Below are 461,373 nucleotides of genomic sequence, written 5' to 3'. Positions count from 1 at the left end.
CCACCGTTATACAAGTTATAAGAAAAATTAACGCCGACACTCGCTTCGGTAATGGTGTTATTTAGTGCAGCTTGATCTCGAGTTTGCGCACCATAACTTGCGGTCAAATTAACCTGAGGATGGTAGAGACTCTTTGCACTATCGACCGCATAACGCTGTGCATCTATGTTATAAATAGCAGCATTAAATTGTGGATTAGTGCCATATGCGCTAGTAAGTAAAGATTGTATATCTGTGACGTTTGCATCAACGAAAGCAGAGTTTATCGATACTGATTGGAGGTCTTGAGCAGGCTTTTCACCTACCAACCGCAAAAAGCGTGCGGTAACATCATGTAAATTCGATAACTCAGTGAGTACATTAGATTCGGCAAGTGATAGACGGCCGCTGATTTGCTCTAAGTCAGCTCTACGACCTACCCCGGCTTCAACGCTTTCTTCAATTTGTTTGAACACATCGACGTGAGTGATCAGGTTTTCTTCTGCGAGCTTCAAAAGCTCTCGAAACAACTGAACATCCATATAAGCAAGGGCGGTATCTAACGACTTTTGCTCAATTTCGCCCATTAGTTCAAAAAACCGTACAACTTGCGCTTGTTTAAACCGCTTTACCTCACTGCTTGTTAAAAAACCGTCGTATAACATTTGGGTAAGGGTGATTTGAGCAGTATGGCCCATGTATTCGCGGTCCAAACCGTAATTTCTATCAGTGTATGCGCTCGACGCCAATACATCGACCTGTGGGCGAAAACCGCCTCTCGCGATGTCAACATCTGACATCGCCACTTGAAGTTGACGCCAGCTGGCTTGTACTTCCGGATTTTCGTTTACTACTTTGCGAACATAGTCTTCCAAACTGACTGACGAGTTACCAACACCATTGCTTTGAGCAATAGCAGCATGAGCAAGCACAGCGCCAGTTGCTCCAATAACAACCTTGGTAAGCACTGAATTAATCAACTTCATATATGCGTCTCACTATATAAAAACTAGGTGACATTTGTGTCGTTTCTTACATTTAAAAAGTAGACGCTAAAAAATTTTCTGCAAATCGATGCGACACTTTTTAATCTAAAAATGAATAAATTAGGGGGAACTACCTATAACCTATACCAAAGGATATATCTCCCCCGTACCACGGTCCGGTAACCGATTTAAAAACCTCTGCTACGCTTTTTTGTATAGCGTGATTTTTATTGATTGAGAGGGAAATATGGCTGAAGTAATCATTGCAGAAGTAAATGGTGAGGCTTCTATTGTTCGTGGTGACACAGGTGAACAAGTTACTGCTACTGTCGGAATGACTGTTTATGAGGGTGATGTGTTAGATGTCTCACCTGATGGTTTCGTCACCGTTAGTGTTGATGGCGAACTTCGCACACTTCCAGCTGGGCAAAGTGTCACTTTCCCGCTCCAATTAGATTTTACAGAAAACAATTCTGACGATGAATTTGCTGTCTTTGATGAGAGTGTCGATGAGCTTGCCGCATTACTTGACGGTGTTGATGGCGCGGAGAGTATCGAAGGTGAGAACCAAGCAGGCGATGCTGATTTTCTTGACGCGCTTGCTGGTGACGGCGACATCTTAGAGTCATTGGAAGCTACCGCTGCCGGCCTTGATGGCGGTGCTGGAGCAGGCGGAGGGAGTAATTTTGTTCGCGTTGACCGCATAAATGAAGATGTTGACCCAGCCGGTTTCCAGTTCGATCAAAATGCAAACGATAATGACGATGTTGCGCCCGTTGAATTTTCTGAAACAGGTGAACAAGCGCAAGACATTTCTCTTACTCTTGACGCAATCGGTTTAACAAGCGACACCACGCCCACCTTATCCGGTATTACTTCAGCTATTCCGGGTAGTACAGTCACACTAACTGTTACCGACAGTGCTGGAAATATCCAAACTGTTACTGCTATCGTACAAGGCGATGGCACATTTAGTGTAGACGTGCCAAACGCATTGGCCGATGGTGAATTTACTGTAGACGCCACCGTGCTAGAACCTACCGGCAACACAGCTGATAGCTCTACCACCGGCGAAATTGATGCTACTGCTCCAACAATCACAATTAATGCGCCTGGCTCGGATAACGACACCACGCCTACCCTGTCAGGTACCACTGATGCCACACCGGGAAGCACAGTTACGCTAACCATTACCGACAGTGCAGGCAATACTCAAACTGTAACTACCACTGTGCAAGCCGACGGCACCTATAGCGTTGATGCACCTGCAGAATTGGCCGAAGGTGAATTTACCGTTAACGCCAGCGTGACGGATGAGGCTGGCAATACAGCAACCACAGACACCACGGGTGTAATTGATACCACTGCACCAACCATTACCATTAATGCGCCAGGTTCTGATAACGACACCACGCCTACCCTTTCAGGTACTACTGATGCCACTCCTGGCAGCACAGTTACGCTAACCATTACCGACAGTGCAGGCAATACGCAAACCGTGACTGCCATTGTGCAAGCGGACGGCACGTACAGCGCAGATGTACCTGCCGAATTAGCCGAAGGCGAATTCACCGTTAACGCCAGCGTGACCGATGAAGCAGGCAATACAGCAACTGCTGATACTACAGGGGAAATTGATACTACCGCCCCAACCATTACCATTAATGCGCCAGGTCCTGATAACGACACCACGCCTACCCTTTCAGGTACCACGGATGCCACACCGGGTAGCACAGTTACGCTAACCATTACTGATAGTGCGGGCAATACGCAAACCGTGACTACCATTGTGCAAGCAGACGGCACGTATAGCGTTGATGTGCCGGCTGAATTGGCCGAAGGTGAATTTACGGTTAACGCCAGCGTGACGGATGAGGCTGGCAATACAGCAACCACAGACACCACGGGTGTAATTGATACCACTGCACCGTCGATCACTATCGACACCATAGCGACAGGTAACGACACTACGCCAACCTTGTCAGGTACCACTGATGCTACACCGGGTAGCACAGTTACGTTAACCATTACCGACAGCGCGGGCAACACGCAAACTGTAACTGCCACTGTGCAAGCAGACGGCACCTATAGCGTTGATGTGCCGGCTGAATTGGCCGAAGGTGAATTTACCGTTAATGCCAGCGTGACGGATGAGGCTGGCAATACAGCAACCACAGACACCACGGGCGTAATTGATACCACTGCACCGTCGATCACTATCGACACCATAGCGACTGGTAACGACACTACGCCGACCCTTTCAGGTACCACTGATGCTACACCGGGTAGCACAGTTACATTAACTATCACCGATAGCGCGGGTAATACGCAAACCGTGACAGCCATTGTACAAGCAGACGGCACGTATAGCGTTGATGTGCCTGCAGAGTTGGCCGAAGGTGAATTTACGGTTAACGCCAGCGTGACTGATGAGGCTGGCAATACAGCGACCACAGATACTACCGGCGAGATTGATACTACGGCACCGTCGATAACTATCGACACCATAGCGACTGGTAACGACACTACGCCAACCTTGTCAGGTACCACTGATGCCGCGCCTGGTAGCACAGTAACATTAACCATTACCGATAGCGCGGGCGTTACTCAAACCGTGACCGCCATTGTGCAGGCTGACGGCACTTACAGCGCTGACGTACCGACTGAACTAGCTGAAGGTGAATTTACCGTTAACGCCAGCGTGACTGATGAAGCAGGCAATACGGCCAATGCTGACGCTCAGGGTGCTATCGACGTGACGGCGCCAACCATCTCATTAAACGACCCAGGAATAAATGGCGATGCTACCCCCACACTTTCGGGTTTAACGGATGCCGTGCCCGGAAGCACGATAACCCTTACCGTTACCGATAGTGCTGGCGTTACTCAAACCTTTACCACCACTGTGCTTGCCGATGGTACCTTTACCGTTGAAGTTCCAAATGCGGTGGCTGAGGGCACCTACAACGTAACGGCAGAAGTGACAGATGGAGCTGGTAATACAACGCAAGCAACAGCAAGCGGCGATTACGATTCAACGAGTCCTTCGACGACAGTAAACCAACCTGCACCAACGAACGACACTACGCCCAACGTTTCTGGTGAAACCGATGCCCCTCCAGGCAGTGAAGTGGTCATTGTTGTTACAGATAGCGAGGGTAACGAACAAACAATCGTTACTACAGTGGGCGCTGACGGCACATTCAACGAAGATGTGCCAGCGGAACTTAGCGAAGGTGAGTACACGGTAGATGTTACTGTAACAACACCAGCAGGCAACAGTTCTACCACAACAGTGACTGGCGAAATTGACACCACGGCGCCGATAATCAACCTTGATCCTATTGGCTCAACCAATGATGACACGCCGGTGATAAATGGCGACACCGACGCTGAACCAGGTGCAATAGTGACGCTAGAAATCGTACATTCAGACGGCACTACGCAAACCATTACCGCAACAGTGCAAGAAGACGGTAGCTTCAGTGCTGAAGTGCCACAAGCACTCGCAAACGGCGACTTCACGGTAACCGCTACTGTGTCTGATGTGGCGGGCAATACCGCTTCAACCTCCATCGATGCAGTTATTAATACCCAAGGCCCTAATGTTGTTATTGAAACCGGCTCTCCTACCAACGGTAGTGAAGGCATAGGGGGATCGTCAGACGCCCCTAATTCAGAGGTTGTGGTTGTTATCACCGATAGCGACGGCAACAGCCAGACAATAACGGGGACAACCGATGAGAATGGCAACTTCAATGTAGCATTCCCTCCTGGCTCTGAAGAAGGCGAATACGAGATTGAAGTGACGGTGACAGACGAAAATGGCAATAGCTCTACCGCCACGGCCACTACTGTACTTGATACCACCCCGCCGATTGTGAACATCGACCCGCAAACGGATACTAACGACACAACACCGACTATCTCAGGTAATACAGATTTACCAGCGGGCAGCGAGGTCGCTATTACCGTCACCGATAGCCAGGGTAATACGCAAACTGTTACCGCCATTGTTGATGAAAATGGTAATTTCAGCGCCGATGTCGAAGAAGCGCTAGCACAAGGCAACTATGAGGTTTCTGTCGAAGCAACTGATGCAGCGGGTAATACAACTACCGTTGTCGACAACAGTGGCAACATAGACACTACCGCACCAGCGCTTTCTCTAGACCCACAAACTGACGGCAGCGACACCACGCCAACAATTTCTGGCTCTACCGATTTACCACCTGGTTCAACAGTAACTATTGTGGTGACCGACAGCGCGGGCAACACACAAACTATCGATGCCATCGTTGATGAGAACGGTGATTTTAACGTCGACGTGCAAACGCCGCTTACTGAGGGTGAATATACCGTAGAGGCCAGTGCAACAGACGAGGCCGGCAATACAACAACTGTTACTGAAAATGGCGGCAACATTGATACGCAAGCCCCCACCATTTCATTAGAGCCACTTGGCACAGGTAACGACACGACACCGTCAATTAGCGGCTCTACGAACTTGGAAGCAGGCAGCACGGTTACACTTACCGTTACCGATAGTGCTGGAAACAGCCAAACCTTTACTGCCACAGTAGATGCGAACGGCGAATTTAGCGCAGACGTGCCTGCTGAACTCGCTGACGGCGACTACAATGTCGAAGCAACAGCTACCGATGCTGCGGGAAATAGTGCTTCAACGTCACAAACTGGCACCGTGGACAGCAATGCGCCAAGCTTAACCCTAGACCCACTGGGTGATGATAACGACACCACGCCTACTATCTCAGGTACTACCGATTTACCCGCTGGCAGCACTGTTACACTGTCTGTTACCGATGCGCTTGGCAATACGCAAACATTTACGGCAACGGTAGACGGTTCTGGTAATTTCAGTGCCGATGTTCCCAATCCGCTAGCGGAAGGTGAATATAGCGTAACAGCTACAGCGACCGACGCCAACGGCAATACTGCAACGGCAACGGAAACTGGCGGTAATATCGATATTACATCGCCGCTGGTTAATCTAGATGCTCAAGGCAGTACCAATGATACTACGCCAACCATCTCAGGTAACACAGACCAGGCACCGGGTAGCAGTGTATCAATCACTGTTACAGACAGTGCAGGCAATACGCAAACCTTTGACGCTCTTGTCCAAAATGACGGTACTTTCTCTGTTGACGTGCCGGCAGAGCTTGCCGACGGCAACTTTACCGTTACCGCCACTGTCACTGACGATGCGGGTAATCAAGACTCTGCATCGACACAGGGCAATATTGATACCGCAGCACCAACGCTATCGCTTGACCCACAAGACATTGGCAACGACACCACGCCACTTATTAGTGGCACGACAGATTTGCCACAAGGTAGCACGGTAACACTGGTCGTCACCGATAGCTTAGGTAATCAGCAAACTATTGAAGCCGTTGTTGATGAAAACGGAAACTTTAGCGCTGAAGTACCTAGCGCATTAGCAGAAGGTAACTACTCCGTTACAGCAACCGCTGTCGATGAAAATGGTAATACCGCTAGCGTGACAGAAAACGGCGGCATTGTAGATACAACCGCACCATCGCTATCTTTAAATCCAGTGGGTTCTGGTAACGATTCCACACCAACTTTATCGGGCAGCACCGATCTGCCTGAAGGAAGTGTTGTCTCGCTAACAGTCGCAGATAGCGCGGGTAACACGCAAACCATCAACACCTTAGTCGATGCTAACGGTAATTTCTCTGTCGACGTACCGCAAGAACTGGCTGACGGAGACTATACGGTTACCGCCACGGCAGAAGACGAAGCAGGCAATGACGTTACAGACAACGCAACGGGTAACATTAATACTAATGCACCCACGTTAGTGCTAGATGGGCAAGGCGAGACGAATGACAGCACGCCCGTTATTTCAGGTACCACCAGCTTACCTGAAGGAAGTACGGTTACCTTAACCGTAACGGATAGCGCAGGTAACACGCAAACGATTACCGCGACTGTAGGCACAGGCGGAACATTTAGTGCAGATGTTACCACTCCACTCGCTGATGGCGCTTACACCGTAACCGCCAGCGCAACTGACGGCGATGGCAATACGACAACAGTAACCGACAATGGCGGCGTTGTAGATACCACCGCGCCTACGCTTACCCTAGAAAACCCTGGCAGCACGGGTGACACCACACCTACGCTTTCAGGCACCACTGACCTTCCTGAAGGAAGCACGGTTACACTTGTCGTTACAGATAGCGCTGGAAACACGCAAACTATCAATGCCTTGGTCGATGCAAATGGTAGCTTCAGTGTAGATGTGCCAAACGCACTAGCTGACGGCGACTTTACTGTGACTGCCACTGCAACCGACAGTGCAGGCAATACCGCGAATGCCAATACAACAGGTAATGTAGATAGCGAAGCGCCACTGTTAACCCTTGATACACAAGGCGCTACTAGCGATGTTACCCCTACTATCACAGGTACTACCGACGTGGCACCTGGCACACTGGTTACCATTACTGTGGTAGATGCCAATGGTAACTCGCAAAGTTTCCAAGCGGCCGTACAAGCAGACGGCACATTCAGTGCCGATGTGCCTAGCGCTCTAGCTGAAGGCGACTTTACCGTTACGGCAACAGTAAGCGATGCACAAGGCAACACCGCGACGGCAAACGAAACAAATGGAAGTATTGATACACAAGCGCCTATTGTTAACGTTAACCCATTAGATTCAGGTAATGACACTACGCCGGTTATTTCAGGTAATACAGATTTACCTGAAGGCGCTGTTGTTGTGATCACCGTGACTGACAGCGATGGCGACACACAAACCATTAACGCATTGGTTGATGCAGACGGCAACTTTACAACAGAGGTATTGTCTCCACTGCCTGAAGGCGACTACAGCGTCGAAGTTACTGCAACAGATGATGCAGGTAATTCAACTACCGCAACTGAAGACGGTGGCAATATTGACACCACCGCCCCTGTTCTTACGCTAAATCCGCAGGGCACAGGCAACGATGAAACGCCTAACATATCGGGCAGCACTGATTTAGCACCGGGAAGCACGGTAACGTTAACCGTCACAGATAGCGCAGGCAATACACAAACTTTTGACGCCATTGTGGACGTAAACGGTGACTTCAGCGCAGATGTTCCAAACGCTATACCTGACGGCAGCTACACGGTAACAGCAAGTGCCTCAGACGATGCAGGTAATACAACCACCACCTCTGATACCGGTACGCTAGATACCAGCGCCCCTGCGCTGACACTAGATGCGCAAGTTACGGTGAGCGATACTACACCAACCATTTCAGGTACGACTGACCTACCCGCGGGTTCAACAGTGACGCTTTTTGTCACTGACAGTGCAGGCAACACCCAAACCTTTACTGCACTTGTTGATGCGAGCGGTAACTTTAGTGCTGATGTCCCCGCGCCTCTTGCCGAAGGTGATTACTCAGTAACCGCTACCGCTACAGACAGCAACGGAAATAGTGCCTCTGTCACCGACAATAACGGTAACGTCGATACTGTCGCCCCCGTTATTTCACTAGATGCGCTGGGTTCAAATAACGATACTACGCCTACCATTTCAGGCACTACAGACTTAGCAGCAGGTGAGAGCGTAACGCTGTCGATCACCGACAACGCTGGCAATACCCAAACAGTGACCGCAACGGTTGATGCAAACGGCAACTTTACTGTTGATGTGCCAGCTGCACTGGCCGAAGGTGACTATACGGTTACTGCAACGGCCACCGACGATGCTGGCAACAGTGCGTCAGCCAATGCAACAGGTACCATAGACACCACAGCGCCTACCCTAACCTTAGACCCTCAAGGATTAGGCAACGACACGACGCCAACCATTTCGGGAAGTACAGATCTAGCCGAAGGTAGCGTGGTCTCCTTGGTTATCACAGATAGTGCTGGCAACATTCAAACGGTTACAGCAACAGTTGATGCTGCAGGAAACTTTACGGTTGATGTGCCCGCGGCAGTTGCTGAAGGCTCGTACAGTGTTGAAGCTACCGCCATTGATGAAGCAGGCAACAGCACGTCGGTTCTTGATAATTCAGGTGTTATCGACATCACGCCACCTGATCTAAATCTTGAAGAATTAACGCCAGAGAATAACGCTACGCCAACTATTTCTGGCACCACAAACCTTCCAGCTGGCGCCATTGTCACACTAACGGTGGTCGACAGTGCGGGTAACACGCAAACCTTTGCCGCAACGGTACAAACCGACGGCAGTTTTGCCGCCAACGTACCTTCACCACTAGCTGAAGGTGACTATACGGTTACCGCAACGGCTCAAGACGCTGCAGGTAACCAAGGTTCTGATTCTGAAACGGGTGGCAGCGTAGATACCACAGCGCCTGTTATCACTTTGGATCCGCTTGGTACAGGTAACGATAACACGCCTACTATTAGCGGAAGTACCGACCTCGCCGCGGGAAGCACAGTAACTATCACAGTAACTGACAGCGTTGGCACTGAGCAGACGTTTACTGCAACTGTTGATGCTAACGGCGACTTCAGTGCAGATGTGCCTAATCCTATGGCTGACGGAAACTTCGACGTTACTGCAACGGCCACTGATGCTGCAGGCAATACTGCTACAGATACAGTGAGCGGCGACATAAACTCTGCCGCGCCTACCCTATCCCTTGATCCTCTTGGATCGGGCAACGACACGACGCCGACTATTTCAGGTAATACCGACTTAGCGCCAGGTAGCACTGTAACGCTTACTGTGACTGACAGTGCTGGAAACACACAGACATTCAGTGCCATAGTGCAAGGTGATGGAAGCTTTACGGCTGATGTTCCTGCAAGCTTACCTGAAGGTGACTATTCTGTTACTGCGACCGTCACAGACGGCGCTGGCAACAGTGCATCGGTAACCGAAAATGGCGGTAACATCGATACAACAGCCCCATCGATAACCATCGATACACAAGGGCTTGGCAATGATGCAACGCCGTCTATCTCTGGCACCACAGACCTCAATGCTGGCGACACAGTTAGCATAAGCGTGACAGACAACGCTGGAAATACCCAAACATTCACTGCAACCGTTCAAAACGATGGTACTTACAGTGCTGATGTTCCTGCCGATTTAGCTGAAGGCAGTTTCAGTGTGATCGTCACTGCGACTGACGATGCGGGTAATTCAGCAACGGCAATAGATAACAACGGAGTCATAGATACAGCAGCCCCCACCATAACGTTAGACGCACAAGGCCTAACCAACGACGCTACACCGACTATATCGGGAACCAGCGACTTAGCTGCGGGCAACACTGTAAGCATTAGCGTGACTGATAGCCTGGGCAATACGCAAACTTTCACTGCCATAGTTCAAGCGAACGGTAGCTTTAGCGCTGATGTGCCGGTTGACCTTGCAGAAGGCGATTACACAGTAGAAGTGACGGCGACTGATGATGCAGGTAATCAAAACACAGCGGTTGATAACAACGGTACAGTTGACACCACCCCACCTGTTATCAACTTAGATCCAGTGGCCAGCGGCAATGACGCAACGCCAATTTTGAGCGGTACTACCGACTTGCCAGAGGGAGCAACAATTACACTGGTTGTCACCGATGCAGGCGGTAATGTACAGAACCTTACCGCTACGGTAAACGCGGATGGCACTTTCTCAGTTGAAGTACCCAGCGCGCTTGTTGATGGCGATTACGATGTAACAGCCAGTGCGAGCGATGCTGCGGGCAATAGCACGACTGTGTCGGATAGCGGCAATATTAATGCAAGCGCTCCGGAAATTACCCTAGATGCCCTTGGCCAGACAAACGACGCTACCCCTCTTATTTCAGGTACAACTAACGCGCCAGTTGGTGCCACCGTCACTTTAACAGTGACAGATAGTGCTGGAGCAGTTCAAACCTTTACTACAACCGTACAAGGAGATGGCACCTTCAGCGCAAGCGTACCGTCAGACCTGGCCGAAGGTAGCTACACAGTTGTCGCAGAGGTGACTGACGGAGCCGGAAATACAGGCTCTGACTCCGAAACTGGCGGTGTGGTAGATACCACATCACCGGCTATTGATGTGGCAGATCCGGGTGTAGGCAATGATGCAACACCGACCATTAGCGGAACGACAGACCAGCCAGCCGGAAGCACGGTTTCAATTACCGTCACCGATAACGCTGGCAATATACAAACCTTATCAGCAACCGTACAAAGCGACGGCTCTTTTAGCGTAGACGTACCCACCACTTTGGCTGAGGGTAGCTACACAGTTCAGGCAACGGTCGTTGATGAAGCTGGCAATACAGCGTCCGACGCTGAAACCGGCCTAATCGACACAATTTCACCTGTTATTACGCTGGACGAGCCAGGTACAGTTAGCGACTCAACCCCAACCATAAGCGGTACTGTAGATTTACCGCAAGGTTCTACAGTGCAAATAACGGTTGTTGATAGTGCGGGTAATACACAGGTGTTCTCTGCATTGGTTGGCGCGGGCGGCGTATTCTCTGCCGATGTACCAGCGGCGATGGCTGAAGGAAACTTCACTGTTTCAGCAACCGCCACCGATGAAGCAAACAACAGTACAACCGATAACGAAGCAGGCGTAGTTGATACTCTAGTACCTACACTTACTATAGATGTTGCCGATACCACTAACGACGCGACGCCACTCATTACCGGTACAACCGATGAACCTGCGGGCGCTGTGGTCACTATTTTGGTAACGGATAGCGCCGGTGCAACCCAGACCTTAAGCGCAGTGGTACAGGCCGATGGTTCTTTCTCTATCTCCCCAGGTACGGATTTAGCTGAAGGCGACTTCACGGTAAGCGCTACCATCAGTGATGAGGCAGGTAATACAGCAACAGCCAGTGATGCTGGAAGTATAGATACTACAGCACCATCACTAACCTTAACGCCACTTGAGGAAGGCAATGACACAACGCCTACCTTATCTGGTAGCACAAACCTTGCGCAGGGTAGTGAAGTTACGCTTGTGGTAACTGACAGCGCAGGAAATGTTCAAACCATCACAGCTACAGTTGATGTAAATGGAAACTTTACAGTGGATGTGCCTGCGCCTTTGGCAGAAGGTGCATACAGTGTTGAAGCCACGGCAAGTGATGAAGCGGGTAATAGCACTACCGTCGTAGACAATACAGGCGTTATTGATACGACAGCCCCTACTCTATCGTTAGATACACTAGCCCCAGACAGTGACACAACGCCTACAATATCAGGGAATACTGACCTGCCTGCAGGTGCTACGGTAACGATTACTGTGACGGATAATGCAGGTGTAAGCCAAACCTTCGATGCAACCGTTCAGGGAGACGGCAGTTTCTCGGCCGATGTGCCAAGCGCCATGGCTGAAGGAGGGTATACCGTTACCGCCGTTGCCCAAGACCCTGCAGGTAATGAGACAACTGCCACTGAAACAAACGGTAGCGTAGACACTACCGCGCCGACGATCAATTTAGATGCACAAGGCACAGGTAACGATACCACGCCAACGATCACCGGTAGCACCGATTTAAGCCCAGGTAGTTCAGTGACCATAACCGTCACTGATAGCGCGGGAGCAGAACAGACATTTACGGCTATTGTCGATAGCCTTGGTAATTTCAGCGCCGACGTGCCCAATGCAATGGCAGACGGAAACTTCGATGTTACTGCTACCGCCACTGATGCCGCTGGAAACTCGGCGTCTGATACTACCAGCGGCAATATCAATACAGCCGTGCCAAACCTAACCTTGGACTCGCTTGGTACAGAAAACGACACCACACCGACCATTTCCGGTACTACAGATATTGCGCCAGGCAGCACCGTATCCATCAGCGTTACCGATAGTGCAGGAAACACCCAAACATTTGGCGCCATTGTTCAAGCTAATGGCACCTTCTCTGTAGATGTGCCAGCGGCCTTATCTGAAGGTAATTACTCAGTCACCGCAAGTGCAACAGATGGCGCGGGTAATACGGCAACCGCAAACGAAAATGGCGGCGTTATCGATACTACTGCGCCAGCTGCGCCTACTGTTGATGCAGGCAACGGTACCGAAATTACCGGCACAGCCGAAGCAGGCGCTGTCGTAAACGTAGACGTTGACGGTGATGGCACACCTGATTTCACAGTGATTGCTGATGGCGATGGTAACTGGTCAGTAACACCCACAACACCGCTAGCGGATGGCGTGGTTGTCACGGCAACAGCAACCGATGAAGCTGGCAATACGAGTAGCCCGGCTTCTGATACGGTAGACGCTGTTGCGCCAATCGTTGCCTTTGACGACCTAACGACTAACGACACCACGCCTGCACTTACCGGTTCGGTAGACGATCCAACCGCCATCGTGGTCGTTACCATTAACGGTACAGACTATACCGCTATAAACAATGGTGATGGCAGTTGGACACTGGCTGACGATATCGTTGCCGCGCTGGCTGAAGGTAGCTATACCGCTACGGTTACTGCTACTGATGCCGACGGTAACACTGGAACTAACTCTGGTACTGTGGTGATTGATATCACTGCTCCAGCAGCGCCTACCGTCGATGCAGGTAACGGCACTGAAATTACGGGTACTGCGGAAGCCGGCGCAACTGTAAATGTGGACGTGGATGGCGACGGCACGCCAGACTTCACCGTCATCGCTAATGGCGATGGCAATTGGTCAATAACACCCACTACACCGCTGGCCGATGGCGTGGTTGTTACGGCAACAGCGGTTGATGAAGCTGGCAATGTCAGTGCACCAGCGTCAGATACGGTAGATGCTGTTGCGCCAGTCGTTGCAATCAATGACTTAACCACTAATGACGCTACACCAGAGCTAACCGGAACGGTTGACGATCCAAGCGCTATCGTAGTAGTGACCATTGATGGTGTGGACTACACCGCAACTAACAATGGGGATGGAAGCTGGACGCTGGCTGACGATGCAGTGGCTACACTTGCAGATGGTAGCTATACCGCTACCGTTACTGCCACAGATGCCGATGGCAATGTGGGTTCAAATTCAGGAACGGTAGTGATTGATACTACACCACCTGCCATACCTACTGTAGATGCGGGCAACGGCACTGAAATTACCGGTAACGCTGAAGCTGGCGCAACCGTAAATGTAGACGTGGATGGCGACGGCACGCCCGATTTCACCGTCATCGCTGATGGCGACGGTAATTGGAGCATTACGCCTGATACACCGCTTGCCGATGGCGTAATTGTGACCGTAACGGCAACTGACGCAGCGGGTAACATTAGCAACCCAGCCTCAGACACGGTTGACGCGGCTGCGCCAGTGGTTGCCTTTAACGATTTAACAACGAACGATACAACGCCGGCACTTACTGGTTCGGTTGACGACCCAACAGCCACGGTGGTTGTTACCATCAACGGTGCCGACTATACCGCCACCAATAACGGTGATGGCACGTGGACACTGGCTGACGATGCGGTGGCGGCACTTGCTGAAGGTAGCTATACCGCAACGGTTACTGCAACCGACCCAGAAGGTAATGTGGGTACGAATACTGGTACAGTGGTTATTGATACTACAGCACCAGCTGCGCCTACCGTTGAAGCGGGCAACGGCACTGAAATTACCGGCACAGCCGAAGCGGGCGCTACGGTAAATGTGGATGTAGACGGAGACGGCACGCAAGATTTCACCGTGATCGCTGATGGTGACGGCAATTGGAGCGTAACGCCAGATACACCATTAGCAGATGGAGTTGTAGTAACGGCAACGGCTACCGATGAAGCGGGTAACACCAGTGGGCCTGCATCTGACACTGTAGATGCCGTGGCACCTGTCGTAACCATCAATGATGTAACGACAAACGATACTACGCCTGCACTAACGGGTACGGTTGATGATCCAACGGCTACTGTAGTAGTCACCATTGACGGCAATGACTACACCGCTACCAATAACGGTGACGGTACGTGGACGCTGGCCGATGACGTAGTCGCTACACTCGCTGAAGGTAGTTACCCAACATCTGTTACTGCAACTGACGATGCGGGTAATACCGATACCGACACTGGTACTGTAGTAATTGATACCACCGCGCCTACGGTTGCAATAAACGATCTTACTACCAACGACACCACGCCTGAGCTTACCGGTACGGTGAACGATCCGAATGCAGTTGTGGTGGTAACCATTGACGGCAATGATTACACCGCTACCAACAATGGTGATGGCACCTGGACACTGGCTGACAACGCAGTTGCTGTGCTAGCAGAAGGCAGTTACCCAACATCTGTTACAGCAACAGACGCCGCGGGCAACACTGTCACCAATACAGGAACAGTGGTAATTGATACTACCGCACCTACCGTTGCAATAAACGATCTGACCACCAACGACACAACGCCTGAGCTTACCGGTACGGTGAACGACCCGAATGCGGTTGTGGTGGTGACCATTGACGGCAATGATTACACCGCTACCAACAATGGTGATGGCACCTGGACACTGGCTGATAACGTAGTCGCCACACTCGCAGAAGGCAGCTACCCAACATCGGTAAGTGCAACAGACGCCGCGGGCAATACGGTGACCAATACAGGAACAGTGGTTATTGATACTACCGCACCTGCCGTTGCGATAAACGATCTAACCACCAACGACACCACGCCTGAGCTAACTGGTACGGTGAACGATCCCAATGCGGTTGTGGTGGTGACCATTGACGGCAACGATTACACCGCTACCAACAATGGTGACGGCACTTGGACACTGGCTGATAATATCGTCGCCCTGCTTGCTGAGGGTAATTATACGGCTGTGGTTACCGCCACAGATGCGGTAGGCAATGTTGCAACTGACACAGGTACCGTCGTTATCGATACCAGTATCGATGAGAACAATAATGGTCAGACAGTAACGTTCGACAGTATCTCAAACGACTCTGGGGTGGCTGGAGACTTTATTACTAGCGATAGCACGCTTATCTTTAATGGAACGGTTGACCTTGGTGACAATACTACCCTAACCGTTACCGTTGATGGCACGTCCTATATCTTTGGCACTGACCCTGAACTTACCATTGATGGCAGCGGTAATTGGAGCCTTGATTTAACAGGCACAACGCTACCTGCAGGTACCTACGCGGTGGTGGCAACCGTCACCGACGAAGCAGGTAATTCGGCAAGTACAGCAAGTCAGAATGTTGTTGTACAGGCCCTTGATGCTATAAACGACGGTAACACCGTTGATATGGGCGAACCTGTAGTCACTGTAAATCCACCGGAAACCACCAGCGACGTGCAGGTGATTGGCTTAGCAGAGTCTACAGGCGGTGTTGATGCAAGTGCTTCCTTTACGGTTTCTCCTAACCATGTAGGTGAAGTGCTGGTAGAGGTTGACCAAATAGCACTAGTGGCTGTTGCCGATGCCTACATTGTTGAAGTGTATGACGAGAGCGGTCAACTTGTTTACAAAGGAGTAAGCGCAAACTCTCAACTTGCCGATGTCGGTGGCCTAGACATTTTTGATGTTACTGGCGACGAGACCATTTCGTTTACGTTAGCAGGCCTTGATGCTGGCAACTACAGTGTGGTGGTCCGCAATGATGAGAACTTACTTGAAGACTTGTTAGACAACGACAATAGTAACGATGTTAACCTTCAAGAACTTGGTTCAGCTGGCGTTGTACTTGGGCCAGACAATCAAGCTGTCGTTCTTGATACTATTGAAACAACGTTAAATACCGGCGTTTTAGGTATTCCAATTGGTACGGTTGGTACGCAAGTAAGGGGAGTTCTAGAAACACTTCTGGAAGCCACCACTGTAATTGGCGCGGGCCAGCTTGTTAATTTGCTTACCGCGCCTCTTGATGCAATTGGTTTAACTGGCTTCCTTGATGACATCCTAAGTGTCATTGCCGATGCATTGCTCAGCAATACATTAACCCTATTGCAAGACACTGATATCACCACCACATTAACCGAATACACTTATACGGGTGATTTAGTAGCCCAAGGTAACTTAATTGACGGTGATATTAGTGGCGTAGGCGCCGACACTATTTTAAACGGTGCCCAAGTAACGCTTGTCACCAACGCCTCTGGTGATAGTGTGGCGGTTCCTGCTACTGGTACCGTTACTATTCAAGGTAACTATGGCGTACTGGAAATTGCTGCAGACGGCACTTACACCTATACCGCGGATGGTGATCGTAGTGCAATTGGCCAAGACGAAGTGTTTAACTACACCTTATCAGATGGTGAAACGTCCGATATCGCGGCACTTACCATAACCATATCTGGGAGCGACTTCCCGCCAGTAGTAGCCCAAACCGATAACAATGATATGGAGCTAGGCGCACAAACGGCCATCGTGAATGCACCAGTTAGCGATAGTGATTTCCAAGTGCTTGGCTTAACCGAAGGCTCTCCGGCAGCGGGCTCGCCAGAGGCTAGCACAACGCTTACCGTTGATGCTGGCTTCTTTGGCGAAGTGGTTGTAGAAGTTAGCCAAACAGCGTTAGTCGCCGTCGCTGATGCGTATCGTGTTGATATTATAGATGCCGATGGCAACGTGGTCGCCTCAGCTATGACGCCGGACAATCCGTTAATAGGTGATGTAGCTGGCGTAAACCTAATCGGAGTAACCGGTGACGATACGCTGGTTGCGAAATTCTCGGGCCTACCTGCCGGTGATTACACCGTGGTTGTACGCAATGATGAAAGTGCCCTTGAGACACTATTCGATCAAGATAGCGACGGCTCGATTACACTAACGGAGTTAGGTGACGGTGGCGTAGTACTGGGTGAAGAAAACCAAGAGGTGGTGCTAACTGCTGTTGAGGACGCACTAAACGGCACTGAAGCCAGTATATTAAATGGACTTGGTTTGGGCACGGTTGTACGCAACTTCATTTTGGAACCAGCTTTAGGTGCAGCAGATAGCATAGGCGCTGGCGACTTGGTCAGCACTATAACTAATGGTCTCAACGCTCTTGGATTGGGCCTTCTAGCCGATAGCGTGTTGGATGCGGTTGCAGCAGCATTGCTAAGTAATACACTTACCTTGCTTCAGTCTACCGATATAACTTCAACACTAACGGAATATCAGTTTGAAGGTAGCACGACAACGTCGGGTAATGTTATCGATGCCGCTAATACAGGGGATGTAGCCGATAGCATTGCTGAGGGCGGAGTAGTGACGCAAGTAACCCATACCAATGGTGAGTCGGTGACTGTATTGGGCACTGGGCTATCGGGCATTACTATTGAAGGTGATTATGGCGACCTCACCATATTTGAAGACGGCAGCTACACCTACGTAGCTAACGGTGTGCGCGACGGCTTGGGTAGTACAGATAGCTTTAGCTACACCATTTCAGATGGCAGGAATACCTCTACCGCCAATCTTAACTTTAACTTGTCAGGGCAAGGGGTATCGGCAGACTCGGCCCGCGCTGAACTCATTTACGATTTTGCTAGTAGCACTGGTTATGCTGAAGCCGAGGCGCTTGAATACACTTGGCTGATTGGCGCTCTTGGTGTTGTTATTCCTACCACCGTAGATACCCAAAGCAACACGTTTACAGTGGCAACTGATACCACTATGGATCTTAACTTAACAGTGGATGGAGGCGATCTATTATCATTAGGCTCAGGTCTCGATCTATTCATTGAACGAAATAACAACGGCACGTGGGAAGTTGTAGAGACATTTTCCAGCGATCAGTTAATAGGCCTATTAGGCCTCGACGGTAATGGTGTATTTACTTCTTATGGCCTAACGGAAGGTGAGTATCGAGTGACAATGGACGTAGACACAGGAGCAGTCAGTGCTCTAGGTGGCGTTAGTGTCGATTTAAGCTCAACAGTTCACTTCTTAGATCAATTTGTGGTAGACGAAGTACAAACCGCCACAGGTAACCTATTCGAGAATGACATATTCCAGGGTACCGTAGATAAAGTGTATATCTCGGCCGATGGTACAAACTTCAACAGTTTCACCAGCACCACAATTGTTCAAGGACAATATGGGACGTTACAAATAGATGTAAATGGAGATTACACTTATACCCCAGACAACACGCTAGCCGTATTTGGTGGCACCTTAACGGATACCTTTACTTATCGTATAGAGTATCCAGACGGTACTGTCGAGCAGGCTGAGTTTAACGTGTTTGTGACGGCGTCTGGTGAAGGTGTACCTGAGGTCGTGACAACCACTTCATCTGAGTCTGTAAGCGCGTCAGATAGCAGCGGCACCGTTGTTACTGATGAGCCTACAGCACCTGACATCATTGACTTAACAGGGCAAACACTTCAAACGGTTGACCTGAACGCAGAAGCCAGACTGGCAACACCAGAAAGCGAGCCGACTGCCCCGCTATTGAGCACGGAGCCAGTAGAAAGAATTGCACCTGTAGAGAGTACACCTGAAATCATTACGCTACCTGAAGAGGAAGTGAGCACGCTTGGTACTAATGTGGGCGATGGTTTTGGCGGTGGCGACACTATCGACTTGTCTGGTACTAAGCTTGATACGGTTGATATTGGCGGTCCTATACCCACCGCGCCGAACGAGGGTACAAGCCCGCTTTCGCCTGAAGCTTCAACGCCAGAAAGCATAGCGCCACAACCTATCACCTCTGGAACATTACCAGAAGACACAATTACCCTTCCAGAAGAAGGCGATATTGTAACCGCTGGCCCAGTGACAGAGGTAACTGTTGATGTGGTAGATATAGATCTTCCACCAGAAGATTTAATTCTGCCTTCAACTGAGCCTACATTCACTGATTCGGGCAGCGAAAATACGTTGTCTGATACTGGTAGTGACTTAGTGGGCGATACATCTAAAGAAGGTAGCGCTGATGTGACAACAGCTTCTCCGACAGAGTCTGAAGTGCTGAAGACAGCGATAGATAAACTTCCACCAACGGATATCTAGTTTGGTCATGAAGCCAGCATTAAGCCCTCGTATTTAACGGGGGCTTTTTTATTGTGTGCCTAGTATCACAAGATATTTAGCAAGACATTTTAGCCGCATAAGCGCGGCGTTATAAAACACTACACCTTATTGATTAATCAAAGGGTTTCGTATTTTCTGGAACTACGTATAATAAAGTTTCCTACGCATTAGGTCCCCATAGTTTAATGGATAAAACAAGGCCCTCCTAAGGCTTAGATGTTGGTTCGATTCCAGCTGGGGACGCCATTTAAGCTGGCTTAAACCCAAAATAGAGTAAACCTTCCTATACATTCCACTCCCTTATCATTATGTTTATTTCTTCTACTTTGGTTGTAATTTAATCGAATTGCGCAATACTCTTCTAAACAGGAGAGCACAATGACTTTCGATTCGTCCCCCAAGAAGAAACTGGCGATGATGTTGAAACACCGAGTGATTCAACATTTACCGAAGAGGAATGGTTTGCCATAGAGGCACTATCTGAGCCAGGTGCCATCTACTAACCGATGAAATTTCAAAATTAATCCCCATTTTCATAGCCGTTGCCTATTTTATGCGTTGTCTTTCTTCGCCTTTAGCTTTCCAATAAGTGCACTTCGCATAGACCTTCAGGCAAAAAATAACGTATAAATATTATGTAGTAGTTAATACGGGGAATAGTATGAGCCATTTTGAAAACGACGATATCGATTCGTTTTTTGCTGAAATGCAAGATGTAAAACCAATCGCTTCAGATGATAAGGCTTTATTACACGATCCTGAAAAGGCGCTTGCCGAAAAGCAAAAACGGGCTGCGTTGAAAGTCAGTGTTCGCGACAAGCTTGCTAACCCGTTAAGTATGGAAGGTGTAAAGCCGGTGCCGCCCGATGATTTTATACATTATCAACAACCGGGGATCCAAGACGGCGTATTTAAAAAGCTTCGCCTTGGCAAATATCCGTTGGAAACCAATGTCACATTATCAGGAAAAACCCTAGAACAAAGCCGGGACCTGATTTATAGCACTATTAAGTCAAGCCACGAACGTGGGGTTCGTGCCCTACTTATAAAACATGGAACGGGTGAAAATAGTAAGCCATTTCCTGCGCTGAAAAAAAGCTACGTAAATCATTGGCTACGTGAACTTGATGAGGTGATTGCCTATCATACAGCACAGCCTATGCACGGCGGATTTGGCGCCACCTATGTGTTGCTGAAAAAGCACCCTCAGCAAAAACTAATAAACAGAGAAAAAAATAAGAAAGGATAAAGTGAGAGACAAGTTTTGCGGGCTACGGCAGAGCATTGGGTTCGTTTCGTTTTAAGCTTTTTAATAGCCCCAATGATTAACGCCCGTATCAAGTAACTTGATACGGGCGTTAGAATTTTTCTTTCAGACTACTTAACTGAAGACTGCACACTTAGCGTTGTTGGAGCTTCGGCAGATTTCGCAGATGTGCTAAAAACAGCAGTTACGAACATCAGCACTACAGCTACAGCCACTCCGGTTAAGCCAAACCCTTTTGAAGAACGATTCATTGGTCGTCTCTTATTATTAAAACCAGTAAGCAATTGCTAAACACTGGTACAACCCTAACTCAACTCCTGTAACCTAATTGCAATCCTTGCTTGCACTACAATAGATCAGTGACAAACTGATGACAAGGGCAAAAATCAGATTTTTGACACTTTGCCAAAGCTTTGACACCCATTTAAGGTATGCGCATTTATTAAACAGTATTTTTATAGAAAATAAACAGGGGTTTCCCCCTGCTTATCAAGGTCACACTGTAATATTAACCAACAAACTTACGGGCGTTTCTAAAGATACGCATCCACGCACCGTCTTCTTGCCAATCGTCTGGGCACCATGAGTTTGCAACGGCTCTAAATACACGCTCAGGGTGAGGCATCATAATTGTACTGCGCCCATCGACAGACGTTAAACCAGTAATACCTTGCGGTGAACCGTTCGGGTTAGCCGGGTATTGCATAGTTGGCTTGCCATAGTTGTCTACATAACGCATGGCTACCTGACCGCTAACCTGCGATAGCGCGTTTTCATTTGCAAATTCAGCCTGACCTTCGCCGTGCGACACAGCAATCGGCATACGCGAGCCTGCCATACCATCTAGCAGCACAGACTTAGACTCCATCACTTCAACCATAGCAACGCGAGCTTCAAAACGCGCTGACTGGTTAGTAACAAAGTGCGGCCAGTGCTCAGTGCCAGGAATCAATGATTTTAGGTTCGATAGCATCTGACAACCGTTACATACACCTAAACTGAACGTATCGTTGCGGTTAAAGAAGCCTTCGAACTGATCCCGCGCCATGCTGTTGAATAGGATAGACTTCGCCCAACCTTCACCTGCACCTAATACGTCGCCGTAAGAGAAACCGCCACAAGCTGCAAGACCCGCAAACTGTTCAAGGGTAATGCGACCCGCCAACACGTCACTCATGTGCACATCGATAGCATCAAAGCCTGCACGGGTAAATGCAGCCGCCATTTCTAGATGCGAGTTTACGCCCTGCTCTCTTAATATCGCCACTTTTGGCTTAACGCCTTTGGCAATGTAAGGTGCGGCAACATCTTCGTTGACATCGTAAGATAGTGCTACATGCAAACCAGGGTCGGCAGCATCTTGCTTCGCAGCGTGTTCTTGTTCAGCACACTCTGGGTTATCACGAAGCTTTTGCATTTCAAACGTAGTTTGCGCCCAGGTAGTACGCATAGATACACGACTATCCGCAAGTACAGCTACACCGTCGCGGTTAAACTCAACCATATCTGTGCTATTTAATGTACCGATATCGTGAGTCAACTCAGTTAAATCGAACTTAGCCAGTACCGCGTTAACTGCATCTAGGTCGCTTTCAAGCACTTGAATAACACCGCCTAATTCTTCATTGAATAGTACAGCAATGTCATTACCTTTAAGGCTATCAAGGTTAACGCTTACACCTGTTTTACCCGCAAAGGCCATTTCTGCCACTGTAGTAAATAAGCCGCCGTCTGAACGGTCGTGGTAAGCATGCACCAAACCTTTTTCGATAAGCGCTTGCATAGCGTCAAAGAAGCCTTTAAGACGGGTAGCAGAAACCACATCTGCTGGGCTATCGCCAAGCTGTGTATAGACCTGCGCTAAACAGCTAGCGCCCAAGCGATTTTTACCTTCGCCCAAATCTAAAAGCAATAAGCGGCTTGCACCTTTATCAGTGCGTAGCTGAGGCGTAACTGTTTTACGAATATCTTTTACTGCACCAAACGCTGAAATAACCAGTGACAACGGAGAGGTTACTGCTTTATCTTCACCGTTTTCATTCCAAGCAGTTTTCATCGACATAGAGTCTTTACCTACAGGAATGGTCAAACCTAGCTCTGGGCACAGCTCTTCACCCACTGCTTTTACCGCTTCATAAAGACCTGCATCTTCACCTGGGTGCCCAGCTGCTGCCATCCAGTTAGCAGACAGTTTAATCCGCTTAATATCACCAATGTTTGCTGCAGCAATATTGGTTAGCGCTTCACCTACCGCAAGACGGGCAGACGCACCGTGTGATAAAAGAGCCACCGGGGTGCGTTCACCCATTGTCATCGCTTCACCGTGATAAGTGTCAAATGCCGCAGCGGTTACTGCTACATCCGCCACTGGCACTTGCCATGGCCCAACCATTTGGTCGCGACTTACAAGACCGGTTACCGAGCGATCGCCAATGGTGATAAGGAAGGTTTTCTCTGCCACGGTAGGCAAAGACAAAATGCGATTTGCTGCATCACTTAATGTAATGCCTGCCTCATCTAGTGCTGGCGAGCTTACCTTGGTCGAGCTTACATCGCGATGCATTTTAGGCGGCTTGCCTAAAAGCACATCTAGCGGCATATCGATTGGTTTGTTATCAAACTGACTGTCGTTCAGATTTAAGTGCTGCTCGGCAGTGGCTTCACCAACCACAGCAAACGGCGCGCGTTCGCGGGCGCAAATTGCTTCGAATACCGGCATATTTTCCGGTGCAACAGACATAACATAACGTTCTTGCGATTCGTTACACCAAAGCTCCAGCGGTGTCATGCCAGGCTCATCTGACAATACTTTTCTTAGCTCAAAGTTACCGCCACGACCACCGTCGTTAACTAGCTCAGGCAGAGCGTTTGAAAGGCCACCAGCACCGACATCGTGGATAAACTGAATAGGGTTGTCATCGCCAAGCTGCCAACATGCATCTATTACTTCTTGGCAGCGACGCTCCATCTCAGGGTTGTCACGCTGCACTGAAGCAAAGTCTAAATCTTCGTTTGACTGCCCAGAAGCCATTGACGATGCAGCACCGCCGCCAAGACCAATGTTCATTGCAGGGCCGCCAAGCACAATAAGCTTAGCGCCTACCGTGATTTCGCCTTTTTCAATATGGTCACGGCGAATGTTGCCTAAACCACCAGCTAGCATAATAGGTTTGTGATAGCCTCTTACCTCTACGCCGTTAAAACTATTAACTTCTTGCTCGTACGTACGGAAATAACCAAGTAGCGCTGGGCGACCAAATTCATTATTAAAGGCTGCACCACCTAGTGGGCCTTCAAGCATGATATCGAGAGCGCTCACAATGCGCTGTGGCTTACCATACTCGGCTTCCCACGGCTGCTCGGCGCCGGGAATACGTAAGTTAGATACGGTAAAACCAACTAAACCCGCCTTAGGTTTTGAGCCACGACCTGTAGCACCTTCATCGCGAATTTCACCGCCAGAGCCGGTTGCGGCACCAGGGAACGGTGAAATTGCCGTTGGGTGGTTATGGGTTTCTACCTTCATCAAAATATCAATATTCTCATGATGGTATTCGTATTGGTGTGACTGAGGATTCGGAAAAAAGCGCCCTGCTTCCCAGCCTTCCATTACTGCTGCGTTATCTTTGTAAGCTGAGTACACATGATCAGGTAATAACTCGTAAGTGTTTTTGATCATTTTGAACAGCGACTTTTCTTGATCTTCGCCGTCAATGGTCCAGCTTGCGTTAAAAATCTTATGCCGACAATGTTCAGAGTTTGCTTGCGCAAACATATAAAGTTCAACGTCAGTCGGGTTTCTGCCTAGCTTGGTAAAGCTATCAAACAGGTAGTCAATCTCATCATCAGCTAATGCCAGGCCCAATGCCACGTTTGCATTAACCAGCGCTTCTTTGCCCTCCCCTAATACGTCTACACTGGTGAAAGTATTAGCTTCGGTTTGTGCAAACAGTACCGCTGCATCGTCAGTTTTAGTAAATACTGACTCAGTCATTCTATCGTGTAAGAAGCTAGCGATAAGTGCAAAGTCATCGTCACTTAATGTATCTTCTATTTCGATATAAAACGCGCATCCACGCTCTATGCGATTGATACTTTTTAAACTACAGTTGTGAGCGATGTCGGTGGCTTTAGAAGACCAGGGAGAGATAGTGCCGGGGCGAGGAGTAATAAGGAAGAGGGTTCCAGAAGGTGTTTGTGCTTGCCTCGCGGGGCCGTAAGTGAGCAGCTTCTCGAGTATTTCTATTTGCTGCTTAGACAAGTCACCTTGGGAATCGACTAGGTGAACATATTCGCTATATAGGTTTTTAACCCTAACGCCGGATTGACCCAGCTTTGCAATCAGTTTAGTTTGGTTAAACTCTGATAGTGCAGGAGCGCCTCGAAGGACCAACATATTGATTTACCTGGTTTGTTAGAAACAACGACCACCAATGCGACGCGTTGTCTCTTGGATTGATGAGTATTTCGGCGCGGATTATAGAGCAATTATGCACAGTAAGTAACCTCATAACGCGCTAACATGAACTTTTTTTTAAACTTAGCGAGTTTGATGACAACAAGTAAAGGTCTATGCAGTCACAAGACTATAAAAAACGATTAAAACTACAACTAATAATCATTTTATCCATTGCTGTTATGAGTTGTGGCGTGCCCTCGGTCCCCACGGCCCTTTCCTCATTATTAGAACGAGAAACCATCCGCGTAGGAACCGTATACGGCGCAGGAACCTTTTATAACGGTGCTGAAGGGCCCCAGGGGTTTGAGTACGAGTTGCTGGCAGGGTTTGCCGATTACCTTGGGGTCACTCTCGATTTGTACCCTTTTTACAGCTATGAAGTCATGCTCGAGCAATTAGAGGAAGGTAACTTAGACATTGTTGCTACGGGGGATGCGGTGACACCTTCACTAAAAAACCGCTTCACGTATGGCCCGGCTTATCAACATGTTAAACAGCAGCTCGTATTCCAAGCAGGCACATCCAGACCTAGAGATCTTTTAGATCTCGATGCTCCTATAATTGCAGTTGCAGAAAGCAGCCAAGCTCATTTACTTTCTGATCTTTTACGCGATTTAGGCGACGAAGCAACTGATAGTGAAAAAGTAGTGATAAAGACCGAGCTCGTTACCACCGAAGATTCAGATTCTGAAGAACTGCTGCAACAAGTAGCCAATGGTGATATCGCTTATACAGTAGCCGACAGCAACCGTTTAGCTTTACAGCGCAGACGTTATCCAAACTTGGCTGTAGCAAAAACCCTTGACGAAAATATGCCAATGGCTTGGGCGCTGCCATTACATCAAGACGATTCAGTGAAAGCTGCGCTTATTGAGTATTTTGGAACCGTACATCAATCTGGTTGGTTTACGGTGCTGGAGGATAAGTATTTCGGCCACATCCGACAGTTCGATTACGTAGACAGCCGGGCTTTCAACTACGCAGCTGAAACTGCATTAGCCCAATATAAACCTCTATTTCAAAAATACGCAGGAGATCTAGACTGGCGACTGCTTGCGGCAATGAGCTATCAAGAAAGTCATTGGGATAGTAACGCTGTATCTAGAACTGGGGTTCGCGGTTTAATGATGCTGACGCTGGATACAGCAAGTGACTGGGATGTAGATGATAGAACCAACCCAGAGCAAAGTATTCGCGGCGGGTCTCGTTACTTTGCCAGTTTGCTAAGCCGCATACCCGCACGAATTAGCGAACCCGATAGAACCTGGATGGCTATGGCATCGTATAATATTGGAATGGGGCACTTGGAAGATGCGAGGGTTCTTACCGAGCAACAAGGGGGTAACCCTGATTTGTGGGTAGATGTGAAACGCCGCTTGCCACAGCTTAGGCAAAAAAAGTATTACCGCAACACCCGCTATGGCTATGCGAGAGGTGATGAGGCTTTGCAATACGTAGAAAACATTCGCCGCTACTACGACAGCCTAGTCTGGTTAGATGAACAAGGAAAAATTTAATCTAGTTCGTTTTGCTTCTCTATTGAAAACTGTCATTTCGATGTCATCTTTATAATGTACCCTTTGAACGAGTTGGTAATTAACCAACTCGCTTTCTCAGAACTTTTATTTTTCTAAAAGATTATTAATCTCTAAAAGAACAGTGACTCTCGAAAGATGAGAGCTTAGTTCAAACGACAGAGCATATTTCTTAACGGGGAAATGTGGTCACAACGAGGAAAATAACCTCAATGTGAGAAAGGAGAATAAATGAAAAAAAATCGCTTTATGAAAAAAGGAATAAAATTGAAAAACAACAACAGACGCAGACTTATGCTTAAGCGTTGCCACCAGAAAGTACTTCAACGTCGCAAGCTATTTGTTACAAGTGATATGTTCACTCAGTTGACCCGCAAACCTAGCTAAAATATATATAAGCTGGTTGCTTTCATTGATAGAAATCAATTAATAGTAAGCGCTCTTTTTTAACCTACCAGCGCAGCAAACCAAACTGGCGAATAACACTAAACAACATATCTTCAAGCCAACCGAGTAAGTATTAGCTTGAAGCATCCCTCTCTAGCTGTTTTTTCGCCTTTTTGGCTGCCTTAATCTCTTTCCTGCGCTTTCGAAAAAAATCTGACAACTTGTTAGCACACTCGTCAGCTAGCAAGCCAGATACCACTTCAATTTGATGATTAAGTGCTGGGTGTTGCAGTAGATTCATGACCGAACCCGCAGCGCCTGTTTTCGCATCTTTAGCACCAAACACCACCCGCTTTACTCGCGCATGCACAAGCATACCGGCACACATAGAGCAGGGTTCTAAAGTGACATATAGGGTAGCGTCAATGAGTCGATAATTTTGCACCTTAGAAGCGGCCTCTTTGACAGCGCGCAACTCAGCATGAGCAGACGGGTCGTTATCTGTTATAGGCGTATTGTAACCTTCACCGATAAGCTCACCGTTTAATACTACGCAGGCACCTACCGGTACTTCCCCTATAGATTCAGCTTTGTCTGCAAGGGTTAATGCATGCTTCATCCACGTCAGGTCTTCTTGAGTAACCGTTTCATTAATAAGGTTTTCCTGGCTCATCTTCTCTTTAACTGGGTTCTCTTGGCGAGAGCTTTCTTTTGAAGCGCTTACTTTTGCGAGCGCCTCTTCAGCGGTGAGCACTTCAGGCGTTAATGCTTGCGCTGTGACATGCTCGGTGCTTTGCTCTTTAGACCGAGCTTTTCCAGTGTCGATACCTGGTGCCGAAAGGTCGCTATTTTGGTCACTCATTAGTCAATCTTGCTACTTTATTTAGTGAAATTAGTTAACAATAATTCTGCATAAATCTAGGTAAACATTCTAACTAACTAGAAAGTAATGACTTTTGTCACTTGGCAACCTACTTGCAATATTTCATTATAACACTGCTGGTGTTAAGGACTTAACTGGTTACACTTTTTGAAGAAAACTTAGTTTAATAACCGTTATAGTACTCCAAGCGCAGCAGTAATTTTACTAATAAGTATTTAGTTTCTGTTTATTAGAGATAAAAACTAAATACTAGGTGAATTAGGCAACTGACCACATTTTCACCTAAACTCTTTTAAAGCCATTTGTGAGGGATACCACCGTGAACATGACAGCGATTGCAATAGTAGCCATTTGTGCTTGGGCGTTAGTTACCATTGTCGAAAGTGCATAAGACAAAAGCAAAAAGAAACTTAGCAATAAAGAAGCTGAAGCTTACAAGCAGGAAATTGCAGATTTGAAAGAGCGTGTATCTGTACTCGAAAAGATTGTCACTGATGAACGCTACGACTTAAAAAAGCAGTTTGCCGATTTAGAGAAAGACCGCGTCGCTTAAGTTTAGTGAAATAAATTCCTCTGCCAGCGCAACCTACGCCTATAGTGTACCTGCGCTGGCAGTTAAACATCAATTCCCTTCTAAGAGTTTGCGTTCAGCCCGCTCAACTCGTCGGGGTTTACCTGCAATTACCAGTACATCATGAGCCTGTAAAATAGCGTCATGGTCTGGGTCTTTCACTTCATTGCCATTACGTCTTAAGCCTTTAATGGCCACACGCATTCGTGTGAAGTCGATATCTTTTATTGCTTTTCCAATGCAAGAGGCGCGTTCAGACAATACTACTGCATGAATAAACTCCAGTTTATCTTCCGTCCCGTAAGAGATTTCTGTGGTTTCTCCAGGATAAAAGCCGTGCATATGATCATAACGGCCTTTTCGCTCGGCCCGCACCCGCTTTAAAATACGTGACATAGGTACACCGGCGTAATGCAACACTTGCGAGACCAGCATCAAACTGCCTTCTTGTAATTCAGGCACTACTTGGTTTGCTCCTGCGCTGTACAAACTTTCTAGTTGGTAGTCTCGTTTGGTACGAACCATAACATCTGTAGTGTTTGTTATACTTCGGGTCTGGGTAATGACTTGCTTGGCCTTATCGACCTGGTCAAACGTCACAAGCACAAGCTTTGCATTTTCTACATTAGCATTGATCAGAATATCTTTTTGACTGGCATCGCCGAAGATCACGGGTTCCCCCGCATTTCTGCTTTCATGCACTCTGACAGGGTCCATATCTATAGCGACAAAATGAATACCTTCCATTTTCAACATGCGCGCTACCGACTGGCCAACGCGTCCAAACCCACAAATAATGACATGATTAGACAAGGGCTCGGAATCGCCGTAGGTCGCGCCGTCATCAAAAGAAATATCTTTGTTAACAATGCGCTTAGCTATAGCCACACTGTTATTCATAAGCCATGGGGTTAACGCCATACTTATCACCCCCATACATACTATTAACGATGACTGCTCAGTAGTTAATACGCCGTGGGTGGTGGCAAGCGCCGCAATAACGAAGCTAAATTCCCCTATTTGGCAAAGTTTTACGCCTGCGGACCAGCCGTCAATAGCGTCAGTTTTAACTAACATGGATGCAACTCTGACTAAGATAACTTTAACTATCATTAACGCGAAAACACCGAATACGATTTCAAATAAGCTGTTCCAGAGCACCGTAAGCTCAAGCTGCATACCCACGGTCACAAAGAACAAGCCCATCAAAATGTCGCGAAACGGGCGGATGTCGGCTTCAAGTTGATATTTGTATTGGCTTTCCCCTAACATCATCCCAGCCAAAAAAGCGCCTAACGCCATCGACAAACCAAAATAATAGGTAAGTCCGCCAGCTAACAGCGCGATCAAAATAGTGGTCAATACAAACAACTCATCGGTTCTGGTTCTCGCAATTTCCCGAAACACCCAGGGAAGTAACCACTTACCTACTGACATTAAAAACGCAATAACGAATACGCCTTTAAGAAGTGCCTCTCCAAGAGCAAGGGCAATACTCACCTCGCCTGTCTGCGCAAGCAGTGGAATTGCTATAAGAAATGGGACCACGGCTAAGTCCTGAAAGAGCAAGATACTGACGGCGAGCTGTGTACGCCTGTTATTGAGAATGCCCATTTCGGTTGCTTGTTTAATAACAATAGCGGTAGAGCTTAGCGCCAGCGTACCGCCAATAATGATAGATGCACTAATTGGGATCCCCATGAAAAGCGGTACGCAGGTAAATATCGCTGTAGTAAACAACATTTGCCCTAACCCTACGCCAAACACCAAAGAACGCATAGCCAACAACTTAGGAAGGGAGAATTCTAGCCCGAGGGAAAAGAGTAGAAAAACAATACCTACTTCGGCCAACAAGTGCATTTCTTCGGGGTGCGCAAAGACAGATAGCAGCTGTGGACCTGCGAGTACACCGGCAAAAAGATAAGCAAGAATAGGTGGAAGATGAATCCGTTTAAATAGGGCGACTGCGCATACCGATATAAACATCAATATTACAATATTTAAAAAACTCGTCCCCACATAACCTCCTAGAGCGACATCAACTTCCGTTTGTAAAATAAGCGCGATAACCATTTCGGCTTTGCACTTAAACTAAAGACTAATGCGACAGATATCTTGTTGGCATTCAGTTTGCAAAATTCCCTATGTAAATGCAGATCCGGCAAGTTTTGCCGCTGTGATCGTCATAATTTTCGCGAAAATGCGGTCATGACCACAGAAACGTCAGGGCTTTGACACTGGTTTCATTTCTGCGGCATATCAACGCATTTTGTATAGGGGCACTACTGTGGATTTTTCAACGTCAGTCTACGATAGCACACAACACAACAATTTTTATCCTGCTGAGAGCACAGGTAAGTCACTTTCATTCAGTGAATTATCGGGCTTTGTAACACAGCTTCTGACTACGCTTGAACTTCAAGAGTTAGGAGGCGTGTATTTTCAGCAGCTTAATATGCTGTTGCCTGTTGTTGGATTCAGTTTATCCGACTTCGACTCCCGCTGGGTCTACGGTAACGCTAAGATATCGTCAACACTGATTGATTTACCACTACAAGGCGCACGCTCTGTTAATGGCGAGCAAGCCCATGTCTATTATTACATTAGTTCACCCTTGTCATTATCGCAAAGGGAGAGCCTATTCCAACTGCATGATTTATTTGGAAAACAAGTTAAGCATGCGTTGTCTTTATTGCGTGTTCAACAAATGGCAACCAAAGATGTACTGACTAGCTTAGGCAACCGCGCGGGCTTTCAGCAGTCTATGACAAGACAACTGGGCTGGGCACAAAGACATGATGAGCCATTTGCACTTTTAGTTATCGATCTAGACAACTTCAAATATGTGAACGATAACTTTGGACACGGTGAGGGCGACAAAGTACTGGTTCATGTGGCAGCACATCTTGAAAATGTTCTGCGGGATGAAGACGAAGCATTTCGCTATGGCGGCGATGAATTCTGCTGTTTGTTAGACTGCCAAACACAGCAGCAATTAGCATGTGCTGCCCAGAGAATCCAAATGAGTATTAATAGTTCTGCCTACTTATCACGATTAGGTGTATCGGCAAGTCTCGGTGGCGCAATCTATCGAGATGGCGACAGTGTTGATAGTTTATTTGACCGCGCTGATAACGCGCTGTATCGGGTGAAAAACTCTGGCAAAAACAGCTATGACGCTGCCTAGCTGGTAACTTTTACTTGTTTAAAATAAAGCGGCAATTCAATGCCGCTTTATCAGTATAATCTGCCGAAAAAATTTAAAAGATTAAAAGCCTTGCTGCTCTTCGCGAATACAATGAATTTGGCTCAGTAAACCTTATAAGTAATGTGGATATGGCCAATTAGCGCTTAGACAGGTATAAAAGCTATATTAATACGCTCAACTTTAGGTTGTAGATAAACAACCTTGTCATCAACAATGATTGCCACAGGAGTTTCATTTAAAAAGATAGTGGGTACACCATCCCTTTTCCATCGAGGCACTCGCCATACTTTGAACCACTCTTTCAATAGCTTTGATACGCTGGCGCCTTCAGGTTTCATCCGCAGATTACGCGCATTAGTTTGCAAAGAGACGGTATCGTTAGTTTTGTCTTTTGTTACTGTTACCCTCACCTGCCCATGTAACCAAGGAAGAGGAATGTACTGGTCTAACACTAACTCGAGACACTCTGGTATCTCGCAAGTATCATTAACTACCCAGTAAAGGTCATGGTCAAAACGTATAACCCGGCCCCACTTAAAATTTACTTCAGGGGTAGCATCATGTTTCGCCCCCAGCATAGCAAGTACTTGGTCTGTCTGCGCTTTTGAAGGTGCAAGTTGTCCCTGCGCTTTAAACCAGGCGCGAATTACCATAGCCTGCCAGGGGGTAGATAATGCAGCAAGCTTTTGTCCATCTAACCTGGCATCCGCACGTCTACAGTCTTTGAAGTATTGCTGTGCAGATTCGCTGACTAGCTCACTTTGCTGTGCACAAAGCTCAGCGCTTCGCCCAACTGTTTTAGTTAACTGGGGCCACCGCTCAAGCAGATGAGGTATTATCTCGTTTCTCAAGAAATTTCTGTCAAAGCTATTTTGCTGATTAGATTCATCCTCAACCCACTGCAACATTTCCTCTTCGGCATAAGCGATGATGTCACTTTTCTCTAGGGCTAGCATAGGTCGCATTATTAGCGTATCCCCCCGGTACTGCACTTCGCCCATACCCGCTAGTCCCTGTGGGCCTGCACCGCGTTTAAGCTGAAGTAATACGGTTTCAAGCTGATCTTCTGCATGCTGTCCCAAAAGCAGTACACCGCCAATTTGTTCGCACACTTCTAATAGTGCGTTGTATCGAACTTTACGCGCCTCAGCCTCTAAACTCTTTCTAGAGCTGGTATCAACAGCAACGCGATATTGATGAAATTCAACATCTTCAAGACGACACTGGAGTTCACAGTGTCGGGCCCAGTCGTCGGCATTCTCGCTTAAGCCATGATGTACATGTACAGCATGAATTGGGGTTTCATAACGCTCCCTATACGCGACGACGGCTTGAAGCAGTACCGTGGAGTCCACACCTCCGCTGTAAGCAACGACGAGTGGCGTTTGAAGTGGTCGCTTTACATCAGTCAGTGACGTGGCTATGCGATTGACGATATGTTCAATAGTGGGGGATTGTAGAGGGGTCACAGACCAGTAATACCTTATTGTTTCAACTTTATGTTTTATTAGGGTTCAGCTTTGTATCTGCTAATTACTTACTTTCTAATAACGCAAAAGGGTTGTTACCAATGGTAAACAACCCCCTTGAACTAATCTAAATCGACATGAACTCAGCAAAGGCTTAATAGACTTTTACAACAAGCATTTTTGCTAATCGTACACCGCTTCGCCTAATCGTACACCGCTTCGTATCGTGACGTGACTATTCGCAGTTTTAGAAGTCGTAGCCCTAACTAGAATTAGCAATACCCGAACGACATTAAACGCTCGTAACGCTCTTCCATTAGCTTTGTTTTATCAAGCTCTTTAAGCTGATTAAGCTGCTGCTTAATCACGGCCTTCAAATTAGCCGCCATGCCATTATGATCGCGATGCGCACCACCTAAAGGCTCTTCAACAATACTGTTAATCAGGCCTAGCTCTTTAATTTGTGGCGCACTTACGCCCATCGCTTCAGCGGCTAATGGTGCTTTTTCTGCACTCTTCCACAAAATAGAGGCACAGCCCTCCGGTGAAATAACCGAGTACGTAGAATATTGCAGCATGTTCACGCGATCGCCAACACCAATTGCAAGTGCACCACCTGAACCACCTTCACCAATTACCGTACATACGATAGGAACAGTCAACTCAGCCATTTCGAACAAGTTTTTCGCAATGGCTTCACTTTGACCACGCTCTTCAGCGCCCACACCTGGGTATGCCCCTGGCGTGTCGATGAAGGTAATAATAGGCATGTTAAAGCGCTCAGCCATCTTCATAAGACGCAAGGCTTTACGGTAGCCTTCTGGTTTAGGCATACCGAAGTTACGCTTGATTTTTTCGTTAGTGTCACGGCCTTTTTGATGGCCTATAATCATCACAGGCTGGTCATCTAGCATTGCTGGGCCGCCAACAATTGCCTTATCGTCTGCAAACGCACGGTCGCCAGCAAGCTCGTCGAATTCTGTAAAAATACGAGGAATGTAATCTAGCGTGTATGGACGCATTGGGTGACGTGCAAGTTGAGAAACTTGCCATGCGCCAAGATCAGAAAAGATCTTCTTAGTTAGCTCCGCGCTTTTGCCGCGAAGCTTATTGATTTCTTCTTCAATACCAACGTCAAACTCGCCACCTTGATTCACCAACCTAAGCTCTTCAATTTTTGCTTCTAGTTCGGCTATTGGCTGTTCAAAGTCCAAAAACTGTATACTCATTTCATGTCCTATTCGTACTACGCTCGTCTATGCAAACGCGAGATGTCCAATCTATCGAACTCTTAACCCTAATGGTAGAGAATTGAAACGGCTTTGTCTCCCAAACATTGCTTGAGATCGTGTAAAAGTTGGTCTTCAGGCGTAACGTACCATCTTGCCCCACACGCTAAGATTACTTCAGCGTCTGGATGGGTTACCGCTAACTGCACAGGACAACTTCCACCGTTAAATGCCTGCAGGATAGATTGCATCTGACTCATTTTCTTCGGTTCAAGCAACTGGGTATCAATATTAAGTGCCAGCGCTCTCGCGTTTTTCTCTCGTGCCTGAACAATGTCCATTACATCACGGGCGGTGATTGTATTGCCCCCAGAGAAATCATCAAAGCTGACCTGTCCCTTTATAAGCAATATTCTGTCAGTTTCTAACACACTTTCGAACTGTTCGTACATATCGGGGAAGAAACGTACGTCTATTCTGGCACTCTTATCATCCAGTGTCACTATAGCCCAGCGGCGCCCACGTTTATTCGTCATAACACGCACGCCAAGCACCAGTCCTACCGCACTGGCCATTTGGTCTTTATTGGTTGGTTTTAAATCAACTAAACGTCCGTCGGTGTAGTAACGCAATTCTTCCGCGTACTGATTGATGGGGTGACCGGTTAAGTACAAGCCCAAGGTATCTTTTTCACCTTCTAGCCATACTTTTTCAGGCCACTCAGGGACGTCGGCAAACGCTTGCTTCACGTCTTCTGGCTCGGTAGTCAGTAACCCGAACATGTCTGACTGACCAAAAGACTCGGCTTTTGCATGCTGTCCAGCGGCGGCAAGGGCCTCGGGTAAACTCGCCATAAGGCTTGCGCGATGGGGGCCTAAGTTATCCATTGCACCCGCTAACACTAGCTTTTCAAGTACCCGTTTGTTTACACGCTTAATGTCTATCTTGGCGCAGAAATCAAAAAGGTCTTTAAATGCACCCTGAGTTTCCCGCGCTTCAATAATCGCTTCAATCGGGCCTTCACCTACCCCTTTAATTGCACCGATACCATAAACAATGCGACCTACGCTATCGACGGTAAACTTATATTTACCTGCGTTCAAATCTGGTGGCAGTATTTCAATACCCATGCGCTCACATTCATCGACAAGCGTTACGATTTTATCGGTGTTGTCCATATCCGCAGACATTACCGCAGCCATGAATTCCGCTGGATAATGTACTTTCAGCCACAAAGTCTGGTAAGACACCAAGGCATAAGCGGCAGAGTGAGATTTGTTAAACCCGTAACCCGCGAACTTTTCTACCAAGTCGAAGATTTTCATTGCAAGGTCTGGGTCAATATTATTGCCCTTGGCACCTTCAGCAAAGGTACCGCGCTGCTTCGCCATTTCTTCAGGCTTTTTCTTACCCATAGCACGACGAAGCAAGTCAGCGCCGCCCAGTGAGTAGCCCGCCATTTCCTGGGCTATCTGCATTACCTGTTCCTGATACAAGATAATGCCATAGGTAGGCTCTAGAATTTCTTTCAAGCACTCGTGCTGATATTCAGCATCGGGGTAGGAAATTTCTTCACGTCCGTGCTTTCGGTCAATAAAGTTATCTACCATGCCTGATTGCAGCGGGCCCGGACGGAAAAGGGCCACCAGTGCGATAATATCTTCGAAGCAGTCAGGTTTAAGGCGCTTAATTAGTTCTTTCATGCCGCGAGATTCCAGCTGGAATACCGCAGTTGTCTCGGCGTTTTGAAGGGTTCTGAAACTCTTAGGATCTTCAAGCGGAATGGCGCTGATATCTACATCAACGTTTTTCCCTTCTTTGATCATATCTATTGCCCACTGAATAATAGTCAGCGTACGAAGACCTAAGAAGTCGAATTTTACCAAGCCCGCCGTTTCAACATCGTTTTTGTCGAACTGAGTTACGGGGTTTTTACCTTCGTCATCACAATACAAAGGCGAGAAATCAGTAATTGTGGTTGGCGCAATAACAACACCACCGGCGTGTTTACCAGCGTTTCGGGTAACCCCTTCAAGTATTCGCGCCATATCGATAAGGTCTTTCACTTCCTCATCGCTTTCATAAACTTCTGGCAGCTGTGGCTCTGCTTTAAACGCCTTTTCAAGCGTCATGCCTGGATCTGGTGGAATAAGCTTTGAGATCCTGTCTACAAAGCCGTATGGGTGACCAAGTACTCGACCCACGTCACGTACAACCGCTTTTGCCGCCATGGTACCAAACGTAATGATCTGCGATACCGCCTGACGCCCGTAAAGCTCAGCAACGTGGTCGATTACCTCGTCTCGTCTATCCATACAGAAGTCGACGTCGAAGTCGGGCATGGATACACGCTCTGGGTTCAAGAAACGTTCGAATAGCAAGTCGAATTCAAGCGGGTCTAGGTCGGTAATTTTTAGGGCATAAGCCACCAGTGAACCCGCACCAGAACCCCGCCCTGGCCCTACCGGGATTCCGTTATCCTTACTCCACTGAATGAACTCCATTACAATAAGGAAGTAGCCTGGGAAACCCATTTGGTTGATAACTTCAAGCTCAATGCGAAGTCGGTCATCGTACTCTGGGCGTTTGGCTTTGCGCACTTCCTCATCGGGGAATAGAAATTCTAGACGTTCTTCCAAGCCTTCCTCAGACACCTTAACCAAGAAGTCTTCGGTGGTCATACCGCCGGTTGGAAACTGTGGCAAGAAATATTCATTTAGCCGAACAGTAACGTTACAGCGCTTGGCAATTTCAACCGTATTTTCTATGGCTTCTGGAATATCGCTAAATAGCTCAACCATTTCCTCTGCTGTGCGCAGATATTGCTGGTCGCTATAGCGCTTAGGGCGACGGTTATCATCTAACGTATAGCCATCGTGAATACACACACGAATTTCGTGCGCGTCGAAACCCTCTTGGTCAATAAAGCATACTTCATTAGTGGCAACCACGGGTAAACCGCGCTGCTCAGCAAGCTCTACCGCATGGTGTAAATAATCTTCTTCGCCTTGTCTACCAGTTCTAATAAGCTCTAAATAAAAACGGTCGGGAAAATGGGTTTGATAAAACTCAAGCGCATCTTCAAGAAGCTTGGCGTTATTTTTCATTAAACCTACGCCGATATCGCCGTGCTGTGCGCCCGATAAAACAATAACGCCTTCGCTATGCTCTGCTAACCATGCTTGATCGATAACCGCACGGTGTGCCAAATGTCCACGAAGGTAGGCCTTGGAGATAAGAATAGTAATATTCTTATACCCTTCGTTGTTCATCGCAATGAGGGTAAGTCTGAAAGGTTCATCGCCAAAAGCTTCATTAGTCACCCAAAAATCAGTGCCAATTATGGGCTTGATACCTAAATTATGTGCCTCGGAATAGAATTTTACCAAGCCACACATATTCATTTGGTCGGTGATCGCCACGGCAGGCATGCCAAGCGCGGCCACTTTACCTAGAATAGGCTTAACCTTATTCAGGCCGTCCATCATCGAAAAGTCGCTGTGAACACGTAAATGAATAAATGGCGATGACATGATGTTATTTCTCTTCGAGTAGCGCTTTTACGGGTTTAAAACTTTTGCGATAGCAATCTAAGATGCCATATTCGGCGATAGCTTCAAAATGTGCTTTTGTAGGGTAACCTTTGTGCCCGGCAAAGTTATATTGTGGGTAGGCCTCATGCAACGAAATCATATCGTTATCTCGCTCTACTTTGGCAATGATTGATGCTGCTGAAATTTCAGCGTGTAGGCTGTCACCTTTCACTACCGCTTCAGACTCAAAATTCCACGCTGGGACGCGGTTGCCGTCTACACGCACAAAATCTGGCTTTACTGGCAGGCCTTCTACCGCTCGGATCATGGCGAGCATGGTAGCGTGCAGTATATTAAGCTTGTCTATTTCTTCAGGGCTTGCTCTACCGATATTCCAGTAAAGCGCCTTCTCACGAATCTCTTGAGCAAGGGCTACACGTTTCTTTTCACTCAACTTTTTAGAGTCGGTTAGCCCTTCAATGGGGTTTTCTGGGTCTAGTATAACCGCAGCAGTAACCACATCTCCAACTAAAGGGCCACGCCCTACTTCATCAACACCGGCAATTAACTTATGCAAACAATTCCTCCACGACAGCTTTTGCTGCTGTTTTATCAGCATTGCATTTTAGCGTATGGTGGAGATCGGTGAAACGGGAAATAAGCGCAGAATTATCACTTTCGAAGAAGTTAAGTAACTGATTGCTCATATTCTCTGCGTTTACTTCATCTTGAAGTAATTCAGGAATAATTGCCTCATCAGCCAATAAGTTTGGCAAAGTGAAGAACGGCGCTTTATACAAGCGCTGCATAATTTTATATGTAAGCGGTGCGAGTAAATAAGCCGCGACCATGGGGCGCTTGCACAGCATAGCTTCTAATGTAGCCGTCCCGGATGCAAGTAAGATAACATCGCTCGCTATCATGGCATCACGAGAAGTGCCTTGGGTTACCTGAATGGGTAAGCGTGCTTCAGCATTATCAGCTTCAAGCAATAGTGCTTTAATTTGCGAAAGACGATGCTCGTTTGCCGCAGGGATAAGAAATTGAATGTCACTGCGTTTAGCATGAATAGCTTCAATGGTTTTCAGAAACACGGGAAGCAACGTATCTACTTCCCCCCTTCGTGAACCGGGTAGAACAGCCAATACATTAGCTTGACTATCTACCCCTAATGCCTGTCTTGCCGCATTTTGGTCGGGCTCAATGGCTATAGCGTCAGCCATGGTATGCCCCACAAAGGTATAGGGAACGTTGTATTTGTCGTATACCTGTTGTTCGAAAGGGAACAACCCCAATACGCGATTAGCCGCTTTCGCTATCTTGTGAATGCGTTTCTCACGCCATGCCCACACGGTAGGGCTTACATAGTGGATAGTTTTGATGCCGCGGGCTTTCAGGGCTTTTTCTACGCGAAGATTAAAATCAGGCGCGTCAATACCTACGAAAATATCTGGCGGATTTTGCTCAAAGTGAGCAAGAAGCTGCTTTTTAACTTTTAAGATGGCTGGAAGGTGAGATAGGACTTCAACAAGTCCCATAACCGACAAGGTTTCCATATCGAATAGACTATGGAAACCCGCCTCTATCATATTTGAACCGCCAATACCTTCAATAATAGCATCTGGGTATTGGCGTTTTAACTCGGCAACCATTCCTGCGGCAAGGATGTCACCAGAGGGCTCTCCGGCAACCATGCCGATACGAATTGGTTTAGACATAATTAGCGAATAATGCCTCGCTTCGAGTCTTGTAAGAACTTCACCATAAGGGCCACACCAGGGAACTCCTGCGCGGGTTCGGCAAGTTTTTCAATGGCTTCATCTACGGTATTGCCTTCACGGTATATTGCTTTGTAAGCGCGTTTAATGGCCATAACTTCTTCTTTGCTGAAGCCACGACGCTTAAGTCCTTCAGAATTAATACCCTGAGGAATATTTTTCTGACCGCTGACCATTACAAAGGGAGGCACATCGCGCAGAATAATGCCGCCAGCGCCCAAGAACGAATGGGCACCAATCTTACAGAACTGGTGAATACCTGCGGCACCACCAACAATGACGTGGTCGTCCATGTGTACATGGCCAGCAATCGCAACACTGTTTGCAATAATAATGTCGTTGCCAAGAACACAATCGTGTGCAACATGAGAGTTGGCCATAAATAAACAGCGAGAACCAATTATGGTAATGCTGTTGTCTTGAATAGTGCCTCGGTGAACGGTTACCCCTTCTCTAAACTCGTTATCATCACCAATAACGAGTTCAGTAGGCTCACCCGCATATTTTTTATCTTGGCAGTCTTCACCAATTGAAGAAAACTGATAAAACTTGTTGTTTTTACCGATACGCGTCGGGCCGCGTACCACCACATGTGATTTCAGAATACAGCCGTCGCCTATGGTGACGTTGTCGTCTACCACACAAAATGGACCTATGGTGACATTATCACCAATCGTTGCACTTTCTGAAATTACCGCAGTAGGATGGATCACGTTACGCTATCTCTCTCATCGCACACATAAACTCTGCACTACAAGCAATATCGCCATCGACACTTGCAGTACCTTTAAATTTCCAAATCCCTCTGCGCTCTTTTACCAGAGCAACATCAAACTCAAGCTTATCACCCGGAACAACGGGACGTTTAAAGCGAGCGTTATCAATCCCTGCATACAAGTATAACTTATCATTGTTGCCCATGGTCTTAAAACCTAGAACACCGGCTGCTTGCGCCATGGCCTCTAGAATTAAAACGCCCGGAAAAATTGGCTGTCCAGGGAAATGCCCCATGAAACATGGCTCATTGATCGTAATATTTTTGTAAGCCTTTACAGACTCACCCAAAACATAATCAGTAACGCGATCAACAAGTAGGAAAGGATATCTGTGTGGTAGCAGTTCCAATATTTCCTGGATTTCGATGGTATTAAGTGAATTGGCCAAAAACTTTCTCCTGTATACAAGCATGACCTTTAGCTATGTTATACCAATACAGATGATACATTGGTATTTGGGTCAAACTCGCCGTAAAAACTAAAAACGGCGGCAACCATACGCTGTAAAGCGCGAAAAACAAATCAGACCAACACCTTTGAAGGAGTTGGCCTGACAAATTTTATAACTAACCAGCGATTGCTGAACTTTGACTTAGAGCCAAGAGCAATCAGTGTTAAGTTAATTAGTTAGTTTTGCTAACTTGCTGAAGTACCTGCTCAGATAAGTCGTGCTCTTCTTTAGCAAAAGCAACTGCACCCGCATTAAGCACTAGGTCGTAACCTTGCTTCGACGCAACAGAGTCAATAGCTTGCTTAATAAGGCCAAGCAACTTGTTACGCTCTTCGTTGCTACGACGTTGAATGTTTTGTTGTAGAGGCTGACCTTTTTTAGATAGCTCTTCACGTACTGACAAGATTTTTTGTTCTAGTTCTTTCTTCTCGGCATCGCTCATTGTTGCTGCATCACGCTGAAGACGCTCTGCGTAGAACTGACCGTCACGCTGTAGCTGATTCACTTCTTCAAGCTGGTCTTTAAACTCAGCTTGAATAGCATTTTGAATCTCAGCCGCTTGAGGCATCGCTTGAAAAATACCTTGCACATCAACAACAGCCACTTTCTGTTCTGCCATTACAGATGTACTTACTAAAGCGCTACCCAACATTGCTCCTGCAACGATATGTTTAACCAACTGTTTCAAAGGGAACTCCTTTTGTGAATCTTATTATAGAGCGCGCTTAAAACGCGCTCGTTTTAATGTCTTAGAAAGTTTGACCAATATTGAAAGTGAAGAATCTAGCATCATCACCATCACGTTGCTGTATCGCTTTCGAGAAACTAAATACCATCGGTCCCATTGGTGAAATCCACTGAACCGATATACCTGCCGAGCTACGATACAGACTCCAGTCAGAATAGTCCAATAGCTCACCGTTTTGAGTGGATGCTATGTCGAACTGACGATAATAGTCATAGTCGAACTCAGTATCCCACACGTTACCCACATCCACAAACAAACTTGTGCGAACAGAGTTATCCATTTCTTCTTCAACAAACGGCGTAGGCACGATTAGCTCGATACCACCAAGTGCCATTGCGTTACCACCAAGGCTTCGCGACGACCAAGAAAGTGCAGCGTCTGCTGGGTCCGCCGGGAATAATTCCCCATCAGGACCAGAAATGGTGCCTGTGTTACCGAGGAAGATACCGCGAGGGCCAACCGTATTATTCTCGAATCCGCGCAGTGAATCTGAACCACCTGCAGTAAAGTTCTCAGTGAACGGTAGAATTTGCTCATTGCCGTTTATATCACCATAACCATTACCATATCCGAGACGGATGCGAGTTAAGAATGACCAGCGCTGATTACGTGATAATGGAAAGTACCACTTACCATCGAATACGGTTTTAAAATAGTTAACGTCTGAGTTTGGCGTGGTAATGCTAAACGATGCACGTTGAGACGAACCCGCCGTTGGGAATAGACCACGGTTTAGCGTGCTTCTACTCCAGCTTACGCTAGCAAGATAGCTATCGTATTTAATAGCCGCATCCGGGTCTTCGCCATTGGTAAACTGGTTATAGAACTGCTCAGTTTGCTCGTAGTAACCACGGTTAAATAGCTCTACATTGCTGTAGGTTAAGCCAAAGTTGATACGATTAAACTCGTTGATTGGATAACCGATGTTTGCACCAATTGACCAACGTTTAGAGTTGTACTGGATTACGTTAAAGTCAGAGCCGTCGAACTCGCTATAACCAATGCTTCCACCTAAGCTGATACCGTCAATGGTGAAGTAAGGGTCATTATAGGTGATTTGCGCACTGCGCTGATACGAAACCGTACTTAGGTTAAGGCCTACACGTTTCCCTGTCCCTAGGAAGTTATCCTGTTGGATACCCGCCTGTAAGCTTAACTTGGTTCTGTCACCGTAACCGATACCTGCGTTAAAAGAGCCCGAAGGCTGCTCTTTAACATTATAGTTAACATCAACCTTATCTTCAGAGCCTGGAATACGTACTGTTTCAAACTCTACTTCTTCCATATAGGTAAGACGAGAAAGCTGATTTTTTGAAGACTCTAGCAAATTATTAGATAACCAAGTGCCTTCCATCTGACTTACGTTTTGACGAAGTACACTGTCGGCGGTGACCACGTTACCGTTAAACTTAATACGATTAACGTAGATACGCTTGCCGGGGTCTACAGATAGCGTCAACTTAACCGTTTTGTCTTCGTCGTTAATCTCAGGCACGGTGGTTACCGTTGGATAGGCATATCCGAAACGGCCGAGATATTTACTGATAAACTCTTCTGTGTAAGTGACTTCTGCTTGGTTATATAGCTCGCCTTCTGTTAGCGGCAGTACGCGCTCGATGTATTCTTCATGACCAAGCACATCACCCACGAGTTCTACTTCAGATATGGTGTATTGCTCACCTTCTGTTACGTTCATGGCTATGTAGATGCCCGACTTTTCAGGGGTCATCGACACTTGGGTAGAGTCAACGTTAAATCGCAGGTAACCACGGTTTAAATAGTGGTTACGCAAGGTTTCCATATCCCCCTGCAGCGTTTGCTGCTGATAGCGAGTCTCTGATAGAAAATCCCACCAAGGCGTATCGTATTGTAGCTCAAACGCTTCCATCAGCTCTTCGTCTGAGAAGATTTCGTTACCTACAATATTAATTTGCTCGATTTCGGCGGCATCGCCTTCTTCGAAAAGTAGTTTCAAATCGACACGGTTACGCGGTAATGGCGTAATAATAGCCGTTACATCAGCATTGTATTTACCTATGCTGTAAAAGAAGTCTTTAAGGCCATTCTCAATAGAGGTTAGTACGGTCTTATCAAGTGGCTCACCGATGCGGACCCCATTGCCATCCAAGCTTTCTTGAAGCTGCTCATCTTTAATATCATCGTTGCCGTCAAAAATAATATTACTGATGGTTGGACGCTCCGCCACACGAACCACAAGGGTATTGCCGTCGCGAAGGATTTCTACATTTTCAAAGTGAGTTGAAGAGTAAAGCGAGCGAATAAGCTGCGTTACCCTAAATGTATTAAGCTCGTCGCCAACTTGAACGGGCAAGTAGGTTAAGGCTGCACCAAGTGCAACTCGTTGCAAACCCTCTACGCGAATGTCTTCAACAACAAATTCACTGTCTTGCGCCGCAGCGTTGGCAAAGCTAGCACTGGAAAGAATGGCTCCGGCTGCTACTAACTGTTTTAACTTCATCTATTTTTCTTTTCCTGGCCGCGTTTTGTATTAGCTGTTTTGTACTTCCTGATTTGTATCAGGTTATGCGAGCGATATCGTTAAAAATTGCGATACCCATGATCATAAACAGAAGCACGCCACCTATTCTGTAACCCCATTCCTGCACCGCTTCAGGCACAGGCTTACCAGTGATCCACTCCACAATAAAAAACATGAGGTGACCACCGTCAAGCATGGGCAAGGGTAATAAATTTATTATGCCTAAATTTACGCTTATTAAGGCAAGAAAACTCAAAAAGTACGCAAGTCCATACCCAGCACTTGTTCCCGCACCTTGAGCAATTGAGATAGGACCGCTCAAATTCTTCACCGAAACATCGCCGGTGATGAGCTTTCCTATCATGTCGACACTCAATGTCATTAGACGCCACGTTTTATCTAGCGCCTTCCCAATAGCCTCTATAATGCCATATTGATGAGTAAACACATACCCTTCAGGCCAAGGCTCGAATGTTGGGCTCACACCTAAATAACCACTTTGCCCTTGTGGTGTATCGCGGCGCGCTATCGTGGCATTTAACGTTAGTTGCTGTCCATCCCTTTGTATATCAAGAGAGATACTTTCACCGGGGCTTTCAACTATAACGTCAACCAAACCTTCCCACGACGTCAATTTAGCGCCATTTAGTGCGACAAGTTCATCACCGGGTTTCAACCCAGCTTCCTGCGCCGCACTTCCCTCACCAACAAAACCAACAGTTAACGTTGCATCCGGTCGATATGGGGTTAGGCCTAAGCTGCTTAATGGAGACTCGCTATCTGGGTCAAAGTTCCAAGAACCCAGTGTAAATGTCAGTTCTTTTTCGATATTTGATGAACTTTTAACCGTAACTGTGGTTTTTTCTGACCCTATGTTAGAAACAACTTCTAAATTAACCGCTTCCCAGTCCGGTGTAATTCTGTCACCGACCTTAATGATTTCATCACCAGGTTGAACGCCTGCTACAGCAGCTACACTTTGAGGCTCGACAGCTTTAACAACGGGTTTAACGGTTTCTAAACCGACAAGGTACATTAGCCAAAGAGCAAAAAATGCAAATATGAAGTTTACACCAGGGCCCGCTGCAATTACCGCCATGCGCTGCAATACAGGTTTTTTATTGAAGGCTTTATCTTCTAACTCAGGCGGTACGTCATCAATACGTCCATCGAGCATGCGAACGTAACCACCAAGGGGAATCATAGCGATAACATATTCTGTACCGGACTTACTTAACTTGCGCCAAATTGGCTTCCCAAAACCAATTGAGAAGCGCTCTACCTGTACACCGCATTTACGAGCCACATAAAAGTGTCCCCATTCATGTACGGCAACCAAAATACCTAGGGCTACAATGAATGCACCAAGGCTCCATAAAAATGCTAGCACTGGAATTTACCTCGAATAATCTCGTTCGCCTTTGTTCTTGCAAGGCTGTCTTGCTCTAGTATTTGTTGAATAGAACTTACCGATACGTGTGGCATAGCATTTAACGTGGCATCATTAACTTTGGCAATATCGCAAAACTGAATCTTACCTTCTAAAAAGGCCTCGACTGCCACTTCGTTTGATGCGTTCACTCGTGTTGTTGCACACTGCCCTTCTTTACACGCATCAATAGCCAGTTTCAAATTAGGATAACGTTCAAAGCAAGGGGTTTGAAAACTGAAATTGGCAATGTCAGAAAAATCTAGTGGCGTTACGCCCGCTTCGATTCGCTCTGGATGAGCTAAGCCATAGGCAATAGGGGTGCGCATGTCAGGGTTGCCCATTTGTGCGATCACCGACCCATCAACATATTGCACCATAGAATGAATAATACTTTGCGGGTGAATTACCACATCGATATCATCAGCGCCGGCACCGAACAGCCAGCAGGCTTCAATAAACTCCAGCCCCTTGTTCATCATAGTCGCAGAGTCGATTGTTATTTTTTTGCCCATCGACCAGTTAGGGTGAGTACTGGCCTCATCAATGGTAATTGACGAAAAGCTATTAAGTGGCCTTTCTCTGAAGGGGCCACCAGAACCCGTTAATAAAATTTTGCGAATACCTGATGCAGTAAAGTTACCATATTCGTAATCGTGCGGGAGACACTGAAATATGGCATTGTGCTCGCTGTCGATTGGAAGGATTTCAGCGCCGCTTTGGTTTGCAGCCTCAATAAATAAAGCACCAGACATGACTAACGCTTCTTTATTAGCAAGCAAAACGCGTTTTCCTGCCTTTACCGCCGCCAGTGTGGGTAAAAGCCCTGCTGCACCCACAATAGCTGCCATTACAGCGTCAACTTCAGGCGCGCTTGATACCTCTTCCAGCGCCTTAGCGCCAGCCAGAATCTCTGCATCAACACCGTACTGAGATGCTAACTCACAGCCCAGTTTGTAGTGAGCGTCATCGGCAATTACCACATAGCGCGGCGCGCACTTTTGAGCCTGCTCCATAAGCAGTTCAAGCTGAGAGTTACCAGTAATAGCAAAAACGCGGTATTTGTCGGGATGGCGATTTATTACGTCGAGTGTATTACAACCAATGGAGCCTGTGGCCCCTAACACTGTTACTGTTTGCATTACGCCATCCAAGTTACATAGCAAAAGGCAAATACTGGAAATGCTGCAGTTAGGCTATCAATTCTATCTAGCACACCACCATGGCCAGGTAGTATCTTGCCACTGTCTTTAATGCCAGCGCAGCGCTTCAGCATGCTCTCGTTCAAATCACCGAGTGCAGAAACAGCAACGGTTATACCGCCAATTGCAAGGTGTAGCCAAATGCGAGAAGGCTCTACCTGATAGTGCAGTGCCGCAAAAGCGATAATGGCGAATGAAGCCGCGATACCACCCAGTAAGCCTTCTAAGCTTTTACCAGGCGATACGTTAGGGCGTAACTTATGTCGACCAAATTTGACGCCAACGAAGAACGCGCCTATATCAGCCGCCCAAACGATACCCAATACATAAAAGATCAGCGATGCGCCGTAAAACGGATCAACATCATGCAGGCTAGTGCGAAGTGCAACTACGGCTACCCATGTTGGTATAAGCGTAAGTGCGCCAAATACGGTTCTTACACTACGACTGTCTTTCCAGAATCTTGAGTATTTCGGATAGGCAAGCACCATAAATAAAGAGGCTATCCACCACAACACAGCGATGGTTAAAATTGCGCGATACAGGCCATGCAATTGGCCCTGATACCAAATGGTACTGGCATCAACAGTGAGCGATAGAGCAATACATATTGCAAAGGCGCCAGCCATGTAGATAAGCTTTTTAGGACGCTCACACACGCCTGACATATTCGCCCACTCATAGGCACCAATGCCGACAACACCGGCTATGGCTATTTCAAACCAAAAAATAGGAAGAAAAAGGATAGCGTAGAGCGCCAGCGGCGCGAGAATTAATGCAGTTATTATCCGTTGTTTTAGCATAATTTGCCCTTGGCTTTGGTTACCAGGGCTAGCCTGATAATTGCCTGCATGGTATTAACCATCGGCTGTGACTACCTGTTCACCGGTTAGACCGAATCTTCTTTGACGAACATTGAAATCGTCTACGGCTAATTGAAACACGTCTTCATTGAAGTCGGGCCATAGTACATCGGTGAAATACAATTCGGCATAGGCACACTGCCATAGTAAGAAATTACTAATTCGGTGCTCGCCACCAGTGCGAATAAGAAGATCTAACTCTGGAAGGTTAGCTGTAGAAATGTGCGAACCAAGAGCTTCTTCACTGATGTTATCTACATCAAGCTCGCCGCTTTTAACCTGCGATGCGAGTTGCTTGGCCGCATTTACGATGTCCCATCTACCGCCATAGTTTGCTGCGATATTTAAGACCAAATCTTTGTTGTCTTTGGTCATGTCTTCAGCTTTGCGAATTTTTTCGACTAGCTTGGCGTCGAAAGCCTCAACATCACCAATAACCTGCAAGCGTACACCATTTTTGTGTAAGCGTTTTGCTTCACTATTGAGGACGAGATTAAACAACTCCATAAGGACGCTGACTTCTTCCTCAGGACGTTTCCAGTTCTCACTTGAAAACGCGAATAGCGTAAGTGATTCAATACCGTTTTGACGTGCAAAGCGCACAACAGAACGAACAGACTCTACCCCGGCTTTATGACCAAAGGTACGAATTTTCCCTTTCTTTTGCGCCCATCGACCATTGCCATCCATAATGATTGCAACGTGCTTCGGGCCAGCAGATTCTGCTGGCACCTCTGCTTTTGTCGATTTGGCTGCGCTTAAACGCTTTCCAATCATAATACTTACTTATACTTCCATTAGTTCTTTTTCTTTGTCAGCAAGCATGCTGTCAACTTTCTTAATGAAATCGTTAGTAATAGATTGAATGTTCTCTTCAGCAGCGCGGCTCTCATCTTCACTGATTTCTTTTTCTTTAAGAAGATCTTTGATGTCACCGTTCGCGTCACGACGGATGTTACGGATAGCGACACGACCACCTTCCGCTTCATTGCGAACAACGCGGATAAGGTCTTTACGACGCTCTTCCGTTAGAGGAGGTAAAGGAATGCGAATTGAACCGCCTGCACTCATTGGGTTTAACCCCAGATCAGACTGCATAATTGCTTTTTCAACCGCTTGGATAGCGCTTTTATCAAAAACAGTTAACGCTAGAGTACGGCTGTCTTCCGCAACTACGTTAGCGACTTGCTTTAGCGGCGTGTCTACACCGTAATAAGGTACCATGATGCCATCTAGAAGGCTTGGATGCGCACGACCAGTGCGAATTTTGCTGAATTGGCCTTTTAGAGAAACTAGGCTTTTTTCCATGCGCTCTTGCGCATCTAATTCAATTTCATCAATCACGTTTTGTATCCTATTGTTCTTAATTAATCGTTGTCAGCGTGGCAAATGACGGTACCTTCTTTTTCACCCATCACCACACGCTTAAGGCAACCCGGCTTATTCATGTTGAATACGCGAATTGGTAAGCTGTGATCTCGTGCTAGAGTGAAAGCTGACAAGTCCATTACTTTTAATTCTTTTTCCAATACTTCCTGGTAAGACAATTGATCATACAATGTCGCTTCAGGATTTTTTACTGGGTCATCGCTGTATACGCCGTCTACTTTTGTGGCTTTAAGTACCGCATCGGCTTCAATTTCGATACCGCGTAAACAAGCCGCTGAGTCAGTAGTGAAGAAAGGGTTGCCAGTACCGGCAGAAAAGATAACAACGCGGCCCGACTTAAGAAGGCTAATAGCTTCTGCCCAGTTGTAAGCATCGCACACGCCGTTTAATGGGATAGCAGACATCATACGCGCGTTTACAAATGCACGATGAAGCGCGTCGCGCATAGCTAGGCCGTTCATTACCGTAGCCAACATGCCCATGTGGTCGCCAACAACACGGTTCATTCCCGCTTTTGCTAGGCCTTCGCCACGGAACAAGTTACCACCACCGATAACAAGACCAACTTGAACACCAAGTTCAACCAGCTCTTTTATTTCTTGTGCCATTCTATCTAGCACTTTAGGGTCTATGCCAAAGCCTTCTTCGCCCATTAGGGCTTCACCACTAAGCTTTAACAGAATGCGTCGATATGCTGATTTTGGTGTGATACTCATAGTTTGAATTGTCCTCGTAAACCCGTTTTGTCCTATGTCTTTCAATAAAGCATTGACGTAAAAAACATAGGACAAAGCGCTTTCGTTTGTTTGGCAGGCGCACGCTTGTAACTCGCCTAGCTTCACACTTGCGCACTGCATTAGCAATACTAAAGATATGCAGCTATAAAAAAGCACCTCCTAAGAGGTGCTTTGTAGTTTATCTAACTATTGCGTAATGCAAAAGATAAACGCTCAATTATTTCTTAGCAGCTTCCATTTGAGCAGCTACTTCAGCAGCGAAGTCTTCAGTCTTCTTCTCGATACCTTCGCCAACTTCGAAACGTACGAAGTTGATTACGTCTGCGCTGTTGTTCTTAAGAAGCTCAGCTACAGAGATTGAAGGATCTTTAACGAAAGGCTGACCAGTCAAGCTCACTTCGCCAGTGAACTTCTTCATGCGGCCTGCAACCATTTTCTCAGCAATTTCAGCTGGCTTACCAGACTGAATAGCGATTTCGATTTGGATTTCTTTCTCTTTCTCTACAACTTCAGCCGGAACATTCTCTGGCTTAACAAACTGCGGGCTAGCAGCTGCAACGTGCATTGCGATATCTTTCGCTAGCTCTTCGTCGCCGCCAGTAAGGATAGAGATAACACCAATACGGCCGCCGTGTACGTATGCACCTAGCGTTTCACCTTCAACGTTGATAACGCGACGAGGAGAGATGTTTTCACCGATTTTAGCAACAAGTGCGTCACGAACTTCGCTTACTTTAGAACCGTTAAGTTCTGCATCGTTAAGCGCGTCGATGTCGTTGATGTTGTTAGCCGCTGCTACTTCTAGAAGCTCGTTACCGAACTTTAGGAAACCTTCGTCACGTGCTACGAAGTCAGTTTCACAGTTTAGTTCAAGCATGGTCGCGCGACCACCTTCAACTTTAGTAAGGATAACACCTTCAGCTGCGATACGGCCTGCTTTTTTAGCCGCTTTCGCTTGACCTGATTTACGCATGTTTTCAATGGCTAACTCAATGTCACCATCCGTTTCAACCAGGGCTTTTTTACAATCCAGCATACCTGCGCCAGTACGTTCGCGCAGTTCTTTAACTAGTGCTGCAGTCACTGCCATTTTTCAATTCCTCAGCATTAAATATAAATTCGTTAGGTAAAAGGGGCGATATCGCCCCTCTCAATACGTTTCGTATTGTAGTACCGCCATATTATCTAGATATGACAGTAAGCAATCAGAATTACTCTGCCGCTTCTACGAAGTCGTCTTGCTCAGCTTGTACTTCAAGGTTGCTTTCGCGACCTGAGTTGATAGCGTTTGCAGCAGCATCCAAGTAAAGTTGGATAGCGCGGATAGCATCGTCGTTACCAGGAATGATGTAATCAACACCGTCTGGGTTAGAGTTAGTATCAACAACACCAACAACAGGAATACCTAGGTTACGAGCTTCTGTTACAGCAATGTGCTCGTGATCTGCGTCGATAACAAAGATTGCGTCTGGAAGACCGCCCATGTCTTTGATACCGCCAAGGCTGTTTTCAAGCTTGTCCATTTCGCGCTGAAGCATAAGTGCTTCTTTCTTAGTTAGCTTCTCAAACGTACCGTCTTGAGCTTGTTGCTCTAGATCTTTAAGACGCTTGATTGACTGACGTACTGTTTTCCAGTTAGTCAGCATACCACCTAACCAACGCTTGTTTACGTAGTACTGGTCGCACTTAAGAGCAGCGTCTTTTACTGCTTCGCCAGCGGCGCGCTTAGTACCAACGAATAGGATTTTACCTTTCTTAGACGCAACACCTGAAAGGTAGTTAAGTGCGTTGTTGAAAAGTGGAACCGTTTTTTCAAGGTTGATGATATGAACTTTATTACGAGCACCGAAGATGAAAGGCTTCATCTTTGGGTTCCAGTAACGAGTTTGGTGACCGAAATGCACACCTGCTTTCAGCATGTCACGCATAGAAACATTAGCCATTTTATTTTCCTCTTGGGGTTAGGCCTCCATATACCCCTTGTATCGATTCAGGCCAACCTGCGTTGAACTGAACACCCCGATACGAAGTGTCGGTATATGTGTGTTTTAATAAAATAAATTTACCCTCTAAAACGGTGCTTAATGCACATAGCAAAATGAGCTTTCCGTCAGGGCGCGCGCTTTATACCACAATACCATCACAGCCTCAAGTTTTAACGTTAAAAAGCCCGGCTTTTAAGTATTTTTGCTAACCTTTATTAAGACTACCCACCCCATTGCTATCAGCCTTAAGAATCATCAATTAAATACCTTTAATATCAGCACCTTACTAAGAATGACCTGAATAGTGTTATACTGCGTAAGTAATTTAAATTCTTCACCAAACTAGTTTCAAACGATTTGAGAGGCGCTGTGACAGCTATTATCAAAACCCCAGAAGAAATCGAAAAAATGCGCGTAGCCGGTAAACTGGCTGCCGAAGTACTTACTATGATCGGGCCTTATGTGAAAAAAGGCGTAACCACCGATGAACTGAATACTATTTGTCACGACTATATAGTAAACGAGCAAAAGGCAGTGCCCGCTCCATTAAACTATGGTCACCCACCATTTCCAAAGTCTATCTGTACGTCGGTGAACCATTGTATATGTCACGGCATTCCTTCTGACAAGAAGCTAAAAGACGGTGACATTATCAACATCGACGTAACTGTTATAAAAGACGGTTATCACGGCGATACTTCGAAGATGTTCGTTGTGGGTAAGCCATCTATTCTTGCCGAGCGCCTTATTCGCGTTACTCAAGAGTGCCTATATAAAGCAATTGAACAAGTGAAGCCGGGCATGCGTCTCGGCGACATTGGTCATATTTGTCAAACCCATGCTGAAGCGCATAACTATTCAATAGTACGCGAATACTGTGGTCACGGTATTGGTGCAAGCTTCCACGAAGAGCCGCAAATTGTTCATTATGGAAAGCCTGGTACAGGTGACGTTTTAGAGCCTGGAATGTGCTTCACCATCGAACCTATGGTTAACGCAGGCAAACGTTACTCAAAAGTTTTGCCAGATCAATGGACTGTTGTAACCAAAGATAGAAGTTTAAGTGCTCAGTGGGAACACACTCTTTTAGTTACCGAGACCGGTGTTGAAATTCTAACGCTGCGTGAGGAAGAAAGCCTAGAGCGTGTTATTTCACACGGATAGCTTTTACATTGCGGCTGTTAAGCAAACAGCCGCTTTGTTTGCCCCTTTACCTCATTTAAAACCGCATACTAAATCTTTATTTTTCATCCTCATACAAAGACCCTATTTAACGGGCTACACACCTATAACAAAAAACCATAAATATTCACAATTCAACCTAACTTATGCATAAATTTGCTACTGCGAACTACTATCAATTCATGCTATTGTTCTTAGCGTTTTAATAGAAGTCTATTTCAAAGGTGCATTTTGACGCTGCAATCACTGATAAAGAATATCGACACAATTAACTCTGTTGATGAAATTCCCGTCATTAAATCATGCGTGGAAGCCAGTTATACATGGATAACAGAGTCTTTCGACGCTACGCCAGTCAATCAGCTCGTTACTGGTCGTGCGCAGTTTGTCGACGCATTGCTTTGTCACCTTTGGCAACTTTACGGCTTAGATACCGTGGACGAGCTTTCCCTTTGCGCGGTGGGCGGATACGGTCGCGGCCATTTGCAGCCTCATTCAGACATCGATTTACTCATTGTCAGCAAGAAAAAGCTAAAGCCTGAAGTGCAAGAAAAAATTGGCATGTTCATCACCCTTTTATGGGATATCAAGTTAGATGTTGGACAGTCGGTACGCACAATTAAAGAAACGGTTAAACTGGCGAAAGACGATATTACAATTGCGACAAATCTCGTTGAAAGCCGTCTGCTTTGTGGAAGTGAAACTACATTCGACAAACTGTGGGATGAGGTAAACGGTCGCAATTCATGGTCGAGTAAATCTTTCTTCTCGGCTAAATATGACGAGCAAAAAAAGCGCCACGCCAAATTTAACGGCACCGCTTACAATCTTGAACCAAACATTAAAGAAAACCCAGGATGCTTGCGAGACATCCAATCTATCGGTTGGGTAGCGAAAAAGCACTTTAAAGAGTATGACGGGTGGAACTTGGTGGGTCACGGTTACTTCACCGAGCAAGAACACAGTGAGTTAATCGCCTGTCGTATGCACCTGTGGAAAATGCGTTGTGCGCTTCACTTGGTTGCTGGCAGAAGCGAAAACCGACTGCTTTTCGACTATCAACCCGATGTTGCACAAATGATGGGATACGGTGAAGAAGGTAAGGCGTCTGTGGAAAAAATGATGCGTGACTTTTTCCGCACTGTAGCGCGCGTCTCTGAACTGAACCAAATGTTACTACAACGCTTCAAGTACGACATGCTGAATCAAAGCGTGCAAAAAAGCGTAATCATAAACGAAGATTTTGAACTGCTCGACAATATGATTTCGCCACGTCACGAAACCGTATTTTCATCACCGGAAGCAATTTTAGACTTTTTACATTTGGTGGCAAACACGCCAGAAGTAAAAGGCTTAAGTACTATTTGTATTCGACAATTGCGTAACGCTCACCGGGCCTTTGAGGCAGAATATTACGTAGAGCGCCCTCTGTGCCGCGAAAAATTTATGCGATTAATGAAGCAACCTGAATTTTTTGATTTCGGTTGGGACATTATGCACCAGTACGGTATTTTACAAGCCTACCTTCCAGAGTGGGATACCATTGTAGGTATGATGCAGTTTGACTTGTTTCATGCCTATACGGTGGACGAACACACTCATCGATTAGTAAAGCATGTAAACTACTTTTTCTCGAAAGAGAACAAAGATTTTCCACGCTGCGGCCGAATTTGCCGCAACCTAGACAAACCTGAAATACTCTACATTGCTGCAATTTTTCACGACATCGCGAAAGGTCGTAATGGCGACCACTCCACTCTAGGCGCGCAAGATGTCGCTAAGTTCTGTGCACAGCACGACGTTCCAAGTAAAGATGCAGAACTGATTGCATGGCTAGTAGAAAACCACCTGCTTATGTCAGTGGTTGCCCAACGCCGCGACATTTACGATCCCGATGTAATTAGTGAGTTTGCTGGGGCGGTAAGAAGCCATAACCACCTTAATTTACTTTATACGTTGACCCTTGCCGATATTCGCGCCACTAACGATAACCTCTGGAATGATTGGAAAGCGTCTTTGCTTCGCGAACTGTATTTAATGACGCAAAAAGCGTTAGATAATGGACTACAGTGTCAGGTTACACTCAACGAGCGAGTAACCACTCACAAACATCAAGCTCGACAAATACTGCAAGAGCGCGCTATCGATACTAATGCAATAGATGCACTGTGGGCTCGTTTTGATGACGACTATTTTGTTCGCTTCAAGCCGACTCAAATTGCGTGGCATACAGATGAAATTATTAAAGCACAAGGTGAATGGCTGACACCTGAACACAACGGACTATTGGTAAAAGCGAACGACAACAGTTCCAAAGGCGGCACTGAAGTTTTTGTGTATGGCAAAGATAGAAAGGCCTTGTTCGCTCAAGTAGCGTCGGTTTTAGATAGTCGCAATTGCTCTATCCACGATGCTCACGTAACCGTGACCAGAGATGGCTATGTATTTGACAGCATGCTTATTCTTGAAAACGACGGCAGTCGTATAAGCTCAGAGTCGCGCATTGCTTCTATTGAGAATGCCATTTCTGCCCAATTAGAAAAGCCGGGACGCTCTCACGAAAACAAACGAAAGTTACCGCGCCAAATGAAACAGTTAGACGTGCCAACCAAGGTTCGTTTTTTCAATATCAACGATGAAGCCACGCTTATCGAGTTAGAAGCCCTAGACGCACCGGGCATTTTAGCTAAAATTGGTCATGCATTCGTTGATACTAATATGACACTTAAGCTTGCAAAGATAGCCACCATTGGCGAGCGAGCCGAAGACATTTTTATCGTCAGCAATGAAGCTGGCATCGCATTAACCCAAGAACAACAGGTAAACCTTAAAAAGCGTATCCTGTTCAAACTCGACCAACTTGAAGATATCACAATACCATGAATGAATTGAAAGCCATTATTGAAGACGCCTTCGAAAATCGCGACAGCATTAGCCCGTCATCAGCACCTGATGAAGTAAGAGATGCGGTAGCGCAAGCTATCGACCTACTTAATAGCGGAAAAGGCCGCGTTGCAGAAAAAATTGCTGGCGAATGGGTAGTACACCAGTGGCTGAAAAAAGCGGTTCTACTTTTCTTCCGTCTTCACAACAATGATGTTATTGAAGGCGCAGAGAGCAAGTTTTATGACAAGGTTCCTCTTAAGTACACCAACTACACCGCTGAGCAATTTGCCGCTGACGGTGCGCGCATTGTTCCACCAGCTGCTGTACGCACGGGTACTTTTGTGGGCAAAAACGCAGTTGTTATGCCTTCGTACGTAAACATTGGTGCATTTGTTGATGAAGGCACTATGGTTGATACGTGGGCTACAGTAGGCTCGTGTGCGCAGATTGGTAAAAATGTTCACCTTTCTGGTGGTGTAGGCATCGGTGGCGTATTAGAGCCACTTCAAGCAAACCCAACCATTATTGAAGACAACTGTTTTATCGGTGCGCGTTCTGAAATCGTAGAAGGTGTTATCGTTGAAGAAGGCTCAGTGATTTCAATGGGCGTTTATATCGGTCAGAGCACGCGTATCTATGATCGTGAGACCGGTGAAGTTCACTACGGCCGTGTACCAGCGGGCTCTGTGGTTGTTGCGGGTAACCTACCTAGCGCAGATGGCAAATACAGCCTATACGCAGCAATCATCGTGAAAAAAGTTGATGCGAAAACCCGCGCTAAAGTAGGTATTAACGCTCTACTTCGCGGTGTTGAATAAAAATTTATGCATCGTTAGGTAACTAACGACGTTCGCATATAAAAAAGAGGCGCCTTAGCGCCTCTTTCTATTTTTAACCAATAAGCCATCAACCCTTAAGACAAAAGCTTGTCCTTGATGGTGTTAACCCACTCTACCACGTCTTTTTCTGGCTCTAGGGTTTCAATAGCATCAACTTCTAACATATTAGTAACCGCGTTACCTTGCAGTTCAGTAAGTAACTCTTGGAATTGTTTACCTGCTCCACAAAAGCTTTCGCCATAGCTACTATCACCTAGCGCTGCAACAGCGAAAGGCTTACCCGTTAGCATCGGTGATTCGTCTTTTAAATCTGAAAACACAAACTCTAGGTTAGGTGGAACATCGCCCTGACCTGTCGTTGAGGTGATAATTAACAGTGCGTCAGCATCAGTAAAATCGGCTACTGATGGGTCGCTTTCGAGTGAACAATCTACTCCCTGCTCAGCTAAATTTTCTTCCACCTGCTCAGCTACGTGTTGCGCGTTACCGTATACTGTACCCGCAATAATTTTCAATGTTGCCATTTTTACCTCTTAAACCAATGATCGTCGCCCATGTCGACAGGCGGAAAGTATTTCTATCTTATCAAGCTAAACGGTTTTAACCTGTTTACGAATTGTTGCATTTCATTGTGCATCTCACCATTAATCGTTATCCATTTACCGCTAACAGGATGAGAAAAGCCCATATGAGTACAACTTAAGGCCAAATTATTAAAATTAAAGTGCTGTTTAGCGAATTTGTTTTGCTTCCCATCGCCGTGAGTTGTATCGCCAATAATGGGGTGACGAATGTGTACCATGTGCCTTCGAAGCTGGTGCTTACGCCCGGTACTGGGAGAAAGTTTTACTAACGAATATCTAGCACTTTGATATCTACCTACAGGCTCGGGCAATTCAAACTTTGCTAGTGACTCATACATGGTGGACGCTGGCTGGGGAGCTTGCTGTGGCCTTTTGTGTTTGTCTGCAATTTTGTCATAACGGTACTTAAGGGCATAATCAATAAAGCCGGTATGGTTGACGAAGCCTCTAACCACAGCGTGATATACCTTAGCCACCTGCTTATCCATCAGTTGTTTACCTAGCTTTGCCGCTATTTCTGAGCTAAAACTAAACACCAACACACCTGATGTAGGTCTATCTAAGCGATGAGCTGGAAATACGTGCTTGCCGATTTGATCTCTAAGCGTCTGCACCGCAAAAACGGTTTCATGCCTATCTATAGGACTCCTGTGCACTAGCAAGCCTGGGGGCTTATTTATCGCAATGATATGCTCATCTTGGTATAAAACAGGTAAGTGAAGAGAGCTCGCGCTATCTTGTTCTTCAACATTGGCTTTTTCACTAAACTGCATTTCTAGACGCTCTATTGCATCATCTGACAGGCCCTTTTGTGGGATACCTGAAGCTTGGCCCAGCTTACTCATCCAATGTCTCCGCTGGCAATATCGTCAATATTTTTTAGCGCGGACAGAGTACTTTGATTCGCGGGTGATAAATATACTTCTGCTGCGGGTGTAATTTGCATCGCCGGTATAGGGTGCGATTGGCTCAATAAAATGCGCATTTTGGGTATAAAAACAAAAGCTAGCCAAGCTTCAAAAGAAAAACAATCTGCTGCGAAAGGTACTTTACTTCCTATTGCATTTTTAAGCGCTTGGTCATTGGGTACTTCATCTGGCCAAACACCATCTTGCTGCATTACAGCTTCTAATTGCTCAAGTGCGTTGATGAAAGCTAAATGACGGCTACTATTCGCTTGATTCACTACTTCTCCGCTATCCTAATATGCTTCAATTTATAGCGCGCAGTATATCAGGGGCTTAAGGCCAACATAAGTCAGTGTGTTGTATCGTTGAAATTCTTCTGCTGTGATACCATTAATGACGTTTACCGATGACCCTCGCGAATATAAGCGCGTCCTAGAGGCGGTTGATCTTTGCTGAACATCAAAGGTCTACGGGCCTAGCAACATTTAATTAAAGCAGTATTTTGGAACGAGTTATGAGCGCTAACAGTATCAATTCTATCAGTGAGTTTTTGTTACACGCAGGCACTGAATATCATGTTTTTGATTTAGGTCGACGTATTGAACCCACACATAATCAAACGTTTCTAGAAATAGAAAATGGCAGTGCTTACGCGCCCTACCCTCGTCAACAACATGCGTGGTTCGGTATTGTTTTTTGGAACAAAAATGCTTCTTCGCAACACTATATTTGGTTTATAAAGCTACCACTTGATGAGCAAGGCTTGGTCGTTGCAGCTGCTAGAAATCATTTTCTAGAAATTATTGTGGATGCATTAGGGAAGTCGATTGCAGAAGATACCGAAAATGCACAGCAATTGCCCGACAACCCTTATTCCTTCGTTCCGAACCAATCGCAACTTGCTCAGTTTAATGCGCTAGTCAAAAGCACGTTAAACCACCCCTTAAGCGAAGAAGCGCAGAAAGTTGAAGCTTACATCCAAGCCCCACAGCTTGTGGATTGGCAACAAATATCTATGCAAAGCGTTGCAGATTTTATACATGGTTTCAGCAGGCACGCAAAGAGAGATGTGTTAGAAAAAGCAATTAAAGCCAATGTAGCACTTTACTCAGATGTGTTTGTTAATACGCTTATGGAGACAAGCGAGAGCGTTTCTTTGTCAGATAACTTATTGGCTATGTATTTGAGCAAAATTGATGATGGCGACGACATCAATCTAGCGGCTTTGAGAGGCACGTCTGAAGGAAACTTCAACCCAGCGGTAAATAGTAAGCTACTAGACTTATTGAAGAATGAAAAAACACAGCGTCTCGATATTTTAAGTGTTATAGCGGCTCGGCATTTTGAGCAAATGGAACCGCTCCTACTTAGTAACTTTTTAGAACAAGCTGCAAAAGTTGACGAAAAAGAAGGTCACCAAGGTGCCTTATTTGCTGGTTTCTTTTCTGATTTAGTCCAAATTCCGAAATTGCGCAGACAAGTACTTACGCTGCTACACTCAGACGCCAACTCGGATATTCTTAGCAAGGCATTTCAGCGGTTGTTTGCACAGGCGAGAAAGTAGATGACATTACTTGAATTGGTCATATGGTTAACAATTGGTTTTACTGGCTATCAATTTTGGCGTATACGGGCTATTTCAGAACGCACAAACGCTTATCTAAACCAATACTGCGATAAACATGGTTTACAGTTGTTAAGTGTGGCAAGAGCTAAAACTCGGTTCTCATTTAAGTTTGGTAAACCGGACTGGCACAGCTTATTCCACTTTGAGTTTTCAAGTAATGGTGAAGACAGGTATACCGGCGAAGTCGAATTGATAGGCGTGAGAGTTATGCGAACCGAAGTACCACCGCATAGGGTGTAGGTGCTTATGTTCAGGGGTTTACGACTCTTCAGTACTAAGAAATAATTTTTAGAAAACTGGAAAATAGGTTTCCCACACCGCCAAAAAAAAGGGGAACCTGACGGCTCCCCTTTTTCCTGGAATTTTGAGTATCCTTCTCCGCGATCCTTTGCGACTAAAATCTTCCCGATTAAAATCCGTATACGCCCCTTTCCATCTACTCTCGCGACTTCCTGTGCGAGCTACACTTCCATGCGTAGGTCCCTTTCCTTTTTTCCTTTGTTACCGCACATCCTACATGCAGTGTTCCTCATCCTGAGGCTGTCCTTGTCAGACTCCGCTGACCTTCCCTTCCTTCGTCCTTTGTTTGCTGCACATCCTGCTACAGCTTTGCTAATCCTTTAGCATGTCCCTCTTTCATCCTTGGTTTGCTCGTCCATGCAAACTGGAAATCCCTTTAAGGCCGCCTTGCCCTTGGCTCCGTGCCACTAGCTCCCTGCTAGCTTTGTCCTTATCCATGCTACGTCCTGTCTGTGACATTCCTATCACACATGCCATCCATGAAATCCGTTCGTTCCCTTCAATCCTTTGTCACTTCCTTGTTTCGCAACTCCCTACTGCGTCCCTTCCTTTTACTCACAACCTTGTGAGAATCTCTTCCTTAAGTTGTCCTAATTTAATCCTTTAATGAATTCCTGACTCAATCCCTGACTCGTCGTGTTTCCTTGTGACATGTTCATAGTATCCCTTCTAAATATTACCGCCATATTGAATTACAGAGATTTAAGAAAAGTTTTTGTACGACTTTTGGCTAACGAAAAAAAACCTTTTAAAAACAAAGGCTATATACTTTAGTATGAATTATTCTTTCAGAATTTTGGTAAGATCACTCACAGCATTTGTAGGAAATGTCTTACAAACGCTGTGGTAAATTTGGCGTAAAGATTGGAACTGTTTTCGGCGATATTCTGATAGGGGTAACATGTTAAATAAAAAAGCATCACTTTTGTCTAAACATAACTTCCCCTTGAACATGGGAAAGGCTTAGTTGTCCAACAACCTGGTAGTTATCGTCGTTAAAAAACGTACGATGTTTATCTACGGTCACAAATACCGAAACGCCTTCGCTTTTGTCGTCTTCTTCGACAACACTGTCGATGGCGCCTAGCAAGATATGCCCAAGACCGTGGTGTTGATAATCAGGATGCACCGCAATAAAACTCAACATATGAAAATTATCTGCAGGTACTAACGCTCTTACTTTCTCTTCTTTTTCCAGCATTTGTTTGGTGCCGAATAAACCTGCGGTTAGCAGCATTCTCAATCGCCAGTGCCAGTAACGCCCTGCACCAAATGCCGCATCTGGTGCGGTAAGGCATGCCACTGCAATCAATCTATCTTCGTCAAATAAACCAATCATGGGCTGCTCTGCTACCCAAAATGCGTTAAGTTCCTCGCGAATGGCTGAACGAAGGCGACTTTCATAACCTTCTTTTTCCGCCTGAAAGATATCGATAAATAAGGGGTCGTCCACATACGCATTGTAAAGTATGGATGCTGCAACTTTGAGATCGTCGACTGAAAGGTAAATCGCTTTGACTGTGTCTTGCAAGGGGGCTAACGCGTTATTGTGGGCATCGGTATTCATAAGGGGCTCCTTGTACGCAAAGCTGTTTAGTTATTTTTACCAGACTCGGTAAAAGCTCGGTAAAATAAGAAAAAGTGGTCGACACGCCACTCACTTTATATTCGCGCCATCACCCACTCACATTGTCTAAACTTTAGCCTACTTGAAAACCCCTTTCATGTTAACTTTTAATTAACATTTAACTTTTCATCAATTCCTACATCGCTATACATTCGCAAAAACACCAATTAGTGCATTAGGCTGTATGCGCTATCGCCCCACCCGACTAAGCTACTATTTCTGAAAACAAGGGGCGTACACTCATCTTTCGTCGTTATACCATCGCCCATTGTTTTTTGCGTGCGGTAATATAGTACGCGATATGTACCATCTTGCTTTTCAAACAGCTCGTTAAAGTCTGCAACGCCCATTTTTCTTAAAACACTTTCATAGCTCGTGCCCGTCTCAAGATTTGCGATATGTTTGCGATTATTAAACTCTCTATCTTCCCAATCAGCGCCATAGTGGCTATCTGACCCGCCCCCTACAGATACGACACAGCCAGAAAGCAAAACAGAAGATGCTAAAGCTACAGAAAGAAGAACCGTTTTCATGTGAATTCCTTAAATATTGTGTGTTGTTTTTTATTTTTAAATTAACAGCCTAATGGCCTTTTAGTTGCAAACCTTACAATTGCAAACATTGTCAGTACTTATAACCATGTAGAGTATTACGCCTACTATGTGAATCGACACTGAATACTGACTGCACCGTTTATTTTTCATCCCCTTGATGGTGTGAAAAAACGTGATGCAAAACTAAATAAACAAGAATAGTACCAAAAGCATATCCCTCTGATTTATATGAACTTTATTTACCACTCAACTTTTGCACATTTGAAAAATAGTGAAATCAGCAACTTATTAGTGAAATTGACTATGTGAACAAGCTACACTAGCTATAATCGCGATCTAAAAACTTTTTACTCTCATGTCAAATTCGAACTTACAGCAACTTCACGTTTTATGTCTTCAAATGTATCAAGAGGGCAAAACGCCAACGGTAGGCATTTTAAGGTCTAAAGCCCCATTCAAGGTGTCAGTAACAGAAGCTATTGAAGCAATTAAGCGTTTCAATGCACATAAGCCTCAGCTTGACGCCACGGGCAAAGAAGCTCAACCTTCACAAAGTACTTCGTTAAATACACATCGACCAGACAGTCTTCAAGCGCGTGTGGAAACATTAGAAAAGGAAGTCGCTGAATTAAAACAGGCACTACTTAAATTGATGCATGCTTAGTAAACACTAATGCGAACAAAGAAAGTAGTGACTGTTTGTAGGTAGGTTGTATAAAGGCGTTATTTTCAAGCACGAGGAGTGAGTTGCTCAAGAAATACGGCTAGAGACGGGGCAAGTATTTTAGCAGGCTCTCTTCCTACTTGTTCCAATGCAACTTCACCGCTTTCGTTGACAACCGTTAATATGAAATCTTCTTCGTCTGTTAAGCCGAAAAACAACGTAGGTGCTTGTTTGAGCCTTTGCTTCATTAACAAGTGACCGATTAAGTTCTGTTGTAGCCTTTCAAAGTCTTCGCTATTAAACACTTGAAGCAATTCGCAGTTACCTTGCGGTGCCGTTGCCTTTAAATTGTCACTGTAATAACGAGTGAAAAACTGACAATAATCTGGGTTGAGCGTTAAGGCCAGTGCATCTTCAACATTATCGAAAGAGTGTGGAGGAGATTGCAGCACGGGAGCCCAAGTGACAAGCTCGCCGTCATTTACACTATTTTTATAGCAAGGCGATGGCCACTCGCTGTCAAATGCGATTTTTAATCCCTTAGCTTCAGCTTGTTCGACATAAGATGATACAAATTTATCTAATTGTGCAGGAATTGTTAGAGCCATTTTGACGTTACCCTCGTATTTTTGGGGTACACTATACAACTAAACAGTTAAGTCAACACTCGGCTTTCTTAGGCTGTGCTGCTAGTTCATAACGCACCCTCGTAAAATTACGCTGTAGCAGCACGCCAGTTAGCACTTTAAGTAGATAGATGAAAGGTTCTTATGTCGACTGACAATTCGCCTCAAAAAATTATTATCTCCGCACCTGATGACCTGTCTCTGGGCAAACAGGTCGATTATGAATTTGAATACAACCCAAGCTTATTGCAAGGGGTACCTCGCAGTTTAAGTCGAGATACGTTATCCCTTAACGATTCTGAATTACCGTTTGACGGAATAGACACTTGGACGGGATATGAACTTTCTTGGCTTAATGAAAAAGGAAAGCCTAATGTGGCAATTTTGGAGTGTCACGTTCCAATAACTTCCCCAAACCTTATTGAATCAAAGTCGTTCAAGCTATATTTGAACAGTTTCAACCAATCAAAGCTTGCTTCACCAGAAGAGGTTCAAAACGTTCTTCAAGCTGATCTATCTAAATGTGCAGGGGAGCAGGTTCAGGTAAAACTCATTCTTCCTCAACAGTTTACCGCATTGCAGTTTAAGGAATTCGAGGGAATTTTATTAGATAACCTTGATGTGGAAATCGAGCAATACTCACCTAACACACAATATTTAGCGGTTACCGAGAATAATGCTGATACCAAGGAGACCTTGGTTTCTCATTTACTTAAATCTAATTGTTTAATCACAAGTCAGCCAGATTGGGCTAGTATTCAGATTAGATATGAAGGAAAAGCCATTGATCACGAAGGGCTTTTAAAATATCTGATTAGCTTTAGGCAGCACAATGAATTTCATGAGCAATGCGTTGAGCGTATTTACAACGATATTATGCAGCATTGTAAGCCCGCTAAGTTAACAGTGTGTGCTCGTTATACCCGGCGCGGGGGGTTAGATATCAACCCTTTCCGTTCGAATTTCGAAGCACCTTATGCTAACCATCGTCAGGCGCGTCAGTAATACAGCGATGAAGCACACAAACAAAGCTAACTAAATCGCAACGTTAATTGCGAGTTAGAACAAAGACGAGATTATGGAAGCAAAACAACTACAAGCCCTAAAACAAAACAACGCGCTTCTTTGTCAGTTTATCGTGAGGCTCTCAGCATTTTATGAGGGCTTTTCCGATAAAATAGATTCCGAACTCAAAGTGCTGCGCGGTCATCTTTCAGGTACGCCTAATTTTAGCCTTGCCACTGTAAGCATTGAGAAGCTCAACAAATCTCTTCAGCGTCAAGAAATCACTTTAAGAAAGTACAGTGTTGACACCGTTTCGTCGCTGGAAGATGCAATGAAACAGTTGCAGAAAATTGTCTTTGAAGACAACGAATTGAAAAGCCTTACTACACAAGAGTTAATTAAACTAAACCAGCCTGTAGGCGATATCTTCAGTATCTATAAGCTTTACGCCAAAGCCATTGCGCTTCACCGCATTGCGCTGAATAAAGAAATGATAGGGCTTGAACCTTCTAATGAGATTGGAAGCTCCGCAGAGGTACAGCAAAGTGTCCCTACTCGTTCGGTACAAGACGACAACCCACATTACCGTTCAATTCTCGTTGAACTCAATCATCTCATCGCTTCTTATGCACAAAAGAAACAGAACGACCAGCAACTAAACGATATCAAGCAGCGTCTTGATGAGGGCATGAGTGAAGACCAGTTGCTTAAAAGCTGCGTAGTTATTTTGCGAATGATTGTGCAAGATGCAATGTCTGAAGCAAGCCTGACTGGTAAAGTTATACAGAGCCTTCATCGTTCACTTGGTGAAGTCAGTAACGACGTTAATATAGCTATAGAAGATAGCCAAGCGCAGTTCGAACAGCGCAAAGCCGGTACAGAACAGATTAAACGGCACATTAGTTATATTGAAGAAACTGTTTCAGAGAGTGAGTCATTAGAATCACTGAAAGAGCAAACCCAGCTTCGCGTAGAAAAACTTGTAGCAACGTTAAGCGAACAGCAAGACAACGACGAGCAGGGGCAAGAAGCGCTTTTGGCACTGCTATCGTCCATGCAATCGCGCATTGATACATTGCAACAGCAAACCAGCGTTTATAAAAAGAAGCTAGCTGAACAAGCGATGCAAAGTCGTACCGACCCGCTCACTCGTTTACCAAATAGACAAGCTTATAACGAGAAACTGGATGCCGCTTTCGCTAACTATAAGGAATATGGGGCAACACTCGCCGTTGCCGTAGTAGATATCGATCATTTCAAATCGATCAACGATAGATTTGGTCATGCCGCCGGTGACAAAACCCTTCAAGTGGTAAGTAAGTTTTTGAAGCAGAACCTTTCTGAAAAAGACTTTGTCGCACGGTGGGGAGGCGAAGAGTTCGTGATGCTACTGCCTGAATCACAGATGACAGAGATTGACAAAAAGCTTAATGAAATTAGAACTAAACTAGCTGCTATGCCGTTTAAATTTAAGCAAGAGAAAGTCAAAATTACTGCATCATTTGGCGCGACCTGCTTTGGTAAAGAAGACACAACGGAAACGGTTTTCGAACGCGCGGATGAATACCTTTACAAAGCGAAGCGAAACGGCCGCAATCTTGTAGTAACTGATTTAAGCACTGACTTATAAGGTGTGAAGTATGAAGAAAGTTCAGCTTAATCCCGTTGGCTCAATGAGTCAGCTTTCGCAAGTGGAAGTATCCCGCCTCCAAGATGCAACAAATAGCGAGCTCTTCTCCATGTTTAGAAACTGCAGCCTCGCAGTATTAAACAGCGGTGTGGATGAAGACAATTTTGAAGCGCTTTTCGCCCCTTTTGAAAATTTTGAAATAAAACTCATCCGCCGTGAGCGAGGCGTAAAGATCGAACTTATTAATCCGCCAGAAGTTGCATTTGTAGACGAAAAGCTTGTTCGCGGTGTTCATGAACACTTGTTTGCTGTACTGCGTGATTTACTTTACATGGGCAACAAGTATGCATTTCTCCATCAAACAGCGCCTGCTGAAGGAAGTGAGATCACCGATATGGTGTTTGACATGCTACGTCACGCTAAAGCCCTTGAAGGTAACGATAGCGTGAATACTATAGTATGCTGGGGCGGCCACTCTATCAGTCAAGTCGAATATAAATACACGAAAGAAGTAGGCTATCAGCTAGGCCTGCGCGATATGAATATTTGCACTGGGTGCGGACCGGGCGCAATGAAAGGCCCTATGAAGGGGGCGACGATAGGTCATGCCAAGCAACGTCACAAATCCGGTCGATACATTGGTATTTCTGAGCCCAGTATTATTGCTGCAGAACCACCTAATGCGATTGTGAACGAGCTCATTATCATGCCAGATATTGAAAAGCGTTTAGAAGCCTTCGTGAGATTAGGGCACGGTATCATTGTATTTCCGGGCGGCGTAGGAACAGCTGAGGAACTGCTTTATTTACTTGGGATATTGATGAATGAGCGCAATGCGCAACAACCATTCCCGTTTATACTAACCGGTCCTGCAGGCAGCGAAGAGTATTTCGAAGCTATAGATACTTTTGTAGGGGCCACGCTAGGCGCACAAGCCCAGTCAAAATATCAGATTATCGTGGATGACCCTGAAGAAGTCGCCCGTACTATGAGTAAACACCTTGAAAAAGTCCGAAAATTTAGAGGGGCGATGGGTGATGCTTTCAGCTTTAACTGGTCACTTAAAATCGAACAGGACTTCCAACAACCCTTCATACCCACTCACGAAAGCATGGCAGCACTACAGCTTCATTTAGATCAAAGTAAAAGCGATCTTGCTGCAAATTTGCGTAAAGCATTTTCAGGCATTGTTGCCGGGAATGTAAAGGCCGAAGGCATCGCACAAATTAAAGAACACGGTCCCTTCGAGCTTACCGGCGATAGTACACTTATGGACAAAGTGGATACATTATTAGAGTCATTTGTAAAACAGCACAGAATGAAGCTTCCCGGCAGTGCCTACGAACCTTGTTATGTTGTAAAAAATGGCTAACCAAGCAAATTAAGAAGGTGACGCATTTGCTTACGTTTACTACTTATGTTTAATAGGCGTTTTAAGGTACACTTGCCTAGAGTATTGTTAAACAGAAAAATGTTACGAGCTGCAAGTTTACCTTGTTAAATGGTCATGCTTTTGGGCACTGATGTCCCTCACTAACATTTGAGTACAGAAAACGAGAAGTAACGGTCATGAATACCAAGGTTATTCGTCTAATTTTAGCTGGCGTCGCGTTATACGCGGTGTTTGTTTTTATGGTCATCGCCTTTTACCCTGATAAACCTGAAAATATGGATTGGAAAGACCGTGAAGAGTACAACCGCGTTCAAATTACTAAGCTGAAGTTGGGCAGTACACGAGAAGAGGTGCTTGCTTTGCTTGGCTCTCCAGACATCACAGAAGCTAAAAGGCAAGGTTCTACAGCGATTCAGGTTATGTTTTTTAGAACCCAGCATGTACGTGCAGACGGATTAACAACACAAGATGAGTGTACGCCTTTACTGTTCGAAAACGATAAGCTTATAGCTTGGGGTGAAGGGGCTTACTCTAGCTATCAAAAAAGTTAAAAGGATGGGGAGTGACCGGCATCATTTCCACACTTAAACGCCTTATTCATATAGGCGAAGCTGAGTTATCAGTCGAGCAGCGTATTAATCATTGGTTAAAAAACGCAAAACGGATATTGACGTTAGTTAATGCAAACCCAGCCCTAGCTGCGGCCACGCTTCACATCGATAACGACTTACCTAAAGACACGCAACAACTTTTGCTATTGGCACTGTTTGGCAAGCTCTGTCGATTTAACGACCATTACCTACAGCACGTTCTCGCGTCTCTACTTGCCACCTTTTGGCTATCAAGCGCTAAAACACCACGAGATAGCATTCCTGAAGTCATTCGCTTTTTGCGTAAACACAATCTGGCCATTTGGCAAGATACGGTAAAATTGCAAAAAGCCTTTCAGACGGGAAAATACATTAACTTTATTGCAGATAACCGACTAAACCTAGCGCAAAGACTTAGCCTTCTCTCTGGCGTTTTCGCAACAAATGCGAAAAAAAACGATTACCAAACGGTATTTACCCACATAGCCTGTCGCCTACCTGCCTATCATCGCCATCATATCGCACCGCTTATTCAGCTATTCGAAGGTTTGCTTCCTGGAGCAAAAGTTTTTGCTAATGGTGTGCCTGGCGCGTTGGTAGATATGCAGCAAAATCATGGTTATGTATTTACGCTCAGCAAGGATGACGAAGATGGTAAATGGCTTCCTTTATCGGCTATTCAAGCTCCGGTGCTTTTATCATTACCCTTTGAGCACTTTATAGCACTGTATACAGACACCGCCAATGCCAGAGCGAATCAGGGCGGCACTCCGTACCTGCCTTCAACATTCGCTATTCAACATCCCCCAAAAGCGCTTATTACCATTATCGACGAATTGCAAAAGCAAGATGTGGTGATTGAACAGCTGTGTGAAAAAATTGAAAAAGTCCCCACTTTTAATCATTTTTTGATGCTCACTGCGAGTCAAGACAACAGGTTACAACTGCCAGTAAAAAGCATAAAACAGGCTGTATTAACCTACGGTATAGAACGAGTGGGCGACATGCTTATTCAGTTCGCTCTTTTAGAGCGGCTTACGCAAAATCAATTTCCACTTATGGGAATGTGTAAGCAAGTAACCTTACTAGCGTGCTCATTTTCTAGCTACTTTGCACAAATTGTAGATTCGAAGTTTACGCCGCAGTCGGCAGCCTTAACGATGACATTTATTTGCACTCCCCTATTCACACTCCCAGGTTTCAAAGTATCTAAATCCTTGCCTGTTCGCCTCGACAATATCGTATCTATTAATAACGCGTTTAAAGTGAAGTCCGATACGCCTTGGCTAGCAATAGCGTCGGAACTCGCTGGTAGTTGGCACCAGAGTTCTACCTGGCGCGCGGTAATACATCAATGTGGAAAAGCGAGCACCGAAGTTCCAAAATCGATTCAGAAAGAACAGGCAGTCTTAATGTTGAGCTTTTCACTTGCGAAAGCATGCTTATTTAATCAGGATGTTTATACGTTACTGCAAGATATTAACGTGAAAACCCTTTTAAGGATTTTAAGCTTAGAATCCAATGATGTTCTCAGTGCGCTTGAGTCTAACGGACAGCTACTTTTTTGTCCCCTCCCTTTATAGCTGATTGAGAACCTTACCACCTCAATTTATCTTTACGAATGGCTATAACTTGGGCCAGCTATCGGGTAAAATACTGCTACTTTTGCTGTGCTTTACCCTTTTTCCCTACATTTTCCATTATAATATATAAGCAGGCAAAATTTGGCACTTCACGCGCCGAACTAATAACTGAATAAACCTAACGATTTTGATAACAGAATTACCAGAGGATCCCTCCACATGACTCAGCAACGTATTACAGTCATTCGCGGTGACGGCATTGGCCCGGACATTATCGATGCGACCACAAAAATTTTAGATAAGGTTGGCTGTGACTTTGCCTATGACTATGCCGATGCGGGCTTAGTTGCACTGGAAGAACATGGCGAGCTACTACCTCAAGAAACACTAGACCTTATCGCAAAAAATAAAGTTGCGCTTAAAGGCCCTTTAACTACGCCAGTTGGTGAAGGCTTTACGTCTATCAACGTTAGTCTTCGCAAGCAGTTTAAGCTGTACGCTAACCTACGCCCGGTAATGTCTTTTAAAGGCACAAAAGCACGTTACGAAGATATTGATATCATCACTGTACGTGAAAACACGCAGGGTATGTACTCTGGTCTTGGGCAAGTTGTTTCAGAAGACGGCAACGAAGCTGAAGCAATGAGTAAGATTACTCGTGACGGCGCTGAGAAAATCGTAACTTTCGCTTATGAGCTAGCACGTCGTGAAGGCCGTAAGAAAGTAACAGCGGTTCACAAAGCAAACATTCTTAAATCGACGTCAGGTCTTTTCCTAAAAGTTGCCCGTGAAGTTGGCGAGCGTTACCCAGACATCGAATCTGCTGAAATGATTGTCGATAACTGCTGCATGCAGCTTGTGATGAACCCTCACCAGTTTGACGTTATCGTAACCACTAACCTTTTCGGTGACATTCTTTCAGACCTGTGTGCGGGTCTTGTTGGCGGTCTTGGTATGGCACCAGGCGCAAACATTGGTGAAGACTGTGCAATCTTTGAAGCTGTTCACGGTAGTGCTCCAGATATCGCGGGTAAAAACCTTGCGAACCCTACATCTGTAGTACTTGCTGCAGCGCAAATGCTTGAATACCTAAACATGGGTGATAAAGCAGAGAAAATTCGCGCAGCATTGAAAGACGTTATTGAATCTGGTGACCGCACCACTCGCGACCTAGGTGGTGAAGCCGGTACAACAGAATTTACCCAAGCGCTTCTTGATCGTCTATAAGCGTCTTGTGCTGTAGCACTGTTATTATTTTAAAACGGGCTTTCTAGCCCGTTTTTTTATATATTACTCTCCACTTTTCGAATAAAAACTGTACTAAAACTGGACTACCGCTTTTTAAGCCCGCCTCTATTATCTTGCTTGTACACGCAGAAGCGCTTCACGCTTTATTACTAATCGCTACATCGAATAGGCTCTAATCTTTATGCCAAGTTAGATTCGATAGTATTGGGACTAAAAAGCGTCAAAGCACTGTGGGTACATAATTTTAATCCCATTTAGCTAAAACGTAATACCAGAAAAACAGGTCGCGTATTTAGCAACACATACAAGGAAAGATGATGAAAAAATTAATTTCTGGCTTACTCGTTCTATCAGCGCTAGCTATTCAAGCTCCTGTGGTTCATGCTGAAGTAGAAAGTAGTAAGCAAACACAGAATAACGAAACAAACCTGCAGCAGCGCATCGACTTAAATACAGCGACTGTCGAGCAGTTAATTTCGCTACCAGGTGTTGGTCAGTCCAAAGCAAAAGCGATTATTCAGTACCGCGAGGAAGTGGGGCCGTTCCTTGAAGTCGCGCAACTAACCCAAGTAAAAGGCATTGGCGAAAAAATGCTAAGCAAGATAGAAAATCATGTGCGTGTTAAGTAAATGACATTCGCTTAACGACTCTAAACGATAATCTAATAGTTAGTCTAGCTGCGTTCAAAGAGTGTTAAAAAACAAAAAATGCGCCAATATTGGCGCATTTTTTATATTTCTTGTAGCTTCCGAAATATTCTATTATTTCACTACAGACGCTAGGTACTCTTTAAACTCATCACCTAAAGAAGGATGGCGCAATGCGTATTCAACGTTAGCTTTCATGTAACCTAGCTTGCTTCCGCAATCGTGGCTCTTACCTTTCATGTAGTATGCATCTACTTGTTCAAGCTTCATCAGTGCATCAATAGCATCGGTAAGTTGAACTTCACCGCCCGCACCTGGTGGCGTGAACTCTAGCAGATCCCAAATCTTTTCTGAAAGCACATATCTACCCACTACAGCTAGATCTGAAGGTGCTTCGTCGCGCGGTGGTTTTTCAACCATCTTATGTATTTTAGCTGAATCTCCTGGCGCAATAGCCGCGCCGTCTAGGTCAGCGATGCCAAACTTAGAAATATCTTCTTCTGTTACCTGTTCAACCATAACTTGGCTTACACGGCTGGTATTGAACTTAGCTACCATATCAGCAAGGTTATCTTTTTTAGGGTCACTTGCCACATCATCAATAATCACATCAGGAAGAACGACAGCAAATGGAGCGTCTCCAATTAACGGGCGAGCGCACAATACAGCGTGACCTAACCCGTTAGCTACGCCTTGACGGATATGCATGATGGTTACGTCTTTCGGACAAATTGACTGAACTTCTTCTAAAAGTTGACGCTTAACACGCTTTTCAAGCGTTGCTTCAAGTTCAAATGAAGTATCAAAGTGGTTCTCAATGCTGTTCTTACTAGCGTGAGTTACTAGAATAATTTCCTTTACACCAGCCGCAACACATTCACTAACAACGTACTGAATTAGTGGCTTATCAACCACAGGTAACATCTCTTTAGGGATAGCTTTCGTTGCCGGAAGCATTCTCGTCCCAAGACCTGCTACAGGAATTACCGCTTTTTTAACCTGACTCATAAGTTAATATCCTTTTTTAAAATCCTAGTTACTCGCTTAAGACGGCGCTTTGCCGTCATTTATTTCTTAAGCTTATCTATATTCGCTATTATACAAAAGAGTAATGCAATCGATGTTCCAATTACCCTTTTAGAGCATTTGTGTCTTGAAAATGGGCATTACGGTTGTTTTTCACTCATTAATGCACAAAATTTGGGATAAATAATATATAATGCACCAATACAGTGAAAGTGCAGTGAGTATATTTTTCACTTTACTTACGAACCATTCGTTTAGAAGTAGCTGATTAGCGACGCTTATCTAGCACACTTGTTAGATTGAATAGGACCGCCGGTGCGCATAAAACCATCTTTTAACCCATGACGCATATACTGACCTCTCGCTTTACCCTGCTTAAAGCAAAATCGATTAACAAGATACCTTAAGGGTATTGCACAAACATGACGAAGTTTCCAATAAAGCGGAACGTAGCTACGCCGGGCTAGAATAAGCACATTGCGAAATTGATAGTAGAGTCTAATTGGAGCACCTTGTTTAAACATAACGCCACATACTTTCACCCTATCATCGCCTTGCCGATGAGGCATACAAGCACTTAATGACTGGTAAATGGCCATACCCTTTGCTCGAGCTCGCCAGCACCACTCGTGATCAACACCATCAATGAAAAGTGCCTCTTCCTTTCCGCCCACTCTCTCAAAAGCCCGACGAGAGATAAGCATGCCCGAGGCAATAATTTGTTTCACTTCTTTCAAGCTATTGGAGATTTTTTTACCTTTTTGAAGCACACCCTGATCAACACAATCAGAAAATTGACAGTAAATAGAGGGACCTATTGCGGCGATCGGCGCTTTTTGCTCCAAAGTAGTAAACTGGCGTAATAATTCATTGGCAATGCTAGGTGTAAACTGGCTATCTTGGTCGAGCAGGAAAGCGTATTCAACACCTTTATCAAAGAGCTTTTTCAAACCTATGTTTTGAGCTTTTGCAATACCCAAATTGGTTCCGCAATGAATGTAACTGCAGAGAGATGTATTCAAACGCTCATCAGCATTGGCAGAATTATCAACTAATACTAAATCCCACTCAGGCGCCGAAAAAGCCTTAATCACATTAGTAAGATGCCCTATATCGGGGTTATAGAGTATTACGACAATCCCTGTTTTCAATGCTTACCAAACCTCTCTAACAAATGTCTGTCGAGTTTGTATGCTAATTTAACCACTTTCCCTGGCATTAAGCGCAGTGATAAGACACCGCAAGCATAAAAAAAGTTATAGGGTGAAAACTGTTTTAATTTGGTGATCGCAAAGATGCGCGCTTTAAACTCATTGAGAGACTTGCTTAGCCCACGCCGCTTATAGAAGTTATTCACTCTTCTAAACTTTAATAATCGGTCCTTCAGATTTCTAAAGATATAACCTTGCGAAGCTAGCGAAATCCAGAAAAAATAATCTTGCGTGTTAAGTAAATCGCCATTGTATCTGTGGCCATCGTGAAACACATTGTAACGGATCACCACTGTAGGGTGATTTAGCGAGCAGCGCCTAGGTAGTATTCGGGTTATTTGTTTGTGCGAAGCGGGCATTACTCTCGCACCCACCTTTTTTCCACTTTCGTTTATCTCAGTAAGCGCTGAGCCGAGTACGGAAATATTGCTATGCCGATTTAGGTAAGTGATTTGGCGCAAAAGTCGGTACTCTTCAGAGATATCGTCTGCGTCCATTCTCACAAAATAAGAGGGGTCAAACTGCAAACCAAAATCAATAGCAGAGTTCATGCTACTTGCAAGGCCGATATTTTGGCTATTTTGCGCTAAAATAATTCTATCGTCATTCTTTGCAGCTTCTTGAAGTACTTGAGTTATAGGCTCTGGTACCGGCCCGTCAATAACAATGATGAAGAGAAAATCGGTATAGGTCTGGCCTGTTATACTTTCGATGGCCTCTCGCAGCCATCTCGCATTGTCGGCTTGATAAACGGCCATTGCGACAATCGATTCAACATGCTTTTTTTTGTTTTCGTTGTGAATGACGGAGAATTGATTTATCAAGAATTATTTACCAGCAATAAAAATAACAGAGAAAATAAAAGCGCTTTTATGCGCTTCTTTTTCGACGGTATGTTACAGAGATTTCATGCAACCTGCTATGAGTTTTACCGAATCTACGTCCTGACTCGCTTAATAAAGCGAAGTACGCTCCATATATGCTGAATCACTAGACTATAAACAACTAGAAGCCCAATGAAACTATAAAACATAACCGCTTCAGGTACTTGATAAACTTCACCTAGAATACCGATAAGGCAATAGCACGCACCTAGGCACAATATTGCTACCAATGACTGCCGACTGCTTAACCCTGCTCGCATGAAAATATTGTGAAGATGCTGCCTGTCTGGTTTCAACATAGACTGCCCCTTGCGCGCACGGCGATACATGATTGCAGCCATATCCATCAAAGGAAGCCCAACAAGCCACACTGCCGTTATAGGCCTAAACGCAGCCGTTTCACCTTGGGTATGATCAACAAGCAGCCATACAATCGTGAGACCGACAAACATACTGCCGGCATCGCCCATAAATATCTTGTTCCCTTTGAACCCTTTCCAACTCAGGTTAAACGCCAAGAAAGGAACGATAGCTGCTACAATAATAAGTGGCTCCATAATAGAGGCGCCATTACCAGTGAAAATTAAAAAACCTGCCACAGTAAGCAATATAACCAAGCTCATACCGCCTGCAAGACCATCAATTCCGTCTATCATGTTAAAAGCATTGATAACGCCAACAACACAAATGATGGTGAAGAAATACCCGCCTAGGTCGAGCAGCACCTCGCCGGTGCCAAAGATGTCGCCTAATGACGTAATATAATTTTGCGCGCTCCATGCCATAATGGCAGCCACGCCAAATTGACACATAAGGCGACCTTTCGCACTTAAGTCAAAGCGGTCGTCCAGCATACCAAGCAATACTACGAAAGCAGATGCGGTAAAGAACAGCGGGTTATTTTTCATCCACACATCGGTGGCGACGCTTGCAACAAGTACGGCCATAAATATAGCCACGCCACCTGTTAAAGGTACAATACCTGCGTGGCGTTTACGTGCTGTAGGTTGATCAACTAAGCCAAACTGATGCGCTAGAGGCGTCATCACCACTAAAAGAATTAGGGCTACGAAAAATGCAGTAAAAAGCGGGACGAACTGCAAATACGCTAGCATAAAACACACAACCTCTCGTCACCGGTTACCGAAACACGCGAGTTTTCCAGCTTGACCAATGCACTTGTAAATTTGTTTAAAAAGCTCAATATCGATTCCATATTTTTACAACTTCCATTTCTTCCAGCGCGGTGAGGGTTTATCTTTATAACTATGCGGGTCGAAAACTGCCATATGATATAAAACATTTGTTTAAGTAACCACCCCAATTGCAAAATTATCGTTTCAAAACATTTCGTAATAGTTACAGTTATAGCTGCGATCTCCCCGCACAGCGATTACGCTAATTGCCATATGAAGCCGTTTCGTGATATTCCAGTTACTCGCAAATACAAAATGTAGACGTACCACAAGCGCAATTATTTCACTAAGTATTAAATTTCCTACTCATTGTGAACTTTCCACTAACAATATAGTCATTTTGAAGTCTTAAACCTTAGCGCCACTGCGATAGCAAACATGCTTTTTTTAAAACTTATGTTATCCTAGCGCGAAATTGCTATATGGATATGAAAGCTAATGTTCAAACAATTCCAACGTTTAATTTTGCCGTTCGCACTAATTGTGAGCGCCGCAGGGTGTACTAACTCACCTACAGTTACCGAAGCTGACATACCCTTGGTGCACTCTTCTCTTGCATATTCCCTAGCACCGGAAAAAGAGTCTGCAATAAATATTCCAAAAGCCAATATTTATTTTGATAAAAAAGAATCCTTTTCAATACGCTTTGGCGGCTATGATTATGCAGCCACCAAACACTACATTTCAGCCACCGGCAACAAGTGTATCCGCTTTTCTTTACAAGACAGTGACTCTGTTCAGACGGGCGCGCAGCGCAAAGTAACCACTTGCCAGCGAGATGGGCGATGGAAAGTCGTTTCTCCTCTCGTAGTTTCGGCAACCGCGCAAGGTGAATAAGTTAATGAAGTTTATGGATATAAAAAACACAATCAAAACGCTTTCAGTAACAGCGTGTTCAGCAGTAGTTGGCTGCCTTCTTTTGCAACCTGTTTTCGCACAAAGTGTCGAACAACTACAGCAGCTAAGAGAAAGGGCTCAACAATCGCAGAGCGGAGGTGTTACACAATCGGTCTCTCCTCTGAGTATATCAACGCAACGAACTTTACCTGGCGCTACAGGCTCAGCAAGTTCTATGGGGCAATTTTCTACTCAGCCGCGAAACGGTGTAAATTTACCTGGAGAGCCTACTATTGATACGGTTTTCCCCGCCCAACCCCCTATGGAAAATCCTCCATTTGCTGCGAACCTATTTATTGGTGGCTTTGAGTCAGAGCGCAGTTCAGGCTTAAACGACAATTACTTGGTTGCGCCTGGTGACAAGATAAATATTTGGTTATGGGGCGCAGTCAATTTCTCTAGCGTAGTTACCGTCGACAACCAAGGCAATATCTTTATTCCTAACATCGGCCCTATCCGCGTTGCGAATACACCGGCAGGTAGTGTAAACCAGACAGTTACTGCAAAAATTAGACAAGTCTACACAAACGACGTGAATGTCTACGTAAACCTACTGACATCGACACCAGTATCTATATTTGTATCAGGGCCAGTATTGCGCCCCGGCCAATACGCTGGCCTTGCTTCAGATAGTGTGCTCTATTATTTAAAACGTGCAGGCGGCATCGACTTCCAGCGCGGCAGTTTTAGGCAAATAGATGTCGTTCGCAATGGTAAGGTCGTCGCATCTGCAGACTTGTATGCCTTTTTTAGAAGTGGAAAGCTTCCAGAGGTATCCTTTAAAGACGGCGACACCATTTTAGTGCACCCAATTGGCAACACTATCGTCGTTGAAACCGGAGCCCGTAATAGCTTTACCTTTGAATTTTTAAATGAAGAGCTTAACGGTGGTGTGGTTAACTACTTTGCACGTCCCGGTGAATTCGCTTCTCATGCCTCAGTATCAGGTGTTCGCAATAATAAACAGTTCGCACGTTATTTAGATTTAAAAGAGTTCGCTTCTTTAGACCTAAGCGCAGGCGACACGGTAGAATACATTGCGGATCATGAGCCGCAAATATACCGAATCAATGTTGCTGGCGCTTTCGCAGGCGCATCACAAATCATGGTTGATAAAGGCGCACGCTTACTTGACGTGTTAGACCATATTGAAGCTGATACCACGCTCTCTGACACACAAAATATCTACCTACTTAGAGAAAGTGTTGCCGTCAAACAAAAGGAAATTATTGAAGAAGGCCTACAGCGTCTTGAGAGAAGCATGTATACCGCACCGATAAGCTCGACTGGTGAAGGTGCTATACGCGCTCAAGAAGCACAGCTTGTTGCAGACTTTATTGCTCGAGCAAGGCAAGTAGAGCCCCAAGGCCGTGTTGTTGTATCTGAAAACGGCGACATAGCTAATATTTTGCTTGAACCTAACGACACTATCGTCATTCCTGAAGTAACTGACTTGATACATGTAGGCGGTGAAGTACTACTACCGCAATCTGTAGTATTTAACCCAGATGCAACGACTGAAGATTATGTAGCTTGGGCTGGCGGCTTTACCGAACGCGCTGAAGACGAGCGTATACTTATTGTTCGCAAAAACGGTAACGTCACTTTTTCAAGCGTGAGCGACTCATTCCTTTCAAGCGACAAAAACAAGCTTGAGCCGGGGGATCAGATTATAGTTCTGCCTGCAATTGATACCAAAGTACTGCAAGCTGTTAAAGATATCACCCAAATCGTTTATCAAATTGCTATTGCAGCTAACGTTGCTACTAACTAAGCATGGTAACTTTTAAAGATCAGCTCTATGCATGGAGGGGCGTAATTTTTGCGCTTTTCCTGCGTGAGCTTCAAAGTAAATTTAACGATAAATTTGGCTTGGGCTGGGCATTCCTCGAACCTTTTATTTTCATTTTTGCTCTTTCATTTTTTAGAAGCCTTCTACACGACGGAGATGTTCATTCAATACCACTCTTTATATTTATGATGATTGGATTGATGGGGCTGCAAACGTTCACTTCCTGTATGAATGGTGTTTCTACTTCAATACGAAGGAATAAACCGCTCTACGCTTTTAGACAAGTTCAGCCATTTGCTGCAATTTTAACTGCTGGATTTCTAGAGTTAATAATAAAAACTACCGTGGTTTTCCTTTTGTACATTGCCCTGTACCTTTTAGATGAAACATTTGTTCTTAATGATCCTCTACTTCTCATATTTCTCTTCACGTTATTGTGGGTGTTCGGTGTCGCGGTTGGTATAGTATTCGCTATCGCCAGCGCATTTGTTCCCGAAGTAGACAAAATTAAGTCTATGCTATCTAGGCCTCTACTATTCATCTCTTGTGTATTTTTTAGCCTTCAGGACGTACCTGAAGAAGTTTGGCCTTATTTAACTTGGAACCCTTTAGTCCACTTTAACGAATTAGCCAGATTCGCATGCTTCGAGTCATACGGGAAACACGGCGTTGAGTTAGGCTATATTTTAGAAGTAACAACGGTTGCCCTATTTCTAAGCCTTTCGATGTACCACATCACGTGGAAGAGGGTGCTATCTCGATGATCAGAATAGAAAACTTAACAAAGAGCTATCCCAGTAAAATGGGCCCTCAATATATTTTTAAAAATCTAAATTTTGATTTTCCAACCGAGAATAACGTCGCGATTTTAGGTAAAAATGGTGCGGGTAAGTCAACCCTTTTCCGCATGCTAGCGAAAAGTGAATACCCCGACAAAGGCCGCGTTTTAACAAACAAATCTATGTCGTGGCCGGTGGCTCTGCAAACGGGGGTGCACCCGCAAATGACCGGGCGTGAAAACACGCGTTTTGTGGGAAGAATCAACAATGTTAAATCGCTTCCTGAATACGAAGAAAAGGTGCAACAGTTCGCTGAGTTGGGCAAACGCTTTGATCTTCCCGTTCGCACCTATTCGTCGGGCATGCGCGCCAAGTTGGTGTTTGCATGCTGCATGAATATTAATTTCGATATTTACCTTATCGATGAAGCGACATCAGTAGGCGATCCGCTTTTCAGAAAAAAAGCGCGTTTATCGCTTAAGGAAAAAAGCGAGCAGGCCGGCGTTATCATGGTGAGCCATGAGCTTGACCAAATTCGCGAATTCTGTACCTCTGCCGTCATCATTGACGATGGAAAACTCACTTATTATCACGATCTCGAAGAAGGCATCGACGTTTATACGCAGGATGCAGACAATAAGAAATCACTTAAATAGGTTCAAATCACAGTGGAAAAATCTCTTACACAGCTCAATGCCCTTCTAAGTAAACACAAAATGCTGTTGCTTGTACTTCCTTGGGTACTGTATGCCGCCTATCTTGTTCTATGGGCGGCACCACAATACGAAAGTAAAAGTCAGCTTATCGTTAAATCAAGCGATGGCGGCAGCAGCTTTGACCCGTCTTCTCTATTAATGGCAGCCGGCGTATCTGGCGCATCTGGCGGTACAGAAAGTCAGCTAGTGGAAGCGTATATTCAATCTGCCGATATGATTAAGTATCTGGATGACACTATTGGTCTTCGAGAGCATTACATGTCAGACAAAGCTGATATGTTTAGCGGCCTGTCGTCCTCTCATAAGCAAGAAGACTTTTATCAGTTTTACTTAAACCATATTGAGGTAAGCGTCGATTCAGCGTCTTCCGTAATTAGCCTGCGTACCCGTGCTTTTGACGCAGAATATGCCCAAATAATTAACCAGGCTATTGTTGATAAGGCAGAAGAGTTTATTAACAACATCAATAACAACTTAGCGAAATCAAAGCTTACCTTTGCCAAAGGCGAGCATGAGATTGTTGAGCAAAAACTTCAACAAGCAAAGACGGAAATCTTAGGTTTTCAATCTAAATACAATGTGCTTGACCCTACAGCTGAAGGCGCAGCGTTTCAGCAGATTGCCTTTTCATTAGAAGCTACCCTTGCCCAGAAAAAGGCCGAGCTAAGTACAATGTCCACTATGATGTCTAACGTTGCACCTGAAGTCATTAACATAAAACGTGAAATCGCTGCACTTCAAAAAGAAGTGGAAAAGCAGAAAGAGCGCATTAGTACCGCTGAAGGGGAAAGCGAGGCCCTGTCAGTGAGTGAGCTTATGGCGCAATACAGTAACCTTCAGGTTCAGCTACAGCTCGCCATTCAAGCGTATTCTTCATCGCTTATCACCCTCGAAAATGCACGTGTAGAGGCGTATCAAAAGTTGCAACATTTGGTCACGGTAGAATCGCCTACCCTTCCAGACGATAATGCTTACCCAACGGTAATCTATAACCTGGTTCTTTTCGGTGTGTCATTGCTGCTTATTTACGGAATTGTAAGAATCGTAGTTGCTACCATACGCGAACTTTAGGGTCTACCTTTCACCAAACCCTCATGTCAATTGGCTAAGTCGATTAAGACTTAGTCAATTGACACCGCTTTAATGAAGTTTGTCGCCCAAATCTTGTGTCTTTAAGCAAGCTCTAGTATAAGAAGCTATCCGCCTTACGGACGACTATCAAAGAGCCTATCCTATAAGTGCTCTACAATAACAACCATAAGCAATATGGAATTAAAATATAATTATGAAACCATCTAACGATACTAGCTTTTTCGGCCATCCAGGGGGCCTAAGAACGCTATTCTTTACAGAAATGTGGGAGCGCATGAGTTACTACGGTATGCGCGCGCTACTTGTTCTTTTCATGACAGCAAGCTTACAAACTCAAGGCTTGGGCTTTACTGTTGCAACCGCTGGCGCTATCTATGGCCTGTATACTGGTGCGGTATACTTTTTAGGTTTGCCTGGAGGTTGGCTAGCTGACCGCTTAATCGGTGGTAAAAGCGCTGTATGGTACGGCGGCATTATCATCTTCGCAGGTCACGTAGTACTCGCCATAGACCTGCAAAACCTCTTCTTTGTTGGCCTTATTCTTGTTGCTTCCGGCACAGGCCTACTTAAGCCTAACATTTCAGCCATGGTTGGTCAGCAATATGGTGAGGATGATGGCCGTCGTGACAGTGGCTATGCGCTGTATTACATGGGTATTAACATTGGTTCTCTAATCGCCTACCTAGTCACTGGTTATTTACAGGAAAATTGGGGCTGGCACTATGCATTCGGTGCAGCTGCTATTGGTATGGCTATTGGCCTAATTCAATATTACTTCAGCAACCGCTCATTATCGGCTGATTCTGTGGCGCCAGCAAATCCTTATCAAGGTGCGGCCAAACAGCGTGCATGGATGTGCGTATGGGCAGTAGTAGCACTAGCTGTTGTGGTTATAGTTCTTGCGCACATGGGCACCATCGTTATTGAGCCTGTTGCCCTTGCTCAGCAAGTTGCCGTTGCTTTTACGGTCATATTCTTCCTTTACTTCGGCTTTATTTATTTTAAAGGCCAACTAAGCGACAACGAGAAGAAGCGCATGTGGGCGCTGTTCTTAGTCTGTGTTGCATCTGCGTGCTTCTGGTCTGGTTTTGAGCAAGCAGGCTCTTCGTTAAACCTATTCGCGCAGAACTATACCGACCGTGTACTTGAAAGCGGTTCGCTTATCACTTCTCTATTCGGAATGGATGCAATTCCAACCGTATGGTTCCAGCTTTCAAACTCGCTATTCATTATAATTTTGTCGCCTTTCTTCGCCGCCCTTTGGATTAACCTTGCTAAGCGAATGATAGACCCGTCGTACACCATTAAGTGTGCTATTGGTATCGTTATTATGGCATCGGGCTTCTTGGTAATGTTTATGGCGTCACAATACGCTGCTCAAGGCCTTAAAGTTGCGCCTATGTGGCTTGTTACAACCTACTTCTTGCATACGGTTGGTGAGCTTTGCCTAAGCCCAGTTGCACTAAGCGCCGTAAGTAAGCTTTCGCCTAAGCGTTTTGCAGGGCAAATGATGGGTGTGTTTGTACTAACCTACTCTATCGGTAACATTATTGCTGGCCTGCTTTCTGGTAACTTTGATCCAGAGAAGGTTGAGCAAATGCCTGCCCTGTATCTTCAAATTGCGCTATTCAGTATAGCTATTGCTATCGTGATTGGTTTAATGAGCTTTAAGTCTCGTTTCTGGGAAAAAGCAGGTATTGAAGAAAAAGCGTAATTTATTGTTAGCATGTTTTAAGTGTTAACCAATTACCCTACAATAACCGCCGCAACGTAACGTTCCGGCGGTTTTTTATTTAAGGTTTCGAAATAAAGGCTTAGAGCAAACCTATGAAGTTTTATTTTTCTACAAGAGACATTCCTGCTTTAAAAGGTCTTCCTTTAACAGAGCGCGTTAAGTTGCTCGACAAGGCAGCAAAACGGCTTACTGTTCCAGAAAAGACCTTACTGAATGTTCTAAAGCTACTCGTTATCGTGCCTGTGTTTGCTCTTATTCTTCAAACCGCATCAAATTGGACCTCGTTACTCTGGGCTTTTGTGGTATTTTTAGTTTATCCATTGGTTATAAAACCTATTCAATATTCCATATGCGCTAAATACATTGCGCAACCGTCTAGCAAGGAGAATGCATGAAGACCATCCTAGTCACTGGTGGTGCCGGCTATATAGGTAGCCACACAGTTCTACAGTTACTTGAACAAAACTACGGTGTTGTCGTACTCGACAACCTAGCCAATTCAAGTGCTGAGTCGCTGCGTCGCGTGGAAACACTGACAGGCAAGTCGGTGACATTTGTTCAAGGCGATATTCGCGACACTGCTGTATTAGATGACATCTTCAGCGAGCATAATATTTTTGCTGTTATTCACTTTGCGGGCTTAAAAGCTGTTGGCGAATCTGTACAAAAGCCCCTTTCGTACTACGAAAACAACGTGTACGGTACACTTACGCTGTGTAAAGCCATGCAGAAGCACAATGTGAAAAATATTGTGTTTAGTTCCTCTGCTACGGTTTACGGTGACCCTGCATCGCTTCCGCTACGAGAAGATATGGCTACAGGCCAACCGACGAACCCTTACGGTATGTCTAAGCTGATGGTTGAACATATGCTCAGCGATCTTTATGTATCAGATAGCGATTGGAACATAGTGTTGCTTCGCTACTTTAACCCAGTTGGCGCGCACGAGTCGGGCCAAATTGGTGAAGACCCTAACGGCATTCCAAATAACTTAATGCCTTATATCTCTCAGGTTGCTACCGGTAAGCTAGAGCAACTAAGCGTATTTGGTGATGATTACGATACCGTTGATGGCACTGGTGTTCGCGACTACATCCATGTTGTAGATCTCGCAAACGGTCACTTAAAAGCGCTCGATCGACTAAACCTAAATATGGGACTAGATAAGTACAATCTAGGTACGGGTCAAGGCTATTCTGTAATCGAAATGATTAAAGCGTTCGAAAAAGGTTCGGGTAAAACCGTATCTTATAAGATTGCACCCCGTAGAAGCGGTGACGTAGCTGCCTGTTATGCAGACCCAACTAAAGCTGCCACAGAACTTAACTGGCATGCTGAAAAAGGCTTAGAAGACATGTGCGCAGACACATGGAACTGGCAGTCGCAAAACCCGATGGGCTATCCAAAGGACTAGTTTATCGTTTGAACGCTGCCAATAAGCTTGTTCACATACCAAGAATAAGAAAGCCATGCTGTTGAGCATGGCTTTTTTGATTGAGCATATATAGCTAGGGTGACGTTGAAGTAAAGGTTATGGAATTGAGATTAGATAATAATAAATAACCCCTTCCCCCGAACTTTATCCGACTTCGTTCAATTTATTACTCTATTCTCTATTTATCGTCTTTCGACTTGGATTCTTTTTCTTTTAGCTTAGTCTTCTCAGTGTCATTAACCGGCGTATCTTCTTTCTCTGTAGACTCTTCGACAGCTTCTTCTGACGCTTCTTCATAGCTATCAAAGTCATTGCCTTCCAACATAGCTTCGAAATCCGCAAAGTCATCAAGCTGCTCATCATCTATCGCTTTATCACCGCTTTTACCATCAGTAACGCGGAATTCTAGATTCTCAAAATAAGCATTTTTTACGAAAGCATAATCGTCAACTGATTGCTCAAGCTGTGCTTCTTGGTCGAGTAATTGCGCTCTTGTTTCAAGTACTGAAATACCAATGCGCGCTAAGTTTACCGAGCCTTCAAGTAACGACATAGGAAAGGCAAAACCGTCGACATAATCACCGGTGAAGCTTCGCGGATCGCTTGGGCCTAAAAACGGCAGCATTAAGAAAGGACCTGTATCTAAACCCCAAACAGCTAGGGTTTCACCAAACTGCTCACGTTTGCGCTCAATGCCAATTTTAGACGCAACATCAAAGGTTCCGACTAGCCCTACCGTAGTATTTATTAAAAAGCGTGCTAGGCTGTCTAAACCATCATCCACTTTGCCTTGAAACATATTATTTAAAAAGTTTGCTGGCTCTTGTAGGTTATCCGTAATGTTCACTAAGCCAGTTCGTGCAGGCTGAGGCATAACGGTAACGTAGGTAACTGTGATAGGGCGCAAAATATATGCATCCAATACATCCCAGTTGAAGTCCCAAATCTCGCGGTTAACCGGTTCAAGCGGATCTCGTGGGTCTGATGTATCTACTACAGCAGTATTTGACTTAGCCTCCTGCGATTGAGACTGCGCATCATTGGTCGCACAGCCTCCTAGAAAACCTGCGGCAATAATCAACCCGGTCGCGAGTGATTTAGACAAGTCCATACTTATAATTCCTTATCAATAATAATGCTTAGTGAAGATAGCTGATTGGCAGTAACGCTTGCGTTTACACTTCCCTGCCATTCTCCCTCAGCTACCGCCACATTGCCATCTTCCGATAGCCTTGCGGTAACCACTACATCAGAAAGCGCAGCAAGTGTAAATTGTGGCATCATAGCGTTTTCGGTAGTTAATGTTACAGAAACCGGAAAGTCATCTATTGGCAACTTAACCACTGCAGCAGGCATTCTATTATCTGAGTTTGCATCTTGAGCAAACACAATTAAAAAGCCTTCTTTAGGCGCGCTTGCTTCAGCGTCATCGGACAAATTAACGGTGATGGTAAAGCCTGTAAGGGCTTGCTCGTTATCGCCTTGTATATCCGTCTCATCCGTAGGTTCTGCATTCGAGCGTTGTAACGCTACCATTTCGGTGGTATTTCCCTCAAGCTCTTTTATACGCGCAACTAAACGCTGGGCCATATCGCTATCTGCTGGCAGTTTACCTTCAACTTGCTGATAAAAACGGCGAGTATTATTAAGATCACCAAGTTGAGCCGACACCACTGCCATCATAAGCGCGAGATTATCATTCTCAGGGTTATCATTAAGCAAGCCTAATAAGATAGATTGCGCACGTTCCAAGTTGTTTACATCACCCGTGGTCATTAAAGCCTGAGCAAGTGTAATACGGTTAGCTGAATTAGAAGGCGCTAAGCTCACGGCTTTATCAATAGCCTCAATAGCCTGCACTTCTTGGCCAACACTCAGCATTAATCTGCCAAAATACATCCAGCCTGTATCATCTTCCGGTTCCTCGCGAAGTCGTTGACGTATGGCTAATGCAAGGCTAGCGATGTCTTGTGGGGTCAGGTTGTTCGCGTTACCGCTGGCAAGTTGCTGACTCAGCTCGGGTAGCGCTTCAATAGACTGCTGGGCTTTCGCAACACGTTCCATCTGGTTAACTTGCGAATACACAATTGCTCCACATAACACAGCAAGTAGACCACCTATTGCCAGTGGCAATTTAGCGTTACCGGTTTTGTTTTGGTGAAATGCACTTTCATCCACTAGCGCCAATTTAAGTTCATCAACCGCCTGACGCTTGTCGTGCTCACTAATAAGCCCTTCTTGCACCTCGCGGTCAAGTTCGGCAAGGCGCTGCTTAACAATTTGCGTATTGCTCAAACTGTCTTGTTTTGCGTGATTTTTATTGCGAAGCCATGGAAAAGCGACAATTAAAAGAACAAGCGTGATTAAGCCTGAAACAATAATATAAAACTCAGACCAACTCATTCTTTCTCTTGCTCCAACATTTTGTCTGCTTTGGCTAACTTAGCGGCCATATCTTCAGGTGGCGTTACCGATTTCCGGCGAATTACAACCAACAAGGCAATGAATATAAACAATACGGGGCCAGCCCAAAGCCACAGTGTCGCAGCCGTAACAGGCGGTTGGTAATGTACAAAGTCGCCATAGCGCGACTTCATAAATTCAATGACTTCTTGCTCTGTTTTGCCCTGTTTAAGTAAGGTGTATACTTTTCGGCGCATGTCGTGGGCAATCATGGCGTCGCTATCTGCAATATTCTGGTTTTGACACATTGGGCAACGCAGTTCAGCGGTAAGTTTTAAAAAGCTCTCACGTTGCGCTGAAGTGTCGAAGGTAAATTTATCTTCAGCGGCGTGTACCGAGAAAGCGCCAACTATCAGCAAAAGGGCAAAAAACCTAGTCACTAGCGTTTTAAAAACGGAAAAGTTGATAGTTTTATTGTGAGCAACATGCACATCTGTATCAACCTTATAGGCTTCACAAGGTATATGGGTAGCATTGCTAGCTAACATCCTCACTCACCTCCTTGAACACTTTGGGCGTCACTCATTACAGCGTCAACGTCCACTTTCCTATCTTCACTTACTTTGCCAGACGCTTCGGCAACTAGCTTATTGTAAAGCGGACCAACTTTTGAATTCCACACGCGCTCATTAATATCGCCTATGTGATGCATACGTATAATGCCTTCAGCATCAATCACAAAGTGCTCTGGCGCCCCAGTAACGCCAAGGTCAAGGGAGGTATCGCGATAAACATCGAAGATATTGTACGCGTAGGGGTTGCCATAGCGGCTGAGCATGTCTGTGACTTCTTGCTGAACGCGACTAAGTGTTTTTGTGCCAAAGTCCGGGTCTAAATCCTGGTCGAAATACAACCCCACAATGTGAACATTTTGCTCATTCTTAAGCTGAGTAAGATACGGCATTTCGACAGCGCAAGTCACACACCATACCCCCCATACATTTAAGATAGTCACCTTTCCTTTTAAGTCTTTTGGGGTATAGGTTATATCTGGCTGCATAAGATCTGGCAGTGAGAAAGCAGGTAATGTTTTATCTTGAGCTTGAGAGTCTAGCTCTCTAGGGTCAGAAAAAAGCCCCTTGAATAAGAAAATAACCAGCAAAGAAAACAGCACCAATGGAATCGCAACAAGTGGAGCTTTTTTCATTATGCGTCTCCTTTCACTGAAGTATTTGAAACAACAGGTGCTTGCTCATTACCTGTCGATGAGTTCGCGTCATTACTGCCACCAAATACTCGCTTTATCTTTTTCACCTTAGCCATACGGTAACGTTTGTCGCTAATAGAGAAGATACCGCCTATAGCCATAACCACTGCGCCCGCCCATAGCCAGATAACAAACGGTTTAATGTAAATACGAATGGCCCAAGCACCGTTGTCTAACGGTTCACCCATAGCAATAAATAAGTCTCGTGCTAGGTTTGAATGTATAGCCGCTTCTGTCATTGGCATGCGCTGAACTGTATACAAACGTTTCTCAGGCTCTAAATGCGCTATTAATTCGCCGTGTTTATAAACGTCGAATACGCCCTTGTCCGCGTCAAAGTTCGGTCCTTGTACTTTACGTACGTCTTTGAAATTAAAATCATAACCACCTAAAGAAACGGTATCGCCAATGTCCATGCGAACATCCCGCTCCATTTCGTAGTTTGAAACAAGGGTAATACCAATGATACAAATAGCAAAGCCAACGTGTCCCAACACCATGCCCCAGTGGCTTGGTGTAAGTTTGCGAAGTTTAGATAGTACTGATGCATTATCAGAGCTACTTAAAGGCATAGCCGTTAAACGCTGCATGACTTCTTGTACTGTGGTGACTAGGATCCAAAACACCAACACCATTCCTAGTACACCCATGTAAGTTGGCTCGTCGTAGGCAAAGTTCACTAGTACACCTGCACTTAGCGCAATTCCACCTGCGACCAACAGTTGCTTTTGCAGTTCGCTGGCTTTTTGCTGCTTCCAACGCGTTAGCGGGCCAAGACCTAACATCAATACAAAGGGCACAATCAATAAGGTGAACATTTGATTAAAGAAGGGTGCGCCTACGGAAATACTGCCTAAGCCTAACTCTTTGTGAACAAGAGGAAGTAGCGTACCGAGAAGAACAACTAATGTTGCTGCACACAGAAATACATTGTTACCCATTAACAGCACTTCACGAGAAAACGCTTGGTAGCGTCCTGGGCTCTTAAGCGAAGCCGCACGCATGGCATAAAGCAGCAATCCAAAACCGCTAAGTACAATCAATATGCCTAAGATGAACAAGCCTCGAGTAGGATCGCTTGCAAAAGAGTGCACCGAAACGATGACCCCGGAACGTACTAAAAAGGTACCTAATAAACTCAAACTAAATGCGGCAATTGCAAGTAGCACTGTCCATGATTTAAACGCCTTTCGCTTTTCGGTCACTGCCAGCGAGTGCATCAGGGCCGTACCTACCAACCAAGGCATAAACGAGGCATTTTCTACTGGGTCCCAGAACCACCAGCCGCCCCAGCCAAGTTCGTAATACGCCCACCAGCTGCCTAGTGCAATGCCCACTGTGAGAAACGCCCAGGCAGAGATAACCCAAGGCCTTGACCAACGCGCCCAGGTTGAATCTAACTGACCAGAAATAAGCGCCGAGATAGCAAACGCGAAAGCGACAGAAAAGCCTACGTAGCCCATATAAAGCATAGGCGGGTGAATGATCATACCAAAGTCTTGCAGCAGCGGATTAAGATCTCGCCCGTCGACTGGAAAAAAAGGCAGCATGCTGTTAAAAGGGTTTGAGGTAAGCAGCATAAATAAGTAAAAACCAATGCCTACCATGCCTAATACCGACAGTACTCTAGCGACCATAGCAAGAGGAATACCCTTGCTGAATATCGCCACAGCCACTGTCCAGATTGAAAGCATCAGTACCCACAGTAGGAAAGAGCCTTCGTGACCGCCCCATACAGCGGTAATTTTATAATAGATAGGAAGCTGGCTATTTGAATGCTGCGCAACGTAAGCCACGCTAAAATCATCGGTAACGAACGCATAGGTCAAGCAGACATAGGCGATAAGTGTAAACGTAAATAGGCCAATAGCTAACGGCTTGGCAGTAGCCATTAACGTTTCATGCTGACGATGCGCCCCCCATAAAGGATAAACCGCTAATAAAATAGACAATACCAACGCTAGCGTTAGCGCTATATTTCCAATCTCAGGCACCATAAATTATTTGCCTCCAGTGCCGTTTGACGACTCGTAGGAAGGCATATTGTCAGGTTTAACGTGTTTAATGCCTTTCATTTTTTCTGCCAGCTCAGGTGGCATGTATTCTTCATCGTGTTTAGCGAGTACTTCCTGCGCTTTGATATTCTTCTCGCCGGTAAGTATCCCCGTTGCCACAATGCCCTGACCTTCGCGGAACAAATCAGGCAAGATGCCTGTATATGTCACAGTAACCGTTGGACCAGTATCGATTAGGTCGAAGCTCACAGCCAAACTCTCTTGATCTCTTTTCACACTGCCAGGTACCACCATACCGCCTATACGAAGACGCTGGCCAACCTGTGGTTTTTGTCCATTTTTGCCTTCAATAATTTCGCTGGGCGTATAAAAAAGGTCAATACTGTCGTTTAGAGCGTAAAGCATCAATCCAATTGCACTTACTACTAAAAAACCGATAATTCCTACTACGGTCAATCGCTGCTTTCGTCTCGGGTTCATGCAACTCTCACTTCGAAAAAACTAATAAACGATAAAAACGCAAACAAATGCCAAATTAAATTTTAACGCTAAACTAGGCGTTATCTCACTGTTGCTGTCGCGCTTTTTTAATGCGCGCTTTGCGTTCTTTTTCCACCACCACCTGCTTTAAAAGGCCGCGATGTTTAATAAAACTTTGTACGGCGACAATAGCCATTGCCGCAAAAGTAACGCCAAACGACAGCCACACGTAAAACGCATAACCGCCCATAGCTAAAAAATCGGCAAAGGACTCAAACTGCATCTTAATTGCCCTCTTTTCCAAATGTATTTGCCGTATCGCTTTGCTGCTTTGACATTGCTTTCATTGCCAACGTTTGTACCCAAGGCCTGTGCATTTCTCGTAATACAATTTCGTTGCGTAGACGCACTGTGGTCACAGCACCAATAAAGAAAGCAAAACCCAGTAAGTTAATTAACAGCGGCCATAACATTTCAGGCGCAATCGAAGGGTTGTCAAATTTACTGATTGTTGCGCCTTGATGTAACGTGTTCCACCACTCTACTGAGTAATGAATAATGGGGATATTAACAACACCAACAAGAGCCATTACGCCTGCGGCTTTACCAGCCTGTTGCTTGTCTTCAAATGCACCGTAAAGGGCTATAACCCCCATGTACAAGAAAAGTAGAATAAGCTCTGATGTCAGGCGCGCATCCCATACCCACCAAGCACCCCACATAGGTTTACCCCAAGCCGCCCCTGTGAACAAAGCGATAAAGGTCATTACTGCGCCAATGGGAGCCATGGCAATCATGCTCATATAAGCAGTACGCCACTGCCAAACCATACCGACCAGGGCTGCAATTGCCATAGCAACATAAGTTCCCATAGACAAAATGGCGCTAGGCACGTGAATATAAATAATACGAAACGAATCACCTTGCTGATAATCTTGGGGCGCAAAGGCAAGCCCCCATACAGTGCCTATGCTCAAACACACTAAAGCACCAACCCAAAACCAAGGCTGTAAAGTTAAACAAAGCTGGTAAGCACGCTCTGTTTTTGCGTAGGGGTGTAACCACTTCCACATTAGTTTTGACTCACTTTTAAAGAATACGCGATGGCAAACGGTGCCAATGCCGCAGCCAATAAAAGCATGGCGGCAATAATAGCAAGTTGCGCATGATAAGGTAATTGCAGTGCGGCAGAATCCACAGCCGACGTGGCAAATATCAGTAAAGGAATAAAGACAGGGATAAGTAACAGTGCTAAAAGTACCCCGCCTTTTTGCAATCCAACGGTAAGCCCTACCGCAATGGCACCAATTAAAGAAAGTAGCGGCGTACCCAGCAGCAAAGTTAAAACAAGCGCGATATACATATCCACTGTTAAATTCAAGAACATTGCTAATAACGGGGAAAGCAAAAATAAGGGCACGAAACTAACCAGCCAATGTACGGTCACTTTCACCGCGCTTACCGCTGGCAACGCCATGCCAGAAAGTATGTACTGCTCTAACGAACCGTCTTGAAAGTCATCGCGAAACAGCCTTTCCATCGCCATGAGAGAGGACAGTATGGCGGCAATCCAAATTACCCCTGGCCCAATGCGCTGAAGGGTATCGGGGGACGGGCTAACGCCTAACGGAAACAAAGTCACTACCATGGTTAAAAACATTAGTGGCTGCACCAACTCTGCTTTTTGCTTAAACGCAATCTGTATATCGCGCTTGAAAATTCCTCGGTATAGTGACATCAGAAGCGATACTCCAAATCGAATACGCGGTGTTCACCTGCCGTCTTTGACAAAGGTTGGTGTGAAGTGGTGATAATGAGACCGCCGCCGCTAACATGCTCTTTCATACTAGTTTCAAGCATATGAACCCCTTTCACATCTAGCGCTGTAAACGGTTCATCCAATATCCATGCCTTTGACGGCTTTAGCCACAGTCTTGATAGCGCAACACGACGTTGTTGCCCTGCAGATAAATACCTTACCGGCACGTCTTCAAGACCAACTAACCCCACTTTTTCTAAAACGTCATATAGTGTATTAATTGGTACCGATACCTTGTGCTGGGCTAACCAGAACGACAGGTTATCTAATGCCGAAAGGCTACCATTAGTGCCGCTTTTGTGACCTAGATAAAGGAGATCATGGTGATAGCCTGACTTATCCTTAGATACATCTATTCCTTGATAAAAAACGGTACCTAAATCAGGTGAGCTTAGCCCTGTGAGAATGCGAAGCAAGCTGGTTTTCCCCGCGCCATTAGGTCCACGCAAATACAGCAATTCACCAGCACTAACGGCAAGTGAAAGCCCCTCAAAAAGGGTTCTGTCTCGTTTGCTGCATGTTAACCCGCGCGCCTCTAACACTGCCTAGCTACTCCAACGTTCAGAAGAGGTTGTAAAAAATGGCGCTAGTCTACCACATGAACGCTTTTTCGCAGTCGCGAATTCCAATTAAATATGATTTACTTCAACGACAAAGGCATTTTCACTTAGGTTATCTTGCCTTTGATGGGAAGTTTTTCTTTTTCCTATTGGTGGCCCTGCGTAAATTGGAAACAGCCCTTAATAGCTTTGCTATACTTTAATTAGTAAGGAAAAGCGCCACCGTGCCGATATTACAAACATGACAACACCATTATCATCACTATTGGCAGCCGCTTCGAATCCATCTTCTGGCTCGGCTTTAGCATCCTTATCACAAACAGGAAGTGTAAACGCTGCGGCTCATGGGCAAAAAGGAAGTACGTCTCCCGTTATTACTAATGCCACATTGTCTCAGGCAGCCGCGTTAGATAATGCGGCAAAAGTAATAGTTGAACGCTTGCCCGAACGCGTATTAGCGATAAGCGCCTCGGTAAATAATATTCCATCAAGTAGCGCTGTTTCAGCACCGCAAACACTAAATATTGTTTTACCCGCCGAGACAGATGCAAAACTGCCAAAGCAAGCAATTAACAATGCTCAGCTTGCTCTCGTGCCTCAAAGTACTCTATCTGACCAATCTGGTTCTCAGCGAGCGGTATTGCTTTTTACACGTTCCTCGCAACAGAACGCCGTATTAACGCCCTCTGATAAAGCGGATTTGTTCAAAGCCGTGGCAAAGGCGCTCGCTGCAAATAATGCTGCCGTGACCCTTAAAGGTGAGCTCGCTATTTCAACAAAAAGCGAGAGCTTCGGGCAGCTTCAAATTAACACTTCCAAAAGCGACGTCCTGCCCCTTAACGGCATTAGTACTGAAAAGCTTGATAGTGGTGCTAAAACCGCACTTCAAAAGCTGCTTGGTCAGCAAGTTGTCTTAAGACTAAGTAGAGAAAGTAATGGCCATATCACACTTCAGGTTTCTCAGGAGATCTCAAAAGCAGGCAATGCTCCAAGAGTTAACGCCGGTAATCTCGCCACCATTACACACAAAAATATAAGTGCTAATTTACAACAGCAGGTTATTGCAAGTTCGATTAGACAAGGTGGCGTCGCCATTGAACACAATTCCAATAACCCTCCCAGTCTTAATACTGTTATAAAAAGTTTAGGCACCAAACCCGACGCATTAAAAGCTGTATCTGCGCTAACCTTGGTTGATAGCAAGCTTTCAATACGTACAGTGCAACAAAGTCCGGTGGTACAAATAAGCTTGCCTCAGAGCAGCTCATCTTCCTTTGCCATTCCTTCTTTAAAGGCAGAACAGGTAAACAAACTCGACCTATCACAACTCCCAAAAGTAACCGCAAAAGGGATCGATACCGTTTTAGATAAGGGTGCTGGAAGTATCACATCTACTGTTGCGCACATTGATAAAGAAGCCCCCACATCACTTAAAGGCTCGGATGTGCACAGGGCGATCACCGCCCTTTCCCGAGTCTTACTAAGCCAGACGGGCAATACAAACCAAGCGTTAAGCCAGCTTGTCACTATCGTTGAGAATGGAAAGTTATCTCAAGATGTCGGTGCGACCAAAGCGCCTGATGTACAGCATATTGATAAGATATTACAGCAGCTAAAAGGCCTTGATGCGCTTAACGCCAAACCTTCTCAAGCCAGAGCTTTTAATGGGGACTTTATCGGACCACCCAAGCCTACTATTGAGCAATTGATGGCGGCGTCAAATGCGTTAAAGCAATCGAAGACCAATGGGTCTGAAGAAACGGGGGGAATACAAGGAAAGGATAGTGGAAGTAAATCACCCTCTGTATCACAGGTATCACTTGCCTCCCTAGCTCAGTCTTTAAGCACACAAGCAAAAGGGTTATCAAATAGTTTACTGAGTAGTATTGCTCAACAGTTGGCAGCTATACAAAGTAAGGGGGCAGAAGCCTCCCCTATTATTTCAGACACCGACAAGCTTCTTGCTGGCGTAAAAGCAAGCGAAAGCTTCGTGGGAGAGAGCGTAAATACTGCCAACGACGTTAATAGCGGGCCTAAAAAGCTCGCACTAGACATGAACGACCAAGGATTATCTCAACGCTTGCAGCAGCTTATCTCAACACAAGCCTTGGTGACTACTCCGGTTAATTTAACATCGCCTGTAAGTTCATCAAGCTTCGTACAAGGCATGGTTGCTTTAGTTCAGTTGGCGCTAGCAGGCCGAGCCATGCAAAGACAGCCTAGCTTAAAAACCCAAATAGATGCACCTGACTCTATCGTTTCAAAGACGCTATCGAATATGGGAGTGACCACTCAACCAAGTCGCGTTAGCCAAGACATGAACCAGTTAGACGGGCGCCAGCAGTTACTTTCTCAACTCAAAACCTTGCTAAGCAGTCATCAGCAAAGCAAAGTAGCGAATGTCGATTCCCGTATTCAAGGACAAGATAGTTTCTATTACGTTTTACCGTCGCTTTCACAACATCACAGTCCGCCCGAGCTCTTGATAAGTCGAGACCAAAGAGGGCAGAAACATAAACACGCACAAATAGGCCAGCGCTCGCTTTGGAATATCACGATGAAACTAGACATTGGAGATAGCGGGCAAGTATTGGCGAAGTCAAAGATTGATAAAGACACGATTAATTTAGACTTATATGCATCGAACGATGAAGTGCTCAGGCGTATTGGCGACACACTACCCTACCTGCATAAACGCCTTTCCTCTCTCGGACTTGTGGTTGAAAACACGAGTTACCAGCGAGGCCATATCCCTGAAACGTTAAATACACGCCCTCATCAGATATTTGAAACTAGGGTTTAGGTAGAATGAGTATGACTGATTCTCAAAAGACAAAACGTGCTATTGGCTTAAAATACGATGGCGGCGACAAGAAAAATGCGCCGAAGGTAGTATCTAAGGGATATGGAGACTTAGCTGAGGCAATAATCGCCATGGCTGAAGAAACTGGAATTCTTATTCATGAAGACCCTTACTTAAGTGAAGTTCTCACCACATTAGATGTAGGACAAGACATACCCGAGTCACTTTATTACGTCATCGCTGAACTTCTTGCTTACTCGTACGTTTTGCAGGGAAAAATTCCTCCTGGGTGGGAAGGTATTATTAAACGGGTGGATTTTGAAGTGTGAGGGTAATACCAATTTCAATAGGTAATTACACAAAGTCATTTATATCGACAAACTACCCACTTCTTTTTCATAAGTGATTGGTTAATGACAAGCTCGTTACTGTGTACAGCTTCTATTTAAAAAAGAGCCCGCGTTAAGCGAGCTCTTTTGCTATTCACTCAATACTTTTCAGACTATCTAAACAGTACTTTTTCTTTGTTAAACCAATGGATACAAAAGAAAATAAGACCTGCCGCAATGACTGCTGTAGACGTAAATATGCCAAATAGCGCGAAGTAATCCATAGTGCCTTTGAACAGCTCTTTCATGGCAAGGGCAACGTTAGTAAGCGGTACCCAAACCCAGCCACCTTTTAGCTCTACTCCCGGCATCATCGCAATGATTACGGGGAAAATAACCACCATAATTAGTGACCCCATATAGCTTTGCGCTTCTTTAAAAGAGCGGGCATAAATAGAAAGCGATAACAATACCGCCGCAAATACTGCGACCACTGGCACTAACATCAAGAAAATCAGTAAGAAGTCTACAAGACCTATCATTGACATGATCTCAACGACGAATTCAACAGCCATGCCTTGGGATAACACTAGCCCCCATATAGCCATGGAAGACACCGTTATTAGCGCGGTAACAATACCTGCGGTAGCTACCGTAAAGAACTTACCCAATACCAACTTGTGACGATCCATTGGCGATATAAGCAGGGTTTCTAAGGTACCACGTTCTTTTTCACCTGCGCCCAAGTCTGAGGCTGGCGCCATGGCACCTTGTAAGCACAAGATGAATATAAAGTAAGGCAGCATACCGCCTAAACGTTCACCCCACACTTCGCGATCATCCGCCACATTTTGCTTTTCTATTTTAATCGGCTTTAGTAAAGCCTCTTGCTGAGTTTCATCAAGGTTTAGCTGTGCAAACGCGCTTTGCTGAAACGCGTCTGTATATTCATCAATAATATCGGAAACACGCCCCATAACTTTGTTTAGGCCTGCATCGTTTAAATAAAGCTGAATCTTATGTTGCCCTGAACTTAATACATCACTATCGAAACTCTCTGGTATAACCAACACAAAGTCCAACGTTTCGTTTTTAATGAGTTTGGCATAGTCAGTCTCATCGCCAATCATAACTGGCTCGAATTTATCAGAAGCGTCGTTAAAAGACTGCACAATTTCCGGTGCATAGGTTTCGCCAACAATCGCGTATTTCAACACCGCGTTCTCTGCTTTGTCCGCCGCTGAACTCATAAAAAAGAATGCGACACCAAAGATGGCAGGGAATAATAAAAGTGGTAAACCAATCATAAATATGATGGTTTTCTTATCCCGTAATAGCTCTTTGAACTCCTTTTTAAAGATTAACCACATTTCCCATCTCCTCAGAATCCATTGAAAGTGTTTTTAGGAAGCTCTTATGCATTTGCCCAGCCTCTGCACCATTACCAGAAAGTGCACTAAAGGCGGCAAGCGAATCGTTAAATACTGTTTCTCCTTGATTAATGACTGTTACTTTGTCACAAAGAGCTTGTACTTCGTCGAGGTGGTGAGTAGAGAAAATTACCGGTGTACCTTTATCCTTAAGACGTTGGATAAATTCCATTACGGTACTAGTCGCCATAATATCAAGGCCAGTTGTAGGCTCATCGAGAACCACCAACTCTGGCTCGTGAATAACCGCACGGGCAATCGACACTTTTTGTTTCATGCCTGATGAAAAATTCTCCGCTCTTCTATCAAGGAAGGTTTGCATATCGAGCAAGTCAGCTAACTCTTCAATACGTGCATTAATCACATTTTTTGAAATGCCGTGTAGCTCACCGAAGTAGCTAATATTTTCACGCCCACTTAAACGGCCGTATAGACCCGTTGAACTGGAAAGAAAACCAATCTTTTTTCGCGCAATGTTTGGGTTAGAAAGTACGTCTTCGCCACCTATGAGCACTTTACCGCTGTCGGGTTTAAGCGCTGTTGAAAGCATACGCAATGTAGTGGTTTTACCTGCGCCGTTAGGCCCTAGCAGTCCCAGAACCTGACCTTTTTCGCAAGTAAAAGACACATCCCTTACTGACTGAAAATAACGCCCTTTTAAACGCGGGTCCTTCTTCTCTTGTTCGCTAAGCTTTTTCGGGTTTTCCACCGTAAAGCGTTTAGCGAGACCTGATATTTCAATCATTCCCTTTTCCCTCTTGATGTAAGCTGTTCTCAATATTAATCGTTGTTCAAGGCATTATTTGCTGTAGCCGCAAATTTTCCTTATTCATATTCCGAAATGTTGAACCTTGGAAATACACCATAAGCCAATCTTTCTTTGTAGTCTTCGCTTATCGTACTTTATTACAGCATTCCCTGTTTTTATTTTTTGTACAAGTTTCAACCGGATATTAAGTGTTAGTAAATATTTCTTAATATACCCTGCGTAGCAAAGGCATAAAAAAACCCACCTTTCGGTGGGTTTTTAAGATACTTGTAAAACCTATCTTATTCAGGAAGTACGTCGTCTTCGCCCTGTGGCAAGGCTTCTTCAGCCTGCATGGTTTTAGAAAGCAATAACTCTTGACGGATCTTGGTTTCGATCTCATTAGCGGTTTCAGGGTGTTCCTTAAGATACTTCATTACGTTTGCTTTACCTTGACCAATGCGATCGCCTTTGTAGCTGTACCAAGCGCCGGCTTTATCAACAAGCTTCTGCTTAACACCAAGGTCGATAAGCTCAGCCTCTTTACTAATACCTTCACCGTAGCGAATCATAAACTCGGCTTGCTTAAACGGAGGCGCGACTTTGTTCTTCACTACTTTCACGCGGGTTTCGTTACCTACTACCTCGTCGCCTTCTTTCACTGCGCCGATACGGCGGATGTCTAAACGAACAGAAGAGTAGAACTTAAGCGCGTTACCACCGGTAGTGGTTTCTGGGTTACCGAACATTACACCAATCTTCATACGAATTTGGTTGATGAAGATACATAGCGTATTAGAGCGTTTAATGTTAGCCGTAAGCTTACGCAACGCTTGTGACATTAGACGGGCCTGAAGACCAACGTGAGAATCACCCATGTCACCTTCAATTTCCGCTTTAGGTGTAAGCGCTGCTACAGAGTCAACGATAACAACGTCTACTGCACCTGAACGTACTAGCATGTCGCAAATTTCTAGCGCTTGCTCACCAGTATCAGGCTGAGATACCAATAGTTCATCGATGTTTACGCCAAGCTTTTCAGCGTAAACTGGGTCTAAAGCGTGCTCAGCATCTACGAACGCACAGGTTTTACCCTTCTTCTGCGCTTCAGCAATAACTTGAAGCGTAAGCGTTGTTTTACCAGAGGATTCAGGACCGTAAATTTCTACTACACGTCCACAAGGTAAGCCACCTATACCTAGAGCGATATCAATGGTTAGTGAGCCAGTAGAAATCGCTTCAATATCCATGGCTTGGTTATCGCCTAAGCGCATGATGGCGCCTTTACCAAATTGCTTTTCAATTTGGCCAACTGCGGCGGTTAAAGCTTTTGATTTGTTATCGTCCACGTATGTATCCTCTAGGATTTGCGGTTAAATTCTGTATTGGTGTCTTCCATATCTTTTATGAAATTACCAAATAATGATCACATTCTATACTGTACAAGCATACAGTTTCAACCAGTGTTTTTAAATTTCGTTCAACATTTTAACCAAGTGCGTTATAGCAAAGCTAATAGCGTGTTGACGTACTTCGTCGCGATTGCCGCTAAACACCTGTTTAATTTGCGCTTCGTGCTCCCCACATAAAAAGCCAAACCACACAGTGCCTACTGGCTTTTCTTCGCTGCCTCCTCCAGGTCCAGCGATGCCGCTTACGGTCACTGCTAGCTGCGCACCGCTATTACGTCGCACGCCTTCTGCCATTTCTTTTACCGTGTGCTTCGACACTGCACCGTGCTCGTTAAGCGTCTGCTCGGTAACACCTAATATGTTCTGCTTCGCATCATTTGAGTAGGTCACCCAAGATTGATTAAACCAGTCAGAGCTTCCCGACACACTGGTGAAAGCAAAAGCAATCCCCCCACCTGTACAGGATTCTGCACTAGATACACTCCAACCTTTTGCTCTAAGTGCATCTCCTAGTGCCTGAACTTGCGCAGATAATGCGCTATCAAGCTTTAAAGGGCTGGCGTTTGCCGTCGAATCAGTTGAAAATGTTGTGCTCATTTGGATATACCTAGTTACACCTGTTGTGCTTTATCAGATCTTCGCTTGATCTTAGTGGGCGTGAGTTTATCATTTATTCCCCTTAACAGGCATAAAACCCAGCAACAAATTCGCAGAGGCATTTTTTTGGAATCACATACTCCTATGATGCGCCAATACCTGACTATTAAGGCGCAGCATCCGAATATTCTACTATTTTATCGCATGGGCGACTTTTATGAGTTGTTTTACGACGATGCCAAAAAAGCTGCGGAATTACTGGATATATCGCTAACAGCAAGAGGGAAATCTGGCGGCGAACCTATCCCTATGGCGGGTGTGCCCTACCATGCGGTGGAGAGCTACCTCTCGCGCTTAGTCAAGATGGGCGAGTCGGTTGCCATTTGTGAACAGGTTGGCGACCCTGCCACCAGTAAAGGCCCTGTTGAACGCGCAGTGCAGCGTATTGTTACTCCCGGCACAGTGACCGATGAAGCGCTACTAGAAGAACGTCGCGACAATATTCTTGCGGCAGTGTGCGGTCATAGTATGCATTATGGTTTGGCAACATTAGATGTCACCAGTGGCAGGTTCGTTATCTTTGAAAGCGATAGTGATGAAGGCCTATTGGCGGAGATTCAGCGCATTAACCCAGCAGAACTTCTTTACCCTGAAGGGTTTGAAAGTTTGGCACTGGTTGAAAATCGTAAAGGGCTTAGACGCCGCCCTGAATGGGAATTTGACATCGATACCGCCACCGAACAGCTAAATGCACAGTTTGAAACCAAAACATTAGATGGCTTTGGAATAAAAGGCGTCACTAAAGGCTTAGGCGCAGCGGGCTGCGTTTTACAATATGTAAAGGATACCCAGCGCACTGCTCTGCCTCACATTCGCCGCATCCAGACCGAGCAGCAAGACAGCCGTGTGCAGCTTGATGCTGCCACGCGTAGAAATTTAGAGCTTACTCATAATTTATCGGGTGGGCAGGAAAATACACTATTCAGCGTGATGGACACCACCACCACCGCCATGGGTAGTCGTATGCTACAGCGCGTTATTCATTCGCCTTTAACAGACCAGCATGAACTTCACAGCCGCCTTGATGCTGTTGAAACTTTCATTAACGACGACCCTGAGGATATTCGACTAGCGCTAAAACACATTGGTGATATAGAACGTATTATGGCTCGCTTAGCCCTTCGCTCTGCGCGCCCTCGTGACTTTGCTCGCCTAAAAAATGCATTTAATGCACTGCCTGATTTACAAGATGCCTTAGCTAGGTTCGATACAGGGCAAATCAGAAGTATCAGCGAAACCATTGGCACTTACCCAGAGCTTCAAGCCCTGTTAAACGATGCCATTATTGATAACCCGCCAGTAGTAATACGGGATGGCGGCGTAATTGCCGAGGGCTACAACGCAGAACTTGACGAACTGCGCAAGCTATCACAAGGCGCTACTGACTACCTAGACGCTATGGAGCAACGAGAGCGCGAGCGCACTGGCATTTCCACGTTGAAAGTGGGCTATAACAAGGTCCACGGTTTTTTTATTGAGATTAGCCGTGCAAACAGTGCGTTAGCGCCTGCAGAATATATTCGCAGACAAACCCTTAAAAACACTGAGCGCTACATAACGCCAGAACTTAAAGAGCACGAAGACAAAGTATTAAGTAGCCAAGGAGCCGCACTTGCCCTTGAAAAGCAACTTTATGAAGCACTGTTCGACAATTTTGCACCATACCTAAACAGGTTAATTGAAACGGCTTCTGCGCTTGCTAAGCTTGATGTACTGTGCTGTTTTGCTGAACGTGCCGTGTCACTTGATTGGTATCGACCAAACCTAAGCCAAGAATGCGTACTTACCTATGACGCTGGTCGCCATCCTGTAGTTGAAAACGTGATGAAAGACCCTTTCATTGCTAACCCACTTCAGCTAGATACCGAACGCCGCATGTTAATCATTACCGGTCCTAACATGGGCGGTAAATCAACTTACATGCGACAAACCGCGCTGATTGCGTTACTAGCCTGTATTGGTAGCTTTGTACCCGCTGAAAACGCCCATATAGGAAAGCTTGATCGCATATTTACGCGCATTGGCGCATCGGATGATTTAGCCTCAGGTCGCTCTACCTTTATGGTCGAGATGACAGAAACGGCGAACATCCTAAACAATGCCACAGAAAACTCGCTAGTATTAATGGATGAAATAGGACGCGGCACCAGTACCTATGATGGTTTATCACTGGCTTGGGCCTGTGCAAGTTACTTAGCAAAGCAGCTTAATGCTTATACCCTTTTTGCTACCCATTATTTCGAACTTACTGAGCTTCCTGAAACACAAAGTGGCGTGGTAAACGTGCATTTAGACGCGATGGAGTTTGAAGATACCATACGCTTCATGCATACCGTATCAGAAGGCGCGGCGAGTAAAAGCTTCGGTTTACAGGTTGCGCAACTTGCAGGTGTACCTAAAGCGGTAATAAAAGCGGCCCAACAAAAACTTGCCGTATTAGAGTCGTCACATCTTATGACCAGTGACGAGGCGGAAGCTGCTGGTATATCAACTGAGTCACAGCGTTCTCGTAAAGACCTAAATAAAACAAGCACATCAGGCAAAGCCAAGACAAACTCAAAAGGCCAAGCGGAAATGCTATTTCCAGATAAACCACACCCAGTGGTAGAGACACTTGAAAACTTATCGCCCGATGAGCTATCACCGCGCCAAGCGCTAGACCTTATTTACACACTTAAGCGTCTAAGCCAGTCTTAAACCAAGCTTAAGCGCGTATAAATTGCGCATCATGTGGGCAAATTGATTGTCTGCCCACATGATTTTGCGTATACTATCGCCCCGTCCAAAGTGTAGCTGGTTTTGTTCTAAACTCAGCCTATATTTACCATACAACCCAAACGTTCTAGGTTTCGCATGACAAATTATATTTTCGTCACAGGTGGTGTAGTTTCATCGCTAGGTAAAGGTATTGCTGCAGCATCGCTGGCCGCAATTCTGGAAGCTCGCGGTCTCACCGTAACCATGTTAAAACTCGACCCTTACATCAATGTCGACCCGGGCACTATGAGCCCTATCCAGCATGGTGAAGTATTTGTTACTGATGACGGCGCTGAGACCGACCTCGATCTTGGTCACTACGAGCGTTTTATTCGCACCCGCATGACAAAGCGCAATAACTTCACTACCGGCCGTGTATATGAGGAAGTGTTAAAGCGCGAGCGTCGCGGTGATTACCTTGGTGCAACTATTCAGGTTATCCCTCATATCACCAATGAAATTAAGCGTCGTGTAATTGAAGGTGCTGAAGGTCACGATGTGGCTATTGTTGAAGTGGGTGGTACCGTAGGTGACATCGAGTCACAACCTTTCTTAGAAGCGATTCGCCAGCTTGGTACGGAAGTGGGCCGTGAGCGCGCAATGTTTATGCACTTAACGCTAGTACCTTATATGCCAGCGTCAGGCGAAGTAAAAACTAAGCCTACGCAGCACTCGGTAAAAGAACTGCGCTCTATTGGTATTCAGCCAGACATTCTTGTGTGCCGTTCAGTGGGTGCATTACCAGCCAGCGAACGTTCTAAAATCGCGCTGTTCACCAATGTTGCTGATAAAGCGGTTATTTCACTTAAAGACGTAGACAGCATTTACCGTATTCCTGCTGCACTTAAAGCGCAAGGTATGGACCAGCTGGTTGTAGACCGCTTTGGTTTAGAGTGCAACGAAGCAGACCTATCTGAATGGGAACAAGTGCTTTACGCTGAGTCTAACCCTACAGCTGAAGTAAATATCGGTATGATTGGTAAGTACGTTGAATTGCCTGATGCCTATAAGTCAGTTAATGAAGCGCTTAAGCATGCTGGTCTTAAAAACCGACTGACCGTAAATATTCATCACATCGACTCACAAAATGTGGAAAGCAAAGGCACACAAATTCTAGAGCAGTTGGACGCTATCTTAGTACCTGGCGGCTTTGGTGAACGCGGTATTGAAGGTAAAATCGCAGCAGCCCGTTATGCTCGAGAGAACAAGGTGCCTTACTTAGGCATTTGTTTAGGTATGCAAGTCGCGCTTATCGAATATGCACGTAATGTGGCAGGTATGGAAAACGCGAACAGTACTGAATTTAATCCAGACACACCTTATCCTGTTGTAGGTCTTATTACCGAGTGGTTAGACGCTGCGGGTACCACTGAAGTACGTACCGAAACGTCTGACTTGGGCGGCACTATGCGCTTAGGTAGCCAGCTTTGCCACCTTATTGAAGGCACAAAAGTTCACGAGATGTATGGCGATGCTGAGATTTACGAGCGTCACCGTCACCGTTACGAGGTAAATAACAACCTGCGCGACCAAATCGAAGCAGCAGGTCTGAAAGTAAGTGGTTTGTCCACTGACAAGCGACTTGTAGAAGTGGTGGAAATCCCTGATCATCCATGGTTCATTGCGGGCCAATTCCACCCTGAGTTCACATCAACTCCTCGGGATGGACACCCACTATTTACTGGTTTCGTTGCTGCGGCAGGAAAATACCAGAAAGAAAATCATTAATTTCTAATAAAAGGGGCGCTCTCTCCCGTTGCGCCCCATTCAATTGTTGAGGAAAAAACATGGCGAAAATTAGTCGCATTATCGGACGCGAAATCTTAGATTCACGCGGTAACCCTACTGTAGAAGCAGACGTATATTTAGAATCGGGCGTAATGGGCCGAGCTGCAGCACCATCAGGTGCCTCTACTGGTAGCCGCGAAGCACTAGAACTACGCGACGGCGACAAGTCTCGTTACCTAGGTAAAGGTGTAACAAAGGCAGTTGCAGCAGTTAACGATACCATCGCGCCAGCACTTATCGGCAAAGATGCACTAGCGCAAGCTGATATCGACGGCATCATGATTGACCTTGATGGCACAGAAAATAAAGAAACACTTGGTGCAAACGCGATCTTGGCTGTTTCTCTTGCTGTAGCTAAAGCGGCAGCGGCGGAAAAAGGCGTAGCGCTTTACGAGCACATTGCAGACCTAAACGGTACTGCTGGTCAATACTCAATGCCTGTACCTATGATGAACATCATCAACGGTGGTGAGCACGCTGACAACAACGTAGACATTCAAGAGTTCATGGTACAGCCAGTTGGCGCGAAGAGCTTCAAAGAAGCACTACGTATGGGTGCTGAAATTTTCCACGCACTTAAGAAAGTACTTTCTGCTAAAGGCCTTAACACGGCAGTTGGTGACGAAGGTGGTTTTGCACCTAACCTTAGCTCAAACGCTGAAGCACTAGCGGTAATCGTAGAAGCAGTTGAAAACGCTGGCTACAAAATGAATGAAGACATCACGCTAGCACTAGACTGTGCGGCGTCTGAATTCTACAAAGAAGGCAAATACGTACTTTCTGGCGAAGACAAGAGCTTCGATTCAGAAGCGTTTGGCGACTATCTTGCAGACCTTTCTTCACAGTACCCAATCGTATCAATTGAAGACGGCCTAGACGAAAGCGACTGGGGCGGCTGGGCAAGCCTAACTAAGAAGATTGGTGACAAAGTACAGCTAGTTGGTGACGACTTGTTTGTAACTAACACTAAAATTCTTAAGCGCGGTATCGATAACGGAATTGGTAACTCAATCCTTATCAAGTTCAACCAAATTGGTTCACTAACTGAAACCCTTAACGCGATTAAAATGGCGAAAGACGCTGGCTTTACAGCGGTTATCTCTCACCGTTCTGGCGAAACTGAAGATGCGACCATTGCTGATCTTGCAGTAGGTACAGCAGCGGGCCAAATCAAGACTGGTTCACTATGTCGTTCTGACCGTGTTGCTAAGTACAACCAATTGCTTCGTATTGAAGAAGCACTTGGCGACGCAGCAACTTATAAAGGCCGCAGCGAAATTAAAGGTCAATAAGTTTAGCCCTAAAGTGGCTTAACTCACTTTTTAAAAGGCACCAGCGTAATTCGCGGTGCCTTTTTTGTATGTGATAAGTAACAATACTCTCGTCGAGTCTGTTCTCTGTTCTCTGTTCTATGTTCTATGTTCTATGTTCTATGTTCTATGTTCTATGTTCTATGTTCTCTATAAAGCTTAAAGCGAATCACAGCCCCTTCAACCAATCACTTATGGTTTTTAGCTACTCAGTGAAGTTGTCTAGCTCAGTGACGATATGAGAATTTCAGTAAACTACATTCGCACATGAATTCAATAGGAAAGGCAAGTCGTCAAAAATAGATAAATAGCGACAATATAAGGGCTATTAAAAAAACAAAAAAAGCCCTAACTGGCGTTAGGGCTAATGCACACATCACAACCACACTTTGTGATCCAGGGTGTATATACTGCCGCGTGCCACGGCAGTTGTTTTACAAATTAGAAACGATAGTTTGCACCTACAGTAATTCTTCGGTCAGTAAGACCTTGGAAGCACAGAAGTGACCCTTCGTTAACACAGTACTGCTCTACTTCAGACTCAGTAATGTTTACTGCCTCAACACCAATATTAAGGTTTTCGTTAACATCGTAAGTCACACTTGCATTTAACTGACCGCGGTCAGCTTGTACCGCAGGGAAGCCCCATGGGAAGCTAGACGTACTGCCGAAGTCATTGGTACGGTAAGCTTCACGCCATGTGTAGCGCATACGAGCAGATAAACCGAATTTCTCGTAGTAAAGCGTAATGTTGTAAGCGTTTTCTGAAAGGTTAAGAAGACCTTGAACTGCCGTTACGTCGATATCTTCGACACCCGTAGTAGCAGCGAATACCGCGTCTGCACGACTTGTCGCAGAATTTTCTAGTTTACCACCAGAGAATTCTTGTATTGTGTAGTTAGCAAGCACACCGAACCCTGATGCCCAGCCTAGTTCTTGTTCAAAGCTGGAAAGGTCATATTGAACAGCAATTTCGATACCCTTCTGTGTTGTTTCAGCAGGATCGTTCACTTTTGTCTCAGTACCAACACAAACACCTGTACCTAGTTCTGGGCCAAACACGTTAATATCAGCGATAGGGTTGAAGATACCACCGCCTTCACATGGGTCAGTGAGATCGCGGTAACCGGTTGTAGGATCCTCAAAGGCACTTACGATTTGGTCTACGTGTAACTCTTTACGCGTCTTGTGGAAAAAGCCAACACTCAACACGCTCGCCTCAGCGAAGTACCATTCAGCGGCTATGTCGTAAGAAATAACCTCTTCAGGTTTCAAGTTAGGATTACCGATAGCTACGTTCGGGTTAGGGCTAGTACTGAATGTTACCGATGTAGAAAGGTCGTCAAAGTTAGGACGACGAATATCTTTACCCGCACCAAACCTCAACACAACATCATCCGCCACATCAGCAACTAAGTTAAAACGTGGTAAGAAATAGTTATAATCAGATTCAGATACAATTGTAGAAACAATATCGTTGCCAGCATCATCCTCTGTTACAGAGTTACCCGTTGAAGTTAGATCAGTTTGAACGTAACGAAAACCGAAGTTACCTCTAAACATTTCATACTCGAAGTTAGCTTGAGCATAAAGTGCGTGCGTATCTTCTTCGATATCAAAGAAACCTGACGAACTTGCCGTTGGTTGACCTAATGACCGTGAAGAGCCGTGTGCTTCAAGCGCACTTTGTAGCGTTGCTAATACACCGTCTGGGTCAGAAGAAACCAGTTCAGGATCGATGAGAAGAAAATCTTTTACGTATAACTCTCTACCATCAGCTTCGTTAAAGTTGTCTGGGCCAGCCACTAGTAAATCAGAGAAGAGGTCACCACGCGGACTATCTTCCATTGAACGCAAACCTACGCTGGTGCTGATGTCCTGCATCATACTGCTAGACTTGTTGTAACGATAGCCAAAATCAACAGATGTGATAAGCGAGTCAACGTAATAGGTGAAATCGACTCTGAACGCATCCTCAGAATTTTCAACAACATCACGACCGATGTTAACGTCACGAAGTACTACGTTGTAAGGGTCTAATAATTGCTCTACAGTTGGGGCATATTCTGCCCCCTCAGCAATACCAAATGTTAGTGCACCTCCGCTAAGATCGTACGCAAATGGTACTGAGTTATCGTTCGCACCACCGGCATCTAACGGCGCATTCGGGTTGATAAAGTTAAGCGTTGTATTAAAGCTTGGCGTAGTAGTATCAGACGATGAAGAGGCTACCTCTGCAAATACGCTCCACTTTTCGCCCTGCCATTCACCACCTAAGCGGAAAATTTCACTCTTCGTTACACGAGAATTTGTATCTGTTGATAAACGTAGGTTCGGATCGTCGTCATCGTTTTCCAGGTTTACAGGTATAACGCCACGTAGTGCCGCCTGGATAGAGCCTAGGTTTGTACCACCTAAAGAACCAAAATCGATAGTTTCAAACTCGTCTGGAACAGAAATGTCATTTAGCGCACTTACGCCCGATGCTTGAACTCGAGAACTCTCTTGCAAACGTTCTTGATCATTAATAATGGCGTCAAAGAAAAACTTAGTGTTGTCATTCGGCGCCCATTCAATAGTACCTACTAGGTTTTTAGTTTCGTACTCGAAGTTATCGTAATCTTGAACGAAGAACTGGATAGGTAGAAAATCAAAAGACTGAGCACTTGCTACGCCACTATCTGAAGCAACTAAGTTATCTCTATCTGCGCGAGGACGAAATGCAGTTACGTCTTGCTGAGCATAACTACCACTTATTACAACACCAATGGTACCGTGGTCGGTATCCCAGTTATCACCAAACGTGCCTGAAATACGAGGTTGAAAGTTGCTATCAGTGGTTAGGCTGCTGTTCTCACCTTGTACACGAAATGCTGCAAGCTGTTCATTAAGCTGTAAGGGGCGGATTGTTTTTAGGTTGATCGTACCACCCACTGAACCTTCAATGGTTTTTGCATCAGGTGACTTGGTAACCTCTAGGCCTGCTATAATCGCTGCTGAAACGTCCTCAAAGTCAATACCGCTTCGACCTGCACCTGAGCCAACTGTTGAAACACCGTTGATTTCAGTACGGTTGGCATCGGTACCACGAATTTGAACACCCGTACCAACACCCGCTTCACGCGTAATCTGAATACCGGTAATGTTCTCTAATACTTCTGCTAAGTTCTGGTCTGGTAACTTACCAATGTCCTCTGCTTCGATAACCTCAACAAGGTTATTTTTAAAACGCTTTTCATTCATTGCGCTCGCGAGCGACGCACGGATCCCCGATACCTCAATGACTTCTACGTCTTCGTTTTGTTCTTGCTGTGTTTCTTGTGCATTTACTGATGCGGTTAGGCTTAGTGTCGTAGCCGAAAGTACCGCAAGTGTAATCTTTGATAACTTGTGTGCCATGTGTGTTTTCCTCTTAAGGATTGAGGAATGTTTAATCACTCATTCCTTACCACTTAATTGATTTGCAACTTACCCGCCCTGCAAACTTGTCTTACACCTACTTTACAAGACAGTTACAAAAGTAAGACAAGTTTTTACATTGGTCAACACAAAATGTTAAAAAATGGTCAATTTTATTTATATTTTTGGCATTACCAATATTTATAAAGGATAATTCAATAAGGTTCCACGTCATATTAAATATAAAATAAACTATAAAATACAACGGGTTATAAATTTTGAGCGTATTATTCTTATTTTTTAACATTGCCTATACATGCGGCAATCCTTGCAACATAATTGGTCATACAGATTTTTCGTTAATTGGTAGTATGCCAATCCATTGTTAAAAAATGGATGAAACTTAAGTTTGTCAATCGCTCAGCTCATTGGAGGCAATGCCTATTGAAATCGCTATGTGGCGCTTATTGCCGTTTCTTGATACGGTTAAACAATAATCAAACAGATGTGCAGATAAGTAATGACATCAGAGAAACCTTCTTCTCGATCTCAAACAGGCTTTTTCAGTGAATCGGGTGAATTAGGGGGAAGCCATGCGCAGTTCACCGAAATTTGTACTGCGCTCTATGAGAGAGAATTATTGACACTCGCTCATATGAACACAAACAACGCGTCGATGTTGAAACGTCGAATGGGCGGTCTGCCCTATCATATTCGAAGCGTTGCTCGCTTTATGGTTACACAACTTCAATTGTCTCCTCCGCTGAAAGTCGATACGCACAACGGAAGTTGGTTTTCTAAGCAACCGGGTAAGTGCCCTGGTTTAACGCAAGATAATGAAAAATGTGTACAATGGTTTAAGAAAAATACGGATTACGGTTTAGTTGTTCCTGTACTTGTTCAAAGCATTGAAGGGCTTACGATTGAACTTGATTCTATTGATATGTTTCGGGAGTCCAGAGACAAGATTCATTTAAATAAACATGGTTGGTTCGATTTAGGCGAAGGCCAATTAACTAAAAAATGTTCGGCACTAGATACTATTAACACTCTACCTACTGATGAAATATCAAAAAGCGCATTTTCTTCGTCCCAACTATCATGCACCACACTTACGTTGTTAAAACCTACTAAAGCTATAATGAGTAGTGCTTGCTGCGGTCATATGTGGAACTATAAATCAAAAACTAACCCGCGTTCCCTTTCGTTACGAGAAATGCGCTTATCCACTCGGCTCGATTGGAAAAGTTTCACTTCAACACGTAAAAAGTAATAATTATTCACTTTTACTGCATGGTATCCCGCCAATCCAAATATCATCTTTTTAAGATTTTTAGTATATGCATCCTAACGATTTGCTTAAGCAATATTAAGATTTGCCGAATACAACGTAAAGTGTGAGGCACCTTCAGTCTAAAGAGCAGATATTAGGATGAGCATCCTAAATAATTAAAAGATAGCTTTTATATACGAAAAATATACTCATTATCGTAAACAATGGTTGACCTCTCCCCGTCACATGGGTACATTGTCGCTATCAACTTGGTCAGCAAAGAAACAACAGCAAATGCGTATTCGTTTTCTTCTTCTATCTCTACTCCTTATGGCAGCCAGACTGCACGGGTAGATTGCGACCAGCGATTTAATTTCACAAAAACCCGTGCTCAGCACGGGTTTTTTTTTAACTATTCAACTGAGAGAGCGTCATGACAAATCAAGTGAAGATCTTTGATACCACATTGCGAGACGGTGAGCAGGCCTTACCTGCAAGCCTAAGTGCCAAAGAGAAATTACAGATCGCGCTGGCGCTCGAACGCTTAGGCGTAGATATTATTGAGGCGGGTTTTCCCGTGTCTTCTCCTGGTGACTTCCGCTCTGTACAAATGATTGCAAAAGAGGTTAAAAACTCTGTTGTTTGTGGCCTATCTCGTGCTTTGCCAGGCGATATTGATGCCTGTGGTCAAGCGCTAAGCGTTGCCGAACAATTCCGTATTCATACCTTTATTGCAACGTCGGAAATTCACGTTGGCGCTAAGCTTCGCAAGTCACAAGATGAAATTGTTGAAATGGCGGTGAAGGCGGTTAAGCATGCTCGTCAGTACACAGATGACGTAGAATTTTCGTGCGAAGACGCTGGCCGTACTCACATCGACTATCTATGCCGCATGGTAGAAGCTGCGATTAATGCCGGTGCAACTACCGTTAATATCCCAGATACAGTGGGCTACACTACCCCCACAGAGTTTGGCGGTATCATCCAGCAGTTGTTTAACCGTGTACCTAATATCGACAAAGCCACAATCTCTGTTCACTGTCATAACGACTTGGGTTTAGCTGTTGCGAATTCGTTGGCAGCCGTTGAGCAAGGTGCCAGACAGGTTGAATGTACGATAAACGGTATTGGCGAGCGCGCTGGTAATGCATCGCTTGAAGAGATAGCCATGATCTTAAAAACCCGTAAGAGCATGTTAGGCATTGATACTAATATCAATTCAACCGAAATTTCACGTACCTCTAAATTGGTGAGCCAGCTTTGTAATATGCCGGTTCAGGCAAACAAAGCCATCGTAGGTGCCAATGCGTTTAGTCACTCTTCAGGCATTCACCAAGATGGTGTCTTAAAAGCGCAAAATACCTATGAAATTATGACGCCGGAAAGTGTAGGCATTAATAAGAATAATCTAAACCTAACCTCTCGCTCTGGTCGCCATGTAATTAAGCACCGCTTAACAGAGTTAGGTTACAAAGCAGAAGATTACGACTTAGAGGCAGTGTACGACGCCTTCTTAAAGCTAGCCGATAAGAAAGGTCAAGTATACGATTACGACCTTGAAGCCTTGTTGTTCTTCGATAAGCAAAAGCACGACCAAGCACACTTCCAGTTGCTTTATCTTCAAGCTAATTCAGGGCGTGAAATTATTCCAAGCGCCACCGTTAAGATGAAAGTGGGCACTGAAGAAATTACCCAGTCTAGCATTGGAAACGGCCCGGTAGATGCGGCTTATAAGGCCATAATGTCTATACTAGGTCACGAAGATTTAGAAGTTGTCGACTTTAAACTAGATTCAAAAGGTGAAGGCGCCGATGCCTTGGCGCAAGTGAGCGTTATCGCCACATATAAAGGTCGCCGTTTCCACGGGATCGGGCTTGCTACAGACATTGTAGAAGCCGGCGTTAAAGCCCTTATCTTTGTATTAAATAACACATATTTGGCCGATCAAATTGATCAGCAAAAAAACCAACAAGAACGCGTTGCAGGAGTATAAATGAGCCAGTATTCAATTGCCGTATTAGCCGGAGACGGTATCGGCCCAGAAGTTATGCAGGAAGCCAATAAGGTTTTAGATGCTGTTGAAAAGAAGTTTAACGTCACCCTAAACCGCACTGCATATCCTGTAGGTGGCTACGCCATTGATACTGAAGGTGAAGCTCTGCCCTCTAAAACCTTGCTGGGCTGCGAGCAAGCCGATGCAATTTTATTTGGCAGTATCGGTGGCCCTAAATGGGACACTTTACCGCTAGAGCAGCGCCCAGAGCGTGCTGCACTGCTTACCCTTCGTAGCCATTTCGACTTGTTCAGCAACTTACGCCCTGCTCGCATTTACCCGGGCCTTGAAAACTTATCTCCTCTTCGAGAAGACATTGCGAAATCAGGCGTAGATGTTTTAGTAGTTCGCGAATTAACTAGCGGAATCTATTTTGGTCAACCAAAAGGTCGTGAAGGTGAAGGCGAAGAAGAATTCGCGTATGACACCATGCGCTATAGCAAACGTGAAATTCGCCGTATTGCTATTGCGGCGTTTGAAGCAGCACAAAAGCGTCGTGGTAAAGTTACCTCAGTCGATAAAGCTAATGTTCTGGTTACTAGCCGTCTATGGCGTGAAATTACTGAAGAAGTAGCAAAAGACTACCCAGATGTAGAGCTTGATCATATCTACATCGACAATGCCACTATGCAGATTATGAAGAACCCAGCGCAGTTCGATGTAATGCTGTGTTCAAACCTTTTTGGCGATATCGTTTCTGATGAATGCGCCATGATGACAGGCTCTATGGGCTTGTTGCCATCGGCAAGTATGAACGAAGATGGCTTTGGCCTTTATGAGCCAGCAGGCGGTTCAGCGCCTGATATTGCAGGCCAAGGTATTGCTAACCCTATCGCACAGATTTTATCAGCCGCTATGATGCTTCGTTTTAGCATGAACTTGGGCGATGCCGCAGACGCAGTTGAAAAAGCAGTCGTAGCGACACTAGAAGCAGGTGTACTTACAGGCGAGTTATTACCTGCAGATAAACGCAGCCAAGCGGCAAGCACGTCACAAGTGGGCGATGAAATCGTTAAACAATTAATGGCGCAGGAGTAAAATAACCTCATGGCCAAGACCTTATATGACAAAGTGTGGCAGGCCCACATTATTGACCAAATCGGTGAAGACAGCTTAATTTATATCGACCGTCACTTAATTCACGAAGTAACGTCTCCTCAGGCATTTGCTGGCCTTAATGAAAAAGGCCGTAAAGTACGACGTCCTGATCGCACGGTTGGCACAATGGATCACAGCATTTCGACTCGTTCATTGGCAATCGATGCCTGTGGTCCGGCGAATGCGCTTCAGCTACAAACCTTGGCAAAAAACTGTGAAGAACACGGCATTCAGCTATTTCCAGTAGGTCACCAGAAGCAAGGTATTGTGCACGTAATGGGCCCGGAATTAGGGTTAATTCAGCCAGGCATGACGGTGGTGTGTGGTGACTCACACACTGCGACTCACGGTGCATTTGGTGCGCTGGCTTTTGGTATTGGTACCTCTCAGGTAGAGCACGTACTGGCCACGCAAACGTTGAAACAAAGCCGCGCGAAAAGCATGCTTATCAACGTAAATGGCAAGCTTCCTGTCGGTATTACCGCAAAAGACATTATTCTTGCCATTATCGGCAAAATTGGCCACGCTGGCGCTACTGGCCATGTTATCGAATACGCGGGTGAAGCTATCCGCGGTTTGAGCATGGAAGAGCGCATGACGGTGTGTAACATGAGTATTGAAGCTGGCGCGAAAGCTGGCCTCGTTGCACCAGATGAAACAACATTCGCCTACCTTGAAGGTCGCGAATACGCGCCGAAAGGCCAAGACTGGGAAGACGCAGTCGCCTATTGGAAGACCCTTTATACCGAAGAAGGTGCTACTTTTGATACTGTGGTTGAACTTGAAGCGGCAGATATTGCTCCTCAGGTTACTTGGGGTACCAACCCAGGCCAGGTCATTGGCGTAAACACGCCAGTTCCAGCCCCTGAAGATTTTAGCGACCCAATTGAAAAAGAAAGCGCAGTAAAAGCACTTGAATACATGGGTTTGAAGCCAGGCGAAAAGTTAGCTGATATTCCGGTAAATCACGTATTTATTGGCTCATGTACTAATGGACGTATTGAAGATATGCGTGCAGCGGCACAAATTGCCAAGCGCGGTAAAGTAGCAGACTCAGTGACTGCCATTGTAGTGCCAGGCTCAGGTAATGTTAAACGCCAAGCTGAAGCCGAAGGCTTAGATAAAATTTTTACCGATGCAGGTTTTGAATGGCGCTTGCCGGGCTGCTCAATGTGCCTTGGTATGAATGATGACAAATTAGTAGCTGGCGATAGATGTGCTTCTACCAGTAACCGTAACTTTGAAGGCCGTCAAGGCCGTGGGGCGCGTACTCACTTAGTAAGCCCAGCAATGGCTGCCGCTGCGGCAATTACCGGTCGCTTTGCTGACGTTAGAGATTATCAGGAGTAAGTTATGTCTGAACAAGGTTTTACACAACACACAGGCATTGCTGCGCCGCTTGATCAGGCCAATGTCGATACCGACCAAATTATTCCAAAGCAGTTTCTAACCGGCGTAACGCGTGCTGGCTACGGCAAGCATTTGTTTCACGACTGGCGCTACTTGGACTTAGAAGAGAAAGAGCCAAACCCAGCGTTCGCGCTGAATAAGCCTGAGCATAAAGGTGCAAGCATATTGCTAGCTCGCGAAAATTTTGGCTGTGGCTCAAGCCGGGAACACGCGCCGTGGGCACTTGCCGACTTTGGTTTTAAAACGGTTATTGCCACCAGCTTTGCTGATATATTCTACGGCAACTGCATTAACAATCAGCTTGTTCCCGTTGCGCTATCTAGCGGACAAATGGACGAATTATTTGCGGCTGTTAAAGCAGATCCAACAACCAAGATTACTGTTGACCTTCCTGCGCAAACCGTGAGTTTTAAAGATACTAGCTTCAGTTTTGACATTGCAGAGCATCACAAGAACAACCTGATTAAGGGTTTAGATGCCATCGGTCAAACATTGGAGCTTGCAAGTACAATTGAAGCTTTTGAAGGCAAGCAGCCAGCTTGGTTGTAAGCGTTAAACAAGGTGTGACGTAAAACATAAAACGTCTAGAGCTTGAAAAAGAGCGCTACCGCAAGTTAGCGCTTTTTTATTTTTTCCTTCCAAGCATTTATCTAAACTTCTCGCTGCTTCGAAGTGTGTCACGACTAAATGCTAAATGTTGCTGCCTAATAAGAAGCAACGTTTCTTATTTTTTGTGTGCCTTAATAAAAAGCATATACATTGAAACAGCAAGACTTAACTATACTAAAGGTTAATAAACCCCTCACTTTTTCCACTGGAATATCGTATTATTTGTCTCTAATGTAGTAAAAGGCTATGGCAACACTGTGCCGTACAGGAGAGATAATGTTAGAACAGGTACCCATTGATGATTTGCAGCCTGGGATGTACGTCAATCAAGTACTTGAACAAACAGGTTCACTTAAAATGCGCTCTAAGGGTATTGTAAAAACTCAAGCTATCATTGATAGCCTTAGAGCTAAGGGAATTCTTACAGTAGAAGTAGACCTAGCCAAGTCAAAGCTTCCTAGAACGCCAGAAGCCCCAGAGCCATCAAAAGAAGAAACACCACAACCTACAAAAGCACCGGTTAAGTCATTAGGCCGCGATTCAATTAATGAGGCTAGTGAACTTTACAATAGTGCGCTTACTATACAGAGTAGCTTTCTAAAATCACTTCAAAAAGGTGCAGTGACCGATCTTTCTCCCATGGAGTCGCTATCCCACAGCCTCATAGAAAGTGTATTTGACAATAAGGACGCGCTCAGCTGCCTTACCATGATCAAAGATACAGACCAATACCTTTTAGAGCACAGCATCAATTGCAGTGTACTTAGCGGTATTTTCTGTGAGTTTCTAGGTTTTGACAGAGACACTACTGAGCAGGTGAGTTTAGGTGCTCTTTTAATGGACATTGGCATGTCTTCACTACCTGATGAAATTCGCAACAACACAGGTGAATTGTCTAGCAACGATTGGGAAGTAATGAAAACCCATGTTGAAATTGGTGCAGACTTAGTCGAACAATTCGGTGATATATCTGATTTATCGCTTTGCATTATCAAACAACATCACGAGCGCGTGGATGGTAGCGGCTACCCTAATGGGCTGGTCGGTGACGAGATTTCAGAGTTCGCCCGTATTGCCGCTATCGTAGATGCTTACGATGCCATGACATCTAACCGCATTCATCAAAAAAGCATTACTCCTACACAAGCTCTTAAACGCCTTACGGCGACGGAGAACTTAGATCAGGAGCTGGTAAAGCAATTTATACAATGTATTGGTGTGCACCCTGTAGGTTCATTGGTTCGCCTTAAAAGCGGAAAGTTAGGGATCGTAAGTAAAATTAACCCTAAAGATCCAGTAAGCCCTCATGTTATGACTTTCTACAGCGTTACTTCACAACATTTTAATGAAGTGAAACGAATTGATTTAAGCCAATATGATGATGAGATTGTTTCAGGGGTGCGCCCAGAAGAGTTCAGCTTAAACCTGCCTAAATTTTTCAAAGACGTTTTCGTAAATCAAATGCCGCTGTAAACCCATTTCAGGCATATTGTTGGCAAAGAAAAATATTGCATAAAGGCCCTGGATACAGGGCCTTTTTTACATAGTAAGCACAGTATTTCTGATGGGTATTTCTACTCTAAACGATGAAACGACTACCAGTCAGTTAATGCCGCCATGGTAAAAATTTCATCTTCAAAAGAAAGCACCACACGCTGCGCTTCAATATTCACAATTTGCACTCTATCGGCAATCCAGTCGCCCTCGCCTATCTGACGTCCATTTACTCTGACCCACCTATCAGCTGGTCGAGAAGCATACATGTGTGCACTAAAATTCATCGTAGGAAGGCGCGTTAACAAGCGAACGGGCAACTGATCGACACGAGGCAGGTCGTCCTTAACTGTGATTTTTGTTTCTTCCTCGGCGGGTGTATCGTCTTGCGCTTTTGAATCCAAAGCTGCCACAGCAGCGTTAAAGCGCGCCATAAGCTCTGGCGACACCAATACGTCAGATTGAGCTTCGGATTCGTTTAACACTTTTCCTTCGTAATCTTGCGAAGAAAGAGTGTCGCTTGAATTATCTCCCTGTGTAGCCGCTACATTTTCATCTGCTTTATTGCTTCGCGCAATGTCAGGCTGGGTTTTTGGCTCTATGGCTGCTTCGCTAGAAGAGGGCGTGTTGGCAACTATATCGACAGCTTCGTCTTTAGGAACATTCGAACTGCCACTTTGTGTACCTGTCTGGTCTGTAGGTTGTGTTTGTTCACTTTGATTTTCCGAAGTAGCGGGCATTTCGCTACTTTTTTGCGTAGCGACAAGCTCCGAAGTGTCATCGCTTTTGTCTTTCTTTGAAGCACTGGCTTCGGACGCTGTCGTAGGTGCCGCCGCGGGCGCCGTTAGCATCGGCCACCAGCGCTTGGCGGTAGCTGCGGAAAAGCCAATGCATAAGCCGCCAAGTATAACTACAGCAAAAAGCGCAACTTGCTTGGTGTAAAGCTTCCATGCTGACGGAAGCCCTTCTACTGTGGGTAAAAACAAGCTTCGATTAAACTGCTCGTTAAGGGATTTATCAAATTTGGCGGTAGTGTCGTGCTCGCCCCGAAGCAAAGCTTGGGTTTGCGTTCTGTGATGTGTTGTTGCAGGTGCTATTTCCACCGTTTGCTCAGGGTCTATTTCAACTTCTTGCACACCCATTTCAGACAGGCCCTGTACCATGGCCTCGCTGGTCACTAAGCCCGACTTCCTAATTTTCACCGGCCCGTTCTGCTTTATGATTTGGACAATCACCATGCCGGGCGTTAAATTTTCAATGGTAACGATATTAGACATACAAGCTCCCTAACCCGTAACCGAAAAGAATGGCCAAAACAAACACCGATGCTAAATACCATTTACGCTGACTTTGCACCCGTTGACTTACTACATCTGCGCCAAGAATTTGCTCTGCCGCGGCCAAGAATATAGGCTTTTGCACAACGGCATGCTGCTTTGTGAAAGATAAGGTTAAGGCTCGGTCGCACAGCAAATTAATTACCCTTGGAATTCCACCTGTAATTTGATGCACCGCGCGCAATGTAGACTTACTGAAAATACTGATATCACCGTCGGCTACGCTCAAGCGATGAGCAATATAGGCACTTACCTCGGGCGCAGTTAAGGGCAATAAATGATATCTAGCAGTAATACGCTGGGCAAGCTGGCGCAACTCGTTGCGCTTTAATAGCTGTTGTAATTCGGGCTGACCAATCAGTACGACCTTTAACAGCTTTTCACGGTTTGTTTCAAGGTTGGTCAATAAACGAAGTTGCTCTAATACTTCAGGCAGTAGATGCTGCGCTTCATCTACCATAAGTACCGTGTTAATGCCTGCTTGGTGATTTTCTGCCAGTTTAGACAAAATTAAATCAGTAAAATACTTAAGGCTGGCTTTCTCTGGTGTATAGGGTAAGCCTAGTTCATCACAAACCGTAGCTAATAGCTCAAGAGCAGATAAGGTAGGGTTTAATATCATAGCTACCTGGGTATTGTCCGGTAGCTGCTGCAACAATTTTCTTGAAACTGTGGTTTTCCCAGTGCCCACTTCTCCGGTAAGCATCACGAAACCACCGCTTTCTCTGAGGCCAAAGGTCAAATGGGCCAAAGCCTCTTTGTGCCTTGGACTCATATACAAATAATCGGGGTTAGGCGCAATCGAAAAAGGATTGTCATTTAACCCGAAGTAGTTCAAATACATGGTTGCTGAAGCGCCTATCTGTTTTAATTTTTAACGACGATTAAACTACCAGACGCAACCTTGAAGTGAAAGCGCATAACGATGTGGCTACGAATTTTATTTGTAACATTGCTATACTGCGCCTCTGTTACCTTGGGAAGGTTGATTTTCGTTACACGTCAAAAGTCGATGTATTCCCAATCTAAAAAAGTATTACTGACTAAAAAATCGTTGGAAGAGCATGCAAGTATATCTCGTTGGTGGCGCAGTGCGTGACGCACTGTTAAACAGAAAAGTTGTTGAACGCGACTATGTCGTGGTGGGCGCCACGCCAGAAGAAATGCTCAGCCAGGGTTTTACCCAAGTAGGCAAAGACTTCCCTGTTTTTTTACACCCTAAAACACAGGAAGAATACGCACTTGCACGTACAGAACGTAAGTCAGGAAAAGGTTACACCGGTTTTGTATGCGATGCGTCAAGCTCGGTGACGTTAGAAGAAGATTTGTTACGCCGGGACCTTACCGTTAATGCGATAGCGCAAGACAACTATGGAAAACTCATCGACCCCTATGGTGGTAAAAAAGATTTAGAAAACCGCGTACTTCGCCACGTATCTGAAGCCTTTAGTGAAGACCCTCTACGCGTATTTCGCGTTGCTCGGTTTGCAACCCGCTATGCTTATTTAGGGTTTACTATCGCCACTGAAACCATGGCACTTATGCAGTCTATGGCGCAAAGCGGCGAGTTAAGCACGCTAAGTGCTGAGCGGGTATGGCAAGAAACAAAGCGTAGTCTTTTAGAGAAAACACCGCATGTTTTTTTCACTGTATTAAACCAAGCCCACGGTCTTAATGACTGGTTTACTGAGCTTGAAAGTAACTTAGATACTGCTTTGGCAACATTAAAAACGGCGGTAGATCTAGAAAAGGCTAAAAATGAGAGCTTTGTTAAAGACACGGGTTCAGAAACCCCATTACCTGACAGCAGCAATTCAGAAACCGCTAGGCTGATAACAAGATTTACTGCTCTGCTCTCTCACCTTGGTGAGGAGGATGCGAAGCACTTATGTAGCCGACTGAAAGTGCAAAACCAAGTTAGTGAGATTGTCATCCTTGCCTGCAAATTCAAAGATTTTCTATTGACTATGCAGAACTCTCCCGCCGACCTCCTCGCCTTATTCAATGGCTGTGATGCATGGAGAAGAGAGGAGCGTTTTACATTATTGCTTAGCGCTTTTGCGCCTTATGCTCATAGCAAAGGCGTAGATTGGCAAGAACAACAAAAGCGCATCGAAAATGCATTAGCTGCCGCCAAACAAGTGAACGTGCAAGACATCATTGCCACCGGCGTTAAAGGCCCCGAAATAAAAGACGCGCTTAACCAAGCAAAGTTATCTGCTATTGCCTCGATTAATAATCAATAGTGGTAAAGCAATGATCGAAAGAAAAACGAACGGATGCTTTCTCTCACCTTTAGCGTCACCACTTTTTTATTTACTTTGCACCGTTCTCCTTGCGCTTTCTGGTTGCACTGAAGAGACGCGCGTATTACCTGTTCACGAGTTTCGCTTTACCCAAGAGCCAGTGAGGAAAGCTGCGCTTTCGGAGGATGCCCGTCTTGCGGCATTCATTTTTGACGACTCCTCGGTGTCTGTTTGGGATGTTGATGAAAAACGAGAGCGCTACAAATGGCACAGTGACGTGCTTGATGAAGAGTCACTGCACCTCATTACGTTTTCCAAAGACAAGGCATGGTTAGCGCTCACAGGCTATTGGAGCACTACACTGATTAACTTGCACTCAGGTGATGTGGTAGGTAGTTGGCATTTTAGTGGTAAAGATCTCGGCGCCACAGCGTCATCAACTTCCCTATCTCACCATGGTGACAGCGCACTAGTTGGTATGACCGATGGTACCGTATTGCTACTAAATTTTGATAACGGCACTGCATTGCAATACCAGCACAATACAATGAAAGTGCTTCATGTCGGCTATTTTTCTGATGACTATGCGTTTTCTGGAGGGATAGATAAGCGCTGGTTTCTATGGGATTTAGACAAAAACGATGTGTTGCTGGAAAGGCAATATCGCAGTCGAGTTACCGCTTCAGTGCTAGACAATAGAGCTCAGCGAGCTTTTATATCCGATGCGCTGAACAGCCACGAAATTATTGATCTCGCCACCCATGAAGTGATCTCTGAACTACAATTTATGGAACGTTTCCGCTTTTTCCGAAAAGGGTTATTTTTAGAAAACGGTGACTACCTTATGACAACATCACCCAAATCAGTGGTGACGCTATGGCATGCTAACTCTGGCGAGGAGATAGCCTCATGGGAAATTAAACGCTACTCAAGCGAAGCCACCACTCACGCTATTACACTTAACAAGGATGGTGATGTTGTTACCCTCTCCTCTGATGGCGTGCTTCAAAGCTGGGATTACCGCGCACTGATTACATCACTGTGATATACCTAATGCTTATACCGTCCCTCACAGCCTTTGCCCCACCTTTTTGCTAACAAGTTTTCGTTTACACAACTTAAGCATGTCGCTATTATCTAATTTAGATTACAAATGTAATCCTTAACTATATTTGTGCGTTCTTGTGCAACAGTTGCTCGCTAGTTATTCGTTGCTTGTTCGCAGCTCGTTAAATAATAACTTCAAAGCGCGCTTCGCTTTAAACAAACGATTCGCCCTTTTAAATGAAAAAATCTGGCATCGGCTTGGAGATTCTTAAGTGAAAAAAACAATAATAACGTACCTTATAACTTTAGCTTTTACCCTTGTAGTTAGTGGATGTGCAAGCCCCCCAACCGTCTACCTTTATGGCAAATATCTTGAGCCGTCCAAAGTTCAAGCCTTATCTGAACAGTTAACGGACCAAGGCTTGAATGTTGAAGTAAACGACTTTGATTTTCCTACATCCGTGTCTACAAATACGTTGCTCTATTCATTGCTGCTACAATCACCAGAAGCAATCGACAATACTACTAGCATCGCAGAGCATGCGGGTTACTCTATAAACCGTGTCCAATCGCTCACTCAAGGCAATCATTGGTATACTAAAAACTCTTTGGCGCTGTTCGTATTTCCTGACGGCAATCGCCCCCACGGAACCCTCCTTGCCCAAGATCTTATCCATAGCTATATCGCCAATAGATGTGGTAACGGCGAGCGCCTCACGCTGTATAAAGACGGTACGTATACCCTCACACTTCAAACGCCCACATCTTCAGAAGACGTAAAGGGTAAATGGAAGTATCGCCAGTTTCCTTACCTAGAGCTTCAAGAACCAAATTCACCGTACGCCAACTACTACTTCGAAATTTCACGGGTTGAAAGTGAGGATAAAGTGAGTAAGCTCGATTTGACGCACTTGCACTTACTCAACGCCAACAGTACCAACCCGTTAGCATCAGAATGTGTATTTACCTACGGTGTGCGAATTTAACGCCAGTTTTTCTCAATGTTTTGGTATAGCAATGCTACAATACGCCCCATTCATTTAGAGCGTTTTTTATACTATGACTTTCGAAGAACTCGAATTAGACGAAGCACTGTGTCACGCAGCTGCCGATATGGGGTTTGAAACTCCAACTAGCATTCAAGAACTGGTTATCCCGCATGCGTTGGATGGACGAGATATCTTGGCCTCTGCTCCTACAGGTACGGGTAAAACAGCCGCTTTCTTATTGCCTGCATGCCAGTTTTTACTTGATTATCCGCGCAGACAGCCTGGTGCTACACGTATTTTGATCCTAACGCCTACCCGCGAGTTAGCGCTACAGGTTTACGAACAAGCCCTAGCCATAACAAAGCATACACAAATTGTGTGCGGGGTAATAACCGGTGGTATTAACTACGGTACCGATAAAGAAACCTTAAGCAAGAATCTCGATATTCTTGTGGCCACGCCAGGTCGTTTGCTTGAGCATATCGAAAAAGAAGCCGCAGATTGCCGTGATATCGAGTGTTTAATTCTTGATGAAGCTGACCGCATGTTGGATATGGGTTTCTCAACGGTAGTTAACCAAATTGCTGCCGAAGCGCGCTGGCGCAAGCAAAACCTATTGTTCTCTGCCACGCTTGAAGGCAAAGGCGTTAAGACTTTCGCTCATGACATTCTTAACAATCCTGAAGTGATTGAAGCGAACCCATCGCGCAAAGAGAAGAACAAAATTCATCAATGGTATCACCTTGCTGACGACATGAATCACAAGCAAGCGTTGCTGGTGAATATTTTGAAGCAAGAAACAACGACGTCAGCGGTTGTGTTTGTGAAAACCCGCGAACGCCTGCAAATGCTTAAGGACTTCTTAGCCTCGAAAGATATTCCAGTGTGCTGGCTACAGGGTGAAATGCCACAAGACAAACGTATTGCAGCGCTAGCCCGTTTCAAAAGTGGTGAAGTACCTATCTTGCTGGCAACGGATGTTGCTGCCCGCGGTATTGATGTGCCTAACGTGAGCCATGTTATTAACTTCGACATGCCGCGCAAAGCCGACGTTTATGTTCACCGCATTGGCAGAACCGGCCGCGCTGGCGCCAAGGGCACGGCTATATCGTTAGTAGAAGCCCACGATTTTGACATGGTGGCCAAAACCTCGCGTTACATGGGCGAACCACTTAAAGCTCGCGTTATTGACGAGCTACGCCCTAAAAACAAAACGCCTAAAATTGGCCCGAAAAAGAAGAAAGTGAAGGCCAAAGACAAAGCCAAGGCAAAAGCTAAGCCTAAAAAGAAAAAGTAAAGAGTGCGAAAATAGTCGATCAGTAACATTCAAGTGAGTTAATGCGGTGGGCCAGGATGTAGGTGGAACATTGCCGACACAAACCCTCTGCCGCAGGGATGCGGCAGCGGAGCGCACATGGATGTGTTTACCGCGTGTTTGTGGAGGCAATGTTTCGCCCGCAGCCGCCGCCCACCGCTTTAGCTCACCGTCAGTTCAAAAGAGTACACAATGAAATTCCCAGAAAAAATTGTTTTAGCCACAGGTAACCAAGGCAAGGTGCGTGAGTTTGCATCTTTATTTGCAGATTACGGCGTAGACGTTGTGGCGCAAAAAGAATTAGGTGTATCTGATGTGCCTGAAACAGGTACAACATTCGTTGAAAATGCCATTATTAAAGCGCGTCATGCGGCACAAGTAACAGGCCTCCCTGCTATTGCTGACGACTCAGGTTTAGTAGTCGACGCCCTTGGCGGTGCACCCGGTATCTATTCAGCCCGCTATGCTGGCGCTGATGCAACTGATGACACCAATATTGACAAGCTATTAGCTGCCCTAGATGGCGAAACCCAGCGTAAAGCGCATTTCTTCTGTACATTAGTGTTTATGCGCCATGCTGACGACCCAGTACCATTAGTTAGCCAAGGTAAATGGCTAGGCGAAATTTTAACTGCTCGCTCTGGTAACGACGGTTTTGGTTACGACCCGGTATTTCACGTGCCAACTCATGGCTGCACTGCGGCAGAATTGGAGAAATCCGAAAAGAACCGTATTAGCCATCGCGGCAATGCCCTATCGATTTTGCTTGATAATATGAGAGCGACTTTTGCGTAATCCACCGCTTAGCCTTTATATCCACATTCCTTGGTGTGTTCAAAAGTGTCCGTACTGTGATTTTAACTCTCACGGGCTTAAATCTGATTTACCCGAAAAAGAATATGTGGCGCACCTGCTGGACGATTTAGCCATTGATGCCAAACGCATTGGCGACCGCCCTGTCGAGACAATCTTTATAGGCGGTGGCACGCCCAGTTTGTTTTCAAGCGAGTCCATGGCTGACATCTTAAACGGCGTAAAACAGCGGGTTAATTTGAGCGACACTGCTGAAATAACCATGGAAGCCAACCCAGGTACCGTTGAGGCAGGTAAGTTTGCGGGCTTTTATCAGGCAGGCGTAAACCGAATATCGGTGGGTATTCAAAGCTTTCAACCGAAGCATTTAAAAGTGCTAGGCCGTATTCACAATGAAAGCCAGGCTGAAAATGCGGTAAAACAAGCACACAGCGCAGGGCTACCCACGTTTAATTTAGATCTCATGCATGGTCTACCTGAGCAAAGCGTAGAGAATGCTATGGCAGACTTGCAGCAAGGTATTGAGCTAGCCCCTTACCATCTGTCGTGGTATCAGCTTACTATCGAGCCAAACACGCCTTTCTATTCCAAGCCGCCAGAGCTACCTGACGACGACATTCTGTGGGAAATACAGGAAAAAGGCCACAGCCTTTTAGAGCAGGCGGGTTATCAGCAGTATGAGATTTCAGGCTACGCTAAAGCAGGGCATCAATGCCGCCATAACCTTAATTACTGGCGCTTTGGCGACTACTTAGGCATTGGCTGTGGTGCCCACGGAAAGATTACCGATGCAACGAATGGCACAATTCACCGCACCGTTAAAGTGAAGCATCCAAGAGGCTACATGGAAATGAGCCGTCCGTATTTAGATACGCAAACGCTGGTTAACGCAGACGATTTACCTTTCGAGTTCTTTATGAACAGGTTTCGTTTAGTTGAACCTTGCCCAATAAGTGATTTTAGTGACTTCACAGGTACTGAGTTAACGGATGACGTTAAACGCGCATTGACTGATGCTCATCAGCAAGGGCTGCTTACTATTTCAGAGAGTCACTGGCAGGTAACTGCTAAAGGACGTAGATATCTTAACTCTCTGCTGTCGTGTTTCGTTTAGTCTTGCCGTTTTGAGTTAATCCAAAAGCTAGATCAAAAAAGCCTGCTCACGCAGGCTCTTCTGTCTTAATCAGTCTTTAACTAACCTTAGTTTCGCTATTACTCACTTTAGCTAGTTATCACTCTTATCATGTCGTGTAATAATATTGTAAGGCTTGAAAGCAGGCACACTTGCTCGAAGGTTTTCTTCCGCTATATCTAAGCGCTTAAGCTTTTCACAAAACCACTCTGCTTTTTTACGCAATGTCGTAGCTTTATCACCTACATCCAAATGCTCGCCCACATTGTTAAGCTGACGAGTAATTTCAGCTACTTTCTCTTGATTTACTTCGCCACTTCCGGTGTTAATCCCACTGATTGCCGATAATATGCCGCCTACTGAGGTAGAAATTGCTTCTTCAAGCTGCGCTTCAATTTCACTATCCACGAATTCATCAACGCTTTCCAGCGATCCGGGGCCGATAAAATAATGATTACTGGCATGCCTGAATTTATCTTTCACGCGGTTTTGAACACGCTTCATAGCAGCGTTCAAGCGCTCGTAACTGTCGTGATCACTTCCCACTAAACCTAAGTAAACATGCTCAATGGTATCAATAGCTAAATCTACACCTTCGGTAGCCAAAATAATCATTTTGGGTACTACATAGTGCAGCCCTGAAGCATACTCTTCTAGCCACTGCCGCTCTTGCTCATTTAACGTCTGCCAGCGCCCACCGACAAACAGCTGGTTTTGATCATTAATCTGAACCACAGTGCGGGTTTTATCCATCACACGCAGCTGCTCGTTATTAACCGCAATACCGTAAGCAAAATCGATATTACAGGTATATTCAGCCTGTGCCGATGTGCTAAATCCAGCAAATAAACAGATTGTAAAAAAGGCAGCCTTAAGGCGCGATATCATTTTCATACCAACATTGTGGCTAGCTTATTGGGAAATAAAAAGCCATCATGAGTCTAACGTGCTAAAAATCAGGGTGAACATGTCGAGATTATCAATCTACGCAAAGCGCAGCTTGTTACTGGGGCCCGTTGACCTTTGCTGTACATTTTTGCAGCGGCCTGTGTACCAAAGATAAACAGGTACTAAACAAGAGTGTCGATTATCTTTAAAGCTGATGTTCAAACCCAAAACAACAAAGCACGCATTATAGAGCGTGCTTTGTTGATAAAAAGTCTTAGTACCTGATACTAGACGAAAGACTAATACGAATCGGTGTAGCTCTTAATCTACACCTACTCGTCGGTATAGGTACGAACCAAACGTACATATATGAATCGGTCTTTTTCTTTAATGGAATGGCTAGCGTTAAAAAACGCAACAACCCATGCTCTGTCTGGATCGTCGGCTGAAGGGGTAGAAGTCCAAAAATCATCTGGCGGCGTCTCTGGAAAAAGTGAGCTATTAATTGCCGGGCGCACACAATCGCGTTCCGTTAACGTCGCCAGCTCTTTAACATTAGGTAGGCGCCATCCCAAGAGATCTTCATTACTCGCTTGTTGTGCAAGTTGTAACGCTTGCTGCCAAGTGTATTTTACCGCTTCACCGCTACACGTAGAGCCGTCCCAAGTTTGCCCTTCTGAGCATCTTCTCCACACTAAATCCGTTGTAGTATCCAGTAAGGTACTGGTGGTCACTGCCTCAAAATTATCATCCGGTGTGGTTTCTAATCCGTCAGACAAACACTCTTGGCCGTAGACCGAAAGAGGTGCACTTGCAAGCAGCGTTGAGGCTGTGAGCATTTTGAGTGAAGTGAACACTGCGTTTATCGATGCGTGTTGAGCAAGTTTATTAATTGTATTTTTCATGGCTATCTCCCTGCTCTAACTAGACGAACACGCGCCGCCGACGACTTATTGAGAAAATTATCGACACCCGAATCGAAGTCTAACGCCCATGCATTTTGCGCATCGTCACTGTTTACCCCGTCGGCACTCGGTACCGATGTCCAATACCATAGTGGCTCGGTCGAAACTGCACCTGTGTTAGGGAAATAATCTTCGTCAATGGCTACATCATCAGCAATGCCTAAGTGCATTAAAGAAAATAGTTCATGATGAGTAGGTAAACGCCAGTCGTAAAAACCACATAAGCCTTGCGCATTTACGGCTTCAACATACGCAGATGTGTTGCAGTTAGTTAATAAACACGTCGCATTAGAACCAGTTTCATCACCTTCAAATCCACCATTCACCTCGTCGCTGTACCAAGAGTATGTATAATCTTTGTCTTGAAATGCACCGTCGTCGGTCTTCACTTCCCAAACTAACCCAGTTACGTTATCGCGAACGCACGACCACGAATCTGCACTGGCGTCTTGTTCATCACCGTTGGCGTTTAAGCGCGTGAAGTCAAAGCCAGCCTTACCGCGACCCGCTTTTTCAATTAACCCGTTCTGTTCAATAATATCAGCACCCCGTTGTCCATCTTGGCCAGGAAAATCGTTTTGCTGTGCCTCTGTCAACGCGTTATTAGTAGCTTGCTGTAAAAAGCCTGTGTCGTTTAAAAGCGGTGTTGGCATTGGACGTATATTCACATTAATCGTGTCTTCTACGCTGTTGCCATTGGCATCAGTAACGGTAAGGGTATACGCCACCACAGTAGAAGATGACACTGAAGGTGCTATGGCAAATGTAGACAATGCATCGCTGTCATCAACTGAGCGACTGGCCGCTTCAGCAGTAGACACACTGCTTGAAGAAACATTATTGCTACGCTCCCACGAATAGGTAAGCGGTAACGCGCTAGGAATACTAGTACTGGCCTCGCCATCTAGAATAACGACTTCTCCACTGAATACGCCTTGAGAATAACCCGCATCAACAACCGGCAAGGTTTCAGTTTCTGATTGAACGGATATAGTGACGGTATCAGTATCAGTCGCGCCTTCGCTGTCGGTCACTTCTAACTGAAAAGTAAGCTGCTGTGCATCATTGGCGATGGGCGTTACGATAGTCAACGTAGAAAGGTTAGTTTCCACGCCAGTTATCACATTAGTCCCGCTGGTTTGCGACCACATGTAATCGGCTATTTCACCCTCTGTGGCATCGGAATCCGCGTCACTACTTCCAGTGCCATCAAAGACAATTTCTACCCCACCAGGGAATGTATTAGCCGGCAAATCGTCCCATTCGGGCACCTCTATACTGGCTTCAGGGGCAATATTCACAGGCGCAACCGTGATAACGGTAAAATCACTGGCTGTATTACCGCTCTGATCATTAACCGATACGGTCAAAGTGTATTCAGTAGCACTATCCACTAGTGGCGCAACGAAGCTTGCAGCAGAAGCGCTTGTATCTTCATGAGTAATCGTTAATGAAGGAGACGCACTCCAGTTGTAAGTGTATGTCCCGTCGCCTCCGCTTATTTCCGCGCTTAGCGAGTAGGTTACGCCTTCTGTTACTGTTGCATCAGGGCCAGCATTTATCACTAAATTACCATTGCCCGATCCCCCATCGCTTGAGTCACCATCGCCGCCTCCGCCACCACCGCAGGCAGCCAGAATAAATGCGCCGCCAAGAATGGCTAGCCCACGCGCCACATTACGTGGTAAATAGCCTAAAAATGAAGACATAATTAATTGCATACATACTCCCATCGCACTTGATGCTGCAACCCCAGGCACAGTGCATGAAAAAACTCTATATAGATGGAATCGCAAAGCGGCTTTCAGCCTCTGCTGCGGTACAAATAGCGGTTAAGATAAGGTGTGTTTCAATTTACTCGCGACTAATCTCGCTTCTTGCTCTTCGGACATCGTAACTTGCAGAGCCTCGAGCTGCTTTTTACCTACCGCCACATCAGTCATGTCGTAAATCATCATGCTAATGAAGTCCACCTTTCCTGTTGTAGAGGTAAGTGGAGATAGCGTGATGTTTTGATACATAAATGACTCACTACCTGTAATCGGCCGGTAGTTAGGAAACTTGAACAAATACGGGCGCTGCTCCCAGGTCATGAAAGCGCGAGTTTTTAAGTCGAAGACGGGCTTAGCTTTTTTCATAAACCAGTCTTGCTTAATTGAAGGGAAAAGCGAAAATAATGTTTTGTCTCTTACCTCACTCGGTAAAAGTCCACTGTGACTTTCCATAAAGCCATTCCACACCTGTACGGTGAAGTTACGATCAAGTACAACGATCCCCACATCTACCGTTTGCAGCATGTCCATCATCCAATGGAATTCTTGTAACTCATCTAGATGCTGGCTCATCAGAAATCCTCCAACAAGTGGGCAAGCTTTGAATTCATCATTTTCATGGACTCTTCCGTGAACAGTAAAATCAAATCGCATTGAACGTTATAGCCTTCAAGCCCATAGCTAAGCTCTATCGCCAATGTTCGCTTCCACTTAATTTGATTCATACTAATAATTTCAGTGATGGCACGGTGCTGACCAAGCACAATAGGGTGACCTTGGCTGAAGTTAATATCCATCTGAGTTGCTAACCCAGTCAAACAGGTTCCAATTAGAATGCTAGCTGCATCCATAAGCAGCTCTAATTGAAGTTGATCGTCTACTTCGCCTTCAACGTTTAAAATCTTTGCAACATCGTCAAAGCTTGAATCGCTCAAAATACACAGTGCTTCGCCACTTACCCCCGGCCCCAAAAAGCCTTGGCAAACCGCGGTAACTTGTTCATGGCTTTCAATATCAGAAAGCATCATATGAAGCTCTGAAACTTCAATGAGATTAACGTTAGGTATGGGAAGTTCTACGAAAACATTCATGGTGCGCGCGAGGTGGTCGCCTGCTTGGCCCATTGCGATATTGGTTATCTCTTGGTAACAATCGCGAATATCAGGGTCGAGGGGCGTAATTTCTTCCGGCTCTTCTTCCTCGGCGTGAAGAATATTATATTTATCAAGGACCTCAGCAAGCTTCTTGGGGTCCACTGGCTTGCGAATAAAGTCTAACGCACCCAGCGACGTCACTCTTTCGTGCGCCTCCGGTTGAATGTCACCAGACACCACAATAACCTTAGTTTTAAGGCCTTGCTGTTGAATTGCTTCTAACGTGCCGTATCCGTCAAGAACAGGCATGTTCAAATCTAAGAGTAAAAGATCGCCTTTACCATCGGCGAGCGCAGTCAAAGCATCTTGGCCATTCTTTGCAAAGTGCACGGCTACGTCCCAATCTTGAGGAAGGCACTTAGCCACTTGCTTGCGCGCAACTAAAGAGTCGTCACATACGAGTACTGAAAACATTAAGTTCTTTTACCACCTAGCTTTAACAACCAGCTACCGCTGGTATTTTCTAGTAATTTCAACTGTATCGGCACGACTACTGTGAACTGAAGTAATGATTTTTGTATCAGGTACAGTAAGCGGTATTGCCCTATTGATGTTATAAACAGATAACCTGTATATGGTGATACGAAACACCTCACTAAGAAATAGCACTTTTGGGGAATATTGCCAGCGTGTTTTGTATTTAGCTGTCAGCTTACGATAAAGCTATAAGTTTGAAGTCTCTGGCTGAAAGTTTAAACAAAAACTCCAAAGACTAGGGGGAGTATCAAAGCTGTAAATATCCCGTTAACACAAAGCCCAAGGGTAGCCATAGCGGCGACGTCCTCACCCATTTGTATTGACTTGGCAGTGCCAATAGCATGCGCAACAGTACCTAAAGCAATGCCCTGTGCCTGTCGGTCACGCACGTCAAATACAGAGAATACCCCGGTCGCTACAATTGCGCCCACAATGCCTGTAGTGATAACAAAAACAGCTGCTAGCGCCGGAATCCCGCCAATATGAGCACTAGCTTCCATCGCAAGAGGAGTGGTGATTGATTTAGCTAACATGGTCATTTTTAGGGCCGATGGTGCATCTAACGCAAAAAGCGTGAGCCATGCGGTAACAGGCGCAATTATTCCACCAAAGCCAATACTGACTATTAACCTCCATCCGTAGTGTTTTAAACACTGCCATTGGCGATAAATTGGTAATGCGAGCGCTACAGTGACAGGCCCTAAGAGCCAGTGAAGTAATGAAGCTGAATGCTGATACTTCACCACTTCAGTATTGGTTAAATAGAGAAATACAGAAACAAAAACAGCCGTAAAAACAATGGGGTGTGCAATGGGGTGACCGTTACACTTTTTATTAATCCAAAGTGCAATAAGGTAACCGATAACAGTGATACATAGCCATAACAGCCCATTAAAGCTAATCACTTGATTTAATGCATCAATCATTCAAGCTCCCCTTCCTTTTGTGAAGCGCTGGAAGATTTATCCAATTTGCTACAAAATAACTTCTGTGCGAACCAAGCGGTGACGCCTAAGCTTAATGAGGTAGTAAGGATAATGGCAATGGCGATTGCCAGCCCATTGGCTTGAATATCGTCCCAATAAATAGACACCCCTAGTACTGCTGGAACGAAAAACAATGACATATGTTTTAAGGGAAAGGTAACAAACCTAGCTGTAGGCACTTCCAGTTTTGGAAAAGTGAAGAGCATACCAAGCAGCAGACAAAGCCCAACCAATGGCCCTGGAATAGGTAACGCCAACATGGTAACGGCGAAAAGCCCAGCATAATACGCAGCGAAAACTACTATGGCACCCACTACCGCGTTACTTACATTTCGCACTTTCTATCCTTGCCTTTAAGTATAAAGTACTAAGTGTAACGATTAGCGAGTTCCACCACCAGCGGGACCATGGTCGTATGATCTTCCTCGATTTTTATTGACCTTCTACATGCCAAAACTGATAGTAATATTTATGGGTGACTTTAAAGATCTCGCCACCTTGCATAACCACTCTTTGCTGATTTAACCTTTGCTCTAAATGCGCCACGTGTTTGGCATTTACTGCTACTGAACGATTACAGCGCTTAAAATGCTGCTCGCCAAGACGTTGCAGTAGTTCACACAAGGTTGTGCGAACCACATAACATTCAGATAGTGTTTGTACACACATGTAATCCCCTGCTGCTTCTATCCATTTAATATCGGCAGGGTTTAAGCAACACCATCCATTTTCAGTTCTAATACCAACCACATTAGGTTTGTTAGTCTTGCTTAACTGTTGACGTAATGTCGCTAATAATGCGGGCTTAGATACACCGTACTGTTTGCACAGCCCTTTTACCATTGTGTTGAATTGGAAATCACGCTCAAAACAGTCAAATTTGCTTTTAACGTATCCGATAGCACGTATTAGCTGGTCCTCTTCAAAAGGCGGTGTAATAAAACCCGATGCGTTGTGCGAGAACGCCAAAAGTGCCTCTTCATCATTGTCGCCCACCGCCAACCAATACTTTGAAGCTAGATTACGACATGACTTTGAAACTGAATAGAAACCGATTGATTGAGGGTACTTTTCAGCCAAAGCTAAACAGTGGCCCACCGACTCAGCCCCAAACACATTGCTAAACAGATTTAGTTGCTTCAAGATTTTGCAAAGTGAAGCTTGCTTAGATGCAGATTGTAAGAATACTAATGAGATCATCTGCACTCCCTTTGCAATTTAATTGATGCTATAACTTTCTAGGCCCTATGGCACTGCGGTTTAAAGGAATAGCTGAAGAAAGATGAAAAAAAGGGGCTATGCATAACATAGCCCTAAGTCCAGGGCGAAAACTCAAATTAGCGTTTAGCGGTCAATACGCTTGGGCTTGCATTAACACGACGCGCTATATGCTGAGCATTTCTAGACGCGTTATGAGTAGCTGCAAAGGTCAACATATCTTGGCCATTACAAACCAAACCTTCGTGCAGGTGTTTTATATTCAAGCCTGTTGCTTTTACCGCGCGATGTAGTTTAAAGCGGCTGTCGCTCTTTACGGCTTCACATACAGCAATTAGCTTATCTTCTATCTCGGCTGGGTAAGAGCTAGCATTTGCAGCAGTAACAGTTAAAGAAAGTGTGGTTCCTAGTAAAGCGATTTGGGTAACACGGCGTAACGTAAACATAACAATTTCCTCTGATAGTATTAGGCAACGCGGTGACGACCTCTACTTGTCGCCGCCCCCATAAGCTAGTTAAGTTTTATGATGTTTACGCTACAGAAGCGTTAAAATACGGTTACCTGAGTTGTAGCGATAAGCGCACAAAAGATAAGGTTTAACTATCTATCTAAACTGTTATTAGTCGCGCTTAACACATACTTTGAAACAACCTAACGATTTTAAAATTGCTAGCTAATGTTAAGAAGCGCTAAAATATTGGAAAACGTAAATCTAAAGTAGGCATGTCGTAAGCCAATAGCATTAATTCAAGGAAGAGAAATGTTAGAGCAGCAGCACTATCACCATATAAGAGAACACATGCAGCCAGGCGACATCATTGCGTTTGGCGGAAACAGTTTGTTTTCCCGATGGACAAAGCTTACTACGCGCTCCGCCGTTACCCATGTTGCCATAGTTACACATACTAAAAATACACATACTAAAGCTACGCACACCACAGCTACGCATACCCAAGCTACACAATCCATGGTGCACGCCCAGGAAAGAAGCCAGTATTACAATCATGTTATGGAGGCTACGTCTTTCAAGGGTAAACGGAGCGTTATGACAAACCGGCTAAGCGAGCGTGTTGCGTCGTATGACGGTGATATTTGGTGGCTGCCCCTATCAAGAGCATCGCGTAGTATATTCGAACAAAACAAACACAAATTCTTTAACTTTATGTGCGAGCAAGAAGGAAAGCCCTACGACGTACTTCAGCTATTCGGTTCGGCTGTAGACGCACTCGATGATCACCCTCTTTTTAGTAGTATTAGCTATAATAACGAGGATTTTAGCAGTTGGTTTTGTTCAGAGCTCATTGCTGAAGGCTTAAAGACCGCGGGTGTGGTAACAGGTGTAAACTCATCCGAGGTAACCCCAGTTGACATCTGCCGGTTCAATATCTTTAAAAAACGTTATGTGCAGCTTAAAGGGGAAGGACGAGTTATCGCAGGCTTTAATTCTTTAGTGCCAGACAATTGGGGTCAGATTGCCTAACCCCACCTCGCTAAAAGCCCATTTAACTGAAAAGGTAGTTATGCTTTTAGAAAATACTGTCTTGGTGAATTTTAATAAACATACCCGTACCAATTTTCGAGTAATCAATTTTATATTCTTTTCCATTTAGCGTTTGAATAAACACTAAAGTTTTTTCGTCACCGAAAACGTCGCTAGTCGTTACATCAACTAGTTCCATATCCATCATTTTCGCATCGCGCTTATTCTCAGGTATTTTACCTTCATATTGCTTAATGCCTTTGTAAGTTACAAGAATTGGCGGGTGCTCATCACCATTGATAACCAATAAATCTAACTTTCTAATTTTATGAATGATGGTGTTTCGACCACTTGTAATGAAGGGTTTTTCAGTCATTCTCATCTCCGCGACCGCTTACCTGCTTTTTATAATTAACATAGAATGTGAAGGTTGAGTCTATCACGATGTTAATAATCAGCACATAAGCATTTGGTTGATATATGTGTGCAAAGTATAAACATAAATTACGAAATGTGAGCAATAAATCGCTAATTTTTAGTGTTTAAGTAGGTTTATTTCAATTTTACTGCCATTTTATCCACGGTCTATAAACCAGATTATGAATAAGCTTCTCACAAGGCTTAGTTTCAGGAGACTTAAAAACACAGCTTTCAGCTTCGTTGATATCAACTTGAGCTACTATGTTAGAAACAGAAACCTCTAAGTCTAAGTCAGTATCTAACTGAGTCATTGGCAAAATAAATTCAACGCGATTAGTGAATGCACATGACTTTTCAGGTGCAGTCGACGCTGACTCAGATGCACACCCTACGCTTCCTAGGTGATAAGACCATTTAGGTGTTTCTTTACCGCTTTTTGAAACATCTAACCTTAGAAACCGGTGCCCGTTTTGACGACTCGAAAACATTGACTTATCGTTTAATGGCGTTGGTTGCGTAAGGGGGTCAGCATGGTTAACGTTAAAAGGTAGCCCCATAGTAAAACGAAGGTTAGTTGCTAATTTTAAGAGTTCCTCTGACACATCTAACACTATTTTGCTGTTAGCATCGTCTGGGTTGCTGCACTTATTGTGAAATTTCAACAGTGCTTCATTTGGAGTTTGCCACTGTGTTTGCTTGAACTTCACCCGTTGCCATTTTCCATCTATGCGAACTTCAGGTTTGCTAAGATAGAACCCGAAATAATCGATATTCCAACGCTGCTGACCAATACTCATAATCATTGGGCACGCGCCTGTGTCTACACCCACAAGTTTAAAGGGTATTTCTCCAGCTTCGCGTCCTTTCAGATTAATCACGTCGCACCCTACCAATGTAAGCAATGCAGCGAAAAGCAACGTATATACAGCTTTCATGCGAAAAGGTATCTTCATTTACTTCAATAATTCCTTCAAATATTCCGCAGCCAGAAACCGCTGCACTTTCACCCACCATATAATCGATAAAATGAGTGCATGACTATTAAACGCAATAGTGCTGCTTTTAGCGTTTGTGAGTCAAGGCGGACTAACATACAAAAAGAGTAAATAAGCGTTATTGGGCAAAGAAAGTGTTAGCTTTTCTTCCAGTACTTTTCCGTAATGCTTTTTTTCTAGCGCTTTTTTCTAGTGCTTTCTTCAAGTAATTAGGGGGGTAGAAAGTATTGGATTTCGAATAACGTTTGCTAACTCTATTCATAAAACAAGCAAAACAGCGACAAAATGAACAAAAATAAAGCAAACAATTCACAAAGCCATCAGCTAGGCGTGACAAGGTAAATAAAACTGCTTATACTTGCGCTCGCTTGTGGTTGTTATGCAAAACAATTTGCGGACGTAATTACACAGCACATCTCAAAATGGCCCCATAGCTCAGTTGGTTAGAGCATCCGACTCATAATCGGCAGGTCCCCTGTTCAAGTCAGGGTGGGGCCACCATTTTTCCTACGTTTCAACGATAGTTACTACTAACCTGATTCGGTTGGTGCTACCTCTGTGCTACTCATTACTGTAGCACGCGGAATAACATAAAACCCAAAATATTTTGGTTCATTTCCCTGGCTCTACCCCATAAACGGGGGATCAGCATTCACCTTACACGATTGATAACACCATCCCATCCGCAATGGGTCATCACTCTTATTCGATAATTTTCAAAGTTTCTAAAACCATACGCTCTTCTCGATATCATTTCCATTTTGTTGTGGAAGCCTTCAGTGATCCCGTTGTTTCGTGTAAAGCGCCACATGGCGATGATAGGTTGCAACCACGAAGTTAAGGTTTTGGCCAGTGCACGAAGTGGACTGTGATGTAACTGTTCAAGCAAGTCTAAGAACCTCGGTAATGTCTTCTCCATTCGTTTTTCATTCATAGTCTTTAACAGCATATACCTGATGAGCTTCTGTTTGACCTCATACAGTGTTTTTAACACTGGATAGTCAACTAAGTAGCGTTGTAGGTTGCTGTTATTCTCTTCGCTTAAATGCCATTGATGTCGTCGCATCAAACTAAGTAAACCCCGATTCTTACGTCCTTCAGGATGGTGTTGCTGCCACGCTTTTAAGAAATGATGGTTTATCAAGCGCACTACATGAAAACGGTCAGCGACTATCGTAGCATTAGGGAAATAGCGTTTGGCAATACCACGATAGGTTTCCGATAAGTCCATCGCGATGAGCTTAACGTTCTCTTTATTGGGAAGGTGGCGCAAGTACGAGCGTAAACTTAATTCAGAACGTCCCAGTTTTACATCAAACACACTACGATGTCGTAAATCTACAAACGTCGTCGCATAACCCTTCTTACGGGTAAAAAAGTGTTCATCTATCCCCAACATCTCTGGGCAGGGTCGACTGATAATCTCTTTATATTTTTGGCTGATGTGTGATTGGTACCAACGCTCTACCGTAGTGGGACTAATGCGATGTGTGCGAGAGATACCACGTTGCGTAACACCACCGTGATGCGCCTCAAAGACTTCTAAGCGAAAGCACTCCGATGCCCGGTAGCGTGGCCGGATCCCAACAAAAGGGTGCCTGAAATAACGACCACAGCATCGACAATGATATTTAGGCACCTTTAAATGTAGCGTTAGCACCTGATTACCTTGGCGCGTGTGCTTCACAGTGCGCTTATGTGTGGCTTTTATGCGTAAATGTCGACTCTCACAATGCTTGCATAGCGGCTTTTTAGTGGGCTTTGCCCACACTTCAATAAAATCATGTCGATGAACACGTTCTATTTCTAACTCACTTATGCCTAAAATAGTACCTGCGTGGGACATCTGTACTCTCCATTAAATGATTCTTCGCAAAATCAGTTTAATGAATGCGGATGTCCCCCGTTAATGATGAAGAGCCATTTCCCTTTGATATCTGTGCCTCTATTCAATGCCAGATATCGCTAGTTTTTAATGGCAGTCTCGTAAACCGAGCTAGGAATGTCACTAGTTTAGGGGAGGTTTACAGGAAGAGCTCTAGATAACGGTCAACTTTATGGTAGAGGCGTGGCACTGGAACACCAGGTAGACTTCTCCCCTCGAATAGTAAAAATCTTACCCTTCTTATGATAATGCATAATATAGTTTTTTATTTGAAACGAGGTTACTATGAAGTCTCAGTTAAAAACTGACGTAAATCTTATATAAGTGTCTTATTCGAATTTAGGTGTTAAATGGAAGAACTAATTAAAGTAGAGGTAAAAAAGGATCATTTAGATAAAGTCTCTCGCGCACCTGTTTTAACTGCTTTGACTGAACTAGTCTGGAACGCATTTGATGCTGATGCGGATCTAGTGCAGGTTACAATAGATCGTAATGACTTTGGGTTACAAGCCATCCATGTAAAAGACGATGGAATGGGAATTGAGCATAAAGACTCTAAAGTGTTATTTAGTTCCCTTGGAGGTTCATGGAAAGGACTAAAAAATGTTTCACCAAAAGGTCGATTCTTACATGGTAAAGAGGGTCAAGGTAGGTTTAAATCATTCGCTATAGGAAGGATAGTTGAATGGAAAACGTCGTTCTTTGATGGTCAAGAAACCCTTTCATACACAATGAAAGGAAAAGCTGATAATAAAGGTGTATTCTACCCTACACCACCGAAAGTAAGTGGTAGCAAATCAACAGGAACAACTGTTTCAATATATGAACCTCACAAAGAGTTTACATCAATAAGTAAAGAGAGACTGCTTGAGCATTTTTCATCCGTTTTTGCGATATACCTATCACAATATAAATCAATTAATCTTTATGTTGATGGCGAGTTGGTAGATCCAGAGAGTCAGATAGAGCATAAAACTAATATCACTTTAGATACGGTCATATTCGATAATATTGAGTACCCTTATGAATTGCAGATCATAGAATGGAAATGCAATACAGCAAATGAAATTCAGCTTTGTAATAATAATGGATTCCCTTTGTTACCTTATGAAAAAGCTATTCGGGGAACAGGAGATTTTTCATATACTGCTTATTTGAAATCAGAGCATATTAGTAAGCTAAATACAGTTGGAACACTAGGTCTTGGTGATTTAGAACCTTCATTGTCTAAGCCTATAGAAGCAGCGACATCAGCATTAAAAAATCATTTCATGCTGCGCAGAATTGAGCTATCAGCGGATAAAATTGAAAAATGGAAAAGGGAAGATGTTTACCCGTATCCGAACGTATTGAGTGGCCCAATTGAAGAGGCGGAAAGGCAAGTCTTCGATATTTTAGCTTTAAATATTAGTGAACAAATACCTGAATTTGAAAGATCGGATATCAAACTAAAAAAGTTTCAGTTTAGATTGCTGAAACAGATCGTAGGCTCTAACCCAGATGATTTACATATCATTTTAACTGAAGTTCTCAACCTGACGAAGGGTAAGCAGTCGGAACTTGCTGAGTTATTAAAAGAAGCTTCACTTTCATCAATAATAAGTGCGTCAAAGGTTGTATCAGATCGCTTGAAATTTGTAACTGGATTAGAGGAAATTATTTTTCACCCTGAGAAAAAGAAAGTTCTAAAAGAGCGAACTCAATTACATAAAATTCTTGCTGAAAACACTTGGGTTTTTGGCGATGAATTTTCATTAACTGTTAACGATCAGTCACTCAGCGAAGTTCTTAGAGTACACTTAAACAAAAAGCGAGTAGATATACAGCTCGATAAGCCTGTTAAAAGAATTGATGGCCGAGTAGGTATTGTTGATTTAATGCTGACACGAAGTATTGGGAAAAATCATTCTGATGAAAGAGAACATTTAGTTGTTGAGCTTAAAGCACCTAAAGTAAAAATAGGACAAGATGAAATAACTCAGATTGAATCATATGCCTTCGCTGTTGCTGAAGATGAGCGTTTTAAACATTTGAAGACAAAATGGAATTTCTGGATTATCTCAAATGACCTCGATGCTTATGCAGAGAGGCGGTTAAAACAAGATAATACATCGAAGGGTATTATATATGACGCTGATGGCATCACTATTTGGGTGAAAACGTGGGGCGAACTGATTCAGGAGTGTAAACATAGATTAGAGTTCGTTAGGGAGCAGTTGGATATAAGCATTGATAAATCTGATGGCCTTAAATACTTACAAGACTCTTATTACGAATATACTAAGGATGTTGTATTAACTCATGGCGATGAAGAAGTTGAGGCATAACAAGCAAATCAGTCATGAACGATAACAGTTGGAATTTCTCCGACTTTGTTAATTATTGCCGATTATTTGATGTCGATTAGTAGTGAATTTTTTCAAAGGCTAGAATGTGTATTTAAATATTAATCAATCGGAATTTGATGACTATATCTATCGAGTGATTTCTTACGATCGTTTCTTAGAATTGTTTGATAGTTGTAAGAATACATTGGTAAAACCTAAACTATGGGACGACACCTTTGAAAATTTAACCTTAAAATCAAAAATTAAATACCCTGATGGTTTACAAATAGATTTAGATACACACGAACGATTGTACGGCCAGTGTTGGACAACTTCTAGGGCGTCAGATGCAATGTGGAGAATATATTCTCCCGATAGAAAAAGTGTGCGAATAAGAACAACTATAGGTAAGTTACTTACCAGTATTTCAATTGCCAACGCAGACACACCAATGGTTGATTCCTGTATCGGTAGAGTGAAATACTTGTCAGAATCAAAGATCATCTCTCAAGCTAAGCAGGCGTTTTCTGATAATGGAAAAATGACTTTCGGCAGTTTATTCAGCTCCCTACTGGTTAAGCGTAAAGCATTTTCTCACGAAAAGGAAATCAGACTGATACATCTAGACTGGGGTTTTGAGATTCCGACAGATGATATATATAGTTATGATATCGATCCCCACCAACTAATTTCGCAGGTCATGATAGATCCTCGAATTAGCTATGAAGAGTTTAAAACAATCAAAGCAGAAATAGAGGGAAAAACAGGCTTCAAAGGAACTATAAAAAGGTCGCTTTTATATCGTCTCCCCGAAGCGATAACCGTAGAAATGGAGCAAAATATTGTAGGTCAAAAATTTCGGAAGCATCAAAGCTTCACCAGTTTTTGATGTTTTTAAAGCCCGCTCATTGTCCAAGGTGAAAGTCCAATATTCAGGCGATAGCGGCTTACTGCTGCCTCTAAATTGTATATCAGATCAAACTGTCCCCTTATTGTTTATTGTTGTATAGCGTTAGCTGTTATTGCTACAGATTAGCTAAAGCAGAATTCAGTATATTCCTAGTTAGATCAGATAAACTTCGGTTATTTCAGGCCTAAAATGTCCCATTTCTTGCGAAACAGTTTCGAGCGCGAGTGGACGTTTGAAGCCAATATCTATCAGCTCGCGCATCCGTTCCTGGGCGTAGCTATGTCGGAGCCCGTGAGCTCCTGTAGAAAAGAAGAGTGCCCGTTTGGAAGCTTTACTAAAAGAGTCAGACCATCGCTTCCCTGCTCCAATATCATAACGCTGAAGGTAGTTAATTTTTCGGTCTGTAATCGTAACTGGATTATCCAATCTCCGCTTTTCGAGCTGCTCGACAAGTTCGTTAGGAATTAGTACGTGGCGTATCAACCCGCCTTTACCCTGAACCGTGTACAGCTGACCTTCACGCCCAGCCCATTTTGAGTGTAACGCGGGACGTTTGTCAGGATTTCGCTCTTCTGCACTGGCAAGAGTTAGAAGCTCATGCGCTCTTAATCCGGCAGCATATGCAATTTGAGTGGAAAGTTGATGTGTGGCAGTTTGATGCTCGGATACGGCTTGTGCCTGTGCTGACGTGTAGGCTCTGGACCTTTTAATTTCGTCTAGCTCTGATTTGACCCGGTACAAGGTTGCTTTAGGAGGGAGTTTGCCATTCAGTTGCATCATTGCCTGAATGGACTGACGCTCCATATCAAGTGCTTTCTGCCCTACAGCTTCCGCTCGGTATTCAAGGTAATACCTGGCAACGTCTGGTGTCAGTGACTGAAGCCCGTTTACTTTGTTTTCCTTTGTCCACTTGGCTACAGTTTTAAGAGCTTGTTCGTAATTACGGGCTGTACCATATGACTTGATAATTCTTGCTTTTGTCAGCCCTTTAACTACATTTTCTGCCTGCGTTTCTGCTTTGGCGAATTTAGGCATTTCTGTCCAGCCAACGTTTCACCGTGGTCCAGTTTACTACAACACCTCTACGAACAAGCCAGCGCTGAAGCTCCGCTTTACTTGCGCCCTCTTCATAGAGTTTACGCAAGTGAACACTGTACTTGTCTAGCTTCGACGGCTTATGCCGCTTTCTGGCGATTAGTCGGGTCTCGGCTTTGAGCTGAGACACTTCATGTACTTCATTAAACATTATGTCATTCCTTAGGTTGTAAGATTAACTGGCTGTGAACAGCTCAGCGACACTTAAGCCTATTCGCCCCTGTTTAGCGCATAACGCAAGGCTCGGACCGATCTCGCCTGGGATTTAAAAATCAAAATAGATAGAAACGGCAGCAACTAAGCGCCGAACTTGAACGCCGAAAATGCGGCGCGGCATGACATATATAGAAGGACGTGAGGGTGCCTCACTACGTGGAAACGGCAGCTGGAGAGCGCCGACTTTTTTCGTTGCCCGAACGGGCTAGTGGTTTAAAGATTACCTGCATATAAATCAGGATGCAATCTGCAAATAAATTTCTGCGTGTAAGCGCCAGAACCCAGACGCCCGCTATGTTGAAGGCGATTTTTCGACTTCGACATAGCGGGCGGCGGAGCGCCCGAATAAAAGAGAGGGGTATTGCTCATGATGCCTCTGTTTTACGGGTGGGTTCTTAGCGAAATTTACCAGGCAATCAGGCAAATAAGATGGAAATATTGAAAAACATGAAAAGGCTTATTAATGGGGTCGCGATACTTCGCTATTGTCTGTTTTGATGAAACTCCAATATCGCTTCAGCTAAATCATCTTCCACACAAAACAGAAATGCAGTGGGCACGTTCAGCACTGCACTTAAGGACAGCACCGTTTTAAAGTCTGGTGTGTGAACACCGCGCTCGTACTGGTTCATGCGCGCAGACGCTACAAAGTTGTCCATCCCTGCCTGTATCCCTAATTGCTTTTGGGATAGACCTACCCTTGTTCTTGCCTGTTTTAACCGTATTGGGAACGGCGAACCATCATTTGCTTTCAATTGGTGTACGACATCTGCTATTGAAAACTAAGATTTTCTTAGCTTTAATAGCACCTAGATACTAAGGAATACTTAGCCATCAATTTGGCATGCCAAATTGAGCGTGGAGGTAAAAATGGGATTCGAAGGTTTTTTAGGGATTTTAGCGGTTGTCGCTTTATTCGTCGTAAGTGCCTTTTTTGGCAGTGATGGAACAGACAGCAAAGGAAATGAACAATTGGATAAGCTGGATGATGGTATGGGAAATGTTATCGCTGATGGTGAGCACATGACTCGTGAAGAGGCTGAGGATGCTCAGGCGCGAGGCGAGCTTTACGATACCTATCTATAGAAATTAGGCATGCCTAATTTTGAGCGGTCTTTTTTTGACTAACGAAAAAACAGGCACTAAATCAGTAAGAGGTTGACATGGCAACATATGAATGGTTTCAGGTTTGGGTATTGATGGTTTTGGCTATTCGAGCTACCCGACGCTATGACAAACTTAAGCACGATCTTTTTGATGCAATTAAAGCTGGGAGAATCTAACTATGGGACCTTTACTTGTTGGTTGCGCAATGATTCTGGGCGTTGTCATTTTCTTTGCCTGTTTATTTCATCTAAAGGTGAATAAACAGCATTGAAGCCGCTGTTCAGGCCTGACTTTTCCATTTTTGAATTTGGCATGCCAAATTCACAGTTTATTTTTTAATCAAAGCTACGCCTCAAATTGGCAGCTTAATGTCGCTTTTTCCTAAAAACAGAAAAACCCCCTCAAAGTCACCCTAGTTTTTCGACCACCCCGTTGCTCATTGCGTTGTAGTTTCATCGGTAAGCATTGAACATTACCAGTGAACAGAGGTAACTACTGTGATGAACCGACACTTAAAACCAAAGCCTGACTTCTATTTATTAGAAGAGGTAGCAGCCATACTCCGCTCAAGTAAAAGAACCATATACAATCGCATATACAGAAACCGCGTATATGGTGAGCAAAACCCCGTCCCTCCATACATAAAAATGAATGGGAAGTTACTCTTTCCTTCCAAAGATCTTGACAATTGGATAGATAGTCAGAAAACAAGCGGTTAGTTTGCGTATAGGATGTAAATATCTAATGAAATCCGCAAGCGAACTAATCCGGGAGTTATCTTTTTGCGAAGATGTCCCCAAAAAATATATAGCGTACTACCCGACAGTGCTTATTGATCCGGTACTACTACCTTTGCACCAAAAGCAAACCGTACCGATAACATTGGCTGAAAAAGAAAACGCCAGGCGAACTTTAAAGTTGGAATGCGAAAGCGGTATTCCAGGTGGCACATTTGGGCGAATGAGTATTTGTTACTGGCAAACTCAATTCACAAAACTTGAGAAGACAACGGGAATCGAAGAAGTAATTGAGGAAGAGCTTAAAAAGTCTCAACGACAAGCATTTTTCGATGTTGTGGGAAGAGAGCAAAGTGGATCTAGCCAGTTGACAAGCTTCTATTCTAGTTTCCGCTCAGCTCTCAATATGAAGATCTCCAACGAAGAGCGGTTTACGGCAGCAGGAATGTATACGAAAGGAACAACCAAACCTTTCTCAATTAGTGATGTGAAAAAATCCATGCCTGTAGACTCTAGAGCACTTCAATTACTTTTTCAGCGGAGATCGCCACTAGGAATCGATTTGTATCTGTTTTTAAATATGAAAGCTTACTCTATGAATAAAGAGGGCAATAATGAAAGTAATTTCATTCCTTGGGCAATTCTGGAAGCTGTATTTCATAGCCAGAGAAGTAAATGCAAGAACCTGTACGAATTTAAAGCTAAAGTCATCAAGGCTCTCAGGCATGTGATCTACTGCCTACCAACATGCTCTATTAAGGTAAAGGAAAAAGGAATAGCCTTCAGAAGCGGAAAAACAGCGGTTCAACCATTACAACTGGCTTCATGAGCTTCATTCAAATCTAGTAATTGGACAAGGCCTGCAAGAGCTGCTGTCGCTGTGTACCAAATAAGTTCGCCGTGTGTACGAAAAAAGTTCTGTTCGTGTACGAGAAAGGTTTGAAATCGACTTATCAACGTACGAAAAAAGTTTTGTTTGTGTATCAAAAAAGTTCTATCTTCTGTGAAGCCCTTAATATGCTTGGGCTGTAGAGGGTCGCTATTAGTTATCTTTTAGTTTTTATTTATTTATCTATTACTGAACGTACTTATTTTGTGCATAAAAGTTTGTTGTAATGTCCACAAAATTCAATATGACTCGCGCCTTCTCTTGATTTCCGGCGCTAAAGCTAATAGGTTAATGTAGCCAATAGAACGAGGAATGCAATGAAGTCGCATCAAAACAACAGAACTAGCAGCAAGGTGGTGATTACCGCCCTGATGCTGTTTGCACAGTTGTTTTTGTTTGCCTCAGATGCGTTTGCTTTTGATAGCTTCTTCGAAAGCGCCTCAGAATCACACCATGAACTGTGTGTTCAGGACTCCAGTGTTTGCCAGCCAGATAAAGATGCTGCAGACAACGCAGGTACAGACAACTGTGACCACTGCTGCTCCTGTCACGGGCATTTTACCCATGTCGTATTATTTAAAAATACTGATAGCCATTTAGGTAAATTTGGCGAGATGGCACTAGCTGCATATCGTCCTTTCCCTCCCTCTCACTTACAACCTGGTATCGACCGTCCTCCCAGAGCCTGAATCCTAGTCATTTTTTATCTATTTAGTTACTGACCAGGATTTACAATATGAACTCTTTTATTTCGCATGCGCGCAGGCGTATGTGCACTGTGATCGTGAGTAGTGTGTTGCTATTCATATCACCCACTGCAATAAGCAAAACGATAACGCTCGAACAAGCGGCACGACTGACATTGCGGCAACACCCGGATTTACAGCGATATCAGTCGCTGCTCACTGCTACCGAGGCAGATAGAACGCTGGCTAATCTCACTCCGGCTTATCACGTTGGCGTTGAAGCAGAAAACCTGCTCGGTTCAGGAGATGCGTCAGGCATTAGTGATGCTGAGCTGACGGTCTCACTCTCCTCTGTTTTCGAGATGGGAGGAAAGCTCGATGCAAGGGTATCCTTAGTTGACGCCAATTTATCCCTGTTACAGTCAGAGCGCTATGTTGCTTCGCTCAAACTGTTAAGCGAACTAACCCGGCACTATGTAAAAACACTCGCAGCTAAAGAGCGGCTGACATTAGCGGAAACGTCTGTTTCTCTCGCTGATGAGGCCTTATCTATCGTTAAACAGCGCGTTGAGAAAGGCGCAACCAATAAAGCTGAATTTCTACGCGCCAGAGCCGCACTCAATCAAGCCAGAGTCGACAAAGCATCCGCTGAAACGGCTCTCGCTATTGCCAAGCAGTCACTTGCTCTATTTTGGCAGGGAGATGCTGAGGCAATCGATAAAATCTCGGGTTCACTTAGTACCCTTCCCGCAAAACGGCAGTATTCCGCTGTTTATCAACAGTTTCTTGAATCAGCAAATGTGGAACGACTCACCCAAGCTATCAGTGTGAAAGAAGCTGAACAAAAGCTGGTAGAAAGTAATGCCAGTGCTGATATTTCATGGCGCATAGGTGTACGGCGCTCTCAGGCAGTTCAGGATACGTCTGTTGTTGCTGCTGTTTCCATGCCGCTTTTTGCCGAACAAAGAAACCAAGGCGCTACTCAGGCTGCCCTGGCGAAAAAAGAAGCCGCGGTAATTGCCAGAGACAGTCAGATACTTGAGATAAAAGCATTACTGTTTAAAGCACAGCAATATCTCAATTTCACCATTGATGCTGTAAAGCATATCAACGACACCGTTTTGCCCGACCTTGAAACAGCTACCACGCTCGTGCTCGAAGGTTACCAGCGAGGGGCATACAGCTACCAGGATTGGATTGCATCCAGAGATGCGTTGATACGGGCACGTGCAAAGGTCATCGAATTGAGCGAAAGCGCGTTAGTGAACCAGTCACTCGTTGAACAGTGGACCGGAGTATCCGGTCAGGCTTCTCCTACTCAAGAATTCCGGAATAACCATGAATAGACTATTAGTTATTATCTCACTACTACTGTGTCTGACGGATGCCAATGCCGCAGCAAGTGGTAAACAATCCCACGCGGCTGAATCGAAAACATTTACCAATAGCAGCGTATCGTTGACATTACGCATTCAGGATACGAAAGAGGGAGCATATTTACTGGCCGAAAGGGCTGATCGCTCCCAGCCGCTGCCACCTGACGCGCTTAACGTCACGCTCAATCGTATGGGAGGACGTCAGGACATCATCCATTTTGAAAGCTATGAAAATGGGCTCAGGTCCACAAGTTTTATCGCTGAGCCGCACTCATTTCTCGCGAATATTGCACTCTCACTGGGAGAGAATAGCTTTTCGTGGGATTGGGAGAAGCACGAAGCCCGAACTGAGATAGATGATGCGTATTCCAGTCAGGCTGGCGTAACCACAAACGTTGCTACGGGCGGTGAAATAAAAAAGCACACCGAGGTTTATGGTCAGTTGACTATACCGCCACAACAGCGTGCCGAGGTTCACGCCCGGTTTACGGGAATTGTTGAGCAGCTCTTTACTGATATTGGCCAGACTGTGAAAGCCGGAGAGGCAATAGCGCAGGTGCAGTCAAATGACAGCCTCCAGTCTTACGATGTAAAAGCGCCAATCAATGGCGTTGTCGTATCGCGCAACCTGAATATCGGAGAGCTTACCCGCACAACACCGCTTTTTACGATTGTTGATACTTCAGTGCTTTGGGCGGAATTAAAGGTGTTTCCAGCTCACCGTGGTCAGGTTGCTGAAGGTAAATCAGTTCACATTATCGCAAATGGTCGTCAACTCGAGAGCACGATTACCAGCATTGTTCCTTCTCACGAAGGGCAACCCTACCAGCTAGCACTGGTAAAAGTGGTGAACAAGGACGGCCTACTCTCTCCCGGCGATTTAGTCACAGGCATTGTCGACTCACAACAAAAATCGGTGCCGGTAAAAATAGAAAATCGGGCCATTCAAACCCTGAACAATAAGCCGGTTGTGTTCCTGAATGAAGGCAATGCTTATCAGGCAACACCTGTAACCTTAGGATTGCAGGACGACAACTTTTCCGAAGTTGTCGCCGGACTATCTGCCGGACAAAGGTATGTTGTCGACAACAGCTACTTAATCAAAGCGGATATACAAAAATCCGGCGCATCTCACGCGCACTAATGGGGGGAGAAAATGATAGATAATATTGTTCGCCTCTCAGTCGAGCGGCGTTACCTGCTGTTAACCCTGGTGCTCGTCATCATAGGCATCGGCATTTGGAGTTATCAGCGGCTACCGATAGATGCGGTGCCGGATATTACTAATGTTCAGGTTCAGATAAACACGGAAGCACCTGGTTATTCGCCACTTGAAGCAGAGCAGCGGATCACCTTTCCGGTTGAAACGGCGTTATATGGTCTGCCCAATTTGTCCTATACGCGCTCTATTTCACGTTACGGACTTTCTCAGATCACCGTGGTATTTGAAGAAGGAACTGACATTTACTTTGCCCGGAACCTTATCGATGAGCGGTTAGCAACGCTGAAAAGCGTACTCCCGCCGGGGCTTGAACCTGAGATGGGACCGATTGCAACAGGTCTGGGTGAAATCTTCGTTTACACGCTGGAAGCGAAAAACGGCGCCAAAATGCCGGACGACTCGCCCGCTACGCCTATCGCACTTCGTGAAGTTCAGGACTGGATAATCAAACCACAACTGGCTCAGGTTAAAGGCGTGGTGGAAGTGAATACCATAGGGGGATACGACAAGCAGTATCACGTGATGCCACATCCAGCGAAGATGCTGGAAATGGGTGTGACTATGGCAGATATCCGCAAAGCGTTGGTAAGCAACAATGACAATGCTGGAGCAGGGTATATAGAGAACAATGGCGAACAATTGTTAGTCCGCTCACCGGGCCAGTTAAAATCAATTGAGGATATCAGTAACGTTGTTGTCGGCCGTAAAGGTTCCGTGCCTGTTTTAGTCAAAGATGTCGCCGAAGTGGGACTGGGCAAAGAACTGCGCACAGGGGCAGCAACCCGAAACGGCAAGGAAACCGTGATGGGCACCGTGATGATGTTGGTCGGAGAAAACTCGCGTGAAGTTGCAGCGCTCACCAATGATAAATTTCAGCAAATACAAACATCATTGCCTGAATGGGTTAAGGCAGAGGTGGTATATAACCGCACTACGCTGGTAGACAAAGCCATCCAGACTGTGCAAAAAAACCTTCTGGAAGGCGCACTGCTGGTTATCGTCATCCTGTTTTTACTGTTAGGAAACATCCGTGCCGCCCTCATTACGGCGGCTGTTATTCCTATCGCGATGATGATGACTATTACCGGCATGGTTCAGCGGGGCGTCTCTGCCAACCTGATGAGTCTCGGCGCGCTGGATTTTGGTCTGATTGTGGATGGCGCTGTCATCATCGTGGAGAACTGTATTCGCAGGCTCTCAGAGGCGCAAAAGCAACAAGGGGGTACACTGGCGCTTAAAGCGCGCTTACAGGAAGTTAAAGAGGCCACTATTGAAGTTATTCGCCCCAGTTTGTTTGGCGTGGGTATCATCACCGCAGTGTACTTCCCGATATTCACCCTTTCTGGCGTAGAAGGGAAAATGTTTCACCCCATGGCAACAACGGTGGTAATCGCATTGCTTTGTGCGATGGTATTATCACTCACTGTTGTGCCTGCTGCGATCGCGGTATTTATGCGCGGAAAAATCAGCGAAAAGGAGAGCATCATTATCCGCGGCGCAAAAGCCATTTATCGACCAGCGCTTGAATGGGTGCTTAAATTCAAATCGCTTATTCTGGCAGGCGCGCTGGGTCTCGTTGTGGTTTGCTCATGGCTTGCCTCTACTTTAGGTTCAGAATTCATTCCACAGCTGGACGAGGGGGATATCGCGCTGCATGCACTGCGTATTACAGGTACGGGATTAGAGCAGTCTGTTGAAATGCAGGAACTCCTTGAAAAAACCATTATCGACTTTGAAGAAGTTGACAAGATATACGCGAAAGTGGGTACGCCAGAGGTGGCCACCGACCCCATGCCACCCAATGTTGCCGATACCTTTGTGATGCTCAAGCCCCGCTCTGAGTGGCCCACTCCGGATAAGCCTAAATCGCAGCTCATTAAGGAGCTTGAGAAAGCAGTCTCTGCGCTACCGGGCAATAACTACGAGTTTACGCAGCCTATCCAAATGCGCTTTAACGAGTTAATTTCCGGTGTCAGAGCCGATGTCGCGATCAAAGTGTTTGGTGATGACCTGGATACATTGCTGGCATCAGCAAATTCGATTGCATCACTCACGAAAGGGTTACCTGGCGCAGCAGATACCCGCGTTGAACAGGTAGACGGTCTGCCTATGCTATCGGTAATTCCGAAACGTGAAGTAATGGCGCGCTATGGCCTCAATATAGACGACATTCAGTCTTTGGTTTCGACCAGTATTGGTGGTCAGCAAGCAGGCTTGATCTATGAGGGAGACCGGCGTTTTAAACTGGTAATTCGCCTACCGGAGCAACTACGACGCGACGTTCAAAAGCTTAAGGTACTGCCAGTCCCGACACCCGATGGGTATGTGCCTCTACAGGAGGTGGCCACATTAGAAGTCAAACCCGCGCCAGCACAAATCAGTCGGGAAAACGGCAAACGCCGCGTGGTCGTTACAACCAACGTTCGTGGGCGCGATCTAGGTAGTTTTGTCGCAGATTTGCAGGCAACATTGCAGACTGAACTGGAACTTGAGGATGGCTACTGGCTGGAATATGGCGGAACGTTCGAGCAGTTGGAATCGGCAAGCAAAAGACTATCCTGGGTGGTCCCGGTGACGCTGGCGCTCATCGTCGGGATTCTTATTCTCGCATTTGGTTCAGTAAAGGATGCCTTAATCATCTTTACCGGTGTGCCGCTGGCACTGACTGGGGGCGTACTTGCACTGTGGATTCGGGGTATGCCGCTGTCTATTTCTGCCGGTGTAGGGTTTATCGCATTGTCAGGCGTCGCCGTATTGAATGGTTTAGTGATGCTCGCCTTTATCAGGCAGTTGTGGTTTGAAAAAGGCGAGCTCTACACCGCTGTCATTGAGGGGGCAATAGTCAGGCTTCGTCCCGTTTTGATGACTGCCCTGGTAGCAAGTCTTGGCTTTGTGCCCATGGCACTGAACACAGGCACCGGTGCTGAAGTTCAACGGCCGCTCGCGACGGTGGTTATCGGCGGCATTATCTCATCGACTTTACTTACACTGTTCGTGCTCCCAACCTTATACCAACTGGTGCACAGGAAAGCGGATAAACAGTAAAACAACAATGCCCTGGATAAAACCAGGGCACGACAGGAGTATGTATGGGGCACTCACATTCCCATAGCTCAGAAAAAATTGGCTGGGCTTTTTTCCTCAATTTTGGCTTCACTATCATTGAGTTTATTGGAGGATGGCTAACAAACAGTACCGCTATTATGGCGGATGCCGTGCATGACTTAGGTGACACATTGTCAATTGGCAGTGCGTGGCTTCTGAATAAACTCGGCACTAAAAGCGCAACGAAAGAGTTTACCTATGGCTATCGCCGGCTGAGTTTACTTGGGGCGCTGATAAACGGCATTGTTTTAATCGTTGGCTCTGCCTGGGTCCTTTATGAGGCAGTGCCACGCCTGAGTAATCCAGAGATGCCAGAAACAGAAGGCATGATTGCACTGGCTGTTCTTGGCGTACTGGTCAATGGCTTCGCAGCTTATAAATTACATGGTGGTAAATCGTTGAATGAAAAAGTTCTGAACTGGCATCTACTCGAAGACGTTTTAGGTTGGGTAGCGGTACTCATTGTCGCTATTGTTATGCAGTTCAAAGACTGGCCCGTTCTGGATCCAGTTCTTTCCATCGGATTTACGCTATTCATTCTGTTCAACGTTATCCGAAACCTCATCAGCACCGTGAAGCTATTTTTTCAGGCGTCACCAGACAACAGTCTTTTACAAAAGGTGACTGATAAACTGCTTGAACTTGATGCTGTGAGCGATCTGCATCACCTGCATATCTGGTCATTAGATGGTGAGCACCATGTCGCGACAGTTCACGTCGTTAGTCAGTTTGAGTCGAAAGCTGAATACCTCGAACTTAAAGAAAGTGTATCCAACGCGCTACAAGAGTTTGAGTTATCGCATACCACTATTGAAATTGAGCTAACCAGCGAAGAATGTCGGGATGCTGATTAATAGTATTTAAAAAATGGGCGATGTAGCCACTATGAAACGACTTTTTACCTCAGTAATGGTCACCACCCATTTTAACTGTGAGATATACTCTAGGCCAATAATGCTGACATAAGTTCAAGCCTTTGCGATTTAGACAAACTCGCCAATTTCCTCGTCAAGTCATCAATGGCGCTATCTTTATCGGTTGACTTTACGCCTGCGTATTCCAATAGCCTCTGACAGATTCTATCTGCTGGTTCCCTTAGCTCTTCTGCTGTAAGCACGGTGTAGCCAGCAGTAACATCACTGCGGCTCGTTTTGTGGTTGAGTAGCCTTTTCAATGTGTATGTACCTACCCCAATAGTTTCAGCAACCGAACAGAACGTACGACGAAGATCATGCAGAGTGAAAGAGACATCAGCCCTAGCGTTCATTTGCTTAATAATTTTCTTAGGCTCCACCACTCTGCCATGATGGTTGTCAGCACCAAAAACAAACCCCGAAACGCGGTACTCAGCTCTTCTTTTAAGGATTTCCTCAAGCGGTTTGGTAATTGGCAGTTCAAGCCCATGACCATTCTTTGTATCGTCTAAGCAGAATAACTGGTCGTTCAAAAATACGTTTTTCCATTCCAGCTCAAGTAATTCTGTTTTACGCAGTCCTGTAAAAGCCATGAACTCTACGAAATCACACACTGTTGCAGTAAAATCTTGTCGGTGGATTATAGCTTTATCACGCAGCTCATTAACTACCGCTAGAAATGGCTTTAACTGTGAGGGTCGGAGCCTTGTCTGCTTGCGGGCTACGTTGTTCCAGCAACGTTTTTCAGACAGAACAGTAACAGGGTTATGAGGGAATAAAGTTCTGCCGTCTGAGGATTTATACTCAGCTCTGGCGAAGTTAAAAAGCGCTCTGAGCGTTCTCATAGCTAAGTCGGCCTGTGCGGGGCTGCGCTTAGTCAGTTCGCAGTGCCGACGATAGATGCGGGTTTCTGTGAGGTCAGCCAAGCGCTTCTTTGCCCAATCATCAAAATAGCAATCCATCACCTGCTCGTAGCCACGTAAAGTAGTTTCTTTAAGCTTTCTGGAAAGTTTATAGCTCTCGTAAACTGTCTCTAAAGTCACTGAGGCGGCCCTGAAGTGACGCTTGTTATCATTAGGGTTCATTCCATCAGCAATGTCCGCCATGGCTTTCCTGGCTTGCTTACGCGCCTGTTCAACGGGAATAGATGGAAAGGAACCGATAGTTACAGACAATGGCTTTTGCGTGCCAGGAAGCTTCTTGTATACCCGAAAGGTTTTCTTATTTGAAGGAAGAACGTCAATGATGAGACCTGGCATCTGAGCGTCGTAATATCGAGCCCGTTTATCTGAACCTGACAGTTTTTCAATGGCCTGTTCTGTAAATCTGAATTTTGTAGATGACATGCTGTGCTACCTCTGTGCTACTTTGAGCGCAAAATCTAATGCGCTGAATTGCTTAAAAAATTAAGCAACAGAGATAACAAAACCTCAATAACCTACTGATTTATATGAAACAATAAGTAATTGTCAGGTAAATAAAGTAACTATCGGTAAACGCTCGGTTTGAGTCTCATAATCGGCAGGTCCCCTGTTCAAGTCAGGGTGGGGCCACCATTTTTTCCTAGCCTCAAGCGATAGTCTCCACTTAGGCTCTACCCCATAAACGGGGGATCAGCATTCACCTTACACGATTGAGGCTCTACCCCATAAACGGGGGATCAGCATTCACCTTACACGATTGATAACACCATCCCATCCGGTAACCGGCATAGCACAATGGGTCATCACTCTTATTCGATAATTTTCAAAGTTTCTAAAACCATACGCTCTTCTCGATATCATTTCCATTTTGTTGTGGAAGCCTTCAGTGATCCCGTTGTTTCGTGTAAAGCGCCACATGGCGATGATAGGTTGCAACCACGAAGTTAAGGTTTTGGCCAGTGCACGAAGTGGACTGTGATGTAACTGTTCAAGCAAGTCTAAGAACCTCGGTAATGTCTTCTCCATTCGTTTTTCATTCATAGTCTTTAACAGCATATACCTGATGAGCTTCTGTTTGACCTCATACAGTGTTTTTAACACCGGATAGTCAACTAAGTAGCGTTGTAGGTTGCTGTTATTCTCTTCGCTTAAATGCCATTGATGTCGTCGCATCAAACTAAGTAAACCCCGATTCTTACGTCCTTCAGGATGGTGTTGCTGCCACGCTTTTAAGAAATGATGGTTTATCAAGCGCACTACATGAAAACGGTCAGCGACTATCGTAGCATTAGGGAAATAGCGTTTGGCAATACCACGATAGGTTTCCGATAAGTCCATCGCGATGAGCTTAACGTTCTCTTTATTGGGAAGGTGGCGCAAGTACGAGCGTAAACTTAATTCAGAACGTCCCAGTTTTACATCAAACACACTACGATGTCGTAAATCTACAAACGTCGTCGCATAACCCTTCTTACGGGTAAAAAAGTGTTCATCTATCCCCAACATCTCTGGGCAGGGACGACTGATAATCTCTTTATATTTTTGGCTGATGTGTGATTGGTACCAACGCTCTACCGTAGTGGGACTAATGCGATGTGTGCGAGAGATACCACGTTGCGTAACACCACCGTGATGCGCCTCAAAGACTTCTAAGCGAAAGCACTCCGATGCCCGGTAGCGTGGCCGGATCCCAACAAAAGGGTGCCTGAAATAACGACCACAGCATCGACAATGATATTTAGGCACCTTTAAATGTAGCGTTAGCACCTGATTACCTTGGCGCGTGTGCTTCACAGTGCGCTTATGTGTGGCTTTTATGCGTAAATGTCGACTCTCACAATGCTTGCATAGCGGCTTTTTAGTGGGCTTTGCCCACACTTCAATAAAATCATGTCGATGAACACGTTCTATTTCTAACTCACTTATGCCTAAAATAGTACCTGCGTGGGACATCTGTACTCTCCATTAAATGATTCTTCGCAAAATCAGTTTAATGAATGCGGATGTCCCCCGTTAATGATGAAGAGCCCACAATATTAGTTTTAGTCGGATAATTAGTCGGGTAAGTATAAGTTCTTAGTGCTGCTTCGTAGGGCTGGCTCTACCCCATAAACGGGGGATCAGCATTCACCTTACACGATTGATAACACCACCTCCTCAACTTCAGCTTAAGTCGGGTAAGTATAAGTTCTTAGTACAGCTCTACAATGGGGCAAACTGAGGGAAAATATGAAAAAGCGTTCTTAAAATGCTCCTCCTTCATTGGCTGAATTCAAGTTTGCGTGTTGCGCCTTCACTCTCGGATGCGTCGTCAAGCATTTGCTTTTATATGAATATTGATATCAGTAGCCAGTCACAAACTGGTAATGATAGCGTCGTTATAGGTGCCAATTGGTGTACCTGACATTGATGTTTCTCATGAGACCAAAAAATTTAACCGCAATCATCAAAATACTTAGTTTAGCTTATACAAGCATGGTTATTTCCCTACCCCAATGCCGTGACGCTAAATATAGTTAATTTAGCGACGTTTGGCTGCCACTGTATTTTTAACTCCCTCCACCGCTGTGGTGGCATATCTCATTACCGTTGGTCATCCTGAAAAGTGCAGTTTAGATCTAAGAAACATAAAAACAGTTACATGGGTCAGTTTAATCAAGCGAAAGATACTGCAATTATTGTTTTCGACCAATTCGGGTCGTTACTAAAGGAAAATGAATTATGGAAGAAATCAAAATAGAAGAGCTGCGTAACATTTCTGGCGGTTATTGGAACCAAATCGCAATCGCTATAGCTGTAGCAGATGCAGCATACGATTTTTATCAAGGTTATTCAGACCACAGAAAATAACACTTAACAATGAGGAAGTTAAAATGATTGAACTAAACACAACCCAAGTAGAATCAATATCTGGTGCTGGTTTTTTCTACGATTTAGGCGCATTTTTTGCTGAAGTTTCAAACGCAAGTGATGCAATTTATGCGCAGTACGGAAATACAAATAAAAATCACTGGTAAATGCAGTATCTAGGGGCGAAATGCCCCTTTTTTTGGAGAGAAGCAAAATGAAAAGGAAACACGCAAGTATTGGTTTTAACATTGCATCTGGAATATACCTACTAAGTGCCATATGGACTTATTTTGTAATAGGGGATAGGCAATTATATTTGTTAGAACTTCAAACTGCTTTACTTTTTGTGGTTACAGGCAAGTTATATGCACCTACTGAGGAAATAGTTTCCAAACAGAAAGATTAGCCCTTTATTGTATTTCTCTAAACAGTGGTAATAGATGCTTGGGCTAAGCCCTATAATTCGGCCATTTTTTGTAGATTGTTTCAAACTTTTCCGGAGGGCCTGAATGACTTTTTAATCAATGGCATACAGCGGCTCATAAAGTTGGTGTAATAGCCAAGTCGGGAATTGTGAAAAATCGACTCTCGCTCAGTTTCTGCAAGGGTGAAGTGTTTGCTTTCTGTGTGGGGGGCTAGTAAAACAACGCTACTAGCCAGCTTGTCGGTCTGTTGCTTTTGAATCTTATAGTTTATATGAGTCGCTAACAGCATCAGTTGCTTTGAGTTAATTGCTGATTAGCACTCCTGCTTTTAAAGACAGGTTCGTTACGGATAAGCCATTTTGACGATACAACTAACTCAAAGAAACTTTCGACAACGATAGCCTCCGGCTCTATCCCATAGACGTGGGTCAGCATTCATCTTACCCTTTTAACAACACCAGCTGGACACTTAGGCATTAGCGAGTAGTTTGACAGTCGACATAGCATTGCTTATAGTTTTGCCAATAAACGGATTTATACTCAGAAAAAGGAAGTACTATATGAAGTACCCCCAGACCAGCTGTGCCTCATTAAAAGGCATTGCTTTACTAACTGCTGCTCTGTCTCTCACAGCTTGTGGTGGATCAGACAGCGACTCACCTGACCCAGAACCTAATCCTAATCCTGGCGGCACGACAACTTTTAATGTGTCTGGCACCATCGACAACCTGAAACGTGGTGACCTTACTGTAAGCGGAACTGCTAGTGGTTCAACAGAAAGTCATACCTTTACTAATGAGACGACATTTTCATTTGATGCCGATTACTCGGCAGGTACAGAGGTAACTTTTGAAATCACTCAACAGCCTACCGGTCAGGAATGTGAATTAAGCCAGACGTCACTGATATTGAACAGTGATGTGACCGATCTGGCAATTACCTGTGATGACATAGAGTATAGCGTAAGTGGTACGTTTACAGGTGATGCGCCTGCTGAATTTTCTCTTATCGTTAGCGGTGACCGAGATATAAACGTATCCTTGGATGCTACAAGCGTGTTTACTGTAGCAGAAGACTTTATCTACGCGCAGTCCATAACACTTGCTATTAGCGATACTCCCGGATATGAATGTGAAGTGACACCAGCCGAGCTGACGATAACCGGTGATGTGACCGACGTGGCGATTGCCTGTGAGGCCATAGAGTATACCATAAGTGGTACGGTTACCGGTGATGCGCCGGCTGACTTTTCTCTTATTGTTAGTGGCGACCGAGATATAACCGTACCGCTAAGTGGTCCAGGACCGTTTACTTTAGCAGAAGACTTTATCTACGAGCAGTCCATCGCGCTTGCTGTTGGCGATACTCCCGGATACGAATGTGAAGTCACACCAACTGAGGTAACTGTAACTGCCGAGATTGCCGATATCGCGGTCAGTTGTGCCAGCATTGGTTCAGTAAGCGGTCTTGTTACTAATTTTATTTCGGGTGAAGTAGCTAGTGATGTAACGATTACAGCCTATAGCCTGAGCAATACCGGTGAGACCGAGTTTGGTTCGGTAACTACAGACGAAAACGGTCTGTACGAGATGATCGGCGTCGATACCACAGACATCTTTTATATTCGGCTGTCCAGTGCGGATTATGTAGTGGATGTTGAGCGTCATATTGCAAATGGAGAAACCGAACGCGTTCTGAATTTGAACCTCCTGCCAATTGATTATTCAACAACTTTTGCTGCGAGTGATCCTATCAATATGGGCGAAAGCGCAGAAGCAACAGTCAACATCGTCGAGATCCCCGCGTCGACGCTGGAAACTGCTGATGGCAATGCTCCAAGTGGCGACATCACCGCGACTATCACTGTGATCGACCCTTCGTTGTATGTTGAAGCGATGCCGGGTCTGTATACAACGTCTAACAGTGAAACGGGCGACATCGAGCCGATAGAGAGCTTTGGTGCTTTCTCGTTAACCCTGACCGACGAAGATGGAAACGACCTTGATTTAGTTGATGGCACAACCGCGACGGTGAGAATTCCTCTAGCGAGCGGCGTAACAAATCCTCCGGAAACAATCCCGCTGTACTATTTTGATGAATCGACAGCATTATGGGTAGAAGAAGGAGAGGCAACCTTAACAGCGATTGACGGTGCCTCTTTCTACGTGGGTACAGTAAGTCACTTCACCACCTGGAACGCAGATCAGGTATATAATACTGTCGAACTGTTCGGTTGTGTAGTTGATACTGAAGGTTTGCCAGTAGCCAATATACAGGTACTATCCGAAGGCACCAGCTACATTGGACGCAGCAGCGCTTACACTGATGCCGAAGGCGATTTTGCCCTGCCAGTGAGAAGAGATTCTTCGCTGTTGGTATTTGCTCGTGCCGGAAGTCAGACGAATACTGTTGTGGTTAATACCAGCGATGTTGACAGCGAGTTAGATAATTGCCTTGTAGTTGGCGAAAGTTCTGCCATTGTAAAGCTAACATGGGGTGCTAATCCTCGTGACCTAGATACTCACTTGACCGGACCTCAGGAAGGAACTGATACCCGATTCCGAGTGTATTACGCCAATAAGGACGAAACCATTGGCAATGTAACTATTAATCTAGATGTTGATGATACATCGAGTTACGGCCCGGAAGTACTCACCATACCAAGCTTCGTATTACCTGGCCGTTATCGTTACAGTGTGTATCATTATTCTGGTTCAGGTACGATCTTCTCGTCGCCGACGCGTGTAGAACTGCGTCTGAACGACAGAACCTATGTGTTTAACCCTGCTGACGATGTAGATTCTGGGTCATATAACTTTAGAATGTGGGTGGCATTCGATCTGATTGTTGATGATGATTTCAATGTTGAGGTTGTTGAGATTAACCAGCATACAACGTATTCGGACGCTGAAACACTTGGTGTGGAAGCATTTAATGGGACTAAATTCTCTGCCGAAGCAGCGCAACCATTACCACAAAAACAATACAAATAAGCGATAAATAGTGAAAACCCGGCCTATTTGGCCGGGTTTAATTATTTCTGCGATTAAATACAACAACGGGTTGCAAAAAGCTATTTGTTAGCCTATCGCTTCCGCCATTTTGTATCGTTAGACCCTGTTCTAATATGAGGTTAACTTAAGGAAGGAAAAGGACCACTATTTTCTCAGCGTCATCGACTGATAATACTAACCAATCGATACCACTTTGTTGTGCACTTTTGCTCAAACTTGAAAAAGCAGCTTTATTAAAACTGTAATACCTCATCTGTAGCCTATCTTTATTATTAGTCTACTTTGTTACCGGTTTCTTATTAGATGAAGCACACCATGTCGCGCCATACGTTTTACTCGCTAACGGTTACCTTCACTATTTTGTCTGTTCTTGGCCAAGTCTCTACCAGCATTTATAGCCCCTTCTTTTTTGACTTAGCGACTATGTATGGCAGTCAGGTGAGCATAATTGAGCAAAGCGTAGCTGTGTTTTTAGTCGCCTTCTCACTTTCACAGTTAACCTCTGGCATAGTGTGCGACTACGTAAACAAGCAAAAATTTTTGTTCTACGGAATCATAATATTTATTGCAGGTACACTTATGGTGGCGCTTGCCAGTGAAGAGTCTACTTTTCTTATAGGACGTGTGGTGCAAGGCTTAGGTGGGGGCGTTGGCGTATCAGTATCGCGAGGGCTGTCACGTCAAATATTTAGCGAAAAGCAGCTAAATACTTCACTTTCGCTCATCAATATTGCCTTTGCTATTGCCCCAGCAATAGCACCGCTAATAGGCACTATAATTGGCGAGTCATTGGGTATTTCCGCTATTTTTTATTTCGTGCTGTTAATGGGGCTACTCGCCCTATTTTTGCTATTCTCAGTTTCCAGCATTCTTAGACATTTTACGCCGCCAGTATCTGATAACGTTTTTAGTCATACGTTAGTACTTATAAAAAGCACAATAGTAAAGCTTGTTACAGTAGGCATGGCTAGCGGGCTTTTGTATGGCATTGTGTTTTGCTTCATTACCATCGCGCCCTCTATGGTAATGCAGCAGTTCGGGCTTTCTAAAACTCTGTTCTCGGTATACTCACTGCTAGCCACCTTGTCGTTCGTTGCAGGCAGCGTATTCAATATTCGGCTGACGTCTTTGTCGCCTTTGCAAAAGTTCAGGGTATCTAGTCTCTGTTTAGCGGCTCTTTCCGTACTTTTTGCTTTGACCGTTTTCTTGAGTTCCCAAAGTGGCTTAGTCAGTATTTTGGCTTACTGCTATGTCACGTTCTTTTTCATCGGTATCGCTATGCCCTGTAGCGTAAATATTATGCTGGGCTATTCTGAAACATCTGCTGGTTTTTTAGCTGCACTCACTGGCTTTTTCCATCTGACAGGGGCCGCCATAGGCGCTTACGCAGTGACGCTACTAACTCTAGGGCCTACCGAGGCTTTTAGTTTAGCGACTAGCGCATTAAGTATTGCCAGTATCGCTATTTGCTTCACATTGAAAAAGCTCTAATTGATCATTCGCCCGACAATGTAATTACAATCACGCGTTAAAAACCGCGCTGGCTATAGCCAATAAACGAAAACTTCTTGTACTAACCTATTTGATTTCTCAAAACTCATCCCCATCATGTTGAAGCTTCCGAAAGTGGTTGGAAGTTTTTTTGTTAAAAGGATATTAGAAACAATGAAACGTACTATTCTCGCCAGTATCTTTGGCGCGCTTTCTTTAAATGCATTCGCAGCGTCGCCTTCATATGACCTCGTTAAAGCTGGATATGTACAAGCAGATATTGAAGACGCAGGCGACTTCGAGCCAACAGGTTTTCAAATTCAGGGCTTTAAATCACTTAATGAAAATGTATACCTGACAGGTCGTTATGGTCAGTTAAGTGAAGACGAATATGGTGTTGACGGTGAACTTGACTATATCTCTGCAGGGGTTGGTTACCGCTATGGTTTAACTACAACAACTGACTTTTTTGGTGAGTTAACGTATGAGTATGTAGATGTTGACCTAGATTCAAGCTTCGCTTCTGCTGAAGCTGACGATAACGGCTATGGCATTACTGCCGGTATACGCTCAATGCTAACAGAGCAGTTTGAGCTTCGCGGTGCGATTCGCTATATCGACATTGAAGAAGATGATACTGCCTTTGAAGTTGGCGCAGACTATTTCTTTACGCCGCAGTTTTCATTCGGAGCAACTTATGTCATCGCTGACGATGTAGACCTACTAGGTGTATCAGCGCGCTACACTTTCTAATACGCTAACATTATGAAGGCGTAATCGCATTAAAGCCACGTTTTTAAACGTGGCTTTTTTATGCTCAGCGGTTATTAAATCGCACCGATGACACAACTCGGTACGAATCTGCAATTTGCAAAGTGCCACATGAACATCATCAATTTTTCTCAGCCTCATGGCCTTGTATGCTCATGTGCTGTCGACAACCCATTAGCCGCGCCTTCTTGTTCCATATTAAGCGCAGTAATTGGGAATGGTATTACAATACCCTCATCATCAAACCGCTTTTTCAGCATTTTGATAAACGCACTTTTTATAAAGAAGCGATTAAAGTATTCACGGGTTCTCAGCATAACAGTTAAGTTAATACTCGAATTGTCGAAGGTGTGAAACAACACAAAAGGTCGGTAGGTTTCAACACCAAATTCATGCTGCTCTAAAATCGTATTGGCCACCTCTAAACAGACCTTTTCAACATGGTCTAAATCAGAGCTATAGTGCACGCCCACTTCAACGGGTACTGATAGTTCGCGTTCAGGATAGTAGTAGTTAATCAGTTTGGAATTAGAGAGCTTGCTGTTCGGCATAATAACAATGTTGTTAGGCAGCATTCTTACCCACGTAGAGCGCCACCCTATTTTCTCGACAAACCCTTGTTCCCCTGAATCCAATTCAATGAAATCGCCTATACGAATGGGCTTATCCATCACTAGTTGAATGCCTGAAAAGAAGTTTTCAAGCGTGGGCTGTAGGGCTAGTGCTACTGCAAGTGACGTAATACCTAATGAAGCAACGATGGGCGTTATCGATACTCCCATTGTGCTTAAAATGATTAAAATGGCGAGTACGGCAAACACTGCTCTTACTGCACCACCAGCAATAGCGCTGGTGTTTTTCACAATGGTTGATTGGTCGCGATAACGACTTAGGGAATAGGTAACAAAGCGCTCGAAAAAAAGAAACAGGGTAATTATAAGACCTGCTTCAATAACAATAGTTAACGCCTCAATAGCCCTTTCATCTTCTATCTGAAATACTGAAACAATACTTTTCACTAACAGCAAAAAGATAACCCAAATAAGCAAATTAAGCGGGGCATTGAGTGATAGAACTAGCACGCGATAAATATCAGACATGCTGCTGCTTTCAGAACGCGCCTTGGCTTTCAAGCGCACCAATATAAGGCGCTTAATGATGAAAAGCACAATAACAACACCGACTAATCCGGCTATTGCAAGTACCTGCTTATTTTCAAGAAGTTGGGTGCTATCCACGGCTGACGATGCTCCTGCGTAAAAAGTATGGTGCTTTTTTGATTAGCTATACGTTAATACGGGAAAGAAGACGCAAAAGATGCACCAATTGTTTTGTTTCTATGCAAAGTTCATTATGCAGGTCGTTTACCTAATATAATAAAAAAGCCCCATACTGCTTTCACAACATAGGGCTTTAATTTGTTTCATAAGCCTTTAGAAACGCGCTTATGTGTAGATTACATTTCGCCTATTTGGCCCAGTTTCTGGGCGCTTTTGCTGACGACTATTTGAGTAAGTTCGAAGGCGATACTTTTCCTGTCACAGGGTTGAATTCGAACGTTACTGTTCCCGTGGTCGCATTACCGTTTTCATCAACGTTTGCGTCGCTGATATCACTTACAAACTGGTCAATAACAACTCGGTATGAAGTCGGGCCATTAGCCCAACCATTTACGCGAACACGATAAGTTTCACCAGGAACAATACCGCCGCCGACTTGCTCGTTAGAGCCTAAGTTGCCTGAGCTCGCCATAATATTGCCTTCAGCGTCTAGCAATTCAAAGTCAAGGTCTGGGACTGCTACTACTTCAACATCTGCGCTTAGTGTTGCAACTACACTCGATGCACTAGGCAGCGCGGTAAATGGGATATCAACATAGTCTACGCCATCAACCAATGCTTCATCTGCAGCACCGACTAATATAACGCCCGTGTGCTCTTCAATATTGTGGTAGACCACCGACTGTTCTTTTGTCTCAGACGTATCAAAGGTAGGGGTTTCGCCCCTTCCTGTTGATGAAGCCCCAGCTTCGTAACCGCTGATTCGTGCTTGAAACGTAAAGAGTTTTCCGTTTGGGTTATCAAACTTTATGTAACGCAGTGCAGATGTTCTATCTACATCCAGCGATTGGTCGAAACGGAACCTTGCTATGTCGCCGTTTTTGCCAGTGCCACCATTGTCTGCATTCAACACAGTAATACTGCTATTGCTAATGTGGGTAATATCGAAATCAACTGGGCCGTAAATTCTCTCATCACCAGTGTTTATCAAAGCGATATCGAAGGCAAAAATGCCGTTATTATAGTTAATATTACCTACCTTGTAGTCAACTTGGTCACTCACATCCACCGTGTTCAAACCGGTTGAAGCAATTCCTGACATATTGGAAAAGCCAACCTGCTGATTAGGGTTAAGGCTAATTGCGCGTACTACGTATTCATAGTCAAACGAATCTATGCCTTGACCAGCTCCACGTCCCAAACCTTGCCCTTGGTCGATGTAGTAATTGTCGCCCACTATAAATTCAACATGGGTAAAACCAGAAAATGTGAGGTCGCCATCAAAGTACTCTCGGGTTGGTACACCGGTAAACAAACGTGCATTCGACCCTTTTCTGCGTTTCAGTACTTGATAAGCAAAAGCATCAGGTACGGTTTCCCACGTAATTTCAATCGCATCATCTGAAATAATATGCGCATCAATAGCGCCTGGTGTCGATGGCTTAGCTTGGGTAGCCGTAAACTCGCTTACTGCGGTTGATATAGTCTGTCGACCGCCTATTGGAGCCTTCGCGTTTGCTCCTAGCTCTCTAGCAGCAAAGACACGCTCAATGAGCGCATGGTGGCGACCCGGTGAAGTTAAATCTAGAGGATCGGTCGGATACAAGGCGGCATCTGCTATAAGCACTGCGTCCCTCGCGCGTACAAAGGTGTCTGGTGCAGATATCCCTAACACATACATTGAGCCCAAGAAGATACGTTCCCAGGTTTCTTTGCCCAAGCTAGTTTCTTGGGTAGGATCACCCGTAACCGGATCTGGGCGCACGAATTCTTGGCTAGGCTGCACTGCCACCATAAGTTCGCGTAGGTCCCACATAGCTCCCGCGTAAATTTCTCCATCGCGATGCACTTCGAACGCGTTATCTCTTGTACCTAACTGCGAATAACGAATTTGGCTCTGTGCAGAACGAATAAACTCAAATGAGTCGGGATTAACACCCTGCTCTCTTAAGAATTTTCGTAGATCGCACGAGTTAACGGGATAAGTACCTAAATCCGGCGTTTCGCCTACTGTATACGCCCAAAGATCGGCTTGCCCTTCGTTAAGCGCGCCGCCTTCTGGCTCGCCTTCAAAGCCTGCGATAGGCGTTATAGTCGCATGAGTCCCCTCATGAATGGGAACAGAAAAATCCATTGCTAAATTGTTAAATAAGTAGCCGTGACCATAAGCTGTTGGATTAACCACTATCTCTTCACCCGCAATTTCCTGAGATAACGGAACTGCGAATGCGTTGTCTAACCCCAACAGCTTCGCCATAAATTCAGGGTCTGCTGGATTATCTGGTGGATCCAGCACATTCGGTATATGTACCACACCAGTTAACGGTACTGCTTCGTTAGGGTAGCTATTTGGAAACGAACCATCGCCCACGCCACGACTATGTACATCATCGCCGTCTTTATGAAGGTAATCTAAATATTCGAGCAATGTGGTGATGTAAATAAACTGGCTGATGCCGTCAATGTGATGTGCCGTAGAAGGCGTTACATGATCATCTTCGACAGGTCTTGCCTCTATGGCAGCATCCTCGCTGAAGTGATACGTACCCGTTGCCGCTTGTGGAAAAGGCCCTTTTGTAGGCAGCGCGCTTTCAATAAGTGCATGCTTACCGGTAAGTAAACCTTCAACGCCTGTTACTAAGTTTGATTCATCAAACTTCCGTAAGTTGATGCGTTCCATTCCTTTTGGTTTCCCCGTGTAGCCACCTGCATCATCCTCTATTAAACATTCGCTTTGCATCGATGGCGTAATTGGCGGGAAGGTTGGAAAATAATCCGCAGTCTGCTGAACTAAGCCAATCTGCTCGGTTTGCGTAGCTTCGTTTTCACCTGTAGGAAGAATGGTTTTAACTCGGTCATTACGCGCCAGAACCTCTCCAGACTGAGCATCGATAACATATTCAAAGACACCAAACGGGTTCGTAGAGTAATAGAAAAACTTCCATGCCAGTTTAAGTTTATTGTTATCTTGTACGACTATTTTCTGTGGAACAGGCTTGGCGAATACGCCGAGGCTTTTCTCTATTTGAGAAAAAGCAGGGTCCAATACATCAAGAGCTTCTACTGGAAGTGTTCGCTTGTAAGACGCTAAATCGGCGGTTGCCACGCTGATGGCGCTATTAGCAGAAAGAACCTGTGTGTTTGCAATAGGCGTATTTATAGCAGTATCGGCGAACACTGCTCTTACCACCTGAGACTTGTCAATTAAGAGTCCAACGCCTCTGTCTTTGACTTTTACACCATCTATAACTTGGTCAAATCTTACTAAATGACCACCCAATGCAGCTTTACTGCGGTGAGGGTTAAAAACGAAATCTCCATCATTAAGACCGCCTAGAAGAGCTGAATGACGGCTTATAAAGTCATACCCCATTTGTACAGGCGACGCACCCGAAACGTCAATTGCAATACCAAAAACACTGTCTAGATGGCCATTAGCCGCTCTTAACGTAGATGATGGGAACGAGGTTTGCAGTTGATCTAACGCCATTTGAAACAAATTATTTGCCGGCGGGTTAACAACATTATCAGTGAGATTTATTTCAGCAATACGGTGCGATGAGGTATCTAAAGGAGCGTGTACCGCGGAGGCGCTTGCTACAAAAGGTAAAGCAGCTGCTATCGCAGCATAAATAAGGGTTCTTTTTTTCATTATTCAATCCTTAAAAATTGGAGCTACCAATGCGCTCAGCGTTAATACTGAACTTCCACTTGATAGCGTTAACCAAATTAGGATCGAGCAAAAAGAGAGCATTCACCATAGGGGTTAACCACTAGAGCGAACTGCACCAACCAGATAAGGAGAATTAAGCTTCCTCTCCGCTTAAATGTACTGTTTATTAATAGGTTATAACTAAGGAAGAGACTGTAATTTGCTTTTATATTCTTGTTCAAGCCATTCAAAAGCACTTTCAAAACGTGTAAAAAACAAGTAATCCATTGCAACAAGCTCTGGGATCCGTTGATACATTATCCCGCGGATCACTGGTCCTTTGTATACATAGGCTTTTGCAACGAGACCCATTTCGGGAAGACGATTAATAATGTGCTTAACCATATCAAACGCTTCGGGCGTAGCGCCTTCTACTTGGCTAATGTCGGCAAGTAAGGCAAAAGGCTTTCCCTTCAACCCCATAACTAATTCGAAAAGCTCTGCTCGATAGCTTTCGGCGCTACTTTCATTAAAGATGCCATAAAGCTTAGTTGTAATAATCCCATTTGCGTGGGATATCGAAGCGTTGCTTAAATTCTTTGACATATACAACGTTAGTTTTTCTAAACCCTACTAAAGGATAGCTGAAAAAATAACGTTGGCATTGAATTCGTAAAGTTCTCACTAAGGTTCACTGAAAGTTGCTACTCTCTTAGTCCTAGCAACCCGTCGTTATCTGGAAAGCGTGCAAGTGCTTGTTTAAGCACATCGTTTGCTGACTCAAGCCTATTGCCTTTACGCAATGCAATAATATAGTTATGCACATACGCTTGTTGATGTTGGCCTACGTCATACCCTTTTTCAAACCAGGTTATCGCCAGTTTGTTGTTGCCTTCGATATCAGGGTGTTCGAGATAATAATTAGCAATCAGAAAGTAGCTTAACCAATAAGAAGGCCAGGTCTGGGATGCGGTTTCTAAAAACGCTAGCGACTGCGCTTTGTCTCCTACTTTGAGCATATCGTAGGCTGCACTTACATAAGTAAAAGGCGTCATCTCAGAAGACGTCACTTTGGGAGGAACCGGAGCTAAATACCAGTAATTTCCTCTTGCCCAGGTTCGTTCAAAAAGCTCAAGCGACATTTCGTGATTAGGCGTAAGGCCCGTATGTAAAGTGACCGTTCCCCTATCACTATCGAACCCGATAACAACGGCGTAGTGCCACTGGGGTATTAATTGGATAGATAAATTTTGAAAAACAATCACCGGGATGTCTTCTTTAACTAACGACATAATGGACGATAATGTTCCTCGCTCAGTATATGGCAAGAAACCAAATTGTCGTGTGGCGCTAACCATTTCTAGCTGCAGACTCCCTTCTTTATTAGGAATGAACAACTTAGGCGCAATGTCGTTTGGTGAGGTACTTTTTCCATAGTAACCAAACACTTCAGAAAGTGTGGTAGGCCCGCAATAAAACTGTTCTTGGGGAAAAAACGGTACAGACTCAATAGTGTGGGAATCGGGCAATGAGGCGAGTCCCTCTTGCCTTAGTTTGTCAGCTTGAGGAGTGGATTGACAACCTGAAAGCAAAAGTAGAAGCGAAAGGCCTGCTAACATGCAGGCCTTTTTAACTGAATTTATCATCCAATTAGCTGTTAACTGGACGAATAAATGGGTAAACGTCAGTTACACCAATGAGATCCAAAATTGCTATAATAGCAAGTACAGTAAGCACTGCGCCTACAACACCACCCGCTGGCGCTTGATTGATTTCATCATTTAGTTGCGCAATCTCGCTGTCGGTCATACCGTTGATTCTGGCAATAGCTTGGTTGCTATCTACACCTAAGCTCACTAGTTTACTCTGCACGTCTGAACGGTTGACCATATCAATAAGCTGCTGCTTATTGTAGTGAGCGGCTTGAGTTTGCATTACAGAGTCTGAGCTAATTGCTTCTGCGTGAACACTACCAGACATTAGAACTGTTGCCGAAAAGCAACCAATAGCAATTTTTTTTAAAAACTTCATGATGTTTCCCTATTTTAAAATGCACAGTTTTATTCTTCTTTTGCGTTACCTAACGCACAGTAAACTAAAGTGAGATAAAACTTCGCACTGATTCAACAGGCGCAAACGCGACCTGTGGTTTATTTTCAGTAGGTAGGCGCTGCAAAATTAAGACCAACCAATAAAGTCTCTTATTTACATTAAACAAGGTTCTACGTTTTTCCATTCTGAAATAGTAGTTTAAGCGAATCTTTAGTATCAAAATGGATGAAAAATTTAACTTCTTCTCTCCTGAATTAAGCATTCACCATACACTCACTTTTATGTAATATTTTCTTTATACTGGAATGATTTGCTCAACGTTAATATAGAGATTAGGCGGTAAACAAATACAACGCGTCACTCTTTCTTGTGAACCCCGTGCAAAAGCTGTTCAAAATTTCCTCGACATAAAGCGCTCAATTCCTTATAGTGCGCGCGCTTTTATATATTAGTGGAGCGATAAACGCTTTCACTACTATCTCTTCTCATCGTTTTACCCCTGGATACCTGTTTTGATTACCACCGCAAATATCACAATGCAGTTTGGCTCTAAGCCATTATTTGAAAATATTTCCGCAAAATTCGGCAACGGCAACCGATACGGCCTTATTGGCGCAAACGGTTGTGGTAAGTCTACCTTTATGAAAATTTTGAGCGGTAAACTTACGCCAACCTCGGGCAACGTCTCGATGGCACCGGGTACGAAGCTAGGTATATTAAGTCAGGACCAATTTGCGTTCGAAGAATACAGTGTGGTTGACACCGTGATCATGGGTGACCGTGAATTATGGGAAGTTAAGCAAGAGCGCGACGCCATTTACAGCAAGGCTGAAATGAGCGAAGAAGATGGTATGCGCGTAGCAGATTTAGAGACCCAGTTTGCCGAAATGGATGGCTATACAGCCGAGTCCCGCGCAGGTGAAATTCTAACATCTGCTGGCATTGATGAAGATTATCACTTCGGTTTAATGAAAGAAGTGGCTCCAGGTAAAAAAGTACGTGTACTTTTAGCCCAAGCCCTATTTGCTGAGCCTGATATTCTGCTTTTAGACGAACCAACCAACAACTTAGATATCTACACTATCAGCTGGCTTGCAGAGGAACTTAATAAGCGTAAGTCGACTATGCTTATTATTTCGCACGACAGACACTTCTTAAACTCTGTGTGCACACATATGGCCGATATCGATTATGGTGAACTACGTGTTTACCCAGGTAACTACGACGATTACATTCAGGCAGCCATGCTAGTTCAAGAGCAGCTTCATGCAGAAAATGCTAAAAAATCAGCGGAAATTGAAGAGCTGCAAAGCTTCGTAGCGCGATTCTCTGCCAACGCATCGAAAGCAAAACAAGCTACCTCGCGTGCACGTCGTCTAGAGAAAATTGAACTGGCTGAAGTAAAAGCGTCCAGCCGTCGTAAGCCTTATATTGTGTTTAAGCAGCACAAGAAACTTCACCGCCTTGCTATCACCCTTGAAGAACTGGGACATAGCTATCCAGACCTTCCGTTGTTCGACAACGCTAATTTATTATTGGAAGCAGGGCAGCGCTTAGCCATAATCGGTGAAAATGGCGCAGGTAAAACTACGCTTTTAAAATGCCTAGTGAATGACATTGAGCCTACCGCTGGTAGCTATAAGTGGGCAGAAAATGCCGCAATCGGCTACATTCCGCAGGACAATGCCAAATACTTTGCTGAAGATATCACTATGTTTGAGTGGATGAGCCAATGGCGCAGTCCGAAACACGACGATCTGCAAATTAAGGGCATGTTAGGCCGTTTATTGTTTACTTCTGATGATTTCAATAAGCGTGTGCAGGTATGTTCTGGTGGTGAGAAAAACCGTTTATTGTTCGGAAAACTTATGCTTGAAGACATCAACGTATTGGTAATGGACGAGCCTACCAACCACATGGATATGGAATCGATTGAAGCGCTAAACAATGCACTTTATAAGTTTGATGGCACAGTGATTTTCGTAAGTCATGATCGCGAGTTCGTTTCATCACTGGCTACCCAGATCATTGAAATAAAAAACAAACAGCTGAACCACTTTGATGGAAACTACGAAGAGTTTTTGGCCCATAAAGAAAACGCATAAGTAACGTAAAAAGGGGCGCTCACCGCCCCTTTTGTCTGTTTAAATGCTTACAGTTTTTATCTCAGTAGAGTTAATGCTTTATTGAACTTAAACCTCTTCATTTCCTACTAAAAACTGTCTAGTCATTCCCGCTAGATTATCGAAATACTCGATTAGAGCAGCTTTCACTGGGGCTAACTCTTCCTCAGTCATATTTTCAAAGTCTGTAGGATCTTGAAAACCTTCTATAGGCTTGTTCTTTGCCAAGAACGTTTGAGTTTCTTTTACATGCTCTAACCGTGTGATATCCACTGGCTTATCAATGGTCTCTATAGAAATAGCAAAGCTAGCTGAGGCCATGTAGTTATCTAATCCTAGAAAGCTTCTAGTAAAAAGCCCATAACCTTGGCTGTAATGTTCTGAACAGCCATACATGCCGCACTCCATTGCTGCTAACGTGGGTGTTTCTTTAATTATAACAACCGCTGTTATGCCCTGAGCGACAAGCTTTTCTCGTGTGTTCGCGCTTTTCTCATTAAATACCCACTCTTTGTTCACTACATCAACGAAGGTAAGTGTATCGTTCTCAGAAATGAGGTTTGATATGTCTACAACATCGTATGACGTTCCGCTCTCAATTTTCTCTTCGAAAACATTGAAAATGCTTTCTTTAAGCTGCCAATCGTAATCATACTCTTTGTTGAAATTATTAAATATTGTTGTACCAACATGGGTATGGCTAGGGTTCTCTTTAGCGACAACCAGAACTCCAATTTTACTTTTTTCGGGGGCTTTATAACCGGTTGTGGGTGGCACATACGTTGACGCACATCCCGCTACAACAATGGTCATAATAACTATTGAAAACAACTTAAACGGCAATTTCATTTTTATTCCTTTGTGCTTTTTGCACCTTTTAATTATATTTTTAAAACCTAGCTACCTCACCATACCCCCGCTTTAGCCCTATCAGTTCTATGAGCGTGGAAGGGTATCTCGATAAAATCGCACAAGTTTTCAACAAAAACAATGTGTTTTGTAGTCCAATATTCATGACTTCACTAGCAAGAATTAACAAGCTATCGCCCAGCCTCTTACCATTAGTCTTTTTCACAAAAAATGCCGATACATCGCCTTTTGGCGACCGATGAATTGAGCCTAAAGCAGGTAGATAATAGTTAGGAGACAATGCCACTAACGTTACCTACACACCTTTTAGGTTTGGATGGTGAACCCCAAAAAAACGGGCACTTAATTAAGTGCCCGTTTTTGTTTTTTTATAATCTATTGATTGGAAAAGTACTTGGCCGCCGTTTCAGCTAAACGATCGAAGTAACTAATGATTGAATCTTTGATAGGCGCTAGCTCTTTTTCTGTCACTTCATCAAAATCTTCAGGTGGGACAAATTCTTCAATGCGCACGTTCTTCATTGCGTCATCTTTTAACTCTTTAAACAAAGGTTTCGACGCTATGTCTACGGGCTTGTCTAAGCTTTCAATGCTGATATCAAAACTTGCTGACGCGATGTAATAATCGGTTCCCAAGAAGCTCCGAGTAAATAGGCCGAAACCTTCACTTTGATGTTCTGAGCAACCATAAGTACCGCATTCTGTGATGGCTACTGTTGGTGCCTCTTGAACAATAATAATTTTTGTAACACCGTCAGCTAACAGCGATTTTCTAAGTGCATTTTGATTTTCATTAAAAGACCAATTATTGTCTTGCTTCACCACAAAATCTAGTTGCCATGCTCCTTTAACTTTGGGTGATACATCAACCACTTCAAATCGGCTTGATTGCTCTATTGCTGCTTTAAGTTTAGTAAAAAGCGTAGATGCTATCTGCCAGTCGTATGCGTACTCTTTCGAGAAGTTATTAAACTTAGTCGTACCAACATGGGTGTGCGATGGGAATTCATTAGCATTGATGAAAACCCCTATCTTTTGCTTCGGTACTTCTATCGGCTCATTAGCTTCATCGGCTTCGTCCTCGCTTGCTTGCTCTGAACCATCAACCTCTTTATCTAGCGCATCATTATTTGTTTGATCACCTGAACTTGATTTATCGACATTAATCTCTGTAGGAACACTTTCACTTGGCTCCACACCTCTTTGCGTTACACATCCTGTTGCCAGCATTGATATGGCAACCAGCACACTAAACTTTGTCACAAACTTCATAACACTTCCCTATTTCAAAGCTAATGAGCTTAATACTGAATTTAGACTATTCTGGTTTTGCACTAAACCTCTTCTCAGTTTATTACAAGCAATCTTCTCTATCGATAGAAAGTTACTTTAAGCATTCTCACGCACAGTTTAACTTTCCAAATCGCTTTAAATTTGACTGTAACAAACAACCTTCACACTGCTTCCAGTGATTTCGTTTTCTCATAAAGGAAAAGCTAACAATAGAGGGGATTATCGCCGCTACTGCAATAGTGAGTTAGTTGATTTAGTAGCCACTCATTTTGAGAAAGATATAGCCCTTTTGGATTACACCTTTAAATAAACACTGTATGTGAAGAGCAGGCAAAGAATTGATCGAACCTGAAGTTTAGGCTGTATTGTGATTAAAAAGGAAATTAATTAATGACTCTATTAAAGTGTTTAGGCTCAGTAAGCCTGTCAACATTACTCGTGTTCTCCTCCATCGTTTCTGCACAGCAGTCAGCAAGACCACAACAGCCTCAAGGCTGGATGTGGGGTTTTGGTGTTGCCGCATCTCAAGACGTTTATACCGACTTTGATAACCGTATTGTGCCTATTCCTATTATTGGCTACACAGGTGAAAAGCTTAGGGTTTACGGGCCATTCATAGGTTACGAGTTATTTAGAGAAAAGGGCCTCACCCTTGATGCCCAACTTGTGCCGGTATTTGCAGGTTATGAAGAAGATGACAGCGCCGTGTTTACCGGCATGGAAGATAGAGACTTTAGCTATGCGGCTGGCGTTGGCCTAAACTATAATGCGGGCAGCTGGGTATATTCATTATCAACCAATGCGGATATTTTGGGTAAGTTCGACGGCTATCAAGCGTCTGCTCGAATAGGCAAACAGTTTAGAGTAGATAACTTCATGATAGAGCCATCAGTCGGCGTTACCTACCAAGACAGTAATTATGTCGACTACTATTACGGTGTACGTCCCGAGGAAGCTACTGCGTTTCGAAACACATATAACGGCGATAGCGCACTTAATACAGAAGTCCGCATTGCTGTTTCTACCCGCCAGTTTCTAGGCGGTATGACGCGTTTAGAGGTTGGCGCTACTTTCTTTGACGATAGCATTAGCGATAGCCCGCTAACCGACGATGACACTGCATTAAGTGCCATGCTGGTTTACACGCGCTTTTTCTAAGCGATTGCCACCTTCTTACCAAAGATGTGTAAAGTTTCATAGCTGAGCTTCCTTTACTAGTACATAAACGCTATCACGCTTAGCATCAAAAGCTATGAACATCATCAAAAATGCCCTCACTTTCGAGGGCATTCGCGTTATTTACGCGTTTGTATTTACGTTGACTTTTTGAAGGCAAGCGTCTCCCAGAGGGGAACAGTAGACAAGCTATGTTTGTAACTTCCTGATGTTTCTTTAGTACTGTAAGATAAGTAAATCAGCGTCTTCGAGTCTGCATCATAAATTCGGCGAAGCTTCATATTTTTGAAAAACACGCTTTTAGATTTTTTAAATATCACTTCACCAGAATCTGACTTATCAATAGCCTCTAGCATCTCTGCTGTGATTGGGCCGGTTTGTCTGCACGCAATAGAGCTGTCTGATGGGTCAGACAAATCCAAATTCGCTTCAATACTTGAAATATGACAGGTAACGCCAGTGACAACAGGGTCTTGAAGCGCATCAATTTTGATATCTTTTGTGGTAAACAGCCCAAGCGACACATCGCCAACTTCGCTATCACTACAGCCTGCTAATGTAAAAAGCGAAGCAGTGAGTAGCCCAAGTACAGAACCTTTGAAAGCGGTGCTTTTTATTGAAATCTTATTTGAAAAAGCACGGTGTTTTTTACGCTTCATCCAACGTCCGCTTGTTTTCATACCTTTATCGCCTCTATGCTAATTATAACCTTTTATGTACCTACTCGAATTACCGCGTCTGTGATCATTTTAGCCCAGCAGGTTAAGCTGTATTTTATCCATAAGCGCATAATGTTTTATAAGTTGCTTGGCTTTTTCTATGTCTGGCGCGAAATAGCGGTCCTTGTCGTAAAAAGGCACCTGCTTTCTTAGTAACTGCATTAATTCCTGCAGCTTTTCACTCGTTGTTAAGGGTTTTCTAAAATCTAAACCTTGGCAGGCCGCTAACCATTCAATGGCTAAAATGCCCGCTACGTTGTCAAAAATGTCTCTTAATCGCCTTGCCGCAAATGTAGCCATAGACACATGGTCTTCTTGGTTAGCAGACGTAGGCAAAGAATCGATGGATGCTGGGTGCGCCAAGGTTTTATTTTCACTAGCAAGTGCAGCACAGGTCACCTGCGCAATCATAAACCCTGAGTTTACCCCACCGTTTTCAACCAAAAATGGCGGCAAGCCGCTTAAGTGAGTATCTATCATTAGCGACATTCTGCGCTCTGACAGCGCGCCAATCTCAGACAGCGCTATAGCCAACATGTCTGCTGCCATCGCCACCGTTTCCGCATGAAAGTTTCCGCCAGACAAAATATCGCCAGCGGTCGCTTCGCTAACATTCGAACCATCACTGCTTTCAACAAAAACTAGCGGGTTATCGCTAACGCCATTCGCTTCAGTCACTAGAATATCTTGGGCGTATCGCATTTGTTGTAAACAGGCCCCCATTACTTGCGGCTGACAGCGCAATGAATACGGATCTTGCACTTTTTCACATCTTTGGTGTGAGTTACCAATCTCTGAGGTATCTAACAATGCTCTAAATGCAGTCGCCACATCACACTGGCTTTTATGGCCTCGTACTTCGTGAATGCGCGGGTCGAAGGGCACCCGAGAACCTAACGCGGCTTCAACCGTGAGCGCACCAATACCGATAGCACTATGAAGCGCATTTTCAGTATAAAACAGCCCCTGAAGTGCAAACGCTGTTGATGCCTGTGTACCGTTTAACAGTGCCAAGCCCTCTTTGGGTGCCAGCGCAATAGGCCGCATACCAGCTATTTCTAATGCTTTGGCCGCACTAATACGTTCTCCTTTGTAGAAGGCTTCCCCTTCACCCAAAAGCACTACACTCATGTGTGCTAAAGGCGCTAAGTCTCCACTAGCCCCTACCGACCCTTTTTCAGGAATGGCAGGGTAAACCTGTGCGTTAAATAAGGTAATCAGCGCCTCTATTACGCTCAAACGAATACCCGAAAAACCCCGTGCTAGCGAATTAATCTTCAGCAGCATAAGTAAACGCACTGTATCTTCTTGCATAAAGTCACCGGTACCGGCCGCATGAGAAAGTACTATACTGCGCTGCAATAACTCCAATTCATCGGCATCAATTCGCGTATTAGCCAATAACCCAAAGCCCGTGTTAATGCCGTACACGGTTCGATTTTCTTCTATGACGTTCAGCACTACTTGCTCGGCAGCGTTTATGGCAGGTATCGCACTCTCAACCAGCGACAAGTGAATATGGTTTCGATGCACTTCTCTTAACTGTTCTAAGGTCAGTGTGCCAGGAACAAGGGTTAGCTTTTGAACACCGTCTTGCTTAGTGAAAAAAGACGTCTGGGACATAACTACGCCTCCCCGCCTAAGTTTTGGTGTGAGCTAATTTTGTGTGAGCTATTTTGGTGTGAATCAAAGCTAGAACTCGAACCTTCATTGCCAGCCCCTTGATTATTAGCCATGGAATTTACCATAGGAAGGTCAAGTTTATGTTTGTCTGCACAATCTTTTGCAATGTCATAGCCTGCATCGGCATGACGCATTACGCCTGTAGCGGGGTCGTTATGAAGTACCCGAGCTATACGCTCGGCCGCGGCATCAGTACCGTCACAGACAATAACCACGCCTGAATGTTGGCTGAAGCCCATTCCTACGCCACCACCATGATGAAGGCTCACCCAAGTCGCACCACCTGCTGTGTTTAATAGCGCGTTTAATAACGGCCAGTCCGAAACCGCATCTGAACCATCGAGCATGGCCTCGGTTTCTCTATTTGGGGAAGCTACCGAACCAGAGTCGAGATGATCTCGACCAATCACTACCGGAGCGCTTAACTCACCATTGCGCACCATTTCGTTAAAGGCCAGTCCAAGCTTTTGTCTTTCACCTAGTCCAACCCAGCAAATACGCGCAGGCAGGCCTTGGAACTGAATGCGTTCTTCGGCCATATCTAGCCAGTTATGTAGATGCGGATTATCGGGTATAAGCTCTTTAACTTTAGCGTCCGTTTTATAGATATCTTCTGGGTCGCCAGATAAAGCAGCCCATCTAAAGGGGCCAATACCCTGACAAAACAGCGGGCGAATATAAGCGGGTACAAAACCCGGGAAATCAAAAGCATGCTCAACGCCTTCTTCCAGCGCCATTTGCCTAATGTTGTTGCCATAATCGAGCGTTGCCGCGCCTGCCTGTTGAAAACCCAGCATGGCTTTAACCTGTAATGCCATCGACTGCTTCGCTTTTTTAATCACACAAGCTTCGTCTTTTGTACGCTGCGCTTCGGCTTGATCTAGCGTCCATCCAATCGGCAGATAGCCATTAAGCGGGTCGTGAGCACTGGTTTGATCGGTCACAACATCAGGAATGATCCCTTTCTCTAGCATATCGGGAAATACCTCAGCAGCATTGCCGAGCAAGCCTATAGAGACTGGTTTACCGTTTTGTTTGGCTTTCTCTAGTAGTTGTATCGCCTCTTCTAACGAATGGGCTTTTTTATCTAGATAGCCTGTGCGAATTCTGAAATCTATACGGGTTTCATCAACTTCCACTGCCACCATTGAAAAGCCAGCCATGGTAGCCGCAAGTGGCTGTGCTCCACCCATACCGCCTAAGCCGCCCGTCAAAATCCAGCGCCCTTCAGCATTACCGCCAAAATGGGTTTTAGCCACGCTCACAAAGGTTTCATACGTGCCTTGCACAATGCCTTGAGAGCCTATATATATCCACGATCCTGCCGTCATTTGCCCATACATCATCAAACCTTCTTTATCTAGAGCGTTGAAGTGCTCCCAATTCGCCCAGTGCGGAACAAGGTTAGAGTTAGCAATTAACACGCGAGGTGCGTTTTCATGGGTGGGAAAGACGCCAACAGGCTTACCTGATTGAACAAGTAATGTTTCGTCAGTATTTAAGCGCTTAAGCACTTCAACAATTTTGTCGTATGACGCCCAGTCTCGGGCCGCGCGCCCAATGCCGCCGTAAACTACCAAGTTTTGTGGATGTTCCGCCACGTCTGGATCCAGGTTATTCATCAACATGCGAAGCGGCGCTTCGGTTTGCCAACTCTTTGCGTTTAACGTACTGCCTCTTGGGGCACGAATTTCTCTTGTAGGGTCGAGGCGTTTCATAAACTTCTCCTAGGCGTCTTTTTCTTTTACTGAAATATTGTTGTTATAAGAAGCAGTATTTTTATAAGAAGCGCCTTGAGAGTTAGCGTCTTGGGCGCGTTTACACTTAAAACTCCAAGTGTCCTCCCAGTCGGTATCTACTGCCAGGGTGGAACAACACAGCGTGGCTAACCACAGCGGCTAACCCATTTTCATTCCCCGTCCCACGGGAAAATGTCCTTCGAGTAATCTTTAGGCAAGGCTCTTTAGGCTTTATCAGTAACGCTTGTGCAATATCTTTTTCAACAATTACAGCTTCTACGCTATGGTCCGCCTGTGAAAGTGGCGCGACTTGATTCAGATAAAAGTTAGCGGTTTGCGCTTTAAAATCCTTATCTAAGTAGTCGTTAATCCAAGCTGGATTAACCCACCTGTCTTCATACTGAACGGGCAAATTGTTCTCACAGTGAACGATAATGCTGTGAAATATAGGCTCTCCTACATCAACGGCTAGGCGCTGTGAAATAGCATCACTGGCAGGTGCAGTTTCAAGCACCAATATCTCGTTAGTGTATCTATGCCCCCGCCGCTCAATTTCATCGCGAATACTTTTGATTTCTAACATTGAACTCATAGGGCGGCTATCTGACACAAAAGTGCCTATTCCCTGACTACGCATTAAGATACCTTCATCTACCATTTCACTTAACGCACGTCGTGCAGTCATTCGACTAACACCATGTTGCTGAGCAAGTTGGTTTTCTGAGGGCACTTGACTACCCGGCTTCATTACACCACTTTCAATAGCATCTAAAATTGCCGTTTTAATTACCCTGTATCGAGGTTGCATATCGTGGGTTCACAACTAAATTGTTAATAATATGCTAACAGCATACTTGTATATACAAGTATGCACAAGTACACTGATTTTTAAAATTTGCGCTATGTTTCAGTGAAGGCACTGGGTAGAACTAGGCAAAGAGCTAGGCAATAGGTGACTTAAGGTGGAACACGTTATGGCTTATCAGTACGACTCGGTTATTTACAACGTTCGCATTGCATCTATGCAAAACAATGGGTTGCCTTATGGCGAATTACCTTCACATGCCATTGCTCTAAAGGACGGAAAAATTGCTGCACTAATCCCCTGCGACAATTCGCTAAGCGACGTGTTTAAGCAAGCCAAAAACGTACTTGATGCCACTACGCTTATTTCTCAAGATGAAGGTGAAGATGAAGGAGCAAACGCCAAGCACCCATGGTTATTGCCTGGATTCATCGATTGTCATACTCATCTAGTGTACGGCGGTAACCGCGCTGAAGAGTTTGAGATGCGTTTGCAGGGCGCAAGTTACGTTGACATAGCCCAGCGAGGCGGCGGCATTAAAGGTACAGTGGAAAAAACGCGATGTGCTGATGAGCGCACTTTGCGTAATACCGCGATAAAGCGAGCAAAGCGACTATGCGAAGAAGGTGTTACCACCATTGAAGTAAAATCAGGATACGGATTAGACTTAAACACTGAAGCGCGTATGTTGCGTGTGGCTAAATCCCTTGAGCAACACCTTCCTGTGAATATTCAAACTACCTATTTAGGCGCTCACGCCCTGCCAAATGAATTTACTGATGACCCAGACGGGTATATTGATTTTATTTGCAACGAGGCACTTCCTCATATTGCTTCGCAAAAATTGACTGACGCCGTTGATGTATTTTGTGAAACCATCGGCTTTTCTACTTCACAAACAGAACGTGTATTTTCCAGTGCACAAAAGCATGGCCTGCCAATTAAAGCTCATGTAGAGCAGCTTAGCGACAGTAAAGGTGCTATCTTGGCGGCTAAATACGGTGCACTATCAGTAGATCACATCGAATACTTAGCTGACAGCGATATCCCCTTACTTGCCCAAAGTGGTACCGTTGCCGTATTGCTTCCGGGCGCGTTTTATTATCTAAGTGAAGTGCAAAAGCCGCCGGTAAATGCACTTCGGGCCCACAATGTTCCAATGGCGATAGCGACAGACTTTAACCCTGGCAGTTCACCGTTGGCCTCTATACTTACCGCGATGAATATGAGTTGCGTGTTGTTTCAGTTAACCCCAGAAGAAGCAATTCGCGGCGCTACAGTGCATGCAGCGGGCGCACTTGGGCTACAAGACCGAGGTATTATTGATGTAGGAAGGCTGGCAGACTTCACCTTATGGGATGTCGAAACCCCCGCAGAGCTTGCCTACTGTATTAATGGCCATCGCCCTATTGCCGTGTACAAGGAGGGGAAACATGTTTAGGTGGCAAGGCAGAATAGACAGCGAAGATGGTGCTAGAGGCTTGCGCTGGCATCAAAAAGTTAACGAAACTGAGGTTAGTGAAGATAGCGCCTTTACCAACACCATTACTCTTGTTGGTTTTGAAAGTGATTTGGGTGTGGCATTTAACAAAGGCCGCGTAGGTGCAGCCGCGGGCCCAAACGCTATTCGCCAAGCACTTGCAAACTTGCCTTGGCACTGGCTAAACGCATCATTAGCCGATTTAGGCAATGTTACCGCTAAAGAGAACTTAGCCCAGGCACAAACCCAATATGCTGACGCCATTTGTTATGCGCTCAAGCAAAATGATGGATTGGTCATTGGGCTGGGAGGGGGACATGAAATTGCATGGGGTAGCTATCAAGGGGTTTTCAATGCTAAGCCCGAAAGCGCACGCATTGGTATTATTAATTTCGACGCCCATTTTGATTTAAGAAAGCCTTCACCAAACACCAGTTCAGGTACGCCGTTCAGGCAAGTGTATGATCACTGCCAGTTACACGACACACCGTTTCATTATGCTTGTTTGGGCGTATCGAAAGCGGCTAATACACCAGCGCTGTTTAACTTTGCTATTACATCCAAGACCCGTTATTTAACCGACGTGGCATTAAATGATGAATCGCTGTGCATGCAGCGAATTGATGAGCTGCTATCTCCGATGCTAAAAGACATCGATGAGCTTTACGTCACTGTATGTTTAGATGCATTTCCAGCCGCACAAGCACCTGGCGTTAGCGCGCCCAGTGCATTGGGAATATCCCCCACACTTGTTATCAACGCGCTACACTTTTTAGCACAGCATCAAAGTACTTACGGGTATCAATGGAGATTGTGTGACGTTGCGGAAATGAACCCCAATTATGATATTGATAGCCGCACAGCAAAGCTGGCTGCACGGCTAATTTTTGAAGCGGTAGATGCAGTAAGTTCGCACACTTAAACTGTTTAACGCTTTTATGTTTACTGGCCGCCTGCCCTTTCACACGCAGCGGCGGTAAACAAGACATCGGTGGAGCTATTTAATGCTGTTTCAGCAGAGTCTTGCAGTACGCCAACAATAAAGCCCACCGCAACCACCTGCATAGCCACTTCATTGGGTATATTAAACAGGCTACAGGCAAGCGGAATAAGCAGCAGCGAACCACCTGCAACACCTGAACTTCCACATGCTGATACCGCAGCGATAACGCTTAACAATACAGCAGTAGGGAAATCTACAGAAATTCCCAAAGTATTAACCGCAGCTAGCGTCAACACGGTTATTGTGATCGCAGCCCCAGCCATATTAATGGTGGCGCCTAACGGAATAGATACCGAATAGGTGTCCTCATCAAGCTTTAAGCGTTTACACAGCGCCATGTTTACCGGGATATTCGCCGCCGAACTACGAGTGAAGAATGCCGTAATGCCACTTTCTTTAAGGCATTTGAACACCAAAGGATAAGGGTTCTTTTTGGTTGCCAGTAATACTAACAAGGGGTTGGTCACTAGTGCGATAAATAGCATCGCGCCAATGAGTACCGTTAATAAATGAGAGTAACCAAGCAATGCTTCAAAGCCCGTTGTAGCAATGGTATTAGCTACCAAGCCGAAAATACCGAAGGGCGCGAGTTTAATAACAAAACCCACCACGGTTGTTACGCTATCTGCCATATTTTGCAGCAGTGCTTTCGTTGCCTCGCTAGCGTGTCGAAGGCCTAAACCTAGGCCTACAGCCCAAGTAAGAATACCGATGTAGTTTCCATTTACTAATGCATTTACCGGATTATCCACCATGTTATAAAGCAAGGTGGTAAGCACTTCCGACACCCCTTTCGGCGCAGCTTGGCTAACTTCTGAAGTCACTAAGCTTAAGCTGGTAGGAAACGCAAAGCTTGCCAATACGGCAGTTAGCGCAGCCAGTAACGTACCTAATAAATACAGTACTAGTACCGGTTTTATAAAAGTTTGCTCGTTTTGTTTGTGGTTAGCAATGGACGCCATGACCAAAACAAACACTAATAGAGGCGCTATCGCTTTAAGGGCCTTTACGAATAAACTCCCCAACAGCCCTGCAGATTGAGCAGCTGAAGGTGAAAAACTCGCTATCGCAATACCACATACAATACCGATGATAATTTGCAGTACCAAACTGCCATTCATGTAGCGCTGAAACAGGCTAGGGCGTGACGTTGAATCCATAAATGTTGGTCCATTATTATTTTTGACGACGCACCATAAAGGATAACGTTACACAAATGAACCTGTTTAGCCTTAGTTACTCGCAAATTACCGTATGCTTGCCGTTTATAAGGGTTTACATGCTTTCAAGTATCTTTTGCGTATAAGACGTCCACTCGTAAATAGGGATATCTTCGTCAATATAATAGTCTGGCTGGATGCCCACTCCATCAATGGCCATGTGGGGAATACGCAAACTTTTGGTTAAACTGTAATGCAAGGTAAAAGCACCGCTCGGCGAATTAGTTTGATACATATTAGAGATATCGAGCACACCCGCAGTGGTCTGCCCAAACAGCTTTACTTTCTTGCTTTGTTTAGCCGCCAGCAAGAACTGCTCAGCGGTGCTGCCATTACTTGAATCAACAAGTACGCCTATACTTTTTGGCAAGGGTTCAATTTTATCAAATTTCTCTACCGTTACATCTTCACCAATATTGATGTAGCTACCAATGTGTTGCTGAAGAATGTCATATCCGTCTTTAGCCCACTGCTTTTCTTCTTCATTGAAATGAGGGTTTTGCAAAAAGCCGAGCATTCTAGAGTTGTTAAGCTCGGTTGATAAGTATTCCACGCCTACAGTGCGAATAGGGTTGGTGTATAAAATTGGTAGCAAAGAAGCATAGCTTGCATCACTACCACCACCGTTTCCCCGGATGTCGATAATGAGGTTTTCGGTTTCTAAAATCGTATCCAGGTGCTCTGCGATAACGGCGTCGATATCTTTTTTGAGGGCATGGTCGAAAGACGGTATGCGAACTAATACTGTGTTCTCTGAAATTTTTTCGAATAGCGGAGCCTTTGTACTTAGTAGGCGAACATAGCGTGTTATTTCAGGCGACGATTCTTGTCGCGGTTCCTCTCGCGACATAACGATAAAGCTATTGCCCAACACCACTTCGTTGTTACCCAAGTACGTTATGGTCTCTATTTGTCTTGCAGAGTGATCACCCATAAAAAACGTTACTTTTGCGGCATTGTCGCCTTCAGGGTCGTTAACAATGAACTTTACTTGCCCTGCCTTCCATGACGGATTGGTACTTTCAACGATATAGCCTTTATGGACATTGCCTTCTTTTTTTAACGCAACCGTATAGCTGGAAAATTGCCAAATCCCCTCAAGAGACTCATCACTTTTAGTTTCTAAATGCTGTTTAAATGCTGATAAGTCGAAATCATGTACTTTCGATTCGATTACCATTTCGTTTGAATTATTTGTATTTAGCGCAAGACCTATATGCCCCTTGCGAAAAAATTTAAGCCAGTCGATAAGTACTGTGTGGCATTGCGGTTCGTTCTTCGCGCTTTGTGCCCGAGCCAAGATGGCATTGCTGTGGGCGGAATAAAGGTCCTGCCCTTTTTTCTCGACGCTATATTGAAAACCGGCATCGTTGTTTTCAAACGTGCTCTTTAGCCATTCAAACTCACTTTCACACTGAAAGGTACTACCGAAAGTACTGAAAGAGGCAAGAAGAGGAAATATTGCAAATCGTTTCACTATTTATGATGTCCATATCTACATTTAGGACGAATAACGTATCATACATCCATGAATTTGCGAGTGTTTGCTACGCACTTATTTGTAAGTAAACATTTGATAAATTTTACCTTGTGCGGTGAGGTCACCCCACCGCATAAGGCTTTTCTAGTGCACTTAAACCTACGCCATTGCGTTTTATCACTTTAAGCTGAGTAGGAATACGCTCTTTCATGGCTTCAATATGGCTTATCACACCAATCATTTTTCCGCTGGCATTTAAGTTGTCTAGTGCATCAAGGGCCACATCTAACGTTTCTGCATCAAGGGTGCCAAAGCCTTCATCCAAAAACAGTGAATCGATACTGGTCTTGTGACTGACCAAGTCAGATAAAGCCAATGCCAGTGCAAGGCTCACCAAAAAGCTTTCTCCGCCAGACAGGGTTTTGGTGTCTCGCACTACGTCACCTTGCCAGGTGTCTAATACACTTAAACCCAACCCTTCGTTTTCTTTTCGCATTAGCTGATAGCGACCGTGTAATTTATCAAGCTGCTGATTTGCAAGCTGCACTAAGTTGTCTAACGTAAGCCCTTGGGCAAACCGTCTGAATTTGTCGCCGCTGGCCGAACCAATTAACGAGTGCAGGTAAGTAATATCGTCGTAATAGGCCTCAAACGCGGCCATCTCATCCACAAGCTGCTGCTGCCTTTCGCGGGCTTGATTGTTAGCGTTTAGCTGCTGTTCAATTTGTCCTAAGGAAGATAACAATGTATCCCGCTGCTGTGCTAGTTGGGATATTTTCGTATCAAGCCACTGTGCACCGTGTTCTTCTAACTCTCGCTGCCACTGCGCTGTGTTAGCATTCGCTGTAAGCGATTGCCGTGTAGCAAGCACATTTTCTAGCTTTAAGTCTGCTTGTTGTTTTTGCTGTGTTAATCGCTTTTGCAGTTCAAGCAAGGTGTTGCGAGTATCTTCGTCTAAAAGCGCACTACTGAACGCTTGCTCGTCGGTAAATGGGCTACTCGCCAACTGACGGTTAAAGTGCTCTGTTGCCTCTTTAAGCGCCAGCTCTTTCTCGTTTAGTTGTTCACTAAGCTGGGCAATTTCTGCTTCTAAACGAGACAAAATAGTGTCCGTTTGCTGCAGGCGAGATTTGCATTCATTTACGTTTCGCTCAGCGTGCTCTTGGGCTTCGCTTGCCTTATTTCTGGTTTCAGCAATATCACCTTCAGGGAATACGGTTGAGCGCGAGTCTCGCAGTGCCTTTAGGCTAGTATCTAGCTGCACAAGCTCTTCAGTTACGCCCTTTAGCTGGTTGTCAGCGCTTTCGATATCGCGATTAAGCACAAGCAACTTGCTACTCACCTCTTGCAGCTCATCTTTAAGTTTAGCGTGTAGCTGATGATTGTGTTTATAGGTTTTAAGCGCTTCGGCTTTTTCATTTAACCACGTGGTAATTCCATCAATAGACAGGTTGTGAATGTCAGCACCGTGCGCTGTCATAGTCTCGCTTAGCGCTAAAATACCATCGTTAACCCTTTTTGTTTTACTCTCTAACTCTGTATTACGTTCGTTAAATTGCTTTTCCCAGGTTTCGCGCTGCTGCAGAGAAACTGCAAGTTCTGACTGTTTGCCTTGTAATGCCTGTTGCGCTTCATTTTTAGCCTGCAGTGCAGCATTTAGAGCTTGCTCGCACTCTTCTAAACGGGTTAATTGAGCACTAATATCATCAAGTCGAGTTTTAAACTGCTGGGTAAATTGAGAGACGCTTTGCGATGTATTAATGTCGACCTTTTCAAAGCTCGGTATATCAGCGCTAAGTACGCTTGAAATCTGCTGCCACTTTTCTAGCAGCGTATCTCGTTGCCCGCTTGCCTGTTCTAGCTGCTTATTAACCTGAGCAAGTGTGAATTCAGTGTGTGTAACACTTTCTTTTGCCCGCGCCCCTTGCTGCTCAATATCATCTAACTGCTGCTTTAAGCTATCTCGCTTTTGGATAGTTTCAGGTACATCAATAACCACGCTAGACGTGGTGTGCTCGTTTGCCCCACAGACAGGGCATGGCTCGCCACTTTTTAACTGTGCGCGAAGGTGCGCCACTTCAGCATCCAGGGCGATAAGCGCCTCTATGTCTTTTAGGTTACTACGAGTTTGCTTGTAAGCATCAACCAAGGCTTGGCGGTCAGATTGCTGCTGTGCTAGTTGCTTCGCTAAGTCCTCTTTCTGCGCACTCAGCGATACTTTGTCTTGCTCTAGTGCCAAATATTGCTGTTGAATATGCCCTATCTGTAATACGTTATCCCAATGATGAAGCTTATTATCTCGCTCTTGCTGAAGGCTTGCTTTGCTGGTTGTATTAGCACTATGAGTATCACTTGGTTTGTCAGATAGCGCGGCCTGAAGTGCCTTTTCGCACTTGGCTACTTGCACGTTTTTGTCATCGAAGGTCTGCGTTAAGGTGTTTAACGACTCATTTGTTTTTGCGATAGCTTCGTCTAGGGATGAAAGCGCCTGACGATCATTCTTTACGCTTTGTGTCAGTGTTTCTAACTGCTTCTGATCATGTTCAAGATGGCGCGCCGTTTCGCTCCAGCCACTTATAAATTCTGCCATGCCGCTAAGTGAGTGGTGTTCACGTAAGTAAGTTTCCAGTTCACCAAGCTTTGTTTTGTTATCTGCCGAAGCGTTTTCGATTTCTGTGCGCTTCAGCGTTAACGCGTTTATTGATTGCTTTAAACGTGCCGCGTTTTCGTTTGCTTTTTGCTGTTCAGTAGTGAGCTGCGCTATTTGGTTATCTAGCGGAATCACCTGCTCATTTATGCGCTTTTCAAGCTCACTGCTTTGTTGCTTTGTAAGCGCTAGCGCTTGTTCAGCGTTGGTCACTTCCAAACTGAGCTGTGCCTTTTGCGTTTTCACGTCGGGCAACTGGGCTGCTTTCTCTTCAAGCCTTTCTTTATAACGGGTTACGTCTTGCTGAAGCCCGTTTCTTTGCAAAAATGGCAGGCGAAGCTTTTCTGCTGGCTCACTTTGGGTTAGGAGTTCAAGCTCATGCTTCGCCTCATTGATGGCGTTATTCGCGCTCTGCTGCGCTCCACTGGCTTCTTTTATGGTTAGCTCATTGGCGTTAAACGCTTGTTGCCACTGCTGTTGCTTTTGTAACTGAACAAGTGTTTGGTTAGACGTTGCGACTTGGCTCTTGGTTTGTGCTTGCTCTTCTTCAAGCTGGGTGATTTGCTCGTCGCTAAGCAAGGTTACGCCTTCTAGCTTTATCGCAAACTCTTTTTTCTTTTGTTTAGCGTCACTAAATTGCTGATGTACCGCCTGTGATATCTGCCCGTAAATTTCGGTGCCAGTTAACTCTTCAAGCAGCTCCGCTCGGTCGGCCTCGTTAGCATTTAAAAACGCAGCAAAATCCCCTTGCGACAACATCATAGACTTGGTGAAACGGGCAAAATTAAGGCCGGTCAGCTTTTCAATCTCTTCACTTTTCGGCCTAACCTGGTAAGCCAATATCTTGCCGCTTTCAACTTCGGCTAGCTCAACTTCGGCACTTTGCAGATTACCGTCAACTTTTCCTCTGGCCCGACGCATACTCCAAAACGCACGGTATGCTTTGCCCTTAATATCAAACTCAACCTCCGCCAGGCACTCTGCCGTGCCGCGGGTCATGATATCGTTGTTTGACGTTGATATTGGCCCCAAGCGAGGGGTTTGGTGATAAAGCGCTAAACAAATGGCATCAAGCAACGTGGTTTTACCCGCCCCGGTTGGGCCTGTGATAGCAAACAGGCCATTGTCGATAAACGGCGACTGGGTGAAATCTATCTTCCACTCCCCTTTTAGGGCGTTTAGGTTTTTAAGGCGTAAGGTCAATATTCTCATTGTACTATTCGCCCTTCCGGTTGTGAGCTTGCTCTTGAGCGACGCCTTGCTCTAGCTCTGCCTTGCCTATGCCTGCTGTTGCAGTATGGCTTCCATTTTGCGGCGATGCTCCAGCGCTGGTTTTACCTACAGACCCTATTAGTGACGCTTCACCTGATAAATCGGCATCCTCATCATTGGTGTGCACCAGCTCTACCGCTTCATTAAATAGCTGCCTTATTCGGTTTATGCGTGAACAGCTTTTCTCTGACTCTGCTTCTTCTGTTTCGCCAGCGTTCTGTTCAGAATCTGTAAGGGTATCTTCCGTCGTTTCGCTTGCTGAGTATTCTCCTATGCTCTCTAGTGCCAAACGCGCTTCAAATACATCGTTTACCGACAGTTCGCTAAGCTGTACAATTTGCTTTTCCGTTAAGCTATTTACCGTGCGCTTACGCTTGCGTTTCAACTGCAAGATTTCAGCGTTTTTCCCCTCTAACAAGCCCTGAATACGCTGCTGCAAATCAGTCAGGTAGTCTTCTGTTTCAACTTCAATGCATAACCACACTGGGTCTTTAGAGCTAATGGCGTTATCCGTTGCGCTAACGGTTTTATTAAACTCGCTAAGGGCTTTATCCACTTCGCTAACGGCATCATCTGTTTGAGAAGCTAACGTGATGGCATCGCTCTTATTAATGGCCGCCTCAATCGCTTTTAAGTCGCCTTTTATTACTTCCATGGCCTGAAAGCGCGGTATCGGAAGCGTTGAGATAGTAGGCGTTGTGCTTTCAGATTCAAACGTTATCAACACTACTTGCTTTTGTGTGTTTAGTTCATCAAAACTTAGCGGTATGGGTGAGCCTGAATAGCGAATGTGTTCTGTCTTAGCGACTTTCTGTGGCCTGTGAATATGCCCAAGTGCAATGTAATCGGCGGGCGGAAACCCTTTGGCGTCAAAGCCTTCAAGGGTGCCGATGTAGATATCGCGTACACTTTCTGACTGACTCACGCCTAAAGCGGTTAAGTGCCCTGTAGCAATAATAGGAATGGCAGCGCTGTTTTCACTGCCGTCTTTTATTCGCTTTTCTTCCATTGAAGCGCGCAGTGACAAGGCTTCATTATAAAGCGTCCCATAATGCTGCTTTATCGCATCGCCAAGCGCTTGACGCTTGTCAGTGGCGCTTTGCCCTGCCTCACTAACAAGCACATCGCGTGGGCGAATAAAGGGTACGGCACACAGTACGGCACTGGGCTGCCCCTTGCGATCGTTAAGCGTAATGACTTGTTCACTCAATTCGCCGTATGTACTGGCAATTACGTGGCTATTTAAGTATTTCAGTAGCGCCTTACTTTCGTTCAATACCGATACTGAATCGTGATTTCCCCCCAGCACCACCAATGTACACTGCATCCCCTGAAGTTCACCGATAAACGCATGGTAGAGCTCTCTGGCGTAGCTAGGCGGCGTGCCCGTGTCAAACACATCACCCGCGACAATAATCGCATCTATTTGATGCACTTCTACTTGTTGAAGAAGCCATTTAAGGAAAGCGGCATGTTCGTTTTTGCGACTTTTCGTAAAAAAACTCTGACCTAAGTGCCAGTCAGATGTATGCAATATTTTCATGTAGAAGTGAACCAGGCTTGTTGCATTGGAGATAGAGAAACGCATTCGGCGCAATGGCGCTGCTGCTATGGAGTGTCGATGTTGATCAACGCACCGTACAGCAACTATAGAGATTTTATGGTTTTATGACAATGGTTTGGTAACTCTGTCGCCTATCTTAATACCTGCTTAATGCCTCTCCTATTTAAAGCGTAGACTTTGAAAGAAAATTAGGCGGAACAACCTAGTGTGCACAACCTATCAGTCGGTACTATAAACAATCAAACAGGTTGATATATATTATCCCAGAAATCATCGAGTATCTTCACAGCATCTTTCAGCGTTCGAGCGACAAAAACATCACCGTTTTGCTCGACCAACTGCATGGAGACCAATTTTTCAATTGCATCGGTAACGTCGAAATCGAGAGCGCAGTTGAGTTCTTCTAAAAAGTAGGTTTCTATTGCGCTATCAAGGTTTGCTAATGTCATTCCACCAGCAGCTATTTCACTGTCTGATTGCATCTTACAAAATGCCGCAGAGCCTTCACTGGATACACGACTGCATTTCAGTAAAAAAGTATAAGCTAACAAAGCTTCTTTGCTGTCCTCTTCCTCTGCTGCATCAATTAACGTATGAAACACGCCTGCATTATTGTCTAAATTTTTAAAATAGAGATTGTCAGACAAGGCTTTCATAAACCTAATTTTTCTGTTTTTAAACTTTGTCCATTCCTTAAAGATAAAACTACCAAATACACCCATGCCAATACCAAAAGTGATTAGGCTTTGCTTAGTCAATTCCACTTCATCGTCTTTAAAGCCAAGCCAAAAGGCCAGAAAAGATGCCATGAGAAGTAACGACGCGCCTAACTTAGTCACTAGTACCACGGTGCCACCTATTGCCGCCGATGCACTAATGATCAACTTATCGAGCGGACGCATTTTGACTTCGCTATTGGGAAACAGCATCTCCAAGTCTGCTTTAGGTACGTTTTGGAAAAGCTTCACTATGGTGGAGCCAGGTTTAAAGGTGACCGGCGTTTGCCCTTTCTCTTTGAAGTAGGCTTCATCTTTAAAAGTGATATAAACAGCTACTTTGTCATAGTTAGTAAACGACACCTGCTTTTTACGTAGCCCGAAAAAGGTACGTACAGTTTCAGTTTTTATAGAATCCCCCCGGCGATAAAACACTACATCTTCAAAGTCATCGAAGCTTACCGCGAGACGTACTTTGAACAAGGATTCTTCATTCAGTGCAGCTTCCAAATCATCATCTGTGACTTTTTCAAAATTTGCTGCGTTTAAGAGGCTGGCAAACCCCTTTGCAAACGCTTTTTGGTTCTGCTTGCGTACCCTTTCATTCGAAGGCTGTAATTCACGTGTGTCTTTATTAGGGTCGAAATGGCTATAACTGTTTTTCAACGCCTCTAATTGTTCATGGTACTGGTAGTGTATACGGCTGACTAACAACGTAGAGAAAGTGCGGAAAACCGCAGAATCGTGAGAGAGCAATCCCTCACATAAATTAGCGACATCGCGTTTACGAAAAGGAATAAATCGTTCTAATGGCATCGGGCGGTCTTATCAGTTTTATAAATTCTAGCTCAATGCAGATAGTTACTTCACTGTAATCAAAACACAACCATTCTTGGCGGAATTAAGCCCAATGGATAATACCTAGATCATGAAACCCGCCTAATGTCTAAACGAAATATTTCTTCAACATAGATAATCTATACTACACTTATTCAAAACTATGCATATAACTTCAGGAGACGTTATGTTCGTATCAAGCTCTCGATACAATAATGACATGTCGGCTCTTAGGGATGAGAGTCAAGGTTTGCTTGGTACGCTGGATGCGTTCAAAAATAATATGGCTTATGCCATCTACAGCACCGATGGGCAGTGTACCTATGCCTCTCAAGCATTACTTTCCATTTTGAATTATCCAAACTCCACTGTAGCTTCGTTTTCCCATGCTGCGATGCGTGTGGAAGGTATTGAAACCGAGTCTCAATACAAAGCGTTTTGGCAACAACTTGTGAATGGTGGCAGCTTTAGCGACACGGTTGCAAGAAAGTCAGCACTTGGTGAAACCAAATGGCTTAAAGCAAGCTATGTTACCGTGAATAGAAACGGTAGTGTGGAAATACACGCTATTTATCACGATATTACTGAGCACGAACAAGCGTACTTTGAAGGTAAAGCAGTCACTGATGCACTAAACAAATCAATGGCAGTTATCGAATTTGAACCAGACGGCACAATTATCACGGCGAATGAAAACTTCACTGCCACAGTAAAATACAGTTTGTCTGACATTCAGGGCAAACACCACCGCATGTTTTGCAATGATAAATTTTATCAAGATAATCCCAATTTCTGGGATAACCTTGCTCGCGGCAACTTCTCTTCAGGTCAATTCGAACGCGTCGATGCTAACGGTAATACGTTGTGGTTAGAAGCAACGTACAACCCTGTTTTCGATGCCTCAGGTCGCGTTACTAAAGTTATTAAATTCGCTTCAAATATTACCGAAGCAGTGAACGAAAAACATGCCATTGCTCAAGCGGCAGAGTTAGCGGTATCAACAGCAGAAGAAACCTCGCAGATTGCTGCCGATGGTGCCTCTTCCTTACAGCGCAGCGTAGAGACTTTCGACGCTGCTCTTTCAGAAGTTGAAGAAACCAATCTACTCATGCACGAGCTCAGTGAACAGTCGCTTAAGATTGAAACCATCGTTACGACCATTAGTGGTATTGCAGAGCAAACCAACCTGTTAGCCTTAAATGCTGCGATTGAAGCAGCACGAGCTGGCGATCAAGGCAGAGGTTTTGCCGTGGTTGCAGATGAAGTGAGACAGCTTGCACAACGCACTAGCGACTCGACGGTGGAAATAGAAAGCGTGGTTGCAGAGAACAGGAAACTTGCAGACAAGTCTACGAAGAAGATGGCTGGAGTAAAAGATAGCGTGGACCAAAACAGTCAGCAAATTGCGCAAGTTCAAAGCATAATTGATGAAATTCAAAAAGGTGCGTTGAATGTATCGGAGACGGTTTCGGGTATATTGCGTTAAAAAACGTTAGTGAGAAATACAAAGGGGCTATTGATATTCAATAGCCCCTTTCTTGTTAAGTCTCGATGGTATTTACTTTTTTAAGTCTATTAATTGCGCAATCACTTAAGTCGACAGTACTATTTATTGTATTCGACACTGGCGATATGCTGCTGGTGAATATTCAGGTATTTTTTAATACTATCTGCGTTATTACCGTACTGATCGACGAAGGCAGAGACTGTTAATCCGTTACATGTCATTTCTTTTGCAACGTACTTTTTGCCTAATGCTGAGTCTTTTATTTGATTGTGCAACTTCAATACGTTGCCCGAAGCCGCCGTTACGCATAGGTTAGACGTTACCGAGTCGTCAGTAGGGGTAAATTTTACGGAAGCAAAAGCACTTCCTGTGAAAAGTGTTGTAAGAGTAATAATAGCAATAGCAGTGGTACGTGATTTCATAGCATAATTTCCTTTTAGGGACGAAGTTACCTTGTTGTGGCATTACCTCTTAGCCACATTCACAACTAACATTGCTATTACAATCACTACGCCAACTTTGATAAATTCAATAAATTCATAAAGTTAACTAAAATAATAACAACAATCTTTCCTCTGTACTTCATATGAAAAACCATCTTTCAAGATAATTAGCCAAATAGTAGTATTTTTGACCACCCTATTTTCATAATTGCGTTCTGCTATTGGAACTATCCGCTATTCGACGACAGATTGCTTCACCTGGCTGATTGAGCTTAAATAAAAAACGGACTTGGCTTACAATGTGTCGATGACTTATCCCGTTCCTTCTAAACAGGTTGAAACCCTGTACGAAATAAAAAAAAGCAAGTTCATTGCTTGTGCCGGCTTTGCCAACTCTCGTGAAAGTGCAATGGCGCTTTTGGAAAGTGTTAAACAGCAGTATCCTGACGCCAGACATCACTGCTGGGCTTATGTCTTCGGAAACCCTAACGCGCCTACTAGTGCGGCTATGGCCGATGACGGCGAACCTAGCGGAACAGCAGGAAAACCCATATTGAATGTGCTTCAGCACAAAGATATTGGCGATATTATGGTTATTGTTACGCGGTATTTTGGTGGCGTTAAATTAGGTGCAGGAGGCTTGGTTCGCGCGTACTCCGCAGCGGCTCAGCAAGCCATTGACGCTCTTGAAATAAGACAAGAAATTAAGCTAGAAGCACTTAGCGTGGATATCGACTTTAAACATGAACAGTTCGTACGTCACTTGGTAGAACAAGCCAAAGGTAAAATTGCCAATTGCAACTATGGAAGCAGTGTAGCAATAGAGGTTGAGCTACCTTTAGATGCACTGGGTGACTTTAGAAAGCAGATGGCGCCCATCGCTTTTTCAGTATCTGCTAAAAACGAGTAAGCTCAAGAACACTAAAAGGCCTGAGTCCGATACAATATCGAAATCAGGCCTTGGTTGCCGTTTAAAAAATGAGCCCAACTGTATGGGGACATTTCATAAACACTAGATCCGCACTTTTGAACGACATATCACTATTACTGACTCGTAATCTTAGCCTTTAAACGTACCGCGAATAGGATAGTTATTCTCTGGGTTGCGAATAAACTCTAGTCCAGATACCAGTTGCTCTAGATCAGGGCGAACAAAAGGCGCGTTAGCAATTTCAGCAATATGAATTTCGTTATCACCGTTAAGCACAAACAATGCTGGTTCTGCAAAATTATGATCCGTTTCTTTTTCTGAACGTGGCTCAGAAATATACAGACCTAGCTTTTCCATATCACTTTGCGACAATCCGTACGCAATAGGAAAGTTTATTGACAAATCGTCTAAATGCTCTTCTAGCTGCGCTTTACTGTCGCCGCTTACTGCAACAACATCAATATTAAGCTCACGTAGTCGACCTGTGAAATCTTCAAGTTTGTTTAGGTATTTAGTACAAATCGGGCAATGCTTACCACGGTACACTACCACCATCTTCCAGTCACATCCTTCGCCCTTGTCAGCCAGTGATATAGTTTCGCCAGTTGATAGCGTCGCTTTTACTTCAGGAAAAGTAGTAGCTGGGTGCATCTTTTGTGTATACATAAAAACTCCTTAACGATTAATTCAAATCCTTCAACGTGCGGCTAGCAAATAAGTTACTCAGCTGCACTTGAATTACACTAGGTAAACGGCACTAGGTAACGTTAATACGCTTGTCCTAACTTTAAGATCGCCTTTTTGAACAATCGTTCAATTTTTATATATGAGTTTTACTTTTAGTAGAAATAAAAAAGCAGCGCCTAATGCGCTGCTTTAATTGTTACTCACTTAACAGAACGACTGATGATCAATTCACATAGCCTTCATTCGCTTTCACCGTAAGTGGGTGGTAGCCCGATTTGGCTTCTTCAAAAGCGCGCTTTGCAAACGCTTTGCCTTCTGGCGTTTTCGAAAGCTCACGATAAAGCGGCTTAACCAGTTTATTTCGACCAATCGAAACCAGGTAACTATACAAACGTTCAAACGCAGGCTGATAGTTATTTTCTACCGCGATCATCAACCAGCTATGCGCAATTTCGTTGTTTTTCGTCGAGGTTAATGAAAATGCTGAATCAAGTTCAGCTAGCTGGGCTTTGCTTAACATTTCAGGCATGTTGTTTAAGAAATATAACCACTCATGTACAGTCCACTGTGCTGTTTCAATATCTGCCGCTTTCACATCGCCTGAAAGCCAAGCGCTTCGTGTTTCATCAATTTTAGTGAAAGCATCAGATTCTGGCTGCGGTGCGCCTTTTGGAATACCAGGCTCAAAGATCCAAGTATGAATTCGCTCTGCGTCTAGCTTATCTGGGTACTGTTTCAATAACGTATCGTCTAAGTAGGCGATAAATGTATCGGTGGTAATACTCTTAAAAGCAAAGTCTTTGAAATATTGCATTAAAAATGCGTCAAAGTTTTCGCGACCAATCTTTTTTTCAATTTCACGTAGGAAAAGTGCGCCCTTTTCATAGGGAATATTAGAGAAAACATCGTCTGGGTTACGGCCACGAAGGTCGATGGCAAGGATTTCATCATTCTTATCTAAGGCTGCAATATCGTTCTCTAAATCTTGATAGCCCAGCACGGCTTCTTTCTTGAAGCGATCGTGTCCGTAGATCATCTCCATAATGCGGTAGGTTAAATAGGTCGTGAAGCCTTCATTTAACCAAAGGTCGCGCCATGTAGCATTGGTGACGGTGTTACCAGACCAGCTATGTGCCAGTTCGTGAGCTATTAACGACACCAAGCTTTTATCCCCTGCGATAACTGTCGGCGTGATGAACGACAAACGAGGGTTTTCCATACCGCCAAACGGGAACGACGGCGGGAGAATAAGAAGGTCGTAACGGTCCCACTGATAAGGACCATAGGTTTCTTCAGTTACCTCCAACATGGCTTCGGTATCTTCAAATTCTTTTGCGGCGCTTTCAAGAAGTGCGGGCTCTGCATACACACCCGTACGCTCGCCCATGGCTTTAAATTTCAAATCACCTATTGCTAACGCAATAAGATACGAAGGGATAGGTTGCGGCATGGTGAACTCATATTCTCCATCGCGCGCAGTTGTAGGGTCGTTCGACGCACTCATCACCGCCAATAGCGCTTCAGGTGTTTTAATGGTTGCGTCGTAAGTTACCCGTACTTGTGGAGAATCTTGAAGCGGAATAAAGCTTCGCGCATGCACTGCTTGTGCTTGAGTGAACAGAAACGGGTGCTTTTTACCCGCAGTTTGCGCTGGCGTTAGCCATTGTATGCCAGACGCGTCTGGCGAGGTTGAATACGCTACCGTCACCGAGTCTGCCGCGCTAGGCAGTGTAATTCTAAGCGGCGTACCTAAATCCGCGTCCGTCTCTCCCATTTCAAAGGGAACGCTTTCACCGTCAACGGTTACACTTTTAATGTCTAGAGCCCGGGTATCTAGGATTAGTGTATTGTTTTCAGGCTTTGTGCGCTTTATATCAAGCGTTACGTCACCAACAAGCTGCTTGGTCTCAAAGTTAGCAGTTAAATTTAGATTTAAGTGGGTAACCTTGACTTCACTTGGGTTCGCAAATGAGTGGTAATCTACGCCAGAAGCAATGGCTGCATCAGCCCGTTTTTCCACATTTGCATTCTCGTCTGTAGTGTTTGCGCTTACATTAGCGGCTTGTTGTTTTGCTTCTGTTGCTGTGTCTACATTGCTATTGTCACTGCAGGCGAATAACACAGGCGCGCACAAGAACGTAGCCAGTAATCCGTACTTTTTCATATAACTTCCTAAAGGATGATTGATACTAAATTAGTGTATCAAGCTGTTATATGACTGGCGAATCTAATTCAATAAGCACGCCCGCTACGGCGTGCGTTATTATCTGTGTTTATTGGCGTTAACACCTAAACCAATTGAAGTGAAATTAGGCTAGGCTAATTTCTACTTCAATATTGCCACGAGTCGCATTTGAATATGGGCATACCTGATGGGCAGTATCGACTAAGCTTTGTGCTTGTGCTTTATCCATATCACCTAAATCTACGGTTAGTTTAACCGCAATAGCAAAGCCTTGCTCGATAGGACCAATTGAAACGTCACCCGTTACGCTAATGTCATCAGCTAGCTTTATCTTTTGCGATGCTGCCACATGCTTTAACGCACCAATGAAGCACGCTGAATAGCCTGCCGCAAACATTTGCTCAGGGTTAGTACCTTTACCGCCAGCGCCACCTAGCGCTTTAGGCGTAGACAATTTAAGGTTTAAATTACCATCGCTAGATTTTGCTGTACCTTCGCGACCGCCGGTTGCTGTTGCGGTTCCGGTATAAACGACTTGTTGAAGCTTATGCATAGTTGCTCTCCTCAATAATGAACTGTCACTTTACTTTGCATACAAAATAAATTAACACTGAACCCATTTGCAGATCAAGTACTTTGTATGCAAAATATAAATGACGTTCAGTGACTAGTAACAATAAGGGTTAAGTGTCATGTCAGAATTATTAAAGTTGGAAAATCAGCTTTGTCATCGTTTTTATACGCTGTCGAATGCATTCACTCGCGCTTATCGTCCACTTCTTAAAGCGTTAGATATTACCTACCCTCAATACGTAACATTAATGGCCCTTTGGGAAACCGATGACATCACTATTGCTGAGCTTCTTGAAAAAACAGTGATTGACGGTGGTGCCATGTCTTTGATCTTAAAAAAGCTTGAAGAAAAGGGCTTTTTAGTCGTAACTAAAGATGAGGTCGACAAACGCGTTAAGCGTGTTCTGCTTACAAAAATGGGGAAGGAACAGAAAGCCATAGCAGAAGAAGTCCCCGCGCAAATGCTTTGCAAGTTCAATGGTCTGAGTACAGAAGAAAGTAGAACATTAAAATACCTTCTGGATAAATTGGGCGGCTGCTTCGAAAACCCCGATTTATAATCCCCTTTGTAATTTTATCGTCATTAAACTATTGGCGTGTTCTGTTAAAATTTTCACATTCAGCGAACAAGTGTGCGCTATAATTGTCATAGATATGCCGATAGATAATTAAGAGGTGCGCATATTTCTACTGATTACAAAGCAGGAGACGTGATGACAGACGTAAAAGAACAAACAAAAGCTATTTCTGCCAAAGCCTACTCCGTTTTAGAAGAGTGGTTGAATAGTATTACTCACGGTATTGGCTTTATAGCGGCTATCGTGGGTTTAGTATTTATGCTGTACCGCGCTGAAGATACGTTAGCGCTAACCACAGCTACTATTTACGGCTCTACCCTCATTCTCGTTTTTTTAAGCTCCACGCTTTACCATGCAATTTCGCACCAAAAAGCTAAGGGGTGGCTTAAGTTATTCGACCATAGCGCAATCTATTTATTGATAGCAGGTACTTACACACCTTTACTATTGGTTTCAATTGGTGGCGTCTTAGGTATTACCATGACCGCTATCATTTGGAGCTTAGCGATAGGTGGCGTCGCGTTTAAACTTATCGCTCAGCATAGGTTTCCAAAAGTGTCGGTAATGACCTACCTATTAATGGGATGGATTGCTCTAGGTCTTATTTACCCACTCTATGTCGCCATGCCAGGCGCTGGACTCTGGTTACTGGTAGCAGGCGGGCTGTGTTTCAGCGTAGGCGTGTGCTTTTACGTGGCAAAAAAGGTAAAGTATACCCATGCAATTTGGCATTTATTCGTAATTGGTGGATGCAGTTGCCATTACTTTTCTATTTATTATTTCGTCGTTTAACAAAAGGTTTTAGATAACACAGCTATGCAAGAAGCTGAGAAACAAGAAGATAGTACAACAGCAAAACCAAATATCGCGTGGTTTTCTTTGCGCGCCGGGCATATATGCCTTGGTAAAAAACCTGTTGAAAGTGATTTTGAAAGACTTAAATCACTTGGCGTAACTCACATTGCTACGGTACAGACCAGTGAAGAAAATGCACCGGTTATTCGGGACCGTTCGAATGCGGCCGGGTTAGAGTGGTTATGGGTTCCTTTTTTACACCCGTCTTCTGAGTCCCCCACCGACGATGTACATCTACATCAATACCTTCATGAGTTGTCTCAAATGCTGACTGAGGGGGCTAAAATATATTTACACTGCGACGGTTCACAACACCGCTGTAGTCTTTTGTTCTACGCACTTTGCCACTATTGTCGTGTTCCATCAAACAGCGCTTACAATGCGCTGCACAGCTTTGGCGCTAGTGCGGCAAATAATCTTAAAAGATCAGAACTCACTTGGGCTGCAGAATTAGGGCATATCGCACCTAAAATGTAGGCCATTAAAAACGCGCGGCAATAAACATTACTAAACCGCGCGTGTTGTTAGGCGATAACTATTTCAACGTTGGCTTTGGCAGTAGAGGCGAGATGATTTCACCGATACGACGAAACAGCTGCATACGCGTTGTGCCTGAACGCCATACTAATCCAATCTCTCTAAATCCCTGTTCTTCTGCTGGGAAGCTTTTAAGGCCAGTGTGCTCAAGAATGGATTGATTGATCGCGAGTTCAGGTAAAAAAGTGTAGCCCATTTTACTATTCGCCAATTGCACCAAGGTATACAGACTGCTTGCTGCCACGCTGCTAATCTGGTCGCTGTGCTGAAGGTTGCACGCGCTTACGGCGTGGCCTGTCATACAGTGCTCTTGCTGAAGTAGAAAAATACTCTTTTTAGGCAAGTTCGAAATATCCACTGGGTTAGGTAATTGCTCGGCCATATCTTCATGAGCGATAAGGTGAAACGGGTCATGCCCCAAAACCATTTGTTTACACCCAGGGGTGTCCATTGGCAGCGCTAAGATCAGTAAATCTAACCTACCGTCGGTTAATTGCTGTAGTAACTTCTCTGTGGTGTCTTCCTGCATTTCTAGATTGATCTCAGGTAGAAACGCAGAAAACGCGCCCATCATACCTTCGAATAAAAACGGCGCGATGGTTGGTATAACACCTAGCTTTAACGTGCCTCGCTGCCAGTTACCCGCGTTTTGCGCATATTCAACTAGCTCACCGGCTTCTTGGAGTAGCACCTTACTGCGCTCAACAATATCTAAACCCAGTGAAGTAAACACAAACGTTTTGTGTTCACGTTCTAGAAGCTGGCTTCCAAAGTGTTCTTCTAAGTTCTGAATGGCCGTACTCAGTGTTGACTGACTTACATTACAGCGCTGGGCAGCACGGTGAAAATGTTGCTCTTGATGTAGCGTCACTAAATAGTGCAGGTGCTTAAGATTAGGCCATTTCATGAATATCTCACAATGATTAAAAAGGGATTAAAAAATATTGGATTAATCTAACATAAAGATTAAATACAGCCTAGGGCTGTTGCTTACGGTTAACCACCCTTACAAGTTATTATTTAAGACCGCGTTTTTATATTAGCTTGTCTGCTTCCTTCTATAAGAAGCTTTTAAGAATTTGCCATTCCCAACTGGAAAGCCCCTATAAGTAACGTTAGGATTAAAGAAGTGCGTTAATTACCACATATTTTTACAGCGAAGTAAGACCCGCTCTTGTATCATTCAATCAATTAAGCGAACCACTATTGAGGGCAGTATGAAAGGACATTATAAAAACATTTTATGTGTGTTGAGCGACTCACATCGTCAAGATGACACAGTTGCTCAAGCACTGCATATCGCCAAAGCTCACCAAGCCTCGCTTACCATTATGCTTTCTCTCGAATCACTCCCGCCTAATGCGAGTATGGTCATGGAGTCATTCTCTTACGTGGACTCTCAGCAAACCATGGAAACTCAAGCCCAGCTTTGGTTGAAGCAGCAGGCTGAAAGCTGGAGTGAACAATATGAAGTGTCGACAGCAGTAACGGTGGGGCACCCGTTAATTGATATCGTTCGCTATGTAATGAATAACAATATCGACTTAGTAATTAAGCGAGCGGAAGAGAGCTTTTTGGATAAACTGTTTGGCAGTTTGGATATGCAGCTGTTTCGCAAATGCCCCTGCCCTTTATGGGTTATAAACCACAAACCTCGCAGCCAATACAAGAACGTAGTAGCCGCACTAGATCTTAACTATCATTACCCAAACCACGAGGTTTCAATAAGACGCGACCTTAACCGCGATATACTGCGACACGCAAGCCAAATAGCCTTATTAGAATTTGCTCAACTACATATTGTTCACGTATTTGATGCGGTACCGGAAAATATAGCCAGAGATGGCTTTATTACTGTCGATAACGACAGAATGGAAACTGATCTAGCGAAAATTCATGCTGAGCGTGAACAGGAATTAGAGAAGCTACTTTCTGAACTTTCTGATGAACTCGACGACAATGTCTGGGAATACTTACAGCCTAAGAACCATATTGTGCATGGTTACCCGCGTCGAGAAATTGCAGCTACAACCACATCGCTAGATACCGATGTAATTGTTATGGGCACAGTATCGCGCCTTGGCGTGCCCGGCTACATCATGGGTGATACTGCCGAAGAAACTATTCACCAGTTAAAGTGTGCTGTGGTAGGTGTTAAACCAAGAGGATTTGAATCGCCAATCTCACGAGATTGATACGGTTAATTAACTATCGATTTAAACTAAAAAGGCCGCGCTTCATTGAAGCGCGGCCTTTTTGCATATAACAATTAGGCGAGCTTACTAAGCTACGCCAAACGCTGCTTTCAATATAAAGAAGAAGATAATTGAAAGTAGAGCACCTGCTGGCAAGGTCACAATCCAAGACACAACGATATTCCTAACAATACCTAAGTTAAGTGCTGAAACACCACGTGCCAAACCTACACCTAAAACTGCACCCACTAACGTTTGCGTAGTTGAAATAGGCAAACCAGTACCTGATGCAATAACTACCGTACACGCTGCGGCTAGTTCTGCGGCGAAGCCACGGCTTGGCGTTAAGTGTGTGATACCTTGGCCGATTGTTTTAATAACGCGATGACCAAATAACGCAAGACCTGCAACAATCCCTAGACCGCCTAGTGGTAAAATCCACCAAGCCAATGTGGCACTTGCGTTAATCTCGCCGCCACTGGTAACAACACTTACTACAGCCGCAAGAGGACCAATTGCGTTAGCTACGTCATTAGAGCCGTGGGCGAATGCCATACAGCACGCAGTTACTACCATGAGCAGAGCAAATACTTTTTCAACGTTTGCTGCCTGTAAGTCTGCATCTTCAGAACCGCTGAATTTCATACGGCCTATAAACCATTTACCCAAGAAACCCAGTGCTACAGCTATGCCAATTGCTAGCAAATAACCGTTGACAGCGCTAAGTTCTAAGCCTACGTGCTTAAGCCCCTTCTTAATAGTGACAAGGGACATAACAAAGCCCGCTAATGCCATATAAAACGGCACATAACGCTTGGCATTGGCAAACGGAGAAGCGGTTTGGAAGATGAGCTTGTGAGCGCTCATAAAGATAAGGTAAGCAATGATGCCCGATATAGCCGGTGTTACTACCCAACTACCTACAATACCACCCACTTTATCCCACGCCACTGCGTCCATACTGACGCCAGTTGCCGTAAAGCCGATGATGGCACCAATAATAGAGTGCGTTGTAGATACAGGCCATCCCAACCAAGACGCTACCGCTAGCCATATTCCAGCCGCAAGTAGTGACGAGATCATGCCTAATACTAGGTATTCAGGTATGTCTATAAAAAAGGTTGAGTCGATAATCCCTTTTCGAATGGTAGACGTTACTTCGCCACCTGCTAGGTAGGCGCCAGCAAACTCAAATATCATTGCAATGATAATGGCTTGTTTTATGGTTAAAGCTTTAGAACCCACTGACGTACCCATTGCGTTGGCAACGTCATTCGCTCCAATACCCCATGCCATGACGAAACCAACGCCGGCGGCAAGGATTATAAGAATTAGGCCATAACTTTCAAAAAATTCCACGGATAATCGCTCCCGATCTAAACGCGATTTAGGCTGGACGCTACTTGAGTAAGTAGCATGATCTCTTCACCCCAAGGGTTAGAGAAAGAAGTTAAAGACAAATTGTGTTTTATCATAAGGTTCGATTAAATTTTGCACGATCTGTTCTTGGCTGCGGCGCATGATAACGTAATCATCATAGAAGCCATAGCGAAAATCACTGAAAAACGATAAAAGTATACGGAATTATTTGAATGCGATGATAAATTCACCAAATATTGCAGTTTTATGACAAATAAATTTCGCAAACATTCATATTTAAATACCGTTACGCAAAATAATCCTGACCATTTGGACAGGATTACGTCAAATCTTCCAGTTTTTGCTGCATGTTTTCCAGCGGCGTATGCCTTACATCTGTACCGCGAGTAAGATAAACCACATATTCGCACACGTTTTTACATCTATCACCAATGCGTTCTAACGAACGCATTGCCCATAAAACATCCAGCCAATCTTGCATATCGTCTGTGCTTTTCTGCATTTCTGACGTGGTATAGGACAATAACCGCTTGTACTCACTGTCAATGCGGTTGTCTTGGTCGTACACTTCTAGTGCCGCTGCTTCATCCTGACGGGCAAAGGCGTCGAATGTGCCACGCATCATAGCCGCTACCCTCTCACCAATAAGCAACATACTGCTTTTAATGGTATCTGAACTTGGCAGCTTATTGCGCGTTACTAGTTTGGCGATACGTTCAATCTCATCACCCATCCTTTCAATGTCGGTAATGGCTTTTGAAATGGTCATAATTAAACGCAGATCGCTTGCGGTAGGATGACGCTTGGCAATAATGCGCAAGCACTCTTCGTCAATTTGAATTTCCATGGAGTTAATTTTTAAGTCATTTAACACCACTTTCTCAGCCAGAGCGGCATGGTTGTGCTTCACCGCTTTTAAGGTATCCACCAGCTGCTGTTCAACTTCACCGCCCATGGTCAATACCGAGTTACGCAAATTTTCTAACTCAATATTAAACGTACCAGAGATGTGCGTATTTAAGGCTACTTGTCGCATGGCAATTTCTCCTCGCGGCTTAAGCTTGGTAAGTAGCATTTGTTTAAAGTACTAATAATTCCCGTTTGCTCGATCCCACAAATCGCTTTGCCCTCAAAGCAGTCAAAAGAGCTGCGATGAAACACAGTATCGATGCAAAATTCCGTATATGAACAAACACTCACTTCTGATTATCCATATCGACCCGTAATGTAGTCTTCGGTTTGCTTTTTAACCGGCATAGTAAACAGAGTATCGCTGTCGGCATACTCTATCAGCCTCCCCTGATGGAAAAAGGCGGTATAGTCGCTTACCCGTGCTGCTTGTTGCATGTTGTGCGTCACAATAATAATGGTGCACTGCTTTTTTAGCGAGTCCATCAGCTCTTCAATAAAGAGTGTGGTTAAGGGGTCAAGCGCTGACGTGGGCTCATCTAGCAGAAGTATGTCAGGTTTTAACGCCAACGCTCTGGCAATCACTAAGCGCTGCTGCTGTCCGCCAGATAGAACATGGGCAGATTCAAATAAGCGATCTTTTACTTCATCCCACAATGCAGCTTGTTTTAATGCGCCTTCAACAGCATCGTCTAAGTGTCGGCGAACCTTCACCCCTTGAAGCTTGAGCCCGTAACACACGTTTTCATAAATGCTCATAGGGAATGGGTTCGGGCGCTGAAATACCATACCTACATTAGATCTAAGGCGTGATACGTTTACTTTACGGCTATTGATATTTCGACCGTCTATTATAATTTCGCCCTCATACTTACAGCCGTCATACAAGTCGTTAAGGCGATTAAAACAACTTATTAGCGTTGATTTGCCGCAACCACTTTGACCAATTAACGCCGTAATTTTGTTTTTGGGTATTCGCATGCTGATGTCATTTAACACATGCTTATTACCAAACCATAAATTGAGGTTTTTCACCTCAACTGCAGTTTGTGCTTCACTAATATCATTAACGTTTAGCGTATTGTGTTCAAACAACTTCAACATGTTATAAAACCTGTATTATCCTTTGATATAGCGTTTGCGCAGGCGCGCTCTAAGTACCACTGCCAGTATGTTTAATACAAAGACCACGACGAGTAAAAGCAAGCAGGCGGCAAACATCATACTTGCACTTTTCCCATCGGTTTGGCTGTGGAAAGCACCGTCATAAATAAGCACGCCCAAATGCATAAACTGTCTATCAAGATGAAGATAAGGGAATTCACCGTCTATGGGCAGCGTTGGCGCAAACTTAACCGCCCCTACAAGCATTAAAGGAGCAACTTCTCCTGCCGCCCTTGCAATAGCTAAAATTACGCCTGTCATAATGCCAGGAGATGCAATAGGCAAAACGGTACGCACTATGGTTTCAATTTTAGTTGCACCTAATGCGTAGCTGCCTGCTTTCAACCCTTCTGGTACACGGCGTAAGCCTTCTTCTGTAGCAACAATAACCACAGGCAAAGTCAAAATTGCCATGGTCAACGCCGCCCAAAACACACCTGGACTGCCCATGGTTGGCGCGGGCAGTGTTTCGCTAAACAATAGCTCATCAATACTGCCACCTAGGGTATAAACGAAGAAACCGAGCCCGAATACCCCGTATACTATCGAGGGTACCCCCGCCATATTACTTACGCTCACACGAATAATGGTAGTTAGCGCGGTATTGGGCGCATACTCACTTAGGTAAATAGCGGCTAGCACCCCAAAAGGCGTTACAATTATGGTCATTAAAAAGACCATGAGGACAGTGCCAAACAAGGCGGGGAATACGCCGCCAGAAGTATTAGCTTGCTTAGGGGAATCGGAAAGAAACACGCCAATTTCTGAAAACACTACCTGCCATTTTTCGAATGTACTCAAACGGCTTACGAAATCCACATCTTGAATGCTTGAAATGGGAATAACAAAGGGCGCACCGTCTGCAAAACTCACCAGCAAGGTATATTCAGCGCGTGTTCTTTCCAGCGCCTCTACTCGTTTTTGGTATTCATTAAATGAAGCAACTAAACGCTCTCTTGCCGGCGCATCTTCCACTACGTTACGTTTATCAAATTGCGACAGCGCTTCATGTATAGGCGCAAGATGACGAGTATTGAGCGCTTCAATTTGTGCACTAATCTGTGCTACTTCTTCTATTACTGCATCAATATTATCTAGGGTTTGCGGTGGCTTAGACGGTACAACGATATATTCAGGTACCGCTAAAATACGCCTACCATCTATCAGCTTAATTTCAGCGCTCTCTTTCGCAAGTTGCGTATCACTTACCTGGCCGCGGGATAACTGAATTTGAAAACCATAAGGATGCTGAGCATCCGAATACTTAAGGGTAATGTCGTTATTTGATGGCTCATCAAAGAGGTTTGCAAGTACTGAGAACGTGGAGCCGTCTTGATATTCGCCCTTTACCGTGTAAATAGGCTCTGGCCAAAAATAGGCGGTACCGCGAAAACTAATCAGTATAAGTACACTTACGAGCGCGATCAGCAATAGACTAGTGAAAAAGGCGGTTAAACTAATGACTAGCGATTGACGTTGGACTGGATTTAATCCAAAAGATGCTTGATTAGCCATAGTACGCCCTTCTTCTTATACGCTGTCGCAATAGCTCTGCTATGGTATTTACTACGAAGGTAAACACAAACAAAATGCACGCCGTGAAGAATAAAATCTGGTAATGCGCTGATGAAACATCAGCCTCAGGAAGTTCAATTGCCAAGTTAGCAGTGAGTGCTCGCAAACCTTCTATAAGGCCCCAGCTGGAGATTGGCGTATTCCCCGTTACCATAAGTACTATCATAGTTTCGCCAAACGCGCGCCCGAAGCCTAACATTATTGCGGCAACAATACCTGGTAGGGCAACATGTAGCACAACATACAGCAAAGTTTGTAGCCGGGTCGCTCCCAATGCGAATGAAGCATGTTTTAAGTCGTTAGGCACGCCATTGATGGCATCTTCAGCTAGCGAGTAAATACTGGGTGAAATAGCTACCCCCAACGCTAGGGCTACCACTATGGTCGTTTTTCCAATAGGACTATCTGACTCTGCCGCTAGCAACGTAAAACCATCAACCCCCATCAACGAGAAAATGAGCGATGGCGCATATTCCACACTGACAAAACCTAAAAGAAACACGCCACTGATCGCAAAAAACAGCTCTGCACCATGCCTAAACTTCTTTGGTAAATGTTCTGCAACGGGGCGCTGCACTAAAGCAACCGCGATAAGTACGAAGGGAATAACAATAAGAAAAAATGCAAAAGAGAATAAAAACTGCTCAGCCTTTGGTGATAACCAAATGGCCGCGATAAAACCGATAAGAACACTGGGAATAGCTTCAAGCAGCTCGATGGCAGGTTTAACAATGTTGCGCAATCGGTTTTTAGCGAAAAACGCGGTGTAAATTGCAGCGCCGATAGCAACAGGTATAGCTATAAGCAGCGCTAAAAGAGACGCTTTGATACTACCTATTAAAAGTGGGGTTAAGCTGAATTTCGCCTCTTGAAAGTCAGAGGCACTGGTAGTTTGCCATACAGTTTCTTCCGTTTCATATCCCTCGTAGTGCTGAGGTTCAAAAAGCGATGCCCACGTAGTAATACCACTTAAATGCTTACCCTCCCACACCGACAAGGTGTTGTCAGAGTAGCTGTAAAGCTTATTTCCATACCAAATGATATTATCAGCGGTGCGTTCTATTTGTTGAGAAGCCACCACATCGCCAGACACCCTATTTACTAGCAATACACGTGCTTTGTCAGTTAGCACGGCCACTAAGTTCATACTGGCGTGCTCTGTTACCGCTTTTACTTTTTCACCCGGAACTGCTATCTGATAAGTTTGCTCAAAGGTGAGACCTTTTTCACTTTTACTGAGCACCCAGCGGGTCAATGTTTGATTTTCTGAATCCATTAGGAAGAAGGTGCGGTCTTTAGCTAAAGGAAAAATAATTGTTTCATCTAATGACCCGGATATGCCTCCCGCGATAGGAAGCAGTAAAGCGCCTTTATCATTAAGCCGGTTAAGGTAAAGGGCGTCATCTACTTGAAGCAACACACTCTCGCTGCCAGGTAACAATACTAGTCTGTCTATATTGTAAAAACGTTTATCTATCACCTGCGTAGGGCGATGCCGATTTACCCAACGAATGAAAAAGCTGTCGTCTTGAGCGATAGAGGCTACAGCCCACTTTGAAGACAATGCCATGCTCCAGCTACTGCGCTTATCCCACTCATCTTTGGGAAGCGCGAACGTAATGCTATTCGATAGGGCTGTTTGGGGTGCATTAGTGGCGATATCCACTGCCTTACTGCCTGCCAGGTTAAAAGACCTTACCGGTAAAACCCGTACCTGCGCGTTGGGAGAAACGTCGACAATATAGTTCTCCCCCATCACACTGTGAGCCGACAATCTATGCTCGCATGGACGAATATATTCGTGGTTACTTACCAGATCCTTGCCTTGGAGCAATTTAAGACCTAATCGACAGTCTGATTTTCTAACCAGCATAGGCTGACTATTAATAATGTCACCGGCACTTATCACCTTTTCATTATCTGGAGTTTCAACACTTAACTGATGATGTAAGGTAGGAGTGTAAGCTAGGGGAAGCGCTTGGCTAATGAGATGGGTAATAAGAACAACCAGGGTCAACAAAACAAGGCCGCCAAAGCCCGTCACTACATAGCGCGACCAACTATCTCTACGCTGGCGTTTTCTGTTTGTGCTGTTGCTGTCGAAAGTCATGGGGCTGTTTAGTCATTTTTATTTTCGAAATTCTTCTTTTTTAAGAAGAATAACCCTAAATTGCACTGGTGAGCAGTGTAAGTTTTGTTATGCTAATAGCAAGCAAAAGTTTATAGCATTACCTTCGCGCAACCTACTCGGCGCTTATGGTATTACCCTACAGGAAGACGATCAAAGTTTTTCTCTACACGCCCAATAAGGAGCTTTGCATGCAATCACTGGTTATCAGCATTATGGGTAAAGACAAGCCTGGTTTGGTAGACGCACTCGCTAAGTGTGTATATAAGCATGAGGGCAACTGGCAAGGGTCAAGCTTTGCGCATATGGCGGGTATGTTCACCGGCTTTGTAGAAGTACATGTTGCCGATGAAAATAAGCAAGGTTTAGTAGATTCGCTAGACGCCATCAAAGACTTGTCTGTTCAATCTGTTGCTGTTGCAAGCAATAAAAATAACAACACAACTAAGCTAACCGTAGATGTAATGGGCAATGACAAGACAGGTATTGTTCAGGAACTAACATCCGTACTTAACCAGTTTAACTTAAATATTCTCACTTTTGCTTCTCATTGTGAAAGCGCGCCTAACTGGGGTAGCCTGATTTTCAAAGCAAAAGCTGAAATTGCGGTAACGGAAGACTTCGACGACGGCGCATTACAAGATGCACTAGAGTCGTTAGCTAACGACTTAGTCGTAGATATTACTGCAACGCGATAAATATAGGGGTATGAATGCGCGAGGGACTACCGCAGTGTCTCAGAATCATGCCCATAGGTAACGGAATCACCGCAACGTATTACGTAGGCTTCAGTGCCAGGATACGTGTTGTCACAGTAGTGTCACTGACTGGTGGCAGTCTTTGACCATTTTTATGAACGTGAATTGAGACATTATGGATAACGACGTTTTATATTATCCCAAAGAGCTAAGCTGGCTATCGTTTAACGAGCGTGTATTGCAAGAAGCCGCGGATAAGAATAACCCTGCAATAGAACGCATTCGCTTTCTTGGTATTTACTCTAATAACCTTGATGAATTTTATCGGGTACGCGCGGCGGATGTTAAACGCCTTATCACTATTGCGCAAAACGACGGGAACGAAGAAGAAGCAGAGCGCCTCACCGAACTTATGGCGCAAATACAAAAGAAAGTAGTACAGCTTTCTGAAAAATTTGACCAAATCCATAAAGACGTCGTCAAAACCCTTGCCCGCTACAATATTCATATCCTGCGTAAAGATGACTTAGACGATTATCAGAAGCAGTGGGTACGCAATTATTTTATCAACAAAGCATTGCGCCATATTGCGCCTATTCTTATTGATAAGAAAACAGATCTACTAAGCCGCTTAAACGGAAACTCTGTTTATTTGTATGTTGCGTTACGTAGAAAAGAACGCAACCCTAAATTCGCCGTTATTCAAGTTCCCACTTCTGAGATGTCGCGCTTTATGCTGATCCCTCCGCAAAAGAGCCGTAAGAAAAAGAGCATTGTTATGCTCGATGACATGATTCAGCTGTGCATTGAAGATATTTTCCGCGGTTTTGTGAAATTTGACGAAATTGAAGCTTTCTCATTTAAAATGACCCGCGACGCGGAATACTCGATTAACGAAGAAATTGACGAAAGTTTCGTTGAAAAAATGTCAGAAAGCATGAAGCAGCGTCTTATTGCTGAGCCAGTGCGTGTTATCTATGACACTGATATGCCAGAAGATATGCAGACAGATCTTCGCAAGCGCCTTAAGATTACCAAGCTCGATACCATGCACGCTGCAGGGCACTATCGCAACTTTAAAGACTTCATAGGTTTTCCAAATGTGGGGCGGGATTATCTTGAACACGCACCGCTCCCCGCTATCGACAGCAAGGCATTTTCTAAACACAACACGGTATTTGATGCGATAACCGCACGGGACATTCTGTTGTATTACCCGTATCACCGCTTCCTTCACTTTACTGAGTTCGTGCGTCAGGCTGCTTTCGACCCGAACGTTAAAACCATACGCATTAATATTTATCGGGTGGCGAGTAATTCGCGCATAATAAACTCGTTAATTGATGCGGTAGATAACGGTAAAAAAGTAACCGTAGTCGTAGAGCTTCGCGCGCGCTTTGACGAAGAAGCAAACATTGAATGGTCTAAGCGCATGACAGATGCGGGCATTCGTGTAGTGCTTGGTGTGCCCACCCTAAAAATTCACTCCAAGCTGTGCATTGTGACTCGCGAAGAACGGGGCAGCTTAGTGAACTATGCCCATTTTGGTACGGGTAACTTCAACGAGAAAACCGCGAAAATTTATACCGATTACAGCTTGTTCACTCGCAATCAAGAGTTGGCTAATGAAGGGGTGGCGGTATTCGATCTTATTCAATACCCTTACCGGCGTTATAAATTCCAGCACCTACAAATATCACCTTTAAATGCCAGAACCAAAATTCAGTCGTTAATTCGTCAAGAAATTCAGCATCTGAATCAGGGCCAAGATGCCCAAATCACTTTTAAGATTAACAATCTTGTTGATAAAGAACTTATTGATGATTTATATCGCGCAAGCCAAGCCGGGGTTAAGATCCGCGGTATTGTGCGTGGTATGTGCTCACTTAATCCCGGAATAAAAGGCATAAGTGAAAACATCGAAATCATCTCTATTGTTGATAGATTCCTTGAACACCCTCGCGTGATGATTTTTGAAGGCGGCGGCGAGAGAAAAGTGTATATCTCATCTGCTGACTGGATGACCCGAAACATGGACAACCGCATAGAAGTTGGCTGCCCGGTTTACGATAAAGGTCTTCAACAGCGCATTGTTGATATAATGGAACTACAATTTAAAGATACCCTGAAAGCTCGAGTGATTGACAAGGATCAGAGCAACAAGTACGTTGCGAGGGGAAATCGCAAAAAACTTCGCTCGCAAATAGAAATATATGACTATTTGAAGAAGCTAGAAGACACTATGTAGGATATAAAATTAGTACATGACCCAGCACGAATCAGTTTTTAATGACGTGGAAACCCGCGAAGTCAGTAAAGTCGCAGCACTCGATATTGGCTCGAATAGTTTTCACTTAGTAGTAGCACGTATTGTTGCTGGGTCTGTGCAAATTTTGCATAGAGTTAAACAAAAAGTTCGCTTGGCCGAAGGGCTCAACGAAGACGACCTGTTGTCTGATGAGGCAATGGAGCGCGGGCTAGCTATGCTTAAGGTAGTGGCAGAAAGTCTGAAAGGCTTTGAGCCTGACTCGGTTAGAATCGTTGCCACTCACACACTGCGTAAGGCCCGTAACGCTCGGGACTTTATTAGCGCAGCAAGAGACATCCTTCCCTACCCTATAGAGGTGATTTCTGGTGTAGAAGAAGCGCGTCTTATTTACTCTGGCGTAGCCCATACTAATCATGCAGACGGTCAACAGCTGGTAGTTGATATTGGCGGTGGTTCAACGGAATTTGTTATTGGCGAAGGGTTCACGCCTTTACTTTGCCGCAGTCTTCAAATGGGGTGTGTTAGCTATACCAAACGCTTTTTCCCAGACGGAGAGCTAAAATCTAAAGCGTTCAACCGCGCTATCACGGCAGCGCAACAAGAACTTGAGTTAATTGACAATAAGTATCGCAGACTTGGCTGGGTTCAATGTATCGGTACGTCAGGAACTATTCGTTCGCTGTTCACTCTTTGTCAGCAAGACAGACCTAATGGCCACGATATTCCGGTAACGCTTAAAAGTTTGCGCAATTTAATGAAGCAATTCATAAGCGCAGGCCATATAGACAAATTAAGCTATCCAGATTTAAGTGAAGATCGTCGTGTTGTTATTGCAGGTGGTCTAGCTATTCTTATTGCTGTTTTCAGAGCGCTAGAAATTGAAGGCTTGGTTTATTCGCCTGCCGCCTTGCGCGAGGGTGTACTCTATCAGATGGAAGATGAGCTTCATCACGCTGATATACGCGGCAGAACAGCAAGTAGTTTGGCAACCCGTTACGATGTAGATACAACCCAAGCCACCATGGTGCTTAACACAACGCTGTCACTTTTCGATGATGTTGAAAAAGAATGGAAACTTAAAGGGCGTGACTTTAAAAGTATGCTTGGTTGGGCTGCTTTACTTCATGAAGTAGGCATGCAAATTAACTCTCGGGGTATTCAAAAACACAGTGCCTATATTCTTGGCAACGTGGACATGCCTGGGTTTACGCAAGAACAACAGTTGTTGCTCGCTACACTCGTGCGTTTTCATAGAAAGAAAATCCGTACTAATGAACTCCCTACGTTCAACCTTTTCGACGAGCAGTCGGTAAAACATTTAATTGCGTTACTTCGTTTGGGTGTACTGCTTAATATTAAACGCCAAGAGGGCTTTTTACCTGATCTCGTTGTTAACGTAGAAAAGAACGAACTGGTCATTACTTTTCCAGAAGGCTGGTTAGATGAAAAACCTATTATCTCTGCAGACTTGTTAAGAGAAAGCCACTACTGGAAGGCGCTCGATCTAAAACTTACGGTTGTACCGGATATTTCGCAGTTACATCCCACTGTAGAATGACAAAAACGTTAGGCTCGAATTATAAAAATGGGGCCTTGAACCGATTGAATCGGAACAGTAGCCCCATTTATCTCTAGCCTTGCGAAACTAACGTTTCTAAACGTTGATTTAGTTACTCGGCTTCGGCTTTGGCTTTGGCATCATCAAAGTGCGCGCTGTCGTATTTTTTAAACCACGCCAAAATGTTTTCCACTTTACCAATCATTCTAGAAGGTTTAGAGGCAATACCATGAGGTGAGCCGGGTACTTTTACCAGTACACTATCAACCTTTTGAAGTTTTAACGCTTGATAGAACTGCTCAGTTTCAGACATTGGCGTGCGTTTATCTTCCACTCCAGTAATCAACATAGTGGGGGTAGTTACATTGCCCACGAGCGATAATGGCGAGCGCTTCCAATAGTGTTCTACGTTATCCCAAGGCTTGCCAGGGAATTGGAAAGGTATCTGGTACAGGCCCGAATCGGCAGTCAATACCTTTGATAACCAATTAATAACGGGTTTTGCAACCACGGCTGCTTTAAAACGGTTTGTAAGTCCAATGGCATAGGCTGATGCAATACCACCTGCTGAGCCACCCGTTATAAATAAACGTTCTGGATCGGCAATGCCTTTTTCAATCAGCGCGTCTACTCCAGACATATGGTCGGCAAAGTCGTACTCAGAGCTATACTTCCCCTGAAGTAGCAGTGCAAAGCGCTCACCATAACCCGTACTGCCTCTGTGATTATCATAAAACACCACATAGCCCTCGGCTGCCATGCGCTGTAGCTCAGCGGTAAAGACAGGGCCATAAGCGAGATTAGGTCCACCGTGAATTTCTAAAATTAGCGGATAGGTTTTCGAGCTGTCATAGTTTGGCGGCAGGATGTACCAACCTTGTATTTCTTCGCCATCAATAGAAGATTGATAGACTATTTCCTTAACTTCACCTAATTGTTTGTGTCCTAAAACGTCTTCATTAAGTGCCGTAAGTTGTCGTTCGTTTTTTGTAGTGACAAACAAATCTGCAGGACGGTCTGTACGCCCTTTGGTGTAAGCGACCACATCGCCTACCGCATGATAAGTACCAAACACGTAAGGTCGACCAAGGGTAGTGCCACCTAATCCACTAGCCACTGTTTTCACTCTGCCCGACAGAGACACTGTATTAACTTGTACTAGACCACGAACTGATTGTTGAAAGTAGATACGTTTGTTGTCTTTCCAGTAAAAATTAGACACCGAGTTATCAATGTCTTTGGTTATATTTCTTTGTTCAGAGCCGTTGCTATTCATTACATACAAATAGCTATTTTTGTACATCACTTTTTCGTCGTCACGATACGCATAAGCAATATGCTTTCCGTCCGGCGATACAACAGGTGACGATTCTCGCCCTTTAGCCTGCGTCAACTGTTCAATATTTCCCTTCATATCAACAGAAAATATATCGGCCTCAAGGGGTTCATACTCCCAGTTATCACTGCGATTAGCAGAGAAATAAATCTTCTTCCCGTTCGGCGCAAAACTTAACCGCCCTTTGTGATGATAATTGCCCGAGGTTAATTGCCTTGCCGTGCCTCCGTCAGAAGGGACAATAAAGATATGTGTATAGGCAGGGTCAAGCACGCCTTTGCCATCGGCTTGATAACGCGCCTTAGTGATATATTCAAAGCTAGGAGACCACTTTGCACCGTCTGGCTTTTTAGGCATATTAACCTCAAGCGGCTTTTCCTTTGCATCTACACTCATGGTGAAAGCAATGTATTTACCGTCAGGTGACCACGTAATGTTACTGGGACTTGAAGTAACATTGGTAACTAACGCTGTTTGCCCTGTATCCATCCAGCGTACATACAATTGCGGTTTACCTTCTGCATTAGAAAGGTAAGCCAATCGGCTGCCGTCTGGTGACCAGCGAATAGAATAGTAACTTTTTTTCGACGACAGTAAGGGGCGGTTTGACTTGCCATCAACCGACGCTAGCCAGACATTTGCACGGCTACTATCTGACATAATGTCGTTTGAGCGACGCACATAGGCGATATTTTTACCGTCTGGAGATATCTGGACATCACTGACGTATTCCAAATTAAAGATATCTTCCGATTGGAAAAACGCATTTTTCTCTGAGGTAGCATCTTCCGACTGAGAATTTGCAAATACAGGGGAGGACAACGCCAGTGCACCAAGACTCAATAAAGTCAACGCCCCTCGATTCCGCTTAATTATTTGCTGTAATCGTCTATTTTTAAAAAAAGACATAGTTCACCTTTAGATTATGATTATTGTTCTGCCGTCTTGTGTTGGCGGTGATCGCTCAATTTTTTCATCTTACTTAAATATTATGACCTATAAGAATTAAACGTTGGAATGCTTAAAGAAGACGATAAAACAAAAAAAGGAGAGCAATTGCTCTCCTTAACAGCTTTCAGCTTAGGTAACTTAATTTAGGTCGACGAAGATTGCCAGCCTCCTCCTAGGGCCTGATATAAGTCAACGAGTGCTGCCAGTTGCTGCTGACGAGTTTCTATAAACTCACTGCGCGCTTCTAATGCTTCGCGCTGCGCCAATAGCACTTCTAAATACTCACCATGCGCTGACGTAAACAACCGATTTGCAATATCCACTGACGATTCCAAGGAAGAAATTTGCGCTTTTTTAGCATCCGCACTTTTTCCCAGATTGTCCAACTTAGACAAACTATTGGACACTTCTGACACCGCTTTTAGCAGCGTCAGCTCGTACTCATAGGCGGCCTGGACCTGCTCGGCACTCGCATTTTTATAAACAGCTTCAATAGCACGTCGATTAATTAAAGGAGCAAAGATATCGCCAGATAGCGAATAGGCCAGTGACTCTGGTATATTAAACAAATACCGGCTATCAAACGCTGACAACCCTACCCCTGCTTTAAGCTCTAATGAAGGGTAAAAGTTCGCTTTAGCTACCTCTATATTTAAGTTTGCAGCCTGCAGCGTAAGTTCAGCCTCTCGAATATCGGGTCGGTTTTCTAACAGTGAAGCAGGCACTCCAATATTAGGCTTAACAATGTCTTCGCTAAACAAAGCGTTACTATTTCGTTGAATAGGCTGAGGCATGCGCCCTAACAATAGATTGATTGTGTTCTCTTTCTCCACAATTTCTTGTTTTATGAGAAAGCGTTCACTTTCATTTTTCTTCACTTCAGCGTTAAAGCGCGCCACAGGTAAAGAAGAAGCTCGGCCATATTCTTTAAGTGTATTAATGGTATGTATAACGTTGCGCTGCAGCTTTATTGTGGCATCAATAGTCGCCAGCTTGTTATCCAAAGCTAGTAGTTCGTAGTAGCTACGAGACACTTCAGAAACAAGTTGAGTGATAAAGAAGTTTTTACTCTCAATAGAAGCTAAATATTCAAGTGACGCTACCTTTGAAGCATCCCTGAGCTTGTGCCAGATATCCACTTCCCAAGACGCATTCAACCCAAGCTTTAAATTAGCTAAGGGGTCAGGGAATGCTTCACCTTCTCTGATATCAAGCTGCTCTTCCACCGCGCCTTCTCGGGTATATTCACCCACTTTTTCGGTTTCAGCAGCAACACCTGCAGACACGCTTGGTAAGTATTCCCCTTCCCGTGCATACACCTCGTTAGACGCCATATTGATGCGCTGTACAAGTACGGCGACTTCCTTGTTATTTGCTACAGCGGTTTCAACTAACGCTGTTAAATACGGGTCGTTGAACCACGCCTCCCATTTAATTTTTGCTTCACCATTACTGGAATTATTGCTTAATTGAGTGCCCAGCTCTGTACTAAGATCAGTACTTTGCCTTGTACTTGCTCTGAACTGTTCTGGCAAAGTTACATTCGGGTCCCGAGTTTCTATTGTCGGGATAGCACACGCTTGAACTAGAAGTGCACTGCCAATCGCCATAAAAAGAGGCTTTTTCAAAAGACGCGTGTTATTTTTCATCGCTTAGCACCTCATCGTTGTAGTGGTAGGTTTCTGTAAGTGGAACGTGATCTTCGTTTTTAATTAGCGACTTACCCTCTTCTAACTTAGCGAAAAGGTAGTACAAGCCTGGAATAACTATGATGCCGAAGACGCTACCGCAAAGTGTACCTCCCAGTGCTGAAGCACCAATAGTTCGGTTTCCTACCGCACCTGCACCTGTGGCGATGACCAGAGGGATAAGCCCCGCCACGAACGAAAATGAGGTCATTAATATAGGACGAAATCGCTGTTTTGCTGCGTCGACGGCGGCTTCTGCGATAGATAAACCCTGCTGATTTTTCTGTACCGCGTATTCAACAATCAGCACGGCGTTTTTGCCCAGCAGTCCAACTAGCATTACAAGCCCTAATTGCGCGTAAACATCGTTCGCTAAGCCCATTAGGTCAAGCAGAATAAATGAACCAATCAGGCCGCTCGGCAAAGACAATATAACCGCTAGGGGAAGCAATAAGCTTTCATATTGCGACGCCAATACGATATATACAAATAGTAGAACTACACCGAATATGACGATGGCTTCACTACCGCGTTTCGCCTCATCAAAAGATAGCCCTTCCCAACCTATGTCATAGCCTTTGGGTAACGTTGCTGCGGCGACTTCTTCTACCGCTTTAATGGCTTCGGCAGAGGTATAGCCTTTTGCGGGCTCCGCTCGAATGGCTGCAGAGGTGTACAGGTTGTATCGAGTGATTTCATTTGGCCCTTGCGTTTTAATTAGCTTCATAAACGCAGAGTAAGGCACCATTTCACCTTCCTCATTTTTAACGTAGTAGTCCATTAAATCGCTAGGGTAACGACGATACTCTGGGGCACTTTGGGTATACACCTTGTAAAAGTTATTAAAACGGGTAAAGCCTTGCTCGTAGGTACTACCAATCAAAATGTTAAGGTTTTCCATTGCCTTACCAATTGATACGCCCTTTTGCATCGCTGCTTGATTATCTATTTCAATTTTATATTGCGGATAATTAGCCGCGTAGAAAGTAAATAGCCCTTTGAGCTCTTTACGTTTTGACAGTTCATCCATAAAGGATTGGTTTATTTCATCAAACTCTTGGTAGTCCGTTGTGTTCGTTTTATCGAGTAAACGGAATGAAAGCCCAGATGATGCACCATAGCCAGGCACTACAGGGGGCTCAAAGTATTCAACCACAGCACCAAGGTGATGGGTCTTAGCTTCAAGTTCTTCAATGATTTCCTGTACCGTCTGGTCTCTATTTGCCCAGTCTTTAAGGTTAATTAGACAAGTACCCGCATTAGAGCCACGACCCTCCGTTAAGATTTCATAACCTGCGAGTGAAGAAACTGATGACACCCCTTCGACATCTAGGGCAAGGGTTTGAAGCTCTCGTGCTACTTCATTTGTTACTTCAAGGGTACTTCCTGGAGGGGTTTGAATAATGGCGTAAATTTGCCCCTGATCTTCTCCGGGAATAAAACCAGTCGGAAGAATGTGATTGAAACCAATCGTGCCTGCGACAAACGCAAAGAGCGACAGAATAGTCACCACGCGACGGGTTACTAACGCTTTAATAATGTTAGTGTAACCACCGGTGAGCTTGTCAAACCAACGATTAAATACATCAATAAGCTTACTGATTGGCGTGGCTTTTTTGGTATATGTATGCGGATTTTTAAGCAGCATCGCGCACAACACTGGCGTTAGCGAAAGCGCTACAATACAAGAAATGATAATAGACGATGCCATGGTGATAGAGAATTGACGATAAAAGACGCCCACCGGCCCAGTCATAAACACTAAAGGCACAAATACTGCTGTCATCACAAGCGTGATAGCAATAATAGCGCCGCCCATTTCACCTAATACCTGCTGCGTCGCCATATAAGGCGTCAAGCTAGCGCTCTCTTCCATTTTGGCATGCACAGCTTCGACGATAACAATGGCGTTATCTACCACAATTCCGATAGCCAATACCAACGCGAAAAGGGTGATCAGGTTAATGTTTACCCCCGTCGCTTGCATACAAAAGAAGGTACCAATTAAGGATACGGGGACGGCCAATAGAGGAATCAAGGTAGAACGCCAGTCTCCCAAAAAGATGAAAACCACCAGCGAAACTAAGATAAATGCTTCAAATAAGGTATGTAGTACCTGTTCTATCGATGCATCGAGAAACTTAGACACGTCATAGTTAATTTCGTATTTCATGCCTTCCGGAAAGGTTTCTTCAAGCTCTGCCATTTTAGCTTTTACTTGAGATATCACTTCATTAGCGCTACTGCCATAATTTTGCTTTAACACGATTGCCGCAGAAGGATACCCATCTTTGTTTGAATAGATATCGAAAAACTCACTGCTAAGCTCTACATCTGCTATGTCACTTAATTTAAGCAGCTTGCCGTCACTATCCGCTCTGATAATGATATTTTTGTATTCATCAGGCTCGTCGTACCGTCCTTCATAAACAAGCACATATTCTTTAGACTGCGCACTTATTCCCGAGCTTCGTCCGAGTCGGCCTGGACGACCAATAAGGCTTTGCTCATCAATCGACTCCATCACTTCATCGACTGAAATATTATACGCTCGCATGCGATCTGGCTTTAACCAGATGCGCATAGCATACTGCCGACTACCCAATATTTTAGCGCTGGCAATACCGTTAACACGCTGTATTTCTGGTATAACGTTAATGTTCGAGTAGTTATAAAGGAACTTCTCATCGGCGTCTTCGTCTGTGCTGTACACGTTGATGTACATCAACATGCTTGGCTGCACCCTTTGGAGTACCACCCCCTCTAGTTGTACCAACTGCGGGAGCCGGTTCATTATCTGGTCAAGCCGCGTTTTCACGTTTATTAACGCTTGGTTAGGGTCTACATCCAAGTCAAAGATAACTTGGATAGTAGCTTCACCGGCACTTGTGGCATCAGACACAATGTACTTCATGCCAGGCACACCATTTATCGAACGCTCAATGGTCACCAAGGATGACTTTACGAGTACATCAGCACTTGAACCAGGGTATGCCAATGAAATTAAAACCCTGGGGGGAGCGATATCTGGAAATTGAGAAGTCGGCAAGGTAAAAACCGAAAGCGCGCCTAAAAAGATAATCATAAGGGATAGCATGATCGCCATCACCGGACGTTTAATAAATACACCAAACATACTAAATCCCCTACTCTGCCTTAAGTGCTAGTTCAGCTAACGTATCGTCAGAAGAAATAAGGTTTGGCTTAATGTGATCGCCATTACTTACTCGTCTCAAACCCTCAAGAAGAATCGTGTCATCTTCTTTCAGCCCCTCTGATACCAAGAAGACATGAGGTAATTCAGCTGCAATCTCTATATGTCGTGTTTTAAGGGTATTGTCAGCATCTAGAACATATACATAGTTCTGATCCAATATTTGAAAGGTGGCCTTTTGGGGAATGACCAGCGCCTTTGGATAGTCGACATCGACCAGTATGTTACCAGTTTGTCCATGTCGTAACATTTCATCAGGATTAGGAAATGAAGCACGCATTTCGATTGTGCCAGTATGGTTATCAAAATCGGCTTCAATGGTATCTATCACCCCTTCGTAAGGATAAATTGTACCGTTTGCGAGCTTTAAGCGAACGCTCGTCCCTTCATTCGCTTTTCCGCTTTGTACATAATCTAGATACTCCGACTCTGGCACATTGAAGTAAACCCACATTTGGCTTAAATCAGACATGGTTGTAAGAAGCTCTCCCTCATCGAGCAGACTACCTGTTCTTGCTTCTAGATGGTCCATCTTACCGGTAAAGGGTGCTTTAATATCAGTGAATGCCAAATGTGCTTCTGCTAATTCAACTTCAGCCTGCGCTTTTTGATACTCAGCTTCTACAACAGCAAGCTCGTTAGGTGAGACTATATTTTGGTTAACTAGCGACTTGGTATTTTTGAGCTCCATTTGCGCAGCTTTAGCCTCTGCCTGAGCTCGCTTAAGTTCTGCTTCGTAGATAGTAGGCACTATTTTAAACATAGGTTTTCCCTTCTCTACGGTCTGACCTTCATCAACGAACGTAGAGGCAAGGTACCCTCGTTCCATAGCCCTTAGTTCAATGTGCTGAATGGCGCGGATTTGACTGACATACTCCTTAACAAGAACTGTATCTTTGCTTATTGGGTGCGAGACATTGAATTCTAGCGGGCCGCTATGGTGAGCTTCGTGCTCTTGATGACCACATCCAGTTAATATGACGGTAAGAATACTTGCTGCTAAAAGCGTTTTTTTGCTCATAATTTTTAAATCGTTCTTATAGGTGTTACCTATACTTAGGCAACAGCATTAGTACGGCATAGCGAGTAATTTACTGCTCGTTTTTGTTTACCGGTCAGTTTTATTGCCGCTAGGGCTTCTCAATCACTCAGCCATGCACGCACGAATATAACCAGCTCTGAAGAGAACTGACGTTTGTGAAAATTTTGAAATTGAAGGGCTTTTCTCTCGAAAATTAAAGCAAGAAGAAAAGCTTAAACAGCAGGTGGCGCTCTTGTAAGTGGGGTGACGTAGCTCTTCTTAGACCAAGAGACTAAATACGGAAGGGGGTTTTCACTAAGTGAACTAATAATCGCAGCGTTACCAAACGTATTGATAACGGACAAAAATAGGTCGTCTTGCCCATTTTCTTCTGCGCTACTTTCTATTGATAGGGTCGATATGGATGCATCAAGCTGATGCTTAAACGAGATGGGCTTAATATCTTGTTTAATCGTAAGCGAGCACGTAAACAATAACAGCGCTAAACCGTAGCAAAAGCGTTGAGTATTTATGTGTTGGAAATTCACCAGTTTACTTCCAATACTAGGCTTCAATGATATCAAGCAATGACAATGGCGCGAAATGCTACACAGTCCCCTTTTTTTTGACAACAGGCTTTGAATTGAATGCGTTAATATAAACAAAAAGAGCGCTGAATAGCGCCCTTTGTAATAAACAAGTTAAGAGAAGGTCTAGGCTTTAGAAGCTTGGTAAATACCTTCAATCGCTTTATCTAGCGTTGCTTCAAACTCTTCTTGAGATTGCTGTGCAGATACACCTTCGGTTAAAGCACGAGAGAAGCTCGCGATCATGCCTTGGTTTTCTGTTAGTTTCGCGTTTGCGTCGTCACGGCTGTAGCCACCAGAAAGTGCAACCACTTTAAGTACGCGAGGGTGATCAACAAGCTCTTTATAAAAGTTAGCTTCGGTTGGTAGCGTTAGCTTAAGCATCACTTCTTCGCCTTCGCTAAGAAGATTAAGCTGGGTTAGGATCTCTAACTTAAGTAGCGCTTCAGCTTCTGCTTTTTGCGGGCTGTGAATATCAACTTCTGGCTCGATAATTGGGACAAGGCCAGCAGCTAGAATTTGCTTACCAACTTCAAATTGCTGAGCAACGACATCTTTGATACCTTGATGATTCGCAAGCTTTACCACACTGCGCATCTTAGTGCCGAATACGTCTTGCGCTACCGCTTTAGCAAGCAGAGCATCTAGACCTGGTATTGGCTTCATTATCTGTACGCCGTTGCTTTCTTCAGCCAATCCTTTATCAACCTTTAAGAAAGGAATAACACGCTTTTTCTGCCACAAGAAGTGCGCAGTAGACATGCCTTCAATTTCTCTATCAAGGGTGTTTTCAAATAAGATTGCGCCAAGAACGCGCTCGCCGCTAAAAGGGGTGCTGGTGATAATGCGCGTACGCATTTCGTGAACTAGATTAAACATCTCTTCGTCTGAGCTGTATTCAGACTCTTCGATGCCATATAAGCGTAACGCTTTAGGTGTACTACCGCCGCTTTGATCTAACGCTGCAATAAAACCGGTTTGTGTTTTCAGTTTATCCAACATTGCCTGCTGAGCTTGTGATGCCATTGCAACACTCCTTTTGTATATTACTGCCTTAATAGACAGGTGTAGGGTTTATTGTTATACCAATTCTATTAAAGATCTGTTTGTCTCAGACACGGCACGCCGACACCTTAAGTAAACACATCTGTAATAAGATTGGTATTTATATCTGCGTACTTCACTGTTTCGCAGATGTAATCGTTTCCGATTAAATGGTCACGCTCAGAATGCTGTTACTGAGCGTGACACATAGTGGGGCAACATGTGCACTAGGCCTTAGCTTTTAGGAGCTTCTATGAGCTCTCTAGCGCTATAAAACGCTGCTTAAAAGTGCAGCGTTTAGGCTTATTTATTTTTTTCTTCTAGTACTGCTACCGCTGGTAGTGTTTTACCTTCCAAGAATTCGAGGAACGCGCCACCACCTGTTGAAATATAAGAAACCTTATCGGCAATTCCGTATTTATCAACTGCTGCTAGTGTATCACCACCACCTGCAATTGAGAATGCGTCGCTTGCTGCAATTGCTTCTGAAAGCGCTTTCGTGCCAGCACTGAACTGATCAAATTCAAATACGCCTACCGGGCCATTCCATACGATAGTACCCGCGTTTTTAATAATGTCTTCTAACGCTTTTGAAGAGTCTGGGCCGATATCAAAAATCATATCGTCATCAGCAACATCACTGACTACTTTTAGCGTCGCTTCAGTATTTTCATCAAACGCTTTGCCTACTACTACGTCAGTCGGCACTGGAATATTACCGCCATTTGCCTGTGCTTCATTCATAAGCTGCGTGGCTTGCTCGGTAAGGTCCATTTCAACTAGCGACTTACCTACATTATGCCCTTGCGCCGCAATAAAGGTATTGGCGATACCGCCACCTACAATTAACTGGTCAACTTTTTCAGCTAGTGTTTTTAGTACGGTTAGCTTGGTCGATACTTTTGAACCACCGACAATAGCAACCATTGGGCGCTTAGGGTTGTCTAGCGCTTTACCCAGTGCATCTAATTCAGCAGCAAGTAATGGGCCAGCACAGGCTTTTGGTGCAAATTTGGCAACGCCGTGGGTAGACGCTTGTGCGCGGTGAGCGGTGCCAAAGGCATCCATAACGAAAATATCGCAAAGTGCTGCGTACTGTTTCGCTAACGTTTCGTCGTCCTTCTTTTCGCCGTTATTAAAACGTACGTTTTCAAGGATAACCAGTTCGCCGTCTGCAAGCTCAACGCCATCTAGGTAGTCTTTAACAAGCTTAACCTGTACGTCTAGGGCGTCGTTAAGGTAATCAACAACAGGTTGAAGAGAAAACTCATCAGCAGGCTCGCCTTCAGTAGGGCGACCAAGGTGAGACATCACCATAACTGCTGCACCAGCGTCTAGTGCTGCTTTAATAGTAGGAATAGATGCTTTGATACGCGCATCTGAAGTTACTTTGCCGTCTTTTACCGGCACATTTAAATCTTGTCTAATTAGTACGCGCTGGCCATTTAGGGCCATATCGCTCATGCTTGGAATTGCCATCGTCTTTCCTATGTTAATTTAAATTCAGTAGAACGTGTCAAAACAAGTGAAACACGCTCAAATTAACTGTGAAAGCTGCGCGGGCTGGTGCTACCAACCCTTGGCAGCATCAATGCTTTATTTTGCGTCGAACATCACTTTAGCGGTATCGAGCATACGGTTTGCAAAACCCCATTCGTTGTCACACCACACCAGTGTTTTAACCAGCTGTTTGTGACTGACTCTCGTTTGTGTGCCATCTACAATACACGAGTGAGGGTCGTGATTGAAATCTACCGACACCAAAGGCTCTTCGGTGTAGTCCAAAATGCCCTGCAATCGCCCTGCTTTTGCATTGCGAAGTGCTTGATTCACTTGTTCAATAGTTACCTTAGACTGAAGCGTTACGCTTAAGTCCATAGCAGTAACATTGATAGTAGGTACACGTACGGCAATGGCTTCGAATTTTCCCGCAAACTTAGGCAGAATGCGCTCTATACCGGCAGCAAGTCGGGTATCAACGGGAATAATCGACTGACTTGCAGCACGGGTTCTTCGCAAATCTTCGTGATAGGCGTCGATAACTTGCTGGTCGTGCATAGACGCGTGAATGGTTGTGATCGTACCACTTTCAACACCGAACGCGGCGTCTAGCGCTTGAATAACCGGAACAATGCAGTTCGTGGTACAAGAGCCGTTGGAGACTAATTTTTGTTCACTGGTCAACGTGTCTTCGTTGGTACCAAAAATGACCGTATTGTCTAAATCTGGTGACCCGGGTGACGAGAACAGCACTTTGCCAGCGCCCGCATCTAAATGGGCTTGCCCCGATGCTCTGTCATCGAACTTTCCCGTACACTCAAGCACAATATCAATGCCTAAGTCTTCCCAGGGTAGGTCTTTAATATCGCTTATCGCGAGCAACGTAATATCGTCGCCTGCCACATTAAGCGTGTTGTTTTCTAAGGCCACATCAAAACGGAACCGCCCGTGGGCGGTATCGTATTTAAGTAAATGTGCTATGCCCTCGGGTTTAGCAATGTCGTTAATGGCCACAATTTTAAATTCGTTATTGCGCTCACTTTCATAAAGTGCGCGCAATACGTTACGACCAATACGACCAAACCCATTTATGGCAATATTTACCATAGGCTTATCTATTACCTCTTACAGAGACAGTGCAGCCTCTACTACAGCGTCAGTGGTAATGTTGAAGTGCTTGAACAGGTCGCCCGCAGGTGCAGACTCACCAAAGGTGTCCATACCTACGATAGCGCCGTTAAAGCCGACGTACTTGTACCAGCTGTCTTTAGACAAGGCTTCAACCGCTACACGTTTTACAACACTAGACGGCAGTACGCTTTCTCGGTAGTCAGCAGACTGACGGTCAAATACGTCAGTTGATGGCATAGATACTACGCGAACGGCTTTGCCCTGCTCGGTTAGTTTCGCTGCTGCTTCAACGGCAAGCTGAACTTCAGAACCGGTACCAATAAGAATAAGCTCAGGTGTACCTTCGCAATCTTTAAGTACGTAACCGCCTTTAGCAATATCTGCAACTTGTTGAGCCGTTCGTTCTTGCTGCGCTAAGCCTTGACGCGTGAAGATTAGCGTTGTTGGTCCGTCAGTGCGCTCAATGGCAGACTTCCACGACACAGCAGACTCAACCTGATCACAAGGACGCCAGTTATCAAGGTTAGGCGTAGCTCGTAGCGCAACCACCTGCTCTACCGGCTGGTGCGTTGGGCCGTCTTCACCTAGACCAATTGAATCGTGGGTGTAAACGAAAATTGCAGGCTGCTTCATTAGCGCCGCCATGCGTACCGCATTACGTGCATATTCCATAAACATTAGGAAAGTTGCACCGTATGCCTTAAAGCCACCGTGAAGGGCAATACCATTCATCATGGCAGACATACCAAATTCACGTACACCGTAATAAATGTAGTTACCTGATGCATCGTTTGCTTCAACGCCTTTACTGCCTTCCCAAATGGTTAGGTTAGAACCAGCAAGGTCGGCAGAGCCGCCTAATAGCTCAGGAAGTAACGGACCAAACGCGTTTAATGCATTTTGCGACGCTTTACGTGAAGCAATGTTTTGAGGGTTAGCTTGAAGCTCAGCGATGATAGCGTCTGCTTTGTCGCTGAAATCTGCTGGCAGTTCGCCATTTACACGGCGTTTGAATTCTGCTGCAAGCTCTGGGTATTCGGCTTCGTATGCTGCGAAAGCGTCGTTCCATGCGCTTTCCGCTTTTGAGCCTTTGTCTTTACCATCCCAGCCCGCGTAGATATCGTCTGGAATTTCGAACGCGCCGTGGCTCCAGCCAAGCTTTTCACGTGTAGCGACAATTTCATCTTCACCTAGTGGTGCACCGTGGCAAGACTCTGTACCTTCTTTATTAGGCGAGCCGAAACCAATGGTGGTTTTACAACAAATAAGTGTAGGCTGCGCCGTATTCGCTTGCGCCTTTTCAATGGCGGCTTTGACTTGCTCAGCATCGTGACCGTCAACGCCTTCGATCACTTCCCAGCCGTAGCTCTTAAAGCGTGCTGGTGTATCGTCAGTGAACCAACCTTCTACTTCACCATCAATTGAAATGCCGTTGTCATCCCAAAAAGCGATAAGCTTACCAAGGCCTAGTGTACCGGCTAGTGAACATGTCTCATGAGAAATACCTTCCATCAAACAGCCGTCGCCTAGGAATGCATAGGTGTGGTGATCAACAATAGTGTGACCGTCTTTGTTAAATTGCGCAGCAAGTACTTTTTCAGCAAGCGCCATACCTACAGCGTTGCTAATACCCTGACCTAACGGGCCAGTGGTGGTTTCAACACCGGGTGCATAACCGTACTCTGGGTGACCAGGCGTTTTAGAATGTAGCTGACGGAAGTTCTTCAGCTCTTCAATAGGCAATTCATAGCCTGAAAGGTGAAGTAGAGAGTACAACAGCATCGAGCCGTGGCCGTTTGAAAGTACAAAGCGGTCGCGGTTGGCCCAAGATGGGTTCGCAGGATTGTGTGATAAGAAATCACCCCATAGTACCTGTGCGATATCAGCCATCCCCATTGGGGCACCTGGGTGACCAGATTTAGCTTGTTGAACGGCATCCATGCTTAATGCACGGATAGCATTGGCGAGTTCACGACGAGAGGGCATGTTGTCTCCTGATTTATTTTGTATCTTTTGGTACCACGATAGTAATTGATGTGAGCATTGGGGAACATCAATTGTCTGCTCTTGCTCTACTTCTAGGCACTTTTGAATGTGAGGCTATTCTTACCCATGCCACCTTTCAGTTCAATGGATTTTCATTGCCATTATCGAAAGTAAATCCAAAAACATCAAAGAAGCTTATAAAGCCCACGGTATTGTCGATAACACTTAATGTCTTTGTCTTTGTTATACATCGAAATAACCCCAAAAATGATCGGGTTATGTCAACTATTCGTAACAAAGAGACTTTTAGACGTCTAGAAGTAAAGACTGGTATTTATAACTTGTTTTAGTACAATATACGACTATTTTGATAATTTAACGCTTACGGAGCATTTATGGCCACGCATTTATTCACATCCGAGTCAGTGTCTGAAGGACATCCGGACAAAATTGCTGATCAGATCTCAGATGCGGTTCTTGACGCTATATTAGAACAAGATCCTCGCGCTCGGGTGGCCTGCGAAACGTATGTAAAAACCGGTATGGTTTTAGTAGGTGGTGAAGTTACCACTTCTGCATGGGTAGACATTGAAGAGCTTACTCGCAAAACAGTAAAAGAAATTGGCTATACGCACTCAGACATGGGCTTTGACGCCGATTCATGTGCCGTATTAAATGCTATTGGTAAACAGTCTCCTGATATTAATCAAGGTGTCGACCGTGCAAGCCTAGAAGAACAAGGTGCGGGCGACCAAGGCCTAATGTTCGGTTACGCTAGCGATGAAACTGATGTACTTATGCCGGCACCTATCACGTACTCTCACCGCCTTGTACAAAAACAAGCGGAAGTACGTAAATCTGGCAAACTAGACTGGTTGCGTCCAGACGCAAAAAGCCAAATCACTTTTAAGTACGAAAACGACAAGCCAGTGGGCATTGACGCTATTGTACTTTCTACCCAACACTGCGATTCAGTAAGCACTGAAACGGTTCGCGAAGCGGTAATGGAAGAAATCATCAAGCCAGTACTACCAAGCGAATGGATTGATGGAAATACGCGCTTTCACATTAACCCAACAGGTCGATTCGTTATCGGTGGCCCAATGGGCGACTGTGGTCTGACAGGCCGTAAAATCATCGTAGACACTTACGGTGGTATGGCTCGCCACGGAGGTGGCGCGTTTTCTGGTAAAGATCCATCTAAAGTAGACCGCAGTGCAGCATACGCGGGTCGTTACGTTGCTAAGAACATTGTTGCAGCAGGTCTTGCAAAGCGCTGTGAAATCCAAGTGTCTTACGCCATTGGTGTTGCAGAGCCGACCTCTATCAGCATCGATACTTTTGGTACAGGTGTAGTAGATGAAAAAACATTGGTAGCATTAGTGCGTGAACATTTCGACCTGCGCCCTTACGGCCTTATCCAAATGCTTAACCTTGAGCGCCCTATATACCGCCCAACAGCTGCATACGGTCACTTTGGTCGTAACGAATTCCCATGGGAAGCAACGGATAAAGCAGAAGCACTGAAAGCTTCGGTCTAACCCAATAAGCATATAACGCTTATTGAAAACGCCGCTAGGTTGTTACGCTTTACATTGAAGCTATGCAGCCTGGCGGCGTTTTTCGTTGAAGTCTTTCAAGTTAAACAAGCTAGCCAGCTAGATTAAAAACGGTAAAGGCTATTTCCAACCTTTGTTTTTGGGTCTATGCTTAAATAACGAACACACTATTGCTTGTAGTTACTGGTTGTTTACAAGCCATGATAACAACAACTTGGGCTCTTCCATGAATATGGTTACTGGTATTTTCCTCGCCTTTGCACTGGCTGTCTCAATAACGGCCTTGCCCGCGTTCGCGGAAGTAAATAATACCAACTACAGCCCAATTCAGTTTAAGAGCAAGAAGATAGCTCGGTGGCAGCTAAACAGTATGTACCGCGTTCAATCCACGACCGAAACCTACCTTTACGATAACACTTATACCTATCCAGCGGGCTCACAAGGTATGTTTAGCGCCAGCCGGCGTTTCAACACTTGGGTGCCGCAGAAGGTTTATGCAACCTACAAAACAAATAATACCGCTTTTCAACATTATGCCGAGTGGCTTTATTTACCGCACGATGTAGGTACTTTTACGCGATTAGGTTGGCTGCTTGGCCAAAGCGAAGGATTAAACATGGCCGTAGAGCTAGAGCATAGACAAGTTGGAGAAGAAGAGAATATGGCGCTTTCTTTAGGTGTTAATTACCTGTTCTAGGAATATAACTACCTATGGCTTAGCGAAGGCCGCGACGCCAAAATTGCGCTTCCCTTACTGAAAAGGCAGCACAGAATCACTTCTGAGTGAGCGCCATTGTTTTAGCATAGGTTTGCTGAATTATCATTGCATCAGAACTCGCCCGATGACGCTTTACGTCTAGTTCAGCGGAAAGACTGTTTTTGACGTCGTGCCAATTATCCATTTGAGACTCACTCAATATATATTCGAGGGCGCGGCAAGTGAACGACATTTCAATTTGCGCAACCGAGTACAGCTTTATCAGCCAAGGGTTATCTACCACCCATCCATCACTGTATACAACCGTATTCCCCAGAAAATTATTAAGCTCAACGCATACTTTATGAGGCTCCTCACCTCGTGCTTGTAACATTTGTTGAGAGATGCCGTGAAGCGATTCTGCTTTTGTATCCCAGTGTACCCAAGAGTCAAATGGCCTCAGTAGTTTGCACCACTTTGCACCATCATAGCGCACAATGCCTATTTCTATGGGGTAACTTGCCGCCCCAAATCCACTTGCTTCCACATCTATAATTGTAGGCAATGTTGTATTTCGCACTTATACTCCAAACTACTGTTCTCCTTAATTTGTGTTAGCAAAAGAGGATATCCTTCTCACTGGCACAGGTATTTTTTAATTTTTACCGTGCTCTGCGCTCTCACATAGCCGTTCACTAAACAACCATTTAGCTTCACGCCTTTTGTTCAATAGTAGAATCGTGCCACATTGGCTTATTTCAAGAAGCTTAACTCTAGAAGAAGTATAAAGGGTGTTTCATCGAAAAACTGTACACACAATGAGCAAATTTAGACTAAAGGATAATGCGTAAATAATAAAACGCTCAGCACATTGCTATACACTTTTAAGGGTAATCAATCAGGTGGCTAATCCATGCGTGTACATCTTATTTTATCAGCGCTCCTCTGCTTTATATCCTTCTTTAATTCATGCCAAGCTAAAAGTACTCAAGAGCCGCTAATTATAGGTATTGATGCAGATCTCTCGGCAGTAGCTGTAGAGGGAGGCGTTGCTATTACTCGAGGCGTAGAGCTAGCCGTCGAGGAAATTAACGCAAATGGGGGGATACATGGTCGTACACTTAAAGTGATTACGAAAGACCATCGAGGCAATCCTGCTCGCGGTATTTACAATATTGAACAGTTTGCGCAAATGCCAAATTTACTAGCCGTCATTGGTGGAGTACACACTCCTGTGGTGCTTGCGGAAATTGATATTATACATGCTAAGAATATTCTTATGTTGGTTCCCTGGGCCGCCGGCACCCCCATAGTAGACAATGATCATTCCCCCAATAACATTTTTCGAATCTCAATACGTGACGCTGAAGCAGCGTCTGTACTGATAGACTTTGTAAAATCCAGAGAATTATCTAATGTCGCTTTGGTTCTAGAGCGAACAGGATGGGGACGTTCTAACCTTGAGTCTTTAACTAAAGCGGCACAGGATCAAGGGGTAAACATTAGCGCAACCTATTGGATTAATTGGCAACAGAAAGATTTTTCTGAAGATGCTAAGGCGATAAAAGATTCGAAGGCAGACAGTGTCATATTAGTTACCAACGTGCCTGAAGGTGTGGTTGTTGTAGATGCATTGGCTGAACAAGGCCTAAGCTCGCTTCCTGTTGTTTCTCACTGGGGTATAGCGTCAGGTCAGTTCGCATCTCAACTAGCCAACCCTATCCATCAGCACGACATATCAGTTCTTCAAACGTTTCACTTCCACCATCAGAAAAATAACAAGGCTAAACAACTGTTAGAAGCCTATTATAATAAATATGGACTTATTGATGCAGCAGCTATTGAAGGAGTCACGGGTTTAGCCCATGCATATGATTTAATTCATTTAATTGCTATCGCTGCCGATAAAGCAAATAGCATACAAGTTAACGAGTTGCGCAACGCTCTAGAATCGCTCAAAGACATCCAGGGCGCTGTTAAATACTATGAAGCTCCATTCACTAAAGAAAGGCATGATGCACTTTGGTCAAAGGATTATTTTATGACGAAGATTAATGATAAAGGCCATTTGGTAACAACGGGCAAGAAATAATGCAGCATGAACCTATGAGGCTGCGTTCTTTATTGCTTTCAAGCATGATCCCAAGGCTAGCGCTACTAATAGCAGTGCTGTCTATTACGCTAGTTGCCCTTTCCTTTCATTTCATTGTCAAGCAAAGTAATGCCCTTCAGCAGCAGTCGGTAGAAGGGCTCGAGCAAGATATTAGCTTCATCGTTAGCGATACAACGCGTCAGCTAGCTGATCTAGCGGCAAACGACATTATTATTAATTCGCTGGTTGATTTACAGCAGCGAGATAATTACCTACCTATGTTTTTTCGCTCTTTAAATCTTACCCAGGCAAAAACGGTAGAATTTGCACTGTTTGATTTTGCAGGTGAGAAAGTTATCGACAAAAACTGGAGTGCTACGCTTCCCGAGTCGTTAAGCAGTGCTTGGCGTCAGCAAACGCTTGGCTCATCAAACACCTTTTCGTCCGTATCTAAATACGGAGTAGTCATCAGCGTTCCCGTTCTGCTCAATGGCGTCTCTGAAGGTGCCCTTGTCATGTACGTCGATAGCCTTCAATCATTACTCGCGCCCTACCCTAGACTTACTAACCAGTTAGTCACAGATTCAAACGGAAACGTACTATTTAGTAGCGAGCCCTCTTTAATAGCGCCAAACTCAAGCTTTTTAGCGTTTAATCAAAGTGGCTATTCTATTAAGCAAACCAGCTGGAAGAATCTTCAGTTATACAGCGTTAAACCAACTATTACTGCATACAGAGAGGTTGCCTGGACAGGTATTGTTTTACTAGCAATGGTTGTGGGGTTCATTTTCATTATATTGCATATGGTGAGTATGACCGGAACCTTGGCCGAGCGAACCCTTTCAACGCTTTATGACGATATTAAAAATCGCCTTAACAGTGACAATACAACGTCTTTAAACAATGAATCGCAAATTGAGGCAAAAGAGTTAGCCGACATTCGAGCCGCTTTCGATAAGCTTATCTGGGACTTGACCGAGGTATCACTCTCTAACGAGCAATTTTCCAATGTATTAGAATCGATGGGCGACATGCTGGTCGTGGTCGATCAGAATCAAGAAATCCTCATTTCAAATAAACGCTTCGACATTTTTTGCGATGACCAATACGGTGAAAAGAACGCAATATTAAAGCTGATAGTACGGAAGTTATCAGCAAAGCAGAGCGATGAGCTGACGCACTTTTCAGTTAATTCGGGCAAAGAACGTTATATTCGTTGGACAAAAGCATCCCTTGCTGACGCAAATGGCAATATTCGTGGTGATATATATGTAGGAAGTGACGTTACCGAGCAGCGTGCATTAGAAAGCCACGTAAACGTGCTTACCCATGCCATGGATGAAGCGACTGTTTCAATTATTATTTCTGACGTTAAACGGGTCGGACAGCCAATTATTTATGTAAATAGTGCGTTTGAAGAATTAACTGGCTACAAACGAAGTGAAATGATCGGGCACAACTGTCGCTCTATGCAAGGTGACGAAACCAGTAAGCAAACCGTTGAGCAAATACGAAAAGCCGTTGCGACACGTGAGCCTATAGAAACTACACTACTTAACTACAGAAAAGACGGCAGCGCGTTTTATAACCGATTAAATTTGACCCCAGTCAAAACCAATGGCGAAGTGACGCATTACATCGGTTTTCAACAAGATGTTACGCAGCAGCGACAAACTGAGCAATACCTTCAAGAAGCGAGAGACAAAGCCGAGGAGTCTGCTCGACTAAAATCCAGCTTCTTAGCAAGTATGAGCCACGAAATACGCACGCCTATACACGGCATATCTGGTGTTTTGCAGCTAATGGCGAACTCTGAACTTACTGAAGAGCAGAAGCATTACCTTTCACTCGCTAAGTTTAGTATTCAAGGCCTTTTACATATCGTAAATGACATTTTAGACTTTTCTAAAATTGAAGCAGGGCAGCTACAAATCGAAGATAATCCTTTCGATATTTTGGAGTCCCTTGAGAATCTTCAAAGTCAGTACGCCATCATGTGCCAAGAAAAAGGCCTTGAGCTACATTTCCACTTTGATTTACAGGGGTTCCACGTTGTACAAGGTGATGACGTGCGTTTCAGGCAAATTTTGTCGAACTTGTTGGGCAACGCCGTCAAGTTTACTGACACTGGATACATTGAAGTAACTACTAGTATTAAACAAGACGCAGACGACAGCCTTACACTTTTATGTAGCGTAAAAGACACGGGAATAGGTATTGCGCAAGATAAGCAAAGCACTATTTTCGATGTCTTCACGCAAGAAGATCTATCAACTACCCGCAAGTTCGGCGGAACCGGTCTAGGTTTATCAATTAGCAAGCAACTTTGTGAACTTATGGGTGGCAACATAAAACTTGAAAGTGTAAAAGGTCACGGGAGTACGTTCTCTTTCACTATTTCTCTTGAGCCTGCAGATGAGACTTTGCTAGTCCCTGTGCACCACGCGTCCTCGTTAAAACGAGAAAAAGGTAAAAAGCGTAAAGTACTTATTGTTGAAGACAACGATATCAATCAGATAATCGTGAAACAGCACCTAAGCAACCATACTACCCTTAGCGCCAAGTCTGGCTTAGAAGCATTAGAGGCACTGAATAAAATGAAGGTGACCTTTGATGTCATCTTGATGGATTGTCAAATGCCAGAAATGGATGGTTTTGAAGCAACTAAGCGCATTAGAAACGGGGAAGCTGGAGAGCGTTACCTAAACGTTCCGATAATCGCTCTGACCGCAAATGCAATGAAAGGTGATAAAGAACGCTGTGTTGAAGCGGGAATGGACGATTATTTAAGTAAGCCCTTCGATGCTGAAGACCTTATCGATAAAGTCGATCACTGGGCAAGTACTGAAAGGAATAGTGAATTGATATAAATAAGGCTATGCCGCTGCTTTTCTGCCATAGCGCTTTAGTGCAAAAGGAAATTTAATCGACTGGATTAAAAGGCAAAGACACACTAGCGTCATGCCAACCCACCCCACCGGCTTGAACACTTCACCAATAAGGAAGATAGCGAAAAGTGTCGCAACCAATGGTTCTATTAGTGTGATAAGCGTGGCTTTACTGGCTTCAGTAGTGCGAAGACCATAGCCAAACAGCAAGTATCCAAGAAACATTGGCACTACGGCCATATAAAGTGAAACACTCGTGTGAATAGCGTTAGCAAACAGGTTATGACCGGTAAACCAAAGAGAGGGCAATAAGACTAGCGCAGCACAGCCGAATAACCCGGCCATAGCAGATTTTGAGTTTGCACCAGTGTCAATGTGTTGCTTTGCAGCCCATGAATACCCCGCGTAAGTTAAACCAGCAATTAACCCCAAAGTAACGCCGAATATCTGTTTATTATTAGACGCTGATAGCTCCAACGCCCCCTCAGCTTTGCCTATAGCTAACAGGCCAATTCCCAATGCGCCGAATATAAAACTTATAAACCATTTTAAGGATACGGGCCTTTTACTTAGAAAATACTCTAGAAGCGCCGCGAATAAAGGTGCACTAGCAATAGATACTACAGTACCTATTGCTACACCCGATAAGCGCATAGCGCTGTAAAAAGCGAGCGGATAAATTGCAACGCAAGCACTACCAAATAAAAAGGTGAGTGGTTTAGCCAATAGAACTCGTGCATCTTCTATTAACGATTTTCTAGCATTTAAGCAAAGCAGTACACCACCTATCCCCATGGCAAACGCACCAATGGCCAGTGGGCTGATTTGGGGCGCAAACTGTGCTGCAGTACCTGTTGTCCCCCACAGAAAACTGGCAACAACAATTGCTAGCATACCTTTTAGTAATTCATTGGCTCTTACTGGCTTTTCCATTGCACTTCTCTCGTATGACTTTCGTTTTTGCTCTTCGGTTTGGGTAAGGGTTTTGCCCTTTGACTATCTTTTCATCAGCCGTTTGCTAGAACTAAGATATTTTTATGTAAAAGCTAAACCTCATCTAAGCGGGATCATACCTAGATTATTTGCGATGTAATTAGCCTAATAGACACTTATTTTGACCTTTTAGACGCATTTTCAACGCCAAAAAGACAATTAACAAAAAAGAAACATAATGAAATGCAAAACACCTTACACTACTAAAGTAGAAATATTTATCTCCCAACATATAGAAAAAGCCAACATTTTTTGCCACATTACACCCTTGCCTAATAACAAAATAGAAACAACCACCTTGGATGGACTTATGTTTAAAATAAAAAAACCGTCGTTTAGACGAAGCACGCTTAGCGTTGCAGTAATGGGACTGCTTAGCTCTGGTGCAATTGCACAGGACACACAACAAGCGGATGATGATGACTTTGAGCAAATTATAGTAACGGCAACAAAGCGCGCTGAATCCATTGAAGACATTCCTTTTTCAATTAATGCACAAACCCAGCGAGACTTTGAGCGCAGCGGCGCTGGTAATTTGGAAGACGTCGCTAGAAACGTAGCGAGCGTCTCTATTCAAAATTTGGGACCGGGGCAAAGTCAGGTTTCAATGCGTGGTGTATCGGCAGGGCAAATAGTACGAGACCAACCTGGCGTTAAAGAGCAAGTTGGTGTCTATCTTGATGAAAGCGTTATTTCATTATCTCTGTTTACCCCAGACCTCGATCTTTTTGATCTTAACCGCATAGAAACCCTACGTGGGCCGCAGGGTACACTTTTCGGCTCGGGCTCTATCGGCGGGACTCTTCGTTACATTACCAACCAGCCTGAATTAGACACATTTGAAGGTAAGTTTGAAGCTAACCTTAACAGTGTGACAGACGGCGGTGTTGGCGGTCATGTAAAAGGTATGGTCAACGTACCAATCTCAGATACAGTTGCTATGCGTGCAGTGGTATATCGCACCGATTATGCGGGGTTTATTGATGCCCTTGGTGAGAACGGCGCGTTTAGGGAGGACGTTAATGACGGTGACAGAACTGGCGGACGTGTAGCGTTTGTTATCGCACCTAATGATAAACTCACCATAACGCCACGACTTATTTACCAAGAGCTCGAGATGAACGGGTTTAACAGGGAAGAAGTCTACAACGTGTTTGCAAACCCTTACACTACGACACGCCCTGCTATTCAATTGGGTGAGCGCGAACAGTATCTTTTGCTTGAGGAAGGGTTTACTGATGAAACCTTGATAGCTGATATAACCGCTGAATATCAAGCTGATGTTGCCGACTTTACCTTTGTTTATAGCTATACCGACCGAGATATACTGGTTAGCCGTGATGCCAGCGCACTCTCCGGTTCGGTGAGTATCGACTTAGGTTTCCCGGATGAAGCCGTATTATTACCGTCGAACTTATTGGATAGAACCGAAGTAGAGCAAGACACCTTTGAGCTTCGCGCCGCGTCTAATGACGATGGTGCACTAGACTGGTTAGTTGGCGCTTTCTACTCTTCAACTGAACGCGTTTACGATCAGTCACTTCCTACCCCCGGCTATGATGCGTTTACAGATGCTACATTAGGTGAAGGAACGTCGGCAGCGGTTTCCAATGGCTTTGAGGCCGATTCGCCGTACAACGCCTACTTGCCTTATGACCTAAAGCAGCTTGCTGTGTTTGGTGAAGTGAACTATCAAGTTAACGATGACTTCAAAATGACCGTGGGCTCTCGCTTTTACGATTATGAAGAAGAGCGCCAATTTATTTCCGGCGGCTTGTTTGCCAACGGCGACAACCAAACTGATTCGACAGAGTCAGACGGCTTCACATCACGCGTAATTGGTCAGTATAGCCTGAATGAAAACGTGAATTTAAATGCCCAAGTATCGCAAGGCTTTAGACTTGGTGGTGTAAATGACCCGCTAAATAGAAGCTTGTGTACCGACCAAGACGAAGCCATCTTTGGTTCATTCCAAGACTATGACGATGAAAAACTCACTAACTATGAGATAGGCATGAAGTCGTCAGGACGGGGCTGGACAGCAAACGTGTCAGCTTTCTACAACGACATTGAAGACCTTCAAGTTACCTTAGATGCGGGTTCTTGTTCTTCACGGGTGTCATTTAACGTACCTGAAGCCCATACCCAAGGTATTGAATTTGAACTTACACGTCAGTTTACCGACCAGCTATTTTTCTCATTAACCGGAAGCATTATCGAAGCTGAGTTCGATTCAACGGTTGTTGACGGCGATGGTGCGGTGCTAGGTGGCGTTGAAGATGGCAACCGTTTGGCCTCAGTACCTGAAGAAAGCTTCGCTATCGCATTTACCTATGATTTAGCGCAGCCTTTATTCTCGTCAAACAGCACCTACTTCCAAGGCTCTTATCAATACGTGGGCGACCGCATTACACAACCTAGTGATCAAGTTGCTGGCGCAGGCACCTTCACATCAGGGCTTGCCTTTGGTGGTGCAACCGGTACAGAAACAACAGAGTTAGATTTGTTGCTAGACGACTACGGTACAATGAATATGAGCTTTGGTCTTACCTACGATGACTACGAAATCTTGCTATATGCCAACAACCTGTTTGATGAAAACGCACAGCTTTCGTTTGATAGAGAACGCGGTGGACGTGCTCGACTTGGGTTTACGGTGAACCAGCCTCGCACAGTAGGCGCAACGTTCCGCTACTTCTTCCAGTAACGCGCGATAAATGTCTCTGCCTGAGGGTTAACTTTCAGGTAGAGGCTTCACCTGATTAAGAAAAATGCCTCACCTAAAAGAGCTTTTGAAAAGTCATTTTGGAAAAGAGTGGAGTTGGCCGTAAGCCGTCTAAGTTATATATGTGCGTAGAAAATAGCAGTTGCAGTTAACGTGTAGAATAAAAAGTGTGTTATAGCTTGTGTGCACTTACAATTTGTAGCTTTTCAACCCAACATTGTATTGTCTACGGTAGATGGTAGTGTTATTACTTAAGTCAAAGTTGAATTCAATTTAGGAAAACCTAGGCTTCGAATATAAGGAAATAATTAAGTGTTAAGTTTCTTGAATGATAAAAGAGACAAAATATTTCTAAGTGCAGCTCAAGAGCGTGTTAATTGGATTTGCGATAGCCTTTATCCTGATTTGGATTTCCAGACCGCTGAAAAGACATGTTCAAACACATATAGATATTTGGCTGGGATCCAAACAGAAAAACTCCCCCTAGACGATATCACACACTCAGTTATTAGCTGGGCTAAAACAGATAAATTTTTAAAAGATCAGTTTTATTTATTTTGGCTTTCGAAAGCCAATAGAAGCAAGTCTGAATCCACAAGAGAATATTTAATAAAATATTCATTAAAATACAAAACAGAAGAAAACCTTTATTATACGGACTTAAAATCAAAGCGGAAAGAGTCACGCAATCATTTCAAATCAATGTTAAAATCACGTCTTGCTAAAGATAAAGAAAAGATAAAAAATGAAAAGGCGGCGATAATTTCTAATAGCTTATCTGAATTCAAATTCAATATACAAAGTATGATAAGCTTATTCACAGTCCTTCTTGTTATTGGCGGCTATTACTTCCACACGCGAACTTTTGATTATTTAGGGCTACCACCAGATGGAATTTTAACAATTTCAGATTATTTATATGGAAACCTCACCACTATTTCCTATGCTTTTCTCTGGTCATTACTTCCCGCAACCATGATGATATGGGGTGTGGGCGATTCAATAGAGCGCAGTATAACTAACACACACCGAAATGATAAAAGTGATAAAGTAGTTTCTTTCGTTTGTGTGGTTATAATTCTAGCCAATGTCACTGCTTTTCTTATGTTTCTTGAAGATACTAAGCGAGGAAATTCACAATTTGAAAATATTCTCATGCTTAATGTGATGGCAGTGCTTCTTTCACTACTAGGAAAAATTCCTTTTCACTATTTCAGAACACCAATTAAACCAATTATATTGACCCTTGTTTTCGTCTGCTATTTTTTTCAGATACACACAAAATCTGAAGAGAAGATTCAAAACTTGAAAAGCGATAACTACGAGCACGAATATACCATAAAGGTAGATAATCAAACATCAATAGAAAATACGAAGATTGTAAGTATAGGCGAAAAATATACTGTATTAATTGACAACAATAAAAACGGAAAAATCATACCGACAACCAATATTAAAAGTATAGAAAAAAACACGAAGTTTCGTAGAGACCCAGATTTTTTTGACCTTATATTTAAAATATTTTACAGCCTATAAATAAAATTGATCTTGAGGAGAAAAACGTCGTTAAATACATAAGGATAGATAGACACCATTTTTTTACATGGATTAGCCATCATTTGATCGGACAGGCCTGATAACAACATGGTATCTATTCTGACAGCATCTGACATATCTTTGGGACGCAAGGACAAACGCTGTGATATCAAGAGGAAAAAGCCTGAAGGGCTCAGTAAAAGCTGTTTTAGAATTCATAGAGAAGTTTATTGCTGTCAAAGATGAAAAATCTATGTCGTTATCTTCTATGGAAGTAATCACATACTATGCAATCCTGGAAAAGACAGTAGACTTTGACCTATCAATATCCGACTATGAAAAGAGCGATATTGTTCGACAAGCGATTTACGACTCTATTAAAGATGGGGGCTTGAACGAAAAATCTTTTTTTAAAAATTTCAATAGACGTCACTTAGAAGTTTTAAATTCAGTTATTCTTTCATTCAGGGTTATTACGCAGCTATCTATCGATTCACAGTTATTGCCAAATGGGCTTAATTTTACTCTAAATGGAGTTAGAATTAAGTTGATGCGCTCACTTCCAAAAGCTTATCAAAAGTCTAGAAAAATAGAAGAAGATAATATAGGTAATTATCACGGAAAGGCTTCTACACCTCATGATGTCTACTGTGTAAGTTATGTGTCAGCCCGCTCACCTCAAGAAGCATATCACAAAGCTTTTCATCAAATTGAAATAGTAAGGGCAGCGTTAAACTTCTCTTACAGTCTCAAGAGGAAACACCTCATTAAATCCTATGGGCCTGAAAACTATGTATTTTCAGGACCAACACATACAGTTCACTCTAAAGATGGTGAAGCTTTTTCAGACCTAACTCACTATGAACCTGAATACACGAGGAGCAATAGAAAAATTACTAATTTGCCCAACGCGAACTTATTTACTAAAAATTGTCTCCATATCGTAAACCGAGTGAAGACTCTTAAAATTGGGAAGTGGGTGGGTCATGGACTAACAATGTATGTTGAAGCTTTGGACATTGCTAACCCGAAACTCTCGTTTACAATGCTCTGGAGCGTATTGGAATATTTCACCGTCACTGACTCCAATTACTCTGATACAGTAAAAAAAGCATCTTCAATTTGGAACGATCACGAATTAGTTAAGAGCTTATTGCTTGTATTAAGAGAATCAAGGAATGATTTTGTGCATAAAGGGGTAACGTCGAAGACAAGTGCAGATTACTTAGAAATCTTAAGAGGGATTCTAGATGAACTTATTTTGTTTACGATTAATATCCCTAAAGAATTAGACGATTTGGCTGCTCTTGAAGAATATTTAAATCTCCCTCGCTCGAATGCCGAACTTAACGCTAAATTGTTAGAAACGAAAAAGCAGGCTTCGCTGATACAACTAAAACTAAAAACCTCGTAGTTTGATAGATCTTTGTCTAAGCCTCTCAGTCTCCCTTAATCAAGTGATTCTTTTTGCATACGCTCTCTACTCCCCTGCGATTTTATATTACCTAAAATCGTACTCTCTAGTTCAAATGCTTCAACTCGACAACTAGTACGAGGCGACCTACAAACAGTTAGGTAATTTGTGGCGTAAATTAAAATGATAAGTCTTTCCACGCTGTATAGTGTGTGGAACTGATAAGTGTGACATGATGTGTGACGCCTCTGCGACAATGAGGCTTAGAGCATTCTATACTTACCAGCAAAGCACTAATAAACATAGATTTTCGAATTAGAGTGGAGTTGGCCGTAAGCCGGGTTCTGTCGTGGGCAACCATTCCTCTAGATCAGCAATCGCTCACTGATTCAAGCAACCTACCCGATCCCCATGCGGGCCACACGTTAAGGGATCCTATTTGGTCTTGCTCCGGGTGGAGTTTACCTTGCCACACTCTGTTACCAGAGGTGCGGTGCGCTCTTACCGCACCCTTTCAGCCTTACCGGCATGTAAACATGCTTAGGCGGTCTTCTCTCTGCTGCACTTGTCGTCGGCTCACGCCGCCCAGACGTTATCTGGCACCCTGCCCTTTGGAGCCCGGACTTTCCTCCCCTTTCTTACGAAAGCGGCGATTGCCTGGCCAACTCCGCGGCGCATTCTACATGAAGTGCCCTACAATAGCACCCTATTCCTGCTCGTTATAAAAGCATTGTTCAACGGCGTTTTTATCTAGCAGTTTAGTGATAATAAATATTTGATCACCCGATTCTATTTTGGTGCTGCCTTTAGGTATAAGAGTTTGTTCACCACGGGCAATCATCGCCACTACCGTATTGTCAGGAAGCGATATTTCACTGATGGTTTTGTTCAAAGCCGGCGATAACTTAGATACTTCTATCTCTATAAGTTCGCGCTTACTTTTGGCAACTTTAACAATTTCTAGCGTACTCGATTCCTTTACTTCATCATTTAGCACTAAACCTAACTTGCGCGCTGCGAAAGGTAAGGTTGAGCCCTGCAACAAGGCGGAGATAAGCACAATAAAGAACACCACATTGAAAATAAGCTCAGCGTAAGGCATACCAAATATCAGCGGGAAAATAGCTAAAATAATTGGCACCGAACCTCGCAAACCCACCCATGATATAAGGAGCGATGCTTTAAACGAGAACTTCGAGAGCAGCAAAATAGGCATAACCACCAGCGGGCGCGCAACAAAGATAAGCACAAACGCAATAAGTAAGCCTTCCTTCCAGTTTACGAAAAGCTCGGTGGGTGTAACGAGCAAGCCGAGGATAACGAACATGGCAATTTGCCCCAACCAAGCCAACCCGTCGAGAAACACAAAGGTATTACGCTGATATGCAAAGCGGCTGTTCCCCACGATGACGCCCGTAATAAAAGTAGCCAAGAATCCACTGCCATTTAAGTTTGCTGCTAAACCAAAAGACAATACCCCAAATAACATCACAAATACCGGGTACAAGCCTATGGCCATTAAAGTTACACGCCTAAAAAGCCACACAGCAATACCGCCTATTGCAAGGCCAACTGCTGCGCCAACGCCCATTTGGCTAGCAAATAAAGAGAGCAAATCCAAGGGTTTAGTCGTGCTATCTTGAATAAGCGTAATAAGGCCAATAGTGAGGAATATGGCCATAGGATCGTTCGACGCACTTTCAAGCTCTAGCGTCGACTTTATCTTAGCGGGAATGCGTATACCTGCATTGCGCAAAACCGAAAATACCGCCGCAGCATCGGTTGACCCCACAATAGCGCCAAGCAATAAACCTTTATAAAGCGGTAAATCAAGGATAATCATGGCCGCCACACCGGTAAGCACCGCTGTCCCCACAACGCCAAAGGTGGCGAGCAAAGCCGCTGGCTTCCATGCTTGAAGTATGGACTTTTTAGATGTTTGCAGTCCGCCATCAAATAGAATAAGGATGAGAGCAAATGTACCTATCGCATGGGCGGCATCGGCATTATCAAAGAAAATTCGGCCAATCCCATCTTCACCAGCCAGCATACCAACGCCAAGGAATAGCACCAATACAGGTACGCCAAAGCGCGGAGACAGCTTACTGGCCAGCACACCTAAAATGGCCAGCACTGCGCTAAGTAAAATAATGTGATCAACTGCAAACATTATACGTTCCTTATTGCCACTGATGCATGCTTACGCAAAACTGGAAGTACGCATCAAGGGTTCCTGTTAATACTGCTACCTTACCGCGTTTTCTTACCAAAGTATTGAGGTACAAAAACGCGGCAGGGTAATAAAGTTAAGGAACTCGTGTCGCCTAAGGGATGTGCGACAACGAAGCCTTAATTTCTTCGGCAGTGGGCTTTAACTGTGCTTTGCCCTGTTTCTCCCTTCTACTGCCCAATAGGTACAATAATGTAGAGGTTATAAACAAGGTCGAAGACGTGCCAATTACCACAGCAAAAACCATAGGCACTGCAAAACTTTCTACTGCGTCACCACCAAATAAAGCCATTGGAAGCAGCGCTAACAGCGTGGTGACGGACGTAAATACCGTTCGACTTAATGTGCTATTCACCGCTTCGTTGATGGTGTTTGCTAAAGGTTTGGTTGGGTCTAAACGTAAGAGTTCGCGGATACGATCAAGCACCACTACTTTATCGTTTATTGAATAACCAATAAGCGCCAATAACGCTGCCACTGCGGTTAAGTTAAACTCGATACCGGTTAACGCGAAAAAGCCTATGGTTTTGGTTAAATCCAGTAACACGGTAAGCAGTGCTGCCGTCGCGAAATGCGCTTCAAAACGCGCCCATAAGTAAACCAACATGCCACCACCGGCTATAAGCAGCGCAAGAATAGATAGCTCCGCGAAACCTCCGCTGACTTTCGGTCCAACCATATCAACTTTATCAAAACTTACCTGGTCGTCAGCCTGTGAAATCGCACGTTTTAGTGCGTCAGTCTGCTTTGCATTGCTAATATCAAGCTCCTCATTGCTATCGAGAACAGGAGCGCGCAATAAATAGTGATGCTCACTGCCATATTCTTGAATGGCTACCTGATCAAAGCCATTACTTTCAATGACATCTCGTAACTCATCAGTCGAGAGCGTTGGCGCGGTCAGCTCAATCATGGTGCCCCCGGTAAAGTCGACACCATAATGTAAACCTGGTTTGGCAAATAATCCGATTGAGAGCACAGTTAGTACTACCGAAATAGTTAATGCAACTTTGCGTTTAGCCAGAAAATTAATACCGCTTAGCTTATCGCTCAAGCGCAGTAGCGGTGATGAGAAGCGTAGTGGCAGGCGCTGCTGCGCGCGATCTTGCGTATTTTTTTGCTTCGACTTAACCACTCTAAGCATAAGCATTTTAGTTAAGGCAACCGCAGTAAATACTGAAGATACAAGCCCAAGGGCAATGGTGATAGCAAACCCTTTGATAGGCCCACTACCAAACATAAACAGCAAGCTCACCGCTATAAGCGTAGTGAAGTTTGAATCTACTATTGTTGCGAATGCTTTTTCAAAGCCCACTTCGATTGCACTGGCTGCAGGGCGGCCTTTTTTACTTTCCTCACGTATACGTTCATTAATTAAAATGTTTGCATCTACCGCCATGCCCATAGTCAGAATCAAGCCTGCAATGCCAGGTAATGTGAGTGTTGCGCCAAATAAGGTTAACGCACCAAACACCAATGCCATGTTGATGCACAGAGCAAAGCTTGCAATAGCCCCCCATCTGCCATAAATCGCTACCATAAATGCTAAAACTAGCAACGCACCTGCTATACCGCTTTCTACACCGGTTTGAATAGCGTCGCTACCTAAATCAGGCCCAACCGTACGTTCTTCTATAATATCAAGGGGCACAGGTAACGCACCGGTGCGAAGCATTAATGCGGTATTACCTGCCTCGGGCAACGTAAAGTTACCGGTAATTTCTCCTCGTCCGCCTGGGATCACGCTGTTAATAACCGGGGCGGTTACCACTTTGTCGTCAAGAACAATAGCGAGCACGCGGCCAATATTGTCGCGGGTCATAGTGGCAAACTGCTTAGCACCGGCACTGTCTAAACGAAAGGTCACTACAGGCTGACCGGTTTCGCTACTTAAAACACCGGCCGCGTCAGTGATATGTTCGCCTTCTAGCGCCACTTTTTGTTCCAAGCGATAGGAATTACCCGCCCCATCCTGCTTGCTCATTACTTGTTCTGAGCGGCTGTTTGCAGCCCAATGAAAGGTCATTTGTGCTGTAGTACCCAGTAGCTTTTTAACCTGGGTGGGGTCGGACATACCTGGCATCTGAACTAAAATCGCGTCTTTACCCTGCAAGGTAACACTGGGCTCGGTAAGCCCGGTTTCGTTCAAACGCTTCCGAACTACCTCAACACTTCGGCTTAACGTATCTTTAACCAATTGCTCTGAATAGAGTTCGTTTAGTGTAAGAGTGACGGTGTTTTGCTTTATTGCAACATCAAGTGCACTTGCTCCGTTCGGTTGAGCGGAAACTTGATAAGCAACATCTTTAACCTTTCTAGCATCGTCGACATTGCGCAAGGTAAATACAACGCTTCCAGCATTATCTTCACTACTCGTCTTTGAAGAAAGCGAGTGAGATGTTCTGGTATAGCGTACGTTTTGAGTACGTAATTCGCTAAGTACATCGCTGGAAAAACTGCTCAGTTGCTTCTTGAACAATGCGTCGGTGTCTGCTGCTAAGAGCAGATGCGAACCACCCTGTAAATCTAAGCCTAATGAGAGCGTGCTAGTAGTGTACCAAGTGGGTAACTGCTGTTTAACTGATTGTGGCAATATATTGGGCGCAGCGCTCAGTAAACCGAGTATAACGATGAGCACATACACAAAGCCACGAAATGAAAATCGTGTCATTTTAAATCCTGAATAATTAAGTTTTAAAACGCTTGAATGAGAAGCAAAGAAGCTTTGCTTTCACGTTAGCGCGTGTAAAGGGGTTAACTCAGGATGGTAGGTGGACCTCTAGGGCTCGCTTTTACCCACGTTTTATCAGTAAAGAAAGGGCCTGCTGATGGCACCTTGGTGGATGACGCTTTGTAGAAGGCAAAGTTTAGCGATGCCGATATTAAACCTGGCGGCTCTGCGTCGGTAAGCTTTTCGCCTTTATCATCGGTTAGTTTAGTTGTGCTAAACCTAAGAGAGTAGCTTTGCGTGCTGTGAACAAACTTGGCCAGTGGAGACTGCGACGTAACTTCAGCATTATTCGCTACATCAGGTGTCTGAAAACCCGTACTAACAATTAGATACGACAATACCCACGCCACAAGAAACGGCGTAAATGAAGAAGGGCTATAGCGTTTTATAAAAGCGCGCACGATATTTAGGCTGGTTTTATTAATAATACTATTTCAGTCAAGCGAGTGAGATGGGGGCGGACAGATTATTTTCAACGCTAGTTTGCACGAGTCTTAAAAATAAAAGAGCGCCGTTAAAGGCGCTCTTTCACATTTCATACTTAAAACAGCTGGCTGTTCTATAAGAGGGTTAAACCACTGCAATTACGTCATCTTTTGGCAATCGGGCCTTAGGTAGGCCGTGGTTCCAGTCTTGCTCGGTATCAGGGTAGCCCATAGCCAATGCCACTTCACAAACGTGGCCGTCTAGTTCGTCTTTGAATAGTTCGCCAAGCAAATCAGGATCCACACCTTCCATCGGTGTAGAGGCGATACCCAAACGAGCCAACGTGTGCATTGCATTTCCAAGTGCAAGATAAACCTGCGCTTTAGTCCATGCTGCGTTGTTACCATTTTCATCGGTATTCGCTTCAGCGAAGGCATAAGCACCCATAAAGTTTTCACGCATATCTTCAGGTAAATGACCAGAAGCGACTTCTGCATCTACACGTTTAACAAACTTTTCTTTAGTGAATTTAGGGTCGTAAGCAAACAAAATAGTATGCGACGCTTCTTTCGCGTGAAGCTGGTTAAACTGATGCTTATTTTCAAAGCTATCGTGTAGACGCTGTTTCGCTTCGTCGCTTTCTACTACAACAAACTTCCAAGGCTGAGAGTTGATAGAAGACGCTGATAGACGCAAAGCTTCAAGAATGGTAGCAAGGTCGTCAGCTGAAATGCGTTTGTTAGCATCGTACTTCTTAACTGTATAACGCTTGTTTAAATCTTCGATAATTGGATGAGACACAACTAACTCCTCAATATATAAATGGGAACAATCTAAAAGTTGTGCGTATGGTATTGATTCACCTTTTCAATGATAAGCCCTCTAATAGCTGAATCAGTTTCAAAATATTTTTGAAACTGTGATGAATCCTTACAAGTTAGGGCTTATTTCTGCTTATTTTCCAAACACACAAAAATTAGAAATACCTAATATCAATCAATAACTAAGCGACAAGGTGATAATCTGTAAGAATAATTGAATAGGTTAGTGAGGTAGTCTATCTTTTACGAAGAACGGCAATATATTGGTAGCAGGCTAACCTAGGTTAAACGCCAAAAAAGTAAAAACCTTTTACTGGATGGATATAAATAGTATTTTGGAGAACCAAATTCAAACTCATGACTCAACGACGGGTCAGCAAGAAATGGTCGCCGTCCGATTTCGCAGGCGCTATCGATTATGCCAAGTCTTAACCATCATTGGAGTGCTGTTTCTTCTAGCCTTAGGCAGCATTAATCTAATTAGTAACGCACGCTTTCTAGGTATCTTACTATTAGGCTGTGCGTTTGTCGGTTTGATTAACCTGTACATTCTAAAACGCTCCGGTAATGTAGAGCGCGCTGCCACCGTGCTTAGCGGTATTTTGTGTTTTCTTTCTATTTCATTGCTTATCACTGGCGGAAAAGACAATACGGGTATGCTGTGGATTTACCCAATTATGGCTATTAACCTTTTTATTAATCGCTTTTGGCCTGCGGTTGTCATCTTTTCCTTTTTCACAATTGCTAGCCTGCTTTTGCTATTTACGCCGCTGTCTTTTTTACTAATGACTAGCTACTCGTTAGTCGAGGCAATACGTTTTGTTCTTACCATGCTGGCACTGAACGTTATTTGCTTAGCTGCGCTCTATTCAGAAGAACAGGCCTATCGCACCATCATTCAACTTCATGCTGACGATGTCCGCCAAATGGCGTTTTTCGACACATTGACAGGCCTCCCTAATCGCTGGAATTTTAAAAACAATCTTCAGCGTTTGATCAGTCGTGCTAAAAAAGACAAGAATCGCATAGGGCTACTTTATATCGACCTTGATAATTTTAAACAGGTAAATGACCAGTTTGGTCATGAGGCTGGAGACCGCTTACTACTCGAATTTAGTGAACGGCTATGGGAAGTCATTCGACCTAGCGACCAATTATTTAAGCCAAATAAAGATAGTCTGGCCAGGCTAGCGGGGGACGAATTCGTCGTAATTTTACCTGATATGAAAAAACCGCAAGATGCCAGCAAAGCCGCAGAACGCATTTTACGCGTGTTTGACAATGGGTTTGATGTTGACGGCGTTTCTCATAACGTATACGCCAGTATAGGTATAGCTGTTTACCCTGATGATGCAGTCGAACCAGCAACATTGCTGCAACATGCTGATGCGGCGATGTATGATGCGAAAAATAACGGTCGTAACTGCTACAGGTTCTTCACTAAGGATATAGCAATGGCGTTGCAGCAACGCCAAAAAATAGAAAAAGGGCTGAGAATGGCTCTCAGTGAAAGTCAATTTTCACTGGTATACATGCCAATATTTGATTGCAAAGATAACGCTATTGTCGCAGTGGAAGCGTTGCTTAGGTGCCAAAACGAAGAATTAAAGGGTATTGGACCTGACGACTTTATTCCCGTTGCAGAATCTACCGGTCTTATTAAAGAAATCGATTTGTGGGTCATTGATAATGCGTTAAATGCGCTAACGCAATTACAAAGCTCTTGCGCCTTCGAAGGGAAGATGTGTATTAACGTATCTGGTGTAGAACTCAATAACGAAAATTTTCCTTCTCAAGTTAAAGCGCTTTTAATGAAAAACAATGTTTCACCTGAACGCGTTGAATTAGAGATAACAGAAACAGCGTTTGTTGCTGGTGACATGACCTGCCTAGAAACGCTTAAAGCATTAAACGAGCTAGGCGTTTCTTTAGCGCTTGATGACTTTGGAACAGGCTATACAGCTTTCAGCCAGCTAATTCACTACCCCGCCAATTGCTTGAAGATAGATCGCTCCTTCGTTAACGATCTTTTCTCTGCTTCTAAGTCGCGTAGTAAAATGGTCATGATTATTCAAAATCTTGCCAAACTCTACGGTCTTCGCGTAATAGCGGAAGGTGTAGAGACAGAAGCACAGCTCGCTTACTTAAAGAGCCTTGGGTGCGATTGGGCGCAAGGTTATTATCTTTCTTGTCCACTACCGTGGCATGAACTGCTAAATCAGATTACTGTAAACGTAAAAGAACGCGAATAACGCTATGATAATCCAATTCTACCACCGCAATAACACTATTAGGCTCAATAAATGATAAAGCGCTTGTTACTTCCCTTACTTTTTTTATCGCCGTTAGTAAACGCGGATAGCGGCTCTCGCTTAATAGCCTCAGGCGGAATTACCGGCTTTGAAGGTACCGCAGGTGGCGGCATAACACCTTGGGCATTTATTGGCGGTTACACGAGTAAAGAAGAAATTAGCTATTCTGCCAATGTTCAATACTTAAGCCTTAGCGATTACTCACTCACTACTGCTGGAGCTGGCATAAGTCTTTTTGACCGCGTTGAAATTAGCATACAGCGCCAGCGCTTAGATATTTCAGCCGGGTTAACCAGCAATGTTTTTGCGCTACTAACAGAAGGTGCGGTGACCAATGCTAACAGTACAACTATCGAGCAAGATATTGTGGGGGCAAAGGTTAAATTATTCGGTGATGGCGTTTTTACCCAAAACTCATGGGCGCCACAAATCGCTTTAGGCGCCCAGTATAAGAAAAATAGAGATGTTGATAGTTCGCTTTCATTGCCAGATGGCACCGTTCCACTTCCTGAAATAGGGGTACCTTTACTGTTAGGCGCGAAGGACGACAGCGGCACTGACATCTACCTTTCAGCGACTAAATTATGGTTGGGCACACCGTCAGGCTATAATTTACTTACTAATTTAACCGCCAGGTACACTAAGGCTAATGTTTTTGGCCTATTGGGTTTTGGTGCTGAAGGAAACGACAATGCAAAAGTTGAGTGGGAAGGCTCCGTTGCAGTATTAATCAGCCCTACCACGGCAATTGGCACTGAGTTTCGAACGCAAACTAATCGGTTAGGTGGGCTAGCCGAAGAGGACACGGTTATTGATGCTTTTATTGCTTACTTTCCAAATAAGTCTATTTCAATTACCGCTGCCTATGTGGATTTAGGTAATTTACCGCTGCAAGAGAGCTCAAGTGGCTTCTACCTAACGGTAAATGGCAATTTTTAATGGGGAGTTACCACATATGAAATTGTTGAAATGTATTCCTATTGCAGCACTAGCGCTACTAAACATTTTGCTTTCTGGTTGTGCAAGTACTGAAAAGCAAAGTCTGTATGATGAAATTGGTGGCCATAAAACGCTGAACACTGTCTATGGTGTGGCTATCACCCGTATTTACACTGACCCTGTAATTGGTCACTACTTTAAAGGGGTGCCAAAAAAGCATCTACGAGACCAGCTCGTTTTGCAAACCTGTGAGCTTATTGGTGGACCTTGCGAGTACGATGGTAAATCAATGTTAGAGTCTCACAAAGGTCTTAACATCAAAGAGCGTGAATTCTATATTTTGGTAGAGTATGTTCAAGGTGCTATGCGCGATGTAGGCCTGACCTATCAACAGGAAAATCGTATTTTAAAAAAGTTAGCACCGATAAAGTACGAAACAGTTTATCTTTAAACGCAGTTAAACGTTTGAGCACATAAAAAGACCCCCAATAATTGGAATGTCCAACTAATGGGGGTCACTTCACATTGGCGAGGTTTTTTTATTCATGAGGTTTGTGTTTATTAGTTACTGCTCGGCGTAATCGCGTTGTGGTATACGTCTTGGACGTCGTCACAGTCGTTAAGCATGTCCATGAATTTTTCAAACATAGGCATATCTTCTTCGCTGATCTCAGTTTCAGTCTGAGGCATCCAGCTCATCTCATCGGCAATAAACGTAATATCTGGGTAGGCTTCAGTTAGCGCTGTTTTTACTTGATAGAATTCAGTGTGCGGCGCATAAACGGTAACTTTACCGTCTTCAACTTCAACATCAGTTACGTCTACGTCTGCTTCCATCAGCACTTCTAAAATAGCGTCTTCGTCGTCACCTTCAAACTGGAATACCGCTTGGTGATCGAACATATGCGATACCGCACCCTGCGCACCTAGCTTGGCATTTGTTTTAGTGAAGCAGTTGCGCACCTCGGTAATGGTACGGTTTGCATTGTCAGACAAGCAGTCAACAATAACCATACAGTTACCCGGGCCAAAGCCTTCGTAACGCATGGGCTGAAAATCTTCGCCAGCACCACCAGCCGCTTTATCAATCGCTTTTTCGATAACATGGCTTGGTACTTGGTCTTTCTTCGCTTTTTCCATTAGGCGGCGAAGTGAAAGGTTAGTGTCTGGATCAGCACCACCATTTTTTGCGCACACGTAAATTTCTTTACCGTACTTAGAATAAACCTTAGTTTTTGCGCCGGCAGTTTTTGCCATGGCGGCTTTACGAACTTCGAATGCTCTTCCCATCTTAAAATTCTCTTTCTCGCAATTTGAAATGCTGCGTTGGGTTTTATCGGGGTACTATTTGCCTGAACCTTTTATCAGGCTGCGCCGCTTTGTCTTATTTGGAGTTAATGCGAAACGAGGCATTGCAAAAATTGCTAGGTGCAACCTTTCCCAAACTAAACGCTGATTTAGCAACACAGAAAAATTGTGCGAAATTCTACCTTAATTTTCCTCTAATACCAATGTGAATCCCCTTTCAAGGGACGCAAGCATAGTGCTTACCCGCTCTTATTAGACATAAATGTACTCTGACCCCACACACTTTGGCTATGGTAAATGTTCTGTGGCCAGATAATCGTGTGACTGCATTTCCTTTAAGCGGCTAAGACAGCGTCTAAACTCGAAGTTTAGAAGGCCTTGGGTATAAAGGTTTTCTAGCGCTACTTCTGCCGAAATGATGAGTTTCACGTTACGCTCGTAGAACTCGTCTACCATCGCAATAAAGCGGCGCGCCACATCGTCATTATGCTGGCCCATTTCGGCAACATTGGCTAAAAGCACCGAATGATAACAACGGCTTAACTCAATGTAATCGCTCTGGCTTCTGGGCCCTCCACATAGTGCTTTGAAGTCGATCATCAATACGCCATCTGCGTTTCGAAGGGTTGCAATTTTACGGTTATTTACCTCAATATCTTCACCTTTAGAGCCTTCTTCTGGCGCTAACTGAGAAAAATAACTATGCAAATTTTCTGTGGCTTCATTATCAAGTGGGTAGTGATAAATTTCAGCTTGCTCTAGGGTTCTCAAGCGATAATCAATACCACTATCAACATTTACCACACGAGTGTTTTGGTTGAGCAGGTCAATTGCTGGTAGGAATCTCGCACGCTGCAATCCGTTTTTATACAAATCGTCAGGCACTATGTTAGAGGTAGCCACCAGCACAATACCGTGACCAAATAACTCTTCCATTAGGGTACCTAAAATCATGGCGTCGGTAATATCAGATACGAAAAACTCGTCAAAACAGATAACCCGCGCTTCTTCTGCCAGCTTTGCCGCCACTAACTTCAAAGGATCTTGTTCGCTTTTAAGTTGCTTAAGTTCGTCGTGCACGCGATACATGAAACGGTGAAAATGCACGCGCATTTTCTTTTCAAACGGCAAGCAATCGTAGAAGGTATCCACTAAATAAGTTTTACCTCGTCCTACGCCGCCATAAAAGTAAATGCCTTGAATACCCGGTTTGGCATGTCCTTTACCAAACGCAGCTTTTAACTTAACCCGCCAAGTCATTTTCTTTTTGGGCTCGGTCAGTTCATCGTACAAACGCTGAAGTTCTTTTACTGCATTTTCTTGTGCCGCGTCATAATGAAAATCAGACGTCTGAAGATCTAGCTGATATTTTTCCCATGGCGTCATCGCCGAAACCACTCCGTACAAAAGTCAATAGCGGCGCACGCTGCACCGACCTGCTTGAATTTCTCAATTATGACCTTAATTTTAATGGAAATCACGGTAGAATCTCACATTGAAATTCGACATACACTGAATAAATGAAACTATGTATGCGCTTTTCGGGTTTGACCTTGCTATATTCAGCATATGGTCGAAAGCAGCTTTTAGATCGTAGAAACAAAGGTCGGCTGCACGATGTAGATTTATTCGGAGAATATAATGGAATTGTTAGTATCTCTTGCTTTGTTAGTTGTTGGTTTAATTATTGGCTTTTTCGCTGGTCGCTTTCTTCAACAAAAGCAAGGCGCAGGTAATGCTGCACAAACTGAGAAGCAAGTTAAAGAGATCCTCGCACAACAGGCGCAGCATCATATACATCAAACTCGTCAAAGCTTAGAAAGCATTGAGAGTCAGTGCGAAACGCTAAAACAACAGATTGAAGAGTATGAAATGCTGCTTGAACAAGGCAGCGATGAAGAAGATAGCAAGGTTCCTTTCTACGGGGAGCAAGCTACAACCTATTTACGCAATAATTTGAAAGGGACTGACAAGTCTAAAGTAAATCGTGTTTCTGATACTCAACCAAAAGACTTTGCGAATACAGGGTCTGGGTTGTTCGTCGGCGGTTCTGAGCAGAATAACGCAGAAAAACAGTAACATCGGGAACTTTATTCCAGCGTCAGACTCTTTTAGTGAAACCATGCTATGTCGCATATAACATGAAGGAGTGTAAGCGAACATGAAAATGTCTTTCCGCCATTGTCTATTGGCGTCTGCCGTTGTTGTAAGTTCACTGGGCTTTACTGCTAGTACGCAGGCGGCGTTACCGTTTTTTTCTGATTCAAAAGACGAAGTGCCGTCTTTAGCCCCTATGCTCGAAGAAGCGACCCCTGCGGTAGTCAGTATCGCAGTGGAAGGTACGCAAACTTCTACACAGCGCGTACCAGAAATGTTTCGCTACTTCTTTGGTGCGCCGCAAGAGCAAGTTCAAGAACGTCCTTTCCGTGGTCTTGGTTCTGGTGTCATTATTGATGCTGACAAAGGTTATGTAGTTACCAACAATCACGTTGTTGATAACGCGGACGAAATAACAGTTAAATTAACAGACGGACGCGAGTTCAAAGCCAAAAAGTTGGGCTCTGACGAGCAAAGTGATATTGCTTTGCTTAAGATTGAGCCGGATGATTTAAAAGCGTTGCCGCTTGCCGATTCTGACGTAGTGCGCGTTGGTGACTTTGTGGTCGCCATTGGCAATCCATTCGGTCTTTCTCAAACCGTAACCTCAGGCATTGTAAGTGCTTTAGGCCGTTCAGGCTTAAACATTGGCGGTTACGAAGACTTCATTCAAACTGACGCTGCAATTAATCGCGGTAACTCAGGTGGCGCATTGGTTAACCTTCACGGTGAATTGGTTGGTATTAATACCGCTATTTTTGGCCCTAATGGCGGCAACGTAGGTATTGGCTTTGCTATTCCTGCCAATATGATGAAAAGCCTTGTCGATCAAATTGCTGAGTTTGGTGAAGTACGCCGAGGTCTCTTGGGTATTCTAGGTAGTGATATTGATGCAGGCCTAGCCGAAGCTATGAATGCCGAGGTTAATATTGGTGCGTTCGTAAGCGAAGTACAGCCTGATTCTGCCGCAGAGAAAGGCGGTCTTCAAGCAGGCGATATCATTACGGCGATTAACGGTCGCAAGCTTCACAGCTTCCAAGAACTGCGTGCAAAAATTGCGAGTATGGGGGCTGGCGCAGAGGTTGAGCTAACCGTTATGCGTAAAGGTAAGAAAATGAACGTAGACGTTGTATTAGACGATGCTACTGATACCACGGTAACTGCGGCTCAGATTCACCCAGCCCTAGAAGGTGCCACACTGTCTAATGGTACTGACGATGCTGGCAATGCTGGTGTAGTTGTATCAGAGATTGAGCGTGGTGCACCTGCGGCGCGTATTGGTCTTCAATCTGAAGATGTGATCATTGGTGTTAACCGCGTTCGCACATCAACGGTTGCGGAGTTCAGAAACGCACTAGACGAAGCCAAAGGCGTTATCGCACTTAATGTAAAACGCGGTAACTCTACCCTTTACTTGGTTATCAGACAGTAGAGCTCAGTTCTCAAAGTCACTAATTCCTAAACAGGAATACATGTTAAACGGCGCTTTTAAAGCGCCGTTTTCTATTGAGCTACACTATCCCCTCAGCCCTATCCACATTAGCTTACTTTCTAACCATCTCTTGTGACGTATTGAGTTACACAAAATTTGCTTTTCATTACGGTAGTTTAGTGAATAAAGTGATATCCTTTACATTAATAACGATAAATTCAGATTGTTGCGCTTTTAATTTGTGAAGTAGTACCTCAATAACGGTGCGTATGGAGTAAGTGCGACAGACAACAATAAGTGTGACTTGTGACTGGCCGCTCAATATTTAACTTCTTACTAAAATCTATCATCCTAGGCGTTGCCGTTGCGGCTTTGCTGTTGATTTTTTTGCCAGAACTTAGGCAAGGTAAGGGGCTCGCCCAAGGCTTTTTCAATGAGCCATCTGTTAGCGCCAGTCGCGAAAGCTATTTTTCAGCGTTGAGCCGGTCCGCACCAGCCGTCGTGAACATTTATAGTGTTAGTATCGAAAACGGCTCTGGTCTATTTCGAAATCAATCGCGTGGGCGTACCAATTTGGGCTCTGGCGTTATCATGACAGAGAACGGCTACCTGCTTACCTGCCACCACGTTGTAGCCAATGCCGACAGTATCTACGTAGCAGTGCAAGACGGGCGCATTTTAGAAGCACAAATTGTAGGTACTGACCCCCTCACCGACCTTGCCGTATTGAAAGTCACGGCTGACAACCTACACATTATTCCTCAGGTTTCAGAACCCGATACCCATGTGGGCGACGTGGTAATGGCAATTGGTAACCCTTTTGACTTGGGGCAAACCATAACCCAAGGGATCGTAAGTAGAGCAGGTCGCAATGGCCTGTCAAACTATGTGGATTTTATTCAAACCGATGCCGTATTAAACCAAGGAAACTCGGGTGGTGCTTTGGTAGATAGTAACGGCATTTTGCTAGGTATCACCAACGCCAATTTCCAAGTGCTAGATTCTAACAATCGCGCTCGCAATGTAGATGGAATTAACTTCGCTGTTCCTTATGAACTGGCTAAGCGCGTTATGGATGAGATTATCAGCAATGGCCGGGTTGTGCGCGGCCAACTTGGTTTTGTAGGCGGAGAGAACCGCAATCGCCCAGGCATTGATGTACAGGCGGTAGCTAAAGGCAGCCCTGCCGACATCGCAGGTATTCGCCCGGGTGACATCATAGTAGCCATTGATGGTGTGCGTTTAGAAAGCGCATCAAAAACACTGGATATGATTGCTGAAACAGAGCCTGGCACTGAGCTTGAAATTGAACTTAGCCGCGATGGGCAATCAATTACGCTGACAGCAACTGTTGGAGAACTCCGAGCGGGGCAATAGCCTTAGTAGTTTTTACCATAATAGTACTTACCAATAGTTACCGCTTAAGCTTCTATAACTGTTGTAAAAAGCCTCCGCGAAAGAATTAGGTAAGTAAAGTTTTATGCATAAAAAAAGCGCCGCATGGGCAAATGCGGCGCTTTTTCATGTGCAAGGTCTAAGGTTTACTCTTTAACTCGCTCGATGATGGCACCTAAGCCACCCAATTTCTCTTCTATTGATTCATAACCACGGTCTAAGTGGTAAATACGATTTACGTGAGTCTCACCTTCTGCGATAAGCCCAGCGATAACCAAGCTTGCTGAGGCGCGAAGGTCAGTAGCCATTACTGGCGCCCCTTTCAAACTTGAACTGCCCTTAGACACGGCTGAGTTAGCTTCAAGTGCGATTTCTGCGCCCATGCGCTGTAACTCTGGTACATGCATAAAGCGATTCTCGAAAATCGTTTCTGTTATTACGCCTGTGCCCTCGGCAACGCAGTTAAGGGTAACAAACTGGGCCTGCATATCTGTAGGAAATGCTGGGTGTGGTGCGGTTTTAACGCGCACAGCCTGTGGCTTACGCCCTTCCATATCTAGCTCAATCCAGTCTTCGCCCACGGTGATCTTCGCACCAGCTTGCTCTAGTTTATCTAGTACAGCATCTAACGTATCTGGTGCCGCATGAGTACAGCGGACTTTACCGCCTGTTACAGCCGCTGCTACCAGGAAAGTACCGGTTTCAATGCGATCTGGCAGTACGGCATAATCACAACCATTCAAGGTTTCCACACCTTCAATGGTAATTTTATCGCTCCCTGCACCACTGATCTTGGCGCCCATTTGAATAAGACAGTTCGCCAAATCAACAATTTCAGGTTCACGTGCCGCGTTTTCCAAAATAGTCGTACCGTCTGCCAATGCTGCTGCCATCAGTAGGTTTTCGGTAGCGCCTACACTCACCATATCCATAAAGATACGCGCTCCTTTTAAGCGACCATCAACTTCAGCACGAATATAGCCTTCGTCTACTTCAATCTTTGCGCCCATCTTTTCAAGGCCAGTTAAATGAAGGTTTACCGGGCGTGCACCTATGGCACAACCACCAGGCAAAGACACGTTCGCTTTACCCTGCTTAGCTAACAATGGGCCTAACACCAAAATTGAAGCACGCATGGTACGCACTAAGTCATAAGACGCTGTCACACTCTCAAGTGTACTTGCATCAATAACAATATCATTAGGCGCGGGAAGTGCTACTTCTACACCAAGCTCACGCAAAAGCGCCGTGGTGGTATTAATGTCGCGAAGACGAGGAACGTTGGTATAACGACAAGGGGAATCGGTAAGTAGGCTGGTCATCAACAGCGGTAATGCCGCGTTTTTCGCACCAGAGATACGCACTGTACCGTTAAGTGCAGGGCTCTTTTTTATTACAAGTTTATCCACGAGCGACGCCTATTATTGAGGAATGTTGAACTGGCGCTCGCGCTCCCAGTCTTTTACTGAAAACGTCTTGATGGTAATTGCATGCATGCTGCCGTCTGCAATTTTATCAGCTAAAGGCGCGTACACTGCTTGCTGGCGCTTTACGCGGCTCATTTCATTGAATGCATCGCTTACCGCAATAATATTAAAATGCGAACCTTCGCCCTTCACGTGGACTTCGTGAAGATCTAACGCATCTTTCAAGATTTTTTCAATTTCAGACAATTCCATAACTTACTTCTTTATTCGCTAACTGGTGTTTATTCTACGGGTAAAAAGCTATCCGCGTCGCTAATTTTCGCAAGCTTTTGTAGCTTCTCGGGCATTTTATAAAGGGTCATGCTAACACCATTTTGCTTTGCATCCCTAACAGCATTAATAAGCCATGCTAAACCGGCACTGTCTGCACGCTCCACATCGCCTAAATCAACTTGGCACTTTTTGTTACTAAGCAACGTGCTACGTTGGTTGCCGCTTAAACTTTCCCAAAAATTTTTCGACAGCGTTTCACGGTCAAGATGACCGTGAACCACAATATTGCCCTTATCGTTTACCTCGAATAGGCTCACTCAGCCTCTCCTTCGATTTCAATTGGCTCGCCTTGCTTCAGCTCTACCGGCTTGCCAATTTTGTCACGCATTAGTGCGATAACTGCATCAATGCCATCTTGACGAAGAATTGATTCAAACTCACTGCGCTTACTGTTTAGCATGCTGATCCCTTCAGCAACCATATCATATGCTTTCCATTCGTTCGTTTTGCTGTCTTTGCGAACCTTAAATGCAATCTTAATTTCAGGACGATTAGGGTCTTGAACTACCGCGCGTACAGTTACCGACTTTTTATCATCAAAAGAAGATTCAGGTTCAAAGATTACTTCTTGGTTGTCGTAGTAGCCCATAGCAACTGCATACGTTGTCACTAAGTATTGACGAAATACGCTGATGTACTCGCCCATCTTTTCCTGAGGCACAGATTTGAAGTGCTTACCTAACACCATGAAAGCTGCAAATTTATAATCAATATGCGGAACAAGCTCTTCCTGCATGATAGTGCGCAACATTTCAGGGTCGTTTTTAATCGCTTCCTGATTTGCTTTAATTCGTTCAAACGTTCTATTAGCTACATCTTGAACCAACTCATAAGGGTTTTGTTCATTAACTTCCTGCGCATTCGCCATACCTGCTACAGACATCATAAAGATGCCAATTGCTACGAAAAACTTTTTCAAAATAACTCTCCTAACTTCAAACTCTTTTAAGCAGACCTGACAATGAGGTATTTAGTTTCATCAGGCCGCTGGAATTAATTAACGACTTCGTTGTATACGCTTAGCCGCTGAACTGCGATTAGTCTTCGTCGCTGCCGCGGTTAAATAAGAACTGCCCGATAAGGTCTTCAAGCACCAAAGCTGACTTTGTATCTTGTAGGTAGTCGCCATCTTGTAGGTTAGCAACACCATCAAAAGAGAACCCAGGCTGGAAGCCTACGTATTGCTCACCTAACAAACCGGAGGTCAAAATAGATACAGAACTTGTTTCAGGGAAGCCGTTGTATTCATTTAAAATAGATAGCTCTACTACCGGTGTGAAATCTTCTTGATCTAAAGATATAGATGACACACGGCCTACGGTTACGCCACCCACTTTTACAGCAGAGCGAGGCTTTAGCCCGCCAATGTTGTCGAACTTCGCGTATAAGGTATAGGTATCGCCTTCGGTTGCGACCGTTTGGTTTGCAACTTTAAGTGCCAACAACAACAAAGCACCTATCGTAAGCATGACAAACACACCAACCATTACTTCCGTTTTATACTTACTCATTCCAATCCCCTACTCGATACCAAACATAAGGGCGGTAAGCACGAAGTCCAGCCCTAATACTGCTAATGATGAATAGACCACCGTCTCGGTAGTCGCTTTGCTGATCCCTTCCGATGTTGGAATGGAATCGTAACCTTTAAATATGGCAATCCACGTCACAACCAAGGCAAAAACGAGGCTTTTTATAACGCCGTTTATAACATCTTGGTTCCAATCAACCGTCGACTGCATGATTGACCAGTAACTGCCTGCATCAACACCTAACCAATCTACGCCGACTAAATGACCACCTAAAATGCCAATGGCACTAAAGATAATGGCTAGCATTGGCATGGCTAACATTCCCGCCCAAAAACGAGGAGCAACTATGCGCCTTAGCGGGTCTACCGCCATCATTTCTAAACTACTTAATTGCTCAGTGGCTTTCATAAGACCAATTTCAGCGGTCAACGCTGACCCGGCACGCCCAGCAAAAAGCAATGCGGTGACTACTGGACCAAGTTCACGCAATAGTGAAAGCGCGACCATGGGACCTAAGCTACCCTCTGCTCCGTAATCGACTAAAATGGTATAGCCTTGCAGTGCCATAACCATTCCAATAAATAGCCCCGATACCATGATGATCAGCAGAGACTGCACACCCACCACATATAACTGTTTAATAACCAGTGGGACGTTTTTTACTCGGGGAACAGCGATAAGTGCGCCAAACAGCATGAGTGCTGCTCGACCAATCGCAGTAACTTTCCCTATAGTTTTAGCGCCTAATGATTGGAAGAACTTCATTTATCTGCCCCCAGAAAGCTTGCTTTCAGGTCAGGCGCTGGGTAATGAAATGGAACCGGGCCATCTGCTTTACCTTTTAAGAATTGTTGAACCAATTCGGAATCGCTCTCTTTAATTTGCTGCGCTGTACCTTCACCAATGACGCGTTTATCCGCTAAAATGTAAATATAATCAGCGATGGTCAGCACTTCCGTTACGTCGTGGGTCACGACAATGCTAGTTAGGCCAAGAGCATCATTAAGTTCTCGAATAAGTTTTACCAGCACGCCCATGGATATGGGGTCTTGTCCAGCAAAAGGCTCATCGTACATAATTAAATCGGGGTCTAGCGCTATCGCTCTAGCTAGGGCGGCCCTGCGCGCCATTCCACCAGAAAGTTCGCTCGGCATTAACTTAGCCGCACCGCGCAGCCCTACTGCCTGTAGCTTTAAAGCGACAATCGTTGCTATCAAGTCTTCTGACAGGTCAGTATGCTCGCGAAGCGGAAACGCCACATTATCGAACACACTCATATCAGTAAACAGCGCACCACTTTGAAAAAGCATGCTCATTCTACGACGAGTTTCGTAAAGAGACTTTCTCGACATGGAGACAATTGAATCGCCGTCGAATTTTACGTCGCCTTCATCTGGCGTTAACTGCCCGCCAATAAGGCGCAGCAGCGTGGTTTTACCTATTCCACTAGGCCCCATTACCGCAGTAATTTTGCCCTTAGGTACCTTCAATGAAATCCCATCATAAATGATGCGATCTGCGCGTTTGAAGGTTAGGTTATCTACTTCAACTAAATGATCCATAGTTACTTAAATGTCGACCCCTGACGCTGGATTGAGTTGGTTTTGAACGCCGCTATCAATCCACTTAGAAAATATTAAAAGTATATGAGCGATGTGCATATTCAATTTCTGTGCCTTCGCACACATAACTCATAAAGTTTACTGACCAGTTTACTTTTAAGAGCCAACAAATTCAAAAAAGTTTACTCTGCAGTGTAGTTTTTTATGCTTACAGGCTGGCTTGTCCAGTAGTCACACTATCTGGGCGTGTAATTTGGAGCCATTGTACGCTTTTTCAAGACACTCGCCAAAGTCAAAAAGTTACAAGTTATGTTCGATTAAGACGAATAATAGTGGCACCTTCCTATTAAGGATTAACATATCGCTTCAATTCCCATCCTATTGTGCTGTTTATTAACTGAAACTGAACGCTTACCAGCAATATGCTCGAACCGCTGTGATGGGTGTGGTAAGTGGAAATTTACATCAATTGACAATATTTGGTGAAAATAAAGCGTTGCTGGCATAGGCAAATGGCACTCTTTTTGCGACAATCTATCGAAATACTAACTATTACAGGTTGTTGTGCTTTTAAACATTGTCATTTTTCTGGTTGGGTTGATTGTCTTAAGTTGGAGTGCAGACCGTTTTGTGTACGGTGCTTCCGCGCTAGCAAAGAACATCGGCATATCTCCTATGATGATCGGGTTAACGATTGTCGCTATGGGCTCTTCGGCACCTGAAATTGTGGTTTCCGCTATTGCCTCTGCAAATGGCAATATGAACACAGCCGTGGGTAATGCCCTTGGTTCAAATATAACTAATGTCGCACTAGTGTTAGGTGTAACTGCATTAGTAAAGCCGCTTCTTGTTTCATCTACAACGCTTAAGCGTGAACTCCCCGCGCTTCTTATTATCTCACTGATTGCGCTAGGCTTTATGTTTGATGGCGAGCTAAAGTCTTACGAAGGGATAATTTTACTAGGTCTATTTATATTTGTTTTGGCAATGATGGCTTGGTTATCGCTACAAGTTGATAAAGAAGACCCGCTGGTGGCTGAGACCGCAGATGAAATTCCAAAGGGCGTTTCTAATACCTCAGCGCTTATCTGGATTGGTGTTGGCCTTGTTGTATTACCTTTGAGTGCCCACTTCCTTGTAAACTCAGCCGTGGAAATTGCCAGATACATGGGCATTTCTGACTTAGTTATCGGGTTGACGATTATTGCGTTTGGCACAAGCCTTCCTGAATTAGCGGCAAGTGTCGCAGGTGTGCTTAAAGGTGAAGACGATTTAGCACTGGGTAATATTATTGGCTCTAATATTTTCAACCTGCTAGCCGTACTCGGTATGCCAGGTTTAATTGCCCCAGGTCTGCTAGACCCTGACGTTTATAACCGAGACATGTACGTTATGCTCGGTTTGACTTTGCTGTTGTTCTTGTTCAGCTTCGATTTAATTGGAAAGCGTACTATATCAAGAACCAATGGATTCATACTTCTGGCTTGCTTTATCGGCTACCAATACTGGCTGTTCGGATAATCATGAATACACAAACTCAGATGCACTATATCGAATCGGCAAAGCGCGTTATCGACATTGAAACGCAGGCTATTGCCAACCTTGCAGAGCGCTTAAATGATGACTTTATCACTGCATGCAACATTCTTTTCTCTTGCAAAGGTAAAGTGGTTGTAAGCGGTATGGGAAAATCTGGACATATCGGCAATAAAATCGCCGCTACCCTCGCGAGCACTGGGACACCTGCCTTTTTCATGCATCCCGGTGAAGCCAACCACGGCGACTTGGGCATGCTGAGTAAAGGAGATGTGCTCTTAGCCATTTCTAATTCTGGTGAAACCAACGAATTAGTAAACTTGCTGCCCGTTGTTAAGCGCTTAGGCATACTGGTAGTGGCAATGACCAACAGTGCCGATAGTTCGTTAGGACAACACGCAGACGTAGTGCTGGATATTAGTGTAGAAAAAGAAGCATGTTCATTAGGTCTGGCGCCCACATCAAGCACTACGGCCACACTGGTTATGGGTGATGCCCTTGCGGTAGCCCTGCTCGACCAAAAAGGTTTCACTTCAGACGACTTTGCACTGTCGCACCCCGGCGGTAGCTTAGGTAGAAAACTATTGCTTAAAGTGAGTGATATCATGCTAAGTGGCAGCGATATCCCACTAGTAAATTTAAATGCAACTGTTGCTGATGCACTTTTGGAAATTTCCAAAAAGGGCTTAGGCATGACTGGTGTTATCGCTCCCGATGGTTCGTTAACAGGCGTATTTACTGATGGTGATTTACGCCGAATACTTGATGCCCGTATAGATGTGCATAGTGCGACAGTAGAAGATGTAATGACCAAAGGCGGCAAAACAACCACAGCAGAGCAGCTAGCTGTAGAAGCCCTAAACCTAATGGAAACCTATAACATAACTGCTTTAATGGTTACCGATGAAAAGCGCAAACCTGTCGGAGCCTTCAACATGCATATGCTTTTGAAAGCGGGAGTACTCTAAATGACGACAACTCTATACACCGATTTAGACCAGGCACTTTTTGAGCAGTTGGCAAATATTAAACTACTGGTTTGTGACGTGGATGGCGTATTTTCAGACGGTCGCATTTACTTAGGCAACGACGGTGAAGAACTTAAAGCTTTTCACACCCGAGACGGATATGGCGTGAAAGCCTTAGTAAGTAATGGTGTTAACGTCGCCGTTATAACAGGGCGTCGCTCAGCAATTGTAGAAAACAGAATGAAGGCGCTAAATGTGGCGCACATTATTCAGGGTGAAGAAAACAAAGCTGACGCGCTTGACGAGTTAATGAAAGGCCTTGGGTTAAACTCAAGCCAAGTTGCCGCCGTAGGTGATGATATGCCCGATACCGGAATGTATCAGCACGTAGCGGTAAAAATTGCGGTTGCCGATGCTCACCCTTTTGTTGCAAAACAAGCGAACTGGATCACCACACTTCCAGGTGGATTTGGTGCGGTTCGAGAAATATCGGATACCATTTTGCAGGCTAAAGGCGTTGCAAGTGACATTTTCGGAGCTAGTGTATGAGCCAGTTTGGCTTTAATCGCTTAGGTTTAAGTATATCGGCGCTATTTATCTTAGCGATGCTAATGTACATCCCAACGTGGATGGAAGAGCAGCCTGAAACTCAAGGTAGTAGCGAAAATGATGCGCTCAAACCTGCCTACAAGGCAAAAAACTTAACTACGACCTTGTACAACCAAGACGGTGAGTTAAATCACAAAGTCTTTGCAGAGTCGATGGAGCACTACGACCAATTAGGCTTTGTTTTATTCCAGCAGCCTAAATATACCCTTTATACAGAAAGTGCTTCATCACCTTGGGTTGTAACTGCCGAGGAAGGAACGCTATATAACAATGAATTAATTCAGCTTGAAGATAGCGTTGTTATCGAAAATCAAACCAGCGATGATTTTGTTAAAAGTTTATCCACGGAATACATACAGATAAATTTAGACACGAAACAAATGACATCTGATCAACCCGTTGAGATACTGGGCACGCAGTACCGTATTATAAGCAATGGGTTTAACGCGAATTTACGCACACAAGAATACGAGCTTTTAGATCATGTACAAACGACTTACTCCCCTAGCAACTAGCCTTCTACTTGCCATCGCTAGCGGTGCGGTAACAGCCAGTGAAGAAGATTTTTCACAACCCATTAAGATAGGGTCAAACACCCAGTTTATTGATGGTAAAAACAAAACAGCTCTGTACAAGGAAGATGTACTTATTACCCAAGGTTCACTACTAATCGAAGCTGATGAAGTAGAAGTAATAGCTACAGATGGCAGCGGCCGTGAAATATTTATCGCTCGTGGCAACCCTGCAAGCTATTCTCAATCACTAGAAGACGGTACACCGGTATCAGCGAAAGCTAATGAAATTCGCTATGAAGTAATTAATCGCACTATTTCTCTGGCGGGTAATGCTGAGCTACAGCAAGATACCAGTAAAGTGCAAGGTGATAAGATTACGTTCGATATGATTACTGAACAATTGCTTGCAACGGGTGGCGCCGGTGAAGATGGTGAAGGTCGTGTAACCACAGTGTTTACCCCTGACACCATTCGTAAAACATCGTCTAAGAAAGACAACGAGGACAATGAATAGCAATGGCAACTTTGAGCGCTAAAAACCTTGCTAAATCGTATAAATCGCGACAGGTTGTTCGCGACGTAAGCCTTTCAGTGTCTACCGGTCAAATTGTTGGTCTTCTCGGCCCTAATGGAGCTGGTAAGACCACTACTTTTTACATGATTGTAGGTTTGGTCAACTTAGACAAAGGCAAGATCGAAATTGATGATAATGAGCTTACTCACCAGCCAATGCATGAGCGCGCACGCCGCGGTATAGGCTACCTCCCGCAAGAGGCATCAATATTTAGAAAGCTTACGGTACATGAAAATATCATGGCCATTTTGCAAACCCGTAAAGATTTAAATTCACAACAGCAAGAAGAAGAAGCAGATGCCCTACTTGATGAATTTAATATCAACCATATACGTAATAGTACGGGGATGAGTTTGTCAGGGGGAGAACGGCGTCGCGTAGAGATTGCACGAGCTCTGGCAGCAAAACCACAGTTTATTTTGTTAGACGAACCATTTGCCGGTGTTGATCCAATATCAGTTAATGATATAAAGAAGATAATACAGCATCTGCGAGATAGGGGTATTGGTATCCTTATCACGGACCATAACGTACGCGAAACATTGGATGTTTGCGAAAAAGCGTACATTGTGAGTCATGGCGAGCTTATTGCGCAAGGAACTGCGGAACAGGTTTTAAGTAATCAAAAAGTAAGGGACGTATACCTAGGCGAACAATTCAGGCTATAGTTAGTGTAACCGAATTGTCACTTTTCAGTTTCGCTCTGGTATATTTAATTTAGAGCATTTAAATAAGACGTAGATGAAACCATCTTTACAGCTAAAATTTAGCCAACAACTTACCATGACACCTCAGCTGCAGCAGGCCATTAAGCTGCTGCAGCTTTCTACGCTTGATCTTCAGCAAGAGATTCAAGAAGCGCTCGACTCTAATCCGCTTTTAGAAGTGGAAGAAGGTAACGACGAGCCACAAGTAGAAAAGAACAATGTCGATAGTGACGATAGCGCTGCTGAAGCGACAGCTTCTGCATCAAGCGACACGCTAGAAGCAGGAGATGCACTGGAGAAGAATGACCTTCCCGATGAGCTACCTATCGACAGCACTTGGGATGAGTATTATTCCGCTTCTTCTGCGCCTGCACCTGGTCCATCTAATGATGATGAACAAATCTTTCAAGGTGAAACCACTGAAGACATCCAAGAGCACTTGCTTTGGCAAATGCGCCTCACTCATTTTTCGGATACTGACCGCGCCATTGCTACTGCAATCATCGATTCGATTGACGAATCAGGTTATTTGACCGTTACTCTTGACGATATCTTAGAAGCGGTCAACGATGATGATCTTGAAGAGCCTATCGAAATGGACGAAATAGAATGTGTACTTAAGCGCATTCAAATGTTCGACCCCATTGGTTCAGGTTCTCGTACCCCTCAAGAATGTCTTATGGTGCAATTGCGCCAGTTTTCAGAAGACACGCCGTGGCTTTCTGAAGCGAAGCAGCTTATTGAGGAATATTCAGATTTACTGAGCAGTAAAGACTACCGCACCCTAATGCGTAAGAGCCGATTAAAAGAAGATCAGCTGCGCGAAGCAATGCGTTTACTTCAAACCTTGAATCCTCGCCCAGGTAGTGCTTTAGTTACTAAAGAGCCTGAGTACGTTATTCCTGATGTCTCAGTAACCAAGAAAAATGGCCGTTGGGTGGTTGAGCTGAACCCCGACAGTCTGCCGAAATTAAGCGTAAATCAACAGTACGCAGCAATGAGTCGCCGTGCTAAGAACAGTAGCGATTCACAATTCATCCGCTCACACATGCAAGAGGCCAAGTGGTTCATAAAGAGCCTTGAATCTCGTAACGATACCTTAATGAAGGTCGCAAATTGTATTGTGCAGCAGCAAATGGGCTTTTTTGAGCACGGCCCGGAAATGATGAAACCAATGGTGCTAAATGATGTCGCAGAAATGGTAGATATGCACGAATCGACTATTTCCCGTGTGACAACGCAAAAGTATATGCATACGCCTCGTGGTATCTTCGAATTGAAGTATTTCTTCTCAAGCCACGTAGCAACTGAGTCAGGTGGTGAATGTTCATCTACAGCGATTCGTGCATTGATCAAGAAGTTAGTGGCTGCGGAAAATCCTAGCAAGCCGCTAAGTGATAGCAAGATTGCTTCGTTGTTGGCAGAGCAAGGCATAAAAGTCGCTCGGCGAACAATAGCAAAATATCGGGAATCGTTATCGATCCCACCGTCGAACCAACGCAAAAGCCTTATTTAACTAGGCTTAAATATATAAGGAAGACGAAATATGCAAATCAACCTCACTGGTCATCATGTCGAAATCACCGACTCTTTGCGTAATTATGTCGATACGAAGTTCAGCAAACTTGAACGTCACTTTGATCACATTTCTAATGTGCATGTCATCCTGAACGTTGAAAAATTAAATCAAAAAGCCGAAGCGACTGTTCATTTAAGTGGCGCTGAAGTATTCGCATCCTCAGAAAATACCGACATGTATGCGGCGATTGACAGCATGGTTGATAAACTCGACCGGCAGGTAATCAAGCATAAGGAAAAACTGAAAAAACATTAGTAGTTAATTAAGTATGGATATACAAGCCATCGTAAGTCTGGACCGCACCGAGTGTGCGGTTCAGTGTAATAGTAAAAAGCGAATTCTTGAGATCATCGCTGATATCGCTGCCAAGCAAAATGATAACATCGACCAGGCAACGGTTTTAAATAGCTTAATGGCTCGAGAACGTATGGGTAGCACGGGTATTGGCAACGGCATAGCACTGCCTCACGGTCGCCTGGCTGGCCTTGAGAAGGTAATAGCAATTGTTGTAACAAGCACACCAGCTATCAACTTTGATGCCCTAGATGAAAAGCCCGTAGACATATTTTTTGCGCTACTCGTTCCCGAAGAGCAAACCGAAGGACACCTTCAAACACTGGCTACCGTAGCAGGTAAGCTCAGTGACAAAGAAACAATTAAAACAATACGCCGTGCAACAACCAGCGACGAGATTATTTCTGCATTAAGTTAAGCCATAAGAGCCTATACATTATAGATAGGCGCTTTATTCAACAACGCGTATGTGATGAAACCAGAATATAAGGGAGAGTTTAGGTGAAGCTGATCATAATCAGTGGTCGTTCAGGGTCTGGTAAGTCTGTCGCACTTCGCGCTTTGGAAGACTTAGGTTATTACTGTGTTGATAATATCCCAGTAAATTTGCTTCCCACCCTCACCCATACTGTTGTTGATGAATACGACCAAGTTGCAGTAAGTATCGACGTAAGGAATCTTCCCAAAAATCCAGATGACTTGGTAGAGATTCTAGATTATCTGCCTTCTTCTTGGTCGATGACTATAGTGTACATTGACGCAAGCGATGACGTACTGGTCAAGCGGTTTAGCGAAACTCGCCGTCTTCATCCTTTAGCTAAACTAAATAAGTCTCTATCAGAAGCTATCAGAGCAGAATCTGCGCTCCTTGCTCCTATTGCTGAACGCGCAGATTTATATTTAGACACAGATAAGCTTACCATTCACCAACTGGCAGAGTTAATTCGAGAGCGTATCCTGGGTAAGAAAAGCTCACGCCTTGTGCTTGTGTTTGAGTCGTTTGGCTTTAAACATGGCATTCCTAAAGACGCAGATTATGTTTTTGATGCGCGCTTCCTTCCCAACCCTCATTGGGAACCTGACCTTAGACACCTTACTGGGTTAGATGCCCCCGTGGAGGTATTTTTAGGCTCACAACCTGTAGTAACCAAATTTATCTGGCAGATACAGAACTTAATGACCACATGGCTTCCTCACCTAGAGCGCAACAATAGAAGCTATGTAACGGTAGCGATTGGTTGCACTGGCGGCCAGCACCGCTCTGTCTATATTGCCCAAACCTTGTCGAAAACCTTCAGTGAAATACATCCTGATGTTCAAATTCGTCACCGAGAGCTTAACCAGTAATGACTATTCAAAAAACGCTTACTATCGTTAATAAACTAGGTTTACACGCTAGAGCAGCCACGCAATTGGTTAAGCTTGCTAATCAATTTGATGCCAAAATCATTTTGAAAAAAGGTGATAAAGAAGCCGATGCAAGTAGCGTTTTAGGCTTGATGATGCTGGAAAGTCATCAGGGCGAACAGGTAGATGTTATTGTCGATGGTGATGACGCGGTCGATGCACTTGCTGCTATTGAAGAACTTATCGAGGGCAGATTTAACGAAGACGAATAGTCTCAACACGCTTCACTCTTGACGAATTAATCAACAGCTAACTTAGTAATTCCAAATTCTTGCGTAAAAGCCACGCAATTATCATGACAGACTTAATATAATTGCGATATTCTACGCACACTTAGGCTAAAACAGTCTCTATTTTTCCATCTCAGCATAGTAGGAATAACGCCTTATGGCAGAAGCGCTTGTTTCTAAATACGTACAAACCCAATTACGTGCACTCAACGCAGCGTTAATAAACGGTCAGTTTGTATCTGTACGTAAGCTTCTGCTTGAACTTCCTCCTTCAGACGTTGCGCATATTCTTGAGTCTAGTCCAAGCAGGACCCGTGATGAGTTGTGGGAGTTAATTGATAGCGATTTTCACGGCGACATTTTAGAAGAACTGTCTGACGATGTTCGAAACGGTATTATAACAAAGATGCTCCCCGCCAACGTGGTTGACGCACTTGAAGAGATGGATACCGATGATTTAGCAGAAACGCTGAGTAGTCTTCCTGAACCTGTGTTGGCAGACATTCTCGATTCAATGGATGCCCAAGACCGCGTACGTGCAGAGCAAGCACTGTCTTACGGTGAAGAAACCGCTGGTTTCATCATGAACACCGACACCATTACCTTGCGTCCTGATGTCACCATTGATGTGGTTCTACGTTACATTCGTTTAAAAGGTGAGTTACCAGAAAATACAGACACCTTCTATGTAGTAAATAGGACCGACAACCTAGTTGGTATTGTTCCGGTTACCCGTTTACTTACCGCAGATACCGACGACAAAGTGTCTGATGTTATGGATGAGGAATCTGAAGCGATTCCTGTGAATATGCCAGACGATGAAGTTGCTAGCCTTTTCGAGCGATATAACTGGCTTTCAGCGCCCGTAGTTGATGAGAATCATCGCTTAGTGGGCCGAATTACCATTGACGACGTGGTTGATATTATTCGTGAAGACGCCGAGCACTCAATGATGAGTATGGCGGGTCTTGATGACGACGAAGATACCTTTGCACCGGTTATGCAAAGTACCAAACGACGCTCGGTGTGGCTGGCGGTAAACTTGGTGACGGCGCTAATGGCCGCCATGGTGAGCGACTTATTCGAAGCAACACTCAGCCAACTGGCTGTGTTAGCTATATTAAATACCATTGTTCCCAGTATGGGCGGTGTAGCGGGTAACCAAACGCTGACCCTTGTTATTCGTGGTATGGCACTAGGCCATGTTAACGCAAGTAACTCACGATGGCTTATCAGTAAAGAGATATCCATCGGCTTTTTAAACGGTGCCATTTGGGCGGTGCTTATTGCCTCAGTCATTGCGTTATGGAAACAAGATTACATGCTCGGCGTAATTATTGCCTTTGCCATGATGGTAAATATGATTGCAGCTGCCTTAGCGGGTGCAACCTTACCTATGATCATGAAGCGTCTTAAGATAGACCCTGCCTTAGCAGGCAGTGTTATCTTAACTACGATAACTGATGTAGTGGGTATTTTTGCGTTCTTAGGTACTGCGACGCTGTTTTTAATTTAAGTCGGTGAAGATTACAAGATTACTTTGCTCCTACGGCTCAAGTAATTTTTTAAACTATATCGTTCAGGCGCTTAACGCCTTGGCTGTATACCCATTTACATTCAGTTTGTATCCGACGCCCCATACGGTTTGTACTAGCTGCCCACCATTTTCAATACTGTTAACCTTGTCAAGTTTAGAGCGAAGACGATTAATATGTGTGTTTACCGTATGCTCATAACCTTCATGGTTATAACCCCAAACCTCGCTAAGTAGCTGATTGCGGGAGAACACTTGATTGGGGTGACGACAGAAATAATTCAACAAGGTGAATTCGCGTGCCGTTAGTGCCAGTATTTGACCATTGATCGTCACGCTGTGATAACGCTGATCTACCCTAAGCGGGCCAATTTCGATGCGATATTCGCTACCATCGTTAGATCGCAAGGCTTCTTGGATGGGCATACTTCTTCGCATATGGGAACGAATACGTGCTGAAAACATACGCTCGTCAAACGTTCCTGTAAGGAAGTCATCGACACCTGCTTCATAGTAATTAGCCTCATCGACTGTATCCTCAGTCGTATCAGTTCTCGGCATATCACTTTCAACGGCCACCACCCAGCTCTCAGGGTTAGCTTCTACTAAACGTCTAATACGCTGCAGGCACATAGTATTACTGTGCGATTCGACAATAATAAGTGAATACTGCTGCGCCTTAAGCAAAGACTCTGCGGATTGAAAATTAGAGACTGTGTCGTAAAGAAAGCTATGCTTACTTAAGCATTGCGATATATTTTGTTGAAACTTATTTCCAGTGTAGATGATAAGGATCATATCTCGCTCCTAATTCGCCAATAAAAAGAAAGACCCGACCCTTCGTGTTTTTATTTCACATTAATAACAATTTTTTGACTGATAAATAAGCACTAAAAATTTCTAACAATATTGTTATTTATCGATACAAATCTGTGTGTTTTTTGTGATAGTTCTGTGATGAATTAAAAATTTTACTGCCCTAGATTTTTATGCGATTTAAGCCATAAACAAGGACAATAAAATGAAATTCACTAAACTTGCTAGCGCTACCCTACTGTCGCTCGCAACAATTTCAGTAAGCCAAGCCGTTACATTAGATGTTGAAATTACTAACTTAACCCAAGCGCAAAGCTTTACGCCGCGGCTAGTTATTGCGCACGATGACACCGTTGACGCTTTTGAAGTGGGACAGCCAGCTTCATCGGCTCTAGCGTGGCTTGCTGAAGCGGGTGTTATTGATGATGAACAAAACGCTGACTCAAGCGGAGCTAACTTTGAGGCGGTATTGGGTCCTGTCGATACAGACAATGGTTCAAATACATGGCATCGTTTTGGCGGCCTTCTAGCCCCGAAAGCAACATTAAGTTATCCCTTCGACACAATGGACAAGCCTTATCTTTCACTGCTGTCTATGTTGATACCAACCAATGATGCCTTCGTTGGTATGGACAGTATTGAGATCCCTACTGAACCTGGCACCTATACGTATTATCTTAATGCTTACGATGCTGGCACTGAGTTAAACGATGAGCTAAATAGTGCTCGTACTGACGTCGTTGAAGCCGGCACAGGAAATGCGCTAGGGGGTTATGGCGTTCCTGGTGTTGCTGGCGGTGGTGCACCAACTCGTATCGTTGACTTAGGTACGGGCGGCACAGGTGTGGGAGCACAGGTAGTTAATGGTGAAATAGAAGATGGTGAAGATGGTCCGGTACACATTCACCGCAATGCGCTTGGTGACACCGACAATGCTTCAGGTGCAAGTGATTTAGATTCAACTGTACACCGTTGGTTAAACCCCGTTGCACGTGTTGTTATAACTGTTCCTGCATCTTAAGGAGCTATTACTATGACTAATCCAATAGTAAAACTCAGTACGTTATTAATGTTATCAGCTCTTTTGGCGGCGTGCGGCGACGATGGTGATACAGGACCTCAGGGGCCAGCTGGACCACAAGGTGAAGCTGGAATCGACGGTCAAGATGGTGCCGATGGTGAAGACGGTGCAGATGGACAAGACGGTATTAACGGTAATTCAGCGGTTTATACCGTACAAATTACCAACTTAACCTACTCTCAGCCCTTTGCACCTGCTGCAGTCATCTTGCATGAACCAGGCTTCCATTCATTTAGTGAGGGCGAGCCAGCCAGCATGGGTATTGAAATTATGGCTGAGGGCGGTGATCCCTCGATGGTAATCAGTGAAGCAGCAGAGTCTACTGACTTTTTAGATGCGCTAAGTTCAGAGGGAATACTGGGCCCTCGCTCAATGGGGACAGAGCTAACTCTTGTGGTTCCAGAACTCGATGCTGACAACCTGCGCCTTACAGTAACGACCATGCTGGTCAACACTAACGACGCATTTACTGGCTTAAACGCTGCAAATGTAAGCAACATGGCGGTTGGTGATACAAAAACGTTCATGACAGTGACCTGGGATGCGGGTACAGAAGCAAATACAGAAACTGCAGCCACTATGCCTGGCCCCGCCGCTAGTGCAGCGGGTGGCGGCGGAGCAGCCGCAGGTTATGATGTAGTGAGGGATGACTTTGCCGATGCAGTAAGACTTCACCAGGGTGTAGTTACCAGTGCAAACGCTAATGATCCAAGCCGTGAAGGCCTGTCTACATCGGTACTAACCGAGGCCCATCGCTTTGATTTCCCAACGAGCCGCGTGGTGATTACCCGAACCCGTTAAATGTTCAAACGCAGTACCATGTGAAAGCGCCCTATTACGCAGGTAATGGGGTGTTTTTACTTTTGTGTCAAAGGAAATCTTTAAACATTAAAGCGAGATGCAGCTTAACGGGAATGGGAAAGAAAAAGCACTGGCTTTGCTGAGTAGATAAACTTCACAAAGCCAGGCTAATACGTTATTTGATAAGCTACTTAATAACCTTTAAGCTAGGCTTACCCTTTTTAGGGGGGACAGGCGCATCTTGAACATCGCTAGAGTCAGCGTCTTCCAGAGGCGTTGGTCCGCTCGGTTGAGACACATCTTCAGGTGCTTCAGTGCGCTCTTTCTGCGCGCGGGCAATATCTTCTTCGGTGGCAAATACTGTACCTGCACCGTTTTCCCTTGCGTATATAGCCATCACAGCTTCACAAGGCATACTCAATCTTCTGGGCTGGCCAGAAAAACGTGCTTGAAACGACAAGCCGTCTAAATCGAGAGAGAAATTAACACACGCACTTGGCGATACGTTTAAAACAATTTGACCGTCTTTAACAAACTCTTGCGGCACTTCTACCAACTCGTTAGTTGCATCAACCACAATGTACGGCGTCAAATCGTTATCAACAATCCACTCATAAAAAGCCCTAAGCAAATAGGGCTGGTTTGACGTCATAGATGTCATAGCGGGTTGTGGATCTCGCGCTCTTGGTCAGTCAAAGATGCTTTAAATGAACTACGAGAGAAAATGCGGTTCATGTAAGCGTTAATTTCTTTGCTGCCAGCACCGTTTAGTTCAATGCCTAGTGCAGGAAGACGCCACAATAGCGGAGCAAGGTAGCAGTCAACTAAGCTGAACTCTTCGCTCATGAAGTAAGGCATTTCACCAAATACAGGGGCAAGTGAAAGCAAGGCTTCACGCAACTCATTACGTGCTGCTTCTACGTCACCTTCACCACGGAAGATACGAGCAGCAAGCGAGTACCAATCTTGCTCAATGCGGTGCATCATAAGACGGCTTTGGCCACGTGATACAGGGTAAACCGGCATTAGTGGTGGATGAGGGAAACGCTCATCAAGGTATTCCATGATGATATGCGACTTGTAAAGTACAAGTTCGCGATCAACTAGAGTTGGAACAGTACCGTAAGGGTTAAGCTCCAACAGATCTTCAGACAGGTTGCTAGGATCTGTGTAGCTGATTTCAACACCCACACCTTTTTCTGCCAACACAATGCGCACCTGGTGGCTATAAATATCAATTGTGTCAGAGAACAACGTCATAATAGAACGTTTATTCGCGGCTACGGCCATTCAATTTCCTCCGTCGAGAAACAAGTTTACGCTTACAAACGGTAAGCTTATTACGTTAACTCGTGCTACCTGAACACTCTATACAAAAGGGTTTTCAGGTAGCACGAGTAAATACCAAAAAAGGGGGCGAGAAGCCCCCTTTTCATATTATACATAAATCTGTGCGATTAGTGCACTTCTCGCCAGTATTCTTTCTTCAGTAAGTAAACAAATACAAACAATACTGCGATAAAGATAAGTACCCACTTACCGATTTTGTGAGATTCCAGTTTTGAAGGCTCACCCGTGTACTCTAGGAAGTTCACGATATCGGCAACAGCTTGGTCATACTCGTCAGGAGACATTGCGCCAGTACCATCTGACTTAATACCTACATAACGCTTAACCATTTCACCATCAACCATTTGCTCTTCATAAGTGCGCGTAGGCGTACCTTGAAGTGGTTGTAGTACGTGCGGCATACCTACTTCTGGGAATACTGTGTTGTTAACACCAAACGGGCGGCTCTCGTCTACATAGAAAGAACGCAAGTAAGTGTAGATCCAGTCTTCACCACGAACACGTGCAACAAGCGTAAGATCAGGTGGAGCAGCACCGAACCAGCCAGCTGCGGCTTCTTCGGGCATTGCACGAGTGATGTAATCAGATACTTTTTCACCCGTGAACTGCAGGTATTCTTGACCTAGTTCGTCAGGAATACCCAAGTCTTGGAATGAACGCTGATAACGCTGGTACTTCATCGAGTGACAGCCTAAGCAGTAGTTCATGAACAACTGTGCACCACGCTGTAAAGACGCCTTATCGGATAAGTCGATAGGCGCTTTATCAAGGTGTACGTTTCCACCTGCCGCAAGCGCTACGCCAGGTAGGAAGAAGGCTAAAAAGCACATCATTTTTTTCATTTAGAAATCCTCTCTGGCACAGGTTTAGTGTTTTCGTTTTTGCTGTACAAGAACAATGCAATGAAGAAACCGAAGTACATTACTGTAGCAACTTGCGACGCAATGATTTTCCAGTTTTCTTGTGGCGTACCACCTAAGTAACCTAGGAAGATAAACACAATTGCAAACACAATAAGGTTTACTTTGTGCAGACCACAGCGATAGCGCCATGACTTAACGCGACCACGGTCTAACCAAGGCAGAGCGAATAGCGCAGCAATTGCACCGAACATAGCTAGTACACCGAACAACTTATCAGGTACCGCTTTCAAAATTGCGTAGAACGGCGTGAAGTACCACACTGGGAAGATATGCTCAGGTGTTTTCAACGGGTTAGCAATTTCAAAGTTAGGATGCTCTAGGAATTTACCGCCCATTTCAGGGGCAAAGAACAACACATAAGTAAATAGCGCTAAGAAAATACAGAATGCCACAAGGTCTTTAAGTACGATGTGTGGGAAGAACGGCAATACGTCATCAGCAATGTCGTACTTGCTTGTGTAGTATTCATGGATTTCATATTTGGTCTTTTCAGACTCTGGCAATGAACCTTTCTTGTGCTTAATTGCAATACCATCTGGGTTGTTAGAACCCACTTCGTGTAGCGCGATAATGTGAAGGAACACAAGAATAACGATAACTAAAGGCAACGCAATAACGTGTAATGCGAAGAAGCGGTTAAGTGTTGCGCCAGAGATAACGTAGTCACCCTGTAGCCAGATAACCAAATCAGGACCAACAACAGGGATAGCGCCAAATAGCGATACGATTACCTGTGCACCCCAGTAAGACATTTGTCCCCAAGGTAGTACATAACCCATGAATGCTTCAGCCATAAGCGCTAGGTAGATAAACATACCAAACACCCACAGAAGCTCACGAGGCTTCTGGTAAGAACCGTAAATCATGCCGCGGAACATGTGTAGATATACCACAATAAAGAACGCTGATGCGCCAGTACTGTGCATGTAACGAATGATCCAACCGTAGTCGATCTCACGCATGATGTATTCAACAGAGGCAAACGCGCCTTCTGAAGATGGAACGAAATTCATGGTTAACCAAATACCAGTAACAATTTGGTTTACCAAAACGATAGTCGCTAGAAAACCGAACACATACCAAAAGTTCATGTTCTTTGGAGCAGGATATTGAAGAGCGTGCATATTCGCAACGCGCATCATTGGGATGCGTTCTTCAATCCAACCTAGGAAAGCATTCATAATAATTAAGCCTCCGCTTCTGAACCGATGATGATGTTATTGTCATCAACGAATTGATATGGCGGTACAACTAAGTTTAATGGTGCCGGTACGTTTTGGAATACACGTCCTGCCATATCAAACTTAGAACCGTGGCATGGGCAGAAGAAACCATCTGGCACACCCTCAACCACTTCTTCGAAAGCGCCGTCTTTAAGGTGCTGTGGAGAGCAACCTAGGTGCGTACAGATACCCACTAGAATCAGGTATTCTTCTTTCATCGAACGGAAACGATTTTGAGCAAAAGTAGGTTGCTGCTCAGCTTCAGAGTTAGGATCTTTCAGCTTATCTTCGTGTGTGCCTAGTTCTTCAAGAATCTCAGGCGTACGACGTACAATCCATACAGGCTTGCTTCGCCACATTACACGTACTAATTGTCCAGGCTCAATCCCGCTGATATCTACTTCAACGTCAGCACCGGCTGCTTTCGCTTTGGCGCTTGGATTCCAGGACGCAATAAAAGGCACAGCAGCACCAACGACACCTACACCACCAACTACCGACGTGGCTACGGTCAAGAACCGACGACGAGTGTTGTTTTCTGGCTGGTTTTCATTGTGTGCAGACTCTGTTGCATCTACAGATACATTGCTCATCCACATTTCTCCAGGTTTGGATAATTATGATGTGTAACCCAAGCTTATACTGGTTTTATCACGCTTGCGTCATGCATCATATGGCTTGTCATGACAGCAACGTAACAGCAAAAATTTACTGGTTTACGAGGTCACGAAAGTTTTCAAAATTTTCGACCGCAAATGATAAAAGAAAAGCCCTTATAAACACAAGGTTTTACTGATATTTAAGCGATAATTTAATCTGGGGTCATCGTTAAAAATTAGCGAGTGTTCGGAATAGAATCAAGAATTTGACCGAGATTCGGCCAAACCTCTTAGTTACATTACAAGATTGTTATAAACCTCTGACGCAGTAGTACGAGAATATTCTACTTACGATAATCAAGTGCTGGTGCTCTCTGCCCAAGCATGGGTTCATAGTTCAACGTACTTTTTCGTTGCTGAAACTCTTGCTTCGCTTTACTGATATTTTCAGGTTCAGAGAAAAGGGATATAGCAGTTTGCGTGATGACCTCACTGGCCAAGTACATACCTTTGTAACCTATATCAGTACCACTCATTGCTGATGCCTGCCAGGTATGGGGTGGAGTTCCTTTTACCCAGGTGGCGATAGATACTCCCACGGTAGGCACTTGCCAACTCACATCACCAACATCAGTTGATGCAGACCAAACAGTAATCTTTTCATCGAAGGGCTCTGGAGTGCTGTGAGCATTGTGATTAAAGGACTGCTCGCGCGTGCGACTTATTTCGCTAGCAAACTGTTGCTCGCTTTTAGTCAAAATAATCGGAGGTGCGGCGTCAATGTGCTTGTGCATTAATTTTGATAAGGTCACATTAGGTAATACATTCCACACCCCACCTGTGACTTCCCAATTAACACGGGTTTCAGTACCAAGTGCTGCTCCCTCCGCCGCTTTTTCCAATCTATCCCACAGTGACAGCACAACAGTTGGCTGTGCTGAGCGTACGTAATAATACACTTCGGCGAAGTCCGGCACTACATTGGGCGCAGTTCCGCCGTTAGTGATGACATAGTGAATTCTCGTGCCATCTGGTACATGCTCACGCATTAAGTTTACCATCATGTTCATAGCTTCTACGCCATCTAATGCCGAACGCCCTTTATCTGGCGCAGCAGCAGCATGCGCGGCAATCCCATAAAAGCGAAACTTACCACTTTTGTTGGCCAGCGAAGATGATGGTGAAGAAGTCGTGCTATCCGATGGGTGCCAATGGAGGGCAACATCTACGTCTTCAAATACGCCAGCTTTCACCAAATAAACTTTCCCTGAGCCCCCTTCTTCAGCGGGTGCGCCGAAAACCTTCAGAGAACCTTGATTTGGATGGGAATCGAGATAATCAGCCAAGCTAAGCGCAGCACCTATTATCCCGCCGGCAAACAAGTTGTGTCCACAAGCATGACCTGCGTGAACATGTCCGTTAGTGCTAATCGGCTGTTTATCAGACGTATTTAAAACCCCCATGCTGGGTAGGGCATCCATTTCGGCGAGCAAGCCGATAACAGACTTATGCACACCTTCTTCTGCCTGGCCTACTGGGTTGTACTGCGCAATGAATGCAGTGGGCATTCCCGCAATACCGGCCGTTACTTTGAAACCACGCTTAATTAGCGTCTGTTGCATTAATGCGCTGCTGTTGTGCTCTAGAAAACCCAGTTCAGGTTTTTCCCACATAGTTTTAGCAATATGCTTCATTGTACTTTGATGAACAAAAGTACGCGCGGCTTTAGAGTCTATCGCCGAAACATCCGTTTGCTCTATACTTTCAGCCCTAACAGGGCCTGCAACACTAATCGAGGACATGAGAACTGCGATAGCAAGTTTATGGCGAAGCGCTTTGGGTTTATTTGTGCGTAAATGCATAATCATTGCTCACAACTTGCTGCTTCGTCTGCACACGCTTTAATATAAAATTCTTCAGCAGGAGTGGCAATTAACGTATCGATAAGCGTATTGGCGGCGTGTTTAGCAACGTAGCGAGTTTTCTCATTCGGCTCATTATCACCAACTTCATAGGTAACACCATGCACGTGATAAACATCAGCAAAAAACTGTTTAAAAACGCCTTTACCTGGTGAAGTGCCAGGTTTATCTACGACTTTAAACACGCCTTTGGTTTGTGTTTGCAAGTCGGCCAACCAACCTACAACCATGTCGCTAGGGGCGATACTTTCATCTACCGGAATGGTGTAAAAAACATTGTTGTGGGTAGAATGAAAGTCCATACCCATTACAATTTTCCCGCCAGCATTCGTGATTTTATCTAGATATGTTTTCACTGCTTTGGTCTCTGGTTGAGAGAAGACATTCCAATCGCGGTTTAGATCTTTATGCCCAACACTATGTCGCCAATGACCATTGGCTACACCATCAGGGTTTATGTTCGGAACAACCAGAACATTAAAGCGCGACAAGAACGCATTGTTTTCAGATGTAATGGATAAGAATTGATTTAGAAAAGAGAACATGGCTACCGCGCCTGTTACTTCTGGTGGATGTTGACGACCAACGAAAATAACCCACTCGGTGTTTTCAGGCTTTTCAAGAGCAAATGCAGAAAGTGTGCGGCCTTCGGTAGATTTACCAATCGTAAACGGCTTAATGCCAAAGTCTTGCTCTGCTTGTTTTAGCCAGTTTGTGTAAACAGAATTTGGAATTGGACGCTGGGCAGCCACATACAGTGGCTGCTTTGATACCGGCAAAGTTAGTGTCATGCCCTGCTCTGTGGTATCAAACGCGGTTATCTTCCAGCTTTTTCGATCGTAACTCACTTTAGGTAAATACCTTGGCGTATAACCATCAAAGGTCAGCACTACGTCTACTTTTCCTGCTTGTTTTGACAATAAATCACCTGCTGCGGTAACACTAAAGTAATACCAAGGGCTAGGATTTATAGGCTTATCTTCTGGTAAGAAGCTCAATACATAGGTGCCGTTTTCGTCGACTTCACAGGAATCTAATTTTCCGGCTTCAAAATCTGCAGAAAAAGTAACGCCCTTGAATTCGCACGCCAATGTAATGGCGGAAGCAAGAAGGGAGACAAACCCCAATGCAATGACAAATAATCGAAACATGATATCTCCATGAAATAAGCGCCTCCTAATGGTAGACGCCTCTTTATGATGTAAAAGTAGGAAAAGTTTTTTAACTTAAAATTTATGATTAAGTGTTACGTAGGTATAACGGCCAATCGATGAATGAAGGCTACTGCTAAAACCAAAGGTTTCATCGGCAAACGGCGGTTCTTCGTTAGTCAGGTTACGCATGCCTACGGTCACTTTCGTTTTTCCGCTAAACAATGCATCTTTACTAAAGCGGTAACTTACGTACGCATCTAACGTTGACCAGTCATCAATGACGTAAGTCACTAAATCGCCTGAATCGTCGGTATAATTTAAGCTAGTGTCTTCAACATCACTAACGTAACGATATTTAAGTCCAGCACGCCATGCATCTCGAGAATAGGTTAGCGATAAATTAGCCCGCCATTTTGGGCGTTCGTTTTGACGAATAAGGTCGCCATCGCTACCAAATATGGCAACTTGCTCCCCTTCGTACAATAACGCTTCGTTTCCAGCTTCTTGTGCTGCAACCACTAGGTCTGTGATATCGTCTGCCCCTTGATCAAACTTTCTCAAGTTGGCGGCACTGAGCTTAATGGAAAAATCACCTACTTCAGTTTCAAAACGGTAATCAGCACTGTAATCGATACCAGAAATGTCTCTTGGTAGTAAGTTAGTGTAATCATTTCGAATATATATAATTTCGTCATTTTCATCACGAACCACATTTTCATTCGAGCCACCCTGGCTACGTAATAGCGCATCATACAAAATTTGTGTTTGGCTATTTAAAATACCCACCGTGTTCTCTTGTTTGATTTGCCACCAATCGACTGTAAGGGTTAACTCTTTGGTAGGCGTAAGTACTACGCCAAACGAGTAATTTTCACTTTCTTCGGGGCTTAAGGTATCGCTACCATTTCGAAGTTCTAGCGTACCACGATTCGTTTGTGTCAACGGATCGGTTCTGGTATTAGAACGGGCAACATTTACTGCTGTGGTTTGTGGCAACCCTGGCGCTTTAAAGCCCCCTGAATATGCACCACGAATTAATGCGTTTTCATTTACCGTCCATGCAAGGGCAAATTTAGGTTTAAATACACTGCCTACGTCAGAGAAATCTTCGTAACGCCCGGCTACCTGTAAATTTAAATTTTCAACAAACGGTTTATCGGCCAACAGTGGAATAACAAATTCCGCGTACGCAGATACCACATTGCGACTTCCGCTAGCATCTGGCGTAGGGCTACTTCCTAATACTTGGCTAGCAATTTCGGACGAAGTGCCACCCACTAAGTCACTGAAAAACAATGTGCCATTCAAATCATCGGTACGTTTGTCAAAAAAGCTTTCATAGCGATATTCAATACCTGCGGCAAAACCTACATCACCGGCGGGTAAACTAAATAAATCTGGTCGAGATACTTTGGCGTCAATTGAAGCAAGTTCTGTTTCTGACTCCCGCTCAACATCCACCATAAAGCTGTCGATAACACTTTGAGATACCGGCGTATCATCGACCGTATTTGGGTTAGTCACACTGGCGCCGCTAAAAATATTGTAAGCCGTGCTTTCATCAGTACTATTAGCCGCTTGTTGGAACAAGGTGGTGTTAATTCGATTTGCGGTATCGATAGTATTGGCTTTTGAATACAACACGGCGGAATCGAAGTCCCAATCACCGATATAACCACGAGAGCCTGCTAATAAACGATAGCTGTAATCATCGACTTCGATATTTCGAGGGTCTGTATCAATGGGACGATAGCGACGAACAGTCACGTCTTCACCAAAAGGGTTGTAAAATGCATCAGCAGAAACTGTAAAACGCTGTGCTGTTAGATTGCCCGATTGTTCACGAATACGTTTTGCTGTTGCTGAGTAGTAAAGGGCTTCACCGTATATCTCAACATCATCATTGATTTGGTGATTCACCAAGGTGTATAGATTGAGCCTATCGACTTCCGAGCTCAAGCTACGTTGTGAGTTTGAGTCGAAGCGCATATCTCGAGGCGTTGATCCAGAAGACGCGCACACATCGCCACTAACTTCCGCAACACAATCGTCGTATGACGTTGGCTCAAGGTGAAAGGTGCCTAGACTGTCTGAGGAAAATTCACCCCATGGCGTTACCGTTGAGCGATTATCTAGTTGTGTATCGCCAACAAAATCAGCAGGCACTTCGCTGTAGTTACGTAAGTCAGAACTGGCAGAATAATCCCGCTCACTCGCCATAACCATATCGCGATGATAGTACCCACCACTAAAAGTAACGTGAGTTTTATCATTGTTAAATAACCAACCACCAGCGCCGGATAAATTGATTTGGTCACGACCTGTACCCTGACTACTGCCATAATGAGCTTGAAGCTCACCGCCCGTATACTTGTCGTCTAAAACATAATTTACTACACCTGATATGGCGTCAGTACCGTAAATAGCTGCAGCGCCATCGCGTAACACTTCAACACGTTTTAGTCCTTTAACTGGAAGCGTATTTGAGTTCACGGTAGTAACAGGTACTAAGTTTTCGGCTTGCGTACCTGGGTGTAGCACTAATCGGCGACCGTTCAACAGCGTAAGCGTATAACCTGTGCCTATACCACGTAGGTTTACTGATGAGACATCGCCACGTGCGTCGTTAACACCACCAACTACACGCTCGCTATTAAAATTTACAGCACCTTGTTGCGGTAACTCCGCTAAAATTTCAGCGCCACTGCTTAAGCCTAAACCGTCAATATCTTCAGATGACATCATGGTGACGGGCAATGCGCCAGTATCTTGCATCCCACGGATGTTTGAGCCAGTAACCTGAATACGCTCTACACTTGCTTCTTGTTTCTGAACGTTAGCAGTAACGGGAGCGGCAGAAGGGTTTTGTGGTTGGTTTTTCTCTTCGCTTCCAATCGGTGTAACAATATAGGTACTTTTAGAGGTTTGCTTGTAGATGAAGCCAGTACCTTCAAGCAAGGTAGAAAGTGCTTCTTGCACATCCATACTACCTTCTAGCTTAGGGGCTAATGTTTGCTTTATTCTAGCGTCTGAAAACAAAATTTGAATTTCACTGTGCTGTGCCAGTGAGAGTAATGCGTTATCAAGTGTAGTAGCTTGAATTGAAAGGTTATCTATTTGCTGTGCATTTAAGCCTGAGCTTAGTGACAATGCGACACACAGGGCTAACGTACTTGTTGTGGTTTTTGGCAACTTCATGGCTGCTCCTATAGTATTTTAATGTGTTCCCTTTTAGTTAATACGCAGCCAAAAACAAAACCCTCCGCTATTTCTTCACTAGTTTTATATTTTCTTCATCTCTTTTCGCTTCTATCGGCAAGGTTGCTTCAAGTGCCGTTAAAATCGCATCGCCATCTGACAGCTTAAAAACGCCACTGATACGCAAATCGGCTACATCCTGACTAATCACTATTTTTTTGCTTCTATAGCGGTTAAAACTAGCAATAACTTTATCTAACCGTTCTTCATCAAAACGTAAGTAACCCGTACGCCAACTTTGCGCTTTTACTACACTGTCCACATTTTCTTTAGCGATAAGTGCACTGGTATCATTGAATGATGCAACTGCGCCGGCTTCCAATAACACTTGGGTATCACCTTTCGCTGGTTTGTCGGTGTTCGACCCTGCCTTTTCTTCAATGGCGACAATACCTTCTTCTACGGCTATATCAAACCCAGACTGTGACAGCTTAATATTAAACTTCGTCCCTACGACTCTCACTGTTTTATTTACGGTATGAATTAAAAATGGACGGGAGCGATCTTTAGCAATATCAAAAAATGCCTCACCGTGTTCTAGCCAAAGCTCTCTGTGCGCTTCGCTAAACTCTATATTAATGCGGGTATCTGTATTTAACGTAATGGTAGAGCCATCTGGTAATCCAACATTGCTCACCTCGCCGATGGCAGTGGAATAACTATTGGCAAGCTCACTGTTAGCAATACGTTCGTCAGGCGCATCATAATGCGTGATGAGTAAAAAGCAGAATGATGCTACAACAATAGATGCGGCTAGATAGCGCATGCGATAGAAACGTTTTTCCAACTTTTGGCGCCACCCTATATGAGGCGCAATGTGAACAGAGCTCTCCCATACTAAAAGCGCATCGTCAAAAGCTGCTTGATGGGAGGCTTTTGCATCGCACCATGCAAGGATCTCACTTTCTTCTTTAGCTGTCAGTTCACCAGAGTAAAGACGCACAACGTAATCACTTGCACGTTTATTGATTGAATGCTGGTTCAAAGCCGTAGCCATTAATCTTGCACCTTATTTCGAATAGCCGTCAATGCGGCCGAAATGTATTTTTCTACTGTACTAACAGAAACGCCTAATATATCGCTGATTTCCCGATAAGCTTTACCTTCAACACGGCAAAGTACAAACGCAGATTTGTGATGAGGATTAATATTTTCAAGCACACTTTCAATTTCAATGAGTTTCTCAGCTATCCCTGCGTGCTTCTCGGGTTCATTGTTCCACGTAGAGTATAGGGTATCAGAAAATGGTTCATGCGCTTCATGAGCACGTACCTTTGCTCGCCGTTCTCTATCGATGATTAAATTGGTGACAACGGTAAACAAGAAACTTCTAAACGTATCTTGGCGCGCTTCAATCTTTTTAGCCATTCCATCTAGTGAAAACAGTTTGGCGTACATTTCTTGGAGAATATCTTCCACTTCCGAGGAGTTAGCTCGTGCCCTTACTCGAATAAACCGACGAAGTGCCGGTTCATGCTCAGAAATGAGGTGGTAGAGCGTAGAGTTGTCGCTTTGAGATTGCGCTATAGCTGATTGAGTATTTAAATAAACAACTTTCACACTGATTCTTCATTCATTTCTGGCCTACTTATTAATACGCAGTGAAGCATAAATCCCTCCACCTTTTTTTATTTTATTTCTAGCCAGAAAATAAAAAACCCGGCATAAGCCGGGTTTTTGCAATACAAAAAACGTAAAAATTAACGCTTTGAGAATTGTGGACGCTTACGCGCTTTGTGTAGACCAACTTTCTTACGTTCAACGCGACGTGCATCACGAGTAACGAAGCCAGCTTTACGAAGTGCTGGACGTAGTGCTTCATCATACTCCATAAGAGCACGAGTAAGACCGTGACGGATTGCACCCGCTTGACCGTTAGAACCACCACCTTTAACAGTGATGTATACGTCAAACTTTTCAGTCATTTCAACAAGTTCAAGTGGCTGACGAACAACCATGCACTCTGTTTCACGACCAAAGTACTCGTCAAGAGCGCGTTGGTTTACTTTAATGCTACCTGTGCCTGGACGTAGGAACACACGAGCAGTAGAACTTTTGCGGCGGCCTGTGCCGTAGTATTGAGTATCTGCCATGTTAATAGCTCCTTAAATGTCCAAAACTTGTGGTTGCTGTGCTGCGTGAGAGTGTTCTGCACCAGCGTAAACTTTCATTTTACGGAACATTGCGCGACCTAGAGGGCCTTTTGGCAACATGCCTTTAACTGCTTTTTCAAGAACCATTTCTGGCTTGTGAGCAATTAGTTTTTCAAAGTTTGTCTCTTTAAGACCACCTGGGTAACCAGAGTGCGCATAGTACATTTTGTCTTGCGCTTTACGGCCTGTAACCGCAACTTTTTCAGCGTTGATTACGATGATGTAATCACCAGTGTCCACGTGAGGTGTGTACTCTGGCTTATGCTTACCACGAAGGCGTAGTGCGATTTCAGAAGCCAAACGGCCTAGAGTTTTGTCTGTGGCGTCTACCACATACCAGTCACGTTGTACCGTTTCTGGCTTAGCAACAAAAGTTTTCATTTTCAAATTCACCCGAATAATATCGTCGTTACTGATTTCTGAACACCAGAAATCACCTTAAAATCAACACAAAGACCCCTTCGAGCCGGCTGATTCTTCCACCTTCCCAAAGGTGGGCGTAACTGGGCAGGGCGCGAATTATACAGGAATTGAAGGAAATGCGAACCCCTAACAACAAAAAACATGGATAAAATTCCATCATCAGCCGATGACACAGAAACTGAGTTAAGGTACTGTACGTCCGTTGCATTCAATTCTTCTAATAACTCTAATGAAAACACCCCACTTTGTAGCTTCATTTTTTGTGCTGCTCGCACTAACAAACATATCAATTAGTTATTCCCTTCTCTTCAGAAAACGGGGCGAGCAAACCGATATTGTTCACAATGGGTTAAACAAACTTCAGTATTAAATGCAGCCTTTCTTTACCTGTAGTGGCTACGCTCTAATGGCCATACTCTTTATCTAATTAAACTCTTTTATCCGGTATTTTCATGACAATAAAAAAACGACTTTCCTCACTTGTTATCGCAGGATTAACATCAGCGGCACTTATCACACCGGTAGCGGCGTCACCCGATGAGCTACTTATGCTTCAACAACAGTGGGCAACTGTGAACTATCAATTAGAGGGCGATGCGCAACTTAGCGCTTTTTCAGAACTTATCGAACAAGCTACAAAACTCGTAGAGCAATCCGAGAATAGTGCAGAGTCACTTACTTGGTTGGCTATTTCTCAATCAAGCACAGCAAGTGCCAAAGGAGGGTTAGGCGCCTTAGACTTTGCTGAAAGTGCGAAAGAAAATTTAGAACGCGCCATCGAAAAAGAAGAATCAGTTCTAGACGGAACGGCACTAACCGTACTAGCCGCGCTTTATCACAAAGTGCCGGGCTGGCCTGTGAGTTTTGGTAGTGACAAAAAAGCTGAAAAGCTGTTTAAGCGTGCACTTGAAATTAATCCGCAAGGTATGGATCAAAACTTCTTTTATGCCGAGTACCTTTTTGACGATGGAGAATATGAAAAGGCCCAGGCTTTTTTAAGTCGTGCCCAAAACGCGCCTGAAAAAGCTAATCGCCCGCTAGCAGATAAAAAGCGCAGGGAAGAAATCGCTGCCCTTCAAGCAAGATTAGATACTAAAGCTTAGTTTACATAGCAGCTTGATAAGTAAAGGTGGAGGTTGTCATTAACTTTCCACCTTCGCTTAATCCACGCCATTTAATTAATGCTGCTTAATTGACGCCGCTTTACAGCCTTGGCTTTGTCGCTTTTTCTGCAATCTTCACCGACTGCCAGCGTCTTGTTTACTTCCTATCCACCAAATTTAATGCGAACACCTGCATTGGCAACAAAACCATCGTTGCGTGACCAGATATCGGTTGTCCAACGTCCACTTGGTGCCTGTGACTGCAACAATAACGGGTGCTCATCGGTTTGCTGAACATCAAGCAGGTTTTCTAAATTTAAGAACCAGCTGTAGCGCCCTGTTGTTATTTGTCCGAGTAAACCTAAATGCCAATAAGGCTTGGTACGGGTTATGTACGGGTTATCGTCTACACGCTGAACGCCAGTATAGTACGCCTCAAAACCTAGCATAAACTTGCCGTGCTGCTCCCACATAGCTACAAAGCCAGCTGAATGCTGAGGTGTTAGCGCGAGCTCTCGCCTACCACTAGCGTTGGGCACTTCTTCTGTCGCGTCTAAGTAAAGATAGCTTGCGGTCAACTTCAGGTCTTTCCAATAGTAGCGAAGTAAGACTTCAGAACCTCTAATTTTCGATTCACCTTCTGCGTTTACCAAGCGTACGTTTGTAGGCGGTGTCCCGTCGCTCGTTTCTACAGTTTCTAAGCGAGTCACGTTATCAACGTTAGAGCCGAATAAGGTAAGACTGGTTTCAATATCATCAAAACGATAAGTAACATCTAAAGATGCGGTCTGCGCTTGTTCTTCCTGAAGGCCATCTATTGGTAATAAACGCGACAGCCCCGCAGCTTCGATTTCTTCAACAAAAGGCGTGGGGGCGAAATAGCCCTCTCCGTAAGAGCCTCTTATTGTCACGTCGCCTGGGCGATATAAAAACGATACTCGTGGGCTAAATTGAGTACCATATTCACTGTGATCGTCTAGCCTCGCACTCACTGACGCTGTCAATTCATCGTTTATTTGATAATCCAGCTGGGTGAAGATACCTGGAACCTCATAGCTGTAATCAAAAGACCCAAAGGTATCCGAATCGTAAATATTAGATTGATAGGCTACTCCTACCAACCAATCACTCTTGTCTGTATAGCCTGCCAAACTAGTCTCAGCGAGGTAACTTTCGTGTTGATCACTTTCTACGCCTGATAACTCATTGCCGAACTGATGCGTATGTTCTTGCGACATTGCTGAAAAGCGTGAATTAAGAGTAAGTGTATCGCCAAGGGGCTTTTCGAACACAAGGCCACTGTCAATGCGCTCTGACTCTAGCCCACGAATAAAAGAGACAGCATTTTCTCCGGTTCCTACAGTTGCATCACCTACGGTGCCACCTTGGCGATTTTCCGTCATATAACCGGTTGTAAAATAAAGGTGCTCGCCCTCATCTCCTTCCCAGAAAATACGCGGTCTTACCGTGTAACGTTCATAGCCGGCCAAGTCGGCCCAGCCGTCGTTATCAAGATCTTTCTCACTTTGATGATGCGCACCAGCAGTCACCGAGCCACTTAGGCTGTCGCTGAAAGGCGTTGCCATATAGGTAGTGAAGTCTTGCCCGTCACGAGTGGTGAAATTCACCAACGCTTCTCCTTCAAACTCATCTTTTGGGCGACGAGAGACAAGATTAATAACACCACCAAGCGCTGAGCCACCATAAAGAGATGACGCGGAACCTTTGATAATTTCAACGCGCCCTAAGTCTGTAGGGGGAATTTGAAGTAGTCCAATTGACGCTGATTGGTTACCGTAAAGTGGTAGCCCGTCAGATAAAAGCTGGGTATAACGGCCATACAGACCTTGCAAGCGAATATTTGCACTACCAAGGGCTGGCGATGTGGTTTGCATTCTCACACCACCAGTTTCGGCGACCAACATAGAAATATTGCCCGGTCGCATGGCTGCCTTTTCCTGAATTTCTTCTCGGTTAATCAATTCAACCCGAACAGGCTGATCATCGGCTATGCGACCTGAGCGCGTTGCTTGAACCACTATTTTTTCGACTTTTTCTTCATGGTGCTCATCGTGTTCATCTTCATGAGCATAAGCGTTAGGCGCAAATATAGGTAAATTGAATGCTGACAATGCCATGATGAAAAGTGAAGGCTTAAAAAGTGTCTTTGGCATGATTATCCATAAGTCCATTATACAGAGCGCGCATTACATCATAATCTGTTGTCACACTCACACTATTCCAGCTTATGAAATCTTACATTCAAGGCATATAACTGCGCTATTCACTCCCCCTCTTTTCAAAACGATAGGACGTCATAATTGATGGGTAATTCTTTATAGGCTGCATTTATCTGTATGTATAAATTGTAAACAGTGTTCATCTGATACCAGCACTTCTATTATGAAAATAAAAGGAGTGGCCATATGCCGAAGATCCCGCGTTCATCAGATAACGACTATACCCATGATATGAGCCAGACCCGCCGCGAATTTATTTCGCGCGAAACCGGTACTCAACTCAATCATTTAGCTCACTATTCCATACCGCCCGACTCACTATCAGGAAATATCGAGAATTTCACTGGTGTTGCACAGGTACCTATTGGCTTTGCTGGCCCAATTTTGATAAATGGAGAGTACGCCAAAGGCGAATTCTATGTTCCGATGGCAACAACAGAAGGTACGCTAACAGCCAGCTACAGTAGAGGTATGCGTTTAACAAGAGAAGCAGGGGGCGTAACCACCACTGTTATTGACGATGCCATGCAGCGAGCACCTATGTTTGCGTTTTCTGGTGCTCGAGAAGCCCTTGCATTTGGCAAATGGGTCGAACAGAACTTCGATGCCATAAAGCTCGCCTGTGATAACACCACCAGCGTGGGGAAACTTAGAGATATCGAGCAATATGCCGTCTCTAAGCTTCGTTGGCTTAGATTCAACTTTACCTGTGGTGATGCGGCTGGGCAAAACATGGTAAGCAAAGCCACTAAAGCAGGCTGCGAGTGGATACAGGCAAACTATTCGGGCCCTATTGAGCACTTTGTGCTGGCAGCAAACCTTGATACCGATAAAAAGCACTCGCACTTAAACTCGCTGCATACCCGCGGAAAGCGCGTTGTCGCAGAAGTCACCCTACCAAAGCAACTTATGACGGAGATTATGCATTGCCCGCCTGAAGCCTTGTTTAAACAGCGTCAATATTCAAATATGGGCGCGATGATGGCCGGTAGCGTTAACAATGGTGCCCACTTCGCCAACGGCATCACCGCTATGTTCATCGCTTGCGGGCAGGATGTAGCTAATGTGGCTGAATCGTCGGCCGGGTTTACCTACGCTGAGATTACGCCAAATGGAGATTACTATTTCTCTGTTACGATTCCATCGTTAATTGTTGCTACGTACGGTGGCGGAACCGGCTTGGCTACACAAAACGAATGCTTAAGCGTACTTGGCTGTACAGAAAGAGGTAGCGTTAACAAGTTTGCCGAGATAGTTGCAGCGACAGTGCTATGTGGGGATCTATCTCTTGGTTCTGCTGTAGTTGCGGATGAATGGGTGAACAGTCACGAGCGACTAGGTAGAAACCGATAAAGGCGCTCAACAGCAGGGATGCTATACAGCAGGGATATTGGGGCGCGTAACTACGAAATATGCGCCTATTCCCATAAACACTGCAATGCCTATGTAAGCGGGGATCGGCATGGATGCAAATAGACAAATAAGAATAAAACTTATCAGCATACTGCAACACGCTATGCATTTTACCTTTTTAGATATTGCACCGTGTTTACGCCACGCAACCAGACTAGGCCCATATTTGGGGTGTTGAATAAGCCAACTCTCAAGGCGTGGTGAAGATTTAGTGAAACAAAAAAGCGCGCCTATCAAAAATACCGTAGTTGGCATTACAGGTAAAAACGCGCCTATGATACCAAGAAGCGTTAAAAACAGCCCTAGTGTTGAATACAGTACTTTCTTCATAAAACGGTTACGCCCAATTCAGTCCAACTCCTTTGTAAGTGTCATGACTTAACACCAGCGACACACCCTTCCAATATGCCAAATTTATACTCAGATATTAGATAAAGTGGATCTACATTGCTTTGTCGTAAATCAAACCTACTCTATAACCATACGCCAAAATAATGAAGTTTCCATCTACATTGGTCTAATTTACTTTGATGCGAATTGACACCTATCCATATACGTTTCTGCACACCATAACTCTCGCTTACTGATATTGATTACAACACGACAAATGGCATACAACTATAGATAAACGATAATAAAAACTGTTATCATTTATACTAAAGTATTGGCTTTTCATCACGCTCCTTTTATCACACAACACTTGGATTTTTTTGCAATGAAATATTTAGCCGCGTTAATAGCTGCTTCGTTGACCTCCCCTGCTTTATCACAAGACATTGAAACCTCTTCGGATAAACGTGAAATATCACCCGCGAAATCCGAACAAGTAGAGCGTGTGGTAGTGACTAGTAGAGCGATCAATCTATATCGCAATGGTAACTCATCTACAGGTAAGTTAAGTGTTGACCCACTTAACTCGACCCAACAAATCACTACAATCAACGAAAGCTTGATACGCGATCAGGGTGCGCGCAATGCAAAAGATATTTATCGTAACATTGCTGGTGTTAGCCAATTTAGCTATGCCGGTGTAACCGCCAGGGGTTTCAGACAAGAGGAAATCTTCTTCGATGGCTTACGCGGAGACCCTTATGTAGGCTTCAACGTACCTCAATTATTTAATATTGAACGCGTAGACTTTTTGAAAGGGCCTGCTGGTATGCTTTATGGACCAGGCGCGCCAGGTGGCTTATTTAACTACGTCACTAAAAAGCCAACCTCAGATTTCAACGCCAATGCTAGGATCATCGCTGGTTCACACTCTCGCTTTGGTGGCTCAGCAGAAATAAATGGAGCGATTGATAACAATCAAAATGCGCGTGCTGGTGTTTTTTATGAGCAGCAAGATACCTATCGCGACAACAGCGACAGTGAAGTATTTATCTTCGACTCTGGCTATACATATGACCTTCAAGGCCAGTTGCTAACGCTTCAATACACCCATTACTCACAAGATTTAGGTGCTAACCGACTACGTGGCGTGCCTGTTGACGACAATGGTAACTTTCTCACAGATATAGATTGGAACCATAATGAAGCCAGTGATTTTCTAAACTTGCGTTCTGACTCTGTTCAACTTTCTCTAGAGGGACAGTTGAGTGATTCGATCAGCTACGATACACGTTTGCGCTACATAGATAATGAACAGGAGCAGAACTACCACGAACCACGAGCGCTTATTGATAGTGATGGAGATGGGAACATAGACCTTGTTGGCCGTGAGTTCAGAGATCAATTACGCGAACAAGAACAAATTAGCTTTGGTGTTAACTTTGTGTATTCTGGCGAATGGTTGGGTGCAGACCATAGAACGGCGTTCGGCGTTGACCTTTATAAAGGAAAAGAGGACGCGCTTTTAGGTGCTGCGGCTTTTCAGCAGGATTTCGTTCTTCGTTATCTAAGCGGAACTTCACTTGAATCAGATATCATTCCACTAACGCTTACTAATCCTAACTACGGTATAACGCAGTCTGAAAACTACAATGTACAATTCAGACCATTGAGCACAACCGAGCAAACGCGAAACGGTGCCTATGTACTGAATGAACTCGCTTGGGAGCAGTTTACCTTTGTTGCTGGTTTGCGCTACGACCAGTTTGAAGATGAAACGTCTAGTGCCATTTTCGACGATTCAAACGTAAGCTTCAGGGTTGGTGGTATTTATAAAATTAGCACTAATATTTCACTTTATGGTCAATGGGCAGATTCTTATGAACCTCAGTCGGTGAGTAGTCAGCAGGATGAAGCTGGTGGACCATTTGAGCCAACCACAGGAGATATTATCGAGGGCGGTATAAATGCAGAACTGTTCGATGAAACTACCTTGCTGCGATTAGCCGTGTATCAAATAACCCGAGAAAATATCCTTCAATCCACCGGTGAGGATCCTGAAGGTGACGGCATTGACAACGTTGCGGCGGTGGGTGAAGTCACCAGTGATGGATTTGAAGTTGAGGTTATCACTGACTTAACACCAAATTGGATCTTAAGCCTAGCATATGGTTACAACGACGCTCGAATCACAGCAGACAATGGTGGTAGCGGTATCAGTAACAGTGTAGGCGATCGCTTTGCTAATGCACCTCAGAATCAATTTGGTTTCTGGACGCGTTACCAAGTTCCCGAATGGGATCTTGCCTTTGCCTTTGGTGGAAACTATGTTGACGACCAATTGAGTCTATCTGGGCAAAACGTGAAGTCCTATTTCATTGCCGATGCATCAATAACTTGGGAAGTAGACAACTACAGTGTACTGTTTAGAGTAGATAACCTCTTTGATAAAGAGTATGCAGAATCAGGCTTTATTGAGCGCACGGGTCACTTCCCTGGAAACCCGAGGAACGGTTTTGTAGAATTCACTTACAAGTGGTAACCAACAACGCTTTTTAAAGTAGAAATATTGGCTAAGCTTTTGAACGAATCAAATAAAAGGTGCTTAAGTTTAGCCATTGTTTATTTAAACTAAGCTGAATCCTTCGATTAGTGCTCCCAATGCAGAGCTTATCTTTACTTTCCTTGACTTTCCTTACATTAAAATTTCATGACCTACGATAGAACCGCGCAAAGAAAATACAGAAAGAAGCTATACAACCTCCATGCGTGGGTAGGCTTTCAGCTTTCTATCGTCCTTTTTATCATTTTATCAACGGGTACTATCGCTACGGTCTCCAATGAAATTGATTGGCTTGTGTTTGAGGAAATGCGCACGTTTAATACGCCTCCTAGCAGCCTAGACAGCGCCGATGATGAAATTGTTAAGTGGAACAGTATCTATGAGGCTACGCTTAACTATGCAGAACAAGCAAAGATAAAATCCATCTCGACCATGGGACATGATAATTTCACCTACCGTGTCAGAGCAGAATTCCCCGATGGTCATGACCGCTTTATCCACGTGGATCAGTACACCTATGAAGTGACAGGCGATATTCCTATTTTAACGATTCAGCGGTTCTTCCGAGACTTTCACCGCTATCTGTTTATGCCTAATTATCTTGGCTTACCAACGGTTACCTTTTTCGCATTCATTCTTGCTATCTCGCTGTATACGGGCCTAAAAACAACCCGAAACTGGAAAACCGCCATTACCCGTCTCCGCCTAAACCAAGGCCCAAGAATACTACTGAGCGACCTTCATAAACTGCTTGGGCTGTGGAGCCTCTGGTTTTTCATTGTCATTGTCATAACCAGTTGGTGGTATTTATTTGAATTCGGTGCCGCAGTTGCAGGCAATCGATTTGAACCTCGCCCACCAAAGGCCACCGTCATTTCAAATTATGAGCAAGTTAACCCTGTATCAACCACGCAGTTTTCCAGTGCGTTTCAGAAGGCATCGCAAGCCATTGAGGACTGGCAGATCACCGGTGTACTATTTCCTACCTCAGACACAGCAGCACTGCGATTCACAGGTATAGGCAATAACCCTTTGCTGCGTGAGCGCGCGCATAAAGTAGATATTGATATAACCAATCAGCGTATTGTTGGCGTACAAGAGCCCAAAATTATGGCCTGGACTAACTACCTCAATGAATACGCAGACCCGCTGCACTTTGGATACTTCGGTGGGCTTTTGTCTAAGTTAATTTGGTTTGTATTTGGTGTTGGTTTAACAACGCTTTCTGCAACGGGGGTGATGATGACATGGAAGCGTACGAAATCCTCTGCTCTAACCAAAACACAAAAGCGAACGCTGCCCATCTTACTTCTGGCACTAGTCTATTTTGTCTTTTGGCTGCAGCGGTATTTGTAATTCGTTCGAACTGAAAATCACATACCTCTGCACCAGCGCGGCATTCACGTTATCAGTCTAAGCAGACTTTCAGTATGCTGCGACGTACAATTACTTAGTGTTAGACGACTGCTTGACCTGCTGCCACAGCGCTTCCAATTCATCAAGCGTCAATGCGTCGAGCTTGTCGCCCTGTTCAGCCGCTAAGCGCTCTACGCCTTTAAAACGGTTAGCAAACTTGTTACTGGCGTTTCTAAGTGCGGTATCAGCATCTACCTTGCAATGTCTTGCCAGATTAACCATGGCAAAAAGTGCATCACCAATTTCTTCTTCGATAGCCTGCTGGTTATCACGTACACTATTACTTAAAGAGTTTTGGTCAGCACTGTTTTCACATAGAAGGCGTTGCTTCGTATCAAGCTCTTGCTGAATCTCTTCTACTTCTTCGCGTACTTTATCAATAACAGGCGCGGCGTCAGGCCAGTCAAAGCCTACCTTTGCACAGGCTTTTTGCAGCTTTTGCGCGTACATAAGTGCCGGCATACCTTTGGGTACGCTATCTAGAATACTGGTTTCTGTTGCTTCGTCTTGCTTTAAACGCTGCTTTTTAAGTTGCTTTTCTTGGGCTTTTATTTTGTCCCACTGTGCATTTAAAACGCTGTCGCTCAATGGCGTATGTTCTTTGTTTGTAACGCTTAACTCATCGCTTTTTACTTCATCGTCTGACTGTGCACCAAAGACATGAGGGTGCCGGCGCACCAGCTTATCGCTAATGCTTTGCGCAACATCGTCAAAAGAGAATTCCTTCGATTCACTGGCGATCTGCGCGTAGAACACTACTTGAAACAGCAAGTCACCCAACTCATCTTTGATATCGTGCATATCACCAGCGGCAATAGCATCAGCCACTTCATAGGCTTCTTCTATGGTGTAGCGAGTTAGGCTTCCCATGGTTTGTTTCACATCCCATGGACAGCCAGATTGCGGGTCGCGCAGTTGCGTCATAATGTCTAGCAGCCGCTGCATTTCTCCAAGGCTAGCTTTGCTTGCGTTTTGCATCTGTCACGCCTTTAAGCTGTCGTAATTGAGTTAAGACTTTTGACACTCTCTCAAGATCATTAACCTCGATAGATATGGTAATAAGTGCCGTCTGCCTGTTTTTATCACTTAAGCTATTTACCCCTAAGAGCGGCACGTTTTCATTCGCCAACACCGTAGTAATGTCGCGCAACAGGCCGTTTCTATCGTGGCAAAATATATCAATGCCTGTCTCAAAACCCACTTTAAGCTCATGTGACCAATTCACTTCGATCTGGCGCTCAGGGTGCTGTGATAACAAGTGCTGCAGCTGACTGCAGCTTTCTTTATGAACGCTTACGCCACGGCCTTGCGTGATATAGCCTAAAATAGCTTCGCCGGGAACCGGCTTACAGCAGTTAGCGAGCTGACTCATTAAGTGCCCCACGCCCTGCACTACTACCGCGTCTTTTTTACCCGTGCCAGCCGCAGTTTTGCGCGTTTTTACCTTAGGGCTAATTTCAGGTTCGGGGGCTGGTGGCTCTTGCAAGTGATGAATAAAGTTAATCACTTGCATAACGCGCACATCACCGGCACCTACCGCAGTGTATAAGTCGTCAAGGGTTTGTAAATTAAACTTCTCAAACGCTTCATTAGGTACTTTAGCAGGCAAGTGGGCACGCTGAAGCTCCCGCTCTAGTAGCTCTTTACCGGCAGCAAGGTTTTTATCTCTGTCCTGCTTTTTAAAGAAGGAGTGGATAGTGGCGCGCGCTCGCGACGAATGCACATAGCCAAGGCCTGGGTGCATCCAGTCGCGACTTGGGTTCGGCTCTTTTCCGGTTAATACTTCGATTTGGTCGCCACTTTGCAGTAAATAAGTGAAAGGCACGATACGCCCATTCACTTTTGCGCCTATGCAGCGATGGCCTACGTTACTGTGAATGTAGTAGGCAAAATCAAGCGGCGTAGCGCCTTGGGGAAGGTCAATAACGTCGCCTTTGGGTGTAAACACGTAAACCCTATCGTCAAACACCTGGCTGCGAAGCTCTTCAACCAAGTCACCCGATTCCGCCACTTCTTCTTGCCATGCAAGTATGCGGCGAAGCCAGTTTATGCGCTCGTCATAGCCGGATTGTTTACCCGTACTGCCCTCTTTATATTTCCAGTGAGCAGCCACACCAAGTTCGGCATCCTGATGCATTTTTTGGGTACGAATTTGAATCTCAACCGACTTTCCTTCAGGCCCCACAATCACCGTGTGAATAGACTGGTAACCGTTAGGTTTAGGGGTTGCGATATAATCGTCAAATTCGTTAGGTAAATGTTTATAACTTGCGTGAACGGTACCTAACGCTGCGTAGCAATCTTGTAGTCGCTCGGCAATAATACGCACTGCACGAATATCAAAAAGCTGCTCGAACGTAAGGCGCTTTTTCTGCATTTTTTTCCAAATGCTAAAAATATGCTTAGGGCGGCCGTATACGTCAGCGCGGATTTGTTCGCTATCAAGTAAGCCTTGCAAGTCGCCTACTATGGTCTCTATGTACTCGGCGCGCTCTCTGCGCTTGCCATCTAACTGCTTAGCGATTTGTTTGTAGGTGATGGGGTGTAAGTAACGAAACGCAAGATCTTCAAGTTCCCACTTTAACTGTCCGATACCCAACCGGTTTGCCAATGGTGCGTAAATACTGGCGCACTCGCGAGCCACCATAACACGAGTTTCTTCGTCGGCTTTTTTAACCTGTTGAAGTGCACAAATACGCTCGGCCATCTTAATAACAACGGCGCGTACGTCTTCTACCATCGCAAGGAGCATACGACGAATACTGTCTATGTGCTGCTCGTCTGATCTTTCAGCAAAGCCAGAGCCGTTCACTTTACGGGCATGTAACGACTTAATGGCATCCATTCGACGCACGCCAACGATAAGGTCTCGAATCTCCCCACCAAACTCATCAACAATATCTTCTTCACTTAAAGCGTGCTGTTCGCAATAAGGAAACACTAGGGCAGCCTGAAGCGTTGCATCATCCATATTAAGTTGACACAAAATCTCAACCATTTCCTGGCCAACCAATAGCCGCTCGGGAATGGAAGACACTGCACTTAGCTTATCTTTTGTTTCTGCACTCAGCTCAAGACTGTCTAGCCAAGCTTCAAAGGGGGGCCGGTCTGCTTCGTGGACCTTTCTTGTTGATACCATATCCTTTACTCGTTACTGCTGCTTTCGCGTAAACAAGGCCATCATTTCCATGTGATGGGTGAAGGGGAACATTTCTGCTACGCCCGCTTTTTCCATTTCATAACCTCCGTCTATCAACACTTTTGCGTCTCTAGAAAACGTACTTGGGTTGCAAGAAACATACACTATCGTTTTTGGTAGTGCTTTTACAAGCGCATGACAAACGGTCAATGCCCCTTCTCTTGAAGGATCAAGCAGTACCTTATCAAAGCCCTGCTGCAAAGAAGCCTCGACATTGGTCTTATCTGCCAAATCTAAATGCAGCCACTCGACATTGTTAATGCCCTGTCGCTGTGCATTGTCTTTTGCGCGGCGCACCATCTCTGCAACACCCTCGACCGCTTGTACCCTAGAACCTGACTTAGCAATAGGTAAGGTAAAATTGCCCAGCCCGCTAAACCAATCGGCTATACGTTCGTTGGGCAGTGGGTTTAGCCAGTCCATTGCTTGGTCAATCATTTTTTCGTTAACCACTTTGTTTATTTGAATAAAGTCGTTAGCACTTGGTGAAATAGAACAGTCATTTATCGTGGACATAACCAAATCAGTGCCATGCCCTACACTGCGAATTTGCCCTTGTTTGTTCTCAAGCTTTAACTCTATTTTATCGGTATTGGCGAGAGAGTACTCGTTAACCAGTGCATTCACCGCATCAATAAGCTCTGCCTCAAGCGCTTTAATATGTTTAATAACAAGGTGCGAAGTGTTATCACCGGCAATTAGGCTTATATGCCCAATGTGTCGAGCTGACTCAAAACCTGTGAGCGCGTTTTGCAAAGGGCCAATGATATTAGATAAAGGGTCAACCAAAATTGGGCAGCTATCCACATTGGTTACTTTGTTGCTATTGGCTTCGCGAAAGCCTAGTTTAATTTGATTCGGGTTGCGGGCGTCGATAGCCAGTCTTGCTTTTCTGCGATATTGAGGTCGAGGACCCACCAAAGGAGATTGCCAAACGCCTGCTTTCATTGCCAATTGACGTTCCATCATCACCTTAAGAGCGTTGTCTCTTTGCTCAAGGGCAGTATCCGGCTTTATGTGCTGTAGCTGACATCCACCACACGAATCAAACACAGGGCAGAAAGGCGCTTGCCTTGCCTCACTAGGTAATTGAATATTTGTCGCTTTGGCGTTGATGACTTTCTTTTTGCTTGATAGCACCTCAATGTCGCAGGTTTCTCCAACAAGGGCACCTTCAACAAACATTATGGGGTTGCCGCGTACTACCCCATGACCCATCCAGTCGACATCTTCAATGGTCACCGTACTGGAATTTGCCTTCTTACTGGCTTGTGAGGCATTTTTAGTTTTTCCAAACCGAAGTCCTGCGACCTGTGCGTTGGCACTGGCATTACCTTTTTTTCCATTGCCACTTAGGCGGGAAGACGCTGTGCCTTTTTGTTTGCTGCGTGATTGTTTAAAAAGGTTTGCCAAGTGTGACTCCGGTAACTTGCTCTGCGTGGTTTGATATTTGTAGCGTTTTTTTGTAAACGCAGCCCAGATAGGTTTCATCTACCTGGGCTACTTTCAATCTGCGTTTTAGTAGGCCGCGTTTTAGAAAATGATTAGGACTCTAGTATAACGGTGGCGACGGCATAATGCTGCTCGTCTGAAATACTGATCACGCTTCGGGTAATGCCCCTTGCCTCACACATAGCAGCAAATTCACCAGAAAAATGAAGTTCTGGCGCCCCTAGGTCGTTGTTACGCACCTCTATGTGTTGCCAACTAATCCCATTTCCAATACCCGTACCAAGGGCTTTCACCGCTGCTTCTTTCGCGGCAAAGCGTTTTGCTAAAAAGCGCACTGGTGTAGCGTGCTCACTAAACGCCTGCCACTCGGCAGGCGTAAGTACACGCTTAGCCAAACGTTCGTTAGCGCTCTCGCCTTTACCAAGGCGAGCAATTTCTACAATGTCAGTACCTAGCCCTGCAATCGCCACGCTATATTTGCCCTTTTGAATTAAATTCCAGCGCGTGCTTCAAGCATCAGCTTACGCATATCAGCCACTGCTGTGTGAAGTCCGTCGAACGCGGCGCGAGCGATGATAGCATGACCAATATTAAGTTCGATTAGCTGAGGAATCGCCGCTATAGGTTTAACGTTGTGATAGTGCAAGCCGTGACCCGCATTCACTTTAAGTCCTAAACTGTCAGCATATTCAATACCTTCAACTAAGCGAGCTAGCTCTTTTTGCTGCTCATCTTCACTGGTGGCTTCTGCGTATTGACCAGTGTGAATTTCAATGTAAGGCGCGCTACATGCTGCCGCTGCATCAATCTGCGCTTTATCCGCGTCGATAAACAAAGACACTAGGATGTTGGCATTCGCAAGACGCTCGCACGCTGCTTTAATATTTTCAAAGTTGCCCGCTACATCGAGACCACCTTCAGTGGTTAACTCTTCACGTTTTTCCGGTACTAGGCAGCAAAAAACAGGTTTTACTTCTTCTGCAATGGCCAGCATTTCATCGGTTACTGCCATTTCTAGATTAAGTCGAGTGTTAATGGTCTGCGCTAAAATACGCACGTCGCGATCTTTAATATGACGGCGATCCTCTCGTAAGTGAACGGTAATGCCGTCTGCACCTGCACGCTCAGCAATGTCAGCAGCGTGCACTGGATCTGGATAATGTGTACCGCGCGCATTGCGAAGCGTTGCGATATGGTCGATGTTAACGCCTAATAGAATCGTGCTCATTTCACCACCTAACCTGTAAGAGCGAAAGAAGATGCCTGCTCTTCATGTTTAATACATTATTTAAAGGGCGCAAACACCCTTCCCTAGAAAGTGCAGATTGTAGCAAATTTTTTTATAGAAGGTGCTGTTTAAGCATTTGAGTTAAGAGAAAATAATCTAATGCCATTAGCCTTGATAGCAGTTCTTGTCTAGTGCTAGACGCGTGAAGATAAGCACTATTATAAAAGGTGTTGCACCTCATTAGCGACTTTACATGCCAACGCACTAACGGGGTTTCGGCATAAATAGTTCGCGGCTTTTAAGCGGCTTGTCTCCAATGAGCGGTTTGAGCAAGTCGCGACAAAGCACTTTAGCAACCTTCTTGCTAAGCGGGGTAAACTCCCCCTGTGACAAACTAAGCAACGCTTGCCCAGGAAAGCCTCGCATGCCCCTTAAACCAGCCACATCTTGGGGAATAGGCACAAAGCCCGCATCTATCTGAAAGTTATAGCTGCCTGTTTCTTCAATTGGCATTTCGTATTCTACGTCAGTAGTGAAGTCGGGCAGTAGCCCCATTTCATCGAGTAGTGCAAACTCGAACTGTCGCAAGGTCACTTCTATGTCGCTATTATCACGAAGAGACAGTAATGTATTTTCATAAGCGTCGTACACGCCGTCGCTAGCGAGGCCGGCAGGCATAACACGGTTGGTTAACTCGTTTACATACATTGCACAAAACAACGCTGTGCCTACCAAATTGATGGACGGAGCGACGCTTTCAACGTGCCGTAGGCTTTTTAACTCTGATTTTCCGCTTAACTGCAGGCGAAGATGTTGAAAAGGTTGAAGCAGGCTCTTTTTATCTGATTTACTGTTTTTCACACCCTTAGCTACCGCGCTAACACGCCCCTCTTCCAGGGTAAAAAAGTCAACAATATAGCTGGTCTCCCTGTAAGGGCGTCTATGCAATACATAGGCATTTAACCAATCATTATTCATTGTTGTTCACTATTGTTTAGCACCGAATCGGTAGCTATTTAGGTGCAAGTTAAAAGGTGTATTTTAGCTGCAAAGGCAAATAACTTATTAGCTGCGTTTAATTCTTACCACTTTCATGGTTTCAAATTCAATGCCAGCCACATCTTCTACATGGCGATAATAAGTTACGTTTACTCGAGCCCCTTTTAAACTTTGATATTGCTGTTTTCGCCGGTAAATAAAAGGGACATCAATGCCTTCTAGCATAATGGTGTGGCGTATCCAATCGCTGTCTTTTTCTTCACGCTGAACGTGAGAAATCACTTTAATATTGTCGGTTTGATTAAGCTGACTATGCTTTTCCACCAGTTTCTGTCGTTCGCTTTTCACCCTTGCCTCTTTTTTCTTATTTTTTAGCTCTTTAGTTCTTTAGCTCGTATCGCTTTTTGACTAGCTAGGTTTTAGAAGGCTCAATGCTGTACGTGAATCAACTTCGTTTAAACCGCTTCTATTTGCTCAATAATAAGCTGTACAGTTTCTTGCCCTCTGAAAACATTGATATCAAGGCGGTAAGCGATATGTACACGCTTTACCATGGCGTTAGGCCATGCTTTTAAATCAATGTTAAACGCAATAGCGTCTACTTCACTGGCGCCATCACTTTTCAACACCATCTTAAGGTGCTTTTGTCCTACTAGTCGCTGATCGAGAAGCGTAAATTCTCCATCAAATAACGGTGATTCAAAACCCTGACCAAACGGACCTGCCTGGCGCAATAAATGCGCAAAAGGCAAACACAATTCTTCTGAAGATAAATCACCGTCAGAGAGCAGTGCATGATTGCCATCAAGCTTTTCCATATGGGTACGAGCAACGTCAACAAAAGCCTGCTCGAAGTCAGGAAGCTTGGCGACAGGCAAACTCAAACCAGCGGCCATGGCGTGTCCACCAAATTTCTCGATAACGCCAGGATAGCGTGTATTTACTTCATCAAGTACATCGCGAATGTGCACACCAGGAATGGAGCGCGCCGAGCCTTTAATCACAATATCGTCTTGATGAGCGAAAGCGATAACAGGTTTAAGATACTTCTCTTTTAGCCGGCCTGCCACAATACCAATCACGCCTTGGTGAAAGTCTTCGCGATAAACCACCAGTGCGCTTGGCATATCGCCTTCATCCAGTGCCATCTGCTCTAGTACAGTTTCGGCTTGTGCTTTCATGCCGGTTTCAATTTCGCGGCGTTCTTTGTTAAGCGCATCGAGCTCTGCCGCTATCATTCGCGCTTGAATGGTTTCATCTTCTAGTAAGCAAGCAATGCCTTGCGACATATCGTCTAAGCGACCGGCAGCATTAAGTCTGGGACCTACTACAAAGCCCAAGTCGGTGGAGGTTAGGTGCGCGCAATCGCGGTTTGCGACTTCAACTAGCGCTTTAATACCTGGTCGACACTTACCAGCACGGATACGCTGAAGACCTTGGTGAACTAAAATTCGGTTATTTTTATCTAAAACCACCACATCGGCCACGGTGCCAACAGCAACAATATCTAACAGGGAAGCTAAGTTGGGTGGTGCAATACCTACTTTCTCAAAATACCCTTGCTGCTGTAGCTCAGCTTTAAGCGCAAGCATGATATAAAAAGCCACACCCACGCCAGCTAAGTTTTTAGAGGGAAATTCACAGCCAGGTTGGTTAGGGTTCACTATCGCATCAGCTGGCGGTAATGTATCACCTGGCAAGTGGTGATCGGTCACCACAACCTGCATACCTAAAGATTTAGCATGGGTTACACCGTCAATACAAGATATGCCGTTATCCACGGTTACAATAACCTCGGCACCTAGTTTCGCTGCCTCATCGACAATAGGTACGCTAAGCCCATAACCAAAATCAAAGCGATTAGGTACAAGGAAATCAACGTTGTGATAGCCCATAGCTCGAAGCGCCAGTATACATACCGATGTACTGGTAGCGCCATCGGCATCAAAATCGCCCACTATGATAACGCGCTTATTTTGCACAACGGCATTGGCAAGGATTTGCGCGGCTTGAGGCATCCCTTTTAATACATTGAAATGCGTAAGTCCTTTAAGGCCATTCTCCAAGTCATCCATATTCGCAATATTGCGACCGCGGTAAATTCTGTCGATAACAGGGTGTAAGTCGGAGCTTAACGAGGCGCCGGATACCTCGCGGCGAACAATAGGCAAAATCATGAAATACCACTAAACCAATACTGTGATTGCAGTTATCTTAAACACTTGATATTAAGAAAGTTTAGGCAAACTTAAATTGAATATATTCAATAAAGAATACACGTTTTCAAATAGAAGCTCTGCGCTAACTGCAAAGTGAAACCATACGAAAGAACGTAAGAAAAATAACGCTATGAATCATACCGCAGAAAACAAAAAAACGCACAATGCGTGCGTTTTTTTCATGTCAGTAACTAAAGAGTTTAAATGACTACTCTTCGCCTTCCAACGCTTTTGCGAGCAATGCGGCAGGCTGGTAACCAGGAATCAATGAACCATCAGGCAACACGATATTAGGCGTGCCGTTCACCCCTAGTTTTTGGCCTAGCATATATTGCTCTGCCACTTTGTTTTTGCAGCTAGCGCTTACCACATCGTTGCCAGCTTTAGCTTTTGTTAATGCGCTTTGCGGGTTTTCAGCACACCATACTGACACCATATCTTCATAGTTCTGGCTATTTAGCCCAGAACGTGGGAACGCTAGGTAATGAACCGTAATACCGGCATCGTTAAGCTCGTCAATTTCGTTATGAAATTTACGGCAGTAGCCGCAAGTGATGTCTGTGAACACGCTTATTTCGTGCTTTTCGTTTTTAGCTTTAAACGTAATAGACGACGATTCCATTGATGCAACGCCCTCTTTACGCAAGCCTGAAAGGGCGAGTTCTGTTTCGTTGCGCATTTCTTCATCAATGTTAAAAACACGAGCCTGAAGCAAGTATTGTCCGTTTTCACTTACATAAAACAAGCCGCGGTTTGTAGATACCTGAACCAAACCAGATACAGGAGAATCGGCAATAGTTTCTACATCTAGCCCAAGCATTGACGTTAATTTATCGCGGATAGCGGCTTCGTCAGCAGCTTGCGCGCTCAACCCTAACAGAGAACCTGCCGCTACTACGCTGGCTAACAAAATTTTCTTTACTGCTTTCACTAAATACTCTCCATTTCGCCATTTAAGCTTGTTTGTACTCACTTGGCCTAGATTGCAGCTGCCTAAATATGTGCTTTCATCTTAAGGCAACCACTAAACATTTTCATACTCATTACTTTCAGACCGACGAACTTAGCAAAAAATTGCACTTTTCTCGCTAATTTTTTGATTATCTGTGCATTGCGCTGCAACAGAATGCTCTTAAGGTAACCACGGGGTTAATAAACTACAACCCCCCAGTATTGGGCTACTACGCTTAATCTAAAGTAATCCTTCATTTATATCCTATCACACCCCTTTTCGTTTAATACATGCATAAGCAGAGCCTCGTCGTACACAGAGCTCAGTTTGTAGCATTCTTGCTCAATGCATTTTTGTACTCGTTAGCCTCGGGGGTGATGACTATGAATAAGCGTCTGCAGTCGCTCTGTCGCTACATGGGTATAAATTTGGGTTGTAGATAAGTCGCTATGACCTAACAACATTTGTACTACACGTAAATCTGCGCCGTGGTTTAACAGATGCGTAGCAAAAGCATGGCGTAATGTATGGGGGGATAAATGTTGTTCAATACCTGCTTTAACCGCATAGTACTTAATGCGATGCCAAAATGTTTGGCGCGTCATTTTTTGTCCGCGTTTACTTAGAAAAACCACGTCAGAGGTTTTTGTGGCAAGAATAGGCCGGGCGGTTTTTATATAGGTTAGTAACCATTCGATTGCATCTTCCCCAAGAGGTACTAAGCGCTCTTTGTTTCCTTTACCTACCACCCTTACCACGCCTTGTTGAAGGCTAACTTGGTCCATCGTTAACCCTATTAACTCACTTACACGCAGGCCCGTAGCATAGAGGACTTCAAGCATGCTTTTGTCTCGGCATTCAATTGGGTCGTCAGTTAAAGGGGCATTAAGTAAATCTTCAACCTGCTGCTCACTTAAAGAAGAAGGCAAGGCTTTTGGCGTTTTTGGGTTAGACAACGCAGAAACAGGGCTGTCTACGCGAATTTGTTTGCTTATAAGAAACACAAAAAAGGCGCGAATGGCGCTAAGCGCGCGTTGCGTGCTGCGAGTGGACAGGCCTTTATCATGGCGATAGGCAAGGTAATCTTGAAGCTGTTCAGTGGTCAGCACAGCAATATCCTTCACCCCTTGATTGTTGCTGTAAATGGCAAGCTTAGTGAGGTCGGTGCGATAGCTTTGCTGAGTATGTTCTGAAAGCCCTTTTTCGAGCCACAACATTTCAATAAAACCATCAATATGTGCCTGACTTGCCGCAGGCACATAGGTTAACTCACGTTCAATTTTTGCCATTTAGAAGCCACGCTTTTGCTTAATCAACTCGTAAGCTGACTGAATATCTTGCGCCTTCTTTTTGGCAATCTCCATCGCCTGTTCTGGCAAGCCTTTAGACACGAGTTTATCTGGATGATGTTCAGCCATGCGCTTTCTGTAAGCTCGCTTTATTACTTTCTCATCGTCAGATGCTGCTACGCCTAGAATGCGATAGGCATCATCTAAGCTTTGCTGTTCTGAGTAGGCCGATTGCTGACCACGGTGCCGCTGTCCTGCCCCCGAGTGAGCACGTTGCCCCGCACCTGAGTGTGCCCGTTGTCTGAATCGAATTTCAGCTTCATACATCGAAATAAGGTAATCTAAATCACGACGCCTAAAACCCAGAGGTTTCGCCACTTTTTCTAATACGTTGTATTCTTCTTGAGAAAGCTGACCGTCGGCAAACGCCGCTTGAATAAGAATTTCCAAGAATACTTGCAGAATATCCCGTCGACCGTGGCTGGCATCATAGAAGCCTTTTAACGTATCCACTAAAGGGAAGTCTCGTGCTTTGCCCTCTCTGAATGCATCCTGTGCTTCTCGGCGGGCATCGCCTGTCAGGCGCATTTCGTCCATTAGCGCTGTAGCAATTTGAATCTCTCTATCAGTCACCTTGCCGTCAGACTTAGCAAGATGACCTAATGCACTAAACAAGCTATGAAAGAAAATGGCTTGCTGCTTTAAATTGTCCTGATCAGTAAAAAAGCGCCCAAAGCCACCTAGTTGATTAAAGTCTTGGCGATAGGCTTTATCAAAAAAGTGTCCGACTACCAGCCCTAGGATCGCGCCTGGTATTTTCAAAAACATAAAGCCGAACAAGGCGCCGAGGATTTTTCCCCAAATTGACATCGCGTCATTCTCCATTGGTGCACTGTTTAGAAAGTTGATGTTACTGTCGTTAATTCACGCCGTGCAAAGCGCGTTAATCATCATATCAAATACATAAGTTAATTAACTAGGGCTTAAGCAGAGCGAAATCAAGCTTACTGCCGCTAATTACCGCTGTCTTTGATGTGTTGTGCATATAAAAGTGCATTTTTTTGCCTGAATGGTTGGTAATTGCGACAGAAGCGCTTAGAATTGAGCGCTTGTATAAAATAGTAATAGCTAGTGAGCCCCAAGCTTTTCTACGGTAAAAGCAGTAAAGGGCGCTTGATCACTGGTTTTTTTAATCGTTATGTCGAACTAACCGAGACGCAAGTCGTCTTACTTGGGTTTAAAAGCAACATACAACAAAACAGGCCACCCATTTACGCATGAAAAACACCTGCGCCATGCTTGTTTCCGCGACTCTTTTGCCTACGGTCGCGTTTGCACAGGAAACGACAGCTTCAAATTCTCAATCAAACTCAGATGCAGCCCCTCTTGCATTCTGCTCAGTCGAACCTGTTACTTTTAGTAGCCAAGCATTGATGCCTAAGGGCCATGTTAAAGTTGAAGCTAATCGTACAGAAATCATTCAAGACACTGTAGCTCTGTTTTCTGGCAATGTAGACATAACGTCAGACACCGCGATAATCAGTGCCTCGCAGGCACAAGTTAATGGAACCGGTAGTGGGCGCGACCTTATTGCAAAAGGCGATGTAACCTACCAAGATGCGCAACTAAAAGTGGAAAGCGATGCGGTAACCTTGCGTTCTGAAGAAGAGCGCTTGGAGATGCAAAATACCCGCTATAAGCTGACTGGGTTTGTAGGACAAGGTGCAGCCGAAGATATTTTGTTAGATACAGATACCGGCATAGTTCTAAAGGAAGTAAGTTTCTCTACTTGCCCAGAGGGTGATGAAGACTGGATGATTCGCGCCAGCGAAATCAGCTTGGAAAAAGGGACGGTATGGGGTCAAGCCAAACACACCAGGTTCTACATTGCCGATGTTCCTGTATTTTACTTGCCTTATTTTGCGTTTCCAGTAAGTAATGAGCGACAAACCGGCTTGTTATTTCCCGAGCTGACGAGTTCTAGTCGAACTGGCGTAGACTACACTCAGCCTTTTTACTGGAATATTGCGCCTAACTACGACATGACTATATCCCCCCGATTAATGTCATTGCGCGGTCTTCAGCTAAATACCGAGTTTCGTTACCTAACAGAACGCAGTCAAGGTACAGCCTACGTTGAATATCTACCAAGTGATTCGGATATTTCAGGTAACCCAGACCGATATTTTTATCGCCTTGAACACCAAGGGTTAATTGCTGATAACTGGCTGCTCAATATTGATTTCAACGGACTAAGTGACGATAACTACATAGTAGACCTTGGGTCAGACTACTACAGCCGCTCTGATACCCATCTATACCGAAATATTGGTTTGAGTTACTACTCTCAGAACCTTTCAGTCAGTATGCAGGTTAAAGATTTCGAAGTATTAGGTGATACTGCTGACAGCTATCGCGCTGTTCCAGAAATTAAAGTTAACTACAACAAAGCACTAGGCGAATACTTTGAGTTTAACCTTGACTCAGAAGTCGCTCATTTCGACAACACGTTAGATACTGCGCCAACCGCAACGCGATTCCACATTGCGCCAACGCTTGCTGTACCGGTTCGCGCGGCGTGGGGTGAAGTCGTTGCCGAAACCACAGTTTTTCAAACTGTATATCAGCAAGACAATGTGGAAGGAACCGATTTAGAAGAAGATGTAGAGCGTACCCTTGGTCAGGCTCGTCTTTACGGTGCACTATACTTCGAAAGAGATACATCTTGGTTTAGTGACGATATGTCGATGACCCTTGAACCTAAAATTCAGTATCTTTACACGTCTTATGAAGATCAAACTGCCATCGGCTTTTATGACTCAACACCGCTGTTGACCGATGTTGAAGGCTTGTTTCGAGGCCAAGAGTTTACTGGCCTTGATAGAATTAGCGACAACAACCAGATTACCCTTGGTGCTACCACACGCATGTTAGATAAAAACAATCGGGAACAATTCGTTCTTAGTGTGGGTCAGATATTCTACCTTGAAGATAACAAAGTGGTTGCGGCAACTAAAAATCAAGATCGTTCAGCCCTTGCCGCTGAGGTAGATTGGCGCTTTAACCAAAATTGGTTTTTCCATTCTGATGTGCAGGTCACCACTGATACAGACAAAGTTGACCTGAGCAGCGTGGGCATTGAATACCGTAAAGATGACGCGCGCTTTATTCAATTAAGTCATCGCTACGTTCGCGACCTTAGTGGTGAAACCATTAATCAAATTGGTGTTTCAGCAAGCTGGCCAATTTCTGAGAATTGGCAGTGGGTTGGACGTACTTATCGAGATTTAGAGCGCAATCGAAGTGTGGAAACCTACGCAGGTATTCAATATGAGTCGTGCTGCTGGGCAGTTCGACTTGTTGCTCAGCGCAGTTTGAACAACCGCTACAACGACAGTGGCGTCCAAACAACGGATGATTTTGACTCTGGTGTTTCGCTACAGTTTATCTTCAAAGGCATTGGTTCGTCGGGAACCCAAAGAAGCATGCTTGAAGACGGTATGTTTGGCTATCGCCAGCCTTATAGTTTAAATTAACCCGCAGTTGAGCGCTCAGCAGCGCTTGAAAGCAATTAACCAATAATAAAAGAGTGTGTATGAAGTTCATTATCCGTGCATTGATGTTAGGTGCCCTACTCTCGTTTAATAGCGTGGCACAAGAAGTAATGCTTGACCGCGTTGCTGTAATTGTTGACCAAGGCGTTATACTTGAGAGTGAAATTAAAGCCCTCGTACAAGACGTTAAGCGCAACGCTGAAGCTAACAACCAACAGCTACCTTCAGACCGTGCGCTTCGTACACAGGCTATTGAGCGTTTAATTACGAAGAGCCTTCAGCTACAAATGGCTGAGCGTATGGGTATTCGTATCAGTGACCCTCAACTTGAGCAAACCATTGGTAATATTGCGGCCAATCAAAATGCGACCGTTGAACAACTTCGCGCGCAATTAGCCGCTGAAGGCATTGCATACGATGACTATCGCGAAGATATTCGTGAAGAAATCATTATGGGTGAAGTACGCCGCGCAAACGTACGCCGCCGCGTTTATATCACGCCTCAAGAAATAGATACGCTGATAGAAATAATGGAGCAACAGGGTGCAACGCAGGCAGAATACCGTTTAGGTCATATCCTTATTGGCTTCCCACCTGAACCAACAGACGAAGACATTCAGGCAGCACGTGACCGCGCAGATAAAGTTATCTCACTATTAGAGTCGGGCTCTGATTTTGCTAAAATTGCCATTGCTTCATCATCGGGTAACGAAGCATTAGAAGGTGGTGATATGGGCTGGCTGAATATTAATGCTATGCCAACACTCTTCGCTGAAGCGATTCAAGATAAAGATAAAGATGCGCTTGTTGGTCCTATCCGAAGCGGCGCAGGCTTTCACATTCTAAAAGTACTAGATACTCGCGGTATTGAGAAAGTTACCGTTGAAGAAGTTAACTCGCGCCATATTCTGGTTAAGCCATCAATTATTTTAAGCGAAGAAAAAGCAAAACAGATGCTAGTGCGCTTTAAAGAAGAATTGAAAAACGGTGAGGCGGACTTTGCAGAGTTAGCAAAAGAATATTCGGAAGACCCGGGCTCGGCCCTTCGCGGTGGAGAATTAGGTTGGTCTGACCCAGGTAACTATGTACCTGAGTTTAAAGAAGCATTATCACAGCTTGAACCTGGCGAATACAGCGACCCAGTGCGCACGGTTCACGGCTGGCACTTGATTCAACTTAACGACCGTCGCATGGATGACGCAACGGATAAACGCAAAGAAGAGAAAGCTTCTCAGCTTATTTTCAATCGTAAATTTTCAGAAGAAACCGAGAACTGGTTACGTGAGATGCGTGATGCCGCTTACGTCGAAGTTGTCGAATCTTAATAATAAGTTATTCATGAGCACACCAATTAAAATAGCAATAACGCCGGGAGAACCGGCAGGTATCGGGCCAGATTTGATCATTAAACTGGCCCAGGAAACATGGCAAGCCCAGCTTGTCGTGTTTGCCGATGGCGACATGCTAAAAGCACGAGCAAGCGCCTTAGGGCTTCCGTTAACACTAATCGATTACGATGCAAATAACCCGCAGATACAAGATGCGGGTTCGTTGTTTATAAAGCAGATAGACAAAACTGCTGATGTTATCCCCGGAACGCTTGATAGTGAGAACGGGCTTTATGTAGTCGAAACCTTACGCCAAGCATGCCAGGCCAATATGGACGGTGACTTTGACGCTGTTGTAACTGGCCCGGTACATAAAGGTATCATTAACAAAGCAGGGGTGTCCTTCAGCGGACATACTGAGTTTTTCGCTTACCAGTCTAATACCATTGATGTGGTTATGCTGTTAGCTACAGAAGGTTTAAATGTAGCGCTAGCTACGACTCACATCCCTCTTGAATACGTGGCAAAAGCGATAACCCGCGAGCGCCTACACAAAGTTATCCATATTATAAACACTGACCTGAAGCTAAAGTTTGGCATCAATGAGCCCCACATTTACGTATGCGGATTAAATCCGCACGCGGGTGAAGATGGCCATATTGGTACTGAAGAAATTCACACTATTGTTCCAGCACTGAATGAATTAAGAGACGAAGGCCTTAAGATCACCGGTCCCCTGCCCGCTGACACCATATTTCAGCCTAAATACCTAGAAAATGCCGATGTTGTGCTAGCTATGTATCACGACCAAGGCTTACCCGTGCTAAAATACAAGGGTTTTGGGGCGTCAGTGAATATCACATTAGGATTACCTTTTGTTCGCACTTCAGTAGATCACGGTACTGCATTAGATTTAGCAGGTACTGGTGAAGCCGACGCCGGTAGTTTCAGAAAAGCATTGGAAAAAGCCATTGAGCTTGCACATCATCAACAATGAGTAAAACACATTTAGGCCATACGGCCAGAAAGCGATTCGGGCAGAACTTCCTACACGATGACTACGTGATAGGTAAAATTGTAGCAGCCATCGCGCCAAAAAATGAGCAAAACCTGGTAGAAATTGGGCCGGGTTTAGGCGCATTAACAGACCCTGTTTGTGAAGAAGTTGACGCATTAACGGTTATTGAACTTGACCGCGACCTTGCCAAACGACTGCGACATCACCCATTCAACGGAGAAAAACTAACCGTTATTGAACAAGACGCGATGACGATGGATTTCGGCGCACTATGCAAAGAAATGCCAGTAAAAGACAAGAAGCTTCGTGTATTTGGTAACTTGCCTTACAACATTTCAACGCCGCTAATGTTCCACCTTTTTGACCATGCTCAGTGCATTGAAGACATGCACTTTATGCTTCAAAAAGAAGTGGTTAACAGGCTAGCAGCGGGCCCTGGCTCTAAGAACTACGGCAGGCTTTCTGTTATGGCCCAGTATTATTGCCACGTGATCCCTGTTTTGAATGTTCCGCCAGGTGCCTTCAAGCCACCTCCGAAAGTAGACTCGGCTGTTGTAAAACTAGTTCCGCATCAAGCTCCACCCGTTGATGTTGAATCAGTAAACACGCTTGAGCGCGTTTGTGCACAGGCTTTTAATCAACGCCGAAAAACTATTCGTAACTCACTGAAAGACAGCTTGAGTGAGGAAGAAATCCGTGAGTTAGGGATAGATCCAACTTCTCGCGCAGAAGTGCTATCGCTTAACGACTTTGCCACTATAGCTAACGCTGTATCGGCAAAAGAGCACCAACAAGAGCAGTAAGTTCCTCTATGGATGTACTTGATATAAAGGTGCGGGTGAAAACCCGTCACCTTCCTGAGCACCTTCCCTCAGATTCCAAGCAATTTGCTTTCGCCTACCACATTACTATTGAAAACAATAGCGAGCATACCGTACAACTGCTTAGTCGCTACTGGAAGATAACCGACGCTAACGGTAAAACGTCAGAAGTAGAAGGTGATGGAGTGGTAGGAAAACAGCCTATAATGAAAGCGGGTGAACATTTTGACTATACGAGCGGCGCAGTCATTGACACACCAGTTGGCAATATGGAAGGCTATTATGTAATGGAACTAGAAAGCGGCGAGCGCTTCCGCGTTCCTATAAACGTATTTCGCCTAGCTATTCCAAGCATTCTTCATTAAGGGTTTTATGTCTAAAGGTAATACCTACGTCATTGGCGATATTCAAGGCTGTTATGACGGCCTTCGCCGCGTATTGGATAAAGTAGAATTTGACGAGACAAACGACAAGCTGTTTGCTGTCGGCGATTTGGTTGCAAGAGGAGAAGATTCGCTAAGCACATTGCGTTTTCTGAAATCTCTTGGCAGCCAATTTAGTAGTGTTTTAGGTAATCACGACCTGCACTTACTTGCTGTTGTAAACGGTATTCGCAAAGCGAAAAAGTCAGACAAATTAGAGCCACTACTTAATGCGGCAGATTTAACAGAACTTGTCGATTGGTTAAGGCAGTTCCCGCTGGCAACGAAGTTAAACGAACAATCAATAATGGTTCACGCTGGTCTTTATCCTCAATGGTCTATCGATGATTGCGTTTCACTTAGTGATGAAGTTAGCAACATCCTCAAGTCCGATGATTACGCCACTTTTCTTTCAAAGATGTACGGTAATACACCCGACAAGTGGTCAGATAAACTTGAGGAGGACGAGCGACTGCGCTTTATTGTAAATGCGTGTACGCGCATGCGGTTTGTTCATACAGATGGCACCCTCGACTTTGACAACAAGTCTCATCCTAGTACAGTTTCCAATACTGCTAATAGCACCTTAAAGCCTTGGTTTGAAGTAGAAAATACAAAGCTCACAACTAGCCAGCGAGTAATTTTCGGACACTGGGCCGCCCTATCAGGTCATACAAATAACTCACAATTTGTTGGTTTAGATACTGGCTACGTGTGGGGGCAAAGTATGACGCTGTTGAATTTAGATACCTCAGCTTTGATTAGCGTTACAGCATAAAATCATTATTGTATACACGCCTTTAGATACGAAACTTATCTGAGAAAGAACCCGCTTTTCCCGGCTTAACTGGTTGTACCAGTAATAACAATTAGACTTAAGTGCTAAATAAAATAAACATTAAGTCTTTGTAGCCGATACACTTACTTGTAAAAGTAACGATGATGTTTCGTTACCTGCTCAGCATTCAAGCAAGCGTCACTTTATAAGTGCTATATTTTGTTAGCTGAGGCGGGTAATATCGTTAGGGATAAAAATAAAAAACACTCATCCAGGAGTTCCGATGAAAATAACGGTAGCCACACGCGTAATCGGGGGATTTGTAGCGATTAGCGCACTTCTAATCGTTATAAGTGTTGTCTCACTTTATAACCTCAATTCCATAGGCTCTGCAACAGAGGAAGTAAATGACGTTGCTTTGCCCACGGTAGCAGGCAGTAATGCACTTAAAGCAAGCTTCCTAAATATGGGTCGACTTACCTTCGAAAGCTATATCGAAGAAGATTTAAGTGATCTTAAGGACAAAAGAGCGTCATTCGACTCTGCCAAAGATACCTTTGAAAACGAGTACAATAAGCTAGCGCAGGCCGTTAGTAATGAGCCAGAGCTTAGAAACACGCTAAACAGTGTTCGCGAATCTTATGATGCGTATATCACTAATGTTGAGGCTATGTACAAAAATCACCAAATGTACCTCGACTTGCGCAACAATATACAAGACAAACTAGGTGATGCTGAAGATAATGCAGACGATGCCTCTACCTACCTTCTGGATTTTTCGGACCTAGACGCGGTTCAGCGCGATCCTAACCTCAGACGTGCTGCTGAGATTGGTGGTCAACTTGAAACTTCGCTTCTTTCGCTACTTACTGTTTCTTATGAATATATCAAAACTGAAACGCTAGTTCGCTCACAGACACTTGGCAACGAAGTTGACCTTGTAGTTGAAAAAGTAGTTACCCAGCTAAGCGAAATGGTTGAAGCAGCGGGCGGTCGTGATGACTCAGGTACACTTGATGATATTAACGACTTAGTAAATGACGCCATCAATGCCATAAAAGCTAACGACGGCGTAGTGCAGCTTCATGTGGATCGTTTAGAGCGCAGAAACGATGCTGAACAAGCACTTAATGCATCAGATTCAAATATCGCACAGGGTGTTGTGGCACTTGAAAACCTGCTGAATCTTGCTGATAAGAAAGCATCTCATATAGAAAATCAGGTGAACGGTGCCATTACAACAGGTAACACCTTTGTTATTGTTGTTGTTCTCATCTCTATTGCCGTAGCAGCCTTCATTGGCTACGTAACCGTTCGTGCTATTACACGCCCGCTTTATCGCGTAAACGAACTACTTACTGTTGCTTCATCGGGTGACCTTACTCATCGCCTAGACGATTCAGCGCAAGACGAGTTTGGGCTACTAGCAAGAAACTGTAATACGCTAATTGGCAACCTGAAAGAGCTGATTACTGCCATTAACGTTCGCGCAGAGCAGTTAGCTGCGGCGTCGGAACAAACATCAGCCGTGACGGCACAAACCACACATTCAATTCAGGATCAGAAATCACAAATTGGCCAAGTCGCGACGGCGACAACAGAAATGCACTCAACGTCGCAGCTTGTTGTACAAAATGCCGAAGACACGCTTAGCCAAATTCGTCATGCTGATGCCGAAGCAGAAAATGTTCGCCAGATCTCGCTGGAAAACAAAAACACTATTGAAATCTTGTCTCGGGATGTTCAAGAAGCAGCCGACGTTATTAATAAGCTTCACCAAGATAGCGCAAGCATTGGTGGCATTCTTGACGTTATTCGCGGTGTTGCCGACCAAACTAACTTACTTGCATTGAACGCCGCTATCGAAGCTGCTCGTGCCGGTGAGCAAGGCCGAGGCTTTGCGGTCGTTGCAGATGAAGTAAGAACCCTTGCGAGTCGCACACAGGAGTCGACACAAGAAATCAACGCCATGATTGAAGTTCTTCAAGCTGGTGCTGAAAAAGCGGTGTCTGTGATGGACCAAGGTAAAGAGCAGACTGCGGCTTGTGTTGCACAAACCGAAAAAGCCACGCAGGCGCTAGATATCATTACCGATGCGGTTCACAAGGCCCATGATGTTAGCTCTCAAATTGAGCAGTCAGCCCGTGAACAAAATACCGTATCGCAAGAAATCAGTGAAAAACTTGAAACCATTGTAGGCATTGCTGAAGAGACGACAGCGGGTGCACAGCAAACCTCTGAATCTAGCCACGAAGTAGCACGTCTTGCCGAAGAGCTACAGCAGTCTATCAGGCAGTTTAAAGTATAAGCACTGCTTGCATGCTATTTATGAAAGGGGCTTACGCCCCTTTTTTGTGCCTGTTGCATAAACAGCAATTACCCTTGGGGCGGCAAAAACACTTAGCAACACTAGAATGACCATTAATCGGCTTTTTAACGTAGAAACAGTACAAATAACAAACTTTAAAAACTCTATGCTTGCTAACTTTTACCGCCTGTCACTTCTTATTGCTACTTTACTGATATCCACCATGAGCCAGTCTGAACCAACGTATTACAAAGATACAGAAACACTGCCCTACACAGTTATCAAAACACTGGCTGATGATATTGAAATCAGACATTACAACCAAGCTGTGGGCGTAATGTCTAAGGGAGCCGAAGATACAGGGGCTTTTAACCTACTTTTTAACTATATCTCTGGTGAGAACAAGACGAATAGCGACATTTCTATGACTTCGCCAGTTGAGATAGGCAAGCGTTCACAAGAAATTGCGATGACCTCACCGGTTGAAGTATCGTCAGAAACTATGATGTTTTTCTTACCCAGTAAATATGACATGCAAAGTGCACCTACCCCCACTAACGATAATGTATCTCTTGTTGCCGTGTCGGAAAGAACCGTGGCGGCTATCCGCTATTCAGGCTTTAGTAGCGATAGTGATAAAGAGGAATACACCCGTAAACTGCACAAAGTATTGGAAGAAAACAATATCGAAACGGCGGGTTCACCAAGCTACATGGGCTACGACTCTCCATTCACTCTGCCTTGGAATAAGCGCCATGAAATTATTATTCCGGTAGAAGCTCTCTAGCTACTTGTACTTACCTCAAAACAAAAACGGCCGCCTTGAGGCGACCGTTTTTTTTACGCTTTACGCAAATCTAGTCCTTATTCAAACAATGCCGAATGCAGCTTGCGAACCACGTCATCACTGTCGGTCTCGTTAACCAAAAACGATAGGTTGTGCGGATTAGCGCCAAAGCAAATCATGCGTAAGTTAAAATCAGATACCGCAGATAGAATCTTACTTGAAACCCCAATAGCCGTTTGCATGTTGTTTCCTACAACGGTGACAAGGTCGTAACCTTTTTCTACTTTAACGTCACAGATGGTTTCAAGTTCGGCAATGGTCTCTTTATTCAAACGCTGAGCTACAGAGTTCGCGGGGTTATCAAGGGTAAAAGATACCGAGATTTCTGAAGTGGTGACCAAATCGACACTCAGCTTATGCTTAGCGATGATAGCAAATACCTGCTGTAGGAAACCTTGCGCGTACATCATCTTTGGAGTTTTCACTGTCACCATTACTTGCTCTTTACGGCGAGTAATCGCACGGTACGGAGGCTCGTGCTCACAATCACGCACAATCCATGTACCGCCCTTTTCTGGCTCTTTGCTTGAACCTACAAACACTTTAATGTCTTTGCGAAGCGCAGGCTCCATAGTGGCAGGGTGTAGTACCTTGGCACCAAAAGTAGCCATTTCCGCGGCTTCTTCAAAGCTGAGCTCAGGTAACGGATGGGCAGCCGGAGTAATGCGTGGGTCAGTCGTGTACACACCCGTTACATCAGTCCAAATCTCGCACGATTCGGCATCAAGCGCTTCTGCAAGTAGTGCAGCCGTAAAATCAGAGCCACCACGACCAAGGGTTGTTGTACGGCCTTCTTCATCTGCACCAACAAAACCTTGTGTAACTACAATAGCGTCTTTGATTTCTGGCGCGAGCAGCTGCTTAGCAAGTTTTTCAATCTCTTCTATTTGAGGCGCGCCTTCACCGAATTCGCTGTCAGTACGAAGTACTTTGCGAACGTCAAAGTTCATGGTTTTCACGCCTTGCTCCGCAAGCACTGATGAGAACATCAATGATGACATTCGCTCACCCATAGAAAGCAGCTGATCTTTTAAATCATCGCGGTGAAGGATTTCTTCGTGAAATGCTAAGCTGCGCATTTCTTCTAGCAAATCGTTAAGTTTAGGCTCTACTGCATCTTTGTCATCAAGCTTATTTAGAATAGCGTGTTCTATATCCACAATGGCTTGGCAGGTTTCTTCAATTTGCTGTTGCGTCATTGGTGTATGAGCTAGGCTTACAAGGTGATTTGTTACCCCAGCTGAAGCACTCACTACCACAATGCGTGTTTTTTCATTACCGGCAACAATTCGGGCGCAGTTTTGCATTACTTCGTAATTCGCTACGCTAGTTCCACCGAACTTAGCTATCGATAAGGCATTTGTCACTATATTTAACTCCAGAATAAAACTAGCTTTTCGCTAGCAGCAACCGCGCTTTACGCGGTTAATCAATCGTTATTTGGTCGCCTACTTTTATATTATTCTCGGCAAACCACCCTTGGTTCATTTCCAACGCGTAAAGTACCTCTTTCGATGATCCGACCGACTCCAAACTATGGGGAGTGAGAGGTTTTATATCCGTTATTACGCCATTTCTGTCGATAAATGCTACGTCTAGGGGAACAAAGGTGTTTTTCATCCACATGCCCGCAAATTTGGGGCTAGAAAACTTAAAAAACATACCGCAGTCTTCGCACAAGGCTTTGCGAAACATAAGGCCCTGCGCGCGTTGCTCAAAGGTATTGGCATACTCAACTTCATAGTGCTTGCCACCTATCTCCAGTGTAATAGATTCGAAGTCCACTGAATTCAGTGACGATACAGGGTCTACCTGCGCTTTTGCACACCCTAAGGTTAATACAAGTGCAGCAACAATAAAGAAAGATTTTCCCATTAGACATTCCTTTTCGCCATAAAAAAAGCCGGTCACCACTAAGGCAACCGGCTTTGTAGTTTATACACTATTTTAAGCAACATTCAACGTTGGAATAATGCGCGCCTTAGCTTCTTCTTCCGCCTTTTTAAAGCTAGGCATTTTGTCGAAGTTTAAGTAGCGGAATACTTCTCCCGACATTGCGTTAATTTTGCTGGCGTATTCCATGTATTCCTCAGCGGTAGGAATGCGGCCCACAATTGCGCCAACCGCAGCAAGCTCTGCTGAGGTTAGATACACATTCGCTCCATCACCTAAACGGTTAGGGAAGTTTCGGGTTGATGTTGAGAGCACAGTGGCGCCCGCGTCTACCCTTGCTTGGTTACCCATACAAAGTGAACACCCCGGCATCTCGGTGCGTACGCCCACACGACCGTAAATGTTGTAGTACCCCTCTTCCATTAACTGGGCTTTGTCCATCTTAGTCGGTGGCGACATCCATAATCGGGTTGGAAGTGTTTTATTGTATTGCTCAAGCAATTTGCCGGCTGCCCGGAAGTGGCCAATGTTTGTCATACACGAGCCAATGAAGACTTCATCTACCTTATCACCTGCAACGTCAGATAGGGTTTTCGCATCGTCGGGATCATTTGGGCAGCAGACGATAGGCTCTTTAATGTCGTTAAGGTCAATTTCGATAACTTCGGCATATTCAGCATCCTTATCGGCGCGCATTAATTCTGGGTTAGCAAGCCACTCTTCCATTTTCTGCGCGCGGCGCTCTAGCGTACGAGGGTCGCCATAACCTTCATTAATCATCCAGCGAAGCATAGTAATATTTGAACGCAGATATTCAGCTATCGACTCTTCAGAAAGGTTGATAGTACAACCTGCAGCTGAACGTTCTGCCGATGCATCCGATAACTCAAACGCCTGTTCTACAGTAAGGTTTTCCAACCCTTCGATTTCTAATATACGGCCAGAGAACGCATTGATTTTGCCTTTTTTCTCTACCGTTAATAGCCCTTGTTTAATGCCATATAGCGGAATGGCATGTACAAGGTCTCGTAAGGTAATGCCCGGCTGCATTTCGCCTTTAAAGCGCACCAATATAGACTCTGGCATATCCAGGGGCATAACACCCGTTGCTGCAGCAAATGCCACCAAGCCAGAGCCCGCTGGGAACGAAATTCCCAATGGGAAACGAGTATGCGAGTCACCACCGGTGCCTACTGTGTCAGGTAACAGCATGCGGTTTAACCAGCTGTGAATAATACCGTCACCGGGACGAAGCGATACCCCACCCCGATTCATAATAAAATCAGGCAGCGTGTGCTGGGTTTCAATATCCACCGGCTTTGGATAAGCAGCCGTGTGACAAAAGGACTGCATGGTCAAGTCGGCCGTAAAGCCAAGGCAAGCTAAGTCTTTAAGCTCATCACGGGTCATGGGACCTGTAGTATCTTGCGAACCAACGGTTGTCATTTTAGGCTCGCAGTAGGTGCCGGGGCGAATGCCTTCAACACCACAGGCTTTGCCTACCATTTTCTGCGCAAGCGAGAAACCCGCTCCGCTGTCTTTCGGCTGTTCAGGCGTACGGAATAAATCCGTTGGGCCTAAACCTAGTGTCTCACGCGCCTTCTCGGTAAGACCGCGCCCGATGATCAGGTTAATACGTCCGCCGGCACGCACCTCATCTAAAATAACTTTCGATTTATAGCTGTATTCAGCAAGTAGCTCACCGGTTTCGTGATTAGTGATTTTTCCTTCAAATGGGTAGATATCTATCACATCTCCCATATTCATTTTTTCAACGTCGGCTTCAAATACTAATGCGCCCGCGTCTTCCATGGTGTTAAAGAAAATAGGTGCGACTTTGGAACCGATACATACGCCACCGCCCCGTTTGTTAGGCACGCCCGACAAGTCCTCGCCAAAGAACCACAAGACAGAGTTAGTCGCCGACTTACGCGATGAGCCTGTACCTACTACATCACCAACAAAAGCAACGGGGTAGCCCTTACTTTTGACTTCTTCTATTTGCGCCATTGGTCCTTTAACGCCAGGTTCTTCTGGCTCTAAACCTTCGCGTGGCATTTTGTAAGCAGCAAGAGCGTGCAATGGAATATCTGGGCGAGACCATGCGTCAGGTGCGGGCGACAAATCATCAGTATTGGTTTCACCGGTCACCTTAAATACAGTGTAAGTAATTTTATCGTCCATTAACTTGCGCGACGTGAACCACTCACCTTCTGCCCAAGATTTAATGATCGCAGTAGCGTACTCGTTACCCGCTTTGTGTTTTTCTTCCACATCGTGATAAGCATCAAACATCAGCAACGTGTGTTTTAACTCTTTGGCAGCCAATGGAGCAAGGTCTTCATCGTCAAGTAGCTCTACTAACGTCGCAATGTTATAACCGCCATGCATATTTCCCAGCAATTCAACAGCTTTCTCTTTTGAGATAAGTTCACAACTGTCTTCGCCTTTTGCAATGGCACTTAAGAAACCAGCTTTGACGTAAGCCGCTTCATCAACACCTGGCGGCACACGCTCTGAGAGCAGCTCTAATAGGAATTCTTCTTCACCTGCTGGCGGGCTTTTCAACAAATCGACAAGGGCTGCTACCTGTTCTGCATTAAGAGGTTTTGGGGGGATATTTTGGGCTGCACGTTCTTCAACGTGATTGCGATAGTCTTGTAACACAGTCTCTTCCTCTAAGTTAGCTTGCGCAATGGGAGTAAACGGTCTTGTACGCACTTGACGCAAGGAGTGTTTAATTAATCATCAACAGTATAACTTCACAGGCTAAGTTTTGAAATTTTTAGCCCCTATTATCCGCTTATAATCGCTATTCATAACATTACTTTTGAACGCTAAAAGCGATTAAAGGGCGGTACATAAAGTGACAAAAACAATTACTGGTTAAGTAAGTTATAGGGTTTTATATGTTAAAGACAAGGTGGGTAGCTTTATGTGACGCTTGTTCAATTGAAGTGCATCGTAAAGGATAGATAACAGCTAATTAAAAGCTCGATTTTGAGGCTATTTCGCTAATTAATATAGGTACTATTTTTTTGATAAGTCAAAGCCGGGTCTAGTGCGAAGGTAGCTCGCAAACTTTGGCTTACCGTTTTTCGTTACACCGTAAAACTTAAAGGTTACCCAGCTACCTATAGCCGGAGGCGCTTGGCGCTCTTTGTTAGAAAATCCTGTTCCCAGTTTAAATCGAATGCCGTCAGATGTTTCTACCAACAGTGATCCCATCATGCCTTTAAATTTTCCTTTTCCTGGAAGTTGCGCCAACACTTTCGCTTCAGCATCTTCAAAATGTTTTACCTTAAGTAGATTGTCACTACGCCCTGTCTGGTAAAACGCCTTCCCATGATGAAGCATCAGCCCTTCACCACCGTTTTTGGTTACTTGTTTAAGCTCTTCTTCAAGCGCGGTTAGAGACAAAAGTTTAAACTGAGGGAGCACGTCAAACGTGGGGTTGGGAATGGCCTTTTTAAGGCTATTAAGCTTGTTCAGTCGGCTGTCAAAACGCTGTCCTGCTACAGGCATGTCGAAGGCCATAAACCTAACTTTAGCCCAGCGTGTGTCTGGTATAGACGCTGCTGTAATGTCGTACGCGGTAGTTTCGGCCCCAGACAAAGAATTAGCGACAAGGTGCGACTTCTCTTCCGTTAACTTAGAAAGCACGATGGAAGCTGTAAGTTCAAATTGCCCTCTTTCTATCCAAAGTTCACCGTCGATAGTCGCTTTAGGCCAATTAGCGGTAAACCAAGCTGGCGCAAATATTTTGTTGTTGTTTCGGGTCCTAAGTTCAGTGCCGTCCCATCGTGCCCGAATACCGTCTAACTTTTCGCTCACCCAGTAATCGGTGATGTTTATATCTTGGCGGCTGTGTTCATACTGCTTGGCAAGCTGCAAACCGTCGACAATATCAAGCTTGCTCTGTGCACAAACGTGAGAAACTGCCGTGATTAAAAACACACAAACAGATGTCAGAATATAACGCATTGGCTCTTTCCATAAGTTATTAAACGGAGTCCGTTAAAGCCATTCGAAAGAGACTAAAACGACAAAGGCAGAGTAGATTACTCTGCCTTTGGACTTTTTTTAACTGTACGTAAGAAGGTTTTTGTTTGGCTGAAAAAGCCTTAGTCAGTGATGATATCAAGAACTGAGATAAGCACATCCTCGGCAAAGGCCTCACCAAACGTTCTTTCTTCGTCACGTCTCTTTTGGTAGGTCTCTAAACATGCGTTTAGCCGCTCATCGGCCGTATTCACTTCATAAACTTCAGCGCGATTAGCTTGCTCAATACAGCGTCCAGTTTGCGCTGTCGAAACAGAACTGCATCCGCTCGTTACAGCGCAAATCCCAATCATAAAAACGGTGGCAATATTGTTTATACGTTTAATTTTGCTTTGGTATTTCAATGTAGCTTACTCATCCAGTAAATCATGCAAACGCTTTTGTCTATCTGTATAAACTTGGTAACCATCGTGCTGCGGTGTCGAAAGCTCCAAAGCCTTGTTTACGCTCTCAAGTGCTTTTTTATACTCACCCATTTGCTCGTAACCATACGCTATGCCGTTATACGGGTCAGGCATTTCAGGGTACTTAGCTATATCGTGCTTAAACAGCTCAATAGCCTTGTCGTAATTTTCAGAGCGCACATAATGATAACCTAATTCTCTAATTACCCATTCAGGCGCCTCTAATTTTTCCCCGCGTTGCTTTGAAACGCGATCGTAATATTTGGAAATGCTTTGAATATCACCATCGAACTGTTCAGGCCTTAAATAAGCTGACAAGAACAGGTTGTGATAAGCACTAAAAATAGACGCTGCCGTAACCAAGTTGTGCCGAACACCTGCATATTCATCATTTACCCACCTCAAACCAGCAGGTTGGTTTGCCCGCATACCCAAAATCATATCATCATAGTAGGGTCGCATTGGCGCCGATTCGTTGCCTATAGACGTATAGATATAGTGATCCAGTTGACTGGAAGATTTAAAAAACGCAACCGTTCTTTTTACCGGCGCGCCATAGTTCCACCACACCGCAGGACTATAGGCAATCACAGCCTTAAAAAGCTCAGGGTTTTGAGTGAGCGCATACAACCCGAATACACCACCAGCGGATCCCCCGGCTATCACCCGAAAATTATGCACCCGGTATTTATTCTCGACCATTGGGATAAGTTCAGTGGTTATAAAAGACAAAAAGTTTGCCCCGCCCCCGCCATAACCTACAGGCCCGTATGGGTCTTCATTTGCCGTAGGGAAAAGATCTCGAAAACGATCGGTATTTTCAATGGCGACTATAATTACTTCTGGCGCAGCATTTTCAGATTGAAGTGATTCAAGTACCGCATTCATTATAGGTAGATAAACCGCACCATCTAACCGATAAATTACAGGGTACTTCTTGTCGGGGTTATCTGCGTAGCCTTTAGGAAGTTGAACAACGACTTCTCGTTCTTCCTTCAACACTTTAGATTCGAACTTCTCTACTTTCAGTTCGTAGTTTTTTGCTACTTCGTTAGATTCAGCTTGAATTGACGAGCTAGCAAAAAAACACACTAATACGGTTAGTGTAATACGCTTGAATAACATAAGGGTTAAGTCCTTTTATTTGAGAGCACCTTATTTAGAGCTATGCTAAACGCTTAAATAGCCAGCTTTTTATGGGTGAGTTAATTATTTAAGTGAGCTTTTAGTTAACACTACTTGGTATACAAATTTTAAGCAACAAACAAAAAGAGTTGCCTACTCTCACACCTTTATTAATGCCTATCATCACCATAATAAGGTTGTCCATATTTAGCGATTTTGTTGGCTCGAACTTTGCCATAACTCTGCCATAGTGTTTAATTGAGACTGTTCCGATAGCTATTTATCTCCATTACATACAGTTCTCGCTCTTCAACCGCACCGTATTGGTGCAGAAAATAAATTAAATAAGGTCAATATGCGCTTAAGTAGTTTTGTTTTATTCGTGTGTATATCGCTATCGTCGTTAGCAAATGACGATACTAGTCAGTACGGTCCAAAAGATTTTTCCAATGTGACAAACAAATGGACAGCCGTGGTTGCTGCTTACGAGCCAGAGATTAAAGCCATTGACGCCGCGTTTGCGACTATGGACGACGCTCAAATTTCGCAAACAGTTTATATTAAAGGGGTTAAATATCAGTTAGGCACGTATAAAGGTGAGCCTATTGTTGTATTTAGTACGGGTGTCAGTATTACCAACGCAGCAATGACTGTGCAGATGGCGCTGGATTACTTCCCTATTGATAAGCTGGTTATGATGGGTATTGCAGGGGCCATAAACCCGAAATATACACCAGGCGATATCGCAGTGCCTGAACGTTGGTATTTCCATGACGAATCTGTCTATATCAACCCGAAGAAAGGTGACGCTAACACCTATGAACTCCCGGATTATTACGCTAAACAACTCGAATATTACAAAGCGCGACAGGAGGCAGATAAGCACTCGCCAAACTATAAAAACTTAGGCTTTATTCATCCTACTGAAGTGGCTGTAGTTAAAGAAGGGTGGGACACCCGCAAAAGAATGCCCTATTTTACTGCCGATAAAACACTGTTGGATATGGCAAAACGCGCGCTCAAAAAGATTCCGCCTATCACTATGCCGTCTGGTAAGGAAATACTGGTTGATATAGGTGGAAATGGAGTAACAGGTTCAGTATTCGTAGACAACGCTAAATACCGCGAGTGGCTGCGTGACGTTTACACGGCTGATGTTGCAGAAATGGAATCGGCAACGGTCGCACAGGTGAGTTTTGTTAACGACGTAGATTGGTTAATAATCCGCTCAATAAGCGACTTAGCGGGCGGTCAGCACGGTAAGAATGTTGAAAATGTATTTGACGCAATAGCCTCTGGCACCGGCACTAAGCTGCTACTTGGCATACTCGACGAACTCGTAGCCACCGCCCCCAAATAACAAATAAACGGGGTCAGAGACAAAAAAGCCCCAACCAAGGTTGGGGCTTTTTAACGTTTTGTCTAGCGGTAAGTGCTTATACGCGCTTAACTGCTACGTCCGCTTCAAACTTTGGTGCTACAGCCAAATCTTCTGAAGGTGGAGCAAACTTAGTTAGGTCAATGCCTTCAACCGCTTGCTTGTATTCTTCAGTTGTTGGGAAACGGCCAAGTACAGTTGAAAGTACTACCAGTGGTGTAGAGCCTAGTAGTGATTCACCTTTCTTCTCAGCAGAGTCAGCTACAACACGGCCTTGGAAAAGACGTGTAGAGGTAGCAATTACGGTATCACCCGGCTCAGCTTTTTCTTGGTTACCCATACATAGGTTACATCCAGGACGCTCTAGGTAAAGAATGTTGTCGTACTTAGTACGCGCTGCTTCTTTCGGCTTAGCATCGTCGAACTCGAAGCCTGCGTATTTCGCAAGTACTTCCCAGTCGCCTTCTGCTTTTAGCTCGTCAACGATGTTGTATGTAGGTGGAGCAACAACAAGTGGCGCTTTAAACTCTACAGAGCCGTTAAGCTTCTCTAGGTTACGAAGCATTTGTGCGATAATTTGCATATCGCCTTTGTGCACCATACAAGAACCTACGAAACCTAGATCTACTGGCTTACCATCGTAGTAAGAAACTGGACGAATAACGTCGTGGGTATAACGCTTAGACACGTCTTCGTTATTAACGTCCGGATCAGCAATCATTGGCTCATCGATTTGATCTAGGTCGATAACCACTTCTGCGTAGTATTTAGCGTTGTCATCTGGTGCAAGCGCTGGTACTTCGCCAGACTTGATTTCAGCAATACGCTTGTCAGCAAGGTCAATTAGACCTTGAAGCATGTTAGCTTCGTTATCCATACCCTTGTCGATCATGATTTGGATACGGCTCTTAGCAAGCTCAAGTGAGGCAACCATAGTCTCATTGTCAGAGATACAGATTGACGCTTTCGCTTTCATTTCTGCAGACCAGTCAGTGAACGTAAACGCTTGGTCAGCAAGTAGAGTACCGATTTGTACTTCAATTACGCGACCTTGGAACACGTTTTCGCCAGCGAATTGCTTAAGCATTTGAGCTTGAGTAGCGTGAACTACGTCACGGAAGTCCATGTGCTCTTTCATGCTACCTTTAAAGGTCACTTTCACAGACTCTGGAATTGGCATTGCCGCTTCACCTGTCGCAAGCGCTAGTGCTACCGTACCTGAGTCGGCACCGAATGCTACGCCTTTTGACATACGAGTATGCGAGTCACCACCAATGATGATGGCGCGGTCGTCTACCGTGATGTCGTTAAGCACTTTGTGAATAACGTCAGTCATTGAGTGATAAACACCTTTAGGGTCACGTGCTGTGATTACACCAAAGTTGTTCATAAATGACATTAGCTTAGGAATGTTAGCCTGTGCTTTCTTATCCCATACTGACGCAGTGTGACAACCAGACTGGTATGCACCGTCAACAGTAGGTGAAATAGTTGATGCCGCCATAGACTCTAGTTCTTGGCAGGTCATTGGGCCAGTGGTGTCCTGAGAACCTACAATGTTTACTTTAACGCGAACATCAGAACCCGCGTGAAGCGGCGCATCTGAATTTACGCCTACCGCATTGCGGTTAAAGATTTTTTCTACAGCAGTAAGGCCTTGGCCTTCGTGTGAGACTTCTTTCGATTGCGCGTAAACTGCCGGAGCTTCAACACCTAGTGTACGTGCAGCAAAAGATTGTAGCTGCTTACCGAATACAACGGCGTAAGAACCACCCGCTTTCATGAACTCCATTTTTTGAGGAGTAAATGAAGCAGAAACGTCAGCAAGTTCTTCTGAACCGTTGAAAAGCTTCTTCGCTTTGGTATCAATAGTCAGTACCGTACCAGTTGCAACAGAGTAAGCTTCTTCTAGCACTGGGTCGCCGTTAGCATCGCGAACGACTTCGCCGTTCTCGTCTGTTTTCTTAACCCAGTTTTTAAGGTCAAGACCAATACCACCAGTTACATCTACGGTAGTAAGGAAGATTGGTGCGATACCGTTAGTACCAGCAACAATTGGCGCTTTGTTTACAAAAGGAATGTAAGGACTTGTTGGCTCACCTGCCCATAGTGCAACGTTATTCACACCAGACATGCGTGAAGAACCTACACCCATTGTGCCTTTTTCAGCAATTAGCATTACTTTGGCGTTAGGGTGCTTTTTACCAAGCTCAACAATTTCTTGCTGTGCTTCAGGAGAAATCATGCACTGGCCGTGAAGTTCACGGTCTGCACGAGAGTGCGCTTGGTTACCAGGAGAAAGAAGGTCAGTTGAGATATCACCTTCAGCAGCGATATAGGTCACTACTTCAATTTTCTCTGGAACATCAGGAAGCTTGGTAAAGAATTCAGCTTTTGCGTAGCTTTCTAGCACGTCTTTAGCAATCGCGTTACCCGCTTTAAATGCTGTTTCAAGACGTTCAGTATCGGCTTCGTATAGATAAACCTGAGTTTTAAGTACTTCAGCTGCAGGCTTGGCAACTGTTTCATCATCAGAAAGTGCAAGGTCTAGAAGTGCTTCTACAGACGGGCCGCCTTTCATGTGTGAAAGTAGCTCAAGTGCAAACTCTGGCGTGATTTCTTCTACTTTTTCTTCGCCAAGTACAATTTCTTTCAAAAATTGCGCTTTAACACCAGCAGCAGGCGTAGTTCCCGGCAAAGTGTTATAGATAAAGAATTTTAGAGAGTCTTCGCGGTGCTCGTTTGTTGTATCTTTAATTTGAGCAATAATTTCAGACAGCAGTTCAGCACTGTCAATTGGCTTAGGGTTAAGACCTAATTCCGTTTTACGGGTTTCGATCTCTGCCAGATATTCTGAATACAAACTCATATAGTTCTCTCGGTCTTAGTTTTACTTGGGCGTAGTGTTAAGTCGGTCTTAGCTATACGCATATAAAAATGAGGGATATTTTAACTGATTTTTAGCAGTTACGTAATGACTGAAAGTAATCAGTTGGTTATACAACTGCTCGATTCAACGTTAGATAAACCTAAAAGAGCATAGGTGCAAAAAATGACTTTTTGCTGAAAACAATCTTTAACTATTAATTTCAGCCACTTACAAAAACAGAAATTGAATTACGGAGTCATTTTCAACAATAATGGTTTGACCAATAAAGATAAATAATAGTGTTGCACTTATGACAAAGATTCATTCTATTTATGGTGCGACCAGTTCAAATTACCATCAATTTTGAAACAAAATTTCAGTTTATTGATCTTTTATTGAACTTAGTTCTGTTTGGGCGAACTTTTACCACCTTGGCATTTCCTCCATCCGTCAATAGAAGAAGGTTGCCTTCACCATCGACCGCGATGTCTCTTAGCCTCACTTCTAATGCGTCAAAAATCTTCGTAGAAACATACTTATTCGGAGTTTTATTGACCGCATACAAGGCTTTAGCTTTCAAACTGGTAACAAGCAAAGTATCGGTCAACATTGGAAACTTATCATGTGAGTAGTAAACCATAGATGACGGTGCGATGGAGGGTGTCCAATCCACAATGGGGTCTGTCATATCCGGATAGGTTGAAAAAGGTGAAATTCTTGCGCCTGAATAGTCTTTTCCTAACGTAACGACAGGCCAACCGAAGTTCGCGCCCTTTTTAAGCAAGTTTACTTCATCGCCGCCATCAGGTCCGTGCTCATGCAGAAATACCTGCCCTTTAGGCCCTTGCACTAACCCCTGTGGATTGCGATGCCCTAATGAGTATACGTAAGGGCTTTCTGGAAATGCTGGGTTCATTAACGGCTTACCCGCTATGGAAAAACCAAGTACTTTACCTAATTGTGAGCTAATAACCTGAGCTTGCTCTCGGTAATCAAACCCGTCACCTGTGGTGACTAAAAAGCCCTGTTCTTGGCTTGCATCGCGAGTTCCAAGCTGAAGAAGCTTCCCGCCATAGTGCACAGGCGTATCTTTTGTTTGCGCGACTTCAATTACGGGTTCAATGTTACTAATGCCAGAGGTGAGAGAAAGCTCACCTTTTACTACAGCAAGACGGTTAGCATCATCACTACCCTTGGAATAACTGAGTAATACAGTGGGGTTGGCGGGGAACTGAGAAGGGATAAGAATATCTAACACACCTCCCTGCCCTTTTGTATATAAATGATCGAGACCCAAAGAAAATCTAGAAATTTCACCTTCATCATCAGCAATAACGAGCTCACCATCCCTTGTCACTATCACTATATGCGTAGTTGCGTTCACCTCATCAATAACCGTTGTCAACGCCTTCGGGAACGCTAACGAGGTTACTAAGTGCTCGGTTACAACATTGCTAGCAAAACTTTTTAATGACGCCGACACATCACTTATACCTGCATGCTTTTCAGTATTTCGTGTGGGCTCGACATCAACGTCAGACGCCAGAACTTGCGAAAACGCACCACTAGCTAACGCGAAAACCAAAAACTTTTTTATAGTACGCACTGACTTCATTGTGATTGCCCTCGCTCGTCTTTACTAATTTTAATTAAGCTACAGTGATATGCTTAGTGAGTAAGCGTAATATAACTACATTCAGTCTTCTTGTTGCGCTTTGTCGAGAGTTAATACATGGTACTTACTGACGAATTTCGGAATGTATGGCATGAGACACTCAACTCGCCGCGCTATTTTTCATTTTGTCCCATCTTGGGCAGTCGGTTTCCTACTTGCAAGTGTATTTCATTCAATCTCTGTTTTGATGGGCTTGGCTCAAATTGGCGTGGAGTTAAACGTTAGCGATTGGCTTTCCATGATATGGCAGGACGCTTTAGGTCTCTTACCCACTTACGGTGCTATTATCGCCGTTACTTTACTGTTAGCTTTCTCAATAACACACTTTATCGTTAAGCAACTCAACCTTCACGAAGCAAAAAGCGCGACCAGCACTAGCCGAACCGTTCTATTCGCTGTTGCAGGCGGCCTCTCTTTTCTATTGATGTTACTAGCCATGCAGCCCATTTTAAATGTCACCCTTATTGCGGGTGCTCGCTCGTCGCTAGGGCTTGGAGCACAGTGTTTTGCGGGCTTCTGTGCGGGATACATTTACAGCCAATTCAGTGATAGTTTTAGCACCCATTAATAACTAAAACTTATACTATTAAATAAGCCAACACTGATGTAAATAAAAAGTTAAGTTTGCTAATGTAAGGTATATACTTTACATCCTTTGCCTTACTAGGAATAAGCAACATGATAACTTACCCTGATAATGTGACATGCCTAGCCGACTATATTGAAAGTGTTTTACAGAAGTTTGCAGATAAACCTGCATATACGGCTCTTGGACAAACCCTCACGTTTGCCGATATCGACAGTAAGTCGTCTGCGTTAGCCCGCTATTTTGTGCACGAAGCAAAGCTGACTCCTGGTACAAAAGTAGCCATTCAACTTCCTAACCTTATCCAGAATCCTATTGTCGTTTATGCCGCATTACGCGCGGGGCTTGTTGTAGTAAATACTAACCCGCTATACACCGAGCGAGAAATGAAGCACCAGTTTACCGATAGTGGTGCAAAAGCCTTGGTGATCTTAAGTGACTTACTTCCTAAGTTTACCAACATTAAAGATGATACTGGTATCGAGACAGTTATTACGACATCAGCAACAGAGTTACTAGATCCTAGTACAGCGCCATCGCTCGACGGGACGATTTCTTTTACCAAAGCAATTGAAATAGGAAGTGCACTGCCTTCGTTCTCTCGTCCTTCAATAGCGTTAGATGATCTCGCCATGCTGCAATACACCGGAGGTACAACCGGCGTTTCTAAGGGCGCAGCACTTAGCAATAAGAATGTAATGGCTAACTGTATTCAAATGCTTGATCGCATTGGTGTAGGCTTCAAAGACGGCGAAGAAGTGTTGGTATGCCCGTTACCGCTTTATCATATTTATGCGTTTACGGTAGGTATGATGGCGCTATTTGCGAAAGGCACGCACATTATTCTTATTCCTAACCCGAGAGACATCGACGGTTTCATTCAAACACTTAAGCCTCATAAAATATCCGCCTTTATGGGTATAAATACGCTATTTGTCGGTCTTGGGCGACATCCAGAATTTGCAAAACTTGATTTTTCTAATCTTCATCTCACTATGTCTGGCGGTACAGCGCTTACCCAAGCAGCTGTGTCAATTTGGCGAGATGTAACGGGTAACACCATCACCGAGGGCTATGGCCTGTCTGAAACCGCGCCCGTGGTTTCATTCAACATTCCAGGGAAAGAGGAAATAGGCACAGTCGGCCATAAGCTAGAAGACACTGAGGTAGCCCTTCTTGATAGTTATGATAAGCCAGCTTCAGAAGGTGAGTCGGGGCAAATAGCTGTGCGCGGACCGCAGGTTATGATGGGCTATTGGAATCGGGATGATGAAACGGCAAAGGTAATGACCGAAGACGGCTTCTTCAAAACCGGTGATATCGGTATTCGCACAGAATCTGGCGCAATTAAAATTATAGACCGCTTAAAAGACATGATTATTGTTTCAGGCTTCAACGTTTATCCGAACGAAATAGAAGATGTGCTAACGTCGCACCCCAGCGTGATGGAAGCCGCTGTTGTTGGCAAGCCTGATGATAAGACAGGAGAGCGAGTATGTGCTTACATTACGCTATCAGGGGATGTATCGACGGAGGATGTTATTGAACATTGTAAGACGCAGTTAACGAACTACAAAGTGCCGAAGTCAATTACAATATTAGAAGAACTACCTAAATCAACTGTAGGTAAAATATTGCGTCGAGAACTCCGTTCTGCCTAAAAACACAAAACAGCACAAAAATAGCAACTAATAGAAAAGCGCATAGTGACAAAACCTATGCGTTTTTTTATTTTAAAATCAGGCAACTGCTACCAAAGAATAAGCTTAACGTGTTGAAAAAATCGCGGTTCTGTCTTTAACTTAAACAAACCCCAATCACTTTCGTTGCACTTATGCAATTTACGACATTACCTGTCTACCAACTGTCTTGCTCTAGGTTAACTTTACGTCTTCCAAAGGGCCTTTTGTTGTGAACCGCCCATTGCTAGAACGTCAGGCTATGGACAAGCATGGCATGGTTGCAACTATGGATGTAAAAGGGAATATCCTTAGTGCTAATGAAAAGTGTTGTGAGTTCTCAGGGTTTTCTGAACAAGAAATAGTGGGTGAGAATATCACCGCCTTCGACATCACCAATATTACAGTGGATGAAAAGTACGAGATATTCAGCTCACTTTCACAAGGCCAAATATGGCAAGGCGAAGTTCACAGCATAAGAAAGACGGGGGAGCCTTGGTATGTATTTGCCACTGTGGTTCCAGTTGTTAAAAAAGCCAATCTTGTCGACCATCTCATTATTATTGGGACAGATATTTCCCAACAGAAACGTTTAGAAAAGCGTCTTTCTGAAGGACGCGCCTTTTACCGCAGCATTACCGATAGTATTGGAGAAGGGGTTTATGCAGTAAATGCAGCAGGCCAAACGCAATTTCTTAATCCTGCCGCTTCTCAGCTTCTAGGGTGGACTTTAGAAGAACTTCAAGACCGTCGTTTTCACGATACCGTCCATTACCAAAAGGGAGACGGCACCCTCCTTCCTAGAGAGCAATGTCCAGTAAACCTCGCTATTCGCAATGGAGAGTCTTATACCTCATATGAAGACTTTTTTACCGATAAGCGAGGCAGGCTATTCCCTATCTCTATCGTTGCGGTACCGCTGATGAATAACGAAGGTGAACCCGACGGGCATGTGGGTGTATTCAACGATATCAGCGGCCAAAAAGCCATTGAACAGAAGCTACAAAAAGCCTATGACGAAGCGCAAAGTGCAAACAAAGCCAAAACCGACTTTCTTGCTACAATGAGTCACGAGATAAGAACGCCGATGAACGCCATCATTGGTTTGACGCATTTAGCCTTAGAAACAAACGATAATGAACAGCGCCAGCAATACTTAGAGAAAGTTCAGCGCAGTTCAAATGCGCTGCTCGAGTTGATGAATAGTATTTTGGACTTTTCCAAAGTTGAAGCCAATAAAATAGATATTCTCGACGAGCCATTTACGTTAACTAAAATGATAGAAAAGCTGGCGCAGGTGTTTCAAGTAAAAGCACAGCAAAAACATCTTCAGTTACTTTTTGATATTCGCTGCAATACCAACACGCCATGCAAGGGGGATAGCGAAAAAATCTATCAAGTCTTAATAAATCTATTAAGCAACGCTATCAAGTTTACAGAAAAAGGTTACGTTCTCCTTAAAGTCGATAAGCGGGATAATCACCTTTTCTTTAGTGTAAGCGACACCGGAATGGGAATTAGCGATGCAGGCAAAGCAAAACTTTTCAACGCTTTCGAGCAGGCTGATGCATCCATTTCTCGAAAGTTTGGTGGTACAGGTTTAGGGCTTGCGATTTGTAAGCGACTTGTAGAATTCATGGGGGGAGAGCTTACCCTCGAAAGTCAAATAAATGAGGGAAGTTGCTTTGCATTCTCGCTTCCCGTTTGCCTTGATGACGAGACGCCTACTAAGGCTTTACTTCCTGTCTCCCTCCCCTCAGAAGTACTTTGCATTCAGACACACGAAAGCGTGGAGCAAGGATGTCATATTCTTTGTCAAACGTTAGAAAGACTTAACATCAACTGTCAAATTGTAGATCAGGCAGAAGGGCTATTTTCACAGCAGGCGCCCTTTAGCATCGCTTATTTACCCATTGATGAATCTAGCTGGAAACGCTTTGCCAATCACATGCAATTTGGTGAATACCGCGACTTAAACGTCAATGTTCTGATAACCCCATTTTGTCGAGAAGACGTTCGTAAGCGATTTGGAAAAATTTTCCCTAGTGATGTTCGAATTATTGAGCTTCCATTTACAGAAAGCGAAATTATTTCTGCTTTATCGCCTTTGCAAGTGTCGACAAATCAGGAGGCAACCGAAGGTCTTGAAAGCAAAAAGTGGCGAACGAATCGATTGGCAGGTAAGCGAGTATTAGTAGTAGATGATGACCTAATAAGTGTGGAGATAAGCCAACAAATCCTTGCTGATTTAGGCGTAAAGGTGTTGACCGCTACAACGGGAGAGCATGCGCTGGCACTTTGTAACTCGAATACCTTTGACGCCATTTTACTTGATTGTCACTTGCCAGATATATCTGGTTATGACATCGCAGAAACACTAACGCAAAATGGAAATTGGTTCACGCCAATTATCGCGCTAAGTGCTGATGAAACCAATGAGGCATCAGAAAAAGCGCTAGCGGCTGGTATGTGCCATCATTTAGTAAAACCCGCCACAGCAAACGAAATTGTCCATACTATCGATATTCATATTCACTCAGGCTATGTTGATATCATGCCTTTGGATGGATTGAATAAATTCTTCACTGCTTTATTAGATTTTTACAACAAGTATAGCCAACGAAGCGTAATGTCGGACCTGCTCAATATTTTTCATGCGCCATCCTGCACAAGCCAGCTATTAAAAAATTTAATTGCAGATGCTCAGAAGATTGGGGCAAGTACACTAGAACGACATTTACAACGTATTATAGACGTTCAACAACGTCCGGATACGGTCATTGCGAAGTACATTGCAGAGCTTTCTTTCGAGCTAGATGCGACGCTGCGTCTAATTGCGCATACCATAGATAAAACAGGCCAAAAAAATGACTCGGTTGAGAGTAAAAACATGGGAACGGAGCCTCTGCTCTTATCTCTATACCAAATAAAAACCTTTCTTGAAGCTTATGATGCAAAAGCACTTGACCATATTACTGAAGTTGCAGCTTGCCATTGTGATTCAGCCCATTCACACAGCATAAGTCAATTAAAACAGCGGGCCTCTGTGTATGATTTCGAAGGGGCTTTAGTTGTGGCGCAAAAAATCATAGATGAAATTAAGCATGAACAAGCAGAATAAAGTAGCACAAAAATTCAGTATCCTCGTTGTAGACGACGAGCCAGCCAATATTGATATATTGCTTGGCATACTAAGCCCTTATTATGATGTTAAGGTCGCGCCATCCGGCGCGGTTGCGCTAAAAATAGTGCAGCAATTCACGCCAGACCTAATATTGTTAGATATTATGATGCCGGGAATGGACGGGTTTGAAGTTTGTAAAAAGCTAAAAACGGATAGACTGCTAAGTAAAATTCCGGTCATTTTTGTTACGGCATTGACCCAAGGAGAAAACGAGGAAAAGGGTTTTAAACTTGGCGCCGTCGACTATATAACTAAACCGGTATCGCCCAGTATTACCCTTGCGCGCGTGAAAACGCATATCAGCCTCGCTCATCAAATGCGTACTACCGAACATTTAGTGTCAAAACGCACTGAAGAGCTTAGCAAAAGCCAGCAAAGTGCCATTACTATGTTAGCGGCAGCAGGACACTATAATGACACAGACACAGGGCACCACATTTGGCGCATGGCTGCCTACAGCAAATGTTTAGCGATTGCGTGGGGATGGTCCTATGATGATGCTTGCTTGTTAGCGCAAGCCGCGCCTATGCACGATACAGGTAAAATAGGTATTCCCGACGCTATTTTGAAAGCGCCTCGAAGGCTAATAAACAGCGAAATGGAAGTGATGCGCACCCACGCGCAAATTGGCCACAAAATTCTTTCTCAATGCGATACCCCGTTGTTTAATCTTGCTGCAGAAATTGCTCTATGTCATCACGAGAAGTGGAATGGTACGGGTTACCCCGAAGGTTTATCTGGAGAAGACATCCCTGAAAGTGCTCGTATAGTCGCCATTGCCGATGTATTCGATGCCCTTACGATGAAACGCCCTTATAAAAAAGCATGGTCTGACGAAGAAGCATTTGAACACCTTAAAGAAGGAGCAGGGAAACATTTCGACCCCAGACTAGTAGAGTGTTTTTTTTCAATCAAACAGGAAATACTAGATACTAAAAGCCATTGGAATCAGCTAGAGGCGGAAGGCCAAATGGCATCAGTAACGGATTTACTCCCCTAATTACTTGAAGCCACTTATGATCACTTAAAAGCATTTAAAGCTGCCTTTAGCCACCTACCGTCACTACTAATGGCAACCTAGCAAAGCAAAAGATTCGCGGCTTTTAATTTAATACCAGTGCGCATAGATAATAACCCATGAAGATATAAAAAAAGGTCGATATTTCATCGACCTTTTCAATTAACGCATGCATTCGAGCACTGGCTTTAACTGGCACCAAGCTCGGCAGCGATGGCATCAGCCTGACGCTTTTCACCCTGCACGAACTGCTTCCACTGCTGTGCCATAGCACGGCTTTTCTGATGCTTTTCAGCTTCTGCTAATTGGTTAAGTGCAAGGGCATATTGCTTTTTATTGTAAAGTGCCATGCCTTTTATCAAGTAGACCAAACCGGGGTTTCTTAACTCACCTTTTTCAACCGCGCGGTCTGCCGCTGCAATTGCATCGTCGAAACGCTCTTCATTAAGAAGAATTTGCGCTAGCTGTGCATCTAACTCACCGTCTTCAGATAGTTCAGCCGCTTGCATCATCACTGGAATGGCTTTGTCTTGCTCTTTAGCAAGTGACCAGCTTTGACCTAAGAACTTGAGGTTGCGCAAGTTTTTCTCGAGCACACCGTCGTTCATTGCCTGCTCCATCAACTTAGCACCTTTATAAGGTACACGGTGATAGTAATAAAGCTGTGCCATGTTAAACACGTCAGCTGACGTATTAACAAACCCGCGTTGATAAGCGGTTTCCATGATGGCTAACTGCTTGCGCTCTTCGCCTAGCTCACCGTACATACCGGCTAGCTGGATCCAATACTTAGGCTCGTCAAATAGCTTCACCATTTTAATAAGAACGTCTTTAACCTTCTGAGGCTGCTTGAGTTCATAGAAAATAGCACGCTGAAGTATTAACCAGCCTTCGTCAGGGATCATGCCTTCGGCTTCGTGATCGGCAACGGCTTCAGAAATCCACATTGCAGCTTCGTCGTACTGCTTGTTCTGATAGTACGCCTGGGCTTTGATGACTTTATTTTTAACCGGTACTGGCCCCGTATTCAGACTTTCCCAACGTTCCAAATAAGTGATGGTATCGTCGTAATTACCCTGCATAAGGTTAAGCTGGGCCAAACTGAAAAGTGTAGTCATTTCGAACTTTTCAGGAATAGGCTGTTGCTCTACCACTTTCGCGAACGATTCCAACGCCTTTGCATAGTCTTCGTTGTTGTAATAAATGAAGCCGAAAAAGTTGTACATCATGGCTTTTTCGTAGGCATTCATAGAGTCAGCCTTATCTTCTACTTCTTTCAAAATAGAAATGGCCTCTTCTACATCGCCAGCTTCATCTGCTGCCGTTTGCGCGCGGGCTAGCTGCTCGTAGACTTTGCCGCGCAGCGTAGGCACACGGCGAGTTTTCTTCTCGCTCGCTTTTTGCTCTTGCGCAACAGCCTCACCAGCAACCAACATAGTAGGTACAGATACCGTGGCCGATGCAAATGCAAACGCCAGTGCACTAAGCAAGGTATTCGTTTGTTTTCTCATCATGTTCTGTTACCCGTCAATTTGGAACGAAATACGGTTTTGTACACCAGACACTTCTGTTGCTTCACCGTTAACCACACGAGGCTTATATTTGAATTTCATGGCTGCATCAATAGCCGCTTGTTCAAAAATACCTGAAGGATTCGCTTCAACAACAATTGGGTCGCGTACTGCGCCTTGTTTGGTTACCGTAAATTCAACAATAACGAAACCTTCAATACCCCGCTGAAGAGCACGTCTTGGATAAACTGGCGCTACTTTAACGATAGGCAGATATTCACCGTCACCAGATTCAAGAGCCAAACCGCCTTCTAGCGAGATGTCGTCCCCGACTTCAGCACCAAAGTCCATCGATGTACCTTCTGCATCTGGAGAAGGTGAGTCCATTTGAGGTTGCTCCATAGGCGGAGGTGGCTCTTCAGGCTTAGGTGGCTTCTTCGGCTTACGATCTTTTTTCTCAACCTGTTCATCCTGCTTAACCCTTACGAAGTCAAGCACGCTTCCCTTTGGCGGCTCAGTTAGTGCGCTGCCACCCATCTTGATAAGCGATTGCATCAAGAAGAACAGGCCTAACGTGATCGCAAGGGAAATAACAAATGCGATTAAATATCGTGGCATGATTTATTGCTCTTGGGCTGCAATCGAAACATCGTAAACGCCAGCGGCTCGCGACGCGTCCATAACCTTAATTAAGGTTTCTGTTGTGGCCTTTTTGTCAGCCTGAATAACAACAGTTCCTTGTGGGTTTTCAGCGTGTAGGCGCTCGATGTTCGCCTGTACTGCGCGAACGTCGATACGACGTTTGTTAATCCAAATTTCACCTTTATCTGAAATAGCGATAAGGATATTAGCGCGGTCCTTTTTCACAGCGGTGGCTGCTTCAGGACGGTTAACATCGATACCGGCTTCTTTCACAAATGACGCAGTCACGATAAAGAAGATCAACATGATAAATACAACGTCCAGCATGGGCGTCATGTCGATGTTTGCTTCTTCCTCATCGACTAGGTTTTGAAAGTGCTGCTTCATAATAAATACCTTACCTTAACGCTTAGCTAGCATTAACGTTTAATAATCAATGCATCCTCAAGATGCGTGCGTTCTGATTTCACCATACGAGTTAACCAGGTAGCGGCGAATACGCCTGAAAGTGCGCCAACCATGCCCGCCATTGTCGGGATAGTAGCTTTCGATACACCTGATGCCATTGAACGAGCATTACCTGAACCCGCAATCGCCATTACATCGAACACTTCAATCATACCGGTAACCGTTCCCATCAAGCCTAGCAGCGGACAAAGCGCAACCAGTGACTGGATAATTGGGATGCTGCCGTTAAGGCGCATGGTTAACTGTGAAATTGTTTTCTGACGAACCTGCTCTGCGAACCAAGAAGAGCGATCGGAACGTGCTGTCCACATTGCTATCGCTTCTTTCTTGGCTTGCTTGTGCCAAACCATCAGATACATCGCACGCTCGAGGATCAAAAGCCACATAACGAATATCAGCAGACCGATGACCAGGAGAACCTGGCCACCTGTTTCTGTGAAATCGCGAATTGCTTCTAGAAACTCGATCATGATTAGCCTCGCTCAGCGCGCTCTGCAATTACGCCAGACGCCTGTTCTTGTAGGATGTACACAATATTCTTAGAACGTGTGTTTAGCATTGCGTAAAGCAGTGTCATTGGAATCGCTACAACAAGACCTAGTACTGTTGTTACAAGTGCAGTTGAAATACCACCTGCCATTAGTTTCGGGTCACCTGTACCAAACAAGGTAATTGCCTGGAAGGTGTTGATCATACCGGTTACCGTACCTAGTAGACCCATAAGCGGTGCTACAACAGAGATAATCTTAATGATAGTTAGGTTACGACCTAACTTAGGCACTTCGCCCAAAATCGCTTCAGTAAGGTGAAGCTCAAGCGCTTCTACGTCTGCGTTTGGATATTCATCACGAACTTTAAGTACACGGCCAAGCGGGTTGTTAGTGTTAACTTCTTTGCTCTTAAGCTGCTTGTTCACTTTCATACGCGTTAGCGTAAGCGTTACCAGGCGCTCAAGGGCAAGTAGAAGACCGAATGCACCAACGATAAGAATGATATAACCTACAACACCACCCTGCTCTACACGCTCTTTAAGGTTAGGCGCTTGAACAAGAAGCCCAAGAATTGAACCACCTGTTGGGTCGATACCAAACTGAACGAGTTCACCATTTGATGCTTGTAGTTCAGCGGCAGAACTCATATAGCGGTCAGCAGGCTGACGTACTAACTCAGATACTGTGCCGGTTACGCCGTTGTAGTCTAAGTATTTGCCATCAGCAACTAGAGCAAACGGACCAACGCGTACTACCGATTTATTCACTTTTTCACCGCCCGCTTCAACAACGTCAGTTGTGAAGGTGGTGACTTTGCCGGCTTCCGTCATTTCGCGCTGCATTTCAAACCAAACGCGCTCAATTTCTTCAATTGATGCAAGTTTAGAGCTTGAACCCATGTCTTGCGCCATTTTATCAAGGAAGTCAGAACGACCCGGAATTTGCGCAGAAATAACTGAGTTATAGAATTTGTTTTTGGTGTCGCCAGCGATTTGCTGAAGTACGCCGAATAGCTCTTTTAGTGAACCAAGACGTGTGTCTAGTGCACCGTTTAAGTCAGCCAGTTTAAATTCGTTTTCTTCAAACTGTGTTTCAAGCTGCTCAGATTGTGCAAGCATTTGGTCGCGCTTTTCACGGGTTTCGCGAAGAATGCGATCTTGCTCTGCACGTTGTGATTGGAAGTCACGCTCTCGCTGTTTGTTTTGCTGAGACTGTGCGAACTGACCTTCTTCTAATTGCTTAAGTAGTGCGTCTAAGTCCATGGCACGGTCGCTTTGTGCGAAAGCACCAACGCTGATGCTAAGGGCTGCTAGACCAACAGCGATACGTTTTACTGTGTTAAACATTCTCATCAACCTCTTAGTCTGTAATTGCCACTGGCAGCATTAGCAAGTCTGGTGCAAGTTGCTTCTTCGCCATGCGCAGACCTTTTGTAATTTGTGTACGGTAGCTGCTATCAAGCTCTTCCCACTGACGAGTTTGCTTGTTCCAAACACCCTGCATGCTTGCATCACGTGTTTGATAAATTAGCGCTGTGCGACCAAGGCGTAGGAATTCAACGTCACGCTCTTGACCGTTAATTGAATGAATACCGCTGTACGCTTCCATAGTGCGGCCGTAGTCCATCTCTACTTGATACGCTTCCATTACGCGGCGGAATTTCTCAGACGCAGCAACGTCGGCACGGTCCATCATAGCGCGAAGGTCAGCAACGCGATTTGCGCGCTCTTCTGGAAGGAATGGTACGTCTAGCGCAACAAACTGCTCTAGGCCGTCAATCATGCGCATCATTAGTGGCGTGATTTGACGCTCAACAACAGACACTTCATCGATAGCAGCATTTAGGTCTGCCATTTCTTGCTCTTGGTTATTGATTTGCTTACGAAGCTGAGTGTTATAAACCTCAAGGCCTTCGATTTCTTTCATCAATGTTTTGAACTGTTGAAGTTTGCTGTCGATTTGATCGGTAATACCGTTAATCTTTTCTTGCGATTTCGCCGCTGACTCGTTTATTTTCGCTGCCTCATCGACAACGGGTTTTAAGACTTCATCGTCTTGTGCAAGCACGGGTGTCGCTGCTAGCGCACCTGCCACAAGCAAGGCATTGATAAGCTTCATACATTCAAACCTTTAAAGTTAAAAGAAATCGGTTGTATCCGACTATAAATTTCTGCGCGTAGGATAGGATTTTTCTGTGACAGTTTTATTACGGAACTGTCATAAATAGACCAAAAGTGTCATCTTTTACTCATAAAAAAGGCCGCTAGTTAGCGGCCTATTTGGTAAGTTCAGGTTTAGAAGTCGTATTTGAATGACAACCTTATACCTGTACCTCGCGTCTCAGACCTAAGCAGCGTATCGTTGAACTCAATTTCACGATCTTCGCCTAGGATATTCTGAACACGTAATGTGACAGTGCTATTAAAGTCTGGGTAGTACTTGTACACCATATCTAGAGAATGGAACGGTTGTTCGAAGTTATCGTCAAAACCGTCGATACCCGGAATTAGAATACGCTCACCAAATACGTTATAGACTAGTGACGCAGAGTGCTCGCCGTTGTCTGAGTCGTAACCCAACTGCATGTTAAGTACATACTGAGAGTGACCCGTCATACGTCGCTCAACATTAGTGATTGCCGCAGAAACACCGGTTTGCTCAACGATATTCTGACGATCTAAAACGATTTCAGAATCACTGATTGTAATGTTACCCGTGGTAAACAAGTTGTCCCAAATACCGTCGCCAATAAACGCTAGGTCTTGTAGGAATTCCACTTCAACCCCGTAAACTTCACCAGACTCAGCGTTAGCAATACGAATAAGCGGAGGGCCATCCTGAGCAGGAGACTGTACTGATTCGATTGGCGCTTCCATGTCTTTGTAGAATAAGCCTACCGATACGTTGTTGCCTGCTTCTCGATACCATTCCCAACGTAAATCATAGTTAATGATATCCGTTGTACTTACACCCGGCGTACCCGCAATTGGGAAGTTAGTTAGTGGGTCTAGGTAAGTCGCTGACGATACTTCACGAAGATCTGGGCGAACTACCGTTTGACCAATACTTGCGCGTAGCTGCATATCGTCTTCTAGGAAGTAAGTCACAGCAAGCGCTGGATAAAAGCCATCTTCTTGGAATGCCAGTTGAGAGCGGTCAGCCTCGTCGCTCAAATCGAACTGATTAGTACGCGGATCTAATGGCGCCACTACCTGACGGAAGTCTTCATAACGTGCACCACCAGTGAAACGCCATTTGTTGTCATAGAAGAAATCAGCTTCTAGATAATACGCATCAATTTTCTGACCCGCTACATAGTCATCACCAGCAATAGTCGTATCACGAATGATAGGTCGGCTAGACAAAGACAGGGTGTCTAAAACGCTGTCGCTGAAGATTTCGCTAAAGTCGTTACCATCTAATATTGAACGGTCTTCAACACCTAACGTATTGATGTCGAAACGACGGTTTTCAGCAGTACGAGTTTTGGTTACAAAGCTTGCACCCACTTTGTACTCGGTTTCCCACTTACCCATTGTCATGGGGTAAGTCACGTTATAGCCAAAGTTTTCCAAACGATCGTGAAGGTCTTGGAAGGTGTAACGTGCCGCAGTCTGTGCATCAGACAAAAAGATTTCGTTTTCGTCATCGAAAATACCGTCTTGGTTCACGTCTTCCATTACGAAACGCGCGTTGAAGTTACCTGGTGCATGGCGCACCGAACGGCCTAATGAGTATGTCCAGTCAATACCCATGAAGTTTAGCTCTGGGATTGTATGCTGGCCTTTAAGCTGATTGGTATATAGCGAGCGTTCTTCGTACTGAACATCAATATCTCTAATACGCAAGCCTTCTGCTTGGTTTAGGTTTTCAGTATTACCGAACATCTCGCGGATTTCGTCGCGTGTATCGTTTAGCACGATAAGGCTGTAATCAATACGATGTTGACGGTTATAATCTACACCTAGTGTTAATAGTGAAGACCAAGTCACCGTTTGCTCAGTACCTTGGATATCATCAAAGAAGCGCACATTGATGATGTCATCGCCGACTAAGTCAGGGTCTTGTAGCTCATATTCTTCAGAAGAGCGGGTTTGGGCTGAATAACGTGAAGTTACCAAAAAGCCAAAGCGCCAGTCTTCATCGTAATCATAACTGTCACCATAAGTGACATTAACGCGCATGTCAGGATCGGCAGACTCTCTTTCTAGCCCGTATTCTCTATTAACACCTTTGAACAGTTCTAATGCTTCTTCTGGCTCAAGATCGTCTAAGAAGTTTTTTGAATCCCAACGTTCTTGTATCGCGGTAGAAACTGCACGTGTGCCATCGTCTTCCCCCGTCCAGTCACGTCCACCACCTGCATAATCTAATACGTCACCTGAATTTTCTGTGTCAATACCAACGGCGGCCGACACGTTGAAAACGCGCTGTGTAGGTATAGATTTCAATCGGATATTTACGTTACCACCGCCGAATGCCGCAGGCATAGATGGTGAATACGATTTTTGAACCGCAAGGCTTTCGATAATGCTCGACGGGAACAAGTCGAGCGGGATTACGTTACGCGTCGGATCTGGGCTTGGCACGATTGCGCCGTTTAATTGTGTTGATGAGTAACGCTCACCAAGGCCGCGTACGTAGATGAAACGACCATCTACAAGTGTTAGACCAGTTACACGGCGAAGTGCGCCCGCAGCATCACTGTCACCGGTACGAGCTATCTGCTCAGCACCCATGATGTCAGCCACGAAAGCTTGATTTTTACGTTCTTCCATTACTGCCGTTGCCGTGCCCTTTAAGCGCGTACCGGTAGCGACAACTTCCTCAATCACTTCGTCTTCGTTTGATTGAGCGAAAGCTATAGACGTTGGGAGCATAATGCTCGCTGCGACGGCTAAGCTGATGGGTTTTAGAAGAAACCTGTTAGCAGGTCTGTTCATGATGAACCTCTTTAGAAAGGAATACTTTCACGAAAATATTTCGTGTCTTACAAACTTAAAAGCAAGTGCGCCACTTTTGCAACGCACTTGCTTGTTTTTAGCTATGCGAACTGGGCCTTATTCAAGACCAACAGTCCATCCCGCAGTCCAGTCGTTATCAGCGTCTTTAACTGCGCCGATAAAGTCTACTGAAGAGAAGAAGCTGTCTAGCGTCGATACGTCAGTAGCAGCAGTTGCGTCTACTGTGTAGATACCGTTAAGTACCGTTGCAGTGTTGTCTAGTAGCGTATTACCAGATTGCGCAGTGAACCATGCTTCTTGGTCGAAATCACCAGAGTTGTTGATGTTTTCAGCACACGCTAGAACAGACGTTTCGAAAGTAAGTTGCGTTTCGTTAGTGCCGTCCATATTGGCAAGTAGCGTAGTGTCGCCATCGCTTAAGTCAGCTTCGAAACACTCGCCCATTCCCGCAGGACCGGTTACAACAAAGTTGTATAGCTGTGCGTTAGTTTGGTCGCGAAGTAGAACACCTTCAGAGTCAGCGTCAGCGGTATCGAACTCGTTACCAATGATAGTCATGTTAGCAACCATTGGATTTGAGAACGCAGTACCGTCACCGCCGTCACCATCGCCTTCAATAGCGCGGTTAGCGTCTGAGTTGTCGTCAGCATGCTTAACCAATACGAACTGTAGCTTACCTACGTAGCCGTTATCCCAGTCTACAGAGTCATCTTGGATGCTTGTTAGCGTTAGGTACTTAACGTTTACTGCACCACCGAAGAACTCAACACCGTCATCCGCGTTTTTGTGTACTTGTACATATTCAACAGTAGTACCAGAGCCAACACCACCAAAGGTGATACCGTTAAGCTCGTTGTCAGGCGCGATTTCGAAACCACCGTGCATTACGCGGACGTAGCGAAGTGTACCAGAGCTATCTGTATTATCTGTACCGCCGAATACTGCACCTTCTTGTGCACCTTCTACTTGAAGTGAACATGAAGTGCCATCTTGTGGACACTTAGTTGATTCGCCGTTACCTAGGACGATCATGCCGCCCCATTGACCAGCTTCACCTGCATCAAGACCGCCAACAACGTGGTCACGTGAAGTGAATGTAATTGGGTTTTCGGCAGTACCGTTTGCGTTAATCTCTGAGTCACGGCTAATTACTAGGTAATCATTGCCAGATGCGCCGTAAACGGTTACGCCAGGCTCAACAGTAAGGGTTGCGCTGTTTTCCTTGTCGCCACCTACGAATACTGCACCAGAAAGGGCATATAGATTGCCTTCTGTAAGCGTTAGGTCAGATGTGATGGTACCTGACACCTCACACGTAGTAGTTGAACCGTCTACTGGGGTGATTGAAGTTGTACCTGATGGGCAGCCAGAAGCAGATTGTACTAGTTCGATGTTACCGCCACCGAAACCGAATGCCCAACCTTGACGCCAGTCATCTTCACCTACAGCACCAATGAAGGTGTTCGCTTCGAAGAAAGTATCAAGCAAGGTTGACGCGTCACCGCCAGCAGTAAGCAGTTCACTTTCTGCTGTCAATGTACCGTCTTGGTTAAGACCAAGGTTTGCACGGTCTTCAAATGCGATTAGCTGGTTACCATCTTGGCCAGTGAACCATGCTTCTAGGTCAACCGCACCTTCTGGCGTATTGAACGGCTCAGAACATGCAATCGCTGAGTAAGTCATGGTTAGGTCACCATCAGAAAGGTTAGCTTGAACCGTTTCGTCAGTATCCATCTCCAAGCACTCGCCCATACCTTCTGGACCAGTGATAAGGAAGTTCATTAGGTTAGCGCCAGTTTGGTCGCGAAGTAATAAACCTTCTGAATCCGCGTCAGCTGTGTCGAAGCTATTACCGATCACAGTCATGTTAGCGATCATTGGCTGAGAGAATTCTAGGCCGTCACCACCGTCACCGTCACCTTCGATACCGCGGTTCGCGTCAGAGTTATCAGCTGCGTGTTCCACATATACGTATTGAAGCTTACCTGTGTAACCATTGTCCCAGTCTACTGAGTCATCTTGGTTAGCAGTAAGTACAAGGTGTTTTGCGTTTACCGCACCACCGAAGAATTCAACACCGTCATCAGCGTTGCTGTGAACCTGTACGTAATCAACTTCTGTACCTGAACCAACACCACCAAAAGTAATACCGTTAAGTTCATTGTCTGGTGCAATTTCAAAGCCCGCATACTTAACAACAACGTACTTAAGGATACCAGAGTTGTCTGTATCGTCAGTACCACCGAATACCGCACCTTCTTCTGCACCTTCTACTTGAAGCGCACAGTCAGAACCATCTTGTGGACACTTAGTTGACGTACCGTTACCAAGAATAACCACACCACCCCATTGGCCTGCGCCAACTTCATCACCAACAACATCGTTAAATGATGTCATGATGATAGGAGCAGATGCAGTACCTTCGGCTTCAATTTTTGAGTCACGGCTTACAACCAGATAATCTGCACCAGTACGACCGAAGATGATTGTACCTTCTTCAATAGCAAGCGTTACGCTGTCTGCTTTGTCGTTACCGATAAATACTGGACCTTCAAGTGCCCATACTGTGTCGTTAGTTAGTGTGATTACGCCTTGGTCGTCTGCGTCATCTGCAGTTAAACGACCGGTAAGTACACGAACTTCAACGTCCTGACCGAATGCGTCGCTTACTTCGCCGCTAAGGAAAGTACTTGATTCACCTGGAGCTGCATCATCTGAACCTGTATCGCCACCAGTATCGCCACCAGTGTCACCACCGTTGTTATTAGTTACGCTGTTATCAATATCACCTTCGCTGATATTAATATCGCCACCACAGCCTGCTAGCACAAGCGCTGTAGCAATAGCTGAAGCCTTGAAAAGTTGCTTAAGTTCCATGTGTTTCTCCAAGTACGGTATAATTATGGATTTTGAAAACGCGGAAACTTTAACTGAGGTAGATGACACATTTGTTACATTAAGGCGCTGTAACAAAAGTTTCACAGAAAAAGTTCAAATTTAAGCTAAAAAAAGTTCAATAGATGCAATCAGCCAACAAAAAATTCGCTTTTTTTCTTATTTTACCTCAACTTAATACGCACTCGCTGTCACCAACTGCTGAAAAACATGCACTATCAGGGTGTGGGCGGTATGCCCTTCAATTGCAAATAATCAATCGCTCATGGATATTTGACGATCTATTGTGACGTAATTATGACAACCAGCGGGGCTGTTCAACTTCAAATAACATAGGGGGTAGCTGTGATTTGAGTAGTATTGAGGTGTTTAGCAGTCGCTCAAATTTGGCATTTATTATTCATCAAGTAATCGGCGCTGGCGTACCAACACGTCTTCACGAATAGGGAAATATCCGTCTCTTAATACCTGCTGCTGCCCTTCTTGTGACAAGATATAGCGCAAAAACTCCCTTTCCAGAGTAGGTAAAGGCTCACCGGGCTTCTTATTTATCACCAAATAAAGAAAACGAGCAAACGGATACGTTTCGTTACGCACGGTGTCAATAGAAAGAGGGATTAAGCTATCTAGCGACTCACCTAGTGGCAGAGCGCGCACTCCCGCAGTTTTATAGCCGTAGGCGGCATAGCCAATTGCACCTGTACCGCTGGCCACAGACAATACTACAGAAGCAGAGCCAGGTTGTTCGTTTACTGTGTTTTTGAAATCACCATCACACAGCGCCATCACTTTGAACAAACCATAAGTACCTGATACAGAATTTCGGCCGTACAGCCTGATAGGAGAACGATAGCCTATATCGTCAACACCGAGTTGAGACCAATTGGTAATGGCTGTATTGCTGCCACAGAACTGGGTTTCAGAAAACACCGCGTCAACTTGCTCAAGGGTCATCCCCGGCAGCGGATTGCGTCTATCCACAAAAATGGCGATGGCATCCATTGCTACTTTTAATACCGTTGGCGGGTAACCGTGGGTTCGCGTGAAGTCCCGTATTTCACTGGGTTTTAATTCCCGGCTCATAGGACCAATGGTAGCAGTACCTTCAATCAGCGCAGGAGGAGCGGTAGATGAACCAGATGCCTGTATTTGAAAGCCGACCTGGGGATAAAGGGTTTTGAATTCCTGTGACCAAAAGGTCATTAAGTTTGCCAGTGTGTCTGAGCCCACTGAGGAGATTTTCCCTGCCACACCGGGTTTGCGTTCGTAGGCCGGTACTTGGTAAGTACTTGAAGCAGAGGAGGCGCTTTGAGTAGCCTGAGGAGTCGCGAGTACTTCAAGTGGAAACAACAGACCTATTGCCAACAGTAAACTTATAACACCGCGGTACAACCCATTCACTATGTTATGACATTTGCTCGCCAAGGTTTACTGCCTCTTAAGGTTACAGCTGCTCTGCAATTAATTCGTTATCCAATACGAAGGAGAAGTTACTGCCCTCGCCCAACGTACTAGTTATTTCTAAACGGGAATTATGATGACTTAGCACGTGTTTTACAATGGATAACCCCAAGCCTGAACCGCCGGTTTTACGTGAACGTGCTTTATCCACACGGTAAAAGCGTTCTGTTAAGCGATTAAGGTGGTTCTGCTCAATGCCATCACCGTTGTCTACTACAGAAAACTGGGCGCCGCTCGTACCGCGACGCCAATATACGTTTATCTCACCACCAGCGGGGGTGTAATGAACGGCATTAAACACCAAATTAGAACAGGCACTTCGCAGTTCGGTTTCGACACCAAAGACATACAACTCTTCATCAATATGGAATTTGATAGCGTGGTTCTTTTCTTTATTGAGGGCCAGCGCTTCCCTTTCAACTTGGGCAAGCACAGCAGGAATATTCACCACGTTTTCATAAATACGTTCTGAGCTTGCTTCAATACGCGATAGTACTAATAAATCTTCTATCAGGTTTTGCATGCGATGAGTTTGCGATGTCATTTCTTTCATCGCTTTGTGCATAAACGGGTCTGACGCTTCATCAACAGGAAGAATTTCTAAGTATCCATTAATAACCGTAAGCGGCGTACGAAGTTCATGAGATACGTTCGCCACAAAGTCTTTACGCATTTCTTCAAGCTGAGATACTCGCGTTATATCACGAGCAATCAGCAGCAGGTGCTCGTCGCCATAAGGCATTATTCGATATTCGAAGGTTTTATTGGGGTTCGTCGGCGACGGTACTTCAATAGGGTATTTGTAATTACCCGCATGAAAGTACTGAATAAATTCAGGGTGACGCAATAAGTTGTCTATACGCCGGCCTGAGTCTTGAGGCCATTTCAAACCAAGATCTAAACGGGCAAGACGATTACACCAGATAATACATGCCTTTGAGTCAACCACTACCGCTGCATCTGGTAAGGCTTCAGAACCCTCTCTAAAGCGTTTAACTAACTCGCCAAGCTCTTTACGCTTGTTACGGTTTCGACGCTGAAGGTAATAAATACCTTCATAAATATGCTCCCACACGCCTCGTACAGTAGGGGGAGACATTTTGCGACTGTGCCACAGCCAGCGGTTCAGCTTATAAAGGTGCCAATAGTTAAACAGCAGCAACAAAGTCGCACCTATGGCGACAGCGAATAACATATCATCCAGATACCACCCTACCAGCGCAAAAACCACAAGGAATAGCACTAAGCGCAAAGTACTTCTCAACCAAGAGAACGGGTAATACATGAAATAGCTCGCGTTGTTGAAAGTGGAAATAGGCGCACGTTAAGGTGGCGTATAGACGTAAAGGGAATGGCGTCATACCACTCCCTAAACACTGCATCTTGTTAAAGCTTAGTAGAAAAACGATAACCCGCACCGCGTACGGTTTGGATCATAGCATCATGCCCGTGGCGAGATATAGCTTTGCGCAAGCGTCGGATATGTACATCTACCGTTCTGTCTTCAACGTAAACATTAGTGCCCCACACATTATCAAGAAGAAGTTCTCGGCTGTATACTCGCTCTGGATGAGTCATGAAAAAGTGCAATAGCTTGAACTCTGTTGGCCCCATATCCAATGGCTCTTCATTGGCCATAACACGATGGGATACAGGCTCAAGTTTAAGCCCATTGAATTCGATCGGCTCTTCATTTGACGTAGGCGTGACTCTGCGCATTACCGCTTTAATTCTTGCCACTAGTTCCTTCGGCGAGAAGGGCTTAGTCACATAATCATCAGCACCAGCATCCAGGCCTCGAATTTTATCTTCTTCTTCGCCACGGGCCGTTAGCATGATAACGGGAATGTCACGAGTAAACTCATGTTGCTTTAAACTTTTAGCCAGCTGTACACCGCTTCCACCCGGTAGCATCCAATCCAGTAGAATTAAATCTGGGTAAGGCTCGCAAATTTTTTCCTGCGCGATGTCGAAATCTTCGGCTTCAATAATGTTAAAACCAGATTGCTCAAGTACAAACTTAAGCATCTCACGGATAGGCGCTTCGTCCTCAACCACCAACACTGTACGAGACATCGTATTATTCCTGCTCATTTATAAACGCCGTTATTATTAATGTGGTCTGTGACAGTTTTATTAAAACGATTACATTAATGTGTCAAGTTTAATACGGTTATAAAACACGCTTCGCCCAAAGTTTATACATACAATCTTGTTTATTCATACAATTGCGCATATTCTTGAATTGTCAAAAATATCTACACGTATGTGATTCTAAATAGTGCTTTCGCTACAAATGTGAGTCTCATAAAAAGTCTGAAGTAACAGGGGTGTGTTTTTCTATGGCTGCGGTCAAGACAGGGTTATCAAGGAAGCTCTTAGCCAGGGTATTATCGGTATACTTTGCGCTTACACTTCTTGTGACAATAGGACAAATTTTTACAGAGTACCTCAGCACCAAAAATCACGTTGAAAGCGAGCTTCAAACATTAAAAAACACTTTTTCTTCTAGTCTTACTCGCGCGTTGTGGGAGCTTAACAATGACCAAGTCCGAGCTATCGCAGAAGGGTTAATGTCACTGCCTATTGTAGAAGGCCTGCAAGTTCGTGGGGAAAATGGCAATTACATTGCAGAGTACGGTATAAGGGTCCAGCGCTCTCCTGCGCCTGTTGACCAAGAGCTGATAGAGGATCATCCTGGAGGCGTTTTTAGCTATAGCTTTCCACTCGTTTTCAAATTCTCTGGCCGTGAGTCTACCGTTGGCGATGTTACTTTATACTCAAGCTTCGACACTATATTTAGCCGTATTGAAGTAGGAGTTTTCTTTCTTATCGGCAACGCGATAGTGAAAACAACCTTTCTTGTATTCTTATTTATGACAGCCTTTCGCACAATGCTCTCAGAACCCTTACAGTCCATCACTGAGCAAATGGGTAATTTCGACCCTCAGCATCCCGAAGAAAGTAAGTTTAATATCAAATTGGATGATGATAACGAGCTATTGCAACTTAAAGAGTCGTACAACAACGTTATTGATGACCTTATCGTTTCAAATAACAAGTTGAATAATGCGCAAAGCGAGCTAACGCTAGCCAATAAAAAGTTGGATGATCAAAACCTTATTTTAGAACAGGAAGTGGCAAAAAAGACCGCGTCTTTGTCACAAATTATGCTTGATCTAGAGCAGCAAAAAGACGAGCTTATCGCCCACCAGCGAGAGCTTCGCCAGGAAAACGAAAATCGCCAGTATATAGAAGCAGAGCTTCGCAAACGCAATCAAGAACTTGCAAGCTCAATGGATACCCTTCACCAAGCACAAGAGCAGCTAGTAGAGTCAGAGCGCATGGCGTCGCTTGGCGGTCTTGTTGCTGGTATAGCACATGACGTGAATACCCCGTTAGGCGTAAGCGTTACCGCAGCCAGTTTTCTGCAAGAGCGACTTAATAACTTAAAGACTGATTTTGAAGATAAAAGCCTGACCAGTAAAAATATGGCAAGCTTTATTGACGAAGCCGAGCAAACTGCGCTTTTACTCTTAAGTAACTTAGAACGCGCATCAGATCTTATCGCCAGCTTTAAGCAAGTAGCTGTTGATCAAACCAGTGAAACCGAACGCGAGTTTGTATTAGGTGACTACATTAACGAGATCATCCAGTCCTTAAAGCCGAGTTTCAAGCAAACCGAACATCAAATTAACGTAACCTGTCCTGACAATTTAGTGGTAACCTGTGCCCCCGGCGCTATTGCACAGATTGTTACAAATATGGTCGTTAACTCGCTTATGCACGGCTTTGAAGGCAAAACCGCTGGCACGGTAACCCTCGATGTAAAAGAAGAAGGTGATAATGTTGTTCTTTACTATAAGGATGACGGCAGGGGCTTAAGTGAAGGAGAACTAAGTCAATTGTTTGATGCTTTCTTTACCACTAAACGAGGACAAGGTGGCAGCGGTCTGGGCACACATATTATGTATAACCTAGTTACGCAGTCACTGCATGGCCATATTGAAGCTGACAGTACACTCGGCAACGGCTTGCAGTACACCATTCGTTTTCCCAAAAAGAGTGTGTAACCCTTTTTACTATTTTCAATTTGGGGCGCGCACTGCAAGCGCCCTTTTATGTGTCTAATAACCCTTTATTGAATTGCACCGCAAGTCTTACGTTGGTACGCTTGCGCCCTATTTTTATTAAGAGAATGCTTACACTATGTGGTTTAAAAATGTAAAAGCCTATCAAATTACTCAGCCGCTATCGCTAGACGAGGGTGATTTAGAGCGAGTCTTAAACGAACATGCTTTTCGCCCGTGCGGCAGCCAAGATTTGGCAACCATGGGGTTTGCCTCTCCGTTTTCTCAGGCTGGTAAGCAAGGCACCATGTTTCATGTTGTTCAACAGCGTTTTTGGATAACCCTAAAGAAACAAGAAAAGATTTTGCCCGGTGCTGTGGTAAATGCCGAGCTTGACGAAATGGTGGCTAAAATTGAAATGGAAACAGGTTCGCCAGTTGGCAAAAAAGCCAAAGCTGACCTTAAGCAAGAAATTCAGACACGCTTGCTGCCACAGGCCTTTACCAAAAACACCTATACCCACGGTTTTATCTCTCTTGCCGACAACTTAGTAGTGGTTGATGCGTCGTCTGACGGCAAAGCCGAAGCCTTTTTGGCCATGGTTAGAAAAGCGATTGGCTCACTGCCGGTTGTTCCCTTTACGCGCAGAAGCCTTCAAAGTGAACTTACGCATTGGGTTACTGAGTCAACACCAGAAGGTGTAGGGCTACTTGAAGAAGCCGAACTTAAATCTACCGACGACACAGGCAGTGTTATTCGCTGTAAGAACCAGCCGCTTGATAGCGAAGAAATCAGTATTCACCTTGATGCCGGTAAGCTGGTTCAAAAAGTTGCGTTTGAATATGCAGAAACCCTAACGGCTATTATGTGTGAAGATGGCGCCATTAAGCGTATTAAGTTCACCGACCGCATTAAAGAAGAAACTGACGACGTACCAAAAGATCAGGTAGAAGCACGCCTTGATGCAGAGTTTGCGCTAATGTCAGCAGAGATTTGTACGCTGCTGAACTTCCTTCGCGGTGCGCTTAATCTTAACGACGATAGTTTGTAAACGAGCGGCCAGCACAGCACAACCTATTCTCTAATTTCAATTGAACGTTTAACTCAAAGCCTAATCGCTATTATAGTCATTAGGCTTTTCACAAATATCCCCAGAGTCCCCTTTCTAATTAGCTTACTTTTGTAAAAGCGTTTTATACAAGAGCTCGCAAACCGCTCAAAGAAAGTTACTTAATTCCTCTAAACAGGATAGTGAATTACCACAACAAAGCGCGTTTCTCCTGCTTCGTCTCGATAGCCGTGGGGTTGGTCTGCGCGCAATATACATTGCTCTTGCGCCTGATAGCTTTTCCACTGTCCATCTTGCAAAACCCCTAACTTTCCTTGTAGTACGTGAATATGCTCGGTGACGCCAATTTGGTGAGCTGAAGAATGCTGCTCATGCAAGTCTGTTAAGCATAGTTCGAACATTTCAAACTGGGTAGCTGAGTTAAACGGAAATAGCGTTTTTATGGTTACGTTTGGGTCGTTAGCGAACTTGTTATCGGCGTGTTGAGACGAAGGGGCTGTTTCATCACCAGATAAGAAAGAAGAAAATGAACACGCAAGACCTGTGGCTATTTTCCATAAGGTAGCGATGGTTGGGCTAGACTCACCTCGTTCTATTTGCCCAAGCATAGCTTTCGATACTCCCGTCAACTTAGCTGTTTTATCAAGAGAAAGCCCCCTAGCTTTGCGAACAGTCTGCAGGTGCTGTGCAATACTTCTTGAAATAGCAGAAGGCTGCCCATTTGCTTTTGTCATGTAATGAAGGCCTTTTATTTTGTCGCTGATGTTAATGAAGCGGCTGTGCGCTATAACGCACAAATGTTAAGTTACTTATTGTACGTTATAGCGCACAAATAGGTAGAGTAGCATATTCGATAGACACTAAAAGCGTACTTTTATCGCTCAGTCATTTTTAAAATCGAGATTCCATCACGAGGGTTTTCATGAGTAAGTGGAAGTTAAGTCATATCAGCGCAGGGCTTACCGCCGTTACGGTAGGTTACAGTAGTTCTGTTGTCATTATCATTGATGTAGCGCGCAAAGCCGGCGCTAGCGATGACATGGTAATAAGCTGGTTATTCGCGCTTGGTCTAGGTATGGGTATTACCTGTATTCTGTTTTCGTGGCTATCCAAACTGCCCGTTGTTACCGCTTGGTCTACCCCTGGTGCGGCTTTTTTATTAACCAGTATAGGCAATTATAGTTTAAGCGAAGCCATTGGTGCATTTGTAATATGCGCAATGCTTTCACTTGTAACAGCGCAAAGCCGGACTTTACTTAAACAAATTAGTCGCATTCCTCCAGCCATTTCATCTGCACTTTTAGCCGGTATTCTCTTACCTATATGCCTAGCTATATTTACCGATGTTAACGAAGCGCCGCACCTAGTCGCGTTATTTATTTCCGCTTACCTAATAGGAAGCCGCCTATTTCCCCGCTATCTGATGCTGTTGTTGCTGGTTATGTCGGTGGGTATTAGTTTGTTTATGGGTAGTGCCAGCAGTGTTGTTGCTCTACCAAGTACCTCACAAGGGCTGTCATCAATATTTACCCTGCCCGAGCCAATTTGGGTAACGCCTACTTTTTCTCTCAGCGCCGCCATTGGCTTAGCCTTTCCTCTTTTTCTAATCACCACGCTTTCCCAAAACTTGCCCGGCATAGCTATTCATCACGCACATGGCTATGCGCCCGACCACAAACCCATTTTGTCAGGCATTGCCGTTATACAAGGTCTATTAGCACCTTTTGGAGGCTTTACCTTTAACCTAGCTGCTATCACAGCAGCACTGTGCATGGGTGAGCAAGCGGATAGTGAAAAGTCACAGCGCTATAGAGCCGCCATAGCGGCCGGCGTGGCGTATTTATTTATGGGACTTTTAGCGTCTGTGGTCGTTGCGTTATTTGTCAGCATGCCCAATATCATTATTCACCTACTTGCAGGGCTCGCACTTTTAGCTACGCTGCAAGGGTCGATGGTTCGCGCTATGGAAGTAGAACATCATAGAGCCCCAGCGCTGCTCACCATGCTGTGTACGGCGTCAGGCTTTAGCTTATTTTCTATGACTTCAGCAGTGTGGGGATTGGGGCTAGGTTTACTATTGCTGTATGTTCAAAAGAAACCTGCTAACGCATAGTGTTACTTATTAAGTTCTATGCCTGTAGCTAACCGACATAACAAAAAGGCCGATACATTTTGAAGGTGCACTTCTGTATCGGCCTAACACTACTGTGTAGATCTGGGGGTAGCTTAAAAGCTTAATTGCTTATAAGAAAATTTGCTTCGCGGCGCTTGTTAGCTCTTCGAACTCATCTGAGTGAAGCTCGCCCATATCTTCAACCACACCACGTTGTATAGCTAAGTTCAAAATAGCGTCTTTCTGGCTACCTGCCGCTCCCGAGACTGCCGCACCTACGCGAACAAAGTCAATATAGCTTAGCTCATCAGGAAGATAGCTTAAGTCTTTCCAGTTTTTCGCGACATTAACGAAGCTTTCACCAAAGCCCCATTCTCTCATTATACTTGCACCAATGCGGCCCGCTAATTTATCGATTGCCACTTCAAGGAAAGAAGGATTAGCAAAAACCTCAGGGTGACGTTCAGCTTCGGTCAAAATAGGCAGTACGCCAATATTATGTACCAATGCAGCTAGGGTCATAGTATCCATGCTCATTTCCCGCTTTTTGGTGCGGGCTATATAAAGCTGTAATACCGCCATTGCACTGGCAACTATGTTTACCGTATTCGCCCACTCCTGTTGCAAATAACGAGCAACTACATCGTTTTTAGATACGAACAGCTGCTCCATTGCCAGTGCGGTAGAAATATTCTTAATTTGTCGCAGACCAATACGCGTTACCGCCTGACTAATGGAGGTAACTTTAACACTGCGCCCCATATAAGCACTGTTTGCAATTTTAATCATTCTCGCACTAAGTGATGGGTCTTGCCCGATTACCTCACCCATAGCATTAAGGTTGATGTCAGGGTCATCTGCTGCTTTACGGACTTTTAATGCGATAGCAGGAAGTGTTGGAAGGACCAGTGTGTCATTGTTTATTTTTTCAACCAAAATAGTTGAAAGCGCGTTCTGTGTAGACATATTTCTACCCTTAGAAAGTTCCAAATTGCCTTGATAAGGCGATAGTTTGCGTTACCCGTTATCTACTCAGCCAACATCAATTCTGATGCGCCAAATAAATCGAGTATTTGTGCGTTGCATTCCCTGCGCTTATTCACATAGGCCTCTATGATTCACGCTAAAATACAAACCGTTTATTGTTTTATTATGGTATTTCTATCACCATACTATAGTAGCTCTCTAGTTTCGACCAACTAAAAAAGACAGGCTTAAAGCGAATGTTTAGCAACCGCAGTAGCACAAGAGCTCAATCAAAGTATAGACAACAAGCAGCAAACCACTATTGATATTAAGCAAATAATTTTCATACTTTTGTATAAAATCAAAAGCATAGCTATAGTGAGTTACGCAAACACCTCCCCACATACTTAAATCAATACGGGAAAACGACACGGTAAACCTTATGATTAAAAAAACGACTTCAACTTATTCGCCTATTGCTGCTGCAGTAGCAGGGCTATTTATGCTGACCGCCTGCAGCAAAAGCGCCGATACAACGCAAACTCAAACGGCAAAGCCTGAAACCGATACAGCGCAAACCTTACTTGTAGACGAGTCCCGCTTGTCTATTTATCACGGTGTAGACCTTACCAGCGATTTATCACACCTTAGTGACAACCAGCATAAAATGCTTTCGCTTTTGATAGATGCGTCGAAAATTATGGACGACCTGTTTTGGAAGCAGGCATTTTTTGAAGATAAAGATGCTTTTCTTTCCTCAATAAGCAATGAAAAAGTACGCCATTTTGCCGCCATAAACTATGGCCCATGGGATCGACTTAACGGCGACACGCCATTTATCAGCGGCTATGAAGACAAAGCCTTAGGCGCTGAGTTTTATCCTCATGATATGGAAAAGGAAGAGTTTGCTACGGCTGAGTTTGCCGACAAGCAAGGCCTTTACTCTATGGTGAAGCGCGATGAAGCCGGTAACCTTTATTCTGTGCCTTACTCTGAAGCATTTAAAAGCGAATTGATGAAAGCATCTGACCTACTCAAAAAAGCGTCAGAGCTAGCTGAAGACGAAAGCTTCAAGCAATACCTGCAACTGCGTTCTGAGGCATTGTTGTCTAATGACTACCTTGCGTCTGATATGGCCTGGATGGATATGAAGAGCAACCCTGTAGAGCTGGTTATTGGCCCTATTGAAAGCTACGAAGATCAACTCTTTGGCTATCGCGCAGCATTTGAAGCCTACGTGCTTATTAAGGATTTAGCGTGGAGTGAGAAGCTGGCAAAGTACGCGGCTTTCCTACCTGAGCTTCAGCAAGGCCTTCCTGTTGCTGATGCTTACAAAGCTGAGATGCCCGGCTCTGATGCCGACCTTAATGCATATGACGTTATTTATTACGCAGGCCACTCTAATGCTGGCAGTAAAACCATTGCGATTAACCTGCCAAATGACGAGCGCGTTCAGTTAGAAAAGGGAACCCGCCGTCTTCAGCTCAAAAACGCAATGCGCGCTAAGTTCGATACTATTTTAGTGCCTATTGCAGATACGCTAATTGTACCTGAGCAACGTGAGCACATTACGTTCGACGCCTTTTTCGCCAACACCATGTTTCACGAAGTGGCTCACGGTCTTGGCATTAAAAACACCCTGGACGGTTCGGGTACCGTGCGCGGCGCACTTAAAGAACACGCCTCAGCCCTTGAAGAAGGCAAAGCGGATATTTTAGGTTTGTACATGGTACAAAGTCTTCTTGAAAAAGGTGAAATTACCGAAGGTACACTTGAAGATTATTACGTTACCTTTATGGCTGGCATTTTCCGTTCTGTGCGTTTCGGTGCAAGTTCTGCTCACGGCAAGGCGAATATGATTCGTTTTAACTTCTTTGCACAGCAAGGTGCGTTTGAGAAAACAGAAGACGGCATGTATCGCGTAAATATGCAAAAGATGGGCGCCGCAGTAGAGGCACTTTCTGAATTGATCCTGACCCTTCAAGGTGACGGCGATTACGACGGTGTCGCAAAACTTGTGGAAACTATGGGTGTGATCAAGCCTGACCTTGCGTCAGATTTAGCACGCTTAGAAGCAGCCAGCATCCCGGTTGACATTCACTTTAATCAAGGTAAGAAAGTGCTAGGGCTCGCTGAATAAGTCAATCGATTTCAATTATTTACCTCATTTAGCTGCAGCGTAAATAAAAATGCCGCCCTTTGAATAAAGGGCGGCATTTTTTATCTTTAAACGCAAACGTTACTCTACGTGTTGCTTCATATTCTCAGTATACGGAGGCCAGCCTAGCGGTTTACCTGCTAATACGTGAAGGTGAATGTGATATACGGTTTGCCCACCGTATTCGTTACAATTCATGACAGTACGATAGCCTTGGTCGGCAAACCCTTGCTCCTTGGCAATTTTTGCAGCTACATATGACAAGTGCCCCACTACTTCGCGGTCTTCTTCAGCAATATCGTTTACCGTGGCAATTTGCTTTTTCGGAATAACCAGAAAATGGGTCGGAGCCTGAGGGTTTATATCTTTAAACGCCAGCGCTAGTTCGTCTTCGTACAAAATCTCTGCCGGAATTTCCTTGCTGATAATTTTATCAAAAATTGTTTCTGCCATGTCTCACATTCCTTTTTAATCAGGTGTTTAACTATTGCGTTAGCGATCGATGATGGTTCTCTCACCAACGCAATAACAAAGTCTAAACTACAGTGTTTTTAATCGGCTCGATGCCTTGTCTTATGCAAAAACAAACCATAGAAGTATTACGCCTAACGCTAAGCGATAGATAACAAAAGGCAGCATGCCTATACGGGATATCCAGCTTAGGAATAAATAAATACAAAGGTAGGCACTTACGAATGAAAATGCTGCGCCATACAGCAATGCATACCAATCCACAGCTTCATTTGCTTTAAGCAAATCTAAGGTGGCTAGCAACCCTGCACCTAAGATGACAGGTATAGACAGTAAGAAAGAAAAGCGTGCACAGGCTTCGCGTTTTAATCCTAGCATCAAGCCAGCAGTCATTGTTATACCCGAACGAGATGTCCCCGGAATTAACGCTAACACCTGGGCTAAGCCGATATAAATGGCTTGTTTTAGCGTTAGGCCTTCAAGCTCTTGTTCCCGCTTTGCTGTCGAGTCGGCATACCATAAAAGCAAACCGAAAATGATGGTGGTACCTGCGATTACCAATGCTGTACGTGCATTGTCTTCTATCCAGCCCTTCATCAAAAAGCCAATGATGACCGCAGGAATAGTCGCCACAATAACGTACCACGCAAGCTTACTGTCGGTAGACTGCTGCTTGCTGAAGCCTTGAGTCACCCATGCTACTGTCATCTGTCCTATTTCTTGACGAAAATAGATCATAACTGCAAGAAGGCTTCCCACATGTACTGCTACGTCAAACGCCAAACCTTGGCTTACCCAACCGAAAAGCTCAGCGGGTAGCAGCAAGTGCCCAGAGCTACTGATTGGAAGAAATTCAGTAACGCCCTGAATAATTGCTAAAATAATGATTTCGAAAAGTGTCATTCCTTTGCTTAACTCCAAGTAAAGTCAATTGGCCATAATTGCTGTTTCTGTTTATCAAAGTTTTGCCACATTTGGGCATAGGTTTCTTGCGTTTCAGGGTGAATGTCGTCGGGAACAAGTTCAGCTAACGGCCAAAGCACAAACGCGTTGTAACAAATCTCTTCGCGAGGCAAAACCACAGGGGATGTGGTTACCTTACTATCATAGGTAAGCAAATCGAGATCAAGGGTTCTTGCGCAGAATTTTTTGTCGGTATGCACTCTTCCATTGTCTTTCTCAATTGCCTTTAGTATTGCACACACCTCTTCAACATTTTTTGATGTTGTCGCCCGTGCGGCAGCATTATAAAAAGGGCTACCGTTGAAGCCTACAGCTTCGCTTTCATAAACGGAAGACACTGAAACATCTGAGAAGTGTTGTTTTAGGGCAACCAAAGACTGCCTAGTGTAATGCTCACGCTCAATATTGGAACCAATGCTGATTAAAATGGTATGTTCAGGCATTAGTTGCGCTCTTTTCGCATTTCAACGGCAACAGTTTGCGCATTAGGAAGAATATTAGGTTTAACGATTTTAAGCGTTATTGTTGAAACCGAGAAGTGAGCAAGTACGGTATCCATAACCTTGCTTCCGAATGCTTCTAGTAGTTCGAACGTACTCTCTTTACCTACTTCCACGATGCACTCGGCTACTTTGGCATAATCTACCGTATCAGCAACATCATCACTTTGCATCGCCGCGCTTAAGTCAACATCAAGTGTGACATCGAGAAGAAGCTGGGTGGTTCTTACTCGCTCCCAATCATAAACACCAATCAGGGTGTCTACTTCAAGCCCTGTTATATAAATTTTTCCCATGGAATTTTTTCATCTTCTCTGTTTTCACACCAGTTTATTGCCCTACTTTCCGGCTTCAATACTGGTCTTACTACTGCGCTTTCAACCACATATTGCTGCTAAACGGTGGTATATCGCGTTTGGATGGAGTAGCTTTACGCTTGTGTGGCACAACTATACCGCTGTATGACAACTGGGGGCAACCAAGGTTTTGTAATTTAATAGGACACAAGCCTTTAACCTCCTACAAGAGAAGTGAAACCTGACAGAAGGCAGTGCTTCTAAAACGCTTTTGATAATTAGAATGAAAAAATGATTTCGCTAACGCTTTTAATGGCTGCTGTTGCCTACCTCTTCGGTTCACTATCAAGTGCAGTGGTTATAAGCCAATTATTTGGTTTACCGGACCCTAGAACCGCTGGCTCTAAAAACCCTGGAGCAACTAATGTGTACCGCTTGGGTGGCCGTATTCCTGCGCTACTTGTACTTGTTATGGATATTTTGAAAGGCACTATTCCCGTTTACGGCAGCTACTTTTTGGGTATAGAACCAATAATGCTTGGCATAATTGCTATCTTTGCCTGTTTAGGTCATATATTTCCGCTTTATTTTGGTTTTAAAGGCGGTAAAGCCGTCGCTACCGCCTTTGGTGCCATGTTGCCTATTGGGCTCGATTTAGCAGGGCTACTTGTTCTAAGCTGGGTAGTAGTGGTTTTTCTTACCGGCTATTCTTCGCTAGGTGCGCTTATTGCAGTGTCGCTTGCGCCGCTTTTCACGTTTTTAATCAAGCCTTTGTACACTGTGCCGGTAGCAATGCTTTCACTACTTATTATTTTACGCCATAAAGACAACATTGCCCGCCTGTTAGCAGGCAATGAAAGTAAAGTGTGGGATAAAGGCAAAGTTAAAGAGTAAGTGCCTGCTGCAGTACATCCAGCTTTCCATCTATAGGCGTAACAGGCAAAATACCCAATATTTTAGCCAGCGCTGGATAAACCTCTAAATTGCTAAATGTAGGTATAGTGGTGTTCGTTTTAAACGCCGGCCCTACTGCAACAAAGGTCGCTCCCATATCAGGTAACGTATTTACGTAGCCATGGCCACCTTTGCTCACATGCATACTGTTGGCGTTTTTGAAACGGGCTGGTGGCGCAATTTCGATAATGATATCGCCCGTTCTGTTTCCTACTTCCATGTGACGCTGAGCGCGCTGGGTATCATTGAGCACAATGAAGCGGTTTTCGGCTGTATAGGTAAGACGTTCTATTTCTTCGGTGATTTGCTTATCTGACACGCCTTCTCTGGCGTAAAGGTGCACTTGCGCCCCTTCATTTTCAATAATGAAGCTATCAGGAATGGATAAAGACTCAACCTCTATAAGCTGGTTTTCATCAATAGGCGTCATGCCGTGGTCAGACACCACTACCAGATTTACTGGTAAGTCTAATGCATTAATGCGCTTATAAAGTTGACCGATAAGTGCATCTACTTCTTGTACCGCGTCATTGGTTTTATCGGCAAAAGGTCCTTCATCGTGTCCTACCGAATCGGTAAGCGAAAAATAACCCGCAATAAAGCGAGGGCGCGATACCTCAGGCAATTTTAGCCAGTTGATGATTTGATCAATACGCATCTGGTAATCAGCATATTTAGAATAGTGATAGAAATAAGTCGGAGAAGCACCCGATATGCGTGCGTCAGACTCTGGCCAGAAGAAGGTTGCAGCCTTCATACCGTGATATTCCACTAGGTTCCATAGCGGTGTTGCCGTAATCCAAGTGCTATCCATACCGCCATAGCCCAACTGATATTTTGCATAACCCTCTTTTGTAGGACGGGATTTATCATAAAAACGGTTATTCACAATACCGTGGTGTTTGGGAAGCAGCCCTGTGATCAACGAAATATGGTTGGGAAAAGTATTCGACGGATAAACAGGGGTCATTGATGACGCTCTTACGCCTTGCTTTGCAATGGCGCCAAGATGCTCGGCATTGTGCAACTCGATATAGTCGTGGCGAAATCCATCAAGAGAAATTAACACTACATACTGGTCTTGCTGAGTCTGTTGCTTTTGCTTTAACTCTTTTACTGATTCATTTGAAGGAGTTTTGCTTGAAGCAATTGCATTAGGCCTGGTGAGCGCTACAAAGAAAATCAAAATAAATAACGACAGCGCTAAAAATAATAGCGATGCATTTTGTTTTGTACCGTCTGTTGCTAAGCGCATGGTTTTTTTACGTCCTTACTCAATGTTCATTTTGGTAAAATAAAAGGCAATGGGACGCGCTCCCATTGCCTTTACTTTTTGTTTGTCTGTTTTGCCTGCTTGTTGTTATTCTTGATATCTGCCTTTTGCACATCCTATGCATACCTTGATAAGCAGTATCGGTTTCACAACATCATTTAAAACCCAGTCGACGTTTTTAAATAGCTGACAAGGTATCAAGAGGCCATCGCGGTTTGGCTTGTGACGATAACGCCAAGGTTTCGCCTGCTTTCAAGCGCTGCATCCCCGCATAGGCAATCATGGCACCATTGTCTGTACAATACGCTAAGCTAGGGTAAAACACCTCACCTTTTAGCTCTTGCATCAGGGCTTTCATCTCACCGCGCAGCATTGTATTTGCGCTTACGCCGCCAGCAATAACCAAACGCTTCATGCCAGTCTGCTTTAATGCTCGCTTACATTTAATGATAAGCGTATCCACTACGGCTTCTTGAAACGCGTAGGCAATATTCGCTTTAATTTGCTCAGCATCATCACCGGTTAAATCAGCATCGCGAATGGTGTTTGCAGCAAAGGTCTTTAAGCCGCTAAAACTGAAGTCTAAGCCTGGTCGGTCGGTCATTGGACGTGGGAATTTGTAGTGTCCCGCTTCGCCCTTTTCCGCCAATTTTGCCAAGAGAGGGCCGCCAGGGTAATCAAGACCAAGTAGTTTAGCGGTTTTATCAAAAGCTTCGCCTGCGGCATCGTCAATTGACTCGCCAAGTACTTCATACTGGCCAATGCCTTCTACTTTAACCAACATCGAGTGACCGCCCGACACCAATAGCGCAACAAAAGGAAATTCTGGGGCATCATCTTCAAGCATAGGCGCTAGCAAATGCCCCTCCATATGATGAACACCTACTGCAGGTACGTTCCACGCATATGAGAGAGACCGTCCTACCGATGAACCTACTAACAGTGCCCCTACTAAACCCGGGCCTTGAGTAAAGGCAACGCCGTCGATATCTGATGGTTGGGTATTCGCATCTTCCATGGCTTTTTCAATTAAAGGAATGATTTTTCTTACATGATCCCGTGAAGCAAGCTCGGGCACCACACCGCCATAATCAGCGTGTAGCTTTACTTGGCTGTATAGTTCGTGTGACAACAAGCCTTTTTCATCGTCATAAACGGCGATGCCAGTTTCGTCACAAGATGTTTCTATTCCTAAAATACGCATGGGGAGCAACCCTTTCTACTACTAACTTTAACGCCTAGCTTTTGGATGTATAGCAAAGCTGCTTAACACATGAATTGCTCACTACCGTGCTGTGAACAACACTTAGTAGAGCGAATACCAAAAACTGTGAAAATAATTCTGGCGATCTGGCGGGATCATCTTTATGATCCCGGCGCGATCATAACACTACCCTCGTCAGGATCATTTGCTTTCTACTTTTGATCAAAAAATATATCAGAAGAAACATGAGCAAAAAGCATTCTGAAAAGGGCGCTTATACAAGCCGCGTTAAACAACACGGTGCTTAACGAGCGCAGAGTTTACCTTTTATCCTGCATTCATGGAATGCCAGTGAACAGGTAAATGAACGGTAAATGCACAATATTGGCTATTTTTTGGCAATTCATCCTTTACTTTCTCTGTAGATATGATTAGAATTTCGCACCATTTTTAACCCGGGTGGCCTTTTTAGCGCACAATTTTACCCGGATTTACACAGTAAAAGTTTTGAGGTGAGTGTTTAATGCCTATCGTTAAAGTTAGAGAAAACGAGCCGTTTGATGTGGCGCTGCGTCGTTTTAAGCGTTCTTGTGAAAAAGCAGGTGTTCTTTCTGAAGTTCGTCGTCGTGAATTCTTCGAAAAGCCAACTTGGGAACGCAAGCGCAAGAAAGCTGCCGCTAAAAAGCGTCATCTTAAGAAGCTAGCTCGTGAAAACGCACGTCGCGTAAAACTCTACTAATATAGGGTTAAGTAACGAGTCTGAAAGGTGTTGCAATTGCAGCACCTTTCGCGTTTCTGGGCCTCTGTTTTTTCGGCCTTATTATTAACGACTCCATTTTTTCCTTTTCAAATGGTTGCATTTGATTTTCAACCTGGGGCTTAATAATACCAGTCCGCATAGATCATTATCTTCTGAGTGGGCAATGATCTATGCGGTTTGATATAAGCTCAATCTACTAATAAAAAATCAGGAAACATCATGGCACTAATTGATGATTTAAAAGCAGCGCAAAAAGATGCGATGCGTGCTAAAGAAAAAGTACGTCTTGGTACTATTCGTATGGCTATGGCTGCCATTAAGCAAAAAGAAATCGATGAACAAATCACGCTAGACGATAGCGCAATCTTAGCGGTACTAACCAAAATGGTTAAACAGCGTCAAGACGCGGCAGCGCAATACGACGCAGCAAACCGCGAAGACCTAGCTAGCAAAGAGCGTGAAGAAATAACTTATATTGAAGATTTCTTGCCTCAGCCTTTGACTGACGATGAACTCAATGCCCTTATCGACGAAACTATGGCTGCGACCGGCGCTTCGGGTATGCAAGACATGGGTAAAGTCATGGGCGCATTGAAGCCTAAAGTTCAAGGCCGTACCGATATGGGCGCATTGAGTGCTAAAATAAAGGCACGCTTGAACGCTTAGGCTTAGTCCTTTATTAAAGTGAAGTATTTTGAAGGTGTGCATATCCACACCTTCGTTATTCTCATTTAACCACTTCCCTGTTACAGTAATTCACTGTTTTCATCATGTCGTTGCCTTTTGTTTAGAAAGCCGTCACGACTTGTGCTTTACTAATCCTTGTTGAAAATACCCTCATGGCTGGAAAAATACCTCGCGATTTTATAGATGATCTACTATCACGTACTGACGTGGTAGAAGTAGTAGATAGCCGAGTCAAACTCAAAAAAGCAGGTAAGAATTACCAAGCGTGCTGCCCTTTTCATAATGAGAAATCGCCGTCTTTCACCGTTAGCCAAGACAAGCAGTTCTATCACTGTTTCGGATGTGGCGCTCACGGTAATGCTATCTCTTTTATTATGGAATTCGACCGTCTTGAGTTTGTAGAGGCTATTGAAGAGCTAGCGCGTTATCACGGGCTTGAAGTACCTCGAGAAAAAGGCAGTCGGCCTGCCATGAGCGAAGAGAAAAAGCAGCAACAGCAAGACGACTATGCAGTGATGGAACAAGTCACACGCTTTTTCCAGCACCAGTTGCGCCAAAACGGAAATAGTAAAAAAGCCATCGACTATTTAAAAAATCGTGGGCTAAGTGGTGATATCGTCAAGCAATGGGAAATTGGCTACGCCCCTGACAGCTGGGATGCGCTGCTAAATACCTTTGGTAAAGACCCACAGCGCATCAAGCAGCTGGTCGATTTAAAGCTTGTTAATAAAAACGACCAAGGACGTACCTACGACTTCTTCCGCGACCGCATAATGTTTCCTATCAGGGATAAACGAGGTCGCGTTGTCGGCTTTGGTGGTCGTGTTTTAGATGATGGCGGTCCTAAATACTTAAACTCACCAGAAACCCGTATTTTTCATAAAGGCAGCGAGCTTTTCGGGTTTTACTCAGCGCGCCAGAATAATAGAACGCTAGATACGGTTGTTGTTGTTGAAGGCTATATGGATGTTGTGGCATTGAGTCAGTTCGACATTAATATTGCTACCGCAGCCTTAGGTACAGCTACCACGCCTGAACATATTCAAATGCTGGTTCGTGCTACGTCTCATATTGTATGCTGTTATGACGGCGACCGCGCTGGACGCGAAGCTGCATGGCGTGCGCTAGAAAACGCCTTACCGGCGCTAAAAGATGGCGTGCGCATATCGTTTTTATTCCTACCCGACGGTGAAGACCCTGATACTATGGTTCGCCAAGTAGGTAAAGATGCCTTCATGGAAATGCTCGATAACGCTACGCCCTTGTCGCGTTTCTTTTTTGAGAACTTGCTAAAAACCCACAACGTCGGTACGCCAGAAGGTAAAATTGCTCTTAAAAAAGCAGCAATGCCGCTTATTGAAAGCACCTTAGGTGATGACCAAAAGCAAATGTTGCTAGAAGAATTAGCCAAGCACACTGGCGAGTTCGATCGATTTAAACTTCAGCAAGATATTACTAAAGCGAATCAAGGTTCGAAGCAAGCTTATTCACCTAACCGCAATCAAGTAAATAAGCCTAAACTTTCACCCCTTCGTATGCTGATACGCTTACTGCTTGATAAGCCTGAGCTAGCCGCACGTTGCGAAGATGTTCAGATAGATATATTCGCCGGTAGCAATGCTGCCGGTATGGATTTATTGCGCGATATTCACAGCTATTGTGTCACCCACCCTCACGCAAAAACTGCGCAGCTTGTTGAAAATTTCCGCGACCATCCCCATTCTTCTACTATCGCGAAATTATTGTTGCAAGAACACTTAGTCAAAGATGAGGATGCTGAGCGTGTATATAACGACAGCTTCGCTCGCTTACTAGACAGGCATTTCGATAGCCGCATTGAAACCTTAATTTCACGCTCGCGGGTTCAACCGCTGACTCAAGCGGAAAAACAGGAATTGAACCTGCTTATGAGGGAAAGACAGAAGAGTTAACCTGAGGGTAATGAACTTTGGGTTAATCTGTTTTTGCGTAGTAAGCTTTACATTTAGCTCGCTTTCACCTTGCAATTATGGACTATGCAAGTAGTAAAGGCGGAAATGTAAAAAGCACTGGCTAAAAAATCGGCCGTCAATCTGGTAAAACCACCGCTTATTCTGCTATACTGGCTAATTCGCTGCGGGCATGTTTAAACATGGTCCACACTTATAAGTGAACAAAAATGCAGCAACACGAGTAGCAAAGATATAGCCGAACATAACGGGCAGAACCGAACCCGAGCAGATGTGCATCGTAAATATATTGGTTTATACCAGCGTGGCATCTAGCATTAACGGCCTTGATACAAATGCAGTACTACAGCAGAACGGGGAACATACCTAGGCGTATGTTGTCTTTTCTATTGCAAACTAATTGAATGTGAGAAGTGTAGGTTATATGGCGCAAAGCAAGCAGTCTCAGATTAAACTCCTGATTGCAAAAGGTAAAGAGCAAGGTTACTTAACCTTTGCAGAAGTAAACGACCACCTGCCGCAAGATATTGTCGATTCTGATCAAATCGAAGACATAATCCGCATGATTAATGACATGGGAATTCAAGTTTCTGAATCAGCTCCTGATGCAGATGAACTTCTCATGCAAGAAGCGAATGCTGATGAAGACGCTGCAGAAGCAGCAGCTCAAGCACTTGCTACTGTAGAAAGTGAAATTGGCCGTACGACTGACCCAGTTCGCATGTACATGCGTGAAATGGGTACCGTTGAACTTCTTACACGTGAAGGCGAAATTGAAATCGCTAAGCGTATTGAAGACGGTATTAACCAAGTACAGTGTTCGGTTGCTGAATATCCAGAAGCGATCACTTACCTGTTAGATCAGTGGGATTTATACGAAGCCGAAGAAATTCGTCTAAGTGATATTATCTCTGGCTTTGTTGATCCTAACGATGATCAAGATCTCGCGCCAACTGCAACACACGTAGGCTCAGAGTTATCTGAAGAAGAGTTAGATGACGAAGATGACGATGATGACGATGACGACGACGAAGATGAAGACGATAGCGGCGTAGACCCAGAGCTAGCGCGCGAACGCTTCGCAGAACTTCGTGAACAGTACCTAAAAACTCGTGAAGTTATCGAGAAGAAGGGTCGTTCTCATGCCGATTCTCGTACACAAATCAACGCACTAAGCGACGTATTTAAAGAGTTCCGTCTAGTTCCTAAGCAATTTGATCGCATGGTTAAAAACATGCGTGCAATGATGGACAAAGTACGTATCCAAGAACGTCTTGTAATGAAGTTCTGTGTTGTTAATGCAAAAATGCCTAAGAAAGATTTTATAAAAGCTTTCGCGGGTAATGAAACATCTACTGCATGGTTACACGAAGCAGTTAATTCAGGTGCACCTTATGCAGCTGAACTTGCAGTTAACCAAGAAGAGATTGAGCGCTGCATTAGCAAGATGAATCAAGTTGAGCAAGAAACTGGCTTGGTTATCGCTGATATTAAAGACATCAACCGTCGCATGTCGATTGGTGAAGCGAAAGCGCGTCGTGCGAAAAAAGAAATGGTTGAAGCTAACCTTCGTCTTGTTATCTCAATTGCGAAGAAGTACACCAACCGCGGTCTTCAGTTCCTTGACCTTATCCAAGAAGGTAATATTGGTCTGATGAAGGCGGTAGATAAGTTCGAATACCGTCGTGGTTATAAGTTCTCAACTTATGCAACGTGGTGGATTCGTCAGGCGATTACTCGTTCAATTGCTGACCAGGCGCGTACTATCCGTATTCCTGTGCACATGATTGAAACGATTAACAAGCTAAACCGTATCTCTCGTCAAATGCTTCAGGAAATGGGTCGTGAACCTACGCCTGAAGAATTGTCAGAGCGCATGTTAATGCCTGAAGACAAGATTCGTAAGGTACTTAAGATTGCTAAAGAGCCAATCTCGATGGAAACACCTATCGGCGATGATGAAGATTCACATCTTGGCGACTTTATCGAGGACAGCACTATTATTCAGCCCCTCGATTCAGCAACTGGCGGTAGCTTAAAAGGCGCAACGCAAGAAGTACTAGCAGGCCTAACGGCTAGAGAAGCTAAAGTACTACGTATGCGTTTCGGTATTGACATGAATACCGATCACACGCTTGAAGAAGTAGGTAAGCAGTTTGACGTTACTCGTGAGCGTATTCGTCAGATTGAAGCTAAAGCGCTTCGCAAACTTCGCCACCCTAGCCGTTCTGAGCAGCTACGCAGCTTCTTAGACGAATAGAAAAATATTACCTTAAATAAAAATCCTCAGCCCTTGCTGGGGATTTTTTTTATCTTAATTTCCCGGACCTTATGTTTCTATAACAAACTAAAACTCATTGTTCTCACATTCCGCTGCGCACATAAAAAAGCCCCCGTCAGGAGGCTTTCAATACGCTTTAGAAAAGTTAGGTAGAGCTTACACTCTAAACTGCTTAGCGATTGATTCGAGGTGTTGCGCAAGGTCAGCAAGCTCATTACACATAGTCCCCAGTTCGCCTGAGCGGCTTGCAGTTTGCTCTGTTCGCACATGAATTTCATCCACGTGACGTACAATATCTACCGCAACAGTGCGCTGGTCTTCAGTATTATGGGCAATCTGTTCATTCATTTGGTTGATGCGACCGATAGTACTGGTAATGGTTTCTAAGCTGCTGCCCGCTTTATTGGCGGTTTCTACGCTATTTGTGGCCTGCTCGGTACCACGAGCCATTACTTCAACCGCTGAATGTGCGGCACTTTGAAGCTGTTCGATTGTGCTTTGAATCTCTTCTGTAGATTGCTGCGTGCGTGAGGCCAAAGTTCTAACTTCGTCGGCAACTACTGCAAAGCCTCGCCCTTGCTCACCCGCTCTCGCTGCTTCAATTGCCGCATTTAAGGCAAGTAGATTGGTTTGCTCTGCGATACCTTTAATGACATCGAGTACCGAGCCAACCTTGTTTGAATCAGATTCTAGGCGACCAATAACGTCGGCTGTTTCGCGCACGTTTTCAGCAAGCTGCTGAATACTAGTCACGGTTTGCTGCACAATTTGACGACCTTCACTTGCCGCTGTAGTCGCTTCGTTGGCGTCACTGGCCGCTTGGGCTGCACTGTGTGCAACACCATCAACTGAGCCGCTCATAGTATCTACTGCACTTTTCGCATTAGTAGCAGACTGCTGTTGAACGTCTATGGTGCGCTGCGTTTCCTCTGTAACGCCGCGTAGGTTTTGCGCTAAGTTCGATAGCGGTAAACTCGCTTCAACCACATCACGCACTACGCCTTGTAGCTTATCCATAAATTGATTGAACCAGTAAACCAGCTCACCAATTTCATCTTCGCTTTTCGTGTCAATACGTACTGTTAGGTCGCCATTTTCTTGCGCAATATCTTTAAGAGAACGAACAACATCATCAATACTCTGCTTAATACCACGAACAATAGGTACTGCGGTTGCAAACAATAAAATGGTAACAACAATAGCTAAAATAACGCCCGTGCTAATCAGTGATGTATTTGCGCTATCTGTGTTTTCAAATGCTTTTTCAAACGCGGCTTGCTGTGCATCGCGAAATTGTGACATAGCGGCAATAGCACCGTCGTAAGACTGATTCATTTGAGCAGACAGTTTACCTAGGCGACTAAAGTCAGCTGTGCCGTCTACCATGGATTGTGAAACTTCGTAGGCGACGTCAAAGTATTTGTCGAAACCTGAGGATATACGAGAGATATCTGAACGAAACTCAGGGCTGATATTCGCGATTTGATTAAGCCCTTTCTTCGCTTCTTCTGCCAATTCTTGCGCCACAGTAAGGGTATCTTGATCACCTGTTGTTACTGCACTTGCTAAGGTGTCACGCACTTTTTGCATGTCGACCAGTGTCGATGCTGAAAGCTGTAACGCCGGGAACTGAACTTGCTGTACTTTTTCAAGTGTTGCGCCATTATTGAGCGCGGTGTAGATAGTGATAAGCAAATAAATAATAAAACTTAGCGCTGCGATCCCCGGTATAAGGAAAATCTTAGTCGCAATTGGCATTTTCTTTAGAAAGTTCATCAACTATCCCACTGTTTTTTATGATTGTGCAACTGCCTTTCACTTAACTTTTCAAAAAGCGCTGCACTTTGTTTGGTCTACCTAATTTATCTACCTATTAGTAAAAAACTTTAACGAAATTATGGCCTCGCACAAGTACAAGGCCATAAATAGGTAGTTAGAACGTATAATTTACGCCAACTTTAAGTAGTGTTGCATCATTCAGATCATTTAGATCGTCTGAGTACCAGGTTACATCGGTTTTAAGTGCAAAACCTGGCTCCACGTCGTAGCGAAGGCCCACAGTAACTGCTGATACATCTAGCTCTTGTTGAGCTGCAATGCCAGCAGCACCTTGATAGATAGAAGCCCAAGTCGCATCAGTAACCGCGTCTCCAGTAGAGATAGTTGATGGAAGTGCTGCTACAAGGCCAAGCTGAGTACCGTTATCCGCTTCTTCAACTTCATAAGTAATGTGCGGCGTAAACTTGCCGAAGCGCATACCTGCAGTAACGTACCATGCTTTATTATCAGCGATAACAGAACCATCAACCTCTGTCTGCGTAAATTCTGCGCCTACAAACCAGTCATACTTATCGATATCAACCGCTACTTCAAAGAAGGTACCAGTATCATCATTAACACTGAAGCCTTCTGCCGCAGCTGACGCATTTGGTACCGCTGCACCGAACGCCGACATTCCCTCTATAAACGAATCAAAATCTTCGTTTGCAGCACTTGTAGTACCGCGTGCAAGCAAGGTACGAGCGCTGAACCAGTCACGAGTCGCTTCAAAAGAAACCGCTACTACATTTTTTAAATCTAGCGCTGCAGGCGTACCTGAAATAGTCGTATCTGTTTCAACGCGCCCCATAGTAAGCTGTGCGCCGTACTCCCAGTCACCTGAGTAGTTCATGTAATCAACGCGAACACCATCAATGTTGTTAAAGTCGATACCGTAAATAGCATCCGGTGGTGTTAACCAGTGATAAGAGTAACCAATATCAAGAGATGCTGAGTATTTGAAAAGTGGCATACGTAGGCGACCGGCACTAATGTTGACATTGTTGTTCAACATATAAGTCATGTAAGCCCACTCGAAATCTGCGTCATAGTCTTCACTACCGCGGCCCACTAACTGTGCTGTAGCAGAAAGTTTATCGCTAACGTCACCGCGGACTTGTAGACCAAAAACACTGGCTGGATCGAAGTTAAAATCATTGTCGTAGCCATACACCGACTCATCATCATCCAGTGTCATTCCGCCGATAAGGTTTGCAAAGCCGTTAATTTGAATGTCGGCTAGTGCTGGAGTAGCCAAAAGGCCAGCCATAGATAAGATAGCTAATTTGGTTTTCATGCGTGTTCCTTAAATTCTTTGTATTAACGGTAAGTTAGAAGGTAGCGACTACGCGTACGCTATCGTTAACAGCGCCAGCGTCGACATAACCAATAGCGCCAGGATTACTTGCAACTGCAGAAATAACGTCTGCGTCACTGCCTAAGGACTTTGGAGGTTGACCTTTACCGGTAAAAACAAGTTTTGACCAAAACGCAGTAAGCTGTGCTGCAGTTTTGTTTAATACTTTGCCGTTAAATTCGTCGGTGGCAGACTGACCTTCAGCTAACGCGATAGGTTCTGCTTTGGTACCGCTAGGAAATGCTTTGGCCTTGTTTAAGAAAAGACGGCTTATACTATCTTTATCTAGTGAATCACCGTTGCTAGGATGCACTATGACTGCTACATCAGCAATCGCGACGTTACAGCACAGTCCAGCTGCAAGTATCCATTTTTTCATCATATGTCCTCTGGAGTCTTTGTGAATGCTAGCCCATCGCTCTTCACTTTCTTTGAAGGCGCTAAAAACGACATTTACGTGTTTGAGCGATATGAAGCAAACAGGTGCTTGTGTGTCCAAACATTTACAACGAGATAAGTATTGGTCACAAATGCAATATTCGCCACTTTGAGCTTTAAATATTTATCTTATATAAATTAGTAGCTTATATAAGTGCTTGGGAATGGCGCGAAGTGTAGTGTAAGTAGAAAGTTAAACAACTATACGATTGTCTAATACATACTGTTGGCGCTTATAAGTATTAATAAAAAAACTAAATGCATTGCAAAAAAACCAAACTAGTTCATATATATCAGGAACTTAAAAAAATTAAGCATCGTAATAGAAGTGATAGAAATTCATATTAGAGTATGAAAGAAGATACCTGAACTTTTGAACCCGCCCAACTGGCATTGGCGCGGGCCCAAGAGTAAACAATAGTCTATAAGCGAATACCTATGACTCACCTTTCTTGTAAGGAATCGTTTTTTCCAGCGCTTCGATTTCGTTGGTTCGCTGCATAGGAGAGCCTGTTTTCCTTGCAAGCCAGCTATACGCTGTAGGAACAACATAAAGGGTCATAAATGCTGAAACAAGTACGCCTGAGAAGATAACCATACCGATCACCATCCGGCTTTCAGCGCCAGGTCCTGATGCAAGCACCAAAGGTAAAGAGCTAAACACGGTGGTAAACCCTGTCATTACGATAGGGCGCAAACGCTGTGCGGCAGCACGCTTAAGTGCGAGTTCAAACTCCATACCTGCATCGCGAAGTTGATTAGCGAACTCTACTATTAATATGCCATTTTTTGCGGCAAGCCCAATAAGCATAACCAAACCAATTTGACTGTAGATATTAATCGTCATACCGCTAAAAAACAGCCCGATGTATGCCCCAACGAGAGCTAAGGGCACGGTAAGCATTATTACTAACGGATGCACCCAGCTTTCAAACTGCGCGGCCAATATCAAGTAAGTGACCGCAAGTGCTAGCATAAAGACATAAACAAATGAGTTGCCCGCTTCTTGATAAAGCTGTGATTCACCTTTGTAATCGATAGATACGTTATCGGGCAGTTCAGTAGCCACAATATTTTCTAAGTAGGCAAGTGCCTCACCAAGTGTATAACCATCTGCTAAGTTAGCCGATATAGTAACGGCCCGCATTCTGTTATAGCGGTTTAGTCTTGCCGAGGTAGCCTGCTCTTCAAAGGTAAGTAAGTTATCCATAGGGATAAGCTCACCGGTACGAGATGACCTCACGTATAAATTTTCAATACTGTTAGGGCTTCTGAAGTCTTCTTCTATGCCTTCCATGATAACGTCGTATTCTTCACCTCTATCGAGGAAAGTAGACACCCTACGCTGTCCCAGCATTACTTCTAAAGTTCCGCCAATATCACTAATTGATACTCCCAAATCAGCTGCTCTGTCCCGATCGATATTAACCAACAGCTGGGGTGATGTCTCCTTATAATCGGAGTCTAGCCGAATTAATCCCGGGTTTTGCGCGGCTTTTTGTAACACTATGTCGCGCCACTCTACAAGGTTCTCATAAGTATCACCTTGTAAGACGAACTGAACAGGACGCCCTAGCCCACCTCCTGATATCCCACTTCGCATGATGGCAAACGCGCGAACATCAGGTACGCCGTTAAGCTTGCCGCTGATTTCATCCATTAGTGAAAATGTACTGAAATCACGCTCATCCCAATCTGCAGAACCGACGATCGCTATCCCCGCGTTTCCGCCAAAACCAGGTGTTCTCACCAAGAGACGATTAATTTTACCGCTCTCGCGATAGGGCATTAAAATGCTTTCTATTTGCTCTAGATTTCGTGCGTTACTTTCAAAGCTCGCCCCTTCCTGAGCATTCATTAAGATGAAAAAGTTACCTCTATCTTCTTTAGGAACGAACTCACTAGGTACTTTCTCTGAGAGTTGAACTAACGCAACAATCGCAATTACAAGCATTAGCAGCATAAGAAAAGGTTGGTGTAAGGTTTTACCCAACGTATTGAAGTAACTGCTTGCAAGCTTTGAAAAACGCTTATCCATCCAGCTTCCGAAGCCTGACGAACGTGGGCGTTTTTTAAGTATTTTTGACGCCATCATGGGCGACAAAGTAAGCGCGGTAAAGCTTGAAAATGCGACCGCTGCAGCAATGGCCAACGCAAACTCGGTGAAAAGTCTGCCTATATTACCTTCAAGGAAAACCAAAGGAACGAACACAGAAATAAGTACCAGTGTGGTGGCAATTACGGCAAACCCGACCTCTTTGGCTCCGCGATAGGCAGCCAAAATAGGCGGCTCTCCCATCTCAATGCGTCGATAGATGTTCTCAAGTACAACAATAGCATCGTCTACCACTAGGCCAATCGCTAATACCATAGCAAGCAGGGTTAGCAGGTTTATCGAAAAGCCCAGCGCATACATCACGATAAAAGCCGCAATTATAGAAACAGGCACGGTAACCGCAGGAATTAGGGTGGCGCGAATATTACCTAGGAAAAGATATATTACGATCACTACCATGAGCATAGCGATCCCCAAGGTCTCATACACCTCGTCAATCGATGCCTCAATGAAAACTGACGAGTCGTAACTTGGTACAATAAAAATGTTATCTGGAAGGGTCGCTTCTATTTTTTCAATCTGCGCTTTAGCTGCACGAGCTACTTCGAGAGTATTGGCTTTAGACTGCTTGATGATGCCTAGGCCTATCATATTGACGCCATCACCCCGAAACTCTGTCTCGTCATCTTCGGCGGTTAGCTCAACGTGGGCTATTTCGCCTAGACGCACCAGATAGCCGTTATCCCCTACTGCAACAGTTAGCGCTGCAAAATCATCTGGCGTTAGAAACGTTCGCGCTACCCGTACTTCAAAGTCACGATCATTACTTTCTACTTCACCAGCAGGTAACTCTACGTTTTCGGCGCGGATTACTTGCTCAACATCGCTAACTGTTATGCCTCTAGCCGCCATAGCATTGCGGTCTAAAAACACTTTCATGGCGTAGCGTCTTCCACCACCAATTTGAATTCTAGCCACACCGTCCACAATGGATAGCCTGTCAACCAGCACACGTTCTGCGTAGTCGGTTAACTCCATAGTATTGAGGTTGGTGCTTCGTAGGTTGTACCACACCACGGCACTTTCATCTGAGTTCGCTTTAGATACTTCAGGGGGATCGGCTTGATCGGGCAAGTTATTTAACGCGCGGCTGACTCGTTCGCGCACGTCGTTAGCTGCCGCATCGATGTCTCGGGAAAGTTTAAACTCGATTGTGATGTCTGAACGACCATTACGAGATGTAGAGGTAACGTTCTTTATGCCCTCAATACCCGAAATTCTGTCTTCAAGAAGCTGGGTAATCCGGGTCTCGACTATGTTCGCCGAAGCCCCTGTGTAGTTTGTATTAACCGAGACAATGGGTGGGTCGATGTCGGGGTATTCCCGTAAACTCAACATGGAGAACGCGGAAATACCAAAGATAATCAGTAGTAAATTAAGTACGGTCGCAAAAACTGGGCGCTTTACAGAAACGTCTGACAATAGCATAACTGTATACTCCCTAGCGGTTTAATACATTAACCGGAGATTGGTCACGTACGCGAAGTGTCCCTTCGGTTATTACTTCATCTCCTTCACTTAAACCGCTGATAATTTGCACTTGCCCGGGTCGACGCTCACCAATTTCCACCTCAGTTTGATGTGCAACATTATCTTTAACCACATAAACAAACTGCTTGTCTTGCACTGGCACCAGTGCCTTTTCTGGCAAGACTAAAGCACTAAGTACACGTTTTTCTACCACAACGGTTAGCAGCATACCTGGGCGTAGACGACTGTCTTGGTTATCAATAGTTGCGCGCACGCGGATGGAGCGGCTAATGGGGTCTAAGCGCGTATCAATATTGGTAATTTTTCCTGTAAACTCTTCTCCAGGATAAGCGACTGACGACGCACTTACCAATTGCCCTTTAGCAACGCTAGCCAGGTGGTTTTCAGCGATACTAAAATCAACTTTGATTTGGCTAATATCATCTAACGTGGTGATAGAGTCGCCTGGCTGAATAAGAGAACCGATACTGATTTCTCGGTTGCCTAGCAGTCCATTAAATGGCGCGCGGACTTGCAAGTCGTTAAGCTGAGCTAACGCGACATCTAACTGAGCTTGTAATGCTTTTACACGGGCTTGCTGCTCATCAAGAAGCTGTTCAGAAGTAGCATTCGACTGACGCAAGTCGGCTATGCGGGTAAACTGGCGTTTAGCCTCATCAATGTTAGCTTTTAGCTCTTCTACTCTAGCACGCTCTTCAGTGTTGTTAAGCTGCACCAAAAGCTCGCCTTCTACAACTTTATCGCCATCATCGAAATTTATTGTTTTTACCGTATCAGTAACTTGAGCGGTAATATTCACAGATTCGTTAGCGGTAGCTGTGCCGAGCGACTCGATAGTGATAGGAAATGCCTGCGACGAAACGACTGCTGTTTTTACTGGTGTGGCTCTAGCGCCAGCGCTTGCTTTACTCTCTTCTTGTGGCATATTTAAATATGCCACAACACCAGCAAGCAACAACACGCCAAGTACTAAGGGCGATAACGAGAATCGTGAAGACATAACCTTTCCTATTGGTAAAATAGCATTGCGTTGAGCCTGAGCTTTTTTAAAAACTCAACGAATACTTCAGTACACAAAGTTCGCTTTATGTAAGCGCAAACTTTCCCAAACATCTTTTTGTGTACCGCGTTATTATTGTTAGTTGTGTTATTTTTATTTTTGCGTAGAGTCTGCTTGATAATATTGATTGCTATTACAACAATCGCAAACACCCGCTAGAGTATTTTACCCAAATCAATGGTCATCTTATTTCGCTTATCAGCTATATTCGCTGTTTTAACGCTTTTCGCATGTTCACCGACAACGCCTAGTTCCCCAATGTGCCGTATTTCAGATGCGCTGTTATCTAAGAATGTTCACGCCGAGATTAACGCTCAAGCTTCCCCCGTTGGCGCGGCCTGTTTAATAAAAACTGAAGGGAAAGTGTTACTGGTAAAGCACCGCCTGTCAGGCAAATTAGACTTCCCTGGCGGAGGGCTGGTTGAAGGTGAATCACTTGCCTGCACAGCCCATAGAGAAACGTGGGAGGAAACAGGTTTTAATGTAGAAGTTAAAGAATACCTATCAACGACAGCTAATGGTTTGGTCATATTCGGCTGTCATATAGATGCAGGCATTGAAAAGCTTCCCAACACTTTCGATGCACCACCGTGGGCAAAGATAGAAGTTGTCAGACTCGTTAAAGCAGACCCATTTATGCTCGACCATGATGCATTGCGTTATGCCGATGATCTTATTCCCTTGCGCGATGGCTATACCCAATTCGTTATAAAGCAGCACTGACAAAGCATTGTTCATTGTGTCTGGGATTGGTAAATTGTTCCAACTGAATAAACAGGAGAAGTGGCTTGTTTTCACTGCCAACATTAAGCTTAAAAGGCAAAGTATCTGAACAAGAATGGCAAACCCGTGTAGATTTGGCGGCGTGCTATCGATTAGTAGCAGATATGCGATGGGGCGATCTTATCTATACCCACATTTCCGCCAAGGTACCGGGCACAGACCATTATCTTGTTAATGCCTTTGGGCTTACTTTCGATGAAGTTACGGCTTCTAACTTGGTAAAAGTCGACTTAGACGGCAATATATTGGACGACACACCCTATGGGATTAACCCAGCCGGATTCACTATTCACAGTGCAATTCACGAAGTGCGCCACGACGCTCAATGCGTTATCCACCTACATACATTAGCTACCATTTCCGTAGCTTCGGTGAAAGGCGGATTGAAGCCGTGGAGTCAGTATTCAATGTTTTCGCTTCCTTCGCTTTCTTATCACAGCTATGAAGGCTTGGCCGTAGACGATAGCGAAAAGAAGCGTTTGCAAGACGATCTTGGCGATACGAACCACATGCTTTTGCCTAACCATGGCGGTTTAACCCTTGGTCCAACCGTTGGCGACGCCTTTATGCGCTTTTACGATTTACAGCGTGCGTGCGAAATCCAGCTTGCATTAATGCAATCTAACGAATCAGTTATCGAAATACCGCAAAGCATTATTGATGGTATATATGCTCAGGCAAATGTTGTTCACAGCGGCGAGACTGGCGGTCAAAAAGCATGGCCTGCTATGTTGCGCAAAGCCTATAAATTAGATCCAAGTTTTTGCGAATAATTGAGCCTATTTAGCTAAACGCCAACTCATTTTAAACAGGAATTGTTTTAACACATGAAAGTCACCAAAGTAGAAATTTTTGATATCGAATGCCCTAAACGCCCACAGTGGAACCCTGTTTTTGTACGTGTTTACACTGATGAAGGCATTACTGGCGTAGGTGAAGCAGGGCTTGCTTATGACTGGGGCCATAGCGCCGCAGCGCATATGATAAAGGAAATTGCCGAAGCCATGCTAATTGGCTTTAACCCTTTCCACACTGAGCTGCTTTGGTCGAGAATGCTGCGCGAGGGCTTTTGGGGATTAGGCGGCGGACCGGTAATTTATGCCGCGATGAGCGCGATTGATACCGCGCTTTGGGATATTAAAGGCAAAGCACTTGGTTTGCCTGTTTATGAACTACTTGGTGGTAAAACGAATGGCAAACTTCGTAGTTATGCCAGCCAGCTACAGTTTGACTGGGATAAAGAAGTCACCAAACTTAACGACCCAGCAGATTATGCTCGCGCCACTGAAAAAGCGCTGAAAGACGGTTACGACGCGGTAAAAGTTGACCCTATCGTTTACGACAAAGACGGCAACACTCACTTTGACAGAACTAAGCTGTTTACTAAGCCCGAGCTTAAACTTTTCAAAGCTCGCCTTCAGGCAATTAGAGACACCATGGGCGAAGATGGTGACATTATCTTTGAATGTCACAGCTTGTTAGGTGCATCAACGGCCATTCAGCTCGGCGATATCGTAGAAGAAATTGGCTGTTTGTATTACGAAGAGCCGGTTAATTACCTTAACTCTAAACTTCACGACAAAGTGGCGAAGAACGTCAACGTGCCGATTGCGGGCGGTGAACGCTTGTATCACCGCTGGGACGTACGCCCGTACCTTGAAGACCAGTCTCTTGATGTACTTCAACCTGATGTTGGCCTTTGCGGTGGTTTTACAGAAGCGAAGAAGGTATGTGATTATGCGGATATTTACGATGTACGCATTCAGGCTCATGTTTGCGGCGGCCCAGTTGCTACGGCGGCAAGTTTGCATTTAGAAACGGCTATTCCAAACTTTTTAATTCACGAGCATCACACCTATGCCATCAAAGATTGGAACCGTGAGCTTTGTATTCAAGACCCTCAGCCAGTTAACGGCTTTATAGAAGCGCCTGACACGCCGGGAATTGGTATCGACCTAAACGATGAGGTGGTTTACCGCTCGCCACACATGACGGTAACGGAACTTAAATAGCAAACTTACATACCGGCCTCTTGTACGTTTGCACGACCTTTACACAAAGTACCTGGAGAGCTCGACAGCGCCGGAATAAGCTATGAGGCTAGTTTCCGGCTGGCGCTTAAGCGATGTCGTACCATTGCTTGGCGTTTATAGACAACAGCGCCGCTTTTTGAGTTTCAGAAAGCGGCGTTATCATATCTGAGAACCCATGCCAAAGCTCAGCATAAGCCATTCGCCACTGGCACAACGGGAAGTTGCTCGCAAACATGATTTGATTTGTGCCAACTGTGTCCAATAAGGTTTCAAAAATATAGTTGGCTCGCTGCCAGTGCCACCTCCGCTCTTGCATTTCTAACCCTGAAAACTTAAACGCAACCTGCCCGGTTTCATTCAAGACTCGAGTATTTTGTCGCCACGTTCTAAACGCCAAGCTGTTTTTATCAAGTGGCGCAAGAGCGGCGTGGTTAATTGCTACTTTCAAAGCTGGGTTTTGTTCTAATACGTTAAGTAATGCAACTACGGCACTACTATCTGCAATATTAAACTGAGCATCAAAAGACAAGCCTTTAGTAGCCATGTGACCAAGCGCCCACTTTACTTTAGGGGCGCGCAAAAGCGTTTCAGCCTCATCATCTAAAATATGGCGAAGGCCTGATACAGAGGAATACAGCCCTAGCTTATCAATATGACTGCCAACGCTGTTTCCAGCTAAATCTATGCAACCAACCGAGCGAAATGGCAGTGTACAATGACGCTCTAGAAAGGCAATTTCTCGCCACGGTCTACTGTTATCGTAGCCAGCTTCAATATGCACAAACCCACAAAGCTGACCTAAAGATGCGCAATGAAGCATCGTCTCTGTGGTATTTTTGGCAATATTTTTCTTATCAGCCCAAAAAGGCGCATTAGTGGGTTTTAGCCAATTGTACTGACCTTCATCTAACGCAAAAAGATGGACATGAGGGTCTACCCACGTTTGTGAATGCTGAACCATTTTTTATTCTTTAACCCTGAATTTGTGCACTGCGTGTAGCGTTTTTTACATCGCTTATTTGCTGTAGCGCTATTTCGCTCTCACTATTGAGCAGCGCTTTCTGTGCCTCTTATTGAGCCGTATAGCCCCCATCCACAGCATACAAACTTCCCGTGATGAAAGACGCCTTATCGCTACATAAAAAATAGGTCAGTTCCGCTACATCCTCTGGCTGACCTAATCGCCCAATAGGCTGGGCTGCAGCTTCTTCGGCTACCACATCGCTTTTAATTGCGCCTGAGCGAGCAACGTAATTGTCAATCGCGTTATGAAATAAAGGGGTTTCAATGGTGCCTGGGCATACCGCGTTAACGCGAATGTTATATGGGGCATAATCAAGTGCCGTGGTTTTTGCGATAGACGCCAGCGCACCTTTACTTACCCCGTAGGCAAAGGAGTTTCGCTTTCCTACAAAAGACTGATCAGATCCCATCACCACAATAGCTCCACTCCCCTGCTTTTTCATCGTAGGCAAGCATGATTTAATTGCGCCATAGGCGCCTTTAACGTTAAGACTAAGCACCTTATCAAGCAAGGCTTCGTCGGTATCCTCAATAGTTGCAGACACGTGGATACCAGCATTACACACTAACGCGTCTATGCGTTGATAAGCCGTCATAACTTCATCGATTGCAGTCTTAATGTTACTTACCACGCTTACATCACAAGGCTTCCAAATAGCGTTAGTCACAGCTTGCTCAAAGTTTCTTATATCTAAGTTAACCACTTGATAGCCATTTTCGCTAAACAACTTGCATACCGCGAAACCGATACCCAAGCTTCCACCTGTGACTATACAAACCGGGGCCCGCGCTTCATTACTACTATGTTCAAGGTTTTTCTTCGCGCTATCTGAATTCATGTCTTTATGTACCGTGTTGCTGGTGCGTATGTGTTACTTCAATGTAGGCTAAGCATGCCAGTGAGAATGTGAATTGCAAGCGAGCTTAGCATTTGTGTTCGCCATTCTATATCAGCAGTGACGCTCAAGGCATCATCACTAGCATTTTCATGGGATGCTTTCATTGCCACATCATCCAAATTTATTATTAACTTTCCTTTAACGGACTATTCGGACTACGCTTTTTGTGACTATAATAGGCAAAATTAAAACACTTGTTTGAAAAAGGAGTCATCCATGCCTCTGTACCACGCCCCTACAACTGATTTTCAGTTCTTATTAAAAGACTGGCTTGGACTTGATGCTCACTACGAAAAGCTCGGTATCAGCGACTTTGATAGCGAACTGGCCAATGAAATTATTGCGCAAGGCGCAAAGTTTGCTCTAGATGTCGTTGCCCCACTCAATCGTGAAGGTGATGAAGAAGGCTGTAAGCTTGAAGACGGTAAAATTACCACGCCTAAAGGCTTTGCAGATGCTTATCAAGAATACGTTGCGAACGGTTGGAATGCCATGTTAGGCACTGCCGAGTACGACGGGCAAGACTTGCCATACACCATGGCTGTGCCGGTTCACGAAATGTTAAACGCAGCGAATTTAAGCTGGCGCTTAACTACAATGCTTACAGAGAGCGCCACACTTGCGGTTACCAAACACGCCAGTAAAGAATTAAAGGATATTTATCTTGCTAAGCTAATCAGCGGTGAGTGGACAGGTACCATGAACCTGACCGAACCTCACGCGGGAACAGATTTGAGCTTGCTTAGCACCAAAGCTGAGCCACAAGGCGACGGCAGCTATAAAGTAACGGGTAATAAAATCTTCATCACTGCCGGTGATCACGACTGGAGTTCGAACGTTATTCACCTTGTTCTTGCTCGACTACCTGACGCACCAAAAGGTGTTAAGGGCATAAGTCTGTTCTTAGTACCTAAGTTCCTTCCAGATGCTAGCAATGAGCCTGGCGAGGCAAACAGCCTTTCTGTAGGAAGCATTGAACACAAAATGGGGATCAAGGCCAGCCCAACCTGTGTGATGAACTTCGACGGCGCAACAGGTTACCTTGTCGGTGAAGAAAACCAAGGCCTTGCATGCATGTTCACTATGATGAACGACGCCCGCTTCCAGGTAGGTCTTCAGGGCTTAGGTGCGGCAGAAGCATCGTACCAAGGCGCGCTAACCTACGCCCGTGAACGTGTGCAGTCTCGCGCACCTCAGGGTATCCAAAACCCAGACGGCAAAGCAGACCCAATCGTATTTCAACCTGACGTAGCGCGTATGTTACTTACGCAGAAATCATTGATTGAAGGATGCCGTGCACTTTCACTTTTCTACGCTAAATTTATGGATGTAGAAAAGCTTGGTGAGGGCCAAGAAAAAGAAGATGCCGACAAAATACTTCAGTTTTTAACCCCTATCTGTAAAGCTTTTATGACCGATATGGGCCTTGAAACCACCAGCTTGGGTGTTCAGGTTTTCGGTGGTCACGGTTTTATTCGTGAGTGGGGTATGGAGCAACTTATGCGCGATGTGCGCATTGCAATGCTGTACGAAGGAACAAACGGTATACAGGCACTAGACCTTATCGGTCGTAAGCTTACCCGCGATGGCGGACAAATGATGGAAGCTACTTATAAAGCGTTTAGTGCATTAGTTAGCGACATTCAAGACAGTGAAGCGAAAGGCCTAGCACAAGGTATTCTTGATGACTGGCGCGCATCTTCAGCAGACTGTTTAGGGATGGATGCGACAACCGCAGCTTCCGCCGCTTGCGACTATCTCGCTTACAGTGCTTACTCACTTATTGGTGTACTGTGGTACAGCATGGCAGACAAAGCCCAAATCTCGGGCAATGCGGTACTTGCTGCTTCTAAGATGAAGACTCGTGACTTCTATATGGAACGCATTTTAGTACGCCGTGACGCGCATAAAGCCGCTTACAAAGCTGGCCCAGAAAGCACACTCGCTATTTCGGGTAATGAGTTTGATTACCTGTAAGCAACATACGCTTTGTTAGCCCAATAAAGTTGGGCTAAGAACACAAAAAAGGTCACCACACGTGACCTTTTTTATTGCCTTTGACCCATCCTAAATAACGTTGACACTTTTCAAACTTAATTTGGAGAGTGTAATGAAATCAAATAGCAAAAGAACGCAACGCGATTATTCCCTCGCTTTTAAACTGGCCGTTGTAGACCAAGTTGAAAAAGGCGAATTCACATATAAACAAGCACAAGACCACTACGGAATTCAGGGGTGTTCAACGGTTTTAGTTTGGCTTCGTAAGCATGGTCGTCTAAATTGGACGGATGGTACACCTAAGCTTCTTAAACGAGGTAACTGCGTGGATAAGTCCAAAATAGAGCTCACTCCAGAACAGCGTATTAAAGCTCTGGAGAAAGAGCTTGCTGATACGAAAATGAAAGCTGATTTCTTTGAAGCCGTCGTGAATGTTCTTGAAACTGATTATGGAGTAAGCGTTGTAAAAAAGCGCAAAAGAAAGTCATCCAGGAAAAAGTGATAGACGGGGTTTCCGTAGCCAAAGCTTGTCGTTATCTGAAGATTTCTCGTCAGGCTTACTACCAACACTGCGCTCGCTCACTCAAGCGCGAAGCGCATGAGGCTAGGGTCATTCAATTCGTACGTCAGGAGCGAATGATTCAGCCTCGTATCGGTACTAGGAAACTACAGTATCTTCTTGCGCTCGTAAAAATAGATATTGGTAGGGATCATCTCTTTAATTTACTAAGAGAAAGGCGTCTACTGGTCCCGACAAAGCGTGCCTATCACAAAACAACGAATAGTCATCATCGGTTCCGCTGTCATCCCAACCTCATTAAAGCGGGGTTAAAAGCCGATAAACCCAATCAGCTATGGGTAGCGGATATCACGTACTTACCGACGCGAAGTGGAGAGAGTTATGTGAGTCTCATTACAGATGCTTACTCAAGGAAGATTGTGGGCTATCAGGTTGACGATAACATGCGAACGCAGTCAGTAAAGCAAGCATTTACTCAAGCGCTTAAACAAAAAAGTACGAACGAAAAGCTCGTACATCATTCTGACAGAGGTATACAGTATTGCTCAGAAGAGTATCAAAAACTCCATAGAAAACATGATGTACAGTGCTCAATGACAGATGGCTACGACTGCTATCAAAACGCCCTTGCAGAACGGATAAACGGTATCCTTAAAAATGAATACTTACTCCATAAGCCAAGAGATTTAGAAGAAGCGAGAAAAATGGTTGCAGAGTCAGTAGCAATCTATAATGGTAGGCGGCCACATCTGGCCCTTAAATACAAAACGCCCGATGAAATACATCGGGCGTTTTAACCGAAATAAGTGTCAACCTATTTCAGGACTAGTCACTTTTTAATGGAATGTTTTAATCGTTTGCCGCAACTTGCGTGGAGAACGTATCAGCAAACCAGTCGTTAAGCATGGCCTTCTCGTACGACAATGACTCAGTGCGGTTGTGACGAATATTCGATTCCATAAAGTCCATGTCTTTAAGCTTCACATCTTCACCGCTTAAAATGACCTGACCATCAGAATTAGATAGCGAGTAACTAAACGTCATTCTTGGAATATCAATGCGTTTGATTATTCGCACATCGCTGCCAGCCCCGCTGCCAAAACCTACAAACTGGCTAGGCCAAACTTGACCGGCCAAATCAACGTTTGTCACTGTCATCGATAGAACCTGTGATTCGGGTAAGTCGCTTGCTAATTCCGTAATGTGCTCTTCCAAGTCTTTTAAGGTTCGCTCACGAAAGCGTTTACGAGATTCATTGGCTGGCCTGACGTCACTGTAAGACTCTGGCTCTTCCCATGTTATCTCTACCTCAGCGGCTTGAGTTGGCGCAAAAACAACAAGAGCCCCTACGGCTGCGGCGCAACTTAAACAAGAAAAAGTTCGTAGTTTATTCACTTTCATGCTCCTAAATTCAGTCGTTTAACCTTAAGTTAGCAAGCGTTGGGAAAGTTATTAATCAAAAAAACATTAGAAAAGTTTTAGGTTCAACTTTTTCTTACGTAAAACGCTAATGTCACTTTGAAACTTGCATAACCGGAGACTGCTTAACAATTAGGCACAGTTTTGCGCGTTTAGTTCCCGTAAAGTTAGGGTTTATATCGTCGTTTTCACAATAAATGTGATGGAAGCGTTTTACGCTCGCAGCATCGGCAGTAATTTGTTTGACGTAACTTTGCTGATAAGGTTTTAAAGGGCTTAATTCAATATTTATTTTATCTTGCAAACTACGTAATTCTTTTCGCTCTGGAAGCGTAGCAATGGTCACCAGCCAGTCAGAAACAGAGTTTTGGATATCTTCAAATAGATACTGAACAAAAGGAGAGCGCAGCACTATTACCAAAACAATAATTTCCGCAGCGATAATAAAGAACCGTAACATAACTTCTCAGCTAACTTTGATAGGGGTTTACAACGAGTGGCGCCTACTTTGTGCACCTTTCACCAACAATGTACCTAATAAATGCTTTACTAATTTGTATTACAACAAGGTTCACTGTACATGATTTGGATACTTATTGGCCATATAATTGCGCTTCATGGTAGTGTGTTATCTAACTTGCTGTAAACACAATAGTTTATACTAAGGTATAACTTGTATACTTTTTCAACCAACAATTTTTCGGGCCTACCATTTACTCAATTTTCTGCCCGTTAGCTATGTCGCTGTATGCAGAAATTTACAAAATGTCTTAAAGCCAAAGAAAAATAACTACCTACCCATGTTACTTTCTGAACTTTCAGTATTGACTGAAAGTTTAAAAAGGTAGACCATACGCCGCATTATTGATCTATATTAAATATGACGTGTTGAACGCAGTTATACTGCACAGGCAGTTTGTTACGTCACATAAGGTTAAGCTATGAATGAACAAATACCGGTCAAAAACGTTACACCGGTAAAAGTACATAAGCCCAAAGGAGCCACAGAGGGTAAACGACACGATTCCCGTAGCCGTATTTATGTGCGCGCCGTAAAGGGCCCTTTGGAAACGTTTAGGCGTTTCTTTGGTCTTTTCTTTTTAGCTCTTTTTGCCATTATTCCGTGGATTCAGTACAACGGCCATCAGGCAGTATTACTTGATATTGGCGAACAACGTTTTACTATTTTCTCTCTTACTTTGTGGCCTCAAGACCTTACCTTACTGGCTTATATATTTATTGTTTCCGCTTTCGCTTTGTTTTTTGTCACTACCTTCGCTGGCAGAGTGTGGTGTGGCTTTATGTGCCCACAAACTACATGGGTATATATATACACTTGGTTTGAAGAAAAGTTCGAAGGCCCACGAAACAAGCGTATAGCCCTTGATGCGCGCAAAATGGATACTGACAAATTTTTGCGTAAAACGGCAAAGCATACTGCTTGGGTTTTGGTAGCACTATTAACTGCGCTAACCTTTGTTGGCTACTTCACCCCCATCGATGCCCTGTTTGTTGACTTCGTGACATTTGACACCAGCTTCTGGGCGGGTTTCTCGGTTATCTTTTTTGCAGTTTGTACTTACGGAAATGCAGGCTATATGCGTGAAATTATGTGCACGCACATTTGTCCTTATGCACGATTCCAATCTGCCATGTTCGACAAAGATACTTTCACCGTATCTTACGATGCAAAACGTGGCGAACAACGCGGCCCACGCCCTCGAAAGCTCAGTCACGAACAGGTACAGGAAAAAGGCTTAGGTGACTGCATCGACTGTAATTTGTGTGTTCAAGTCTGCCCAACTGGAATTGATATTCGCAACGGCCTTCAATACGAATGCATCAACTGCGGTGCCTGTGTTGATGCCTGTAACGGCGTTATGGATAAAATGGGCTATCCAAAAGGCTTGATAAGCTTTACCTCAGAAGAAGAGCTCGCGGGCGGCAAGACTCACGTTTTTCGTCCTAAGCTAATTGGCTACTTTGTCGTTCTTTTGGTTATGACGGGTTTGTTGTTTGCCAATATTTGGATGCGCAGTCCAACCGAAGTCGACATCATCCGCGATAGAAACTCATTGTACCGCGAGACCAATGAAGGGCTTATTGAAAACGTATATACCATTAAAGTGCTCAACAAAACCCAGCAAGAGCAAAAGTATACCATTGCTGTAAAAGGTCTTCCTGACTATGAATACATAGGCGAGCAAGAAGTGACAGTTAAAGGTGGTGCGGTTTACAGTACACCGATTTCAGTTGCAACGGACGCTTATAATCTGGAAGATACGGTTACCGATATTTTTATCAGTGTAACCACCACAATTGATGGGGAAACGGTTACTGTTGATGAACCAACTAAATTCCTTTATCGATGACAGATTTTTCTTTCTCTGGGCTTAGCCCAGACACCATATTAGATGCCCTGGAAAGCCAGGGCATTTTTCTTCAAAGCGGCCTACTAGCGCTTAACAGCTATGAAAACCGCGTTTATCAATTTTTGGCTGAAGATGGTCAGCGCTATGTGGCAAAATTCTATCGCCCAGGTCGATGGACAGACGCGCAAATTCTTGAAGAGCACGAGTTTGCCGCTGAACTTATGGATAACGAAATTCCATTGGCTGCACCTATCGTTTTAAACGGTAACACGCTGCATCATCACACAGAGGCAGAAACTGACTATCGATTTGCGCTATTTCCTTCAGTAGGCGGCAGACAATTCGAGAATGACAACCTTGACCAGCTCGAATGGATGGGGCGTTTCATTGGTCGTATCCACCGCGTTGCCTCAGCTAAAGGGTTTACTCATCGCCCTTCAATTAATATTGAAAGCTACCTGAATGAGCCCAAGCAGGTTCTATTGCAAAGTACGCTGCTACCTGAGCATTTAAAAACGGCGTTCTTCGCCATACTCGAGCCTGTAATAGAGGCAACTAAAAAAGTTTACAAGCCAACATCAAGCATTCGTCTTCACGGCGACTGCCACCCAGGCAATATACTATGGCGCGATGGCCCAACCTTCGTTGATTTAGACGATTGCCGCATGGGGCCTGCGATCCAAGACTTATGGATGATGTTAAGCGGCGACCGTCAGCAACAACTGTTACAGCTTGATACCTTAGTTGAAGCTTACGAGGAATTTCACTCGTTTGATTCAGCACAACTTCCCCTTATCGAACCTCTTCGGGCAATGCGCATGGTGCATTACATGGCTTGGCTTTCTCGTCGCTGGGAAGACCCCGCGTTCCCTCGTGCGTTCCCTTGGTTTGCTGAAGACAAATATTGGGAAGGCCAAATACTTGCCCTTAAAGAGCAGCTATCCGCACTACAGGAGCCTCCGCTAAAATTGGGGTACTGAGCCTTCTGCCTTACTGCTGAAAAACGCTTTTTCGATGACCCTAGTTCAATAACCGTATGCGGGTTACGAAAAAGCGTAAGGTATAAGAAACCGTATTCGCTATCACTTTTTAAGTTCTATATAATCGCGCTGTGTAGGTGCTTTTGTCGCGCTTTAAAACAACCTAAGTGACAAGAGTTAAACGGGAAATCAGTGAAAATCTGATGCTGCCCCCGCAACGGTAAACTCAACGCATTGTCGTTTTCTTTTCATTCGCCACTGTCTTTTATACGTTAACGCGCTACAGCGCATTTAGACGCCACTAGATGGGAAGGCAAAAGAGCCATTACTTTATCGGTATTGGTGAGTAAGCCCGGATACCGGCCTGTACTTCATGGTGTCGTATGCTTGCTCACATCCATAATTAAGCAAGAACGTGCACTTTCCCTAATCATGTGCTCGGGTGGAGCGCATCAAAGACAACATAAAAACCATGCGTACACATTTTACTAAAGCAGCCCTTAGCGCTGCAGTTATTTCGTGCTTAAGCACACCTGCCTTTGCTCAAACTTCAGATCAAGATATCGAAACCTTAACGGTTACAGGCACGCGTTTGCCTATTTCATTGACCAAGCTTCCTGGTTCAGTATCGGTACTCACTGAAAGTGATATTAAAGCTTCGGGCGCACTTCAACTTACCGATCTCATTCGCGGCCTACCCGGCGTTAGCTTGTCTCAGTCAGGTAGCCCTGGTGGTTTAACCGAACTGCGCGTGCGCGGCGGTGAAACTAACCATCTACTCGTTTTAATTGATGGTGTTGTTGCCAATGATATAGGCCAAGGGAGCCTTGTTGACCTTGCTCACCTAACTAGCGCCAACGTAGTGCGCATTGAGCTACTTCGCGGCCCGCAAAGTGCGAGGTGGGGTAGCGGCGCAATTGGTGGTGTACTAAGCATTACCACTAAATCTGGCCAGTTTTCCGACAATGTTTCTCACGTAGATTTTTCTGCTGGCGTAGGCACTCAAGGCACCCTTCAGGGTAGCATGAATGCGCGCTCACAAAGCGATAACGTGGGTGTGTCTGCCTACGCGAGCTATATTCGAACTGACGGCGATAACGTATCTCGCGTTGGTAACGAAGATGATGGATATGACAATATGACTGCCGGCATAAACCTTAATTATGCCGCCACTACCGAGCACACCTTCATCGCGAATTTACGTACTGTTCAATATGAAAATGATTATGACGGTACTGACTTTGTAATAACCGGTCTTCCCGCCGATACAGATAACGTAACAGATGGCACACAAGTTAGTGCGAAATTAAGATGGGAATTTGCCCCTGAAAACACAGGCTACCGCTCGGCATTAAGTGCACACTATCGCAAAGATGAAAACGATAATACTGAATCGGGTACGGATACAGGCGGCACCACTGGCGAGCGTATTGAGTTAAACTGGACCAGTTTTTACACCCTCGACAATTGGGATTTTGCAGGTGGTATTGAATATCTGCAGCGTCTTTTTGACCAGCGCGGCCCTATTGGATTTGGCGATCCTAATCAAAAACAACATGACAACACCTACAGCGTATTTGCAGAAGCAAACAGCGAGTTAACTGAATCGTTAACGGCAACATTAAGCGCAAGGTTCGACAATAATAGTGAGTTCGACAATGCCGTAAGTTATCGCGGCGGTTTGAGATGGCAACTTAACGACCACTACGCTGTTTTCACAAGCTATGGTAGAGCCGTAAAAACACCAACATTTACTGAACGCTTTGGTTATTTCCCAGCAAGTTTCATCGGAAACCCTAACCTAGAGCCTGAAACCAGTGAAGAGTGGGAAGTAGGTGTTAAAGCCAACTGGCAATCGCTTTCTGGTCAAATCAGTACCTATACCACCGATCTTGAAGACGAAATTAACGGCTTTGTATTTGTACCTGACTTGGGTGCGTCCAGTGCTGATAATATCGACGGAGAAAGTTCACGAGAAGGGATTGATGTAGAGCTAAATTGGGACAGTGGCTATGGGGACCTTACCGCCGCCTACAGCTATTTAGACGCTAAACAAACTGACAGTGGTATCACAAGCACCGAGTTACGTCGCGCTCGCCATCAAGGCTCGATAACTTATACCACTGACTTTGGTACAGAAAAGTTCAGCTTTTACACCAAGCTGGCCTACACCGGAAGCCGTTACGATACGTTCTTCCCACCATTCCCTGAGCCATCTCAAACATTAGCGCTTTCAGTTTATACCCTTGCAACCGTTAACGTAGGTTATCAAATTGATAGTCAGTGGCAGGTATCGTTGAAAGTCGACAATGCATTCGATACCGACTATGAAGACATTGTAGGCTACGCAGGGCAAGAGCGCCGTGCGCTACTTTCTGTTAACTACACCATGTAGCTAACATAAGTAAGACTTACCTCTTTACATAAAGGTTGGTCTATATTCAACAAATTGAAGGGTTACATTTATTTGTAACCCTTATCTTATGCTTTCATAAACTTGGTTTATTTACAGCGGTACTTTTCAGTATTATTTCTGGTATGGTCCAAAGCACTGACCTACCCCCTGCTACGCTCTCACTTACATTCACACTTCGTAAAATTCATATTCTGTTCATGGTTGAGCATTTATCCTGTATCAGTCGTTCGCCTTATGGAAGACAGAGTTATCATGCTATTTTTTGCTTTCTATGTAAGAACAATGTTTTTTCGCGATAAAACGTAAACCTTGTCGTTGAACCCCGTTTTTTAGTGAGCTTATCGCGTACTAAGACTTTGAAGTAAAACAGGTCCTAGTTAAGCGAATAAGGCTGTGATAATCTCAACCTCGAAAGATTGTTTTTTAATACAGGATCATAATCCATGAAAAAGTTTGCAGTAATGTTTGTCATGGCAATGCTTTTGCCATTAACAGCTTGCGCTCAAGAGCCAGCGTCTAAATGGAAAGAAGGCACGCACTATAAAGTGCTTGATAAAGAAGCCACAGATAAACCAGTAATTACTGAGTACTTCTCATTTTGGTGCCCGCACTGCTTCCAATTTGAGCCAATCGTTGCACAAATTAAAGAAAAGAAAAGCGACGGCACTAAGTTCAATAAAGTACACGTAAACTTTATGCGCTTTACCGGCCCAGAAGTTCAAGACGATGCTACTAAAGCCATGCTTATTGCACGTGCAATGAAGCAAGAAGATGCAATGAACGGTGCTATCTTTAACTATATTCATAAGCAGCGCGCGTCTATTACAGGGCTGAAAGACCTTCGCAATATCTTCGTGGTTAACGGCGTTGACGGTGCAGAATTTGATAAAATGGCTAAGAGCTTCGGCGTTAATAGCATGGTGCGCAAAAACCAACAGCAAATTGATGAGTACCGTGAGCACCTAACAGGTGTTCCTAGCTTTATTATTAACGGTAAATATCAGCCAACGTTTACCGCTGATATGTCATACGATGACATCGCTGATCTGATTGTGTGGTTGTCAGAACAGAAGTAATTTAGTTTAACAACCAATTACATCTTTAATTACGAAATGGGCGCTCTTGCGCCCATTTTTACGCCTAGGAGCCCCCAAATGCATGCAGTAAGTGACTTTGCCGAATTCATTTGTGAACTTGATCAACTCAAAACGGTTAAGCGTCAGATTACGCTTCCAAGTGATAACTATCGCCAAGAAAACTCAGCAGAGCACAGCTGGCACGTCGCATTAATGGCAAACATGTTAAGTGAATATGCAGCCAAGCCAATTGATATCACACGAGTTATTCGCATGATCCTTATACACGATATCGTAGAAATTGACGCTGGCGATATGTTTGCGTTTAACCAGCAAGCCGACCATGACGCACAAGCTGAAAAGGAACTTGCGGCCGCTAAGCGCATTTTTGGCTTATTGCCAAGCCCACTTGATAGCGAACTGCTCAATTTATGGCTTGAGTTTGAAGCTGCAGAAACCGCTGATGCAGAGTTTGCTAAAGCCATGGACCGAGTACTTCCTGTATTTCAAAATATGAAAGACAATGGAGGAAGCTGGAAGCGTCACGGCATTGCAAGGGAGAAAATTGAGGCGCGAAATGCACATTTAAAATCGTGTGCGCCAGCATTGTGGAACTATGTTATGCAGCAGCTAGATATAGCCGTTGAAAAAGGCTGGCTAAGTCAGTAACGACTTAGCCAATCAAAGTTTGGTGAAGCTGTAACGCGATGCTAGCGTCTGCAAGTTGATTCGCGCGGCGATTAAAAACGTGTACCAACCCACATCCAAAAGCGGTTAGCATCTACTTTTATATCGCCCGCGTCGTAAGTACCGTACTTGATGCCGAAATTATACTTACCAGCAAACTTCTTGGTGTATTGAACATTGAATTCGCTACCTAAATCATCAACGCCATTGCTGCTGTCGTCAGCGCTGAAGTCATGATAAGCCAAAAGCCACTTACCACCGGCTAGGCCACCAGAAAGTGAAAATTTAAGGTCTTGTAAGCCTTGTGCTGGCGTACCCAAAAACTGATCGGTCCAACCGTTGAACTTGTGTAGGGTAGCAAGAGGTGTTGCAAATCCATACAGTCCATCATCTGAACCTAGTACTTCATAATCGACTTTAGCCGTTACACCAGAGAAGGTTGCGGCTAGATAAGCATTTAGGTAAGACGCATCGAAATCAGTGGCTGTTTCTCCTGCGCCAGCTTCGCTCGATTGCGTAGCAAACTCAGCGCCATAAGCCCAATTTACGCTGTCACCTTTCATCTTTCCATCATAGCTTACACCATACGTATCCAGAGCATTGTCTGTATCATTATCTACTTCTAATAAATACGCGTAGGCCACAAACTTACCGATTTTCGACTTATAAGTAGCGTGAAGGATATGATCTTTTGAATCTAAATCAGCAGCTTCGGCGAAAATGCGGTTACGCTTATATAAATAGCTGTAGAAAAGCTCTAGATTGTCAGTTGCCGCATACTTTGCGCTTACGGCATCAAAGGTCTGGCGGTCCTGTCTCCAACCAACGTGACCAACAAATCTGTGGTCGTCTAGCGTAATAACTTGGCGCCCAACTTTGGCTGTAAAGCCATCTGTTTTGTATTGAATAAAGGCTTGGTCAACTTCGGTCGTTTCTGGGTCAGCGATAACAGAGTATTCACCCACATTGAAGCCAGTAGGCCCTACGGTAAACTCATCTTGCCCCATTACAATGCGGCTGTCTTCAACCTCGGCGGTAAATGAGAAACCATTAACACTTCCTGAGCTAAAGCCTAAACGTGTACGTAAGGTCAACGCGCTTGCATCTTCTAGCGCGTTGTCTTGATCTACGGCCTCATAACGCAAATTAAGGTCAGCCCATGCCTTTGAGTCACTTAGTGCAGTGTGAATATCAGCAGCCATCGCACTGCCACCGAGTACTGCCATAACAGAGGCAGCTAACATATTAATGCTTAGTTTTTGAAACGTGTTCATGCGTGTTCCCTATCGGTTTTTCGGTTTTGTTTTTTATTAGTCAACACTTACCCGGCCAGCATAAAAATGCCGGTTGAAAAGTGAAAGTTATACGTTGTGGGCGGTACAACTACCGCCCTTATCAGATGCCGATAGTGCTAGGCAGCATCTGAGTTTTTAGTGTCTTTTTTTTCAGATGTCACCCCGCTGGGTTTTGATGTTCCGTTGTTAGTACGTGAAGTAACGGTTTCAACCTTTTTCTGCTTGTCGTAAAGGAAGGTTAATACCTCATGTCGGTAGTGGTTATATTGTTTGTTGTCGGCAAGTGCTAATCGGTCACGCGGGCGAGGCAACTCAATATCTAGAATTTCACCAATGGTGGCGGCGGGCCCATTGTTCATCATTACGATGCGATCAGATAGCAACACGGCCTCATCCACGTCATGAGTAATCATGATGACGGTGTTACCCAAGTCAGCATGTATTTCCATTAAAGAGTCTTGAAGGTGTGCGCGAGTTAATGCGTCAAGCGCACCGAACGGTTCGTCCATCAATAGCACTTTAGGTTCCATTGCCAATGCACGAGCGATACCTACTCGTTGTTTCATACCCCCTGAGATCTCACTTGGCAATTTGTCGAGTGCGTGAGTCATGTGTACAAGCTCTAAGTTGTGCATGATCCATTCGCGCATCTCGCCTTTACTCTTACCTCGCATGGTCGATTTAACGGCCAGCTCAACATTTTTATAAACAGTAAGCCAGGGTAATAGCGAATGGTTTTGAAATACTACGGCGCGCTCAGGTCCAGGCTGCTTCACTTCAGCGCCATCTAATATCACGCCTCCTGAAGTCGCTTGGTGTAAACCCGCAATAATATTTAGTACTGTCGACTTTCCGCAACCAGAGTGGCCAATCAATGAAACAAATTCACCTTTGCTAATTTTAAGATTTACATCTTGAAGCGCAGTAAATGGCCCTTTGGGTGTTGGGAAGTCGATACCTACCTGCTCTAACTCTAAGTGTCTAGTCTGCATAAATTTCTCCTCAAAATTAGCGTAATACGCTCGACTTATCCCAGCTTACTGCGCGCTGAATTGATAACATTAAACGGTCCAGTACGAAGCCGATTACACCGATAGTTAATACTGCCACCATGATTCGGGCTAAGGATTCTGAGCTACCGTTTTGAAACTCATCCCAGACAAACTTTCCTAACCCTGGGTTTTGGGCAAGCATCTCTGCTGCTATGAGTACCATCCAACCAATACCAAGCGATAATCGAAGCCCAGTGAAAATCATTGGAATTGAAGATGGCAGTACTATTTTCGTAAGGTGAGCAAAAGGCGTAAGACGCAGCACTTTGCTCACGTTGATAAGATCTTTTTCAATGTTTGACACCCCTACCGCAGTGTTAATAAGGGTTGGCCATAGGCAGCAAAGCGAGACCGTGAAGGCAGAAGTAACAAACGACTTTGAAAACGCTGGGTCTTCGCTAACATAAAGCGCACTTACTACCATAGTAACTAGTGGTAACCATGCTAGTGGCGAAACGGGTTTGAATAATTGAATAAGCGGGTTTATAGCCGTGTAGGCTGATTTACTTAAACCACACAAAATTCCTAATGGGACTGCGACTACTGATGCAATAAAGAATCCAACCATAACCGTGTAAAGACTGGTCCAAATTTGATCGAAGAAAGTAGGTGCACCGGTAAAGTCTCGTACCTTTGGCTCATAAGTAGGGTCTTGCGCCACACGAGCTGCATTTCGTTCTTCTTGGCGTTGATAAAACGCGTCTGCCTTTTCACGCTGGGCGACATGCTCGTCTATTAAAGCACCCGCTTGTTCAAAAACTTGTACAGGGCCTGGAAATTGGCCTAACGATGTATCGATACTTTTTGCAACGCCATTCCAAATAGCCAGAAACATCAGCAAGCCGATTACAGGCAGCAACAACGCAGGTGTGGATTGATATAAACGACTCAATAAAGAGTTCGCGTTTGACGGCGATGATGGAAGGCGAAGAATGGTTGTCATCTTGCTCATTGCTTGCTCCTGATATTTAATGTGCGCTATTGCGCTTTGAATGCCCCGTCTCACCTGAGGGTCGACGGGGCAACTTTACGAGACACTTACAGAACAGTGTCGCCTTTAAGACCAATATCAAATTGCTCTAAGTAAGCGTTAGGCTTGCTTCCATCAAACGTTACGCCATCAATAAACTCGCTCTGAGGCGGCTTATAACCTGTTTCCGTTCCAAACTCAGGGAAATCAGATGCCTTTGCTTTACCCTCAGCGATAAGTGCTTTAGCAGCTTGGGCATAAACTTCTGGCTTGTAGACTTTTTTGGCCGTTTCTTTGTACCAATCGTCAGACTTAGCTTCTGAAATTTGCCCCCAGCGGCGCATTTGTGTGAGATACCAAATTGCATCACTGTAGTACGGGTAAGTAGCGTTGTAGCGGAAGAACACATTGAAGTCTGGCACGTCACGCTTGTCGCCTTTTTCGTATTCGAAGGTGCCCGTCATGCTGTTAGCCAGCACGTCTTCGTCTGCGCCAACGTAGTTGCTTTTAGCAAGAATCTTTACTGCTTCAGGACGGTTAGCATTGTCGTTTTCATCCAACCACATTGCTGCACGAATTAATGCTTTCACCACGCGTATGTGAGTATTTGGATACTTGTCAGCCCAACCTTGGCTTACGCCAAACACTTTTTCAGGGTTGTTTTTCCAGATCTCATAATCGGTAATTACAGGTACACCGATACCTTTAAATACCGCTTGCTGGTTCCATGGCTCACCTACGCAGTAGCCATAAATAGTGCCCGCTTCCATTGTCGCTGGCATTTGTGGTGGCGGCGTTACAGACAATAGCGCTTGGGCATCTATTTGGCCTGCGGTATCACCTTTGTGAGGGGCGTAATAACCTGGGTGAATGCCACCTGCTGCTAGCCAATAACGCAGCTCGTAGTTGTGGGTAGATACAGGAAATACCATGCCCATGTTGAAAGGTTTACCGGCGTTGCGGTACTCATCAACAACCGGTTTGAGATAATCAGCTTTGATTGGGTGTACAGGCTTGCCATTTTCCTGTGAAATATGCGCCTTCATTTTCTCCCAAATCTCATTTGATACAGTAATACCATTGCCGTTTAGGTCCATGCTAAACGCAGTAACTACATGAGCTTCCGTACCAAAACCAATAGTCGCGCCAAGCGGTTGACCTGCAAGCATGTGAGCGCCATCTAGCTGACCATCAATAACCCGATCTAGCAGCACTTTCCAGTTAGCTTGTGCTTCTAATGTGACATAAAGCCCTTCATCTTCGAAAAAGCCTTTTTCATACGCCACAGCAAGCGGCGCCATGTCTGTCAGTTTAATAAAACCAAATTTCAGCTCTTCTTTCTCTGGCCATCCTACTGCGGGCGCTTGTGCTGAAACAGATGTTGAAAATGTTGCTACAGAGACGACAAGTGCAGCACAAACGCTTGCGCCCACCGTTCTAAAGCGTTTTAGTAATGATGTTGTCTTTAACCCAGTCATACGTGTTCCTCGTAGCCAAAAAAAAACCCACCAGCTATAGACATTTACATGTCTAGCACGGTGGGCTTCGTTGCCGTGTTAGTAACATCGGAGTAATTACTAACGCATCAAGTTGTAATTGGTAAGTCAGGAATTCCCGCTCACACACCTCATCTTAAAGGGAGGTTATATAAAAGCTTTAGCTTAATAAAACCATCTTTTTTATTGTTATTATCATTTGCCATAAATGTAGGAGAAGTTGGAGCTTCCTTACTACTCTCCACTGATTCCTAATAATTTTTCTTATTCACACTATGGAAAATGTTGCGCATGACACGACGCCTAATGAGTCGTGTCGCACTCGCTGCCTTACACGGCACCGTTATTTTGCACGTAAAGGTTTGCAGTCAACGTGCCAAAAATTCAAGATACTGATTATTATGGAAATTATTTAAAACAGGGGCGTATAGTTACAACACAATGAAAGATTTGGTGCACCAAAACGGGGGAGGTGTTCAACCGTGGTGCGAGCTAGTAAGCACCACTATTGAATAAATTTAAACGAGGAAATGCGCCCAACACGATTGGTAGGCGCAATGCCCTATAGACGTTTTGTGAACTGTCCGATAGCGCTCACTACCTCATTCGCTCCACTTTGAATTTCACCCATCGCGTTACCCGATTGTGTTGAATATTCTAATGCGTCGCGGGCTTTTTCCTGCCCAGCCTCAATAAGCTGAACGGCATTTTCAGTAAGTTTTCTGTTCTCTACCACAACGTTGACTATCTCTTCCGTAGCGCTACTTGTCCGTGAAGCCAATTGTCTTACTTCATCGGCCACTACAGCAAACCCTCTACCCTGATCTCCTGCGCGAGCGGCTTCAATAGCGGCGTTCAGCGCAAGTAGATTGGTTTGGTCGGCAATTCCACTAATACTTTTAACCAAATCAGCAACTTTTTGAGATTGCTCATCGAGGTCTTTGATGCCTTCGCTCGCATTCCCCATCTGTGTGGTAAGCTCGTTCATTGCTTTAACTGTAGCATTAAGTACTTCATTACCTTTGCGGGCCTGCTCCCCCGTTTCTTGCGATATGTTAAACGCGACGTTAGCCGCTTCAGAAATAGCAAATTCACGCTGCATTTGCTCAGTAATGACAGTGGCGAACTTAACGACTTTATAAAGGTTTCCGTCTTCATTTCTGATAGGGTTATACGACGCCTCTAACCAAACTTCGTTGCCTCTACTGTCTATTCGCTTAAACCTACCTGACTCTAATTTCCCTTCAGATAAGTCCCGCCAGAAGTGTTTATATTCTTCTGAGTTAGCCTCTTGTTCGGTGCAGAAAATTCTGTGATGCTTACCTTCTATTTGCTCTAGGGTATAACCCATACCTTTAAGAAAGTTGTCATTCGCTGTTATTATTGTTCCATCTAGATTGAACTCGATGACAGCAGAAGAGCGGTGAAGCGCAGTAATCATATCGCGCAATTCGTTGCTAAGAGTGATATTTCGCGTTTGTTCGGCCATGTAGAAGGCGATATATCTCACATTACCGTTTGCATCATCAACTGGCTGTACAATACCTCGCACCCACATTTCTTGGCCTTTCGCATCCATAAAGCTAACAGCTCCGTGCCAATGGCGATGCGTTTTAATGGCGCCGAGCATATCCTGACCAGCAGGCTTTCTGAGTGCATTTGGGCTCATCATACTCTCAAGAGACTTTCCCTCTAATTCACCTATTGAGTAGCCAGTTGCTTGAGAACACAAGTCATTAATAGCATTAACCCTACCGTCAGGGTTCAACTCTATATAAAGCATTTCTTCGCGCAGCTCCTCCTGAACTGTCTGATATGCTTCAATTTCCTTTTGCAAACGTGAGTTTTCAGCTATCAACTCTTTATTTTTGAAAAACATCCTCTGCTCCTGATGAACTAAGCGCGCTTATTCTTCAGCCTGTAAGCCTTCGGTGAGGCAGCACACTACAGATAAGACGTGCAACGTCACTCTCAATTACGGTTAGTGTCTGAAACGATAAGCTAATTTTTTCGGTTTTGATTAAAGATAGCAGAGGAATTGAAGTTTATACCAATCCGCATAGATAATTGCCCACTCAGAAGGCGCTGGCAAGTTTCCTAGCGAAGCGTGGGAATGCAGAAATGTTTCCCTTTCAAATTCCCAGAATGAAGCTAGGAAGCTTGCCAGACCTTCCCGAAGGGTGAGTTTAAAACGTCCGTACTCTTTGTTGTGTCACCTTGATGTAGAGCCACTATACCTTCGGTAACACGCCGCGATTACGAACATTTTAAATCTCGCTGAGTGGGTAATTATCTATACGGACTGGTATTACATGAAAACAACGAAAATAAGGTCAAAATGGTAATATTAGTTAAAGCTTTCTCAGCGCTTACTAGAAACGCTGCGAGCAAGAAATATTAAGCTGCAATTTGATAAAAACAAGGGCTGTGCCGCGCATGAAAAGCTAGAATGGCATTGCCGTTTTTTGTCTTTTTGACCAAAGCTCCCTAGCTTGAGATAAGGCATCCGCCACACCACAATTATGAAGAAGTACTAAGTAGCTGCTAAGCGTACTTAAAATGGCCTGTTCACCGTAAAGGCTACTCGCTTTACCTGTCCACACATCAAGCATGTCGTCTACGTTCATATCTTTATCTTTAAGCGCCCACTTGTCAGCAACCACCGGCATTATTACTTCGTCAGTTTTACCATTACGGGTAATGAAGAGTTCGGTTTCTCGCTCTCCGTTAACCTCGGGGTCGCCACCATCGCCGCGAAAACAAAGGGCGTTTATCGACGGGTAATTTTCATTAACGCGACAATGCTTATGATCAAGGTGCATATGGTAAACCCCCTGCACACAAAACTCTGCGCTGGTGGGGTTCAATAGCCTGGCTAGAGTGTTAGCGCAAGAGCGCAGTCCAAACACGTCGCGCAGCTTAATAATGGTATCAAGCGCGGGCAGTAAATATGATAGGTCGAGATAGGTTACGCCTTTATCAGCAAGCTGCTGGTGTGCCTCAGCAATACTAGTAACCTCAACAAGGCCTAACTTGGGTAGCGCTATGCTTGCATAAAGGCGCCCTGAACCCGGCTCATGGGCACCGTGAAGCATAATGGAATAGCCGTTTTTGGCCAGTACGGCTACCGCCAGTAAGTACCAAGGAAGCTGGCGACGTTTTCCTGCATAACACCCAATATCTAACGTTGGGGTAAGTGTCTTGACTTCTGGCTCAATCAGTTCTCGGCACGCATCGACAAAACCAATCACTTCTTCTGGCGTTTCTTCACGGGTGCGAAGTAGCATAAGAAATGCGCCCCGTTGATCGCCGGTCACTTCATTGGCCAATACCATTTTCATGGCATGATAAGCTTCATCACGGGTAAGGCTACGCCCCCCTTTTTGACCCTTACCAATAATTTTTATGTATTCGCTAAATGGTTGCTGCATGCTCGGATGAATGTAGTAGAAGTGTATTTACCTGTTGTCGAGACTCTACCACCTTTCCAAATATAAGTAACGTGGGCCCAGTTAAATTTGCCGCCTTTACTTTGCCATAAATATTAGCAAGCTCGCCAGTAATTACGCGCTGTTGAGGTGATGTAGCATTTTCAATTGCCGCTACCGGCCACGAACATGGCACCTTGTGCTGCATCAAACCTTTGCAAAGCCCCTCAAGGCGGCTTAGCCCCATATAAACCACCATGGTTTGCTTTAATACATTCTGCGCCATTGGCGCCATTTCAGGCCATTGTTCTGCATCTTTAAAATGTGCAGTCATAAAACTCACCGACTGGGCACAGCGCCTGTCGGTTAGAGGGATACCCGTATAGGCAGACACACCCGAGGCGGCTGTAATACCAGGGATAATAGCAAAAGGAATGTTAGCTTTTGTTAGCGCATCGGTTTCTTCACAGGTTCTCGCAAACAAGGCTGGGTCACCACCTTTCAGTCGCACCACGGTATGACCCAAACTGGCAAGTTCAACCACCCGCTTGCAAATAGCGTCTTGGGTAAAACTATGCTTCTTACAGCGCTTTCCTACATACTCTTTCGCTACACTAGATGGAATGAGCGAAAGAATATCTTCGCTTACAAGTGCATCAAACAATACCACATCGGCTTGCTGTAAAAGGCGAAGCGCTTTTAAGGTAAGTAGCTCTGCATCGCCAGGACCTGCGCCTACTATAAATACTTGGCCCTGCTTCTGACGCTCATCGCCAAGGTTTGTTGTATTCAGCCACTTGTTCAGGTACGTATACTTAGCTAAAGATTTGAGATTGTCATTACGCTTACGAGTGGTCGAAGTCTTATTCGAAGTTGCATCGCGATAAAAAAGATTAAACAGAGGTTTCTGCTGTTTGAATAAGGTGCGCAAAAACGGTAAAGACCAACTAGATGCAATTGACATAATTTAACGCTCCTAAACAGATTGGGTTTCTATAACTAAGTGCTTGTCTATAAGCTCAGACAAGGCGGGCTTGCAAGAACCACAGTTCGTGCCGCATTTTAACTGCTTACCAAGTTCGGTTACCGATGAACAGCCTTTGGTGATGACATCTGTAATCGTCTTTTCACGCACTTCAAAACAGCTACAAACTACATCGCCATTTAAAAATGCTTCATCCGCTTGGCCTCGTAATAAATTGCGTTGTGACTCAGTGGAAATCGCCGTATTTAATAGGCTGGCAAGCCATGCATTTGGTACTGACCAAGTGCTTTGTGTGTGTGCCTCCGCTTGAGCCGAACCTGTATTTTCTGGCTCATCACCCAAAAATGCGGCGAAGCACAGTAGGTCATCGACAAGCGCAAGGCATACTGAAAAAGTGTGATGGTGGAACTGTAATAGCACCGCGTTTTCCGGTAACTGTGGTATCAAGCTTTGAGTAAATTCACGACGGCTTTTGTTCGAAGCTACGTTTAATACTGATAGTGCTTCTTTAGAACTACTTCCTTTTGATGTAGCGCCCTCTCCCTCAAGCGGTGTTTTATTCCAGTAATCACATACTTTCTTTAGCGTATCGTGCTTATCAATGCTGGGATTATCAATACTGGGGTTATCAATGCTGGTTTTTGAGTCGTGTGCCGAATGTAGTTTTGATGATAAAAAGAGTTTTCCATACGTAGCGTAACGTACCGGTGCAATAGCCACTGCAGCATGTTTTAATTCCGGCTGCCCTGAAATCGGATCTACCGCGCTCGCGTAAAGTGCACCTAGCTTACTGTGAGACCCCCATTGTGCCGACCAGTGTATGGGTATAAACACTTCTTTTTCGCGCATGTCCGCATCTGTTTTTACCGGATAGATAACTGGGGCGTCTTGACACACCGCACTTGTCAGAGAAACGAGGTCATTATTTGCAACACCTAACTCAGCGGCGTCTTTAGGGTTTATGTAGACAGAGGCGCTCGGCATATGGGCAAGTAACTTTGCGGCTTTACCCGTGCGCGTCATGGTATGCCATTGATCTCGAGCTCGACCGCTGTTAACGACAAAAGGGTAAGCATCTGACGTAACCTGCAATGGGGCTTTATAGGTTACCGGAATGAGTCTAGCCTTACCGCTAGGCGTTGAAAACTGCTTATCTTCAAAAGGACGCTTACTGATAAGGTTGGGCTTAGTGTGTTCGTTAAGCTTGGTACCGGATGAGGGAATATTCAAAACGGTGTTTTGAAAAGGCCACTGGATAGGTGATAGAGCGTTGTACTGAGCTTCATTTAGACTTTGCAAAGGCGATAAGTCTAACTGGCGTTTGCCATTATTGTGATAGCCAGTTAAGCCAGCGTATTCACAGAATATTTGCGACGGATGAGTAAAGCTAAATGCCTCACCAAAACCCATTTTAGCCGCCACGTCGCACAGTATTTGCCAATCGTGTTTTGCACTTCCTGGCGGGGGCAATATGCCCCGCTGACGTGATATACGGCGCTCTGAATTCGTCACTGTGCCGTCTTTTTCCGACCACCCCGTGGCAGGAAGGGCAATGTGAGCATAGTTGAGCGTATCATTCGATTCAACAATATCAGACACTACGACCATCTCGCACTTTGAAAGTGCGCGCTCAACTTGGCCTCGGTTGGGCATACTGACAACAGGGTTAGTCCCCATTATCCAAACAAATTTTACCTTTCCTTCTTCAATGGCATTAAATAGGTCTACCGCTTTAAGCCCCTGCCCTTTAGGCATAACAGGGGCGTTCCAATAGGTTTTAACAGTGCTGATATGCTCAGGGTTTTCTAAATCCATGTGGGCAGCTAGCATGTTAGCTAAACCACCAACTTCACGCCCCCCCATAGCATTGGGCTGACCTGTGATGGAAAATGGGCCACAACCGTCTTTGGCAATTAAATCTGTAGCCAGGTGGCAGTTAATAATGGCTTGGGCTTTATCTACGCCAGCGGAAGACTGATTTACGCCCATTGAATAAAAAGTAATGGCACTAGATGCTTCACAGAATGCGTCGAAAAAGGCCTTAACGTTGCTTTTTTCTATATCGCATACGCTAGCCACGTCATCCAGCGTTAAGCCATTTACACTTTCAAGCGCTTCATCAAGCCCCTCGGCATAGCTCTCGACGGTGGTTCTATCTATTCTACCTTGTGCGTCTGCATAGCTAAGTAAGCCGTTAAACAGCGCCACGTCGCTACCTGGTTTTATAGGAAGATGTAAATCGGCTATCGTACAGGTTTCAGTTTTGCGCGGGTCGACAACGATGACCTTCATATTTGGGTTCTTCAACTTTGCCCGCTGAATACGTTGAAAAAGCACTGGATGGGCCCACGCCGTATTACTTCCCGTAATTACCAATAAATCTGTACACTCTAAGTCGGTGTAATCGCAAGGCACCACATCTTCACCGAAGGCGCGCTTATAAGCAGCTACGGCTGATGACATGCAAAGACGAGAGTTGGTATCGATATTGGCACTGCCGATATAACCTTTCATAAGCTTATTGGCAATGTAGTAGTCTTCAGTAAGAAGCTGGCCTGATACATAAAAAGCAACGGCATCCGCGCCATACTGCGCAATGGTAGATGTGATCTTATCCGCAATCACATCGGTGGCCGTGTCCCAATCCACCGATTGACCTGCTATGGTTGGGTGAAGCAAACGCCCATTTAGGTCGTTTGTTTCAAGCAGGTTTGTTCCTTTAACACACAATCTTCCATAATTGGCGGGATGCTCTGGCGTGCCTTTAACAGTGTCCAGGGTTACGGCACGCTTGCTTACGTTGCAACTGATATCTACACCACACCCTACGCCGCAGTATGGGCATGTTGTTTGTCTTAATTGTTCAGACATCATGTCGGGTTGTCGTGTAGCCATATTCATTTCATTACCTTTTTCGATATCGAAGTAGTTGAATGCGTTTTTGCAAGAAGGCTCTATTTATGTAGGCACTCAAATAGGGGCTGCTTGCTCAAACGCCTACAAAAACCTTCTCGCTCTCGACCTTCACAGGGTAAGCCGTTACGGATACATCATCGTGTTCTTTACACAATCCTGTTTCTAAAAAGTAATGCTCTTTGTACAACGGCGAAGCGACAACTGGCGCACCGCCTATAGACCCCAAAAGCCCGCGATAAAGCACATTTGCTTTACCAATAGGGTCGTAGTTACTAATGGCAAAAACCTGAGTTTCGCCCTTTATTTTCAAGCAGAAAATGGCCACTTGCTGTGAGTCAACAAGGGCGCAAACGCCGCTGTTTGTCACTAGGTCCTTCGTCTCACAAACAAGGTGCCATTGCACTGCCTGTTCTGACGCTATTACGTTTTGCGCAGCTGTCATAATTTGTATCTCCTAACAAGGTTGATAAGCCAGTGGCTACACCATTAAGTCTATGGACTACACCATAGAGACGGGAATAAACTGATCTTTCCCTGCTACTTTTTCAGCTTCAGTAGCTGGACGAACCTGCCCTCGCTCTGAAACAAACTGAATATTGGTGTCGCTGGCACTACTGTTTACAAATTGACGGAAACGCTTACGAGATTCAGGATCTTCAATCGTGGTTTTCCACTCACATTGATAAGCGTCGACTACAGCATCCATCTGTGCTTCAAGCTCTTCATTAATGCCAAGTGCATCGTTAATCACAACATCTTGCAGATAAGCTAACCCACCTTCTAGGTTGTCCATCCACACCGATGTACGCTGTAAGCGGTCGGCCGTTTTCACATAAAACATCAGCACGCGGTCGATGTATTTGATTAGCGTTTCCGTATCTAGGTCTGTGGCAAATAGGTCTGCATGTCGCGGTTTCATACCGCCGTTTCCGCACACATATAGGTTCCAGCCTTGCTCAGTAGCAATAACACCAATGTCTTTGCTTTGAGCCTCTGCACACTCACGGGTACAACCCGATACGGCAAATTTAATTTTGTGCGGTGCACGTAGGCCTTTGTATCGGTTTTCCAAATCAATAGCCGTGCCTACTGAGTCCTGCACACCGTAGCGACACCATGTACTTCCCACGCACGATTTCACTGTACGCAGCGCTTTCGCATACGCGTGACCGGTTTCAAACCCACCGGCTACTAGCTTTTCCCATATATCAGGTAAGTGCTCTACGCGTGCGCCAAATAAATCTATGCGCTGCCCACCAGTGATTTTGGTGTAAAGGTTGTACTCTTTCGCCACTTCTCCTAACAAAATGAGCTTCTCGGGCGTAATTTCTCCGCCAGGAACGCGAGGCACTACAGAATAGGTACCGTCTTTTTGCATATTGCCAAGGTAGATGTCGTTGGTGTCTTGCAGGGGTAGGTGTGAAGCTTTTAGGATGTAGTCGTTGTAGACTGATGCCAGAATAGAACCCACAGCAGGCTTACAAATTTCACAACCTAAACCTTCACCATGCTGTTCAAGTAACTCGTCGAAGGTGCGAATGCCGTTAACCTTAACAATGTGAAACAGCTCTTGTCGGGTATAATTGAAGTGCTCACAAATCGCTTTTGATACTTCAACACCGCGCTTTTCAAGCTCGCTATCTACCACATTTTTAAGCAACGCAGCACAGCCCCCACAACCAGTACTGGCTTTAGTTTCACCTTTTACATCGCCAACGCTGCAACAGCCACCTTCAATAGCTGAAACAATGTCGCCTTTCGTTACATTTAGGCACGAGCATATAGACGCAGTGTCTGGCAGTGCATCGGCACCTAATGCTGGTGCGGCATCGGATGATGGCAGAATTAGGCTCTCTGGGTGTTCAGGCAATTCGATGCTGTTAAGCGCATATTGCAAAAGCGTATCGTAGTCGCTGGTATCGCCAACGAGTACGGCACCAAGCACGAGCTTTTGTTCGCTATCTACCACCAGCTTTTTATACACGCCTTCAGGCTGATTTAAGTAGGTGTAACTTAGGGCACCTTCCGTACGTTCATGCGCATCGCCAATAGAACCCACTTCTACGCCCATTAGCTTCAGTTTGGTACTCATATCTGCGCCAGCGAACTCGGCATCGCCACCTGTTATATGACTTACTGCCGTGCGCGCCATGGTATAACCAGGTGCAACCAAGCCAAAAATTTTGTTGTCCCACAGCGCACATTCGCCCACTGCGTAAATATTAGGGTCAGAGGTCACGCAGTGGTTATCAATGACAATACCGCCGCGCTCACCAAGAGTTAGCGCTGATTTTCTGCCGAGCTGATCGGAAGGTCGAATACCGGCAGAGAATAAAATCATGTCAGTTTCTAACGCAGTGCCGTCTGCAAACACCATTTTATAGCGACAGGTATCACCAGCTTCGATAGTTTGGGTTGCTTTTTGGGTATGAACGGTTACGCCTAAATCTTCAATTTTGTCTTTAAGTACGGTACCACCGGCTTGGTCTAGCTGCACCGCCATAAGCTGTGGTGCGAATTCAACCACGTGAGTATCTAGCCCAGCTTGCTTTAAGGCATTCGCAGCTTCTAAACCTAGAAGACCACCACCAACGACAACGCCTACTTTGCTCACCGCTGCTGACGCTTCAATAGCGAGTAGATCGTCTATGGTGCGGTACACTAAGCAATGCTCTTGGTCATTGCCAGGGATGGGTGGCACAAATGGGTATGAGCCCGTGGCTAGCACAAGCTTATCGTAGCTAAACACCTGCCCTTCTGAAGTCGTGACTTTATTATTATCACGGTCAATATCGGTCACTAAGGCATTGGTGACTACGTTTACGCCCCATTCAGCGTATTGAGCGGGTGTGGTAAGCGCTAGGTCATCAGCACTAGCGCCACTAAAAAAAGATGACAGATAAACGCGGTCGTACGCAAGGCGAGACTCGCCGCATAAAACGGTTATTTCTACATTGGCATCGCTTTGGTGTAGCTGCTCAACAAAATGATGCCCCACCATGCCGTTGCCTACGACGACAATTTGCGTTTTTGAGTCCAATGAAGTCATGGTATTCCCCTTTTTTCGGGACAAAAAAAAGCCCGCTTCAACTTTCGTTGATGCGGGCTTCGTTGCCTATTTTGCTAGTACTGACAAGGTAACTAGCTAACACATTTTACGGAGTGTTATAAATCACACAATTTTCAGCGATTGACACAAATCACCAAAACACACTTTACGGATATAGCTATCCAAGTTCAGTGCCAAAACCGTAATCTATTGTTTTTACTTGATTTACTGAAAAATAGGTATTATTCAGACTTTACAACTGCACCAAACAAACGCAAATCTGTGTTTACTTGGTGCATTAAGCGCTATCAAATAAATTAGGCCAGTTTATCCGTTGCTACGCGGTAGCGAGGGTCTTCAACTACGTTAATTTCAACAAATTTGTCGGCCTTGCGAAGCAGTGAACGACACTCATCACTGATATGGCGAATGTGTAGCTTCTTACCTTGCTCTTCGTATTTATCTGCAAGGGTATCTAGCGCGTCGATACCTGATGAATCCCAGATACGAGAGTCTTTAAAGTCGATAACCACATCGCTAGGGTCGTTGGCGATATCAAACAGGTCTTTGAAATGCGATACCGAACCGAAGAACAGCGGGCCGTCTAGCTCATAGACTTTCCAACCGTCGTTATCGATATGAGATCTCGCTTCGATATGACGAGCGTGTTTCCATGCAAACACCAGTGCGGAAACAATAACACCCACAACAACTGCAATAGCCAGGTCAGCGATAACGGTAACGCCTGTTACTAAGAAAAGTACGAACGCATCTTCTTTGTTTACGCCGCGAATAATTCTGAATGAGGCCCACTCGAAGGTAGCGATAACTACCACGAACATAACGCCAACAAGAGCAGCAAGCGGGATCATTTCAATAAGCGGTGCTGCAAATAGAATGAAGCCCAATAGTACAAGTGCGGCAGTAATACCGGATAAGCGGCCACGGCCACCAGAGTTAATATTAATCATACTTTGACCAATCATGGCGCAACCGCCCATACCACCGAAGAAACCGTTAACAGTATTTGCAATGCCTTGGCCAACGCACTCTTTGTTACCACGTCCGCGGGTATCCGTCATTTCATCAATTAATGAAAGGGTAAGAAGCGATTCAATTAGACCAACCAAGCAAAGGATCACTGAGGTTGGTAGTACTATCATGAAGGTTTCCCAGGTGAACGGCACCATAGGAATAGCAAAGCTAGGAAGCTCGCCAGCAAGCGTTGCAGTGTCGCGCTGGTCAGCCGGTAGCAAGTCACGAACAAAGTCGATTACCGTACGTGCTTCAAGGTCAAGACCGTGTACTAATGCTGTTACCGTAACAATCGCTACTAGCGACGCAGGAACAGCTTTGGTTAGCTTAGGCAGTAGATAGATAATGGCCATGGTTAACGCCACGAGCCCTAGCATCCAGTATAACAGCGTACCTTCCATCCACTGCAATTCTCCAGCAGCGTTAGTAACTTTAAACTGGCCTAGCTGAGCTAAGAAAATAACGATTGCAAGACCGTTTACAAAGCCAAGCATTACCGGATATGGCACTAAACGAATAAACTTACCGAGCTTGAATATACCGCACATAATTTGCAGTAAGCCGGCTAAAATAACCGCGGCGAATAGATATTGAACGCCGTGCTGGGCAACCAGTGCCACCATTACAACGGCCATGGCGCCGGTAGCACCAGAAATCATTCCAGGGCGACCGCCAATAGCAGAGGTAATCAACCCCATCATAAAGGCCGCGTATAGGCCAATCATTGGTTCTACGCCGGCTACAAATGCAAATGCGACGGCTTCAGGGACCAGGGCAAGTGCCACTGTAATACCTGATAGCACGTCGTTCTTAACGTTGCTGTCTTTACTGGTAATTAAATCGAACATGTTCTCTCAGAAGCTAAGATGTTAAACACAACAACCCACCGTGGCGTAAACCGCGTGATAGCAGTACACCAAGTAGGCAGGATGATTTTTCGGCGATTCTACCACCATTGTAGCTTAAAATCTTTTAATAGATTGTTACTGACGTATAAACACAGTTCAGAGGGTCCAGCGGCTAGACAACAAAAGCAAAAGCCACTTAGTTTCTTATTAACGCGGCTTCTCGGTTTAGTTTCAGGTGCGCTAAATTTTTAGGGCCTTTGCTGACAAAAGGCCTCTTACGTGGCATCGTATTGCAGTATTTTAATAACCTAGCCCATCGGTGCGCTTAGCTCGTAGCTTTAGCTCGTGTAATTGGCCCGCTACTTTGCGCTGAGTTGCACTTAATGATGTGGCAATGATGTAAGGCATAGGTCTTATTTAACGAGGAGTTTACGTGGTACCTTATATTCTTACCATTTTGTGCGTGTTAGTAGCAGGCGCTATTCATTGGATGTCGCCAAAGGCTTATTGGAAAGCCACCATTATGTCTACCGCCGTTATCTTACTATTTTCTGTCGCTGCGCTGTTTATTTTCAAGGCTTCAGGAATGCTGGTAAGCGAACATACTGGGGAAAGTGCAGACTTCTCAGGGCAAATGCTCACCATTACTACGATGATTGCCTTCTTCGGCTTCTTGATTTCTCTCTTTGTCGGTTGGTTTCTTCGCGTAGTAAGAAACTAGCTTTGAAATTAAATCTAGGTATCTACAGGCGGATTGCACCACTAAAGTGCAATACCGCTTGCGCTCTCTCCTAAAGTGCCCGTCATTTTTAACTCATCAAATAGCAATTAATTTTGCTTAACATCTATAAAAGTCACGCCTGTTGCGCAATCAGCACATTACGCCCCCGCACAAGACCTTGCCTAACTACATTCTTATAAACAGGGCATAAGTGTTGCTTAATTTAGTGTGCTTTGAAGCAATACTTCGCAAAAAACTATCAATAAAAAAGCGAATTGCGTAAACCAACATTTAGCAGGGCCTCTTATGCTGCACGAACCTGAACAAAGCATTGCGCTTTGTAGCGATGCGACCAAACGTTTTTTGCTGGCCGCAAAACATGCAGAAATCACGGTGTTAGAACAGCTTTCTAGTAACTGTCGTATTGTTATTGCGGTTCGTGAGCTCATACATGAACTGCAAAAAGAGCGCGGAGCCAGCAATATCTTTCTTGCGTCTAAAGCCGAGCGCTACCAAGTTGAGCGAATGCAGTATGTCAGTGCTAGTGAACAAGCAGAGTCAATGCTAAAAAGCCATTTGAAGTCTCTTTACTTAACTGATGAGATCACCTCAGGCAACCCGCGCCTATTAAGCAGTATTACTTTAGCCATGCAGGCGACAGACTATTTGCCACGCTTAAGAGAACAAGTCAGTAAGCAACAGCTAACGCCACTGGAATCAACACGAGCCTACAGCCGCTTAGTGGCAAGTTTGCTTACTGTCATTTTTGAAGCTGCAGATATAGCAAGCGACCCAACCATTACCCGTTTGCTGGTTGCCTTGTTCAACTTCATGCAGGCCAAAGAGTATGCTGGGCAAGAACGTGCGTGGGGAGCAATAGGTTTTGCAGAAACCCATTTCGACGCGCGTCTATGTGAAAAGCTTGCTGCGCTTCAGCAAGCCCAAGAACACCACTTCAATATATTCTGTGAGTTTAGCTGTAAGCCGCATAAAGAGGCATTGGAAGCATTAAATAAAAGCCCTGCCGCAATAGATATTAGACAGCTTAGAAATATGATCGCGCAGCTTGGAGACGGCAGCCCGATTGCCGGTGAAATATCAGAAGTTTGGTTCGATGTAGCGACTCGTCGCATAGATGCAATGCAAGGTATCGAGGTAGCACTGACCGAAGCCTTAACACAGCAAGCTAACAGTAAAGTAGCCAATGCAAAAAATGAAATGGCCAATCATCAACAGCTGCTTACACGCTTTAACGATGAGCACGCCAATGATGGCTCGCCGCTCACCTTACTGTTTGACCCCAGCATGCCCGGCTTAGCAGAAGATACAAAAGACGACGAGATTAAAACGCTGTCACTCGATGAGCAGACTAAAACCTTATCGGCCCACCGCTCTTTTTACGACTTACTGCGTTCACAAGCCCAGCATATAGAAGACATGGGGCGAGAGCTTGAAGAAGCTAAACGTGCAATTCAAGATCAGAAGCTGATAAGCCGAGCAAAGCTGGTAGTAATGGAACAATTTGGACTAAGCGAAAACAATGCGTATCGCCGACTGCAAAAACAAGCTATGAGCGAAAATACGACCATAGCGGCTATTGCCACTAAGATAGTAGATATTACTACGAACAACTCTTTGAGAAAGTAGCTAAACCTATTTTAACCTTTGTTCGCGCAGCTTCAGCAAAGGCCACACGTCAAGCCAATTCTTAGATGCAAGTCGCTTTCTAAAAACATCAGGTCTTGGATATTGTGGGTTAATACTTATGGTGCCGGCAAAATTTGCTGCTAAGCCAAATGGTGCAAGTACGTCTAAATCATCATTCGCTAATAAGCGAACCGCTACGCATGTCTCACGTTCTGGCCAATATGAAATGGCTTCGTGACTGCTTTTATAGGGAGAGTGCCCGTGAGACAAATACATACGTGCCTGGTTCTTCACCTGCCAATTAGCTTGGGGCATTATTTTAGTTAGCTGGTGTTCAATGGCTTTTTCTTGGGTTTTTATTTCTGATTTAGTGGCCGCAGTTATTAGTGAGTGTTCTTGTCGTTGAAATACTGGTTCTGTTGAAGTCTGGGCTATTGCAACATTCTGAGACACTGCGATTTCATCACTAAAGAAAATAACATCAATATCGTTAAGCGGCGTTGGTTTAACCCTTTCATGCAACTCATCCCATATTGCATTTCGTACAAACCCTGCACCTATGTAGCCTTGCGGTAAATCAAGCGACCGCAAGGTATGAAGGCAATCCATTCTGAAAGGATCCCGCTTGATAACATCACCAAGCCGTTTGAGTTCTTGCACGCTTAACCTTTGTCTTTAATACGCAGCTTTCGCTTCCACTTAATCACGTAAAAGCAAAATGCAGCCATGCTTCCACCAGCAAACCAGCCTGCGATAATATCACTAGGCCAGTGCACACCCAGTAGGACACGGCTAAGGCCAATGCAAAATACCAGCAGAGTAGTCGCAAGGTATATCCACACTCGTACCTTCGTACTTTGCGTTAAATGTGTGAGCAAATGAGCTACATAAAAGTAAACCAAGGTTGATAGCGTGGCGTGAGCCGAAGGAAAACTTTGGGTATACACATCAACATGTTGCATGTTCAGCGATGGGCGCGGTCTGTCGATCCCAGCTTTAAGAAGAAACGTCATCGCAATTCCCGCCGCAACAGCAATAATAAAGGTAACGGCCTTTTTCTTCTCTCCCGCCATACCTAAAGCACCAGCAACGGCTGCCACAACAAAAATTAGTACCGTATTGCTACCTAGCGCAGTGGTATCTCTAAGCACATCACGCTTCCACCCCGACACATTGCCTAGCGCGCTAATTGTATTAAACACTGCATTATCAAATGACGTTAAAACGCCCATGTAGACAAACAGCATCATTAACAAAAAGCCTGTCCCAAGTAGTAAAACCTGAATAGCGGGTGTTTTTATCATACTTAGGTAATCGTCGATGGCGCCATTTTTTGTCTTTTCACTACTTGTCATGTTTCTACTTCCATTTAGTACGATTGAGGGAGCTACTTATCGTGCTTGCTGCCGCCTAAACAGTTAGGCGATGCTTGCGACTCTCCACCTCGCGCTTCCCACTCGGCAGGTGTATATGTGTGAAGCGCCAAAGCGTGAACAGGTCCCTGCAGCGCTTCTGCCGCAAGCCCGTTAATTTCTCTGTGCCTTGCTATTAAACGCTTACCTTCAAAGGCGTCGCTCACAACGGTAACTTTAAAGTGACTTTGCGCACCGTCTGGAACATTGTGCATGAAGCTTTCATCTACAACCTCAAGATAATGTGGACTAAGTGCAGACTCGATCGTAGTTTCTAGAAACGCTTTTACTTGCATTTGGCTTACCTAGCTCTTTGAATAAGATGTCGAAATGTAAGATTAATTCTACCACCGATAGGCTTAGCCGTCTTCGCAATACCGTGCACATAATGGGTTTGTGTCGCGCCTGCCATAATCAAGACGCTGCCGTGTTCAAGTAGCTGCGTATGCTTTTCCTTTGTTTCTTTATGCTTAAAAACAAAGGGTCTTGCCTCGCCTAATGTAACTGATGCAATCACGGGGTTGATGCCTAACTCGGGCTCATCATCGGAATGAAAGCTCATGCTGTCTTGACCATCGCGGTACCAGTTGGCTAACACGCTGTTGAACCTTACTTTGTACTGTGACGCGCACGATTTTTCACACAGTTGCTCACAGCGCGCTTTAATGTCTGCAAGGCTTTCCGTCCAAGGGTTCGGTGACATGGTTAAATTTGAATAGGTGTAAGTACATTCAGGATCGCCGTGCCAGCTTTGAAGCCGAGGAATTTTTACCGGCTTGCCAAATAGCCTAATCGTATCCTGACGCCAGGGTAGCTCTGCTTGCAGTTTTGCAAAAAAGGTATCTGCAGTAGCCTGCGATAGCGCGTTAGAAAAATAAGTGACATCACCTTCAACTAACGGGAGCTTGTAAGACGTACGCTTGTCTTCAGCCGTGTCGAACAGGGAAAATTGCATGTGTAAGAACTATAATTCATTTGATATTTAATACTCGCTATCTGCATAGCAGTTGACGGTGCCAATGCCCCTTTGGAGCTCATGTAATTACACCTTGTTTTCAATGAGTACGCATGCTTTTCCAGTGCGGATTGCTCTGTCATCGTTAAATATCGTGCTTCATACAAGGTGCATTCAATACCGAAGAATAACGGGTTATTCGCTAGAGCCAAGTGGTTGATATGATAAGATAGACATTAGCACGTAAACTGAATGAGCATTCCCTAGTAGATAATGCTTTGAGCCTTCTCTAAAAACAGACCCCAATGAATACAGAATTTATATTTGCCGACCGCCAGTTCTCGCTGATTCGCTACCCTGAAAAGCACCAGCATGTAAGCCTTCAAGCATGGGATAGCGCCGATGAACTTGTTATTGAGCACATCGAAACTTTATTAAGTGAAACATCACTCTCAGTTGGCAGCGATGAGAATGATGGGTCAATGATGATCTTCAATGATGACTTTGGTGCTTTAGGCTGCTGGTTTTCCTATTTAGCGCCTTACTGGGTGTCCGATTCCTATATTTCATTGCGTTCACTGTCCGAGAACTTAAAAGCCAATCAGTTACTCAATGCGTCAGTAGATGACAGTACAAGTGAGCTAGCGACCGCACCGCTGCAAACGTTAACCAGTGTGCAAAGCTTAACGTTTAAACCAGAAACGACACCTAGCCTTATCGTCATAAAAGTCCCTCGCGCCCTCGCTTTGCTAGAACAACAGCTTATCGATTTACAGAAATATGTTACGCCTGATACTCGCATCGTAGCAACGGGCAAAGTGAAGTCCATTACAAAGTCGGTGCTTAACTTGTTTGAGCGATATATTGGCCCTACCACCACCTCTCTTGCTAAAAAGAAATCTCGGCTTATTTTCGCAACGCCTCGTGAGTCTCTGAAACTCGCTGACTCTCCCTATCCTACGCGTTGGCAGTGTAAAAGCACCATGGGCACAGAGCTTACTATCGATAACCTTGCCAACACATTTGCTCGGCAGTCGCTGGATATTGGCGCGCGTATTATGCTTGAGCACATGACGGTGAGTGCCAATGACGTTGTGGTAGATTTGGGTTGTGGTAATGGTGTACTGGGTGTAAACGCGCTGTCTCTCGCCCCTGACGCCAAAGTGATATTTGTGGACGAGTCTTACATGGCGTTGGAAAGTGCCCGACTCAACGTGTTAAACAACTTTTCGGATAAAATTAACCAGTGCGAGTTTGTGGCAAGTAACTGCTTAGAAACACTCTTAAATCGCGAAAATAAACCTGCTGTTACCAAGATTTTGTGTAACCCTCCGTTTCATCAGCAAAACGCGATCACAGACCATATTGCATGGCAAATGTTCACTGACTCTCGTGAATTGCTTATTAAAAGTGGTCACTTGGTGGTGGTTGGCAACCGACACCTCGACTACCACATTAAACTTAAAAAGCTGTTTGGTGGCGCCAAGGTACTTGCGAGTGATAAAAAGTTCGTTATCTTAGGCACTGCAAAACGCTAAGCGCAAAGAAGCGCTCAAATTAAGGAATATATTTAAAGGCATTTTTATGAAGAAAATACTTTTATCACTTATGACCGCTATTATGCTGATTGGCAGCAGTTCGTCGGTTATGGCCAAGAAAGACGATGGGTCTCAGGTTCAGCCCGATAATTATTACCCACGAGTAAAAATTGAAACGACCATGGGCGATATCGTGGTTGAACTAGACAGAAGACGCGCGCCAATTACGGTAAATAACTTTCTTCGTTATGTGGACAAGCGAGCCTATGAAGACACGATATTCCATCGCATCGTGCCCGGCTTTGTTGTGCAAGGTGGAGGCTATACTGCTGACTTCAATGGCAAATCAAACTTCCCCGATATTTTTAATGAGTCAGGCAACGGTTTAACCAACGACCTACACACCATTGCAATGGCAAGACAAAATGACCCGCATACGGCAAACCGACAGTTTTTCTTTAATGTGAATGACAACAGCAGCTTAAACCCGGGTAGAGACTGGGGCTATGCAGTGTTTGGCGTTATTGTGGAAGGCGAAGATATTGTTGATGCGATGTCAGAAGTAGAAACTGAATACTCCCTTCGCCTTAACGCTAATAACGTCCCGATTGAGCCAATCATTATTAAAAAGGTGACCGTTTTACCACCGTTGTAAGGTTGTAGCGGTTTAGGCCGAAAAGCGTTAGACATTCAGCCATAGAGCGGACTCATCTATGGCTGAAGTTCAACTCTAAACAAATGCTGTTTTGGAAAGGTTTTATCGAAGTAGAGACCCTGCTTTTTAAACCCTAGTCGCTGCAATAGCTTTTGCGATGCCTTATTGTCTGGGTGCGTCATAGCGGTTAAAAAGCCATACCCTTCAGCAGTAGCCCAAGCTATAACCTTCTTGCATGCCTCGTGGCATAAGCCGCTTCCTCTTGCTTCAGGCAACATGGCGAAACCCAAGTCTGGGCATTCAAAGGCAAAGCGATTAAATAACCCACAAACTCCTAACGGCTGTTTAGTGTCATTTAACTCAACAGCAAGTAAACCGTAACCCCACTCTTCTCGTTGAGCATTGGTTTTACCAATGTAGTCGCAGGCGTCATCTAATGTATTTACATTCTTACTTCCAATGTACTTAAGCCACAGCTCGTCTTGCTGTAATGCTAATACCCAGTATTGATCATCAAACGTGAGCGGTCTTAAAGTAATTCTGTCGGAGGTTAAAATTGATACTTCAGTATTCACACTAAACTCTCTGCCTAAGGGCGTTTGTTACTGCTAAAACTAGCGCTTCGCTAGAATTCTGTCTATATGCTCAATAGTTTCATTATTTACTTTTGCGGCACGTGGGTATTTAGGTTGTACTCTATCGTTTATTCTTGGGTGTTCCCATAGCGACGTGTGCATTACAAATCGCTCCGCTTCTTCAATGCCACCGTGTTCTAAGCAACCGGCCATACAAGTATCAACATAGGTTTGGCTAACAGGAAAAGCTTCGCTTGCTGGCTCGCAGGCGAGTGTTTCACAAATCCAGAAAGTGAACTGAGCCAATCGCTCATTTAACGCGTCTTTTGCTTCACACTGGTGAAGTTGAAAACTAAGCGCTTTAGGACTTACTTGTACAAATCGATAGTCTTTCTCGCGTTCCTGTAATGCGGGGTTAATTTGCGTGGGGATAAGCTGAGCGTTCAGCTGGCTATGAGCGTTGGCTACGGCGCCTACATAGGTTTGCTCTTCATGGATACTGCGCGTCACCCAAGCTCGCTCGAACCCTGATACGGTTACAGGGATCCCTTTTGTGAAAATGTTCGAGTAGCGCTCTCGACTATCTTTGCTGAGTAAGCTTCCGTAACCTAAAACTATGTGCTTTTCGGTTTGCGTACTTAACCAGTTCGCTATCTCATCCATTTGCACCTCTACTTCATAGCTGCTTTATCGTCACTATTTTAGGGCTGTTTATCTTTACTTTGTATAGCCCTAAGAAAAAATTGCGTTACGCATTTTTTCAAACTGCATAAATATTTTTTCACACTTCATAAATGACAAGGGCGGTGTAACACGTTACACCGCCCTTGCTTACTACAGTAAAACTGTTAATTAAAACAACGCTCGTACACCCATAGTAAAGTTTCTACCTGGAAGCGGTGCTTGGTCTTTCAAGAAAGATGTATGAACACGAGCTTCTTCATCAGTCAGGTTTTCACCACGAGCAAATAGCACCCAGTCGATACCTTGCGAACCAAATTCGTATTGAACGCTAGCATTAACTAGTGTGTAGCCATCGGTTGAGGTTTCAAACGACGCCACTTCATCTTGGTCGTCGTACCACGTAAAGCCCACGTCAGCACTTAAACCATCGTTCACATAGCTTAATTCACTACCGAAACGCATAGGTGGCGTGCGTGGAAGGTTGTCATCTTCTACTTCTGCGCGAATATAGTCACCAAATACAGTTAAGCGTAGTGTGTCTGTTAAGTCTACGTAAGTTTCTGCTTCAAAGCCCCAGATGTCAGCATCAGCTTGTTGGAAGTAGTAGATAGGCAAACCTTCTTCATCGCTGTGCTCTTCGTGTTCGCCTTCTAGCTCTTCTTCCTCATGCTCGTCGTGTTCTTCATGTTCACTAAGTGCAATTAAACCCGTGCTCGTTTGGAATATATAGTCATCCGCCTGATTGTAAAAGAACGACGCGCTGTAGCCCCAACTTCCGGTAAATTTACGGAAAGTAATATCTAAGTTGGTGCTAACTTCTTCGTTAACACTTCTTAAGTCTTCTTCAATATGGCCTTCTTCGTCCATATCAAATACCAGACCCACTTCGTAGCTTTGAGTTGCTAAGTGCTGACCTGCAGAGAAAAGTTCTTGCTGGCTAGGCGCGCGTTCGCTGCGTGATAAAGTCACTGCAATTGAGTGGCCTTCCTGGTATTCCCAGTTAGCGCCCGCTGAAAGCGACAGGCTGGTGAAGTCATAGTCAGGGAAGTTGAAAGCAACAGCGTGCTCTTCGTGCTCTTCACCCTCATGCTCTTCATCGTGCTCTTCGCCTTCGTGCTCCTCTTCTTCATGTAAAACGTCAAGCTCTACTTCGCTTGCTTCAGCATCCAAGGTTGTGCGTTCAAGTCGGCCACCCAACTCAAAGGTAACGTCACCTACTTTTTTCTGCTCAACTACATAAAGTGCATAGCTTGACGTGGTATTGGCTGGCGTGAAAGCTTCTTCGCCGACAGCATTATAATCGCTATGGTTAAACTGTAACCCGAATACGCCGTGCCATCCGTTTACTTCTTCATGGTAAGCAGACAGGCGAATATCGCTTGATTCGTTGGTGAATACAGTACCCGGCTCGCCGTCTTCAATTTCTGCGTGCTCATAATCGGTATAAGCCGCGGCAAATTTAAGGTTAGTTAGTCCCTCGAAAGGAGAATGCCATTCACCGGCTGCTTGGTAGCGAGTCATATCTACATCAAGTAGCACGCCTTCTTCTTCATGGTCGTGATCGTCTTCGTCGTGGTCACCATCCAACTCATCATGCTCATCTTCGTCATGTTCTTCTTCGTGCTCATGACTGTGGCCCGGTACGCCATACTCGTTGTCTAACTGCTCAACCGCGAAGCCGAAGTAACCTTCCTCTGCTACATAAGATAGGCCTGCAACCACGTTGCGAGTCTCCATGGCGCTGCTTTCTAATTCACCGTAAGGTTCATCTTCATCAGGTTCGATAGACGCGAAGCCTGGGATGTCAGCATTATCTGTGTCGCGATAGAAACCGTCTACATGCCACACAATATTGCCACTACCGCCAGTCACATCAGCGCGAGTGTACGAACCATTGTTAACTGTGCTGTAGCTAGTTTCTGCTTCGCCTTCTACGCCGTCTATTTGGTACTGGGGAATGCGTTTATCTACTACGTTTACCACACCACCGATAGCACCGCTGCCGTATTGAAGTGTTGCTGGGCCGCGAAGTACTTCTACCTGGGTTGCGCTTGAAAGCGTAGTCGCTACGTTATGGTCTGGCCCAACGCGCGATACGTCAGAAACATCTAAGCCGTTTTGAACTATCTTTACGCGAGGACCATCGTTGCCGCGAATAACTGGGCTACTTGATACTGGACCGAAATACGTGCTGTGTACACCCGGCGCGTTTTTAAGGGTCTCGCCTAGGGTTGGCGCTTCAATTTTACGTAGTTTATCAGCCCCGATGACAGTTACAGGTGTAACCGATTCAAGTACCGATGATTGAAGCGCATTAGCAGTTACAACAATATTTTCAACAGATGCGGGCTGTAAAACAAAGTCGACGTTTTGATCTGCGTTTACGTCACCTAAGTCGTTATCACCGTGGATATAATTTGAAGAGTAAACATGTAAATGTATATGTGGCTGTTTTACGTCGTTGAAGCGGTAAACGCCGTTTTCATCGGTGTAAGCCACGCGACGGCTACCTTCAATTTTAACTTCTGCACCAGCAACTGGTTGGCCAGCAGTATCGGTTACTTTTCCCGTTACTGTAGTGGCATACACAGGCGCACTTAAAAGCCCTGCTATGGACAAACTTAGCAGCGAACGCATTTTCATGAGGTTTCCTTCAAGGATGTTATAACATTATCTAGTGATGTTATAACATTTTTCAGCATTGACCTGCTTATGTCAACCGCGGGCTAGCGTAACTTCCCTTTGTTCTAACGTAATTTAATGTTTTGTGACTATTTAACTTTTCGCCCCCACATACGCAAAAGTTGTTTAAGCTCTGCTTACATTAAAGTTAATAACTTCTTTAATATGTGACGCGCCTGTTTTCAACATCAGTAACCTGTCGACACCTAAGGCTACGCCTGCACATGCAGGCAACCCAGCATCAAGGGCACTTAAAAAATTCTCATCAATGGGCTTTGTAGGTAACCCGTTTTCTTTGCGCTTTTCGTTGTCCGTCTCAAAGCGAAGCCTTTGCTCTTTCGCCGCACTTAGCTCATGAAAACCGTTGGCCAGTTCAGCACCTTGATAATACACCTCAAAGCGTTCAGCAACCCGCTCATCAGTAGAACATAACTTTGCAAGCGCAGCCTGAGAGGCCGGAAAGTTGTAGACAAAACAAGGCCGTTCAATACCGATCTTGGGCTCGATAACATAGCTAAATAACAGTTGTAATTTGCTGTCATAGCTTAGGCTTTGTGGCGCATGAATATCTATATGGTGCTGCTGCATTGCGCTTAGCAAAATTTCATCATCAGCGCTTAGTGGGTCAATATTTAGATAGTGTTGAAAAGCTTGCTGATAAGTCATTTTATCGGCTGAAGCGGTATTTAAGGTTTCTTGCAATAAGGCGTCAACCTCGTCCATTAAAGCGAAGTGATCAAAGCCTAAGCGATACCACTCTAGCATGGTAAATTCTGGGTTGTGCCAGCGCCCTTCCCCTTCGTGGCGAAATGCTTTACACACTTGATAAATACTGCCGCTATCAGCGCACAGTAAACGCTTCATGGCATATTCTGGCGAGGTTTGAAGATACAACTTACTTGGCTTACCAGATGAGGCAAAATTAAACTGTGTATCAAACGCATCTAGGTGTTCGTCAGTAACTGTGCCATTTGAAAGTAAAGGCGTGTCTACCTCTAACACGTTTCTTGCGTAAAAAAACTCTCGGATGGTTCTGAGTAATTCTGCACGCGCTACACGCGCATCATGTGTGGTAGTCGGCTGCCAAAGTTGCATGTATTAAAACCTAAATAGTAAAGCTTAAACAAAAAACCGGTACACAAGGCACCGGCTTTTATACGTAAACAATATGCGCGTATAGCGCTTTAGTTTTCGCTATTATTTTTGTGCACGAGACACATATTCGCCAGAGCGCGTATCAACACGGATAACTTCGCCTGTTTGTACAAATAAAGGAACGCGAACAACTGCACCAGTACTAAGTGTCGCTGGTTTTCCGCCTGTACCCGCTGTATCACCTTTAAGACCTGGATCCGTTTCAGTGATTTCTAGCTCAACAAAGTTAGGTGGCGTTACCGTAATAGGAGAGCCATTCCACAGTGTAATAGTACAAACGTCGTTTTCTACCAGCCACTTTTGGTTCTCGCCTACCGCTTTTTCGTCTGCAGCGATTTGTTCGAATGTATCGTTGTTCATAAAGTGGTAGAATTCGCCGTCGGTGTACAAGTAGGCAAGCTCTGTATCCATTACATCAGCGCCTTCTACTGATTCACCTGAGCGGAAAGTTTTTTCTAAAACTTTACCTGAAATAAGCTTGCGGATTTTTACGCGGTTAAACGCTTGGCCCTTACCCGGCTTTACGTATTCGTTTTCTAGAATGTTGCAAGGTTCGCCGTCCAGCATGATTTTCAGGCCGCCTTTGAACTCGTTAGTGCTGTAATTAGCCATAATTCCTCTGTCTAAACATAAGGTACAAAAAGTTTCGTGGAACAAATAATACCTAAAAAACCGATTTCTGTAGAGCATAACTGGCAAAAAGAATTGGCGAGTAGTTTTACCGATCCTGCAAAACTGTTGCAGCACTTAGGTTTAGACGAAGAAAAATACGCTCAACATATTAAAGCACGCCGCCTTTTTCCCATGCGTGTTCCACGGCATTTCGTTAGCCTTATGGAAAAGGGAAACCCCAACGACCCCCTGTTTTTACAGGTTATGCCGCTTAGCGACGAATTTCTCACCTCACCGGGCTACAGCGAAGATCCGTTAGATGAGCATGACACAGCAGGCAAGGGTATTTTGCATAAATACGATTCTCGTGTGCTGTTGATGGTACGCACTGGCTGTGCAGTAAACTGCCGTTACTGTTTTCGTCGCCACTTCCCGTATGCCGACAATTCGGTAAGTAAACATCAGTGGCTTGATGTACTTGAATACCTTCGCAGTAACAGCAAGATTAACGAGGTGATTTTTTCAGGTGGCGACCCTCTTATGGCGAAAGATGATCATTTGTCGTGGCTAGCTAATGAAATTGCAGCCATTCCCCACATTAAACGCCTGCGCATACATAGCCGCTTGCCTGTGGTATTGCCAGAAAGAATCAGCCATGACTTTATTGAATGGTTTACGGCCTTGCCTCTTCAAAAAGTGCTGGTGCTGCACGCGAACCACGCGAATGAAGTCTCTGAGCCCTTAAAAAGTCGACTGCGCACATTGCGAGACAAGGGCGTCACCTTGCTCAATCAGTCGGTATTACTTAAAGGCATTAATGATTCTGGCGAGGCCATCAGTAACTTAAGCGAGTCACTTTTTGAAGCGGGTGTCCTGCCTTACTACTTACACGTGTTAGATAAGGTGCAGGGTGCAAGCCATTTTTATGTTAGCGATAATGAAGGCCGCCTGATTATGGAAGAAGCGATAAAGCGCTTGCCAGGCTTTTTAGTGCCAAAACTGGTGAGAGAAATTGGCGGTCAACCCGGCAAAACGCCTATCGACTTACATTTGCATCCGTAACTTACGCGTAGGTATCGATGTTGGCGCCTAACGCAGGGTTTGAAGATGACGGTTTTGGTACGTCAGCGGCTGATTCCAGCAGCTGAAGCGACGCTTTACCCTCTTGCTCTTGTTGGCTTTTTGCCAACTTAAGAGAGGCCAACTCAAGTGACGCACCGGACGCTCCAGAGGCACTAGCACCTTGTAGATCCATACCATTTTCCTTTGTTGCTTGTAGCAAAGTAAAAAAATGGGCAGAATTGCCCACCCTTACGATGTGTTGAGCATTACGTAACCAGCGAGTTCGTTAGTGAACCGTAGGTTTTGTAATTTACAACATCGTTAAGTTATCGGCCTTGAAAGGCGAAACTTTAACCATTATTTACCGTAATACATTTGGCGTGGCAAAAAATAATTGCGACGCAAACCATATAAACTTAGGTGTGCAGGTAGTAAGCACACCTAATCACATTAGAAATAAAAGGCGTGACTATGCAACAGAGCCAAGAGATGCAAGCTGTCCATCAACAACTTCAAGAAACACTTCAAACGCTGCACCGCAAAGCCGTTGATGCCGACCAAGTTTTAGATAACTTACAGCGCGATCAAAAAGGTAAGTTTGCAGCCGTATTCGCTGACGATAGCGGTTTTACCACATCAGCCAAGCGCTTTGGCCCCTATGTACAAGAGATAGCGAACGACTGGCAGTCACTAAAGGAACTGGATGATGATGCCGCTAAGCAGGCACTTGCGCCTTTGGTTAAAAAAATAGAGTTGGCTCTTGTAACCATTGCACAGTTTCAGCAGTCTCTTGCTAAAAAGTAGTGTAGAACTGCAAGTGAGTAAAACAAAGCCCGCTTTAACAGCGGGCTTTTTTATATTAGCTTCTCACTTTCGGCGCACTCTCTCACGCCTTAGCGCTTATTTTTGGTAAAGCGGCAGCAAGCTGATTCTACGCTTAATTTCTTTTACTTCTTTTAAATAGGGTTCACTGTCCACGCGCTGATATTGTTCAGTAAAGGCTTGCTTACTCAAGCCTTCAGGCAGACCTTCAATAGGCGGGATTATTTCCAATTCACTTTGAATGCGCGCCATCGCGTTTTGTACTTCCATTGCGGTGTTTGGATTTGTAGCAACCTTCGCAAACTCAGTACCTGACATATCTGCCGCTAAATCTACAAAGCTATAGCCCGAGCCACCGTTGCCTCGGTCCATTAACTCTTTAAACTCGCCAATTGCTAGGGACATACCTTGTTCGGCCATTAGCTCTAATGCCGCAGAGATAATAAAGTGACGAGCCAAGTCATTGCGATTATGAAGTACCGCGCCCCTGCGCGGCTTTAACGCCCTATCGGGATCTGGCTGGATATCGCCTACCAGTGCACCCACACGATGATGGCCCACGTAAACCGCTAGCGCGAGAATTACAGCATTGTTGTGAAGTACGGCATCTTGCGACGTTTGACTTTGTTCTCGCGCTCTAGCCATTCCTTCACGCAAGTATTCGATAAGAGAAACCGGTTTATTTGATAAAGCTATTTCTCTTCCAGACAAGTAGCGTAGGTAGTAAGCGGAAAGCTGCTGAAGCTCAGTCTGTTCGCTGACCGACATATTTGATGTCACAACGTTTAACTCACTTAGCAGCTCATCTAAGCGCCCAACATCAAGGGTTAGTTCACCGCGCCCCATTGTTACTCGCTCTACCCGAGACAGCGCAATAGTAGCTATTTCCGATTGGGTATAAGAGTTCACTGTGCGTTCTAAAAAGCCGAGTAAAAAACGGCCTGGAATGGTTAAGTCGCCTACTTGAACTTGCTCTATACGCAAGCTATCGCCGGGTAATACTAATGCCGAGGCATTAATGTAATAGCCCGTATTATCAATGGCGTAAGTAACATTTACAGTGCCTCCCAATGGGGTGATGTTTACTACGCCTTTAAACTCAGGTAAGGCCCGCTGTAACACGCCCACCAAGCTTTCGACTTGCGTTTCGGTAAGCGTTACCTGATGACCTTCTTCTCGGCGTGAAAATGCCTGTTTTAGCTGGCCGAGCAGTTCGTTAACACTGTCAGCACCATCGAGCTGCGTCGGCGCAGTCGATGCCACCAAGGGCGCTTTTTGTACAGCCATAACGGTAACCGTAGCCACGCCTACTACAAGCAGAACAAGGATGATGGCGATAGTTATTAAAAGCCATTTGAGGCTACGCAAAATCATAAGAAATCAGCTTTACCTGTAATTACAACTAATCAAAAGAAATTAGCGCCCAAATGCGTTGTTGTGAAACAAAACACAATAGGCGCTAAGGTGCTGGTTATACTACGTTATCTATTTTCGCGCCACCAGTGACAAGTGGAATGACAAGTTGTCGTATATAACCTTTTTAATTAACGTATCTTTATTAATCAACGTGTCTTGAGCTCGCTATCGCTCCACGCTTTCAAGCTATCGTAACGCACAGTAGCACGGGACAAATCGTGATGCTGCGATAAATCTGTAGGTATTACAATACAAGCCAACTTTGCTTCCAGTGCTGCTGTCATGCCGGTTTGCGTGTCTTCAATGGCTACACACTCGCTAGGCGACTTACCTAGCTTATCCATTGCTAAGGCATAACAATCTGGGGCGGGCTTACTGTTTTCTACGTCCTCTACGGCCACCACACAGGAAATATAATCACTCAACTCATATTGAGATAAGGTTTTTTCTACAGCCTTTTTACTTCCCCCCGTCACAATGCCAATAATAAACCCCATGTCTGCACATTGTGTAATGGTCTCCCTAGCAAATGGCATCAAAGGAAAAGCTTGTTTATCGAGGTAGTCACTCACGCTTTTGTGTTTCTGCTGAGCTAGCAAATGCGGTTCAATATCAATATTAAAATGCTCAACTAAGTCCACTGCATTTTGTTTGACCGGTATACCCGCCATCACTTCGCAATAAAAATCCTTGCTGAGCTCAACATCATATTTCAATAAAATGTCTTTCCAAAGGTCAAAATGTACGGTTTCTGAGTCAATCAGGGTGCCATCGTGGTCAAATAATAGCGTTGTGGTGTTATCGCTCACCGCTAACTGGCGTTTAGATGAAGAAACTGAATGCAATGCCAAAATAAACCTCCTTGCTATTAAAACTACATTTCGGTGTTGAAAGTACATAGAACGCTATCGGCACCGAAAAACCGATATCCTTCCACTTTAAGATCCCGACTTTATCCAATATTTCTTCGCGCCCAGCTTACTCCTGTAAAGCATAGGCGGGCTGCTACGTGGTACACTGGAAGCCTCTCACCAGTTTAAACATTGTTAACGTGGAGCTGACTGCGTGCTTTACCACATATTAGGCTTTGCTAGTGCCGCGCTTTTTTTACTGACTTGGTTAGGTTTATGGTCACAAATTAAAGCTATGACGCACCATCAAGTGTCCGTTGCAAGCGAGAAAAGCGATGCGAACCACAGCTTGTCGCTAAACCAGTTTGGCTCTAGCTATTTTGCGTTTTTCTCTATTTTCCTATTTGGCATTTCGGTAGAGCCTTTTAACCATTACTTGGTTTGGACGCGTTTTGGCGCGCTCATTCTTACGCTCATAATAATTTGGAAAATTTGGCAACACAGGCGAACTACAATTTCAGGCTACGTTGCCGCTATTGCTCTGCTTGCGCTTGTTGGCGGTACCCTTTCCATCGCTTTTCGCCCTTTCCCAACGCTTGCGCAACTTGGCGCAAACACGTTGATGCTGGTTGTCACCGTCATATTATTTCAAGGTTCGCTGCATCAGTGGCTTGTGTTGCAGCGTAGACAAAAAGTAGGCTCGCTGTCCTTTGCGTTATTTCGAAACATCTTGATTAAAGACGTTAGCACTTTAATGTTTGGCTTAACAATGCCGTTAAGCCAAAGCTGGCCGCTACTCATCTTAAACGGCACCAGTGTTATAATGCGTGGCAGTATTTTGTTGCAGATGCACAAACTAAAACGCCGAGAACTCCATGTTTCAGGATAGTATCTCGGCGTTTTCTATTCACTTTTTGTGACGTTTTGCTTTTTGACCAGCTTTTAAAGCATCAACGTTAATTCTGTGCGTAAGCTCTTACTAGCGCTATAGCGCAACTTCTGCCATATTGCCTTTGCTTTCAAGCCAGGTTTTACGGTCACCAGAACGCTTCTTAGCAAGCAGCATATCCATTAGCTCCATCATCTCTTCAGCATCTTCAATAGTGAGCTGAACAAGGCGACGGGTGTTCGGGTCCATAGTCGTTTCGCGAAGCTGTAGCGGGTTCATTTCACCCAAACCTTTGAAGCGCTGTACGTTAACTTTACCCCGTTTCTTTTCTGCTTCAATACGATCCAGAATACCCTGCTTTTCGCCTTCATCTAGAGCGTAATACACCTCTTTACCCACATCTATTCTAAATAGCGGTGGCATAGCCACATACACATGTCCCTGCTCTACCAAGGTTCTGAAATGACGTACAAAGAGCGCACATAGTAAGGTTGCAATGTGTAGCCCGTCAGAGTCAGCATCGGCAAGAATACAAATTTTACCATAGCGCAAACCAGACAAGTCTGTTGAATCTGGATCTATACCCAGCGCCACAGAAATATCGTGAATTTCCTGTGATGCCAGTACCTGAGAAGAGTCTACTTCCCAGCTATTTAAGATTTTACCGCGTAGGGGCATTATTGCCTGAAACTCTCGGTCTCGCGCTTGTTTAGCCGAGCCACCTGCCGAATCACCCTCTACTAAAAACAACTCAGAGTAAGAAATGTCTTGCGATGAACAGTCGGTTAATTTACCCGGTAGTGCAGGGCCTTGTGTAACCTTTTTACGGGCAACTTTTTTCACCTGTCGAAGACGGCGCTGTGCATTGTTGATACACATTTCAGCAAGGGCTTCAGCAATTTCCGTATGCTGGTTTAACCAAAGGCTGAATGCGTCTTTCACCACGCCTGATACAAACGCGCTTGCCTGACGTGAAGACAGGCGTTCTTTAGTCTGCCCGGCAAACTGCGGGTCCTGCATCTTAGTCGACAGGATATAGGCACAGCGGTCCCAAATGTCATCTGGCGATAACTTAACGCCACGGGGCATTAAGTTTCTAAATTCGCAAAATTCGCGCATCGACTCCAGTAAGCCTTGTCGTAATCCATTAACGTGTGTACCACCTTGCGCGGTAGGGATAAGGTTAACGTAACTCTCCGTGACCAAATCACCACCTTCGGGCAACCACATCACAGCCCAATCGGCGGCTTCTGTGTTGCCACTAAACGTGCCTACAAATGGCGTATCTGACGGTAAGGTTTCGAACTCTTCCACCGCTTGGTAAAGATAGTCTTTTAGGCCATCTTCGTAATACCACTCTTGGCTTTCTTTGGTAATTTTGTTGTCAAAGCGAATGCGTAAGCCAGGGCTTAATACCGCTTTGGCACGCAGATTATGAACAAGACGGCTAACCGAGAACTTTGCAGAATCAAAATATTGCGGGTCGGGCCAAAAATGAACACGGGTACCTGTGTTGCGCTTGCCGCAAGTATCGATAACCTGTAAATCTTCAACCTTGTCGCCGTTTTCAAAGGCAATTTGATATACGTTACTGTCTCGTCGAATTGTCACTTCTACGCGGGTTGAAAGCGCATTAACTACCGAAATCCCCACACCGTGAAGACCACCAGAGAAGGCGTAGTTTTTATTTGAAAACTTACCGCCCGCGTGAAGCTTACAGAGAATAAGCTCTACACCTGATATTCCCTCTTCAGGGTGTATATCTACCGGCATGCCACGACCATCGTCGATAACTTCTAACGATTGGTCTTCATGCAAAATAACTTTGATATTAGAGGCATGGCCGGCGAGCGCTTCATCCACACTGTTATCGATAACTTCCTGCCCTAAATGGTTTGGGCGGGTGGTGTCGGTATACATACCAGGACGGCGTTTTACAGGGTCAAGGCCGTTTAAAACCTCGATAGCTTCTGAATTATATTGATTTGACATAGTTATGGTTGTTATTTAAGCCAGCGATAAGGAAAGAAAGCACACACTACTGTGAGTAATTACAGCACTGCACTGCGTATATTTGATGTTAGCAGGGCTAGTAAAGACTGGCAATGCGCTTATTTTAGCAAAAACTCTGCGATAGCAGGTAAGTGGTTTTCGTAACCAACAAAGCTGTGATCGCCGCCTTCTTCAATAAGTAAGTGACTTTGCTGGTACTTCTCTGCAGCCAAGCGGTAGTCTAGAGTTTCATCTTCCGTTTGAAGCAGCACTTTGTAACTAGCTGGCTGTTTAATTGAAGCAGCCTCCAAGGCTTTTATAACCCCCATATCGCTTTCTACTATCTCAAACTTTTCTCTGCTGTATGGGTTCTCATGAGTGCCTATGAAGTTTTGCAGCAGTTCATAGGGGCGTACCGCTGGATTTATTAATACGGCTTTGCCGCCGAACTTCTCTAGTAAAAATGTAGAGAGATAGCCGCCCATTGAGCTACCAATCAGTTTAAGCCCGTTTTCGAGCAGTGCTGGGGTGCTATCAATAAGCTCAAGCAGCTGACTTTCAACTTTACTAGGAAAATTAGACAGTTCAGGAATATGTAAAGTGACGTTTGAGTGATGCTGCTCAAAATATTGTTTAGTGGCTTGGGCCTTTATCGACTTCGGCGAACTCAAAAAGCCATGAAGATATAAGATGTGCTGCATACTGTTCTCTACTGTGTTGTTCTCTGTACTTTGGACTATTTTAGACCTAGACCTCGGTAACCCTAACGTCTACCGTTCCATCATCCATTAAATTAATTACCTGGTACCCAGGTGCCGCTTCGCTTACACCGAATTCAGCGCGCATTTGCCACTGCCAGCAGGTAGACGGGCTTCCGTAAGAAGGTGTGCTATTCGTTCCTATTTCTTGGCGCAATGGCGAATGAATATGACCGTGAATTAACGCCTTTATTTGCGGATATTCATTGATAAGCAACTCAAAATGCTGCGCATTAGCCAAAAAATGTTTATCCATCCAGCTTTTCGAAGGCAATACATGGTGATGGAGCGCAACAAGATGGTTAACGTTCGATGATGCATCTAGCGATTGCTTTAATGCAATTAAATCGCTGCCTCTTACCTCTCCCGCAGCCGTGTGCATATTGCCTGAAGCGCGGGTATCCATACCGTGTATTTGCCAGTTCGAAGAGCTTATCGGGTTGGTGCTCTGCAAGTGACGACTACCGAGATAGCTTTCGAAATGCGGATTGTTGTCATGATTTCCAGCAAGAACAAACCAGTCTATATTTTCTGGCTCGATATATTGCTCCATTAATGCGGTAAAGTGCTGATAGCTTTCGGGGGAGTTATCGCCGCTGATGTCTCCAGTAACCAGCACTATCACTTTCGGCTCTTGTCCAATAGTTTCTTTATTAGCGCTTTGCTTTTTTGAATCAGCAATATCTGCAAGGACCTGCCGAACAGCGCTAAGTACCCGAATTAGTGAGTGATAAGGCGCTATACCCGCGTGACCGGTTTTGTCTTTGTCCTTAAATAAGTGGCAATCACTTATCTGTATTAGTGATATCACGCTTCTGAGGTAACGTTTGTTGAATGTTGCAGGCAAAAGTTTAGCCACTCAGCTAAAAAGATATTTACCATATGCTTTTCGTTGCGCTGGCGCATCTTCAAATTAGGGTATTCGTAAGAAGGCTCAAGGGCCCCGGTATTTTGACTGTTTATCACTTCAGCCATGCGCGCATCATGATATAGGCGAACCGTCATAGTTGGCGTTAGGTACGACGGCATATCTTTGGTAGTTTGCTTGATGCTTAGCGTGCTGGTATAGCGAGCAGAGTCCACTATCCTAATCTCATAAGACAACCCCACGCCAACGGAAAATTCATAACTCAAGTCTTCCGTATCGCAGTCAGGTAGCATTCTAAGAACGTAAGAATAGTTCAGTTCGCAAAGCGCCTGCATTGACGGAAGATGAGGGATGTATTTTCGTTGATTGCGTTGTGTCACGATGTCTGCCACTGCTCCAGAAGTTGTGTTTTATGCATAAAAAACCATTGTAGCGCAATTACTGCTGCGGCGTTGTCTATATGGCCATTTTCTAGCCATTCAAGGGCGGTATTCTCTTTTACGCGATGCACTTTGATATCCTCAGACTCGCTTTCAAGCCCGTGAATCCCCTTTGCCAAGCTTGCATCAGTCTTTGCTATAAATATATGTAATCTTTCAGTAGTACCGCCTGGGCTCGATAAATAGCTTAGGGCCTTGGTCAAGTTTTGTAACTCTATTCCCGCCTCTTCCATCGACTCTCTATGGCACACATTTTCTGGTGTTTCACCCTTATCTATCATGCCTGCGATAATTTCTATTAACCAAGGGCTTGAAGATGTGGCTAACGCCCCAATTCTAACCTGCTCAATTAGCACGAATTCTTGAAGAATAGGATCGTAGGGCAAAACGCCCACCGCATGACCGCGTTCAAAAATTTCGCGAGTCACTGTGTCGCTCCATTCTCCATTGAAACACTTGTGCTTAAATTGATACTGATTCATGGTAAAGAAACCACGATACACTGGCTTAATGTCGGTGATTTCGACGTCATTTGAGGTAAATGAAAGGAATTCTTTGCTCATTTGCTGACACTTATGGTTCAAATAGATTTATCATACATAGTACATTTACACATCAACCATGTATACGCATGTAAAATGCGATGTTGAGTGTGTACGAATAACAGAAAACTCATATTACAAGTCGTCTATTACTATAAAAATTGCGTGGGTAGATCACATATTCTGTTACAGTTAAACGAATACTGTTACGAGTTTGGACTTTCGGTTTGTGGTTGAATTTTCATACACTTGGTTTTAATAAGTCGTCTTAACGAATAAATGACGACGCAACTTGAACACAACAGGAAGACGTAAGCATGAAACGAACACTTCTGTCGCTGGTTATCGGTGTTTCGATGACAACTGGTGCACTAGCCGATGACCTAATGCAGGTATATCAACAAGCACTGGCGAACGATCCATTGGTAAACCAAGCGAAAGCGCAACGTGATGCTGCGTTTGAAGGAATCAGTATTAGTCGTGCAAGTCTACTACCGCAAATCTCTGGCTCTGTGGGCTACACCATGTCAGATTCTGAACGCTTTCAACAAGCTGCTGGTGACAACGGCCTTCAGGTATTTACCACAGATACAGAAGTAGACACCATCGACTACGGGTTAACACTTTCAATGTCGTTGTACGACCACGCTAATTGGTTGGGCTTAGACCGCGCTGAAAAAATTGCTGAACAAAGCGATGCACAACTTGCGGCAAGCATGCAAGACCTTATTGTACGTACGGTTACGGCTTACTTTGACGTGCTGCGCGCCCGTGACAACGTAGAGTTTGTAGGTTCAGAAAAACGTGCGATTGAACGTCAACTTGAACAAACCCGTCAACGTTTTGAAGTTGGTCTTACTGCGATTACTGACGTGCATGAAGCGCAAGCAAACTACGACAGCACAGTCGCTCAGGAGATTCAGGCTAAAAATGAACTTGAATTTGCTCTTGAAGCGCTGCGCGTGATTACAGGTAAATATCACGACCGTCTTTACGGATTAAATAAAGATAATTTCTCGGCCACAATGCCGGTGCCTGAAACCGTAGATAGCTGGCTAGAAACCGCTCAAGACAAAAACTTAGCATTGCTGGTAGACCGTTTAGCTATGGACGTGGCGAAAGAAGACATTGCAATTGCACGTTCGGGTCATTTACCAACCTTGTCGCTGTCTGGCAGCTATGGCCGCTCTAAAGACGATGTAGACGCTGAAATTCTTAACGACGATGGCTCAACGACTCCATTTGGTTATGAAACGCCTTATCTAGATAGCCAATCAATTGGTATCTCACTGAACGTGCCTATTTACCAAGGTGGCAGCGTAAGCGCGCAAACATCGCAAGCGAAGTACAACTACGTTGCTGCGAGCCAAGCTGCAGAACAAACGTATCGTCAAACCGTACAGTCGGTTCGTAGCTCGTTTAACAATGTAAAAGCGTCTATCTCAACTATTCGCGCACTTGAACAGTCAGTTGTGTCGGCGGATAGCGCGCTTAAAGCAACAGAAGCTGGATTTGATGTAGGTACGCGTACTATTGTTGATGTGCTTGATAGCACACGTAACCTGTTTGATGCGCGTCGTAATCTTGCTGGTGCGCGCTATGACTTCATTCAGTCTGTTATTACACTTAAGCAAGCGGCGGGAACCCTTACAGGCGAAGATGTGGCTATGATCAACCGCGGTCTTAAGCCAGTCGAGAGCAATAGCAACAAATAGGTTGTTTTATATCGCTAGATAAGCGTTTGAATACGACGTAAAGAGGGTAGCTACTGGCTGCCCTTTTTTGTACATGTTTAGCGTTTATACACTATATGTTGTGGTGTAAAAGCGTGCTTATTTGCCGCAAGAAAACTTTTGTAAAGCACCTAGCAGCTGCCGGTAGTCAGCACATAAGGCTTCGGCATTTTGCTTAGTCATTACAAAATTAGATAAACGCATTGAAACGACGCGTAATTTCTCTTGCAACAGCTGTAACTCATCATCCATGATTATGCCCTTTGAATTTGTCTCTATTTTTAGTGATGTTATTTTTGCCGGGTTTAAGGCTTTAAAGTCGCCTTTTTGCCCCTACATTTTGGCGCATAAAGTGTGCGAACAACAACTTTAGTATAACGCCAAGTAAGCTTACGACAAGCCTCTTGGTTTATTGTTTTTTTCTTGAGTGATAAATAAAAATGCAAGCCTCTGAACTACAAAATAAATTTGAGCGCATAAGAGCAAACAAATGGTTTGAAGCCTTTGTTATCAGCGTCATCGTGATATCGGCGTTATTAGTCGGTGCGAAGACCTATGAACTACCCACTGGCATGTCATCTATTACTTTGTTTTTAGACTGGTTTATTAGCGCTTTTTTTCTAACTGAAATCACAATTCGCTTTCTAGCGGAGAAGCAAAAGCGTTACTTTTTCAAAAGCTTCTGGAACTGGTTTGACACCCTCATTGTAGTTATCAGTCTAATCCCGGCAGACGACACTGAGCTTGCGCTGATTGCGCGTTTAGTGCGGGTCTTCCGCGTGCTTCGTATGATTTCAATCATCCCAGAGCTTAGAATACTCCTTGTTTCTCTAGTGAAAGCTTTGCCTCAGCTAGGCTATGTCATGCTGCTGATGTTTATCATCTTCTATATATACGCAGCGGTAGGCAGCACATTGTTTGAAAATATTAACCCTGTGTTGTGGGGCGATATCACCATCTCTATGCTGACACTCTTTAGGATCATGACCTTCGAAGATTGGACAGATGTGATGTACGAAACTCAAGAAGTGTACTCACTAAGTTGGATTTTCTACTTAACCTTTATATTCTTTACCGCATTCGCTTTCCTCAACATGGTTATCGGCATTGTGGTAAATGTGATGGAAAGAGAAAACGAAAAGGCAAGAGCAGAAAAAGAAGCCGCCTTACTTGAAGAGCAAATCGCACAAGGCAATATCGAGCCTACGCTGCATGACGTGCTCAAAGAGTTACGGGATCTAAAAGCGCAGGTCGCGTCACAAAATAGCAGAGAATGAGTGCCTGAGGCTGTCTAGACACAGGTAGTTAATCAGAAGCTTCCCAAGCAGACAGGCAGGCAACCATAAAGAGAAGGCCACGATAAGTGGCCTTCTTTCATTTCAGTTTTTGCTACTAAAGAAAACTAACAAAGTCAGTTAAATAGCTAAAACCTTTATCAAAGCGCCTTACACGCCGTATTGCTGCTTAAGGCTTTCTACTCTTTGCTTCGCGGCTTCAGAGGTAAACTCCCTACTTGCTAAGCGTCGTTTTGCTAACTCTTTTTTATCGAGCTTAAGCAATAAGGCGACGTGATTTAAATACACTTCATCGCTAGCAATGGGCCCTGTTGATATTTGCTCATACAAGGTTAGCGCTTCTTCTTTCTCACCTTTAGCGATATAAATCTGCGCTAATGTGTCCACAGCATCAGCATTTTCACTTTGCAGCGATACCGCTTTTTTCGCTAGCTCTTCTGCTCGCTGAAGGTTTTTTTCTTCAAACGCTAAATACGCCAAGTTGTTAAGCACCACAAAATTGTCAGGCGTTTTTGTAAGTATAAGTTCATAGGTATCTATAGCTGCGGCTCTATCATTACCTATTTGGCGCTCAGCTAACAACATTGCACTTTGTACGTCGTTATTGTGCGCATTTACATGCTTTTGCAAAAAGCTAAACGCTTGCTCTTTTTTACCTGACATCTCAAGGGCTGCAACAAGCAGCAAAGCATTGTCTGAGTTTGAAGTAGCATCATAAGCGGCTTTGGCGTGATCTACGGCCTGCTCTGGCGCTTTATCTATAAGATGTAAACGCGCAATAATGCCTCTTACGAACGGCAATGCCTTAACCTCGTCAGAGACATTATTGATAATTTCCCATGCCGGTTTAGATTGACCAAGACGGCTATGAAAATACGCTTTCAAGAGCGTTAGTTGAGCGTCTGGGCGCTTAGATAACACCTTGTTTGTTAGCGCTAACCCTTGCTTGAATTGCTTTTGAGAGTCTACGATAAGCAGCTTGCCCAATACCGCATTTTTATCTTGTGGGTAAATTGATAACCAGCGGTCAAAGAAGGTCGTGGCTTCTTTTACGTTATTAGTGGCAATAAGTGCCTGGCCTTTTAAATTCCAGAAAGTCTGAGGTGATGACTCATCACCTTCAACAGCTCTCAACAGCGAAACAGTTTTATCTAATTGGTTATTAAGCGAGTACATTCTCGCGAGTAAAAGTCTTAGATTAATATCGCCTTCATTAGCATTAAACTGCGTTTGTGCATGCTTAACAACGGCGTCTGCATTGCCGCTTTCCATTGCGAGCGCGAACCACAGCGCCAAAGCTTGGACGTCAGCAGGGTTCTCGTCGATAAAAGCGCGGATAAACGCAACTGCATTTTCTTTCTTGCCCTCGGCAACCAGCAATTTAGCTCTGGAGTACGTAACCTCATTACCGGCGTCGTTGAGCTCGCTTGCTTTATCTAGGTACTGCGCCGCGTCTTGATAAGCCCCTTCTGCCGTTGCAATGTTTCCTAAATAGATCAAGGGAGCCGCAGTCTGTGGCGACGCTTCGTGCCACTCTTTGGCCGCACTTTTCGCCTTTTCAAGCTGGTTAGTCGCTATATAGGCGCGCAGTAAGGTTGCTTGTGAGGTGACAGACTCAGGCGCTTGCTCAACCGCCTGCTCAAGGTTTACTAACCCATCAATGTCGTTTAATGAAAGCTGTAAAACACCTAAACGTGATAAGTCTTCGGCTGTGGTACTAACCCCTTCTGATTTTTCTATCATCTGCTGAGCGCCAACAACGTTGCCTTCTCTAAGCAATTGATAACTGGCTTTCGAAAACAGGGCAGCATCAACACCTTGTTCACCTTCAACTCTAGCCAGAACCTCAAGGGCCTCATCGTTTTCACCGAGTTGGAGCATGCTGTCTGCCAGCATTCGAAGGCCTGGGTGATTATCAGGCAAGCTAGACGCCACCATGGTTAAGTGGCGCTGGGCCGCCTCGAAATCTTGAATTTGATACGCACTAAAACCCGCAACCAAACGCACAACCTGATCACTCCTACCGTTTTGAACGGCAATTTCCAAGTGTTCAAGGGCTTTCGCGTAATTCTCGTTTGCCGACTCAATAATGCCTTTAAAGGTATTTAGCAGCGGATGGTTTTCGTTTAGCACCAACAAATCATCCACAATAGGCTGAGCTTTATCCAGATCTCTTATTTCAATAAGAAGCGCGGCATACGCAAATTTACTGGTAACGTCATCTGGAAACTGACTAACGTAAACGCCATACACCTCTGCGGCTTTTTCGGGTTCGCCATTTTGCAGGTAAATTTTGGCAAGCTGTTGCAATACGTCTTTGTTGGTCGGCGCTTGCTCACGCAAGGCTTCTGTTGCGGCTAATGCGCCTTCCATATCGTTTTCTAGCACAAAAGCGTAACTATCAATAAGGCCCTTGTAAACCGAACTGGTATCTAGGGTAGAAAGCTCGGCTAGAAGCGCTTGCGCCTCTTCGTTTTTACCAAGCTGCATAAGTGCTTGAAGCTTATAAAAGCCCACTTCTGCGGATTCAACCGCGGTCATTCCTTCTGCGCGATAATCTACTTCAGCAAGGGCATTTTCTGCTCCTGACTGCTGGTAGGCAACTGATAACAATGGAATAACTTGGCTTACGGGGTGGCCTAAGTCCATTGCCTTGTTAAGTTCTTTTTCTGCTGCCGCATAATTATTTTGTTGTAGGTACAGTTTTCCGAGCTCAAAGCGAGGTTCTGCCGCATTAGGCCCCTTTTGAATAGCGTTTTTGTATTCAACGATGGCGGCATCAAGCTGCTGTTGAGAGGCATAGTTTCTCGCATCAGCCAAATGGCTTTCCATCGACTTCTCGCTACACCCTGACAAAAGTGCACTGGTTAACATAACTGCTAACGTGGTGCGTTTAATTAATTTATTAGTTCTATGCTTTGTCATTGTAATTCCTTGCCCTTCCTCAGATTTTTGTCGTCACATTCCAGCTCTATGTCAAAAGCACTGACTAAACTGCTTATTATTTCATCGAATTTGTGCAATTTCGTGGCAACCTGTCCATTATTCGAATATAATACTGTTTTTTGCAACACTGCTGGCAAGCATATCGCGAAATACGCTAAGAATACGCTTCATTAACTCGCCGGACAGGCCAGTTCAACGCTGTATAGCGTCTTGCGATAATAAACCGAAAAAGTACGGTTTAGTCGTATGCCGCACCCTCCTTACTTAATGCACCAGGACCCTTAATGACAACAACTGTCGACATGACATTTAAAGACCTCAATTTACCAGAACCAATCTTACAAGCCCTTGAAAAAGTTGGCTACGAGAAACCGTCTCCTATTCAGGCTGAGAGTATTCCTCTTATTCTTGAAGGACACGATTTACTCGGTCAGGCACAGACAGGGACAGGAAAAACCGCTGCGTTTGCCCTGCCTATGTTGGCAAATATCGATCCTGAGCAACGTAAGCCGCAATTACTGGTATTAGCCCCAACCCGTGAACTAGCTATTCAGGTTGCAGAGGCGTTTCAGGTTTATGCGAGCTTTAGTCAAAAAATTAAAGTACTTCCAGTATACGGCGGTCAGTCGTACGACAACCAAATTCGACAGCTTAAGCGCGGCGTTCAAGTGGTTGTGGGTACACCAGGCCGTATCATCGACCATATAAAGCGCAAGACACTAGACTTAAGTGAACTTAAGTTCTTAGTGCTAGACGAAGCTGACGAAATGCTTCGTATGGGCTTTATTGATGACGTTGAACTTATTCTTAGCCACGCACCAGAAGAGCGCCAAACTGCGCTGTTCTCGGCAACTATGCCTGGTCCAATTAAGAAAATTACTCAGCGTTACTTAAAAGACCCTAAGCACGTTAAAATTGCCTCAAAGGTAAGCACAGCAAGTACGATTCGTCAGCGTTACTGCCAAATCGCACCGCACCACAAACTTGAAGCGCTAACCCGCATCATGGAAGTGGAAGTGTTCGACGGTATGATCATTTTTGTACGCACGAAAACCGCTACTGTTGAATTAGCAGATAAACTATCCGCGCGTGGTTACGATGTTGAGCCACTAAACGGTGATATTCCTCAGGCAGCCCGTGAGCGCACTGTTGAAAAGCTAAAGCAGGGTAAAATCGACATTCTTGTAGCTACTGACGTAGTAGCCCGTGGTCTTGACGTTGAGCGTGTAAGTCACGTTATCAACTACGATATTCCGTATGACAGTGAGTCTTACGTACACCGTATTGGTCGTACCGGTCGTGCTGGTCGTCAAGGTGATGCAATTCTATTTATCTCTCACCGTGAAAAACGCTTGTTGTACTCTATCGAGAAAACCACTAAGCAGCCTATTGAAGCGATGCCTATTCCTTCAATCAGCGAAATCAATGAGACACGCTTAAGCCGTTTTAAACAGTCGGTTGCCGAAGCTACTCAAGACGATAGCATTGAATCATTAATGCCTATTGTTGAGATGATTAAAGAAGAAAACGAAGCATCGCCTGAAACCATCATGGCTGCGCTACTTAAAATTGCGCAAGGCGACGAGCCGTTAATTCTTAAAGAGTCAGATCGACCAGACATTAATAGCAAGCCTCCGCGAGATAACCGTGATAGAAACTCTCGCGATGGTCGCGAAAGAAAGCCAAGAGTACCACGTGGTAACCGCAAGCCAGAAGAAGGCATGCAGCGTTTCCGTATTGAGGTAGGTCATGTTCACGGCGCGAAGCCTGGCAACATCGTTGGCGCTATTGCGAACGAAGCAAACATAAACTCGAAGCACATTGGCGCTATCGAAATTTATGACAACTTCAGCACGGTAGACCTTCCTGACGGCATGCCTAAGGAAACCCGCGATACGCTTCAAGGCACACGTGTTGCTGGACAGCGTTTAAATATTCGCGAATGGTCTGATACGCCACCAGCTAAGCGTGAGGGTCGTGGTAATCGTGGCGACAGAGCAACTCGCGGCAACCGTGAAGACCGAGGCAATCGCGGAGACCGCGAAAACCGTAAGCGTAAGAACTAAATAGCAACACATTCAGCCTTTATATAACTAATTGCAATATGAAGGCTGTTTTCGTTGTTTTCTAATTAAAAAGAATTGGCGCAAAATAGTGTCAGTTCTTTTTTTGTATTTAAAGCTAAGAAAACCTTTATGGATTACTTTCCGCTATTCCTAGACGCTAGAAAACTCAATGTCCTTATTGTTGGGGCCGGTGAAGTGGCAGCCCGTAAGCTAGAGCTTATTATGAAGACGCCTGCAACCATTACAGTAGTGGCGCCTTGGGTTTGTGACACGGTTAAGCAACTAGCGTTAAATGAGAAAGTCACGCTGATTGAACGTGAGTTTGAAAATAGCGACCTTACCCATAAAGACATGGTGTTTATTGCCACCGACAAGGGCGATGTTAACCAGCATATTCACGACTTAGCTCGCGCTAATAAAGTATTAGTTAACGTGGTGGACAACACACCGCTTTGCCAATTTATTACTCCTTCTATTGTTGACCGTTCTCCTATTGTCATTGCGATGAGTAGTGGTGGCGTAGCGCCTGTACTGCTTCGTTATTTGCGTCAAAAGTTAGAAACGGTATTACCCGCTAACTTAAGTCGACTGGGTGCGTTTTCTGAAAAATTCCGCGATAAAGTAAAACAAACCCTAAACGGTGTTACCGCTAGACGTTACTTCTGGGAAGATGTACTCGATGGCGATATTGCTGAAATGGTAGAAAAAGGCCAAGACAAAAAAGCTGATGAGGCGTTTGAATTGGCACTACAAGCCGCCGCCGAAGACAAAAAAGTAGAAGGCCAAGTATATCTGGTGGGGGCTGGTCCTGGCGATCCAGACTTACTTACCTTTCGTGCTCTTCGTTTAATGCAAAAAGCTGACGTTGTTGTTTACGACCGCTTAGTTTCACCAGAAATTCTTGAGCTTGTGCGTCGCGATGCTGAGAAAATCTATGTGGGCAAGGCTAAAAGCAATCACACGCTTCCTCAGGACGATATTAACCAATTAATGGTTGATGAAGCCAAAAAAGGTAATCGTGTGGTGCGTTTAAAAGGCGGCGACCCCTTCATATTCGGGCGCGGTGGAGAAGAAATTCAAACACTTATTCAGCACGGCATCGACTTTCAGGTAGTTCCCGGCATTACCGCAGCGAGCGGTGCGTCAAGCTATGCGGGTATTCCGCTTACCCATAGAGATCACGCACAATCTGTGGTGTTTGCTACAGGCCATTTAAAAAACGGCAGTATTGAGCTCAACTGGCCTGCCCTTGCACAAAAGAATCAAACTGCTGTGTTTTATATGGGGCTAACAGGTTTGCCTATCATTTGTGAAAAAATGATTGAACATGGGCTTGATGCCTCAACGCCAATAGCACTGGTTCAGTCGGCCACTACTGAAAAGCAGCAGGTGTTAACCGGTAAGCTAGAAGACATTGTGGCTAAGCAGGAAAAAGCTCAGCTTCAGCCGCCCACACTGATTATTGTGGGTAGCGTAGTAAGCCTTCACGATGAATTAAACTGGTTTCAAGAATAGGCGACATATGTCGCCTTTTTATTTATCGCGCGACTGTTCATGACTGCGCTTCTCAACATACTCCGACCGAATTCAGCATAAACTTGTTTTTTACACATAGGCGCGCATACTCAGTAATGTAATGAATATGTGGGATATGATGTGGTAAACAGTGTGAAGTGCAGTGCACAGACAGTAATTAGAAATGCGTTGAAAAGATATGTATTCGTGTCTCAATTTCACGCGTTTAGCACATTCAAACCAGCCAGCATGCTTATGCTGTTTTCTAGCTTCTGTTTAGTGACTGCTGCACACGGCGAACAACTCAAATACAGCAAAGTTAACACGGATACTGGGGTAAATTTTAGCTACGAATGGCTAGATAACGATAACACGCGACAATCGATTTCTTTTGAGTTATCTAAAAGTGCAATGAAAGAAGCCCCCTCTCAGCAAGCTAACTACAAGCCGAAAATAGCACAACGATACATTGTCGTTGCTTTAACCAAAGAAGCAAGAAAAATAGACCCTAAAGTTGCGCGTGTGAAGATAACGCCCAAACGAGAGTCTATTGATATTCAGGTTACAGGCTCAGACGAAGCGCAAGTTGAAGAAATACTCAATAATTTAAAAGCTATTCAGCAGCAAGAGTACGATAGGTACTTACAAGATCATTACTTTACTCGCTTCACTACCCTGTTTAATCAAAAAGCTATAAAACCGGATCACGTGCGATATGTTGCCGAATCGGTAAAACCATTGATAGCAGCATCACAAGCGTTTTATGAAAAAGTGGCTTCAGAGTCAGATTCCAGAGCCTATTTTTCATTGATTCTTAGCTGGCTTCAAAGTATCCCGTACGACACTTTGGAAGATAGAGTTGCAAGCAACGGTTCTGGCTATGCGCCGCCTGTCAGCGTAATCATGCAAAATTTAGGTGATTGCGATAGTAAAGCGGTACTAGCGTCATCAATGGTGCGCGCATTTTTGCCGTCGACAAAGATGATTATGGTATTTTTGCCGAATCATGCTTTGCTTGGCATTGCGTTGACGCCAATGGTCGATGATAGAACCATAGAGTACGAGGGCGACACCTACGTGCTCTATGACCCAACTGGTCCCGCACTCATTCCGTTTGGACAAGTATCTGAAGATACTGAACGCCACATTGTGACAGGGCGCTATCAAGTGGAAGTAGTAGAGTAAAAAACAAAAAGCGCCTTTGCGATAAAGGCGCTTTAGTTAAAATGCTCGATAAGGAGGGAGCTTTACAAGTTTTCTTCAGCAAAACTCGCAAGACGACTTCTTACAACGCCATCTAGATTAATGGTGGCACTGCCCGAGAAGTCTTTAAATTTCTCAACTAGATAGGTCAGGCCCGAAGTCACAGCACTTAAGTAGTTACTGTCTATTTGCGCCAGGTTACCACCTACAATGAGCTTAGTTCCTTCACCACAACGGGTGATAATAGTTTTAAGCTGTGACGCGGTTAAGTTCTGCGATTCATCCAAGATTACGATCGCGTTTTGAATGCTTCGCCCCCGCATAAAGTTTACCGACTTATACTGGATATTGGCCTTTTCCATGATGTAATTCATCGAGCCTTTGGTGTTTTCATCATGCTTGTGAAGCACTTCAAGCGAGTCAGTAATCGCCGCCAACCAAGGCAGCATTTTTTCTTCTTCAGTACCCGGTAAGAAGCCAATAGACTCAGCAATTTCTGGCGTACTTCGCGTAACAATGATTTTGTCATACATGTTGCGTTCTACCACCATTTCAAGGGCAGCCGCTAGCGCAAGTAACGTTTTACCGCTGCCTGCAGGGCCTGTGAGAATAACCATATCAATATGCGGGTCTAGCAAGGCGTGAAGCGCCATGGCCTGGCCAATATTTTTAGGTGTAATACCCCAGGCGTGGCGACCCATTAAGCGTTCGTAGCCTAAGTCCAGTACCTCTAGGTGATCTTCAGTAATCTCTTCTACCAAGCCTGCGAATTGTTTCGTTTCATCAAGCAAAAACTCGTTGATATACGCCTCTGGAAGCATGGATTTTGGTATGGTGTGAATGGTGTCACGGCCCTCACTGCGGCTATCCACACTTTTTACGCTGTCCCAGAAATTTCCCTCAAAGGTATGGAACCCGCGAGATAAATATTTGATATCGGTAATAAGCTGGTCGGTTCGATAGTCCTCAACATGAGCAAGGCCGGCCCCTTTTGCCTTAAGGCGCATGTTTAAGTCTTTGGTTACCAACACCACTTTTTGCGGCGCAAAGGTCTTTTGCAAGTGCAGCGCAACGTTGATAATACGGTTGTCGTTCTCGTTGCTGGTAAAAACTTGCTGGGCTTCGACCATATTGAGATCAGCAAAGATAGATAGGCTACCTGTAGGCGCAGTTTGCCCCGCGCCAAGTCCTTCCATCGATACACCTGCAAGCATATCTTCTGGCGTTGCGTCGTGGAGTAAGTCCTCCATCGCCCGAATGGATACCCGTGCGTCGCGCGCCACGTCTTTCTTACTGTCTTTTATGTAGTCGAGTTCTTCCAATACGGTCATTGGAATAACAACATCATGTTCTTTAAAGGAGAGAAAAGCGTGAGGTTCGTGCAGCAGAATATTGGTATCGAGGACGTAAATCTTAGTATCGGTAGAATTTTTTTTTGGCATCCTTCACTCCGGTAAATAAAGCCAGGTTAGGCGTATAGTTCGTTTATGAACCCGCGCACTAACAAGCTACAGTTACGGTTGTAGGAGAATGCCGCTCGAAACAGGACTTCTTCCCCTACTCGCGTCGACTGAGAAGCAGTACTACACTTTCTGCCTCAAAGGTTCGTCAGTTGAATTAGCGAACCCTTAATTCCACCATAATCCAGTTTTTAAGATTTAGCACTGTTTTTTCTTTTTTTATTTTCATTTAGAACAAATGTAAAGCACAATCGTCTTAGCCTTTTTTCATATACGCAATGCTAAACAAGCTAGTTTCCTTTGTTCGTGAAGTACCCAGCGCGCTCTAAAATTATCTCTGTTTGGTTTTGGGCGCTTTCTAATGCCGCCTTCACGCTTTTTTTACCGGTAACCACGTCATTTATTTGTGCCCCTACTGCGTAGCCAATAGCAGTAAACTCTGGGATAGGAATAAACTGACTGCCTATCATAGAATTACTCAAGTCATCGCTTGAAAGTAACTTCAATGCTTGGTGTTCAAAAGCTGCATAAAGCACAGCTTGCTGATAGGCATTCGAATACGTAGAGTGCCTAGTACCTGAAGGGGCCGCGTATTCACCGCTAACTTTCTTGAGGTCATCAATAAAGGTTTTTGATGTTAAAAAATGCGCAAGTCGCTGGGACTCCTTCACATAGCGCGATTGTGTTGGAATGGCAAAATTCCATGACCAAAACCACTGCGCTCCTTTCTGTTGCTTTCCGAGTGGCGCATAAGTAACGCCAGTGAATTGAGTAACCTTAGAGAAGTTTTTATCAAATAGCGCGCCGCCTAAAGAAGAGGCATCAATGAAAAACGCTAATTTGCCTTGAGCAAAGAGTTTTTGGTTCTCTTGCCACCCCATATCTTCATTTCTTGGGGGGCCAACGTTCTTTGCAAGGTCAGCATACATATTCACGGCATTAAGCCACGCTGCGCTGTCTAGGGTAGGTCGCATTTTTTCATCTAACCACGATGCCCCATAGGTATTGGCCATGGTACTCACTAATGCCATATTCTGTCCCCACCCCACGCGCGTTCTAAGCCCTACGCCGTAAATTTCTTTTTCGGGCATATGTACTTGTTGAGCTAGCGCCTTAACGTCGGTATATGTAAGCACTGGGGGAAGGCTTAAATTAAACTTATCTAGCAGGTCCTTTCGGTAGAAAGTCAGTGTTGTTTCAGCGACAAACGGTAACCCGTAAAGTTTTCCTTCAACGGTGTTTGCATGAAGAGCAGCAGGAATGACGTCATTAATGTCATAATCGTCAGGATGCGTGTTAAAAGGAACGAGAATATCTCGCTTCGCCCAAATGGGAAGCCCGTAATTACCAATTAGTACCAAATCAAAGCTATTTTCATTAACTGAAAAATTACCGAGCAATCGGCGGCGTAAAACGGTTTCATCCATTATTCGCCATTGAATATTTGTCTGTGATAGAGGGGAGCCGTATTTATCCAGGTATGCTTTTGCATTAAAAACAGCATTAATATCTGGCGCGCCAACAATTAATGCATCTTCGTTTTGTGAAGTGTTATATACACCATACTTTTCGAGTGTGCGCGCCAAAAGCCCATTCTGTTTTTGTTTCTGTAACGCTAGGTTGAACTTCTCAATAAGCTTGGAAGACTTAGGGTTTTGTTTTGAAAGCGCTAGATGAAAGGAGCTTTGCACTTCCTCCCCAGGGATAAATATAAACTCACCTATGAGGCTAGGTCGCTCGTTAACTAATGCTTCCTTGGCGCTATACTTATCAATAAATAAAACATCAATTCTCTCTCTTCCAAGTAAATCTAATAGATTAACCGTAGACTTTCCTGGGTACATATTGAAAAACGCTTCATTTGATAAAAATTTCGGCGCTACTGTGCCTCTGAGGTACCCAATTCCTCGCAAGTTTTGTCGTTTGAGCCATTCAATTAGATTAGGTATTTTACTGCTACCCTTAAAGTCTTTCGTCCTAATTAGGAATCCACTCGATCCCGCTGGGATAGCATCAGATAGAAGAAATGCATCATTAACACGTTCGTAGTCATGAACAGGAAATACACCGTCTAAGGCGCCCGTTTTCGCCAACATTAAAGCTCGGGCATGAGGGTAACGCTCTACATTAAGCGGCTCGCCCAACTCTTCAAAAGCCTTTACCACTATTTCATTCACGTACCCTTTCGACACGTCTTGACTGTCGCTAAAGGGGCTTACCTCTGATGTTGCGAGCGCAATAGGGCGTGCATAGGTAAAATTGGTGCCAAGTAGAAAAACCAAACATAGCAAGTATAACCCTATCGCCTTTTTAGGTATCGACGTACGGGTAAGAGGGTAAACAACATCACCCGCTAAATTTGGCATTATATAGTTTCCAGTATTCATTAGATGTAAGTTTAAATAGCAGAAAAAAACAAAAAGTGCGTTACTATCACTAAATAAACTAACATTAAATTAGCCAATCCTCATTAACATTATTTTAACGCCGTTTACGGGAAATACACGCAAATACTGATATTGGCTACATTCGTAATACGCTAAAGAAAGCCATTATCACTACACTTAAAAAGGACCTTTTAGTTTTGATGCCCTCCTTACGAACTATAGCTCATCCCTTTCTCATCCTTTTAGTGTTGGTAATCACTAACTTTACGAATGGCGTAAGTCTCGCTAGTCAGGTCGACACCGTAATTGAAAAAACTCAGACAGAGAGCGGTGCTACCTGGGAGCTAGGTTATACCCTTGATAAGCCTTCACAACAGCTAGTATTTGTCCGAAATCCTGACGCTTCTAGAACCACTCGCTGGCTACCAAAAAGTAGTGACATTGAGATTGCCTACGACACCATTTCACAACAAGAAATTGTGCGATCTAAAACGGGAAAGCCTATTTCTAAGGTTTCTTTTGTACTCACCCCCACTTACAAACACTTGGGCAAAGACTATGCGCCGTTTTCGCCCTTTTCGAACGGTGGCAATGCTTTTCATTCTGGTCGTCTGTTTGCTTGTGCTAATACTTGTGAAGATGAACATAATGAATGGCCTATCACCCTTAAAGTGCCAAGTGGCGAACACATCGTTTTAAACGGAAGAGTAGTTAGTGGCAGCGCCTCATGGGTAGATAAAAATAATGGCAGACAGGTTTATGTAGGTAAGCAACAACCTATTATCACAGACAGCGCTGTTGCACTTATTGACCCAGCCCTACCTGAGAGCATACAAGCTAAGCTTGAGTACGACATGCCCAATATCATGGCTTATTTCTCACACTCTCTTAACCCACTTTCCACCGAGAAACCTATGCTATTTGCTTCTTACGCCATGGTTGATGGTCATTCCTCACAAGGCGGCACGCTGCCAAATCAAATCTTTATGCACTGGAACAGAAATGATTTGGACAAACGCGCTGAGAATAGCGACTTTGCCAATAAGACGTTGTGGTTCTTTGCCCACGAAGCAGCACATTTATATCAGCCAGGTAATACCGCCGGTGTTTCAGAGAATGACGAACAATCATGGTTACATGAAGGTAGCGCCGACTACTTTGCGGCACTAGCTATGAAATACCTTTATGAAGATGCCAATAGCTATGTAAAAAGGCGTATAACCCACGCGTTTGAAAGCTGCACGCAAGGTTTAACGCAAAGCACACTTGCCGACGCTTACAAGAATGGACACTTCAACCTTTATTACTCGTGCGGAATGGTAATGCACCGCGCCATCGATAGCGTGGTGCAGCAAAAAACATTGGGTGAGGAGTCGCTGTTCACCGTATGGAAACGACTTCAAAAAGCAGTGAGTAGAGGCATGCCGCCTGGCACAGCGACCTTCTTAGCATTACTTGAGCCTTATAACGCACCTGAACTTATTGACGCTATTAACAATGCAACTAGCGACAACGATAAAAAGGCGATACTGGGCTTACAGACCCTGTATCGCATGGGTGAGTGATAAAAGGGTCTACTTGATGAAGTACCCTATTGCTTTATATTCACCATTTACCTCTACCATAGAGAGTGTTTCTACATTCATAGAGGTACTTTCAGTGAACTGGGTGCTGAATGATAAGATTAGGTAATTGCCTTTTGGCAATCCTGGCAGTGAAGAAGGCGCTTGAGCTAAAGCAAACTCTCGATTTTTTAGATCGCCTAGAGGCTTTCTAACAAGCTGAAGTGCTTCAGCCCATTTTGCTTGGGAAATATTACTTCTGAATATAGCCGCACTTTCTTGCCAGCTTTGTTCATATTCACCGCTATCAATCAAGCGCAACCAGTCTGTTGCGTTTTCAAGGGCTTCGCTACTTACATTCACTGGTTTGCCAGCTTCGATTACTTGGTTACTACCGTTATTTGCATTGACCGTTTGCGCATAGTAAATAGCTACAAACAAACTAATAGCGAGTGCTAACGTAACCCAAAGAACATTTTTGTGGTTTAACATTGTTGGACGGTAAACCTGATGCGGTACTGTATGATGTGCTGCTCGATTTTCCCTCGCAATAGAAGTTTGCGAGGCTTGCTGCACTTGAGCGTGACTTGCGGCGGCATCGGGTTCATCCATAAAGAGGGCATCTGGCGTCGTTTCGAACACTGATGCAAGTGCTCCTATCGAATCATGGGATGCAGATTGGGTTTTCTCAATTCGCTGAATAGTGCGTAAACTCAACCCAGACACATCGGCCAGATGCTGCTGACTCCATGCCTTAGCATTGCGTAGTTGTATAAGCTTTTGACTGTCTACTTTCATATCCATCTCGCGCTTCCTCCTGTTAACTGCGCTTCACATACGTTAGAAACGTGACCTCGTTAACAGTAAGAAATATCCATGGTCAGTGATACGACAGTTTTACGCCATCCCTATGACAAAGCAAGTCTGCTGAACATGTTGACGCGGTTTTCTTCTTCAGTCGGCATCGTGTGTTAAGTCATTTGTTCCGCGTCTTAGAGGGGCAACAAGGTAGTTGTGGCTTAGTAGTGGTGCCTTACATACGGCAGGAGTGCCGTTTAAAGACCATATGATTATGTTCATGCACGTCGTTAGTTCTCTCTCTGCGCTCATATAGTAAAAACGACAACCAATAGTCTAGTATTAATGACTTATCACAACGCAATGCGTACAATACCGCCCCCGAAAAACAGGTTGGTGATTTATGAGTTCAGATAGTCAATTTTTAGTTGGTCAGCGTTGGTTAAGCAACACCGAAATAGAGCTGGGGCTGGGCGTAGTTATCGGTAACGATTTCCGTTCAGTTGAAGTGTTGTATCCGGCAACAGGCGAAGCGCGAAAATACACAAAGCAAGACGCGCCGCTTACGCGACTAATATTCGAAATTGGCGAAACGGTCAAAAGCCAAGATGGCTGGGAAATGACCATTACTGAAAAAGAAGAGAGCCAAGGTTTATTTATTTATCACGGGCTTCGTGAAGATACTAAAGCCCAAGTGCGCTTACCTGAAACCATGCTAGACAGCCACATTCGCTTAAACCAACCTGAAAAGCGCCTGTTTAGTCAGCAACTAGACAATCCGAAATGGTTCGACTTACGTGAACGCGCCCTAGATCATCAATACGAATATTTGCGTTCAAATACTATCGGCCTTGCCGGTGCCCGTATATCGCTTATCCCGCACCAGCTACACATAGCGTCAGAGGTAGGCGGAAGACACGCGCCTCGCGTATTGCTTGCTGATGAAGTAGGGCTTGGTAAAACTATTGAAGCAGCGCTAATTATTCACCAGCAGCTTAAAACTGGTCGTGCCGAGCGCGTGCTTATCTTGGTTCCAGACTCGCTCATGCACCAATGGCTAGTTGAAATGCTGCGCCGCGTAAATCTTCCTTTTGCCATTTACGATGAGAGTCGTTGCGAAGCAATTGAGAAGAGCGAAGGTCTAGAAGATGACGATACAGCTGACACAGGCGCAGTAAACCCATTTGAAAGCGATCAGCTGGTACTTTGCAGTATCGACTTTCTAAGTAAGAGCGAAAAACGCCAGCAGCAAATTCAAGCCGCAGGTTGGGATTTGATGGTTGTCGATGAAGCCCACCACCTTGCGTGGTCAAGTGAGGCTCCTTCTGCCGAATACCTGTGTGTTGAAGCACTAGCCAACCAAACGCCTGGCGTATTGCTACTTACCGCAACGCCTGATCAACTTGGTCACGAAAGCCACTTTGCACGCTTACGCCTACTCGACCCGGCTCGCTTCCATAGTTACGACGCTTTCTTAGATGAAGAATCGAAATACAGTCAGCTCGCCGATGCGGTCGCGCCATTACTTTCAGACGCCGAGCCTAACGACAAGCAACGTAGCAAACTTGCTGAGTTTGCGCCTGACGTAATGGAACATGCGGGTGATTTAAGCTCGCCGGACAATCGCCATGCGTTGCTGCATCAACTTATTGACTGTCACGGTACAGGTCGCATGCTATTTAGAAATCGCCGCGCCAATATCGAAGGGTTCCCAGAGCGTAAACTAAGTGCATATGAATTGGCGTTGCCGGAGGTTTATTCAGAGGCAGTGAGCGGCGGCGACCTAACCTATTCACTCTACCCTGAGCGTATGGCAAGTGTTGTTAATAGCTGGACTAAGCACGACCCTCGCGTTGAATGGCTTCTAGATTTTATGCAAAGCGTTAAGCCAGAAAAAATTCTGCTTATTTGCGCCAGCGCTCGTACGGCACAAGAGTTAGGCGAAGTCATTCGCACGCAAACCGGTATTCGCCATAGCGTATTCCACGAAGGCATGAGCATAGTAGAGCGCGATAAGGCGGCCCATTACTTTGCTGACGAAGAAGACGGCGCACAAATTCTACTGTGTAGTGAAATTGGCAGTGAAGGCCGTAACTTCCAGTTCGCTCACCACTTGGTTCTGTTCGACTTGCCTATTACGCCAGACCTGCTTGAACAACGTATTGGTCGACTTGACCGTATTGGCCAAACTCAAACTGTACAAATTCACGTACCGTATTTAGCGAAAACCGCTCAGCACGTATTGCTAGATTGGTATCACGAAGGACTTAATGCCTTTGAGAAGACCTGTCCGACCGGCTCTGGCGTGTTTGACGACGTTAAGCCTTTGCTTATTGGTGCCTGCTTGCACCCTGACGATATGAGTGCCCGTGACGAGCTTGTAAACATGAGCGTTACACTAAACAGCCAACTGGTGGCACAGCTTGAAGCCGGTCGCGATCGACTTCTTGAGCTTAATGCTTCTGGCGAAGGCCGTGTAGAGCAACTGCTTGAAGATATTATCACCCTTGATAGCGAACAAGATTTATCTCGCTTTATGGGCCGTGTATTTGACGCTATCGGCGTCCAGCAAGACGAGAAAGGCAACGACTGCTTTATCCTTATGCCAACTGAATCGATGGTGAGTCAGCTTCCAGGGCTTGACCCAGAGGGCATGACGGTGACTTACAAACGCCGTGTTGCTACCACGCTTGAAAACGTACAGTTTCTAAGTTGGGATCATCCACTTGTGCATACTGCCATGGACGTAGTACTTACAGACGTTCACGGAAAAAGCAGCATGGGCTTTATTGCTGAGCCTTCTCTGCCGAAGGGCGCCTACTGGATAGAAACTCTTTTCGTGCTGCACGCACAAGCACCGAAAGCACTTCAGTTAAGCCGTTTCTTGCCACAAACGCCAGTGCGGGTATGTTTAGATGCGCAGGGCAATCCTTCTGACTTAAGTTTTGATGTTAAGCGTAAAATTGGTCGCAAGATTTCTTCTCAACTTCTAAAAGCACTGCAGCAGCCCCTTGAACTTGCTATTGAGAAAGCGCGTAAGCTTGCCCATCACGAGGCTAACCAAAAGCAGCATGATGCCCTTAACGATATGCACAGTACTTTGAATGACGAAATACAGCGCTTGCGGGATCTTCAAAAGCGCAATCCCGCTGTGCGCGATAGCGAAATTGAATTTATTGAAACGCAAATGAATGCGCTCGATAAGGTCATTCAGGAAGCTGATGTTCAGCTAGACGCAATACGTATTGTGGTGAACAACCCGTAAATGCGAAATGTTAAGCACTGAAAGAACAACGTTGAAGTAACGAGTACATAATGCCAAACCCGAGTTTTGTTTATAATCCGCCTATGACGCCTTATCTTGATATCCTTTATCAAGATGAGGATATGCTGGTAGCGCACAAGCCTAGCGGGCTATTAAGCGTGCCGGGTAAGGCCTTAGAGCACCGAGACTCGCTTATTAGCCGTGTTAATTGTGTATATCCTACTGCCACGGTAGTTCATCGGCTAGATATGGCGACATCGGGTATCTTAGTGCTGGCACTGAATAAAGGTAGTCATCGCCATATATCAAAACAATTTGAGCTTCGACAAACTAAAAAGCGCTATTTTGCCCGAGTACACGGCCATGTAGCACAAGACAGTGGAGAGGTTAATTTACCCCTCATTTGCGATTGGCCGAACAGACCGAAGCAAATGGTAGACTTCGAGCGCGGTAAGAAAGCAGTGACGCATTTTGACGTTGTCGAGCGTTCCCATGATGAAAAAGGTTTGCCCTACTCTTTAGTTGCCCTTTACCCCATCACAGGTCGCTCTCACCAATTGCGCGTGCATATGCTTGCTTTAGGCCATCCTATTTTAGGTGACAGACTTTATGCCCATGAAGAAGCGTTATCTATGGCCTCTCGCTTACAGCTACATGCAGAAAGCTTAAGCTTTTCCCATCCCACATTCGGGCATTGGCAGCATTTTCATATCCCTATCCCTTTTAGCCAGTACCAACCCAAAGCCCTTTCTGAAAGTATTGAGTAATAATACCTTCGGTAACACGCCGCAATTAAGAACATTGCAAATCTCGCTGAGTGGGTAATTATCTATGCGTACTGGTATTGTCTATAGACTTCATTTTAGTTTTATAAGGCACTGCCGATAACCTTCGTAGAATGCTTGGTGTATGAATTGATTTGATGCTGCCCTAACCGCGCAAATCAAAAATTGGTAAAGGCAAACCGTTTTTTATGAAAAGGCACGCTCTTCTTATAACATTTGCAGTTATCGTCTCACTGCTGCCTGTAACGGCGCATTGTGATTTTTTCACAGATGTAAGTAATGCCTATTTGCCCGGAGAAGTGGACGCGTTAATGGTTGGCGAAGAGAAAGCCCCTGTTATTGTCATCGAGGCACAAACTCCGCTCCCTTTGGGTGTTGCAGTCGTACTCACTGAGCCCTTTCCCTCTAGCCTTACTCTTGCTCAAGGTAACAGCTTAGCGAGTATGCTTGCAGAAAAAGGATGGAACGTAGTTATCAGTCCATTTAATTTGTCGACAAACTCACCTGCGTCTCTAACTACTGACGAACAAACCAGTGAAGCTCAAGTAGAAAGCGCGTCATCATCGATGGATAGCGAATCAATCATCCACCCTAGAAGTGATCAACTTACTCAGTACCTTGACTTTGAATCAACGACGAGGGCACTAACGCTGCAACTCAGTTCTTTAGATAATTATTTGCAAGATAGAACGGGATACCGCATGGTGATTGCGCAAGGAATGCTTGCAACGGCCTACTTGTCTGCAGTCGAAATGCAGCCTGGTTTACAACCAGATTCGTTTGTCGCTATATCGCCATTTTGGCCACAAGAAAAAACAAATAACTTAGTGATTGATACTATCGCGAAAGCCAGCTTTCCCATTCTTGACTTGTCTTTAATAAACTTTAACGACTGGGAAGCAAGCACCGCTATGAAAAGAAAGGTTCGCGCAAAAAACGAACTAAAATTGCACTACAGACAAGTCCACCTGCCAAATAATTCTTTAACCTTTAGTATAAAAGAAATCAACAAAACCCCAAACATTCATATAGTTGCAAATAGCATCATAGGCTGGACTAGACATCTAGGCTGGTAATTCCTCTATCTTAGGATTAGGCTAAATCATTACCCAAAACAGTTACCTACCTATATTCACACGAATAATGGGGTGTTGAAGTCAAAGGTAATCATGTAATGGGCTATACTATTTTTAGCAAACAACGACGGTTGAGTGACTTGTGAATGTTCAGAATTTTGTAGATAACAAAGCGAAACAGCTGTGTTTCTATTTGAGAGCATTTTGGCAGGGAGAGCTTCCTATCGAGGAGATCGAGCTATTCTTTTGGGATAGTATGGAAGAATGGGGGCAAATTGAATGCACATTAACCCAGCCATATACGCAAAAAGAGCGTGTCTTTTGGCATTTGCTTCATCAAGTGCATTACTGGA

The 461,373-nt window shown here is 44.7% G+C and carries 363 protein-coding genes, 2 tRNA genes, 1 other RNA gene, 2 pseudogenes and 1 riboswitch (2 of these 369 only partly in view); of the genes and pseudogenes, 156 read left to right on the top strand and 212 right to left on the bottom strand.

Features of this window, described 5'->3' with window-relative positions; all coding sequences use genetic code 11:
* A protein-coding gene (locus PCAR9_RS04670; protein ID WP_179982615.1) for a TolC family outer membrane protein crosses the window boundary here: on the bottom strand, positions 1–965 show its beginning. The gene continues 982 nt to the left of window position 1, outside the view; only the first 965 of its 1,947 coding nucleotides appear in the window; its start codon is at positions 963–965; the stop codon falls past the left edge of the window.
* Positions 966–1,212: 247 nt separating this feature from the next.
* Between PCAR9_RS04670 and PCAR9_RS04665 the strand changes: the two genes are divergently transcribed.
* The 3 genes from PCAR9_RS04665 to smrA all read left to right on the top strand — a co-directional run bounded on the left by PCAR9_RS04665 (position 1,213) and on the right by smrA (position 21,151).
* Positions 1,213–19,881 carry a BapA/Bap/LapF family large adhesin gene (locus tag PCAR9_RS04665; protein WP_179982614.1) on the top strand — a complete coding sequence of 6,223 codons (18,669 nt, stop codon included), beginning with the start codon at positions 1,213–1,215 and terminating at the stop codon, positions 19,879–19,881.
* A 192-nt stretch (positions 19,882–20,073) separates the two neighbouring features.
* Positions 20,074–20,148, top strand: a tRNA-Arg gene (locus PCAR9_RS04660).
* A gap of 415 nt (positions 20,149–20,563) precedes the next feature.
* Positions 20,564–21,151: a DNA endonuclease SmrA gene (smrA, locus tag PCAR9_RS04655; protein ID WP_179982613.1), complete on the top strand. Its 588-nt coding sequence runs from the start codon at positions 20,564–20,566 to the stop codon at positions 21,149–21,151.
* Between the two features lie 128 nt (positions 21,152–21,279).
* Here smrA and PCAR9_RS04650 read toward each other — a convergent pair whose 3' ends face one another.
* Both PCAR9_RS04650 and purL read right to left on the bottom strand, forming a co-directional pair.
* Positions 21,280–21,420 carry a hypothetical protein gene (locus PCAR9_RS04650; protein WP_162889815.1) on the bottom strand — a complete coding sequence of 47 codons (141 nt, stop codon included), beginning with the start codon at positions 21,418–21,420 and terminating at the stop codon, positions 21,280–21,282.
* A 257-nt stretch (positions 21,421–21,677) separates the two neighbouring features.
* Positions 21,678–25,565 (bottom strand): phosphoribosylformylglycinamidine synthase, encoded by a 3,888-nt coding sequence (gene purL, locus PCAR9_RS04645; RefSeq protein ID WP_179982612.1) that lies wholly within the window; start codon positions 25,563–25,565, stop codon positions 21,678–21,680.
* Positions 25,566–25,741: 176 nt separating this feature from the next.
* On the opposite strand from purL, the gene mltF reads away from it, so the two are divergent.
* Positions 25,742–27,145, top strand: a complete 1,404-nt coding sequence (mltF, locus tag PCAR9_RS04640; RefSeq protein ID WP_179982611.1) for a membrane-bound lytic murein transglycosylase MltF — start codon at positions 25,742–25,744, stop codon at positions 27,143–27,145.
* A 249-nt stretch (positions 27,146–27,394) separates the two neighbouring features.
* Positions 27,395–27,550, top strand: a complete 156-nt coding sequence (locus PCAR9_RS04635) for a hypothetical protein (RefSeq protein ID WP_012517585.1) — start codon at positions 27,395–27,397, stop codon at positions 27,548–27,550.
* 133 nt (positions 27,551–27,683) lie between these two features.
* Here PCAR9_RS04635 and tadA read toward each other — a convergent pair whose 3' ends face one another.
* Positions 27,684–28,412 (bottom strand): tRNA adenosine(34) deaminase TadA, encoded by a 729-nt coding sequence (gene tadA / locus PCAR9_RS04630; protein WP_332066569.1) that lies wholly within the window; start codon positions 28,410–28,412, stop codon positions 27,684–27,686.
* A gap of 346 nt (positions 28,413–28,758) precedes the next feature.
* Here tadA and PCAR9_RS04625 point away from each other — a divergent pair.
* Positions 28,759–28,986 (top strand): annotated as a pseudogene (locus tag PCAR9_RS04625) (hypothetical protein).
* 69 nt (positions 28,987–29,055) lie between these two features.
* Here PCAR9_RS04625 and PCAR9_RS04620 read toward each other — a convergent pair.
* Entirely contained in the window at positions 29,056–31,023 is a 1,968-nt protein-coding gene (locus tag PCAR9_RS04620) for a monovalent cation:proton antiporter family protein (RefSeq protein WP_179982610.1), read from the bottom strand.
* Positions 31,024–31,291: 268 nt separating this feature from the next.
* Between PCAR9_RS04620 and PCAR9_RS04615 the strand changes: the two genes are divergently transcribed.
* The gene (locus PCAR9_RS04615; RefSeq protein ID WP_179982609.1) at positions 31,292–32,191 is read left to right on the top strand and encodes a GGDEF domain-containing protein; all 900 of its coding nucleotides are present in this window, start codon (positions 31,292–31,294) and stop codon (positions 32,189–32,191) included.
* A gap of 164 nt (positions 32,192–32,355) precedes the next feature.
* Here PCAR9_RS04615 and tilS read toward each other — a convergent pair whose 3' ends face one another.
* The 17 genes from tilS to rpsB form a co-directional block, all read right to left on the bottom strand.
* On the bottom strand, positions 32,356–33,681 hold the full coding sequence (gene tilS / locus PCAR9_RS04610) for a tRNA lysidine(34) synthetase TilS (protein WP_179982608.1): 1,326 nt from the start codon (positions 33,679–33,681) through the stop codon (positions 32,356–32,358).
* Positions 33,682–33,953: 272 nt separating this feature from the next.
* Positions 33,954–34,910: an acetyl-CoA carboxylase carboxyl transferase subunit alpha gene (gene accA / locus PCAR9_RS04605; RefSeq protein ID WP_012517579.1), complete on the bottom strand. Its 957-nt coding sequence runs from the start codon at positions 34,908–34,910 to the stop codon at positions 33,954–33,956.
* A gap of 68 nt (positions 34,911–34,978) precedes the next feature.
* On the bottom strand, positions 34,979–38,443 hold the full coding sequence (dnaE, locus tag PCAR9_RS04600; RefSeq protein WP_179982607.1) for a DNA polymerase III subunit alpha: 3,465 nt from the start codon (positions 38,441–38,443) through the stop codon (positions 34,979–34,981).
* Positions 38,444–38,447: 4 nt separating this feature from the next.
* The gene (gene rnhB, locus PCAR9_RS04595) at positions 38,448–39,020 is read right to left on the bottom strand and encodes a ribonuclease HII (protein ID WP_014997575.1); all 573 of its coding nucleotides are present in this window, start codon (positions 39,018–39,020) and stop codon (positions 38,448–38,450) included.
* Positions 39,013–40,161 (bottom strand): lipid-A-disaccharide synthase, encoded by a 1,149-nt coding sequence (gene lpxB / locus PCAR9_RS04590; RefSeq protein WP_179982606.1) that lies wholly within the window; start codon positions 40,159–40,161, stop codon positions 39,013–39,015. The genes rnhB and lpxB overlap by 8 nt, the downstream gene beginning before the upstream one ends.
* 2 nt (positions 40,162–40,163) lie before the next feature.
* Positions 40,164–40,934 carry an acyl-ACP--UDP-N-acetylglucosamine O-acyltransferase gene (gene lpxA / locus PCAR9_RS04585; protein ID WP_179982605.1) on the bottom strand — a complete coding sequence of 257 codons (771 nt, stop codon included), beginning with the start codon at positions 40,932–40,934 and terminating at the stop codon, positions 40,164–40,166.
* Between the two features lies 1 nt (position 40,935).
* Entirely contained in the window at positions 40,936–41,385 is a 450-nt protein-coding gene (gene fabZ / locus PCAR9_RS04580) for a 3-hydroxyacyl-ACP dehydratase FabZ (protein WP_118490056.1), read from the bottom strand.
* A 235-nt stretch (positions 41,386–41,620) separates the two neighbouring features.
* Positions 41,621–42,136, bottom strand: coding sequence for an OmpH family outer membrane protein (locus tag PCAR9_RS04575; protein ID WP_179982604.1), 516 nt, complete (start codon positions 42,134–42,136; stop codon positions 41,621–41,623).
* A gap of 61 nt (positions 42,137–42,197) precedes the next feature.
* Positions 42,198–44,675: an outer membrane protein assembly factor BamA gene (bamA, locus tag PCAR9_RS04570; protein WP_179982603.1), complete on the bottom strand. Its 2,478-nt coding sequence runs from the start codon at positions 44,673–44,675 to the stop codon at positions 42,198–42,200.
* A gap of 58 nt (positions 44,676–44,733) precedes the next feature.
* Positions 44,734–46,086: a sigma E protease regulator RseP gene (gene rseP / locus PCAR9_RS04565; protein WP_179982602.1), complete on the bottom strand. Its 1,353-nt coding sequence runs from the start codon at positions 46,084–46,086 to the stop codon at positions 44,734–44,736.
* Entirely contained in the window at positions 46,080–47,267 is a 1,188-nt protein-coding gene (gene ispC, locus PCAR9_RS04560; RefSeq protein WP_179982601.1) for a 1-deoxy-D-xylulose-5-phosphate reductoisomerase, read from the bottom strand. Before ispC ends, rseP begins: the two co-directional genes overlap by 7 nt.
* Positions 47,267–48,130, bottom strand: coding sequence for a phosphatidate cytidylyltransferase (locus PCAR9_RS04555; protein ID WP_179982600.1), 864 nt, complete (start codon positions 48,128–48,130; stop codon positions 47,267–47,269). Before PCAR9_RS04555 ends, ispC begins: the two co-directional genes overlap by 1 nt.
* A 54-nt stretch (positions 48,131–48,184) precedes the next feature.
* A complete protein-coding gene (gene uppS, locus PCAR9_RS04550) occupies positions 48,185–48,967 on the bottom strand; it encodes a polyprenyl diphosphate synthase (protein ID WP_179982599.1) in 783 nt (260 codons plus the stop codon).
* A gap of 9 nt (positions 48,968–48,976) precedes the next feature.
* Positions 48,977–49,534 (bottom strand): ribosome recycling factor, encoded by a 558-nt coding sequence (gene frr, locus PCAR9_RS04545; protein WP_014948555.1) that lies wholly within the window; start codon positions 49,532–49,534, stop codon positions 48,977–48,979.
* Positions 49,535–49,557: 23 nt separating this feature from the next.
* Positions 49,558–50,295 carry a UMP kinase gene (gene pyrH / locus PCAR9_RS04540; protein WP_069943865.1) on the bottom strand — a complete coding sequence of 246 codons (738 nt, stop codon included), beginning with the start codon at positions 50,293–50,295 and terminating at the stop codon, positions 49,558–49,560.
* A 238-nt stretch (positions 50,296–50,533) separates the two neighbouring features.
* Positions 50,534–51,406, bottom strand: coding sequence for a translation elongation factor Ts (tsf, locus tag PCAR9_RS04535; protein WP_179982598.1), 873 nt, complete (start codon positions 51,404–51,406; stop codon positions 50,534–50,536).
* 121 nt (positions 51,407–51,527) lie between these two features.
* On the bottom strand, positions 51,528–52,259 hold the full coding sequence (rpsB, locus tag PCAR9_RS04530) for a 30S ribosomal protein S2 (protein WP_015066407.1): 732 nt from the start codon (positions 52,257–52,259) through the stop codon (positions 51,528–51,530).
* Positions 52,260–52,670: 411 nt separating this feature from the next.
* On the opposite strand from rpsB, the gene map reads away from it, so the two are divergent.
* The 3 genes from map (at position 52,671) to dapD (ending at position 57,187) form a co-directional block, all read left to right on the top strand.
* The gene (map, locus tag PCAR9_RS04525; RefSeq protein ID WP_179982597.1) at positions 52,671–53,465 is read left to right on the top strand and encodes a type I methionyl aminopeptidase; all 795 of its coding nucleotides are present in this window, start codon (positions 52,671–52,673) and stop codon (positions 53,463–53,465) included.
* Positions 53,466–53,714: 249 nt separating this feature from the next.
* Complete coding sequence (gene glnD, locus PCAR9_RS04520; protein WP_179982596.1) at positions 53,715–56,366, top strand: [protein-PII] uridylyltransferase; 2,652 nt, start codon at positions 53,715–53,717, stop codon at positions 56,364–56,366.
* Positions 56,363–57,187: a 2,3,4,5-tetrahydropyridine-2,6-dicarboxylate N-succinyltransferase gene (gene dapD, locus PCAR9_RS04515; protein WP_118490066.1), complete on the top strand. Its 825-nt coding sequence runs from the start codon at positions 56,363–56,365 to the stop codon at positions 57,185–57,187. The genes glnD and dapD overlap by 4 nt, the downstream gene beginning before the upstream one ends.
* A 95-nt stretch (positions 57,188–57,282) precedes the next feature.
* On the opposite strand, the gene PCAR9_RS04510 is transcribed toward dapD, so the two are convergent.
* From PCAR9_RS04510 to PCAR9_RS04500, 3 genes are all read right to left on the bottom strand, one after another.
* Positions 57,283–57,732: a flavodoxin gene (locus tag PCAR9_RS04510; RefSeq protein ID WP_179982595.1), complete on the bottom strand. Its 450-nt coding sequence runs from the start codon at positions 57,730–57,732 to the stop codon at positions 57,283–57,285.
* Positions 57,733–57,785: 53 nt separating this feature from the next.
* Positions 57,786–58,565, bottom strand: coding sequence for a tRNA pseudouridine(65) synthase TruC (gene truC / locus PCAR9_RS04505; protein ID WP_179985149.1), 780 nt, complete (start codon positions 58,563–58,565; stop codon positions 57,786–57,788).
* 68 nt (positions 58,566–58,633) lie between these two features.
* The gene (locus PCAR9_RS04500; protein ID WP_179982594.1) at positions 58,634–58,978 is read right to left on the bottom strand and encodes a YqcC family protein; all 345 of its coding nucleotides are present in this window, start codon (positions 58,976–58,978) and stop codon (positions 58,634–58,636) included.
* A gap of 236 nt (positions 58,979–59,214) precedes the next feature.
* Here PCAR9_RS04500 and PCAR9_RS04495 point away from each other — a divergent pair, with 236 nt between their 5' ends.
* Positions 59,215–60,264, top strand: a complete 1,050-nt coding sequence (locus tag PCAR9_RS04495) for a DUF3549 family protein (protein ID WP_179982593.1) — start codon at positions 59,215–59,217, stop codon at positions 60,262–60,264.
* A complete protein-coding gene (locus PCAR9_RS04490) occupies positions 60,265–60,567 on the top strand; it encodes a DUF3301 domain-containing protein (RefSeq protein WP_179982592.1) in 303 nt (100 codons plus the stop codon).
* A 979-nt stretch (positions 60,568–61,546) separates the two neighbouring features.
* Here PCAR9_RS04490 and PCAR9_RS04485 read toward each other — a convergent pair.
* Both PCAR9_RS04485 and PCAR9_RS04480 read right to left on the bottom strand, forming a co-directional pair.
* Positions 61,547–62,194: a GNAT family N-acetyltransferase gene (locus tag PCAR9_RS04485; protein WP_179982591.1), complete on the bottom strand. Its 648-nt coding sequence runs from the start codon at positions 62,192–62,194 to the stop codon at positions 61,547–61,549.
* A 227-nt stretch (positions 62,195–62,421) separates the two neighbouring features.
* Positions 62,422–62,787, bottom strand: a complete 366-nt coding sequence (locus PCAR9_RS04480) for a DUF3192 domain-containing protein (protein WP_179982590.1) — start codon at positions 62,785–62,787, stop codon at positions 62,422–62,424.
* Positions 62,788–63,163: 376 nt separating this feature from the next.
* Between PCAR9_RS04480 and PCAR9_RS04475 the strand changes: the two genes are divergently transcribed.
* On the top strand, positions 63,164–63,472 hold the full coding sequence (locus PCAR9_RS04475) for a hypothetical protein (protein WP_179982589.1): 309 nt from the start codon (positions 63,164–63,166) through the stop codon (positions 63,470–63,472).
* A gap of 65 nt (positions 63,473–63,537) precedes the next feature.
* Here PCAR9_RS04475 and syd read toward each other — a convergent pair whose 3' ends face one another.
* Positions 63,538–64,080, bottom strand: coding sequence for a SecY-interacting protein (syd, locus tag PCAR9_RS04470; protein WP_179982588.1), 543 nt, complete (start codon positions 64,078–64,080; stop codon positions 63,538–63,540).
* A 162-nt stretch (positions 64,081–64,242) separates the two neighbouring features.
* Between syd and queF the strand changes: the two genes are divergently transcribed.
* The 7 genes from queF to PCAR9_RS04435 all read left to right on the top strand — a co-directional run bounded on the left by queF (position 64,243) and on the right by PCAR9_RS04435 (position 72,176).
* A complete protein-coding gene (gene queF, locus PCAR9_RS04465) occupies positions 64,243–65,103 on the top strand; it encodes an NADPH-dependent 7-cyano-7-deazaguanine reductase QueF (protein ID WP_179982587.1) in 861 nt (286 codons plus the stop codon).
* A gap of 73 nt (positions 65,104–65,176) precedes the next feature.
* Positions 65,177–66,733: a diguanylate cyclase gene (locus PCAR9_RS04460; protein WP_179982586.1), complete on the top strand. Its 1,557-nt coding sequence runs from the start codon at positions 65,177–65,179 to the stop codon at positions 66,731–66,733.
* Between the two features lie 10 nt (positions 66,734–66,743).
* Positions 66,744–68,105 carry a nucleotide 5'-monophosphate nucleosidase PpnN gene (gene ppnN, locus PCAR9_RS04455; RefSeq protein WP_179982585.1) on the top strand — a complete coding sequence of 454 codons (1,362 nt, stop codon included), beginning with the start codon at positions 66,744–66,746 and terminating at the stop codon, positions 68,103–68,105.
* 197 nt (positions 68,106–68,302) lie between these two features.
* The gene (locus tag PCAR9_RS04450) at positions 68,303–68,677 is read left to right on the top strand and encodes a DUF3192 domain-containing protein (RefSeq protein WP_159494226.1); all 375 of its coding nucleotides are present in this window, start codon (positions 68,303–68,305) and stop codon (positions 68,675–68,677) included.
* Between the two features lie 11 nt (positions 68,678–68,688).
* The gene (locus PCAR9_RS04445; protein WP_179982584.1) at positions 68,689–70,299 is read left to right on the top strand and encodes a histidine kinase; all 1,611 of its coding nucleotides are present in this window, start codon (positions 68,689–68,691) and stop codon (positions 70,297–70,299) included.
* 219 nt (positions 70,300–70,518) lie between these two features.
* Positions 70,519–71,526: an isocitrate dehydrogenase gene (locus PCAR9_RS04440; RefSeq protein ID WP_012517475.1), complete on the top strand. Its 1,008-nt coding sequence runs from the start codon at positions 70,519–70,521 to the stop codon at positions 71,524–71,526.
* Positions 71,527–71,864: 338 nt separating this feature from the next.
* Positions 71,865–72,176 (top strand): ComEA family DNA-binding protein, encoded by a 312-nt coding sequence (locus PCAR9_RS04435; protein ID WP_179982583.1) that lies wholly within the window; start codon positions 71,865–71,867, stop codon positions 72,174–72,176.
* A gap of 132 nt (positions 72,177–72,308) precedes the next feature.
* Here PCAR9_RS04435 and galU read toward each other — a convergent pair whose 3' ends face one another.
* From galU to wecA, 4 genes are all read right to left on the bottom strand, one after another.
* Positions 72,309–73,202 (bottom strand): UTP--glucose-1-phosphate uridylyltransferase GalU, encoded by an 894-nt coding sequence (gene galU, locus PCAR9_RS04430; RefSeq protein WP_179982582.1) that lies wholly within the window; start codon positions 73,200–73,202, stop codon positions 72,309–72,311.
* 296 nt (positions 73,203–73,498) lie between these two features.
* On the bottom strand, positions 73,499–74,314 hold the full coding sequence (locus PCAR9_RS04425; RefSeq protein WP_232091116.1) for a glycosyltransferase family 2 protein: 816 nt from the start codon (positions 74,312–74,314) through the stop codon (positions 73,499–73,501).
* A gap of 53 nt (positions 74,315–74,367) precedes the next feature.
* Entirely contained in the window at positions 74,368–75,255 is an 888-nt protein-coding gene (locus PCAR9_RS04420; RefSeq protein WP_179982580.1) for a glycosyltransferase, read from the bottom strand.
* A gap of 113 nt (positions 75,256–75,368) precedes the next feature.
* Complete coding sequence (gene wecA / locus PCAR9_RS04415) at positions 75,369–76,430, bottom strand: UDP-N-acetylglucosamine--undecaprenyl-phosphate N-acetylglucosaminephosphotransferase (RefSeq protein WP_179982579.1); 1,062 nt, start codon at positions 76,428–76,430, stop codon at positions 75,369–75,371.
* Between the two features lie 519 nt (positions 76,431–76,949).
* Between wecA and PCAR9_RS04410 the strand changes: the two genes are divergently transcribed.
* The 8 genes from PCAR9_RS04410 (at position 76,950) to galE (ending at position 84,936) form a co-directional block, all read left to right on the top strand.
* Entirely contained in the window at positions 76,950–77,348 is a 399-nt protein-coding gene (locus PCAR9_RS04410) for a hypothetical protein (protein ID WP_179982578.1), read from the top strand.
* 4 nt (positions 77,349–77,352) lie between these two features.
* Entirely contained in the window at positions 77,353–79,182 is a 1,830-nt protein-coding gene (locus PCAR9_RS04405) for a polysaccharide biosynthesis/export family protein (RefSeq protein ID WP_179982577.1), read from the top strand.
* Between the two features lie 2 nt (positions 79,183–79,184).
* The gene (locus PCAR9_RS04400; RefSeq protein ID WP_179982576.1) at positions 79,185–79,964 is read left to right on the top strand and encodes an ABC transporter permease; all 780 of its coding nucleotides are present in this window, start codon (positions 79,185–79,187) and stop codon (positions 79,962–79,964) included.
* Entirely contained in the window at positions 79,961–80,635 is a 675-nt protein-coding gene (locus PCAR9_RS04395) for an ABC transporter ATP-binding protein (protein WP_025254261.1), read from the top strand. Before PCAR9_RS04400 ends, PCAR9_RS04395 begins: the two co-directional genes overlap by 4 nt.
* 12 nt (positions 80,636–80,647) lie before the next feature.
* Positions 80,648–81,766 carry a KpsE/RkpR family capsule polysaccharide export protein gene (locus PCAR9_RS04390; protein ID WP_179982575.1) on the top strand — a complete coding sequence of 373 codons (1,119 nt, stop codon included), beginning with the start codon at positions 80,648–80,650 and terminating at the stop codon, positions 81,764–81,766.
* 214 nt (positions 81,767–81,980) lie between these two features.
* Positions 81,981–83,501: a peptide MFS transporter gene (locus PCAR9_RS04385; protein ID WP_179982574.1), complete on the top strand. Its 1,521-nt coding sequence runs from the start codon at positions 81,981–81,983 to the stop codon at positions 83,499–83,501.
* 113 nt (positions 83,502–83,614) lie between these two features.
* Positions 83,615–83,917, top strand: a complete 303-nt coding sequence (locus tag PCAR9_RS04380) for a DUF6170 family protein (protein WP_179982573.1) — start codon at positions 83,615–83,617, stop codon at positions 83,915–83,917.
* Positions 83,914–84,936, top strand: a complete 1,023-nt coding sequence (gene galE / locus PCAR9_RS04375; protein ID WP_179982572.1) for a UDP-glucose 4-epimerase GalE — start codon at positions 83,914–83,916, stop codon at positions 84,934–84,936. Before PCAR9_RS04380 ends, galE begins: the two co-directional genes overlap by 4 nt.
* Before the next feature lie 199 nt (positions 84,937–85,135).
* Here galE and PCAR9_RS04370 read toward each other — a convergent pair whose 3' ends face one another.
* The 10 genes from PCAR9_RS04370 to ccmA all read right to left on the bottom strand — a co-directional run bounded on the left by PCAR9_RS04370 (position 85,136) and on the right by ccmA (position 93,483).
* Complete coding sequence (locus PCAR9_RS04370) at positions 85,136–86,068, bottom strand: MlaA family lipoprotein (RefSeq protein ID WP_179982571.1); 933 nt, start codon at positions 86,066–86,068, stop codon at positions 85,136–85,138.
* A 2-nt stretch (positions 86,069–86,070) separates the two neighbouring features.
* A complete protein-coding gene (ccmI, locus tag PCAR9_RS04365) occupies positions 86,071–87,360 on the bottom strand; it encodes a c-type cytochrome biogenesis protein CcmI (RefSeq protein ID WP_179982570.1) in 1,290 nt (429 codons plus the stop codon).
* Positions 87,357–87,800, bottom strand: coding sequence for a cytochrome c-type biogenesis protein (locus PCAR9_RS04360; RefSeq protein ID WP_232091276.1), 444 nt, complete (start codon positions 87,798–87,800; stop codon positions 87,357–87,359). The genes ccmI and PCAR9_RS04360 overlap by 4 nt, the downstream gene beginning before the upstream one ends.
* Positions 87,801–87,910: 110 nt before the next feature.
* On the bottom strand, positions 87,911–88,567 hold the full coding sequence (locus PCAR9_RS04355) for a redoxin family protein (protein WP_179982568.1): 657 nt from the start codon (positions 88,565–88,567) through the stop codon (positions 87,911–87,913).
* Positions 88,567–90,624, bottom strand: a complete 2,058-nt coding sequence (locus PCAR9_RS04350) for a heme lyase CcmF/NrfE family subunit (RefSeq protein ID WP_179982567.1) — start codon at positions 90,622–90,624, stop codon at positions 88,567–88,569. The genes PCAR9_RS04355 and PCAR9_RS04350 overlap by 1 nt, the downstream gene beginning before the upstream one ends.
* Positions 90,625–90,627: 3 nt before the next feature.
* Positions 90,628–91,122, bottom strand: coding sequence for a cytochrome c maturation protein CcmE (gene ccmE / locus PCAR9_RS04345; RefSeq protein ID WP_179982566.1), 495 nt, complete (start codon positions 91,120–91,122; stop codon positions 90,628–90,630).
* A gap of 85 nt (positions 91,123–91,207) precedes the next feature.
* Entirely contained in the window at positions 91,208–91,405 is a 198-nt protein-coding gene (gene ccmD, locus PCAR9_RS04340) for a heme exporter protein CcmD (RefSeq protein WP_179982565.1), read from the bottom strand.
* Between the two features lies 1 nt (position 91,406).
* Positions 91,407–92,195, bottom strand: a complete 789-nt coding sequence (locus tag PCAR9_RS04335; RefSeq protein WP_179982564.1) for a heme ABC transporter permease — start codon at positions 92,193–92,195, stop codon at positions 91,407–91,409.
* A complete protein-coding gene (gene ccmB, locus PCAR9_RS04330) occupies positions 92,195–92,860 on the bottom strand; it encodes a heme exporter protein CcmB (RefSeq protein WP_179982563.1) in 666 nt (221 codons plus the stop codon). The genes PCAR9_RS04335 and ccmB overlap by 1 nt, the downstream gene beginning before the upstream one ends.
* Positions 92,860–93,483, bottom strand: a complete 624-nt coding sequence (ccmA, locus tag PCAR9_RS04325) for a cytochrome c biogenesis heme-transporting ATPase CcmA (RefSeq protein ID WP_179982562.1) — start codon at positions 93,481–93,483, stop codon at positions 92,860–92,862. Before ccmA ends, ccmB begins: the two co-directional genes overlap by 1 nt.
* Positions 93,484–93,742: 259 nt before the next feature.
* Between ccmA and PCAR9_RS04320 the strand changes: the two genes are divergently transcribed.
* Both PCAR9_RS04320 and PCAR9_RS04315 read left to right on the top strand, forming a co-directional pair.
* Positions 93,743–96,304, top strand: coding sequence for a flagellar hook-length control protein FliK (locus tag PCAR9_RS04320; RefSeq protein ID WP_179982561.1), 2,562 nt, complete (start codon positions 93,743–93,745; stop codon positions 96,302–96,304).
* An 11-nt stretch (positions 96,305–96,315) separates the two neighbouring features.
* Complete coding sequence (locus PCAR9_RS04315) at positions 96,316–96,633, top strand: EscU/YscU/HrcU family type III secretion system export apparatus switch protein (protein WP_025254245.1); 318 nt, start codon at positions 96,316–96,318, stop codon at positions 96,631–96,633.
* A gap of 173 nt (positions 96,634–96,806) precedes the next feature.
* Here PCAR9_RS04315 and PCAR9_RS04310 read toward each other — a convergent pair whose 3' ends face one another.
* The 4 genes from PCAR9_RS04310 to PCAR9_RS04295 form a co-directional block, all read right to left on the bottom strand.
* Positions 96,807–98,003: an ABC transporter permease gene (locus PCAR9_RS04310; RefSeq protein WP_179982560.1), complete on the bottom strand. Its 1,197-nt coding sequence runs from the start codon at positions 98,001–98,003 to the stop codon at positions 96,807–96,809.
* Complete coding sequence (locus PCAR9_RS04305) at positions 97,987–98,808, bottom strand: ATP-binding cassette domain-containing protein (protein ID WP_118490106.1); 822 nt, start codon at positions 98,806–98,808, stop codon at positions 97,987–97,989. Before PCAR9_RS04305 ends, PCAR9_RS04310 begins: the two co-directional genes overlap by 17 nt.
* A 305-nt stretch (positions 98,809–99,113) precedes the next feature.
* Complete coding sequence (recA, locus tag PCAR9_RS04300; protein ID WP_179982559.1) at positions 99,114–100,160, bottom strand: recombinase RecA; 1,047 nt, start codon at positions 100,158–100,160, stop codon at positions 99,114–99,116.
* Positions 100,161–100,280: 120 nt separating this feature from the next.
* Positions 100,281–100,820 (bottom strand): CinA family protein, encoded by a 540-nt coding sequence (locus PCAR9_RS04295; RefSeq protein ID WP_179982558.1) that lies wholly within the window; start codon positions 100,818–100,820, stop codon positions 100,281–100,283.
* A 144-nt stretch (positions 100,821–100,964) separates the two neighbouring features.
* Here PCAR9_RS04295 and mutS point away from each other — a divergent pair, with 144 nt between their 5' ends.
* From mutS to eno, 3 genes are all read left to right on the top strand, one after another.
* Complete coding sequence (gene mutS / locus PCAR9_RS04290) at positions 100,965–103,577, top strand: DNA mismatch repair protein MutS (protein WP_179985148.1); 2,613 nt, start codon at positions 100,965–100,967, stop codon at positions 103,575–103,577.
* A 156-nt stretch (positions 103,578–103,733) separates the two neighbouring features.
* Positions 103,734–105,365, top strand: a complete 1,632-nt coding sequence (gene pyrG / locus PCAR9_RS04285; protein WP_179982557.1) for a CTP synthase — start codon at positions 103,734–103,736, stop codon at positions 105,363–105,365.
* A gap of 59 nt (positions 105,366–105,424) precedes the next feature.
* Positions 105,425–106,717, top strand: coding sequence for a phosphopyruvate hydratase (gene eno, locus PCAR9_RS04280; protein WP_179982556.1), 1,293 nt, complete (start codon positions 105,425–105,427; stop codon positions 106,715–106,717).
* A 459-nt stretch (positions 106,718–107,176) separates the two neighbouring features.
* Here eno and PCAR9_RS04275 read toward each other — a convergent pair whose 3' ends face one another.
* Positions 107,177–110,134: a TonB-dependent receptor gene (locus tag PCAR9_RS04275; protein ID WP_179982555.1), complete on the bottom strand. Its 2,958-nt coding sequence runs from the start codon at positions 110,132–110,134 to the stop codon at positions 107,177–107,179.
* A gap of 520 nt (positions 110,135–110,654) precedes the next feature.
* Between PCAR9_RS04275 and PCAR9_RS04270 the strand changes: the two genes are divergently transcribed.
* From PCAR9_RS04270 to PCAR9_RS04245, 6 genes are all read left to right on the top strand, one after another.
* Positions 110,655–111,407, top strand: a complete 753-nt coding sequence (locus PCAR9_RS04270) for a hypothetical protein (RefSeq protein WP_179982554.1) — start codon at positions 110,655–110,657, stop codon at positions 111,405–111,407.
* A gap of 433 nt (positions 111,408–111,840) precedes the next feature.
* Positions 111,841–113,400, top strand: coding sequence for a 2-isopropylmalate synthase (leuA, locus tag PCAR9_RS04265; protein ID WP_179982553.1), 1,560 nt, complete (start codon positions 111,841–111,843; stop codon positions 113,398–113,400).
* Positions 113,401–114,498, top strand: a complete 1,098-nt coding sequence (leuB, locus tag PCAR9_RS04260) for a 3-isopropylmalate dehydrogenase (protein WP_179982552.1) — start codon at positions 113,401–113,403, stop codon at positions 114,496–114,498.
* A 9-nt stretch (positions 114,499–114,507) separates the two neighbouring features.
* A complete protein-coding gene (gene leuC, locus PCAR9_RS04255; protein ID WP_179982551.1) occupies positions 114,508–115,908 on the top strand; it encodes a 3-isopropylmalate dehydratase large subunit in 1,401 nt (466 codons plus the stop codon).
* 3 nt (positions 115,909–115,911) lie between these two features.
* A complete protein-coding gene (gene leuD / locus PCAR9_RS04250) occupies positions 115,912–116,517 on the top strand; it encodes a 3-isopropylmalate dehydratase small subunit (protein WP_179982550.1) in 606 nt (201 codons plus the stop codon).
* A 336-nt stretch (positions 116,518–116,853) separates the two neighbouring features.
* Positions 116,854–118,050: a cyclic di-GMP phosphodiesterase gene (locus PCAR9_RS04245; RefSeq protein ID WP_179982549.1), complete on the top strand. Its 1,197-nt coding sequence runs from the start codon at positions 116,854–116,856 to the stop codon at positions 118,048–118,050.
* 122 nt (positions 118,051–118,172) lie between these two features.
* On the opposite strand, the gene PCAR9_RS04240 is transcribed toward PCAR9_RS04245, so the two are convergent.
* Both PCAR9_RS04240 and PCAR9_RS04235 read right to left on the bottom strand, forming a co-directional pair.
* Positions 118,173–119,348 carry a general secretion pathway protein GspB gene (locus PCAR9_RS04240; RefSeq protein WP_179982548.1) on the bottom strand — a complete coding sequence of 392 codons (1,176 nt, stop codon included), beginning with the start codon at positions 119,346–119,348 and terminating at the stop codon, positions 118,173–118,175.
* Entirely contained in the window at positions 119,341–120,252 is a 912-nt protein-coding gene (locus tag PCAR9_RS04235; protein ID WP_179982547.1) for an ExeA family protein, read from the bottom strand. The genes PCAR9_RS04240 and PCAR9_RS04235 overlap by 8 nt, the downstream gene beginning before the upstream one ends.
* 220 nt (positions 120,253–120,472) lie before the next feature.
* Here PCAR9_RS04235 and PCAR9_RS04230 point away from each other — a divergent pair, with 220 nt between their 5' ends.
* From PCAR9_RS04230 to hemW, 6 genes are all read left to right on the top strand, one after another.
* Positions 120,473–121,654 (top strand): tRNA nucleotidyltransferase/poly(A) polymerase-related protein, encoded by a 1,182-nt coding sequence (locus tag PCAR9_RS04230; protein WP_179982546.1) that lies wholly within the window; start codon positions 120,473–120,475, stop codon positions 121,652–121,654.
* Positions 121,655–121,664: 10 nt separating this feature from the next.
* The gene (locus tag PCAR9_RS04225) at positions 121,665–122,699 is read left to right on the top strand and encodes a WD40 repeat domain-containing protein (RefSeq protein ID WP_179982545.1); all 1,035 of its coding nucleotides are present in this window, start codon (positions 121,665–121,667) and stop codon (positions 122,697–122,699) included.
* 274 nt (positions 122,700–122,973) lie between these two features.
* Positions 122,974–123,687, top strand: coding sequence for a hypothetical protein (locus tag PCAR9_RS04220; protein ID WP_179982544.1), 714 nt, complete (start codon positions 122,974–122,976; stop codon positions 123,685–123,687).
* A gap of 73 nt (positions 123,688–123,760) precedes the next feature.
* Entirely contained in the window at positions 123,761–124,987 is a 1,227-nt protein-coding gene (gene srmB / locus PCAR9_RS04215) for an ATP-dependent RNA helicase SrmB (protein ID WP_179982543.1), read from the top strand.
* Positions 124,988–125,197: 210 nt separating this feature from the next.
* Positions 125,198–125,800, top strand: a complete 603-nt coding sequence (gene rdgB / locus PCAR9_RS04210; RefSeq protein WP_179982542.1) for an RdgB/HAM1 family non-canonical purine NTP pyrophosphatase — start codon at positions 125,198–125,200, stop codon at positions 125,798–125,800.
* Positions 125,793–126,932 carry a radical SAM family heme chaperone HemW gene (gene hemW / locus PCAR9_RS04205; protein WP_179982541.1) on the top strand — a complete coding sequence of 380 codons (1,140 nt, stop codon included), beginning with the start codon at positions 125,793–125,795 and terminating at the stop codon, positions 126,930–126,932. The genes rdgB and hemW overlap by 8 nt, the downstream gene beginning before the upstream one ends.
* Positions 126,933–127,043: 111 nt before the next feature.
* Here the strand turns inward: hemW and PCAR9_RS04200 are convergent, their stop codons facing one another.
* The 9 genes from PCAR9_RS04200 to PCAR9_RS04160 all read right to left on the bottom strand — a co-directional run bounded on the left by PCAR9_RS04200 (position 127,044) and on the right by PCAR9_RS04160 (position 134,856).
* Positions 127,044–127,838 carry a YggN family protein gene (locus PCAR9_RS04200; RefSeq protein ID WP_179982540.1) on the bottom strand — a complete coding sequence of 265 codons (795 nt, stop codon included), beginning with the start codon at positions 127,836–127,838 and terminating at the stop codon, positions 127,044–127,046.
* Between the two features lie 332 nt (positions 127,839–128,170).
* Entirely contained in the window at positions 128,171–128,743 is a 573-nt protein-coding gene (locus PCAR9_RS04195; protein WP_179982539.1) for an Lcl C-terminal domain-containing protein, read from the bottom strand.
* A 2-nt stretch (positions 128,744–128,745) separates the two neighbouring features.
* On the bottom strand, positions 128,746–130,524 hold the full coding sequence (locus PCAR9_RS04190; RefSeq protein ID WP_179982538.1) for an Lcl C-terminal domain-containing protein: 1,779 nt from the start codon (positions 130,522–130,524) through the stop codon (positions 128,746–128,748).
* A 111-nt stretch (positions 130,525–130,635) separates the two neighbouring features.
* Positions 130,636–131,148 carry a PAS domain-containing protein gene (locus tag PCAR9_RS04185; RefSeq protein ID WP_118490128.1) on the bottom strand — a complete coding sequence of 171 codons (513 nt, stop codon included), beginning with the start codon at positions 131,146–131,148 and terminating at the stop codon, positions 130,636–130,638.
* Positions 131,148–132,143, bottom strand: a complete 996-nt coding sequence (locus PCAR9_RS04180; RefSeq protein ID WP_179982537.1) for a response regulator — start codon at positions 132,141–132,143, stop codon at positions 131,148–131,150. Before PCAR9_RS04180 ends, PCAR9_RS04185 begins: the two co-directional genes overlap by 1 nt.
* Positions 132,144–132,421: 278 nt before the next feature.
* A complete protein-coding gene (locus PCAR9_RS04175; protein ID WP_179982536.1) occupies positions 132,422–133,132 on the bottom strand; it encodes an LrgB family protein in 711 nt (236 codons plus the stop codon).
* Positions 133,129–133,530 carry a CidA/LrgA family protein gene (locus PCAR9_RS04170; RefSeq protein ID WP_179982535.1) on the bottom strand — a complete coding sequence of 134 codons (402 nt, stop codon included), beginning with the start codon at positions 133,528–133,530 and terminating at the stop codon, positions 133,129–133,131. The genes PCAR9_RS04175 and PCAR9_RS04170 overlap by 4 nt, the downstream gene beginning before the upstream one ends.
* 94 nt (positions 133,531–133,624) lie before the next feature.
* A complete protein-coding gene (locus PCAR9_RS04165) occupies positions 133,625–134,392 on the bottom strand; it encodes a LytR/AlgR family response regulator transcription factor (protein WP_179982534.1) in 768 nt (255 codons plus the stop codon).
* Between the two features lie 137 nt (positions 134,393–134,529).
* A complete protein-coding gene (locus PCAR9_RS04160; protein ID WP_179982533.1) occupies positions 134,530–134,856 on the bottom strand; it encodes a DUF3718 domain-containing protein in 327 nt (108 codons plus the stop codon).
* A 315-nt stretch (positions 134,857–135,171) separates the two neighbouring features.
* Between PCAR9_RS04160 and PCAR9_RS04155 the strand changes: the two genes are divergently transcribed.
* The gene (locus tag PCAR9_RS04155; protein ID WP_179982532.1) at positions 135,172–135,891 is read left to right on the top strand and encodes a hypothetical protein; all 720 of its coding nucleotides are present in this window, start codon (positions 135,172–135,174) and stop codon (positions 135,889–135,891) included.
* Positions 135,892–135,937: 46 nt separating this feature from the next.
* Here PCAR9_RS04155 and PCAR9_RS04150 read toward each other — a convergent pair whose 3' ends face one another.
* The gene (locus PCAR9_RS04150) at positions 135,938–136,267 is read right to left on the bottom strand and encodes a hypothetical protein (protein WP_179982531.1); all 330 of its coding nucleotides are present in this window, start codon (positions 136,265–136,267) and stop codon (positions 135,938–135,940) included.
* A 187-nt stretch (positions 136,268–136,454) separates the two neighbouring features.
* Positions 136,455–137,264 carry an MbnP family copper-binding protein gene (locus PCAR9_RS04145; protein ID WP_179982530.1) on the bottom strand — a complete coding sequence of 270 codons (810 nt, stop codon included), beginning with the start codon at positions 137,262–137,264 and terminating at the stop codon, positions 136,455–136,457.
* Between the two features lie 466 nt (positions 137,265–137,730).
* Between PCAR9_RS04145 and PCAR9_RS04140 the strand changes: the two genes are divergently transcribed.
* Positions 137,731–137,807 (top strand) — tRNA-Ile (locus tag PCAR9_RS04140).
* A 151-nt stretch (positions 137,808–137,958) separates the two neighbouring features.
* Here PCAR9_RS04140 and PCAR9_RS04135 read toward each other — a convergent pair.
* Positions 137,959–139,152: an ISL3 family transposase gene (locus tag PCAR9_RS04135; protein WP_179982529.1), complete on the bottom strand. Its 1,194-nt coding sequence runs from the start codon at positions 139,150–139,152 to the stop codon at positions 137,959–137,961.
* Between the two features lie 389 nt (positions 139,153–139,541).
* On the opposite strand from PCAR9_RS04135, the gene PCAR9_RS04130 reads away from it, so the two are divergent.
* Together PCAR9_RS04130 and PCAR9_RS04125 are read left to right on the top strand one after the other, a co-directional pair.
* The gene (locus tag PCAR9_RS04130) at positions 139,542–141,518 is read left to right on the top strand and encodes an ATP-binding protein (RefSeq protein ID WP_179982528.1); all 1,977 of its coding nucleotides are present in this window, start codon (positions 139,542–139,544) and stop codon (positions 141,516–141,518) included.
* A gap of 106 nt (positions 141,519–141,624) precedes the next feature.
* Positions 141,625–142,407, top strand: coding sequence for a DUF2971 domain-containing protein (locus PCAR9_RS04125; RefSeq protein WP_179982527.1), 783 nt, complete (start codon positions 141,625–141,627; stop codon positions 142,405–142,407).
* Between the two features lie 174 nt (positions 142,408–142,581).
* Here the strand turns inward: PCAR9_RS04125 and PCAR9_RS04120 are convergent, their stop codons facing one another.
* The 3 genes from PCAR9_RS04120 to PCAR9_RS04110 form a co-directional block, all read right to left on the bottom strand.
* Positions 142,582–143,463: a site-specific integrase gene (locus tag PCAR9_RS04120; RefSeq protein WP_179982526.1), complete on the bottom strand. Its 882-nt coding sequence runs from the start codon at positions 143,461–143,463 to the stop codon at positions 142,582–142,584.
* Positions 143,456–143,674, bottom strand: coding sequence for a hypothetical protein (locus tag PCAR9_RS04115; protein WP_232091115.1), 219 nt, complete (start codon positions 143,672–143,674; stop codon positions 143,456–143,458). Before PCAR9_RS04115 ends, PCAR9_RS04120 begins: the two co-directional genes overlap by 8 nt.
* 547 nt (positions 143,675–144,221) lie before the next feature.
* The gene (locus PCAR9_RS04110; protein WP_076012106.1) at positions 144,222–144,494 is read right to left on the bottom strand and encodes a helix-turn-helix domain-containing protein; all 273 of its coding nucleotides are present in this window, start codon (positions 144,492–144,494) and stop codon (positions 144,222–144,224) included.
* Between the two features lie 115 nt (positions 144,495–144,609).
* On the opposite strand from PCAR9_RS04110, the gene PCAR9_RS04105 reads away from it, so the two are divergent.
* The 8 genes from PCAR9_RS04105 (at position 144,610) to PCAR9_RS04070 (ending at position 153,715) form a co-directional block, all read left to right on the top strand.
* Positions 144,610–144,825: a hypothetical protein gene (locus PCAR9_RS04105; RefSeq protein WP_179982525.1), complete on the top strand. Its 216-nt coding sequence runs from the start codon at positions 144,610–144,612 to the stop codon at positions 144,823–144,825.
* Positions 144,826–145,346: 521 nt separating this feature from the next.
* Positions 145,347–145,565 (top strand): helix-turn-helix transcriptional regulator, encoded by a 219-nt coding sequence (locus tag PCAR9_RS20230; RefSeq protein WP_420000786.1) that lies wholly within the window; start codon positions 145,347–145,349, stop codon positions 145,563–145,565.
* Between the two features lie 25 nt (positions 145,566–145,590).
* Positions 145,591–146,412 carry a hypothetical protein gene (locus tag PCAR9_RS04095; RefSeq protein WP_179982523.1) on the top strand — a complete coding sequence of 274 codons (822 nt, stop codon included), beginning with the start codon at positions 145,591–145,593 and terminating at the stop codon, positions 146,410–146,412.
* 377 nt (positions 146,413–146,789) lie between these two features.
* A complete protein-coding gene (locus PCAR9_RS04090) occupies positions 146,790–147,161 on the top strand; it encodes a hypothetical protein (protein ID WP_179982522.1) in 372 nt (123 codons plus the stop codon).
* Positions 147,162–147,241: 80 nt separating this feature from the next.
* The gene (locus tag PCAR9_RS04085) at positions 147,242–148,504 is read left to right on the top strand and encodes a TolC family protein (RefSeq protein ID WP_232091275.1); all 1,263 of its coding nucleotides are present in this window, start codon (positions 147,242–147,244) and stop codon (positions 148,502–148,504) included.
* A 220-nt stretch (positions 148,505–148,724) separates the two neighbouring features.
* Positions 148,725–149,678, top strand: coding sequence for an efflux RND transporter periplasmic adaptor subunit (locus tag PCAR9_RS04080; protein WP_179982520.1), 954 nt, complete (start codon positions 148,725–148,727; stop codon positions 149,676–149,678).
* A 12-nt stretch (positions 149,679–149,690) separates the two neighbouring features.
* Positions 149,691–152,801, top strand: a complete 3,111-nt coding sequence (locus tag PCAR9_RS04075; protein WP_179982519.1) for an efflux RND transporter permease subunit — start codon at positions 149,691–149,693, stop codon at positions 152,799–152,801.
* 44 nt (positions 152,802–152,845) lie between these two features.
* Positions 152,846–153,715, top strand: coding sequence for a cation diffusion facilitator family transporter (locus PCAR9_RS04070; RefSeq protein WP_179982518.1), 870 nt, complete (start codon positions 152,846–152,848; stop codon positions 153,713–153,715).
* An 89-nt stretch (positions 153,716–153,804) separates the two neighbouring features.
* Here the strand turns inward: PCAR9_RS04070 and PCAR9_RS04065 are convergent, their stop codons facing one another.
* A complete protein-coding gene (locus tag PCAR9_RS04065) occupies positions 153,805–155,121 on the bottom strand; it encodes a site-specific integrase (protein ID WP_179982517.1) in 1,317 nt (438 codons plus the stop codon).
* 321 nt (positions 155,122–155,442) lie between these two features.
* Positions 155,443–156,651 carry an ISL3 family transposase gene (locus PCAR9_RS04060; protein WP_179982516.1) on the bottom strand — a complete coding sequence of 403 codons (1,209 nt, stop codon included), beginning with the start codon at positions 156,649–156,651 and terminating at the stop codon, positions 155,443–155,445.
* A 768-nt stretch (positions 156,652–157,419) separates the two neighbouring features.
* On the opposite strand from PCAR9_RS04060, the gene PCAR9_RS04055 reads away from it, so the two are divergent.
* The 5 genes from PCAR9_RS04055 to PCAR9_RS04035 all read left to right on the top strand — a co-directional run bounded on the left by PCAR9_RS04055 (position 157,420) and on the right by PCAR9_RS04035 (position 163,231).
* Complete coding sequence (locus PCAR9_RS04055) at positions 157,420–157,548, top strand: class IIb bacteriocin, lactobin A/cerein 7B family (RefSeq protein WP_179982515.1); 129 nt, start codon at positions 157,420–157,422, stop codon at positions 157,546–157,548.
* A gap of 23 nt (positions 157,549–157,571) precedes the next feature.
* On the top strand, positions 157,572–157,715 hold the full coding sequence (locus PCAR9_RS04050) for a hypothetical protein (RefSeq protein WP_179982514.1): 144 nt from the start codon (positions 157,572–157,574) through the stop codon (positions 157,713–157,715).
* A gap of 818 nt (positions 157,716–158,533) precedes the next feature.
* Positions 158,534–160,966 carry a YfaP family protein gene (locus tag PCAR9_RS04045; RefSeq protein WP_179982513.1) on the top strand — a complete coding sequence of 811 codons (2,433 nt, stop codon included), beginning with the start codon at positions 158,534–158,536 and terminating at the stop codon, positions 160,964–160,966.
* Positions 160,967–161,302: 336 nt separating this feature from the next.
* Positions 161,303–162,478: an MFS transporter gene (locus PCAR9_RS04040; protein WP_232091114.1), complete on the top strand. Its 1,176-nt coding sequence runs from the start codon at positions 161,303–161,305 to the stop codon at positions 162,476–162,478.
* A gap of 174 nt (positions 162,479–162,652) precedes the next feature.
* Complete coding sequence (locus PCAR9_RS04035) at positions 162,653–163,231, top strand: outer membrane beta-barrel protein (RefSeq protein WP_179982511.1); 579 nt, start codon at positions 162,653–162,655, stop codon at positions 163,229–163,231.
* Between the two features lie 155 nt (positions 163,232–163,386).
* Here the strand turns inward: PCAR9_RS04035 and PCAR9_RS04030 are convergent, their stop codons facing one another.
* The 5 genes from PCAR9_RS04030 to PCAR9_RS04010 form a co-directional block, all read right to left on the bottom strand.
* On the bottom strand, positions 163,387–164,487 hold the full coding sequence (locus tag PCAR9_RS04030; RefSeq protein WP_179982510.1) for a mechanosensitive ion channel family protein: 1,101 nt from the start codon (positions 164,485–164,487) through the stop codon (positions 163,387–163,389).
* 265 nt (positions 164,488–164,752) lie between these two features.
* A complete protein-coding gene (locus PCAR9_RS04025) occupies positions 164,753–168,181 on the bottom strand; it encodes a M36 family metallopeptidase (protein WP_179982509.1) in 3,429 nt (1,142 codons plus the stop codon).
* Positions 168,182–168,382: 201 nt separating this feature from the next.
* Positions 168,383–168,787, bottom strand: coding sequence for a hypothetical protein (locus PCAR9_RS04020; protein ID WP_179982508.1), 405 nt, complete (start codon positions 168,785–168,787; stop codon positions 168,383–168,385).
* A gap of 98 nt (positions 168,788–168,885) precedes the next feature.
* Complete coding sequence (locus tag PCAR9_RS04015) at positions 168,886–169,800, bottom strand: PA2778 family cysteine peptidase (protein WP_232091113.1); 915 nt, start codon at positions 169,798–169,800, stop codon at positions 168,886–168,888.
* Between the two features lie 31 nt (positions 169,801–169,831).
* Positions 169,832–170,212, bottom strand: coding sequence for a PA2779 family protein (locus PCAR9_RS04010; protein ID WP_118490142.1), 381 nt, complete (start codon positions 170,210–170,212; stop codon positions 169,832–169,834).
* Between the two features lie 533 nt (positions 170,213–170,745).
* On the opposite strand from PCAR9_RS04010, the gene PCAR9_RS04005 reads away from it, so the two are divergent.
* Positions 170,746–172,338, top strand: coding sequence for an ABC-F family ATPase (locus PCAR9_RS04005; RefSeq protein WP_179982506.1), 1,593 nt, complete (start codon positions 170,746–170,748; stop codon positions 172,336–172,338).
* An 87-nt stretch (positions 172,339–172,425) separates the two neighbouring features.
* Here PCAR9_RS04005 and PCAR9_RS04000 read toward each other — a convergent pair whose 3' ends face one another.
* On the bottom strand, positions 172,426–173,205 hold the full coding sequence (locus PCAR9_RS04000) for a hypothetical protein (protein ID WP_179982505.1): 780 nt from the start codon (positions 173,203–173,205) through the stop codon (positions 172,426–172,428).
* Between the two features lie 396 nt (positions 173,206–173,601).
* Entirely contained in the window at positions 173,602–174,498 is an 897-nt protein-coding gene (locus PCAR9_RS03995; RefSeq protein ID WP_179982504.1) for a hypothetical protein, read from the bottom strand.
* A gap of 411 nt (positions 174,499–174,909) precedes the next feature.
* Between PCAR9_RS03995 and PCAR9_RS03990 the strand changes: the two genes are divergently transcribed.
* Positions 174,910–175,677 (top strand): MipA/OmpV family protein, encoded by a 768-nt coding sequence (locus PCAR9_RS03990; RefSeq protein WP_179982503.1) that lies wholly within the window; start codon positions 174,910–174,912, stop codon positions 175,675–175,677.
* 155 nt (positions 175,678–175,832) lie between these two features.
* On the opposite strand, the gene PCAR9_RS03985 is transcribed toward PCAR9_RS03990, so the two are convergent.
* The 4 genes from PCAR9_RS03985 to hutC form a co-directional block, all read right to left on the bottom strand.
* Positions 175,833–176,375 (bottom strand): CreA family protein, encoded by a 543-nt coding sequence (locus PCAR9_RS03985; RefSeq protein ID WP_179982502.1) that lies wholly within the window; start codon positions 176,373–176,375, stop codon positions 175,833–175,835.
* A gap of 69 nt (positions 176,376–176,444) precedes the next feature.
* Positions 176,445–178,037: a histidine ammonia-lyase gene (hutH, locus tag PCAR9_RS03980; protein ID WP_179982501.1), complete on the bottom strand. Its 1,593-nt coding sequence runs from the start codon at positions 178,035–178,037 to the stop codon at positions 176,445–176,447.
* A 2-nt stretch (positions 178,038–178,039) separates the two neighbouring features.
* Complete coding sequence (gene hutU / locus PCAR9_RS03975; protein ID WP_232091112.1) at positions 178,040–179,815, bottom strand: urocanate hydratase; 1,776 nt, start codon at positions 179,813–179,815, stop codon at positions 178,040–178,042.
* A gap of 106 nt (positions 179,816–179,921) precedes the next feature.
* Positions 179,922–180,644 carry a histidine utilization transcriptional repressor HutC gene (gene hutC, locus PCAR9_RS03970; protein ID WP_179982500.1) on the bottom strand — a complete coding sequence of 241 codons (723 nt, stop codon included), beginning with the start codon at positions 180,642–180,644 and terminating at the stop codon, positions 179,922–179,924.
* Between the two features lie 154 nt (positions 180,645–180,798).
* Between hutC and hutI the strand changes: the two genes are divergently transcribed.
* Both hutI and hutG read left to right on the top strand, forming a co-directional pair.
* A complete protein-coding gene (gene hutI / locus PCAR9_RS03965) occupies positions 180,799–182,082 on the top strand; it encodes an imidazolonepropionase (protein WP_232091111.1) in 1,284 nt (427 codons plus the stop codon).
* The gene (hutG, locus tag PCAR9_RS03960; protein ID WP_179982499.1) at positions 182,075–183,043 is read left to right on the top strand and encodes a formimidoylglutamase; all 969 of its coding nucleotides are present in this window, start codon (positions 182,075–182,077) and stop codon (positions 183,041–183,043) included. Before hutI ends, hutG begins: the two co-directional genes overlap by 8 nt.
* 20 nt (positions 183,044–183,063) lie before the next feature.
* On the opposite strand, the gene sstT is transcribed toward hutG, so the two are convergent.
* The 5 genes from sstT to PCAR9_RS03935 form a co-directional block, all read right to left on the bottom strand.
* A complete protein-coding gene (sstT, locus tag PCAR9_RS03955) occupies positions 183,064–184,284 on the bottom strand; it encodes a serine/threonine transporter SstT (protein ID WP_179982498.1) in 1,221 nt (406 codons plus the stop codon).
* A 115-nt stretch (positions 184,285–184,399) separates the two neighbouring features.
* Complete coding sequence (locus PCAR9_RS03950; RefSeq protein WP_179982497.1) at positions 184,400–185,821, bottom strand: S41 family peptidase; 1,422 nt, start codon at positions 185,819–185,821, stop codon at positions 184,400–184,402.
* Between the two features lie 124 nt (positions 185,822–185,945).
* Complete coding sequence (locus tag PCAR9_RS03945) at positions 185,946–189,683, bottom strand: AAA family ATPase (protein ID WP_179982496.1); 3,738 nt, start codon at positions 189,681–189,683, stop codon at positions 185,946–185,948.
* Between the two features lie 4 nt (positions 189,684–189,687).
* Positions 189,688–191,286: an exonuclease subunit SbcD gene (gene sbcD / locus PCAR9_RS03940; RefSeq protein WP_232091110.1), complete on the bottom strand. Its 1,599-nt coding sequence runs from the start codon at positions 191,284–191,286 to the stop codon at positions 189,688–189,690.
* Positions 191,287–191,546: 260 nt separating this feature from the next.
* Positions 191,547–192,839, bottom strand: a complete 1,293-nt coding sequence (locus PCAR9_RS03935) for a TMEM143 family protein (RefSeq protein WP_179982495.1) — start codon at positions 192,837–192,839, stop codon at positions 191,547–191,549.
* Between the two features lie 208 nt (positions 192,840–193,047).
* Here PCAR9_RS03935 and PCAR9_RS20165 point away from each other — a divergent pair, with 208 nt between their 5' ends.
* Positions 193,048–194,346, top strand: a complete 1,299-nt coding sequence (locus PCAR9_RS20165) for a PAS domain-containing methyl-accepting chemotaxis protein (protein WP_179982494.1) — start codon at positions 193,048–193,050, stop codon at positions 194,344–194,346.
* Between the two features lie 119 nt (positions 194,347–194,465).
* Here PCAR9_RS20165 and PCAR9_RS03925 read toward each other — a convergent pair whose 3' ends face one another.
* Positions 194,466–194,789, bottom strand: coding sequence for a DUF3718 domain-containing protein (locus PCAR9_RS03925; protein WP_179982493.1), 324 nt, complete (start codon positions 194,787–194,789; stop codon positions 194,466–194,468).
* Positions 194,790–195,117: 328 nt separating this feature from the next.
* On the opposite strand from PCAR9_RS03925, the gene PCAR9_RS03920 reads away from it, so the two are divergent.
* Both PCAR9_RS03920 and PCAR9_RS20225 read left to right on the top strand, forming a co-directional pair.
* On the top strand, positions 195,118–195,720 hold the full coding sequence (locus PCAR9_RS03920; protein WP_179985146.1) for a YigZ family protein: 603 nt from the start codon (positions 195,118–195,120) through the stop codon (positions 195,718–195,720).
* 2 nt (positions 195,721–195,722) lie between these two features.
* A pseudogene (locus PCAR9_RS20225) lies at positions 195,723–195,785 on the top strand (hypothetical protein); the annotation flags it as partial.
* A gap of 85 nt (positions 195,786–195,870) precedes the next feature.
* Here the strand turns inward: PCAR9_RS20225 and PCAR9_RS03915 are convergent.
* From PCAR9_RS03915 to PCAR9_RS03905, 3 genes are all read right to left on the bottom strand, one after another.
* Complete coding sequence (locus PCAR9_RS03915) at positions 195,871–196,407, bottom strand: redoxin domain-containing protein (protein WP_179982492.1); 537 nt, start codon at positions 196,405–196,407, stop codon at positions 195,871–195,873.
* 244 nt (positions 196,408–196,651) lie between these two features.
* Entirely contained in the window at positions 196,652–198,592 is a 1,941-nt protein-coding gene (locus PCAR9_RS03910) for a M1 family metallopeptidase (RefSeq protein ID WP_179982491.1), read from the bottom strand.
* A 145-nt stretch (positions 198,593–198,737) separates the two neighbouring features.
* Positions 198,738–199,166 (bottom strand): organic hydroperoxide resistance protein, encoded by a 429-nt coding sequence (locus PCAR9_RS03905; RefSeq protein WP_179982490.1) that lies wholly within the window; start codon positions 199,164–199,166, stop codon positions 198,738–198,740.
* Positions 199,167–199,305: 139 nt separating this feature from the next.
* On the opposite strand from PCAR9_RS03905, the gene PCAR9_RS03900 reads away from it, so the two are divergent.
* From PCAR9_RS03900 to PCAR9_RS03890, 3 genes are all read left to right on the top strand, one after another.
* Entirely contained in the window at positions 199,306–199,746 is a 441-nt protein-coding gene (locus tag PCAR9_RS03900) for a MarR family winged helix-turn-helix transcriptional regulator (RefSeq protein ID WP_179982489.1), read from the top strand.
* A 153-nt stretch (positions 199,747–199,899) separates the two neighbouring features.
* Entirely contained in the window at positions 199,900–200,556 is a 657-nt protein-coding gene (gene trhA, locus PCAR9_RS03895; protein WP_179982488.1) for a PAQR family membrane homeostasis protein TrhA, read from the top strand.
* Between the two features lie 24 nt (positions 200,557–200,580).
* Positions 200,581–201,096, top strand: a complete 516-nt coding sequence (locus PCAR9_RS03890; RefSeq protein WP_179982487.1) for a protein-tyrosine phosphatase family protein — start codon at positions 200,581–200,583, stop codon at positions 201,094–201,096.
* A 58-nt stretch (positions 201,097–201,154) separates the two neighbouring features.
* On the opposite strand, the gene PCAR9_RS03885 is transcribed toward PCAR9_RS03890, so the two are convergent.
* Entirely contained in the window at positions 201,155–202,063 is a 909-nt protein-coding gene (locus PCAR9_RS03885; RefSeq protein ID WP_179982486.1) for a hydrogen peroxide-inducible genes activator, read from the bottom strand.
* Between the two features lie 310 nt (positions 202,064–202,373).
* Between PCAR9_RS03885 and PCAR9_RS03880 the strand changes: the two genes are divergently transcribed.
* Complete coding sequence (locus PCAR9_RS03880; RefSeq protein WP_179982485.1) at positions 202,374–203,351, top strand: universal stress protein; 978 nt, start codon at positions 202,374–202,376, stop codon at positions 203,349–203,351.
* Positions 203,352–203,438: 87 nt separating this feature from the next.
* Here the strand turns inward: PCAR9_RS03880 and PCAR9_RS03875 are convergent, their stop codons facing one another.
* The 5 genes from PCAR9_RS03875 to PCAR9_RS03855 form a co-directional block, all read right to left on the bottom strand.
* Positions 203,439–204,710, bottom strand: a complete 1,272-nt coding sequence (locus PCAR9_RS03875; RefSeq protein WP_179982484.1) for an inorganic phosphate transporter — start codon at positions 204,708–204,710, stop codon at positions 203,439–203,441.
* Between the two features lie 340 nt (positions 204,711–205,050).
* A complete protein-coding gene (phoU, locus tag PCAR9_RS03870) occupies positions 205,051–205,767 on the bottom strand; it encodes a phosphate signaling complex protein PhoU (protein ID WP_014948403.1) in 717 nt (238 codons plus the stop codon).
* Positions 205,768–205,937: 170 nt separating this feature from the next.
* The gene (pstB, locus tag PCAR9_RS03865; RefSeq protein ID WP_179982483.1) at positions 205,938–206,744 is read right to left on the bottom strand and encodes a phosphate ABC transporter ATP-binding protein PstB; all 807 of its coding nucleotides are present in this window, start codon (positions 206,742–206,744) and stop codon (positions 205,938–205,940) included.
* A gap of 15 nt (positions 206,745–206,759) precedes the next feature.
* Positions 206,760–208,319 carry a phosphate ABC transporter permease PstA gene (gene pstA / locus PCAR9_RS03860; protein WP_179982482.1) on the bottom strand — a complete coding sequence of 520 codons (1,560 nt, stop codon included), beginning with the start codon at positions 208,317–208,319 and terminating at the stop codon, positions 206,760–206,762.
* Positions 208,312–210,489: an ABC transporter permease subunit gene (locus PCAR9_RS03855; RefSeq protein ID WP_179982481.1), complete on the bottom strand. Its 2,178-nt coding sequence runs from the start codon at positions 210,487–210,489 to the stop codon at positions 208,312–208,314. Before PCAR9_RS03855 ends, pstA begins: the two co-directional genes overlap by 8 nt.
* A 209-nt stretch (positions 210,490–210,698) precedes the next feature.
* Here PCAR9_RS03855 and PCAR9_RS03850 point away from each other — a divergent pair, with 209 nt between their 5' ends.
* From PCAR9_RS03850 to ppx, 3 genes are all read left to right on the top strand, one after another.
* On the top strand, positions 210,699–211,205 hold the full coding sequence (locus PCAR9_RS03850) for a glycine cleavage system transcriptional repressor (RefSeq protein ID WP_179982480.1): 507 nt from the start codon (positions 210,699–210,701) through the stop codon (positions 211,203–211,205).
* Between the two features lie 175 nt (positions 211,206–211,380).
* Positions 211,381–213,453, top strand: a complete 2,073-nt coding sequence (gene ppk1 / locus PCAR9_RS03845) for a polyphosphate kinase 1 (RefSeq protein WP_179982479.1) — start codon at positions 211,381–211,383, stop codon at positions 213,451–213,453.
* Positions 213,454–213,469: 16 nt separating this feature from the next.
* Positions 213,470–215,032: an exopolyphosphatase gene (gene ppx, locus PCAR9_RS03840; protein ID WP_179982478.1), complete on the top strand. Its 1,563-nt coding sequence runs from the start codon at positions 213,470–213,472 to the stop codon at positions 215,030–215,032.
* Between the two features lie 112 nt (positions 215,033–215,144).
* Here ppx and PCAR9_RS03835 read toward each other — a convergent pair whose 3' ends face one another.
* The 9 genes from PCAR9_RS03835 to tkt all read right to left on the bottom strand — a co-directional run bounded on the left by PCAR9_RS03835 (position 215,145) and on the right by tkt (position 229,490).
* On the bottom strand, positions 215,145–217,277 hold the full coding sequence (locus PCAR9_RS03835; RefSeq protein WP_179982477.1) for an alpha/beta hydrolase family protein: 2,133 nt from the start codon (positions 217,275–217,277) through the stop codon (positions 215,145–215,147).
* Between the two features lie 185 nt (positions 217,278–217,462).
* The gene (locus PCAR9_RS03830) at positions 217,463–218,968 is read right to left on the bottom strand and encodes a TolC family protein (protein ID WP_179982476.1); all 1,506 of its coding nucleotides are present in this window, start codon (positions 218,966–218,968) and stop codon (positions 217,463–217,465) included.
* Entirely contained in the window at positions 218,958–222,143 is a 3,186-nt protein-coding gene (locus PCAR9_RS03825; protein WP_179982475.1) for an efflux RND transporter permease subunit, read from the bottom strand. Before PCAR9_RS03825 ends, PCAR9_RS03830 begins: the two co-directional genes overlap by 11 nt.
* A gap of 10 nt (positions 222,144–222,153) precedes the next feature.
* Entirely contained in the window at positions 222,154–223,242 is a 1,089-nt protein-coding gene (locus PCAR9_RS03820) for an efflux RND transporter periplasmic adaptor subunit (RefSeq protein ID WP_179982474.1), read from the bottom strand.
* 233 nt (positions 223,243–223,475) lie between these two features.
* The gene (locus PCAR9_RS03815; protein WP_179982473.1) at positions 223,476–223,790 is read right to left on the bottom strand and encodes a hypothetical protein; all 315 of its coding nucleotides are present in this window, start codon (positions 223,788–223,790) and stop codon (positions 223,476–223,478) included.
* A 165-nt stretch (positions 223,791–223,955) separates the two neighbouring features.
* Positions 223,956–224,855, bottom strand: coding sequence for a fructose bisphosphate aldolase (locus PCAR9_RS03810; RefSeq protein ID WP_179982472.1), 900 nt, complete (start codon positions 224,853–224,855; stop codon positions 223,956–223,958).
* A 321-nt stretch (positions 224,856–225,176) separates the two neighbouring features.
* The gene (locus tag PCAR9_RS03805; protein WP_179982471.1) at positions 225,177–226,352 is read right to left on the bottom strand and encodes a phosphoglycerate kinase; all 1,176 of its coding nucleotides are present in this window, start codon (positions 226,350–226,352) and stop codon (positions 225,177–225,179) included.
* Positions 226,353–226,469: 117 nt separating this feature from the next.
* Positions 226,470–227,480, bottom strand: a complete 1,011-nt coding sequence (epd, locus tag PCAR9_RS03800; protein WP_179982470.1) for an erythrose-4-phosphate dehydrogenase — start codon at positions 227,478–227,480, stop codon at positions 226,470–226,472.
* 18 nt (positions 227,481–227,498) lie between these two features.
* Positions 227,499–229,490 carry a transketolase gene (tkt, locus tag PCAR9_RS03795; protein WP_179982469.1) on the bottom strand — a complete coding sequence of 664 codons (1,992 nt, stop codon included), beginning with the start codon at positions 229,488–229,490 and terminating at the stop codon, positions 227,499–227,501.
* Between the two features lie 395 nt (positions 229,491–229,885).
* Here tkt and metK point away from each other — a divergent pair, with 395 nt between their 5' ends.
* Positions 229,886–231,031 (top strand): methionine adenosyltransferase, encoded by a 1,146-nt coding sequence (gene metK, locus PCAR9_RS03790; protein ID WP_179982468.1) that lies wholly within the window; start codon positions 229,886–229,888, stop codon positions 231,029–231,031.
* A gap of 244 nt (positions 231,032–231,275) precedes the next feature.
* Positions 231,276–231,746, top strand: coding sequence for a hypothetical protein (locus PCAR9_RS03785; protein WP_179982467.1), 471 nt, complete (start codon positions 231,276–231,278; stop codon positions 231,744–231,746).
* Between the two features lie 76 nt (positions 231,747–231,822).
* Here PCAR9_RS03785 and PCAR9_RS03780 read toward each other — a convergent pair whose 3' ends face one another.
* Positions 231,823–232,326, bottom strand: a complete 504-nt coding sequence (locus PCAR9_RS03780) for a 3'-5' exonuclease (protein WP_179982466.1) — start codon at positions 232,324–232,326, stop codon at positions 231,823–231,825.
* A 333-nt stretch (positions 232,327–232,659) separates the two neighbouring features.
* Here PCAR9_RS03780 and PCAR9_RS03775 point away from each other — a divergent pair, with 333 nt between their 5' ends.
* Both PCAR9_RS03775 and PCAR9_RS03770 read left to right on the top strand, forming a co-directional pair.
* Positions 232,660–233,838 carry an ABC transporter substrate-binding protein gene (locus tag PCAR9_RS03775; protein WP_179982465.1) on the top strand — a complete coding sequence of 393 codons (1,179 nt, stop codon included), beginning with the start codon at positions 232,660–232,662 and terminating at the stop codon, positions 233,836–233,838.
* Positions 233,838–236,708 (top strand): ATP-binding protein, encoded by a 2,871-nt coding sequence (locus tag PCAR9_RS03770; RefSeq protein ID WP_179982464.1) that lies wholly within the window; start codon positions 233,838–233,840, stop codon positions 236,706–236,708. Before PCAR9_RS03775 ends, PCAR9_RS03770 begins: the two co-directional genes overlap by 1 nt.
* 6 nt (positions 236,709–236,714) lie before the next feature.
* Here the strand turns inward: PCAR9_RS03770 and PCAR9_RS03765 are convergent, their stop codons facing one another.
* The gene (locus PCAR9_RS03765) at positions 236,715–237,659 is read right to left on the bottom strand and encodes a DMT family transporter (RefSeq protein ID WP_179982463.1); all 945 of its coding nucleotides are present in this window, start codon (positions 237,657–237,659) and stop codon (positions 236,715–236,717) included.
* Positions 237,660–238,029: 370 nt separating this feature from the next.
* Here PCAR9_RS03765 and PCAR9_RS03760 point away from each other — a divergent pair, with 370 nt between their 5' ends.
* From PCAR9_RS03760 to PCAR9_RS03750, 3 genes are all read left to right on the top strand, one after another.
* A complete protein-coding gene (locus tag PCAR9_RS03760; RefSeq protein ID WP_179982462.1) occupies positions 238,030–240,426 on the top strand; it encodes a TonB-dependent receptor in 2,397 nt (798 codons plus the stop codon).
* 330 nt (positions 240,427–240,756) lie between these two features.
* Positions 240,757–241,980, top strand: coding sequence for a hypothetical protein (locus PCAR9_RS03755; protein WP_179982461.1), 1,224 nt, complete (start codon positions 240,757–240,759; stop codon positions 241,978–241,980).
* 163 nt (positions 241,981–242,143) lie between these two features.
* On the top strand, positions 242,144–243,394 hold the full coding sequence (locus PCAR9_RS03750) for a hypothetical protein (RefSeq protein WP_179982460.1): 1,251 nt from the start codon (positions 242,144–242,146) through the stop codon (positions 243,392–243,394).
* A 318-nt stretch (positions 243,395–243,712) separates the two neighbouring features.
* Here the strand turns inward: PCAR9_RS03750 and rnpB are convergent.
* The 5 genes from rnpB to PCAR9_RS03725 all read right to left on the bottom strand — a co-directional run bounded on the left by rnpB (position 243,713) and on the right by PCAR9_RS03725 (position 249,582).
* An RNA gene (rnpB, locus tag PCAR9_RS03745) (RNase P RNA component class A) lies at positions 243,713–244,063 on the bottom strand.
* 37 nt (positions 244,064–244,100) lie between these two features.
* Positions 244,101–245,564: a potassium/proton antiporter gene (locus PCAR9_RS03740; RefSeq protein ID WP_179982459.1), complete on the bottom strand. Its 1,464-nt coding sequence runs from the start codon at positions 245,562–245,564 to the stop codon at positions 244,101–244,103.
* 154 nt (positions 245,565–245,718) lie between these two features.
* The gene (gene secD / locus PCAR9_RS03735) at positions 245,719–248,295 is read right to left on the bottom strand and encodes a protein translocase subunit SecD (RefSeq protein WP_179982458.1); all 2,577 of its coding nucleotides are present in this window, start codon (positions 248,293–248,295) and stop codon (positions 245,719–245,721) included.
* An 83-nt stretch (positions 248,296–248,378) separates the two neighbouring features.
* Complete coding sequence (locus PCAR9_RS03730) at positions 248,379–248,693, bottom strand: hypothetical protein (protein ID WP_232091109.1); 315 nt, start codon at positions 248,691–248,693, stop codon at positions 248,379–248,381.
* Positions 248,694–248,925: 232 nt separating this feature from the next.
* Complete coding sequence (locus PCAR9_RS03725) at positions 248,926–249,582, bottom strand: NAD(P)H-dependent oxidoreductase (protein WP_179982456.1); 657 nt, start codon at positions 249,580–249,582, stop codon at positions 248,926–248,928.
* Between the two features lie 337 nt (positions 249,583–249,919).
* On the opposite strand from PCAR9_RS03725, the gene PCAR9_RS03720 reads away from it, so the two are divergent.
* Genes PCAR9_RS03720 through PCAR9_RS03710 form a run of 3 tightly spaced genes read left to right on the top strand, consistent with a single transcriptional unit; the run spans position 249,920 to position 253,304 of the window.
* Entirely contained in the window at positions 249,920–251,854 is a 1,935-nt protein-coding gene (locus PCAR9_RS03720; RefSeq protein WP_179982455.1) for a putative bifunctional diguanylate cyclase/phosphodiesterase, read from the top strand.
* Positions 251,855–251,905: 51 nt separating this feature from the next.
* On the top strand, positions 251,906–252,853 hold the full coding sequence (locus tag PCAR9_RS03715; RefSeq protein ID WP_179982454.1) for a DUF3034 family protein: 948 nt from the start codon (positions 251,906–251,908) through the stop codon (positions 252,851–252,853).
* Positions 252,854–252,869: 16 nt separating this feature from the next.
* Positions 252,870–253,304 (top strand): group I truncated hemoglobin, encoded by a 435-nt coding sequence (locus PCAR9_RS03710; RefSeq protein WP_179982453.1) that lies wholly within the window; start codon positions 252,870–252,872, stop codon positions 253,302–253,304.
* A 110-nt stretch (positions 253,305–253,414) separates the two neighbouring features.
* Here the strand turns inward: PCAR9_RS03710 and PCAR9_RS03705 are convergent, their stop codons facing one another.
* Complete coding sequence (locus PCAR9_RS03705; protein WP_024015752.1) at positions 253,415–254,143, bottom strand: YebC/PmpR family DNA-binding transcriptional regulator; 729 nt, start codon at positions 254,141–254,143, stop codon at positions 253,415–253,417.
* 306 nt (positions 254,144–254,449) lie between these two features.
* Complete coding sequence (zapE, locus tag PCAR9_RS03700) at positions 254,450–255,547, bottom strand: cell division protein ZapE (RefSeq protein ID WP_179982452.1); 1,098 nt, start codon at positions 255,545–255,547, stop codon at positions 254,450–254,452.
* A gap of 255 nt (positions 255,548–255,802) precedes the next feature.
* Between zapE and PCAR9_RS03695 the strand changes: the two genes are divergently transcribed.
* The 3 genes from PCAR9_RS03695 (at position 255,803) to PCAR9_RS03685 (ending at position 259,067) form a co-directional block, all read left to right on the top strand.
* Positions 255,803–256,240, top strand: coding sequence for a ZapG family protein (locus PCAR9_RS03695; RefSeq protein ID WP_118490195.1), 438 nt, complete (start codon positions 255,803–255,805; stop codon positions 256,238–256,240).
* A gap of 88 nt (positions 256,241–256,328) precedes the next feature.
* Positions 256,329–257,690, top strand: coding sequence for a DegQ family serine endoprotease (locus PCAR9_RS03690; protein ID WP_179985145.1), 1,362 nt, complete (start codon positions 256,329–256,331; stop codon positions 257,688–257,690).
* Positions 257,691–257,996: 306 nt separating this feature from the next.
* Entirely contained in the window at positions 257,997–259,067 is a 1,071-nt protein-coding gene (locus tag PCAR9_RS03685) for a trypsin-like peptidase domain-containing protein (RefSeq protein WP_179982451.1), read from the top strand.
* Positions 259,068–259,231: 164 nt separating this feature from the next.
* On the opposite strand, the gene murA is transcribed toward PCAR9_RS03685, so the two are convergent.
* The 7 genes from murA to mlaF form a co-directional block, all read right to left on the bottom strand.
* The gene (gene murA / locus PCAR9_RS03680) at positions 259,232–260,494 is read right to left on the bottom strand and encodes a UDP-N-acetylglucosamine 1-carboxyvinyltransferase (RefSeq protein WP_179982450.1); all 1,263 of its coding nucleotides are present in this window, start codon (positions 260,492–260,494) and stop codon (positions 259,232–259,234) included.
* A gap of 12 nt (positions 260,495–260,506) precedes the next feature.
* Positions 260,507–260,764 (bottom strand): BolA family protein, encoded by a 258-nt coding sequence (locus tag PCAR9_RS03675; RefSeq protein ID WP_012517351.1) that lies wholly within the window; start codon positions 260,762–260,764, stop codon positions 260,507–260,509.
* Between the two features lie 29 nt (positions 260,765–260,793).
* Positions 260,794–261,102: an STAS domain-containing protein gene (locus PCAR9_RS03670; protein ID WP_179982449.1), complete on the bottom strand. Its 309-nt coding sequence runs from the start codon at positions 261,100–261,102 to the stop codon at positions 260,794–260,796.
* Positions 261,099–261,764 carry an MlaC/ttg2D family ABC transporter substrate-binding protein gene (locus tag PCAR9_RS03665; protein ID WP_179982448.1) on the bottom strand — a complete coding sequence of 222 codons (666 nt, stop codon included), beginning with the start codon at positions 261,762–261,764 and terminating at the stop codon, positions 261,099–261,101. Before PCAR9_RS03665 ends, PCAR9_RS03670 begins: the two co-directional genes overlap by 4 nt.
* Positions 261,765–261,882: 118 nt before the next feature.
* Positions 261,883–262,356, bottom strand: a complete 474-nt coding sequence (gene mlaD, locus PCAR9_RS03660) for an outer membrane lipid asymmetry maintenance protein MlaD (RefSeq protein WP_012517348.1) — start codon at positions 262,354–262,356, stop codon at positions 261,883–261,885.
* A 9-nt stretch (positions 262,357–262,365) separates the two neighbouring features.
* The gene (mlaE, locus tag PCAR9_RS03655; protein ID WP_179982447.1) at positions 262,366–263,142 is read right to left on the bottom strand and encodes a lipid asymmetry maintenance ABC transporter permease subunit MlaE; all 777 of its coding nucleotides are present in this window, start codon (positions 263,140–263,142) and stop codon (positions 262,366–262,368) included.
* A complete protein-coding gene (mlaF, locus tag PCAR9_RS03650; RefSeq protein ID WP_179982446.1) occupies positions 263,139–263,939 on the bottom strand; it encodes a phospholipid ABC transporter ATP-binding protein MlaF in 801 nt (266 codons plus the stop codon). Before mlaF ends, mlaE begins: the two co-directional genes overlap by 4 nt.
* Before the next feature lie 564 nt (positions 263,940–264,503).
* On the opposite strand from mlaF, the gene PCAR9_RS03645 reads away from it, so the two are divergent.
* From PCAR9_RS03645 to mgtE, 12 genes are all read left to right on the top strand, one after another.
* Positions 264,504–265,460, top strand: coding sequence for a calcium/sodium antiporter (locus PCAR9_RS03645; RefSeq protein WP_179982445.1), 957 nt, complete (start codon positions 264,504–264,506; stop codon positions 265,458–265,460).
* A gap of 2 nt (positions 265,461–265,462) precedes the next feature.
* Entirely contained in the window at positions 265,463–266,443 is a 981-nt protein-coding gene (locus tag PCAR9_RS03640; RefSeq protein ID WP_179982444.1) for a KpsF/GutQ family sugar-phosphate isomerase, read from the top strand.
* Entirely contained in the window at positions 266,444–266,992 is a 549-nt protein-coding gene (gene kdsC, locus PCAR9_RS03635) for a 3-deoxy-manno-octulosonate-8-phosphatase KdsC (RefSeq protein ID WP_179982443.1), read from the top strand.
* Positions 266,989–267,567 carry an LPS export ABC transporter periplasmic protein LptC gene (gene lptC, locus PCAR9_RS03630; RefSeq protein ID WP_179982442.1) on the top strand — a complete coding sequence of 193 codons (579 nt, stop codon included), beginning with the start codon at positions 266,989–266,991 and terminating at the stop codon, positions 267,565–267,567. The genes kdsC and lptC overlap by 4 nt, the downstream gene beginning before the upstream one ends.
* The gene (gene lptA, locus PCAR9_RS03625; RefSeq protein WP_179982441.1) at positions 267,536–268,081 is read left to right on the top strand and encodes a lipopolysaccharide transport periplasmic protein LptA; all 546 of its coding nucleotides are present in this window, start codon (positions 267,536–267,538) and stop codon (positions 268,079–268,081) included. Before lptC ends, lptA begins: the two co-directional genes overlap by 32 nt.
* Positions 268,082–268,083: 2 nt before the next feature.
* On the top strand, positions 268,084–268,809 hold the full coding sequence (lptB, locus tag PCAR9_RS03620; protein ID WP_118490207.1) for an LPS export ABC transporter ATP-binding protein: 726 nt from the start codon (positions 268,084–268,086) through the stop codon (positions 268,807–268,809).
* Between the two features lie 73 nt (positions 268,810–268,882).
* The gene (locus tag PCAR9_RS03615; protein WP_179982440.1) at positions 268,883–270,364 is read left to right on the top strand and encodes an RNA polymerase factor sigma-54; all 1,482 of its coding nucleotides are present in this window, start codon (positions 268,883–268,885) and stop codon (positions 270,362–270,364) included.
* Positions 270,365–270,394: 30 nt separating this feature from the next.
* A complete protein-coding gene (gene hpf, locus PCAR9_RS03610; protein ID WP_012517338.1) occupies positions 270,395–270,682 on the top strand; it encodes a ribosome hibernation promoting factor in 288 nt (95 codons plus the stop codon).
* A gap of 13 nt (positions 270,683–270,695) precedes the next feature.
* The gene (gene ptsN / locus PCAR9_RS03605) at positions 270,696–271,139 is read left to right on the top strand and encodes a PTS IIA-like nitrogen regulatory protein PtsN (protein WP_118490209.1); all 444 of its coding nucleotides are present in this window, start codon (positions 270,696–270,698) and stop codon (positions 271,137–271,139) included.
* Between the two features lie 83 nt (positions 271,140–271,222).
* A complete protein-coding gene (gene rapZ / locus PCAR9_RS03600) occupies positions 271,223–272,068 on the top strand; it encodes an RNase adapter RapZ (protein ID WP_179982439.1) in 846 nt (281 codons plus the stop codon).
* Positions 272,068–272,340 (top strand): HPr family phosphocarrier protein, encoded by a 273-nt coding sequence (locus PCAR9_RS03595; protein WP_179982438.1) that lies wholly within the window; start codon positions 272,068–272,070, stop codon positions 272,338–272,340. The genes rapZ and PCAR9_RS03595 overlap by 1 nt, the downstream gene beginning before the upstream one ends.
* A gap of 175 nt (positions 272,341–272,515) precedes the next feature.
* Positions 272,516–273,874: a magnesium transporter gene (mgtE, locus tag PCAR9_RS03590; RefSeq protein ID WP_179982437.1), complete on the top strand. Its 1,359-nt coding sequence runs from the start codon at positions 272,516–272,518 to the stop codon at positions 273,872–273,874.
* A gap of 63 nt (positions 273,875–273,937) precedes the next feature.
* Here mgtE and PCAR9_RS03585 read toward each other — a convergent pair whose 3' ends face one another.
* Entirely contained in the window at positions 273,938–274,690 is a 753-nt protein-coding gene (locus PCAR9_RS03585; RefSeq protein ID WP_179982436.1) for a response regulator transcription factor, read from the bottom strand.
* A gap of 223 nt (positions 274,691–274,913) precedes the next feature.
* Between PCAR9_RS03585 and PCAR9_RS03580 the strand changes: the two genes are divergently transcribed.
* Entirely contained in the window at positions 274,914–275,729 is an 816-nt protein-coding gene (locus tag PCAR9_RS03580) for a spondin domain-containing protein (protein ID WP_179982435.1), read from the top strand.
* 12 nt (positions 275,730–275,741) lie between these two features.
* On the top strand, positions 275,742–276,590 hold the full coding sequence (locus PCAR9_RS03575; protein WP_179982434.1) for a spondin domain-containing protein: 849 nt from the start codon (positions 275,742–275,744) through the stop codon (positions 276,588–276,590).
* Between the two features lie 187 nt (positions 276,591–276,777).
* Here the strand turns inward: PCAR9_RS03575 and PCAR9_RS03570 are convergent, their stop codons facing one another.
* The 12 genes from PCAR9_RS03570 to rplM form a co-directional block, all read right to left on the bottom strand.
* Complete coding sequence (locus PCAR9_RS03570) at positions 276,778–277,251, bottom strand: ClpXP protease specificity-enhancing factor (RefSeq protein ID WP_179982433.1); 474 nt, start codon at positions 277,249–277,251, stop codon at positions 276,778–276,780.
* The gene (gene sspA, locus PCAR9_RS03565) at positions 277,248–277,880 is read right to left on the bottom strand and encodes a stringent starvation protein SspA (RefSeq protein ID WP_012517332.1); all 633 of its coding nucleotides are present in this window, start codon (positions 277,878–277,880) and stop codon (positions 277,248–277,250) included. The genes PCAR9_RS03570 and sspA overlap by 4 nt, the downstream gene beginning before the upstream one ends.
* A 167-nt stretch (positions 277,881–278,047) precedes the next feature.
* Positions 278,048–278,782: a cytochrome c1 gene (locus PCAR9_RS03560; RefSeq protein WP_110288465.1), complete on the bottom strand. Its 735-nt coding sequence runs from the start codon at positions 278,780–278,782 to the stop codon at positions 278,048–278,050.
* On the bottom strand, positions 278,779–280,044 hold the full coding sequence (locus PCAR9_RS03555) for a cytochrome b (protein ID WP_110288466.1): 1,266 nt from the start codon (positions 280,042–280,044) through the stop codon (positions 278,779–278,781). The genes PCAR9_RS03560 and PCAR9_RS03555 overlap by 4 nt, the downstream gene beginning before the upstream one ends.
* Positions 280,045–280,049: 5 nt before the next feature.
* On the bottom strand, positions 280,050–280,679 hold the full coding sequence (gene petA, locus PCAR9_RS03550) for a ubiquinol-cytochrome c reductase iron-sulfur subunit (protein ID WP_118490220.1): 630 nt from the start codon (positions 280,677–280,679) through the stop codon (positions 280,050–280,052).
* Between the two features lie 350 nt (positions 280,680–281,029).
* Complete coding sequence (locus PCAR9_RS03545; protein ID WP_232091108.1) at positions 281,030–282,547, bottom strand: amidohydrolase; 1,518 nt, start codon at positions 282,545–282,547, stop codon at positions 281,030–281,032.
* 2 nt (positions 282,548–282,549) lie between these two features.
* Positions 282,550–283,758: a M14 family metallopeptidase gene (locus tag PCAR9_RS03540; protein WP_179982432.1), complete on the bottom strand. Its 1,209-nt coding sequence runs from the start codon at positions 283,756–283,758 to the stop codon at positions 282,550–282,552.
* 75 nt (positions 283,759–283,833) lie between these two features.
* A complete protein-coding gene (locus PCAR9_RS03535; RefSeq protein WP_179982431.1) occupies positions 283,834–286,959 on the bottom strand; it encodes a TonB-dependent receptor in 3,126 nt (1,041 codons plus the stop codon).
* Positions 286,960–287,026: 67 nt separating this feature from the next.
* Positions 287,027–288,016 carry a FecR family protein gene (locus tag PCAR9_RS03530; protein WP_179982430.1) on the bottom strand — a complete coding sequence of 330 codons (990 nt, stop codon included), beginning with the start codon at positions 288,014–288,016 and terminating at the stop codon, positions 287,027–287,029.
* Positions 288,016–288,579, bottom strand: coding sequence for an RNA polymerase sigma factor (locus PCAR9_RS03525; protein WP_179982429.1), 564 nt, complete (start codon positions 288,577–288,579; stop codon positions 288,016–288,018). Before PCAR9_RS03525 ends, PCAR9_RS03530 begins: the two co-directional genes overlap by 1 nt.
* 140 nt (positions 288,580–288,719) lie before the next feature.
* Entirely contained in the window at positions 288,720–289,112 is a 393-nt protein-coding gene (rpsI, locus tag PCAR9_RS03520; protein ID WP_014948330.1) for a 30S ribosomal protein S9, read from the bottom strand.
* Between the two features lie 12 nt (positions 289,113–289,124).
* The gene (rplM, locus tag PCAR9_RS03515; protein WP_012517329.1) at positions 289,125–289,553 is read right to left on the bottom strand and encodes a 50S ribosomal protein L13; all 429 of its coding nucleotides are present in this window, start codon (positions 289,551–289,553) and stop codon (positions 289,125–289,127) included.
* A 494-nt stretch (positions 289,554–290,047) separates the two neighbouring features.
* On the opposite strand from rplM, the gene PCAR9_RS03510 reads away from it, so the two are divergent.
* The gene (locus PCAR9_RS03510) at positions 290,048–290,698 is read left to right on the top strand and encodes a tetratricopeptide repeat protein (RefSeq protein ID WP_179982428.1); all 651 of its coding nucleotides are present in this window, start codon (positions 290,048–290,050) and stop codon (positions 290,696–290,698) included.
* A gap of 164 nt (positions 290,699–290,862) precedes the next feature.
* Here PCAR9_RS03510 and PCAR9_RS03505 read toward each other — a convergent pair whose 3' ends face one another.
* Positions 290,863–292,872, bottom strand: a complete 2,010-nt coding sequence (locus PCAR9_RS03505) for a TonB-dependent receptor plug domain-containing protein (RefSeq protein ID WP_179982427.1) — start codon at positions 292,870–292,872, stop codon at positions 290,863–290,865.
* Positions 292,873–293,124: 252 nt separating this feature from the next.
* Between PCAR9_RS03505 and PCAR9_RS03500 the strand changes: the two genes are divergently transcribed.
* A complete protein-coding gene (locus tag PCAR9_RS03500) occupies positions 293,125–294,291 on the top strand; it encodes a hydroxymethylglutaryl-CoA reductase (protein ID WP_179982426.1) in 1,167 nt (388 codons plus the stop codon).
* A gap of 21 nt (positions 294,292–294,312) precedes the next feature.
* Here PCAR9_RS03500 and PCAR9_RS03495 read toward each other — a convergent pair whose 3' ends face one another.
* Entirely contained in the window at positions 294,313–294,681 is a 369-nt protein-coding gene (locus PCAR9_RS03495) for a YbaN family protein (protein ID WP_179982425.1), read from the bottom strand.
* Positions 294,682–295,066: 385 nt separating this feature from the next.
* Here PCAR9_RS03495 and PCAR9_RS03490 point away from each other — a divergent pair, with 385 nt between their 5' ends.
* A complete protein-coding gene (locus PCAR9_RS03490) occupies positions 295,067–297,223 on the top strand; it encodes a TonB-dependent siderophore receptor (RefSeq protein ID WP_179982424.1) in 2,157 nt (718 codons plus the stop codon).
* A 168-nt stretch (positions 297,224–297,391) separates the two neighbouring features.
* Positions 297,392–298,600, top strand: coding sequence for a PepSY-associated TM helix domain-containing protein (locus PCAR9_RS03485; protein ID WP_179982423.1), 1,209 nt, complete (start codon positions 297,392–297,394; stop codon positions 298,598–298,600).
* A gap of 90 nt (positions 298,601–298,690) precedes the next feature.
* Here the strand turns inward: PCAR9_RS03485 and mazG are convergent, their stop codons facing one another.
* From mazG to djlA, 11 genes are all read right to left on the bottom strand, one after another.
* Complete coding sequence (gene mazG / locus PCAR9_RS03480; protein WP_179982422.1) at positions 298,691–299,638, bottom strand: nucleoside triphosphate pyrophosphohydrolase; 948 nt, start codon at positions 299,636–299,638, stop codon at positions 298,691–298,693.
* Positions 299,616–301,799, bottom strand: a complete 2,184-nt coding sequence (gene relA / locus PCAR9_RS03475) for a GTP diphosphokinase (RefSeq protein WP_179982421.1) — start codon at positions 301,797–301,799, stop codon at positions 299,616–299,618. The genes mazG and relA overlap by 23 nt, the downstream gene beginning before the upstream one ends.
* 12 nt (positions 301,800–301,811) lie before the next feature.
* Entirely contained in the window at positions 301,812–303,272 is a 1,461-nt protein-coding gene (gene rlmD, locus PCAR9_RS03470; RefSeq protein ID WP_179985143.1) for a 23S rRNA (uracil(1939)-C(5))-methyltransferase RlmD, read from the bottom strand.
* A gap of 131 nt (positions 303,273–303,403) precedes the next feature.
* A complete protein-coding gene (gene acpS, locus PCAR9_RS03465; protein WP_179982420.1) occupies positions 303,404–303,781 on the bottom strand; it encodes a holo-ACP synthase in 378 nt (125 codons plus the stop codon).
* Between the two features lie 20 nt (positions 303,782–303,801).
* Complete coding sequence (gene pdxJ / locus PCAR9_RS03460; RefSeq protein WP_179982419.1) at positions 303,802–304,539, bottom strand: pyridoxine 5'-phosphate synthase; 738 nt, start codon at positions 304,537–304,539, stop codon at positions 303,802–303,804.
* Positions 304,540–304,803: 264 nt separating this feature from the next.
* A complete protein-coding gene (gene recO, locus PCAR9_RS03455; RefSeq protein WP_179982418.1) occupies positions 304,804–305,517 on the bottom strand; it encodes a DNA repair protein RecO in 714 nt (237 codons plus the stop codon).
* Positions 305,518–305,604: 87 nt separating this feature from the next.
* Positions 305,605–305,886: a hypothetical protein gene (locus tag PCAR9_RS03450; protein WP_179982417.1), complete on the bottom strand. Its 282-nt coding sequence runs from the start codon at positions 305,884–305,886 to the stop codon at positions 305,605–305,607.
* A gap of 107 nt (positions 305,887–305,993) precedes the next feature.
* Positions 305,994–307,715 (bottom strand): single-stranded-DNA-specific exonuclease RecJ, encoded by a 1,722-nt coding sequence (gene recJ, locus PCAR9_RS03445; protein WP_179982416.1) that lies wholly within the window; start codon positions 307,713–307,715, stop codon positions 305,994–305,996.
* 250 nt (positions 307,716–307,965) lie between these two features.
* Complete coding sequence (dsbC, locus tag PCAR9_RS03440) at positions 307,966–308,688, bottom strand: bifunctional protein-disulfide isomerase/oxidoreductase DsbC (protein WP_179982415.1); 723 nt, start codon at positions 308,686–308,688, stop codon at positions 307,966–307,968.
* Positions 308,689–309,071: 383 nt separating this feature from the next.
* Positions 309,072–309,998: a site-specific tyrosine recombinase XerD gene (xerD, locus tag PCAR9_RS03435; protein WP_179982414.1), complete on the bottom strand. Its 927-nt coding sequence runs from the start codon at positions 309,996–309,998 to the stop codon at positions 309,072–309,074.
* Entirely contained in the window at positions 309,999–310,868 is an 870-nt protein-coding gene (gene djlA, locus PCAR9_RS03430) for a co-chaperone DjlA (RefSeq protein ID WP_179982413.1), read from the bottom strand.
* A gap of 407 nt (positions 310,869–311,275) precedes the next feature.
* Here djlA and lptD point away from each other — a divergent pair, with 407 nt between their 5' ends.
* The 8 genes from lptD to PCAR9_RS03390 all read left to right on the top strand — a co-directional run bounded on the left by lptD (position 311,276) and on the right by PCAR9_RS03390 (position 321,014).
* Entirely contained in the window at positions 311,276–313,534 is a 2,259-nt protein-coding gene (gene lptD, locus PCAR9_RS03425; protein ID WP_179982412.1) for an LPS assembly protein LptD, read from the top strand.
* A 53-nt stretch (positions 313,535–313,587) separates the two neighbouring features.
* Positions 313,588–314,877, top strand: coding sequence for a peptidylprolyl isomerase SurA (gene surA, locus PCAR9_RS03420; RefSeq protein WP_269475054.1), 1,290 nt, complete (start codon positions 313,588–313,590; stop codon positions 314,875–314,877).
* Between the two features lie 13 nt (positions 314,878–314,890).
* Complete coding sequence (gene pdxA, locus PCAR9_RS03415) at positions 314,891–315,877, top strand: 4-hydroxythreonine-4-phosphate dehydrogenase PdxA (protein WP_179982410.1); 987 nt, start codon at positions 314,891–314,893, stop codon at positions 315,875–315,877.
* Positions 315,874–316,701, top strand: coding sequence for a 16S rRNA (adenine(1518)-N(6)/adenine(1519)-N(6))-dimethyltransferase RsmA (gene rsmA / locus PCAR9_RS03410; protein WP_179982409.1), 828 nt, complete (start codon positions 315,874–315,876; stop codon positions 316,699–316,701). Before pdxA ends, rsmA begins: the two co-directional genes overlap by 4 nt.
* Positions 316,702–316,709: 8 nt before the next feature.
* Positions 316,710–317,084: a Co2+/Mg2+ efflux facilitator ApaG/CorD gene (gene apaG / locus PCAR9_RS03405; RefSeq protein WP_179982408.1), complete on the top strand. Its 375-nt coding sequence runs from the start codon at positions 316,710–316,712 to the stop codon at positions 317,082–317,084.
* A 7-nt stretch (positions 317,085–317,091) separates the two neighbouring features.
* Complete coding sequence (locus tag PCAR9_RS03400; RefSeq protein WP_179982407.1) at positions 317,092–317,919, top strand: symmetrical bis(5'-nucleosyl)-tetraphosphatase; 828 nt, start codon at positions 317,092–317,094, stop codon at positions 317,917–317,919.
* Positions 317,920–318,202: 283 nt separating this feature from the next.
* Complete coding sequence (locus PCAR9_RS03395) at positions 318,203–320,227, top strand: HAMP domain-containing methyl-accepting chemotaxis protein (protein ID WP_179982406.1); 2,025 nt, start codon at positions 318,203–318,205, stop codon at positions 320,225–320,227.
* A 106-nt stretch (positions 320,228–320,333) separates the two neighbouring features.
* Complete coding sequence (locus tag PCAR9_RS03390; protein WP_232091107.1) at positions 320,334–321,014, top strand: SOUL family heme-binding protein; 681 nt, start codon at positions 320,334–320,336, stop codon at positions 321,012–321,014.
* Between the two features lie 77 nt (positions 321,015–321,091).
* On the opposite strand, the gene lysC is transcribed toward PCAR9_RS03390, so the two are convergent.
* The 6 genes from lysC to PCAR9_RS03360 all read right to left on the bottom strand — a co-directional run bounded on the left by lysC (position 321,092) and on the right by PCAR9_RS03360 (position 328,558).
* The gene (gene lysC, locus PCAR9_RS03385) at positions 321,092–322,441 is read right to left on the bottom strand and encodes a lysine-sensitive aspartokinase 3 (protein ID WP_179982405.1); all 1,350 of its coding nucleotides are present in this window, start codon (positions 322,439–322,441) and stop codon (positions 321,092–321,094) included.
* 58 nt (positions 322,442–322,499) lie between these two features.
* Entirely contained in the window at positions 322,500–322,949 is a 450-nt protein-coding gene (locus tag PCAR9_RS03380; RefSeq protein WP_179982404.1) for a DUF192 domain-containing protein, read from the bottom strand.
* 72 nt (positions 322,950–323,021) lie between these two features.
* The gene (gene acnB / locus PCAR9_RS03375; RefSeq protein ID WP_179982403.1) at positions 323,022–325,634 is read right to left on the bottom strand and encodes a bifunctional aconitate hydratase 2/2-methylisocitrate dehydratase; all 2,613 of its coding nucleotides are present in this window, start codon (positions 325,632–325,634) and stop codon (positions 323,022–323,024) included.
* A gap of 363 nt (positions 325,635–325,997) precedes the next feature.
* Positions 325,998–326,951, bottom strand: coding sequence for a DNA ligase (locus PCAR9_RS03370; protein ID WP_179982402.1), 954 nt, complete (start codon positions 326,949–326,951; stop codon positions 325,998–326,000).
* Positions 326,952–327,091: 140 nt separating this feature from the next.
* Complete coding sequence (locus PCAR9_RS03365; protein WP_179982401.1) at positions 327,092–327,373, bottom strand: DNA ligase; 282 nt, start codon at positions 327,371–327,373, stop codon at positions 327,092–327,094.
* Between the two features lie 6 nt (positions 327,374–327,379).
* Positions 327,380–328,558 (bottom strand): alpha/beta hydrolase-fold protein, encoded by a 1,179-nt coding sequence (locus tag PCAR9_RS03360; RefSeq protein WP_179982400.1) that lies wholly within the window; start codon positions 328,556–328,558, stop codon positions 327,380–327,382.
* A gap of 355 nt (positions 328,559–328,913) precedes the next feature.
* On the opposite strand from PCAR9_RS03360, the gene PCAR9_RS03355 reads away from it, so the two are divergent.
* Positions 328,914–329,918: a 5'-methylthioadenosine/S-adenosylhomocysteine nucleosidase family protein gene (locus tag PCAR9_RS03355; protein ID WP_179982399.1), complete on the top strand. Its 1,005-nt coding sequence runs from the start codon at positions 328,914–328,916 to the stop codon at positions 329,916–329,918.
* Positions 329,919–329,994: 76 nt separating this feature from the next.
* Here PCAR9_RS03355 and PCAR9_RS03350 read toward each other — a convergent pair whose 3' ends face one another.
* A complete protein-coding gene (locus tag PCAR9_RS03350) occupies positions 329,995–332,805 on the bottom strand; it encodes a bifunctional aconitate hydratase 2/2-methylisocitrate dehydratase (protein ID WP_179982398.1) in 2,811 nt (936 codons plus the stop codon).
* 376 nt (positions 332,806–333,181) lie between these two features.
* A complete protein-coding gene (locus PCAR9_RS03345) occupies positions 333,182–334,420 on the bottom strand; it encodes a PQQ-dependent sugar dehydrogenase (protein ID WP_179982397.1) in 1,239 nt (412 codons plus the stop codon).
* A gap of 151 nt (positions 334,421–334,571) precedes the next feature.
* Between PCAR9_RS03345 and PCAR9_RS03340 the strand changes: the two genes are divergently transcribed.
* The 4 genes from PCAR9_RS03340 (at position 334,572) to PCAR9_RS03325 (ending at position 340,929) form a co-directional block, all read left to right on the top strand.
* The gene (locus PCAR9_RS03340; RefSeq protein ID WP_179982396.1) at positions 334,572–335,048 is read left to right on the top strand and encodes a hypothetical protein; all 477 of its coding nucleotides are present in this window, start codon (positions 334,572–334,574) and stop codon (positions 335,046–335,048) included.
* A 110-nt stretch (positions 335,049–335,158) separates the two neighbouring features.
* A complete protein-coding gene (locus tag PCAR9_RS03335) occupies positions 335,159–336,727 on the top strand; it encodes an AMP-binding protein (RefSeq protein ID WP_179982395.1) in 1,569 nt (522 codons plus the stop codon).
* A 250-nt stretch (positions 336,728–336,977) separates the two neighbouring features.
* Complete coding sequence (locus PCAR9_RS03330; RefSeq protein WP_179982394.1) at positions 336,978–339,866, top strand: PAS domain-containing hybrid sensor histidine kinase/response regulator; 2,889 nt, start codon at positions 336,978–336,980, stop codon at positions 339,864–339,866.
* Positions 339,850–340,929 (top strand): response regulator, encoded by a 1,080-nt coding sequence (locus PCAR9_RS03325; protein WP_179982393.1) that lies wholly within the window; start codon positions 339,850–339,852, stop codon positions 340,927–340,929. Before PCAR9_RS03330 ends, PCAR9_RS03325 begins: the two co-directional genes overlap by 17 nt.
* Positions 340,930–341,135: 206 nt before the next feature.
* On the opposite strand, the gene PCAR9_RS03320 is transcribed toward PCAR9_RS03325, so the two are convergent.
* From PCAR9_RS03320 to phoB, 11 genes are all read right to left on the bottom strand, one after another.
* Entirely contained in the window at positions 341,136–342,461 is a 1,326-nt protein-coding gene (locus PCAR9_RS03320; protein WP_179982392.1) for a tetratricopeptide repeat protein, read from the bottom strand.
* A 6-nt stretch (positions 342,462–342,467) separates the two neighbouring features.
* Entirely contained in the window at positions 342,468–343,076 is a 609-nt protein-coding gene (locus tag PCAR9_RS03315; RefSeq protein ID WP_179982391.1) for an energy transducer TonB, read from the bottom strand.
* A 3-nt stretch (positions 343,077–343,079) separates the two neighbouring features.
* On the bottom strand, positions 343,080–343,487 hold the full coding sequence (locus PCAR9_RS03310) for an ExbD/TolR family protein (RefSeq protein WP_012517280.1): 408 nt from the start codon (positions 343,485–343,487) through the stop codon (positions 343,080–343,082).
* Positions 343,488–343,519: 32 nt separating this feature from the next.
* Positions 343,520–344,038, bottom strand: a complete 519-nt coding sequence (locus PCAR9_RS03305; protein ID WP_179982390.1) for a MotA/TolQ/ExbB proton channel family protein — start codon at positions 344,036–344,038, stop codon at positions 343,520–343,522.
* Between the two features lie 2 nt (positions 344,039–344,040).
* Positions 344,041–345,405, bottom strand: a complete 1,365-nt coding sequence (locus PCAR9_RS03300) for a MotA/TolQ/ExbB proton channel family protein (protein WP_179982389.1) — start codon at positions 345,403–345,405, stop codon at positions 344,041–344,043.
* Between the two features lie 13 nt (positions 345,406–345,418).
* A complete protein-coding gene (locus PCAR9_RS03295; RefSeq protein WP_014948287.1) occupies positions 345,419–346,177 on the bottom strand; it encodes a DUF3450 domain-containing protein in 759 nt (252 codons plus the stop codon).
* Between the two features lie 176 nt (positions 346,178–346,353).
* Positions 346,354–349,002: a TonB-dependent receptor domain-containing protein gene (locus tag PCAR9_RS03290; protein ID WP_179982388.1), complete on the bottom strand. Its 2,649-nt coding sequence runs from the start codon at positions 349,000–349,002 to the stop codon at positions 346,354–346,356.
* Positions 349,003–349,119: 117 nt separating this feature from the next.
* Positions 349,120–351,900, bottom strand: coding sequence for a beta-helix domain-containing protein (locus tag PCAR9_RS03285; RefSeq protein WP_179982387.1), 2,781 nt, complete (start codon positions 351,898–351,900; stop codon positions 349,120–349,122).
* Positions 351,901–352,314: 414 nt separating this feature from the next.
* The gene (locus PCAR9_RS03280) at positions 352,315–353,286 is read right to left on the bottom strand and encodes a PstS family phosphate ABC transporter substrate-binding protein (RefSeq protein ID WP_179985141.1); all 972 of its coding nucleotides are present in this window, start codon (positions 353,284–353,286) and stop codon (positions 352,315–352,317) included.
* A 76-nt stretch (positions 353,287–353,362) separates the two neighbouring features.
* Positions 353,363–354,664, bottom strand: coding sequence for a phosphate regulon sensor histidine kinase PhoR (gene phoR, locus PCAR9_RS03275; protein WP_179982386.1), 1,302 nt, complete (start codon positions 354,662–354,664; stop codon positions 353,363–353,365).
* A gap of 101 nt (positions 354,665–354,765) precedes the next feature.
* A complete protein-coding gene (gene phoB, locus PCAR9_RS03270; RefSeq protein WP_118490259.1) occupies positions 354,766–355,455 on the bottom strand; it encodes a phosphate regulon transcriptional regulator PhoB in 690 nt (229 codons plus the stop codon).
* A 266-nt stretch (positions 355,456–355,721) separates the two neighbouring features.
* On the opposite strand from phoB, the gene PCAR9_RS03265 reads away from it, so the two are divergent.
* Both PCAR9_RS03265 and rdgC read left to right on the top strand, forming a co-directional pair.
* Complete coding sequence (locus tag PCAR9_RS03265; RefSeq protein WP_179982385.1) at positions 355,722–357,452, top strand: sensor histidine kinase; 1,731 nt, start codon at positions 355,722–355,724, stop codon at positions 357,450–357,452.
* Between the two features lie 136 nt (positions 357,453–357,588).
* Complete coding sequence (rdgC, locus tag PCAR9_RS03260; RefSeq protein WP_025256534.1) at positions 357,589–358,500, top strand: recombination-associated protein RdgC; 912 nt, start codon at positions 357,589–357,591, stop codon at positions 358,498–358,500.
* A 188-nt stretch (positions 358,501–358,688) separates the two neighbouring features.
* On the opposite strand, the gene PCAR9_RS03255 is transcribed toward rdgC, so the two are convergent.
* Positions 358,689–359,252, bottom strand: a complete 564-nt coding sequence (locus PCAR9_RS03255) for a helix-turn-helix domain-containing protein (protein ID WP_179982384.1) — start codon at positions 359,250–359,252, stop codon at positions 358,689–358,691.
* A gap of 188 nt (positions 359,253–359,440) precedes the next feature.
* Between PCAR9_RS03255 and PCAR9_RS03250 the strand changes: the two genes are divergently transcribed.
* Entirely contained in the window at positions 359,441–360,631 is a 1,191-nt protein-coding gene (locus PCAR9_RS03250; protein ID WP_179982383.1) for a benzoate/H(+) symporter BenE family transporter, read from the top strand.
* A gap of 129 nt (positions 360,632–360,760) precedes the next feature.
* Here PCAR9_RS03250 and PCAR9_RS03245 read toward each other — a convergent pair whose 3' ends face one another.
* Complete coding sequence (locus tag PCAR9_RS03245; protein ID WP_179982382.1) at positions 360,761–361,597, bottom strand: HDOD domain-containing protein; 837 nt, start codon at positions 361,595–361,597, stop codon at positions 360,761–360,763.
* A gap of 445 nt (positions 361,598–362,042) precedes the next feature.
* Between PCAR9_RS03245 and PCAR9_RS03240 the strand changes: the two genes are divergently transcribed.
* Entirely contained in the window at positions 362,043–363,737 is a 1,695-nt protein-coding gene (locus PCAR9_RS03240; RefSeq protein WP_179985140.1) for a dipeptidyl-peptidase 3 family protein, read from the top strand.
* Between the two features lie 99 nt (positions 363,738–363,836).
* Here PCAR9_RS03240 and PCAR9_RS03235 read toward each other — a convergent pair whose 3' ends face one another.
* The 4 genes from PCAR9_RS03235 to folB form a co-directional block, all read right to left on the bottom strand.
* A complete protein-coding gene (locus PCAR9_RS03235) occupies positions 363,837–364,208 on the bottom strand; it encodes a histidine triad nucleotide-binding protein (protein WP_179982381.1) in 372 nt (123 codons plus the stop codon).
* Between the two features lie 120 nt (positions 364,209–364,328).
* Positions 364,329–365,129, bottom strand: coding sequence for an undecaprenyl-diphosphate phosphatase (locus PCAR9_RS03230; RefSeq protein ID WP_118490266.1), 801 nt, complete (start codon positions 365,127–365,129; stop codon positions 364,329–364,331).
* 8 nt (positions 365,130–365,137) lie between these two features.
* A complete protein-coding gene (folK, locus tag PCAR9_RS03225) occupies positions 365,138–365,632 on the bottom strand; it encodes a 2-amino-4-hydroxy-6-hydroxymethyldihydropteridine diphosphokinase (protein ID WP_179982380.1) in 495 nt (164 codons plus the stop codon).
* A complete protein-coding gene (gene folB, locus PCAR9_RS03220; RefSeq protein ID WP_179982379.1) occupies positions 365,632–365,985 on the bottom strand; it encodes a dihydroneopterin aldolase in 354 nt (117 codons plus the stop codon). The genes folK and folB overlap by 1 nt, the downstream gene beginning before the upstream one ends.
* Before the next feature lie 291 nt (positions 365,986–366,276).
* Here folB and plsY point away from each other — a divergent pair, with 291 nt between their 5' ends.
* Positions 366,277–366,879 carry a glycerol-3-phosphate 1-O-acyltransferase PlsY gene (gene plsY, locus PCAR9_RS03215; protein ID WP_179982378.1) on the top strand — a complete coding sequence of 201 codons (603 nt, stop codon included), beginning with the start codon at positions 366,277–366,279 and terminating at the stop codon, positions 366,877–366,879.
* Here the strand turns inward: plsY and PCAR9_RS03210 are convergent.
* Together PCAR9_RS03210 and tsaD are read right to left on the bottom strand one after the other, a co-directional pair.
* Positions 366,869–368,194, bottom strand: a complete 1,326-nt coding sequence (locus PCAR9_RS03210; protein WP_179982377.1) for an alkaline phosphatase family protein — start codon at positions 368,192–368,194, stop codon at positions 366,869–366,871. The genes plsY and PCAR9_RS03210 overlap by 11 nt on opposite strands.
* Positions 368,195–368,390: 196 nt before the next feature.
* The gene (gene tsaD, locus PCAR9_RS03205) at positions 368,391–369,416 is read right to left on the bottom strand and encodes a tRNA (adenosine(37)-N6)-threonylcarbamoyltransferase complex transferase subunit TsaD (RefSeq protein ID WP_179982376.1); all 1,026 of its coding nucleotides are present in this window, start codon (positions 369,414–369,416) and stop codon (positions 368,391–368,393) included.
* A 523-nt stretch (positions 369,417–369,939) separates the two neighbouring features.
* Here tsaD and rpsU point away from each other — a divergent pair.
* The 4 genes from rpsU (at position 369,940) to rpoD (ending at position 375,072) form a co-directional block, all read left to right on the top strand.
* Positions 369,940–370,155, top strand: coding sequence for a 30S ribosomal protein S21 (gene rpsU, locus PCAR9_RS03200; protein WP_012517258.1), 216 nt, complete (start codon positions 369,940–369,942; stop codon positions 370,153–370,155).
* A 240-nt stretch (positions 370,156–370,395) separates the two neighbouring features.
* Positions 370,396–370,842 carry a GatB/YqeY domain-containing protein gene (locus PCAR9_RS03195; protein WP_118490272.1) on the top strand — a complete coding sequence of 149 codons (447 nt, stop codon included), beginning with the start codon at positions 370,396–370,398 and terminating at the stop codon, positions 370,840–370,842.
* Positions 370,843–371,015: 173 nt separating this feature from the next.
* Positions 371,016–372,794, top strand: a complete 1,779-nt coding sequence (dnaG, locus tag PCAR9_RS03190) for a DNA primase (protein WP_179982375.1) — start codon at positions 371,016–371,018, stop codon at positions 372,792–372,794.
* 442 nt (positions 372,795–373,236) lie between these two features.
* Positions 373,237–375,072 (top strand): RNA polymerase sigma factor RpoD, encoded by a 1,836-nt coding sequence (gene rpoD, locus PCAR9_RS03185; RefSeq protein ID WP_179982374.1) that lies wholly within the window; start codon positions 373,237–373,239, stop codon positions 375,070–375,072.
* Positions 375,073–375,249: 177 nt separating this feature from the next.
* Here the strand turns inward: rpoD and PCAR9_RS03180 are convergent, their stop codons facing one another.
* The 5 genes from PCAR9_RS03180 to PCAR9_RS03160 all read right to left on the bottom strand — a co-directional run bounded on the left by PCAR9_RS03180 (position 375,250) and on the right by PCAR9_RS03160 (position 383,313).
* Positions 375,250–376,869, bottom strand: a complete 1,620-nt coding sequence (locus PCAR9_RS03180) for a methyl-accepting chemotaxis protein (RefSeq protein WP_179982373.1) — start codon at positions 376,867–376,869, stop codon at positions 375,250–375,252.
* A gap of 157 nt (positions 376,870–377,026) precedes the next feature.
* Entirely contained in the window at positions 377,027–378,208 is a 1,182-nt protein-coding gene (locus tag PCAR9_RS03175) for a topoisomerase IV (protein ID WP_179982372.1), read from the bottom strand.
* A 34-nt stretch (positions 378,209–378,242) separates the two neighbouring features.
* Entirely contained in the window at positions 378,243–378,647 is a 405-nt protein-coding gene (locus PCAR9_RS03170; RefSeq protein ID WP_179985139.1) for a type 2 periplasmic-binding domain-containing protein, read from the bottom strand.
* 495 nt (positions 378,648–379,142) lie between these two features.
* Positions 379,143–382,250, bottom strand: a complete 3,108-nt coding sequence (locus PCAR9_RS03165; RefSeq protein WP_179982371.1) for an efflux RND transporter permease subunit — start codon at positions 382,248–382,250, stop codon at positions 379,143–379,145.
* Between the two features lie 13 nt (positions 382,251–382,263).
* Positions 382,264–383,313, bottom strand: a complete 1,050-nt coding sequence (locus PCAR9_RS03160) for an efflux RND transporter periplasmic adaptor subunit (RefSeq protein ID WP_179982370.1) — start codon at positions 383,311–383,313, stop codon at positions 382,264–382,266.
* A 318-nt stretch (positions 383,314–383,631) separates the two neighbouring features.
* Here PCAR9_RS03160 and PCAR9_RS03155 point away from each other — a divergent pair, with 318 nt between their 5' ends.
* The 3 genes from PCAR9_RS03155 to PCAR9_RS03145 all read left to right on the top strand — a co-directional run bounded on the left by PCAR9_RS03155 (position 383,632) and on the right by PCAR9_RS03145 (position 386,168).
* Positions 383,632–384,096, top strand: coding sequence for an NUDIX hydrolase (locus PCAR9_RS03155; RefSeq protein WP_232091106.1), 465 nt, complete (start codon positions 383,632–383,634; stop codon positions 384,094–384,096).
* 65 nt (positions 384,097–384,161) lie between these two features.
* Positions 384,162–384,929 carry a class II aldolase/adducin family protein gene (locus PCAR9_RS03150; RefSeq protein ID WP_179982368.1) on the top strand — a complete coding sequence of 256 codons (768 nt, stop codon included), beginning with the start codon at positions 384,162–384,164 and terminating at the stop codon, positions 384,927–384,929.
* 54 nt (positions 384,930–384,983) lie between these two features.
* The gene (locus PCAR9_RS03145; RefSeq protein WP_179982367.1) at positions 384,984–386,168 is read left to right on the top strand and encodes a mandelate racemase/muconate lactonizing enzyme family protein; all 1,185 of its coding nucleotides are present in this window, start codon (positions 384,984–384,986) and stop codon (positions 386,166–386,168) included.
* Between the two features lie 106 nt (positions 386,169–386,274).
* On the opposite strand, the gene PCAR9_RS03140 is transcribed toward PCAR9_RS03145, so the two are convergent.
* Positions 386,275–387,150, bottom strand: coding sequence for an amidohydrolase family protein (locus PCAR9_RS03140; RefSeq protein WP_179982366.1), 876 nt, complete (start codon positions 387,148–387,150; stop codon positions 386,275–386,277).
* A gap of 109 nt (positions 387,151–387,259) precedes the next feature.
* Complete coding sequence (locus PCAR9_RS03135; protein ID WP_179982365.1) at positions 387,260–388,051, bottom strand: SDR family NAD(P)-dependent oxidoreductase; 792 nt, start codon at positions 388,049–388,051, stop codon at positions 387,260–387,262.
* A gap of 276 nt (positions 388,052–388,327) precedes the next feature.
* Here PCAR9_RS03135 and PCAR9_RS03130 point away from each other — a divergent pair, with 276 nt between their 5' ends.
* Positions 388,328–390,088: an acyl-CoA dehydrogenase family protein gene (locus tag PCAR9_RS03130; RefSeq protein WP_179982364.1), complete on the top strand. Its 1,761-nt coding sequence runs from the start codon at positions 388,328–388,330 to the stop codon at positions 390,086–390,088.
* 133 nt (positions 390,089–390,221) lie between these two features.
* Positions 390,222–391,426, top strand: a protein-coding gene (locus PCAR9_RS03125; protein WP_179982363.1) for an IS3 family transposase whose coding sequence is annotated in 2 segments (ribosomal slippage) — positions 390,222–390,594 and positions 390,594–391,426 — 1,206 coding nt in all. Because the reading frame shifts where the segments join, the coding sequence is not laid out codon by codon here.
* 52 nt (positions 391,427–391,478) lie between these two features.
* Here the strand turns inward: PCAR9_RS03125 and PCAR9_RS03120 are convergent.
* The gene (locus PCAR9_RS03120; protein ID WP_179982362.1) at positions 391,479–392,024 is read right to left on the bottom strand and encodes a DUF3016 domain-containing protein; all 546 of its coding nucleotides are present in this window, start codon (positions 392,022–392,024) and stop codon (positions 391,479–391,481) included.
* Between the two features lie 118 nt (positions 392,025–392,142).
* The gene (locus tag PCAR9_RS03115; protein WP_179982361.1) at positions 392,143–392,508 is read right to left on the bottom strand and encodes a hypothetical protein; all 366 of its coding nucleotides are present in this window, start codon (positions 392,506–392,508) and stop codon (positions 392,143–392,145) included.
* Between the two features lie 481 nt (positions 392,509–392,989).
* Here PCAR9_RS03115 and ccoG point away from each other — a divergent pair, with 481 nt between their 5' ends.
* The 5 genes from ccoG (at position 392,990) to PCAR9_RS03090 (ending at position 399,561) form a co-directional block, all read left to right on the top strand.
* Entirely contained in the window at positions 392,990–394,420 is a 1,431-nt protein-coding gene (gene ccoG / locus PCAR9_RS03110) for a cytochrome c oxidase accessory protein CcoG (RefSeq protein WP_179982360.1), read from the top strand.
* Entirely contained in the window at positions 394,417–395,400 is a 984-nt protein-coding gene (locus tag PCAR9_RS03105) for a serine/threonine protein kinase (protein ID WP_179982359.1), read from the top strand. The genes ccoG and PCAR9_RS03105 overlap by 4 nt, the downstream gene beginning before the upstream one ends.
* A 118-nt stretch (positions 395,401–395,518) precedes the next feature.
* A riboswitch (cobalamin riboswitch) is annotated at positions 395,519–395,782 on the top strand.
* A 90-nt stretch (positions 395,783–395,872) separates the two neighbouring features.
* Positions 395,873–397,795: a TonB-dependent receptor plug domain-containing protein gene (locus PCAR9_RS03100; protein ID WP_232091105.1), complete on the top strand. Its 1,923-nt coding sequence runs from the start codon at positions 395,873–395,875 to the stop codon at positions 397,793–397,795.
* Positions 397,796–398,259: 464 nt separating this feature from the next.
* Positions 398,260–398,892 (top strand): thiol:disulfide interchange protein DsbA/DsbL, encoded by a 633-nt coding sequence (locus PCAR9_RS03095; protein WP_179982357.1) that lies wholly within the window; start codon positions 398,260–398,262, stop codon positions 398,890–398,892.
* 78 nt (positions 398,893–398,970) lie between these two features.
* Positions 398,971–399,561 carry an HD domain-containing protein gene (locus tag PCAR9_RS03090; protein ID WP_179982356.1) on the top strand — a complete coding sequence of 197 codons (591 nt, stop codon included), beginning with the start codon at positions 398,971–398,973 and terminating at the stop codon, positions 399,559–399,561.
* A 71-nt stretch (positions 399,562–399,632) separates the two neighbouring features.
* Here the strand turns inward: PCAR9_RS03090 and PCAR9_RS03085 are convergent, their stop codons facing one another.
* The 11 genes from PCAR9_RS03085 to PCAR9_RS03035 all read right to left on the bottom strand — a co-directional run bounded on the left by PCAR9_RS03085 (position 399,633) and on the right by PCAR9_RS03035 (position 416,653).
* The gene (locus tag PCAR9_RS03085) at positions 399,633–400,853 is read right to left on the bottom strand and encodes an alginate export family protein (protein ID WP_179982355.1); all 1,221 of its coding nucleotides are present in this window, start codon (positions 400,851–400,853) and stop codon (positions 399,633–399,635) included.
* Between the two features lie 137 nt (positions 400,854–400,990).
* Positions 400,991–401,866 carry an ABC transporter ATP-binding protein gene (locus PCAR9_RS03080; protein WP_179982354.1) on the bottom strand — a complete coding sequence of 292 codons (876 nt, stop codon included), beginning with the start codon at positions 401,864–401,866 and terminating at the stop codon, positions 400,991–400,993.
* A 16-nt stretch (positions 401,867–401,882) separates the two neighbouring features.
* The gene (locus tag PCAR9_RS03075) at positions 401,883–402,878 is read right to left on the bottom strand and encodes an ABC transporter permease (protein WP_197964233.1); all 996 of its coding nucleotides are present in this window, start codon (positions 402,876–402,878) and stop codon (positions 401,883–401,885) included.
* 86 nt (positions 402,879–402,964) lie between these two features.
* On the bottom strand, positions 402,965–404,374 hold the full coding sequence (locus PCAR9_RS03070) for a CmpA/NrtA family ABC transporter substrate-binding protein (RefSeq protein ID WP_179982353.1): 1,410 nt from the start codon (positions 404,372–404,374) through the stop codon (positions 402,965–402,967).
* 580 nt (positions 404,375–404,954) lie between these two features.
* Positions 404,955–406,271, bottom strand: coding sequence for a methyl-accepting chemotaxis protein (locus PCAR9_RS03065; protein WP_179982352.1), 1,317 nt, complete (start codon positions 406,269–406,271; stop codon positions 404,955–404,957).
* A gap of 565 nt (positions 406,272–406,836) precedes the next feature.
* Positions 406,837–407,823 carry a glycosyl transferase family protein gene (locus PCAR9_RS03060; protein ID WP_179982351.1) on the bottom strand — a complete coding sequence of 329 codons (987 nt, stop codon included), beginning with the start codon at positions 407,821–407,823 and terminating at the stop codon, positions 406,837–406,839.
* Complete coding sequence (gene cobA / locus PCAR9_RS03055; RefSeq protein ID WP_179982350.1) at positions 407,807–408,784, bottom strand: uroporphyrinogen-III C-methyltransferase; 978 nt, start codon at positions 408,782–408,784, stop codon at positions 407,807–407,809. The genes PCAR9_RS03060 and cobA overlap by 17 nt, the downstream gene beginning before the upstream one ends.
* A 12-nt stretch (positions 408,785–408,796) precedes the next feature.
* Entirely contained in the window at positions 408,797–411,706 is a 2,910-nt protein-coding gene (locus tag PCAR9_RS03050) for a nitrate reductase (protein WP_179982349.1), read from the bottom strand.
* Positions 411,707–411,794: 88 nt separating this feature from the next.
* On the bottom strand, positions 411,795–412,163 hold the full coding sequence (nirD, locus tag PCAR9_RS03045) for a nitrite reductase small subunit NirD (protein WP_179982348.1): 369 nt from the start codon (positions 412,161–412,163) through the stop codon (positions 411,795–411,797).
* A gap of 57 nt (positions 412,164–412,220) precedes the next feature.
* Positions 412,221–414,770: a nitrite reductase large subunit NirB gene (gene nirB / locus PCAR9_RS03040; RefSeq protein WP_179982347.1), complete on the bottom strand. Its 2,550-nt coding sequence runs from the start codon at positions 414,768–414,770 to the stop codon at positions 412,221–412,223.
* Positions 414,771–415,087: 317 nt separating this feature from the next.
* On the bottom strand, positions 415,088–416,653 hold the full coding sequence (locus PCAR9_RS03035) for a SulP family inorganic anion transporter (RefSeq protein ID WP_179982346.1): 1,566 nt from the start codon (positions 416,651–416,653) through the stop codon (positions 415,088–415,090).
* A 433-nt stretch (positions 416,654–417,086) separates the two neighbouring features.
* Here PCAR9_RS03035 and PCAR9_RS03030 point away from each other — a divergent pair, with 433 nt between their 5' ends.
* Together PCAR9_RS03030 and PCAR9_RS03025 are read left to right on the top strand one after the other, a co-directional pair.
* Positions 417,087–417,374 (top strand): hypothetical protein, encoded by a 288-nt coding sequence (locus tag PCAR9_RS03030; protein WP_179982345.1) that lies wholly within the window; start codon positions 417,087–417,089, stop codon positions 417,372–417,374.
* A gap of 306 nt (positions 417,375–417,680) precedes the next feature.
* The gene (locus PCAR9_RS03025; protein ID WP_179982344.1) at positions 417,681–419,021 is read left to right on the top strand and encodes a nitrate regulatory protein; all 1,341 of its coding nucleotides are present in this window, start codon (positions 417,681–417,683) and stop codon (positions 419,019–419,021) included.
* A gap of 6 nt (positions 419,022–419,027) precedes the next feature.
* Here the strand turns inward: PCAR9_RS03025 and PCAR9_RS03020 are convergent, their stop codons facing one another.
* The 4 genes from PCAR9_RS03020 to PCAR9_RS03005 are packed head-to-tail and all read right to left on the bottom strand — an operon-like array spanning position 419,028 to position 421,388.
* Positions 419,028–419,681: a nucleotidyltransferase family protein gene (locus PCAR9_RS03020; protein WP_179982343.1), complete on the bottom strand. Its 654-nt coding sequence runs from the start codon at positions 419,679–419,681 to the stop codon at positions 419,028–419,030.
* A 2-nt stretch (positions 419,682–419,683) separates the two neighbouring features.
* A complete protein-coding gene (locus PCAR9_RS03015) occupies positions 419,684–420,376 on the bottom strand; it encodes a phosphatase PAP2 family protein (protein ID WP_179982342.1) in 693 nt (230 codons plus the stop codon).
* A gap of 32 nt (positions 420,377–420,408) precedes the next feature.
* The gene (locus PCAR9_RS03010; protein WP_179982341.1) at positions 420,409–420,729 is read right to left on the bottom strand and encodes a BolA family protein; all 321 of its coding nucleotides are present in this window, start codon (positions 420,727–420,729) and stop codon (positions 420,409–420,411) included.
* 5 nt (positions 420,730–420,734) lie between these two features.
* The gene (locus PCAR9_RS03005; RefSeq protein ID WP_179982340.1) at positions 420,735–421,388 is read right to left on the bottom strand and encodes an alpha-ketoglutarate-dependent dioxygenase AlkB family protein; all 654 of its coding nucleotides are present in this window, start codon (positions 421,386–421,388) and stop codon (positions 420,735–420,737) included.
* A 305-nt stretch (positions 421,389–421,693) separates the two neighbouring features.
* Here PCAR9_RS03005 and PCAR9_RS03000 point away from each other — a divergent pair, with 305 nt between their 5' ends.
* The gene (locus PCAR9_RS03000; protein WP_179982339.1) at positions 421,694–422,926 is read left to right on the top strand and encodes a methyltransferase; all 1,233 of its coding nucleotides are present in this window, start codon (positions 421,694–421,696) and stop codon (positions 422,924–422,926) included.
* 46 nt (positions 422,927–422,972) lie between these two features.
* Positions 422,973–423,581 carry a peptidylprolyl isomerase gene (locus tag PCAR9_RS02995; protein ID WP_179982338.1) on the top strand — a complete coding sequence of 203 codons (609 nt, stop codon included), beginning with the start codon at positions 422,973–422,975 and terminating at the stop codon, positions 423,579–423,581.
* 56 nt (positions 423,582–423,637) lie between these two features.
* On the opposite strand, the gene PCAR9_RS02990 is transcribed toward PCAR9_RS02995, so the two are convergent.
* The 5 genes from PCAR9_RS02990 to efp all read right to left on the bottom strand — a co-directional run bounded on the left by PCAR9_RS02990 (position 423,638) and on the right by efp (position 429,289).
* On the bottom strand, positions 423,638–424,156 hold the full coding sequence (locus PCAR9_RS02990) for a GNAT family N-acetyltransferase (protein WP_179982337.1): 519 nt from the start codon (positions 424,154–424,156) through the stop codon (positions 423,638–423,640).
* Positions 424,157–424,195: 39 nt separating this feature from the next.
* Positions 424,196–424,819: a gamma-glutamylcyclotransferase gene (locus PCAR9_RS02985; protein WP_179982336.1), complete on the bottom strand. Its 624-nt coding sequence runs from the start codon at positions 424,817–424,819 to the stop codon at positions 424,196–424,198.
* Between the two features lie 189 nt (positions 424,820–425,008).
* A complete protein-coding gene (locus tag PCAR9_RS02980) occupies positions 425,009–427,483 on the bottom strand; it encodes a TonB-dependent receptor (RefSeq protein WP_179982335.1) in 2,475 nt (824 codons plus the stop codon).
* Positions 427,484–427,648: 165 nt separating this feature from the next.
* The gene (gene epmA, locus PCAR9_RS02975; protein ID WP_179982334.1) at positions 427,649–428,617 is read right to left on the bottom strand and encodes an elongation factor P--(R)-beta-lysine ligase; all 969 of its coding nucleotides are present in this window, start codon (positions 428,615–428,617) and stop codon (positions 427,649–427,651) included.
* Positions 428,618–428,719: 102 nt separating this feature from the next.
* Entirely contained in the window at positions 428,720–429,289 is a 570-nt protein-coding gene (efp, locus tag PCAR9_RS02970) for an elongation factor P (RefSeq protein WP_179982333.1), read from the bottom strand.
* A gap of 36 nt (positions 429,290–429,325) precedes the next feature.
* Here efp and epmB point away from each other — a divergent pair, with 36 nt between their 5' ends.
* On the top strand, positions 429,326–430,351 hold the full coding sequence (gene epmB, locus PCAR9_RS02965; RefSeq protein ID WP_179982332.1) for an EF-P beta-lysylation protein EpmB: 1,026 nt from the start codon (positions 429,326–429,328) through the stop codon (positions 430,349–430,351).
* A 1-nt stretch (position 430,352) separates the two neighbouring features.
* Here the strand turns inward: epmB and PCAR9_RS02960 are convergent, their stop codons facing one another.
* Positions 430,353–430,544: a hypothetical protein gene (locus PCAR9_RS02960; protein WP_179982331.1), complete on the bottom strand. Its 192-nt coding sequence runs from the start codon at positions 430,542–430,544 to the stop codon at positions 430,353–430,355.
* A gap of 278 nt (positions 430,545–430,822) precedes the next feature.
* Between PCAR9_RS02960 and PCAR9_RS02955 the strand changes: the two genes are divergently transcribed.
* On the top strand, positions 430,823–431,155 hold the full coding sequence (locus PCAR9_RS02955) for a hypothetical protein (RefSeq protein ID WP_179982330.1): 333 nt from the start codon (positions 430,823–430,825) through the stop codon (positions 431,153–431,155).
* Between the two features lie 96 nt (positions 431,156–431,251).
* Here PCAR9_RS02955 and PCAR9_RS02950 read toward each other — a convergent pair whose 3' ends face one another.
* Both PCAR9_RS02950 and PCAR9_RS02945 read right to left on the bottom strand, forming a co-directional pair.
* Positions 431,252–432,547: a hypothetical protein gene (locus tag PCAR9_RS02950; RefSeq protein WP_179982329.1), complete on the bottom strand. Its 1,296-nt coding sequence runs from the start codon at positions 432,545–432,547 to the stop codon at positions 431,252–431,254.
* Between the two features lie 188 nt (positions 432,548–432,735).
* On the bottom strand, positions 432,736–433,440 hold the full coding sequence (locus PCAR9_RS02945; protein WP_179982328.1) for an HAD family hydrolase: 705 nt from the start codon (positions 433,438–433,440) through the stop codon (positions 432,736–432,738).
* Between the two features lie 214 nt (positions 433,441–433,654).
* Between PCAR9_RS02945 and PCAR9_RS20025 the strand changes: the two genes are divergently transcribed.
* Positions 433,655–434,329, top strand: a complete 675-nt coding sequence (locus PCAR9_RS20025; RefSeq protein ID WP_232091103.1) for a hypothetical protein — start codon at positions 433,655–433,657, stop codon at positions 434,327–434,329.
* Between the two features lie 96 nt (positions 434,330–434,425).
* Here PCAR9_RS20025 and parE read toward each other — a convergent pair whose 3' ends face one another.
* The 5 genes from parE to nudF all read right to left on the bottom strand — a co-directional run bounded on the left by parE (position 434,426) and on the right by nudF (position 438,950).
* On the bottom strand, positions 434,426–436,321 hold the full coding sequence (parE, locus tag PCAR9_RS02935; protein WP_179982326.1) for a DNA topoisomerase IV subunit B: 1,896 nt from the start codon (positions 436,319–436,321) through the stop codon (positions 434,426–434,428).
* Between the two features lie 119 nt (positions 436,322–436,440).
* Positions 436,441–437,022, bottom strand: coding sequence for a YqiA/YcfP family alpha/beta fold hydrolase (locus PCAR9_RS02930; RefSeq protein ID WP_179982325.1), 582 nt, complete (start codon positions 437,020–437,022; stop codon positions 436,441–436,443).
* A gap of 46 nt (positions 437,023–437,068) precedes the next feature.
* The gene (locus PCAR9_RS02925; RefSeq protein ID WP_179982324.1) at positions 437,069–437,890 is read right to left on the bottom strand and encodes a metallophosphoesterase; all 822 of its coding nucleotides are present in this window, start codon (positions 437,888–437,890) and stop codon (positions 437,069–437,071) included.
* Positions 437,887–438,327 carry a DUF1249 domain-containing protein gene (locus PCAR9_RS02920; RefSeq protein WP_420000780.1) on the bottom strand — a complete coding sequence of 147 codons (441 nt, stop codon included), beginning with the start codon at positions 438,325–438,327 and terminating at the stop codon, positions 437,887–437,889. The genes PCAR9_RS02925 and PCAR9_RS02920 overlap by 4 nt, the downstream gene beginning before the upstream one ends.
* A complete protein-coding gene (gene nudF, locus PCAR9_RS02915; RefSeq protein WP_179982323.1) occupies positions 438,324–438,950 on the bottom strand; it encodes an ADP-ribose diphosphatase in 627 nt (208 codons plus the stop codon). Before nudF ends, PCAR9_RS02920 begins: the two co-directional genes overlap by 4 nt.
* 296 nt (positions 438,951–439,246) lie before the next feature.
* On the opposite strand from nudF, the gene tolC reads away from it, so the two are divergent.
* On the top strand, positions 439,247–440,644 hold the full coding sequence (tolC, locus tag PCAR9_RS02910) for an outer membrane channel protein TolC (protein ID WP_179982322.1): 1,398 nt from the start codon (positions 439,247–439,249) through the stop codon (positions 440,642–440,644).
* Positions 440,645–440,761: 117 nt separating this feature from the next.
* Here tolC and PCAR9_RS02905 read toward each other — a convergent pair whose 3' ends face one another.
* Positions 440,762–440,914, bottom strand: a complete 153-nt coding sequence (locus PCAR9_RS02905) for a hypothetical protein (RefSeq protein WP_179982321.1) — start codon at positions 440,912–440,914, stop codon at positions 440,762–440,764.
* A 188-nt stretch (positions 440,915–441,102) separates the two neighbouring features.
* Here PCAR9_RS02905 and PCAR9_RS02900 point away from each other — a divergent pair, with 188 nt between their 5' ends.
* Positions 441,103–441,939 (top strand): ion transporter, encoded by an 837-nt coding sequence (locus PCAR9_RS02900; protein ID WP_179982320.1) that lies wholly within the window; start codon positions 441,103–441,105, stop codon positions 441,937–441,939.
* A gap of 168 nt (positions 441,940–442,107) precedes the next feature.
* Here PCAR9_RS02900 and prsT read toward each other — a convergent pair whose 3' ends face one another.
* Positions 442,108–444,882, bottom strand: coding sequence for an XrtA/PEP-CTERM system TPR-repeat protein PrsT (gene prsT, locus PCAR9_RS02895; RefSeq protein ID WP_179982319.1), 2,775 nt, complete (start codon positions 444,880–444,882; stop codon positions 442,108–442,110).
* Positions 444,883–445,187: 305 nt separating this feature from the next.
* On the opposite strand from prsT, the gene PCAR9_RS02890 reads away from it, so the two are divergent.
* From PCAR9_RS02890 to PCAR9_RS02880, 3 genes are all read left to right on the top strand, one after another.
* On the top strand, positions 445,188–446,969 hold the full coding sequence (locus PCAR9_RS02890; RefSeq protein ID WP_179982318.1) for a DEAD/DEAH box helicase: 1,782 nt from the start codon (positions 445,188–445,190) through the stop codon (positions 446,967–446,969).
* A gap of 129 nt (positions 446,970–447,098) precedes the next feature.
* A complete protein-coding gene (gene cysG / locus PCAR9_RS02885) occupies positions 447,099–448,484 on the top strand; it encodes a siroheme synthase CysG (protein WP_179982317.1) in 1,386 nt (461 codons plus the stop codon).
* Between the two features lie 207 nt (positions 448,485–448,691).
* Entirely contained in the window at positions 448,692–449,669 is a 978-nt protein-coding gene (locus PCAR9_RS02880) for a hypothetical protein (RefSeq protein ID WP_232091102.1), read from the top strand.
* Between the two features lie 62 nt (positions 449,670–449,731).
* Here PCAR9_RS02880 and PCAR9_RS02875 read toward each other — a convergent pair whose 3' ends face one another.
* Both PCAR9_RS02875 and PCAR9_RS02870 read right to left on the bottom strand, forming a co-directional pair.
* On the bottom strand, positions 449,732–451,129 hold the full coding sequence (locus PCAR9_RS02875; RefSeq protein WP_179982316.1) for a PhoH family protein: 1,398 nt from the start codon (positions 451,127–451,129) through the stop codon (positions 449,732–449,734).
* 308 nt (positions 451,130–451,437) lie between these two features.
* A complete protein-coding gene (locus PCAR9_RS02870) occupies positions 451,438–453,513 on the bottom strand; it encodes an extracellular solute-binding protein (RefSeq protein ID WP_179982315.1) in 2,076 nt (691 codons plus the stop codon).
* A 221-nt stretch (positions 453,514–453,734) separates the two neighbouring features.
* On the opposite strand from PCAR9_RS02870, the gene PCAR9_RS02865 reads away from it, so the two are divergent.
* Positions 453,735–455,099 (top strand): gluzincin family metallopeptidase, encoded by a 1,365-nt coding sequence (locus PCAR9_RS02865; protein WP_179981857.1) that lies wholly within the window; start codon positions 453,735–453,737, stop codon positions 455,097–455,099.
* 9 nt (positions 455,100–455,108) lie between these two features.
* Here the strand turns inward: PCAR9_RS02865 and PCAR9_RS02860 are convergent, their stop codons facing one another.
* Entirely contained in the window at positions 455,109–455,900 is a 792-nt protein-coding gene (locus PCAR9_RS02860; protein WP_179982314.1) for a DUF4019 domain-containing protein, read from the bottom strand.
* Between the two features lie 397 nt (positions 455,901–456,297).
* Here PCAR9_RS02860 and rapA point away from each other — a divergent pair, with 397 nt between their 5' ends.
* The 4 genes from rapA to PCAR9_RS02840 form a co-directional block, all read left to right on the top strand.
* The gene (gene rapA / locus PCAR9_RS02855) at positions 456,298–459,159 is read left to right on the top strand and encodes an RNA polymerase-associated protein RapA (protein ID WP_179982313.1); all 2,862 of its coding nucleotides are present in this window, start codon (positions 456,298–456,300) and stop codon (positions 459,157–459,159) included.
* Positions 459,160–459,209: 50 nt separating this feature from the next.
* The gene (gene rluA / locus PCAR9_RS02850; protein WP_179982312.1) at positions 459,210–459,926 is read left to right on the top strand and encodes a bifunctional tRNA pseudouridine(32) synthase/23S rRNA pseudouridine(746) synthase RluA; all 717 of its coding nucleotides are present in this window, start codon (positions 459,210–459,212) and stop codon (positions 459,924–459,926) included.
* A 206-nt stretch (positions 459,927–460,132) separates the two neighbouring features.
* Positions 460,133–461,020 (top strand): DUF3530 family protein, encoded by an 888-nt coding sequence (locus tag PCAR9_RS02845; protein ID WP_179982311.1) that lies wholly within the window; start codon positions 460,133–460,135, stop codon positions 461,018–461,020.
* Between the two features lie 142 nt (positions 461,021–461,162).
* A protein-coding gene (locus PCAR9_RS02840; RefSeq protein ID WP_179982310.1) for a hypothetical protein crosses the window boundary here: on the top strand, positions 461,163–461,373 show its 5' portion. The gene runs 113 nt beyond the window's last position; only the first 211 of its 324 coding nucleotides appear in the window; it begins with the start codon at positions 461,163–461,165; its stop codon lies beyond the right edge, outside the window.

Origin of the sequence: Alteromonas macleodii (assembly GCF_903772925.1) — a bacterium.
GTDB lineage: Bacteria > Pseudomonadota > Gammaproteobacteria > Enterobacterales > Alteromonadaceae > Alteromonas > Alteromonas macleodii_A.
This window is presented reverse-complemented; position numbering and strand designations above follow the sequence as displayed.

Coding starts and splice junctions, on each gene's coding strand:
- PCAR9_RS04665 (WP_179982614.1), top strand. CDS start 1,213: ATGGCTGAAGTAATCATTGCAGAAGTAAATGGTGAGGCTTCTATTGTT.
- smrA (WP_179982613.1), top strand. CDS start 20,564: ATGAGCCATTTTGAAAACGACGATATCGATTCGTTTTTTGCTGAAATG.
- PCAR9_RS04650 (WP_162889815.1), bottom strand. CDS start 21,420: ATGAATCGTTCTTCAAAAGGGTTTGGCTTAACCGGAGTGGCTGTAGCT.
- purL (WP_179982612.1), bottom strand. CDS start 25,565: ATGTTGGTCCTTCGAGGCGCTCCTGCACTATCAGAGTTTAACCAAACT.
- mltF (WP_179982611.1), top strand. CDS start 25,742: ATGCAGTCACAAGACTATAAAAAACGATTAAAACTACAACTAATAATC.
- PCAR9_RS04635 (WP_012517585.1), top strand. CDS start 27,395: ATGAAAAAAAATCGCTTTATGAAAAAAGGAATAAAATTGAAAAACAAC.
- tadA (WP_332066569.1), bottom strand. CDS start 28,412: ATGAGTGACCAAAATAGCGACCTTTCGGCACCAGGTATCGACACTGGA.
- accA (WP_012517579.1), bottom strand. CDS start 34,910: ATGAGTATACAGTTTTTGGACTTTGAACAGCCAATAGCCGAACTAGAA.
- dnaE (WP_179982607.1), bottom strand. CDS start 38,443: ATGTCATCGCCATTTATTCATTTACGTGTTCACAGCGACTTTTCGATG.
- lpxB (WP_179982606.1), bottom strand. CDS start 40,161: ATGTCTAAACCAATTCGTATCGGCATGGTTGCCGGAGAGCCCTCTGGT.
- bamA (WP_179982603.1), bottom strand. CDS start 44,675: ATGAAGTTAAAACAGTTAGTAGCAGCCGGAGCCATTCTTTCCAGTGCT.
- ispC (WP_179982601.1), bottom strand. CDS start 47,267: ATGCAAACAGTAACAGTGTTAGGGGCCACAGGCTCCATTGGTTGTAAT.
- PCAR9_RS04555 (WP_179982600.1), bottom strand. CDS start 48,130: ATGCTAAAACAACGGATAATAACTGCATTAATTCTCGCGCCGCTGGCG.
- uppS (WP_179982599.1), bottom strand. CDS start 48,967: ATGATTGGAAAGCGTTTAAGCGCAGCCAAATCGACAAAAGCAGAGGTG.
- pyrH (WP_069943865.1), bottom strand. CDS start 50,295: ATGAGTATCACACCAAAATCAGCATATCGACGCATTCTGTTAAAGCTT.
- tsf (WP_179982598.1), bottom strand. CDS start 51,406: ATGGCAGTGACTGCAGCACTAGTTAAAGAACTGCGCGAACGTACTGGC.
- rpsB (WP_015066407.1), bottom strand. CDS start 52,259: ATGGCTAATGTTTCTATGCGTGACATGCTGAAAGCAGGTGTGCATTTC.
- dapD (WP_118490066.1), top strand. CDS start 56,363: ATGAATGAATTGAAAGCCATTATTGAAGACGCCTTCGAAAATCGCGAC.
- PCAR9_RS04510 (WP_179982595.1), bottom strand. CDS start 57,732: ATGGCAACATTGAAAATTATTGCGGGTACAGTATACGGTAACGCGCAA.
- truC (WP_179985149.1), bottom strand. CDS start 58,565: ATGCAGTTTAGTGAAAAAGCCAATGTTGAAGAACAAGATAGCGCGAGC.
- PCAR9_RS04495 (WP_179982593.1), top strand. CDS start 59,215: ATGAGCGCTAACAGTATCAATTCTATCAGTGAGTTTTTGTTACACGCA.
- PCAR9_RS04490 (WP_179982592.1), top strand. CDS start 60,265: ATGACATTACTTGAATTGGTCATATGGTTAACAATTGGTTTTACTGGC.
- PCAR9_RS04485 (WP_179982591.1), bottom strand. CDS start 62,194: ATGAATACCGATGCCCACAATAACGCGTTAGCCCCCTTGCAAGACACA.
- PCAR9_RS04480 (WP_179982590.1), bottom strand. CDS start 62,787: ATGAAAACGGTTCTTCTTTCTGTAGCTTTAGCATCTTCTGTTTTGCTT.
- PCAR9_RS04475 (WP_179982589.1), top strand. CDS start 63,164: ATGTCAAATTCGAACTTACAGCAACTTCACGTTTTATGTCTTCAAATG.
- syd (WP_179982588.1), bottom strand. CDS start 64,080: ATGGCTCTAACAATTCCTGCACAATTAGATAAATTTGTATCATCTTAT.
- queF (WP_179982587.1), top strand. CDS start 64,243: ATGTCGACTGACAATTCGCCTCAAAAAATTATTATCTCCGCACCTGAT.
- PCAR9_RS04460 (WP_179982586.1), top strand. CDS start 65,177: ATGGAAGCAAAACAACTACAAGCCCTAAAACAAAACAACGCGCTTCTT.
- ppnN (WP_179982585.1), top strand. CDS start 66,744: ATGAAGAAAGTTCAGCTTAATCCCGTTGGCTCAATGAGTCAGCTTTCG.
- PCAR9_RS04450 (WP_159494226.1), top strand. CDS start 68,303: ATGAATACCAAGGTTATTCGTCTAATTTTAGCTGGCGTCGCGTTATAC.
- PCAR9_RS04440 (WP_012517475.1), top strand. CDS start 70,519: ATGACTCAGCAACGTATTACAGTCATTCGCGGTGACGGCATTGGCCCG.
- PCAR9_RS04435 (WP_179982583.1), top strand. CDS start 71,865: ATGAAAAAATTAATTTCTGGCTTACTCGTTCTATCAGCGCTAGCTATT.
- galU (WP_179982582.1), bottom strand. CDS start 73,202: ATGAGTCAGGTTAAAAAAGCGGTAATTCCTGTAGCAGGTCTTGGGACG.
- wecA (WP_179982579.1), bottom strand. CDS start 76,430: ATGCTAGCGTATTTGCAGTTCGTCCCGCTTTTTACTGCATTTTTCGTA.
- PCAR9_RS04410 (WP_179982578.1), top strand. CDS start 76,950: ATGTTCAAACAATTCCAACGTTTAATTTTGCCGTTCGCACTAATTGTG.
- PCAR9_RS04405 (WP_179982577.1), top strand. CDS start 77,353: ATGAAGTTTATGGATATAAAAAACACAATCAAAACGCTTTCAGTAACA.
- PCAR9_RS04400 (WP_179982576.1), top strand. CDS start 79,185: ATGGTAACTTTTAAAGATCAGCTCTATGCATGGAGGGGCGTAATTTTT.
- PCAR9_RS04395 (WP_025254261.1), top strand. CDS start 79,961: ATGATCAGAATAGAAAACTTAACAAAGAGCTATCCCAGTAAAATGGGC.
- PCAR9_RS04385 (WP_179982574.1), top strand. CDS start 81,981: ATGAAACCATCTAACGATACTAGCTTTTTCGGCCATCCAGGGGGCCTA.
- PCAR9_RS04380 (WP_179982573.1), top strand. CDS start 83,615: ATGAAGTTTTATTTTTCTACAAGAGACATTCCTGCTTTAAAAGGTCTT.
- galE (WP_179982572.1), top strand. CDS start 83,914: ATGAAGACCATCCTAGTCACTGGTGGTGCCGGCTATATAGGTAGCCAC.
- PCAR9_RS04370 (WP_179982571.1), bottom strand. CDS start 86,068: ATGGACTTGTCTAAATCACTCGCGACCGGGTTGATTATTGCCGCAGGT.
- ccmI (WP_179982570.1), bottom strand. CDS start 87,360: ATGAGTTGGTCTGAGTTTTATATTATTGTTTCAGGCTTAATCACGCTT.
- PCAR9_RS04355 (WP_179982568.1), bottom strand. CDS start 88,567: ATGAAAAAAGCTCCACTTGTTGCGATTCCATTGGTGCTGTTTTCTTTG.
- PCAR9_RS04350 (WP_179982567.1), bottom strand. CDS start 90,624: ATGGTGCCTGAGATTGGAAATATAGCGCTAACGCTAGCGTTGGTATTG.
- ccmE (WP_179982566.1), bottom strand. CDS start 91,122: ATGAACCCGAGACGAAAGCAGCGATTGACCGTAGTAGGAATTATCGGT.
- ccmD (WP_179982565.1), bottom strand. CDS start 91,405: ATGCAGTTTGAGTCCTTTGCCGATTTTTTAGCTATGGGCGGTTATGCG.
- PCAR9_RS04335 (WP_179982564.1), bottom strand. CDS start 92,195: ATGTGGAAGTGGTTACACCCCTACGCAAAAACAGAGCGTGCTTACCAG.
- ccmB (WP_179982563.1), bottom strand. CDS start 92,860: ATGTCACTATACCGAGGAATTTTCAAGCGCGATATACAGATTGCGTTT.
- PCAR9_RS04320 (WP_179982561.1), top strand. CDS start 93,743: ATGACAACACCATTATCATCACTATTGGCAGCCGCTTCGAATCCATCT.
- PCAR9_RS04315 (WP_025254245.1), top strand. CDS start 96,316: ATGACTGATTCTCAAAAGACAAAACGTGCTATTGGCTTAAAATACGAT.
- PCAR9_RS04310 (WP_179982560.1), bottom strand. CDS start 98,003: ATGTGGTTAATCTTTAAAAAGGAGTTCAAAGAGCTATTACGGGATAAG.
- PCAR9_RS04305 (WP_118490106.1), bottom strand. CDS start 98,808: ATGATTGAAATATCAGGTCTCGCTAAACGCTTTACGGTGGAAAACCCG.
- PCAR9_RS04295 (WP_179982558.1), bottom strand. CDS start 100,820: ATGAGCACAACATTTTCAACTGATTCGACGGCAAACGCCAGCCCTTTA.
- mutS (WP_179985148.1), top strand. CDS start 100,965: ATGATGCGCCAATACCTGACTATTAAGGCGCAGCATCCGAATATTCTA.
- pyrG (WP_179982557.1), top strand. CDS start 103,734: ATGACAAATTATATTTTCGTCACAGGTGGTGTAGTTTCATCGCTAGGT.
- eno (WP_179982556.1), top strand. CDS start 105,425: ATGGCGAAAATTAGTCGCATTATCGGACGCGAAATCTTAGATTCACGC.
- PCAR9_RS04275 (WP_179982555.1), bottom strand. CDS start 110,134: ATGGCACACAAGTTATCAAAGATTACACTTGCGGTACTTTCGGCTACG.
- PCAR9_RS04270 (WP_179982554.1), top strand. CDS start 110,655: ATGACATCAGAGAAACCTTCTTCTCGATCTCAAACAGGCTTTTTCAGT.
- leuA (WP_179982553.1), top strand. CDS start 111,841: ATGACAAATCAAGTGAAGATCTTTGATACCACATTGCGAGACGGTGAG.
- leuB (WP_179982552.1), top strand. CDS start 113,401: ATGAGCCAGTATTCAATTGCCGTATTAGCCGGAGACGGTATCGGCCCA.
- leuC (WP_179982551.1), top strand. CDS start 114,508: ATGGCCAAGACCTTATATGACAAAGTGTGGCAGGCCCACATTATTGAC.
- leuD (WP_179982550.1), top strand. CDS start 115,912: ATGTCTGAACAAGGTTTTACACAACACACAGGCATTGCTGCGCCGCTT.
- PCAR9_RS04245 (WP_179982549.1), top strand. CDS start 116,854: ATGTTAGAACAGGTACCCATTGATGATTTGCAGCCTGGGATGTACGTC.
- PCAR9_RS04240 (WP_179982548.1), bottom strand. CDS start 119,348: ATGTCTAATATCGTTACCATTGAAAATTTAACGCCCGGCATGGTGATT.
- PCAR9_RS04235 (WP_179982547.1), bottom strand. CDS start 120,252: ATGTATTTGAACTACTTCGGGTTAAATGACAATCCTTTTTCGATTGCG.
- PCAR9_RS04230 (WP_179982546.1), top strand. CDS start 120,473: ATGCAAGTATATCTCGTTGGTGGCGCAGTGCGTGACGCACTGTTAAAC.
- PCAR9_RS04225 (WP_179982545.1), top strand. CDS start 121,665: ATGATCGAAAGAAAAACGAACGGATGCTTTCTCTCACCTTTAGCGTCA.
- srmB (WP_179982543.1), top strand. CDS start 123,761: ATGACTTTCGAAGAACTCGAATTAGACGAAGCACTGTGTCACGCAGCT.
- rdgB (WP_179982542.1), top strand. CDS start 125,198: ATGAAATTCCCAGAAAAAATTGTTTTAGCCACAGGTAACCAAGGCAAG.
- PCAR9_RS04200 (WP_179982540.1), bottom strand. CDS start 127,838: ATGATATCGCGCCTTAAGGCTGCCTTTTTTACAATCTGTTTATTTGCT.
- PCAR9_RS04195 (WP_179982539.1), bottom strand. CDS start 128,743: ATGAAAAATACAATTAATAAACTTGCTCAACACGCATCGATAAACGCA.
- PCAR9_RS04190 (WP_179982538.1), bottom strand. CDS start 130,524: ATGCAATTAATTATGTCTTCATTTTTAGGCTATTTACCACGTAATGTG.
- PCAR9_RS04185 (WP_118490128.1), bottom strand. CDS start 131,148: ATGAGCCAGCATCTAGATGAGTTACAAGAATTCCATTGGATGATGGAC.
- PCAR9_RS04180 (WP_179982537.1), bottom strand. CDS start 132,143: ATGTTTTCAGTACTCGTATGTGACGACTCTTTAGTTGCGCGCAAGCAA.
- PCAR9_RS04175 (WP_179982536.1), bottom strand. CDS start 133,132: ATGATTGATGCATTAAATCAAGTGATTAGCTTTAATGGGCTGTTATGG.
- PCAR9_RS04165 (WP_179982534.1), bottom strand. CDS start 134,392: ATGATCTCATTAGTATTCTTACAATCTGCATCTAAGCAAGCTTCACTT.
- PCAR9_RS04160 (WP_179982533.1), bottom strand. CDS start 134,856: ATGTTTACGTTACGCCGTGTTACCCAAATCGCTTTACTAGGAACCACA.
- PCAR9_RS04155 (WP_179982532.1), top strand. CDS start 135,172: ATGTTAGAGCAGCAGCACTATCACCATATAAGAGAACACATGCAGCCA.
- PCAR9_RS04150 (WP_179982531.1), bottom strand. CDS start 136,267: ATGACTGAAAAACCCTTCATTACAAGTGGTCGAAACACCATCATTCAT.
- PCAR9_RS04145 (WP_179982530.1), bottom strand. CDS start 137,264: ATGAAGATACCTTTTCGCATGAAAGCTGTATATACGTTGCTTTTCGCT.
- PCAR9_RS04135 (WP_179982529.1), bottom strand. CDS start 139,152: ATGTCCCACGCAGGTACTATTTTAGGCATAAGTGAGTTAGAAATAGAA.
- PCAR9_RS04130 (WP_179982528.1), top strand. CDS start 139,542: ATGGAAGAACTAATTAAAGTAGAGGTAAAAAAGGATCATTTAGATAAA.
- PCAR9_RS04120 (WP_179982526.1), bottom strand. CDS start 143,463: ATGCCTAAATTCGCCAAAGCAGAAACGCAGGCAGAAAATGTAGTTAAA.
- PCAR9_RS04115 (WP_232091115.1), bottom strand. CDS start 143,674: ATGTTTAATGAAGTACATGAAGTGTCTCAGCTCAAAGCCGAGACCCGA.
- PCAR9_RS04105 (WP_179982525.1), top strand. CDS start 144,610: ATGGGATTCGAAGGTTTTTTAGGGATTTTAGCGGTTGTCGCTTTATTC.
- PCAR9_RS20230 (WP_420000786.1), top strand. CDS start 145,347: ATGAACCGACACTTAAAACCAAAGCCTGACTTCTATTTATTAGAAGAG.
- PCAR9_RS04095 (WP_179982523.1), top strand. CDS start 145,591: ATGAAATCCGCAAGCGAACTAATCCGGGAGTTATCTTTTTGCGAAGAT.
- PCAR9_RS04090 (WP_179982522.1), top strand. CDS start 146,790: ATGAAGTCGCATCAAAACAACAGAACTAGCAGCAAGGTGGTGATTACC.
- PCAR9_RS04085 (WP_232091275.1), top strand. CDS start 147,242: ATGTGCACTGTGATCGTGAGTAGTGTGTTGCTATTCATATCACCCACT.
- PCAR9_RS04080 (WP_179982520.1), top strand. CDS start 148,725: ATGGGAGGACGTCAGGACATCATCCATTTTGAAAGCTATGAAAATGGG.
- PCAR9_RS04075 (WP_179982519.1), top strand. CDS start 149,691: ATGATAGATAATATTGTTCGCCTCTCAGTCGAGCGGCGTTACCTGCTG.
- PCAR9_RS04070 (WP_179982518.1), top strand. CDS start 152,846: ATGGGGCACTCACATTCCCATAGCTCAGAAAAAATTGGCTGGGCTTTT.
- PCAR9_RS04065 (WP_179982517.1), bottom strand. CDS start 155,121: ATGTCATCTACAAAATTCAGATTTACAGAACAGGCCATTGAAAAACTG.
- PCAR9_RS04060 (WP_179982516.1), bottom strand. CDS start 156,651: ATGTCCCACGCAGGTACTATTTTAGGCATAAGTGAGTTAGAAATAGAA.
- PCAR9_RS04055 (WP_179982515.1), top strand. CDS start 157,420: ATGGAAGAAATCAAAATAGAAGAGCTGCGTAACATTTCTGGCGGTTAT.
- PCAR9_RS04050 (WP_179982514.1), top strand. CDS start 157,572: ATGATTGAACTAAACACAACCCAAGTAGAATCAATATCTGGTGCTGGT.
- PCAR9_RS04045 (WP_179982513.1), top strand. CDS start 158,534: ATGAAGTACCCCCAGACCAGCTGTGCCTCATTAAAAGGCATTGCTTTA.
- PCAR9_RS04040 (WP_232091114.1), top strand. CDS start 161,303: ATGTCGCGCCATACGTTTTACTCGCTAACGGTTACCTTCACTATTTTG.
- PCAR9_RS04035 (WP_179982511.1), top strand. CDS start 162,653: ATGAAACGTACTATTCTCGCCAGTATCTTTGGCGCGCTTTCTTTAAAT.
- PCAR9_RS04025 (WP_179982509.1), bottom strand. CDS start 168,181: ATGAAAAAAAGAACCCTTATTTATGCTGCGATAGCAGCTGCTTTACCT.
- PCAR9_RS04020 (WP_179982508.1), bottom strand. CDS start 168,787: ATGTCAAAGAATTTAAGCAACGCTTCGATATCCCACGCAAATGGGATT.
- PCAR9_RS04015 (WP_232091113.1), bottom strand. CDS start 169,800: ATGTTAGCAGGCCTTTCGCTTCTACTTTTGCTTTCAGGTTGTCAATCC.
- PCAR9_RS04010 (WP_118490142.1), bottom strand. CDS start 170,212: ATGAAGTTTTTAAAAAAAATTGCTATTGGTTGCTTTTCGGCAACAGTT.
- PCAR9_RS04000 (WP_179982505.1), bottom strand. CDS start 173,205: ATGAAATTGCCGTTTAAGTTGTTTTCAATAGTTATTATGACCATTGTT.
- PCAR9_RS03995 (WP_179982504.1), bottom strand. CDS start 174,498: ATGAAGTTTGTGACAAAGTTTAGTGTGCTGGTTGCCATATCAATGCTG.
- PCAR9_RS03990 (WP_179982503.1), top strand. CDS start 174,910: ATGACTCTATTAAAGTGTTTAGGCTCAGTAAGCCTGTCAACATTACTC.
- PCAR9_RS03985 (WP_179982502.1), bottom strand. CDS start 176,375: ATGAAAACAAGCGGACGTTGGATGAAGCGTAAAAAACACCGTGCTTTT.
- hutH (WP_179982501.1), bottom strand. CDS start 178,037: ATGTCCCAGACGTCTTTTTTCACTAAGCAAGACGGTGTTCAAAAGCTA.
- hutU (WP_232091112.1), bottom strand. CDS start 179,815: ATGAAACGCCTCGACCCTACAAGAGAAATTCGTGCCCCAAGAGGCAGT.
- hutC (WP_179982500.1), bottom strand. CDS start 180,644: ATGCAACCTCGATACAGGGTAATTAAAACGGCAATTTTAGATGCTATT.
- hutG (WP_179982499.1), top strand. CDS start 182,075: ATGTTTAGGTGGCAAGGCAGAATAGACAGCGAAGATGGTGCTAGAGGC.
- sstT (WP_179982498.1), bottom strand. CDS start 184,284: ATGGATTCAACGTCACGCCCTAGCCTGTTTCAGCGCTACATGAATGGC.
- PCAR9_RS03945 (WP_179982496.1), bottom strand. CDS start 189,683: ATGAGAATATTGACCTTACGCCTTAAAAACCTAAACGCCCTAAAAGGG.
- sbcD (WP_232091110.1), bottom strand. CDS start 191,286: ATGAAAATATTGCATACATCTGACTGGCACTTAGGTCAGAGTTTTTTT.
- PCAR9_RS03935 (WP_179982495.1), bottom strand. CDS start 192,839: ATGCCATTAGAACGATTTATTCCTTTTCGTAAACGCGATGTCGCTAAT.
- PCAR9_RS20165 (WP_179982494.1), top strand. CDS start 193,048: ATGTTCGTATCAAGCTCTCGATACAATAATGACATGTCGGCTCTTAGG.
- PCAR9_RS03925 (WP_179982493.1), bottom strand. CDS start 194,789: ATGAAATCACGTACCACTGCTATTGCTATTATTACTCTTACAACACTT.
- PCAR9_RS03920 (WP_179985146.1), top strand. CDS start 195,118: ATGACTTATCCCGTTCCTTCTAAACAGGTTGAAACCCTGTACGAAATA.
- PCAR9_RS03915 (WP_179982492.1), bottom strand. CDS start 196,407: ATGTATACACAAAAGATGCACCCAGCTACTACTTTTCCTGAAGTAAAA.
- PCAR9_RS03910 (WP_179982491.1), bottom strand. CDS start 198,592: ATGAAAAAGTACGGATTACTGGCTACGTTCTTGTGCGCGCCTGTGTTA.
- PCAR9_RS03905 (WP_179982490.1), bottom strand. CDS start 199,166: ATGCATAAGCTTCAACAAGTCGTTTATACCGGAACCGCAACAGCAACC.
- PCAR9_RS03900 (WP_179982489.1), top strand. CDS start 199,306: ATGTCAGAATTATTAAAGTTGGAAAATCAGCTTTGTCATCGTTTTTAT.
- trhA (WP_179982488.1), top strand. CDS start 199,900: ATGACAGACGTAAAAGAACAAACAAAAGCTATTTCTGCCAAAGCCTAC.
- PCAR9_RS03890 (WP_179982487.1), top strand. CDS start 200,581: ATGCAAGAAGCTGAGAAACAAGAAGATAGTACAACAGCAAAACCAAAT.
- PCAR9_RS03885 (WP_179982486.1), bottom strand. CDS start 202,063: ATGAAATGGCCTAATCTTAAGCACCTGCACTATTTAGTGACGCTACAT.
- PCAR9_RS03880 (WP_179982485.1), top strand. CDS start 202,374: ATGAAAGGACATTATAAAAACATTTTATGTGTGTTGAGCGACTCACAT.
- phoU (WP_014948403.1), bottom strand. CDS start 205,767: ATGCGACAAGTAGCCTTAAATACGCACATCTCTGGTACGTTTAATATT.
- pstB (WP_179982483.1), bottom strand. CDS start 206,744: ATGTTGAAGTTGTTTGAACACAATACGCTAAACGTTAATGATATTAGT.
- pstA (WP_179982482.1), bottom strand. CDS start 208,319: ATGGCTAATCAAGCATCTTTTGGATTAAATCCAGTCCAACGTCAATCG.
- PCAR9_RS03855 (WP_179982481.1), bottom strand. CDS start 210,489: ATGACTTTCGACAGCAACAGCACAAACAGAAAACGCCAGCGTAGAGAT.
- PCAR9_RS03850 (WP_179982480.1), top strand. CDS start 210,699: ATGCAATCACTGGTTATCAGCATTATGGGTAAAGACAAGCCTGGTTTG.
- ppk1 (WP_179982479.1), top strand. CDS start 211,381: ATGGATAACGACGTTTTATATTATCCCAAAGAGCTAAGCTGGCTATCG.
- ppx (WP_179982478.1), top strand. CDS start 213,470: ATGACCCAGCACGAATCAGTTTTTAATGACGTGGAAACCCGCGAAGTC.
- PCAR9_RS03835 (WP_179982477.1), bottom strand. CDS start 217,277: ATGTCTTTTTTTAAAAATAGACGATTACAGCAAATAATTAAGCGGAAT.
- PCAR9_RS03830 (WP_179982476.1), bottom strand. CDS start 218,968: ATGAAAAATAACACGCGTCTTTTGAAAAAGCCTCTTTTTATGGCGATT.
- PCAR9_RS03825 (WP_179982475.1), bottom strand. CDS start 222,143: ATGTTTGGTGTATTTATTAAACGTCCGGTGATGGCGATCATGCTATCC.
- PCAR9_RS03820 (WP_179982474.1), bottom strand. CDS start 223,242: ATGAGCAAAAAAACGCTTTTAGCAGCAAGTATTCTTACCGTCATATTA.
- PCAR9_RS03810 (WP_179982472.1), bottom strand. CDS start 224,855: ATGGCATCACAAGCTCAGCAGGCAATGTTGGATAAACTGAAAACACAA.
- PCAR9_RS03805 (WP_179982471.1), bottom strand. CDS start 226,352: ATGGCAATTCCAAGCATGAGCGATATGGCCCTAAATGGCCAGCGCGTA.
- epd (WP_179982470.1), bottom strand. CDS start 227,480: ATGGTAAATATTGCCATAAATGGGTTTGGTCGTATTGGTCGTAACGTA.
- tkt (WP_179982469.1), bottom strand. CDS start 229,490: ATGCCCTCTCGTCGTGAACTCGCCAATGCTATCCGTGCATTAAGCATG.
- metK (WP_179982468.1), top strand. CDS start 229,886: ATGGCCACGCATTTATTCACATCCGAGTCAGTGTCTGAAGGACATCCG.
- PCAR9_RS03785 (WP_179982467.1), top strand. CDS start 231,276: ATGAATATGGTTACTGGTATTTTCCTCGCCTTTGCACTGGCTGTCTCA.
- PCAR9_RS03775 (WP_179982465.1), top strand. CDS start 232,660: ATGCGTGTACATCTTATTTTATCAGCGCTCCTCTGCTTTATATCCTTC.
- PCAR9_RS03770 (WP_179982464.1), top strand. CDS start 233,838: ATGCAGCATGAACCTATGAGGCTGCGTTCTTTATTGCTTTCAAGCATG.
- PCAR9_RS03765 (WP_179982463.1), bottom strand. CDS start 237,659: ATGGAAAAGCCAGTAAGAGCCAATGAATTACTAAAAGGTATGCTAGCA.
- PCAR9_RS03760 (WP_179982462.1), top strand. CDS start 238,030: ATGTTTAAAATAAAAAAACCGTCGTTTAGACGAAGCACGCTTAGCGTT.
- PCAR9_RS03740 (WP_179982459.1), bottom strand. CDS start 245,564: ATGTTTGCAGTTGATCACATTATTTTACTTAGCGCAGTGCTGGCCATT.
- secD (WP_179982458.1), bottom strand. CDS start 248,295: ATGACACGATTTTCATTTCGTGGCTTTGTGTATGTGCTCATCGTTATA.
- PCAR9_RS03720 (WP_179982455.1), top strand. CDS start 249,920: ATGGATATAAATAGTATTTTGGAGAACCAAATTCAAACTCATGACTCA.
- PCAR9_RS03715 (WP_179982454.1), top strand. CDS start 251,906: ATGATAAAGCGCTTGTTACTTCCCTTACTTTTTTTATCGCCGTTAGTA.
- PCAR9_RS03710 (WP_179982453.1), top strand. CDS start 252,870: ATGAAATTGTTGAAATGTATTCCTATTGCAGCACTAGCGCTACTAAAC.
- PCAR9_RS03705 (WP_024015752.1), bottom strand. CDS start 254,143: ATGGGAAGAGCATTCGAAGTTCGTAAAGCCGCCATGGCAAAAACTGCC.
- zapE (WP_179982452.1), bottom strand. CDS start 255,547: ATGACGCCATGGGAAAAATATCAGCTAGATCTTCAGACGTCTGATTTT.
- PCAR9_RS03695 (WP_118490195.1), top strand. CDS start 255,803: ATGGAATTGTTAGTATCTCTTGCTTTGTTAGTTGTTGGTTTAATTATT.
- PCAR9_RS03690 (WP_179985145.1), top strand. CDS start 256,329: ATGTCTTTCCGCCATTGTCTATTGGCGTCTGCCGTTGTTGTAAGTTCA.
- PCAR9_RS03675 (WP_012517351.1), bottom strand. CDS start 260,764: ATGGAATTGTCTGAAATTGAAAAAATCTTGAAAGATGCGTTAGATCTT.
- mlaD (WP_012517348.1), bottom strand. CDS start 262,356: ATGAGTAAGTATAAAACGGAAGTAATGGTTGGTGTGTTTGTCATGCTT.
- mlaE (WP_179982447.1), bottom strand. CDS start 263,142: ATGAAGTTCTTCCAATCATTAGGCGCTAAAACTATAGGGAAAGTTACT.
- mlaF (WP_179982446.1), bottom strand. CDS start 263,939: ATGGATCATTTAGTTGAAGTAGATAACCTAACCTTCAAACGCGCAGAT.
- PCAR9_RS03640 (WP_179982444.1), top strand. CDS start 265,463: ATGAATACACAAACTCAGATGCACTATATCGAATCGGCAAAGCGCGTT.
- kdsC (WP_179982443.1), top strand. CDS start 266,444: ATGACGACAACTCTATACACCGATTTAGACCAGGCACTTTTTGAGCAG.
- lptC (WP_179982442.1), top strand. CDS start 266,989: ATGAGCCAGTTTGGCTTTAATCGCTTAGGTTTAAGTATATCGGCGCTA.
- lptA (WP_179982441.1), top strand. CDS start 267,536: ATGTACAAACGACTTACTCCCCTAGCAACTAGCCTTCTACTTGCCATC.
- lptB (WP_118490207.1), top strand. CDS start 268,084: ATGGCAACTTTGAGCGCTAAAAACCTTGCTAAATCGTATAAATCGCGA.
- PCAR9_RS03615 (WP_179982440.1), top strand. CDS start 268,883: ATGAAACCATCTTTACAGCTAAAATTTAGCCAACAACTTACCATGACA.
- hpf (WP_012517338.1), top strand. CDS start 270,395: ATGCAAATCAACCTCACTGGTCATCATGTCGAAATCACCGACTCTTTG.
- ptsN (WP_118490209.1), top strand. CDS start 270,696: ATGGATATACAAGCCATCGTAAGTCTGGACCGCACCGAGTGTGCGGTT.
- PCAR9_RS03595 (WP_179982438.1), top strand. CDS start 272,068: ATGACTATTCAAAAAACGCTTACTATCGTTAATAAACTAGGTTTACAC.
- mgtE (WP_179982437.1), top strand. CDS start 272,516: ATGGCAGAAGCGCTTGTTTCTAAATACGTACAAACCCAATTACGTGCA.
- PCAR9_RS03585 (WP_179982436.1), bottom strand. CDS start 274,690: ATGATCCTTATCATCTACACTGGAAATAAGTTTCAACAAAATATATCG.
- PCAR9_RS03580 (WP_179982435.1), top strand. CDS start 274,914: ATGAAATTCACTAAACTTGCTAGCGCTACCCTACTGTCGCTCGCAACA.
- PCAR9_RS03575 (WP_179982434.1), top strand. CDS start 275,742: ATGACTAATCCAATAGTAAAACTCAGTACGTTATTAATGTTATCAGCT.
- PCAR9_RS03570 (WP_179982433.1), bottom strand. CDS start 277,251: ATGACATCTATGACGTCAAACCAGCCCTATTTGCTTAGGGCTTTTTAT.
- sspA (WP_012517332.1), bottom strand. CDS start 277,880: ATGGCCGTAGCCGCGAATAAACGTTCTATTATGACGTTGTTCTCTGAC.
- PCAR9_RS03560 (WP_110288465.1), bottom strand. CDS start 278,782: ATGAAAAAAATGATGTGCTTTTTAGCCTTCTTCCTACCTGGCGTAGCG.
- PCAR9_RS03555 (WP_110288466.1), bottom strand. CDS start 280,044: ATGAATGCTTTCCTAGGTTGGATTGAAGAACGCATCCCAATGATGCGC.
- petA (WP_118490220.1), bottom strand. CDS start 280,679: ATGAGCAATGTATCTGTAGATGCAACAGAGTCTGCACACAATGAAAAC.
- PCAR9_RS03545 (WP_232091108.1), bottom strand. CDS start 282,547: ATGCATTTACGCACAAATAAACCCAAAGCGCTTCGCCATAAACTTGCT.
- PCAR9_RS03540 (WP_179982432.1), bottom strand. CDS start 283,758: ATGTTTCGATTATTTGTCATTGCATTGGGGTTTGTCTCCCTTCTTGCT.
- PCAR9_RS03535 (WP_179982431.1), bottom strand. CDS start 286,959: ATGAAGTTGCCAAAAACCACAACAAGTACGTTAGCCCTGTGTGTCGCA.
- PCAR9_RS03530 (WP_179982430.1), bottom strand. CDS start 288,016: ATGGCTACGGCTTTGAACCAGCATTCAATCAATAAACGTGCAAGTGAT.
- rpsI (WP_014948330.1), bottom strand. CDS start 289,112: ATGGCAGATACTCAATACTACGGCACAGGCCGCCGCAAAAGTTCTACT.
- rplM (WP_012517329.1), bottom strand. CDS start 289,553: ATGAAAACTTTTGTTGCTAAGCCAGAAACGGTACAACGTGACTGGTAT.
- PCAR9_RS03510 (WP_179982428.1), top strand. CDS start 290,048: ATGACAATAAAAAAACGACTTTCCTCACTTGTTATCGCAGGATTAACA.
- PCAR9_RS03505 (WP_179982427.1), bottom strand. CDS start 292,872: ATGCCAAAGACACTTTTTAAGCCTTCACTTTTCATCATGGCATTGTCA.
- PCAR9_RS03500 (WP_179982426.1), top strand. CDS start 293,125: ATGCCGAAGATCCCGCGTTCATCAGATAACGACTATACCCATGATATG.
- PCAR9_RS03495 (WP_179982425.1), bottom strand. CDS start 294,681: ATGAAGAAAGTACTGTATTCAACACTAGGGCTGTTTTTAACGCTTCTT.
- PCAR9_RS03490 (WP_179982424.1), top strand. CDS start 295,067: ATGAAATATTTAGCCGCGTTAATAGCTGCTTCGTTGACCTCCCCTGCT.
- PCAR9_RS03485 (WP_179982423.1), top strand. CDS start 297,392: ATGACCTACGATAGAACCGCGCAAAGAAAATACAGAAAGAAGCTATAC.
- mazG (WP_179982422.1), bottom strand. CDS start 299,638: ATGCAAAACGCAAGCAAAGCTAGCCTTGGAGAAATGCAGCGGCTGCTA.
- relA (WP_179982421.1), bottom strand. CDS start 301,799: ATGGTATCAACAAGAAAGGTCCACGAAGCAGACCGGCCCCCCTTTGAA.
- pdxJ (WP_179982419.1), bottom strand. CDS start 304,539: ATGAGCACGATTCTATTAGGCGTTAACATCGACCATATCGCAACGCTT.
- recO (WP_179982418.1), bottom strand. CDS start 305,517: ATGAATAATGATTGGTTAAATGCCTATGTATTGCATAGACGCCCTTAC.
- recJ (WP_179982416.1), bottom strand. CDS start 307,715: ATGATTTTGCCTATTGTTCGCCGCGAGGTATCCGGCGCCTCGTTAAGC.
- xerD (WP_179982414.1), bottom strand. CDS start 309,998: ATGGCAAAAATTGAACGTGAGTTAACCTATGTGCCTGCGGCAAGTCAG.
- djlA (WP_179982413.1), bottom strand. CDS start 310,868: ATGTCAATTTGGGGAAAAATCCTCGGCGCCTTGTTCGGCTTTATGTTT.
- lptD (WP_179982412.1), top strand. CDS start 311,276: ATGAAAAACACCTGCGCCATGCTTGTTTCCGCGACTCTTTTGCCTACG.
- pdxA (WP_179982410.1), top strand. CDS start 314,891: ATGAGCACACCAATTAAAATAGCAATAACGCCGGGAGAACCGGCAGGT.
- rsmA (WP_179982409.1), top strand. CDS start 315,874: ATGAGTAAAACACATTTAGGCCATACGGCCAGAAAGCGATTCGGGCAG.
- apaG (WP_179982408.1), top strand. CDS start 316,710: ATGGATGTACTTGATATAAAGGTGCGGGTGAAAACCCGTCACCTTCCT.
- PCAR9_RS03400 (WP_179982407.1), top strand. CDS start 317,092: ATGTCTAAAGGTAATACCTACGTCATTGGCGATATTCAAGGCTGTTAT.
- PCAR9_RS03395 (WP_179982406.1), top strand. CDS start 318,203: ATGAAAATAACGGTAGCCACACGCGTAATCGGGGGATTTGTAGCGATT.
- PCAR9_RS03390 (WP_232091107.1), top strand. CDS start 320,334: ATGACCATTAATCGGCTTTTTAACGTAGAAACAGTACAAATAACAAAC.
- PCAR9_RS03380 (WP_179982404.1), bottom strand. CDS start 322,949: ATGGGAAAATCTTTCTTTATTGTTGCTGCACTTGTATTAACCTTAGGG.
- PCAR9_RS03370 (WP_179982402.1), bottom strand. CDS start 326,951: ATGCGTTATATTCTGACATCTGTTTGTGTGTTTTTAATCACGGCAGTT.
- PCAR9_RS03360 (WP_179982400.1), bottom strand. CDS start 328,558: ATGTTATTCAAGCGTATTACACTAACCGTATTAGTGTGTTTTTTTGCT.
- PCAR9_RS03355 (WP_179982399.1), top strand. CDS start 328,914: ATGCGCTTAAGTAGTTTTGTTTTATTCGTGTGTATATCGCTATCGTCG.
- PCAR9_RS03350 (WP_179982398.1), bottom strand. CDS start 332,805: ATGAGTTTGTATTCAGAATATCTGGCAGAGATCGAAACCCGTAAAACG.
- PCAR9_RS03345 (WP_179982397.1), bottom strand. CDS start 334,420: ATGAAGTCAGTGCGTACTATAAAAAAGTTTTTGGTTTTCGCGTTAGCT.
- PCAR9_RS03340 (WP_179982396.1), top strand. CDS start 334,572: ATGAGACACTCAACTCGCCGCGCTATTTTTCATTTTGTCCCATCTTGG.
- PCAR9_RS03335 (WP_179982395.1), top strand. CDS start 335,159: ATGATAACTTACCCTGATAATGTGACATGCCTAGCCGACTATATTGAA.
- PCAR9_RS03325 (WP_179982393.1), top strand. CDS start 339,850: ATGAACAAGCAGAATAAAGTAGCACAAAAATTCAGTATCCTCGTTGTA.
- PCAR9_RS03320 (WP_179982392.1), bottom strand. CDS start 342,461: ATGATGAGAAAACAAACGAATACCTTGCTTAGTGCACTGGCGTTTGCA.
- PCAR9_RS03315 (WP_179982391.1), bottom strand. CDS start 343,076: ATGCCACGATATTTAATCGCATTTGTTATTTCCCTTGCGATCACGTTA.
- PCAR9_RS03310 (WP_012517280.1), bottom strand. CDS start 343,487: ATGAAGCAGCACTTTCAAAACCTAGTCGATGAGGAAGAAGCAAACATC.
- PCAR9_RS03305 (WP_179982390.1), bottom strand. CDS start 344,038: ATGATCGAGTTTCTAGAAGCAATTCGCGATTTCACAGAAACAGGTGGC.
- PCAR9_RS03300 (WP_179982389.1), bottom strand. CDS start 345,405: ATGTTTAACACAGTAAAACGTATCGCTGTTGGTCTAGCAGCCCTTAGC.
- PCAR9_RS03295 (WP_014948287.1), bottom strand. CDS start 346,177: ATGAAGCTTATCAATGCCTTGCTTGTGGCAGGTGCGCTAGCAGCGACA.
- PCAR9_RS03290 (WP_179982388.1), bottom strand. CDS start 349,002: ATGAACAGACCTGCTAACAGGTTTCTTCTAAAACCCATCAGCTTAGCC.
- PCAR9_RS03285 (WP_179982387.1), bottom strand. CDS start 351,900: ATGGAACTTAAGCAACTTTTCAAGGCTTCAGCTATTGCTACAGCGCTT.
- phoR (WP_179982386.1), bottom strand. CDS start 354,664: ATGTATTACCCGTTCTCTTGGTTGAGAAGTACTTTGCGCTTAGTGCTA.
- phoB (WP_118490259.1), bottom strand. CDS start 355,455: ATGTCTCGTACAGTGTTGGTGGTTGAGGACGAAGCGCCTATCCGTGAG.
- PCAR9_RS03265 (WP_179982385.1), top strand. CDS start 355,722: ATGGCTGCGGTCAAGACAGGGTTATCAAGGAAGCTCTTAGCCAGGGTA.
- rdgC (WP_025256534.1), top strand. CDS start 357,589: ATGTGGTTTAAAAATGTAAAAGCCTATCAAATTACTCAGCCGCTATCG.
- PCAR9_RS03255 (WP_179982384.1), bottom strand. CDS start 359,252: ATGACAAAAGCAAATGGGCAGCCTTCTGCTATTTCAAGAAGTATTGCA.
- PCAR9_RS03250 (WP_179982383.1), top strand. CDS start 359,441: ATGAGTAAGTGGAAGTTAAGTCATATCAGCGCAGGGCTTACCGCCGTT.
- PCAR9_RS03245 (WP_179982382.1), bottom strand. CDS start 361,597: ATGTCTACACAGAACGCGCTTTCAACTATTTTGGTTGAAAAAATAAAC.
- PCAR9_RS03235 (WP_179982381.1), bottom strand. CDS start 364,208: ATGGCAGAAACAATTTTTGATAAAATTATCAGCAAGGAAATTCCGGCA.
- PCAR9_RS03230 (WP_118490266.1), bottom strand. CDS start 365,129: ATGACACTTTTCGAAATCATTATTTTAGCAATTATTCAGGGCGTTACT.
- folK (WP_179982380.1), bottom strand. CDS start 365,632: ATGCCTGAACATACCATTTTAATCAGCATTGGTTCCAATATTGAGCGT.
- folB (WP_179982379.1), bottom strand. CDS start 365,985: ATGGGAAAAATTTATATAACAGGGCTTGAAGTAGACACCCTGATTGGT.
- plsY (WP_179982378.1), top strand. CDS start 366,277: ATGATTTCGCTAACGCTTTTAATGGCTGCTGTTGCCTACCTCTTCGGT.
- PCAR9_RS03210 (WP_179982377.1), bottom strand. CDS start 368,194: ATGCGCTTAGCAACAGACGGTACAAAACAAAATGCATCGCTATTATTT.
- tsaD (WP_179982376.1), bottom strand. CDS start 369,416: ATGCGTATTTTAGGAATAGAAACATCTTGTGACGAAACTGGCATCGCC.
- rpsU (WP_012517258.1), top strand. CDS start 369,940: ATGCCTATCGTTAAAGTTAGAGAAAACGAGCCGTTTGATGTGGCGCTG.
- PCAR9_RS03195 (WP_118490272.1), top strand. CDS start 370,396: ATGGCACTAATTGATGATTTAAAAGCAGCGCAAAAAGATGCGATGCGT.
- dnaG (WP_179982375.1), top strand. CDS start 371,016: ATGGCTGGAAAAATACCTCGCGATTTTATAGATGATCTACTATCACGT.
- rpoD (WP_179982374.1), top strand. CDS start 373,237: ATGGCGCAAAGCAAGCAGTCTCAGATTAAACTCCTGATTGCAAAAGGT.
- PCAR9_RS03180 (WP_179982373.1), bottom strand. CDS start 376,869: ATGAACTTTCTAAAGAAAATGCCAATTGCGACTAAGATTTTCCTTATA.
- PCAR9_RS03175 (WP_179982372.1), bottom strand. CDS start 378,208: ATGAAAACCAAATTAGCTATCTTATCTATGGCTGGCCTTTTGGCTACT.
- PCAR9_RS03170 (WP_179985139.1), bottom strand. CDS start 378,647: ATGAAAAAATGGATACTTGCAGCTGGACTGTGCTGTAACGTCGCGATT.
- PCAR9_RS03165 (WP_179982371.1), bottom strand. CDS start 382,250: ATGCTATTGTCAGACGTTTCTGTAAAGCGCCCAGTTTTTGCGACCGTA.
- PCAR9_RS03160 (WP_179982370.1), bottom strand. CDS start 383,313: ATGTCTTCACGATTCTCGTTATCGCCCTTAGTACTTGGCGTGTTGTTG.
- PCAR9_RS03155 (WP_232091106.1), top strand. CDS start 383,632: ATGTGCCGTATTTCAGATGCGCTGTTATCTAAGAATGTTCACGCCGAG.
- PCAR9_RS03145 (WP_179982367.1), top strand. CDS start 384,984: ATGAAAGTCACCAAAGTAGAAATTTTTGATATCGAATGCCCTAAACGC.
- PCAR9_RS03140 (WP_179982366.1), bottom strand. CDS start 387,150: ATGGTTCAGCATTCACAAACGTGGGTAGACCCTCATGTCCATCTTTTT.
- PCAR9_RS03135 (WP_179982365.1), bottom strand. CDS start 388,051: ATGAATTCAGATAGCGCGAAGAAAAACCTTGAACATAGTAGTAATGAA.
- PCAR9_RS03130 (WP_179982364.1), top strand. CDS start 388,328: ATGCCTCTGTACCACGCCCCTACAACTGATTTTCAGTTCTTATTAAAA.
- PCAR9_RS03115 (WP_179982361.1), bottom strand. CDS start 392,508: ATGTTACGGTTCTTTATTATCGCTGCGGAAATTATTGTTTTGGTAATA.
- ccoG (WP_179982360.1), top strand. CDS start 392,990: ATGAATGAACAAATACCGGTCAAAAACGTTACACCGGTAAAAGTACAT.
- PCAR9_RS03105 (WP_179982359.1), top strand. CDS start 394,417: ATGACAGATTTTTCTTTCTCTGGGCTTAGCCCAGACACCATATTAGAT.
- PCAR9_RS03100 (WP_232091105.1), top strand. CDS start 395,873: ATGCGTACACATTTTACTAAAGCAGCCCTTAGCGCTGCAGTTATTTCG.
- PCAR9_RS03095 (WP_179982357.1), top strand. CDS start 398,260: ATGAAAAAGTTTGCAGTAATGTTTGTCATGGCAATGCTTTTGCCATTA.
- PCAR9_RS03090 (WP_179982356.1), top strand. CDS start 398,971: ATGCATGCAGTAAGTGACTTTGCCGAATTCATTTGTGAACTTGATCAA.
- PCAR9_RS03085 (WP_179982355.1), bottom strand. CDS start 400,853: ATGAACACGTTTCAAAAACTAAGCATTAATATGTTAGCTGCCTCTGTT.
- PCAR9_RS03080 (WP_179982354.1), bottom strand. CDS start 401,866: ATGCAGACTAGACACTTAGAGTTAGAGCAGGTAGGTATCGACTTCCCA.
- PCAR9_RS03075 (WP_197964233.1), bottom strand. CDS start 402,878: ATGAGCAAGATGACAACCATTCTTCGCCTTCCATCATCGCCGTCAAAC.
- PCAR9_RS03070 (WP_179982353.1), bottom strand. CDS start 404,374: ATGACTGGGTTAAAGACAACATCATTACTAAAACGCTTTAGAACGGTG.
- PCAR9_RS03065 (WP_179982352.1), bottom strand. CDS start 406,271: ATGTTTTTCAAAAATAAAGAGTTGATAGCTGAAAACTCACGTTTGCAA.
- PCAR9_RS03060 (WP_179982351.1), bottom strand. CDS start 407,823: ATGCAGCAACCATTTAGCGAATACATAAAAATTATTGGTAAGGGTCAA.
- cobA (WP_179982350.1), bottom strand. CDS start 408,784: ATGTCAATTGCATCTAGTTGGTCTTTACCGTTTTTGCGCACCTTATTC.
- PCAR9_RS03050 (WP_179982349.1), bottom strand. CDS start 411,706: ATGAATATGGCTACACGACAACCCGACATGATGTCTGAACAATTAAGA.
- nirD (WP_179982348.1), bottom strand. CDS start 412,163: ATGACAGCTGCGCAAAACGTAATAGCGTCAGAACAGGCAGTGCAATGG.
- nirB (WP_179982347.1), bottom strand. CDS start 414,770: ATGACTTCATTGGACTCAAAAACGCAAATTGTCGTCGTAGGCAACGGC.
- PCAR9_RS03035 (WP_179982346.1), bottom strand. CDS start 416,653: ATGTTCGATTTAATTACCAGTAAAGACAGCAACGTTAAGAACGACGTG.
- PCAR9_RS03025 (WP_179982344.1), top strand. CDS start 417,681: ATGCTGCACGAACCTGAACAAAGCATTGCGCTTTGTAGCGATGCGACC.
- PCAR9_RS03015 (WP_179982342.1), bottom strand. CDS start 420,376: ATGACAAGTAGTGAAAAGACAAAAAATGGCGCCATCGACGATTACCTA.
- PCAR9_RS03010 (WP_179982341.1), bottom strand. CDS start 420,729: ATGCAAGTAAAAGCGTTTCTAGAAACTACGATCGAGTCTGCACTTAGT.
- PCAR9_RS03005 (WP_179982340.1), bottom strand. CDS start 421,388: ATGCAATTTTCCCTGTTCGACACGGCTGAAGACAAGCGTACGTCTTAC.
- PCAR9_RS03000 (WP_179982339.1), top strand. CDS start 421,694: ATGAATACAGAATTTATATTTGCCGACCGCCAGTTCTCGCTGATTCGC.
- PCAR9_RS02995 (WP_179982338.1), top strand. CDS start 422,973: ATGAAGAAAATACTTTTATCACTTATGACCGCTATTATGCTGATTGGC.
- PCAR9_RS02985 (WP_179982336.1), bottom strand. CDS start 424,819: ATGGATGAGATAGCGAACTGGTTAAGTACGCAAACCGAAAAGCACATA.
- PCAR9_RS02980 (WP_179982335.1), bottom strand. CDS start 427,483: ATGAAAATGCGTTCGCTGCTAAGTTTGTCCATAGCAGGGCTTTTAAGT.
- epmA (WP_179982334.1), bottom strand. CDS start 428,617: ATGCAACTTTGGCAGCCGACTACCACACATGATGCGCGTGTAGCGCGT.
- efp (WP_179982333.1), bottom strand. CDS start 429,289: ATGGCTAATTACAGCACTAACGAGTTCAAAGGCGGCCTGAAAATCATG.
- PCAR9_RS02960 (WP_179982331.1), bottom strand. CDS start 430,544: ATGGATCTACAAGGTGCTAGTGCCTCTGGAGCGTCCGGTGCGTCACTT.
- PCAR9_RS02955 (WP_179982330.1), top strand. CDS start 430,823: ATGCAACAGAGCCAAGAGATGCAAGCTGTCCATCAACAACTTCAAGAA.
- PCAR9_RS02950 (WP_179982329.1), bottom strand. CDS start 432,547: ATGATTTTGCGTAGCCTCAAATGGCTTTTAATAACTATCGCCATCATC.
- parE (WP_179982326.1), bottom strand. CDS start 436,321: ATGTCAAATCAATATAATTCAGAAGCTATCGAGGTTTTAAACGGCCTT.
- PCAR9_RS02930 (WP_179982325.1), bottom strand. CDS start 437,022: ATGCAGCACATCTTATATCTTCATGGCTTTTTGAGTTCGCCGAAGTCG.
- nudF (WP_179982323.1), bottom strand. CDS start 438,950: ATGAGCAAAGAATTCCTTTCATTTACCTCAAATGACGTCGAAATCACC.
- tolC (WP_179982322.1), top strand. CDS start 439,247: ATGAAACGAACACTTCTGTCGCTGGTTATCGGTGTTTCGATGACAACT.
- PCAR9_RS02905 (WP_179982321.1), bottom strand. CDS start 440,914: ATGGATGATGAGTTACAGCTGTTGCAAGAGAAATTACGCGTCGTTTCA.
- PCAR9_RS02900 (WP_179982320.1), top strand. CDS start 441,103: ATGCAAGCCTCTGAACTACAAAATAAATTTGAGCGCATAAGAGCAAAC.
- prsT (WP_179982319.1), bottom strand. CDS start 444,882: ATGACAAAGCATAGAACTAATAAATTAATTAAACGCACCACGTTAGCA.
- PCAR9_RS02890 (WP_179982318.1), top strand. CDS start 445,188: ATGACAACAACTGTCGACATGACATTTAAAGACCTCAATTTACCAGAA.
- cysG (WP_179982317.1), top strand. CDS start 447,099: ATGGATTACTTTCCGCTATTCCTAGACGCTAGAAAACTCAATGTCCTT.
- PCAR9_RS02875 (WP_179982316.1), bottom strand. CDS start 451,129: ATGCCAAAAAAAAATTCTACCGATACTAAGATTTACGTCCTCGATACC.
- PCAR9_RS02870 (WP_179982315.1), bottom strand. CDS start 453,513: ATGCCAAATTTAGCGGGTGATGTTGTTTACCCTCTTACCCGTACGTCG.
- PCAR9_RS02865 (WP_179981857.1), top strand. CDS start 453,735: ATGCCCTCCTTACGAACTATAGCTCATCCCTTTCTCATCCTTTTAGTG.
- PCAR9_RS02860 (WP_179982314.1), bottom strand. CDS start 455,900: ATGGATATGAAAGTAGACAGTCAAAAGCTTATACAACTACGCAATGCT.
- rapA (WP_179982313.1), top strand. CDS start 456,298: ATGAGTTCAGATAGTCAATTTTTAGTTGGTCAGCGTTGGTTAAGCAAC.
- rluA (WP_179982312.1), top strand. CDS start 459,210: ATGCCAAACCCGAGTTTTGTTTATAATCCGCCTATGACGCCTTATCTT.
- PCAR9_RS02845 (WP_179982311.1), top strand. CDS start 460,133: ATGAAAAGGCACGCTCTTCTTATAACATTTGCAGTTATCGTCTCACTG.